This is a genomic window from Micromonospora sp. WMMD964, assembly GCF_029581455.1.
In the GTDB taxonomy this organism is placed as follows: Bacteria; Actinomycetota; Actinomycetes; order Mycobacteriales; family Micromonosporaceae; genus Micromonospora.
Genome location: NZ_CP120860.1, coordinates 5,833,971 through 6,295,343, shown reverse-complemented (window position 1 = coordinate 6,295,343; position 461,373 = coordinate 5,833,971). Strand labels below are relative to the sequence as shown.

The following is a 461,373-nucleotide window of genomic DNA, read 5'->3' as shown; positions in this document are numbered from 1 at the left end:
CAGTGCACCGGCACGTCGCGGTCCGGCATGCCGCCGAGGCCGTCCTCGGCCAGTGGCTGCGGGGCCAGGCGGGTCCACAACACGAACCCGTCGTGGTCGGGGTCGCCAGAGGCCACACCGAGGGTGAACGGAAAGGCCAGCGGTCGACCCGCCGCCGCGCCGGCCGCCGCCGGCAAGCCGGTGACCGCGCCCGCGGCGCCGACCGCGCCGGACAACAGGATGGTACGTCGGGACAGTGACACGAATCCTCCCCAGAGTCCGATCTTCGTGACTCCGGGAGCCTCGCGAGCCCCGGTGGCCGACAGGTGACAGTGAGTGGCCCTACTCGTCGCCGGCAGTCGAACACCGCTGGCCGCTGTCGATGCGTACCGACCCCCGATCCGCCGTCCGAGGGTGATCCGGCGGCCGGGCCGGGACCGACGATGCCCGTCCGGTCGTCGTGCCGAACCTGATCGCTGACCTGGACGACCGGCGCCGGTGCGTACGATGTGGCCGTGGGGCAGGAGGTGGGTTCCGTAGCAGGTGGACCGGTGGACCGGGCTGGTCTCGCCGCCGATGTGCTGCGCCGGATGGCCCACGTCAGCGACGCCCTACGACACCAGCAGGGCTCCGCGTTCGCCGAGTTGGGGCTGACTCCGGCAACGGCTCGGGCGTTGCGCGAGCTGGACCCGGACCGCCCGCTGCCGGCCCGGGATCTCGCCGGCCAACTGGGCTGCGACCGGTCGAACGTGACGGTGCTTGTCGACAAGCTGGAGCAGGCGGGGCTGGTCGAGCGACGCACCGACCCGGCGGACCGCCGGCAGAAGACGTTGGTGGTGACCGCGAAGGGCCGCGTCGAACGGGATCGGGTGACCAGGGTGATGTCCGACTCCCGACTCCTGTCCGGGCTGACCGACGGGGAGCTGCGTACCCTTCGTGACCTGGTCTGGAAGGTGTCCGACGGTGGTCGCCTGGAGCCCTGCGGTCCGGAGTGAGTCGGCCCGCGGCGGCCGTGTCCCGCTGGGCGACCGGGCCTCCCGTCGGTAATGCTGTGCGACGTGACCACCCCGCAAGACCTCGACGACCGCTTCCGGGAGACGCTGGCGGCGCTGCCTGCCGCGGAGCGTCGGCGTGACCCCGCCGACCCGGTCACCGACGACGCCCCACTGACCGGCGCGCAGGTGCTGGACCTGTTCGACGCGCAGGTGACCAGCCGGCAGCTCGACCTGGCGGGTCGCTGGCTGCGCAGCTTCGGAGAGGGTTTCTACACGATCGGTTCGGCCGGGCACGAGGGAAACGCCGCGGTCGCCGCCGCGCTGCGCCCCACCGATCCGGCGCTGCTGCACTACCGTTCCGGTGCCTTCTACTGCCTCCGTGCCGCCCAGGCCGCCGCCGCGGCGCCGAGCGAACCAGGCTCGTCCGGAGGTCCGGCGGCGACCGGCGACCCGGCGCCGACCGCCGGTCCGGCGACCTACAGCGACCGGGGGCCGAGCACCTATCCGGCGCCGACCGCCGACGCCGAGTCGACCGCCGACAGCGACCCGTCCGGGCCCGCGCCGGCCTCGACGAGCGGCGGCGGGTTCGACGCGTACGCGGACGCGGCCCGGGACGTGCTGCGCGGGATGGTCGCCTCCAGCGAGGAGCCGATCGCCGGTGGTCGGCACAAGGTGTTCGGTCGGGCCGACCTGGCCGTGGTGCCGACCACCTCCACGATCGCCTCGCACCTGCCCCGGGCGGTCGGGATGGGGCTGGCCGTGGAACGGCTGCGCCGACTGGACAGCGCCGGTCGGCGTACCGGAGGCGGGGTTCGGGTCGGCAGCGGCGCGGGCGTCGCGCACGTTCCGTGGCCGCCGGACGCGATAGTGGTGTGCTCGTTCGGGGACGCCTCGGTCAACCATGCCAGCGCCACCGCGGCGTTCAACACCGCCGGGTGGTACGACCACGCCGGTCTGCGCATCCCGGTGCTCTTCGTCTGCGAGGACAACGGGCTGGGCATCAGCGTCCGGTCACCGGAGGGCTGGGTCGAGGCGACCCTGCGCGCCAAGCCGGGCATCCGCTACTTCAGCGCGGACGGGGCCGACCCCGTGCGGACGTACGAGGTGGCGGCGGAGGCCGCGGCCTGGGTACGCCGCAACCGCCGTCCGGCGGTGCTGCACCTGCGCACCGTCCGCCTGATGGGGCACGCCGGGGCGGACGCGGAGTCGGCGTACCGCAGCCCGGCCGAGCTGGCCGAGGACCTGGACCGCGACCCGGTGGTCGCGACCGCGCGGCTGCTCGTCGACGCCGGGGTGGCGACCGGCGAGGAACTGCTGGCGCGGTACGACGAGACCGGCTGGCAGGTACGCCGGTTGGCCGAGGAGGTGCTGGGCGAGCCGAAGCTGGCGTCGGCGGCCGACGTGGTGTCGGCGCTGGCGCCCCGCCGTCCGGTGCGGGTGGCGCGGGCGGTGGCCGACGCCGCGGCGCGGGCCGGCGGTCCGGGCGCGGCGGCCCGCGCGGAGGCGTTCGGTGGCAAGCCGCCGGAGCTGACCGGTCCGCTGACCCTGGCGCAGAGCATCAACGCCGCGCTCGCCGACGGGATGCTCGATCATCCGCAGATGGCGGTGTTCGGCGAGGACGTGGCCGCCAAGGGCGGCGTGTACGGGGTGACGAAGGGGCTGCGGGACCGTTTCGGCCCGGCCCGGGTCTTCGACACTCTGCTGGACGAGACGTCGGTGTTGGGGCTGGGGCTGGGTGCGGGGCTGGCCGGGATGCTGCCGGTGCCGGAGATCCAGTATCTGGCGTACCTGCACAACGCCGAGGACCAGCTCCGTGGCGAGGCGGCCACGATGCGGTTCTTCTCGCAGGGGGCGTTCCGCAACCCGATGGTCGTGCGGGTGGCCGGGCTGGCGTACCAGGAGGGGTTCGGCGGGCACTTCCACAACGACAACTCGGTGGCCGTACTCCGGGATGTGCCCGGTCTGGTGGTCGCGGTGCCGGCGCGCCCGGACGACGCCGCGCCCATGCTGCGGACCTGCCTGGCCAGCGCGGCGGTGGACGGCAGTGTGTGCGTGTTCCTGGAGCCGATCGCGCTCTACCACACCCGTGACCTGTACGCCGACGGTGACGGGGAGTGGATGGCCGGCTACCCGGAGCCGGGGGCGTGGGTCGCCGGGCACGTGCCGATCGGTCGGGCCCGGGTCTACCGGGTCGGCTCGGCGGACGACCTGACCATCATCACCTTCGGCAACGGCGTGCGGATGTCGCTGCGCGCCGCGGCCGTCCTCGCCGAGGAGGGGGTCGGTACCCGGGTCGTGGACCTGCGCTGGCTGGCCCCGCTGCCGGTGGCCGACATCATCCGCGAGTCCTCGGCGACGGGCCGGGTGCTGGTCGTGGACGAGACCCGCCGTTCCGGCGGGGTCGGCGAAGGTGTGATCGCCGCTCTGGTCGACGCCGGATATGTCGGTGCCGCGCGGCGAGTCGCGGGAGTTGACTCGTTTGTACCATTAGGTCCGGCAGCACGTCATGTTCTGGTCTCCATGGACGCCATTACCGACGGTGCCCGTACGCTGCTGGCACGGTAAATTCCGTTCCACCCGGTGCGCCACTTGCGCAGGGACCAACAACTGTGTGGACTTGCCTGACGGCGTCGCACAGACGCCACGAGCAGGGACGAGATGAGGAGGCACGCGACAGTGAGCGCGACCGCTGGTCAGGCCGCCGACGGGGTACGCAGCCTGGCGGACCGGTTCGGGATCGAACCGGGGATGGTCGTCATGGAGATGGGGTACGACGACGACGTCGACCAGGATCTCCGAGACGCCCTGACCGACCGCTGTGGAGATCTGGTCGACGAGGACACCGACGAGGTGGTCGACGCGGTGCTGGTCTGGTACCGCGACGGCGACGGTGATCTCTTCGAGCTTCTCGTCGATGCCCTCGGCCCGCTGGCCGACAACGGGGTCGTGTGGCTCCTCACCCCGAAGGCGGGGCGTGACGGGCACGTCGAGCCGAGCGAGGTCGCGGAGTCCGCGCCCACCGCCGGCCTTCAGCAGACCTCGACCGTCAACGCCGGCCGGGACTGGAGCGGAGCACGTCTGGTGCTGCGGCGAGGGGCTAAGGCCAAGAAGTAGCCTCCGCCGCTTCGCGCACCCGGTGGCCCGCACCGCCGCCGGGTGGCGCGCCGGTGCCGTCTCCCTGACCGAGCCGAGGAGGGTTCGCATGCCCATCGAGGTCGGCGCCGAGGCGCCGGACTTCGTGCTCAAGGACCAGAACAACCAGGAAGTCCGGCTCTCGGCCTTCCGGGGTCGGCGTGCCGTCCTGCTGGTCTTCTACCCGCTCGCCTTCACCGGCACCTGCCAGGGCGAGCTGCACGAGGTGCGGGACAACCTCGACGTGTACGAGAACGACGACGTCCAGGTGTTGACGGTCAGCGTCGACTCGGTCTACAGCCACAAGGTCTGGGCCGACCGCGAGGGCTACCGGTTCCCCATGCTGGCCGACTTCTGGCCGCACGGCGGTGTCGCCCGGGCGTACGGGGTCTTCGACGACAGCGCCGGCGTCGCCAATCGGGGCACCTTCGTCATCGACAAGAGCGGCGTGGTCCGCTTCGCCGAGATGAACAGCCCGGGCATGGCCCGCGACCAGCAGGGCTGGCGCAAGGCCATCGCCGAAGTGACCGTCTGACCGGGGTACGCCGTGCGCCCGGGTCGGCGGCGGGCAGGGTAAGCTTGCCAGCCACCGGCCCGCCGCACGGGCGATCCGGGCGCGTAGCTCAGTGGGAGAGCACTCGCCTTACAAGCGAGGGGTCGCAGGTTCGAAACCTGCCGCGCCCACCCTTCACCACCGTCAGTCCTCGACCGCCGTGACGAGCGTCAGACTTCGGGGCGAAGCACCCGGAGGAGGGCGGTCCGTAGCGCCTCGGCGGCCTCGACAGGGGTTGCCGAGGTCTAGCCGAACCACCCCCGTGGCTTCACCCGGCGCGCTCCATTCGTGTCCGCGCGGGATGGACCTCCCTCGGGCGGCTCGTTAGCCTCGATCACCATGACCAACGCAGACGAGCACGGTCACTGCGAGCCACCGATCGCGGGCGACGAGACCGCCACCCTGCTGGGCTCCCTGGAGCGCCAGCGCGCGACCTTCGCGTGGAAGACCGGTGGGCTCGACGCCGACGGGCTGCGGGTGACGCTCGGCCCGTCGTCGATCACCCTGGGCGGGCTGCTCAAGCACCTCGCCTTCGTCGAGAGCTTCTACTTCTCACTGAAGCTGGCCGGGCGCTCGCCCGGCGCACCCTGGGACACCGTCGACTGGGAGGCGAACCCGGGCTGGGACTGGTGGTCAGCCGCCGAGGACACCCCGGAGCAGCTCTACACGCTCTGGCGGGATTCGGTGAACCGCTCCCGCGCCATCGTGACCGAGCTACTGACCGACGCCGGGCCGGAGCAGTTGGCCCGGGGCGAGTGGCCCGACGGCCGGGTGCCGAGCCTGCGGCGGATCCTCGTCGACCTGATCGAGGAGTACGCCCGGCACGTCGGCCACGCCGACCTGATCCGCGAATCGGTGGACGGGCTCACCGGGGAGGACCCGCCCCGGCCGGCCGCACCACTCACGCCATGATGGGCGGGTGCAGGACACCGTCGCCGTCGCGCTGATCACCTCACTGTCCACGTTGGCCGCCGCCGCCCTGACCGGGTTGGTCGGCGCGCTCAGCACCCGCCGGCAACTGGCCCACCAGCTCACCGTCGCCCGGCAGGAGAGCGTCGAGCGCCGGGCGACCCGCCGGGACGAGCTTCGCCGGGACGCGTACGTCGGGTTCCTGAGCGCCTGCGACCAGGCGTACCGGCAGTTGGACCGGCGGTGGCTCGAAGCCGGCGGGACTGGGCCGGTGCCCGGCTACGACGAGGCGTACGCGGCCATGCGCGCCGTGGACGAGGCGTACAACCTGGTGTTGCTGGAGGGCCCGGCGGCTGTCGAGGCGGTGGCCCGGTCCGTGCTGACCAGCCTCACCCTGGAGTACGCCGACCAGCGCCGCTTCCGCGACGAGCCGGGGGAGGCGACCGTTCCGCTGCGCGACCGGCACCGGGAGCGCTGGCTCGCGGCGATCGAGGTACGCACGAACCGCCGGATCGCGTTCGTCGACGCGGTACGCCCGGTATTGGACGGCGGCGAGTGAGGCCCCTCACCCACTGGTTCGGCGTGCCCGCCTGACCCGGCGATCGTAGCCCCACAGCGCGATTCGCCGGCGATTCGCGTAGAGCACCCCTACCGTGACGAGCATGGTGAGGAGACCCGTCCAGAACCAGAACCGCCCGCCCACACCGCCCGGTGGCTGTGCGTCGCGGACGCGTCCGTTGCGGATCACCTGGTCGGCGATGTCGACGGCGATCACCTGGTCCGGTGCGGTCAGCACGGTTCGCGGCGCGCTGGCACCGGGCGTCAGCGCCAGCACCCGCACGGTGCGCAGGCGCTGGTCGCTCGTGGGTGGGTTCGACTGCTCCTCCAGTGGCAGGTCGGGGGCAGCGGGGTCCGGCAGGTAGGCCGCGACCAGCGCCGACCCGTCCGGTGCCCAGCCGAGCAGCCGGATGGAGACGACCCCGGACACGGCCGGCAGCGCCAGCGGACCGACGTCCTGTCCGCTGGTCGGATCGACCTGGCGCAGGGTCCACCCGGCGTCCGCCCCACGGGTGGCCAGCGTCAGGTTCGTGCCGTCCGGACGCCACGCGCCCTTCCCGGCCAGCCACGTCTCGCCGGGCAGGGCGAACGAGGACAGTTCCCGGCCGGCCAGGTCGGTCACGGCGACGGTGCGGCCGTACTGGTAGGCGATCCGACCCGGGGCGGCGGCGACCGTCGAGCCGACGTACGCCTCCTGCGCGACGGCGGCCAGCCTGGTCCACCGCTTACCGGCGACTGTCACCGCGCTCAGCACTGTGGTGTACGTGGCCCCGTCGAACGCGACCGGCACCTCGTCGCTGACCACCAGCGACCCGCCGTCGGCGGACCAGCCGACAGGTGCGCTCCAGACACTGCCGTCCACGGGCGACGAGAGCCGCTGGGTTCGCCCCGTGACCAGGTCGACGACCTCGACACCCGGGGGATCGTCCTGGGCTCCGTCCGGCCGGGCCAGGTACCGGCCGTCGGGGGAGAGGTGCACCTTTCTGCCCGCCAGTGACTCCCCGCCGACCCGCATGATCCGGTAGCGGTCGGAGTCCGCGCCGACCACGCCGACGACGTTCACGTCGTTCCAGCCGTGCAGACGTGGTGCGGGCCCGTCGAAGACCACCGACGCGGGACCGAGCCGGGGGCGGTCGGTGACGTGCAGCGTGCCGAGCGGCGGCAGGGCGATGTGGTCGGGCAGCGCGCCGTTCGCGGTGGCGGCCGGATCGAGGCCGGGGGTACGGGTCAGCGGCACCACGACGCCGGCCACCGCGAGCAGCACCAACGCCGCCGCGCCGACGCCCACCCGGCGCAGGCGGTTGCGGCGGGCGGTGGCGAGAGCGCGCTCGTACACCGGGTAGGTGGGCACGTCCTCGGCGGCGGAACGCAGGGCGTCGCGGAGCCGGGCGGTCATCGGGTGCTCCTCTCCGCGGTGGCGTCGAGCAGGTCGGGAGCGACCGCTCGGAGTCGGCGCAGCGCGTCGTGGGCGTGGCGTTTGACGGTGCCCAGGGAGCAGCCGAGCAGGTCGGCTACCTGCGCTTCGGTGCGGTCCTCGTAGTAGCGCAGCACGATGACGGCGCGTTGGCGGGGAGTGAGGTGGCGCAGCGCGGCCGTGAGGGTCAGTCGCAGGGCGGTCCGGTCGGTGTGGTCGCCGCCAGCCCGTTCGGTGGGCTCGGCTTCGAGTCGTTCGGCGAGGCGTCGGCGTCGCCACCAGGAGACCTGCTGGTGGTACATGACGCGGCGGACGTACGCCTCCGGGTCGCCGTCGCGGATGCGTCGCCAGTGACGGTAGGTGCGGGCCAGGGCGGTCTGCACGAGGTCCTCGGCGAGTTGGTGGTCGCCGGTGAGGAGGTAGGCGGTCCGGGACAAGGCAGGAGAACGCTGCACCACGAACTCGTGGAACGTCTCGGTCATGCCCACCCCCTCGGTGAGAAGAACGCCGCCCGTACGGCGGATGGTTGAGGACCTATCCTCGCGGTGCGAGCAACAAGGGGAGCGTGAGCGTGGAACTGGCGGGCATCGGCGCGGTGCTGTTCGACATGGACGGCACCCTGGTCGACTCGGACGCGGCCGTCGAGCGGGCCTGGAAACGGTGGGCGGCCGAGTACGCGGTCGACCCGGCGGCGGCGCTGGCCATCGCGCACGGCAGCCCCGCCGACCGGACCATCCGCCGACTGTTGCCCGACCTCGACGACCACGCGGTCGCCACCGCGGCGGCACGGCAGCTCGCGTTGCAGTACGACGACCTGTCCGACGTGGTCGCCACCCCCGGAGCGCACGAACTCCTGGACACACTGGCCCGGTTGGGGCTGCCGTGGGCGGTGGTGACCAGCGCCGACGCCCGGCTGGCCCAGGCGCGGCTCGGCGCGGCCGGGATCGTCGCGCCGGTGCTGGTCACGGTCGAGGACGTGCGGGTCGGCAAACCGGACCCGGAGGGCTACCTGCGGGCCGCCGCCCTGGTGGACGTACCCGTCGCGCGGTGCCTGGTCGTGGAGGACGCCGAGGTCGGCTTGCGAGCCGGGCGGGCGGCCGGTGCACTGACCGCCGCGTTGAAGGGACTCGACGGCGATCTGCGTCTGCACGACCTGGCGCAGCTGGCGCGTTACCTGGAGTCGACGCCGACCGCACCCTGACGGGCAGCCGCCTCATCGCCCGTGACGGCGGGTCAGGTGGACGGCGGTCAGGGCGATCACCAGCAGACTGGCGGCGAAGAGCACGGCGTTGAGGGCGACCGTGGGATAGCCCAGTCGGGGCACGTCGAGGAACGGGTAGAGGTAGCGGTCCTCGGCCCCGCCGAGGGCGCCCCGGACCAGGATGACGGTCAGCCACACCAGCGGATAGCCGAGCAGGCCGAGCGCGTACGCCGGGCGCAGCGCGACCCGGGGTCGACGGCTCAGCCAGTGGGCGGCGGCCAGTGGCGGCGCCACGACGTGCAGCAGCAGGTTGGCGGCGTCGGAGATCGTCCCCCGGGCGTCGGCGTTCGCCACCATGGCGTAGCGGCTCCACGGGTTGGCCAGCACCAGGACGAAGACGACTGCGGTGCCGACGAGGTAGACGGTGAGCGCGGTCCGCAACCGGTCACCGCCACCGGCCAGCAACACCACCAGGTAGGCCAGGTCGACCTGCACGGTGAAGTAGAAGAGCAGCTCGACGGGATCGTCGCGGGCGGCGACCAGCGCGAGGACCAGCCCGACGGCCACCACCGCGGCCGTGCCCAACCGCAGGGCCCGGGTGACGTCCCCGGTCACGGCGTCGCGTCCGTTGGGCCAGGCGGCGGTAGTGCCGCGTACAGCGTGACCAGCTCCGCCAGGTAGCGCTCCCCGGACCAGGCCGCCACCGCGGCCCGGCCGTCCCGGATCACCTCCGCGCGCAGGTCGCTGTCGGTCAGCAGCCGGGTCAACAACGCGCCGTACGCCGCAGCGGTGGGTTCGGCGACCGGCCGGGCGGTGCCGGTGCCCGGCCGCTGCACCAGCGCGGTGTCCACCATGGCCACCGGCAGCCCGTACGCCTCGGCTTCGGAGAGCACCAGGCCCTGCGTGTCGGTGACCGAGGTGAACGCGAGCACGTCCGCAGCCCGGTAGTGGGCGCCGACCCGGTCGTGCGGTACCGGGCGCAGCAGGCGCACCGCGCCGGCCACCCCGTACCGGTGGGCCACCCGGCGGATCGCGAGCCGGTTCCGTCGGGCACCCAGCAGCACCAGGTGAGCGGCCGGCATCGTCCGGCGGACCTGGGCGAACGCGGCGAGCAGCAGCTCCGGGTTCTTCTCCGGCGTGGCCCGGCCCACCGCGAGCAGCACCGGCGCGTCCGCCGGGATGCCCAGCCGGGCCCGTAGCCGCCGCCGGTCGTCGGCGTCGGCGCGCGGCGCGGCGGCCGGGGTCGGCAGGACCACGATCGGGGTACGCCCCGCCATCGCCGCCATCATCGTCGCGGTCTTCACCGAGGGGGCGACCAGGACGCTGGTGTGCGCCAGCAGGCACCGCCCCAGCTCCGCCAGTCGGGTCTGCCGGTCCGGTCCGGGACGGCAGAGGGCCCACAGGTCCCGCGCGCCCCACCGCAGGCCCAGCCGCAGGCCCGCGTACGCGGCCCCGATCGGGATCTCCGGGTAGTGCGCCGCGTACGCGACCAGGTCGGTGTGCCAGGTCAGCACGGTCGGTACGCCCCGGGCGGCGGCCCACCGCAGGCCGGCGACGCCGAGCGGGCCGGTGGTGTGCACGTGCACCACGTCCGCCGGTGCGTCCGGCGACCGGGGCACCGCCAGCCGGTAGGGGCGGGTCGGCACCGCCAGCGAGGGCACCTCACCCGGTCGGCGGCGACCCCGCAGCAGGGGGCCCGGGCAGTGCAGCACGACCCGGTGCCCGGCGGCACGCAGCAGCGCCACGGCGGTGCCGACCGAGGTCGCCACCCCCTCCGGGTTGTCGAGGTGGCTGTCGCTGACGTGGGCGATGCGCACGTCGCCATCATGGTGGGCCCGCGCACCCCCTCCGTCGCGTCCGCGACCGCGCGGGGCCGGGTGGCGCCGTCCGGGTCGGTTCTGCTGCACTGTCCGCTGGCGACGACGAGGGGGAGCCGCGGTGGAGTTGACGTTGACGCCGATGACGGCACCGGAGCTGGCCCGGTTGCGGGGGCCGTTGGAGCAGGGGTACGCCGAGGACCTGGTGGCACATCGCGGGTTGAGCCCGGAGGCGGCCCGCGAGCGGTCGGTCGAGCAGATCCGGGAGTCGCTGCCGGCGGGCGCGGCGACCGAGGGGGCACTGCTGCGGGTGGGCCGGGTCGACGACACCGAGGTCGGCTGGATCTGGGTGACCCTGCCGGCGGCGACCGGTTCGCGCCAGGCCTGGATCCACAACATCGAGGTGCATCCGGAGCACCGGGGGCGCGGTCACGCACGGCGGATGATCCAGCTCATCGAGGCCGAACTCGCCCAGCTCGGCGTACCCGAGTTGGGGTTGAACGTCTTCGGGACGAACACCGTGGCGATCGGTCTCTACCGCAGTCTGGGGTTCGAGGTGACGTCCCAGCAGATGGCGAAGCGGATCGACCCGGCCGGCTGAGTCGGCGAGCCCTCGGGACCGGTCCCTCCGGCAGGACTGTTCACCTGCCCAGCGGGAAACCGGCGCGGACCGCACCTGGGGAGGAGCGACGGATGACGCACGGCGGCGGACTGACCATCGGTGTGCTCGGCTCGTACGGTGGGCGAAACCTCGGCGACGAGGCGATCCTCACCGGCCTGCTCACCGATCTGCGCACGCAGGAACCCAACGCCCGGATCATCGTCTTCTCCCGTAACCCGGAGCACACCCGGGCCGCCCATCCGGACGTCGAGGCGGTGCCCTGGGAGGGCGTCAGCCGTACCGACTCCGCGCTGGTCCTCGCCCAGCTCGACCTGCTCATCCTGGGCGGGGGAGGCATCCTCTACGACCGGGAGGCCCGCCGCTACCTGCGGGTGGTCCGGGTCGCCCAGGAGCGGGGCCTGCCGCTGATCACGTACGCGGTGGGCGTCGGGCCGCTGGGCGAGGCGGTGGACACCGGCATGGTCCGGGAGACGCTGTCCAGCGCGGTCCAGGTGACAGTGCGGGACCAGGAGTCCCGGATGGTGTTGGAGGAGGCCGGGCTACTCAACCCGATCACCGTCACCGCGGACCCGGCGTTCCTCCTGCAACCGGAGGAGTTCCCGGCCCACCTGCTGGCCGAGGAGGGGATTCCGGTCGGCCAGCGACTGGTGGGGATAAGCGTGCGGGAACCGGGACGGGCCGCCGAACGGCTGGACGTGGACGGTTACCACCGGCTGCTCGCCCAGATCGGCGACTTCCTGGTGCACCGGATCGACGCGTACGTGCTGTTCGTACCCATGGAACGCGACGACATCCGGCACGCCCACGGGGTGCTGTCGCACATGGTCGCCGCCGATCGGGGTCGGATCCTGCACGGCACCTACTCGCCGCAGCAGATCCTCGGGCTGATGCGCCACTTCGACCTCGCCGTGGGCATGCGCCTGCACTTCCTGATCTTCGCGGCGATGGTCGGCACACCGTTCCTGCCCCTGCCGTACGCCGGCAAGGTCTTCGACCTGGCCCAACGGCTCGGCGTGCCGGCCCTGCGCGGCGTGGAGCGGGAGGTCGAGGGGCCGCTGCTGGCCGAGGTCGACCGGCTGTGGGACGAGCGCGAGCAACGCGCCGAGGGCACCGCGCGACGGGTGGCCGAGGTGTGCGATCAGGCGAGGGGCACCTCGGAGGTCACCCGGGGCGTGTTGGAGAGCCTGCGCAGCCAGACCCTCACCCGGGTCTGAGTCGACGCGGTCAGACCGCCGGGCCGGTCCACCGGTAGCGCCACTCGCGGGCCTCCTCCCGAGCGGTCTCCAACTCGTAGATCTGCGCGTCGGCGAGCCCACCCGCGCCGACGTGGTGATGGGTCAGCGGCGGGCGGCCGTTGCTGTCCAGCTCGACGGTGATGGTCTGCCCGTCCGCCGTGCCGCCGACGAGAAGGATCTGCACGGATGAAGCCATGCGCCCATCCTGCCCGCCGTGCCGCCGGTCCGCAGCGGATAGCGGGGCAGCGGGGGAGCCGCTTCGTGGCTAGGGTCGGCGGATGGAGCAGACGATCGATCCGTCGCTCGGTCCGGTGCTCGCCCGCACCGGCGACGAGCGTGCCGTGCTGGAATCGTTCCTCGACTTCCACCGTGGGGTGCTGCTGCGCAAGCTGCGCGGTCTCTCCGACGCCGACGCCGGCCGTCGGTTGGTGCCCTCGGCCACCACGCTCGCCGGGCTGGTCAAGCACCTGACCCTGGTCGAGCGGAACTGGTTCCCGACCCTGCTGGCGCCCGAGCCCGGCGACGTCTACCTGACCTCGGAAGAGGACGCGGTGGCCAGCTTCGTCCTCGGCGAGCAGGAGACCGTAGCCGCGCTCGTCGAGGCGTACGAGCGGGCCTGCGCCCGATCCCGGGCCGTCGCCGCGAGCTTCGACCTCGACCACGTGGTGCCGCACCCGCAGCTCGGTCAGGTGTCGCTGCGCTGGATCCTGGTGCACATGATCGAGGAGACGGCCCGCCACGCGGGCCACGCCGACATCCTGCGCGAGCTGACCGACGGCGAGTGCGGCGCCATCTGACCCCCGGCCGCCGCGCGCCGCCGCGCGCCGCCGCGCGCCGCCGCGCGCCGCCGCGCGCCGCCGCGCGCCCCCGCGCGCCGCCGCGTGGTCAAGATCGACACGGGTTCGCCGACGTCGGGGTGTCCGACCGACTTGGATACCGCGATATCGGCGATGCCGTGTCGATCAGCCCCGTGAGTCGGCGACGATGCCGGTGCGCGCCGTGCGGTGCGTCCGTTCGGCGGTGGCTGCGGACGCCCGCCCCGGCGGGCCGCCTATCCTGGGGCGCGGGCGGCGACGAGGGGGAGTAGGTGCTGGTCATCCACGGGCTGTGGCTGCCCGGCGACAGCTCGACCGACGGCCTCGCCGTGTGGGCCGAGGACAGCACCGTGCCGATCCCCGCTCCGCGCGCCGGGCGACCAGCGCGGGAACGCCCACACCCCTTCGCCGCCGGGCACGCCGACCTGGCCGCCGTCCTCGCCGACGCCGCCGAGCCGACCCGGCCGGACACCGCGCTGCTCACCCTGCCCACCCGGGCGGGCGCGCCGACCGACTCGCCCGAACTGATCCGGACCACCGTCGCACAGGCGACCCGCGGCCGACTCGCCCTGACCGGGTGGCGGGTCCCCATCCTGGTGTACGCCCCGGACGACGCGCTGCCACTGCTCCGCGCCCTGGACGACCTCCCGGCGGTGCCCGGGGCCTCCCTGCGTCACCTCGCCGAGCTTGCCGACTTCGCCGCCGACCTGGTGACCCGTGGCCGCGTCCTCCCCGGCGTCAGCCCGACGTCGGCGAGCCCCACCCCGACGACCGTCCCGCCGCCGAGCGCCGCCGCGCCGCCTGTCCCATCCGCGAGTATCCCGGCGGGGAGCACCACGGCGGCAGGGGCTTCGTCGGACGCTGCTGCGCAGGTTTCGGCGCGGGCGGTCTGGCGGCCGCTGCTGACCGGCACCGACGCGGCGTGGGCGCGGTCGTTGGCGCTGGCCCTACCGCCCGCCGCCCGAGCCGCCGTCGACCTGCCCGGCGCTGCCGGGGTGGGCGGGGGTGAGCTGACGGCGGCCGAGGTGGTCGCGGACGCGCTCGACGCGCTGACCGACGCCGCCGCGCGGGCCGCGCTGGCGACCACCACGCTGTCCCGGGGGCTGCGGCCGGGTGGTCCGGCACCGGCCTGGCTGGCGGCGCTCGCCGGTCCGCAGCGAGATTTCACAGTCGACGCCACGGCGTTGGCCACCCTGCGCGACGAGCTGGACGTCTGGCAGCGGGACGCCGCCGGCGGCCCGGTGCGGGCCAGTTTCCGGCTGGTGGAGCCGGCCCCGGACGAGGTCACCGAGCCGATCCTGGCCACCCGCCCGGCACCGGGAGACATCGTGCCGGCATCGGTCGAACCCTCCGGCGCTGCGCGGTGGCGGCTGGAGTTCGGGTTGCAGGCGGCCGACGAGCCCGGCCTGCACGTCGACGCCGGCCAGGTCTGGCGGGCACCGCAGACCCTCGGCGGCCTGACCGGGCGTACGGGCAACCCGCAGGAGACACTGCTCGCCGAGTTGGGGCGGGCCAGTCGGCTCTGGCCGGACCTGGACGCGGCACTGCGTACCGCCGCTCCGGAGGTGATGCAGCTCGACGTCGAGGGGGCGCACCGGTTCCTCAGCGAGGGCGCCCCGGTGCTGCACGCGGCCGGGTTCGGGGTGCTGCTGCCGTCCTGGTGGCAGCGCCCGTCGGCGCGGCTCGGCGCCCGCCTGCGCGCCCGCAGCCGTACCGCGCCCGGCACGGTGAGTGGCGCCGACGCCGGTGTCGGCCTGGACGCCCTGGTGGACTACCGCTGGGAGATCGCCCTCGGCGACCAGCCGCTGTCCGCCGAGGAGTTGGCGGAGCTGGCCGAGCTGAAGACCCCGCTGGTGCGGTTGCGTGGCCGGTGGGTGGAGCTGGACCCGGGGCGGCTCGCCGCCGGTCTGCGCCTGCTCCGCTCCTCCGGTGAGTTGACGGTCGCCGACCTGCTCCGCCTCGGGCTGGCCGACGGCGAGGCCACCGGTGCGCTACCGGTGTTGGAGGTGACCGCCGACGGGGCACTGGGTGACCTGCTCGCCGGTGCGGTCGAGCGGCGGCTCACCCCGCTGGAGCCGCCGCCGAGCTTCCACGGGACGCTGCGGCCGTACCAGCAGCGGGGTTTGGCGTGGTTGGCGTTCCTGCGCTCGCTCGGGTTGGGCGGCGTGCTCGCCGACGACATGGGTCTCGGCAAGACGGTGCAGCTGCTCGCGTTGCTCGCCGGGGACCCACCGGACGCCGGGCCGACCCTGCTGGTCTGTCCGATGTCGCTGGTCGGCAACTGGCAGCGGGAGGCGGCCCGGTTCACGCCGACGCTGCGGGTGCACGTACACCATGGGGCGGAGCGGGCGCGGGGGGCGGAGTTCACCGCGGCCGCGCACGGCGCGGACCTGGTCCTCACCACCTACTCGGTGGCCGCCCGCGACGCCGCCGACCTGGCCGGCATCGACTGGCACCGGGTGGTCGTGGACGAGGCGCAGGCGATCAAGAACGCGTCGACCCGGCAGGCCGAGGCGGTTCGTGCGTTGCCCGCGCGGCAGCGGGTGGCGGTGACCGGTACGCCGGTGGAGAACCGGCTCGCCGACCTCTGGTCGATCATGCAGTTCGTCAACCCGGGTCTGCTCGGGCCGGCGGCGACGTTCCGGAAGAGGTTCGCCGAGCCGATCGAACGCAACGGCGACGCCGAGGCGGCCGAGCGGCTGCGCCGGATCACCGGCCCGTTCGTGTTGCGTCGACTCAAGACCGACTCGTCGATCATCTCGGACCTGCCGGAGAAGTTGGAGATGGAGGTGCTCTGCAACCTCACCGCCGAGCAGGCAGCGCTCTACCGGGTGGTGGTCGACGACATGCTCGCCCGGATCGAGACCAGCGACGGCATCGAGCGACGCGGTCTGGTGCTGGCCACCATGACCCGGCTCAAGCAGGTCTGCAACCACCCCGCCCAGTTGCTGCGCGACGGTTCGGCGTTGGAGGGGCGCTCCGGCAAGCTGGCCCGGCTGACCGAGATCCTGGAGGAGGTGCTTGCGGCGGGGGAGAAGGCGCTGCTGTTCACCCAGTACGCCGAGTTCGGCGCGATGTTGCGCGGTCACCTGTCGGCTCGGTTCGGCCGGGAGGTGCTGTTCCTGCACGGCGGGCTCGGGAAGGCCGAGCGGGACGCCATGGTGCAGCGTTTCCAGTCGGCGGAGGGCCCGGCGCTGTTCGTCCTCTCCCTGAAGGCCGGCGGCACCGGCCTCACCCTGACCGCGGCCAACCACGTGGTGCACGTGGACCGGTGGTGGAACCCGGCGGTGGAGGACCAGGCCACCGACCGGGCGTTCCGGATCGGGCAGCGCCGTCGGGTGCAGGTCCGCAAGTTCGTCTGCGCGGGCACCGTGGAGGAGAAGGTCGCCGCGATGATCAACGACAAGCGCGCCCTCGCCGAGCGGGTCGTGGGCACCGGCGAGCAGTGGATCACCGAGCTGTCCACCGGCCAGTTGCGGGAGTTGTTCGCCCTGGAGGCCGGGGCGGTGGTGGAGTGAGCACCGATCGGTTCGCCGACTACGGGCGCCCCCGCCGCGTCGACGGGGGTCTGCGGGCGCGCAGCTCGCGGGGTGCCATCGGGCGCTCCTGGTGGTCCCGGCGTTTCCTGGAGGTGCTGGAGTCGTTCGCGCTGGGCACCCGGTTGACCCGAGGTCGTTCCTACGCACGCGCCGGCCAGGTGCTGACGCTCGACATCGCACCCGGCCGGGTCAGCGCCGTGGTGCAGGGCTCCCGCCCGAAGCCGTACCAGGTGTCCATCGCACTGCGGCCGTTCCCGGCCCCGCTCTGGTCCCGGATCGAGGAGGAGCTGGCCGGGCAGGCGTTCTTCAGCGCCCGGCTGCTCGCCGGAGACCTCCCCGACGAGCTGGAGGAGCTGTTCGTCGCCGCCGGCGCGCCGCTGTTCCCGGCCGGTGTGGACGAGCTGACCCAACGCTGCAACTGCCCCGACTTCGCGGTCCCGTGCAAACACCTGGCGGCGACGTTCTACCTGCTGGCCGAGGCGTTCGACGCGGACCCGTTCGAGTTGCTGCACTGGCGTGGTCGGTCCCGTGCGGAGCTGCTGGACGAGCTGCGCGCCCGGCGGGTGCAGGCCACCGGCGCCGTCGCGCTGCCCGAGGCGGTGGACCCACCGTCCGAACCGGACGGTGACCGGTCGACCGTGGCCCCGGTCGGTGCGGCCCGCGCGCTCGTCGGGCTGTCGACGACTGCGCTACCGGAGGCGGTGGACCGGTTCTGGCTGCCGCCGGTGCCGTTGCCGGACCAGCCGCCTCGACTGGTGACCGGCCCCGACCTGCTGCTCCGCCAACTCGGCGCGCCGGCCCCCGCCATCGGTGGCCCCGGAATGCTCGAACGGTTACGCCGCGCGTACCGGGCGTTCGGCCCGGACGGCAGGTGACCCGTCACGTCCAGCGGCGGCGGAACCGCCACATGATGGCGGCGTTCGCCACCAGCACCACCGCGCAGATCGCACCGGTCAGCCGACCGGCGAACACGGCTATCGCCGGCAGCGACGCCCACAGCACGATGGTCAACAACATCAGGTAGCGGCCCCTGCGGGCCCGGACCCGGTGGTCCAGCCGCTTGAAGAATGCCGGGTCGCTCTCCCGGAGCTGACGGGTGATCTGGTCGAACCTGCGCTGATCCTCTTTGCTGAGCATGGCGCTGCCTTCCCCTCACGCGTTCAGCGGTTCGGCGGCATACCCGCTGTGGTGCCGGCTCACGCTCGCCTGCTGCAGCTACTTTTCCTCCTCGCGAGGCCCGGTGACGTCGAGCGCGCAGACCATCGTGAGGTCACCTCATGTCCGGCTTACCTGAACCTTAAGTTTGCCTGTGGTCGTGAACGACGCGGAAAGTGACGCGTACGGCGGTGTGGTCCGGTCCGTACCCGGCTGCCGCACGTCCGCCCTGCTGAGAAGGTCTGCGCCCGGCCCCGCCCCGTCGACCGGCGTAGAAGCCGCACTGAGCGCTGTCTTAAGTGCCCTCAGGAGGGTGTTCGGCCCACCTTGAAGGGCCCCGGGGGCTTGGTTACCTTGCCGTAGCAACTCCCCTCAGGCAACAGTCGCCGCACCTGCCGCACCTGCCCGGTCGCAGCTTCCGGCGCTCATCAGAAATCGGGATTGGTACATGGCCGACCAGAATGTGCCACCACGTCAACCGCGGGACGACCGCGGTTGGGACGGACGCCAGCACCACAACGCGGACGGCTACGGCGACCCCAACGCGTCCGCGCCCTACGGGTACGACTCGCCCCACCCCTACCAGGGCGGCTACCCCGCACCGGCCGACCCCCGTGAGCAGTACGGCGAGGGTTACGCGTACGCCGGGCAGCCCGCCCCGCGCGGGCCGCAGTGGGTCGGCCCGGAAGGGCTCGGTCACCAGGTAGCGGCGCGGCCCGGCACCGGACTGCCCACTCTGGACGACGACGAGTCGGGCCCCAGGGTCGGCCGGCGCAAGGCGATGGTGGCCCTGGGCGGCACCGCCGCCGTCGTCGCCGGTGGCGCGGCGCTCGCCATGACCCCGCAGCTCCGCGGCATCTTCGGTGACGAGGTGGCCGGTGACGCCACCGGCAGCACGGTCACCGACGGCACCGCCGCGCGGCCCAGTGGCCAGCAGCCCAGCACGGTGCGTACCTACACTGAGCAGAACGAGAGCTACATGGGCTCCCGGGCCGGTGAGGCGCTGAAGAAGAACGCGCCGACTGGTGGACGGATCCTCTCCGGCCCGGCCGCCGCCGCCGCGGCGACCCAGGTGACCGTGAAGACGGTGCTGGCCAAGGACCCGATCCTGCACCTGGCCCGGCGGGCCACCTTCGGGCCCACCCCCGAGGTCGTCGCCGACATCAAGAAGCAGGGCATCGACGCCTGGGTCCGCGCCCAGTTGGACCCGGACAAGATCGCGCCGAGCAAGGCCGAGCTGAAGCTCGCCGAGCTGCCCACCCAGAAGCTCAGCGTGCAGCAGTTGCGGACCCAGCGGGACCAGCTCAACGAGCAGGGCGCCCAGCCGGAGCGGGAGATGGTCGACGCGACCATCGCCCGGCAGATCTGGTCGAAGCGTCAACTCTTCGAGGTGATGGTCGACTTCTGGAACGACTTCCTGCACGTGGCGGCCGACTTCGACGGTGGCGAGGTCTACCGCAACTCGTTCGACCAGGACGTCGTGCGTAAGCACGCGCTGGGCAGCTACCCGGAGATGCTGATCGCGGCGAACAAGCACCCCGCGCTGCTGATCTACCTGAACCAGAAGGACTCCCGCAAGGACGCGATCAACGAGAACCTCGCCCGGGAGAACCTCGAGCTGTACTCGGTCGGCGTCGACGGCGGCTACAAGGAGCCGGACGTCCGCCAGGCCGCCATGCTGCAGACCGGCCGGGGCATCGACAAGGACGGCAAGTACGTCTTCAGGCCGGAGCAGCACTACGTCGGCAAGGTGAAGATCCTCGGCTTCACCCACGCGAACAACTCGTCGGACCCGAAGAAGGCCGACGCGGCGATCGACGCGTACATCACCTACATCGCGCTGCACCCGTCGACGGCCAAGTACGTGGCGCAGAGCCTGGCGACCCGGTTCGTCTCGGACACTCCGCCGAAGTCCCTGGTGGACCGGCTGGCCAAGGTCTACACCTCCAACAACGGCCTGATCAAGCCGGTGCTGATGGCGATGTTCTGCTCCACCGAGTTCTGGGCCGCCGTGGGCCAGAAGGTGCGCCGCCCGATGGAGTACCTGGTCGCCACGTACCGCACCCTGGGCGTCTCGCCGGAGGCGTCGCCGAAGCACAACAACGGCGACAACAAGCGCACCCCGTACGCGCGGGGCCTGCGGCAGATCCACGACAAGCTGCGCGAGTTGGGCCAGTTCCCGATGGGACACCCCACCCCGGACGGCTACCCGGACGTCTACGTCGCCTGGACGTCGGCCGGCACCATGGTCAACGGCTGGAACGAGGCGGGCGAGATCCTCGCCGGCTACCGCACCACCTTCACGTACACGCCGCCGGAGAAGCTGGTCGCCAAGCCGCCGGCCACCGCCGGGGCGTACGTGGACGCGCTCTCGGCGCGCCTGGTGGGCCAGAAGCTGAGCACCCGGGAGAAGAACCTGATCCTCGGTGTCGCCGGCGTCGCGGCCACCGCCAAGGTCGACGCCACGTTCAACGGGGCCATCACCGCCGTCGCGCGGGCGATCCTCGCTTCCCCCCAGCACCACCTCCGGTGAGGCACCCGATGGAGAAGACTGTGTACAACTCTTTCCCCCTGCACCCCGAATGCCCCGACGTGCGGCGGCTGGCCGACAACCCGGCCGAGGCGATGTTGCGCGCGGAGGCGGACATCGTCGCCGCCGAGAACGCCGCCGAGCTGGACCGCTACCGCACTCTGGAGAACCTGGAGGAGGCCCAGCAGGACGGTCGCGGCGTCACCCGGCGGACCTTCGTCGCGGGTGCCGCGGCCACCGCCACCGCCCTGGCCACGGCCCAGTTCGTCACCACGTCGGCGTCGTTCGCGGCCACCAAGACCGGCACCCTGATCCACGTCTTCCTCTACGGCGGGCTGGACGGGCTGAGCCTGGTCGCACCGGACAACGACCCGGTGCTCAGCAAGGCCCGCCCCGACCTGCTGCTCGGCAACGACTCGTTGGCCCTGGGCCGCGGTTTCAAGCTGACCAGCGCGTTCAAGCCGCTGGAGAAGTGGCTCACCGCCGGCCAGCTCGGCTTCATCCCGGGCGTCTCGGACGAGCGGCTGTCGCGCAGCCACTTCCAGGCCGCGGACGCCTGCAACCTGGGCGGACTGCCCAACGAGACCGGTGGTCGGGGCTGGCTGGACGGTCTGGTCGACAACCTGGGCAAGGGCACCGCGTTCCGCAGCGTCGGCATCGGCAGCACGCTGCCCCGCTCGCTGGTCGGCAACAACGGCGCGTTGTCGCTGAACAGCGTCGGATCGTTGCGACTCAACGGCGACGAGAAGTACCGGGCGGCCACCGAGAAGGCCATCAAGGGGCTCTTCACCGGGATCAACCACCCGGTCGAGGAGGCCGTGCAGGAGGGCATGGGCGCGCTGGCCACCGCCCAGAAGCTCGCCGCCAAGCCGTACGAGCCGGTCGAAGGCGTCACGTACGAGGGCGTCGGGAACGCGTTCAAGCAGCTCGCCCAGCTGATCAAGGGTGGCGCCAACGTCCGGGTCGCCACGGTCGGCATGGGTGGCTACGACACCCACGAGAACCAGGGCACCAGTGCGGGTGGCCAACTGCACCGCCGGTTGAACGAGCTGGCCAAGGCCATGGCGGCCTTCTTCACCGACCTCGGTCCGCAGGCCGCCGACGTGACGATCATGGTGTCCAGCGAGTTCGGCCGCCGGGTCGGCTCCAACACCGGCGGCACCGACCACGGGCACGGTGGCGTGGTCACGGTGCTCTCCGGCAAGAAGCTGGCCGGCTCCCTGCTGGGCACCTGGAACGGGCTGGACAAGCTGGACTCCGGTGACGTGCCGGAGTACAACAACATGTTCAACGTCTACGGCGCGGTGGCACAGGGCCGGTTCGGGCTCACCAACGCCGAGGTCCAGAAGGTCTTCCCCCGCCAGAAGTACGCCCCGATGAAGCTGTACGCGTGACGTACCCGCACACCCACGCCGCCGGCCGTCGTACCGGGACCTCGTCCCGGCACGGCGGCCGGTCGGCTGCCCCCGTACCCCCGCAGATCCCGGACCGGCGCGGACCCGGCGGCCGACGGCTGCTGGGCGTGCTGCTCCTGGTCGGCCTGGTCGCCAGTGTGCTGCCGTGGTGGTTGGGCACCCCCGCCGGTTCGTTGCGCAGCACCGCGGCCACCGTCACCGCGGCGGGCCGGATCACCGGCCTGATCGCCGGCTACCTGCTGCTGGTGCAGGTGCTGATGATGAGCCGGCTGCCGGTACTGGAACGCTGGATCGGCGGCGAGCAGATGGCCCGCTGGCACCGCGACGTGGGAGCGACCCTGCTGGTCGCCGTGTCGGCGCACATGTCGCTGATCCTCGTCGGCTACGCGGACCTGCGGAACCAGTCGATAGTCGCCGAGGTCGGCACGCTGCTCGGCGACTACGAGGACATGGTCTCGGCGTTCGTCGCCACCGGCATCATGATGCTGGTCGGCTTCAGCAGTGTCCGGGCGATCCGGCGGGCGTTGCCCTACGAGCTGTGGCACGCGCTGCACCTGTCCAGCTACCTGGTCCTGCTGCTCGGCTTCGGCCACCAGTTCACCCACGGCGCGCAGCTGTACAAGCCCGGTCCGGTGCGGACCGGCTGGATCGCGCTCTACCTGCTGGTGGTCGCCGCTCTGCTCTGGGGGCGGGTGATCGCGCCACTGGCGTTCAACCTGCGGTACAAGCTGCGGGTCGCCGACGTGGTCGCGGAGAGCCCGGACACCATCTCCATCTACCTCACCGGTGAGCGTCTCGGTCGGCTGACGATGCTCGGTGGCCAATACTTCCGCTGGCGCTTCCTCACCCGGGGTTGCTGGTGGCAGTCGCACCCGTTCTCCGTCTCCGCCGCCGCGAACGGTCGCTGGCTGCGGCTCACCGTCAAGGTCGTCGGCACGCACACCGCGGACCTGCGCGACCTGGAGCAGGGCACCCGGGTCTGGGCACAGGGCCCGTCGGGCACCTTCACCGCCGCGCACCGGGTCCGGGAGCGGGCCCTGCTGATCGCCGGCGGCAGCGGCATCACGCCGATCCGGGCCATGTTGGAGGAGCTGCCCCCGGGCGCCGCCCTGATCTACCGGGCCCGCACCCCGGCCGACGTGCTGCTCAGCCGGGAGCTGGACTGGCTGGCCCAGGAACGGGACACCTCCGTCTGGTACGTCATCGGCTCCCGCGACGACCCCGGCCCCCGCCAGCTGATCAGCCCGGACGGGTTGCGTCAGCTGGTGCCCGACGTGGCCCGGCGGGACGTCTACCTGTGCGGGCCGCCCGGGCTGGTGGAACAGTCGGTGCGCGCGCTGCGCCGCGCCGGTGTGCCCCGACGGCAGATCCACCTGGCCACGTTCGAGCTGTAGGAAGGGCACCCCCATGCGTCGCGCGTTCCTCGCGATCACCGGCCTGGCCGCCAGCACCACCGCGCTGGTCGTCTTCAAGGGCTCCCCGGCCACCAACCAGGTCGCCCAGAACCTGCCGACCGTCCAACCGGTCGACCCCACCGGGCAGGACGTCGACCCGAGCGCCGACCCGAACGCGCCGGGCACCGACCCGGCGGACGGCGCGGCGACGCCGTCCAGGAGCGCCGACGCGCCGGTGTCGCCCAAGCCCGGCAAGACCACCGCCCGCCCGTCGGCCACCAAGACCACCAAGGCTCCGAGCGCACCACGCACCACCAAGCCACCCCAGTCGACCAACCGCCGGGTCACCGGGGCCGGCTTCGACAACGAGTACGGGTACGTGCAGGTGCAGATCGTGGTCTCCGGCAACCGGATCGTCGAGGCCGTCGCGTTGTCACTGCCCAGCGGCGGCGAATCCGACATCCACAGCAGCGACGTCAGCAACGCGTACGACGGCACCGGCGGGGAGGTGGTGCGGAAGCAGAACGCCAACCTCAACACCGTCTCCGGTGCCACCGAGACCAGCAACTCCTACAAGCAGTCGCTGCGGTCCGCGATCGAGCAGGCGTTCTGACGTGTCGACCGCGCTGACCCGGCCGGGTCTCTGCCGGGTCGAACAGATCATGGGTACGGCGATCACGGTGGACCTCGCCGACGACCTGCCACCGGCACGGGCGGGTGAGCTGGCGGACGAGGTCTTCGCCTGGATGCGCGAGGTGGACGCCCGCTTCAGCACGTACCAGCCGGACAGCGAGGTGTGCCGCTTCGACCGGGGTGAGGTGCTGCTCTCCGAGGCGTCGGCGGACCTGCGGTTCGTGCTGGAGACCTGCGCCGACCTGTGGGGCGTCACCGACGGGTTCTTCGACGCGTACGCCACCGGGCGGCTCGACCCGTCCGGTTTCGTGAAGGGCTGGGCAGCGCAGGTCGCCTCGGACCGGCTGCTCGCCGCCGGTGCCGCGAACCACTGCGTGAACGCCGGCGGCGACGTGCGCGTACGCGGGATGTCGCCCTCCGGCGAGCCGTGGCGGATCGGCATCCGGCACCCGTGGGACGCGATGGCGACCTGCCTGGTGCTCACCGGGACCGATCTGGCCGTGGCCACCTCCGGGGTCTACGAGCGGGGTCGGCACGTGCTGGACCCGCGCCGGGGCGCACCGGCCGGCGGGCTTCGCTCGGTGACCGTCGTCGGCACCGACCTCGGGGTGGCCGACGCGTACGCCACCGCCGCCCTGGCCATGGGAACCGCCGGTCGCGGCTGGCTGGATCGCCTGGACGACCACACCCACGCCGTCGTCACCGACGACGCCCGCCACTACTACTCCGCCGACATCCCGCTGACCGACTAGGGCCCGTTTCATAAGGGCGGTCGAGCCGAGGCGGAGTCCGGGCGGCGATCCCGCAACGCCGCCGGGCGTCGTCCGGGCCCGCCGCAGGCCGGCCAGTTCTTATGAAACAGGCCCTAGCGGATCGGGCGGTGGGTGCCGGCCGGGCGGGAGCCGGTGGGGCGGGGGCGGCCGGGGCGCGAGCCGGACGGTCGGGTGCCGGCCCAGCCGTGTCGTCGGTGGCCGCGTCGGGGCGGTTCGGTGCCGCCCGGATGGGACGCTCTGTCGTTCGTGGACATGTCTCCCCCGATCGTGGCGCGCGCTCGCGCCGTCCCCCTGTCAACGAGGACCCGCGCCCCGGCGACGCTGTCGGGCACCGGATGGATCGTCGGACGGGGCGTCTTCTTCACATTCCTCGTCGGGGCAGCGGCAGGTGACCGGGCACCAGGTCGGGGGTGAGCGTCACCCCGGTGGCGCGCAGCGCCCCGATCAACGTGTTCTGCACGAGGTACGAATCCGGAAGTCGCCAGCGGGCCTGCTCGGGGGCGACCGCCCAGCGGACCGTCCCCTCGGGCAGCCGGGTGGGTGGTGCGGGGATCCACGAGCCCGGCCCGTGCCGGACCACGTGGAAGCAGTGCTCCAACTCCGGCCGCAGCGGGTCGCCGGGGCGGACCAGGAACATCCACCGCCCGGTGGGCGTGGCCAGCACCGGCCCTCGTACGCCGGTGCCGGCCGGGTGGATCCGCACCGCGTCGAGGACGAGCCGACCGAGGTGGGTGGGCACCTCCAACACGTCGAAGGCCCGGCCGGTGGGCAGCAGCACCCCGTGCGGGCGGCTCCGCCACCAGGTCGCCACCCGGGCCGGGTCGGCGCTGGCGGCCAGTTCCCAGTTCTCCAGGGCGGGGTGGCAGCCCACCGTGGGACAGCCGGCCCGGCCGCAGACGAAGCGACTGCGGGCCAGACAGGCCCCCGGGGTGACCTGCCAGCCGTGTGCGGCGTACCGCATGGCGACCCGGCGCAGCCGGACGCGTTCCAGCGGCGACAGTTCGACGACGCGCGGTCCGACATTCCCCCACATGTGTGCCATCTCCCCTCGTCGGGCCCGGCGTTCGCCAGGTCCCATGTCGAGCACCGTCACTGCCGTAACCCACGATCGTTGAGGTTGACGAACGGCTCGTGCAACTTGCACGAAAAGTACGAGGACTGGCTGTCCGGCTGACGTACATCGTGTGCGACCAGCGGAAACGTGAAAGTGAATGAAGGCCGCCGCGCCCGGGGACATCGCTTCGACTCGATCGGTCGTCGCGCAGGGGAGGATGGGGAGATGGACGAGCTACCCATAGGACGGCGGGTCGCCTACTGGCGCGGGCGGCGCAAGATGTCGCAGCAGGTCTTCGCGGACCGGCTGGGCAAGTCGAAGAGCTGGGTGGACAAGGTCGAACGCGGCGTCCGCCGGTTGGACAAGTTCTCCGTCCTCTACGAGATCGCCGACATCCTCCAGGTGGACGTCCAACTCCTCATGGGCAAGGATCCGGAGCGCCGCACCGACGCGTTGAACTGCATCGACCAGATCGAGGTGCAGGAGATCCGGGCGGCGCTGGAGCGCTACGACTCGATGAGCGCCTACTTCGACGCGGCGCCCTCGCCGCCGCCGCTGGACGACATGCGCAAGGCCGTCAACCACGCCTGGCTCACCTACCAGTACGGCCGCTACGGGATGCTCACCCGGGCGCTGCCCAAGCTGCTGCGCGACGCCCAGGCGGCCGACGCCGCGTACGGCGGGGACCGGGGCGTCGAGGCGGCGCACCTGCTCGGGCAGGTCTACCAGATCGCCTCGTCGGTGCTGCGCAAGCTCGGCGAGTGCGAGCTCGCCTGGCTGGCCGCCGACCGGTCGATGGCGGTGGCCCAGCGGGCCGACGACCCGCTGCTGGCCGGGATCGCCACCACCCGGGTCTGCAACGCGCTGGTCGCGATGGGTCGGGCCCGGCCCGCGTTGGAGCTGAACGTCCAGATCGCCAACCGGCTGGCCCCGGGTGGCGGCAACGAGGTCTCCCCGGCCCGGCTCTCCGTCTACGGGATGCTGCTGCTCCAGGGCGCGATGGCCGCCTCGCGGATCGGCGACACGGCGAGCGTCGACGACCTCATCAACTGTGCGCAGGAGGCCGCCACCCTGCTCGGCGGCGACCACAACCACTACTGGACGTCCTTCGGTCCGACCAATGTCGAGTTGCACCGGGCCGCCGCCGCCGTCGAGTTGGGCGACGGTGGTCGGGCCGTGGAGGTGCACCGGCTCCGCATCGCGGAGCCCGCCTTCAACGCCCTGCTGCCCGAACGCCGCGCCCACCACCTGCTCGACATCGCCCGTGGCTACGCCCAGATGGGCGACGTGGCCAACGCCGGCGAGATGCTGCTGCTCGGCGACCGGCTCGCCCCGTCGGAGATCCGCTGCCGGCCGATCGCGCACGAGGTGATGTCGGACATCCTTCGTCGCACACGTGGTGCGCCGCCTTCTCCGGTAGCGGAGTTGGCTGAGCACATGGGAGTAGGGGTATGAGCGCGGAGCCGGTCTGATGGCCGGTTCACCGCGCACCAGCGGGCACCGTGAGGTGCTCTACGTCATCGCCTGCGGCTCACCGCTGGCACGGCACGTCGGCCTCCTGGTCGACCTCGCCCAACAGGATGGTTGGGACGTCTGCGTGGTCACCACGCCGGACGGCGCGAAGTTCGTCGACCAGTCGGCACTGGCCCGGCAGACCGGCCATCCGGTGCGGACGCACTACAAGAATCCGGGTGACCCGGACGTGCTGCCGCCCGCCGACGCGATGATCGTCTGCCCGGCCACCGTCAACACGGTCAACAAGTGGGCGGCGGGCATCGCCGACACCCTCGCGCTCGGCCTGCTGGTCGAGGCGCAGGGCAAGGGCATCCCGATCGTGGCGGTGCCGTACACCAACGTGGCGATGGCCGCCCACCCGGCGTTCCGGGCCGGGGTGGCCCGGCTGGCCGAGTGGGGTGTCACGGTGCTCTTCGGTGATCACGTCGTCGCGTTGCACCCGCCGGGCACGGGGGAGCAGCACCTGTCCGCCTTCCCGTGGGCGAAGCCCCTGGCGGCGTTGCACACCGTCGCCGCGAACGCCGCCTAGGCTCACCAGGACCGGCAGGCTGGGACGACCGCCTCGGGAAACGCCGCCCGGCGCTTCGGGTCGACGCGGCCGGGCGGGCGTCACCGCCCGAGGGCCCTCGCGCCGGTAAGCTGGCCCGCCGTGAGCACAAGCGGATCCGCGCCCACGGTGGCCGACGTGGTGGCCGAGCTGGAACGGCGTTTCCCGCCGGCCTGGGCCGAGGAGTGGGATCGGGTGGGCCTGGTGCTCGGCGAGCCGTCCGCGCCGGTGCGCCGGGTGCTCTGCGTGGTGGACGTGGTGCCCGAGACGGTCGCCGAGGCGCTGGCCGCCGACGTGGACATGATCGTCTCGCACCACCCTCTGCTGCTGCGTGGCGTCTCGTCGGTCGCTCCGACGACCTTCAAGGGGCGGATCATCCACGACCTGATCCGGGCCGGTGTGGCGCTCTACGCGGCGCACACCAACGCCGACGTGGCCGCCCCCGGCGTCTCCGACGCCCTCGCCGCCCGGTTCGGCCTGACCGGGCTGCGCCCGCTGGCGCGTCCCGCCCCCGGCTCGCCCGCCCACGGCGACGACCGGGGCTTCGGCCGGATCGGCGAGCTGCCCCAGCCGATGACCCTCGCCGAGCTGACCCGGCACGCCGCCGCCGTGCTTCCCGTCACGTCCTGGGGAGTTCGCGCTGCGGGCGATCCCCGGCGTATGGTTCGTACCCTCGCCGTCAGCGGCGGGTCGGGGGACGGTTTCCTCGGCGCCGCGACCGCCGCCGGGGTGGACGCCTTCCTCACCGCCGACCTGCGGCACCACCCGGCCGGCGAGCACCTCGCCGCCGATGGTCCCGCCCTGCTCGACGCCGCCCACTGGGCGACCGAACGACCGTGGCTGGACGACCTGGCCGCCCTCCTCCGGGCGGCGCCGGGCGTCGAGACGCTGGTGTCCGACCTGGATACCGACCCGTGGACAGTGCACGCCGCCGCACCCGTTGTGGACGACAAGGAGCCCCGACCGTGAAGGCTGACCCTCAGGTGCAGCGCCGCCTGCTCGACCTCCAGGCGATCGACACCAACCTCGCCCAGCTCGCCCACCGTCGGCGGTCGCTGCCCGAGCGGGCCGAGCTGGAGGCGCTGGCCCGGGAGTTGTCGGCGTTGGAAGACGAGCGGGTCCGCGCCCAGGTGGCCGTCGACGACCTGGACCGGGACATCGCCCGGATGGAGAAGGACGTCGAGCAGGTCCGGGCCCGTAAGGAGAAGGACGAGAACCGGCTGGCCGCCGGTACCGGCCCCGCCCGCGAGTTGGAGGCGCTCCAGCACGAGCTGGTCTCGCTGAACCGGCGGCAGAGCGACCTGGAGGACGCCGAGCTGGAGCTGATGGAGCAGCGGGAGACCGCGCAGGGCGTCCTCGACGGGGTGGAGCAGCGGTTGGCCGACGCCCGCGACAAGCGGGCCGCCACCGAGCAGCGCCGCGACGAGGCGATGGCCGAGATCGCCAAGGAGGAGGAGTTCAAGCGCGGGGCCCGTCAGCCGCTCGCCGCCGACCTTCCGGCCGACCTGGTCAAGCTCTACGACAAGATCCGCGAGGACACCGGGCTGGGCGCCGCGCTGCTCACCGCCGGGCGCTGCGGCGGATGCCGGTTGGAGCTGTCCGGCGCCGACCTGGCCCGGATCCGCGGGGCCGCCCCGGACGACGTGGTCCGCTGCGAGGACTGCCGACGGATCATGGTCCGCACCAACGAGTCGGGTCTGTAGGTCGTGGCGCCGCGCGTCGTCACAGTCGAGGCCGACGGCGGGTCCCGGGGCAATCCCGGCCCCGCCGGCTACGGCGCGGTGGTCCGTGACCCGGAGACCGGCGAGGTGCTCGCCGAGCGCTCCGAGTCGCTCGGCACGGCGACCAACAACGTCGCCGAGTACCAGGGGTTGATCGCCGGGCTGACCGCCGCCGCCGAGTTGGGCGCCGGCGAGGTGGACGTCCGGATGGACTCCAAGCTGGTGGTCGAGCAGATGTGCGGCCGGTGGCAGATCAAGCACCCCGGCCTGCGACCCCTCGCCGCCCAGGCGGCCGGGCTGGTCGGCCGCTTCGCCGCGGTCCGGTTCGCCTGGATCCCCCGGGACCAGAACCGGCACGCCGACGCGCTCGCCAACGCCGCCATGGACGCCGCCGCCGGCCGACCCACGTCGACCGGCGCCGCCGCCCCGGCGGTCGGCAGTGACCCGGCGACCGCCCCGGCGTCCTGGGAGCCCCGGCCGACCTTCACCGCCACCCGGCTGATCCTGGTCCGGCACGGCGAGACCGAGTACACCGAGCAGCGCCGCTACTCCGGGCGCGGCGACGTGCCGCTGTCCGAGAAGGGTCGGGCCCAGGTCCGCGAGACCGCGACGAGGGTGGCCGCGCTGGCCCCGACCGTCGCGGCCGTGCTCAGCTCACCGCTGTCCCGGTGTACGGCCACCGCGGCGGCGATCGCCGCCGCGCTCGGTGACGTGCCGGTGCGTACCGAGGACGACCTGATCGAGTGCGACTTCGGCCAGTGGGAGGGGCGCACCTTCGCCGAGGTACGCGAGGGGTGGCCGGGGGAGATGGACGCCTGGCTCGCCTCACCCCGGGTCGCCCCGCCCGGCGGGGAGTCGTTCACCCACGTCGCCGAACGCGCCCAGCGCGTCGTGGCGGGGCTGCTCACCGCGTACCCCGGGGAGACCGTGGTGCTCGTCTCGCACGTCTCGCCGATCAAGCTGGTGCTGCGCGACGCCCTCGCCGCCGGCGACGGGTTCCTGCACCGACTCTTCCTGGACGCGGCCGGGATCTCGGTGCTCGACATGTGGCCCGACGGCGGCGTCGCCGTCCGCACCGTCAACGACACCTCCCACCTCGCCGCTCTCTGAGCCGTTTCACCAGTCGGCCGGTCGGTCGCGCCGTTCGGCGCAGCCGACCGGCCGTTCGGCGCAGCACCCTCCGACCGGGTCGCGTGACGGCCGTCACAAAGTCGTAGCCTCCGGCCGTTACATCGAGAGCCTCGACTCCCCGGAGGTGTGTCAGATGGCTGCACCGGAACCGGAGGCGCCCACCACGGCGCCGACCAGGGCGAAGGACCACAGCCCCTGGAACTGGTTGCTCTTCATTCCCATCGTGGTGCCGCTGGTCCCGGCCTTCTTCAACGGCGACTCGCCCCGGGTCTTCGGGTTTCCCCGCTTCTACTGGCTGCAACTGGCGTTCATCCTGCTCGGCGTCGGCACCACGACGCTGGTGTACCAGATGACCAAGAAGCGTGGAGGTCGCTGATGTGGCGGGACCACCTCACCGAGATCATCGTCTTCACGCTGCTGTTCCTCCTGGTCAGCGCGATGGGTTTCGTGGCCGCCCGCTGGCGGGCCCCGAAGGACATGGCGCACCTGGACGAGTGGGGCCTGGGCGGGCGCAGCTTCGGCGGCTGGATCACCTGGTTCCTGGTCGGCGGTGACCTCTACACCGCGTACACCTTCGTGGCGGTGCCGGCCCTGATGTTCGGCGCCGGTGCGGCCGGGTTCTTCGCCGTGCCGTACACCATCGTGATCTATCCGTTGGTGTTCCTGGTGCTGGTTCGGCTCTGGTCGGTGTCGCACCGGCACGGGTTCGTCACGCCTGCCGACTTCGTCCGTAAGCGCTTCGACTCGCCGGTGCTGGCGCTGCTGATCGCGATCACCGGCATCGTGGCCACCATGCCGTACATCGCGTTGCAGCTGGTCGGCATCGAGGCGGTGCTCAAGACGATGGGGGTCACCGGCGACAACGCGCTGGCCCGGCACCTGCCGATCATCATCGCGTTCGCGATCCTGGCCGCGTACACGTACCAGTCGGGTCTGCGCGCGCCGGCGCTCATCGCGTTCGTCAAGGACAGCCTGATCTACATCGTCATCCTGGTGGCGGTCATCTACCTGCCGTACAAGCTGGGCGGTTGGGGGGACATCTTCGCCGCCGCGGACGCGAAGTTCGACGCCTCGCCCAACCCGAACGACGGCATCCTGCTCAACGGCAACAACCAACTCCAGTACGTCACGTTGGCGTTCGGCTCGGCGTTGGCGCTCTTCCTCTACCCGCACAGCATCACCGGTGTGCTGGCCAGCCGGAACCGCGATGTGATCAAGCGGAACATGTCGGCGCTGCCCGCGTACAGCCTGCTGCTCGGGTTGATCGCCCTGCTCGGCTACATGGCCATCGCGGCCGGTGTGAAGCCGCTGCCGGGCAGCTCGGCCGGGTCGGTGGACAACAACACGGTCGTGCCGTTGCTGTTCGACCAGCAGTTCCCGGACTGGTTCGCCGGTGTCGCGTACGCGGCGATCGGCATCGGCGCGCTGGTGCCGGCGGCGATCATGTCGATCGCGGCGGCGAACCTGTTCACCCGCAACATCTACAAGGAGTACCTGAAGCGGGACGCCTCACCGGCCCAGGAGGCCAACGTCTCGAAGATCACCTCGCTGGTGGTGAAGGTCGGCGCGGTGGCCTGCATCGTCTTCCTCGACCCGCAGTTCTCCATCGACCTCCAGCTGATCGGCGGCGTGATCATCCTCCAGACGCTGCCGGCGGTGGCGCTGGGCCTCTACACCAGGTGGTTCCACCGCGCCGGTCTGATCACCGGTTGGGTGGTCGGCATGGGGTTGGGCATGTGGATGCTCTACCAGGTGGCCAGCCCGACCCGGAAGCACTTCGGTGGCTCGGCGTTCCCGCTCTCGGAGTTCGGGTTCGACACCACCAAGACGATCTACGTCGGCATCGTGGCGGTGGCGGTCAACCTGGCCGTCGCTGCGCTGGTGACCCTTGCCGTACGGGCCGCGAAGGTGGCCGAGGGCGTCGACGGCACCGAATCGGACGACTACTTCGCCGACGAGGGCGACCCCCGGGTCACCCCCGGCACCGACCGCGACGCCGACTCGGCCCGCGAACCGGTCGCCTGACCACTGGTACGCCCGGGTGCCGACGCCGGTCGGTGCCCGGGCGTATCTGTGTGTTCAGGGCCGTCGTCCGGTGGGTGGGCGTCGTCGGGGCGTGGGGGTCGTTGTCGCGGAGCGGCGAGGTGGTTTCAGGCGCTATCGAGCTGATGTCGCAAACGAATCACGCACCCTCCGACATCGCAGCGAGGGCTGCGGCGTCAGCGAGGGCTGCCGGGCCGGGCCAGGCCGGCGACCTGGCGCGCTGTGGCTACCACGATCGTGCTCGATCATTGTTGTAGTGGTGTTGGGCCGCGCGGATTGCCACCACAACCAGGATGTTGCGCGATCTTGAACCTCGCGTCGGTCAACCAGGGACGGCGGTGCTGCTGGTGCCCTACGGCTGCTCGCGGCCGATGCCCTGTAGGGCGAGGGTCAGCAGTTGCTCCGCCTTGGCCGCGCCCATCGGTTGCGCCGCGAGTGAGATGCCGTTGGCGAGGATCATCAGGTCGGCCATGGTGATGTCGGGCCGTACCGAGCCCTCGTCGGCGGCTCGGCGCAGCAGCGGTTCACCGGCGGCGACGAGGGTCGCACCGCAGGCGTCGCTCTCCTCGGCGGGCTCGTTCAGAAGCGAGTCCGCGAGGCCGCGGGTCGTGGTGGCGTACGCGGTGACCTCGTGCAGCCAGGTCGTCAGCGCGTCGAGGGCGTCCGGCGCGTCGAGCAGGTCTCCGGCGCGCGCTGCCAGGTTGCCGACACAGTCGCGGAAGATCGCCTGGAGCAGCGACCACCGGGTGGGGAAGTGCCGGTGCAGGGTCGCCGATCCCACCCCGGCCGACCGGGCGATCTCCTCCAGCGAGGCGTACGCGCCGTCGCGGGCGATCGCCTCGGAGGCCGCCTTGACGATGAGGTCGTAGTTGCGCTGCGCGTCCGCTCTCATGGCCCGCCTTGCAAAAGTGGGGTGGTCCCCCATATCGTAGCCGACGAGAAGTGGGGGGTCACCCCACTTTGTTCTCGGGAGGCATCATGGCTGTTCTCGTCATCGGCGCGACGGGCAAGCAGGGCGGGGCCACGGCCCGAGCGCTGCTCGACCGGGGCGTCCCGGTCCGTGCCCTGGTCCGTGATCCCGGCATCGACAGCGCCCAGGCTCTGCGGGCTCGGGGCGCCGAACTGGTCACCGGCGACCTGGATGACGCCGACTCGCTGCTCGCCGCGGCGGACGGGATGGACGGCGTCTTCTCCATCCCGTACCCCGACGTGACCGACATGCAGGGCGACGCCGAGGTGACCCGCGGCCGCAACGTCGTCGAGGCGGCGCGCCGGGCCGGCGTGTCGCACGTCGTGCACAGCAGCGTCTCGGGTGCCGGCGACTTCCACCGTAACCAGCCGGGATGGGCCGAGGGCCGGTGGGACACGCACTACTGGGAGAGCAAGGCGGCCATCGACGAGATGGTTCGGGCTGGTGGCTTCGCGCACTGGACCGTGCTGAAGCCCTCGACCTTCATGGAGAACCTCGTCGGCTGGTCCTACCTCTTCGGCGACTGGTCCAGCGGCACGATCATCACCGGCTTCGCCGCGGACACGCGAATGCCGTGGATCGCCGTCGACGACATCGGTGAGGCTGCGGCCATCGCGTTCACCAACCCGGGGAAGCTCGACGGCCTGGACGTCGAACTCGCCGGCGACCTGCTCACCATGACCGAGGTCGCGGCCATCCTGAGTGAGGTCACCGGCCGGGCGATCACCGCTCCGGTGCTCACCCCGCAGGAGGCCGTCGAGCGTGGCCTGCTGCCCGCCATGGTCAACGCCGTCGAGCGGATCAACGAGATCGGCAGCCCCGCTCGTCCGGAGATGGCTCAAGCTCTCGGCCTGCCCACCACTGACTTCCGCACCTGGGCGCGGCGGACGTTCTCCTGACGCCCCGCCGGGCCCGGCTGCCCGGCGGGTTCGCGTGGACGGCGTGCCCAGCGGGTTGAGCGGACGGGCGGACTGGCGTGCTCGGCGGGTTGCGCGGCCGGGCGGGCTCGGCGGGTGCACCGCAAGATCGTGCTCGATCATTGTTCTAGTGGTGTTGGGCCGTGCGGGAGGCCACTACAACCAGGATCTTGTGCGATCTTGGCGGCGGGAGGGCATGTGGTGCGGCCGGGTGGAGTGATGGGCCGGCACGACACCGCCGCGCGTGCTCAGCGGCGGCGGTTGCGATTCACCAGGGCCTGGTTGAGGCGGCCCAGTAGCCGGGCCAGGGTTTCCCGGTCCGCGGGGCTCCAGTCGGCCAGCATGTCGCCGTAGAGCCGGGTCCGCGCGGACCGCACCGCCGCCATCCGTTGCAGCCCGGCGGTGGTGGCGGAGATGACGGTGCCTCGGCCGTCGGACGGGTCCGGGGTACGGGTGATCAGGCCGTCCCGTTGGAGCGCGGACACCTGCCGGGTCACTGTCGAACCGTCGAGGTTGAGCTGGGCGGCGAGCGCGGAGACGTTCTGCGGGCCGGCGTTGTCCAGGTGCCGCAGGATCACGTACGCCGCCCGGTCGAGCACCCGGTGCTCGGCGGTGCCGGTGGCCCGTCGGGTGGCCTCACCGAAGCGCATCAGCAGGGCCACCTCGGTCTCGATGTGCCCCAGGGTGATCTCGTGGTCGTCGCTCATAGCTGTATGATACAGAATAAATACCTGTACAATGCAGCTATCTGAGGAGTCGGAGTGGATCGGCGTTCCGAACCGAACCGCAGTGCCATCTACGCCACCACACTGGTGGCCTTCCTCGCCATCGCCGGCATCGCCGTCGTCGACCCGATCCTGCCCGCCATCGGAGACGCGATCGGGGTCACCGCCTGGCAGGTCGAGTTGCTGTTCACCGCGTACATCGCGGTCATGGCCGTCGGCATGATCCCGGCGACGCTGGCCAGCGGCCGGTTCGGCTTCAAGCCGGTGCTCATCACCGGTGTCTCGGTGGTCGGCGTCGCCGCGATCCTCGCCTCGTTCAGCGACACCATCGTGCAGCTCTCCGTGCTGCGCGGCATCTGGGGCCTGGGCAACGCGATGTTCTTCGCCACCGCCATGGTGGTGCTCGTCAACCTGGCCGTCGACCGGGAGTGGGTGGTCGGCCTCTTCGAGACCGCCCTCGGACTCGGCTTCGCCGTCGGCCCACTCATCGGCGGCCTGCTCGGCGAGGTCACCTGGCGGCTGCCGTTCTTCGTCTGCGGCGTCTTCATGGTCCTCGCCCTCGGCGTGGCCTCCCGCAAGCTCCGCGAACCCGCCAACCGGCAGCCCCCGGTACGCGTCGGCCAGATCTTCGCCACCTTCCGCCGACCGGCGTTCATCGCCCTCTGCGCGGTGACCGCCGCGTACAACTTCGTGTTCTTCGTGGTCCTCGGCTACACGCCGCTCTTCCTCAAGCTGGACATCATCCCGCTGGGGCTGGCGTTCACCGGCTGGGGTCTCGGCCTGGCCGCCGGCATCCTGGTGATCGGCCACCGGCTGGCCCATCGGATCGGCGCCGTGCAGACCGCCGGCGTGGCCATCGCCGGGCTGCTGGTCTGCATGGTTCTCTTCGCCACCTCCACCGGCACCGCCGAGTCGCTCGTCGTGCTGGTGCTCGCCGGACTCTGCATGGGAATGGCCAACGCCAACCTCACCGACCTGGCCCTCGGCCTCGGCTCCAGTGACCGGCGGGTCGCCACCGGCGCGTTCAACCTGGTCCGCTGGGGTGCCGCCGCGCCGGCGCCGATCATCTCCGGCAAGCTCGCCGAACACTCGCCGGCCCTGCCGTTCTGGGTCGGCTTCGGGGTGCTCGCCGTCGGTGTCCTCGTCTACCTGGCCTTCGCGCACGTGATGGCCGCCGGCTACGGCGAGCGGGTCCTCTGGTCCCGCTGGAACCGCGCCGCCGCCGGTGCGGAGAACACCGCCGAAGAGCCGGTAGGCGAGACCTACTGACCGCCCCGCCCGCCCCCCGCCGCCCCGCCCGCCCCGCCCCCGGGCGCCCCGCCCGCCCCGCCCCCCCCGGGCGCCCCAAGATCCGCGCACTTTCGGGGATGTTGCTGCCTCCGGGCTCGCTGAGGCAGCAACATCCCTGATGTTGCTCGGATCTTGCGCGTCGACGCCGGGGCGGGCGGGGCGGGCGCCCTCAGCGCAGGGCGCGGTAGAGCAGGTAGAGGCCGATCGTCGTACCGAACACCACGATCATCGTCTTGAGCACCACCGGCGGCAGCCGACGGACGAGCCGGGCGCCCGCGTACCCCCCGATGAGGGTGGCGGGCGCGACCACCGCGACCGCCGCCCAGTTCAGCGGGCCGAACAGGGCGAAAATCACGAGCGTGGTCAACCCGACCACGGCCGAGAGCAGATTCTTGATCGCGCTCACCCGCGCCAGGGTCGCGTCCAGCACCAGGGCCAACCCGGCGACCAGCATCACCCCGAGGGCCGCGCCGAAGTACCCGCCGTACACCGCGCCGAGCGCGACCATCGTCTGCACCGCGACCGTCCGCTGACGTGGCGACAGGTCCCGGGGATGACCGACCAGGCGGCGCAGCGGGTCCTGGAAGGCCAGGACCGCTGTCGCGCCGAGAACCAGAAAGGGTACGACCAGCTCGAACGCGCGGGCCGGCGTGGCCAGCAGCAGCAACGCCCCGAGGATCGTGCCGACGATCGTGGTCGGCACCAGCGTGGCCAGGGCGCGAGGGCGCGGCAGGTCCTGTCGGCTGCCCGCCACGCTGGCCACGTACCCGGGGAAGACGGCGACGGAGTTGCTGACGTTCGCCGGCACCGGCGGCAGCCCGACCGCGAGCATCGCCGGGAACGTGATCAACGAACCACCACCGGCCACCGCGTTCACTGTGCCAGCGGCGAGACCGGCGGCGAGCAGCAGCGCGGCGTGGGAGAGATCCATAGCCCCACGAGGCTAGCCGTCGCCCTCCGAGGCGACTCCGCCGGACCGCCATTGAGCTGCGCGATCTTGCTCAGGCGGGGCGGCAATACCGGCGGCACGCTCGTCGTTAGGATGAGAGCGCGACGGACGAGTCGACCGGGCGGTCGCGTCGGCGGGCTCCGGCCCGCCGCCGAGGAACGTCCGGACTCCACAGGGCAGGGTGGTTGTTAACGGCAACCCGGGGCGACCCGCGGGACAGTGCCACAGAAAACAGACCGCCGACCCCAACGGGGACGGTAAGGGTGAAACGGTGGGGTAAGAGCCCACCAGCACCCCGGGTGACCGGGGTGGCTCGGTAAACCCCACCCGGAGCAAGGCCAAGCAAGGGCCGTCACCGCAAGATGACGACCCGGCGCAGACGCTTGAGGGCTGCCCGCCCGATGTCTGCGGGTAGGCCGCTGGAGCCTGCCGGCAACGGCAGGCCGAGATGGATGGCCGCCGCCGACGCGAAACCCTCTGGGGTACGCGTCGCGCACAGAATCCGGCGTACAGGTCGACTCGTCCGTCGCCCACCAGCTCAGAGCCGTGATCACGGCTCTGAGCTGCCTCCCCATATTCGGGCGCGCGGGACTTTACTTGCACCCCGCGTATTTAGTTGGACTCATCCAAATTTTCGTGACTCTGGCACCGTCGAGCGGCACGGTTTGACCGTCGCAGAAGGAAACGATCACTCCTGAGTTTCCGTAGATGATGCCCGACCAACCGCCCGCCCGGACGTCGTAACCGCGGGAGTTCAGATTCTTATCTCCACTGCATTCCCAGGTGCGCGAGCCAATGGATCCGTCCGACTCGTAGAAGCGGTAGCGCAGCGCAGCGCTAGCCGCCTGGCAACCCATAACCGTAAATTCGGACGCGGAGGCTGCCGATGGGGTGAGCGCGATCCCACAAGCGACGACGCCAATCGTCGCACTGGCAGCCAGCTTCCTTGCACGTTTCATCGTTCCCCCGTTTCGTAGGCGCGATCTTCGGCGTCCCATTGCAGGGTGAAGGCGCTACGAGTTTTTGCGCATCAGGGTTTAAGCGGGTCCGATAAGGCCCGCATCCCTGCGACCGAAGATTCGGCGATCAAATATAGGGGACAGTCTATGGTTCGGTTCGGCGGTGCGTCACGCCATCGAAACAACCGACAAAGCTGGCGAGAGCCGGACTTTTTCGGTGCTTGAGACCCTGACCGCAGCCGCGTCGGCTCACTTGACCAGCGACTCACCGCTTTACTATGTTACTAGTAAAGCAGTAGGGGGCTCCCGTGTTCGTCTTCCGGCTCGACACCCACTCCGGCGTGCCGCCGTACCTGCAACTCGTCCAGCAGGTCCGCCAGGCGGTGCTGCTGGGCTTCCTCCAACCCGGTGACCGCCTCCCGCTCATCCGCGAGGTGGTCGAGGACCTGGCGATCAATCCGAACACCGTCGCCAAGGCGTACCGGCAGATGGAGCAGGAGGACCTGGTCACCGGCCGTCCCGGCCAGGGCACGTTCGTCAACGAGCAGCAGTCGGCCGTGATGTCGGCTTCGACGTACACGTCGCTGCGCCGCGGCCTGACGACCTGGCTGCGCCGCGCCTACGCGAGCGGCCTCGACGAGCAGGCGGTCAACGCGCTCTTCGCCTCCGTGCACCAGCAGACGAGGAACGAGGACGTGGCATGACGGCGACCGAGTTCGCGCTGCGCGCGGACGGTCTGGGCAAGCGGTACCGGAAGGGCTGGGCGCTGCGTGACTGCACGCTGGCCCTGCCGGCGGGCGGCGTGATCGCCCTGGTCGGGCCGAACGGTGCGGGCAAGACCACGCTGCTGCGCATGGCCGTCGGGTTGCTGGCACCGAGCACCGGCACGGTGGAGGTCCTCGGCCACGACGTCACCGCCAGCACCCCGCAGACTCTGTCCCGGGTCGGGTTCCTGGCCCAGGACCACCCGCTGTACAAGCGCTTCACCGTGGCCGAGATGCTCCGCTTCGGCCGGGCCTGCAACCTGCGGTTCGACCAGGGGTTGGCCGAGCGTCGGCTGGCGAAGCTGGGCATCCCGCTCGACCGCAGGGTCGGCACGCTCTCCGGCGGGCAGCAGGCCCAGGTCGCGTTGGCTCTGGCCCTGGCGAAGCGGCCGGACCTGCTCGTCCTCGACGAGCCGGTGGCCAGTCTCGACCCGCTGGCCCGGCACGAGTTCCTGCAGGTCCTCATGGGCGCGGTGGCCGAAGGCGGGGTGACCGTCCTGTTCTCCTCCCACGTCGTGCACGAGCTGGAGCGCGTCTGCGACCACCTGGTCGTGCTCAACCACGGCCGGGTCACGCTCACCGGTGACATCGACACCCTCCTCGCCGAGCACCGGCTGCTCGTCGGCCCGCGCACGGCCAACGACCTCGACCGGGCCGCCGGCGTCGTGCAGGCCGTCCATAGCGACCGCCACACCACCCTTTTGGTACGCGACGGCGCGATCCCCGCCGCGCCCGGGTGGCAGCCCCAGCCGGTCGCGTTGGAGGACCTGGTGATGGCGTACCTGCGTCGGCCGTCCGAGCCGAGCGCCCCGGTGACATCGGGGGTGGCGGCATGACCTGGCTGATCTGGCGGCAGCACCGGACCGAGGTCTGCGTCCTGGGGCTGCTCGTCGGCCTGTTCGGCGTCGCCCTGCTCGTGCTCGGGACGCAGGCCCACGACCTGTTCCCCGGCGGTCCCGCCCGGTGTGCGGGAGAGGCCGGTGTCACCGAGGCGTGCACGGTCTCCTTCCGTCGGCTCGACGAGGAGTACGGGTACGTCGAGAACCTCCTGGCGGCCTTCTATCTGGTCCCCGTCGTCATCGGTGCGTTCCTCGGTGCGCCGCTGCTCGCGCGGGAACTGGAGGACGGCACCTGGCAGCTCGCCTGGACGCAGGCCGTGCCGCGAATGCGCTGGCTGGCGGCCAAGCTCGCGGCACTGGCGGGCGTCACCGTCGCGCTCACCGGGATGTTCACCGCGGTCCTCACCTGGTTCCGTCAGCCGTTCGACGTGTGGGAGGGGCGGTTCCAGTACGACGCCTTCGACCTGGAGGGACTCGTGCCGGTGGCGTACGCGCTGTTCGCGTTCGGCGTCGCCACCGCCGCCGGGGCGATCCTGCGGCGCAGCCTGCCCGCGTTCGGCGTCGCGTTCGGGGCGTTCCTCGCCGCCCGGATGTCGGTGGCGCTGGTGGCCCGTCCCGCGTACGCCACCCCGCTCACCACCATGGAGCCGATCCCCGTCGGGAAGGAGCAGGCGGGGCACCGGCCCGTGACCGGCTTCGCGGACTGGGTGATCGAACACGGCTACGCAGACGCCGCCGGGCGCAGGCTGAGCTCGGCCGAGTACTACGAGCTGGAGGATGCCGCCAACCGGGCCGGCACCAACCTCAACCAGTTCCTGCACGCGCGGGGCGTCCAGCAGTTCGGGGTCTACCACCCGGCCGACCGGTTCTGGACCTTCCAGCTCATCGAGGCGGCCCTGTTCGTCGCCGTCGCGGCGGTCCTGATCGGTGTGGTGGTGTGGCGGGTACGACGCCGTCTGATCTAGTGCCCCGACCACTGTCGTTCACCATGTTGGTTGACACGCTGTTCGGCTTGTCGGCCCTAGCGGACGGCCGGGTCGGGCTCAGCCCGACCCGGCCGTCCGCCGCGAGGAGAGCATCCGTCTTCGCCAGTATCGACGAGTGGTCGCGAGCGAAGTCGAGACAGGTTCTGGGCGGTCACCAGGTCGGCTCGACCAACAAGGGCGACTAATCGCAGACGTCGAAGTTCGCGTAGGTGTAAGAGAGGTTATGCAAGTCGCCACCGATGTACATGTTCCAGATCCCGCTGCTTTGCCGATTGAAATCAATGCGGCGACTTTCGATGCCGATGTACCGATATTTTCCCGGTGCCGAACCTTCCTGAAGCCACCGGCTAACGTACTTGAAGCTGTCAGGGTCTGCCCGCCCCGTAATGAAGAGTCCGTTGACGTCCTGGAAGGCCCTGGTGGCGGCGGCGGTCACAGGACCGAAGACGCAATCGATGTCGAACCCCGCCAGATAACCCTCCGCCCAGAGGATCTGCTGCCACATCGCCACCACGTTGTTGCGACTGTACGAGCCCATGCCGATGGGTCCCTCGTTTTCCCAGTCGTTCGTCCAGTCGCCACTTCCGTCGACAAATCCTGACCCGATGCTGGCCGATGCGGGTGCGGGTGCGGCCGAGACGATCAAGGTGCCGACGACCGTTGCGGCCAGGATGGCCTTAGCGGATTCAAGCAGCATGGATCGTGCTTTCATGTGTCACCCCCGTGTGCGGACGAGGCTCCAGGATGGTGCCTCGAGTGCCGTTCTGACATTGAAAGCAGGGCACCAGCATGTGTCAACGATGTTGGCGTAGGTCTATGAGCAAGCGGAAAAAGAGAACATTGGCATGATTCGTACTCTGGACGTGGGGCCTTCGGGCCACGATTGATGATCCGGCAAAAGATAGACTCCGGATTTGCTGGCTTCGACGCGACGAGCGGCAGGGGCAATGGCGGCGGTACGCCCTCGTGGCACGGCGGCCCGGTGCGGCTCGGCGGACGGTCACAGACCAGTCCGGCCTGTCGCGGCCGTCGTCGTCCCAGATCAGCCGGGAGTACTGAGAAGCGGTGAGGACGAGGCCGTTGCCAGGCGGTTGATCAACCGGTTTGCCACGTCCGGCCTCCGGGAAGAACTGGCCAATGTCTATCTGGAGCCGGTTCACGAAGAGGCGTAGGGAGAAGATCGAACAGCAGCGTTCCGAGGCTGTGGCCAGGGCCATGGCTCGCGGCGCCACCCCGGAGGAGGCGGCGGCCGCCGGAGAACGCGCAGCGCGCGGCAACACCGCCACCACCATGATGGGCGCCATCAACACCTGATCCGTCGGTGCGACCGGGACGAGCCGTCCCGGTCGCACCCGGACCGCCGCCAGATGCTGACGAAGGCGTGGCGGAGCCACTGCGCATTGGTCCGAGGCGGCCACCGCGAGCATGACAACCAGCAGGCGCGGACCGGTGACGGGTGCGTTGCGGCGGTTAGGGCCGCTCGGCGACCTGGGCGACGAAGGCGGCCCAGGCCGCGGGACCGAAGACCAGGGCGGGACCGGCAGGATCCTTGCTGTCCCGGACGCCGATGACGCCGGGCAGGTTGTCGGCGACTTCGATGCAGTTGCCCCCCGAGGAACCGCTGCGCCGGGACTTGCGCCAGATGGCGTTAGTGAGGTCCATGATGGCTGTGCACTTCCTTCATCAGCTCGTTGGACTGCCGACGCGGGAGCGCTTCGTTTCGCACGTTCTCCCACCTCGCCTGGAGAGTATCCAGCCCATCTTCCGTGTTGACCACGATCCCGCCTAGCTGATTCTCAAGGTGCCCGACCCACGCCCCGTCAGCGGCGCGAGCCAGCGCGAATGGCCCGGACAGCCCGATGTGCAGGCCCGCACCCGCCGGGATCACGTGCACGTGAACGTGTGGCAGTTCGGCGACGGTGATGAGGTGGGCGACCTGCTCGGCCATGATGCCGGCATGCTCCTCGCCCGCGCGACGAAGCGCCGACTCGTCCAGGACGGCCACCACCTGCGGTGGCGTATCGCCGGTAAGGATCTTGTGCCGACTCATGCGGGCGCTCACCTGATGGTCTACCTCGGTGGCCGACATGAGGTCGTTCAAGCGCATCACGACGCGGGCGTAGTTCTCGGTCTGGAGCAGGCCCGGGATCAGTAGTGGCTCGAAGAGGCGAAGCTGTCGCGCGCCGCGCTCGGCGTCCAGCCACGGCAGAAACCACGACGGGGCACCAAGCTTCACGACCAGGCGTCCGAACAGACCGCCGTTACTGAAGGCGCGGTCCGCTCCCCGGATGAAATCCATCGTCAGCGCCCGGGTGCCGCTCTCCACGGCGCTGACGTGTGAGGCGCTGAAGCCCGCCGCCCGGCCGAACGACTCCTGCGTCATCCCGGACGCCCCGCGAGCGCGGCGGATCTCGCTCACGACGAAGTCCGCGAGTGGACTCGGTACGTCAGCCATTCAACGCTCCTCACATCGGAGATCGACTACCCGAGGTGCCACATGCCTGGGGCTGGTCCGGCCAGCTCCGGCCCGGACGCCTGGAACGCCTTCCGAGCGTAGTGGTCTCCACAGCAGAGTGTCACCAGGCGGCGCGGCTGGTAGGACCACGAGACCGGCGGTCGCGTTCGTAGCGGGGCCGCTTCCGACGGGCGAGCACTCACGGGAGCGGCCCCTTCCCAACGGCACCGAGGGGGAGAGCGTGCCCGACGACAAGCCCGAGAAGCCCGAGCCGAAACCAGCGAGCCGACCGCAGGCGAGCCGCGCTGTCGCGTACCCCTGGGGGTTGCGGTGATCGGGACGATGACGGCCGGTGACGTGGTCTACCTGAGCACCGCGGCGAGTGTGCAGTTCCTGCGCCCGATCGTCGTGCGCGTCATCCGCGAGTTGCCCGAGCGGCACACGTACCACGGATGGGTCTGGATCGAGGGTTACCAGCTGAACGCGGCGGGCGACGCGGTCGCGCGACGCGAGTTGTACGTGCGGCGGGCGGGCGTGCGGACGCAGGCCCTGCCGACCGAACGCCGTCGGCGTCCGGTGCGGGTCGGATGACCCCGCACCTGCCGATGCGCCCGGCGTGGTTGTGTCGCAACTGCGCCGCGCCCTGGCCGTGCGGTCCGGCTCGGCTCGATCTGGCGGCGGAGTTCTACGGTCATTCGATCGCGTTGGCGTTCTACCTGGCCGCGTCGATGCAGGAGGCGATCGACGACGGGTACGGGCTGGGGCTGCGCCCGGACCTGGCCGCGCTGCACGCCCGGTTCCTCGGCTGGTTGTCGCTAGCCCGCCGGCCACACCGATAGCCAGGAAAAAACCGGCCGGGTGGGTGTCGCCCCCACCCGGCCGGCAACCGGATCCCTAAAACCTCAGTGCTTCTTGAACACCGGCATGGTGTCCAGCGTGGTGGTGATGGTCTGCGTGGTGCCGCCCCGGTACGTCTTCCCGGTGAAGATGTCGGTCCAGTTGTCGCCCGGCGGGAACCACACCGACGTGGTGGCGGTGTCGCCCGGCGTCGTCACCGGCGCCACCAGGTAGTCCGGGCCGTAGAGGTACTGGGAACCGGCGGTGGCGTAGGCCGGCTGCTCGTTCGGGTACGCCAGGTACATCGAGCGGACGATGGGCGTACCCGTGCGGGTGGCCTCCTCGGCGGCGGCGTAGGTGTACGGCTGGAGTTCCTTACGCAGGTTGAGGAACTTCTTGGCCGACGCGTTGGCCGCCGGGCCGTACTGCCAGGGCAGCCGGTCGCTGTGGTTGGAGTGCAGCCGGTCGATCGGCTGGAACGTGCCGAACTGGACCCACCGGGCGTAGAGGTCGTCGGGCAGCTTGGTGCTGCCCGGTTCGGTGCCCGGCTCCTGGAGGCCGCCGGTGTGCCCGCCGATGTCGTGGCTGACCGCGGCCAGTCCGGTCGCGGCGGACTCGCCCGGCGTGTAGCCGACCTCCATCTGCAGGGTCGACCAGTCGGAGGTGGTGTCACCGGTGAAGTGCAGCGTGGTGCGCTTGTCCGCCCACGGTCCGGTGGACACCGGGGTCGGGCTGCTGTAGCCGCCCGCCTGCAACGAGCCGTACGCCCGGGAGAAGGCGAAGCCGGTCTTGTCGGCGTACTGCTTGTTGATCCACGCGTCGGCGGTCACCCCGGCGAGCGACGACGTGGTGTTGTCGCAGCACCAGTCCAGCCACCAGAGGTCCGGGCCCTTGCTGCCCTTCGGCAGCATCCCGTCGTGGAGCTGCAGGTACGCCTTGAGCTGGTCCGGGTCGCCGAAGTCGAACGCGTAGCAGTCGGGCCCGCCGTTGCAGCCGACGCGTTGCAGTTTGCCCTTCGCGGTGGCCTGCGCCTGCGCGAACTTCGGGTCCGAACCGAGGATGCTCGGGTGGATGTTGATGCCGGTGTGCAGGCCCTGCTTCTTCGCCCAGTCGAAGAACGCCTTCGGGTCGGGGATCCGGGTGGGGTCGATGCTCCAGCCGTTCCACTTGTCCGGCGCCTTGATGTCCGTGTCGAGGACGAGAACATCCAGGGGTACGCCTTCGGCCTTCGCCCGGGTCACCAGCTCCTGGAACTCGGTGGAGGTGCGGTCGTAGTACTCGGAGTACCACACCCCGTACGCCCACTTCGGCAGCAGCTTCGTGGGCCCGGTCAGGGTCGACAGCTCCTTCAGGCCACGGGTGAAGTCCTGCCCGTACGCGAAGACGTAGCCGTCCTGTTCCGGCGCGGGCCGGGGCTTGGTGGTGCTCAGGGCGGAGGCCGAGTCGTCGAGCAGGTACCAGCCGTCCTGGTAGAGCAGGCCCGGAGCGGTGAGCGCGGAACCGGTCACCCCGTCCAGGCCGCGGCGGTAGCCGCCGAGCGGCGCGTGCGGGGCGAGCAGCGGGGAGTCCTTGCCCGTGACGGCGACCGTGTCCACGTTGACGTTGCAGCTGGCGTCCGTGGGGCAGCCCAGTGCCACGGTGTTGGTGCCGCGGTCGAGGTGGACCGGGACGGAGACGGTGTTCCAATAGTCCCACCCGCTGGTCGGCGGGAGGGTCGCCGTGACCGGGGTCGCCGTTCCGGCCGTGACGGACATGGTGCGCGTCTGGCTCGGCTGGGCGCCGGCCTGGCCGTTGGCGTACCGGATCTGCACCCGGTAGTCGCCTGCGGCGGGGACATCGGTCACGGTGAGCGCCACGGCGGCGGTGGTGCTTTCCAGACCGGCGAGGAACCCCGTACCGGAAGCGCCGTTGTGGTCGTTCGCGGGCCGTGCGCCGCCGGTCAGCGCGCCGGTCTCGGCCTCGCCGAGCGTGCCGAACCGTAGCGGTTGCGGCTGGGGCGTGGACGGCGCCGGGAACTCAGCACCCGGGTCGACCACCGCGAGGCTGTCGATGTTCACGTTGCCGGAGTCCTCGGCACCCCGCACGACAGTGATCTCGTGCCGACCCTTGGTGAGGTCGAGCGGCACGCTGGCCAGGCCCCAGGTGTCCCAGTTCGTGGTGGGCGGCAGCGTCAGCGTGCGACCGGCGTCGCCGTCGACCCGCACCGTCAGGGTGCGGGCGACGTTCTGGCCGTCGCCGCCGGTGCTGTTGGCGTACCGGACGGTTAGCTGCTTCGTGCCGTCTTCCGGCGCGTCGAGCGCGAAGGTGACCGAGTCACCGGACGAGGCGAACCCGGCCGCGAAGCCGCGTCCGGTGTACCCCTGGTGGTCGGTGGCCACGCCGGGGCCGTTCAGCTGCAGCGACTCGGCCTCGCAGAGCGCGCCGAACGCGCACGCCGGAGCGGTGTGACCGGCCCAGGGGCGGCCCTGCACGACCTGCTTGCCGGCCTTGAGCTGCACGGTGAGGTTGTCGGCGGTGAACGCGCCCGACCCGACCCGGTAGCGCAACGTCATCGCGCCGGTGTCGATGGTGAGCCAGCCGTGATCGACGTGCTTGGTGAAACGCGTACGGGGGAAGTCGTCGCGCCCGATGACGTTGAAGGTGGCGGCGTCGGTGAACCTGCCGTCCTTCTGGTACTCGGTGCGGATCAGAGTCGGGGACAGCACTTCGAAGCGTGCGTCACCCGACCGAACAGACCCGTCCTGCGCCTTGTGGCGGCTGGCCTGCGCCGGCCCGGACGGGGCGAGTGCCAGCCCGGTGACCAGGATGCCGACTGCGGCGGCTGCCGTCGCGCGACGGCGCGGTGAGTTCCGATAGAGCAAGATGCGCTCCTCGTCTCATATGGAGGAAATGAGTCGATGACAACGCTGTCACTCGCGCGAAACGCATGTCAACTCCAACGCATGAGCAGCGGCCGAACGCGAACAGCCTCGGGTGCGACAAGGTCACTAACCGTCATCGGTCTGTGACGTGGTCGGGGTCGGAGATTGACGTTGTGCTGCGACCGTCGGGGTGTGACGACTCAGATGCTGATGAGTGCGCGGCGGATCAGCGCTTCGCTGATCGTTGCGATGCTCGTGCTGGCCGGGGCGACCGGTTGCACTCCCGTGATCAAGGCCGTCACCGGCCTGACCGTGGACGCCGACGGTCAGCCCTTCGCGGTTCTGTCCTGGTGCGCGGACCGGCCACCAGGCACGGTCATCCTCCTTGCCGAGAAACGCTCGGTTTCGCCCTCGCCGTCCGGCACGGCGGCCTCCCAGAGCTGGCCCTCCTGGCCGGGCCGACGGTATGCCGTGCCGCGTGCCGCGACCTCGCCGACCGAGGTACGCCTGGAGGGGTTCCCACCTGATCCGGCCCCTGACCCGGACGAGGCCTTCCGGATGTACGGAGTCGCCGATGACAACAGCTTCACCTCGCACGCGGTGAGCTTCCGGTTCGCTGAGGTGGCAGACCTGCGGCCCGGATCTATCCTGATCACCGAGGTCGTGGACAACCTCGACGAGCAGCGGGCCGTGTCCATGGAGGAGTTCGCGAGCCTCGCAGAGGACGAATGCTGACCAGTGCTGATGGGCGTGGCGCTCGGACCGTCTCTGCGCGGTGGTCGCCGGCTCGTCGGACCGACTTTCTGCGTCGGCAGCGCATCGATCTGTCAGGAATGCTCCTTGTCTCGGACGCGACATTCATGTGATTGCGGGCTTCACCTATACAAGGATGTCGATTAGAGGAACCACCTCGTGAGCACACCTGGAGAGGAAGTCCTATGCAGTTCCGAACGGGGATCAGGCAGTCGGGGGTCGTCGCCGTGGCCGTCGCGACACTCCTGTTGGTGTCAGGTGCACCAGGTCAGGCCGCCGAGCCGAACCGGTCCGTCGATGCGGCCGCGGCGTCCTGCGCGGTGACGCCGAAGTCTGGAATGGGCAACATCAACATCCGCCTCGGTGCAGGCACGAACCACCCGATTGACGGGGTTCTCCGCTCCGGCACGTGGGCCTCTTCGGCCTGCTCCAATGTCTCCGGTGGTTCCTACTCGGCCTGCGGTGGCGGTAACAGATGGATCGTCGTACACCCCGATTGCCTGGGATGTTTCGGGTACGTCGCCTACAGCTGCGTACGCCTGGTGCGGGACGTCTAGGTCCGCTCGAACCGGAACAGGCCGAGGGCGGCGGGCTTCGGTCCGCCGCCGACTCGCGGGCGCACGGCGTGCGAGCCGGGGTCCTCGGCGTACCGGGTCAGCAGCGCGGGCTGCCGAGCGGCGCGGGCCCGGCGAGCGCTTCGACTGTCGCCGTCGGCGCGGGCGAGGGCGGGGCAGCGCTCGGTGAGGACGGGGCCGAGGGCGTGGCCGGGGGAGACGGCGAGGGTGAGCTGCTGGGCGTGGCCGGGCTGACGAGGGACACCGTGCTGCGCTGCACCTGCTTGGTGGCCATCCGGATGCCGGTGGCGGTCGCCTGGTGCCCGTACACGTCGGTGACCTTGATGCTGAACGGCCCGGGGCCGAGCCCGCCCTCGACGGTCCAGTAGTTGTCGGTCTGGCGGATCGCCTTGCGGAAGTCGCCGCTGGTCCCCTTCGCCTCGACCGAGCGCAGCGGGTTGCCGTGGTTGCCGACCTGGACGGCGAACCACCACTGCGAGGCGCCGCCCTTGATCCGGAAGGTGAGCCCGCCGTCGAGCGGCGGGTTGAGTGCCGCCCGGTACGTCACGGACGCGATGCCCTGCGACCGGTCGGCGATCCGGGTGAACGCCTCGGTGGAGAGGTCGATCTTCGTCGGCCCGCAGCCACCGCACTGGTCCATGACCATGACTCGGACGGTGCCCTTCGGCCCGGTCACGTCCAGGTAGCTGCCGCAGGCCGCTCCTTTGGAGTACTGCGACGAGCCGAGGGCCACGTAGAGCCGGTCCGCGGGTGGGCCGGGAAAGGAGCAGTTGCCGCCGGAGCGACCCGCGTCGTAGAAGCTGGCCTTTCCCTTGTGGACGGTGTTCCCCGACGGGGGCGCGGCGCAGGCCGGGGTGGCGCCGCCGCGTACGGCGAGGGTGATGCCGAGGGTGGCGGCCAGGGCGGTGAGGCCGGCGCCGACCAGCCAGTGCCGGGTCCGCCGACTCATCCGGGGTGTGCTGGCCGGGGTGTCGTCCTCGGGGTCCGTGCCTGGTGCCGTCACGGCGCCTGATGTTGCCGCACCAGGCTGCGGGAACGCAAAAGGCGGTCACTCGCCGGATCAGCGGGGTCGCAGGCCGTCGAGGGCGGTGGTGACGACCTGGTCGGCGTACTCGGTGGTGAGCGGCCCGCTGCGGTAGAGCCACCGGTTGAGCACCGGCCCCCAGATCAGGTCCACGGCCACGTCGAGGTCGAGGTCGTCGGCGAGTTGCCCGGCCTGCTGGGCGCTGCGGAGGCGTTGCCGTTTGGCCTCCCGCAACGGCCCGTCCAACCGTTGCGCGTACGCGGCTGCCAGTTCGGGGTCGAGCGTGATCTCGGTGGCGAGGGCGCGCATCGGTTGCTCGTACCGGGGGTCGTTCATCTCCTCGACGGTGGCGCGGAGCACCAGGCTGAGGTCCGCGGCCAGGTCGCCGGTGTCCGGCAACGTCGGTGGCTCGCCGTCGGCGCCCTCGCTGAGCAGGAGGAAGGCGTCGAAGATGACCGCGCCCTTCGACGGCCACCAGCGGTAGATGGTCTGCTTGCCGACCCCGGCCCGGGTGGCGATGCCCTCGATGCTGACCTTCGCGTACCCGACCTCTTGGAGCAGGTCGAAGGCCGCGGTGAGGATGGCGCGCCGTGATGTCTCGTTGCGGCGGGCCGTGTTGGGCGTCATGGCCCGACACGATACCAGCGACGAGACGGACCGTCTCGTCTTGACGGCGGTGCCGCCGGGAGCTAGCCTTCTGGCCGTAACGAGACGGACCGTCTCGTCTCGCAAAAACCGATGGGGAGACCGACATGCGTACCTGGTTCATCACCGGCGCCAGCCGTGGCCTGGGCCGTGCCTTCACCGACGCCGCCCTCGACCGGGGCGACCGGGTGGTCGCCGCGTCCCGCAGCATCGCCGCGGCCGACTTCGACGAGCGGCACGCCGACCGGCTGCTGGCCCTGCCCCTCGACGTGACCGACCGGGCGGCGGTCAGCACCGCCGTGGACACCGCCGTGGCGCACTTCGGGCGGCTCGACATCGTCGTCAACAACGCCGGCACCATGTCCATGGGCATGGTCGAGGAGTTCACCGAGGCCGAGGCGCGCGCCCAGTTCGAGGTGAACTTCTTCGGCGCGCTCTGGGTCGGTCAGGCCGTGCTTCCGCACCTGCGGGCCCAGCGGTCCGGCCACATCGTGCAGGTGTCCAGCATCGCCGCGCTCGGTGGTTTCCCGAGCACCGGCATGTACAGCGCGAGCAAGTTCGCCCTGGAGGGCATGAGCGAGGCCCTGGCCATGGAGGCGGCGGCCTTCGACATCACGGTCAGCATCGTGCAGCCGGGCGGATACTGGACCGACCTCTACACCAGCATCGCCGCCACCACCCCGTTGGAGGCGTACGCGGCACTGCGCGCCGAACTGGAACGACAGTGGGCCGAAGGCTCGGTCGACAGCGAGCCCAAGCTCGCCGCCGAAGCGTTGTTACGACTCGTCGACAGCGACGACCCGCCGCTGCGGCTCCTGCTCGGGAGCATGGTGTACGACCTCGCGTTCGACATCTCCCGACGGCGGATGGACACCTGGGCGGGCTGGGAGCAGGTCAGTCGAGCCGCCGAGCAGGCGGTCGCGGCGCCCTGAGCGCCGTATCGCCACGGGCCGGGGGCGCACCGTTCTAGGCTCCGAATATGGCGGCGGCGTGCCCATTCCGGAAATGGCGCACAGGCCCATGAATTCTCCTCGCAGGGCGCAAACCTAGTCGGAGAGGAACCCGCATGGCTGTCAAAACCAAGGCCCGTCCCGGCACCACGGAGATTCGGCCGTTCTCGGTCGACATTCCCCAGGCCGACCTCGACGACCTGAAGAGGCGCATCAAGGCGACCCGCTGGCCGGACAAGGAAACGGTGGACGACCAGTCGCAGGGCGTGCCACTCGGGACCATTCAGGCCGTCGCCCGTTATTGGGAGAAGGAGTACGACTGGCGCAAGGTCGAGGCACGACTGAACGCCCTGCCGCAGTTCATGACGACGATCGACGGAGTGGACATCCATTTCATCCACGTACGTTCGAAGCACGAGGACGCGCTGCCGCTCATCGTCACCCACGGCTGGCCCGGTTCGGTGATCGAGCAGATGAAGATCATCGAACCGCTCACCGATCCCACCGCCCACGGCGCGAGCGCGTCCGACGCCTTCCACCTGGTGATCCCGTCGCTTCCCGGGCACGGCTTCTCCGGCAAGCCGACCGAGTCGGGCTGGAGCCCGCAGAAGATCGCCACCGCCTGGACCGAGCTGATGAAGCGCCTCGGCTACACGCGGTTCGTCGCGCAGGGCGGCGACTGGGGTGCGGTCATCGTGGACCAGATGGGCCTCCAGGCGCCCCCGGAACTGCTCGGCATCCACACCAACATGCCCGGCGCGATCCCACCCGAGATCGACCTGCTGTTCCAGGGCGACACCACCGGCGCGAACAACGCCATGGGCTCACTGCCGTCCGGTCTCTCCGCCGACGAGATGCGGGCCGCCGAGGAGGCCAACTACGTCTGGAAGCACGTCGCGTACGCCCTGATGATGGCGACGCGTCCGCAGACGCTCACCGGGCTGGCGGACTCCCCGGTCGGTCTGGCGTCCTTCCTGCTCGACCACGACGCCAAGAGCCTCGCGCTGATCGCGCAGGTCTTCGACGGTGCCAAGGCGGGCCTGACCCGTGACGACATCCTGGACAACATCTCGCTCTACTGGCTGACGAACACCGCGGTCTCCGCGTCCCGGCTGTACGCGGAGAACAAGCTCTCGTTCTTCGCCGCCAAGGGCGTCAAGATCCCGGTCGCCGTCAGCGTCTTCCCCGACGAGCTGTACGAGGCACCGCAGAGCTGGGCCGAGCAGGCGTACTCCAATCTCATCTACTACAACAAGCTCGACGTCGGCGGGCACTTCGCGGCCTGGGAACAGCCGAAGATCTTCTCCGAGGAGCTTCGGACCGCCTTCCGGTCGCTGCGGTAGATGGCCGTGCACCTGCCCCCGCTGAACGGGGCGGTCGAGTGGCTCAACTCCGAGCCACTCGACCCCGCCGACCTGCGCGGGCGCGTCGTCCTGGTCAACTTCTGGACGCTGACCTGCATCAACTGGCTACGCCAGGAGCCGTACGTGCGGGCCTGGTCGCAGGCGTACCGCGACGACGGGCTGGTCGTCGTCGGGGTGCACACGCCGGAGTTCTCGTTCGAGCACGAGGTCGACCAGGTACGCAGGGCGGTCGAGGCGCGGTCGATCGACTACCCGGTCGCCGTCGACAACGACTACGCGATCTGGCGGGCCTTCGACAACCACTACTGGCCGGCGCTCTACTTCGTCGACACCGGCGGGGTCATCCGCGACGAGCACTTCGGCGAGGGGCGCTACGAGCAGTCCGAGCGGACGCTCCAACACCTGCTCGGCATCGAGCGGGACCCCGTACCCGTCGACGGGGTCGGGCCGGAGGCGGAGGCCGACTGGGACGACCTGCGGACGCCCGAGACGTACCTCGGTTTCAGTCGCGGCGAACACTTCGCGTCGCCGGACGGCCCGGCGCTCGACGAACGCCGCGCCTACCACCTGCCCGAGCGCCTGGGCCTCAACCAGTGGGCGCTGGCGGGGGACTGGACGATCGGCGCGGAGAGCGTCACGGTCGACCAGGCCGGTGGCAGCATCGCCTTCCGGTTCCACGCCCGTGACGCCCACCTCGTGCTGGGCCCCGTGCCGGGACGGTCGATCCCGTTCCGGGTGCTCCTCGACGGGGAGGCTCCCGGCCCGTCGCACGGCGTCGACGTCGACGCCGACGGCCACGGGGTGCTCCAGGACGGTCGCCTCTACCAGCTCGTACGCCAGGACGACGCGGTCCGCGAGCGGACCCTGGAGGTCACGTTCGGCGAGCCCGACGCGGCCGCGTACGCCTTCACCTTCGGGTAGGGCGCGCCCCGCGCCGCTCAGCGACGCAGGTCGACGCTGACGGTGTCGGAGACCGGCGACATGCAGTGCACCCGCGGGCCGGGACGGAGCCGAGCGTCGCCGGCGTACCGGTCGGCGAGGGCCTTCTCCGCGGCCTCGTCGCCGTCGTCGGCGGCGAGCAGCAACGCGGCGATCTCGTCCACCAGGGTGAGATCGGCGGTGGCGAGATCCTCGGTCATCGCGCCGAAGCCGTCCCAGAGCAGCAACTCGTCCTTCTGCCGATGGGCCAGTTCGATCAGGACGTAGTCGTGGATGAACCAGTCGCCTCGGAACGGCAGCTCCGGGCTGACGCCGTAGCGGTCGGGGTCGATCGTCCCGGCCCGGAACGCTGACCACACCCGCGCCGCCGAATCGAACAGCCCGGCCTTCGGGTCGATGTCGTAACCGTCGAACCCCCAGTCACCGGCCGGGTCGAGCTCCGGGTCGGCCCAGACCCACCGGTGGCCGTTCCAGTACTCCACCAGCACGTGGTCGTGGTGCCAGTCGGGTGCGAAGTACGAGGCGAAACCGACCCGGCTGCGGCTGGGAATGCCGTGCTGACGCAGCACCGCGACGGAGAGCAGCGTGTGGTCCCGGCAGCAGCCGGCCACCCGGTCCACGGCTGGCCGCTCGGCGGCCAGGGGCAGCGGGAAGCGGGACTGGTCGGTGTCGAGGATGCGGTCCACCCAGCGACAGTTGACCTCTTCGAGCCGGTCGGGGGGCAACTCGACCCCACCGGCGCGGTAGTGGACGATCAGATTGCGGACGGTGGCCGCCACCGAGGCGATGTCGGCCGGGACGGCGTCGAGCAGCGCGGCGTGCCGACCGGGATCGCTGTACGGGGAGTGCTGACGGTAGTCATCGATGTTCATGCGCCGAGTCTGCCGTCCCGCGCCGGGGTCGGTGGGGCCGCTCGGCCTGCAATATCGTCAATCTCATGACGACGCCCGAGATCACCATCGCCACCCCGGCAGACCGCGAGGCGGTTGTCGGTTGCCTGGTGGCCGCGTTCGTGACGGATCCCATCCTGCGCCACCTGTTCCCCGACGACGCCACCTACCCGCGATACGCCGCCACCTTCTTCGGGAACCTCTTCGACAAGCGGGTGCACCTGTCGTCGATCTGGACGATCGGCGGCGGCGCCTCGGTCGCCCTCTGGGACCCGCCGGCCGGGCAACCGGCTGCCGCGCACGGGTCGCCGACGGACGCTCCCTACCCGGCCGACGTGCTAGCCCGGGTCCAGGGCTACGACGACACGATGCACGCCGCCCTGCCGACGTACCCGTTCTGGTACCTCGGAGTGCTGGGCACCCACCCGGACAGCGCCGGACGCGGCTGGGGCCGGGCCGTCATGCGGGCCGGGCTGGATCGCGCCGCCGCCGAAGGGCTTCCGGCGATCCTGGAGACCAGCAACCCGGGCAACGTCGAGCTGTACCGCCGGGCCGGCTGGGAGGTGCTGGGCTCGCTGTCGGAGCCGGTACCCACCTGGATCATGCAGCAGCCACCCCGCTAGCGGGACCGGCGCGCCGTCTCCCGCCGAGATCTTGGACAGTTTCCGTTCCGCGCTAACGGAAACTGTCCAAGATCTGCGCGTGCGACACCGCTGACGCGAGCTGATCAGAGGGCTACGACATGACGATCGGTGCGGGCTGACCCGACCGATGCGGGCACCGGATGTCGGGTCGGCCACCTGCCCTCCCGCCTAGCGTGGCTGCTGAAAGGGAAGGAGATCCTGGTGCTGGAGCGGCTCAACGAAGCCATGACGTACATCGAGCGGCACCTCGACCGGAAGATCGAGGTGGCCGAGCTGGCACGGATCGCGCTGACGTCGGAGTACCACTTCCGGCGGCTGTTCTCCGCGCTGGCCGGGATGCCGCTGTCGGAGTACATCCGTCGGCGTCGGCTCACCGTCGCCGGGGCGGACGTGCTGGCGGGGGAGCGGACGTTGCTCGACGTCGCGGTGCACTACGGCTACGGGTCGACCGAGGCGTTCGCCCGGGCGTTCCACGCCGTGCACGGCGTGGGGCCCGGAGAGGCTCGGCGTACGGGGGCGGCGCTGCGTGCCCAGCCCCGGATGTCCTTCCGACTCACCGTCGAAGGGAGCGGCAGTATGGAGTACCGGATCGTCGACAAGGACGCGTTCGCGCTGGTGGGGCGCAAGGCCCGGGTGCCGCTGGTGCACGAGGGGATGAACCCGGCGATCGTCGCGTTCATCAAGGGCATCGACCGGGAGACGACCGAGCGGATCGAGGCGCTCTCCGACCAGGAGCCGAAGGGGATCGTCAACGTCAGCGACAACCTCGCCGACAGCCGGGCCGAGGGCACCGAGTTGGACTACTGGCACGGAGTGGTGACCGGCGCCGTACCGCCGGTGGACCTGGACGCGCTGCCGGTGGCGGCGGGCACCTGGGCGGTGTTCACCACCTCGGGCGCGTTCCCCCAGGCGGTGCAGTTCCTGTGGCGGGACGTGTTCACCCAGTGGTTCCCGTCCAACCCGTACCGCAGCCGACCCGGACCGGAGATCTCCCGGGTCCGGGTCTCCGCGGACGGCACCGAGGCGGACGCCGAGCTGTGGATTCCCGTCGAACGGGTACCCACCCCTATGTAGAGTTCCGATACAGTGGTCGGATGCGGATGACCATTCCGGTCGCCAAGGTGCTCGCGGCGCTGCTCGCCGAACCCGACGCGCAGCGTTACGGGCTGGACCTGATGCGCATGACCGACCTGCCCAGCGGCACCCTCTACCCGGTGCTGCACCGGCTCACCGAGGCCGGCTGGCTGGCCGCCGACTGGGAGGAGATCGACCCCGTCGCGGCCGGTCGGCCGGCCCGCCGCTACTACCGGCTCACCGCCGTCGGGGTGACGCGGGCCCGGCAGGCGCTCGCCGACCTGCGAGCCGCGATCCCCGACAGCCGTCCATCGTGGGGCGGCACCGAGCCGACCGGAGCGCCGGCATGGTGAGCCGACGCGTCGCCGAGTTGCTGTTGGAGTTGGCCGCCCGCCGCTGGTCGGTCGACGTCCGCGACGACCTGCGCCGCGAATGGGCCGCCGAGTTGCACGTGCTCGCCGAGAGTGGCCGTCGGACGAAGATGCTCGGCTTCGCCGCGAGCCTCGCGATGAGCCGGGCCGGCACCCCGGTGGTCGACCGCACCGTGCTGCGTGGTCGGGCCGGCCGCACCGTCGCCGCGCTACTGCTGTCCCCGATCACCTGCGTCGGGATCGTGCTCGTCGGTGCGTTCGCCCTCGACCCGATCGAGCGCGTACTGGCCGAGAGCTGGTCGGAGCGGGCGCAGAAGCCGATCTGGACGACGCTCACCGTCGCGATGGCGGTGCTGCTGGCGGTGTTCGCCGTGCGCTGGGCCCGGCACACCGCGCTCGACGGCCCGCTGCGCATCGCGCTGGGCGTGGTGCTTCCCATCGGCGTGACCGCTGTCGTGTTCCTGTCCGCCATCTCCCCGGACGACCTGGCCACCCTCGTCCCCGGGGTGTTGCTCTGGTTGGCCGGCCTGACGCCGGCCCTCTGGGCCGCAGCGAGCCTCGCCGTCCGCAGTCGCCTCCGTGCGGCCTGGTCGGTGGGCGTCCTCGGCGCGCTCGCCGCCACCGACCTCGCGGTGATTCTCGCTGTTCTCGACGCCATCTCGGCGGGCAGTCGCGCCGGCCCGGTCAGCGGCCCGACGCCACTGGACGGCGTCGATCAGATCTCCGCGCCGCTGTGGCTCCTCGCCGCCTGGACGGACTGGAACGTCGGCCTACCCCGGCCTGCCATCCCGTGGGAGGTCTTCCACATCATCACCAACCAGGTGATGGTGGAGCCGATGCTCTACCTGGCCTGCATGCCCTACGCGCTCGCGTACACCATCCGGGCGGCCCGGTCGGCCCCCGCCGAGCAGGCCGCCCTCGCGGCGACCCCGGTGTGAACCTCAGTCGGGTACGTCGTCCCAGGTGGTGCCCGGCTCCAGGTAGCCGGCGACCTGGTTCTCGCGCAACGCGTACGCGAGGACCAGCAGGGCGTGCTTGTCCAACTCGGGCAGCCGGTCCACCGGGAACCACCCGACGGCCAACGACTCGTCGTCGTTGACCCGGGCGGTGCCGGACACCAGCCGGCACAGGAAGCCCAGGTTCAGGTATTCGCAGCGGTCCCCGTTGGGATAGGTGTGCGGGTGCGAGACGGCGCTGGACAACCGCACCGGCGCGACCTCCAGACCGGTCTCCTCCCGCACCTCACGGACCAGCGCGGCGGCCGGCTGTTCGCCCGGCTCGACGAAACCACTGATCACCGACCAGCGGCCGTCGTCGGCCCGCTGACCGAGCAGCAGCTCACCGGCGTCGTTGCGGACCACCGCGCTCACGCTGGGCAGCCAGAGCAGGTCGTGCCCGACATGCTTGCGCATGCCCACGATGTAGTCCGGTGTTCCCATCCGGCGATCATAGGCACGACCCCAGCGGCCGGCGCCGCCCCGTCACGGCACGTCGGGTGTCAGGCCGACCAGCTGACGGTACGGCGGAACCGGCCGTCCAGCCGACGGGCGGCAGTCGGGAAAAGTGTCCCGGCCTGGGCTTCTTTTGCTGTTCCGGCCCGACGAACGCCTTGCATATCTACTGTGGAGAGGGTCGGCGACTTGTGCGATCCGGTGGCGGCCGGCCGGATCGCGGTGCACAGTGATTCCCATGAGCGACAGCGGACGTGGTGGGCAGTTCTACTGGTGCACCCGGCATCACCGGGTCGAGACGGACGCCGACGTGTGTCCGGCGAAGCACGTACTCGGCCCGTACGACTCGGCGGCCGACGCGGAGAACGCCCTGCAACGAGTGCAGGAGCGGAACGAGGCGTGGGATGCCGAGGACGCTCGTTGGGCCGGGGAGGACAGATAGGCGGCGCGGGACGGCTCGCGCCGAGGCATTTCGTGCTCCGCGACGCACGCGAGAGCACGTCCCCGAGGAGGGAACCACGATGGCCGAAGCACAGCAGGCCACCACCCGTCCGGCTGCCCGACGTACCACCGCGAAGAAGACCGCCGCGGCGGAGCGGAACACGGCGGCGAGCCGGACCACCCCCGTCCGCAAGTCCACCGCGGGTGCGACGGCGGCGAAGGCCCCGGCGCGCAAGGCGGCCGGCGGCGCGGGGCGTGCCCCGGCCAAGAAGACCACCACGGCGGCCAAGAAGGCCCCCGCGAAGAAGGCCACCACGACGAGCAGGACCACCACGACGAGCACGGCCAAGAAGGCCCCGGCGAAGAAGACCACGACCCGCACGACGACGGTCGCGGCGAAGCGGGCCCCGGCATCTCGCACCTCCACCGCCGCCGCGACGCGGCCCGCGACGCGCAAGAGCACGGCGGCCGCGAAGAAGACCACCGCCGCCGCGAAGAAGACGACGGGTACGGCGAAGAAGACCACCGCCGCCGCGAAGAAGACGGTGAGCGCCGCGAAGAGGACCACCACCTCGGCGGCGAAGAAGACCACCGCCGCGGCGAAGGCACCGGCCCGCAAGACCGCGACAGCGGCGAAGGCGCCGGCCCGCAAGACCGCCACTGCGGCCAAGGCGCCGGCGCGGAAGACCGCCACCGCGGCGAAGGCACCGGCGCGGAAGACGGCGGCCAAGGCGTCCGCCGTCAAGAAGACGGCGGCGAAGAAGACGGCCGCCACGAAGGCCGCCGTCAAGAAGGCCCCGGCGAAGAAGGCCGCGTCCACCCGACCCAGCGGTGGCGCTCGCAAGGCCCCGGCGAAGAAGGCCCCCGCCGCGAAGGTGACCGGCACCTCGTCGACGACCGCGCGCAAGGCGGCGGCGAAGAAGGCACCGGCGAAGAGGACCGTCGCCGCCAAGGCCCCGGCCCGCAAGGTCACCGCCCGCAAGTCGCCGGCCCGCCCGGTCGCCGCCCGCGCCACCGCCCCCCGGGGTACGCGCAGCACCGCCCGGAAGGCCACCGGCTGAGCGGGCCGCGGACATCTCGGCCGGTCACCGGAAGCGGATCACGGGCGGCGCTGTCAGGATTGACCCGTGGTCATCCGACGCGTACTCGCGCCCCGCATCGACTTCGGCGCGCTGCGCCGCGAACTCGGCCTGCCCGAGGAGTTCCCGCCCGACGCCCAGCGTGAGGCGGACGAGGCGGCGGGCGCGCCGCCTCGCCCGCCCGTCGACCGCACCGACGTACCGTTCGTCACCGTCGACCCGGCGACCTCCCGGGACCTGGACCAGGCGATGCACCTCGCCCGCCGTCCCGGTGGGGGTTACCGGGTGCGGTACGCGATCGCCGACGTCGCCGCGCACGTCAGGCCGGGCGGCGCGTTGGAGGCGGAGACCTGGCGGCGGGGGCAGACGATCTACCTGCCCGACGGGAATGTGCCGCTGCACCCCCACACCCTCAGCGAGGGCGCCGCCAGTCTGCTGCCCGACGACGACCGGGCCGCGGTGATCTGGACGATCGACCTGGACGCCGACGGCGGCACCGTGGCTGTCGAACTGGAACGCGCCATGGTCCGCAGCCGCGCCAAACTCGACTACGCCGGGGTGCAGGCGGCGGCCGAGGCCGGTCGACTACCCGACCCGATCGCGCTGCTGCCGGAGATCGGCGACCTGTTGACCGCCCGTGGGTTGCGTCGCGGCGCGATCAACCTGCCGCTGCCCGAGCAGGACCTGGAACCCGACGGCGAGGGCTGGCGGCTGGTGCTGCGCGCGCCGGTGCCCATGGAGGAGCACAACGCCCAGATCTCCCTGCTGACCGGGATGGCCGCCGCCGACATCATGCTGGCCGGCCGCATCGGGTTGCTGCGGACCATGCCGGCTCCCAAGCCGGAGGCGGTGCAGCGGCTACGGGCCGCCGCCGCACCGCTGGGCGTGCACTGGCCGGAGGAGATGGGCCCGGGTCAGGTGATCGCCGGTCTGGACCCCGCCCAGCCGCGCGCCGCCGCGTTCATCGACCAGGCGGCCGAGTTGATGCGCGGCGCCGCGTACACCGCCTTCGACGGGACGGTGCCGGAGCAGCCGGAGCACGGCGGTGTGGCAGCCACGTACGCCCACGTCACGGCGCCGTTGCGACGCCTGGCCGACCGGTACGCCACCGAGGTCTGCCTGGCCCTGCACGCGGGCCAGGCAGTGCCCGACTGGGCCCGTGCCGCGTTGCCCCGGCTGCCGGAGGTGATGGCGAGCACCGACCGGACCGCCTCGGCGGCTGCCCGGGGCGCCGTCGACCTGGCCGAGGCCGCCGTGTTGGAGCACCGGGTGGGCGAAACCTTCGACGCGGCGGTCCTCGACGTCGACGCCCCGCCCAACGGTCGGTCCCGTCCCCGACCACCGGGCGGCACGGTGGCCCTGGACGAGCCGCCGGTACGCGCCCGCTGCCTCGGGCAACTGCCGCTCGGCGAACGGGTCCGGGTCCGCCTGGTCACCGCCGACCCGGCGGCCCACACCGTCCTGTTCGAGCTGGCCTGACCGAGCCGTCCGGCGGCGGCCTGACGCGCTTGCGGGCCGGAGGGCCCGAGCCGGCCTGACCGGCCTGACCTCGACGGCCTGACGCGGTGCCGGGCCGGACGGTTTGCGAGGATGACCGCATGGCATACGACGCGAGCACGCTCCCCGACGTGTCCGGGCTGACGGTCGGCATCATCGGTGGCACCGGCGACCAGGGGCGGGGCCTGGCCTACCGGTTCGCGCGGGCCGGGCAGACGGTGCTGATCGGTTCCCGCAACGCGGAGCGGGCCGCCGAGTCCGCCGCCGAGATCGCCGCGATGCCGGGCGTGCCGGCCGACGCCGGTGTCACCGGCGCGGCCAACGACGAGGTGGCCCGGCGCAGCGACGTGGTGATCATCGCGGTGCCGTGGGACGGGCACGCCGCCACCGTCGCCGCCCTCGCCGAGCCGCTCGCCGGTCGGATCGTCGTCGACTGCGTCAACCCGCTCGGCTTCGACAAGCAGGGCCCGTACGCGCTGACCGTCGCCGAGGGCAGCGCCGTGCAGCAGGCCGCCGCGCTCCTGCCCGACTCCCGGGTCTGCGCGGCGTTCAACCACGTCAGCGCCCCGCTGCTGGCCGACCCGGAGGTCGACCGGATCGACCTGGACGTGCTGATCTGCACCGAGGACCGCGAACTCGTCGGCATCGTGGGTGCGCTCGCCGCCCGGATCCCGGGGATGCGCGGCATCTACGCCGGCCGACTGCGCAACGCCCACCAGGTCGAGGCGTTCACCGCCAACCTCATCGCCATCAACAAGCGCTACAAGGCCCACGCCGGCATCCGCGTCACCGACGTCTGACCGGGTTCCCGGTCCGACGATCGGCGTGATCCACTCGGGTTCGGTGATATCGCGGTGTCCCGGTGCCGGGGATACCCCGACATCGGCGAACCCGAGTCGATCACGGCTCCTGCTGGACTAGAAGGTGTGTTCGGCGGCGGGGAACTCGCCACCCCGGACCTCGTCGGCGAAACGGCGGGTGGCGTCGGTGAGGGCACCGGCCAGGTCCGCGTACCGCTTGACGAAGCGTGGCGTCTTCCCGGTGCGCAGGCCGGCCATGTCCTGCCAGACCAGCACCTGCGCGTCGGTGTCCGGGCCGGCGCCGATGCCCACCGTCGGGATCGGCAGCTCGTTGGTGATCCGCTTGGCCACCTCGCCGGGCACCATCTCCAGCACCACGGCGAACGCGCCCGCCTCCGCCACCGCCCGTGCGTCGGCGAGCACCTCGTCGGCGGCGTCGCCCCGGCCCTGCACGCGGTAGCCGCCCAGGGTGTGTTCGCTCTGCGGGGTGAAGCCGATGTGCGCCATCACCGGAATGCCGGCGCCGACGATCGCGGCGATCTGCGCGGCGCAGCGGCGGCCACCCTCCAACTTCACCGCGTGGCAGCCGCCCTCCTTCATGAACCGGACGGCGGTGCGCAGCGCCTGGGCCGGGCCCTCCTCGTAGGAGCCGAACGGCAGGTCACCCACGATCAGCGACTGCCGGGTCGCCCGCACCACGGCCCGCACCAGCGGAAGCAGCTCGTCGGCGGTGATCGGCAGGGTCGTCTCGTAGCCGAACACGTTGTTCGCGGCCGAGTCGCCGACCAGCAGCACCGGGACGCCGGCCTGGTCGAAGATCGACGCCGTGTACTGGTCGTACGAGGTGAGCATCGGCCACCGCTCACCGCGCTCCTTGGCGGCGATCAGGTCCCGGGTGCGGACCCGTCGGGTGGCCGGGCCCCCGTAGAGCGCGGTCACCTCGTTCGGAGTGGACTCCACCATCTCTGTCTCCCTTCCTCGAGGCCGCGTGCGCGGTCCCCGGGTTCAGTCGCGATCGTCGCACCGCGAGACGGGGCGATGGCAGGGCCCAGTGCAAGATGTCACTCCACCGCGACGCGAGGCCGTCGGCGGCAGAGCCGCGAGGCCGTCGCGGGCAGCGCCGCGGGGCGGTGCCGGGTCGTGCCACCGACCCGACACCCCACGGTGTACGGCTCAGCCGCGCTCGCGCCACCGGTTGGTGATCGGCAGACGGCGGTCCCGACCGAACGCCTTCATCGAGATCTTCGTGCCCGGCGCGGCCTGCCGTCGCTTGTACTCGGCGGTATCCACCAGCCGTAGCACCTTGTCCACCACCGCCGGGTCGTGGCCCGACTCGACCAGCCCGTCGCGGCCGAGGTCGCCGTCGACGTAGCCGATCAGGATCGGGTCCAGCACGTCGTACTCGGGCAGGCTGTCGCTGTCGAGCTGCCCCGGGCTCAGCTCGGCGCTCGGCGGCTTCCCGATCGAGTTCTCCGGGATCGGCGGGGTCTCGCCGCGCCGGGCCGCGTCGGTGTTGCGCCACTTGGCGAGTCGCCAGATGAGCGTCTTCCAGACGTCCTTGACCGGGTTGAAGCCGCCCACCGAGTCGCCGTACAGGGTGGAGTAGCCGACCGCCAGCTCACTCTTGTTGCCGGTGGTCAGCACCAGGTGGCCCTCCTGGTTCGACAGCGCCATCAGGATCACGCCACGGACCCGGGCCTGCAGGTTCTCGACGGCCAGGCCGGACAGCGACAGGTTGGCCAGGAACCCGTCCACCATCGGCTGGATCGGTTCGACCCGGTAGTCCAGGCCGGTGCGCTTGGCCAGGTCCGCGGCGTCCTCCCGGGAGTGCTCGGAGGAGTGCTGGCTGGGCAGCGACACGCCGACCACCCGGTCCGGTCCGAGGGCGTCGACGGCCAACGCGGCCACCACCGCCGAGTCGATGCCGCCGGAGAGACCGAGGACCACCGACGGGAACCGGTTCTTGTTGACGTAGTCGCGCAGACCGAGGACCAGCGCCTGCCACACCTCGGCCTCGTCGGCCACCGGCTCGATCAGACCGCCGGTGGCGGCGGGGCCGGTCGGCGCGGCCGGAATCCCGTCGAGGGTGCTGCGGACGATCCGCATGCCGTCCGCGACGGACTCGCCGGTCGGCAGGTCGGTGGCGGCCGGCAGGTCGACGTCGTGCACGAGCAGGTGCTCGACGAACTGGGGAGCCCGGGTGAGCAGGTCACCGTCCGCGCTGACGATCATCGAGTCACCCTCGAAGACCAGCTCGTCCTGGCCGCCGATCATGTTGACGTACGCGATGGCGGCACCCGCCTCGGCGGCCCGGCGGCGCACCAGCGGCAGCCGGATGTCGTCCTTGTTCAGCTCGTACGGCGAGCCGTTGATGTTGACCACGAGGCCGACGCCCGCGCGCCGGGCGGCGGCGAACGGGCCCCCGGCCTGCCACAGGTCCTCGCAGATGGTCAGCGCGACGTCCACCCCGCCGATCCGCACCACGGTCAACGCGTCCCCGGAGACGAAGTAGCGGTCCTCGTCGAAGACGCCGTAGTTGGGCAGGTGGTGCTTGAAGTAGCGGGCGGCGACGGTGCCCCGGTGCAGCAGCGCGGCGGCGTTACGGGCCCCCCGGCCCGGCTCGGCGTCCCCACTGACCTGCGGCGGCCCGTCGGCGTCCAGGTAGCCGACCACGACCGGCACCGCACCGAGGCCGTCCGCGGCGAGGTCGGCCGCGAGCCGCTCCACGGCGGCCCGGGACGCGGCCACGAAGGAACGCCGGAAGACCAGGTCCTCGACCGGGTAACCGGTCAGCATCAGCTCCGGGAAGAGCACCAACTGGGCGCCGGCATCGGCGGCCTGGCGAGTCCAGCTGCGGACCAGGTCGGCGTTGCCGGCGATGTCGCCGACGCTCGGGTTGACCTGGGACAGGGCGAGACGCAGGGTGGGCATGTCCTCATCTTGCCCCAGCCTCGGCGGCTGAATCCCACCCCTCGGACGAGATGGCCGCCACGCTGCGACGGACGCGTCCGCCGGGCGGTGCGGCCGCGGGCCCCCGAGCAGCAGGGCACGGGGCTCTTCGACGGGAGGGCGCACGCCCGTGGGGCGGGAGGTGAGGGGACGGCCGGCGGCGGTTCGCGTAACGTCTGCGTAACCAGGCCCGGGAAGACTGGGCGATCAGGCCGGGTGCAGCCCGGCCAATGCGGACAAATGAGTGTCGCGAGGGGTTGGGGAAGTGGACCGTCAGCAGGAGTTCGTCCTCCGGACGCTGGAAGAGCGGGACATCCGGTTCGTCCGGCTGTGGTTCACCGACGTGCTGGGCACGCTCAAGAGCGTCTCGGTGGCGCCAGCGGAGCTGGAGGCCGCCTTCGAGGAGGGCATCGGCTTCGACGGCTCGGCGATCGAGGGCTTCGCCCGGGTCTTCGAATCGGACATGGTGGCCATGCCCGACCCGACCACCTTCCAGGTCTTCCCGTTCGAGGGCGGGGTCAGCGGCGAGAGCGCCCGGATGTTCTGCGACATCCTGCTGCCCGACGGCGGGCCCTCCTGGGCCGACCCCCGGCACGTGCTGCGCCGGGCCCTGTCCAAGGCCGCCGAGAAGGGCTTCACCTTCTACACCCACCCGGAGATCGAGTTCTTCCTGCTGGAGAACGGCCCGCAGGACGGCTCACTGCCCACCCCGGTCGACACCGGCGGCTACTTCGAGCACACCACCCACGCGGTGGCCCGCGACTTCCGCCGCCAGGGCGTGCTGGCGCTGGAGCGCATCGGCATCTCGGTGGAGTTCAGCCACCACGAGGTCGCCCCCGGCCAGCAGGAGATCGACCTGCGCTACGCCGACGCGCTGACCACCGCCGACAACATCATGACCTTCCGGCACGTGGTCAAGGAGGTGGCGCTCTCCACCGGCGTGCAGGCCAGCTTCATGCCGAAGCCCTTCACCGACCAGCCGGGCAGCGGCATGCACACCCACCTGTCGCTGTTCGAGGGGGAGCGCAACGCCTTCCACGACTCCGGCGACCCGATGAAGCTCTCCAAGGTGGCGAAGTCGTTCATCGCCGGCCTGCTGGTGCACGCCCGGGAGTACACGGCGGTCACCAACCAGTGGGTCAACTCGTACAAGCGGCTCTTCCCGCAGCACCTGCCGGACCGCATCACCGAGAGCCCCGCGTACGTCTGCTGGGGTCACCTCAACCGGTCCGCGCTGGTCCGCGTGCCCGCGTACGGCAAGCCCAACTCGGCCCGGGTCGAGGTCCGCTCGCTGGACTCGGCGACCAACCCGTACCTCGCCTTCGCGGTGCTGCTCGGTGCCGGCCTGAAGGGCATCGAGGAGGGGTACGAGCTGCCGCCCGGCGCCGAGGACGACGTCTGGGCGCTGACCAGCGCGGAACGGCGTGCGATGGGCTACGAGGCGTTGCCGGAGAACCTGGCCGAGGCGATCGACGTGATGGCCGAGTCCGAGCTGGTCGCCGAGGTGCTCGGCGAGCACGTCTTCGACTTCTTCCTGCGCAACAAGCGGGCCGAGTGGGAGCAGTACCGCCGCGAGGTCACCCCGTACGAGCGGCAGCGTTACCTGGCGCTGTAGGGCCTTGCCGGATCGCCGCCCGGACTCCGCCTCGGCTCGACCGCCCTTATGAAACAGGCCCTGGGCGCGGGGCTGACGCGGTTGCGCCCTGCCGCTATCGTCTCGGTCACCGCGCCGGTACCCCTCCGGGCGGAGAGTCGGGAGGCAGTCGGTGCTGGAGGATCTGCTCAGCGGTGCCTGGCAGAGCGTCGTGTTCGGGATCGTGGGCGTCGGGCTCATGGCGGCCGGGTTCGGGCTGGTCGACCTGCTGACCCCGGGTCGGCTGCGGGACCTGATCTGGGTCGACCGCAACGCCAACGCCGGGCTGCTGCTCGCCGCCAACCAGCTCGGCATCGCCGGGATCGTCTTCACGGCGATCCTGACCAGCTACAGCGACTTCGGCAAGGGGCTCGCCTCCACCGTGGTCTTCGGGCTGGTCGGCCTGGCCATCATGGCGCTGGCCTTCGTCGTGCTGGACCTGCTCACCCCGGGCAAGCTCGGCGAGGTCATCTGCTCGCCCGAGCCGCACCCGGCGGCCCGGGTCAGCGCCGCCACCCACTTCGGGGCCGCACTGATCGTCTGCGCCTGCATCGCCTGACGAGGCCGGCAGGCGTGGCGGTTCCGGTCCACGATCTCCGGCCGGTCGAGGTGCGCGCGGGCGTCGTACCCCGGTCGTAGCGTCCCGGGCATGAACCGCACGGACCGTCTCTACGCGCTGGTCGAGGAGCTGCGGGCGGTGTCACCGAGGCCGCGCAGCGCCCGTTGGTTGGCCGCGCGTTTCGAGGTGAGCAGCCGGACCATCGAACGCGACATCGGCGCTCTCCAGGAGGCCGGGGTGCCGATCTGGGCCGAGCCCGGGCGCACCGGCGGCTACGTGGTGGATCGGGCCCGCACCCTGCCGCCGGTCAACCTGACCGCCGCCGAGGCGGTCGCGATGGCCGTCGCGCTGCACCGACTCGCCGGCACGCCGTTCGCCGGGCCGGGCGCCACCGCGTTGCGCAAACTGATGGCGGTGCTGCCGCCGGCCGACGCCGTCGAAGCGCACCGTCTCGCCGGCCGCGTGCACCTGATCGCTGACGGGCCGGGCACGCCCTTCCCGGCCGTCGTCGCCGACGCGGTCGCCGCCGGGCGGGTGCTGCGCATCGGGTACGCCGACCGGGCCGGTGCCGACTCGCTCCGTGACGTCGAACCGCTCGGCTACCTCGGCAACACGCGACACTGGTACCTGCTCGCCTGGTGCCGGTTGCGCGACGAGCTGCGGTGCTTCCGCACCGACCGGATCCGGAGCGTCCGGGCGCTGCCCGACGTGGTGTCCCGCGAGTTGCGCCCGGCCGACCTGGACATCCCCCGCGAACGGGTCCGCCCGCTGAGCCTGGTCTGAGACGCGTCGGGGCGTGCGCCGCCGGCGGGTCCGGGCGTGTCGGGTCCGGCCCGGTGGGAAACCCCGTCGGGTGATCCGGAAACACCGACAGGACGGTGTCGCGGACGGCCCCGAGACTGCTCCGAGACGACGGCCGAAACGGTCGGCTCGGAAACTCTGGAGGCAGTAGATGTCCACGACGCCCATCACCTGGTTCGAGATCGGCACCGACCGGCCGGAGGAGGCGGAGCGTTTCTACGGGGAGCTGTTCGGTTGGACCTTCGAGGAGCAGGGCTCGGCCGACGGCGGTTCCTACCGGGTGACCGGTGCCGGCGGGGGCAGCGGGATCGGCGGAGCGATCCGGGCGACCGACGGGACGGGGCCGAACTACGCGGTGTTCTACGCCGAGGTCACCGACGTGGTGGAGACGTGTCGGCGGGCCGAGGCGGCCGGTGGCAAGGTGCTGGTCGCGGCGCGTACGGCGCCGAGCGGGCTCACCCTCGCCCACCTGCTCGACCCGGCCGGCAACCACCTCGGCGTGTTCACGCCGCCGCCCGGCCAGAACTGACGCCCACGCCCCCGGGCGGTCGGCCGGTCCCGGGCGGTCGGCCGTTCCCGGGCGGTCGGCCGGTCCCGGGCGGGCCCGGCCCGGAGGTGCACGGCGGTGATCGACACTCAGATCGCCGATGTGGCGGGGTCCCCGCTTAGGCACACCGCCACATCGGCGAAACGGAGTGGATCACGGGCGCCGGGGGCTCACTTGCCGGGCGTACCCGCCGGGCCGCCGTGGCCCCACCCACGGTGACCGCCGGGGAAGACGCCGGCCTCGACGGCCTTGGTGATGGCGTCGGCCTGCTCCTGGGTGAGCTTGCCGTCCTTGACGGCCTGGTCCAGCCGTTCCCTGAGTGCGGCCTTGCGGTCCTCGCCGGAGGGGCGCTGCGGCCGATCGGCGGGCCGGTGCTGCTCGCGGACCTTCTCCAGGGCGGCGGTCACCTTGTCGGTGGGCACGCCCAGTTCCTTGGCGAGCGCCTCGGCGAACTCACCCTGCCGGTCGGCCTTCGCGCCGGGAGCCGGTGCGCTGCTGGCGCTCGGCGCCGGGGTGGGGGTGTCCGCGGCGAACGCGATCGTCGGGGCCGCGATCCCCACGCCGAGGACCCCGGCGGTGGCCAGGCCGGCCAGCAGGTGCTTCCTACGGATGGTGCGGGACATGCTGTCCTCCAGAGGTTCGGTCATCCTGCGATGTCGTCACCGACGGTGACCGAGCAGTCTGGGTGGAAGCCGTGGCGATCCTGTCAGCGGGCTGACAATCGTGGCGGGCGGCGAACGAAATCGGTTGTGTCGCCACCGGCCGACCGGTCAGGGTGGGCGATCCGCCCACGGAAGGACACCGCACGTGACGACCGTCGACATTCGGGAGATACCGCTCGTCGAGCCGGGAGCGGGCCCGTACGGCATCACGGCGGGCCCCGACGGCGCGTTGTGGCTGACGCTGGTCCACGCCGGAGCGATCGCCCGCCTGGGGGTGGACGGCACGGTCCGTACCCATCCGCTTGATCCGGCCGGCGGACGTCCGTTGATCATCACGGCCGGGCCGGACGACGCGCTCTGGTTCACCCGCTCCGGCGACGACCGGATCGGTCGGATCAGCCTCGACGGCGAGCAGCGCACTGTCGCCCTACCCGCGGGCAGCGGACCGGGCGGCATCGCCGCCGGGGCCGACAACGCGCTCTGGTACGCCGGGATGACCTCCGACACGATCGGCCGGGTCGACACCGACGGCACTGTCACCGTGTTCCCGCTGCCGGTGACCGGCGGGTTCGCGTCGATGATCACCGCCGGGGCGGACCAGGCGCTCTGGTTCACCCTCAACCAGGCGAACGCGATCGGCCGCATCGACCTCGACGGTCGGGTCACCGTGCATCCGCTGCCCACCGCGAACGCCGGACCGGTCGGCATCACCCTCGGCGCCGACGGGGCGGTCTGGTTCGTGGAGATCGCCGCCGGTCAGCTCGGCCGGATCACCCCGGACGGCGAGATCGTCGAGTTCCCGCTACCGGACCGTGCGGCCCGGCCGCACGCGATCGTGGCCGACCCGGCGGGCGGCGTGTGGTTCACCGAGTGGGGCGCCAACCGGATCGGTCACCTCGATCCGACCGGCCGGATCGACGCTCACGACCTGCCCACCCCCGATGCCGAACCACACGGCATCACCCGCACCGCCGACGGCGTCTGGGCCGCCCTGGAAATCGGCGCGGTAGCCCACCTGCCCCACCCCGCCTAGTCCTCGGTGATCAAGAGGTTTGCGTCAGGATCCGGGCCGGAATTGACGCAAACCTCTTGATCACCGGGGGAGACGGGGGGAGACCGGGGAGACGGCGGGGGCCACCGTCAGGGTTCCGGTTTCGGTGTTCAGGGTTGCTGTGGTGCCTACCGGGACCGTCAGTTGGTCTTTGCCGTGGCCGATGGGGAGGCCGCCGAGGACCGGCACGCCCAGGTCGCCGAGGCGTTCGGTGAGCACGTCGACGATCGTGGTGTCCCAGCCGTCGCCGCAGTCGGTGAACTGCCCGACCGCCACCCCGGCCAGCCCGTCCAGCGCGCCGGCCCGACGGAGGTGGGTGAGCATCCGGTCGACCTTGTACGGGGGCTCCTGCACATCCTCGATCAACAGCACCGCACCGGTCAGGTCGGGCAGGTCCGGTGTGCCGATCGACGCGGCGATCATGCACAGGTTGCCGCCGAGCAGGGTGCCGGTGGCGTGACCCGGCACGCGGACGTCGAAGGTCTCCTCGGTGGGCACCGCGCTGATCGACACCGGTTCGGTCGTCATCAGCGCCGCGTGCAGGGACTCGGCGGAGCGCAGCGGGGTCCGCTCGTCGCGCCAGGCCGCCCCCGGGCCGTGCACCCCGGCCAGCCGGGCGCCCCGCCACAACGCGAACTGCAGGGCGGTGATGTCCGAGAAACCGGCCACCACCTTCGGGTCGCGGCGGACGGCGGCCATGTCGACGGCGTCCACGATCCGCTGGACGCCGTACCCGCCCCGGGTGCAGATCACCCCACGGATCTCCGGATCGGCGAAGGCCGCGTTCAGGTCGGCGGCGCGCAGCTCGTCCGTGCCGGCGAGGTAGCCGTGGCGGGCGTACGCGTTCGGGGCCGGCACCGGGCGCAGACCCCACCCGACGAGCAGTTCCATGCCCCGGGCCACCCGTTCCGGCGAGGTCGGCCCGGACGGCGACACCAGCAGCACCGCGTCACCGGGCACCAGCACGGGTGGGCGGACGGCGGCGGTGGTGTGCTCGCTGATCACAACCGCAGAGCCTAACGATCCCACCAGCACGGGCACGCTGGTCCGTGGCAGGGCGTGGCAGGGGGTGGCGTACCCGCTAGCCTCGACGGGTGGCAACCGCGCTGGTGATCGAGAACGACCCGACCGACGACGCCCGCCGGCTGGGCGAGTGGCTGACCGAGGCTGGGCTGGAGTTGTGGGTGGTCCGCCCGCACGCCGGCGACGAACTCCCCGCCGACCTGGAGGGGTACGCGGCGCTGGTGGTGCTCGGCGGCGAACAGCACGCGTACCCGCTGCCGGACGGCTCGCCCGGCGCGCCCTGGTTCCCGGCCGTGGAGGGCCTGCTGCGCAAGGCGGTCCGGCACCGGGTGCCGACCCTGGCCGTCTGCCTGGGCGCGCAACTGCTCGCCCAGGCGCACGCCGGGCTGGTCGAGCGCAGCCCGTCCGGGCCGGAGATCGGCCCCGGCGTGGTGGGCCGGCGCGACGCCGCCGAGAACGACCCGCTGTTCCGGTACGTGCCGTTGATCCCGGACGTGCTCCAGTGGCACGTCGACGAGATCACCGAGCTGCCCCGGGGCGCGACCCTGCTGGCCGCGTCGACCCGCTACCCGAACCAGGCGTTCCGGCTCGGGGACCGGGCGTGGGGTCTGCAGTTCCACATCGAGTGCGACGCCGCGATGATCGCCGACTGGTCCACCGACTCGGCCCAACTCGCCGAGCTGGGCTACGACCCGGAGTTGGTGGTGGCGGCCTGCGCCTCGGTGCTGCCCGACATCGAGGAGGTCTGGCAGCCGTTCGCCGCCCGGTTCGCCGCGCTGGCCCTCGGCGAGTTGGACGACAGCGTGACGCGGCGCGGCCTGCCGCTACTCGGGCACTGATGAGCCGGCCGACCAGGGCGCCGGGGCGGCTCGCCCGGTACGGGTTCGGCACCGCCGAGGGCGACGGCGGCGCGCGCGCCGCGGACCTCCTCGGCCCGGACGGGCTGCGGCTGTGGCGGCCGGAGGAGCAGGAGCCGACCGACGAGCCGGCCGGGGAACTGCTCGCCGCGCTGTCCCGGGCCGCCGACCCGGATCTGGCCCTGCGCCAACTGCACCGCATCGTCGAGGCCGCGAGGCGGACCGACGGCACCAACGCGCCGGGCGGCGGCAGCCGTGCCAGTGCGCCGGGCAGCGGCACCAGTGCGCCGGGCAGCGGCAGCGGCACCAGTGCGCGAGGTGGCGGCAGCGGCACCAGTGCGCGAGGTGGCGGCAGCGGAGCCGGGACACCGGGCGGCAGCGGCGGCGACGCGTACCCTCCGCTGCTGGCGGAGCTGCACGCCGACCCCGGGCTGCGGCGGCGACTCATCGCCGTGCTGGGCGCGTCGTCGGCGCTCGGCGACCACCTGGTGGCGAACCCGGAGCACTGCCTGACCCTGCGTACCGCCCCGGACGGGCTCGCCCCCGTCGCCGAGGGGCGGCTGGAGGTGACCGACGGCGGCAACCCGGTGGCGGCGCTGCGCACCGCGTACCGGTTGGCGTTGCTGCGGATCGCGGCGGCGGACCTGACCGGTGGCCGCGGCCTGGAGCAGACGATGGCCGCGCTCTCCGCGCTTGCCGACGCGACGCTCGCCGCCGCGTACGAGATCGCTGTCGCCGAGCTGGCGGACGGCACCGAGCGGCCCCGGCTCGCGGTGGTGGCGATGGGCAAGTGCGGCGGTGGCGAGCTGAACTACGTCTCCGACGTGGACGTCATCTTCGTCGCCGCCGAGGACGCCGACCTGTCCGCCGCGACCCAGGTGGCGACCCGGCTGATCTCCGTCTGCGGGATGGTCGCCTGGCCGGTGGACGCCGCGCTGCGCCCCGAGGGCAACCGGGGCCCGCTGGTGCGGACCCTCGCCAGCCACCTCGCCTACTACCGGCGGTGGGCGCGCACCTGGGAGTTCCAGGCGCTGCTCAAGGCCCGCCCGGCCGCCGGTGACCTGCCGCTGGCCCAGGAGTGGATCGACCAGCTCGCGCCGCTGGTGTGGCGGGCGGCCGAACGGCCCGAGGCGGTCGAGGACGTGCGCGCCATGCGCCGCCGGATCATCGACAACATCCCGCCGAAGGAGCTGGAACGCGAAATCAAACGCGGCCCCGGCGGGCTGCGCGACATCGAGTTCGCCGTCCAGTTGCTGCAGCTCGTGCACGGTCGCGGCGACGAGACGCTGCGGGAGCCGGGCACCATCCCGGCGCTGCGCGCGCTCGTCGCCGGCGGCTACGTCGGTCGCGCCGACGGCGAGGCGCTGCTGCGCGGCTACCGCTTCCTGCGCGGCGTCGAGCACCGGCTGCAACTCCAGGGCCTCCGCCGCACCCACACCGTGCCGACCGAGCCGGGCGCGCTGCGCTGGCTCGCCGCCGCGCTGGGTTTCACGGCCACGCCGGGGCGCAGCGCCGTGGAGAGCTTCCGGGCCGAGTGGGTCACCCACGCCACCGAGGTACGCCGGTTGCACGCCAAACTGCTCTACCGGCCGCTGCTGGAGTCGGTGGCCCGGGTGCCGGCCGACGGGCTGCGGCTCACCCCCGAGGCGGCCCGGAACCGGTTGGAGATCCTCGGTTTCGCCGACCCGGCCGGGGCGCTGCGACACCTCCAGGCGCTCACCGGCGGGGTGAGCCGCACGGCGGCCATCCAGCGGACCCTGCTGCCGGTGCTGTTGAGCGAGTTCGCCGACGCGCCGGAGCCGGACCGGGGGCTGCTCAACTACCGCAAGGTCTCCGACAAGCTCGGCAGCACCCCCTGGTACCTGCGGCTGCTGCGCGACGGCGGCCCGGTCGCCCGCCGGCTGGCCCGGGTCCTCGCGCTGTCCCGGTACGTCGCCGACCTGCTCGCCCGCGACCCGGAGGCCCTGCGGCTGCTGGCCGAGGAGAACGAGCTGGCCCCGCGCTCATCCGACGTGCTCCGGGAGGGGTTCCTCGCGGCGGCGGCCCGGCACACCGATCCGGTCGAGGCGGCCGGTGCGGTGCGCGCGCTGCGACGTCGGGAGCTGGTCCGGGTGGCCTGCGCCGACCTGCTCTGCCGGGCGGGCGCGCTCGCGCCCACCCCCACCCGACCGGACGGCGCGAACCGGCCCGCCCCCGGGCTGGCCGACATCACCGAGGTCGGCACGGCGCTCGCCGACGTCACCGACGCCACTCTGGCCGCCGCGCTGCGCGCCGCCCGGGCCAGCCAGCCCGCGCCGGAGGGGCTGCGGTTCGCGGTGATCGGCATGGGACGGCTCGGCGGGTACGAGTCGAACTACCTCTCCGACGCCGACGTGCTCTTCGTCTACGACCCGCCCGCCGGGGTCAGCGAGAGCGCCGCCAGCGCCGCCGCGCACGCGATAGCCGAGGAACTGCGCCGGTTGCTCGGGGTGCCCGCCCCGGACCCGCCGCTGGGCGTCGACGCCGACCTGCGCCCGGAGGGCCGGCAGGGTCCGCTGGTGCGCAGCCTCGCCGCCTATTCGGCGTACTACGCCCGCTGGTCGCGGGTGTGGGAGGCGCAGGCGTTGCTGCGCGCCCGGTTCGTCTGCGGCGACGCGGGTCTGGGCGCCGAGTTCGAGGCGATGATCGACCCGGTGCGGTACCCGGCCGACGGGCTGACCCGCGAGCAGGTCGTCGAGATCCGGCGGATCAAGGCCCGGGTGGAGACCGAGCGGCTGCCCCGGGGCGCCGACCCGGCCACCCACACCAAACTGGGTCGCGGTGCCCTGGCCGACGTGGAGTGGGCGGTGCAGCTCGTCCAGCTCCGGCACGCCGGGGCGAACCCGGCGCTGCGCGGCACGCGTACCCTCGACGCTCTCGCGGCGGCCGAGCGGGCCGGCCTGATCGACCCGGCGGACGCCGCCGAGATGGCCGCCGGGTGGTCCCTGGCCGCGCAGGTCCGCAACGCGTTGATGCTGGTCCGGGGTCGGGCCGGCGACCAGTTGCCCCGGCACGGGGTGGAGCTGGCCGGTGTGGTCCGGCTGCTCGGCCGCGACGACCCGGGGGAGTTCCTCGACGAGTACCTGCGCGTCGGTCGTCGCTCCCGGGCCGCTACCGAACGGGTCCTCAATGCCTGACGCGTCGCCCCGCCCGTTCGGGCGGCGCACCGGCTGGGCGGCGGCGACCGGGGTCGCGCTGGTGCTCGCCGTCGCGTTCCTGGTCGCGCCCCGGATGGGCACCGACCTCGCGGCGCAGGTGGCCCGAGCCGAGTTCGCCGACCGGTACGGTGCGACGCCGCTCGACCTCGGCTGGTACGGCGGCGTCAACCAGTACGGCTACAGCCTGTTCACGGCCCGGTTGGGCGCGTTGGTCGGGGTGCGTCCACTGGGGGCTGTCGCCGCGGTGCTCGGCGCGTTCGCGCTGGCGTGGCTGTTCGCCCGGAACCGGGCCCGACGGCCGCTGCTGGCCGGTGTCCTCGGTGCGGTGGTCCTCGTCGGCAACCTGGCGAGCGGACGGATCACCTTCGCGGTCGGGCTGACGTTCGGATTGGTGGCGCTCTGCGCCGTCAGCACGGAACGCCCACCGCGTCCGCTCCGGTTGGCGCTGGCCGCGGTCTGCGCCGCCCTGGCGACGGCGGCGAGCCCGGTCGCCGGCCTGTTCACCGGGCTGGCCGGTGCGGCGTTGCTGCTGGCCGCCCTGCGGCGCGGCGACGGACCGGGCCGCCCGCTGGCGGGTGGGTGGCGGGCGGAGGGTCCACTGGCGGAGGGTCTCGTCCTGGCCCTGGCCCCGGCGGTCACGCTCGCGCCGATCGCGCTCCTCTTCGGCAACGGCGGCACCCAGCCGTACTCGGCCGAGTCGATGCGGATCAACGTCGCGCTCGCCGTGCTGGTGGCGGTCCTGCTGCCGCGACGCCGCCGGGTGCTGCGGGTCGGCGCGGCGCTCACCGTCCTGCTCCTGGTCGGGGCCTACTACGTGCCCAGCCCCATCGGGTCCAACGCGCTGCGCCTGCCGCTGCTCTTCGCGCTGCCCGTGCTGGCCGGGTACGCTCCGCTGCCCGGCCCGTGGCTGGCCGGGCTGCTCGCCGCGTTGGTGTGGTGGCAGTCGCCGGTGATGACGAGCGACGTCACCCGGGCCGGTGCGCCGGAGAGCGCCCCGGCGTTCCACCGACCGCTCGTCGACGAACTGCACCGGCGGCAACCCGTCGGACGGGTCGAGGTGGTGCCGCTGCGCGACCACTGGGAGTCGGCTTACCTGCCACCGACCGTGCCGTTGGCCCGTGGCTGGGAACGTCAGGTCGACAGCGACCGCAACGCGCTGTTCTACGACGGCACCCTGAACGCGCAGACCTACGAGCGGTGGCTCCACGACGAGGCGGTGACCTACGTGGCCGTCGCACCGGACGCCCCCGCCGACCGGTGGGGTCGGGACGAGGCCGCGTTGATCCGCGCCGGCCTGCCGTACCTGCGGGAGGTCTGGCGTGATGCGACCTGGCGGCTGTACGCCGTGGCCGACCCGACGCCGCTGGTCGGCGTACCGGGCCGGCTCGTCGCCTCCGACCGGGGCTCGGTGCGGTTGACCGCTCCGCCCGGCGACGTGCCGGTGCGGGTGCGCTGGTCGCGGTGGCTGTCGCTGAGCGGCCCGGACGGCTGCCTGCGCCCCGGTGCGGACGGGTGGACCGAGGTGCGGGTCCGCGCGGCCGGCGACTACACGATCAGCAGCGACCTGGCGCCGGCCGAGCACTGCTGACGGTGCCTGCCGTCGCCCTCCGACCCGAGGGCTGGCAGCATGTCGGGCGTGCCTCCCCACCTCGCGCGCTGGATCGGCCTGGTCGGCTCGACGCTGCTCGCGCTGTCCGCGTTCCTCGGCGGCGCGTTCCCGAGCGGCCCGCTACGCAGCACCCCGGTCAGCATCTGGCAGGGCCCCCACGGGCCACTGGTCCTGGCCGCCTGGCTGGTCGGCACCGGCCTGCTGGCGTACGCCTGGTGGGCGCTGCGCGACGGGGTGCCGTCGACCCGCTGGGCGCTGGTCACCGTGGGGCTGTGGCTGCTGCCGCTGCTCGTCGCGCCCCCGTTCGGCAGCCGTGACGTGTACGCGTACGCCTGCCAGGGTGCCAGCTTCGCCGGTGGCATCAGCCCGTACGAGCACGGCGTCTCCGCGTTGCCCTGCCCCTGGCTGGACACGGTCTCCGTCATCTGGCGGGACACCCCGGCGCCGTACGGGCCGCTGTTCGTCCTCATCGCGGGTGCGGTGGTCGAGGTCACCGGGTCGCTGAACGCCAGCGTCGTGCTGTTCCGGGCCCTGTCCCTGGTCGGGGTGGCGCTGACCGCGTGGGCGCTGCCGGTGCTGGCCCGCCGGGCCGGGGTGCCCGCCCGACGGGCGGTGTGGCTGGCGCTCGGCTGCCCGCTGGTCGCCACGCACCTGATCGGCGGCCCCCACAACGACGTGCTGATGCTCGCCGCGCTGGTCGGAGGGCTGGCCGTGGTGGCCTCGAACCCGGGTCGGCGCGGAATGCTCCTGGTCGGCGGGCTGCTCCTCGGCATCGCCGTGGCGATCAAGGTCACCTCCGTGGTGGTGGTCCCGTTCGCCGCGTTGGCGGCGACCGCCGGGCCGTACCGGATCCGGACGCTGATCCGTGACGGCGGCTGGGTGGTCGGCGGTGCCGTCGCCACCGTCGTGGGAGTGACAGTCGCCGGTGGGCTGGACTTCGGCTGGATCGGCGGGCTCTCCCAGGGCGGTGCCGCCATCGCCTGGACCTCCCCACCCACCGCCGTCGGGCAGACGATCGGCTACCTCGCGGTGCCGTTCGGCGGTCACGTCGACGCGTTGCCGGTGACGCGCGGGATCGCCGTGGTGCTGCTGGCCGTCCTGCTCGTCTGGCTCTGGTGGCGGGCCCGCACCCGGGACCCGCTGTTCTACGCCGGCCTGGCGCTCGCCGTCACCGTCGCACTCGCCCCGGTCGTGCACCCCTGGTACTGGACGTGGCCGCTGTTCGTGCTGGCCGCCACCGCCCGGCGTACCGGATGGTTCCTCGTGGTCGCCCTGGTCGCGTCGTTCCTGATCCTGCCGGACGGCACCGGCCTGCCCCGCTACACCAAGACGGTCGGGGCGCCGCTGATGACGCTGTTGGTGATCGTCGTGGTCGTCCGGTTGGTACGGTCGGCTCGGGCGACCCGTCAGCCGGTCGCCGCCGACTGAGGGAAGGTGCGCCGGTGACCGCTCCCGGCCCGCCTGGTTCGTCTGGCCCGCCTGGCCCGGCTGGTTCGCGCGGCCCGGCTGGTTCGCTGGCGGCCGGTGCGCTGGCTGCTGGTCCGGTGGCGGCCTCGGTGGCGCGCTACGTCGGTCTGGCCGGCGCGATCCTGCTCGCCGTGGCCGGATACCTCGGCGGCGCGCTACCAGACACCCCGTTCGGCGCGACACCGGCGTCGATCTGGCGAGCCCCGGACGGTCCGGCGACGCTGACCTGCTGGCTGCTCGGCACCGTGCTGCTGGTCGGCGCGTGGTGGTCGTTGCGCGACGGTGCCCCGTCGACCCGATCGGCGTACGTCACCGCCGGGCTGTGGGCGCTGCCACTGCTGCTCGCGCCTCCGCTGGGCAGCCGGGACGTCTACTCGTACGCCTGCCAGGGCTGGACGTACGCGCACGGCGTCGACCCGTACGCGGTGGGGGTGGCGGCGGCGGGCTGCCCGTGGCTGGACACCGTCGCGCCGATCTGGCGGGACACCCCGGCACCGTACGGGCCGGTGTTCGTCCTGCTCGCCGCGCTCGCGGTCGACCTCGGTGGCGGGTTGACCGGCACGATCGTGGCGCTGCGGGTCATCGCCGTGGCGGGGTTGGTGCTGGCCGCGCTCTGCCTGCCCGGTCTGGCCGGTGCCGCCGGGGTGCCGACCCGGCGGGCAGCCTGGCTGGCGCTGGCCGGGCCGCTGGTCGGCGTACACCTGGTGGCCGGGGCGCACAACGACGCCGTGATGCTGGGTCTGCTGCTCTGCGGGCTGCTGGTGGCGATCCGGCGACCGGGTCGGCCCGGGGCGCTCCCGCTGGCCGGGGCGCTGCCGCTGGCCGGAGGGTTGCTGCTGGCCGGAGGGTTGCTGCTGGCCGGAGCGCTGCTCGGGCTGGCGGTCACGGTGAAGGCCACCGCCGTGGTGGTGGTGCCGTTCGCCGTGCTGGCCGGGATGCGGCGCCCGTACACGCTGCGGGCGTTGCTGCGCGACGGCGGTTGGCTGGCCGGAGGGCTCGTCGGCGCGGTGCTGGTCACCTCGGCGCTGTCCGGTCTCGGCTTCGGCTGGGTGGGCGGGCTGACGCACAGCGGCGACTCCGAGCAGTGGACGTCGCCACCCACCGCCGTCGGGTTCGTGGTGGACTACGTCGGCGCGCTGGTCGGTCGGGACCCGCAGGCCGTACCGGTGGTGCGGGCGGCCGCCCTGCTGCTCCTCGCCGGGTTGCTGGTGGTGCTCTGGTGGCGGTCCTGGCGGACACTGCGCCGGCTGGACCACACCCGAGCGCGGGTGGTCGCCGTACCCGATGATGACGCGGCTGCCGACGGCGGCCGGGCCCCGGTTGCACCTACGCGGGTTGAGGCGGCGCGGGTCGGGGCGGCGCGGGTCGGGGCGGCGGATTCCCGGGTGGTGTTGCGCGGCGCCGCGCTGGCGCTGGTCGCGACCGTCGTTCTGTCCCCGGTCTTCCACCCCTGGTACGCGACCTGGCCCCTCGCGCTGCTCGCGCTGACCGCCACGCGGACGACGTGGTTCGTGCCGCCCGCCGCCGTGGCGGCCTTCCTCGCCCTGCCGGACGGCACGAACCTGGCCCGCTTCACCAAGGCCCCCGGCGCCCTGGCGATGACCGCCCTGCTCCTGACCGTCCTCGTGTCGGTGCTCCGACGGGCTCGCGCCTAGCCCGAGATCCGCGCGACTTCGGGGAAAGTGCTGCCTCCAGCGCCCCGGAGGCAGCAACATCCCCGAAGTTGCTGCCTCCAGCGCGTCAAAGGCAGTGGGCGAGACGAGCCGGGCCGGCTCCGCGATCGCGGAGCCGGCCCGGCCGGTGTACGAGTGACTGCTCAGCAGTCGTAGTACATGGCGAACTAACCGCCCATGGCGGCTGACCTGGGGGAGTGGCATCGATCATGCCGCTGAGCAGGCCGTACGCCGTATATCAATTTCCATCGTTGTCCAGTGTTTCCAGGCGGCGTCTGTACCCCTCGTGTACCTAATGATCATGGGGTGGGGTTGTGTGCGAGCGGTTCCGATGGTGACCGGTGCGGCATCCCGTCGCGCAGGCTCCGCCCTGCCGGGCCGCGCCGACCTGGTCCAGGTGGAGCGCCCCACTGGACGTACGACCTGGACCAGGTCGGCGCGGTCTGGTGGCCTCTGGTGGGCGACGGGTCCCCGGTTGCGGCCGAGGCATCCCAGAGTCGCCGAGGGTTCGGGGCGAGTAGCCCCGACCGCCGGAGGCCATCCCCGGGTCGTACGGCCGGAGGCCCTACCCGCCGGAGGCGAGGCGCTTGCCGGTCGGCAAGCCCTAGAGGGTTCCGGTCACGATCTGTGCTTCCCCGCTCACATCAACGTCATTACCTTGATAGGTATGGATGAACCGGACTGGGGCGAGCAGGAGCGGGGCGAACCCGATTGGGTCTTCGACCCACCGGACGAGGAAGACGAGTACGAGTTGGCACACACCGACGTTGACCTCAAGGCCGACCCCGGTGGGATCGCCGAGATCCGGCAGCGTCACCCGAAGGCATACCGCCCATGGACACCGCAGGCTGACTCGGAGCTGATGAAGGGCTACCTGGCCGGCCACAGCATTGACGAGCTGGCGATGTCGTTCGAGCGGCAGCCGAGCGCGGTCCAGCGACGCCTTGAGCGGCTGGCCTTCGCCGAGATGAGTCGACATCGCGCTGTGCCAGATCCGCCCGAGCCGCGCTGACCCAACCGATCCTCCGTGCCCTGCGCCGAGTTCCGAGCGGCGTGGGGCATCGGTGCGTCCGACTGCCGGTCCGCCGTTGCCGCAGGCATAAGGCGGAACCGGCAGGGGTCCGACGACGCGGCCCGAAGGGCCGCCTTGAAGACGTATGGAAAGTTCTCACCGGCAGGAGATTGATCTCGGAGCGCCCAATTCGGGGTCCAGCTACGGGCTGATAGGACGAGCCGTTCTGACGGGTTCAGTCCCGGCCGAGGGTATACGCGTATAGGAACAGTCCGATTGCGAACGGCACCGTAAAGATGACGAAGTTCTTCCAGGTGTAGTCGTCAGAGATGGCAACGTTGCCCAGGTATCCCAGCGCCGCACCGGTGAGCAGGGTGCCCATCTCGGACAGCCTTCGGTCGCGTTTCGATCCGGAAGTTCCCAGCGACTCTGCCGCAGTCCTTACGTGATGTGCGGAGACGTCATCAGACTGCTTCTGATCGGCGATTGCTCTGCTTATGAGTTCGAGGCTGGAGATGTACTTCGCGATGGCGGCAGCGTGCTCGGCGGCTGCTTCCGGGCTGAACCTGAGTGAAGCAGCGGCGACCAGTGGTGTGCTGACGGGGGCAGTCGGGGCAGTTGTCGGCCGTCGGTCGACGCTACGAGGTAAGCCCTGCCCCACAGGGGAAGGTACCTTCTCAAGGGACTCACCTACCGTCGGACGAGGGCGCATGCGGCCTGTGGTCACAGTCCGCTCCCGCTGGGACGTTCCTGCTGTGGCTGCTGTATCGCCTGCGCTTCGCGGTTCAGTATCTCCAACTGGCGGCGCAGCACGTCCACCTCGCTCTCGACCCGCCTTCGATGGACATCCTCACGGATCCGCACAGTCTCCAAACGCGCCTCGATGTCGAGTTCTTTCTCCTCCAGGACCCTGAGCCAGTCATGCAAGACCTTCGCGGCGCCCTGTAACACTCGCGCCCTTCCCCACGCTTCCCGTTGGCTGAGGATGAGCCCTATGAGCGCTGCGCATAGACCTATCAGAGCCGCAGCGACGCCAGCCACCGGCTCGTTCGATAAAGGCACTTCCATCCACAACGTCGAGAGGAGCACGAGAATGAAGACGAGGGCCATCAGGCCCCAGAGGAATACCAATTTGTGACGCCCGAAGCGGGCGGGACGGCCCTCATGGCGAACGGCATTCTCCATTCGCTGGATGGCGTCCATTGCGGCGGCATGCTCGGACTGGAGTCGGAGGAGTTCACGGAGGAGCTCTTCTTGCTCCGACACGGCCCCCTCGCCGCCAGTCTGCGACTTCAAGGTTCCCGCTGGCGGTTCGCCTGCTTCTAGCGACACAGGTCAACGATACGGGCCGATAAGCCTCAACGGGTAGTGCCCGGGCGGGGTGACAGAGCGCCAGAAGTCCTGGTCCTCGTCGGGCGCAGCGCCGTCGATCGAGCTGGAGACGTCGTCGCGCGCCAGGTCGCCGGATGAAGCACAACCTGACAGCGAGCTCCGGACGGGGCGAGGGGATGCATAGGTGCGATGATCGTTCAACGCGGGCAGAATGGCGTATGTGACGAGCCCTGATACAGACGCGGAGTGGTGGACGACGTCGGAGGTCGCCGAGTACCTCGGCGTCCAAGTCGGGACCGTGAGTTCCTACCGGAACCGTGGCCAGATGCCGGAGCCTGACAAGACGTTCGGCCGCACCCATCTATGGCGCCCGCGAACCATCGTGTCCTGGCACGAGGGTCGCCCCCGGCTCGGAAGTCGCGCCGTTGACGCGAGCAATGAGCAGCCCTGGACCGTCTTGCAGGTGTCCACCGCTGTGGAGACGCGTGAGGCGGCTGTCGAGCTGGCGCGCCTCGTTGTGGAAGCAAGGCTTGCTGCTGGCGCGCAAATCGTCGGGCCTGTCATCTCAGCCTTCTGGCACCAGGGTGAGTTCGGCACCGGCGAAGAGTGGCAGCTTCTCCTGAAGACGCATGCGCAGCGCTTCGAGGATCTACGAGCCTTCCTCCAAGACCATCACCCTTGGCAGAACCCCGAGATCGCGGCTGTGCCGATCGTGATGAGTTCGGACGAGTATGCCGCGTGGGTCAGCCGGACCCTCCTGCTGGACGTGGAGCCGTAAGGGCTACGCCCTGGCGCGCTCCAACACCTCCCGCACCCCTGGCACGGCGGCGTGGTCCCTCAGTCGTTGTAGAACCGGGCTGAGACGTTGGCGTGGTCGCACGGAGGCGACGCCTTCGGAGAGGTCCAGCACTCGACCAGCGACCCGGGCGGCTTCCTCCGGCTCCCCCGCCGTGGCATAGGCGTCCGCCAGCCAGCACGAGTACAGGGCCTTGTCTCGGGCGTGGGCGTCGTCGAAGCCAGCTAGTACGCCCTCCAGGAGAGGAACGGCGCGCAACGGCCGGCCAAGTTCCGCCCAGCAGCGGCCGGTCATGATGGTCACCTCTTGGTCGTCAACCCACGTCGACCAGTCAGGTTCCTCGGTCGCGTTGCGACGCTCCAACGCAGCGCGCGCCGTTGCCAGGGCCGCATCAGTCTCACGGGCATTTCCGACGACAGCGTGCGCCCAAGCTCGACGCTCGTGCAGCAGAGCCGTGACGGTGGCCGGGGCTTCTTCGCCGGCTGCGGCGCAAGAAGCCTCCGCGATCGCCACGGCTTCGCGGGGATCGCCGCCCACGGTCTGATAGGCCAGGAACGCCAGAGCGTTTCCGGCGAGGTGAGGCGCGTGCGCTTGATTGGCTATCCCGTGGCTTTCGCCGTAGAGCCGCTTCGATAGGTCCAAGTTCCCTGCGTCGAACGCAGCCCATCCAGCTTGCTGCGCCTGCTCCGCCAGAATTGCGAGCAGGCGCTGTTGAATCGTCTCTGTGTAAGTGCCGCCCGCCACGAGTTTCTTGGTCATCTCGTATTCGGACAGGTAAAGGCGAACGGTGTCGCCTCCGCCCAGGACGTCATCGAGGCGACGGAGTCGCGCCGTCCGTCGCGCGAGTACCTTCGGCAGCTTCTCGCCGAGGCGTCGCCCGGAGGACAGGTCTACGACGTCAACAGCACCGAGCAGGGTGCCGGCACCGACGGCAGATACGCGCAGGAAATCACGTCGATTCACGGTCTCACCTCGGGCATCTCGGGCTGCCGCCTGGCCGGCCTCCCAGTCTCGGGGAGCCAAGCCCAGCATATGCCCCGGAATTCGCATCGCATCTGCGATTATGCTGATCTTTTCGTATGTTGCGATACTGCCCTGTCCACGGGCAAGAGCGCCGACTCTTTCGGGCTTTATTGAGCACGATTCCGCAATTCGCGAATAGCTGATGCCAGCCCATTTCCGAGCCAGCATGAACACTGTCCCGAAGTCATGCCGAGCGAGCGCGGCACGCATGTCCTCGCGCTCTAGGACATGGCGCGGGAGAGCAATCCCGCTGACTCGCTGCGACATCAATGCCTCCACCCCGTCGGTCGCTCCTCATCCACATCCGTCAGTGGCCTACCCATCATGGGTACCCCCGCCGGAGGGTCGAAAGAGCACTTCCCAGCCTCGCACTCTTACACCCAGGGATCAACACAGCGCGATGCGTCACCACGCTTGACCTGTACCGAGTCAGTCAGTACGGTCAAGTCGGTACTGAGTCGCACGGATGCCCATGGATAAGTAAGGGGAGGTTGGGCATGGCGAAGTCAGGGATGTTCGGTGAGCGCCCGGTGGGTGCGGTGACGCTGGTGGAGACGCCGGTGTCGCGGTCGTACGCGCAGAAGGCTCGGGTGGCGTTCCTCGTCGTGGCGGCGTCGGTCGCCCTGGTGGTGGCCGCTACCGCGTCGGTGGCGCTGCCGCTGGTGCTCGCGGTGGTGGTCGGACTGTTGTCCGGCGGCGTGTGCGGCCTGGTGGTCGCGTGCGTGGTCCGGGTGTGGCCGGCGCTGCGGGTGCTGTGGTGGTGGGCGTTGGAGATCGTGGCTGCGGTCACGGTGTTCGTGGGCATGGCGTACCTGTCTCGGGCGACGCATCCGGCGGTCCCGCTGGTGCTCCTGGCCCTGGTACTGGGCGTGGTCTTCGGTGTCGGTCGGCTTCGTCGGCGGGTGTCGGCGTGGGTGTGGTGCGTGGTGGTGCGGCACCGGCTGCGGTTGTGCTTCGCGGAGTTCATCCGGTCCGCGTCGCGGCTGCATCCGGGCCGGTTGCCGCTGATCCTGTGGGCGCGGCCGACGCCGGCCGGGGAGCGGGTGTGGGTGTGGCTGCGGCCGGGCCTGGACCTGACGGACCTGGACGGCAAGGCGGACAAGCTCGCGGTGGCCTGCTGGGCGGGCGAGGCGCGGATGGTCCGCGCGTCGGCCAAGCATGCCGCGCTGGTGCGGGTCGACATCACCCGTCGTGACCCGCTGACCGGTCTGGTGGCGTCGCCGCTGTCGGCCTGGGTGGCGTGGATGCGCGACGAGGACGCCCCGGTGTCGCCGGCTATGCCGCCGCTGGGCCTGGACCTGCTCGACGTGCCGGAACCGGCACCGGAGCAGCGCAACCCTCGCCGCTGAAACCAAGACTCACACGCCCTGACCGGGGTGTGTGCGGTGACCGCCAACAGGGCGGTTCACCTCCAACAATCTCGAAGGAGATCGCAATGGCAAACGACACGACCGTGACGGTGGTCGGCAACCTGACCGCCGACCCGGAGCTGCGGTTCACCCCGGCCGGGGTGGCGCTGGTGAAGTTCACCGTGGCGTCCACGCCTCGGGTGTTCGACCGCAACTCGGGTGAGTACCGCGACGGTGACCCGCTGTTCCTGACCTGCACCGCGTGGCGGGACCTGGCGGAGCACATCGCCGAGTCCCTTGCCAAGGGCACCCGCGTGGTGGTGGCCGGGCGGCTGCGGCTGTCGCGGTGGGAGAACGAGGAGGGCGAGAAGCGTTCCGCGTACGGCCTGGACGTGGACGAGGTCGGCCCGTCGCTGCGGTTTGCCACGGCGACGGTGAAGAAGATGGCCCGCACCCGCAACGGGGACGGGTTCACCCCGGAAGCGCCGGCGGATGACCCCTGGTCGACCGCTGCGCCGGCGGCGGCCTGAGCGGGCCAGCGATGTCGACGCTGACCGCTTCTCCCGTACCGGGTGGCGTGCCCGCTGATCCGACCGTGTCGATCTTCGACCCGGTGCATGTCGGGGTGGACGAGTTCGGCCACCCGGTGCGGGTCCCGCTGATCTACCGCAACTTGTTGATCGGTGGGGAACCGGGCGGCGGCAAGTCGACCCTGCTGAACCTGATCGTGGCTCACGCCGCCCTGTCGCTGGACTGCCGGCTGTGCCTGCTCGATGGCAAGCAGGTCGAGTTGGGCCAGTGGAAGAGCTGCGCCGACGTGTTCGTCGGCCCGGACATCACGCATGCCCTGGCCACGCTGCGGCGGATGCAGATCGTGATGGACAACCGGTACGCCTACCTGGAAGTGGCCGGCCGCCGGAAGACCCAACGCGATGACGTGTTCAGCCCGATCCTCGTCGCCATCGACGAGATCGCCTACTTCTCGGCCACCGTCGGGGACAAGAAGACCCGGGAGGACTTCGCGGGTCTGCTGCGGGACCTGGTGGCCCGAGGGCGGGCGGTCGGCATCATCGTCGTCGCGGCGACGCAACGCCCCTCGTCCGACATCATCCCGACGAGCCTGCGGGACCTGTTCGCCTGGCGGTGCGCCTTCCGGTGCACCACCAACGTGTCCTCCGACATCGTGTTGGGGCACGGGTGGGCGGACCGTGGCTGGTCGTCCAACACGATCAGCCCGACCAACCCCGGCGTGGGCTTGCTCATCGCCGAGGGCGGCACCCCGCAACTGATCAAAGCCGCGTACCTGGATGACGCGGCCTGCGCTCGCATCGCCATCCACGCCGCCCGCATGCGGGCCAACCGCAAGGAGCGTGCGGCATGAGTATCCGTATCCGACCCCGGCCGGCCACGTCCCCGACCTGGCCTGCCGCCGATGACCACCTGTTGCACCCGGAGTGGTGCGCCCGAGGGCACGCCTGCGGCCTGGGCGAGCACCGGGCACAGCCGGTGACCCTGCGGGTTCCCGGTCGCGGTGTGGTGGTCCTGACCCGGGTGCTGGCCGCCGACGGCAGCCAGCACGCCGAGATCCGCACCCGCATCAGCCTCGCGGCCGGCGACACCAACGCCCGGGCGCACCTGATGCGGATCGTCACCGAGTTCGACGCGGCCTTGCGGCGGATGGTCCGCCCACAGCGCCGAACCCCATAGAAACGGGCCGACAGCAACGGGCTCGCCCTGGAAAGCCGCCCGAGGCCGCCGACCCGCCCCATCAACAGCCCGGAAGGAGCTGCCGTCATGCACGCTACCCAAAACACGGTTGCCGAGCAGGTGACCACCCCGGCCCGCGCGCTGCGGGACGCCGCCCTGTACCTGTCCCGCCACGGCTGGACGCAGGGCGCCTACTACGACGCCACGTCGGGGTCGTTCACGCCCCCGGCCTGTCTGGTCGGCGCGGTCGGCATGGTCTGCTACGGCGGACCTGTCGACGCCCCGGCGCAGATGTTCGACGCCCCGGAGTTCGCTGACTTCGAGGCGGCGTTGACCTACCTGGACTGGTACTTGGCCTGCCGGTTCTCCGACGGCCAGTACTACAAGGGGCTCGACAACGCCTACGACTTCAACGACGCCAAGGGCCAGACCGCCGACGCTGTCGTCGCCGTCCTCAACGCGGCGGCCGACGCGTGGGACCGCACCAACGGTGGTGCGGCATGAACAAGAACACCGTCAAGCCCGGCTTGACGCGCACCCGTACGAAGCGCGCCAAGCGGTCGGTGGAAACCACCGAGTTCGACGCGTTCGTGCGGCGCATCCTGCGGGCGTACGCCCGTCGGGTCGCTGCCGGCGACATCGAGGCGCTGCGGTCACTCGCGGCGCTGTCCACCGACGTGGACGCCATGACCCGGCTCGCTGTCACCGGCCTGCGTCAGCCTCCGTACCGGTACTCCTGGGCGGAGATCGCCGACCGGCTGGGCGTGTCCCGGCAGGCGGTGCAGATGCGCTACGGCGACCGCGCCGACCGGATCGCCCTGGACGAGCGGCTCATCCGCGCCGGCCTCGGCATCACGGTGGCGACCCTCGCGCAGGTGTTCGCCGATCACCACCCCGGTAGCCCGGCACGGTCACTGTGCCCGGGCTGCGGCTTCCGCTACCCCGACGGGGTAACGGACTGCCCGACCAACGCCACCGTCCGCCCCCTGCTCTACCGGCGGCGCGGCGAGGACAAGCAGGCGCTCAACGTGCTGACGCCTGACCAGTTCGCCGACCTGCACAACCTCAAGACCGCCCGGTCCAACCGGGCGGCAACCCGCAGGGCGGCCCAACCCACGCCGCCGGCCTCCCGTGAGGAACCGACCCTGTTCGGCCTCACCAATGGGAGGGCCACGGCATGACCACCAACCCGACGAACCTTCGGCCGGCGGCCGGTGAGCCTCGGTTGGCGTCGATCGCCTCGTGGGCGGTGCTGGCCGCGTCGTTCGGCCTGTCCGCCTCCACCTGGATCGCGCTGGCCGAACTCGCCGGCTTCACCGACCGCATCACAGTCCCCGGCACCTCGGTCAGCCTCGCTCTGGCCTGGCTGATGCCCATCGCGGTCGACGGCTACGTGGTCGTCGCCCTGGTGCTGTGGATGGCTCCCGTGCCCGCACGGGTCGCCGCGTTCGCCAAGAAGAACACCTACGGTGCGGCCGGCATCGGCATCGCTGCCCAGTCGGCCTACCACCTGCTCGACACCATGTCCACCAACGTCGAACCCTGGCGCGTGGTCCTGGCCGCGATCGTCGGGGCACTGCCGCCGGCCGTCGCCGGCCTGGCCGTGCACATGCGCGCTCTGCTCCGCCGGGAAAGCGGCCGAACCCCGGCCGCCGCCACCGGCACCGTCCCGGCACCCGCCGCGACGCCAACTCCGACCGTGACCGTTCCCGCCGTCCCGGCACCGACGCCGGTCCGGCCCGAGCTGCCCATCGTTCCCGCTACCGAACCCGCTGAGCCGGCACCGACGCCGGCCCGGCCCGAGATCCCGACCCCGGCGCAACTGGCCGACCGGATCACCGCACCGCGATCGGTCCCGGCCCCGGAGCCGTCGACGCCCCGGCCCGATGCGACTGCCCGCCCCGCCCGTCCCCGTCCGAGCAAGCCTGATGTCACCCCGGCACCGACGTTGGCACCGTCCACCACTGACACTCCTGTCACCGCGTCTGACGCTGCCCAACTGCCGCTGCCGATCGTGGCCCCGGACCTGCTCGCCCGAGCGACCCGCGTCGCGAAGCAGTACCGCACCGAGCACGGCACGCCGATCACCCCGGGCCAACTGGCCGTCCGCCTCAAGGTGACCTCCGATGAGGCCACGCAAGCCCTCGCGGTCCTGGGCCTCGACCCGAACACCAACAACCGACCCGTCCAGCCTGCCAACGGACGCCCCGTGAAGGCGACCCGTTGACCGTCTCGACGCTGACCGTCGTACCCGAAGCATCTGCTTCGGGTACGGCCCCGTGCGCCGAGCCGACCGCTCCACCCTGGTACGCCACGTCCGCCGATATCCGGCTCCAGGCCGCTGCCCGGCTGACGCAACCCGACTTCGCCGGTTGGCTGCGCCACGTCCGCCCGGCCGCTGGCTGCACCCGCCCGGTCCGCCTGGTCGGCACCATGGCCACCGTCGAGGCCGCCACCGGCCGTCTCCTGTCCGAGCGGTCAACGGCCGACATGCCCGACGGCGTCATCTACAAGCCGTGCGGCAACCGCCGCGCCGCCGTCTGCCCGACCTGCTCCAAGCTCTACCAACGCGACGCCTACCAGGTCGTGCGCGCCGGCCTCGTCGGCGGCAAAGGCGTACCGGAGCAGGTCGCCCACCACCCGGCGGTCTTTCCCACCTTCACCGCCCCGTCCTTCGGCGAGGTGCACACCCGCTACGTCAAGCGGCACACCTGCACCCGGCGCACCTCGTGCGACTGCCGGCCGGAGCCGTGCCACGCCCGCCGGGAGCCGACCATGTGCCCGCACGGCGTACGGCTGGTCTGCTTCGCCCGCCACGAGGACACCGACGCCCGGTTGGGCACCCCGCTGTGCCTGGACTGCTACGACCACGACGCGCAGGTGGTCTGGAACCTCTCGGCCGGGGAGCTGTGGCGGCGCACCACCATCGCCATCAACCGCTACATGCACCGGCTGGCCGCCGCTCGCGGCATCCCCGACATCCCCGTGACCTCGCCGCGTACCGGTAAGACCCGGTGGGTGTCCCCGGTGCGGCTGTCGTTCGGGAAGGCCGCCGAGATGCAACGACGCGGCGTCGTGCACTTCCACGCCATCATCCGGCTCGACGGTCGCGACGCGGGCGACCCGGACGCCATCGTGCCGGCACCGCCGCAGCTCGACGCCGCCGACCTGGTGGCCGCCGTCGACCACGCTGCCGCCACCGTCGGCTTCACCACCGCCGACCACCCTGCCCGCCCCGGCGGCTGGCCGATCACCTGGGGCACGCAGGTGCTCACCAAGGTAATTACCGTGGCCGGGCGGGGTGAGGTGACCGACGCGCAGGTCGCCGCGTACCTGGCCAAGTACGCCACCAAATCGACCGAGGTCACCGGCCACGCCTCCAATCGGCTGACCGCCGACAGCATCGACATTTACGCCGACCCGGCCGGCAGCCACGCCGAACGCCTCATCGACGCGTGCTGGATGCTCGGCACGCCCCGGGGCTGGCGGCGGCTGCGCCGCTGGGCGCACATGCTCGGCTTTGGCGGCCACTTCCTCACCAAGTCGCGCCGCTACTCGATCACCTTCGCCTTGTTGCGCAACCAACGCATCGTGTTCCGCCGTGCCCAGAGCAGCGGCCCGCAGGAAGCCGCGGCCGGCACCGAGCCGACCACGCTGGTGGTCAACTTCCTGCAATTCGTGGGCGCCGGCTGGCACACCACCGCAGACGCCATGCTCGCCAACGCGTCCGCCGCGATGGCCCGAGAGCACGAGGACGCGGCGCGCGAGTACCTGCAGACCCTCGTCGGCTGACGCGCGATCCAGCGTCAAGCCCACCTTGACACCTAATCGGCCGACAGTCGGCCATCGCAGTCGTGGAATGGAGCACTGGACCGATGAGCACTCAGAGGCAGACAAGCGCTGTCGACCGGCTGTGGACGGTGGAGGATGTCTCCGCCTTCCTGGGCGTGCCGGTGGGCACCCTGTACCAATGGCGGCACCGCCGGTTCGGGCCACCGGCGGCCAAGGTCGGACGGCACCTGAGGTACGACCCGCAGGACGTGCGGTCCTGGGTCGCGGAGCAGGCGGCGTAGGCCATGCCCGTCGATGACCTGTGGTACCTGAACGCGCGTGGCCCTGACGGTGCCCGGGTGCCGTCGAAACGGCACGGGCGGGGCAAGCGGTGGCGGGTCCGCTGGACGGACAACCTCGGCGAGACGCGTACGCAGTTGTTCGAGCGGAAGGTGGATGCCGACCGCCACGACGCCAACGTGCGCGCCGACCTGAGCCGGGGTCAGTACATCGATGACCGGGCGGGCCGCATCACCGTCGCGGCCCTCGCCTCGCTGTGGCGGGACGCCCAACTCCACACCGACAGCACCACCGTCCGGGTGGAGCACGCTGTCCGGCTGCACGTGCTGCCGGGGCTGGGCGCGCAGCAGATCAAGGATGTCCGCCCGAGCCACATCCAGGGATGGATACGGGACCGGTCGACGGTCCTCGCTCCGACCACGCTGCGGGTGGTCTACACCTACCTCAGCTCGATGTTCGCCATGGCGGTGCGGGACCGGCTGATCTCGGCCAGCCCGTGCGACAAGGGCATCCGGCTTCCGCCGGTCAGCCGGGGGAGCCGGGTCCTTCCCACGGCGGAGCAGGTGCACGACCTGGCGCGTCTGCTGCCGGCCCGGTTGGCCCCGACGGTCTATCTCGCGGCGGGCTGCGGCCTGCGCCTGGGCGAAATCCTCGGCCTAGAGGTGGACGACATCGACTTCGACGTGCGGGAGGTGCACGTCCGACGCCAACTCAAGGTGCTCAAGGGCCGTCAACCGTTCCTCGGACCGGTCAAGACCAGCACCAGCGCCCGCACCATCGAGCTGCCTGACGTCGTGGCGGTGGCGCTGCGTCAGCACCTGGCCGACGGGTGCGACGCGGTCGAAGTTGACGACGACACGGACCGTCGCCGGCCGGTCCGCCGGGCCGCACGCCTGCTGTTCAAGGGTGTCGGCGGCGAGCCCGTCAACGCGGCGACCTTCTCGCGGACGTGGACGAGCGCCCGGGAACTGGTCGGCCTGCCGGCGCGGTGGGGGATTCACGGACTACGGCACTACTACGCGACGGTCCTGATCCACGCGGGCGCGTCGGTGAAGACGGTGCAGCTCGCGTTGGGGCACAGCACACCGACCATCACGCTCAACACCTACGTGCACGAGTGGCCGGACGTGCTCGACCGGACCCGGCTGCTCATCGACGGTGCGCTCGGCCAACACGAAACGGCGGCCACGCCGGCTGTGAGCCGGGCATGACCGCCGTCCGTGAGGTTGTACCCAACCTGTACCCAAGATCAGTAGTGATCCTGTTGTTGCAGGTCAGAGCCTTGATCAGGCTCAGCAGTCGTAGTACATGGCGAACTCGTGCGGGGTCGGGCGCAGGCGCACCGGGTCGACCTCGTTGGCGCGCTTCCAGTCGACCCAGGTGGAGATCAGGTCGGGGGTGAAGACGCCACCGTCGAGCAGGTAGTCGTGGTCGGCCTCGAGCGAGTCGAGCACCGCCGGCAGCGAGCCCGGCACCTGCTTGACGTCGCCCCACTCCTCCGGCGGGAGGTCGTAGAGGTCCTTGTCGATCGGCGTCGGCGGCTCGATCTTGCTCTTGATGCCGTCCAGGCCGGCCATCATCATGGCGGAGAAGGCCAGGTAGACGTTGGCCGACGGGTCCGGGACGCGGAACTCGACGCGCTTGGCCTTCGGGTTGCTGCCGGTGACCGGGATGCGGGTGCAGGCCGACCGGTTGCGCTGCGAGTAGACCAGGTTGACCGGCGCCTCGAAGCCCGGCACCAGGCGACGGTACGAGTTGACCGTCGGGTTGGTGAAGGCCAGCAGCGACGGGGCGTGGTGCAGCAGACCGCCGATGTACCAGCGGGCGGTGTCGGACAGGCCGGCGTAACCGGTCTCGTCGTAGAACAGCGGCTCACCGTTGAGCCAGAGGCTCTGGTGGGTGTGCATGCCGGAGCCGTTGTCACCGAAGAGCGGCTTGGGCATGAACGTCGCGGTCTTGCCGTTGGCCCACGCCTCGTTCTTCACGATGTACTTGAAGAGCTGGAGCTGGTCGGCGGCGTGCAGCAGCGTCGAGAACTTGTAGTTGATCTCGGACTGGCCGGCGGTGCCCACCTCGTGGTGCGAGCGCTCCACGGTGAAGCCGGTGTCGACCAGCCGGCGCACGATCGAGTCGCGCAGGTCGGCGTAGTGGTCGACCGGCGGCACCGGGAAGTAGCCGCCCTTGTAGGCGGTCTTGTAACCGCGGTTGCCACCGGCCTCCTCGCGGCCGGTGTTCCACGCGCCCTCGATCGAGTCGATGTAGTAGAACGACTGGTGCGCCGAGGTCTCGTGGCGGATCGAGTCGAAGATGTAGAACTCCGCCTCGGCGCCGAAGTACGCGGTGTCGGCGATGCCGCTGGCCGCGAGGTAAGCCTCGGCCTTCTTCGCCACGTTGCGCGGGTCGCGGGTGTACGCCTCGCGGGTGAACGGGTCGTGGATGAAGAAGTTGAGCGCAAGAGTCTTCTGCGCGCGGAACGGGTCGATGAACGCGGTGGCGACATCCGGGAGCAGGAGCATGTCCGACTCGTGGATCGCCTGGAAACCGCGGATCGACGAACCGTCGAACGCGAGGCCGTCGGTGAAGAGGTCGTCGTTGACGGACTCGACCGGCAGGTTGAAGTGCTGCATCACGCCGGGAAGGTCACAGAAACGAACGTCGACGAACTTCACGTCCTCGTTCTTGAGGTATCGCAGCAGTTCCTCGGGATTGGCGAACACACATCCTCCTGGCACGTCCACTGGGTGGCTAGGCTTCTGGCGACGCTAGGGCCGGGGGGTTGCCCGGCCGTGTCTCCGTTGTTTCTGCCGTGTTACGTCCCTCGCGCAGCGTCAGCGACGCTCCGGTCGACGCCTCGGTCCGCTGCGAACGCCGTACCGACTGTGCCAGTCTAGTGACATCTGATGCGTTTGGCCTGAATCGGCACACAGTGGCGGCGACACTCGGCAAGCCCCCGTCACGGCGCGGATACCCTTGACCGCTGTGACCAATCCGCACGCCCCGGCAGCGCCGGCCACCGACCCCACCTTCACCCCGCCGACCCTCGGGCGACGGTTCGGGGCGCTGATCATCGACTGGGTGCTCTGCCTGCTGGTGTCCAACTTCTTCGCCGACCCGGTACGCGACGGTTGGGCGCCGGTGCTCGTGCTGGTGCTGGTCTACGGCTTCTTCCTCGGGCTGTTCGCCCAGACGCCCGGCATGTACATCACGAAGATCCGCTGCGTGAACTGGCACGACGGCGGGCGGATCGGGATCCTCCGAGGGTTGATCCGGGGCCTGCTGCTGGCCCTCGTCGTCCCCGCGCTGATCATGGACGAGCACCGCCGGGGCCTGCACGACCGCCTCGCCGACTCGGTCATCGTCGACGCGCCCCGCGGCTGACCCGACCCTCTGCGCCCGCTTAGGCGACCGAGCCCGCCTCAGCGATCCCAAGATCGCCCTCGATCCTTGATGTGGTGGCATCCACACGTCACTGAGACCACTACAACCAGGTTCGAGCACGATCATGACCGCGCCCGCGCCGCCCGCGCCGCCCGCGCCGCCCGCGCCGCCCGCGCCGCCCGCGCTGCGCGCACCACCCGCGCCACCCGCGCCACCCGCGCCGCGCACGCCGCCCGCGCCGCGCACCAAGATCCGAGCAACATCAGGGGGGTAGTTCCATCCTGAGTTGGCTGGTCAGGGGGTCTTGACGGTTGGTGGTGGTGGGTGGGAGGTCCAGGTTGGTGGTGAGGTGATCTTTGGGTTGATCGTTTGCCGTGGGTGGTTAGCGGGTGGTGTGGGTTTGGGTGAGGACGGTGAGTGCGCGGATCAGGGTGGTGGCGTGGTGGTGGTTGCCGCGTAGTCGGTCGAGGATTCGCCAGTTCTTGAGGTCGTTGAAGGCGTGTTCGTTGGTTGCTCGTTCGCGGCTGATGAGGGTGTTGACGATTGTTTGGTGGCGGGTGAGGGGTTTGCCGCGGGCGGCGCGGCGGCCGGTGATGATGGTGGGTTGGTCGTGGGGGTGGCCGGGGTGAGCGCCGCGGGGGCGAGGTGTGTGGCTGATGCCGGGTTGGTCGTCGAGGCGGGTGAAGCCGAGGTCGCAGATGGCGGCGAGGTCGGCTGCGCGTAGGTGTGCGGGGATGCGGTTGCGGCGGGCGGCGGTGATTTCCGCGGTGCGTGCGGGTAGGGCTGCGGAGGTCCAGAGCAGGTTGCCGTTGAGGTCGGTGATGGCGAGGACGAGTAGGCCGAAGGTTTTGTGTTTACCGCTGTAATGGGTGCGGCGGCGGTGTCGGTCGTGGGGGCGTTGGACCGGGATGAGGGTGCCGTCGAGCAGGACTACCTCGCTGTGGTGGCGGGCGCGGCGCAGGACCCGTGACAGGCGGGGCATCTCAGCGGCCAGGACAGCGATGACTTGCGCGACCCATCGACGGACGGTGGAGGCGGATATGCCGTTGCCGGCGGCCAGGTCGTGAGGGCGTTGGTTATGGCGCAATACCGCCAGCACGATCATCGCCGCGCGGTGATCGGACAACTTGCGCCATCGGGAACGCACCCGTGAGCGGTGCTGACGGATCGCGTTGACGACCAGGGTCAGGGTCTTCGTGGACAGCGCAAGGCTCGACTGGTAGACAAGCGGCGAGCCCTCGGCCACCGGGTTTTTGTGTGTCACGACCGAACACCCTGGCCGAGGGCTCATCTATCTTCTGCACGCCACACCGTCACCACCGGCAAACGATCACCGCGAAGATCACCAGCGGTTGACCTGCTCCATCCCCGCCACCCCCGCACCGTCAAGACCCCCTGACCAGCCAACTCAGGATGGAACTACCCCAGGGATGTTGGTGTCTCCCGCGTGTCGCAGGCAGCAACATCAGGGAAGTTGCTCGGATCTTGGCGACGGGCGACGGGCGACGGGCGACGGGCGACGGGCGACGGGCGACGGGCGACGGGCGACGGGCGACGGGCGACGGGCGACGGGCGACGGGCGACGGGCGACGGGCGACTGGGCCAGGTGCGACAAGCGGACGAGGCGCAGGTGCTGGGCGACGGGCCTCCGGGACGGGCGTCAGGCCGGGGTGACAGGCGGGTGCGCGCGACGGGTGGCGTCCCTCTCCGGGGGCCACGACGCGAAAGAGCCGGGCCCGTGCGGGTCCGGCTCTTCTCGGCGTACGGCCGAAGGGGTCAGCGGCCCCGCGACTGGCGGAAGGCGCCTGGCGGCCGCATGTTCTTCGGGATCGCGCCCTTGGGCATCTGCGGCCGGGCGGTGAGTGCCTTGAGCCGCTTGTCCAGCGAGTTGACGTCCTTGCCGGAGAGCGCGCGGGGGAGGCGCAGCAGCGTGGTCCGGAGCTTGCGGATGGGCAGCTCGCCCTCCTGCTGCCCGATCACGTAGTCGTGCAGGGGGGCGGAGCCGATCACCTTGGCCAGCCGCCGCTTCTCCTGCCCGAGCAGGCCGCGCACCCGCTGCGGGTTGCCCTCGGCCAGCAGGATCACGCCCGGGCGACCGATCACCAGGTGAACCATGTCCATCTGGGTGGTGGAGCTGACCGCCGGGGTCACCCGCCAGTCGCCGCGCATGTTCTCCATGATCTGCGCCGCCGCGCCGGGCTGCCCCTCGGCGGCGTTCATCATCGCCTTGTTGGACCGCAGGTTGAGCACGATCAGCACGGCGAGCAGGATGAACAGGATGCCCAGCGGCAGCCAGATCCAGCCCCAGAAGATGACCGCGACCACGGTGAGGGCGAGCGGGAGCAGCACCGCCGCGGCGACCAGCGGCGCGAACCACCGGTCCTGCTTGGCGGTGAACTGGAACACCATCCCGATCTGCTTCAGCCGCTGGCCGAACGAGACCTTCTCCTGGGGCTTTGCCATGCCGCAGAGTCTAGTGGTCGCCGCCTGCCCCGTTGATCCGCGTCCGGGTGCTGGGCCAACTGAGTACCTTACGTCGCCTCAGGCGCCCGGACCGGACGGGTAAGGAGGGTGCCGGTCGGGAAGATGAGGCGTCCTGCCCATGCCCGGGTGGGGCCTTCGCGCGAAGAGTCGTCAGCAGATGACGACGACGCGACGAAGGAGCCCGACATGTTCGGCAACGACGCAGAATTCCTGCTCACCCTGCACCGCTCCCACTCCGCCGAGCTGCGCGCCGAGGCGGCTGCGGAACGGCTCGCCCGCTCGCTGTCCCGGCCGGTCAGTAAAGGTTGGCTGGGGCGGCGCAGGCAGTCCGGCCGCACCGCCGACGCCCGCCGGTGACCGCCCCCGTCGGGTCGGCCGGCCGGACCGAGCCGGGTGATCGACTCGAACCCGCCCCGCCGCCCGGACACCGGCCGATCGGCGGGGCGGGCGTTGCGGGCGGGCGTGGCATGCTCGAACCTGTGACCGTACGCACCGCCAGCTCAGTCCTCGTCGGCCGCCATCGCGAGCTCGCGGCACTGCGGGACGCGCTGGGCCGCGCCCGGGCGGGCGAGCCGACCACTGTGCTGGTCGGGGGCGAGGCGGGTGTGGGTAAGACGCGGCTGCTGGAGGAGTTCGGCAGCGGGGCCGGTGACGGCGGGGTGCGGGTCCTGGTCGGCCAGTGCCTGGAGTTGGGCGAGGCGGGGTTGCCGTTCGCGCCGTTCGCCGCTGCTCTGCGCTCGGTGCTGCGGGCCGACGGTCCCGAGGTCTTCGCCGGCTACGAGGCGGAGTTCGCCCCGCTGCTACCGGAGTTGGGCCGGGCGTCAGCGGCGCTGACCGGCCCGCGTGCCGTGCCGCTGGGTGACGCCCCGCGCGGCTACCTGTTCGATCTGGTCGCCGAGTTGTTCCAGCGGCTCGCCGACGCCTGCCCGCTGGTCCTGATCATCGAGGACCTGCACTGGGCCGACCGTTCCACCCGGGACCTGATCGGCTTCCTGGTCCGGGCGGCCCGGCCGGGCCGGCTGCTGTTGGTCTGCACGTACCGCACCGACGAGTTGCAGCGTGGGCACCCGCTGCGTCCGTACCTCGCCGAACTGGACCGGGCGCGCGGTGTGGAGCGGGTCGACCTGGGCCGACTGGACCGTGACGGCACCGCGGCGATCCTCGCCGACCTGCTCGGCGCCGAGCCGCACACCCGTGCCGTCGACGATGTCCACGACCGTACCCAGGGCAACCCGTTCTTCATCGAGGAGTTGGCCGTCGCCGGTGACCCGGTGGGCTGCGCCGCGCTCCCGGAAACGTTGCGGGACCTGCTGTTGGCCCGGGTGGAGCGCCTCCCCGAACCGGCCCAGCGGGTGCTGCGCATCGCGGCCGCCGGCGGCACCCGCTTCGCCCACGACCTGCTCGCCGAGGTCGCCGAGTTGCCCGAGATCGAGCTGGAGGAGGCGCTGCGCACCGCCGTCGCCGCCCAGTTGGTGGTGGCCGACCGCGACGGTGACTACGAGTTCCGGCACGCGCTGGTCCGCGAGGCCGTACACGACGAGTTGCTGCCCGGCGAGCACGCCCGGTTGCACGCGCGCTTCGCCGCCGCGATCGAGGCGCAGCCACACCTGGTCGCCGCCGGGCGGGCCCCCGCCGAGATCGCCCACCACTGGCACGCGGCGCACGACCACCCGCGTGCGCTCGTCGCCGCGAAAGTCGCGGCGTGCGCCGCCGCCGAGCGGTACGCGTACGCCGAGCAGCGCCGGCTGCTGGAGCGGGCGTTGGAGCTGTGGGAGCTGGTGCCCGACGCCGCCGACCTGCTCGGCATGGACCACCTGGCGTTGCTGGAGCAGACCCTGGACGCCGCAGTCACCGCCGGCGACTTCAGCCGGGCCATGACCCTGACCCGGGCCGGACTGGCCGAGGTGGACGCCGACGCCGCGCCGCTGCGCGCCGCCCGCCTGCTGGACCAGCGCGGCCGACTGATGGCCCTGCTCGGCAAGAGTGACGGTGGCCGGGAGTTGGACGAGGCGTACCGGCTGGCGGCCGGCGGCCCCCGGGGCGCGGAGCGGGCCCGGCTGCTGGCCGAGATCGCCGCACACCTGGTCAAGATCGACCCCCAGAAGGCGGCCCGGGTCGCCGCCGAGGCCGCCGACGACGGCGAGGCGCTCGGCGAACACTCCGCCCTGCTGTCGACGCGGATCGCACTGCTGTGCCACGGCGAGCGGGACCTGACCGGAGGGCTGGCCGAGCTGGGCCGGGCGGCCGCCGCCGCCCGTGCGGCGGGGGACGTCCCGGCCCTGGTGCTCGCGCTGGTGTTCGAGTCGGACATGCTCTGCGAGCTGGGCCGGTACGCCGAGTCCGCGCAGGCCGCCGAGGCCGGCGTGACCGAAGCGCGGCGGGTGGGGATCAGCCGTTCCACCGGGGCGTACCTGTTGTCCAACCGGGCCGAGGCGTTGATCGCGCTGGGCCGGTGGGACGAGGCGGAGGCGGTGTGCGCGGAGGCCGCCCGGATCGACCTGTCGGGTGTCACCGCGCTGCACTGGCTCCAGTTGAGCGCCGGGCTGCGGCTGGCTCGCGCCCACCCGGGCACCGACGAGGTGGTCGACCGGGCGCTCGCCTTCCTCAATCGGCCCTACCTGTGGCCGAACCACAGGTTGCCGCTGCACGAGCTGGCGATCGAGGCGGCGTTGGCGGCTGACGACAAGGTCGAGGCCGTCCGTGCGGCAGGCGTCGCGGTGGCCGACGAGAGCCTGCCGCAGCTTCCCCGCGAGGGTTGGCCGGTGCTCAGCGCTGTCGCGCGTACCGCCGCACGGGTGGGTGACCGCGATCTGTCCGGCGCGGTCGGGGCGCTCGCCGCCGACCTGCCCGCCCGGCACCCGGCGGCCCGGGCACACGCCGCCCAGGTCACCGCGCTGCTCGCGGTCGGTGACCGCGCGTTGCCGGCCTGGCGTACGGCGGTCGACGCGTGGCGGGCCGACGGGCAGCCGTACCCGCTGGGCCGCGCGTTGCTGGCGCTGGCCGAGGCGGCAGCCGCGGCGGGGGAGCGCGACGAGACGGCGGCGGCGGTCACCGAGACCACCGAGATCGGTCGGCGACTGGGGGCGGTGCCGCTTGTCGAGGCGGCGGCCACCCTGGCCCGGCGGGTCGGCCTGCGCACCCCGGGGCAGGGCGGGGTCGGCGCGGATCTGCTGACCGCCCGCGAGCGGGAGGTGCTGCGACTGGTCGCCGAGGGGCACAGCAACAGCCGGATCGCCGAGCGGCTGTTCATCTCCCCGAAGACGGCAAGCGTGCACGTGTCCCGGATCATCGCGAAACTGGACGTGACCAACCGCGGGGAGGCCGCCGCGTTGGCGCACCGCCTCGGCCTGCTCACCGAAACCGCCGCACCGCGCTGACGCTGACCGCCAGCGCCGGGCCGCGTTGACGCTGACCGCCACCGCCGGGCCGCGCTGACGCTGATCGCCACCGCCGGGCCGCGTTGACGCGCGGCCCCGCACCGCACGGAGCGCGAGCCACCGCGCGATGCGTCAGACGCGCAAGATCACCGGGGCAGGTAGATCCGCCAGCCGTCGATCGTGACCAGGTCGAGGCTGCCCGCGCGTTGCCGTACGTCCAGGGCGGCCGCCAGCGGCGAGCCGGTCGGTGCGACCCAGGCCGGTGCCACCGCGGCGTCCACCTCCCGCCGGTAGGCCGGGTAGCGGTCGAAACCGGGGCGCAGCGCGTCGTCGACGACAGCGCACACCACCTGCTCCGCGCTGGCGAAGGTGAGCCGGTTGCAGGTCCAGTAGTCGGCGCGCACCTGCCGTACGCCGAGTTCGCGCAGGGTGCTGACCAACTCGGCGTGCCGGGCCTCGGCCGCCCGGGTCGCCGACGCGGTCTGCGCCGCCCGCCAGGTGGCGTGTGCGGCGGTGCCCAGGGTGGCGGCGAGCAGTGCCACCGCGACCGGCCGGGCCAGCGTCCGTCCGACGCCGCGCGGGCCGGACGCCGCCGGAGGTCGGTGCCGGGCCACCGTCCACACCGGCCAGAGCAGCGCCGGCACGGAGATGAGCAGGCAGGACAGGTACCGGGAACTCTCCACCGGGGTGAGACCGGCGGAACTGCTCACCGTGTACGCGCCGAGCGTCGCCACCGCGGCCAGCACGAGCGCCAGCGAGGTCGCCGCCGCCACCCGGTGCGGCAGGACCATGGTGGCCGCCGGCGCGGTGGGCGGTCGGCGTAGGGCCCGCCAGGCGGTGACACCGCCGACGGCCAGCAGCAGCGGCAGGGCGAACGCCCACCAGATTTGCCAGGTGGCGCACCGCCCGGGGTCGCAGAAGCCCATGCCCAGCGGCGGGCCGAGCAGCAGGCCGCCGTGCAGGCGGTCCGCCCAGCCCGCAGTGGTGTTGGCGCCGCTCGCGGCGAGCACCGCGTGCAGCGGGTTCCGTCCGTTCAGCAGGCTGTGCAGCAGCAGCGGAGCCGCACCCAGCAGGGCCGCCGCCCCGAGCAGCGTCCCGGCCGCACCCCGCAGTTCCCGCCGGCGGAACCCGACGAGCACCGCCCCGGTCGCCACCACGTACGGCAGCACGAGTGGGTCGACCCAGAGCATCAGGCCGGCCAGGAATCCCCAGGCCGCCCAGCGGGCCGGTCGCCGCCCGGGTCGGCCGGTGGCCAGGTCCACGGCGAGGACGGCCAGCGCCACCCCGGCCGCGTTCATCTCGGGGTAGCCACCACCGGCGATGAGCTGGTTCTTGACGATCCGGTCGGAGCCGAGCGCCAGCAGTGCCACCACCAGCAGCCCGAACCACCGGTCCCCGGTCAGCCGCAGCGTCAACCGCCAGGCCAGCAGCAGGAACACCGCGTACAGCAGCAGCGTGGGCAGTCGTAGACCGAACAGCGACGGCCCACCGGCCACTGCGAACACCGGGGCGGCCAGGTACGCCTCCAGCGTGCCCATGTACTGCTGTCCGTAGAACCAGACCGGGAAGCCCTCGCCCCGGGCGATGTGCAGCGCGGCCAGCCCCATGGTGGCCTCGTCGCTGTTCGTCGGAGGTGTCGCGTGGGCCAGCAGCCAGAGCCGGTGACCGACTCCGGCGAGCACCGCCGCCGCGGTGAGCCAACCGGCCGGTCCGAGGCGCACGGCGGGCCGCGGACGACCAGCGTCGCGTGGCTGCTCGCGTACCCCGGTGGTCATCGCACGATCATGACACCCGGGCGCCGCACGGTCCGTGCGGCGCTGCCGGTGGGTCAGCCGGCGGTGACGACCGACGTGGCGGCGCGGGCGTCGAGGGCCTGCTGGTAGAGCCGACCGGCCCGGTACGACGAGCGCACCAGCGGCCCGCTCATCACCCCGGCGAAGCCGATCTCCTCGGCCTCCTCGCGCAGCTCGACGAACTCCTCCGGCTTGACCCAGCGGGTCACCGGGTGGTGCCGGGGGGAGGGCCGCAGGTACTGGGTGATGGTGATCAGCTCACAACCGGCGTCGTGCAGGTCGCGCAGCGCCTGCGAGACCTCGGCCCGCTCCTCGCCCATGCCCAGGATGAGGTTGCTCTTGGTGACCAGGCCGTCGGCGCGGGCCTGACGGATCACGTCCAGCGAGCGCTCGTAGCGGAACGCCGGCCGGATGCGCTTGAAGATGCGCGGCACGGTCTCCACGTTGTGGGCCAGCACCTCCGGTCGGGAACCGAAGACCTCGGCCAACTGCTCGGGAACGGCGTTGAAGTCCGGGATCAGCAGCTCGACGCCGCAGCCGGGCTGCAGGGCGTGGATCTGCCGGACCGTCTCGGCGTACAGCCAGGCGCCGCCGTCGGGCAGGTCGTCGCGGGCGACACCGGTGATCGTCGCGTACCGCAGCCCCATCGAGACCACCGACTCGGCCACGCGGCGGGGCTCGTCGGCGTCGAACTCGGCCGGCTTGCCGGTGTCGATCTGGCAGAAGTCGCAGCGCCGGGTGCACTGGTCACCACCGATGAGGAAGGTGGCCTCGCGGTCTTCCCAGCACTCGTAGATGTTGGGGCAACCGGCCTCCTGGCAGACGGTGTGCAGCCCTTCGCGCGAGACGAGCCCGCGCAGCTGGGTGTACTCCGGCCCCATCTTGGCCTTGACCTTGATCCATGGCGGTTTGCGCTCGATCGGCGTCTCGGCGTTGCGCGCCTCGATCCGCAGCAGACGCCGCCCCTCGGGGGCCGCCGTTGCGGTACGCGCTGCCTGGCCGGTCGTCGGCGCGGAGTGCTCGATCGTCACGAAAACGAGCCTACGCCGGACGGCGGGTGTCTATGTGCGTCGGGCGACCGGCGTCACGCCCCAGATGTTGTGACGCCGGACACCGGCATGTCGAAAATGGGCGTCACACGAGAGGGTTTCGGGTGCTACGGTCAGCGCCAACAGCGACGACGGAGCCGAGTAACGCGCCGACCCCGCCAGTCCAGAGAGCCGCCGGTGCTGAGAGGCGGTCTGGCGCCGGTGCGCGAAGACCCTCCCGAGCTGCGGGCAGAACGGCGAAACGCCTAGTAGAGCCCGCCCGGCTGGCCCCGGTCACCAGGCGACGAACGAGGCCCCCGCTACGGCGGGGGTGAAGGTGTGGTGGCACCGCGAGGATCCCGCTCGCCCACACCTCCCTGGGGCTGACGCGACGCTTCGCCGCCCCGGGTGGCGGCGCGTGGCGATCGACCGAGGAGTCCGCCATGCAACGAACCCTGTCCCACCACCTGCCCGCCCGGATCGGCGAGACCGTGCGCGTCGCCGGCTGGGTGCACCGCCGTCGACTGCTCAAGTCGGTGGCCTTCCTGATCGTGCGCGACGCCACCGGCCTGGCCCAGGTGGTCGTCACCGACCCGGCCGTCCGCGCCGACCTGGAGAAACTCACCGAGGAGACGGTCGTCGAGGTCACCGCCAAGGTCACCGCGAACGACACCGCGCCCGCCGGGGTCGAGCTGACCGACCCGACGGTACGTCCACTCGGGCCGCCCGCCGTGCCGCCACCGTTCGACCTGTACCGGCCGGCCCTCACCGCGAGCCTGCCCACCCAGTTGGACCACGCGCCCACCGCGCTGCGACACCCCACCCGGTCGTCCGCGTTGCGGATCTCGGCGGCTGCGGTGGCCGGGTTCCGGGCCGCCCTCGACGCCCAACGGTTCGTGGAGATCCACACCCCGAAGGTGGTCGGCTCCTCCACCGAGAGCGGCGCGAACGTCTTCGCGCTGGACTGGTTCGGCGCGCCCGCGTACCTGGCCCAGTCGCCGCAGTTCTACAAGCAGTTGATGGTCGGCGTCTTCGAACGCGTCTACGAGGTGGGGCCGGTCTTCCGGGCCGAACCGCACGACACCGTCCGGCACCTCGCGCAGTACACGTCGCTCGACGCGGAGCTGGGCTTCGTCGCCGACCACTCCGACGTGATGCGGGTGCTGCGCGACACGGTGGCCGGGATGGTGGACACGGTCGGCGAGCGGGCCGCGGCGGCGCTGACCACGCTCGGCGTCGACGTGCCGGTCGTGCCGGCGGAGATCCCGGCGGTGCACTTCACCGAGGCGCTGGTGATCGCCGGTGCGCCCGCCGACGAGCCGGACCTCGCGCCCGCCCACGAACGCGCGCTGGGCGAGTGGGCCCGCCGGGAACACGGCTCGGAATTCCTCTTCGTCACCGGCTACCCGATGGCGAAGCGACCGTTCTACACCCACCCCGACCCGGCGCGGCCCGCGTACTCGAACGGTTTCGACCTGCTCTTCCGTGGTCTGGAGCTGGTCACCGGCGGGCAGCGGTTGCACCGGCACGCCGACTACCTGGCGGCGTTGGCGGCCCGGGGCGAGCCGACCGAGCCGTACGCCGGTTATCTGGACGCGTTCCGGCACGGCATGCCGCCGCACGGCGGCTTCGCCGTCGGCCTGGAACGCTTCGTGGCCCGCCTGGTCGGCGCGGCGAACATCCGGGAGGTCACCGCGTTCCCGCGCGACCTGCACCGGCTGACGCCGTGAACGCAGGCGGCCCCCGGCGGGTGTCGCCGGGGGCCGCCGCCTCAGACCTCGATGAGGGTGGACAGCCGTCGCTCGACGACCGGCAGCACGTCGGCGACGGTGATCGGGCGGCCCAGCTCGGCGGTGAGCGAGGTGACGCCCGCGTCCCGGATGCCGCACGGCACGATCCGGTCGAAGTGCGTCAGGTCGCAGTCGCAGTTGATCGAGAAGCCGTGCAGGGTGACGCCCCGGGCCACCCGGATGCCGATGGCGGCGACCTTGCGGGCCGGCCCCCGGTCGTCGGCGGGCACCCAGACCCCGCTGCGCCCCTCGACCCGGCCGGCGGTCAGCCCGAACTCGGCGCACACGTCGATGAGCAGCTCCTCCGTGCGGCGCACGTAGGCGACCACGTCCACCGGGTCCGGCAGGCGCAGGATCGGGTAGCCGACGAGCTGCCCCGGCCCGTGCCAGGTGATCTTGCCGCCGCGGTCCACGTCGACGACCGGGGTGCCGTCCACGGGACGGTCCCACGGTTCGGTGCGCTTGCCCGCCGTGTAGACGCTCGGGTGCTCCAGCAGCAGCACGGTGTCACCGCGCTCGCCGGACACCACCGCCTCGTGCAGGCGCCGCTGCTCGTCCCAGGCGGCCTGGTAGTCGAGCAGACCGGCACGGACGGCCGTCAGGCCGGGGGTCGTCGTCGTCACGAGGTCCAGCGTAGTCCCGTCGGCGGTGATCATCCCTGGTGAGACGCCTCACCAGAGCCTGGTCACGCCCGGGGTCGGCGGGCTACCGGTCGGCCTGCGGGATGCGCCAGAGCCACACGTCGTCGACCCGTTGCGGTTCGCCGAACAGGGCGACGCCGGTACGCCGCAGCGCCTCCTCTTCGACCTCGAACTTCGCGCCGTGCACCTCGTCGGCGAGCACCACCGTCTCGATCCGCCAGTGCCGCAAATCCGACTTGACCTCCTGGATGGTCCCGTCGGTGATGATCGGCACCAGGCCGGTGCGACCGGCCTGGTCCATCAGGGCGCTCAGGGTGCGCGGGACCGGACCGATCCGGCCACGCCCGTCCGGTCCTCCGGGGCCGAGGAAGAAACCGCCGGGGATGGCGAACTCGCCCTGCCGGTGCGACAACGCGTACGCCTGCCAGCGCTGGCCGTCCGGGTAGATGTCCACGGTCAGCGGCACCGGGGTCAGCACCCCGTCCGGTGAGACGTACTCCCGCCAGGTGCCGGACGTGATGAACCGCGGGATCGGTTCCCGTTCGTCGGTCAGCAGCGGGGTGGGCAGCAACGGCACCAGGGCCGCCGCGAACCCGATCACCCAGGCCAGCTCCGTGAGGCGGTACCGGGGTGGTGTGGTGCGCAGCTGGTCCACGGCGTACGCCAGCACCAGCCCGATCACCGGCGCGACGATCAGGGCCAGCCGGGCGGGCAGCGCGGCGTTCACCACGGGAAGCTGACCGAGCACGTCGAACGGCATGGGCAGGTCGGTGCGACGCCCGTCGACCTTGGCGACCGGGCCGAAGGAGAGCACCGAGAAGATCAGCGCCAGGGCGCCCAGCGCCCAGAGGGTGGCCCGGCGGTTCGCGTCGGCCCGTCGCCAGAGCACGACGAAGCAGACCACGGTGAGGATCAGCAGCGGGATGCCGAAGAAGGAGTTCTCCTCCGTCGGGTTCGGCGCGAGCGAGGTGCCGAGCCCCGCCTCACCGGCCAGCGAGCGGCGCGGGAAGGCGGCGAACGCCGCGATGTCCTCGGAATGGATCACGGGGTCGAAACCGGTGCCGTGGAACCGTTGCGGCCCGGCGAAGTGCAACCACAGCGGGTACGACAGCAGCACACCGGCGACCACGGCGGTCACCCCGAGCCCGCGCAGGAAGTCGGGCAGCACGGCGCGTGCCTCGGCGCGGTTGGCCGGGTGCAGCGCCCAGACGGCGACGAACACCCCGAGCGCCAGCGCGGTGAAGAAGAGCCCTTCGGCGGCGATCGAGAAGGCCACCGCGACCAGCACGCCGAGGATCACCCCGTCGCGCAGCCAGTGCCCTGCCCGGCGCAGCGCGAACAGCCGCCAGACCAGCAGCGGCACCAGCCAGCCGGCGGTCCAGTTCAGGTGGGCGTTGGCGTGCGACACCATGCCGGGGGAGTAGGCGATGAACAGGGCACCGACCCCGGCGGCCAGCCGACTGCGGACCAGGTGCCGGGAGAGGAACCAGTACCAGGCCAGCGCGGTGGCGAACAGGTTCAGGGTGAGGATCACCAGGAACGTCGCCGGCGGCCCGATGAGGTACGTGAGCGGGGCGAACACCACCGCGTACACCGTGATCGAGGTGTTGACCGCGAGGTTCACGCCGTCCGGGACGTTGATCAGGTAGGTGAAGAGCGGGTTGTCGCCGTGGGTGACCGCGTGCCCGCCGAAGGCCAGCAGCCACTCGAAGAGAGCCTGGTCGCTGGAGTTGGCGGTGATCGTGCGGTTGTTCGGGTCCCGCCACAGCCCGCTCGTCACCCAGACGGCGAGCGCGAGCGCCACCAGCGCGACGATCAGGTCGGCCCGGCGGTCCCGGACGACACGTGGCGGTGACGCTGGTGCGGGCCCGGTGGCCAGCGACGGGGAGGACGGCACGCAGCGGACGTTACCAACCGGACCTGGACACGCCGGTCAGACCGGCGGTTGTCGTGGCTTCCCCTTCGGCGGCGGCGGTCGCTGGTTCGGCGTACACAGCGGTCGCCGTAAATGTGTGAGTGTGCCCCATGTCATAACGGCGACACATCGTCGTAACGTCTCGGCAATTCGACAGTGACCCAGTTCACAGTCCGCCCCTCAGGAGGCTGCCGTGCGCCGCTCCTCGTCCACCCTCACCCGGCTGACCGGCGCCATCGCCGGGCTCGCCCTCGCCCTGGCCGGAGCGTTCGCCGTCGCCGCACCCGCCCAGGCCGCCACCCTCACCCAGGTCACCGGGTTCGGCTCCAACCCGGGCAACCTCGCCATGTACGCCTACCGCCCGGACAACCTGCCGGCCAACTCCCCGGCCGTCGTCCTGCTGCACGGGTGCGTCCAGAACGCCTCCGGTTACTTCGCCAACTCGGGTTGGCAGAAGTACGCCGACCAGTGGAAGTTCGCCCTGATCGTCGCCCAGCAGCCCGCCGGCAACAACGCCAACTCCTGCTTCAACTTCTTCGAGGCCGGGGACACCACCCGAGGCCAGGGCGAGGCGCTGTCGATCAAGCAGATGGTCGACCACGCCAAGACCAACTTCGGCGTGAACGGCTCCCGGGTCTACGTCAGCGGCCTCTCCGCAGGCGGGGCGATGAGCGCCGTCATGCTCGCCACCTACCCGGACGTCTTCGCCGCCGGGTCGATCATCGCGGGCATCCCGTACCGCTGCGCCACCAGCATGGTCAACGCGTTCAGCTGCATGAACCCGGGCGCGGACAAGACCCCGGCCGCCTGGGGTGACCTGGTGCGCGGCGCGTACTCCGGCTACACCGGCCCGCGCCCCCGGGTGGCCATCTGGCACGGCACCTCGGACACCACTGTCACGCCGCTCAACGGCACCGAGTCCCGCGACCAGTGGACCAACGTGCGGGGCGTCTCGCAGACCCCGAGCAGCACGTCGTCGCTTCCCGGCAACACGACCCTCGAGGTGTACGGCAACGACGACGTACGCCTCTACCGGGTCGCCGGGATGGGCCACGGGACGCCGGTCGACCCGGGCTCGGGCGCGGACCAGTGCGGCACCGCCGCCGCGTACTTCCTGGACACCATCTGCTCGACGTACCGGGACGCGCTCTTCTTCGGCCTGAACGGCGGCGGCACCGGCCCGACCCCCACCCCGACCGTCACGCCGACCCCGACTCCGACCGTCACGCCGACCCCGACGCCCACCCCGACCGTGCCGGCGACCTGCGTGACGGCCAGCAACTACGCGCACGTGACGGCGGGCCGGGCGTACCAGTCCGGTGGCTACGCCTACGCCAACGGCTCCAACCAGCGGATGGGTCTCTACAACACCTTCTACACCAGCGCCCTCAAGCAGACCGGCCCCAACTACTGGGTGATCGGCTGCTGACCCCACGTGCCCTTGTTGATCAAGAGGTTTGCGTCATCCGGAAGCCGTAATCTGACGCAAACCTCTTGATCAACGCCGATTGTGGCGGGTGGTCAGGGGGTCAGGGGGTCAGGGCTGCGCGCAGTGCGCCGGGCAGATCAGGGTGCTGGTAGTGGTAGCCGGCTCTCGTCAGGACGCCGGGGAGGACCCGGGTGCTGGTGAGGGCCTCGTGGGCGAAGCCGCCGAGGACGACCTTGAGCGCCAGCGCGGGGATCGGGATGATCGCCGGCCGGTGCAGCTGCCGGGCCAGCTCGCTGGTGAACTCGGCGTTCGTCACCGGGTTCGGCCCCACCACGTTGACCGGGCCGGAGATGTCGTCGCGGTCCAGCAGGAAACGGGCCGCGTCCAGCCAGTCCTCCATCGAGATCCACGGCAGCCACTGCCGGCCGCTGCCCAGCCGACCGGCGACGCCCAACTTGAACGGCAGCAACTGCGGCTTGAGCAGACCACCGTCGCGGTGCAGCGGCAGGCCGGTACGCAGCCGCACGACGCGTACCCCGGCGTCCTCGGCCGGTCGGGTCGCGGCCTCCCACACCCGGCAGACGTCGGCCAGGAAGCCCTCACCGGCCGGCGCGTCCTCCTCGACCGCCCGGTCGCCGGTGTTGCCGTACCACCCGACGGCCGAGGAGTTGAGCAGCACCCGGGGGCGGTCGGCGGCGGGGAGCCCGGCGACGGTGGTCGCCAGTGTGGTGGTGCTGTCCACCCGGCTGGTGCGGATCAACCGCCGGTAGTCGTCGTTCCAGCGCTTGTCGCCGACGCCCGCGCCGGCCAGGTTGACCACCGCGTCCGCCTCGGCGACCACCGCCGGGTCGAGCTGCGCGGCCGCCGGGTCCCAGCGCCGCTCCTGAGGACCCCGCGGTGCCCGACGGACCAGCCGGGTGATGTCGTGCCCGTCCGCCGCGAACCGGTCGGCCAGTCGGGTACCGAGGAAGCCGGACGCGCCGGCCAGAAGGATCCGCATACCCCCATCTTCGTCCAGAACGCCGTCGGTGGATGCCCGGTGGGGTCAGGCGCGGCGCAGATCGGCGAGCAGACGCTCCACCTCGGCGTACGCGTCGGCGTCGAGCGGCCCGAGCTCCAGGGTGGCCAGGTTCTCGTCGGCCTGCGCCACGGTGCGCAGGCCGGGGATCGGCACCGTACGCGGGCTGCGGGCCAGCAGCCAGCCCAACGCGCCCTGCGCGAGCGTCCGCCCGTCGGCGGTGAGCGCCGCCCGGACCTGCTCGACCCGGGTCGCCCAGCGGGGCGTCGGTCGGCCGTCGGTGAACCAGTCCAACCACTCCGGCGCCCGCCCGCGCACGTCGTCCGCCCCGACCGCCCGCGTCGACCCGGTGAGCAGGCCCATCGCCAGTGGCCCACGGTTGAGGCTGGCCAGGTCGTGGGTGTCGCAGACCGCCAGCACCGCCGCGTTGTCCCGGAGCACCGACTCGTCGTGTTGGATGGCGGCACAGTGCGGGCCCGCGGTAGCGAACGCCTCCGCCGAGGCCGGGTCGTCGGTGCTCCAGCCGTACGCCCGGATCTTGCCCTGGTCGACCAGTGCCTCCAGGGTGTCGACCAGATCGAGCGCGGCGGGCACCGGCAGCGCGTTGATGTGCAGTTGGTACAGGTCGACGTGGTCGGTGCCGAGCCGGCGCAGCGAGTCTTCCAGGCTGCGTACCGCGAAGGCCGGGCTGGCGTCGGTGCCGAGCGCGCGCCGGGTGGCCTCCTCGCTGACGTTGCCGAACTTCGTGGCGATCGCCACGCCGTCCCGTCGGCCGGCCAGGGCCCGACCGAGGATCCGCTCGCTGTGCCCCGCGCCGTAGTTGCTGGCCGTGTCGAACAGGGTCACCCCGAGGTCGAGCGCGCGGTGGATGGTGCGGATCGACTCGTCGTCGTCCACCTCACCCCAGCCGAAGGGCTGTCGGTCGTCACCCCAGAGCGGGCCACCGATGGCCCAGCACCCCATCCCGATCGCGCTCACCTCGATGCCGCTGCGTCCCAGCGTTCGTGTCATCGTCATGCGCTCCACCCTCCAACCTGGAGCGCGCTCCAGGTCAAGCACTACGATTCCGCGACATGAGCGGTTACGCCCCCTCGGAGGCCGCCCGCCGCAGCGGCTTCAGCCTGGACACCCTGCGGTACTACGAGAAGATCGGCCTGCTCGCCGACGTGGAGCGGACAGCCGGTGGGCAGCGGGTCTTCACCGACGACGACCTCGGCTGGCTGGAGCTGTTCCGGTGCCTGCGCGACACCGGGATGCCGATCGCGCAGATGCGCCGCTACGCGCAACTGGCCCGCGAGGGTGAACACACCGCCGACGAGCGTCGTGAGCTGCTGCAACACCACGCGGTACGGGTCGAGGAGCAGATGGACCTGCTGCAGCGCCAGTACGAGCACCTCCGGGCGAAGATCCGCTACTACGAGCGGCTGCCCGGCCCGGAGCCGTCGTGACGGTGGTCGGCACCGGCAGCTGTGCCGATGTGGCGGTGTCCCGCGGTCGGTGACCCCGCCACATCGGCGATCCGGAGTCGATCACGGCTCAGCCGGGCGGCACGGTCAGGCCGAGGAGGTCCTCGGCTGTCCCGGGTCGACCGGTGAGCGCGTTCAGGGCGGTGACCAGTCGCTTCTCCTCGTAGCGGAAGTGCGACTCCAGCAGCGCGGCCAAACCGTCCAGCTCACCGCGTACCTGCTCGACCGGCACTGCCACGTCACCGGCCAGCAACGCCTCGACCCGCCCCAGGATCCCCGCCACCACCTCGTGGTCGGTGATCAGGTTGGCGATGACCGGACGCAGTTCGGGGACCTGCTCGGCCAGCAGCCGGAACGCGCCGGTGTCCTCACCGGTGTGGTGTCGACCCAGGGCGGTGCAGAAGGTCAGACAGTGTGCTCGCAGGTCACGCGACGGGGTGTCGAGGCTTGCCCGGAGACGGGCCAGCTCCGCGCTGAGCCAGAGGTGGATCTCGATCATCTGATTGCCGACGGCGGCGAGCCGGTCGGCCGGTGAACCGGTCGGGTGCACGTTCGTCCCATGCTGTCCCCGCGCCTCCATGCCCACGGCGGCCTTCGTGCCGGGTGCACCGCGACGCTGCGCCGGAGTCTATCCCGACCGGACGGGCCGGTGCCGCCCTGTCGCCGGGGCCGCCGCTCAGGGTGCCGTCGGCTCGTCGCTCTCCGGGACGTCGTGCCAGCGCGCACGCCAAGCCGCCTCGTGCGCCTCGTGGGTGGTCCGCTCCTGGAAGACGGCGGACCGCAGCGCGTGCCGGGACTGCGACATCACCAGCACCTCCACGGCCACCAGGCCCACACAGATCAGCGTGGCGAGGATGAGCGTGCACAGTACCGGCAGGTGCTGACCGATCGGGAGGGCGGCTGCGAGCACCACGATGACGCCGACCCGGGTCCAGCTGACGGTGTGCAGGGTACGCAGCTGGAACAGCAGGTTGACAGCGAAGTAGCAGATCAGCCCACCGAAGAGCATCGGCACCGCCGGTCCCTCGATCTTCTCGGCGATCCCGCCGGCCGGATCGGTGATCTTGTGCAGGATCTGCTCGTTGCCGATCGAGAAGAGGATCACCCCGGCGATCATCGGCAGGTACGCGTACGCGTACGCGTCGCGGGCCATCGCCACCCGGGGGGCGCCCTCCGCCGCGTGCAGGGCGATCCGGGCGGCCGGGCCGATGAAGTCGAAGTGCGCCCACCAGAGGGCGGCGGTGATCACGATGCCGAGCGCGGCGGCGGCCACCGCCGGCCAGGTCACCGGCTTGCCGAGCAGGTTGCCGCCCACCCCCGTGGAGATGATGGACTCGCCCAGCGCGATGATCAGGATGAGGTCGTAGCGCTCCGTCCAGTGCTCGGCGCTGGTCACCCCCCAGCCCCAGGTGCCGACGATGAAGCCGGTGGCGTACTGCACCACCACCACGGTGATCCACAACCCGTCGCGGACCAGGGCGGCGTCGTCCGGGTCGGCGATCTGCGGCGGGATCAACGCGGCGGCCAGCAGCAGCACGATGCTCACCGCCAACTCCGGGGCGAAGCGCCGCAGTTGCCGGCGTTCCTGCGGGCTGTCCCGCACCACGTGCTGATAGAGGATCATGTGGACGGCCCGGACCACGACGTAGCTGATGGCGACGAGCATCGGGCCCGCCGTGCTGCCCTTCGGATCACTGAACGCCTGGGGCAGCGCCAACGCGAACGCGAACAGGGCCACCATCGCGATCACCATGAGCACCGGGACGTAGCCCTCGCCGAGCCGGACCCGGGTGGCGACCAGGCTGTGCACCACCCAGATCCACCAGAGCACGGCGAGCACCAGAGCGGCGTGCAACAGTTGCCGGCCGGTGATGTTCGCGGCCGTCGCCCGGGTGATGATGAAGAACGAGAAGACGAAGACGAGGTCGAAGAAGACCTCGAACTTGTCGACCCGGGCACCGGGGGCGATCGGGACGGCCGGTCCCAGTTGCCCACGCCGCCGGTGACCGCCCACGCCCCCACTCTGGCAGCGTCCGGGCTGGTCGGAGGGGCGAACAGCGATGGCCGGGGCATCCCGGGTTACCTCCGGCCCGGGCCGGGAAACCACCCGGACTGCCGCCTGCGCCGGCGGGCCGGTCGGTCCCACCCACCCCGGACAAGGATGGATCATGACCACGAACAAGCCGATCACCACCTCGTTCACCCCGCACTCCACCGCCATGGACGTGATCCAGGGCGTCGACCTCGTCCGGCGGCGGGCGATCGTGACCGGTGGGTCGTCCGGCATCGGCGTGGAGACCGCCCGCGCTCTGGCCAGCGCCGGAGCGGAGGTCACCCTGGCCGTCCGCAACCCCGACGCCGGGCAGAAGGCCGCCGACGACATCACCGGCACCACCGGCAACGACCGCGTCCTGGTCGCCCCGCTCGACCTCGCCGACCAGGATTCGGTCGCCGACTTCGTCGCCAACTGGGACGGCCCGCTGCACATCCTGGTCAACAACGCCGGCATCATGGCCGCGCCCCTGTCCCGCACGCCGCAGGGCTGGGAGATGCAGTTCGCCACCAACCACCTGGGGCACTTCGCGCTCGCCAACGGGCTCCGCCCGGCACTCGCGGCCGGGGACGGGGCCCGGATCGTCTCGGTCAGCTCCGCCGCCCACCTGCGCTCACCGGTGGTCTTCGAGGACATCCAGTACGACCACCGGGAGTACGAGCCGTGGCAGGCGTACGGGCAGTCCAAGACGGCCAACGTGCTGTTCGCCGTGGAGGCGACCCGGCGCTGGTCCGACGACGGCATCTTCGCCAACTCGCTGATGCCCGGCGCGATCCGGACCAACCTGCAGCGCTACGTCAGCGAGGAGGAGCTGACCCGCTTGCGCAGCGGCAACGCGGCGGCCTGGAAGACAGTCGAGCAGGGCGCCGCCACCTCCGTGCTGGTCGCCGCGTCACCACTGCTCGACGAGGTGGGCGGGCGCTACTTCGAGAACTGCCAGGAAGCCGCCCCCGCCCAACCGGGTCAGCGGACCGGGGTCGCCGACTACGCGCTGGACCCGGAGGCCGCCGAGCGGCTCTGGCAGGTCTCCACCGCCCTGCTCAAGAGCTGAGGCCGTCCTGGCCGCTCGGACGGAGGTGTCGCCGACGGCCACGACGAGAAGGGCGCCCCGGTCATCGACCGGGGCGCCCTTTCGGCGTACAGGCGGATCAGGCCAGGCCCAGCTCCGACTCGAAGTTGCCGGCCTCCAGCCGCTCCTTGACCGCGGTCAGGAAGCGGGCCGCGTCGGCACCGTCGATCAGGCGGTGGTCGTACGACATGGCCAGGTAGACCATCGACCGGACCGCGATGACCTCGCCCAGCTCCGGGTCGTTCACCACGACCGGCCGCTTCACCACGGCACCCGTGCCGAGCATCGCCGACTGCGGCGACGGCACGATCGGGGTGTCGAAGAGGGCACCCCGGCTGCCGGTGTTGGTCAGCGTGAAGGTCGCCCCGGCCATCTCGTCCGGGGTGATCTTGTTGGCCCGGGTGCGCTCGGCCAGGTCGGCGATCCGCTTGGCGATGCCGCCCATGTTGAGGTCACCGGCGTTGTGGATGACCGGCACGAGCAGCCCGCGCTCGGTGTCCACGGCGATGCCGAGGTGCTCGGCCGCCGGGTAGGTGATCGTGCCACCCTCCAGGTCCATGCTGGCCTGGATGATCGGGTGGGTCTGCAGCGCCTCGATGGCGGCGAGGGCGAAGAACGGCAGGAAGGACAGCTTCACGCCGTGCTTGGCCTGGAACGAGTCCTTGGCCTTCGCCCGCAGCTTGGCGACCTTGGTGACGTCGACCTCGACGACAGTTGTCAGCTGCGCCGTCTCGTGCAGCGACTGCTGCATCCGCTTGGCGATCGTCGCCCGGATCCGCGGCAGCTTCTCCGTGGTGCCCCGCTTCGCGCTGGGCTCCGGCTTGACGGCCGGCTTCGCCGCGGCGGCCGACGGTGCGGCGCTCGGCTGGGCCGCCGGAGCCGGCGCGGCCTTGGCCTTCTCGGCAGCCTCCAGCACGTCCTGCTTGCGGATCCGGCCACCCACGCCGGTGCCGTTGAGCGAGGACAGGTCCACACCGTGCTCGGCGGCGAGCTTGCGCACCAGCGGAGTGACGTACCCGGCGGCCTCCTCGCCGCCACCCTGCGCGGGGGCGGACGGACGCGGCGGCGTCGAGGCGGCAGCGGCCGGCTGCGCGGCCTGCTCGGTCTTCGCCGGCTGGGCCGAACTCTCCGTCTCCGCAGCCGGCTCGTTGTACGACATGCCCGGCGTCGGCTCCTGGACCTTCGGCTCCGGCTTCGGCTCCGGCTTGGCCTCCGCCTGGGGCTCGGGCTTCGGCTCGGGCTTCGCCTGCGCGGGGGCCCCGCCGGCGACACCGATGATCGCCAGGTCGGCGCCGACCGCGGCGGTCTCGTCCTCGGCGACCTTGATCTCCAGCACCGTGCCGGCGACCGGGGACGGGATCTCGGTGTCCACCTTGTCGGTGGAGACCTCCAGCAGCGGCTCGTCGACCTCGATGGTCTCGCCGACCTGCTTGAGCCAGCGGGTGACCGTACCCTCGGTGACGCTCTCGCCCAGGGCCGGCATCTTCACCGCGGTGCCCTCGCCCGACGAGGCGGCGGCCGGAGCCGGCGCCTCGGCCGGGGCCTCGTCCTGGGCCACCTGGTCGGCAGTGCCCTCGGCGGCGGCCGTCGGCTCGGCGGCCGGCTCGACCGCCTCGGCCGGGGCCTGCTCCTGCGGAGCGGCCTCGCCGCCGCCGGCGGACTCGCCCTCACCGGCGATGACGGCGAGCTCGCTGCCGACCTCGGCGGTCTCGTCCTCACCGACCACGATCCGGCTCAGCACGCCCGCAGCGGGCGACGGGATCTCGGTGTCGACCTTGTCGGTGGAGACTTCGAGCAGGGGCTCGTCGACCTCGACCGTGTCGCCCTCCTGCTTGAGCCAGCGAGTGACGGTGCCCTCGGTGACGCTCTCGCCGAGCCGAGGCATGGTGACCGATACCGGCATTTTCTCCAGACTCCTTCATTCCCCTGGTGGGATCTTCGCCCGTCGCCGGACGCCGCGGTTGATTGTCAGGCGTGCGAGTGCAGCGGCTTGCCGGCGAGGGCCAGGTGCGCCTCGCCCAGGGCCTCGTTCTGGGTCGGGTGGGCGTGCACGAGCTGGGCGACCTCGGCCGGGTAGGCCTCCCAGTTGTAGATGAGCTGCGCCTCACCGATCAGCTCACCCACCCGGGCGCCGACCATGTGTACGCCGACGACCGGGCCGTCCTCCACCCGGACCAGCTTCACGAAGCCGGTGGTCTTGAGGATCTGGCTCTTGCCGTTGCCACCCAGGTTGTAGTTGTACGACGTGACCTTGTCGGCGCCGTACTGCTCCTTGGCCTTCGCCTCGGTCAGGCCCACCGACGCCAGCTCCGGGTCGCAGTAGGTGACGCGCGGGATGCCGACCTCGTCGATCACGGCCGGGGTCTGCCCGGCGATCTCCTCGGCCACGAAGATGCCCTGCTGGAAGCCCCGGTGCGCGAGCTGGAGGCCGGGCACGATGTCGCCGACCGCGTAGACGTTCGGCACGCTGGTGCGCAGCCGCTCGTCGGTCAGCACGTAGCCGCGGTCCATCTTGACGCCCTGCTCCTCGTACCCGAGGTCGGCGGTGTTCGGGCCGCGACCGACGGCGACCAGCAGCAGCTCGGCCTCGACGGTCTCGCCGCCCTGGATGGTCAGCTTGACGCCGTTCTCGGTCTTCTCGACCTTCTCGAACGGCTTGCCGACCTTGAAGTTGATCTTCCGCTTGCGGAACGCCCGCTCCAGCGCCTTCGACGACTCCTCGTCCTCGGCGGCGACCAGTCGGGGCAGCGCCTCGACGATCGTCACGTCCACGCCGAAGGACTTCCACACGCTGGCGAACTCGACGCCGATCACGCCGCCACCGAGCACGATCACCGACGACGGAACCCGGTCCATCGTGAGGGCGTGGTCGCTGGTGATGATCCGCTCGCCGTCGACCTCCAGGCCGGGCAGGCTCTTCGCGTACGAGCCGGAGGCCAGCACGATGTTGCGGCCGGTGTAGCGCTTGCCGTCCACCTCGACGACGTTCTTGCCGACCAGCTTGCCGGTGCCGGTGACGACGGTGATGTTCTTCGAGCCGCCGATGAGGCCCTGCAGGCCCTTGTAGAGGCGGGAGATCACGCCGTCCTTGTACGAGTTGACCCCGGCCATGTCGATGCCGACCAGCTCGGTCTTCACACCGAACTGCTCGGACTCGCGGGTCTGGTCGGCGATCTCGGCGGCGTGCAGCAGAGCCTTCGTCGGGATGCAGCCGTTGTGCAGGCAGGTCCCGCCGAGCTTGCCCTTCTCGACCAGCGCGACGGAGAGGTCCAGCTGGGCGGCGCGCAGCGCGGTCGCGTAGCCGCCGCTGCCACCTCCGAGAATGACGATGTCGAAGGTCGCTTCGTTCGGCTCGCTCACGTCCAACTCCCAGGTCGCGTCGCTGCATCGGGGGTCACGGGGTTGCAACACGGACACACCCCACCTCGGTCATCTTGTCACCACCGGGCGCAGGGTGCGTACCGAGGTGCCCAACGACACGTCATCGACACGTACCCTTGGCACCGTTGTCGATGACATACAGCTGGGGGAGAGAACCGGTGGGGTTGTTCCGGCGCCGCAAGCAGACGGCTGTGCCGAGCCATGACCGTGCCGCCGACCGCGGTGATCTGGACCATCTGGAGAACTTCATCCGGAGTCGGCGCGGCGTCGAGGCGTTCATCGAGCCCCGCACGACGGTGACGGAGACCACGGTCATCCTGATCGCCGACGACGGTGAGTGGACCCGCCGGCGCATCGACGGTCCGGACGGCGCACGGCGCTTCGCGTACCGGATGGGCATCCCGGTCTACGACGTGCGGCTGATGGGTTACCCGCAGCGGATGCGCGACTTCAACGAGCGCCGCAAACGTCGCCCCGAGCGGTACTGACAGCGAGGGCCCCCGGCATCGACCGGGGGCCCTCGCTGTCGGATCCGTCAGCCGTTGGCCGCGATGTCCTCGACGAGCTGCACCAGGGTGCGGACCGGGACACCGGTGCCGCCCTTGGTCCAGTAGCCGGTCGGCTCACCGGAGTGGTAGCCCGGCCCCGCGATGTCGATGTGCGCCCAGGCCACGTCGTCGGTGACGAACTCGCGCAGGAACACGCCGCCCTGCAGCATGTGACCGGCGCGGTCCATCCCGGCGTTGACCTGCGAGATGTCCGCCACGTCGGAATCCATGCCCTTGCGCACGTCGTCGGGCAGCGGCATCGGCCAGGCCGGCTCGCCGACCGCGTCCCCGATCGCCTGGACCCGCTCGCACAGCTCCGGGGTGCCCATCACACCGGCCATCCGCTTACCCAGCGCGATGACCTGACCGCCGGTCAGGGTGGAGGTCTCGAACAGGTAGTCGGTGCCGTCCGCGCAGGCGCGGGCCATCGCGTCGCCGAGCACCATGCGGCCCTCGGCGTCGGTGTTGAGCACCTCCACCCGCTTGCCGTTGAACATGGTGATCACGTCACCCGGCCGGTAGCTGGCACCCGACGGCATGTTCTCCGCCATCGGCAGGTAGCCGCTGACCGCCACCGACGGCTTCAGCGCGGCGATCGCCAGCATGGCCGCGCCGACCGCTGCCGCGCCCGCCATGTCGGACTTCATCTCCCACATGCCCTGCGCCGGCTTGATCGAGATGCCGCCGGTGTCGAAGGTGATCCCCTTGCCGACCAGCGCGACCCGCTTGCCGTTGCCCCCGTTCTCCGGGGTGTAGGTGAGCTTCACCAACCGCGGCGGAGCCTCCGAACCCTGCCCGACCGCGACGATGCCGCCGTACCCACCGGCGACGAGCGCCGCCTCGTCCAGCACCTCGACGGCCAGCCCCGCCGCCCGCGCGGCCTCGGCGACCGCGTCGGCGAACGACGGAGGCCGCAGCTCGTTCGGCGCGGTGTTCACCCAGTCCCGGCTCACCCGGACCGCGCCCGTCACCGCCTGCGCCCGGGTGACCTCCGCCTGGGCGACCGCGTCGCCGGCGTCCGGCACCGCGATGAGCACCTCGGCCACCGGCTCCCGCCGGGTCGGCTGGGGGCGGGTCTTGTAACCGGCGAACCGGTACCCGCCGAGCAGCGCACCCTCGGCGACCGCGCGCAGCTCCGCCGACGCGTCCGCGTCGTCCGGCAGCGGCAGCGCCAACGCGACCTTCGGCGCGCCGGCCAGGGCCCGGACCGCCGCACCGGCGGCCCGGCGCAGCGTCTCCGGAGCCGGGGCGGCCCCCGACGGCTCCGGGCCGAGCCCGACAGCGACGACCAGCGGGGCGGTCACGGTGCCCAACGTGGCCAGCTTGACGACCTCACCCGGCCCGCCCGTCGCGCCGAGCAGCGCGAGGGTCTCGGTCAACTTGCCGTCGAAGGCGGCGGCGATGCTCTCCGCGCCGCTGGCGAGCAGCAGGGTGCCGGCGAGGCCGCTGGTGGCGCCCTGCTCTCCGGTCTGGCTGTGCAGGCCGATGACGATCGCGTCGACGGCGAGCTCGGCCGGGTCGGTGTCGACCAGGCTCAGGTTGGTGGTGCGGGGTGATGTCACTGAAGCTACTCCGGGCGGGCCGGGCCGGTCGCGGCGTCGCGTACCGGCGGTGAAGGTCTCCGGCGGAACCTACCCGCCGGACGTGATGGTTGTCCCGCCGACAGCGTCAGCGGGCTCCCGCCGATGCTAACCAGCCACGTTGCCCCCGGTAAGTTGCCACCCATGACCGACGTGACCTCCGCCGCCGCCGCGACCCGGCTGCGACGTTCCCCGCTGCACGAGCGGCACACCGCCGCCGGTGCCAAGTTCGCTCCCTTCGGCGGTTGGGAGATGCCACTGGAGTACGCCGGCGGCGGCGTACTCAAGGAGCACACCGCGGTCCGGACGGCGGTCGGGGTCTTCGACGTGTCGCACCTGGGCAAGGCCCGGGTGAGCGGGCCGGGCGCGGCGGACTTCGTGAACGCCTGCCTCAGCAACGACCTGGGCCGGATCGGCCCCGGCCGGGCGCAGTACACGCTCTGCTGCGACGACGCCACCGGCGGTGTGGTGGACGACATCATCGCCTACCTGTACGCCGACGACCACGTCTTCCTCATCCCGAACGCCGCGAACACCGCCGAGGTGGTGCGCCGGTTGCGCGCCGCCGCGCCCGCGCAGGTCACCGTCACCGACGAGCACGAGGCGTACGCCGTGCTGGCCGTGCAGGGCCCCCGCTCGGCCGAGTTGCTGGCCGCCCTCGACCTGCCGACCGAGCACGACTACATGAGCTTCTCGGCGGCGAGCCTGGCCGGGGTGGAGTTGACCGTCTGCCGTACCGGCTACACCGGTGAGCTGGGCTACGAGCTGGTGGTGCCGGCGGAGCACGCGGTGGCGGTCTGGGACGCGCTCTTCGCTGTCGGCGCGACGTTCGGGCTGCGCGCCTGCGGGCTGGCCGCCCGCGACACGCTGCGCACCGAGATGGGCTACCCGCTGCACGGGCAGGACCTCTCCCTGGACATCAGCCCGGTGCAGGCCCGCTCCGGCTGGGCGGTCGGCTGGGGCAAGCCGGCCTTCTGGGGTCGCGACGTGCTGCTCGCCGAGAAGGCCGCCGGCCCCCGGCGTACGCTGCGCGGCCTGGTGGCCGTCGACCGGGCCATCCCGCGGCCCGGGATGACCCTGCACGTCGGCGACACCCAGGTCGGCGTGGTCACCAGCGGCACCTTCAGCCCGACGAGGAAGCAGGGCATCGCGCTGGCCCTCGTCGACACCGACGCCGACCTGACCGACGGCGACCAGGTCGAGATCGACATCCGGGGCCGCCGAGCACCTCTGACCCTGACCAAGCCCCCCTTCGTAACCCCCTCAGTCCGCTGACCCCACCCTCTGCCCCCGGTGATCAAGAGCTTTCCGTCATTTCCGGACGGGATTTTGACGCAAACCTCTTGATCACCGGGAGCTGAGAAGGGTGGGGTGGGACTGGTCAGGGGGTGGGGGGTTCGCCTGCGTCCAGGACTGCTTGGGTCCAGCCGCCCTGGATGACGCCCGTGGCGTCCAGGACCGCCCAGTCGACGACGTCGGTCGCCTCCACCACCACCGGCGCGCCGATGCGGACCGTCGGGTCGGTGGCGGCGTCGCTGGCGCTCACGCCGACGATCCGTTCCGGCGCCTCCCAGGAGGTCACGCCCGCCCAGACGTACTCCGGGCCGTCGTCGCCGGGCAGGCCGTACTTCACCACCAACTGCGACTCGTCGGGCAGTTGCCCGGCGACGAAGCGGGCCCGCGCGTCACCCAGCTCGGCGCGGGCGGTGGCGACCGCCCGGCTCATCGCGTCACCCGAGCGGGCGTAGCGCACGTCCGGCTGGATTCCGGAGAACAGGGTCGCGCAGGCGGCGGCGTAGTAGCGGCCGTCCGGACCGGGGTGCCCGGCCGGCGGGCGCAGGCTGAGGAACGAGTCGGCCTCCGGGTCGGTCGCCGGGTCCAACTCCAGGCGCAGCAGCACCGGGGCGGTCGCGCCGTGCTGCTCCGGGTTGCCGTACGCCACCGCGATGTCGTGCCCGGTGACCGTGGCGAGCACCGGCAACTGAACGAACGCGGGCACCTCCTCGCCGGTGAGCCCGTCGGTCCAGTCCCGCAGCAGCCGCCGGGCCGCCCCGGTCATCACCGCACCCCAGGCGCGGGTGAGGTGGTCCGGCACCCCCTGGGTCTGCAACTCGAGCAGCCCGAAGCGCCGCAGCCCCTTGGTGGTGAACCACAACCCCTCGGTGTCCGACGAGTACGGCACCAGCACCCAGTCGACCAGCCGGATGCGGCCCTGCTCGTCGGGGAGTGAGCGCAACGCGGTCGCCGGGTCGAGGAACTGCAGGCCGAAGACGTCCACCACGTCGCCGCCGACGGACTCCGCCACGGCGGCCGCTACCGCGCGGGCCGCCCACTCGTGCGCGGGCGGCCAACCCGGCCGGTACTCGGCCTGCACGACCACCAGGTGGGTCGCCGCGGCCAGGCGGGCCAACTGCTCCTCGGTGGCGCCGAACGCGGTGAGCAGGTCCGGCGGCAGCTCCGGGAACTCGCTGATCGGCCGGGTGTCGACGCTCATCAGCGGGCTGTCCAGCATCTGCCGGGCCAGGCCGTGCACCGGCTCGGCCAGCCGGCCGGTCAGCGCCGCCACCGCGGTCTTCGCGCTGACCTTCGGCAGCCCGGTCATCGGCACCAGGTAGGTCGCGCTGAGCGACTCCGGCACCGGTACGGGCAGGAAGTCGTCAGTGATGAGCATGGGGGTCCCCCGGTGGCCGTGCTGGTGCTGTCGAGCCGAACGCTACCCGGCCGGTCGTGCCCGGTTCAGCCGGACAGCACCAGACCCAGGTAGACCAGCGTGGTGACCACCTCGACGGTCGCCCCGAGGACGTCCCCGGTGATCCCGCCGAGTCGGCGTACCACGTGCGTCAGCAGCGGTAGCGCGACGGCGAGCGCCGCGACGACGGCCAGCGGCCCCTGCCACGGGCGGCCCGGCACCGCGGGCACCGCCAGCAGCGCGACGGCGACCGCGCCGACGGCCAGGGCCGACGGGCCGACGGTGCCGGCCACGAGCGCCCCCAGCCCGTCGGGTCGGGCCGCCGGCACGCCCCGACGGCAGGCCACCGTGACGCCGAACCGCCCGGCGGCGGTCGCCGTCACCACCGCCGCGAGACACGCCGGCCAGGACCGCCCGGCCAGGTCGGCGAGCGCCGCGGCCTGCACCAGGAGTACGACCACCAGGGCGACCACCCCGAACGGGCCGACGTCCGGCTTCTTCATGATCTCCAAAGCGGCTGCGCCCCGCCGGTACGAGCCGAGCGCGTCCACGGTGTCGGCGAGCCCGTCCAGGTGCAGCCCCCGGGTGAGCAGCGCGGAGGCGCCGACGGTCACACCGGCGGCCACCAGTGGTGGGGCGAACGCGCCGCTCAGCAGCAGTACCCCGGCCAGCAGCGCGCCGAGTGACGCGCCGACGGCCGGTGCGAGGGCCATCGCGGTGCCGGCGACCGGGCGGTCGATCCGTCCGGCCCGCACCGGCAGCGTGGTGAACGTGGTGATCGCCAGCCGGGTGCCGGCGAGGAACCGCGATTCAGCCGGCACGCCAGCCCGACGCCGGCTGGTCGTCCGCCCCGGTGCTGGCCGGGCCCGGCCCGGCCGGTTCCGGCTCGGCGAAGTCGGGCTCGGTGCCGTCCGGGTCGGTGTCGCTCGCGTCGAGGTGGCTCGGCTCGGTGGACGCCGGCTCGTCGCCGGTCGGGGCTTCGTCGCCGCCGCCGAGTGACGGGTGCACCGGCAGCGCGGCGGACAACGCCAGCACCGAACGCAGCAGCGGGAGCGCGACCAGCGCGTTGGCGCCCTCGCCGAGATCCAGCCGCAGGTCGAGCAGCGGGGTGAGACCCAGCACGTCGGCGGCGAGTCGCACCGCCGGGTGCCCCCCGTGGTCGGCGAGCAGGCACCAGTGCCGTGCCTGCCCGGCCAGGTCGCGGCTGACCATGCCGGCGGCGACGCCGACCGGCCCGTCGAGCAGCACCGGCACCCGGCGGGCGGTGGCGCCGAGCAGCACGCCGGTGGCCACCGCCACGTCGCCGCCGCCCAGCTCGGCCAGGATGTCCTTCGCCCCGCGCGACGAGCGGCGGGTGCGGTGCAGGGCGTCGCGTACCGCCGCGCAGCGGACCATCCACGCCGCGTCGTCGATCTCACCGGAGTCGGTGATCACCCGGCCCAGCACGGTGGGCGGCTCCGCGCCGGCGGTCGCCGCGAGCACCGCCGCGGCCGCCGCCTCGGTGCCGGCTCCGCAGGCACCCAGAACCAGCAGTCGTACGCCGGCGTCGGCCGCCTGCTCGGCCAACCGCCAGCCGTAGCGCAGTGCGGACTCGACCTGGTCGAGCGTCAACGCCGGCTCGTCCTCCATCGCTGCGGAGGCGGGTACGTCCACCACCTGGAGGCTGGCGCCGTTCTCGGCGGCCAACCGCGCCAACGCGCCCTGGCCGGCGCGGGCCTGCGCGGCCCGGCGCGCCGACTCACCGGCGACGGCACCGGCCGAGCCGCCGCCGGCGTGGTCTCCGTGCAGCAGCAACACCCGCACCGAGCCCCACGCCTGCGGGGTCGAGGTGCCCTGGGTGGCGGCGGCGAACCCGACCACCCGGTCCAGCACACCCAGCCCGGCGCCCGGAACGTCGAGCGTGGCCAGCCGGTCCACCGCCTGCGGGCCCGCGTACTCGTCGGGCATCGGCAGCTCCATGCCCGGCTGGATGACCAGCCCGGTGGCCACCATCGGTAGCGCCATGGTGGGCGCGGCCCAGGGGTTGCCGGGCTCCTGGGCGGGTGCGACGGGCGGCGTGTGGGTCAACACGTCGGGCAGCTGCACCTCGGGGATGTCCTCGGCGTCGGCCAGTGTCGGCACGACCGGTGCCGCCGTGCCGGCGGGAGCGAAGGCCGCCGTGCCGGCGGGAGCTGAGGCCGCCGTGGCGTTCGGGGTGGCGGCAGCGGGGGCCGCCGGGGTGGCGACCGGCTTCAGCCAGACCGGCTGGCCGGCGACGACGAGCACCACCGCGTCGCAGGCGTCGGCGACCGCGCGGTTGGCCGCGCCCAACGCGTCGGTGAACGCCCGGCCGAGCGGGGTGGTCGGCACCAGCGACAGCCCCACCTCGGGGCTCACCAGCACCACCCGCGCCGAGCAGGTGCGCAGCGCGTCGGCCAGCTCGGCGATCGTCGCCACGTCGTCGGCGGGCTGGTGGTCCGGGTCGAGCAGCACCGTCACCCAACCGCCCAGGTCGTCGACGAGCAGCGTCTCGTTGGGCTCCGCGGACGCGAGCACGTCGGCCAACCGGCGTGGGTCAGCGGAGGTCTCCTCGGTGGTCCAACTGCCCGGGCGGCGGGCGCGGTGCGCAGCCAACCGCGTCGCCCACTCGGTGTCCTCCGGGTCGCCCTCGGGCGCGGTGGCGACATAGCGGACCACCGGCGCGTCGGTGACCAGGGACTCGGCGAACTCGGACTTGCCAGACCGGATACCGCCGAGCACCAGGACGGTGTTCCACCCCTCTACGGACATGCCCGTACCTTAGTTCTCATCCTTCGGGGCTGGGCACGTCGCCCCGGCCCTAGCGAAGATCAAGAGCCCGTTCCGCGACCATTGCGGGAAAGCGCCCAGGTTCCAGCCCCGGATGCGGCGCGACCCCCGGGCCGCTTCACCCGCCGCCGCTGGGCAATCTTGGACACTTACCGTTCTCGCGTAACGGAAAGTGTCCAAGATCTACCCGCCGACTCCCGCGAGGTGGCGCGCCCCCGGGAACCACCAGCTTGATAGCGCGACCGGCCGATCAGTCGCAGTGTTCGAAGCCGCTGCCGTAGCTGACCCCGCCGGTGGCACCGCCCCACTTCACGCACGTCCCGGCGGCGCTGGCCTTCACCGGCCCGGCGTAGTAGTCGAACGACCCGCTGTCGGTGCTCCGGGCCCGCCCCTGCACCTCCAGGTACGCGGAGACCGCCGACTTCGTGCCGACCGCCGTGTCCTTGAGGGTGACCACGCAGTTCGTGCCGGTGCCCGAGTGGTACAGCAGGAAGACCCGACCCTTGCGCTGCCCGTCGGTGCCGGTCAGCGTCGCCGAGTCGATCACCTGGTAACCGCTGCCGCACGCCTGTGCCGCCGTGTACGGGTTGGGTCGGCTCGACGGGGTGCGGCCGGGAGTCGGTCGGCTGCTGGTCGTACCCGTCGGCGTGCTGCCCGGCGCGCCGGTGGTCCGGCCCGGCCCGGCGCCGGTCGTCGCGTCGGTCGGAGATCCGCTCGGGTCGGCCGTCGCGGTGCGGGTGGCGTCCGGCGTACCGCTGGGTCGAGGCCCGGTGGTGGTCGCGTCCCCGGGCGACAGCGGTGCGTCGGTGACCGCCGCCGACTCGCCGGCCAGCGCGGGTGGCTGGTCCGCAGAACCCGGCTTCGCCTCGGGCCGGAGCGCCACCACGGCCACCGCGACGGCAAGCGCGACGAGGACGACCGCACCGGCCCCGACCAGCAGTGGACGGCGCCGGCCCAGCGGCCCGATCCCGACCGCGTCCTCCCGGGTCGGCTTCGACTCGGTCGTCGCTTCGACCGTGACGTTCGCCGGTGGGCGTGGAGCGGCGGGCCCTGCCGACACCGACCCGGCGGGCGGTGTTGCAGCATCCGGCGGCCCGGAAGCCAGGCCGGCCTGGGGGACGGAAGCCAGGCCGCCGGGAGTGGCGGGGGCCGGGGCGGACGGCGGCGCGGGGGCCGGGACGGCAGGCGGCGCGGCGGCCGGGACGCCCGGGGCGAGCGGTGCGGCGACCGCCCACGGTGGGCGGGCCGAGACCGGGATGCTCGCCAGCGTCGAGTCACGCGCGTCGGCGGCGGCCGCCGCCAGCTCGGCGGCGCTGCCGAACCGCTCCTCGGGGCGCTTGCCCAGCGCGCGAACCACCACCGCGGCGACCGCCGGTGGGGTGTCCGGCGGCAGCGGCGGAGGCGTCTCCTGGGCCTGCCGCAGCGCCACCGCGAGGGGGTTGTCACCGTGGAAGGGCGGCTGCCCGGCCAGGCAGAAGTACGCCACCGCGCCGAGCGCGTAGACGTCGGTGGCGGCCGAGACCGGCTGTCCGGTGGCCTGTTCGGGGGACATGTACGAGGCGGTGCCGAGCACCATGTTCGCGGCGGTCAGCCCGGCCATGTCCCGGGACCGGGCGATGCCGAAGTCGACCAGCACCACGGTGCCGTCGGCCTTGACCAACAGGTTGCCCGGCTTCACGTCCCGGTGCACGATGCCGGCGAGGTGCGCGGTGTGCAGCGCATCCGCGGCCTGGGAAAGCACCGACATCGTGGTGGCCGCGTCCAGCCGCCCCGCCGCGCGCACCCGGGCCGACAGCGGCTCGCCCTCGACGTACTCCATCACCAGGTAGTCGACCCGGCTGCCGTCGGCGAGCGCGGCCTGCCCCACGTCGTGCACCGGGACCACGCCGGGATGCCGCAACGCGGCCAGCATCCGTGCCTCGGCCCGGAAGCGGGCGGTGAACTCCTGATCGGCGACCAGCGACGGGAGCAGCACCTTCACCGCCACCTCGCGTTCCAGCAGCACGTCCGTGCCGCGCCAGACCGCGCCCATCCCGCCCGTCGCCACCCGCTCGCCCAGCCGGTATCGGTCGCCGAGCAGCACTCCCCGAGTCAACACCGGGCCACCGTACCGGTCGGCCTCGATCGAATTGATCCGCCTGCGGGGTCCTGCCGGGGGCAGCGAGGGGCCGTTGCGCGCCGGGCCGACTACGCTGGCGAGGGTTCGTCCCACGGGGACTTCAGCGGCGAGGGGAGACGCGGCATGGCGTGGAGCTGGCGGTACGAGGGCACGGACGGTCAGACGGTCGAGGGACCGGCGGAGTCGTTCGGCAGCCAGGCCGACGCCGAATCCTGGATCGGTCAGACCTGGCGGGAGCTCGCGACGTCCGGCGTCACCTCGGTCGCGCTCGTCGAGGACGACCGGGTGGAGTACCGGATGAGCCTGCTGCCCACGGCCGAGTGATGGCCTACGACCGGCCGGGCGCCGACGGGCTGGTCCTCGGTGTGCCCAGGGCGGCGTTCCGGCCCAGCCCGGTCTTCCTCGGCCTGGTCGCCCTCTTCGCGGTCAGCGGGGTGCTGGCCTGGAACGGTTACGGCAACGTCCGGTTCAACGTGTTCCTCTTCGTGGTGTCCGGCTGGCTGGTGTCGCTGTGCCTGCACGAGTACGCCCACGCGGTGGTGGCCTACCGGGCCGGCGACCGGGACATCGCCCACCGGGGCTACCTGACGCTCAACCCGTTGAAGTACACCCACCCGCTGCTGTCGATCGTGCTGCCGGTGGTGGTGGTGCTGCTCGGTGGCATCGGCCTGCCCGGCGGCGCGGTCTGGGTGGACCGGCACGCCATCCCGGGCCGCCTACGGCACACCCTGGTCAGCCTCGCCGGCCCGGCCACCAACGTGGTGTTCACGCTGGTGCTGGTGGCGGCGGTACGCTTCGGCACCCAGTCGGGTGGCCCGGTGGAATTCTGGGCCGGGGTGGCGCTGCTCGCCTTCCTCCAGCTCACCGCCAGCGTGCTCAACCTGTTGCCGGTGCCCGGCCTGGACGGCGGCAACATGATCCAGCCGTGGCTCAACCCGCAGTGGCGCAAGATGTACGACCTGTTCGCCCCGTACGGCTTCATCCTGCTCTTCGCGCTGCTGTGGAACCCGCGTATCGGCGGCTGGTTCTTCGACGCGGTCTTCGCGGTCGGTGACCTGCTCGGTCTGCCGTCGTGGCTCTACGCCACCGGCCTCGACCTGATCCGCTTCTGGCAGAGCTGAGCCGACCCTGACCGGGTGGAAGCTGAGCGGACCCTGGCCGGGTGGAAGCTGAGCCGACCCTGAGCGGGTGGGGGCTGAGCCGACCCGGCCAGGGGCGGGGCTGAGCTGTTCCGACCCGGTCGGCGCGACCGTGCCGCGCCTACCGGGCCGGACCGGCGTCAGGGACGCTGCGCGGGGGACTCGGTCTTCGCCGGGTCCCGCTCGGTGACCGGCTCGACGATCTCGTCGATCGCCTTGAGCAGCTCGGCGTCGAGCTTCACCCCGGCCGCCTTCACGTTGTCGTGCACCTGCTCGGGGCGGGACGCGCCGATGATCGCCGACGAGACGTTCGGGTTCTGCAGGACCCACGCCACCGCGAGCTGGGCCATGCTGAGCCCGGCCTGCTCCGCGAGGGGCTTGAGCCGCTGTACCCGGGTGAGCACCTCGTCGTTCATGAACCGGGAGATGAAGCCCGCACCGGACTTCTCGTCGGTGGCGCGGGAGCCGGCCGGCGGCGGCTGACCCGGCAGGTACTTGCCGGAGAGCACACCCTGCGCCATCGGCGACCAGACGATCTGCCCGATGCCCAGCTCCTCGCTGGCCGGCACGACCTCGGTCTCGATGACCCGCCACAGCATCGAGTACTGGGGTTGGTTGGAGACCAGCGGGATGTGCAGCTCCCGGGCGAGCGGGTGGGCGGCACGCAGCTGCTCGGCGGTCCACTCGGAGACGCCGATGTAGTGCGCCTTGCCGGAGTGCACGACGTCGGCGAACGCCTCCATCGTCTCTTCCAGTGGGGTGCTGTAGTCGTACCGGTGGGCCTGGTAGAGGTCCACGTAGTCGGTGCGCAGCCGGCGCAGCGAGCCGTTGATCGACTCCATGATGTGCTTGCGGGAGAGGCCACGGTCGTTGCGGCCCGGCCCGGTCGGCCAGTAGACCTTGGTGAAGATCTCCAGCCCCTCGCGGCGCTCGCTCTGCAACGCCCGGCCGAGCACGTCCTCGGCCCGGGTGCCGGCGTACACGTCGGCGGTGTCGAAGGTGGTGATTCCCGCGTCGAGGGCGGCGCGGACGCAGGCGAAGGCCGCGTCCTCCTCGACCTGGGAACCGTGGGTGATCCAGTTGCCGTACGAGATTTCGCTGACCAGCAGGCCGGAACGGCCCAGGTGTCGGAATTCCATGTACCGACCCTAACTCCGCTAGATCACTAACGTCGACCGGCCACTCACAGCACGGGATTGGCGTCGGTGAGTAGCCGGTCGATCTCCTCCAGCACCTCCGCGCGGTCGCGGTGCACCGGGTCGATCAGTGCCGCGCCGCGCCGGTCCAGCGCACCCCACCGCCCGGTGTCGGTGGCCACCAGGAACGCCACCGGGTGGATGACCAGCACCGGATGCGCCGGGGGGACCAGCACCGTACCGGTGCGGTCCACCACGCCGCGCCGTCCGGCCACGTCGACGACCGCGAGCCCCTCCTCGGTGAACCCGTCGACCTGCTGGCCGTCGGCCAACTCGGTGACGAACCCGTGGTAGCGGGTGGGCACGACCATCCGGCCGGTCCGGTCGACCGCGCCCCACCCCTCGCGGCGGACCGGGGCCAGCCCGCGGCGGAACGGCCGTACCTCGGCGAAGTTGGGCGCGACCTGCACCGTGCCGGTCGCGTCGATCGCCGTCCAACCGCCGTCACCGACCACCCAGGCCAGCCCGTCGCTGAACGGGTGCGCCGCCCGGAAGGACGGCGGGATCACCGTCGTGCCGAGCAGGTTGATCAGCGACCACCGGTCGGTGTCCGGTCGGCGGACCCAGGCCAGCCCGTCATGGAACGGTTGCGCCTCGGCGTACCGGGCGGGGATGACCAGGTCGCCGTCCGGGCCGGTGTAACCCCACAGCTGCCCGTCGCGTTCCGGCACCGGGGGTCGGTCACGGTCGAGCACCTCGTCACGACCCCGGGGGTACGGCCCGAAGCCGTCCGCCGAGGCCCGGACGGCGACCGCGTCGAGGGCCACCCGGATCCGGCCCAACAGTTCGGCGTCACCGGCCCCGCGCAGGTCGAGCGCGTCCTCGAAGTGCTCGCAGGCCTCCATGAGCCGCCCCTGGTCGTAACAGGACCGTCCGGCGTGCTCGTGCAGCGCGGCCCGCAGCCGGTCGGGTAGCTCGACCGAGTTGGCCTGGGCGAAGAGCTGGTCGGCCTCGGCGAAGTCGCCACGCCACCGCAGGACGTGGGCCAACCTGGCCTGGGCCAACGCGGTCCGGCGCAGCTCACCCGTCGCCTCGGCGTAGGTGAGGGCGAGTCGACCGTCGGCCAACGCGTCGTCCAGGTCACCGAGGATCCGTGACGTCACCGCCCGGAGGCTGAGCAGCCGGGCGCGGGCCCGGTTGTCGACGGCCGAACCCAACTTCTCGGTCAGACGTCGCCGGATGGCCCGCAGATCGTCCGGTTCCGTCAACTCCTCGCGCAACGTGACCGGGTCCAGCTCCCAGCGGTACGCCGCGAGGACCTGCTCCGGGTCACCCGGGTCGGCCAGTGACGGGCGGGCGGCGACCGGCGCGGCCTCGGCGGGTGGTGCGGACACCGGCATGGCGTCCCCGCCGTTCCTGGGCCCAGGGACGGCCGAGGCGGGCGGTGCGGAGGTCGGCAGGGGTGGCGCGGAGGTCGGCATGACCGACGCGGGCGGTGCGGAGGTCGGGAGGGGTGGCGCGGAGGTCGGCATGACCGACGCGGGCGGTGCGGAGGTCGGGAGGGGTGGCGCGGACGTCGGCGTCACCGACGCGGGTGGTGCCGAGACGGGCGCGGTGGAGATGGGCGGTGCGGAGACGGGTGCTGCCGAGATGGGCGCTGTGGGGTTCGGCAGGGGTGGCGCGGAGGTCGGCATCACCGACGCGGGCGGTGCGGATACCGGCGGTGCGGAGACCGGTGCCGCCGAGGTCGGTGGCGCGGGTGGTGCGGAGACCGGTGCTGCGGCGGCCGGGTGCGGGGGCGCGGGTGACGCCGGCGGTGCGGAGACGGGCACGGCCGACACGGGTGTCGGGGCGGTCGTCTGCGGTGGCGCGGGTGGTGCGGAGACCGGAGACGCGGGAGGGGCCGACACGGGTTCGAACGCGTCGTCGTCCGCCGTCTCGCGATGCGCCGACGGCGTGGCGTCGGTCGGCCAGTCGTCGGCCCGAGACACGTCCGCCGGTCCACTGGTGCTCGGACCGTCCACACCGTCCCACCGGTGGTCGCGCGGGGCGGCCTCGTCCACCGGCTCCCGCTCGACCTGGGTGACGCGCTCGACGGGGTGAGCGGTGACCGGTTCGGGCTGGTGGTACGGCGTCGCCGTGGCGGGTAGACCGGAGACGGGCCGGTTGTCGCCGTCTGCCGCGGCCGGCTCGGCGGGCGGTGGTGGATCGTCGGCCAGGTCGTCCGCCCAGGTGGGCGCCCTGTCGGCGGGCGGCGCGGAGACCGGCTCGGGGGCGTCGGTCGAGGTCGACCCGCCGGTGGGCTCGTCGGCTGGCCGGTCGTGGTCGTGGGTTGTCGGTGTCGACGGGATGTGCCCGGTCGTGCCGGATGCGGCGGCGACGTCGAGGTCGTCGGAGGTCGACGTGTCGTCGGTGGTCGACGTGTCGTCGGATGCCGGCTCGGTCGGTTCGGGCTCGACCTGCTGAGCGGGGCTGAACCAGGCGGCCGGCCCGCGGGTCCCGGGAACACCGTCCGGCTCCCGAAGGGGTGTCACCGGCCCGTCCGAGGGCGGCGGGGGTACGTAACGGCGCGGCGTGCCGGGGGCCGGTGGGAGCGCCGGTTCGACGTCCTCCACACGGGGATCCTGGGCCGCCGGGGTCGGGATGCCCGGGTTCGGCGCGGCTCGGTCGGCCGGTGGGCTCTGGACCTGCCAGGCGGGCGGCGGTGCGACCGGCGGGCGGCTGTCCGCCACCGGGATCGGTCGTTCCGACGCGACCGGCCGTTCCGTCGAGGTCGGCGCCTGCGGGGGACCGGGACGCTCCGGCGAGACCGGCCACTGCCGTGCGTCGGGCCGTTCCGGCGTGTGCGGCCGGTCGGGGGAGTACGGGCGCTGGTCCACTGGGCGGTCGTCGACGTCCGGACCGGGGTAACGCGGCGGGGGCGCGGGCTGCGCGTAGGAAGTCGGTGGTTCGGTCGCCGCCCGGCGCTCGGGTGCCGGCGCGACCTCCGACCGGTCGGCGACGTGTGGCGGGTCCACCGGCGCCGGCAGGTACTCCAGTCGTAGCCGTGCGGCGGGTGGGCCCGAGACGGGCACACCACTGGCCGGGGAGACGGGGGCGGCCGACACCGGGCGGTCCCGGCCGGGCGCGGCGGGGGAGACGGGCGCGGCGGGGGACACGGACGTGGCGGGGGAGACGGGCGCCGCCGGGGAGACGGGCGAGGCGGGGGGCACCGGCGCGGGCGACACCGGCCGATCCGGGGTGACCGGCGCGACGGGTGTGGCACGGCCCGGCGACGGCGGTGCGGGTGGAGCCGTCGCCGCGGGACGCACGGGCCGCTCCTCGTACCGGGAGGGGCCCGTCGCCGGTCGCTCGTCCGGGCGACCCGGCGGCCGCTCCGACGGCGCGGGCCGGCCCGGCTCCGCGCGGTACGGGTCCGGCATGCGCTGTGGGTCGGTGGGTCGGTACGGGTCGGCGGGGCGGTACGGCTCGGTGCGGTGGCTCTGCTCGCGGGTGCGGTCCGGACGCAGCGGGCCCGGTGGTGGCCAGGGCAGGGTGCCGTCGGGTCGCTGGCTGGGCCGAGGCTCGCGGTATCCGTTCTCGCGGTGCCCGTCCTCACGGCGGCCGTTCTCGCGGTAGGCGTCCGGGCGGGCCTCCTCGCGGGAACGCCGCTCCGGGTGCGCCTCGGCGCGGGCGGCCGCCTCGCGGGGCTGCTGCCGGTGCGGGTCGGTGTCGGGACGTCGCCACTCGTCGTCGCGGTGGGGTGGTTCGGGCATGTCCGGCTCGGGCCGACGCCGTCGTCCACCGTTGGGTGCCGGTGCCGCCTCGTACCCCTCGTCCGCGCGGTAGCGGCGCTCCGGGCGACGGACGTCGTCGGCGGTGCGGTCCGGGTACCCGTCGGCGCGGTACCGCGTGCGGCCGTCCCCGGACGCCCACGGGTCGACGCCGTCGGCGTGCCGGTCGTCAGTGGCGCGGCTGTGGCTCTCCCGGGCGGGTCGGTCGGCGTACCCGTCTGCGGGGTGCCGCTCGTAACCGGCGGCCGTGCGGTCCGGTGCGCCTCGACGACGCGGTGCGTCGTCCGGTTCGGGCATCCAGCCGACGTCGGGCCGGGGCGCCGGGGACACCGGCGGTGTGCCGCGGTATCCCCGGTCCCGTTCGGTGGGCTCCTGCCGCGGGCGTCGGCTGTCGTACCGCTCGGAGGCGGGCTGGTCCCGGTGCCAGGCGGCTTCCCGCGCCGGTCCCCGCTCGTCCGCGGGACGCCGCTCGGACCAGGCGGTACGCCGGTCCGTCGCGGGCGATCGGCGTTCGTCGCGTCGGGGCGGTTCCGGTAGTGGCCGGCGGTACGGCTCGTGGTCGTAGGTGCGGGATTCGGCGCTGTCGGAACGCCCGTAGGCGGATCCGTCGACGTCGCCCCGGGGTCGACCGTAGGTGGGTGTCTCGCCCGGGCCGTCGTCCACCCAGGACCGGCCGTGTGGTGTCGGGTCCGCCGCCGGCTCGTCGGCCCAGGACCGGCCGAGGTAGGTGCCGTCGGGGCGGGTCGGTGCCAGCGGCGGGACCTCGGCCCGGCCGGTCACCGTCGCACGGCCGCGCGGCGGCGGCTGGTGGAGCGCGCCGATGTCGCCGGGGTAGCGCTGGCCGGGGAACTGGGGATGCCACTCGGTTGTCGGTTCGACCACCCAGGACGGTTCGTTGGGGTCCGGCCACCGGTCGTCGTAACGGCCGTTCATCCGTCGAGCCCGTCGCCGCACCCGGCCACTCGGCCGATATTCGACGGAGGTGAGTTGTGCCCAGCCGCGAACGGGTGACCCCCGGGCGTCCGGTCGCCGCCTGCCACGCCCCGGTGGCCGGCTCGCGTCCGCTCGCTCACGGCGTTGTCACCTCGTTGCAAATTGTCGCGCTGGAGCTTCGCGTGCCGGTCAGGTCGCCCGTTCCGGCTGCCCGTGGCTGCGGATGGAGGGTAACGGCGTGGGCTCGCTCACCGCCACTGTGGTGCCGCCCATGGGCGCAAACGTTATCCCATTGGTTTCGGACATTTGGCCCTATAACCGAATCTGGTCCTCGACCATACCCCACCTGAAGGCCGTCCGGCTCCGGCGGTACGTCGCGCGTTACCGCGAACGGCCGCCGCGCCCCGGTGGGAGCGATCGCAGCGGTGCGGCCCACGCCGAACTACGAAACTGCCGCCTCGGAGACGACCGAGGCGGCAGTTTCGTAGCTCTTGCAGTGGGTGGCGAGTCGGTGTCAGACCTTCTCGCCGAGCTTGACCCGGGGGGCCGGGGCACGCATCCGGCGGAACGTGATCGACCGCATGACCGCGTACAGGTAGAGCGACCCCATCCGCTGGTCGGTCTTCGGGAACCGTTCCCGGACCAGCTTGCCGATCTTGCGGCAGATCAGCACCGAGTCGACGACCACACCGAGCGCCAACGCGCCCCAGAGCAGGTTGGAGATCAACCGAACCGGTGCCGGCATGGCCGCGTTCGACCCGATCAGCACGATCAAGGCGCCGCCGAAGAACCAGGTGCCGACGGTACGCCGGGAGTCGACCACGTTACGGGCCAGCAGCCGCTCCGGGCCACGGTCGCGGGGGCCACCCTCGCGGCGGAACTCCGATGCGGCCTCGGCGCGCAGTTGGCGGCGACGCTCCCGCTCCTCCTCCTTCGTGAGGGGGCGGGTGGGGCCGGCCGGCCGGCGACCGACGGTCGGCCGCTTGGGAGTCTCCCGACCCTTGGCCGGGGTGTAGCCCCGGGGACGCTCGGCGGTCTCCTCGGGGGTGGGCACCGAGGAGACGGCCTCGTCGACGAGGTCGGTGGACTTACGGCGAAAGAGCGACGGCACGCGGCAAGGGTAGCCAACGTCTCGCGCCCGGTGCACATCGCGGTGCACCGACGACGGCTCCAGCTCGACGCGCGGCGAGCTGGAGCCGTCGTGGCGGACGGACAGTGTTCGGTGTTACGGACGCTCGGCGTGCGCGCCCAGGTCGGCGAGCTTCGCCTCGAAGTCCTCGTAGCCCCGGTTGATCAGGTCGACGCCGTACACCCGGGAGGTGCCCTCGGCCGCGAGCGCCGCGATCAGGTGGCTGAAACCGGCGCGCAGGTCCGGGATGACCAGGTCGGCGGCGTGCAGCTTGCTCGGCCCGGCGATCACCGCGGAGTGCTTGAAGTTACGCCGGCCGAAGCGGCACGGGGTGCCGCCGAGGCAGTCCCGGTAGACCTGGATGTTGGCGCCCATCGAGTTGAGCGCCTCGGTGTAGCCGAGCCGCTGCTCGTAGACCGTCTCGTGGACGATCGACAGGCCGCGGGCCTGGGTGAGCGCGACGACCAGCGGCTGTTGCCAGTCGGTCATGAAGCCGGGGTGCACGTCGGTCTCCAGCGCCACCGCGTTCAGCTCGCCGCCCGGGTGCCAGAAGCGGATGCCGCCCTCCTGGCCCGGGTCGCCCAGCTTCGGCGCACGGGCGTCGGTGACCTCGTACTCGCCGCCGACCGACCGGAAGATGTTCAGGAAGGTCATCATGTCGGCCTGCTGTGCGCCGAGCACCTCGACGTGACCACGGGTGGCCAGGGCGGCGGCCGCCCAGCTCGCCGCCTCGATCCGGTCCGGGATGGGCCGGTGGGTGTAGCCGTGCAGCTTCGGCACGCCCTGGATCTCGATCACCCGGTCGGTGTGGACCTTGATGATCGCGCCCATCTTCTGCAGGATGCAGATCAGGTCGATGATCTCCGGTTCCACCGCGGCGTTGCGCAGCTCGGTGACACCCTCGGCCATCACCGCGGTCAGCAGCACCTGCTCGGTCGCGCCGACGCTCGGGTACGGCAGGGCGAACTTGGTGCCGTGCAGCCCGTTCGGGGCGGACAGGTGCAGACCCTCGGGCCGCTTGTCGACGGTGGCGCCGAACTCGCGCAGCGCCTGCAGGTGGAAGTCGATCGGGCGCGGGCCGATGTGGCAGCCGCCCAGGTCCGGGATGAACGCGTGCCCGAGCCGGTGCAGCAGGGGGCCGCAGAACAGGATCGGGATCCGGCTGGACCCGGCGTGCACATTGATCTGGTCGGTGCTGGCGCTCTCCACGTTCGCCGGGTCGAAGACGAGCTCGCCGTCCTCGGTGCCGTCGGTGACCTTGACGCCGTGCAGACCGAGCAGACCCCGGACCACCTCGACGTCACGGATCTTCGGCACGTCGAACAATCGGCTCGGGCTGTCGCCCAGAAGCGCGGCGACCATCGCCTTCGAAACCAGGTTCTTCGCGCCGCGCACGCGGATCCGCCCTTCGAGCGGAGTGCCTCCGTGCACAACCAGGACGTCGTCGGTCAACGCAACCTCCAGCGCGTCGGTGCTGCCGTGTTGATGGTGGGGCGCCTGAACGTCGTCGCTACCCCGGATGCGGCCATGTCGAAACGGCCCGCTTGTGTCGTCGCTCCGGCAGCATAGCCCTCGGTGACGAAAAAGGACTCGGTCACATCGGCGTGTGTGGCATTAATCGGTGATCCGGCACTTTTGCGTACCAAGGGCGTTACTGAATGTGATCAGGGCGCAGTCGGCGGTGGGGTGTCCGCACCGGGCAGGGCGAGCATCTGGTCCAGCGCGACCCGAGCGTGGTGCGCGGTGTCGGCGTCCACCGTGATCTGGTTGACGACCCGGCCCGCGACCAGCTCCTCAAGGGCCCAGACCAGGTGCGGCAGATCGATCCGGTTCATCGTCGAGCAGTAGCAGACGGCCTTGTCCAGGAACATGATCTGCTTGTCCGGGTGGGCCAGCGCGAGCCGGCGGACCAGGTTCAGCTCGGTGCCGAGTGCCCAGGCCGAACCGGCCGGAGCCGCCTCGATGGTCTTGATGATGTATTCCGTCGAGCCCACGTAGTCGGAGGCGGTGACGACCTCGTGCCGGCACTCCGGGTGGACCAGGACGTTGACCCCGGGCACCCGCTCGCGGACGTCGTTGACGCTGTCCAGCGTGAACCGACCGTGCACCGAGCAGTGACCCCGCCAGAGGATCATCTTGGCGTCACGCAACTGCTCCGGGGTGAGCCCGCCGTTCGGCTTGTGCGGGTCGTAGAGCACGCAGTCGTCGAGCGACAGGCCCATCTCCAGCACCGCCGTGTTGCGGCCCAGGTGCTGGTCGGGCAGGAAGAGCACCTTCTGCCCCTGCTCGAAAGCCCAGTCCAGGGCGCGCTTGGCGTTGGAGGAGGTGCAGACCACGCCGCCGTTGCGGCCGACGAAGCCCTTGATGTCGGCCGACGAGTTCATGTACGTCACCGGCACGGTCTCGGCGGCGATGCCCGACTCGGTGAGCGTGTCCCAGGCGGCCTCGACCTGCCCGAGGACGGCCATGTCCGCCATCGAACAGCCGGCGGCCAGATCGGGCAGGATCACCCGCTGCGCGTCGGTGGTGAGGATGTCGGCGCTCTCGGCCATGAAGTGCACGCCACAGAAGACGATGTACTCCGCGTCCGGGCGGGCGGCGGCCTCCCGGGCCAGCTTGAACGAGTCGCCGGTCACGTCGGCGAACTGGATCACCTCGTCGCGCTGGTAGTGGTGCCCCAGCACGAAGACCTTGCTGCCCAGCTTCGCCTTCGCGGCCGTGGCGCGAGCCACCAGATCCGGGTCGCTGGGCGCCGGCAGGTCGCCCGGACACTCCACGCCACGCTCGGTGTCGGGGTCGCTGCCCCGGCCGAGCAGCAGCAGAGCCGTCGCCGTGTTGGAGGGTTCCACCCAGGTCGAAGTCACCTAGCCATGGTCCCACAGCGGGAGCGCGCCGCAGCTTCCCTCGGTGTGGGCTGCCACACTGCTCGGCATGCGCGTGCTGCTCTGCCCGGACAAGTTCGCCGGCACCCTGCCCGCACCGGAGGTGGCCGCCGCGGTGGCCGACGGTTGGCGGTCCGTCGCCCAGGGCGACGATCTGCTGATCCGGCCGCTCGCCGACGGCGGGCCGGGCTTCGTGCAGGTGCTCGCCGAAGCACTCGGTGGCCGGCGCGTGCCGGTGCCGACGGTCGACCCGCTGGGGCGGCCGGTGGCCGGTGAGATCCTGCTCACCACCGACGGCACCGCCTACCTGGAGAGCGCCCAGGCGTGCGGCCTGCACCTGCTCTCCGCGACCGAACGCGACCCGAAGACCACCACCTCGTACGGGCTGGGGCTGTTGGTGACCGCGGCGGTGGAGAGCGGCGCCCGGACGGTGGTGATCGGGCTGGGTGGCTCCGGCACCAACGACGCCGGGGCCGGCATGCTCGCCGCGCTCGGCGTCACACCACTCGACGCCGGTGGTGCCGCGCTCCCGTACGGCGGGGCGGCGCTCGCCGCGGTCGACGCCGTGGACGGTGTGCCCCGGCTGCGGGGTGTCCGGCTCGTCGCGGCCACCGACGTGGACAACCCCCTGCTCGGCCTGCACGGCGCGAGCAACGTGTTCGGCCCGCAGAAGGGCGCCGACCGTGCCGACGTGCTGCTGCTCGACGCCGCGTTGGAGCGTTTCGCGGAGGTTCTGCAGCGGGATCTGACCGGCTGCCCGGCGGGGCTCGGCACGCTGCCCGGGGGCGGCGCCGCCGGCGGCATCGGTGCGGCGCTGCTCGCCCTGGGGGGTGGCTGCGAGTCGGGCATCGGCCTGGTCACCCGGGCCACCCGACTGGACGCCGCGCTGGACACCGCCGACCTGGTGATCACCGGTGAGGGGTCGTTCGACCACCAGTCGTTGCGCGGCAAGGTGGTCGCCGGGGTGGCCGGGGCGGCCCGTGACCGGGGCGTTCCGTGTGTGGTGGTGGCCGGGCAGGTGAGCACCGGTCGGCGGGAGGCCGCCTCGGCGGGAGTCACCGACGCGTACAGCCTGGTCGAGCACTTCGGTGGCGAGGAGGGCGGCGGGCTCGACGCCGCGCTGAGCCGACCCGCCGAGGGTTTACGCGAGTTGGGCGCCCGGCTGGCCCGGCAGTGGAGCCGCTGAGGGGGTTCCGACAGCCCGCCCGACCGGGCCGACCTGCGGCGGGCGTCACGCCACCCGGGTGCGTCCGGCCGAGGCGGCGTACGATCGGTTGAGGACCACAACCGGGAATCACTGGACGGCGCGCGGCGTTGGCCAGTGCGTCCGGACCCAAACCGCGCAGGGAGACTTCCACGTGACCACGCCAGCGCAGACCGAGTCGACCGAGGCCCAGGCCCCTACTTCCGTCGTCCTCACCGACGTCGCGGCGCAGAAGGTCAAGGCCCTGATCGAGCAGGAGGGCCGCGACGACCTGCGGCTCCGCGTCGCCGTGCAGCCGGGCGGCTGCTCCGGCCTGCGGTACCAGCTCTTCTTCGACGAGCGTTCGCTCGACGGTGATGTCGTCACCGACTTCGGCGGTGTCGAGGTCGTCGTCGACCGGATGAGCGCCCCCTACCTCGCCGGCGCGACGATCGACTTCGCCGACCGGATCGACGCCCAGGGCTTCACCATCGACAACCCCAACGCGGGCAACTCGTGCGCCTGCGGTGACTCGTTCAACTGAGTCACGCACCACGCATCACCGACGACGGGGCCGTCCTTCGGGACGGCCCCGTCGTCGTAGCGGTTCCGACCCGCTCGTGACGACATGGTGGCCGTTGTCCGACCGACTGGTCACCGTCGGGTTGCCGGGCCGGTAGGCTGACCGCGCCCTGCTCCCGACCCCGAGGGTTGACATGAAGATCGCCGTCACCGGCTCGATCGCCACCGATCATCTGATGAGCTTCCCCGGTCGCTTCGCCGACCAGCTCATCGCCGATCAGCTGCACAAGGTGTCCCTCTCCTTCCTGGTGGACGACCTGGTGCTCCGCCGCGGTGGCGTGGCGGCGAACATCTGCTTCGGCATGGGCCAACTCGGGTTGCGCCCGGTGCTGCTCGGTGCGGTGGGCGCCGACTTCGCCGACTACCGCTCCTGGCTGGAGCGCCACGGCGTGGACTGCGACTCGGTGCACATCAGCGAGGTCGCGCACACGGCCCGGTTCGTCTGCACCACCGACACGGACATGTGCCAGATCGCGTCGTTCTACGCCGGCGCGATGAGCGAGGCCCGCAACATCGAGTTGGCGCCGGTCGCCGACCGGCTCGGCGGCCTGGACCTGGTGCTGGTCAGCGCCAACGACCCCGAGGCGATGCTGCGCCACTCGGCCGAGTGCCGCACCCGCGGGTACGCGTTCGCCGCCGACCCGTCGCAGCAGCTCGCCCGAATGGGCGGCGAGGACGTGGTGGCGCTGATCGAGGGCGCCGAGTACCTGATGACCAACGACTACGAGAAGTCACTGCTGCAGAGCAAGGCGCAGCTGACCGACGACCAGTTGCTGGACCTGGTCAAGGTGCGGGTCACCACGCTGGGCAAGCACGGTGTGGAGATCGTCGGCCGGGGCGTCGACCCGATCCACGTACCGATCGCGCGGGAGATCCGGGCGGTCGACCCGACGGGCGTCGGCGACGCCTTCCGGGCCGGCTTCTTCACCGCGCTCTCCTGGGGCGTCGGCCTGGAGCGGGCCGCCCAGGTCGGCTCGCTGCTCGCCACGCTGGTCCTGGAGACCGTCGGAACGCAGGAGTACGACGTCCGCCCCGACCTGTTCGTCAAGCGGCTCGCCGAGTCCTACGGCGACACCGCCGCCGACGAGGTCCGCGCCCACCTCCTGCCGTAGCCGCCGACGCGTCTGGCCGGACGCGTTGCCTCAGTGGGAGCGGCGCACGTCGTAGGCGGGGCCTTCGGGGCCGGTGACCGCGCCGAGGAACTCGTGGCCGCGCATCCGGCACCAGGCGGGGATGTCGACGGCCGCCGCCGGGTCGTCGGCGAGCACCCGGACCACGGTTCCCACCGGCACCTGCGGCAACCGCCGGGCGGCCGCGATCACGGGCAACGGGCAGCGCTGCCCCCGGCAGTCGATGACCTGGTCCGGCATCGTCACAACCCCACCACCCCGGCGTCGGCACGCAACTCGGCCACGATCGTCGGCAGCTCACCGAGGAACCGCTCGACGTCCGCCTCGGTCGTCTCCCGGTGCAGGCTGACCCGCACGTTGCCGTGCGAGAGCACCCCCATCGCCTCCAGCACGTGCGACGGACGCAGCGTGGACGAGGTGCAGGACGAACCAGACGAAACAGCGAAACCCCGCCGATCCAGCGCGTGCAGCAACGTCTCACCGTCGACGTACAGACACGAGAAGGTGACCAGGTGCGGCAGCCGGAGCACCGGATCACCGACCACCTCCACGTCGGGCACGTCCGCCGCGACCCGCGCCCGGATCCGGTCCACAAGCGGGGCCAGCCGGGCCGCCTCGGCCGCCGCGTCGGCCGCCGCCGCCCGCAGGCTCGCCGCCGCCGCCACCACCGCCGGCAGGTTCACCACCCCTGGGGTACGCCCACCCTCCCGCTCGTCGGCCGGCCACGGTGACTCCCAACGGGCACCCTTACGCACCGCCAGCACACCCACCCCCGGTGGACCGCCCCACTTGTGCGCGCTCGCGCTGAGCACCGACCAACCGGCCGGAAGCGGCACCCGGGCGACCGACTGCGCGGCGTCCACGTACAGCGGCACCCCCACCTCCGCGCAGGCAGCCGCCGCCTCGGCGACCGGTTGCACGGTCCCCACCTCGTGACTGGCCGTGATCAGAGACGCCAACGCCACTCCGGGTTGGCGTACGGCAGTCGACCATGCGGCCAGATCCAGCCGACCCGACCGGTCGACCGGCACACTCACCGCCGTACCACCCGCTGCCACCTGCCGCTCCGCCGCGTGCAGCACCGCCGAGTGCTCGATCGCCGAGTGCACCAGGGTCGACCCGACCCGACGCCGCCCGGCCAGGCCCCCGAGCACCGCGCCGTGCGCCGCGGTCGTACCACTGGAGGTGAAGGACACCTCGTCGGCGCGGACACCGAGCGTCAGCGCGGTGGCCTCGCGGGCGGCGTCGAGGAGTTGCCGGGCCCGACGGGCCTGCGTGTACAGCTTGCCCGGGTCCGCCCAACCGTCGTCGAGAGCGGCCAGCAACGCCTGCCGCGCGACCGGATGCATCGGCGCGGCCGTCGCCGCGTCCAGGTAGACCGGGGATGCGCTCACAGATCACTACGCTATCGCGGCGGTATGCCCGGGATCCCCCCGATGGGGGCGGACAGTGACCCCACCACGGTCGAGTCCGTCATGGTCGAGTAATCTGCGACCGTCGGTGACGCCTTTGCCGTCGGTGCTGAGGAAAGACGCACCGCGGCGCGCTAGGGAGGCAGGACCAGGTGGTCGCAAGGAGTTCGGAGGTACGGCCGTCGGCCGTACGGCACAGTGCTTCCCCGGGGGTTGGTGGACGCCGGGGGCGTGGTGCTGGTCGGTTGGCCGGGCTCGGTCTCGGTGGCGTGGCGCTGCTGGTTCTGCTCACGGGCTGTGACGTGGGGCAGACGTTCCACGGCTTCGGCTGGCCGCAGGGCGGCATCACGCCGGAGTCCAAGCGGATGTACGACCTGTGGATCGCCTCCTGCATCGCCGCGCTCGCCGTCGGCGTCTTCGTGTGGGGCCTGATCTTCTGGTGTGTCGTGCGCTACCGCAAGCGTGGCAACGCGCTGCCGGTGCAGACCCGCTACAACCTGCCGATGGAGTTCCTCTACACCATCGCGCCGATCCTGATCGTCTCCGTGCTCTTCTACTACACGGCGATCGTGCAGACCGACGTCGACAAGCTGTCGAAGAACCCGGACGTCACGGTCGAGGTCGTCGCCTTCAAGTGGAACTGGCAGTTCAACTACCGCGACGGCCAGGGCCCGGACGCCAACACCACGGCGTCGACCCTGGGCACCAGCGAGGTCATCCCGGTGCTGGTGCTCCCGACCAACCGGTCCATCCGGTTCGAGGAGACCAGCCGCGACGTCATCCACTCGTTCTGGGTGCCGGAGCTGCTGTTCAAGCGGGACGTCATGCCGGGCAAGATCCGCAACGTGTTCGAGGTCTCCAGCCTGGACGCCGAGGGCGCCTACGTCGGCCGCTGCGCCGAGCTGTGCGGCAGCTACCACGCGTTCATGAACTTCGAGCTGCGGGTGGTCTCGCCGGAGAAGTACGACCGGTTCCTGGCGGCCAAGCAGGGCGGCAAGTCCACCCAGGAGGCGCTGGCCGAGATCGGTGAGGAGCCGTACGCGGAGACCACCCGCCCGTTCGACACCCGGCGGACGCAGGACAACTTCAACCCGGACGACGTTCCGGCTCGCACGGGAAGCTGAGGCAGCGGCATGAAGACCGAGTGGCGTATCTTCCTGATCATCGCCGTGTTCCTCTTCGGTGCCACCATCCTCTACGGCGCCTGGACCCACGGTGAGGCGGGCGGCGTCGAGTGGGTCGGAACCGTCGCCCTGCTCCTGTCGTTCCTGCTCTGCTCGATGTGCGGTGGCTTCTTCTGGTTCGTCTCCCGCCGGATCGACCTGCGCCCGGAGGACCGCCCGGACGCCGAGATCGCAGACGGCGCCGGCGAGGTCGGCTTCTTCAGCCCCGGTAGCTACTGGCCGTTCGGCCTGGCGCTCGCCGCCGCCATCGCCGCGCTCGGCATGGTGTTCTGGCAGTACTGGCTGATCGGTGCCGGCCTGGTGGCGGTCGTCTTCGCCGCCTGCGGGTTGCTGTTCGAGTACTACAGCGGCACCCGGCGCACCGCCGAGCACTGACCGGACCCGGTCCACCGCGAAGGCCCGTTCCCCAGGTGGGGAGCGGGCCTTCGTCGTGCTCGCGTCGCGGCTGGTCCACGGCCTGGCTCCCAGGTCAGCCCCGGACCGGCCCTTGCGAGGCGGTCCACGGCCGTCTGGGCGTGCTGACGTGCCGTCGCGCCGGATGATCGACTCCACATCGGCGAGGTGGCGGTCACCGCGCGGCGGGATGCCGCCAGATCGGTGACCTGGTGTTGATCAAATCGAGGGCCACGGCGGGAGTCGGCCGGTTGAGGTCAGGCGGCGCGGCCGGGTGGGCCGGTGACGAGGTCAGGCGGCGCGGCGGGTGGGCCGGTGACGAGGTCAGGCGGCGCGGCGGGGTGGGCCGGTGACGAGGTCAGGCGGCGCGGCGGGCGAGTCGGTGACGTCGGCCTTCGGCCAACCGGGGGACCGGGGCGATGAAGGTGGCGATCATCACGGCGGCGCCACAGTCGGTGCAGACCAGCTCGGGACAGTCGATGCCGTGGCCGTCGACGCAGGGCGGAGCCTCGAACGGTGCCACACCCTCGCAGACGTCGCAGTAGAGCTCGCGGTGCGACACCGGCGTCTCCTCTCACTCCAGGCGAACCGCCCCCGGATGCGACAGCGACGCACGGACAGGAGCGGAGAACTACTCGCCTGTAGTTTTCCACGCGGGTCCGACAAATCTCCGTCCGGAGGTCCTGCGTCGGCTGCTGAACGATCGCACCGCAGCACAGGACGGATGATCCACTCGGGTTCCTTGATGACGCGGTGTCTCAGCGCGAGGACACCGCGGATTCAAGGAACCCGAGTCGATCAATCGCTGCCGTGACGCCGGGGGAGACCGCCGTGACGCCGGGGGAGACCGCCGTAACCCGGCGCTCTCGTGGCTGGTCAGGCGGCGGTGGCGGCCTTGATCCAGCGATCGAGGGTCGCGGCGGCAGCACCCGAGTCGATCGACTCGGCGGCGCGGTCCAGGCCGGCGCGGAGTGCCTCGGTCAGGTCACCGTCCAACGGGCCCTGGGTCGCCAGCGCCGCTGCCGCGTTGACCAGTACGGCGTCCCGGACCGGGCCGGTCTCGCCGGCGAGGAGACGACGGGCCACGTCGGCGTTGTACGCGGCGTCACCGCCGCGCAGGTCACCGAGGGTGGCCCGGGGTACCCCCAGGTCCGTGGCGTCCAGCACGGCTTCGCGTACGGTGCCGCCCTGGGCCACCCAGACCCGGGTCGGCGCGGCGGTGGTGAACTCGTCCAAACCGTCCTCGCCGCGCATCACGATCGCCGAGTCACCCCGGGCGGCGAAGACGCCGGCCATCACCGGGGCCATCCGGGAGTCGAAGCAGCCGACCGCTCCGGCGCGGGGGCGGGCCGGGTTGGTCAGTGGGCCGAGGAAGTTGAAGAAGGTGGGCACGCCCACCTCTCGGCGGACCGGACCGGCGTGCCGCATCCCGGGGTGGAACCGGGCCGCGAAGCAGAACCCGATGCCGGCCTCCTCGACACAGCGGGCCACCTGCTCCGGGCCGAGGTCCAGCGGGATGCCGAGGAATTCCAGCAGGTCGGCGGTGCCGCACAGCGAGGAGGCGGCCCGGTTGCCGTGCTTGACGACGCGGACGCCCGCGCCGGCGACCACCAGCGCGGTCATCGTGGAGATGTTCACCGTGTGGGCGAGGTCACCGCCGGTGCCGACCACGTCGAGCGCGGTGTCGCGCAGGTCGTCGGAGAGCACCACCGGGACGGAGCGGCCCAGCATCGCCTGCACCAGGCCGCCCAGCTCGGCCGGGGTCTCGCCCTTGGCCCGCAGCGCCACGGCGAAGCCGGCGATCTGGGCCGAGGTCGCCGAGCCGGTCATGATCTCGTCCATCGCCCAGGCGGTGTCGGCGGTGGACAGTTCCTCGCCGCGCAGCAGCGAGTTGAGCAGGTTGGGCCAGGTCCGATCGCCCATGGCGGGCCTCCCGAGCGTACGAAGTGCGGGTGGGCTGGAACGGGCGCCGGCTGGTCCGGCGCCGTGACGGTGCCGGTGAGCGTGGGGGACGTCAGGCGGGTGCGTGCGTCCGCAGCAGCTCGGCCACCGTCCCGCCGGTGGTAACCGGGTCGAGCGGGTGCACCAGCGTGGCGTCGACCTCGGCGTACGCGGCGAGCCATCGGTCGGCGGCGCGGGCGATCACGAGGCAGGTCGGGGGAGCGTCGTCCCGGTCGTCCTTGATCTGCCGGGCGATGCCGATGCCGCCACCGGGGCTGGCCTCGCCGTCGAGCAGCAGGAGGTCGATCTCGTAGTCGTCGACCAGCCGGATGGTCTCCGCGTAGGTCGACGCGTCGACGAACTCGATCTGCAGCCCGGGCGCGGGACGGGTGCCGACGGCCAACCGCATCCGGTCACGGACCTGCGGGTCGTCGCTGTAGAGCAGGACGGTACAAAGACGATCGCTCATGCCGACCTTCCGCTTTCACCTGGTAGCTGCCCGCCGATCGTACCGGTCGGCGTGACGTAGCCGACATCCCGCCCGCCGCCGTGCGTCGGGGCGTACCGTCCGGGCAGCTCAGGCGGCCGCGGCGTCGGCGGCGCGTTCGCGGGCCTCCTGGCGGTCCAGCTCGCGGTCGACCCGGCGGGCCTCGCGCTCGGACTGCTTGACCCACTGGACCACCAGCACCGCGAGCATGGTCACACTGACGAACTCGCCACCGGCCCAGAGGATGCCGCCGGCGACCACCTGGTCCTGCCAGGGGTCGACCCAGCCGAGGTTGAGCGAGGGGTACCAGTCGCCGCCGAAGAGCGTGCTGCTCTGCATGATGGTGAGACCGAGCACGGTGTGGAACGGCACGGAGAGCAGCATCAGCAGTGCGCGAGCCGGGTACGGCCACCGGCCGGGCAGCGGGTCGAGCCCGAGCAGCGGCCAGAAGAACACGCAGCCGGTCATGATGAAGTGGGCGTGCACCAGCTCGTGCGCCCAGGCGTGTTCGAGGGTGTAGCGGTACAGGTCGCTGAAGTACAGCACGAACGGGTTGACCACGAAGATGGCGAACGCCACCAGCGGGAAGCTGTAGACCCGGGCGATCCGGCTGTGCACGATCGCCAGCAGCCGTTTGCGCGGCCCGACCGGCAGGGTGCGCAGGGCGAGGGTCATCGGCGCGCCCAGCGCCAGGAAGATCGGCGCCACCATCGACAGCACCATGTGCTGGATCATGTGCACGGACAGCAGCGCGGTGTCGTACGCGTGCAGCCCGCTGACCGTGACCAGGGCGATGCCGCCCAGGCCGGGGCCGAGGAAGAAGACGGTACGGACGATCGGCCAGCGGTCGCCGCGCAGGCGCAGCCGATACACCCCGTAGAGGTACAGGCCGGCGGCGAGCACCAGGCCGAGGGCCAGCCAGCTGTCCAGCCGGGTCTCGGTGAGCACCGCGCCGACGGTGAACGGCGGCGGTGTCGAGGTGGCGGCGAAGATCGGATCGACGTGCAGCACGCTTTTCAGGCTAGGCCAGGCGAACCGGACCCTGACGCTCGGGCCACGGAAGGCGCACGTTTGCCACCCCGCTGATCGCCGGCCCCGGTCAGGGGCAATAATGACGGCGTGACTGCGGCCCCAGCCATTGACAAGAGCCGGATCCACTCTCTGACCCGACCCAACATGGTCAGCGTCGGGACGATCGTGTGGCTCTCCAGCGAACTCATGTTCTTCGCGGCGCTGTTCGCGATGTACTTCTCGATCCGCGCGGCTGCGCCGGAGCAGTGGGAGAAGCACACCGAGGCGCTGAACATCCCGTACGCGACCACCTTCACGGTGATCCTGGTGCTGTCCTCGGTGACGTGCCAGCTCGGCGTCTTCGCGGCGGAGAAGGGTGACGTGCACGCGCTCCGGCGCTGGTTCACCGTCACCTTCGTGATGGGCCTGATCTTCGTGCTCGGCCAGCTGAACGAGTACCGGCACCTGGTCGCCGACGGCGTCAAGATCAACGAAGACGGTTACGGGTCGGTGTTCTACCTGACCACCGGCTTCCACGGTCTGCACGTGACCGGCGGTCTGATCGCCTTCATCATCTTCATGGTCCGTACGACCATGGGCCGGTTCACCCCGGCGCAGGCGACCTCGGCGATCGTCGTGTCGTACTACTGGCACTTCGTCGACGTCGTGTGGATCGGGCTGTACGCCATGATCTACTGGCTTCAGTGATCTTGCGCGTCACGTTCCGTACTGCTGCTCCGTCCCCTGAGACAGGTCCAACCGGTTAAGGACACCGCTCATGACTTCTGACAACGACCGCCGACGCGGTCTGCTCGCGCGGTTGCGCGAGCGGCCCGCCGCGCGCAGCAGGGGCCGCCGCCGGCTGGGCGCCGCGGTCCGGCTGATCGCCGCGCTGATGCTCGCCGGCGGCGCCTACACCGTCTTCGCCCCGGGTGCCCAGGCGCAGGACAACCCGCAGCTGACCGGCGCCGCCGCCGAGGGCAAGGCGCTGTTCGACGTGAGCTGTGTGACCTGCCACGGCCGCAACGCCCAGGGTGTCGAGGGCCGCGGGCCGAGCCTGATCGGCGTCGGCGCGGCCTCGGTCGAGTTCCAGGTCAGCTCCGGGCGGATGCCGCTGGCCCGCCAGGAGGCCCAGGCCCACCGCAAGCCCCCCGTCTTCACCGACGAGCAGACCCGTCAGCTGGCCCAGTACATCCAGGAGCTGGGTGGCGGCCCGGTCGTGCCCGAGGGCGACGACCTCCGTGAGGACGGCAACATCGCGGCCGGCGGTGAGCTGTTCCGGATCAACTGCTCGCAGTGCCACGCGTTCGGCGGTGGCGGCGGCGCGCTCTCCTCGGGCAAGTTCGCCCCGAGCCTGCACCCCGCGACCGACCGTCAGATCTACGCGGCGATGCTGAGCGGCCCGCAGAACATGCCGGTGTTCGGCGACAACCAGCTCCGGCCGGAGCAGAAGGCCGACATCATCGCCTACATCCAGGAGACGCTGAAGCACGACCAGGACCCGGGCGGCTTCAACCTCGGGCGGTACGGCCCCTCGACCGAGGGTCTGGCGATCTTCCTGGTCGGCATCGTGGCGCTCGTCTTCGCCAGCCTGTGGATTGCGGGCAAGTCGTGACCGAGCGGATACTCAGTTTCAGCGCCGTGGTGCTGTTGGGCACCACCCGTAGCGAGGTGACGGCATGAGCACCCACACCGAGCACCAGGCCCCGCAGGGCCGGGAGCCGCTCGACGTGAACGACCCCAAGCTGACCCGGTTCGACATCGTTCGTGAGGGTGCGCGGCGGGACGACATCGAGATCGTCCACTACGAGCCGCAGGTGCTGCCCGGCACCAAGGCGGAGCGTCGGCTGACCCGTGTGGTCGCCGGGTTCTTCCTGCTCACCGGGCTGGCCGCGACCGCCTTCCTGGTCATCTACATCGCCTGGCCGTGGAAGTACGAGGCGGGCCGGGGCGGCGACAAGTTCTACACCCCGCTGCTCGGCCTCACCCTCGGCGTGGCGCTGCTCGCCGTCGGCTTCGGCATCCTGACCTGGGGCAAGAAGTTGCTGCCCAAGGAGGTCTCGATCCAGGACCGGCACGAGGGCCAGGTGGACGAGGAAGGCCGCACCATCACCGGCCAGACCATGCTCTACATGGCGGACGAGCTGGGCGTGAAGCGTCGCCCGCTGCTCGGCATCTCGCTGCTGGCCGGTCTCGCGCCGGTCGCCGCGGTCGCCGCCGCGCCGCTGGTCGGCGGGTTGATCTCGCAGCCGCACAAGAACAACCAGATGTTCACCACCGGGTTCGCTCCGGCCGAGGGTGGCGAGCGGATCCGCCTGGTCCGCGAGGACGGGCGGCCGATCCGTCCGGAGGACATCAGCGCCGGTGGCCAGCTGACCGTCTTCCCCGGCATCGACCACGGTGTGAGCAACAAGCACGCCGACTCGCCGACGCTGCTGATCCACCTCCGGGACTCCGACGCGCAGGAGTCGCGTCGGGCCAACGAGAAGATCGGCCACGGCGACTACATGTGGGGCAACTACGCGGCCTTCTCCAAGATCTGCACGCACGCCGGTTGCCCGGCCAGCCTGTACGAGCAGCAGACCAACCGGCTGCTCTGCCCGTGCCACCAGTCCCAGTTCCTCATCACCAACAACGCCAAGCCCGTCTTCGGCCCTGCCAGCCGGCGGCTGCCGCAGTTGCCGATCGAGGTGGACTCCGAGGGCTTCTTCGTGGCGAAGTCCGACTACACCGAGACCGTCGGGCCTGACTTCTGGGAGCGGCCATGAAGCGTCGAAAGTTTGACCTTGCGGCGACGCCGGGCAAGGCCGCGGTGGGGGTGGACGACCGCTTCGCGGTGGCCACGCCGCTGCGCAAGCTGCTGAACAAGGTCTTCCCGGACCACTGGTCCTTCCTGCTCGGCGAGATCGCGCTGTTCTCGTTCATCGTGCTGCTGCTGACCGGTGTGTTCCTCACCTTCTTCTTCGAGCCGGCGATGACCGAGGTGGTCTACGACGGCAGCTACGCGCCGTTGCAGGGCACCCCGATGTCCGCCGCGTACGCCTCCAGCCTGGACATCTCGTTCGACGTCCGCGGTGGTCTGGTGATGCGGCAGATGCACCACTGGGCGGCGCTGCTGTTCATGGCCGCGATCGTCGTGCACATGCTGCGGGTCTTCTTCACCGGCGCCTTCCGCAAGCCGCGCGAGACCAACTGGATCATCGGTTCGCTGCTGTTCTGGGTCGGCTTCCTGGCCGGCTTCACCGGCTACTCGCTGCCGGACGACGGCCTCTCCGGCACCGGCCTGCGGATCGCCTCGGCGATCATGCTATCCATTCCGGTGATCGGCTCCTGGGTGACCTCGTCGGTCTTCGGCGGCGAGTTCCCGGGCACGATCATCATCAGCCGGTTCTTCATCGCCCACGTGCTGCTCATCCCGGGCCTGCTGGTCGCGCTGATCAGCGTCCACCTGGGGCTGGTCTTCAAGCAGAAGCACACCCAGTGGCCCGGCCCCGGTCGGACCAACAACAACGTGGTCGGCGAGCGGATGTTCCCGCGGTACGCGCTGAAGCAGGGCGGCTTCTTCATGGTCGTCTTCGGCGTCATCGCGCTGATGGGCGGTCTGTTCCAGATCAACCCGATCTGGCTGTTCGGCCCGTACGAGGCGTGGGTGGTGTCCGCCGCCAGCCAGCCCGACTGGTACGTCATGTTCCTCGACGGCTCGACCCGACTCATGCCGGCCTGGGAGATCCCCATCCCGATCGGTGACGGGTACGTGATTCCGCCGCTGTTCTGGCCGACTGTCGTGTTGCCGGGCATCCTGGTCGGTCTGTCGACCATGTATCCGTTCCTGGAAGCACGGCAGCGCAAGGACTACCAGAGCCACAACCTGCTCGAGCGGCCCCGGGACGCTCCGGCCCGCACCGCCGTCGGCGCGATGGCCGTCGCGTTCTACATCGTGCTGACGCTCTCCGGCGCCAACGACGTGATCGCCGACAAGTTCCAGATCAGCCTGAACGCGATGACCTGGGCTGGCCGGATCGGTCTGCTGGTGCTCCCACCGCTGGCGTACTACGTCACGTACCGGCTCTGCCTGGGTCTGCAGCAGCACGACCGGGAGGTGCTCGCGCACGGCGTGGAGACCGGCATCATCCGGCGTCTGCCGGACGGCCGGTTCGTCGAGGTGCACCAGCCGCTCAGCGCGTCGAACGGGCACGCGGACGGTCACGGTCAGCTGGACTACGTCGGCTGGGTCGTCCCGAAGAAGATGAACCGGCTGGGTGCCCTCGGGCCTGCCATCCGGGGCTTCTTCTACCCGATCGAGAAGCCGGTCGAGGCACCGGTCTCGCCGGGGCACCCGCCGGTCGAGCCCCGACCCGAGCGCGAGGAGATCGGCAGCGGCGAGAGCCGTCGCTGATCGCCCCATCGCACCGTCACGTGACGCCCGCCGGTTCACCGGCGGGCGTCACGTCGTTTCCGTACCCGACGCCCATCCGAGGCGGAGTCGGACGGCCACGGTAGGACCGGCTGACCCTGCGCGACGGGGGATCGCAGGAATAACCCCGGTGAGCCGGGTATCCGAGCGGTCCAACGTCTCAAGGGGGGGAAGCATGTTGGGTATCAAACGCCTCGGCCTGTTGGCCGCGCTGGTACTGGTCGGTGTCGCGCCGGCCGCGGCCGCGCAGGCCGCGGCACAGCCGTCGACGCAGGACACCCAGTACCTGCAGGCGGTTCACCAGGTCAACCTGTTCGAGATCACCGCCGGTGACCTGGCCCAGCAGAAGGGCCAGAACCAGGGGGTCAAGGACCTGGGTGCGATGTTCAAGACCGACCACACCCAGCTGGACCAGACGGTGCAGCAGACCGCGTCCCAGCTCAACGTGGAACTGCCGAACGAGCCCACCGCCGACCAGCAGGCGGTGATCGACCAGCTGAACAACGCCAGCGGTGCGGAGTTCGACCGTGAGTGGGTGACCGCGCAGTTGGCCGGTCACGTCCAGGCCATCCAGGCCACCCAGACGGAGATCTCGCAGGGCTCCGAGCAGTCGGTGGTCCAGTTGGCCCAGACCGCCCTGCCGACGCTGCAGGCGCACTACGACGAGCTGGTGCAGCTCGCCAACCAGTTGGGCATCCCGGTCCCGCAGACCAGCGCCAGCGGTACGCCCAGCCCGGGCGTCACCGGGGGCACCGAGTCGCCGGCTCCGGGCGGCACCGGCACCGAGTCGCCGGCTCCGGGTGGCAACACCGAGGCCCCGGGCGGCGGCACCACCGAGACGCCGGCTCCCACCGAGAGCTGACGTAGCGACAGCAGACGGCCGGTCCACCCGAGCGGTGGACCGGCCGCCGTGCGTGCGGTGAGCCCCGAACGGGCCGGGCAGGTCAGTCGGCGCCGGCCAGGCCGATCGCGAACGCCTCCTCCAGGTCGTGCTGGGAGTACGCGCGGAACGCGATGTGCGACTCGGTGTTGAGCACTCCCGGCACCTTGGAGATGCTGCCCGCGATGACCTGGGCGATCTGGTCGAACTCGCGGACCCGGACGATGGCGATGAGGTCGACGTGCCCGGCCACCGAGTAGACCTCGCTCACGCCGGGGAGGTTGGCCAGGGTCTCGGCCACCTCGGGGATCGCGTCGGTGGCGCAGTCGATCAGCACGATCGCGGTGATCACGGGACATTTCTCCGTTCGTCGGCGTCGTCGCCCATGCTAGATGTTTTCCGGCCGGGCCGAGCGGGGGCCGCCGACCAGAGCCGTCGGGCTACGTGTAGGCGGCGGGCACGGTGCGGCCGTCGCCGAACCGGACGGCGTCGACCAGCCGTTCGCCGTCACGGACCGTCGCGCCCGGCCACACCACGCCGCGTAGCACGTCGCCGTCGACCTGTGCGCCCGCGCCGATCACCGCCTCCACGCAGCGGCCGGTGACCCTCGCGGTGGGGTCGACGAGGGTGCCTCCGGCCGCCGCGTGCAGGTTGGCCGCCAGGTAGTCGGCCGGGGTGCCGGTGTCGAAGAAGGTGCCCGGATAGGGCACCACCTCCAGGGCGCCTGCCGCCTCCGCCGGGCGCCAGACGGCGTGGACCAGGTCGGAGAGGACGACCGGCAGGTCGCGGACCAGCCGCCAGGGCAACAGCGAGAAGCCGGTGAAGCAGTGCCCGTCGAAGGTGCCCGGCGCCGTCGGGTTCGCGGCGGGCTGGCCCAGCAGACGAACGGTGTACCCGTTCCAGCCGTCGAGCAGGGCGGCCACGTCCGGGCCGGGCGCGGCCGCCGGGTCGGCGAGGTACGCGTCGGCGTTGCCGACCAGTACCGGCCGTCCGTCGATCCAGTCCCGCAGGTTGGCCACCCCACCCGCGGTGCCCAGCGGGTCGCCCACCTCGACGGACAGGTGCGCGCGGTCGCCGACGTGCGCGACGACCTGGTCGCCGAGGTAGCAGGCGTTCACCGCGACCCGCTCCGGACCGGTCAGGCCCAGCCCGGCCGTCCGGGCCAACGCGCGGTCGAGCAGCGGCACGTTGCCCACCGGGCAGAGCGCCTTCGGGACCTGTTCGGTGAGCGGGCGCAGTCGGGTGCCCTCGCCGGCGGCGAGCACCACCGCGCACAGCTCCGCCGGCACGCCCGCCGCGCCGGTCATGGCAGGTCGTCCGGGACCGGTGGCGGGAACTGCCCGGCCAGCGGCCCGATGTCGTAGTAGGCGAGCAGCCGGGCGGTCGGCCAGGTCAGCTTGGGCAGGTCGTCGAGCGGGTGCCAGGCGGCCTCGAAGACCTCACCGCCGTCGACGGTCAGCACGGTGGTGGACGCCGGCACCTCGGTCTCGAAGACCATGTCCACCCAGCCCTTGGCGTGCACGATCGCGTTCGGCGTGGCCGGGCGCAGCCGCGACGGGGGGAGCCGGATGCCGGATTCCTCGAACAGCTCCCGGGCCGCCCCCGCCACCGGGGCCTCGCCGCGGTTCAGCAGGCCGGCGGGGAGGGACCAACCCTTGCCGGGTGGCTGGCGCAGCATCAGCAGGCGGCCCGCGCCCGTCGCCTCGGCGTCGCGGACCAGGGTGACCGCGCCGACGATGTACTTGGGCACGGCCAGCCGGACCAGCCGCCGACGCACCGGCAGCGGCATTCGGTAGAAGGCCTGGTAGAAGATGGCCCGACCGGTGGCGCGGGAGCGGGGGATCATGACTCCAGGCTAGTGGTCACGAATGTCCCTCGGACGCGCCGGGGCCGGCCCGGGTCACTGTCGATGGTCGACCAGGTCGATGAGCTGGCGTACCACGGTGTCCGGTTCGATCACCCGGTCGAAGACGGCGACCAGCATGGTCTCCAGGTCGGGGTAGCCCAACTCCTCGGAGAGGCGCAACAGTGGCAGGTCGCTGGCGAGGCCGCGATTGTGCTGCCGGAGGGCGAGCCCGATGGTGGCCCGCCCGAGGCGGACCTTGTCGCTGATCGTGATGCCCGGCTCGGTGTGCTCGGCGAACCACCTGTTGATCTGCATCTGCGCGTTGGGGGACTTGACGAAACTGAGCCACTCCCGGCGGGGGCCGCGCGGCGCCACCCCGGCCTCGAACCCGTTGTCGCCGTCGCTCTCGGTGAAGATCTCGACCACGTCGCCCTCGTCCAGCTCCGAGCTGAGCGGGGCCAGCCGACCGTTGATCCGGGCGGCCAGGCAGTGATCACCCCGCTCGCTGCCCAGCTCGTACGCCAGGTCGACGGGGGTCGCGCCGGCCGGCAGCACGACCTGCTGCCCGTCGGCGAAGACCTGGATCTGGCCCTCGGCGAGGTCGCAGCGCAGCGACTCGTAGAACTGCGCCGGGTCGGCGGCGTCCGGCTCCCAGTCGAGCACCCGGCGCAGCCAGTCCAACTGCTCCGCGCGGGCCGCCGCGCTGCCGCTGTTGCCCGAGCGCGGGAAGCGGAAGTCGGCGGCGATGCCGTACTCGGCCGAGCGGTGCATCTCCTCGGTGCGGATCAGCACCTCGACGGTGCGGTCCTGCGGGCCGCAGACGCTCGTGTGCAGCGACCGGTAGAGGTTGTTCTTCGGTGAGGCGATGAAGTCCTTGAAACGGCCGGGGATCGGTCGCCACGTGCCGTGGATCGCGCCCAACGCGGCGTAACAGTCGGTTGCCGGGCCGTCGACGACCACCACGATGCGGGGCAGGTCGTACGGAGCCGTGTGGTTGCCGGCGATGGTGTCCTTCCAGATCGAGTAGAGGTGTCGGGGACGAGGACTGACCTCGGCGTCGACCCGGCTGCGTTTGAGCGCGACCCGGGCCCGGGCGACCACCGAGTCGAGGTACGCGTCCCACCCCGGTCGGTCGTGCACGTGTCGGGCCAGCCGGGCGTGCTCGTCGGGCTCCAGGTGCAGCAGCACCACGTCGTCCAACTCGCGCTTGAGGGTCTGGATGCCCAGCCGGTCACAGAGCGGGACCAGCACCTCCTGGGTCTTGCGGGCGATCCGTTCTCGGGAGGAGGCCGAGCGGACCCCGAGGGTGCGCATGTTGTGCAGCCGGTCGGCCAGCTTGATGATCAGCACCCGGACGTCCTTCGCGGCGGCCACGATCATCTTGCGGATCGTCTCCGCCTCGGCGGCCTTGCCGTAGAACGCCTTGTCGAACTTGGTCACCCCGTCGACCAGGTGGGCCACCTCACCGCCGAAATCCTCGGAGAGCGCCTGGAGGGTGTAGCGGGTGTCCTCCACCGTGTCGTGCAGCAGCGCGGCGACCAGGGTCGTGGAGTCCATGCCCAGCTCGGCGCAGATCTGCGCCACCGCGAGGGGATGGGTGATGTAGGGCTCCCCGCTCTTGCGGAACTGCCCGCGGTGCATGTTCTCCGCGATCGTGTACGCCCGGCGCAGCACCGCGGGGTCGGTGCCGGCGTGGATCCCCCGGTGGGTGCGCACCAGGTGGGTGACCGGGTCGGAGTCGGTGGTCGGCCAGCTGAGCAACGACCGCAGCCGGCGGGCGAGCGGCAGCTCGCCCGGCTGTGTCGGAAGGGCGCCCCCCAGGGCGGCGCCGTGTCCGGCGTCGACGTCCACGAGGGACACCTCCTCACCCCGGCTCCACACCGCCGGAAGCCGGCGGCGGGAGCAGGCCCACGAATCGGGCAGGACTGTACTTCTCTAACAGCCTAAGCGAGTCGACGTAGTCCGATCGGTCAGTTGGTCATGAGCGTTCGGTCGAGAGTTGCTGGGACGAGCCGTTCTCGGCCTTCGCCAGCAGGTCACGGAACCGCCCCGCCCCACCGGCCGGAGAGGACCAACCGGAGGACATCTCCACCAGCCGGGTCTCCGGTCGTTCCAACCAGGACAGGATCCGCTCGGACTCCTCCGCCGTGGCGGCCGGCACCGGGCCGTGCCCACCCGACACCGTCTCGGCGGTGGCCCGGATGGCGGTCAACGTGGGCCGCGGGTGGACACCCGGCGGAGACACCCCGGCACCGGCCAGCCGACCGTGCCGGACCAGCGCCAACTCCCAGCCACCCCGCGCGGCGGGTCGTGCGGCGGCCAGCTCGACGATCCCGGTCAGCGCGGCCAACCGCTGCATCCGCACCGTGGCCCGCAGCACCGCGGCCAGTCGGGACCGCACCACCGCCGCGTCCTCGTAACGTTGGTCGGCCGAGAGCACGTCGATCCGGGCGAGCAACGCGTCCACCACCGGCTGGGGGTCGGCGGCCGTGGCGGTGCGGAACGGCTGCGCGGCGCGGTGGTCGTACTCCTCGGGGGTGATCTTGTGTTCGCAGGGTGCCGGGCAGCGGCCCAGCTCGGCCAGCGCGCACGCCGGCGTCACGGTGCGTAGCGAGAGCCGGTGCGTGCACTGGCGCAGCGGCACCGCGTCGTGGAACCCGGCGGCGGCCAGCTCCGCGGCACGCCGGGAGGTGAACGGCCCGAGGTACGCGGTGTCGGTGGGGGAGAGGTCACGGACGATCGACAACCGGGGGTACGGACCGTCGGTGAGCTTGAGCCAGACCATCCGCTCCGGGTATTTCGACCGTCGGTTGTACGGCGGGGCGTGCGCGGCGATCAGCCGCAGCTCCCGGACCTCCGCCTCCAACGAGTGCGCGCACTCCACCGCCTCGACCCGCTCGGCGGCGGCCAGCATCTCGGAGATCCGGGCCCGCTTCTCCCCGGCGGTGAAGTAGCTGCGCACCCGGGTCGCGATGTCGACGGAGGTGCCCACGTAGAGCGGACGGTCGTCGGCGGCCCGGAAGATGTAGACCCCCGGGACCTTGGGCAGCCCCTCGGCCAGGTGCCGTTTGCGGCGCTGCGTCGGGCTGACCGCCCTGGCGAACTCGATGGCGTCGCCGACCGTGTCCACCCGGTGGCTGCCGAGCCGACCGATCAGCCCGTGCAGCACGTCGACGGTGGCCTTGGCGTCGTCCAGAGCCCGGTGGGTGGGCTGGGTGGTGGTGCGGAAGTAGGCGGCGAGCGTGCCCAGCTTGCGGTTGGGCACCTCGTCGCGGGTCAGCACCCGGCGGGCCAGGGCCGCCGTGTCCAGCACCCGGGGGTTGGGCCACCGGTAGCCGTGCTTGGCGCAGGCGGCCTTGAGGAACCCCACGTCGTACGGGGCGTTGTGGGCCACCAGCACCGCGTCGGCGATGAACTCCAGGAAGCTCGGCAGCACCTGCTCGATCGGCGGCGCCGGCAGCAGCATCGCCTGGGTGATCCCGGTCAGCACGGTGATGAACGGCGGGATCGGCTGACCCGGGTTGACCAGGGTGGCGAGCACCCCCAGCTGCTCACCGCCGCGCACCTTCACTGCGCCTATCTCGGTGATGCCGCCGCCGTCCGGCGCGCCGCCGGTGGTCTCCAGGTCGACCACCACGAAGGTGGTCGCGTAGAGCGGCAGCGCCGGGTCGACCCCACCCACCGCCGGGTCGAGACCAGCGAGGGACTCCTGGACGTACTCCGCCTGTGCCATCGGCGGCACGCTAGCGCCCCGGTCCGACACTCCCGTCGCATGCGCCCCACCAGTCAGCATGGGGCTAGGATGAGAGATCGGCTCACTCACCGGGCGGTGGGCCCGCTCGCGGTGGGAGACTTGCCACATGCCCCTCGCCGAGCCGCACGACGACCACCTCCCAGAGGAGGATCTGGTCGCGCCTGACGGGGCCTCGGGCAACCCGGACGACAACGTAGTCAGCGAGACATCCGACGCATCCGACACGACGGCCACCGCTGACGGCGGCGCCGTCGAGCCGGAGCCGACGTTGCCTGAGCCGGTCCGGCAGCGGATCGTGACGCTGACCGCCGCGGTGCTGCCCACGCTGCCGGCCGACGAGGTGCCGGTGCCGCTGCGCCGGGTGGCCAAGTTCGCCCCCAACCGGCGGGCCCGGCTCGGCGCGCCGGTCATCGCCGCCCAGCTCACCGCCGACCCGCTGTTCCGGCAGCGGGTCACCGCCCGCGTCCTGGCCGACGCCGGTGACCTCGGGGCGGCCGTCGTCGAGGGCACCGCGCCCGCCGCCGCCGACCCGGTCGAGGTCGCCGCCCTGGCGTACCTCGCCCGTCCGCGTGGCTGGCGGGAGCTGATCGACGCCAGCGGCGCCGCCGTTCGCGCCGAAGCGGACAGCGCGGTCGTCGCCGAACTGGTCCGGGAGGCCGAGCAGCGCGCCACCCGCGCCGAGCACGACCGGGCGGTGGCACGGGTCGAGGCGGAGAAACTGCGCGACGAGTTGGCCCGCGTCCGGGAGGAGTTGGGGCAGCTCCGCGAGGAGTCCCGGCAGATGGCCCGCACCCTGCGGGAGACCCAGGCCCGCGAGCGCAAGGCCACCGAGTTGCTGGCCACCGAGCGTGGCCGGGCCGCACGGGCCAGCGCCGACGTGGACGCCGAGCTACGCCGGGCCCGGGCCCGGTTGGCCGAGGCGGAGGCCGCCGCCGGGGTGGCCCGGGCGAGCGCCAAGGAGGCGCGTTCGGTCGACGACGCCCGACTGTGGCTGCTGCTGGAGACCATCGGCCAGGCCGCCGTCGGCCTGCGCCGGGAGTTGGCGCTCGACCCGGTGGACAAACTCCCCGCCGACTTCGTCGCCGACGCGTTCGCCGACCAGCCGGGCACCGCACCCGCCAACCCGGCCACCCGCGCCCGCGACACCGACGACCCGGCCCGGCTCGACCAGCTGCTCGCCCTGCCCCGGGCGCACCTGGTGGTCGACGGCTACAACGTCACCAAGCGCGGGTTCGGCGAGATGTCCCTGGAGCAGCAGCGCAAACGCCTGATCACCGGGCTCGGCGGCATCGCCGCGCAGACCGGCGACGAGGTCACCGTCGTCTTCGACGGCGCCGAGCGGATGCACGGGCTGCCACCCGCGCCGCGCGGCGTTCGGGTGCTCTTCTCCCGCAAGGGCGAGACCGCCGACGAGCTGATCCGGCGGCTGGTCCGTGCCGAGCCGGCCGGCCGCCCGGTGGTCGTGGTGTCCTCCGACCGCGAGGTCGCCGACGGGGTACGCCGGCACGGCGCCTACCCACTGGGCGCGGACTCGCTGCTGCGGCGGCTCGCCCGCTCCTGACCGGGCGTTGCCGGCGCGTGTCGGACCTGAGCGTTAGCATCGCCGCGACCACGGGGATGGGAGGCGCGATAGTGCCGGACGACGTGAAGGTCTTCGTCGACAAGGATCTGCGGGAAGCACGGTTCAACCGCTCGACACTCGCGGGCGCGGTGATGCGTGGCGTCGACGTGGACGGTCTGCACATCGACGCGCCATGGCTGGCCGAGGGCACGCTCCTGGTCAACGGTGTCGACGTCGTGCCGCTCGTCGAGGCCGAGCTCGACCGGCGGTTCCCCGGCCGCGACCTCAGGCAGGCCGGCGAACCCGCCGATCTCCGGGCGGGATGGGCGGCGGCCGAACGAGCCTGGGCGGCGGCGGTCGACCGGGTCCTCGCCATGCCCGAGGGCGCGGTCGACGTCTCGATCGACGGTGAGTGGTCGTTCGCGCAGACGCTGCGTCATCTCGTGTTCGCCGCCGACGCGTGGTTGGGCAAGGCGATCCTGCGCCTGCCGCAGCCGTTCCACCCGCTCGGTCAGTCGCACGTCGAGTATGAGACCGACGGCTTCGACATGTCGGTCTTCGCCACGGAGCAGCCGACCTTCGAGGTGGTCCTCCGGGTGCGGGCCGAGCGCCAGGCCATGGTGCGCGATTTCCTCGCGACCGTCACGCCGGACCTGCTCGCCGAGTCTCGGCCGAGCGCGTGGTGGCCCGAGCACATCGTGTCCGTCCGGCACTGCCTTCACGTGATTCTCAACGAGGAGTGGCAGCACCTCCGCTTCGCGCTGCGGGATCTCGACGCGCAGGGCTGACCAGGCCGGGCCCTCGTCACCGTCCCCGCGGACCTGTCGGCGTTGACGGATGATCCACACCAGATCGCCGATGTCGCGGTGTCCGGGTGGCCGGGTTACCCCGATATCGCTGATCTGGAGGGGATCTCGCCCGCAACGGGTCGGTGGCGACGGTTCTGTCGTACCCGGTGGTTAGCGTCGATGTGACCGACGGTGCTCAGGTGGCGACGACAAGGCGTCGACTGCCCGCCGCGAGCGATCCAGGAGGCGTTCATGCTCATCGACTGCGACGGGTGCGCGAGGCGGGGTGACGACTGTTCCGGCTGCCTGCTGGCCGCCCTGTTCGACGACACGTCCCCGGCGGCCGGGCTGGTCGCCGCCGAGGTGGAGGCGATCGAGGTGCTCGCCCGGGCCGGTTTCGACGTGGAGGTGCTGGAGGTGCCCGCCCGCCGCGGCGCCACCGGCCGCCGGGCCACCCGCCGGGTGGCCTGAGGGCGGCACCGCACGGCCATCGTGGTCGCGCCGGGTCGCCGGGTGGCCTGAGGGCGGCACCGCACGGCCATCGTGGTCGCGCCGGGTCGCCGGGTGGCCTGAGGGCGGCACCGCACGCCATGGTTTGTCGCGCCGGGCACCGGGTGGCCGAGCGCGACACCGCGCCCGGTGCGCGCCTTTCGCGGGCCATAGGATGGGCGGTCACGGCGGGAGGAGCGGCGGGATGAGCGGGGTACGACGCGACGACGGCACGGCTGTCGGCGGCGCTGCGTTCGGTGGCGGCGACCCGGCCCGCCGGGCGGTGTCGCGGTGACCCCGCGCGGGTGGGCGCTGCTGGCCCTGGCCGGGTTGACCGTCGCGTTGGTCGTGATCGCCGCGCTGCTCATCCCCTGGCACCGACCGCCGGCGCCCCGGGCCGACCAGCTCGCGGCGCTGCGTGACCTGCCGGCCGAGCAGGTGGCCAGGGGGCGGGAGTTCCGGTCCGCGTTGCGCCCCGGCAGCTACACCGCGCTCGCCGTCGGGCTGCTGGTCGCCCTCGCGCTCGGGCTCACCCCGCTGGGCAGCCGCCTGATCGAGCTGGCGGGCCGGCCCTTCGGTGGGCACTGGGCCGCGCAGGCCGTGCTCGGCGGGCTGGCCGTGGTGCTCGTCGCCGACCTGGTGACACTTCCGTTCGCCGCCTGGCGGCAGAGCGTGCTCACCCGCTACGGGCTGAGCACCAACGGTTGGAGCGGCTGGGCGGTCGACCTGCTCAAGTCGTACGCGGTCAGCGCGGTGATCGGCGCGGTGGCGCTGTTCGGCTTCTACGCGGTCATCCGGCTCGCGCCGCGCTGGTGGTGGGCGTTCGGCGCGGGCGGCGCGGCAGTGCTGGTGATCCTGCTGTCGTTCGTGCTGCCGGTGCTGGTGGAGCCGGTGTTCAACCGGTTCACGCCGATGGAGCAGGGGCCGCTGCGCACCGAGCTGATGAGCATGGCCGCCCGGGACGGGGTGCCGGTGCGTGACGTGCTGGTCGCCGACGCCTCCCGCCGCACCAAGGCGGTCAACGCGTACGTCTCCGGTCTCGGCCCGACCCGGCGCGTGGTCGTCTACGACACGTTGCTGACCGAGGCGACACCGGCCGAGGTGACCGCAGTGGTGGCGCACGAGTTGGGGCACGCCAAGGATTCGGACGTGGCGGTCGGCACGCTGACCGGGGCGCTGGGAGCCGCCGCCGCGGTGGTGGCGCTCTACCTGCTCGGCTCGTGGGGGCCGCTGCTGCGGCTGGCCGGTGTCGACTCGGTCGCCCATCCGAGAGCGTTTCCCCTGCTGTTGGCCCTGGTCACGGTGGCCGGGTTGGTGGCCGCGCCGGTGCAGGCGTTGATGTCGAGGCGGGTGGAGGCACGGGCCGACGCGCACGCCCTCGCGCTCACCGGTGACCCGGATGCCTTCGAGTCGATGCAGCGGCGGCTCGGCTCGGTCAATCTCGGCGACCCCGACCCGCCGCGCTGGGAATACCTCTACTCGGCCTCGCACCCGTCCACAGTGGAGCGGATGGCCGCCGCCCGCGCGTACGCCCGGGAGGCCGGTCGATGAGTCGCACACTGCTGATCACCAACGACTTCCCGCCCCGTCCGGGCGGGATCCAGTCCTTCGTGCACAACCTCGCGGTGCGGCAACCGGCCGGTTCGGTGGTGGTGTACGCGTCCAACTGGCGAGGGTCGGCGAAGTTCGACGCCGACCAGCCGTTCGAGGTGATCCGGGAACGCACCCGGGTGCTGCTGCCGACCCCGTTGATCGCCCGACGGGCGGCGCGGCTGGCTCGCGCGTACGACTGCGACACGGTGTGGTTCGGCGCGGCGGCCCCGTTGGGGCTGCTCGCGGCCGGTCTGCGCCGGCGGGCGGGCGTACGCCGGGTGGTGGCGCAGACCCACGGCCACGAGGTCGGTTGGGCGGCGTTGCCGGCTGCCCGGCCGGCGCTGCGGCGCATCGGTCGGGGTGTGGACGTCACCACCTACCTCGGTGAGTACACCCGCAGCCGGCTGGCCCGGGTGCTCGACGGGGTGACCGAGCTGCGCCGGTTGGCGCCCGGCGTCGACGTGGACACCTACCACCCGACGGTGGACGGTGAGCCGGTCCGGGCTCGGCTCGGGTTGACCGATCGGCCGGTGGTGGTCTGTGTGTCCCGGTTGGTGCCGCGCAAGGGCCAGGACATGCTGATCCGGGCGCTGCCGGATATCCGCCGTCGGGTGCCGGACGCGGCGCTGCTGATCGTCGGCGGTGGACCGTACCGGGCCACCCTGGAGAAGCTGGCCCGGCAGACCGGTGTGGAACGGGACGTGGTGTTCACCGGCTCGGTGCCGTCGGCCGAGTTGCCGGCGCACTACGCGGCCGGCGACGTCTACGCGATGCCGTGCCGCACCCGCAACCGTGGGCTCGACGTCGAAGGGCTGGGCATCGTCTACCTGGAGGCGTCCGCGACCGGCCTGCCGGTGGTGGCCGGTGACTCCGGGGGCGCGCCGGACGCGGTCCGTGAGGGCGAGACCGGCTACGTCGTCCGTGGCCGGGACGTCGCCCAGCTCGCCGACCGGGTCTCCCGGCTGCTCGCCGACCGGGACCTGGCCCGCCAGTTGGGTGCCGCCGGCCGGGCGTGGGTGGAGCGCGAATGGCGCTGGGAGGCGCAGGCGGAACGGATGGCGGCACTGCTCGCCGGCTGACGGCTGCTCCCGGGGCGCGAGCCTCCACCGTGGATGGATGTAGGGACCACTCGCGCTCGACTGGCCCCTACATCTCGAACCTGCCCGCGATCGGATCGGTCAGGCGGCGACGGTCACGGTCACCGTTCCGATGACGATCCGATGATCGGAACATGGGCCGCCGCAGCTGGTGGAAATGCTCAGCGAGTCGCCGTCGTAGGCGCCCACTATCTTGTCCTCCCGTACGAAGATCAGATCGATCTTCTTGCCGGGCCCGCACGGACCGGCCGGGGTCCCGTCGTCCTGGGTGTTCTCGCCATAGCCCACGCAGCGTGAATCGCGATCGTCAAGCTCGCGGTGGCTGCCGCTGTTGTTGGAGTTGTTCGCCGTATTGACCGATGACGAATACCACTTGTCCAGGCGGTTGTAGCTGGGCTGGGCGTTGAAGTCACCGGCGATGATCACGGTGTCGCCGGCAGCGTTGAACGCATCCACGTGAGCGCGGACTGCGTCGAGTTGCTGCTGATTGATCGGGCTGCCCCCGATGGTCTCGCTCGACGTGGTGATATGGGTCGTGCAGAACCGGAGGTGTGGTCGGGCCTCAAGCGGGGCGCACAACAGCTTCCGCTTCTCGACGCGGCCGTCGTCCGGCAGGGTGATGCGGTTGGCCGTGCCCATCGGTGCCTTGCTGAAGAGGGCGATGCCGGATTCCTCTCCGCCGCAGCCGGTGTCGTTGGTGCTCTCGAATCGCGAGTAGTTCTCCTCGTCATCGCCCCAGCCGGACGCGCGGAGATTCGCCTGGATCGCCTTGTACTGCCCCCAGCAGAGCTCATTGAGCGCGGCGAGATGCGTCGAGCGGTTCCGGATGGAATTGGAGATCACGTTGATCAGACCGTTGCTCGTGGAGCCGCGGTGCATCGTCCAGCCCGCCACGTTCCAGGTCCAGATGTTGTAGCTGACGTTGGCGGCTGCCGAGCTGACACCGGCACTCGCCAGGAGGACAGTGAGGACGGTCGCGGCCACCAGGGCGCCCTTCAAGATACGCACATTCACCCCCGTTGATTGGCGTTGGACGAATGCTAACGTCCGACCGAGTCCTGTATGGACCCGTCCACCCGGAACCGGGGAAACTCGTGTATCGGGTCCTAACCGGTGTTCCGCCGGGCACGATCAGATGCGTCGACCGGGGCCGGCTCAGGCGGCCGGGTCCTCTCGCCTGGGGGCGTAGCGCGGCACGTACTCCTGGCCGGTCAGCTTCTGGATCGCGGCCATCACCTCGTCGGTGATCGTCCTGATGTCGCGGGGCCCGGTGATCCGGTCGGCGACCGGGATGGGTGGGCCGAACCGCAGCGTGACCGGGTGGCGGCGGGGCAGTCGCGCGTCGACCGGCAGCACCTCGGCGGTGCCGACGACGCCGACCGGGATGATGGGCACCTCGGCGTCGCGGGCCAGCCTGGTCATCCCGACCCGACCCCGGTAGAGCCGTCCGTCGGGGGAGCGGGTGCCCTCCGGGTAGACGGCGACGAGGCCGCCGGAGCGCAGCACCGGTACGGCGGCGTCGAGGGCGCGCAGGGCGGCCCGACCGTCGGCGCGGTCGACCCGGATGGCGCCCATGCCGGCGACGATCCGGCGGTTGAGCCAGCCGCCCGGACCGCGGCCGGTGAAGTACTCCGCCTTGGCCCAGAACGTCACATGTCGGGGCGTCGCGGTGACGAGGAACAACTCGTCGGCGACGGAGAGGTGGTTACCGGCGAGGATCGCGCCGCCGCGACGGGGCAGATGCTCCAGCCCTTCCACGTGAGGCCGCCAGCCTAGACGCAGTGCGGTGCCGACGGTCAGCTTGGTGAGGTCGTACAGCAGGGGCACGTGTCCTCCGGGGTCGGGGTCAGGTGGGGGTCGGGCCGAGGTGGGCGTCGAGCGTGGCGCGCAGCAGGGCGTCGTCGTCGGTGGCGCCGGTGGCCAACGGCAGGCTGCCCCAGGCCCAGAGTTGGGCGATGCCGTGCAGGTTGGCCCAGAGCGCGCCGGCGAGCACCGGCGCGGGCGCGTCGGTCGGTCGGCGTACCTGGGCCACCAGGTCGGCCAGCACGGCGAACAACGGGAGGCTCGTCTCCCGCAGCCGAAGCCGGCCGCTGTCCAGCAGGTCGTGGCGGAACATCAACTCGAACATGCCGCGATGGGCCGCGGCGAAGTCGAGGTACGTCCGGGCCAGCGCGGTCAATCGGGTACGCGGGTCCGGGTCGACGTCGCGCATCGTCTTCTCCACGCGGGCGGTGAGGTCCGCGAAGCCTTCGCGGGCGATGGCGGAGAGCAGGTCGACATGGGTCGGGAAGTAGCGGCGGGGTGCGCCGTGCGAGACGCCGGCCCGACGGGCGATCTCCCGCAGCGACACCGCCGACTGACCCTCGCTCAGCACCAGGTCGACTCCGGCGGCCACCAGTCGCGCCCGCAACCCGGTCTCGTCCACGTCCATAGACACTGTCTACCAGACGCCGTAGACGCTGTCTACGGCGCGATGGTGTCGGTGCCGGTGCGGCGTCCGCAGGTACCTCGTGCCTTACGTCCCCACACCATCAGCGAAGGTGCTGTCTCAGCCGCGCGGGAGACACCAACAAACCTGATGTTGCGCGGATCTTGGCGAGGAAGACGCGCCGCCGACCACGGGGTGGCCCACGGCGGCCCTGCCGGCGCGGGCCCGGACGGGTCAGCGGATGCGGGCCAGGATGCGGTCGGCGGGGGCCGGGCGGCCGAAGTGCCAGCCCTGGGCGGCGTCGCAGCCGATCGCGCGCAGCCGTTCGGCCTGCCCGGCGGTCTCCACCCCCTCGGCGGTGACGGTCAGGTCCAGCGCGTGCGCCAGCGAGACGAGCGAGGCGAGGATCCGTTCGTCGGTACGGCCCACCGACGGCGACCGCAGGCCGGCCACGAACTCCCCGGCCACCTTCAGCTCGGTCACCGGTAGGTCCCGCAGGTACGCCAGGTTGCTGTAACCGGTGCCGAAGTCGTCGATGGCGATGCGCACCCCGAGGTCGGCGAGGACCCGCAGGGCGCGTACCGGCTCCTCGGCGGTGCTCATCATCGTGCTCTCGGTGATCTCCAGTTGCAGCCGCTCCGGAGGCAGGCCGGTCTGGCGCAGCAACGCGCGGACCTCCTGCACCAGCCCTGGCCGGTGCACCTGGCGTACCGCCAGGTTGACGCTGACGAACGGGGCTGCCGCGCCACCGGCGGACCAGGCCTCCGCCTCGCGGCACGCCTCGGCCAGCACCCACCCGCCGAGCTGCACGATCAGGCCGGTCTCCTCGGCCAACCCGATGAAGCTGTCCGGTCGCAGCACCCCGAGCTCCGGGTGCCGCCAGCGGACCAGCGCCTCGACCCCGACCAGGCTGCCGTCGCGCAGTGAGGTCAGTGGCTGGTAGTCGAGGTAGAACTCGCCCCGCTCCAGGGCCGCCGGAATGGCGGCGGACAACGCGTAGCGGGCCAGTTCACGTTGGTTGCGCTCGGCGTCGTAGAGGGCCCAGCGGGCCCCACCGGCGGCCTTCGCCCAGTGCAGGGTGCTGTCGGCGGCGCGCATCAGGTCACTGGGATTGGCCCCGGCCACCTGACGCTCGACGATGCCGATGCTCGCCGAGATCTGCAGCTCGTGCCCGTCCACCAGGGCCGGTGTGCCCACCGCGGCCAGCGCGGTCTCGGCCACCGTCACCATGGAGTCGGTGCCGCCGCTGTGCTCCACCAGGATGACGAACTCGTCGCCGCCGAGCCGGGCCACCAGGTGCTGACCCATGGCCTTGGACAGTCGTTCGGCGACGGTGACCAGCAGTTGGTCGCCCACCTGGTGCCCCAGGGTGTCGTTCACGACCTTGAAGCGGTCCAGATCCAGGAAGCACACCCCGACCCGCTGCGCTCCCCGGCCCGGCTCGTTCAGGGCGGCGGCGAGCCGCTCGGTGAACAGCGTCCGGTTGGGCAGGGCGGTGAGCGGGTCGTGGGTGGCCTGGTGGCGGAACCGGGCCTCGCTGGCCCGCAACGCCCGTTCGGCCTGCGTACGGGCCCTCATCGCCGCCCGGCGGATCGACTCCTGCTCGTCGAGCGTCCGGTCGCGCAGCGCGCGGGCGTAGCCGGTCGCCACGGCCGCGAGCAGCCGGGCCATCCGGTCCTCGACGTCCTCGGCGACCAGACCGAGGTCGCGCACCAGGCGGAGCTGGATGACCTCGACGGTACGCCCGAGCCCCTCCGCGGAGGCGATGTGCGCGGCGACCAGCTCGGCGCCGACCCGGTGCCCGGCACGCACGTCGAACGGCTCGGTCAGCAACGCGCCGGCCAGTTCGCCGGTGAGCCGGTCCAGAAGCGTTTCCAGCTGGGCCTGCGTCATCGGCAGGTAGCTGGTCCCGGAGACCGCCTTGGCCCAGGCGCGGGCGAACGTGCCCGGGTGGGAGGTCACCCCGGGCGGCTCAGCCACCGAGCCGCCCGACACCGCCCATGAAGACCGCGCGTTCGGCGTCCTCGGCGCTCTCCGGAGTGTCCGGTCGCCACTCGGGCACCCAGACCACGCCCGGGTCGAGCAACTCGAACCCGTCGAAGAGCGCGGTCAGCTCGGCGCGGCTGCGCACCCACAGAGGGTTGTCGGTGCGCTGGTAGACCCGCTCCGCCTCGGCCCGTTCGTCCTCGCTGCGGCCGTCGTCGCTGGCCTGCGAGAGCACGAGGTAGCTGCCGGGGGCCAGTGCGTCGCGCAGCGTCCGCAGCAGCTCCGCCGGCCGGTCGTCGTCGGAGACGAAGTGCAGGACGGCGACGACCATCACGGCGACCGGCTCGCTCAGGTCGAGCAGCTTACGGACGTCCGGGTGGGTCAGGATCGCCTCCGGGCGTCGCAGGTCCTCCTGCACCACCACCGCCCGTTCGTTGCCGGCGAGGATCTCGCGGCTGTGCGCCACCGCCACCGGGTCGACGTCCACGTAGACCACCCGCGACTGCGGGTCGAGCCGCTGGGCGATCTCGTGCACGTTGCCGACGGTCGGGATGCCCGAGCCGATGTCCAGGAACTGCCGGATCCCCGCCTCGGCGAGGTGGTGCACGGCCCGGCGCAGGAACGCCCGGTTGGCCTGGGCCATCAGCGGCGCCTCGGGCACCGCCGCGACCATCGCCTGCGCCGCGGCCCGGTCGGCGGCGAAGTTGTGCGAACCACCGAGGTAGTAGTCGTACATCCGGGCCACGCTCGGGCGCTCGATGTCGATGGTGTCGGGTGCCCAGTCCGGCCGCTGCATGCGTCAACCCCTCGAAATCCTCGACGCGGGCGACGTCGCCCGCGCGGGTATTGTGCACCCGCCACGCACGCCAGACCATAGCGCGGCGGAGGTTCCCCGCCGACGTCGGTCGATGCGCGACGGTCCGCGCCGGGCCGAAGCCGGCGCGGACCGTCGAGACATCCCGTCCCGCTCGACGAGCGGGGGCAGGTCAGAACTTGGGCGCGTCCGGTGCCTCGAGCAGGCCGAGCCGGAGCGCGGTCATCAACGCCTGAGCCCGGTTGGCCGCCCCGAGCTTCTCGTAGAGCTTCGAGATGTGCGTCTTGGCCGTGGACTCGCTGACGAACAACTGCTTCGCGATGCCCGCCACGCTCATCCCGTCGGCGAGCAGCCGCAGCACCTGCCCCTCCCGGGGCGACAACTGCGGGCCGGACGGGGCGAGCCGGCGCTTCATCGCCTCGGCCAGGTCGGCGGCCGTGAACGCGCTGGGGGAGGAGGCGGCGTGCCGCGCGGCGGCCACCACCTCGTCGGCCGGGGCGGTCTTCGGCACGAAGGCGCTCGCGCCGGCCTCCAGGGCGCCGAAGAGCTGGTCGTCGCCGGCGTACATGGTCAGCACCACGATGCCCATCGACGCGCTGGACTTGCGCAGCGCGCGGGTGGCCTCCAGGCCGCTGCCGTCGGGCAGCCGCAGATCCATGATCACCACGTCCGGCTGCAGGGCGCCGGCCTGGCGGACCCCCTCCGCCGCCGTGGCCGCCTCACCGACGACCTCGAACTGACGGTCGCGCTCGAAGGCGTGCCGCAGACCCTTGCGAATCAGGTCATGATCGTCGACAAGGAGGACCTTGGTGCGGGTGGCCGGTGTCGGACTTGTGGTCATCCTCGGGTTACTCCCCTTCTGGTGCTGCGCTGTCGCGCACGTTGTCGCGCCGGGACGAGGAACCGAGAACCACCGCCACGGTCGTGCCGCTGGGTTGCCGCGGCCTGATCTCCAACCGGCCCCGGATACGTTCCGCCCTCTCGGCCATGATCGCAAGACCGTACCGTCCGTCGGGGCGCTGGTCAGCCATCCCCTGACCGTCATCCGACACTTCTATTTGCGCGTACGGGGGGTCGACCTCACAGGTGACCCACAAATTCGAGGCTCCGGCGTGCTTGCGAGCGTTGGTCACCGCCTCCTGGGCGATGCGCAGCAACTCGGCCTCGGTGGCCGCCGGCAGCCGGGCGGTGGACTCGTCCAACGACAGGTGTACGCGCAGTCCGCCGGAGGCGCCCACGGTGCGTGCGTACTCGGCGATCGCCGCGGCCAGCCCGCCCTGCCGGTCCACCTCGCTGCGTAGCTCGAAGAGGCTCAGCCGCAGTTCCTGGATCACCCGGGTCACCTCGGCGCGCAGCGTACGCAGGGCCTCGGCGGTCTCGTCCGCGTCGTCGAAGACGGTGGCCATGGCGTTGTCGATGCCGTAGCCGACCATCACCAACTCCTGCGCCACCCCGTCGTGGATCTCCCGGGCCAGCCGCTGCCGTTCCTCGTTGGTGGCCAGCGAACGGACCTCGTCGAACAGCAGCGCCGCCTCCAGCCGCAGCGCGGCCGGGCGGGTCAGCGCCGTCACCCGGGACACCACCGGCGGCGGGTACGCCTGCGCGGCGTCCGCCTCCAGCACCACCAGTCCCACCGTGCGTACCCCGGCGACCAGCGGGACGATCAGCGCGGACACGTCACCGCCGCGGTGCGAGCGCGACTGGGACCGCGCGGCCGTCGTGGCCTGCTGGCTGGCCCACGCGTCGGCGATCGCCGAGTCCGCGTCCAGCGTCGTCTCCCAGTCCACCCGGTCGACGCCGGCCTGGGCGAGCACCACGAGCCGACCGCCGCCGCTGGCCGAGAGCACCGCCCCCCGGTCGGCCTGCGCCACCGTGCGCAACTCCTCCAGGAGGTGCTCGGAGATGCCACCCGGGTCGAGGGTGGCCCCGGGCAGCTGCCGGGCCACCGTCCGCAGTTGGGTCAGCAGGCGGGTGGCCTCGGCGTACGGCTGGGGTTTGCCCTCGCCGCGCACGGCCATGACGCGGTGCAGGGTGCCGGCCGCGTAGAGCCCGAGAGCCGCCAGGATGAGCCACTGCGCGCAGACCGCGAGGTAACCCGGCTGGCTGAGCTGGATCTCGCCGCCGACAGTGGTCAGGGCACCGCTGACCAGCAACGCGGCGGCCGTGACAGCGAGCAGGGCGGAGCCCTCCCGGAAGCGGCGACGCAGCGCGGTGACGGTCACCGGGACCGCCAGGTACGGCAGCATCGCCGAGGCGCCGAGCCCGTCGACGGTGCCGCCGATCGACGCGACCGCCGCCACGTGGCTCGCGGCCAGGCCGAGGACCACCACCTCCGCCACCCTGCTCAGCGGCGCGACCAGCCGGTGCTGGGGGGCCAGCAGGGACGGCAGCCCGGCCACCGCCAGCAACGCGACCCACCACAGCTGGGTGACGTCACGGGTGGCGAACAGGGTCAGGACGGCGATCAACGCCAGCATCACCAGGCGGGCGGCCGCGGCGAGGGGATGCGGGTGCGGTGCGGTGGCTGTGGATGCGGGCACGTGACGGATGGTAGTCAGCCCCGGTAGATATCGGCGATCTCCGCCGCGTACGTCTTGTGGACAACCTGGCGCTTGACCTTGAGCGACGGGGTCAACTCGCCGGTCGCCTCGGTGAAGTCGTGGGGGAGGACCCGGAACACCTTGATCGCCTCGGCCTTGGAGACGGCCTGGTTCGCGGTGTCGATCGCGGCCTGGATCTCCCTGCGCAGGCCCTCGTGCTCGCGCAGTTGCCCGACCGGGGTGTCGGCGGGCATGCCGGCGCCCTCCAGCCAGGCCGGCAGCGCCTCCTCGTCGACCGTGACCAGCGCCGCGATGAACGGCTTGGCGTCACCGACGACGACACACTGACTGATCAACGGGTGCGCCCGGACCAGGTCCTCCAGCACCGCCGGGGCGACGTTCTTGCCACCGGCGGTGACGATCAGCTCCTTCTTGCGGCCGGTGATGCTCAGGTAACCGTCGGCGTCGAGGTTGCCCAGGTCGCCGGTGCGGAACCACCCGTCGGAGCTGATCGTCTCGGCGGTCGCCGTCTCGTTGCGCCAGTAGCCCTGGAAGACCAACTCGCCGGAGATCAGGATCTCGCCGTCGTCCTCGATGCGGACGGTCACGCCGGGCAGCGGGCGGCCGACGGTGCCGATCCGGGTGCCGGTGGGCAGGTTCGCCGCGGCGGCGGGCGAGGTCTCGGTGAGGCCGTAGCCCTCCAGGACCGTCACGCCGATGCCCCGGAAGAAGTGACCGAGCCGGGCGCCGAGCGGCGCGCCGCCGGAGATCGCGTCCCGGCACCGTCCGCCGAGCGCGGCGCGCAGCTTGCGGTAGACCAGCCGGTCGAAGACCGCGTGCTGGGCGCGCAGGGCCAGGCCGGGGCCGCCCCGGGTCTCCAGAGCCTCGCTGTACGCGATGGCGACCTGCTCCGCGCGGGCGAAGATGCCGCCCTTGCCGTCCGCCTCGGCCTTCTGCTTGGCCCCGTTGTAGACCTTCTCGAACACCCGGGGTACGGAGAGCACGAAGGTCGGCCGGAACGCCTGCAACTCGGCGACCAGGTTCTTGGTGTCGGCGCAGTGCGCCATGGTGGCCCGCGCCTGGACGACGCCGATCTGGATGAGCCGGGCGAAGGCGTGCGCCAGGGGGAGGAACAGCAGGGTGGACGCGCCGGCGTTGAACAGGTTCGGCAGCACCGGCACCGCGTTGGCGACGTCGGCGTACATGTTGCGGTGGGTGAGCACGCAGCCCTTGGGCCGGCCGGTGGTGCCGCTGGTGTAGATGATCGTGGCGAGGTCGTCGGCGCGGACGGCCTTGCGTCGCCGCTCGACCTCGGCCGGCTCGACCTCGGCGCCGGTCGTGACCAGCTCGCCGACCGCGCCGCCGTCGATCTGCCAGACGTGGTTCAGCTCGGGCAGCCGGTGCCGGACGCCGGCGACCAGGTCGGCGTGCGCCTCCGTCTCCACCACGACGCCCACCGCGTTGGAGTCTTCGAGGATCCACGCGGCCTGTTCGGCGCTGGACGTCTCGTAGATCGGCACGGTGACCGCGCCGACGGCCCAGATGGCGTAGTCCAGCAGCGTCCACTCGTAGCGGGTGCGGCTCATCAGGCCGACCCGGACGCCCGGCTCGATGCCGGCGGCGACCAGCCCGCGGGCCACGGCGGCCACCTCGTCGCGGAACTGGAGGCAGGTCACGTCGGTCCAGGTGGTGACGGTGCCGTCGGCGTGCGGGACGGGGCGGGCGAACTGGACGGCGTCGGGCGCGACCTCGGCGTTGTCCCAGACCGGATCGGTGAGGTTGGCCGCGTCGCCAACGGTGACGATCGGCGGGACGGAGAACTCGCGCACCTGCACTCCTTCGTGCTCGCACTGGCCGGGCCGGACGCCACGGCGGGCGTCGGTTGTGTCGAAACCTACCCGGTGAGCTAGGGCACCCGGTCAACGGCCGGTGCCGGACACCGCCGGGGGCGGCGCGGCGTGCCGGCGGTGCGCTCCGGGTAGCCTCCCCCCATGGCGGACTCCTCCACCCAGTCGATCATCATCGGCGCCGCACCGGACCGGGTGACGGCGGTCATCTGCGACTTCGCGCGCTACCCCGAGTGGACCGACGCGGTGCGCCGCGCCGAGGTCGTCGAGGAGTACGAGGACGGCTACGCCAGCCAGGTGCGCTTCACCATCGACGCCGGGGTGATGGCCGACGAGTACGTGCTCGCCTACGAGTACGCCGAGGACCTGTCCCGGATCGAGTGGCACCTGGTCGCCCCCTCGAAGATGCAGAAGAGCCAGCGCGGTTCGTACGACCTGGTGGGCAACCCGGACGGCAGCACCACGGTGACCTACACCCTGGAGGTCGACCTGTCGGTGGGGATGCTCGGGATGTTTCGGCGCAAAGCCGAGAAGATGATCATGGACACCGCGTTGAAGCAGCTCAAGCGCCGGGTAGAAGCAACAGGTGCGGCGCAGTGACGTGTCCGGTGGCACGGTAGAGGAGCCGAGGGTGGGCGGAACGGATCCGGGTTCGGCCCGGGAAGAGGCGGAGCGGCTGGTCGCCACCCTGCTCGCGGGGGCGCGACTGGCCTCCGCGGGCTCGGCGGGCGGCGGGCTCGGCTCCCTGGGCGGGGTGCTGGCCGGTGTCCTCGGTCACAGTGGCGGCCCGGACAGGCGTCCCGGCTCCGGTGGCGCTTTCGCCACCGGATCGCCCGAATGCTGCGTCTGCCCGGTCTGTCGGGGCATCGCCGCGTTGCGTGACCCGAGTCCGGAATTCGCCGAACGTCTCGCGACCGGCGCCGGGGACCTCGCGGCGGGCGTCGCCAGCCTGCTCCGCGCGTTCTCCCCGCCGGAGTCGCCCTCGGCGAACCCCGCCGAGTCGACGACCGAACCACCTACCCGGACGTCGCCGGCACCCACCGCGAGCACCGACGACGTGCTGCCGGAGCCGACCGTCGGCGAGCCGTCGGCCGCGGCCGACGACGAGCACGTGTGGCGCGATGCCACCCGCACCGGGCATGATTCTCAGCCGGCGCCGGAACGGGATGTCTGGTCGGTCGCCACCCGGACGGCGAATCCACTCGCCCCGGCCGCCGCACCACCCGTCGACGAGGCCGGGTCGGCGACCGTACCGGCACCGACCACCCGTCCCGTGGTGCCCGCCTCGCGGGTGCCCGACGACTCCGACGCGGAAGCATCGGGCGACGGCGCCTGAAGCGCGGGACATCCCGACCCGGACCGGCACGCCGCCGGGCGCGGGCCGGACAGCAGCAGAGGGGGGCGGCAGCGGTGACGCTGACCATCGGAGTCGACGTCGGTGGCACGAAGGTGGCCGGCGGTGTCGTGGACGAGACCGGCACGGTCCTCGTACAGACCCGACGGGACACTCCCGCCGATGACGTCGGCAAGACCCGCGACGTCATCATCGACCTGGTCGCGGAGCTGGCCGCGGGCCGGACGATCGAGGCCGTCGGGATCGGCGCGGCCGGCTGGATCGACGCCAGTCGGTCGACGGTGCTCTTCGCCCCCAACCTGGCCTGGCGCGACGAACCGCTGCGCGAGTACGTCGGCAAGGCCACCGGGCTTCCGGTGATCGTGGAGAACGACGGGAACGTGGCCGCCTGGGCCGAGTTCCGGTACGGCGCGGCCCGCGCCGCCGACGACTCCATGATCATGTTCACCATCGGCACCGGCGTGGGCGGCGGCGTCGTCCTCGGCGGCGAGCTGATGCGCGGGGCGCACGGCATCGCCGCCGAACTGGGCCACATGCTGGCGGTTCCGGACGGGCACCAGTGCGGCTGCGGCCGGCTGGGCTGCATCGAGCAGTACGCCAGCGGCAGTGCCCTGGTGCGCTTCGCCCGCGCCGGCGCCCGCCAGGAGCCCAACCGGGCCACCGCGCTGCTGGAGTTGGCCGGCGGTGAGGCCGAGGCGATCACCGGTCCGATGGTGACCGCCGCCGCCCAGGACGGCGACCCGATCTCCGCCGAGGCGTTCGCGCAGATCGGTCGGTGGTTGGGCACCAGCCTCGCCGACATGGCGCAGATCCTCGACCCGCAGACCCTGGTGGTCGGCGGCGGTGTGATCGACGCCGGTGACCTGCTGCTCGGCCCGACGCGCCGCTCGTACGTCGACGCGCTCGCCCAGCGTGGTCGCCTGCCGGTGGCCGAGGTGCTCCCGGCGGAGCTGGGCAACAGCGCAGGCGTGATCGGCGCCGCCGACCTGGCCCGCCGGATCTGAGGCGGTCCACCGATGGGCGTGCCGCTGCGGGTGGTGTCGTACAACATCCACAGCCAGCGAGACGACACCGCCGCGCTGGCGGCGGTGGTCCGGGCCGCGAAGCCGGACGTGGTGATCGTGCAGGAGGGGCCACGCCGGTTCCGGTGGCGGCAGAAGTCCGCCATGTTGGCCGAGTCGTTCGGCCTGGTGGTCGCCGCCGGTGGGCTGCCGGCGCTGGGCAACCTGCTGTTGACCAGCCTGCGGGTCCAGGTGCAGGCCACCCGGTGCCAACGCTTCCCGCTCACCCCCGGCCGGCACCTGCGCGGCGCCGCGTACGCCGACTGCCGGGTGGCCGGCGCCCGGTTCACCCTCGCCGGCTCGCACCTGTCCACCGACCCGGCCGAACGGCCGGCGCAGGCCGCCGAGTTCAAGCGGGGCCTCGACGCGGCGACCAGCCCGGTCCTGGCCGGGGCGGACCTCAACGAGGGCCCGGACGGCCCGGCCTGGGCGACCGTGTCGAGCGGATTGACCGACGCCGCGGTGGCGGCCGACCGGGCGGACCGGCTCACCTACTCCTGCCGCGAACCGCGCCGACGCATCGACGCGCTCTTCGTCGACCCGCGGATCAGCGTGGTCGACTACGACGTGGTGGACACTCCGCAGACCCGCCGCGCCAGCGACCACTTCCCGGTGCTGGTCGACCTGCTGCTGCCCGCCGTCGACTGACCCCGGCGTCGGCGCGACAGCCGATGTCGGCACGGCGGGACTGGACATCCGGCGTCGTTGTGGAGAGGATTTCGCGGCGACCGGCACGCCTGCCGTACCAAAAGGAGATGTTTCGGTGTCCACCTCCACCGACCACGGCCGGCCCGATCCGGAGGCGATCCCGTCGGCGCTGAGCAGCGGCGACGGTCACCCGGTCTCCGACCGGGGCGAGACGGTCTGCGTCATCGGGGCCGGGGCCAGCGGCCTGACGGCCATCAAGAACCTGCGTGAGCACGGGTTCGGCGTGGACTGTTACGAGCGGGAGACCGGCGTCGGCGGCGCCTGGAACTGGCGGCACGACCGCAGCCCGGTGTACGCCAGCACCCACCTGATCTCGTCGAAGCCGTTCACCCAGTTCCCCGACTTCCCGATGCCGGACTCCTGGCCGGACTACCCGCACCACAGTCAGCTGCTGTCCTACTTCGAGCGGTACGCCGACCACTTCGACCTGCGCTCGCACATCTGGTTCGGCACCGAGGTCGTCCGGGTCGAGCCCGCTCCCGGGGAGCGGTGGGACGTGACCACCCGCTCCACCGGCGGGTACGGCCCGGAGCGCACCTCCCGGTACGCCGCGGTGGTGATCGCCAACGGTCACAACTGGTCGCCGAAGCTGCCCCGCTACGAGGGGCTGGAGGAGTTCCGCGGCGAGATCATGCACGCCTCGTCCTACAAGGACCCGGCGCAGTTGCGCGGCAAGCGGGTGCTGGTGGTCGGTGCCGGCAACACCGGGTGCGACATCGCCGTCGAGGCCGCCCAGCAGGCGTCGCGCTGCTGGCACTCCACCCGGCGCGGCTACTGGTACGCACCGAAGTACGTGCTGGGCCGCCCCGCCGACCAGATCAACGACAGGTTGCTGGCGCTGCGGGTGCCGCTGCGGGTGCGGCAGTGGCTCTACCACTGGACGCTGCGGCTGACCGTGGGCGACCTGACCCGCTTCGGCCTGCCCAAGCCCGACCACCGCGTGTACGAGACGCACCCGATCGCCAACAGCCAGCTCGTCTACTACGTGGGCCACGGTGGGATCGGCCCGGTGCCGGACATCGCCCGGTTCCACCCGTACGCCGTGGAGTTGGCCGACGGCCGCGAGATCGACCCCGAGGTGGTCATCTTCGCCACCGGCTACCTGCCGCGCTTCGAGTTCCTCGACGCGTCGGTGTTCGGCGACAGCGCGGGGGCGGGTCGGCCCACCCTGTGGCTCAACGCGTTCACCCCGGGGCACCCGACGCTGGCGGTCGCCGGCCTGGTCCAGCCGGATTCCGGGTTGTTCACCCTGTCGCACTGGCAGACGGTGCTCTTCGCCCGGGTGCTCCAGGCCCGCCGGGACCGGCCGGAGCGGGCCGCCGCGTTCGCCCAGCGGGTGCGGGAGCGGGCCGGGGAACGCTACTCCGGGCAGGTCAAGGAGAGCAGCCGGCACTGGTTCGAGGTCGGCCACGCCGACTACCTGCGCGCCGTCCAGCGCGCCCTAGTCGACCTGGAGGGCAAGTGACCGAGCTGCGGATCATGCGGGGCCGGGAGTGGTCACGTCCGGTCCGGCCGGTTCGGCGGGAGGTGCTCAGCGCGCTGCCCGAGCACGAGGAGGGGCGTCCGCCGCTGCTCTTCGTGCCCGGCTTCGGGCACGGCGCGTGGGCGTTCGCCGAGCACTGGCTGGGGCACGCGGCGTCGCGGGGCTTCCCGGCGTACGCGGTGAGCCTGCGGGGGCACGGCGGCAGCGAGCCCGCGCCGGAGGCGACGCTGCGCGCGTACACCCATGACGTGGTCCAGGTGGCCGCGAGCCTGCCACGGCAGACGGTGCTGGTGGGGCACGGCGCCGGGGCGCTGGTCGTGGCGCACGCGTTGGCCCGCTACCCGGCGCGGGGCGCGGTGCTGGTGGCGCCGGTCTTCGGCGGTTGGGGAGTGCTGGGCGCGGCGCTGCGTCGTAACCCGGCGGGCACGCTGCCGGCGGTGTTCGGCGGGCCGTTGCGGCTCAACCGTGGGCAGTTGTTCAGTCGCGAGCTGCCCGACGAGGAGGCGCGACGGCACGTCGGGCGGCTCGGTCGGGCCAGCCGGCGGGCGCAGTGGACGCTGCTGAGCGAGCCGGAGGCCGAGCCGGCCGTGGGCGCGCCGCCGGTGCTGGTGCTGGGCAGCCCGGACGACCGGGTGGTGCCGGCGTCGACGTTGACCCGGGTGGCCCGCCGGTACGGCTCGGCCCCGCTGCTCTTCCCCGGCATGGGTCACGATCTGATGCTGGACGCGCGCTGGGCGGAGCCGATCGACGCGATCCTGGACTGGTTGGAGAAGGAGCCCGCCGCGCACTGAGGCCGGCGGTCAGCCGCCGGCCTGGTGGCCCGCCGGGCTGCCGGCGGGAGTGGCGGGTCGGGGCACCCGGGCTGCGCCGTCGGCGTTCGCGTCGGTGCCGGACAGGCGGCTGACCAGGGCGCCGCCCTCGTCCACGGCGCGCAGGTAGGAGCGGGCCCAGGCCCGGATGTCGTGCTGCTGCAGGTGGGCGCGCATGGCCCGCATCCGCTGGGTGACGTCCTCCGGGCTGGCCCGCAGCGCCGCGCGGAGACCCTGCTTGAGCCCCTCCAGGTCGTGCGGGTTGACCAGGTACGCCTGGGACAGCTCGGCGGCGGTGCCGGCGAACTCGCTGAGCAGCAGCGCACCGTCGTCGTCCACCCGGGCGGCCACGTACTCCTTGGCGACCAGGTTCATCCCGTCCCGCAGCGGGGTCACCGCCATCACGTCGGCGACCCGGTAGAGGGCGGCCAGCTCGGCCCGGTCGAAGGGTTGGGTGAGGTAGTGGATCGCCGGCTCGCCGACGCGGCCGAACTCGCCGTTGATCCGGCCCACCTCGCGTTCGATGCGCTCCCGCAGGATCTGGTACTGGCCGACGCGTTCCCGGCTCGGCATGGCGACCTGCACCAGCACGGTGTCGCGGACCTTGACGTCGCCGGCGGCGAGCAGTTCGCTGTACGCCTTGAGGCGCTGCTCGATGCCCTTGGTGTAGTCCATCCGGTCCACGCTGAGGATGACCTGTCGAGGGTCGCCGAGGTCCTGCCGCAGGCGGTGGGCGCGGGCGGCCACGTCCGGTCGGGCGGCCAGCGCGGCCATCTCGGCGGTGTCGATGGAGACCGGGAACGCGCCGATGCGGACGACCCGGTCGTCGACGCCGATCCGCCGGTCGGTGGCGGGCAGCTCCAGCACCCGGGTCACCAGTTGGGCGAAGTTGTGCGCCGCCTGAGCCCGCTGGAAGCCGACCAGGTCGGCGCCGAGCATGCCGCGCAGCAGCTCGGCACGGCGGGGGAGCTGCATGAACAGCTCCGGCGGCGGGAACGGCACGTGCAGGAAGAACCCGATGCGCAGGTCGGGGCGGAGCGCGCGGAGCTGACCGGGAACCAGTTGCAGGTGGTAATCCTGCACCCAGACCACCGCTCCCGGCTCGGCCACCTGGGCGGTCGCCTCGGCGAACCGCTGGTTGACCCGCTGGTACGCCTCCCACCACCGCCGGTGGTGCTCCGGCTGCTCCACGGCGTCGTGGTAGAGCGGCCAGAGAGTCGCGTTGGCGAACCCCTCGTAGTGGTCGCGCAGGTCTTCCGCGCTGAGCGCGACGGTGTGCATCCGTACGCCGTCCACGTCCGGCAGGGTGGGGGCGGGCCCGGTGCCGCCGGCCCAGCCGACCCAGGTCGCCGGGGTGTGCCGCAGGAGCGGGTGCAGCGCGCTGACCAGCCCACCCGGGCTGCGCCGCCACTCGCAGGCCCCGTCGGGGGCCTGGCTGTCGTCGATGGGAAGGCGGTTGGCGACCACCACGAGGGAACTCTGTCGCATCTCGGGCATTCCGATCAGCAGAGGACTGACCGCCACGAGCAAGGGAAAACCGGTCAGTCAGCGGGGGAAGTGACGTACAGCGGTATTCCTACTGACAGTAAGTTACACCACTGTTACGGCATCGGCAGGTCGCTGCCGTCCCGGAATGCGGGCGAGGGTCAGACGACGGCGCCGTTGTCCGGGTCGTCCTCGTCCTCGTCGCCGGGGCGCAGCCGCCAGATCAGCGTGACGAAACCGGCCAGGATGCCGGTGAACCCGAACAGGGTGACAGCCGACCGGTCCACCGGGAGCAGCCACGGGAAGAGGAAGAGCACGAACCCGATGACCACGCCGAGCACACCGACCACCGCGTACTTGCTGACCTTTGGCAACGGCGGCGGCGGGGGCGGGTGGTAGCCCTCGTCGTCGTCCTCGTCGTCGGGCAGGTCGGCGCCGAAGGTGTCCAGCCCGTCCAGCAGCGACGGTTCGTCCGGGCGAGCGCCGCGACCGACCGAGATGCCCGAGATATCGGTCGCGGACGGCATCCGGCGGACGTCGGTGGCGGTCGGGCCCGGCTCGTCCGCCCCGGAGCGGGCCAGCGGACCAGCCGTCGGCTCGTCCCGCTCATCGACGTTCTCCGACGCCGGCCACGGGTGCTCGTCGGTCGACGAGGTGGTGTGGAAGCCGGCCACGATCCGCGCCCACTCGGCGTCGATGTCCGGTTCGTCGCGGGCCGGCGGCTGCTCCGGAGCGGCCTCGTCGGCGAGCTGGGTGAGGTAGTCCCGTGCGGTGGTCAGATGCGAGCGGTCGACGTAGAGCCGGTCGACCGGCCGGGCCGGAACGGTGGTGGTGCGGGTGACCGGGTTGAGGTCGGCGGAGGGCTGGAGGTAGGCGGCGATCCCACCGGCGGCCAGCACGTCGAGCAGGTGCTCACCGACGCGCGGATCGACATCGCCGACGACGGCGTACTCGTTCGCGTCGAGCCCGTTGTCCCGCCGTCCCCGGCGGGCCCCACCCGCTGACACCCGGACTCCCCCTTAACGCGCCTTCCGGCGCGGCCACCCCTGCCCCTCGGCGCCCGACGGCACGCCGTGCTCTGAATCGTGACACGTCAGGGCATGGTTCCGGGAGTGCGTTGTGTCGCGTCTTCCAAAGTCACGGCTACCGCCGCAGGTCGCGGCGGGGGTCCTTTGTCCGTTCTTGCGCGAGACGTGCGATCTCGGTGATCGTCGACGCCGGGGCGCCCCGCCCCGCCGTGCGCGGCCCGCCGACCTGCCGGCGCGAGTGTGGACCCGGCACTGCGGTGACCCGGTTCGGCGAACTCGCGGTATCCCAGCGCCAGGGATAGCCGCACATCGGCGAAATCGAGTGGATCAAGCCCGCACTCGACGAGTCGGAAGTGGCTCTCCTCTGAGAGGATCACCTAGATGAATGTCGACCCGTTCACTCGAACCGGGTCGGAAGGCAGGTTCGCGGCGGCGGCCTGGCGGCGGCGTCCCCGGGCCTGACGCGGTCGCGGGCACACCACGGGAAAGGACGCCGGTGCTCTACTGGCTGTTGAAGCACGTGCTCCTCGGTCCGCTGCTCAGGCTGATCTTCCGCCCGCAGGTGGAGGGCCTGCACCACGTGCCGGCGACCGGGCCGGTGATCCTGGCCAGCAACCACCTCTCCTTCTTCGACTCGATCTTCATCCCGTTGATCGTTTCGCGGAGGGTCACCTTCGTGGCCAAGGCGGAGTACTTCACCGGCAAGGGGATCAAGGGCCGGCTGATGAAGATGTTCTTCGTCGGCACCGGGACCATCCCGGTGGACCGCTCCGGCGGTCAGGCCGCCCGCGCCGCCCTGGACACCCAGTTGCGGGTGCTGCGTGCTCAGGGGGTGGCCGGCATCTACCCCGAGGGCACCCGATCCCCGGACGGGCGGCTCTACCGGGGCAAGACCGGCGTGGCCCGACTCGCCCTGGAGAGTGGGGCGGTGGTGGTGCCGGTGGCGATGCTCAACGCCGACGAACTCCAGCCGCCCGGCCGGCTCCTCCCGCGGGTCGGCCAGGTGCGGGTCCGCTTCGGCGCGCCCCTGGACTTCTCCCGCTACGCGGGCCTGGCCGGCGACCGGTTCGTCGAGCGCGCGGTCACCGACGAGGTCATGTACGAGGTGATGGAGCTCTCCGGCCGGGAGTACGTCGACGTCTACGCGCAGAAGCTCAAGGAGCCCGTGGCGGCGGTGGCCGCCTGACCACTGCCCGCACCGGCCCGGTCGACGGTCAGGGCAGGTGGAGCAGGGCGGGGGCGTGATGGCGGGTGGCGAACTCGTGCAGGCGGGCGCGGGCCGCCGTGGCGGCCGGTGGGTCGATCTCGTTCAGCGGGCCGACCGCCAGTGCCAGCGTGATGATCTCGTCGGTCACATCGGTCATCCGGGCGTAGCTCGCCGCCGCCGACCGCAACAGGCTGGCGGCGGTTGCCTGGTCCCCGGTGTGTCGGGCCAGCGTGGCGTCGGCGACCTGACCGGCGGCGCGAGCCCACGGGGTCGTCCGGGGCGAATGGTCGAGCATCTCCCGGACCAGCCGGGCCGCGTCCGCGCCGAGCACCCCGGCGACGTGCCCGACGGCCGGCACCCACTCGGCGAACGGGATCATCCGGGTCCGCCGCCAGTCCTCGTCCAACTCGGTGAGCAGCGCCATCGCCTCGGCCCGGCGGCCCTGCACCGCGCGGCAGAGCGCGGCGTGCGCCAGGGTGGACCGCAGCACCCGGTGGAATCCACTGCGCCGCGCCGCGTCCAGCGCCTGCTCGATGAGGTCCGCACCGGATTCGTCCGGCCCGGTAGCCACACCCGGCTCGGCGCCGGCCAGCCCACGCATCCAGCCCGAGACCGCCACGATGTGCAGGTCCCACTCCGCAGTCGGCCGGCGGGTCGACTCCGCCGCCATCGCCAGCGCCGCCGTCCAGTCACCGGCGTAGTACGACCGCGCCCACTGGTCGGCGAAGCTGGTGGCCAGGCTGTGCTCACCGCCCAGGTCGAGGGTGAGCTGCTCGTCGACCAACCGGGCCGAGCCGGCCAGGTCACCCTCCTCCTGCAACGCCCAGGCCAGGTTCTGCACCGCCCGACGTCGACTGGTCAGCCGTTCCACCCGGCAGTGCTCGGTCACCTCCGTCAGCTCTGGGAACGCCGACGCGGCACCGGCCAGGTAGCGCGCCACGGCCAGGGTGATCCGCGCGTTGGCCTGGACCTCCCGTAGCTGAAGGCGCTCGGCCAGGGCCGCTGCCGCCCGCGCCGCGGTGCACGCCGGCTCGGTCTCCGCGTTGAGCATGTGCACCCGGGCCAGCTCCAGCAGGGCACCCGCCTTCTCCTGGCTGTCCGGCAGGTCGCCGTAGATGCCGATCGCCTCGTCCAGGCAGCGCAGGGTCGCCGAACGGTCGGCCCGACTCCACGCGGCGGTGGCGAGCAGCGTCCAGGCGCGTGCCGCACCCGTCCGGTCGCCGCTCACGGTGAGCCGCTCGGCCAACCGGGTGAGGGTGTCGGTGCCGCCCTGCACCAGGAAGGCGTCCCCGTCCCGATAGAACGCCAGCTCGGCGTCGAACAGCTCCAGCGCCGGGTCCGGCCCGACGTCCAGGGTCAGCGCCCGGCCGACCAGCGCGGCGGCGGTGTCCAGCGCGTGCAGCTCGTACGCCCGGCGGGCCGCCCGGTGCAGCGCGGCCCGCGCCGCCGGGGCGTAGGGGGCGGTGTCCAGCCCGACGGTCCGGGCGATCTCGTGGGCCGCCCAGCGATGGTTGGCCAGCACCTCGGCCAGGTCGTACTGCCGGCCGTCGGCGAGTTGCGCCATCCAGTCGGCGGTGCGTTGGTGGCGCAGCACCCGCTCGGCCCTCGGTAGCCGCTGGTAGCAGACGTCGCGCACCAGGATGTGCCGGAACCGGTACTCGGACTGGCCGGGCATCGTCGACGTGCTCTGCTCGTACACCAGGTCGCGGCGTTGCAGCCGGTCCAGCGCACGCTCCACCCACTCCACCGGCCGCCCCAGCGCCGTCGCCACCGGCGCGGCCCAGAACTGCACGCCGACCACTGCGGCGGCCTGGAGCACCGCCCGGTCGGCCGGGTCCAGCAGGTCGAGCCGGTTGGCGATGACCGCCTGCACCGTGCGGGGCATCTCCGCGCCGCCGTCGAGGTCGAGGCGGGCGGCGGAGCCGACCGTGTCGAGCAGGCCCCCGTCCAGCAGCATGCGGGCGTACTCCTGGGCGTAGAGCGGGTTGCCGTCGGCGAACTCGATCAGCGGGGTACGGGAGCTGGAGGGCAGCGTGGCCTGTCCGAGCAGCAGCGAGTAGAGCGTGTCGATGTCGGTGTCGTGCATCGGCGGCACGGAAATCGACATCGCGCCGCTGATCGTCCCGGTCCAGGCCGGGTGCCGTTCCCTCAGTTCGGGCCGGGCGGTCGCGACGACCAGCAGCGGTACGCCACGGGCTGACGCACCCAACTGCTCGACGAAGGTGAGCATCGCCTGGTCGGCCCAGTGCATGTCCTCGAAGACCAGCACGGTCGGCCCGGTGGTCGCCAGGGCGAGCAGGAACCGCCGCCAGGCGGCCTCGGTCTCGCCGGGGGTGAGCCGCTCGCCGGGTACGCCGATCAGCGGCCCGAGCGCCTCGGCCAGCCGGGTCGCGTGCGGGTCGGCGAGCTGCCCCAGCCGGGCCCGCAGCCGCTCGCGTAGCGCGGCTGCGTCGTCGACCTCCGGCACGCCCACCCAGGTCTTGACGATGTCCGACAGTGCGGCCCAGGTGACGTTCTCGCCGAACGGTGGGCACTGCCCGACGAGCCAGGTGATCGGCGGCCCGGGCAGGCTGGCGGCGTGCCGCGTCAGCTCGCGCAGCAGTCGACTCTTGCCCACACCGGCCGGGCCGAACACCGTCACCAACTGGGAGGTCCGCTCGGTCACCATCCGGTGCAGCGCGTTGACCAGCAGGCCACGCTCGTGCTCCCGGTCCACCATCGGGGTCAACTCGACGGCCCGCGGATCCCGATGTGGTCGCACCTGGACGGCCAACCAGATCCGGCTCACCGCGGACCGGCCGCGCAGGGTGACCGGTGGTTGGTCCGCGTACTCCATCTCGTGTCGGGTGGCCGACCAGGTGCTCTCGTCGACGACGACACCGCCCGGCGGCGCGAACGCCTGCAACCGGGAGGCCGTGTTGACCACGTCTCCGGTCACGAAGGCCTGCCCGCCGTCGCGGGTCGCCGAGAGGTCGACCAGAGCCTCGCCGGTCGCGATGCCGACCCGGAAGCCCAGCGGCGGCTGCGGACCGGCGGGCTGCCGGGCCAGGCTCCGTTGCAGCTCCAGACCGGCGCGGACACACCGCAGCGCGTCGTTGTCGGTGGCCACCGGCGCGCCGAACAGCGCCATCGCCGCGTCGCCGATGTACTTCTCGACGACGCCGCCGTACTGGTGCACGATCCGGCGCACGGTGGCGAAGTAGCCCTGCTGCAGGCTGCGGGCCTGCTCCGGGTCGGCCCGCTCCGCGTACCGGGTGAAGTCCACGATGTCGACGAAGAGCACGCTGACCTGACGCCGGTCCTCCTGCACCACCACGACGTGATCGCGAAGTGGCTGGCCACAGGCGGTGCAGAAGTTGACCTCGGTGCTGTTGGCGTGCCCGCAGTGCGCACAGGTGACCCCGAGCGGCTGGCCACACCCGCCGCAGAAGCGATCGTCCGGCCCGGCTGCGCGTGCGCAGTGTCCACACTTGAGGTCGATGGTCAGCTCCGTGGGCGAAAGAGGTCAGTATCGCGCCCCACCCGCCTAGTCGGGTACCCGACGTGCGGACGGGCAACGTCATCGATCGGTCGGGGCTACTGTTCCGTACCAGGAAGTTTCATATCAGGGAGAGTGCCGTGCAGGTACGACTGTCCGCCTCGTGGACCGATCCGGGTGGCACGTCATGGGCGCCGGGCGACACGATCGACGTCGATGCGGCCACTCTTGCCGAACTGGAGGAGCAGGGCATGGTGGAAGAGCCTGAGGGTCAGTCGGGTGGGTCGGGGGAGACCACGACCACCTCGTCGAGCACGTCCACGGCCGGAAAGCCGACCGACCCGAAGAAGATCGGCCCGGGGCCGGGTGCGCCGCCGGCCGACAGCAAGGAGAACTGATCGTCCGGGTGCGGCCGGTGGACCAGTGGTCCGCCGGCCGCACCCGTTGGGCAGCCTCACCCGTTGGCCGGTGCGAACCTGCCCGGCACGGGCAGCCGTAGTCCCAGGGCCCGGGTGAGCAGGGGAGCGATCAGCCCCAGGGTGGCCAGCACACCCAACCCCGAGATGACCAGCACCCATCGTGGCCCGGCCGCCGCCAGCAGCGGTGCGCCGACGGCGTAGGCCAGCGCCTCCGCCGCGTACGGGAACATGTAGACGGTGCCGAACACCACGCCGAGCCGGTCGGCCGGCACGTTCTGCTGGATGAGGGTGTCGGCGGCGACGTTGTGCCAGCCGGCGCCGACGCCGGCCACCGCCTGGCCCGCGATGACCAGCGCGATCACCGGGCTGAGGCCGGTCACCAGCGTGCCGACGCCGAGCGCGAGCAGCGCGCCGTAGAGGACGAGGTCCATCCGGATGCGTACGCCGGTTCTCGCGAGACACATGGGACCGAGCACCATGCCGACGCCGTAGGCGGTGCCCAGCAAACCGATCGTCGCCTCGGTGGCGCCCAGTTCGGCGCGTGCGAGGGGGACGATGGCGAGGTTGTCCAGCGCGGCGAAGGCCACCATCACCAGGAATCCGACCGACACCGCGCGGACGACGCGGTGTCCGCGGACCACCCGCAGCCCTTCCCGCAGCACGCTGTGCAGCGATTCGGACCGGCGGGTCGTGGTCGCCGAGAGCGTCCGGACCCCGCCGATGAGCAGTGCCGAGAGCACGAAGGTCGCCGCGTCCACGAGCAGTGTGGTGGTCAGCCCGAGGGTCGCCAGCAGAAGGCCGCCGACCGCCGGCCCGGCGGCGATGCCGATGTTGACGCCCGTCGCGAGTTGCGCGTTCGCCGCCGGCAGTTGCTCACGCTCGACCAGGCGGGGCAGCAGGCTGCGCCCGGCCGGGGTGAACGCGGTGGCGGCCGTGGTGGCCGCGGTGATCAGCGCCAGTAGGACGGGCAGGGGCGGTGCGAGCAGCGCGACGGCGAGGTAGGTCAACGCCTGTGCGGTGTCGCAACCGATCATCAGCCGGCGCTGGTCGAACCGGTCGGCCAGGGCGCCGAGCAACGGGCCGAGCAGCCGGGGGACCGTCGAGGCCAGCAGCAGCAGGGCGACCGCGGCACCGCCGTGCCGGTCGTAGACGGCGATCAACAGCGCCGTCCGGGCCAGCTGGTCACCGGTGTACGACACCAGCCGCGCCGACCAGTACCGACGAAATGCGACATTGCCGCGGAGTAATGACATGACCGGTGGCTCCTCACTGCTGCGGGTATGTCGGCGCGGGCCCTGGAACAGGGGTGGGCGCGGCAACCTTGTCAGTGCGGTGTGGAGGCCAACAACCGCCCTTCAGCCAGTAATTCATGTCGATTTGTCCTATTTTGCACTACTGCTTCACGTCGTAGCGTCATGGCAGACAGGCACCACCCATCGATCGGGGAGATGACATGGCGACCACGACGACGACCACCACGACCGCGAGCGGCTGGGTCGGACCGGGCATCTGGGCTGGACCGGGTTTCTGGGCCGGACCGGGTTTCTGGGCGGGCCCCGGCTACCAGTCGACCGCGGCCCGGTGGCCGGGTGCGACCCGCTGGCTCGGCCCGACCCGTTGAGCCCGACCCGCTGAACCGCGAGCACGGTGACGCCGGCTGCCACTGGCAGCCGGCGCAGCCGTGCGTACGGGCGGCAGCCGCCCACATCGGACGCCTGCTCGGCGACGAACCCGGACCGGGTCGGTCAGCGGTCGTTCATGCCGGCACGGCGGCGCAGGGCGGCCACGTCGGTCACCACGATCCGTCGCCCCTCGGTACGCAGCCAGCCGCGGCTGGCGAACGAGCCGATCGCCTGGTTGACGCTCTGCCGGGAACCGCCGGCCATCTCGGCCAACTGGCTCTGGTTGAGCTCGATCGTGATCATCGGTGCCTGGCTCTCGCCGGCCAACCGGACCAGCGTCTTGGCCACCCGGCCGGGCAGGTCGAGGAAGACGTGGTCGGCGTTCTGCTCGGTGAGGCGGCGGATCAGCCCGCCCAGCGAGCGCATCACCGCGTCCAGGATGCGGGGGTTGGAGTGCACCAGTTCCATGAACGCGCCCCGGGAGAGTGCGAGCGCGGCGCAGTCCTCGATGGCCTCGGCCGACGCCGACCGGGTGGACGCGTCGAGCAGGGAGACCTCGCCGAGCACGTCCGGTGGTCGGATCACCGACAACACGGCGCGTTCGCCGGTCGGCGCCGTGCGGAAGACCGCCACCGCGCCACGGCGCAGCACGATCAGCGACTCGCCCGGGTCGTTCTCCACGAAGAGCAGCTGGCCCTTGCGGTAGGTGCGCGGAACAGCGGCGGCGATGACCCGCTGCCGTACCTCGGGCTCCAACCCGGCGAACATCTCGACACCCGTGAGCGCGTCACCCGGCTCCGGCAGGCGCATCTCCACGGCCCAACCCCTCCCCGGTCATGGACCACAAACTCGCTCACCGGGTGAACCTCATGGCCCTGACAAGGTGAACTGACACCGATTCGGCGTCCGGTAGCGGTACACATCAGATCATGACGGTCCGGTCGCTTGCTGTACACCCCTCGAAGCACTTCCGTGACCGTCGCGAGCTGGACCCCCGCCGGGCGGGGTCGCGCGGCGGTGGGCGAGGATGGCCGGAATGGTCTACCGCTACTTCTACGACTGCGAGTTCATCGAGGACGGCACGACGGTCGACCTCGTCTCGATCGGTGTCGTCGACGAGTACGGCCGCGAGTTCTACGCGGTCTCCACCGAGTTCGACGACTCCCGTGCCGTGCCCTGGGTCCGCCGCAACGTGCTGGACAAGCTGCCCTCCCCGGCGGATCGGGCCTGGCGGTCGCGGGAGCGCATCCGCGACGACCTGTACGACTTCCTGGTCGAGCCGATCCGGGACCGGCCGGGCGAGCAGCTGGAGCTGTGGGCCTGGTACGCCGCGTACGACCACGTGGTGCTCGCCCAGCTCTGGGGTGCGATGCCGGCGCTGCCCCGGGAGATCCCCCGCTACACCAAGGAGCTGCGGCAGCTCTGGGACGACCGGGGTCGGCCCACCCTGCCGGAGGCGGACGCGGCCCGGCACGACGCTCTGGTCGACGCCCGGCACAACCTGGCCCGCTGGCGGGCGATGACGACCCGCTGACCGCCGGTCGTACCGCCGTAGGTTTGACCGGTTCTGTCCCGGGCATCGGTTCGGCGAACCGAAGCGGAGGAGAGTGCCATGAGCAACGAGCCGACCAGCGCCGCGGAGTCCCGTGCCCGGATCACCGAGCTGGCCCGGGCCGCCCGGATCTGCATGCTCACCACGATCGCTCTGGACGGTCGGCAGGTGAGCCGGCCGATGGGGCTCCAGGAGGCCGAGTTCGACGGCGACCTGTGGTTCTTCGCCTACTCCGACTCCGCCAAGGTCCGGCAGCTCCGGGTGAACCCGGAGGTCAACGTCGCCTTCTCCGACCAGAAGCACCACGCGTGGGTGTCGATCTCCGGGACCGCCACCGAGGGGCTCGACCGGGCCCGGGCCGAACGGCTGTGGAACCCACTGCTCAAGGCCTGGTTCCCCGGCGGGCTGGACACCCCGGGCCTCACGCTGATCAAGGTGCACGCCACCTCCGCCGAGTACTGGGACTCGCCGGGCAGCACGGTGGTCAACCTCCTCGGCTACGCGAAGGCCGCGGTCACCGGCCGCCCACCGAAGGCCGGCGAGAACCACGAGGTGACCTTCTGAGCCGGGTCGCCACCGGGGCGCGCTGTCGCCGTACCTGCGGGCCGACTACAGTTCGCAGTGACGGCCCGCCCCGGGCCGGCAACGGCGCCGATGGTCTGACCTGACACATACCCTGGGGCAAATCGGGCTTTACCTGATGCTCCAGGAGGATGACGGATCATGCGTATCGGCGTGCTCACCGGCGGCGGCGACTGCCCCGGCCTCAATGCGGTCATCCGGGCGGTGGTCCGTAAGGGTGTCGCCACCTACGGTCACGAGTTCGTGGGCTTCCGGGACGGTTGGAAGGGCCCGCTGGAGGGTCTGACCCGTCCGCTGGGCATCGCCGACGTCCGCGGCATCCTGCCCCGCGGCGGCACCATCCTCGGCTCGTCCCGGACCAACCCGTTCAAGATCGAGAACGGCGTCGAGCGGATCAAGGACAACCTCGCCGAGCAGGGCGTGGACGCGCTCATCGCGATCGGCGGCGAGGACACCCTCGGCGTCGCCACCAAGCTGCACGAGCTGGGCGTCAACGTCGTCGGCGTGCCGAAGACGATCGACAACGACCTCGGCGCCACCGACTACACCTTCGGCTTCGACACCGCGGTCAACATCGCGATGGAGGCCATCGACCGCCTGCACACCACCGCGGAGAGCCACCACCGCACCCTGGTCGTCGAGGTCATGGGCCGGCACGCCGGCTGGATCGCCCTGCACGCCGGCCTGGCCGGCGGCGCCAACGTGATCCTGCTGCCCGAGCGGCAGTTCGACGTCGAGCAGGTGGCCGGCTACGTCGAGAAGCGCTTCCAGCACCAGTACGCCCCGATCGTCGTGGTCGCCGAGGGCGCCCAGCCGCTCGACGGCCAGATGGTGCTGCACAACCAGGAGCTCGACGCGTTCGGCCACGTCCGCCTCGGCGGCATCGGCCAGTGGCTCGCCGAGCAGCTGGAGGCCAAGACCGGCAAGGAGGCCCGCACCGTGGTGCTCGGCCACATCCAGCGCGGTGGCACCCCGACCGCCTTCGACCGGGTGCTCGCCACCCGCCTGGGCCTGCAGGCCATCGACGCGGTCAACGACGGGGACTGGGGCAAGATGGTCGCGATGCAGAGCACCGACATCGTCCGGGTGCCCCTCGCCGAGGCCACCCGCGAGCTGAAGACCGTGCCGCTGGAGCGGTACGCCGAGGCCGAGGTCTTCTTCGGCAGCTGATCGACAGTCGGCGGCGCGGCGGGCCTGCGGGTCCGCCGCGCCGCGACCCGACGCGAGGGGGTACGACCGAGATGTCAGCCGGGGTGCACACGGTCGCGGTGATCGGCGCGGGCAAGATCGGCGAGCTGATGCTCTCCGGGCTCCTGCGCTCGGGATGGCCCGTGGACAAACTGCTGGCCACCGCCCGCCGGCCGGCCCGCGCCGAGGAGCTGACCGCCCGCTACGGCGTACGGGTGGTCGACAACCTGACCGCGGTGGACGAGGCGGCGGTGCTCGCGATCTCGGTCAAGCCGCAGGACGCGGCAGCGCTGCTCGACGAGATCGGCCCCAAGGTGCCGGCCGACAAGCTCGTCATCTCGCTCTGCGCCGGCCTACCCACCAGCTTCTTCAGCCGTCGGCTGCCCGACGGCACCCCCGTGGTCCGGGTGATGACCAACACCCCGGCGCTCGTCGACGAGGCCATGACCGCGATCTCGGCGGGCGCGTACGCCACCGGTGCCCACCTGGCGTTGGCCGAGGAGATGTTCAAGCCTCTCGGTCAGACGATCCGGGTTCCCGAGTCGCAGCAGGACGCGGTCACCGCGCTCTCCGGCTCCGGCCCCGCCTACTTCTACCTGCTGGTCGAAGCCATGATCGACGCGGGGATCCTGCTCGGGCTGCCCCGGCAGGTGGCCCACGAGCTGATCGTGCAGACCGCGATCGGGTCCGCGGTGATGCTGCGCGACTCCAGCGAGCACCCGGTGAAACTGCGCGAGGCGGTCACCTCGCCCGCCGGCACCACCATCTCCGCCATCCGCGAGTTGGAGAAGCACGGCGTACGCGCCGCGCTGCTCGCCGCGCTGGAGGCCGCCCGCGACCGCGCCCGCGAACTGGCGGCGCAGGCCGACTGAGCCTTCTTCGCGCGTGGCGGGCCGGTCTGGTGTTCCGAACGCGTGCCGACGGGCCGATCCGGTGTTCCGGACGGGCCGGTTGAGCTCTTCGGGCGCGCGGCGGTGCGGGCGGCCGAGCGTTCCGGGCTCGTGGCGGAGCGGGGCGTGGCGCATACTGGCGCGGTGTTCACACTCGCCCAGGCCCGGCACCTGGTGGCCACGCTGCAACCGCGCGTCGACGAGTTGATCCGGGTCCGGGCCGACCTGGCCGAACTGCGCGCCGACCTCGCCGACCACGGCGTCAGTGCCCTCGGCGGGCTGGCCGAGGTGAAGGGGCTGGAGGCCCGGCTGCACGCGGTCGTCGACGAGTTGCACCAGCACGACATCCAGGTCAAGGGCATCGCTCCGGTGCTGCTCGACTTCCCCGGCGAGCGGGAGGGTCGCGCGGTGCTCTGGTGCTGGCTGGAGGGCGACTCCGACGTGCGCTGGTACCACCGGGCCGAGTGCGGCTTCGCCGGCCGCCGCCCACTCTGACGCACCCGGCCTGGCGTCGTGCCCGGCCTGCGGTCGTGCCCGGCCGCGCTGCCGGCCTTGATCCACTCGCGTTCACGGAAAGCGCGGTATCCGAGCGCGGCGGACACCCCGGGCTCCTTGAACCCGTGTTGATCTAGCAGGGCGCGGCTCAGCCTGCCGCGCCCTGCCGCCGACCTGCTCCGCCGTCGCGCCTTGATCCACTCGAGGTCGCCGAAAACGCGGTATCCGAGCGCGGGAATACCGCCAGATCGGCGACCTCGAGTGGATCAAGCCCGGTGGGCTTGGACCGCCGCCGACGGTGAGGCGGATCAGGCGCGGTGGGGCTTAGACCGCCGCCGACTCTGGCGGGGATCAGGCCGGGTGCGGCTCAGCCCGTCGCGGGCTTCGGCAGGACCGGGCCGGGTGTCTCGGCCACCGCGAACACCACGACGTTGTCCCGGTAGTGCCCACTTCGCCGATCGAACGCACCCCCGCAGGTCACCAGGCGCAGCTCCGCGTTGGGCGTCGGCCCGTACACCACCGAGGTCGGGAACTGGTCCTTGCGGGTCCGCAGCGACCCGGTCACCCGGAACGCCAGCGGCTGCCCGCCGCGCCACACCTCCACCCGGTCGCCGGGCCGCAGCTCGCCGAGTCGGGCGAAGACCGCCGGGCCGCGTCGCGAGTCGAGATGCCCGGCGAGCACGGCCGGGCCGGTGTCGCCGGGTGCCGGACCGCCGCCGTACCAGCCGGCGGTGTCGAAGTCGGCGGGCGGGACCAGCGCCCCGGACTGGTCCAGACCCAGCACCGTGAGCGTGGAGTCGACGCCGATGCGCGGTACGCGTACCCGCGTGGGTGGGCCCTGTGCTGTGGGCGCGGCGGCCACCGACGGGCAGTCGTCGGTGCAGCCGGGGTGCCAGCTCGCGACCGACGGCGTCGGGCCGGTGCCGGCCAGCCCGACCCCGGTGCTGGCGGCGAGGCCCACCGCCGCGCTGGTCGCGAGCAGCGCGGCCAGCGGCACCCGGCGGTCGCGGTGCCGCCGGATCGACGAGTCCGGCCCGGCGCTCACCAGGTGGTACGCCGACGCCGCCGCCAGAGCAGCAGCGCCACCACCCCGGCCGCCGCGGCCAGACCGCCGGCCACCAGGGGGTACGCGTCGAGCCCGGTCCGGGCGGCGCCGCCGGCACCCGTGTCCACCCCGCCGGCGGGGACGACGGTGCCGCCCTCGGCGTCGCGGCGCAGCTCGGCGGTGAGCCCACCCTGCTTGCCGTCGAGCACCAGCAGCGAGTAGACCGCGCCGCCGGTGAGGCGCACCTCCGCGTCGGTGCTCGGACCGCCGGCACCGGTCAGCTTCAGCCGCCAACGGCCCGGCTCGACCTGTTGGTAGTCGGTAGTCGTCGCGAACTGCACACCGTCGGCGATCATCGGGCCGTCGGCGGCGGCCACGTCGAGCATCGGGGTACGCACGGACGCCTGCACGACCCGCACCTTGGCGCGGCCGTCGGTGGGGGCGCTGAGGTCGTCGTTGAGCACCCGCAGGCCGAGGTCGGCGTGCCGGCCGACACCGGCCACCGTGAAGGCGTCGCCGCTGGTCACCGCGACCTCGGTGGTGAGCACCGGGGGATCGCTCGCGGGGGCGCCGGCCTCGCGCATGGCCACCGCGTACCGCCCGGGCGCCAGCTCCAGGTAGTCGGAGACCACGCCGTAGCCGACCCCGGGGAAGACCCGCGGTTTCGCGGTGTCCGGCGCGGCCAGGTAGACGTCGACGGCCGGGGTGTCGGGGGAGAGGTGGGCGAGCCGGACGTAGCCGACGGTGTCCGCGGCCGTCGCGGCACCGGCCGGAACCGGGACGCCGGTGGCAGCGAGGGCGGTGCCGAGCAGGAGCGCGCCGGTGCCGGCCAGCAGCCGGCGGGGCACGGTACGGAGCGTGTGCATGTCGCCTCCGGAAGCACGTTCGGTGAGCGGGCCACAACCCAGAGACAGGGTCCCGTTTACGGGACTGCGACGCAAGTTGCCACGTCGATGTTTCTGCCCGGTCCGGCCGAGCTACCGCTCGCGGATCGCCACGAAGGCGAACAGGTCCGGCACGCCGCCCGGCCCTGCCTCGGCGACCCGGAGCAGCCGGAGGCCGGCGGTCATCGTCGCGTTGAGCAGGTCGGCGAGGGGCAGGTGCCAGGCACCGACCCGCACCCGGACGCCGCTGGTGTTCCAACTGTCGAAACTGCGCGACCGGTCGGCGTACCGCGCGTCGACCACGACTCTCGGATGCCGACCCCAGTCGGCGAACGCGCCCACGAAGCACGGGTGCACGCCGACGTGGACGAACCGCCCACCGGTTCGCAGCACCCGGACGACCTCCCGCAGCAGGGCCGGGTAGTCCGGCATGTCCGTGCTGGACAGGACGCACATCGCCGCCGGAAGCGACGAGTCGGCGACCGGCAGAGCCGTCGCATCGCCCCGGACCACCGGCAGTCGCCCGCTCGCGTGCCGCAACTGCCCACCGGACAGGTCCACGCCCAGCGGTGTCCAACCCAGACTCGCCGGCACCCTGGCGTGCGCACCGGTGCCGCAGCAGATGTCGAGACAGGGACCGTCGCCCCTGCCGAGCATGTCCTCCGCGATCGCGTGCACCCGCTGGAGGTAGTCGCCGCCGCCGGAGATGAACCCCTCGTACCAGTCCGCGTACGCGTCGTATGCCGCAGTGCTCGTCGTCGCCATTCGTCGATGCTAGGGACCGGCTCGCGCCCGGCCCGGTCCGTTCTCCCGAGGGCAGACGCCTCAGGTGCGCCTGCCCGGGTGCCGGTGAGCGACGGCGGGGCCGACGGAGGCGGGTTCGCTCGATTATCCTCGGTCGATGCGGGATCGCCGGGTGGCGCTGGCGTGGGCGACCTTCGTCGTCGTCGCGCTGGTGTCCTGTGTGCTCGTCCTGAGCCGACCGGACCGCCTCTCCGACCTGCACATCTACTACGGGGCGCTGACCGACCTGCGTGCCGGCCGGCCGCTGTACGAGTACGCGGCGGAGAACGGGGGCCCGTTCACCTATCCGCCGTTCGCGGCACTCGTGCTGGGTCCGATCACCGTCGTGAGTGAGGGCGTACTGCAGGGGATCTGGCTGGTGGCGACCTGCGCGGCGGTCGTCGCCGTCGCCGGGGCGGTCGGTGTCGCGTTGACCACCCGGCAGTCCCGGCGACCGCTCGTGGTGGCGGTCGCGGCCACGGTGCTGATGCTCTCCGCGCCGGTGCAGAGCAACCTGCGCTTCGGCCAGGTCAGCATCTTCATCGTGCTGATGGCCCTGCTCGACGGGATGGGCCTGGTCCCGCCCCGGCTGCGCGGGATCCTGGTCGGGGTCGCGTCGGCGATCAAGCTGACCCCGTTGCTGTTCGTCGTCTACTTCCTCGCCACGGGCCGTTACCGCGACGCGGGCCGGGCGGTGGCGACGTTCCTGGCGTGCGCGGTGGTCGCCGGGATCGTGCTGCCCGCCGAGAGCTGGACGTACTGGACCGAGGCGGTGCGGCAGACCGGACGCATCGGCAACCTGGCGTCGGCGGGCAACCAGTCCCTGCACGGGATGCTGCTACGCGTCGGCCTGGCCGAGGCGACGTTGCCGGTGCTCTGGGCCGGCCTGGTGGCGTTCGTCTGTGCGGCGGCGCTGCTGCGGGCGCGACAGCTGACGCGACAGGGCCGCCCCGGGCACGCGGCGGTGCTCGTCGGCTGCGCCACCGTCGCCGCGTCCCCGGTGTCCTGGACTCACCACCAGGTGTGGCCGGTGCTCGCCGCCATGCTGCTGATCGGCGCGTCCGGCGTCACCCAGCGGGCAGCTGGGGGAGCGCTGCTCGCCGCCATGGTCGTCTCGCTGGGTGCGGTGCTCAGCCCGGTGTCGACACGGCCGGGGGTGCAGTTCCTCTTCGAGAACGCCCGGGCGATCGGGGTGGGCCTGCTGTGCCTGGTCGGCTTCGGAGGCGTCGCGGTCGCCGCGGCCCGGACGCACCGCCGGCCGGCGGGCGGACAGGGATGGTTGCGGGTGGGCGTGACCGCCGCGGTGGCGGTCGCGTTCTTCGCCGTGCAGCCGTTGCCCGCCGGGGCGGATCCGACCTTCAAGGCGTACGCCCTGAGCGACGTGGTCAACCCGCGGTACTTCTTCGTCTGCCGTGGCCCGGTCGAGTGCGCCGCCTACGGCACCGACGCGCCGGTCACCTTCGGCACCCGGGCCGAGAAGACCAAGGTGCGGGTCAACGGGGTGGTCTCCCCACAGGTGACCCGACTGGAATACTTCTCCGCCCCGGGCGGGCCGCCCCGGGTCATTCCGCTGCTCGACGCGTACCCGGGGAGCCGCACGTTCTCGTTCCGTTCGGCGAGCATGGCGCAGGGGCGACTCGTCGCGTACGCCTCGAACGGTCGACCGCTCGCGAGCTACGACGACGAACTCGCCGCCGCCCTCCGGACGGCCACCCGGTAGGCGACCGCCGTGAGGGCGGCGGCGGCGCTCAGCGGGTGGCGGCGGCGCTCAGCGGGTGGCGGCGGCCAGAGCGGCGCGCAGCTCGTCGGCGCCGCCCGGGGCCGGGTGCTGCCAGTCGGTCGGCGAGGCGGAGTAGAGCGTGCCGTACGCCGGGGTGTCGGGCTGGTAGCGCCATCCCTCGGCGAGGGAGCCCACGTCGACGGCGTCGTAGCCGATCCGGTCGAGGAAGGCCGTCACCTCGGCCTTCGCGGCCTCGTCGTCACCGGCGATGGCGAGGGCGCTGCGGTCGGCCGCACCCGTCGGCCGGGCCAGCGCGGCCAGGGCCGTGAAGTAGATGTTGTTGAAGACCTTGACCACCCGCGACTCCGGTAGGTGTCGCTGGAGCAGTTCGCTGCTGGTGGTCTCGCCGCTGTCCAGCTCCGGGAAGTTCCCGTCGCGCTGCGGGTAGTAGTTGTTGGTGTCGATGACGACCTTGCCGGCCAGTGGCTCCACGGGCACCGCGCGGTACGCCTTCAGCGGCACGCTGACCACCACCAGGTCGCCCACGCGCGCCGCGTCCTCCGCCGTGCCGGCGCTGGCGTGCCCGCCGAGGGCGTCGACCAGGTCGGTGAGGGTCTCCGGGCCTCGCGAGTTGCTCAGCACCACGTCGTAGCCGGCGTCGACGGCCAGTCGCGCCACGGTGCCGCCGATGTGGCCGCTGCCGATCAGTCCCACAGTTGTCATGCTCGTCCCCAACTCCGCCCGGCCGTGCCGCATTCCCCACCGACGTGATGGGTTATTCCGGGCTACCCGGCTGCGCCGGACCGACACGCCAGCGCCCCCGCCGGCCGTCCTGCGCCAGCCGGCGCTGCTCCGCCGGCTGGCGAGCCCGTCCTGCCCAACGTACTGCTCATGCCGGTCAGCGACGGCGGCTCCGACGTGTTGATCAAGAGGTTTGCGTCAGAAGGGGGCGCTGAATTGACGCGAACCTCTTGATCGACACGCTCTGGGGGTCAGGCGGGGAGGGTCTTCTCGATGGCGATGCGCACCTCGTCGGCGGTGGGCTCGACAGTGGGGGCGAACCGGGCCGCCACGGTGCCGTCCGGGGCGACCAGGAACTTCTCGAAGTTCCACCGGACGTCCCCGGTGTGCCCGTCGGCGTCCGCAGTGTCCACAAGCGCGGCGTAGAGCGGGTGCCGGTCGGTGCCGTTGACGTCGACCTTCTCGGTCAGTGGGAAGGTGACTCCATAGTTGACCTGGCAGAACTCGCTGATCTCGGCGGCGCTGCCCGGCTCCTGCCCGGCGAACTGGTTGCACGGCACACCGAGCACCACCAGGCCGCGATCGGCATAGCGGTCAGCGAGTTTCTGCAGGCCGACGTATTGCGGGGTGAGGCCGCAACGGGAGGCCACGTTCACGACCAGCAACGCCTTGCCGCGGTAACGGGCCAGGTCGGCGGGGCCGCCGTTGAGGGCGTCGATCGGGATGTCGAAAACGGTCATGGGGGGAGGCTACGCGCCGGCCACCGGCGGGCCGGGGCATGGGCACTCCACGCACCAGGAGAAATCGAAACATGGACATCTTGACGAACTGATGACGCCGTGAGTACCGTCTCACCATCTCTTTTGGAAAGTTTCCTAACAGTTCGGGAGACGCCTCATGAAAAGATCGCTCCGCCGGGCCCTCTGGGCCGGTGCCGTGGTCGCCGTGACCGTCGCAGCGGTGCCGGTCACCACCGCGTTCGGCGCCGGCACGGTCACCACCACCTTCACCAAGGCGCAGGACTGGGGGACCGGTCACGAGACGAGGGTGACCGTCACCAACGGATCGAGTGCCACCATCAGCACCTGGCGCATCGAGTTCGACCTGCCGTCGGGCACCACCATCAGCAGCGCCTGGGACGCCGACGTCACCAGCAGCGGTAACCACTACGTCGCGGTCAAGAAGAGCTGGGCCGGTGGCATCGCCCCGGGCGCCTCGTTCAGCTGGGGCTACAACGGCACCGGCGCGTACAAGGCCCCGCTGAACTGCACCATCAACGGCGCGGCGTGCGGTGGCGGCACCACCCCGCCGACCACGACGCCGCCGACCACCACCCCGCCGACGACCACCCCGCCCACGACGACGCCGCCCACCACGCCGCCGCCGAACACCGGTGGCAAGAAGGTCGTCGGCTACTTCGCCGAGTGGGGCGTCTACGGGCGCAACTACCACGTCAAGAACATCCAGACCAGCGGCTCGGCCGCCAAGCTGACCCACATCCTGTACGCCTTCGGCAACACCACCGGCGGTCGCTGCTCCATCGGTGACAGCTACGCCGACTACGAGAAGGCGTACACGGCCGCGGACAGCGTGGACGGCGTGGCCGACACCTGGGACCAGCCGCTGCGGGGCAGCTTCAACCAGCTGCGCAAGCTCAAGCAGATGAACCCGCACCTCAAGGTGATCTGGTCGTTCGGCGGTTGGACCTGGTCCGGTGGCTTCACCCAGGCCGCGCAGAACCCCGCCGCCTTCGCGGAGAGCTGCTACAACCTGGTCGAGGACCCGCGCTGGGCAGACGTCTTCGACGGCATCGACGTCGACTGGGAGTACCCGAACGCCTGTGGCCTGACCTGCGACAGCAGCGGCCCGAACGCGTTCAAGAACGTGATCAGCGCCCTGCGGTCGAGGTTCGGGTCCAGCGCCCTGGTCACCGCCGCGATCACCGCGGACGGCAGCAACGGCGGCAAGATCGACGCCACCGACTACGCCGGCGCGATCGGCAACCTCAACTGGCTGATGCCGATGACCTACGACTACTTCGGGGCCTTCGCCGCGCAGGGGCCGACGGCGCCGCACTCGCCGCTCACCTCGTACACCGGCATCCCGCAGCAGGGCTTCAACTCCGACGCCGCGATCCAGAAGCTCAAGAGCAAGGGCATCCCGGCCAACAAGCTGCTGCTCGGCATCGGCTTCTACGGCCGTGGCTGGACCGGGGTCACCCAGGCCGCACCGGGCGGCAGCGCCACCGGCGCGGCACCGGGCACCTACGAGGCGGGCATCGAGGACTACAAGGTCCTCAAGAACACCTGCCCGGCCACCGGCACGATCGCCGGCACCGCGTACGCCAAGTGCGGCAGCAACTGGTGGAGCTACGACACCCCGTCGACCATCAACGGCAAGATGACGTACGCGAACAACCAGGGCCTCGGTGGCGCGTTCTTCTGGGAGCTCTCCGGTGACACCAGCAACGGCGAGCTGATCGGCGCCATCAAGGGCGGTCTCGGCTGAGCCGAGGGCCGACGCACCACCCACACGGCGGGGAGGGGCCCGCACCGTCCCTCCCCGCCCGTGAGACCGGCGGCCCGGTCGACGCCCAGCGTCGGCCGGGCCGCCGTCGTTGGGTCGGCCCAGCTCGATGTGGCAGACTCCCGGCTCGGCAGGTCTCGATGGCACCGACGACGGAGGTGGTCATGCGCTCGACCCACCGCAGGCTGGCGGCGACCGCCGCCGGGCTGGTGCTGTCGCCCGTCATCCTGGGCGGCTGTGGCATCGGCGGCGACGCCGAGGAGGAAGGGCCCGCGGCCAAGCCCGCACGCGCCCCCGCCGAGGAGGCCGCCACCCGCTCCCGGGAGCGGGTGCAGGCGTACCTCGACGCGATGACCGCGAAGGACGTCGCCGCCGGTAGGAGCCAGCTCTGCGCTCTCCTGCACGACGGCTTCGACCTGGGCGCCACCGGGCCCAACGGGGACTTCGCCGACCACTTCCAGGTGCCCGAGGCGGCCATCACCGACATCCGGCCCGGCCCGTTCGGGCAGGAGGTCAGCGTCTCGGTCTCGGTCACCTCCGGTAAGCGCACCGTCAAACGGCCGCTGCTGTTCACCGTCACCCGGGACGGAGGCGACTGGTGCATCGCCGGGGAGGCGCCGGGCGGAACTCCGACCGCCGGCCCGACGCCGGGCGGTGCCGTCCTCACGCCCCCGTCCTGACCAGCGCCCGACGGATTGATCTCCCACCTGCCGGAACCGTCCCCCTCGCCGCCCGGTCACCCCGACCGTCGCCGTACGCTTTCTGTCATGCGCCATGAGTGGCATCAGCTGAGCCATCCCGGGGTGGGTAGCCCCGGTCTGCAGACCAGCCGACCGACTGTCGACTCCGCCGAGGACGCCGCGCTCGGCCTGGACCGATGGCGGGAGCTGCCCCGTGAGCAGGTTCCGCCGTGGTCCGACCCGGCCGCCGTCGCCGAGGTCTGCAAGGTCCTCGACACGGTGCCGTCGGTCGTCGCGCCCTACGAGGTGGACCAGCTCCGGCAGAAGCTCGCCCTGGTCTGCGAGGGCAAGGCGTTCCTGTTGCAGGGCGGTGACTGCGCCGAGACGTTCGCCGACAACACCGAGAGCCACCTGCTGGCCAACGCCCGCACCCTGCTCCAGATGGCGATCGTGCTCACCTACGGCGCGTCGCTGCCGGTGGTCAAGGTCGCCCGGGTGGCCGGGCAGTACACCAAGCCCCGCTCGCTGCCCACCGACGCGCGCGGCCTGCCCGCGTACCGGGGCGACATGATCAACTCGCTGGAGGCCGACCCGGCCGCCCGGGTCGCCGACCCGCAGCGCATGATCCGGGCGTACGCCAACTCGGCGGCGGCGATGAACATGCTCCGGGCGTACCTCGCCGGTGGGCTCGCCGACCTGCACGCGGTGCACGACTGGAACAAGGGCTTCGTGAAGAACTCCCCGGCGGGGGAGCGCTACGAGGCGATCGCCCGGGAGATCGACCGGGCGCTGGCGTTCATCCGCGCCTGCGGGATGACCGACGACGAGGCGCTGCGTACCGTCACGCTCTACTGCTCCCACGAGGCCCTCGCCCTGGAGTACGACAGGGCGCTCACCCGGGTCTCCGACCGTCGGGCGTACGGGCTCTCCGGGCACTTCCTCTGGATCGGCGAGCGCACCCGGCAGATCAACGGCGCGCACATCGACTTCATCTCCCGCATCGCCAACCCGATCGGCGTCAAGCTCGGCCCGACCACCTCCCCGGACGAGGCGATCGAGCTGTGCGAGAAGCTCAACCCGGACAACATCCCCGGTCGGCTCACCCTGATCAGCCGGATGGGCAATCACCGGGTGCGCGACGCCCTGCCGCCGATCGTCGCCAAGGTCACCGCCGCCGGCGCCAAGGTGGTCTGGCAGTGCGACCCGATGCACGGCAACACGCACGAGTCGTCCAACGGCTACAAGACCCGGCACTTCGACCGCATCGTCGACGAGGTGCTCGGCTACTTCGAGGTGCACCGTGGGCTGGACACCCACCCGGGCGGTCTGCACGTCGAGTTGACCGGCGAGGACGTCACCGAGTGCCTCGGCGGCGCGCAGGGCATCGAGGACCTCGACCTGCCCGACCGCTACGAAACCGCCTGCGACCCGCGTCTGAACACCCAGCAGTCGTTGGAGTTGGCCTTCCTCGTGGCCGAGATGCTCCGCGGCTGACGCGAGGAGTGAGCTTGCGAGCCCCGCAGTCGGCAGCCGATGGGCTGACAGCGGCTGAGGCCGCAGACCCCTCTGCCGCAGCCGAGAAGAATGACCGTGACCAGGTGTGTGAGACCCGCAACCGGCGGTCGGAAGGATGACAGTGGCTGACCAGTTCGTGGACCTGCGGTCCGACACGGTGACCCGACCCACCGCCGGGATGCGGGAGGCGATGGCCACCGCAGAGGTCGGTGACGACGTCTACGGCGAGGACCCGACAGTCAACGCCCTCGAAGCCGAGGTCGCCGCCCTGTTCGGGCACGAGGCCGCGCTGTTCGCCCCGAGCGGGTCGATGGCCAACCAGATCGCCCTGCAACTGCTGGTGTCGCCGGGTGACGAGCTGCTCTGCGACGCGGACGCGCACGTGGTCACGTACGAGGTCGGGGCCGCCGCCGCGTACGGCGGGATCTCCTCGCGGACCTGGCCCGCCGTCGGCGCGGACATCGACCCGGGGGCGGTGGCCGGGATGATCCGGCCGGACGGTTTCTTCGCCGTTCCCACCCGCGCGATCGCCGTGGAGCAGACCCACAACCGGGGCGGCGGCGGGGTGATTCCGCTGGCCACCCTGCGGGATCTGCGTGGGGTCGCCGACGAGGCGGGCGTGGCGGTGCACTGCGACGGCGCACGGATCTGGCACGCGCACGTCGCGGACGGGGTGCCCCTGATCGAGTACGGTCGGCTCTTCGACACGCTGTCGGTGTGCCTCTCCAAGGGCCTCGGTGCCCCGGTCGGCTCGCTGGTGGTGGGCAGCGCCGACAAGATCGAGCGAGCCCGGCTGATCCGCAAGCGGATGGGCGGCGGCATGCGTCAGGCCGGCATCCTCGCCGCCGCCGGGCGGTACGCGCTGGCACACCACGTCGACCGGCTGGCCGACGACCACGCCAAGGCGGCCCGGCTCGCCGAGGCGGTCGCGCCGTTCGGGGTGCTGGCCACCCCGGCCCGCACCAACCTGGTCGCGCTGGACCTGACCAAGCACGCCCTGGACGCGCGTGCCCTGGCGGCCGTCGCGCGGGCCGAGGGCGTCCTCATCTCGGTGCTCGGCCCCCGTACCGCCCGCCTGGTCACCCACCTGGGCGTCAGCGACGCCGACATCGACCACGCGGTCGAAGCCCTACCCCGAATCCTGGCAGCGTCCTGACCACGCGGGGCCCGGCCCGCCTCCTGGTGTTGATCAAGAGGTTTGCGTCAGATTCCGGGGTCCGGATGACGCAAACCTCTTGATCAACGAAGATCGGCGGCGTGGCGGCGGGGTTCAGGGGTGCAGGCGGGTGAGGGTCTGGATGTCGGCGGCGTGGCCGATCTGCTTCTCACTCGGGGTCTCCACGACCAGGGGTACGCCGGCGGTGGCGGGATGCGTCATCAGCTCGGCGAAGGCCGGCTCCCCGATGGTGCCCTTGCCGATGTTCTCGTGCCGGTCCCGGGTGGAGCCGCACAGGTCCTTCGAGTCGTTGGCGTGGACCAGCCGTAGCCGGTCCGCACCGACGGTGGCCACCAGCGTGTCCAGGGTCGCCGTCATGCCGCCCTCGACCGCCAGGTCGTGGCCGGCGGCCCAGGCATGGCAGGTGTCGAAGCAGACCCCGAGCATGGGGTGCCGGTCCACCGCGTCCAGGTACGGGCCGAGCTGCTCCACCCGCGAGGCGAGCGACCGGCCCCCGCCCGCGCTCGGCTCGACCAGCAGCATCGGCCCACCGGCGGCGGCGGCCCAGTCGAGCAGCGGCAGCAACTCCTCACGGACCTGTCGCATCGCCGCCTCGGCGTGCCCCTCGTCCACCGAACTGCCCGCGTGGAACACCACCGCCTGAGCGCCGATCGCCACGCCGCGACGCAGCGCGTGCGCCAGCGTCCGGGTCGACTTCTCGACCGTGGCCGGGGTGGGTGAGCCGAGGTTGACCAGCAGCGAGGCGTGGATGAACGCCGGAATGCCCCGCTCGGCGCAGCCGTCGCGGAACAGGGCGTCCTGCGCGGGGTCACCGTCGGGCAGCGCCCAGCCCCGCGAGTTGGAGACGTAGACCTGCACCACCCGCGCGCCGGTCGCATCCGCGTACGGCAGGGCGGCCCTGGCCAACCCACCGGAGGTCGGAGTGTGCGCGCCCACCGGACGCGAGGTGACCGCCGACATCAGAAGCACGTGAGGGTGACCGGGGTGCCCGGCGGCACCTGCGAGTTCTCGCCCGGCGCCTGGATCCGGACCGTGGCGTTCGGGTTGATCAGGGCCGTCACCGGGAAGCCCTGGCCCTCCAACGCCTGCTTGGCCTGCTGGCACGGCAGGTCGATCACCCGGGGCATGACGATCGCCGGCGGGCCCTTGCTGACGTCCAACTTGACCTGGGTGCCCTTCTCCACGCCGGCGCCGTCGGCCGGGCTCTGGCCGAGGATCTCGTCCTTGGGCTTGTCCGACTCCTTGTAGGTCTCGACCAGGGTCAGGTTGAGCTGGGCCAGGGTGGTGCGGGCTTCGGTCAGGCTCTTGCCGACCAGATTCGGCACCGTCACCGGCGCCCTGCCCCGGCTCAGGATGAGGGTGATCTTCGCGCCGGGTTTGACCTCGGTGCCCACCTTGGGAGAGGTGTCCAGCACGACGCCCGCCGGCAGGGTGTCGTCGTAGCGGGCGGCGCCCTTGGCCACCACCAGCTTCACGTTGACCAGATCCGCCTCGGCGAGCTCGAACTCCTTGCCGATGACGTCCGGCACCGGGAAGCGTTCCGGGCCCAGGGACAGGGTCAGCGTGATCGTGCCACCCTTGACGATCTTCGAGGTCGAGCCCGGGGTCTGCTCCAGCACGCTGTCCTTCGGAGCCTTCTCGTCGAAGCGCGGCTCGCCGTACTCCAGGACGAGCCCGGCCCGATCGGCCTGCGCCTGCGCCTCGGCATTGCTCAAACTCACCAGCTGCGGGGCGGTCGTGTAACGCCCGACACCGAACCACCAGCCACCGATCGCGGCCACCAGACCCAGCGTCACCACCACCGCCGCGACGGCCAACCGGCCACGCGGACTCGCCATCAGCGTGCCCCGCAGTGCGGCGAGCCGGGACCCCAGGCCCTCCGCGGGCTCCGGAGCGGCCCGACGTCGACCGCCGCCCTGGTTGCCGCCGCCCTCGGGCAGCCGCGCCCAGGCCGGGCGGTCGGGTGGCCGGACCGTCGCGACCACCATGGTCGGCTGCGACAGGGGCGCGTCGCCGCTCACCGGGCGGAGCACCGCGGTGTGGGTGTTGCCGTCACCCAGGCGTTCCCGGGCCGCCTGAACCTCGGTCAGCAGTGCTCCGGCGTCGGCGGGCCGGGCACTGGGATCACGTCGGGTGGCGCGCTGCACCAGGTCGTCGAGGACCGGCGGCAGGCCGGGCACCAGCGTCGAAGGTGCCGGCACGTCCCTGTCGACGTGCTGCCAGGCGACGTCGACCGGGCGGTCCCCGTCGTACGGGACGCGGCCGGTGAGCATCTCGAACAGCACGATGCCCGCCGAGTAGACGTCGGTACGGGGATCGGCGCGGCCCTCGGTGACCAACTCCGGGGCGACGTACGCCACGGTGGCCATCAGTTGGTTGCCCTGCTCGTCGTCGGCGCTCGCCTCGACCGCCCGGGCCAGGCCGAAGTCGGCCACCTTGACGACGCTGTCGACCAGGTTGGCCACACCACCGGTGGGTGCCTCGGCGACCAGCACGTTCTCCGGCTTGACGTCGCGGTGCACCAGACCCGACCGGTGCGCGGCGGCGATCGCGGCGAGCATCTGCTCGGCGATGGCCAACGCCTCGTCCGGGTTGAGCCGACGGCGCTCGGCCAGCACGTCGCGCAGGGTGCGGCCGCGGACGTACTCCATCACCAGGTACGGCAGGCCGGCGTGGGTGCCCTGGTCGTAGACGGCCACCACGTTCGGGTGGGTCAGCCGCGCGATGGTCTTCGCCTCGTCGGTGAACCGAGCCACGAAGTTGGCGATCCGGGCCCGGGCCTCGGGCGCCTGGGTCGGATGAATGATCTTCACGGCGACGGTGCGCTCGAGACGCTCGTCGGTGGCGGTGTACACGGTCGCCATGCCACCACGGGCCACGCGACCGCGAATGCGGTAGCGCCCGTCGATCAGCGAGCCCAGCAACGTGTCGGCGACCTGAGTGTCCATCGGCAGGGAGTCTATGTGTCCAGGGGGTGAAGGTTGAACAGGATGCTACAGCCGAACGCCGAACTGGTTCGTCCCGCCGCGCTCGCCGCCCCTCGTCCGCTGGTCAGCGGCGCGTACGAGCCAGGGCTCCGATCGGTTGTCCGGGGTGCCGGTGGCTCGTCGTGGCGGCGGCGTGGCAGGGTGGTCGGGTGACCGAATCCGTACCCGACCAGGCCGTGCCCGGCCCGGAACCCGCCGGACCAACCGACCCGGCCGGCTGGCTGACCCTGCCCGACGTCGCCGAGCGTCTCGACGTGTCGATCAGCAAGGTGCACCAGATGATCCGCGACCGGGAGTTGCTGGCGGTCCGCCGCGACGGCGTCCGCCGCATCCCGGCGGACCTAGTCGCCAACCAGACGGTGCTCAAGCACCTGCCCGGTGTGCTCAACCTGCTCTCCGACAACGGCTACGACGACGAGGCCGCCCTGCGCTGGCTCTACGAGCCTGACGACACCCTCCCCGGGAACACCCCGGCCGCCGCCCTGTCCGGCGACCAGGCCCGCGAGGTGAAGCGCAGAGCCCAAGCCGAAGGCTTCTGAACGAACCCCCTCCCTCGCCGTCCCCCGTCGATCATGAGGTCAGCGGCGCGACACGCCGCTGCGGACGCCGCCAACCCCATGATCGACCGGGAAGAGGGGGCCGGGAAGGGGGCCGGGAAGAGGGCGGGGAAGAGGGGGCCGGGAAGGGGGCGGGGGGTTAGTCGGCTCGGCGGGTTGCGGCTATGGCCAGGTCCACCAGGGTCTGGCGGGCCTCGGTGTCGAGGTCGACGGCGGTCAGGGCGGCCAGGGCGGCGTCGGTGAGCGTGACGATCCGCTGCTCGGTGCGGGCGAGAGCCCCGCTCGCGGTGATCAGCTCGCGCAGCCGGGCCACCCCCTGCTCGTCCAACTCCGGGTCGCCGAGCCGGCCGAGCAGCAGCTCGCGGCCCGCGTCGTCGGTGGTCTCCAGGGCGGCCGCCACCAGGTAGGTGCGCTTGCCCTCGCGCAGGTCGTCCCCGGCCGGCTTCCCGGTCAGGGCCGGGTCACCGAAGACTCCCAGCACGTCGTCGCGGAGCTGGAACGCCTCGCCCAGCGGCAGCCCGTACGCCGAGTAGGCCGTCCGCACGTCGGCCGTCGCGTCGGCCAGCGCCGCACCGAGCAGCAGTGGGCGTTCGACCGTGTACTTCGCCGACTTGTACCGGGCGACCTTGCCGGCCCGTTCCACCGAGGTGTCCCCGGTGGCCTGCGTCAGCACGTCGAGATACTGGCCGACGGTGACCTCGGTGCGCATCTCGTCGAAGACCGGCCGGGCCCGGGCCAGGACCCACGGGTCCAGCCCCGCGGAGTGCAGCAGCTCGTCGGACCAGACCAGGCAGAGGTCGCCCAGCAGGAGAGCCGCGGCGTCGCCGAAGCTGTCCGGGTCACCACCCCAGCCGGCCTGCCGGTGCCGGGCGGCGAACCGCCGGTGCACCGCCGGCTCACCACGGCGGGTGTCGGAGCGGTCCATCAGGTCGTCGTGCATCAGGGCGCTGGCCTGGACGAACTCCAACGAGGCCAGGGCGGCGAGCACCGGTTCGCCGTCGACCCCGCCGGCGCCCCGGAACCCCCAGTACGCGAACGCCGGACGCAACCGCTTGCCGCCACCGAGCACGAATGCCTCGATCGCCTCGGCCACCGGGACCAGCGCGTCGTCCACGGCGGTGAGCCGGGCCCGTTGACCGGCCAGGAACTCGGTGAGGGCCTTGTCGACCCGCTGCCGCAGGTCGGCGCGGTCGACGGGAGACACGGGAGCAGCGTGGGTCACGCCCCCGACGCTAGCCGGTCCCCATCGCCCGCGCTCCACCGCCACGCGTGGTCCCGGCGGTGCGACGGGGACCGGTGCGGCCCGCCGCCGCCGCGCCGGCCCGAGGGGCGCGGCCCGGTCCGGTGGCTCGGGTGGCGCGTGTCGGGACGGCCCGGCGGGTGACTGCGGCGGCCTCCGCGAGCACCACCAACGGCACGTCCAGGACGACGGCGAGCCAGCCGAGCCAGAACCCGCCGGGCACCCGGCGCTGTCGTTCCCAGCGGGACACCTCGTGCCGGCTCAACGTCGGCACCCCGGCGGCGGCACACAACTCGGCGGCGGCGCGCTGCTGGCTCCAGCCACGGGCCAGTCGGCAGCTGACCAACAGTGGCCCGAGCTGCCCGGAGCGTGGCGATGCGGGTGCGGGCACAGGTCCTCCTGGCGGGCGTCGGGCGGTGACGACCCACTCCACCGGGCGGACGGACGTCACCGTTCGGTTGCTGACCCCCGCACGGGCCCGGGGCCGCCCCCGCCGCCCCTCCCACGCCACTCATTCCTACCCCGGGGGTACGACGCCCTCGCGCCCACCGGCCGGGCGTACGGCGCGACACCGGTCACCGGGTGGGAAGTGTCTGGGTCGTCCCGGCCTCGCCCGCTAGAGTCGGGTCGTGGCGCTCGGTCTTCCCTCGGTACTCCCCAATCCGCAGCCGGCGATCGGGGAGCTCATCCGCGAGCGTCAGCCGACCTTCTCGTTCGAGTTCTTCCCGCCCAAGACCGAGGCGGGAGAGCAACTGCTCTGGCAGGCCATCCGCGAGCTGGAGTCGCTGCGTCCGTCGTTCGTGTCGATCACGTACGGCGCGGGCGGCTCGACCCGGGACACCACGGTGGCGGTGACCGAGCGGATCGCCACCGAGACCACCCTGCTGCCGATGGCGCACCTGACCGCGGTCAACCACTCCGTCGCCGAGCTGCGACACGTGGTCGGCCGGCTCGCCGGGGTCGGGGTGCGCAACGTGCTGGCCGTGCGCGGCGACCCCCCGGGCAACCCGGGCGGCGAGTGGATCCGCCACCCCGAGGGCGTGGACTACGCCGAGGACCTGGTCCGCCTGGTGCGTGACTCCGGCGACTTCAGCGTCGGCGTGGCGGCCTTCCCGTACAAGCATCCCCGCTCGCCCGACGTGGCCAGCGACACCGCGCAGTTCGTCCGCAAGTGCCGGGCCGGCGCGGCGTTCGCGATCACGCAGATGTTCTTCGACGCCGACGACTACCTGCGGCTGCGGGACCGGGTGGCCGCTGCCGGCTGTGACACCCCGATCCTGGCCGGGGTGATGCCGGTGACCCAGATCGGCACCATCGAGCGGTCCGTGCAACTGTCCGGTGCGCCCTTCCCGCCGGCGCTGGCGGCCCGCTTCGAACGCGTCGCCGACGACCCGGAGGCCGTCCGCCGGCTCGGCGTCGAGCAGGCCAGCGAGATGTGCCGCCGACTGCTGGACGAGGGCGTGCCGGGAATCCACTTCATCACCCTCAACCGGTCCACGGCCACCCGTGAGGTCTGGCAGAACCTGAAGGTCGACGCGCGGGTGTGAACGCTGGTCCTGCGACACCTGATGCCCGGCACGACGGTTGATCCCCAGGTGGGCACACAGCTGAACTGGGATCAGTACGCCACGGCCTGGGCGCGGTTGCATGGCGGGTTCGACCCTCGGGTCGCGGCGCCGGTGGTGCGCGCCTGGCTGCGATTCGCGTACCACGTGGGGTATGTGCTGGGTCGGCTGCGGGTCAGCCCCACCGCGGTCACCGTGGCCGGGGTGGTGCTCTGCTTCTGCGTACCGTTGCTGGTGACCCGGCCGGGGAACGGCCTCTTCCTCGGCGCGTTGTTCGTGCTGCTAGCCGCCGTGGCGGACAGCGTGGACGGCGCGGTGGCGGTCGCCACCGACCGCACCACCCGGCTCGGCTACGTCTACGACTCGGTCGCCGACCGGCTCGGTGAGGTGGCGTGGTTGCTGGCGTTCTGGCTGGTCGGCGCGCCCGGCGGGCTTGTCGTCGCGGGCGGCGCGCTGTCCTGGCTGCACGAGTACGTCCGGGCCCGGGCGGTCGCCGCCGGCATGCGTGACATCGGCGCGGTGACAGTGGGCGAGCGCCCCACCCGGGTCTCGGTGGCGCTGGCCGGGCTGCTGGTCGCCGGGCTGGCCGGGCTGATCGAGCCGGACCTGGCCGCCGGCACCATCACCATGGCGACCGCGGTGTGGGTGCTGTTGGCCGGCTTCGGCCTGGGGCAGTTGCTGTCCACCATCCGCCGCGCCCTGCTCGACGCCGGCTGAGGCCCCGACCGCCGGCTGAGCAGCGCTACCAGGCGGGGCCGATCTCGTCGGCGACGATCTGCGCGGACAGGGTCACCATCGGCAGCCCGCCGCCCGGGTGGGTGGAGCCACCCACCAGCCACAACCCGTTCGCCGGGCCCCGGTTGGCGGGGCGGAGCAACCCACCGGCGGTGCCGTAGATCGAGCCACCCGGCGCGCCGGTCGCCACGTCCAGGTCGGCCGGGGTGCGGACCTCGCGGAACAGCACCCGGTCGCGTACGTCCACGCCGCGCCGCGCCAGCACCTCCAGGACCCGATCGGCGTACGCGTCGGCCAGCCCCGGGCGTCGCCAGTCGACAGCGCCCGCCGCGGTGCCCTGTCGAGGGGCGTTGACCAGCACGAACCATGCCTCGTGCCCGGCCGGGCGGACCATCGGGTCGTCGGCCACGGTGACGAACACCGTCGGGTCGGCCGCCGGCCGGGCTCGTACGCCGCGCCCCGGGTCGCCGAAGACCGCGTCGAACTCCGCGTCGTAGTCACCCGGGAAGAAGACGTTGTGGTGGGCCAGCCCGGTGCTGCCGGAGACGCCGAGCAGCAGCACGAAACCGGCGAGGCTGCGGTCGGTCAGCCCGGCCAGCCGCCGCGGGTGCGGCAGCAGGTCCCGGTAGACGGTGAGGGCGTCCACGTTGGCCACCACCACGTCGGCGGGCACCGGCGCGCCGACACCGGCGAGGCGTACCCCGTGCACCCGGCCGCCGGTGGCGTCGATCCGCGTGACGGTGGCGTCGGTCTGCACGACCACGCCCAGGTCCAGACAGCGGGTGAGCAGCGCGTCGGCGAGGGTGCCCAACCCGCCGCGCAGGTACCAGCCACCGAAGGTCAGCTCGGCGTACGGGACGGCGACCAACGCCGCCGGCGCCCGGCGTGGGTCGGCCCCGGTGTAGGTGGCGTAGCGGTCCAGCAGCATCCGCAGTCGAGGGTCGGACAGGTGTCGGCGGCCCAGGCCGCGCAGGGTGCGGCCAGGGGCGATGGCGGCCAGGTCACCGACCCGCCAGGCCAGCGAGGCGAGGTCGCGGGGGGAGTCGACGGCACGGCGCAGGATGTCCCGCGAGGAGGCGTTCCACACCCGCGCGGCCCGACGCCACAGCCGCTGCCAGTCGGCCGCCGCCCGGTCACCGAAGGCGGCGCCGATCCTCGTGGCGAACTCCACCGGGTCGGCGCACGAGTCCAGGGGCGGGCCGCCGCCGGGGAAGACGTGCCGGACGATCGGGTCCAGCGGGACCAGGTCCAGGTATTCGTCGAGCTTGGCCCCGGTCGCCTCGAACAGGTCGTGGAACACCTCGGGCAGGGTGAGCAGGCTCGGCCCGGTGTCGAAGTGGAACGAGCCGGCCGGGGTGTCGTGCGCGTACCGGCCGAGCTTGCCGCCGACCGTGTCGGCCCGTTCGAAGACGGTCACCTGGTGCCCGGTGGCGGCCAGCCGGGCGGCGGTGGCGAGGCCACCCACCCCGGCGCCGACGACCACGATCCGCGCCATGCCGCGCCCTCCCTAGCTGACCGGGCGGCCCCGCCAGGTCAGGCGACGTCGCTTTCGCAGATGGTACGACCGCAGCGTCAACCAGCCGAGGACCACGACCGACACGGGGTGTGCGAGCGCGTCGGGCCACCACCGCCCCCCGGTCGCCCGGGCGGTGAGCACCCGCCCGGCCACCCCGAGCAGGTAGCCGGCCAGGCCCACGGCGGCCACCACCGGCGCGCCGGCCGCCACACCCACCAGCGCGATCAGCGGCGGGGCGGTGTAGAGCAGCAGCAGCGCCGCCACCACGGCCGCCGCCGCGCCCGGGTGCCCGAACGACGCCCAGAGCGACTTCGAGTACCCGTCGCGCAACTGCGGCCAGTCGTCGTACATCCGGCAGCCGGCCAGCCGGGAGCCGTCGGCCAGGGCGATCCGCCCACCGGCCCGCTTGACCGCCCGGGCCAGCTCGACGTCCTCCAGGATCTTGTCGGCGACCGCGGCGTGCCCGCCGGCGGCGGTGTAGCCGGCCCGGTCCACCACCAGGAACTGGCCGCCCGCCGCGGCCAGCGACGGCCGCGACGAGCGCTCCATCGCCCGTAGCGGCAGGAAGGTCAGCCAGAGCCACTGCAGCAGCGGCTGCACCAGCCGGTCGGCCGCGGTCGCCACCACGATCCGGGGGTACGGCGACAGCAGCGTCGCGCGGGCGGCGCGCAGCTCGGTGACGGCGGCGGCCACGGCGTGCGGGGCGAGCACCACGTCGGCGTCCACGAAGACCAGCGCGGTGGCTTCGGGGTCGGCCCGGGTGGCCAGCTGCCAGCAGGCGTGCGGCTTGCCCAGCCAGCCCGGTGGCGGGGCGACCCCGGTGAGCAGCGTGACCCGAGGGTCGTCGCCGGCCACCGCGCGGACCACGTCGGCGGTGCCGTCGGTGGACCCGTCGTCGAGGACCACGACACGCAGCCCGGGTACGCCGCGCTGGGCGAGCAGGGAGCGCAGGCAGGGGGTGACCCGGGCGGCCTCGTCGCGCAGCGGCAGCAGCACGGTCACCGACTCGTCGACGGGGGTGGGCCGGTCGGAGGGCCGGCGCAGCCAGCGGGCGGCGTTGAGCCAGGTGTGCCCGGTCAACGCGGCGACCGCGACGAGCAGGGCGAGCAGGACGGTCATCGGGTCGCGTCGACGCCGGGCCGGTGCGGCTGGTGGTCCTCCTGGGGGGTCTCCCGAGCCCGGCGGGCGCGCAGCAGTGTCACCGCCAGCGGTATCGCGGTCACCGACATGCCGGCGGCGCCCCAGAGGGCCGAGGCGGGCAGGTCGAGGAAGACGGCGTGGGCCAGGATGCTGGAGAAGTACGTCCACAGGTAGAGCGCGGCCATCGGGTGGTCCCGCCGGTCGGTGCGCTCGGCGGCCGGCCCGGCCAGCGGGCGTAGCGCGCTCATCATCAGCACCGCGAAGAGCAGCCAGCCCAGGTAGTTGCTGACCGGGATGCCGGGCAGACCGGGCAACGCCGGGGTGGCGTCGCGCCAGACCCAGTAGCCCTCGGCCACCATCTGCGGATCGAGGAAGAGGTCCCAGGCGGCCAGCCCGATGGTGGCCAGCGCGATCCGTCCCACCCATCGACCGACCGTCGACCCGCCACTGCCGGTTGCCGACGTGCCGCCGGTTGCCGCCGTGCCGCCGGTTGTCGCCGTGCCGCCGCCGGTGAGGCGGACCGCGGCCAGCCAGGCCGGCCAGGCCATCCAGGTCCAGGCCAGCGGAATGATCAGCGGCACCCCGGCCAGTTTGGGGCCCAGCTCGCCGGAGTAGTCGTAGCTGCCGAACGGCACGCCGGTGGCCACCCCGATCGCCTCGATCGCGAACCCGCCGCCGGTGGCCACCGCGACCAGCGCCGCCGCGACCCGCGGGCCCCGGCTGAGCAGTGCGTGGCCGACCGAGAGCAGCCAACCGAGCACGACGGTGGCCACGGTGAGCCCGGCCCTGGTGGCGCCGGTGGTGAGCGGGTAGCAGATCTGGGCGAGCACCAGGACGGCGAGCAGCGCCCAGGAGATCCGCCGGGTCATGACGCCGGTGGCTCGAGGGGCAGATCCCGACCGAGGACGCCGAACGGCCGCTCGTCGCCGGGGAAGTGGAAGTTGCGCAGCACGTCGACGAAACCGAAGCGCCGGTACAACCGCCAGGCCCGTGAGGTCTGCTCGTCGGCCTCCGGGGTGGACAGCAGCGTGGTGTCACCCTCGGCCATGCCGAGCAACGCGCGCAGCTGCCCGGTGCCCAGACCGTGCCCCTGCGCCGGCGGCCGGACGTGCAGCTCGACCACCTCGAAGCAGTGGGTGAGCCAGCGTTGACGGGTCGATGCGTCCAGCGCTCGGTGCACCTGGTCGTGCCACCACTGGCCGGAGGCGCCCAGGTAGCCGTAGCCGAAGCCGGCGAGATGACCCTCGCTGGTCAGGCTGGCGACCGCCCGGAAACCCGGACGGCGGACGTGGGTGGCGATGTAGCCGCGCCGGGCCTCCAGCAGGTCGGTGCGGTATCCCATCGCCTCGCCGTAGACGGCCACCACGTCGTCCAGCCGCCGGACGAGATCGTCCGGCGTCCAGCGCACCAACCTCATGCCCGTCCACCCTTCACCGTTGCCGGGCCGCCGTCGGCGACCCACCCGAGCACCGACGGGTCGCCGACCACGTCGCGTACCTCGAACCGGGCGAACAGTTCCTCGGCGTACCAACCCTCGGTGGGGGTTCGCATGATCGCCGCCCGGTGCTCCGGGTGACGGTACGCGAACGCCACCAGGTCCGTCGGGTCGCGCCACACGCTCACCGTGCCCTGCCAACCCAGCGGCGCCTCCCCGACCCCGAAGCGGGCCAGCAGCCCGGGCGCGTCGCGCAGGGCGGCGGCCACCGGGGGGATCGCCCGCCAGAAGGTGGCCGCCCGGCGGGCCCGCAGCCGGGCTCGGGTCAGCGCCAGCACCGGGCCGGTGACCCGGCCGCCCGGCGGGTCGCCGAACGGCCGCTGACCGGACCACTCGCCCCGGCTGGTCAGCGGGCGCAGGTCGACCCGGGCGGAGGCGCGGGCGATGCGGGCCCAGGCGCGTCCGACCGTCGAGTCGTCGAAGTCGGCGGCGGCTGCGGGGGAATCCCAGACGGTGAGCGCCGCCCACCGGGTCAGGTCGGCGTCGCCCGGCCCGAACCCGGTGCCGGTCCCGGTGCCCAGCAGTTTGCCGAACCGGGCGCCGGGGAGGGCGCGCAGCCGGCGGGGGTCCACCGCCATCCGGGTCAGCGCCCGGGGCAGCGCGCCGCGGGAGGTCCTCCACACGTGCAGCGTGACCAGCTCCGGTGCGGTGCTCACGCCACCTCGGCGGGGCTGCCGGCGGCGGGCGTGTCCGGCACCGTTCGTACGTTCGGGTGTGGCTGCATGTGGCCATTCTTCCCGGTTCGGTGGGTGCCGGCTCACCCTGGTTCGCTCGGCCGGCACGTCCAGCGCGTCACACGTTGCATTTTCGTCGGAGGGGAGGTGTACTGTCAGCAGCAGTTAGAACGAGTGTTCGATTGCCTCGAACGCTCGTTCCAACCAGCCGGAGCGCGGTGTTTCGCGGCGCCAGCCCCGGCGGTGCGGCTCCGCGGGCCGCACCTGGGTTTCCAGGCAGTCGCGAGCCTGGTCCCGACAGGCAGGATCGTCGCCCGCCGCCCACGACCCCCGGGCGGCGGGCGACGAACCCGCCGGTACGCCGGCCGGGTGTGGTGTGGGGAAGCGTCCACACCCGGCCGGCCACACCCGGTGCGTCTTCCTCCGCACCACCCGACCTCGGCGTCTCGCCGGCGGCACCAGCGCGCCGGGGCGACGCCCCGGCCATGTGGAGGAGACACCCATGCCGACCAACCCGGCTCAGGCACCGACGGTGCCGGCGCACGTGCTGCCGCACCGCACCCCCGCCCAACTCCTCACGTTGGCCCGACGTGGGCTGGTCGAGGCCGGCCAGACCCGACCTGACGGTCTGCGCTACGCGGCTGCCCACCTGGCGGCGCTGCGTGCGGCGGCCGCCCTGCTCGCCGCCCGTGCCCGACCCGCGCCGAGTCGACGCAACCGGATCACCAGCGTCTGGGTCCTCCTCTGCGCCGTCGCTCCGGAGCTCGACGAGTGGTCCCGCTTCTTCGCCGCCGGTGCCGGCAAGCGCGCCGCCGCCGAGGCCGGCATCCCCCGGGTGGTCAGCGCCCGGGAGGCAGACGATCTGCTGCGTGCCGCCGAACAGTTCGTCACGGTGGTGGAGACCGCGCTCGGCGTGGCCCACCAGCCGGCCCTGGACGGCCTCGCCGCCTGATCCCGCCGTGCCACCGACCGCCCCGCGGGGGGAGCCGGGCGGCCGGTGGCACGGCGTGCCGATCCTGATCTGATCCACAGCAACGACGGGGGAGTTGGTCCAATGGCGGGCCGCACGGTGGTCGGTTCCGCCGCACTGGCCGACCTGGTGCGTCCGGCGAGCACGCCGGGCCAGGTCGGCGGTCACCGGGTGCTGCCGGTGGTGCCCGAGCTGACCGGTCTGCTGCCCAACCGGGGTCTACGCCGGGGCAGCACCATCGCGGTCGCCGCCGGCCAGCCCCAACGCAGCGGTGGCACCTCGCTGATGCTGGCCCTGCTCGCCGAGGCGTCCCGGGCCGGTTCGTGGTGCGCCGTCGTCGGGGTGCCCACGTTCGGTGCGGGCGCGGCCGCCGAGCTGGGCATCGCCCTGGACCGGCTGGCCCTGGTGCCGAACCCGGGCCCCGAGTGGGCCACGGTGGTCGCCGCGCTGATCGACGGGGTGGACGTCGTGGTCACCGCCGTGCCGGCTTCGGTCTCCGCCTCGGTCGCCACCCGGTTGGCCGCCCGGGCGCGGCAGCGCGGCAGCGTGCTCGTCCCGTACGGCCGGTGGGACGGTGCGGACGTGACGCTGCAGGTGGTCCGTGGCGTCTGGGAAGGGCTCGGGCCTGGCCGGGGGCGGCTGCGCCGCCGGGAGGTCACCGTCTCGGCGCGTGGGCGTGGGGCAGCCGCCCGGCCGAAGGAGATCAAGGTCTGGCTACCGGGTGACGGGCTGACCCGGGTGATCCCCCGTCCGAAACCATCGACGGCGGGCCGCCCGACCGCGTCACTCGCCCTGGTCGGTCGGGAGTGACCGGCTCGCCGGCACGGACTCTGCTGCTGTGGTGCCCGGACTGGCCGGTGCTCGCCGCCGAGATCGTCGACGGGGTGCCGGCGACCGGCCCGGTCGCCGTGCTGCACGCCAACCGGGTGGTCGCCTGCTCGGAGCGGGCCCGTGCCGAGGGGGTGCGCCGAGGGCTGCGCAAACGGGAGGCGCAGGGTCGGTGCCCGCAGCTCACCGTCGTGGACTACGACCCGGGTCGGGACACCCGGGCGTTCGAGCCGGTGGTCGCCGCGGTGGAGGAGTTGGTCGCCGGCGTCGAGGTGGTCCGTCCGGGTGCCTGTGCGGTGGCCGCCCGAGGGCCGAGCCGTTACCTCGGTGGCGAGGAGGCGGCCGCCGAGCGGATCATCGAGCACGTCGCCCAGTCGTGTCTGGTGGAGAGTCAGGTCGGCATCGCCGACGGGGTGTTCGCGGCCGGGTTGGCCGCGCGCGCCGGTCGGGTGGTGGCACCGGGTGGCACACCGGAGTTCCTGTCCGGGCTACCGGTCGAGGCGCTCGGCCGCTCGGCGCTGGCCGACCTGCTGCGTCGGCTCGGTGTGCGTACCCTCGGTGACTTCGCCGCGCTGCCGGCCGGTGACGTGCTGGCCCGGTTCGGGTTCGACGGTGCGCTGGCCCATCGGCTGGCCGCCGGGCGGGACCACCGCCCGCTCGCAGTCCGGCAACCGCCGGCCGACCTGACGGTGACCGCCGAGCTCGACGAGCCGATCGACCGGGTCGACGTGGCGGCGTTCGTGGCCCGGGCGCTGGCCGAGCAGTTGCATGAGCGCCTGGCCGGGCACGGGCTGGCCTGCACCCGGCTCGGCATCGAGGCGGTCACCGAGCACGGGCAGGAGTTGCACCGGGTGTGGCGGCACGACGGTCTGCTCACCGCCGCGGCCATCGCCGACCGGGTGCGCTGGCAGCTCGACGGTTGGCTCTCCGGCAGCAGTGGCCGCACCGGCGCCCGGCCGGCCCGACCGACGGCCGGCATCATCCGGCTGCGACTGATCCCGGACGGGGTGATCGCCCAGGCCGGTCTGCAGGCCGGCCTGTGGGGGGAGACCGGCGAGGAGCGGGAGCGAGCACACCGGGCGTTGAGCCGTGTGCAGGGCATCCTCGGGCCGGAGGCGGTGGTCACCGCGGTGCTCGGTGGGGGGCGCTCCCCGGCCGACCAGGTGCGACTGGTGCCGTGGGGTGACGAACGCCTTCCGGCCCGTCCCGGCCCGCCACCGCTGCCCGGCGAACCGACCACTACGGGTGTCGGCCGGGCTGGGGGCGCCGACAGCGCTGCCGATGCCGACGGGGCTGCGGGCGTCGGCCGTGCTGCGGGCATGGGGCGGGCGGCTGGTCGCGGTGGGGGCGGGGTGCCGCCGTGGCCCGGTCGGCTGCCGCGGCCCTCGCCGGCGGTGGTGCTGCCGAGCCCACTCGCGGCGACCGTGCAGGACACCGCCGGCGAGGCGGTGGTGATCAGCGCGCGGCTGGCGGTGAGCGCCCCGCCCGCCCGACTGGTGGTCGGCACCGGTCGGCCGGCGGAGATCGTCGGCTGGGTCGGCCCGTGGCCGGTGGACGAGCGGTGGTGGGCTCCGGCCGAGGCGCGGCGGCGGGCCCGGTTCCAGGTCTGTCTCGCCGACGGCACCGCTCTGCTGCTCGCCGTCGAGGCCGGGCAGTGGCTGGTGGAGGCGATCTATGACTGAGCGTCTGGTCGTGAAGCACCCGAGTCTTGATCGACTCCACATCGCCGAAGTGGGGCTGTCCGAATGGACGGGACACCCCCACTTCGGCGATGTGGCCCTCAGCCCACTCGGGATCAGCCGGGAGCGGCGGGGATGAGCTTCCACAATCCGAAGATGCCCTGGTCGGAGCTGGAGCGGGTGCTCTCCGGGCGGGCCGACAAGCGGGCCGACGGCAAGCGGGCCGACGGCAAGCGGGCCGACGGCAAGCGGGCCGGTGGTGGGTCGGGCGGCGGGTGGTCGCGCGAGGAGCGGCACCTGCACGTGGTGGACCCGCTCGCCGTGGACGCCGACGGCGGCGACTCCCCGGCCTGGAGTCGTCGCCGCGAGCAGTACCAACCGCCGGAGCTGACCCGTCCCGACGGGGTGGTGCCCTACGCGGAGCTGCACGCGCACACCAACTTCAGCTTCCTCGACGGCGCCAGCCACCCCGAGGAGTTGGCCGAGGAGGCGGCCCGCCTGGGGCTCACCGCGCTGGCCGTCACCGACCACGACGGTTTCTACGGTGTGGTCCGCTTCGCCGAGGCGGCCCGCACGCTGGGCCTGCCGACCATCTTCGGCGCGGAGCTGTCCCTCGGGCTGCCCGGACCGCAGAACGGCGAGCCCGACCCGCACGGCGCGCACCTGCTGGTGCTCGCGCACGGCCACGAGGGGTACGCCCGGCTGGCCGCCACCATCGCCCGCGCCCAGTTGCGCGGCGGGGAGAAGGGCCGCCCGGTCTACGGGGAGTTGGAGGAGGTCGCCGCCGAGCTGAAGGATCACGTGCTGGTGCTGACCGGTTGCCGCAAGGGGCACGTGCCGGGTGCGCTGCTCACCGAGGGGGTGGACGCGGCGGCCCGCGAGTTGGACCGGCTGACCTCGCTCTTCGGCGCGGAGACGGTGGCGGTGGAGCTGACCGACCACGGCCACCCGGTCGACGCCGACCGCAACGACGCGCTCGCCGAGCTGGCCGCCGCGGCCGGGCTGCCGACGGTGGCCAGCAACAACGTGCACTACGCCAGCCCCGGCCGACGGCGACTGGCCACCACCGTCGCCGCCGTCCGGGCCCGGCGCAGCCTGGACGAGATCGACGGCTGGTTGCCCGCGGCGGCCACCGCCCACCTGCGCAGCGGTGCGGAGATGGCGGCCCGGTTCGCCGCGTACCCGGGTGCGGTGGCGCGAGCCGCCGAGTTCGGCGCCGAGTTGGCCTTCGACCTGCAACTGGTCGCGCCGCAGCTACCGGCGTACCCGGTGCCGCCGGGGCACACGGAGATGAGCTGGTTGCGGAAGCTGACCGCCGACGGGGCACGCGAGCGGTACGGCCCTCCGCAGGCGCACCCGACGGCGTACGCGCAACTCGACCACGAGCTGAACATGATCGAGGAGTTGGGCTTCCCCGGTTACTTCCTGGTGGTCTACGACATCGTCACGTTCTGCCGCGAGCAGGACATCTACTGCCAGGGCCGGGGTTCGGCGGCCAACTCGGCGGTCTGCTACGCGTTGCGGATCACCAATGTGGACGCGGTCCGGCACCGGCTGCTCTTCGAGCGGTTCCTCGCCCCGGAACGGGACGGCCCACCCGACATCGACGTGGACATCGAGTCCGACCGTCGGGAGGAGGTCATCCAGCACGTCTACACCCGCTACGGCCGGGAGCACGCCGCCCAGGTCGCCAACGTCATCTCCTACCGGCCCCGGTCGGCGGTACGGGACGTGGCCAAGGCGTTCGGTTACTCGCCGGGGCAGCAGGACGCCTGGAGCAAGCAGATCGACAGGTGGGGTTCGGTCGCCACGGTCGACGTCGAGAACATCCCCGAGCAGGTGGTGGAGTACGCCAACGAGTTGCAGACGTTCCCCCGGCACCTGGGCATCCACTCCGGCGGCATGGTGATCTGCGACCGTCCGGTGATCGAGGTCTGCCCGGTGGAGTGGGGGCGGATGCCCGGGCGCAGCGTGCTCCAGTGGGACAAGGACGACTGCGCGGCGGTCGGCCTGGTCAAGTTCGACCTGCTCGGCCTGGGCATGCTCTCCGCGCTGCACTACGGCTACGACATGATCGGGTCCCGGCTCGACCTCGGTGACATGACGCTGGACGACCCGGAGGTCTACGACATGCTCTGCCGGGCCGACTCGGTGGGCGTGTTCCAGGTGGAGAGCCGCGCCCAGATGGCGACCCTGCCCCGGCTCAAGCCCCGCGAGTTCTACGACCTGGTGGTCGAGGTGGCGCTGATCCGGCCCGGCCCGATCCAGGGCGGTTCGGTGCACCCGTTCATCAGGCGCAAGAACGGTCAGGAGCCGGTGACCTTCGCGCATCCGCTGATGCGTAACGCGTTGGAGAAGACCCTGGGTGTGCCGCTGTTCCAGGAGCAGTTGATGCAGCTCGCCATCGACCTGGCCGGCTTCGACGCGGCCGAGGCCGACCAGTTGCGCCGGGCGATGGGCGCCAAACGGTCGGTCGAGCGGATGAGCCGGATCGCCGATCGGCTCTACGCCGGGATGGCCGAGCGGGGCATCACGGGTGAGCTGGCCGACGACGTCTACCGCAAGCTCACCGCGTTCGCCAGCTACGGCTTCCCGGAGAGCCACGCGATGAGCTTCGCCTACCTGGTGTACGCCAGCTCCTGGCTCAAGCGTTACCACCCGGCGGCGTTCCTGGCGGCGCTGCTCAACGCCCAGCCGATGGGGTTCTACTCGCCGCAGACCCTGGCCGACGACGCCCGCCGGCACGGGGTGGAGGTCCGTCGTCCGGACATCAACGCCAGCGCGGCGTCGGCGGTGCTGGAGTCCACCCCGGAGACCCGGTGGGGCAGCGGGCCGGGGGAGCCGCCGCACGCCTGGGGGCTGGGTGGTCCGGCCGTCCGGCTGGGGCTGTCCAGCGTCCGTACCCTCGGGTCTGACGTGGCCGAGCGGATCGAGGCCGAGCGGACGGCCGGTGGGGCGTACCGGGACATGCCTGATCTGGCCCGGCGGGTCGGCCTGACCGCCGCCCAGTTGGAGGCGCTGGCCACCGCGGACGCCTTCGCCTGTTTCGGGCTGACCCGGCGGGAGGCGCTGTGGGCCGCCGGGGCGGCGGCCCAGGACCGGCCGGGCCGGCTGCCCGGCACGGTGACCGGCGCGGCGGCGCCCACGCTGCCCGGGATGGAGGCGGTGGACCGGCTGGTCGCCGACGTGTGGGCCACCGGGCTGTCGCCGGAGAGCCACCCGGCCCGGTTCATCCGGGGTCAGCTCGACGTGCTCGGCGCGGTGCCGATCGCCCGGCTCGGTCGGGTGGAGCCGGGGCAGCGGATCCGGGTCGGTGGCATCGTCACCCACCGGCAACGCCCGGCGACCGCGGGCGGCGTCACCTTCCTCAACCTGGAGGACGAGACGGGGATGCTCAACGTCACCTGCTCGCCGGGGCTGTGGCAGCGCTACCGGCGGGTGGCCCGGAGCAGCGCCGCGCTGGTGGTCCGGGGGCGGTTGCAGCGGCACGAGGGGGTGACCAACCTGGTGGCCGATCGGCTGGACGCCATCGAGCCACCGGTCAGTCCCGCCTCCCGTGACTTCCGCTGATTAGTGATCCACATTACGGTTTCCTGCGGCGGTGGGCGGGAGACTCGTCCCCGAGCGGGCAGAGTGGCCCGTGATCCGTGAGGGGGAATGACAGTGATGGGGAATCACGCGTACACCGGTGGAATCGCGAACGCCCGGCGGACCCGGCTGGGTGCGACCTGGGTGCCGTCGCACCTCGCCGACCCCCGCGAGTACGAGGTGACCAACGGCCCGGTGGCCAACGAGCGCCGGTCCCGGGCGGAGGACGAGGTCGAGGGCACCGAGTCCTGACCGACCGGCACCGCAGGCCGACCGGACGGGTGGCGGATGCGCCCGCCACACGCCCGCACCGGGGATGGACCGGGTGACTAGGCTCGACCGGGTGGAGCAGACCCGAGGCCGGTTCGCCGGGCCGCCGCTGACCCCCCGTACCGCCGTGATCTGGTCGGTGCTCCGCGCCGAACTGGACCGGCGCGGCGACGCCGAGCTCACCGTGCTGGACGTGGGCGGCGGCACCGGTGGTTTCGCCGTCCCCCTGGCCCGCGCCGGGCACCGGGTCACCGTTGTCGACGCCAGCCCCGACGCGCTCGCCGCGCTCACCCGCCGGGCCGCCGAGGCCGGCGTGGCGGACCGGATCGCCGCCGTGCAGGGCGACGGCGACGCCCTCGCCGGGCTGGTCGAGCCGGCCGGCGTCGACCTGGTGCTCTGCCACGCCGTGCTGGAGGTGGTCGACGATCCGGCGCCCGTGGTGGCGGCGCTGGCCACCGCGCTGCGTCCCGGCGGCGCGGCCAGTGTGCTGGTGGCCGGTCGGGCCGCCGCCGTGCTGGGCCGCGCGATGAACGGTCACCTCGACGTCGCGGCCACGCTGGCCACCGACCCGGACGGCGCCGCCGGGCCGCGGGACACCCTGCGGCGACGCTACGACGCCGCGAGTGCCGCCGCGCTGCTCGGCGCCGCCGGTCTCGTGGTCGAGGAGATCCACGGGGTACGCGTGCTGGCCGACCTGCTGCCGGCCGCGGTCGCCGACGGGCAGCCCGCCGCCCTGGTCGAGTTGGAACGCGCGTTGGCCGCCCAGCCGCCGTACCGGGATCTGGCCGCCCAACTGCACCTCTTCGCCCGCCGGCCGGCATGAGCGACGCACCAGCCGGGGCGCCGCTGGCGGTCCTCGGGCCGGATCACGGTGGCGGCCGTCTCGCCGACGTGCTGCCCAGTGCGCTCGCCGTGCTGGGCGTCCCCGGCTCGGCCGACCCGCTCGGGCTCGTCCCCGCCCTGGCGGGGGTACGCCGGGTGGCCGTGCTGCTGGTCGACGGGCTCGGGTGGTACCAGTTGCCGACCGCCGCGCCGTACGCGCCGACCCTCGCCGGGCTCGCGGCGACGGTGGCCCGGCCGCTCATCGCCGGTTTCCCGTCCACCACCCCGACCAGTCTGGTGTCGTTGGGCACCGGCGTCGCGCCCGGCGCGCACGGGGTGCTCGGCTTCACCGTGCGGGTGCCCGGCACCGACCGGGTGCTCACCCACACCGACTGGGCCGCCGACCCGCCGCCGCTGACCTGGCAGCCGGTCACCACCCAACTGGAGCGTGCCCGCGCCGCCGGTGTGGCGGTGACCGTGGTGAGTCGGCCGGAGTTCGGTGGCAGCGGGTTGACGGTGGCCGCCAACCGGGGTGGCGACTTCCGGGGCGCCGCCGGCGGTGAGGCGGTGGCCGCCGCCATGCTGGCCGCGCTGGCCACCGGCTCCGGGCCGACACTGGTCTCCGGCTACCACGCCGACCTGGACCGGTACGGCCACGTCTACGGCGTCGACTCGGAGCCCTGGCGGGTCGCCGCCGCCGAGGTGGACACTCTGCTCGCCCGGCTGGTCGACGGGCTGCCGCCGGACGCGGCGCTGCTGGTGACCGCCGACCACGGTCAGCTCGACGTACCCGCCGAACACCGCTTCGACCTGGACACCGACCCACGGCTGCGCGCCGGGGTGCGGCTGGTGGCCGGTGAGGCCCGGGTCCGCTACCTGCACGTCGAGGCGGGCGCGACGGACGACGTGCTGGCCGCCTGGTCGGAGGTGCTGGGCGACGCCGCCCGGGTCCGCACCCGGGAGGAGGCGGTGGCCACCGGCTGGTTCGGTCCGGTGCCCGAGGAGCATCTGGCCCGGATCGGCGACGTCGTGGTGACCTGCAACGACACGTACGCGGTCATGGCCACCCGTACCGAGCGGCCGATGGCGTCGAAGCTCGTCGCGTACCACGGGTCGGACACCGCCGTCGAGCTGACCGTGCCGCTGCTGGTCGTCCGCGGCTGACCGGGGTGAGGTCCGGCCCACTGGTGGCTGGTGGTGTCGTACCCCCGGGTTAACCTGCCGGGATGGGCCGCAGCCAGTCGTTGCCCCGGGGCGACGATCCGCGCTTCGGGCCGGACGCCGACGACTCCGCCAGCCCGATCCTGCACGTCGACATGGACGCGTTCTTCGCCGCCGTCGAGGTGCGCCGCCGACCCGAGCTGCGCGGCCGGCCGGTGATCGTCGGCGGCGTCGGGCCCCGCGGGGTGGTCAGCTCGGCCAGCTACGAGGCCCGCCGGTTCGGGGTGCGCAGCGCGATGCCGACCAGTCAGGCCCGGGCCCGCTGCCCGCACGCGGTCTACCTGCCACCGGACTTCACCGCCTACAGCGCCGCCTCGCGGGCGGTCATGCAGATCTTCCGGGACGTCACCCCACTGGTCGAGCCGCTCTCCCTCGACGAGGCGTTCCTCGACGTGACCGGCGCCCGTCGGCTCTTCGGGTCCCCGGCCACCATCGCCCGTCTGATCCGCCGCCGGGTCGCCGAGGAGCAGGCGCTCACCTGCTCGGTGGGGGTGGCCCCGAGCAAGTTCGTGGCCAAGCTGGGCTCCACCCGGGCCAAACCGGACGGCCTTCTGGTCGTGCCGCCGGGGCAGGTGCTCGACTTCCTGCACCCGCTTCCGGTGGACGCGTTGTGGGGGGTGGGGGAGCGCGCCGCCGAGGCGCTGCGCCGGCTGGGTCTGGCCACCGTCGGCGACCTCGCCGAGGCGCCGGTGGGCATGCTCCGGCGCGCGGTCGGTGCCGCCTCGGCGGCGCACCTGCACGAGCTGGCCTGGGGACGGGACCCGCGTGCGGTCAGCCCGGAGCACGTCGACAAGTCGATCGGCGCCGAGGTGACCTTCGACGTCGACGTGTCCGATCCGTTGGAGATCCGCCGTGCGTTGCTCGCGCTCAGCGCCAAGGTCGGTGTCCGGTTGCGGGGTTCCGGGCAGGTCGGGCGCACCGTCGCGCTCAAGGTCCGGCTGGCCGACTTCCGCACCGTCAGTCGCTCCCGCACCCTCGACGTGCCCACCGACACCGCCCGGGAGATGTTCGACACGGTCTGGGCGCTCTACACCGCACTGGACCCGGGCGAGCGGATCCGACTGGTCGGTGTCCGGGTCGAAGGGCTCGCCCCGGCACAGGGTGCTCCCCGGCAACTCACCCTCGGCGCGCCTGAGCGTGGCTGGCGCGAAGCGGAAGCTGCCGCCGACGCCGCCGCTGCCCGTTTCGGGCGGTCCGTCATAGGTCCGGCCAGTCTGATGGGCGACCGTGAGACCCGTCGAAAGGAAAATCCACCCCACCCGTAGGTCGTCCCGCTTTCCGACGCGCGACCCCCCTCGTAGACTTGCGGGTAAGCAGCCGGTTGGCTGCCACGGTCTGTCGGCCCGAGTGGGCCCGACCAACGTGACCGGGGAGGAGTGCCGTGCCGCTCTCGGAGCACGAGCAGCGGCTGTTCGAGCAGATCGAGCGGTCGCTTGCCGAGGACCCCAAATTCGCCTCGGCCGTGCGCGCCAGCGATCCGCGCTTTCACGCGCGGCGTCGCCTGCTCGTCGCCGCCGGCGTCATCATCGCTGGCTTGGCTCTACTGGTCTATGGCGCGGTGATCAAGACTCCACCGCTGGCGGTGGCGGGCTTCGTCGTCATGTTGGCGTCGGCCGCGTTCGCGGTGCAGTCGCACCGACGGGCGCAGTCACCCGACCTGCACGTGGTGGGCGGCACGACGAGTCGTCGTCGCCCCCGCGGTGGCCGATCCGGTCGCCGGTCGTCGATCCTGGACCGCATGGAGGACAGGTGGCGGCAGCGCCCGGAGGGGCACAGGTGAGCCGACCCCGCCGCTGAGGCGGGCCGGACACCGCGACGAGCAGGTCGCCGGGTGTACTCCCGGCGACCCTTGTCGTGCCCGGCGTGCCTCCGGGCCGCGGGCCCGGCGTGCCTCCGGGCCGCGTGCCTGTGGGCCTCGTGCCTGCGGGCCTCGTGCCTGGCGTACCTGCGGGCCTCGTGCCTGCGGGCCTCGTTGTCCGGCGTGTCCGGCGTGCCTGCGGACCTCGCGCCTGCGGGCCTCGTGCCCGGCGCCCGGCGTGCCCGGCACCCGTCCAGGGCGCGGCGTGCGCCGCGCCCTGGCGTCTCGGGCGGTACCGCACGATGATCGACTCCAGGTCGGCGAGGTGGTGGCATTCCGTCCGCCGGACACCCCCACATCGCCGAAGTGGAGGCGATCAACGATCCGCGCGTCGGCCCGGGCATGCCGTCCAGACGGTGGGGCGGCGGCGGTGGGCCGCCGCCCCGAATCATCGATGGACGGTCGTCAGCGCGCCGCCCGGTCCGCCAACAGCCGACGGGGGTTCCAGCGCAGCAGCTGGTACCGGGCCCGCCCGGTCAACGCCACCATTCGGCTGGAGGTGTCCGCCAGGCCGGTCCTCCACCGCATCAGCACCGACGGCGGCAACACCGCGGCGAGCAGACGGGTCCGCCGGTCCGCCCGCGTGGCGAGCGCCCCACGGACCGTACGGAGTGCCGGCGACAGCGGCTCACCGGTCAGCGGATCCCGCGCGTACCGGGCCCGCTCCTCCGCCCTGCCGAGCAGTCGTGCCGACTCCACCGCCGCGGAGTCGTCGAGCGTGTCCCGGACGAGCCGGTCCGCTGTCGCCCTGGGCGTCTCGGTCAGATCGACGGGAACCCGGAAGTCCACCAGAGTGTCGAGCAGCTCCGCCCACGCGGCGTGTGCGTCGGCGCGGGCACGGTCGGCGTCCGCGGTGACCACCACCGCACGGCCACCCGGCTCGGTGCCGTCGTCCAGAACGGTGGCGGCCACGGTGGCGCTCGGCCTCCCGCCCCGCCGACGTCGCAGCGCGAGCCGGCGCAGCGCAGGCACCGCGAGGAGGGCCAGCAGGGCCAACAGGCCCGCCGCCCACCACGGCCAGACCGGTGGCTGGTCCTCGGGGGTCGAACCGCCGGAGGAGAACCCCTCGTCGATCTCCCGGTCCGCGTTGTCCGGCCCCGTCGGCTCAGCCGACGCCTCGGGGCCGGTCGGAGTGTCAGTGACACCGGTGCCCGGCGTCGACGGCTCCGGCGCGTCGATGTCCGGTGCCCAGGCCGATCGGGTGGAGCCGGGCACCCCGTACGCCGGGGTGGCATCGAAGGGCACCCAACCGACGCCGTCGAAGAAGACCTCGGTCCAGGCGTGCAGGTTGAGGTTGGTCAGGGTGAACGTGTCACCGTCCCGGTTGCTGCCGTTGGTGAACCCGAACGCCACCCGGGCCGGGATGCCTGCGGCGCGGACCAACCAGGCCATCGACGCCGCGTACTGCTGGCAGTAGCCGACCTTGTTGGTCAGGAAGTTGACGATGTCCTGCCCGCTGCTGCCGCTCTCGGTGCTGAGCCGGTACTTGAACCCGTTGTCCGCCGAGAAGTGCTGGTAGATCGCCAGCACCCGGTCGTAGTCGGTGCGCTTGCCCTGGATCAACCCCTTGACCAGCTCGTCCACCTCGGGCACCCGGTCGGGGGTGGCGGTCATCTGCCGGAGTACCGGGTGCTCCGCCGGAAGCGGCGGCGCGGCCCGCAGCACCGCCGGGGTGTATGTCGAGCGGACGTAGTCGAAGGAGTACTTACGGCCCCGGGAGTTCTCCCGGTTGGAGAAGACGATCTGCTGGTTGGGGTCGTACAGCCAGTTGGAGCTCAGGTCCTCGGTGCGCACCGGCTCGGCGTACACCGGCATCAGCGCCATGCTCAGGCTCTTGGTGACCTCGACGGTCGCCCGGTAGGTGGTGCGCTGCACGCCCCGCCCGGCCCGGTCGGCCGGGTCCGGCAGGTCCCGGTTGGCCGGCCGGCCGCTCGGGCTACGCGCCAGGAAACCCGACGGACGCAGCTCGTCGGCGACCGCGTACCGCAGGTAGAACGGGTTCGCCTCGGTGGTGGTGACCTTGACCATGTCGAACACCTGCGACTGGTTGAGTTGCCCGGCGAGCGACGCGAACAGGTCGATCCGACCCGACGTGCCGCCGGAGCCGGTGCCGTTCCCGGTGCCGTTCCCCGACCCCCGGCTGAGGCTGTCGAGCATCCCACCGGTCATGCCCGGCACCGCCAGGGGCAGGACCACCGCCACGGCAACCCCGATCACCGCGAGCCGGCGACCGGCGGACGCCAGCGGCGATGCCTCCCACACGTCGATGTCGCGGCCGTCACCGGTGAACCGTCGCCCGAACCGGCGTACGCGGTCGACGTTGTCGGTGACCAGCAGCCAGAGGTAACCGGCGGCGCCAACCACGAACGGCACCGGGGGGACGCTGTCGACGTAGACGGCCACCGGCACCGAGTAGATGGCGAGCATCGGCAGCCCCGCCAGCGCGGGCCGGCGCAGCCCGACGGCCAGGACGTCGACGAGGACGGCCACCCCGGCGACGCCGAGCACGGTGATGAACAGCAGCGGGTCGGTGTCGGGAACCTCGACGCCGTACGACCGCATGTCCTGTGCGGACCCGGCGACCAGCTCGCTGAAGTGCGCGAACGTGCCCGGCGTGGGCAGGACGGCGAACAGCTCCGCGCCGCTGGGGAACAACCAGGTCAGGGCGAGGACCAGGCCGGCGAGCATGCCCAGCACCTGACCCCACAGCGGGGCTCGGGCGAGCCTGGTCAACGCGGCCACCCCGGCCACCACCGCGACCGCGATGACGGACTCGATCAGCCACGTCCAACTCTCGAAGATGGCCGACAGCGGCGCGGCCGCCAGCAGAGTCGCCGCGGCCGCCACCGCACCGATGTTGCGACTGGCGCTCATGAGGGGAACCTTCCGTTCATCGCACGCCGCCGGCCACCGTCTCGGCCAGCGCGGCGCGCAGGGCGAAGCCCTGGGAGCCCCGACCGGCCTGCGGCCACAGCGCGGGCAGCCGGCTGCCGTGGTCGACTCCGACCACCCGCCAGCCGCTGCGCACCATGGCGAGGACGGCGGTGCCGTGCGCGTGCTCGGCCTCGGCCCGGGCCTTCTCCGGCAGGCTGAGCCAGGTCGAGCTGTTCAGCAGGAACCCCACACAGGTGGCACCGTTGCCGCGCAACCCGGCCAGCAGCTCGGCCTCGGTCACGCTCACCGTGCCGAACAGCCCGATGATCAAGCCGCCGTCGGAGCGTTGGCGGACCTGTTGCACGAGGTCGGTCACCTCGGCGCGTTGATCCAGCCGGACCTCCGCGAGATGGTCGAGCAGGGCCCCGTCACCGCCGGCCTCCGAGGCGTCCACGTCCACCCCGGAACCGGTGACCAGCCGCAACTTGTAACCGGCCTGGCGCAGGTGGACGGCGATGCTCGCGGCGGCGGAGACGGACCACTCGAAGCTGGCCGTCGGCCCCTCGCCCCGGTGGCCGTACGCCCGGGTGTCCAGGACGACGGTGGCCCGGCTCTCCCACGGCTGCTCCTCGCGACGCACCATCAGCTCGCCGGTGCGGGCGGTGGACTTCCAGTGCACCCGACGCAGGTCGTCGCCACGCCGGTACTCCCGGGTCGCCGCGTCGTCCTCGCCGTGCACCGCCACGGACCGGGCCCGGCTGTCGCCACTGCCCGCGTACTCCCCGGGGAGCCGCACCGACGGCAGCGGGGTGACCTGCGGGATGACCGTCAGGTGGTCGGTGCTGGGGAAGGACCGGGTGAGCTCGCACAGGCCGAACGGGTCGGTCATCCGGACCACCAGCGGGCCCACGTCGTAGCGACCCCGCACGTCGGCCCGCACGGTGTACGCCACGGAGGTGGCCTGGTGCGCGCCGAGCCGCTCCAACACCACCCGGGGGCGGCTACCCAGCGCGTAGGGCAGCCGGTCCTCCAGGAGAAGGGTGCCGGTCGGCAGCCGGGAGAGGTTCTGCAGGCGCAGCACCACGCGGGAGTTGGCGCCGACGGGAACCCGGTGTGGATCCAGTGAACGGTTGCAGGCGAGCTTGTAGCGGCTGCGCCCGACGTAGGCCGCGGCCAGCAACGGGAGGATGGCCAACAGCACCGCCACCCGCAGCAGGTCCTTCTCGCCGAGGATGGCGGCCGAGATCGCCGCCGCGAGCGCGGCGGCGAGGAAGGAGCGCCCGCGGGTGGTCAGCCCGCGCAGCCCGGCACGCACGTCACGGCCTCCGCGGCTCGTAGGGCGCGCGGCCGTTACCGGTGGCGGGCCGGGTGTCGTACGGGTTGCGCTGCCGGTCGTGCGGCAGGGGAAGGCGGTGCACCAGCTCGGAGACGATCGCGTCGGTGGTGCGGCGGGCGAGCTGCGCGTCGGCCGTCGGGATGATCCGGTGCGCGAGCACCGGCACCGCCAGGGCCTGCAGGTCGTCCGGGAGGACGTAGTCGCGACCCTCCAGGGCGGCGACCGCCCGGGCGGTGCGCAGCAGTTGCAGGGTCGCCCGGGGGGAGGCGCCGAGCCGCAGGTCCGGGGCCTCGCGGGTGGCGGTGACCAGGTCGATGGCGTACTGCTTGACCGCGTCCGCGACGTGCACCTGCCGGACGGTCGAGATGAGCTGCCGGACGATGTTCGCGTCGGACACCGGGCGCAGCTCGTGCAGCGGGTCGGTCGCGCCGTGCCCGTCGAGCATGGCCAACTCGGCGTTGACGTCCGGGTAGCCCATCGCGATGCGGGCGGTGAAGCGGTCGCGCTGCGCCTCGGGGAGCGGGTACGTCCCCTCCATCTCGATCGGGTTCTGGGTGGCGATGACCATGAACGGGGTCTGCAGCTGGTAGGTCACGCCGTCGACGGTGACCTGCCGTTCCTCCATGCACTCCAGCAACGCCGACTGGGTCTTCGGTGAGGCCCGGTTGATCTCGTCACCGACCACCAGGTTGGCGAACACGGCACCGGGGCGGAACTCGAAGTCGTGCGTCTCCTGGTTGTAGACGCTGACGCCGGTCACGTCGCTGGGCAGCAGGTCGGGGGTGAACTGGATCCGCCGCACGGTGCAGTCGATGGACCGCGCGAGGGCCTTGGCCAGTTTGGTCTTGCCGACACCCGGGACGTCTTCGATCAGGAGGTGACCCTCGGCGAGCAGGACGGCCAGGGCGAGCCGCACGGTGGCGGTCTTACCCTCGATGACCTGCTCGATGTTGGCCACGATGGCCTCGCTGGCGGCGCGGAACTCGTCGTGCGGCAGTAGGCCGCCCACCTCGTCCCAGGTCTGTTGTGTCACGGGCCTCCTCCTCGTCGCCGTCACGGCAGCTCTGACTAGAGCACCTGGACCCGCCGTTGGGTTCGCGACGTCGAGCCTCGTTTGCCGCAGGAATCTCACTGGTCTCTCAGGCTAACCATGTTTGTCGTTATCGCCGACCCCCGCAGGTAGTCCGTCGGTTACGCCCCGGAATATTCGCCGGCCCGGGGCTCGGGTACGACCTCGGCCGGGGGCGGGCAGGCCGAGCCGTAGGCGAGGTACACTGCGGGACATGGCCGGAGTCTTCCTGCTTCTTACCGGGCCGTGCTGATGCGCTGAACGCAGCGACAGCACGGCGGCCCCTCCTGCGCGAGGGGCTTTTTTGTGCCCGCCGCCGGCCCGGCCCGGTGGTGCCGAGACGAAGCGAAGCGAAGCGAGGAGAGACGATGAGCGAGGCAGCCGCACCGGCGGACGACATCCCCCCGTTCCGGTACACCGCGGCCCTGGCCAACGAGATCGAGATCCGTTGGCAGGACACCTGGGCGCGCGAGGGCACCTTCCACGCGCCGAACCCGACCGGCCCGCTGGCCGATCCGACCCACCCGCGCGCCGGCGCGGAGAAGCTGTACGTGCTGGACATGTTCCCGTACCCGTCCGGTGCCGGCCTGCACGTCGGTCACCCGCTGGGCTACATCGGCACCGACTGCTACGCCCGCTACCAGCGGATGGCCGGCCACAACGTGCTGCACGCGATGGGCTTCGACGCGTTCGGCCTGCCCGCCGAGCAGTACGCGGTGCAGACCGGCACGCACCCCCGGACCACCACGGTGGCGAACATCGAGCGGTACAAGGCGCAGCTGCGTCGGCTGGGCCTGGCCCACGACGAGCGCCGTTCGGTGGCGACGATCGACACCGACTTCTACCGCTGGACCCAGTGGATCTTCCTGCAGGTCTTCAACTCCTGGTACGACCGCGACGCCGGCCGGGCCCGCCCGATCGCCGAGCTGATCGCCGAGTTCGAGGGCGGCAACCGACCCACCCCGGACGGCCGGGCCTGGGCCGAGCTGAGCGTCGCCGAGCGCCGCCAGGTCGTCGACGACCACCGCCTGGCGTACGTCTCGCAGGCCCCGGTGAACTGGTGCCCGGGCCTGGGCACCGTGCTGGCCAACGAGGAGGTCACCGCCGACGGCCGGTCCGAGCGGGGCAACTTCCCGGTCTTCAAGCGCAACCTGAAGCAGTGGATGATGCGGATCACCGCGTACGGTGACCGCCTGCTGGACGACCTGGACAGCCTGGACTGGCCCGAGCCGATCAAGCTGATGCAGCGCAACTGGATCGGCCGCTCGCAGGGCGCGCACATCGACTTCCCGACCGCCGCCGCGCCCGTGCGGGTGTTCACGACCCGACCGGACACCATCTTCGGCGCCACCTACATGGTGCTGGCCCCCGAGCACGAGCTGGTCGACACGCTGGCGCCGGCCGCCTGGCCGGACGGGACGCGGGACGCCTGGACCGGCGGGCACACCACCCCCCGGGCGGCCGTCGAGGCGTACCGCAAGGCGGCGGCGGCCAAGACCGACGTCGAGCGACAGTCCGACACCAAGGAGAAGACCGGCGTCTTCATCGGCGCGTACGCCACCAACCCGGTCACCGGCGGGCAGATCCCGATCTTCATCGCGGACTACGTGCTGGCCGGCTACGGCACCGGCGCGATCATGGCGGTTCCGGCCCAGGACGAGCGGGACTGGGCGTTCGCCGAGGTCTTCGAGCTGCCCATCGTGCGTACCGTGCAGCCGGCGGAGGGCTTCGACGGCAAGGCGTACACCGGTGACGGCCCGGCGATCAACAGCGCCGCGCCCGAGCGCGGCCTGGACCTGAACGGCCTGGGGATCGCCGACGCCAAGGCCGCGAGCGTCGCGTGGCTGGAGGCGAACGGGCACGGCACCGGCGCGGTGACCTACCGGCTGCGCGACTGGCTGTTCTCCCGGCAGCGCTACTGGGGTGAGCCGTTTCCCATCGTCTACGACGAGACCGGCGCGGCCATCGCCCTGCCGGAGGAGATGCTGCCGGTCGAGCTGCCGGAGGTGGACGACTTCTCGCCGAAGACGTTCGCCGCCGACGACGCCGACAGCAACCCGGAGACCCCGCTGTCGCGGCGGCGCGACTGGGTCGAGGTCGAGCTGGACCTGGGTGACGGGCCGAAGCGCTACACCCGCGAGACCAACGTGATGCCGCAGTGGGCCGGTTCCTGCTGGTACGAGCTGCGCTACCTGGACCCGACGAACAGCGACCGGTTCGTCGACGCCGAGAACGAGCGCTACTGGATGGGTCCGCGCGGCGACGGTGACTGCGGCGGCACCGACCTGTACGTCGGTGGCGCCGAGCACGCCGTGCTGCACCTGCTGTACGCGCGCTTCTGGCACAAGGTGCTGTTCGACCTGGGCCACGTGTCGTCGTTCGAGCCGTTCCGCAAGCTGTTCAACCAGGGCATGATCCAGGCGTACGCCTACACCGACTCGCGCGGCAGCTACGTGCAGGCCGAGGACGTGGTCGAGCGCGACGGCGCGTACTACCTGGAAGACCTGGTGGTCAACCGCGAGTACGGCAAGATGGGCAAGTCGCTGAAGAACGTGGTGACCCCCGACGACATGTGCGCCGCGTACGGCGCGGACACCTTCCGGGTGTACGAGATGTCGATGGGCCCGCTGGAGGTGTCCCGCCCCTGGGAGACCCGCGCGGTGGTCGGCTCGTACCGGTTCCTGCAGCGGGTGTGGCGGGCCGTCGTCGACGAGCAGACCGGCGCGCTGCGGATCACCGACGACCCGGCCGACGAGGCGACCCGTCGGCTGCTGCACAAGGTGATCGACGGGGTCCGTGGCGACATGGACGGCATCCGGTTCAACACCGCGATCGCCAAGCTGATCCAGCTGACCAACGGGCTGACCGGCCTGTCGGCCACACCCCGCGAGGTGGCCGAGCCGCTGGTGCTGATGGTGGCGCCGTTCGCCCCGCACCTGGCCGAGGAGCTGTGGCGCAAGCTGGGCCACGACACCTCGCTGACGTACGTGGACTTCCCGTCCGCCGACCCGGCGCTGCTGGTGGCCGACACGGTGACCTACCCGGTGCAGGTCAACGGCAAGGTCCGTGGCCGCGTCGAGGTCCCCGCCGACGCCTCCGAGGAGACCGTCCGTACGGCGGCCCTGGAGGCGGTGGCCGCGACCCTGGCCGGCAAGGAGCCGCGCAAGGTCATCGTCGTCGCGGGCCGAATGGTCTCCGTGGTCGCCTGACGATCGCCGTCCCGTCCCCGCCCCCGCCCTCGTCCTTCCCGCCCTCGCCCTTCCCGCCCTCCGCAGGGAGGCAGCAACATCGGGGATGTTGCTGCCTCCCGCCCGCCGCAAGCAGCAACATCCCCGATGTTGTGACGATCTTGGGCGCGGGGCGCGGGGCGCGGGGCGCGGGGCGCGGGCGCGGGGCGCGGGCGCGGGGCGCGGGGCGCGGGGCCGTGAGGGCGTGAGGCGTGAGGCGTGAGGGCGCGGGGCCGTGAGGGCGTGAGGGCGTGAGGGCGCGGGGCCGTGAGGGCGTGAGGCGCGAGGGCGTGAGGGCGCGAGGCTCGGGGCGCGCGGGCGTGAGGCGCGAGGGCTTCCGTGCGGTTCGGTGCCGGGTCAGACCGGCATGCGTCGGCGGCGGCGTTCGGCGCGCCACCACTGGTGGACGAGCACCACGCTGGCGATCAGGCCGAGGCTGGCCGGGGCGGCGGCGTACCAGTTGATCTGGCCGGGGGAGCTGACCGCGGCGCCGATCGCCGCGTAGCCGAACGCGGTCGGCGCGGACGCGATCACGCTGCCGGCCAGGAACGGCAGCACCCGGGCACCGGTCGTGCCGTAGCCGTAGCTGACCAGACCGAAGCCGGCGATCGGCAGCAGTCGGACGGTGACCACACCGAACACGCTCTGCCGGGCGAACCAACCGTCGAGGCGGGCCAGGCGACCACGGACCCGTTCGGCCACGAACTCCCGGCCGAGCAGGCGACCGACCGTGAACCCGATCGCGGCGGCCACCAACGCGGCGCCCAGGGCGTACGCGGCGCCTTCCAGCGGGCCGAAGATCGCGCCGGCGGCGAGCGTGATGAAGGTCCGGGGGACCAGCGCGACGAGCAGCAGCGCACCCCCGAGGATCGCCGCCACCGGGGCGAAATCGCCCAACCGGTCGGCCAGCAGCGGAAGGTGCTCCGGATCGGGCCGGGGCACCAGCAGCAGCAGGAGCCCGCAACCGACGATCAGGAGCACGAGCAGGCCGAACCGGACGGCCGACGGCTGCCGCAGCAGCCGTCGGACGGCACGGATCATGCCCGGGCGGCGGCCACTGCCGAACGACGTTCGTTGCGGAGCCGGTCGGACCAGGTGTCGTCGAGCGGCGGGAGTTGGTGCGCCCCGGTCGCCCAGCGCAGCAGCAGGTCGGCGAGCGCCGGGTTGCGGGCGAGCGCCGGGCCGTGCGAGTAGGTGCCCAGCAGCTTGCCGCGCCAGGCGCCCTCGGTGGTGCCGTCGTTGCCGATCCCGGCGGTGATCCGGGCCAGCGGGGAGACCTCGGGGCCGAGGTGGGTGCGGCCACCGTGGTTCTCGAAACCGGTCAGCGGGGGCAGACCCAGCCTGGGGTCGATCTCACCGGCCAGCTCGCCCACGGCCCGGCTCTCGCCCCGGTCGGACTGCAGGTCGAGCAACTCCAGGCCACGGCACTGCACGCCCTTGGCGAAGAAGGAGGTGCCGAGCAACTGGTAACCGGCGCAGACGCCGAACACGACCGAGCCCTGGGCGACCGCCCGGTGCAGACCGCCGTCGGCGATCAGCCGCTGCGCACCCAGCGCCTGCGGGCCGTCCTCGCCGCCGCCGACCAGGTAGATGTCGGCTGTCGAGGGCAGTTTCTGGTCGGAGCGCACCTCGACCACCTCGACCGGCATGCCGCGTTGGCGGGCTCGGCGGGCGAGGATCAGGGCGTTGCCCCGGTCGCCGTAGGTGGACAGCAGGTCGGGGTAGATCCAGACGATACGCAGGCTCTCAGATGACACGGTCCAACTCCGCTCGGATGTCCTGGAACGCGGTGTAGTTCGCGATGACCTCGAGCCGCCCGGGCGGAACCGACCGGATGGCGTCCTCGAACGTGCGGACGTGCTGGAAGGGCACGTCGTTGACGTCCAGCCGAACCGCCAGGTCGAATGCCCGGTCACCGGTGATCAACACCTGCCGGCCGCGGAGCGGGGCGAAGTCGACGTCGAAGAGCCAGGACGTGTCGAGGCCGTCGGGGTCGCGCGCGTTGATGGAGAGCAGTGTCGGCGCGTTGTCGGCCATGTCGAACGCCTCCAGCCAGCTGGCCGGGTTCTTGGCCAGCAGCAGCCGGATGTTGCGCCCGTCCTTGTCGACCTGCGCGTAGCGGCCGGCGACCGAGGTGACGATGCCGAGGCGGGACACCGCGTCGACCGGACGGACACCGAACTCGGCGGCCACGGCCAGCGCGGTCGCCGCGTTGCCGACGTTGACCTTGCCGGGCAGTTGCAGGGAGACCTTGTGCCAGGCGCCGGTGGGGTCGAGCACCCCCTCGTCCTCGACGACCCACTGCGGCTCCGGTCGGCGCAGCGCGCAGCCGGTGCACCACCACTGGTCGCCGGAGCGCGCGATGGTGGAGCCGCACTCCGGGCAGACCCACGAGTCGTCGTGCCAGCGCTGACCGGCGCTGAACCAGGTCACGTGCGGCGGGTTGATGCCGCGGGCGGGGTCGCCCGGCGGCGTGGCGGCCCAGACCACCATCGGGTCGTCGGCGTTGGCCACCACCCGGACGTCGGCGTGCCGGACCAGGGCCGCGCGCCAGAGCTGCGCCATCATGGCGACCTCCTTGGCGCGGTCGAGCTGGTCGCGGGAGAGGTTGAGCAGCGCGACCACGTGCGGCTCGGTGGCCTCCAGCACCTGAGCGAGGTAGTGCTCGTCGACCTCGAGCACCGCGTACGGGGTGCTGCCGGCCTTCGCCAGCGCCGAGGTGTGCCCGGTGGGCATGTTGGCGCCGAACGAGTTGGTGGCGACCCGGCCGAGCACGCCGACCGCGGCGGAGGTCAACCGGGTGGTGGTGGTCTTGCCGTTGGTGCCGGAGACGAGCGCGATCGCACGCCCGGCCGACAGGTGGGCCAGCAGGTCCGGGTCGATCTTCAGGCCGATCCAGCCACCGATCACCGAACCGTCGCCACGGCCGGCCGCCCGCGAGAGCGCCGCGGCGGTCCGTGACACGGAGCTGGCCACCTTGGCCCGTAGGGGCATTTTCGCGTCCGTCACGCGAGCGAGGTTACCGGACCGCCCGCCCCGCCAGATCGCCGCCGACGGTGAACCGTTCGGCCGTGGCGGCTGTGCGGGCGGCCGGTCACGCCTCCACCGGACAGAGTCGATCTATGTCGGAAAGCGGACCACGCCGGGGGACCGCCGCGGCCCTCCACTCCGCTCCACCCCTCGTGACGTGCGGTTTTGCCCTCGGGTGGAGCGCGCCACGCGGGCGAATCTGGTTGCAGGTGGAGGGAAGTGGAGTAGAGTGGGGACCAATGGTGAGGCCGGGAGGGCTCACCGGCCCGGGGGGTCAGCGGCGCCGCGAACGCCGCTCAGGGGCAAGGGGGGTAGGGCCGTGTTTCTCGGCACCCACACTCCACGCCTGGACGAAAAGGGCCGGCTGATCCTTCCGGCCAAGTTCCGAGACGAGCTGGCGGGGGGTGTTGTGGTCACCAAAGGGCAGGAGCGCTGCCTCTACGTCTTCCCCACCCCCGAGTTCCAGCGGATCGCGGAGCAGTTGCGCGCGCAGCCGATGACGCACAAGGCGGCCCGGGCCTACAGCCGGGTCTTCTTCGCCAGCGCGCACGACGAGGTTCCGGACAAACAGGGTCGGGTGACCATTCCAGCCCACCTGCGGGCGTACGCCGCGCTGGACCGCGAGCTGGTGGTGATCGGCGCGAGCACGCGGGTGGAGATCTGGGACAAGGTCGCCTGGGAGACCTACCTCGCCGAGAGCGAAGACGACTTCGCCGACATCGAGGAGGGGGTGCTGCCCGGCGGTCTGTAGGGCGGAACGGCGCCCGACGTACTGCGAGATCTCCAGCCGCTTTCGAGTTCCTGGCATCCCTTCCCCGGTGCCAGGCGCACGATCCAGTCATCGGGTGCGAGTCCGGTGTCCGGCGGGAGCGGATGGGGATCTGGCGGTACGACGGCAGCGCCGTCCGACGACAGGCGCACGAGAAGAACGGACGTTTCAACCAGTGGGGGTCACCATGGGGGAGTTGCGCGGCACGCACGTGCCGGTGCTGCTCGAGCGCTGTCTCGAGCTGTTGGCCCCCGCGCTGGGTCGAGGCGGCCGGACGGTCTACGTCGACGCGACGCTCGGCCTGGCCGGGCATGCCGAGGCGGTGCTGGAGGCGCATCCGGAGACGGTCCTGATCGGGCTCGACCGGGACACCGAGGCGCTCGCCCACGCGCGGGTCCGACTGGCTCGGTTCGCCGATCGGGTGCACCTGGAGCACGCCGTCTACGACGAGCTTCCGGATGTACTGGATCGGCTGGGCTATCCAGGCATCGACGGGATCCTGTTCGATCTGGGCGTCTCGTCGTTGCAGTTGGACGCGCCCGACCGCGGGTTCGCGTACGCCCAGGACGCGCCACTGGACATGCGGATGGACCAGACCCGGGGGGTGACCGCCGAAGAGGTGGTCAACACCTACGCCCACCCGGACCTGGCCCGGGTGCTGCGGGTCTACGGCGAGGAGAAGTTCGCCGGCCGGATCGCCTCGGCGATCCTGCGGGAGCGGGAACGCGGCCGGATCACCTCCTCCGTGCGGTTGGCGGAGCTGGTTCGGGAGTCGATTCCGGCACCAGCCCGACGAACGGGCGGACACCCGGCAAAGAGAACGTTTCAGGCTTTACGGATCGAGGTAAACAGAGAACTGGCAGCGCTGGAGACAGCGTTGCCATCCGCACTCGACGCACTGACCGTGGGCGGTCGCATGGTGGTCCTGTCCTACCACTCGTTGGAGGACCGGCTCACCAAGGCGGCGCTCGCGGACCGGGTTCGCAGTAAGGGCCCGGTCGACCTCCCGGTCGAGCTTCCCGGGTCGGGTCCGACGTTCCGGCTGCTCAGCCGAGGCGCCGAACTACCCGGGGAGGCGGAGGTCTCCGCGAACCCGCGGGCCGCGTCGGTGCGGCTTCGGGCAGCGGTTCGACTCGACCCGAACGCGACGGAGCAAGGGCGGACCGACCGCGAACGGTCTCGCCGACGGGTGAAGGGAATGCACCAACCGGGCACGGGGTCCGCCTGATCCGTGGGGGGTCAGGGGCACCGGGACGGCAGAGGGACGGATGTTGAGGGGGAGGGACATGAGCATTGACAAGCGCGACCGCCGGTACGCCGGCGGCGAGCAGCGCGCACCGCGGTCGGGGGGCCGGACCGCGGCGGAGCGGGCTCCGCGCCTCGGAAACGGTACGCCACGCATCGATCGAGTGAACCGGCAGGGGGAGACTCGCGCCCGGGGGGCGCGCGAGTTCCCCACTCAGGGCACCGCCGCGCTGCGGCCGGTCGAGAAGGCCGGCGCTGCCGGTGGCGCGCGCCCGCCCCGGCTGCGGGTGGCGCCACCACCGCCGGTGTCGGTGCCGCGTGCGCCGTTCGCGGCGCTGATCGTGGTGCTGGTGGTCGGCGGGGTGCTGGGCATCCTGGCGGTCAACACCAAGATCAACGAGAACGCGTTCCGGTTGGAGCGGTTGCAGCAGCAGCAGGCTCGACTGGACCTGGAGAAGCAGCAACTGGACAAGCAGATCGCCGAGGCCGAGGCGCCGGGCAACCTGACCGCCGAGGCGCGGCGGCTGGGCCTGGTGGACGCCGGGGAGCCGGGCTACATCCGGCTGCCGGACGGCAAGACGCTGGAGGTGCCGCAGCCCGCCACCGGCCAGCGGTCGGTGACCAGCCAGGGCACGGGAGGCTGACCGGTGCCACCGAGGTCGGACGAGCCGCGCCGGGACCCGAAGGGGGCCCGGCGCGGTTCTTCGCGTGAGGCCAGGCCCGCCGACGACGAGCCGCGCACCGGTGAGCCCGGGATCGGGGGTATCTCCGGCGCTCGGGCGTACACCCCGAGGGGTCGGACCGTCCGCGAGGACCGCGGCACGGCGGCTCGCGGTGGCGGCGCCGAGCAGCGTCGTACGCCGCGCAGCACCCGCTCCGGCGACCCGTTCCGGCCGGCGTTGCAGGTGCTCGACGGCGGCCGGGCCGCCGCGCGTTCCGGCCGACGCGACGCCCCGGCGGCCGGGCGCGGCGGCGTCGTGCGCACCGTCTCCCCGCGTACCCCGCGTGCTCCGGGTGTCGACGAGCCCGCACCGCGCCGCCGGACCACGCCTCGTGCGCCGCGCCGCGCCGACCGGCCGGTGGCCCGCCGCCCGTCCCGCAAGCCGCCGCGCCCGCCGAAGCTGGCCGACTCGCGGCTGCGGCTGCGACTGGGCACCGCGCTCGCCCTGACACTGTTCGCCAGCATCGGAATCCGGCTGGTCTTCCTCCAGGCGGTCGACGCCCCGGCGTACGCCGGCGGCGGCACCGCCGACCGCACCCGCACCGTCGAGCTACCCGCGCCGCGCGGGGCGATCTACGACACCACCGGCGCACCGCTGGCCCGCAGCGTCGAGGCGCGGTACGTCTCGGTCGACCCGACCGAGGTCGAGGACCCGCCCGGCACCGCGAAGGCGCTCTCCCCGTTGCTCGGCATCCCGGCGTCGAAGCTGGTCGAGCTGATGAAGCCCCGCAAGCTGGAGAACGGCGTCGAGTCGCGGTTCGCGTACCTGGCCCGGGGTGTGGAGATCGCGACCGCCAAGCAGGTGCAGGCGCTCGAACTGCCCGGCATCGGGGTGCACCGCGACGAACGCCGCGACGTGCCCGGCGGCGACCTGGCGGCCAACCTGATCGGCTTCACCAGCCAGGACATGGCCGGGCTGGAGGGTCTGGAGGCCCGCTTCGACGACGTGCTCGCCGGGCAGGACGGCAAGCGGGTGTACGAGGCCGGTCTCGGCGACCTCGCCGCACCGATCCCGGGCGGCTACAGCCGGACCATCCCCGCGAAGCCGGGCAGCTCGCTGGCCCTCACCATCGACCGTGACCTCCAGTTCCGCACCCAGCAGATCCTCAGCGCGGGCATGGCCCAGGCGCCCGGTGGCACCGGCGCGGCCGTGATCATCGAGATCCCCTCCGGCGCGGTGCTGGCCCAGGCCAGCAATCCCACCTACAGCGCGGCGAAACCGTTGCCGAGCGACCCGGTCGCCCGGGAGGACGCGGCGACGAGTTTCGTCGTCGACCCCGGATCGATCCACAAGGCGATCACCTTCGGCGCGGCGTTGCAGGAGGGTGTCATCACGCCGGACACCACGCTGCCCATCGCCAACGCCATCAAGAAGGGCGACACCTGGTTCCCCGACACCCACCCCGCCAACGGCAAGCGGATGAGCATCCCGGGGATGCTCGCCTACTCGTCGAACGTCGGCACGATCACCATCGCCGACAAGCTCGGCCGGGACCGGCTGATCGACTACCAGAAGCGGTTCGGGCTGGGTAAGCCCACCGGCGAGGGCATGCCGGGGGAGGCCAGCGGGCGGCTGCTGCCGGCCGACGAGTGGAGCGAGTCGTCGGAGGGGTCGGTGCCGATCGGGCACAGCGTCGACGCCACCCCGTTGCAGATGGCCGCCGCGTACGCCGCCATCGCCAACAACGGCACGTACGTGCAGCCGCACCTGGTCAAGGAGGTGATCGGCCCGGACGGCAAGCGCACCCCCACACCGGCGCCGGTGACCCGTTCGGTGCTCAGCCCGCAGAACGCGGCGGCGTTGCGCACCATGCTGGAGGCGGTCACCACCGTCGACAACGCCACCGGCCTGGCCGCCGCCGTCCCCGGCTACCGGGTCGCGGGCAAGACCGGCACCGGATGGCGGCTGGTGGACGGCAAGAAGCAGCCCGGCGAGGTGTCCTCGTTCATCGGGATGGCCCCCGCCGAGAACCCCCAATACGTCATCGCGGTCTTCGCGTACGCGCCCAAATCCAACGGCGCGGCGATCGCCGGGCCGGCGTTCCGCGACATGATGCAGTTCACTCTGCGTCACTACCGCGTGCCGCCGTCCACCGGCGGTTCCGCACCCAAGTTCACTGTCTATCCGCGCTGAGCAGCGACGGCGGGACATCATCGGTGAGTGCCGACGAACCACCGGGGCGGCTGTGCGGCCGGAACCGGACGACCGGGTAGGGTCTGACGCCGTGCCCGGCAATCCACGTCCACGTACCGTGACCGGAGTCCGGCTCGGTGATCTTGCCGTCCGACTCGCCGTCGACCTCCCGGCGGACGCCGCCGCGGTGCTCGTCACCGGGGCCACCCACGCCAGCGGTGAGGTCCGCCCCGGCGACCTGTACGCGGCCCTGCCCGGTGCCCGTCGGCACGGCGCGGAGTTCGCCGCCGGCGCCGCCGAAGCGGGTGCCGTGGCCCTACTGACCGACCCGGCGGGTGCGGAGACGGCCGCCGGGAGCGGTCTCCCGGTCCTGGTGGTGCCCGACCCGCGTGCCGTGCTCGGCGAGCTGGCCTCGGCCGTGTACGGCGACCCGACCGCCGACCTGACCGTCATCGGGATCACCGGCACCGCCGGGAAGACGTCCACCGCGTACCTGGTCGAGTCGGGGCTGCGGGCCGCCGGCCACACCACCGGGCTGATCGGCACGGTGGAGACGCGCCTCGGTGACCTGGTGATCGACAGCGTGCGTACCACCCCGGAGGCGACCGACCTGCACGCCATGCTGGCCACCGCCCGCGAGCGGGGGGTGACGGCCGTGGTCATGGAGGTCTCCAGCCACGCGCTGGCCATGGGCCGGGTGGGTGGTGTGCGGTTCGCCGTCGGCGGCTACACCAACTTCGGCTCCGACCACCTGGACTTCCACGCCGACAGCGACGACTACTTCGCCGCCAAGGCCCAGCTCTTCGACGGGCGGTGCGCGGTCGAGGTGCTCAACCACGACGACCCCGCCCTCAAGTCGCTGTACAAGCCGGCCACCGTCACCTACTCGGCGGCCGGCGACCAGGGCGCGACCTGGTGGGCCGACGGCGTGAGCGGCGAGGGGTACGCCCAGCGGTTCACCGCGCACGGCCCGGACGGCGTGGTCCTGTCCGGCGGGGTGGCGTTGCCCGGGCGGCACAACGTGGCGAACGCGCTGCTGGCGATCGCCGCGCTGGTCGGCGCCGGGGTGGCCCCGCAGACCGCGGCGGACGGCGTGGCGGCCTGCGGTGGCGTGCCGGGTCGCCTGCAACTGGTCGACGTCACCGCCCCGGTACGCGGCGTCGTCGACTACGCGCACAAGTCGGACGCGATAGTGGCCGCGCTGGCCGCGCTGCGGGAGCTGAGCGCCGGTCGGCTGATCTGCGTGATCGGCGCCGGCGGGGACCGGGACCGGGGCAAGCGGCCGGTGATGGGCGCCGCCGCGGCGGAGGGAGCCGACGTGGTGCTGGTGACCGACGACAACCCGCGTACCGAGGACCCGGCGGAGATCCGCGCCGAGGTGCTCGCCGGGGCGTACCGGGCCGCCACCGCCGCCCGGATCGTGGAGGTGGCGGGCCGCCGCGCCGCGATCGACGAGGCGGTCCGGCTGGCCGAGCCGGGTGACGTGATCGCGCTGCTCGGCAAGGGGCACGAGCGGGGCCAGGAGGTGGCGGGCGAGGTGTTCCCGTTCGACGACAGCATCGAGTTGGCCGCCGCGCTGCGGGCCCGCTTCGAGGACCCGGCGGGTCAGCGATGATCGCGTTGAGCCTGGCCGAGGTGGCCGCCGCCGTCGAGGGGCGGCTCGTCGCCGCCGACCCGGCCGCCACCGTCACCGGCAGCGTCGAGTTCGACTCGCGCAAGGTGGGTCCGGGGTCGCTCTTCGTGGCCTTCCCCGGGGAGAAGGTCGACGGGCACGACTATGCGGCGACGGCCATCGAGGCCGGCGCGGTGGCGGTGCTGGGCAGCCGCGAGGTGCCCGGGGTGCCGATGGTGATCGTCGACGACGCGCTGACCGCGATGGGCCGGTTGGCCCGCGCCGCGGTGGACCGGCTCCCCGACCTGACCGTGGTCGGGGTGACCGGCTCCTCCGGCAAGACCACCACCAAGGACCTGATCGGCCAGCTCACCGCCCGGCTCGGGGCCACGGTGGCGCCGCCCGGCTCGTTCAACAACGAACTGGGCCACCCGTACACCGCCCTGCAGGCCGGACCGGACACCCGCTACCTGGTGATGGAGAAGGGCGCCCGCGGGATCGGGCACGTGCGGTACCTGTGCGAGCTGGTGCCGCCGCGGATCTCCGTGGTGCTCAACGTCGGCACGTCGCACATCGGCGAGTTCGGCTCGCAGGACAACATCGCGCTGGCCAAGGGCGAGCTGGTCGAGGCCCTGCCGGCCGACGGACTGGCCGTGCTGAACGCCGACGACCCCCGGGTGGCCGCGATGGCGAGCCGCACCGAGGCCCGGGTGGTCCGCTACGGCGAGGCGTCGGACGCCGACGTACGCGCCGAGGACGTCACGTTGGACGAGCGGGGGCACCCGTCGTACACCCTGGTCACCCCGGAGGGGCGCGTGCCGGTGCGGCTCGGTCTGACCGGCCGCCACCAGGTCGGTAACACGCTCGCCGCGGCGGCGGTCGCCCGGGAGCTGGGCATGCCGCTGGCGGAGCTGGCCACGGCCCTCGGTGAGCTGGGCCTGGTCTCGACCCGGCGGATGGACGTCTTCGACCGGCCCGACGGGGTGACGGTCATCGACGACTCGTACAACGCCAACCCGGCCTCGATGGCGGTGGCGGTGCGGGCGCTGGCCGGCATCGGCCAGGGGCGGCGTACCGTCGCGGTGCTCGGTTACATGGCCGAGCTGGGCCCGTTCGAGCGGGACGGCCACGCCGAGGTCGGTCGACTCGCCGCCGAACTGGGTGTCGACCGGCTCCTCGTGGTGGGTGAGCCGGCTGCGCCGATCCACGAAGGCGCGACAGCGGTAGCGAACTGGGGAGGAGAGTCGGTGCTGCTCACCGATCAGGCAGCGGCCGTCGAGGTGCTGCGGAGCGAACTACGACCGGGTGACGTCGTCCTGGTCAAGGGCTCCCGGTATCGGACCTGGGAGGTGGCCGACGCCCTGCGCGCCGACGCCGCCGCCGGGGAGGCCGGCCGATGAGGGCGGTCATCGTCGCCGTCGGGGTGGCCTTCATCGTCTCGCTCTTCTGCACCCCGATCGCGATCAAGGTGTTCACCCGGCTGAAGGCCGGCCAGCCGATCCGGGCCGAGGGCCCGGCCATGCACCAGGGCAAGAAGGGCACGCCGACGATGGGCGGCGTGGTCTTCATCCTGGCCACGGTCATCGCGTACGTGGCCGGACACCTGGCGCTGACCACCCTGCCGGACGCCCAGATCGCCCAGGTGGAGCCGACCATCACGGCGTTGGTGCTGCTGGGGCTGATGGTCTTCTCCGGCGCGGTGGGCTTCATCGACGACTTCCTCAAGGTGCGCAAGCGCAACAGCGCCGGCCTCAACAAGCGGGGCAAGCTGCTCGGCCAGATCCTGGTCGGCGCGGTCTTCGGGGTGATCGCGCTGTGGTTCCCCAGCACGATGACCGACGCCACGGGTAGGGCGACGAACACCGAGACCGTGGGCAGCACCACGCTGAGCTTCATCCGGGACATCGACTTCCTGGAGGTCAGCAAGGTCGGCGCGGTGATCATCTTCATCTTCGTGGTGATGGCCGCGACGAACGGCGTGAACCTCACCGACGGTCTGGACGGTCTGGCCACCGGCGCCTCGGTGATGGTGCTCGCCGCGTACGCGCTTATCGCGTTCTGGCAGTACCGGCACTGGTGCGCCGACCCGAGCTACACCCAGCCGTACTGCTACGAGGTCCGCGACCCGTTGGAGATCGCGCTGATAGCCGGGGCGGCGGCCGGGGCCTGTGTGGGCTTCCTGTGGTGGAACACGTCCCCGGCGCGGATCTTCATGGGTGACACCGGGGCGTTGGGGCTGGGCGGCCTGATCGCCGGCATGGCGATGTCCACCCGCACCATCCTGCTGCTGCCGATCATCGGTGGGCTCTTCGTGATCATCACGATGTCCGTGGTGATCCAGATCATCTCCTTCAAGACCACCGGCAAACGGGTCTTCCGGATGTCTCCGCTCCAGCACCACTTCGAGTTGGCAGGCTGGAGCGAGGTCAACATCGTGGTGCGTTTCTGGATCATCGCGGGAATCGGCGTGGCCATCGCCCTGGGCCTGTTCTACAGCGAGTTCCTGGCCAACATGACCTGACCCGCACCCGGGCCTCCCGCCGACCCCCGACCCTCGGCCCCGCCCCGGACGCCCCGGCGCCCGGGGCTGCGCCTGCCCAAGATCCGCGCAACGTCGGCGACGTTGCTGTCTCGGCGTGCTCTGAGGCAGCAATTTCCCCGATGTCGTGCGGATCTTCCCGGTCCGACACGCCGGGGGTCTCGTTGTGGGCTCGCCGGGCGTGGCTAGCGGTGATGATGTCGGGGTGGGGGAGGAACCAGGCACCGACGACAGGACAGCCAACCGACCGCGACGGTCACCGGGCTCGGCACGTACCGCGGAGGCCGGGGCGCCGCCGGACGACGCCCGCGGCCCGGAGCCGGGCGGGGCGCCACGCACGGCGGAACCGCCACCGGCGGTGCCGCTACGCGGGCTGGACGGGGCCGCCGGGCTCGCCGCGTTGCGCGGCCTGCTGGACCGGCCGCTGGCCTCCTACTACCTGCTGCTGTCCTGTGCCGGCCTGCTGCTGCTGATCGGGTTGACCATGGTCTTCTCGGCGACCAGCGTGAAGGACTACGCCGAGGACGGCAACGCCTCGGCGTCGGTGACCAAGCAGGCCATCTTCGCGGTGATCGGCATCGGCGCGTTCTGGGTCTGTCAGCGGCTGCCCGCCAGCACCTACCGGTCGCTGGGCCGGCCGCTGCTGTTCGCCTCGATCGGGCTGTTGCTCCTGCTCAACCTGCTGCTCGCCTACGCCCGGCTGACCGACCAGGACTCCGCCCGGGTCGGTCCGCTCGAGGCGCGGCTGCTCTGGCTGTTCATCGGCGGGATCCAGGTGCAGCCCTCGGAGTTGGCCAAGTTCGCGCTGGTGTTGTGGGGCGCGCACCTGATCGCCCGCAAGGGTGCCGCGTTGGGTTGGTGGCGGGAACTGGCCACCCCGCTCTTCCCGGTGATGGGCCTGCTCTTCGTGCTTGTCGGTTACAACGACGTCGGCACGATGCTCTGCCTACTGGCCCTGGTGGTGGGGCTGCTCTGGGCCGCCGGCGTCCGGATGCGGGTCTTCGGCGTGCTGACCGTGGTCGGCCTGCTCGGCGTCGGCCTGCTCGTCGCGGTGGCCTCGCTCGGGGCCGGCTCCGGCGAGCGCGGCGCGGACAACTACCGCCTCGCCCGGCTGGCCATGTTCTTCAGCCCGCCGGACCCGGAGACCTGCAAGCTCAACGACTGTCTCCAGTTCTACCAGGGGCGGCTGGCCATCGAGCACGGCGGCTGGTTCGGCGTCGGGCTGGGCAAGGGCAGCCTGAAGTGGGACTGGCTGCCCGAGGCGCACAACGACTTCATCTTCGCGATCATCGCCGAGGAGTTGGGCGTGATCGGCTGTGCGGTGGTGCTCGCCCTGTTCGCCGTCCTCGCGTACACCGGGTTGCGGATCGCCCGCCGGGTCGACGACCCGTTCCGGCGGCTCGCCGCCGCCGCGGTGACCACCTGGCTGGTCAGCCAAGCCGTGATCAACATCGGTGGGGTGGTCGGGCTGCTGCCGATCACCGGCCTGCCGCTGCCGTTCATCTCCGACGGCGGAAGTGCCCTGGTGGTGACGTTGGCGGGCATCGGCATGCTGGCGTCCTTCGCCCGCGCCGAACCCGATGCGGCCAGAGCACTGCATGCCCGTCCGCCGGCCCGGTGGGTCCGACTACTCTGGGCCCCGTTGCCGCCGCTTCCCGGCCGGCGCCGCCGACCGGCGACGCCACCGGCGGCCCGAGGGCCCGTGCCCCGGTCGCGGGAGCGACGGAAGGACGACCAGGCCGCACCGCGCGGTGTCCGGCAGGGCCGGAGCCGTCAGGGTACGGCGAGCGAGAGGAGACGCTGATGGGTCCGCTGCGTTCGGTGGTGCTCGCGGGAGGTGGCACCGGGGGGCACGTCTACCCGCTGCTCGCCTTCGCCGACTGCCTGCGCCGACACGACCCGGGCGTCCGGATCACCTGCCTCGGCACACCACGCGGCATGGAGAACGACCTGATCCCGCCGCAGGGCTACGATCTGCGGCCGATCCCGGCGTACCAGCTGCCCCGGTCGGTCAACATGAACCTGGTCCGTACCCCGGGCCGGATGTGGACCGCGGCGCGCGCCGCGGGCAAGGTGATCGACGAGGTGAAGGCCGACGTGGTCGTCGGCTTCGGCGGGTACGTCTCGGTGCCGGCCTACCTGGCCGCCTGGCGTCGGGAGATGCCCATGGTGATCCACGAGGTGAACGTGCCGCCGGGCGTGGCCAACCGGCTCGGGATGAAGTTCACCAAGAACGTCGCCGTCGGCTTCCCGCACCAGCCGAGCCAGGCCGAGTCGCTGCGCGACGCCACCATCGTCGGGGTGCCGCTGCGCCGCAGCATCGCCGCACTGGACCGGTACGCGCTGCGCAACGCCGCCCGCGCCCACTTCGGGCTCCGCCCGGACCTGCCGGTGCTCTTCGTCTCCGGCGGCTCGTCGGGCGCCCGCTCGATCAACCTGGCGGTGTCCGGGGCGGCCAAGGAGTTGGCCCGCAACGGCGTGCAGGTGCTGCACGTGATGGGCGCCCGCAACGAGCCGGTGCCGATCCCCACCGACCTCCCCGTGCCGTACGTGACCCTGCCGTACCTGTCCGAGATGGAGCTGGGCTACGCCGCAGCCGACCTGATGCTGGCCCGGGGCGGCGCGATGACCGTCGCCGAGGTCTCCGCGATCGGGCTGCCGACGATCTACGTGCCGTACCCGCACAGCAACCAGGAGCAGCGGCGCAACGCCCTGCCCGTGGTGGAGGCCGGCGGCGGGATCCTGGTCGACGACGCCGAACTCACCCCGGACTGGCTGGAGCGCACCGTCATCCCGCTCATCCGCGACCCGCAGCGGTTGCAGGGGATGGGCGCCGCCGCGGCGAGGTACGGGCGACGGGACGGTGACGAGGCGCTGCGCTCCTTCGTGCTGCAGGCGGTGGCCCGATGACCGCGCAGTTCACCCCGGCCGGCACGCTCACCGCCGAGGACCTGGGCACGGTCCATCTGATCGGTGTCGGTGGGGTGGGCATGCTCGGCGTGGCCCGGCTGCTGCTCACCCGGGGCATCCGGGTCTCCGGCAGCGATCTGCGGGAGTGGCCCTCCCTCGCCGGGCTGCGGGCGCTCGGCGGCACCATCTACCTCAGCCACGAGGCGACCAACCTCGACGGGGTCGACACCGTCGTCTACTCCTCGGCCATCCCGCAGGACCACCTGGAGCTGGTCGAGGCGCGTCGGCGCGGCCTGCGGGTGCTGCACCGCTCCGAGGCGTTGGCCGCGGCGATGACCGGTCGCCGGGCGATCGCGGTGGCCGGGACGCACGGCAAGACCACCACCACGTCGATGGTGACGATGGTGTTGCAGCAGGCCGGGGTGGACCCGTCCTTCGTGATCGGCGGCGAGATCTCCGAGGTCGGCTCGGGCGCCCACCACGGCACCGGCGAGCACTTCGTGGTCGAGGCGGACGAGAGCGACCGGTCGTTCCTGATCTACCGCCCGTACGTCTCGATCATCACCAACGTCGAGGCGGACCACCTGAACACCTACGGCGACTACGCGACGCTGGAGGCGGCGTTCGTGGAGTTCGCGCGCCTCACCGACCCGGACGGGTTCATCATCACCTGCGCCGACGACGCGGGCGGTCGACGGCTGGCCGAGAGCCTTCGCGGCGAGGGGCGGCGGGTGTTCACCTACGGCGAGGCCGCCGACGCCGACCTGCGGTTGACCGAGATCTCCTCCTCGGCGCGTGGGGTGCGCTACCTGGCCGCCATCGACGGCCGGTCGCTGGGCGAGTTCCGGCTGCCGGTGCCGGGGCGGCACATGGGGCTCAACAGCGCCTCCGCGGTGCTGGCCGCGTACCTCCTGGAGCTGCCTCTGGAGGCGGCGGAGGCCGCGCTGGCGGTCTTTCCCGGGGTGCGACGGCGCTTCGAGCGCAAGGGTGTCGCGGACGGCGTGCTGGTCTACGACGAGTACGCCTACCACCCGACGTCGATGACGCTGGCGTTGCAGACGCTGCGCGAGGTGGCCGGGGACGGGCGGTTGATCGTCGTCTTCCAGCCGTACCGGCTGTACCGCACCCGCGACAACCAGGCGGAGATCGCGGAGGCCCTCGCCATCGCCGACGAGGTGGTGCTGCTCGAGGTCTTCGGGCCGGGCGAGCTGCGCCAGCCCGGCGAGGGCTCGGCGGCGCTGATCGCGGCGGTGGACCTGCCCGCCGAGCGCAAGGTCTTCGTCGACTCGTGGGAGGCCGCGCCGGTCGAGGTGGCCCGTCGGGCCCGCCCGGGGGACGTGGTGGTGACCATGGGTGCCCCGCCGATCTCGCTGATGGGCGACGAGTTGCTGGCCGCGCTGGGGGAGCGGACGGCCGGCTCCGCGACGGTCGACCCGGTGGGCGCCGCCCCGGTGCTCGGTGATCCGGTGCCGGGTGGGGCCACGGCCGGCGGCGACGGTGCGGCCCTCGGTGGCACCGCCGCCCCCGGCGGCACGGCGCCCACGGCCGGATGAGTCCCGGGCCGGCCCGAGGGCGGACCAGCGCCGGCGACGGCGGCGTACCGCGCCGTGGTCCGGCCCGGCGTTGGCAACTCGTCCGGGCCGGTCGGGACGCCGTTCCGCCCTCGACCCGCCGGTTCATGGCCCGGGCCCGGCAGCGCCGGATGCGCGCCGCACTTCCCTGGGCGGTGGCCGCCGGGGTGCTCGCGCTGGCCGGGCTGGTCGCCTGGACGGTGCTCGGCACCGGGCTGTTCGGTGTGCGGGAGGTACGGGTCGAGGGTGCCGACCTGGTGACCCCGGTGCAGGTGCACGACGCGGTGGCGGTGCCGGACGGGGTGCCGCTGGCCCGGGTGGACCTGGCCGCCGCCGCCCGTCGCGTCGGCGCGCTGGCCCCGGTGGAGCGGGCCACCGTGTCCCGGGATTGGCCCGGCACGCTCGTGGTGCGGGTGACCGAGCGGACTCCGGTGGCGGCGGTGCCGCAGGGGCAGCGGTTCGCCCTGATCGACCGCAGCGGGGTGGCGTTCCGCACAGTGGATCAACGACCCGCCGAGTTGCCCCAGGTGACGGTGGGCCGACCGGCCGCCGACGACCCGGGCACCCGCGCCGGGCTGGAGGTGCTCGTGGCGCTGACCCCGCAGCTGCGCGCCGAGGTGGTGGACGTGAACGTGGAAGGGCTGGCCCGGATCACCCTGCGGCTGAAGGGGGACCGGACGGTGGTCTGGGGCGACGCGACGCGGGGCACCGACAAGGCGCGGGTGGCCACCGCGCTGCTCGACCAGGACGCCGATCGGATCGACGTGAGCGCGCCGGACGTGGTGACCTTCCGGTGAACCGGGAAGCGCGTGACGCCGTGACCCGTTGCGCTCCGCCCGGCGACACGCCGGGCGGGTCCTTGGCTCATGGCGTGGTGGCGCTTACGTTGCCCCGAAGAGGTTCAGTGGTTGACATAACTGTAAGCCTCTAGTAGAGGGTGAGGGTTCACCCCTGATCCTCGCTGGTGACAGCTGTCGTCGGCCGCTGGTCTGGCCACGCCGTACCCGGTCGGCCGAAGCCAATCTCGAAGGAAAGGACCGGAGATGACACCTCCGCACAACTACCTGGCGGTCATCAAGGTCGTCGGCATCGGGGGCGGCGGCGTCAACGCCGTCAACCGGATGATCGAGGTTGGGCTCAAGGGCGTCGAGTTCATCGCGATCAACACCGATGCGCAGGCGCTGCTGATGAGTGACGCCGACGTGAAGCTCGACGTCGGCCGGGAGCTGACCCGCGGCCTGGGGGCCGGGGCCAACCCGGACGTCGGCAAGAACGCCGCCGAGGACCACCGCGACGAGATCGAGGAGGTGCTCAAGGGCGCCGACATGGTCTTCGTGACCTGCGGTGAGGGCGGCGGCACCGGCACCGGTGGCGCGCCCGTGGTGGCCAACATCGCGCGCAAGCTCGGCGCGCTGACGATCGGTGTGGTGACCCGCCCGTTCTCCTTCGAGGGCAAGCGCCGTCAGGTGCAGGCCGAGTCGGGGATAGACGAACTCCGCAACCAGTGCGACACGCTGATCGTGATCCCGAACGACCGGCTGCTGGCCCTGGGCGACCGCAACATCAGCATGATGGACGCGTTCCGCACGGCCGACCAGGTGCTGCTCTCCGGTGTGCAGGGCATCACCGACCTGATCACCACCCCGGGTCTGATCAACCTGGACTTCGCCGACGTCAAGAGCGTGATGAGCGGCGCCGGCAGCGCGTTGATGGGCATCGGCAGCGCCCGCGGTGAGAACCGCGCGGTGGAGGCGGCCGAGGCGGCCATCTCCAGCCCGCTGCTGGAGCAGAGCATGGACGGCGCGCGCGGCGTGCTGCTCTCCATCGCCGGCGGTTCCGACCTCGGCCTGTTCGAGATCAACGACGCCGCCCAGCTGGTCACCGACGCGGCCCACCCGGACGCCAACATCATCTTCGGTGCGGTGATCGACGACGCGCTCGGCGACGAGGTGCGGGTGACGGTCATCGCGGCGGGCTTCGACGGCGGTACGCCCGCGTACAAGGCGGCCGAGCCGACCCGCAAGACCAACACCAACCAGCCGGCGCCGCAGAGCACGCCGGTGTCGGCACCGGCGACCAATCCGGCTCCGGCGCAGTCGCCGCGCCGCGTGCTCTTCGACGACGTGGACGTTCCCGACTTCCTCAAGAACGGTTCCTGAGCAGCGCCGATGACCGACAGCTCAGCCACGGTGCGGCCGGAACGGCACGCCGAGATCGCGGCCGGCCTCGCTCAGGTGCGGTCCCGGATCGCCGACGCCTGCGCGCTCGCCGGACGGGACCGCGCCGACGTCACGATGATCGCGGTGACCAAGACCTACCCGGCCGGCGACGTGTTGGCGTTGGCCGGGCTCGGGGTGACCGACATGGGGGAGAACCGCGACCAGGAGGCGGCCGTCAAGGCCGCCGAGGTGGCGGCGGCCGGGGTGCGTCCCCGGTGGCATTTCATCGGTCAGTTGCAGCGCAACAAGGCCCGCTCGGTGGTCCGGTACGCCGACGTGGTGCACTCCGTCGACAGTGTCCGGCTGGCCCGGGCGTTGGCCACCGCGACCGCCGACCGGGAGTCTCCGCTCGACGTCCTGGTCCAGGTGAGCATCGACGGCGACGCGGCCCGGGGCGGGGCGTTGCCCGGGTCGGCCGATCCGGGCGCCGGGCTGGAGCCGGTGGCCGAGGCGGTGGCCGACGCGTCCGGGCTGCGTCTGGTCGGCCTCATGGCGGTCGCTCCACTGGGTTGGGAACCGGAGCGGGCATTCGCCGGCCTCGCCGAGGTTGCCGACGTGTTTCGGCGCGTCCACCCGGGAGCGACAGAGCTGTCCGCGGGGATGAGTGGCGATTTCGAGGTCGCGATCCGATATGGCGCGACACATGTCCGCGTCGGTAGCGCGTTGCTCGGAATGCGTTCCACGCTGCGGTAGCCTGACCGCGAGACATGCAAATTACATCAGTGTTGTTTCAGAGGCGGCGTCTCCTGGTCGGGGGTCGTGGCGCGCGACGCGAATCGCGCGCCGGGGGATTGCCGTCTCGGTCCGATGGGCATGGTTGTCCACTCGCGACGGGCGACATGGCACGGGGGCGCGTGCCGCACGGCGGACGGAAGGGCGCGGGATGGGTGCACTGCGCAAGGCGGGGGTCTGGCTCGGTCTGGTCGAGGAAGACGACGAGCGGGCCTACGACGACGGTGGCTACGACAAGGGTGGCTACCGCGAGTCGCGTTACCGGCAGAGCCGGTACGCCGAGGAGTTCGCCGACGAGGACGAGGACGACACCGAGGAGCCGCCTGCTCCCCGGCCGCGGGTCAGCGAGCGGGGGCGGCTCTCCGAGCGCACGAGCGCGCGGTTGGGTGAGTCCGAGCGTGGTGACGGCGAGCGTCCGGAGCGGATCGAGCGGTCCAGCGTCCGGTCGATCACCCGGTCGTCGGCCGGTGAGACCTCCGGCGCGCTGACCTACCACACCCGCGACAACCTGGCCCTCGCGCCGCAGGTCACGGCACGTGAGCGGGCGTTGCCCGAGGAGGAGCAGCGGTACCAGATCACGACGCTGCACCCGACCACCTACCGCGAGGCGCGCACGATCGGTGAGCACTTCCGCGACGGGGTTCCGGTGATCATCAATCTCACCGAGATGGATGAGGCCGATGCCCGCCGTCTGGTGGACTTCGCCGCCGGTCTGGCGTTCGGCCTGCGCGGTACGATCGAGCGCGTGACCAATCGGGTGTTCCTGCTCTCACCGGCTAATGTCCAGGTCACCGCTGAGGACAAGGCCAAGATCGCTGAGGGCGGTTTTTTCAGCCTGAGTTGACCCCGCCCGACCCGAGGGACGTCGCTGACCGTGTTGTCGATCTTACTGCAAGTGCTGTACCTGATCCTTTATGTCTTCCTGCTCCTTCTCCTGTCCCGGTTCGTGTTGAGCGCCGTCCTGCAGTACGGCCGGCGCTGGCAACCGGGACGCGGCGCATCGGCAGGATTGGAATCCGTGTGGAGCGTCACTGATCCCCCTCTCAACGCGTTGAGGCGTGTGATCCCTCCGCTGCGAATTGGTACCGTGAGCATCGACCTGGCCTCCCTTGTGCTCCTGGTTATCCTGTTCGTGCTGATGGAGTTCGTGTTAGGGCCGTCGATCAGGGCATCTGCCTGATGACCGACGCGCTTTCGCGGCCGCAACTGACCCGAGGAGTTTCGATGCCGCTGACCCCGGCCGACGTCCACAACGTCGCCTTCAAAAAGCCGCCGATCGGCAAGCGGGGGTATGACGAGGAAGAGGTCGACGCCTTCCTCGACGAGGTCGAGCGCGAGCTCGCCCGTCTCATCGAGGAGAACAACGAGCTGCGCGCCCAGGTGGAGCGCGGCGGCCGTGGCGGCGCCCCCGCGGGCCCCGGCGGCGACGCCCGACTGGCGGCGGAGCTCAACGACGTCAAGGCCCAGCTGGACCGGGTGCAGCGCGACAAGTCGGCGGCCGAGCAGGCCGCCCGCGCGATGCAGGCCGAGCTGGAGCAGGTCCGCACGACCGGCGGCCCCGCAGGGGTCACCGGTGACGGCGAGCAGCAGGCCCTGCGCGTGCTGATGATGGCTCAGCGCACCGCCGACGACCACGTGTCCGACGCCCGCCGCGAGGCCGACAGCCTGCTGTCCGAGGCTCGCAGCAAGGCCGAGGAGGTGACCCGGGAGGCACGCGCGAAGGCTGACGCCCTCGAGCGGGACGCCCGCCAGCGGCACCAGGAGGCCATGGGCGGCCTGGACGCCAAGCGCACCGCCCTGCAGAAGCACATCGAGGAGCTCAAGCAGTTCGAGCGTGAGTACCGCACCCGGCTCAAGGCGTACCTGGAGAGCCAGCTGCGGGACCTCGACGGTCGCGGCCAGGGCCTCGAAGCCGAGATGACCCGCTCCGAAGCCGGCCGGGTCGCCGGCGGCAACGGGCTGGCCGCCGCGGGCCTCGCCGGTTCGTACGGTGGCGGCGGGCGCTCCGGCGCCCTCGAAGCCGGACGCTGAGCACCGGCCGGCGATCGGTCTCCGACAATGGTGACGGTCGCCGGCCCCGCCTTGGCAGTACGACGCGGCGGGGGTGAGCCGTGATAGTCGCAAGTCTCCTGCTCATCCTCGTCGCGGTGGTCCTCCTGGTGCTCGGCCTGGCCGGTGGGTCCAGCTTCCTGTTGATCATTTCAATCGCGGCCAGTCTGCTGGCCGCCGTGGCGTTGGTGGTGGGCGCCCGCCAGGCAGCCGCCAACCGCGCGACGGTGGACCCCGATCGGACCAGCCGGCGACACCCCGACGGACCCCGCACGGCCAGCCAGGCCACGGGTTCCGCGTACGGGCCGCCGCTGGCCGAGCCGGAGGTGCCGGTCCAGCACGTGCCCACGACGGTCGGTACCGGCGGCACCGGGTGGCGGCAACCACCCGAGCCGCCGGTCGACGATGAGCCGCCGCTCGGCTCCCGGGCCGACGATGCCGCGCCGTTCGTGACGACGGCCGACGGCGTGTCCGCTCCCGCCCGGCCGGTCAGTCCCGCGTCGCCGTCCTCGACATCGACCGACGGCGCCCTCCACGACGGCCGCCCGGTGCCCGACGAGCCGGCGGAGCAGTCGGTCACCCCCGCCGAGGCGGCCCGGGTGGCGCGACTCCCCGATGCCGTGCAGGTGGTCGACGGTCACCCCCGCTACCACCTCGCCAGTTGCCGCTACCTCGCCGACCGGGTGCCCGAGGAGCTGCCGGTCGCCGAGGCCGTCGAACTCGGTTTCACCCCCTGCGCGCACTGCGCGCCGGCCACCGCCCTGCTCGCCGACGTCCGGCCGATCTGAAGCGGCGCCGGTGCCCGCGCAGGAGACGCTCACCGTCGCGGTACGGGTGAAGCCCGGTTCCTCCCGGGACCGGGTGGGTGGGCGCTTCGACGGTCCACACGGGCCGGCCCTGGTGATCGCCGTGCACGACCCAGCCGTCGACGGGCGGGCGACCGAGGCGGCCCGCCGGGCGTTGGCAGCCGCCCTGGGGCTTCGGCCGGCCGCGGTGTCGCTGCGCGCCGGCGCGGCCAGCCGGGACAAGCTCTTCCTCGTCGACCGGCCCACGCCGGAGCTGCCCGCGCTGCTGCGCCGACTGCGCGACGGATCCGCCGAGTGAGGAACGCCCAGGCCAGGCAGCCGTGACACCCGGGTTGGACATCGCGCTGCTGCTCGGTGCGGCCGTGCTGCTGGTAGCCGTCGGTGCGGTGCGGCTGTCCACCCGCCTCGGCGTGCCCAGCCTCCTCGTCTACCTGGCGCTGGGCGTGGCGATCGGCGAGGGCGGGCTGGGCATCCGCTTCGACGACGTCGAGCTGACCCGGGCGCTCGGCTTCTGCGCTCTGATCGTGATCATCGCGGAGGGTGGTCTCACCGCCCGGTGGACCACGCTACGGCCGGTGCTCGGGCTGGCCTCGGCGCTCTCCACGGTCGGCGTGATCGTGAGCATCGTGGTGGTCGGTGTCGCCGTACACCTTCTGTTGGGGTTGGACTGGCGGTTGGCGTTGCTCTACGGGGCCGTGCTGTCGTCCACCGACGCGGCGGCCGTCTTCGCCACCCTGCGCCGGCTGCGGTTGCCGCCCCGGCTGGTGGCCACCCTCGAGGCCGAGTCGGGCATGAACGACGCCCCGGTGGTGCTGCTGGTGGTGCTGCTGTCTCACGAGGGCTGGGCGCATCCGTGGTGGTACGAGGCCGGGTTGGTCTGCTACGAGCTGGGCGTGGGCGCGGCGGTGGGCGTGGGCGCCGGTGTGGCGGGCACCTGGGCGCTGCGTCGGGCGGCGTTGCCGTCGGCCGGTCTCTATCCGATCGCCGCGGTGGGCATCACCGTGTTGGCGTACGCCGCCGGAGCGGTGCTGCACGCCTCGGGTTTCCTCGCCGTCTACGTGGCCGGGGTGCTGCTGGGTAACGCCCGGTTGTCGCACCGGCAGGCGATCCTGGGTTTCGCGGACGGGCTCGCGTGGCTCGCCCAGATCGGGCTGTTCGTCCTGCTCGGGTTGCTGGCCTCACCGGGTCGGCTGGCCTCGGCGGTGCTGCCCGCGGTGGTCGCGGGGCTGGCCCTGGTGCTGCTGGCTCGGCCGTTGTCGGTGGCCGTCTCGGCGTTGCCGTTCCGGGTCGGCCTCCGCGAACAGGCGTTCCTGTCCTGGGCGGGGCTGCGCGGGGCGGTGCCGATCGTGCTGGCCACCATTCCGCTCTCCGAGCGGGTGCCCGGTGCGGAGCGTCTCTTCGACGTGGTCTTCGTGCTGGTGGTGATCTTCACGCTGGTGCAGGCCGGGGCCCTGGGGCCGTTCGCCCGTCGGTTGGGGGTGACCGCGCCGACCGAGGCCGCCGAGATCCACGTGGAGACCGCCCCGCTGGAGCGGATGCGCGCGGACCTGCTCCAGGTGGAGGTGCCGCCGGGCTCGCGGTTGGCCGGCGTGCACGTCGACGAACTGCGGCTGCCGTTGGGCGCGTCGGTGACGTTGGTGCTGCGCGACGGGGTTGGTTTCGTGCCCGCGCCGGACACCCGTCTGAAGACCGGCGACAGCCTGTTGATCGTGGCGACCGCCGGGGTGCGGGACGCCGCCGAACGGAGGTTGCGGGCGGTCAGTCGGCGGGGTCGGTTGGCCCGGTGGTTTGGCGAACACGGTGATGAGGTGCCTGGTTGATCTGCTAGCGTTCCCTTTGCCCCAGTTTGGCAGGGCTAGGGGCTGTTGAGCGGTGCGACGGTGCGGCACGTTGTCGGACGCCTGTACGTTCCGTATTCTTGCCAACCTCCGGAGTGCGCGGCCAACGTCGCCGTGCGCCCCTTTTCGTCCATTAGGGGACGCCTTGGTCGGCGCCCCCTGACCAGGATGCCGCTAACCACGCGGCTCCCCGGCCGAGGGAGCGACCCATGGCTAAGCCAGCCGACACCAGGACCGCCGGGCGTAAGCCGGTGGCCAAGGCCACCCGGAGCACTGCGGAGACCGAGAAGATCCGGGCGGCGTTGGCGGCGCGGCGGGACGAGCTCCGCGCCGAGTACGATCAGACGCTGAGCGAGATCACCGAGCTGCAGCGCGACCGGCTGACCGACTCGGCCGGGGACGACCAGGCCGACACGGGCACCAAGACGCTCGAGCGGGAGCAGGAGATCTCTCTCGCCAACAGCATCCTGGAACGGATCACGCAGGTGGAGCGCGCGCTGGAGCGCCTCGACGAGGGTGGTTACGGCTGGTGCGAGCGGTGCGGCAACCCGATCCCGGTCGAGCGCCTCGCCGCATTCCCGTCGGCCACCCAGTGTGTGACGTGCAAGCAGCTGGAGGAACGGCGCTGAGGTCCGTTCCCCGGCGGCGATGAGACGGTGAGCGATCACCGCCGAGACTGTCGATGGGGAGCGCATGACCGCAGTACCGTCCGCCGAACCCGGCCGCACCGATCCGGGTGGCGGCACCCGCCGACCTCGGGCCGTCGTGATCCTCGCCGGAGTCGCCCTGCTGGCCCTGCTGGCCGACCTGGTCACCAAGCACCTCGCGCTGGCCGCGTTGACCGACCGGGAGCCGGTCCGACTGCTCGGCGGGTTCGTCTACCTGAGCCTGACCCGCAACAGCGGCGCCGCCTGGAGCATCGGGGCGGACCACACCTGGGTCTTCCCGCTGATCACCATCGGTGTGGTCGGCTGGATCGTCTGGATGGCACTGCGGCTCCGCTCACTGCCCTGGGCGATCTCCCTCGGCCTGGTGCTGGGTGGCGCGCTGGGCAACCTCGTCGACCGGATCTTCCGGGCACCCGCGCCCTTCCACGGGCACGTGGTCGACATGATCAGCCTGTTCGACCCGTACGGCCAGGTGTGGCCGGTGTTCAACCTGGCGGACAGCTCGCTGGTCTGCGGCGTACTGCTGGCCGTGCTGTTGGAGTTGACCGGCCGCCAGCGTGACGGCGGGCGGGCCGGCCGCGACGGCGACCCGGCCGAGACCGACGCCGCCCAGGGCGCCGACCAGCGGGAGCGGGCATGACCTCCGCATTCGCCGCCGGCGGCGACCACCGTTCCCTGCCGGTGCCGGACGGCCTCGACGGCATGCGACTGGACCAGGCCGTGTCCCGCCTGTTCGGGCTCTCCCGCACCGCCGCCGCGGCCCTGGTGGATGCCGGGGACGCGCTGGTCGACGGCAGCGCCCGGCCCAACTCGCACAAGGTCAAGGCCGGCTCCTGGCTGGACGTCACGTTGCCCGCCCCGGTCGCGCCACCGACGGTGGTGCCGCAGGCGGTGCCCGGCCTGCGGGTCGTCTACGCCGACGACGACATCGTGGTGGTCGACAAGCCGGTGGGGGTGGCGGCCCACCCGAGCCCCGGGTGGACCGGCCCGACGGTGATCGGCGGCCTCGCCGCGATCGGGCACCGCATCTCCACCAGTGGCGCCGCCGAGCGCCAGGGCGTGGTGCACCGGCTCGACGTGGGGACCACCGGGATCATGGTGGTCGCCAAGAGTGAACAGGCGTACACGGCGTTGAAGCGGGCCTTCAAGTACCGCGAGGTGGACAAGGGCTACCACGCGGTGGTGCAGGGTCACCTGGACCCGCTGCGCGGGACGGTGGACGCGCCGATCGACAGGCACCCCACCCACGACTACCGCTGGGCGGTGGTGTCCGGCGGCAAGCCGAGCATCACCCACTACGACACCCTGGAGGCGTTCCCGGCGGCGAGCCTGGTCGACGTCCGGCTGGAGACCGGTCGGACCCACCAGATCCGGGTCCACTTCTCCACCCTGCGGCACCCCTGCGTGGGTGATCTGACCTACGGCGCCGACCCCACCCTCTCGGCCCGTCTCGGTCTGGCCCGACAGTGGTTGCACGCCCGCGAACTGAGCTTTCTGCATCCCCGAACGGGGGACGAGGTCCGGTTCGTCAGCGACTACCCTGACGACCTGGACCGTGCGCTTCAGATCCTGCGTGACTGAGCGGCGACCGCCCGACACCGATCCGACGAGGGGATCCCGCCCGTGCGCGCCGGCAACCTGCTGCGGCAGCTGGACCAGCGGCTGCTGCCGCAGCTGACCCGGGCCGTGGCCCGGCTCGGCGACCGGTCGGCGCGGTCCGGGGTGCTCAGTTGGGCCGCCGTGCTCTCCGCGGCGGCGGTCCTGGGCACCGCGGTCTGGGCTGCCGACGACGCGCCGGTGGGCGACCGGACGGTGGGCGAGGTGACCCGGGTCGGTGTGACCGACGGCGACTCCGTCCCCGGCTACCTGCGGTCCGCCGCCGACGACCTGGCCGCGCTCTCCGGGTCCGCCTCGTCCGGCGGGAACGGGACGTACGCACTCGTCACGCTGACCGAGTACCTGGCGCCGCAGCGCCTGGCGGCGGTGCTGGGCGACGTCGGGGTCTCCACCGTCTTCGGGCGGGTGCCGCTGCCCGGGCGGCAGACCGAGATCGTCCGGATTCCCGCGCTGCGGGTGCCGGACGACGTGGTCGCCGGAATGGAGGAGGTGGCGGCCCGCAAGGACGCCGAAGCCGCCGACTACCGCACCCGAGCCGCCGCCGTCGACGGTGACGGGGCGGCCGAGCGGGAGCTGCGGGACCGCTACGTCAGTGGCGCCGAGGTGGCGACCGCCGAGGCGGCGGCGTACCGGAGTGGCTGTGCCTGCGTCTACGCCGCCGTGGTGCGTGCCGTGCCGGAGGCGCTACGCGGTGTGGCGACCCGAGCCGACGTCCGGGCGGTCGACCCCGCCCCCGAGGTGTACCGGCTGGACCGCACGGTGTTCACGCCACCACTGCCCGAGCAGCGCGACGTGGTGCGCCCGCCGGCCGACACCGGGCCGAGTCCGGCGTCGACCCCGGACGGTCCCGTGCGGTCGACCCCACCCGCGCCCGCGCCGCTGGCATCGGTGGGCGAATCGTCGGAACCCGCACCAGTCGTCACGATTCCGTCGCCCGCGCCGTCGCCGCCCGGGCCGACCGAGCCGCCCCCGCCGAGCATCACCACCTCCCCGGACAGCGCCGGTGCCGAACCGCCGTCGCCCGCGTCGTCGTGATCTGCGTCGGCTGGTGTGCGCTCCGAGGTGTGGTCCGAATAGGGTTTGGTTCGTAGCCTGTCAGACGGAGATCGATGGCGCTGGGAGGGCGGGCCGTGGAGGGCAGTGAGACCGGCTGGGGCCGGCCGGCCGAACCAGCGCCGCGGTGGCGTGCGTTGTTGGACCGCGCCCGGCTGGGCGGTCGCGGCGCGGAACAGACCGAGCCGGACCGGCGTGCCGACGACGCGCCGCCGGACCCGCTGCCACGGCGCGCGGCCCCCAACGGCTACGCCGGGCGGGCACCGGCCATCGGGCATCCAGCCGATCTGTCGTACGGCGCGGAGCCCGACTACCGGGCCGAGGCGACCTACCGCGTCGACCCCGCCTACCGGGCCGAGCCGGGTTACCGGGCGGACCCCGCGTACCGGGCTGAGCCGGACTACCGGTCGGACCCGGCGTACCGGACGGAGCCGGGTTACCGGTCCGAGCCCGGCTTCCGGTCCGAGCCGGACTATCGGGCGGAGCCCGCGTACCGCGCCGAGCCGACCTATCGCCCCGACCCGGGCTATCGGGCGGAGCCGGGTTACCGGTCCGAGCCCGGTTACCGGGCTGAGCCGGACTACCGGGCCGAGCCGACGTACCGGACCGAGCCCGGTTACCGGGCCGAGCCGGACTACCGGGCCGAGCCGACGTACCGGACCGAACCCGAGCCGCCGCCGGCCGTTCCCGACCCCGGTCAGTCGCGGTACGCGTTGCTGGACAACGGCTACCGGCCGAACGACCCGCCGGTGGAGTCGCGGTACGCCCTGCTGGAGACCGGCTACCAGCCGGAGACCGGTTATCCGGTCGCCGTGCCGTCGCCCCCGCCGGTCGCAGCGCCACCCGCCGCGCCGGTCGTGCCACCACCGGTCCCGCCGCCGGCCCCGTCGGTCGGCTCGGCGGTCGTCGAACGTGCCTACCCGGCCCGGATCGAGTGGCGCCCGCAGGGCGTCGACCAGGAGCAGGAACGAGCCAACGGGGTGCTCCGGCGGGATCTGGGCACGCCCCGGGTGCTCGCCTTCGCCAACCCCAAGGGCGGGGTGCACAAGACCACCGCCACCGTGCTCGCCGCGGCCACCGTCGGCAGTGTGCGGGGGCAGGGCGTGCTGGCCTGGGACGACAACGAGCTGCGCGGCACCCTCGGGCTGCGGGCCGGCAGCGCCCGGCACGCCCGGACGATCCGGCACCTCGTCACCGACCTGGCCCAGATCGAGATCCTCGAGGGCGACACCCTGCTGGGTCGGCTGGACGACTACCTGCGGCACGCCTCCGACGGCTCGTACGACGTGCTGGCCGGCGAGGAGAGCCCGCGCTTCGCCCAACGACTGGACCAGTTCACCGTCCGGCGGGTGTTGGAGTTGCTGCGGCGCACCCACGACGTGGTCTGCGTCGACACCGGCAACAACGTGGAGAGCCCCAACTGGCGCACCGTGATGCAGGCCGCCGACCAGTTGGTGGTGACCACGGTGCCGCGGGAGGACGCGGCGTTCAGCGCGGACTGGATGCTCGACCTGCTGCACGAGGAGGGCATGGGCGAGTTGGCGGACAACGCCGTCACCCTCATCTCCTGCCCGACTCCGGGTCGCTCGCCGCTGCAGGACGACCTGGAGAGGCACTTCGCCACCCGCACCCGTGGGGTGGCCGTGGTGCCCTACGACCCGGCGCTGGAGACCGGGGCTTCCATCGAATACCACCAGCTCCAGCCGGAGACCCGGCAGGCGTGGTTGCGGGCGGCGGCGATGATGGTGGAGCCCTTCGCCCGGTGAGCCGGTCTGCCGCCACCGGAGCCCCAGCCGTCCACCGGGCCTGAGAGGATCATCGGGTGAGCCCGGACAACCCCGACCCCACGCGGCCCGTCGACGAGCCCGACCGACCCGCGCCATCCCGCACACCGAGCGCGGACTCACCGCAGACCGAGCAGGGGGCCGGAGCGCCGCCGCAGGCGGAGCAGCCGCCCGGGTCACAGCCGGAGGCCGGGCCGCAGCCGGAGGCCGGTGCGCAGTCGGACGCCCACCCACTCACGCCGCCGCACGGGGACGGTCCGGGTGACGCCCCCGCCTCGGCCGCGTACCAGAGTTCGTTGGAGTTGACCTTCGACGAGCCGCGTCGTCCGGCGCGCACCGTGGCGACGGTGCTGGCCAGTGTGCTCGCCGTGGCCGTCCTGGGTGTCCCGTTCGGGCTGGTCTGGGCCGCGTTCGCGCCGGACACGCCGGTGCTCAAGACCGCCGAGGGGGCGATCTACGCCGACCCGCAACCCGAGCAGCCCATCGCCGCCGACGGATGGTTCAGTCTGCTCGGGCTGGCCTTCGGGTTGCTGGTGGCGCTCGCCCTGTGGTTCGTGCTGCGACGTCGGCGCGGCCCGGTCGGGCTGCTCGCCGCCGTCCTCGGCGCGTTGGCCGCCGCGCCGGTGGCCTGGCAGGTGGGACGGCGGATCGGCCTGGCCACCTTCGACCGGCTGCTGGACACCGCCCCGGTCGGGCAGTCGTTCACCAAACCCGCCGACCTTCGGGCCGGTGGGGTCGACTGGTTGCTCGGTGTCCTGCCGGTGCCCCACGGCAACCTGCTGTTGCCGGCGTTCGGCGCCGCGATCACGTACACCCTGCTGGCCGGCTGGTCGCGGTGGCCGGGCCTGCGCCCGGAGCCCGAGCCGGGGCTCAGTTGGGTGTCGGCGGGGACGCCAGTTCCGCCAACGGCACCGGAACCGCCCGCACCTGACGCAGCAGAGCCGCCTCGCGGTTGAGCAGTCGCAGCTCGGCGCGGAGCCGCGCGGCGGTGTCGTCGATGGCCAGCAGCCGTTGCCGGTCGTCGACGGTGAGCGCCGCGGTCGCCGCCACCAGATGCGACAGCACGGTCGGGTCCTCCGGCAGTTGCTCGGAGATCTCCTCCGGGTCGGGGCGGATCAGCCCCAGGTACTGCCGGAACACCGCGATCACCCGGGCGGCCAACAGGTCGGCGACCTCGTCCGGCCCGGACGGGTCGGGCAGCCACTCGACGTCGGCGGTCAGGTAGGGAGCCGCGTCGTCGTCGACCTCGGCGATCCGGAAACGGCGACGGCCGACCGTGACGATGTCGAAGCCACCGTCGGCCAGCTCGGTCACCTGGCGCAGCTCGGCGGTGCAGCCCACCTCGTGCAGGGTGACGTCGCCGACGCCCGACGTCGCGCGGGCGCCGGGACCGGCGGGCGCGACCTCCCACCCGGCCTGGATGGCCACCACACCGAACTCGCGGGGCGCACCCTCGGGCAGGTCGACGAGGTGTCGGACCAGCGCCCGGTAGCGCTCCTCGAAGATGTGCAGCGGCAGCACCAGCCCGGGAAAGAGCACCGTTGCGAGCGGGAACACCGGCAGCCGTGCGGTCACATGGTCGAGCCTAACCAATCTCGCCCCGGTGGGCGTGGCCCGGCTCACCGTCCCGGCGTACGGGCGGCTGGGGTGCGTCGCGGGCGGGCCGCCTAGACTCGCAAGGGTGCTGAACCGGATCGACCTGCGCAACGGTCTCGGAGACCCGCGCCGCCTGCTGCCCCGTGCCCAGCTCGACGTGTCGGTCGCCGTCGAGCGGATCCGACCGCTGGTGGAGGCGGTCCGCGAGCATGGTTACCCGGCGATCCGGGAGGCCAGCGAGCGGTTCGACGGCATCTCCCCGGAGGTGCTGCGGGTGCCGGTCGAGGCCATCACCGAGGCCGAGGGGGTGCTCGACCCGGCTGTGCGCGCCGCGCTCCTGGAGTCGATCAGCCGGGCCCGTCGGGTGCACGCCGACCAGCGGCGCACCGACCACGTCACGCAGGTGGTGCCCGGTGGCACTGTCACCGAGCGGTGGCTGCCGGTCGACCGGGTCGGTCTCTACGTGCCCGGCGGCCTGGCGATGTACCCGTCGACGGTGGTGATGAACGTCGTCCCCGCTCAGGCGGCGGGCGTGCGGTCACTGGTGGTGGTGAGCCCGCCGCAGAAGGACAACGGTGGTCTGCCCGACGCCCGGGTGCTCGCCGCGTGCGCGCTGCTCGGCGTCGACGAGGTGTACGCCGTGGGCGGCGCCCAGGCGGTGGCGATGCTGGCGTACGGCGCGGCGGTCGACCCCGCGGGTGAGCTGCGGTGCGACCCGGTCGATCTGATCACCGGCCCGGGCAACATCTGGGTGACCGCCGCCAAGCGGTTGCTGCGGGGCGTGGTCGGCATCGACGCCGAGGCCGGGCCGACCGAGATCGCCATCCTGGCCGACGACACGGCCGACCCGGCGCACGTGGCCGCCGACCTGATCAGTCAGGCCGAGCACGACCCGCTGGCCGCGAGCGTGCTGGTCACCCCGTCGCCGACGCTGGTCGAGGCGGTCGAGCGGGAGCTGGCCCGGCAGGTGCCGGCGACCAAGCACGCCGAGCGGGTGACCACCGCGCTGACCGGCGAGCAGAGCGGCGTGGTGCTCGTCGACGACCTGGAGGCGGGGCTGCGGGTGGTCGACGCGTACGCGGCCGAGCACCTGGAGATCCAGACGGCCGACGCCCGGGAGTGGGCGCTGCGGGTACGCAACGCCGGGGCGATCTTCGTGGGCGCCTGGTCGCCGGTGTCGCTCGGCGACTACTGCGCCGGGTCCAACCACGTGCTGCCCACCGGCGGCTGCGCCCGGCACTCCTCCGGTCTGTCGGTGCAGTCGTTCCTGCGCGGCGTGCACCTGATCGAGTACACCGAGGCCGCGCTGCGGGACGTGGCCCCGCACGTGGTCACCCTGGCGACGGTCGAGGACCTGCCCGCGCACGGCCAGGCGGTCCAGGCGCGCTTCCCGGAGGGGGCGGCGTGAGCGAGCGCAGCGAGCGGACCGGCCGGCTCGGTCGTCTGGTGTCTCGTGCCGCCTTCTCGCGAAACGGGGAGGCGGCATGAGCAGCCTTGACGACCTGCCGATCCGCGATGACCTGCGGGGGCTGTCGCCGTACGGGGCGCCGCAGTTGGACGTGCCGGTGCGGCTCAACACCAACGAGAACTCCTACCCGGTGCCGGAGCCGGTGGTCGAGGCGATCGGCAAGGCGCTCGCGGCCGAACTGCGTGAGTTGAACCGCTACCCGGACCGGGACGCGGTGGCGCTCCGCGCCGACCTGGCCGAATATCTCGGTCACGGGCTCACCGTCGAGCAGGTGTGGGCGGCCAACGGCTCCAACGAGATCCAGCAGCAGTTGCTCCAGGCGTTCGGTGGGCCGGGGCGCAGCGCTCTCGGCTTCGTTCCGGCGTACTCGATGCACCCGCTGTTGGCGCTGGGCACCGGCACCCGGTGGGTGCCCGCCGTGCGTGGCGTCGACTTCGGGTTGACCGCCGAGGAGGCGGTCGCCCAGGTCCGCGAGCACCAGCCGGACGTGGTCTTCCTCTGCTCGCCGAACAACCCCACCGGCACGGCACTCGATCCGGCGGTGATCGCCGCGGTGCTCGACGTCGCGCCGGGCATGGTGGTGGTCGACGAGGCGTACGCCGAGTTCGCCCGCCCCGGGACGGTCAGTGCCCTCGCGGTGCTGCCCGGCCACCCCCGGCTGGTGGTCAGCCGCACGATGAGCAAGGCGTTCGGCTTCGCCGGTGGGCGGCTGGGTTACCTGGCCGCCGACCCGGCGGTGGTGGAGGCGGTGCAGCTCGTCCGACTGCCGTACCACCTGTCCGCACTCACCCAGGCCGCCGCGCGGGCGGCGGTGACCCACCGCGACGCCCTTCTCGGTACGGTGAGCGCGATCATGGCGCAGCGGGACCGGATCGTGGCGACGTTGCGCGAGCGCGGGTTGCGGGTCGCCGACAGTGACGCCAACTTCGTGCTCTTCGAGGTGGGCGGCGACCAGGCCACCGTCTGGAAGGCCCTGCTGGCCCAGGGCGTGCTGGTCCGGGACGTCGGTCTGCCCGGTTGGCTGCGGGTGACCGCGGGCACCGCCGCCGAGACCGACGCCTTCCTTACCGCAATGGAGACAGTCACGTGGGAGCGCGAGGAGTGAGCTTGCGAGCCCCGCAGTCGCGATCGAGAGGCAAGCGATGAGCCGGACCGCCCGGGTGGAGCGGATCACCAAGGAGACCAAGGTCCTCGTCGAGATCGACCTCGACGGCACCGGCGCCGCCGAGATCAGCACCGGCGTGGGCTTCTACGACCACATGCTGCACCAGATCGCCCGGCACGGCGGTTTCGACCTGACCGTGCGCACGGTGGGTGACCTGGAGATCGACGCGCACCACACGATCGAGGACACCGCGCTCGCCCTGGGCGCCGCGTTCGACCAGGCATTGGGCGACAAGGCGGGCATCCGACGGTACGGTTCGGCGACCGTGCCGATGGACGAGGTGCTGGTCCGGGCCGCGGTGGACCTCTCCGGTCGGCCGTACGTGGTGCACGACGAGCCGGTTCTGGCCCCGTACATCGGGCCGGTGTACGCGACGAGCATGACCCGGCACATCTGGGAGTCCTTCGGGCAGGCGGCCCGGGTCACGCTGCACGTCGACGTGCTGCGGGCGGCCCGGCCGGGCGGTCACCCGGACGCGCACCACGTGGTGGAGGCGCAGTTCAAGGCGGTCTCCCGGGCGTTGCGCGAGGCCACCTCGATCGACCCGCGCGCGGCCGGTGCGATCCCCAGCACGAAGGGTGCGCTCTGATGAGCGCGAGGAGTGCAGCGGAGCGGAGCCCCGCAGTCGCGAATGGCGGGTGGAACTGATGAGCGCGAGGAGTGCAGCGGAGCGGAGCCCCGCAGTCGCGAATGGCGGGTGGAACTGATGAGCGCGAGGAGTGCAGCGGAGCGGAGCCCCGCAGTCGCGAATGGCGGGTGGCTCTGATGGGCGCCGTGTTGCCGACGTTGTTGTTGATTTTGGCCGGGGTGTTGGTGGGTGGCGTGTGGTCGCTGTACCGCCAGGGCGCGTCGAAGGGCGTGGTGGGCGTCACCGCGTTGCTCGCGGTGCTCGCCACGGTCGGTGGGGTGTTGTGGCTGTTGCCGGGGTCTGACGCATGAGCGACGTGGTGGTGCTCGACTACGGCTCGGGCAACCTGCGGTCGGCGGAGCGGGCGTTGGCCGCCGCCGGAGCGGACGTGCGGGTGACCGACGACCTGTCGTCGGCGGCCGCCGCGGATGGCCTGGTGGTGCCGGGGGTGGGCGCGTACGCGGCGTGCATGGCCGGGATCGAGGCGTTGGGCGCCGGCCCGGTGATCGCCGAGCGGGTGGCGGCGGGCCGACCGGTGCTGGGGATCTGCGTGGGCATGCAGGTGCTCTTCGAGTACGGCGAGGAGCACGGTGTGGTGTCCAAGGGGCTCGGGTTGCTGCCCGGTGGCGTGACCCGGTTGGCCGCCCGGCGGCTGCCGCACATGGGCTGGAACACGGTCCGGGCGCCGGGGGAGTCGGTGCTCTTCGGCGGGTTGCCGGAGCAGAGCCGGTTCTACTTCGTCCACTCGTACGCGGTGGGGGATCCGGTGGCGCTGGCCGCTGCCGGTGCCACCGTGACCACCGCCCACCACGACGTGGATTTCGTCGCCGCGGTGGAGCGCGGCCCGCTCTCGGCGGCCCAGTTCCACCCGGAGAAGTCCGCTGACACCGGTGCCGCGCTGCTGCGCAACTGGCTCGCCACGTTGCCCAGCGGTGGTTGAGCGTCGTCGCCCGGTGCCCGACGCGGGGGCGTCGCGGTGAGCCGGGAGCGGGCCCGCCGGAGGGCGGAGCGGGAGGCGGAGCAGGCCAGGGAGCGGGCGGTCCGGCAGCGGAAGGTGGCTCGCCGGCAGCGCCGACGCGCTGTGGTGCGTCGGTTGACGCCGCAGGTGCGACGGGGGCGCTCGGGTCGGCTGGCCCGGCACACCCGGGGTGAGCGGGCGGCGATCGTACTGCTCACCGGCGCGGCGCTGATTCTGATCTGGACGTTCGTCGACAATGTGGCGTTGCGTGTCGCGTTGATCGTGCTCTTGCTGCTCGTACTGCCGGCGATCGTGGTGATCGCCCTGGACCGTCGTAGCTGATCGAGGAGAAGACGTTGAGCCTGACCCTGTTACCCGCCGTGGATGTCGCCGACGGCCGGGCCGTCCGGCTCGTGCAGGGCGCCCTCGGAAGCGAGAGCGTCTACGGCGACCCGTTGGACGCGGCGCTCGCCTGGCAGCGGGACGGCGCGGAGTGGATCCACCTGGTCGACCTGGACGCGGCGTTCGGGCGGGGCACCAACGCGCACCTGCTCGCCGAGGTGGTGCGCCAGTTGGACGTGAAGGTGGAGCTGTCGGGTGGCATCCGCGACGACGAGTCGTTGCGCGCGGCGTTGGGCACCGGTGCGGCCCGGGTGAACATCGGCACGGCCGCCCTGGAGGACCCGGTGTGGTGTGACCGGGTCGTCGGCGAGTACGGCGACCGGGTGGCCATCGGGTTGGACGTGCGGGGTCGGACCCTGTCCGCGCGGGGTTGGACCCGCGACGGCGGCGACCTGTACGAGGTGCTGGAGCGGTTGGACAAGGCGGGTGGGAGTCGGTACGTGGTCACCGACATCACCAAGGACGGCACGATGCGCGGGCCGAACCTGGACCTGCTGCGTGAGGTGTGTGCTCGTACCGACCGGCCGGTGATCGCCTCCGGTGGGGTGTCCACGCTGGACGACCTGCGGGCGTTGGCGACCCTGGAGTCGGTGGGGGTGGAGGGCGTGATCGCCGGTAAGGCGCTCTACGCGGGCGCCTTCACGGTGTCCGAGGCGCTGCGGACCCTGGCCGAGGCGTGACCGTCACCCGGTTGGGATCGGGTGGCCCCTGGGAGCAGAGCTACGGCTATTCCCGGGTGGTCCGGGCCGGTGACCGGGCCTGGACGGCCGGCTGCACGGCGACTGTCGACGGTCGGGTGGTGCACGTCGGTGACGCCGCCGCGCAGACCGCGCAGGCGCTGCGGATCGGCCTGGACGCGTTGGCCGAGGTCGGCGTGGAGCCGGGTGACGTGGTGCGGACCAGGATGTACGTGACCGACCGGCGGCACGCGGACGAGGTGGGCCGGGCGCACAACGCGGTCTTCGGAGCGGTCCGGCCGGCGGCGACCCTGGTGGTGGTGGCCGGTCTGTTGGACCCGGAGCACCTGGTCGAGGTGGAGTTGGAGGCGTACCTCGGCGATCGCTGAGGGTGTGCCCGGCCGAGCCACGGTCGGCCCGATTAGGTTGTGCACAACTTAATTGTGGACTACGGTTCAACCGTGACCGATGACCTGGTGCTGCGCCGGCAGGTGTGCTTCGCGCTCTACAGCGCGTCGCGCGCCCTGACCGACGTCTACCGGCCGATCCTCGACGAGTTCGGGTTGACCTACCCGCAGTACCTGGTGCTGCTGGTGCTCTGGGAGCGCCCCGACGACCCCCGCACGGTGTCCGAGCTGGGCACCGAGCTGCGGCTGGACTCCGGCACGCTCTCCCCGCTGCTCAAGCGGCTGGAGGGGGCGGGGCTGGTGGTCCGCCGACGGTCGGCCCACGACGAGCGGCGGGTCGAGGTGGGCCTCACCGAGCAGGGCCGCGCCCTGCGCCGACAGGTCGACCACGTCCCGATGTGCGTCGCCCAGGCCACCGGGCTGGGCGTCGCCGAGTTGGTCGCGCTGCGCGACACTCTCACCCAGGTCGCCGACACCATCCACCGACAGAAGGAGCAGTGACCATCATGCAGGTCCTCTACACCGCGTCAGCGACCGCCAGCGGCGACGGCCGGGACGGCCACGTCGAGACCTCCGACGGCACCCTCGCGCTCGACCTGGCCGTGCCGAAGGAGATGGGTGGCGCCGGTGGCGCGGCCAACCCGGAGCAGCTCTTCGCCGCCGGCTACGCGGCCTGCTTCCACAGCGCGCTTCGGGTGGTGGCCCGTCGGGCCAAGGCAGACGTGACCGGCTCCGTGGTCGCCGCCGAGGTGGGCATCGGCCCGAACGGCAGCGGCGGCTTCGGGCTCACCGTGCAGCTCGTCGTCGACCTGCCCGCCGTGCCCCGCGAGGTCGCCGAGCAGTTGGTCGAGCAGGCCCACCAGGTCTGCCCCTACTCGAACGCCACCCGCGGCAACATCGACGTCGCCCTGACCGTCCGCGAGGCCCTGGCGGCCTGACCCGCGCCCCCAGGCAACCCACCGCGGACGAGAGGACGACCACCCCGTGACCAGCAACCGTGAGATCCACCTGGCCAGCCGCCCCGAGGGCTGGCCCACCGACGACAATTTCCGGCTCGTCGAGACCGACGTCCCGACGCCGGGGCCGGGCCAGATCGTGGTCCGTAACCAGTACCTGTCCGTCGACCCGTACATGCGGGGACGGATGAACGACGTCAAGTCGTACGTCGCGCCGTTCGCCCTCGACGCGCCGCTCGACGGCGCCGCGATCGGCGAGGTGGTGGCCAGTGCGGCGGCGGACATCGCCGTCGGGGCCACCGTCCTGCACGGGCTGGGCTGGCGGGAGTACGCGCTGCTCGACGCCACCGCCGCCCGGCCGGTCGACCCGAGCATCGCCCCGGTCAGCGCGTACCTGAGCGTGCTGGGCATGACCGGGCTGACCGCGTACGCCGGGCTGCTTGAGGTGGCCGCGATGAAGCCCGGCGAGACGGTGTTCGTCTCCGCCGCGGCCGGGGCGGTCGGCAGTCTGGTCGGCCAGATCGCCAAGCTCAAGGGCGCCGGGCGGGTCGTCGGCAGTGCCGGGTCGGCGGCCAAGGTCGAGCGGCTGCGGGCCCTGGGCTTCGACGCCGCCTTCGACTACCACGACGGGCCGGTCCGCGACTCGCTGCGGACGGCGGCCCCGGACGGCGTCGACGTGTACTTCGACAACGTCGGCGGCGACCACCTGGAGGCGGCGATCTCCGCCATGAACCTGCACGGCCGGGTCGCCATCTGCGGCATGATCGCGCAGTACAACGACACCGAGCCGCCGGCCGCCCCGCGCAACCTGGCGCTGGTCATCGGTAAGCGGCTCACCCTGCGCGGCTTCCTGGTCAACGACCACAACGCCGTGCGTCCGGCGTTCGTCCGCGACGTCGCCGGTTGGCTGCGCGACGGCACGCTGTCCTACGACGAGACGATCGTGGACGGCATCGAGAACGCTCCGGCGGCCTTCCTCGGCCTCCTGCGCGGCGAGAACCTGGGCAAGATGCTCGTCCGCGTGTGACGCCCACCTCGGTTCCACGACACCCCTTGATCCACTCGAGCTCGCCGATATGGCGGTATCCAAGCGCCAGGGATACCCCAACTTTGGCGAAACGGAGAGGATCAACCCGCAAGCGCGGCACGGCGCTCGACCCGAACGGGTCGACCGCCGTGCCGCACGCGGGAGATAGGCTCGCGGCATGACCGTGGCGGTACGGGTGATCCCCTGTCTGGACGTGGATGCCGGACGGGTGGTCAAGGGCGTCAACTTCCTCGACCTGCGTGACGCCGGCGACCCGGTGGAGTTGGCCGCCGCGTACGACCGGGCGGGCGCGGACGAGCTGACCTTCCTCGACGTCACCGCGTCGTCGAGCGACCGGGGCACCATGCTCGACGTGGTGCGTCGTACCGCCGAGTCGGTGTTCATCCCGCTGACCGTCGGCGGTGGGGTCCGGCAGGTCGCCGACGTGGACACCCTGCTGCGTGCCGGGGCGGACAAGGTGGGCGTGAACACCGCCGCGATCGCCCGTCCGGAGCTGATCGCCGAGATCGCCGACCGGTTCGGCCGGCAGGTGCTCGTGCTCTCCCTCGACGTACGCCGGGCCCCGGACGGTGTGACGACCAGCGGCTTCGAGGTCACCACCCATGGCGGCCGGCGCGGCACCGGGATGGACGCCGTGCGGTGGGCGGCCCGGAGCGCCGAGCTGGGCGCGGGAGAGATCCTGCTCAACTCGATGGACGCCGACGGCACCAAGGCCGGCTTCGACCTGGAGCTGATCGCCGCGGTACGAGCGGTGGTGGACGTGCCGGTGGTGGCCAGTGGCGGTGCCGGCGAGGTGGCCCACTTTCCGCCCGCGATCGGCGCCGGGGCGGACGCGGTGCTCGCCGCCAGCGTCTTCCACTTCGGCGAGCTGACGGTGGCGCAGGTCAAGGATGCGTTGCGCGACAGCGGTCACCCGGTGCGCTGAGCCGTTCAGTGCCCTCCGGAGTGCCCCTCCGGGGATCGGCGGGGCGTCGGGATGGACCGAACCGCGTACTCCTGGACGGCCGCCGCGTGGTCGGCCTCGTCCAGGTTCCAGTCGGCGCTGCCGGGCGCGTGTCGACGGGTCAGCACCCCCTGCACCGTGTCCACCATGGTCGCCACACCCGCCCGCGGGCGGGTACGCCAGAGCTGCTCACCCTCTGCGGTGATCCGGAACCAGCCGTCGGCGACGCTGACCAGCCCGGCGCCGACCAGCCGCTGGACCGCGGCTTCCACCTCGTGCCGCTGCGGGATCGTGTGGTTGAGGTGGTCAGCGGTGGAGAGCACGTCGGTCAGGCGGACGCCCTCCGGCCGTCTGCTCGTCGCCGACCGACGGTGCCGACCGGCACCGCTCGCGATCACCAGCGACACGAAGATCCAGGCGTCCGTCCAGCGCCAACCGTTCTCCCCCATGAGGAGATGATGACGGCGCGCGTCCCGGAAGGGAACACCCACCCTCCATCTGAACACTGTGGAGCACCACCGCGTGTCGGCTCGCGAACGGTCGGTGAGAGTTCAGCCGGTGGGGGCGACCGGTGCGGTGTCGCCGGGTGCCGGATCGGCCGTTGCGGCCCTGTCGGGCGCGTCGTCGGCCGCTGCGGCCTGCTCGGGCGCGGCCTCGGGCACGGCGAACAGCGGGATGAAGAACTGCGCCAACGGGCCGATGGCCAGCGCGTACGCGATGGTGCCCAGGCCGACGGTGCCGCCGAGCAGCCAGCCCAGCGCCAGCACGGTGACCTCGATGGCGGTGCGCACCAGCCGGATCGACCAGCCGGGCCGACGGGCCACGAAGCCGGTCATCAGCCCGTCCCGGGGGCCGGGGCCCAGCCGGGCGCCGAGGTAGAGGCCGGTGGCGGCACCGTTGGCGACGATCCCGCTGATCAGCAGTGCCAGCCGGACGCCGAGCGGACCACCGGCGGGCAGCAGGGCCAGAGTGGCATCCACGACCAGGCCGATCACCACGACGTTGCTGACCGTGCCGAGGCCGGGCCGTTGCCGCAGTGGGATCCAGAGCAGCAGCACCAGCGCGCCGACGCCGATGGTGACGGTGCCGAACGAGAGCCCCGTCAGCTTGGAGAGGCCCTGGTGAAACACGTCCCACGGGTCGAGGCCCAGGTCGGAGCGGACCATCAGGGCCATGCTGACGCCGTACAGGCCGAGCCCGAGGTAGAGCTGGACCAACCGTCGAACCGGCCGGTGCCGCAGATTGCCAAGCAATGCCATGCATGCCACCCTAGGTGCCAATCCTCGTCGTAGAAGAAGCCAATATCGGGGGAGTGGCATGACTGGTCAGGTGCGAGGAGTCCAATTGGCTCGCCTGCTCGGGCAGTGGCATGCCCTCCCGGGCCGCCGACGCAGCCCCGACTACGCCGCCCTGGCCGGTGCGGTGCGCGGTCTGCTCGCCGACGGTCGCCTGCCGCTGGGCGTCCGCCTCCCCGCGGAACGGGAGTTGGCCGAGGCGCTGCGGATCAGCCGGACCACGGTCACCGCCGCGTACCGGCACCTGCGCGAGACCGGGCACCTGGCCAGCCGCCGGGGCGCGGGTAGCTGGACGATGCTGCCCGGCAACCACCGGGTCGCCAGCACCGGCCTGTGGACCCCGCTCGACGACCAGGACATGATCGACCTCGGCGCCGCCGCACCGGCCGCCCCACCGCAACTGCTGGACGCGGCCCGGGCCGCCGCCGAGGACCTGCCCCGCTACCTGGGCGGAGCCGGTTACCACCCGACCGGCATCATCGAGCTGCGCGAGGCGGTGGCCGACGGGTACACCGCCCGGGGGCTGCCCACGTCGGCCGACCAGATCATGGTCACCAGCGGCACCCAGCACGCCCTGGACTTGGTGCTGCGCCTCGCCCTGGCCCCGGGTGGCAGTGTGCTGGTCGAGTCCCCGACCTACCCCAACGCGCTCGCCGCGCTGGCCGGGCGACGGGCCCGGATCACCACCCACGGTCTGGCCGCCGACGGCTGGGATTCCGACCTGCTGCTGGGCGGCCTCCGGCAGACCCGGCCCAAGCTGGCCTACCTGATTCCGGAGTTCCAGAACCCGACCGGGCACCTGATGCCCGCCGCGCTCCGCGAGCGGGTGGTGGCCGCCGCCCACGCGGTGGGCACCGACCTGGTCGTCGACGAATCCTTCGTGGACCTGCCGCTGGACGGCACCGAGGTGCCACCACCGGTCGGCGTGTACGACCGGCACAGCCGCGTGATCAGCATCGGCGGGATGAGCAAGCCCTACTGGGGTGGTCTGCGGATCGGCTGGGTGCGCGCCTCCGCGCCGCAGGTGCAGCGGCTGGCCGCCGTGCGGGTCGGGGTGGACATGGCCAGCCCGGTGCTGGACCAACTGGTGGCGGTGCACCTGCTCGCCCACGCTGACGCGATCGTCACCGACCGACGCGTCACATTGGCCGCCCAACGCGACGCCCTGCTCGGCGCGCTGGCGCAACGGTTGCCGGACTGGCGGGTGACCGTGCCCCGGGGCGGCGTGACGCTCTGGGCCGAGTTGGACGGCCCGGTCTCCAGCGCGTTGGCCCGGGCCGCCGAGGAGGTCGGCGTACGACTGGCACCCGGCCCCCGGTTCGGCCTGGACGGCACCCTGGAACGGTTCCTGCGGCTGCCGTTCACCCTGCCCGCCGCGGACCTGGTGGAGGCGGTGGGGCGGATCGCGGCGGTCCGCTACGACCTGGACCGGACCGGCCGGCAACGGTGGCGCGAGCCCACCGTCATCGCCTGAGCCCGGACGCCGAAGGTCGACGGCCGCAGCAGTGCCGCGCCGAAGGCCGACGGCCCCGTACCCGCCCGGGTACGGGGCCGTCGGCCACCCCTCACAGCTCGGCGAGCGTGCCCGCGTACATCTCCTCGATCTGGGCGGCGAAGTTGCTCTCCACACCACGACGCTTGATCTTGAGCGACGGGGTGATCTCGCCGTCCTCGATCGTCAGATCGCGCGGCAGGATGGCCACCTTCTTGATCGTCTCCCAGCGGTTGAGCTTCGCGTTGAGCTGGGCGACGTACTCCTCGACCATCGCCCGGGCCTCCGGCGACGCGACGATCTCGCCGTAGCTGCGCCCCTCCAGCGGCCCACCGGCGACCCAGCCCCGGATCGCGTCCGGGTCCAGCGTCACCAGCATCGTGCAGAAGTTGCGGGCCTGACCGACGACGACCGCCTGCGAGGTGTACGGGCAGATGGCCTTGAACATCCCCTCGATGTGCGACGGTGCGATGTACTTGCCGCCCGAGGTCTTGACCAGGTCCTTCTTGCGGTCGGTGATCCGCAGGTAGCCCTGCTCGTCGAGGCTGCCGATGTCGCCGGTGCGGAAGAAGCCGTCCTCGGTGAACGCGGCTGCGGTCTCCTCCGGCAGGTTGTGGTAGCCGCGCATCACCGGCCGACCACGCACCAGGATCTCCCCGTCGGTGTCGATCCGGCACTCCAGGTCACCCATGGCCCGGCCCACCGTGCCGATCCGCAGCCCCGAGGGCGGGTTGACGAAGTTGCCGGCGCTGGTCTCGGTCAGGCCGTAGCCCTCGCTGATCGGCAGGTTCGCCGCGGCGAAGAAGGTGGCGATCTCGGGGCTCAGCGGGGCGGCGCCGGACACCAGCACCCGCATCCGACCGCCGAGGCGGGCCTGGAGCTTGCTGAACACCAGCTTCTCGGCCAGCCCGTAGCGCAGCTTCAACCCGCCCGGCACCGGCTTTCCGGCCTGCTCCAGGGCGACCTTCTCCTTACCGACCTGGACCCCCCAGGCGAAGATCTTCGCCTTCGCGCCGCCCGCGCCCTGCGCGGTGGTCACCGCCCGGTTGTAGACCTTCTCGAACACCCGGGGCGCGCCGCACATCAGCGTCGGACGGATCACCGACAGCAGGTCGACGAGCTTCTCCACCCGCCCGTCGACGTAGGTGGGCAGGCCGACGTGGATGGCGCCGCAGAGCAGCGTCTTGCCGAACGAGTGGGCCAGCGGCAGCCACAGGTACTGCAGGTCGTCGTCGCGTAGCAGCCCGACCTCGGCCTGTGCCACGGCCTCCCAGCACCAGCCGCCGTGCAGCAGCTCGACGCCCTTGGGGCGACCGGTGGTGCCGGAGGTGTAGATCAGCGTGGCGAGGTGCTCCGGACCGATGCCGGCCACCAGCATGTCGATCAGATCCGGCTCGGCGGCCAGCGCGCGGGTGCCGCGTTCCTCCAACTCGGCGAGCGTCAACTGCGGAATCGCGGCGGTCGGGTCGGCGGCACCGTCGAGGAGCACCACGTGGGTCAGCGCGGGCAGGTCGGCGCCGGCGATCTTCGCGGCCTGGGTGGGGTTCTCCGCGAAGAGCACCTTCGACCCGGAGTCGGCGATGATGTACGTCGCGTCGGCCGGCTCGGTGGTCGGGTAGACGGTGGTCGTCGCGCCGCCGGCACACATGATGCCGAGGTCGGCGATCACCCAGTCCAGCCGGGTGTTGGCGAGGATCGCGACCGGGTCCTCCTGGCCGACGCCCAGGCCGTGCAGGCCGGCGGCGACCGCTTTGGCACGCTGGCCGACCTGCTCCCAGGTCAGCCATGCAGGCCCCGCGTCGTCGGGGGTCGGGGACGCAAACGCGTTCCGGTCGGGGGTGGCCGTCACACGCTTGAGGAACATGTCCGGGATGGAGCGGTACGGTACATCGAGAGCCATCGCTGTAGCCGCCTTCGGGGGTGGTGGCGTGACGGGCGTCACGTCATGATGGTTACCGAAGAGTATTGCCTGCCACCGTGCATCGGCTAGCCCCGGTGATCGTCCGGCCGTCCCAAGCCACCGACCGGTACTGCGGAATCAGGCGTACCGGGCAGCCACGACTGACCAGTCGTAGGTGGCCCGCACCCAGTTGCGCCGGGCGGCCAGCGCGAGACGTACCTCGTCGTTGCCACTGGACAGCAGCGCCTCCTCGGCGTCCAGATACTCCGCCAGGCCCTGGTTGAACCGGTTGGCCGCGGCCCGCAGCGCGGCCTGCTCGTCGGCGTCGCCGTCCTGGGCGATCACCGTCACCAGATTGTGCGCGTCCGGGTCGGCCCGACTCTCCTTGCCGTAGGAGAAGAGGTCGTTGCACCAGCAGACCAGGTCCACCGCCAGCAGATCCAGGGCGAGCAGCGCCGGGTCGGCGCGCTGGGTCGACCCGGGAGGTCGTGCCGACGCCAGGTCGGTGAGCGTGAGGCAGGGATGCACCCCACCGATGTGCCGGCGCAGTTGGACGTACTCCGCCACGTCGGGCACGCGCCGGCGCTCCCGGTTGGTCGCCTCCCAGAGCAGCGCCAGCAGGTACTCCCGCATCTGGCTGACGAAGCGCAGCAGCAGGGCCGCATGGTCGTGCAGTCGGATCCGGCGGCACAGGTCGTGTAGCGCGTCACCGAGTGGCCCGACGGCGGGCGGTGGGACATCCGGGTCACCGTAGCGGTCCAGCACGTCGAGCAGCGTGCTGATCGCCGGACCCAGCCGGGCCGGGTCGGCGCCGAGGCCGTCCTCGTCGCAGGCGTCGTCCATCACGAAGAGCCAGCTGATCAGGTCGGTGAGCAGTCGTAGCCCGTCGATCGAGCCGTCCGGGCAGGCCCGCCCGGACAGCCCGGCGGCGTCGGCTCCCTGCAGTCGACGCACACGTTCGCTGGAATCGACCAGCCCGAACGTGCGCGCCCACTCGACGCTCTCGCTCGCCACCTGCTCCGTGGCGCCATGGCGCCCCGTGGAGAACGGGGGCTCCCGCAGCGCCGACATCGCGAAACTTCGCACAGTGCGCCCCCACTTCGTGCCGCCCGGCGCGGAGCGGCGCGGTGAAGCGTACGGGAGGAGGTATCTGCATGTTTCGTTGGGTGTGGGGAATTCCACACCTGTTTCGTGTCCGTTTAGGTACAGACGGTCACATTCCCAGGCTGGCGGCACGAAGCCGTCGTGCCGCCTCCGCGGGTCCGTCCAGTTGGACCCGGGCCACCCGTTGGCGACCGGAGAGGAACAGGACCAGCTCCGCCGGAGGGCCGACCACCCGCAACCGCTCGCCCCCTCGACCGACGGACAGCTCACCGTGCCCGGGCGCCTGCACGTAGAGGTCCGCCGGGAAGCGGCGCAGCGCCAACCGCGCCATCGGGCTGGCCCGCCTCCACAGCGCGCCCTGCAGGTCGGCGGGCAGGTCCCGCGGCTGCCAGCCGGAGCCGGCCCGGCGGACGTCCTCGTGGTGGATGAAGAACTCCATCAGGTTGGCCGGTTCGTCGGTCACCGGATTGCTGACCGGGCTCCAGAGCGGCGGGCGGCGGACCTGTGCGACCAGGTCGGGATAGGGCCGCGCGGCGAGTCGCCGACGGACCTTCTCGGCGTAGCCGCGCAGCGGCGGCAGCACGATCCCCCCGGCCGCGTCCGGGCGACGTTCCCGCAGCACCAGGTGCGCGGCGAGGTCACGGGTCGCCCAGCCCTCGTTGATCGTCGGGGCGTCCGGCCCGAGGGCCAGCAGGAGATCGGCCAGCGCCTCGCGCTCGGCTCGGGCGTACCGCGGCATGGGCTGATCGTAGGCCCGGCGACCCGTCGGCGCGCGGCGGCGGATGCCGGGGACGACGCGGCCGTCCGCTACGTGACGGTCGACATATCCGGTCGGGGTCGGCGGTGCTGGCCCGGACCGGTAAGGATGAGGGAGATAATTGACGCTTACGGCGGGGGAGAGCGTGGCGAGCAGGACAAGTCGGGACGTGCTCAGTCGAGGACTGGGGGTCCTGCGGCAGGCCATTCGCGAGCAGCCACGGATCTTCGCGGTGGCGGTCGTCGGCAGCGTGCTCTTCGGCGGAATGATCATCATCAGCGCGCGGGTCGTCGGGACGGTCATCGGCGAGGTGGCGCTCCCGGCCATCGAGCGCGGCGAGGTGGGCGCGGGCACCCTCGCGCTGGCCGCGACGGCGTTGTTCGGGATCAGCGTGCTGCGGGTGGCCGGCATCGTCGGCCGCCGGCTCGGGGCCGGCTACATGCAGTACCGCCTCCAGGCGTCCTACCGCCGCCGGGTCACCCGCCGGTACCTGGAGCTGCCGCTGTCCTGGCACCACCGCAACTCCACCGGCACGTTGCTGTCCAACGCCAACTCCGACGTGGAGGCGGCCTGGTACCCGATCGCGCCGCTGCCCTTCGCCGTCGGCACGCTGGTGATGCTGGTCGGCGCGATCGTGTCGCTCTTCGCCACCGACTGGGCGCTCGCCCTGGTCGGCCTGGCGGTCTTCCCCGCGCTGTTCGCCCTCAACGTCGTCTACTCCCGCCGGATGGCGCCCCGGCAGGCCCGGGCCCAGCGGCTGCGCGCCGAGGTCAGCGGCATCGCCCACGAGAGCTTCGACGGCGCCCTGGTGGTCAAGACGATGGGTCGCGAGGCGCAGGAGACCGCCCGGTTCGCGGGCCGCGCCGGCGAGCTGCGCGACTCGTTGATCGCGGTCGGTCGGCTGCGCGGCGTCTTCGACCCGCTGTTGGAGACCCTGCCCAGCCTCGGCACCCTCGCCGTGCTGGTGGTCGGGGCGTTCCGGCTGCGCCAGGGCGCGGTGAGCGTGACCGAGCTGGTGAGCGTGGCCTTCCTCTTCACCGTGCTGGCCTTCCCGGTGCGGGCCATCGGTTGGGTCCTGGCCGAGCTGCCGCGCAGCGTCGCCGGCTGGGACCGGGTCCGCCGGGTGCTCGACGCCACCGGTGAGATGCCGTACGGGCAGCGCGTTCTCGACCCGGCCGGTTCCGCCCCGGCCGCTCTCACCTTCAGCGACGTGCACTTCTCCTACCCGCCGGCCGAGGCGCACCAGCCCGGCGCGCAGGTCCTCGGCGAGGTCGGCTTCACCGTGCCGGCCGGTCGGACGGTGGCCCTGGTCGGGCCGACCGGCGCCGGTAAGTCGACGATCGCCTCGCTGGCGGTGCGCCTCGTCGACCCGGACACCGGCGTCGTCACACTGGACGGGGTGGACGTCCGCGAGCTGACCGCCGAGTCGCTGGCCGGCACGGTGGCGCTGGTCGCCCAGGTGCCGTTCGTCTTCGACGACACGGTGCGCGCCAACATCGCGTTGGACCGGCCGGGCATCGACGACGAGGCCGTCTGGGCGGCGCTGCGGCTCGCCGAGGCGGACGGGTTCGTCGCGGCGCTGCCCGACGGTCTGGACACCATGGTCGGCGAGCGGGGCACCTCGCTCTCCGGCGGGCAGCGGCAGCGGCTCACCCTGGCGCGCGCCCTGGCGGGCCGCCCGCGCCTGCTGGTGCTCGACGACGCGACGAGCGCGGTGGACCCCCGGGTGGAGGCGGCCATCCTGGCCGGGCTGCGGTCGTCGTCGGCCGAGCCGGGTGTGCCGGTGGCGTCGATCCTGGTGGTGGCGTACCGGCGGGCCACCATCGCGCTCGCCGACGAGGTCATCTACGTGGAGCAGGGGCGGGTGGTCGCCCGGGGCACCCACAGCGAGTTGCTGGCCACCGTGCCGGGCTACGTCGACCTGGTGACCGCCTACGAGCAGGCCGAGGTCGAACGCGCGCAGGAGAGTCCGTACGGCGATGACGTCGCGCCGCTGCCCTCGGGCCTGGAAATCGAGGTGGACCGGTGAGCGCGAGGAGTGCAGCGGAGCGGAGCCCCGCAGTCGCGAACGGAAGGCGGGCCCGGTGAGCGCGAGGAGTGCAGCGGAGCGGAGCCCCACAGTCGCGAACGGAAGGCGGGCCCGGTGAGCGCGAGGAGTGCAGCGGAGCGGAGCCCCGCAGTCGCGAACGAAAGGCCGGTTCGGTGAGCGTCAAGACGGATGAGCGGGACCAGCGGACCGAGACGACCTGGCAGACCCTGCGTCGGGGTCTGGCGTTGTCGCCGGAGCTGCGGACCGGCCTGGCCGGCACGCTGGCCCTGGCGTTGGTCTACATGGTGGGCCGGGTGGCGGTGCCGGTCGCCGTCCAGCAGGGCATCGACCGGGGCATCGTCGGTGGTTTGAGGTTCGGCGTGCTGTGGTCGGTCGTGGGGATCACCGCGGCGATCCTGGCGATCACGACGCTCTGCGGTTACCTGATGATGCGCCGACTGTTCACGGTGAGCGAGACGGCGTTGGCGAACGTGCGGACGCGGGCGTTCCGGCACGTGCACGACCTGTCGATGTTGCACCAGCAGTCGGAGCGGCGTGGGTCGTTGGTCTCTCGGGTGACCAGCGACGTCGACCAGATCACCCAGTTCCTCCAGTGGGGTGGGGTGATCCTGCTGGTCAACCTCGGTCAGCTGGTGGTCACGACTGCCGTGATGCTGGCGTACTCCTGGCAGTTGACCCTTGTGGTGTTGGCCGCGTTCCTGCCGGCGGTGTTCGTGATCCGGCAGTTGCAACTGCGGCTCGCGACGGCGTACGCGACGGTGCGGCAGCGCACCGGAACGTTGCTCGGCGCGATCGGCGAGAGCGTGGTGGGCGCGCCGGTGATCCGGGCGTACGGCATCGCGGGGCGTACCGAGCGGCGGCTGGACGAGGCCATCGACAAGCAGCGGTTGGCGCAGCAGCGGGCGATCCGGATCAGCATCGTGGGCAGTTCGGTGGGTGAGCTGGCGGCGGGGCTGGCGTTGGCCGGTGTGGTGGCGCTCGGTGTGACGCTCGGCGTGGGCGGGACGTTGTCGATCGGCCAGTTGACGGCGTTCCTGTTCCTGGTGACGCTCTTCATCCAGCCGGTGCAGATCGCCACCGAGGTGCTCAACGAGGCGCAGAACGCGATCGCGGGCTGGCGTCGGGTGCTGGACGTGTTGGACGTCGCCCCGGACGTGGCGGACCCGGGGGAGCAGGGACGGGAGTTGCCGGGTGGGCCGTTGGACATCCGCTTCGCGGGTGTGCGGTTCGCGTACCCGGGTGGCCCGCCGGTGCTGCACGACATCGACCTGGAGATCGCGGCGAAGAGCCGGGTGGCGGTGGTCGGCGAGACGGGCAGCGGCAAGACCACCTTCGCGAAGTTGTTGACCCGGCTGATGGACCCGTCGGACGGGGCGGTGTTGCTGTCCGGGGTGCCGTTGGCGCAGGTGCGGTTCGACTCGTTGCGGTCCCGGGTGGTGATGGTGCCGCAGGACGGGTTCCTGTTCGACGCGTCGGTGGGGGACAACGTCCGGTTCGCCCGGCCGGAGTTGACCGACGAGCAGTTGGTCGTGGCCTTCACGGAGTTGGGCCTGTCGGACTGGTTGGAGGGTCTGCCGGCGGGTCTGGACACGCCGGTCGGTGAGCGTGGTGAGGCGCTGAGCGTCGGGGAGCGGCAGTTGGTGGCGTTGGCCCGCGCGTACGTGGCCGATCCGGACCTGCTGGTGCTGGACGAGGCGACCAGCGCGGTGGACCCGGCGACGGAGGTGCGGTTGCAGCGCACCCTGGACGCGGTCACCCGGGGGCGGACCACCCTCGCCATCGCGCACCGGCTCTCCACGGCGCAGGCGGCCGACGAGGTGATCGTGGTGGATCGGGGTCGGGTGGTGCAGCGGGGTCCGCACGACGAGCTGGTGCGTGACGCCGACTCGGTCTACGGCCTGCTCTACGCCTCGTGGCTGGAGCAGACCAGGTGATGTGGTGTTCCGGTGTGGTGGACGTCGACGGTCAGGTGCTCTAGGCTCCGGCTTAGGTAAGCCTAACCTTCGAAGGAGGTCGCGCCCATGCGGCCCAACCCCGCCGAGATCGTCCGTACCCTCGTCGCCGGGCGCCTGCCCGGTCTCGTCCACCTGGCCCACCGGCCGGGCCCGCACCATGCCCGGCACGTGACCGACCCGGACGGGCGGGTGCTGCTGTTGGTGCCGGTGGCCAGCCATCTGGCCGCCGCCCTGCAACCGGTGGCCGGGGGCAGCGACGTGGCGGTGGTGCTCGACGTGCTCGACCTGCCACCCGCCGCGGGCGCGCCCGGGCTGGGTCGGGCGTGGGTGTCCGGTTGGGCGGCCGAGCTGCACGGCGACGAGGCCCGTCGGGCGGCTGTCGACTTCGCCGTGGTGGAGCCGACCGGTGACCTGCTCGACCTGGGCACCCGCTTCCGGCTGTTCCGCTTCGAGGTGGTCGAGGTCCGCTGGGAGCGGGCCGGGGTCGTGCACCGGGTCGACCCGGGGGAGTACGCCGAGGCCGAGCCGGACCCGGTGCACCCGGTCGAGGCGCGCCTGCTGGCCGACCTCGCCGAGGGCGACAGCGGCCAGGTCACCGACTACCTGCGTCGGCAGCTCGGGCTGACCGAGCAGGCTCCGGGTGGGGCGCCCCGGGTGGTGCGCATCGACCGCTACGGGCTGGTGGTCGCCCTCGGTCGACCCGGTTCCCGGCGTCGGGTCCGACTGGCCTTCCCCGACCCGGTGGTCGACCCGGCCGACCTGCCGAGGCTGCTGCCGCCGCTGCGGCTCCCGGCCGGTGCCCGCCCGCCGCGCGTTCGGCCTTGATCCACTCGGGTTCGCCGATGTGGGGGTGTCCCTGGCACTCGGATACCGCGAGGTCGCCGAACCGGAGTGGATCACGGTGGCTGGGAGGTCGCAGGGACCTCAGGCCGGCAGCGGCCCGGTGAGGTACCGCTGGATGGTCGGCCCGACCGTCGCGACCAGGGTTTCCGGGTCCGCCGACGCGACCGGCTCCAGGCGCACCACGTATCGCATCATCGCCAGGCCGATCATCTGGGTGGCCACCAGCGAACCACGTAGCGGCAGTTGGGCCGGGTCGACGTCGAGCTGTTCGAGCACCCGGCGCAGGATCTGGGCGGTGACGAACTCACGCAGCAGCCGGGCGGTCCACTCGTTGCTCACGGCGGAACGCAGCAGCGCCTGCGCGGCACTGCCGGCGGGGGAGTCCCAGACGCCGAGGAAGGTGCGCACCAGGCGCTCACCGGCACCGTCCCGGTCACCGGCGAGCACCGTCGGCACCACCTGGGCCGGGTCGACCGGGATGTTCATCGCGGTGAGGAAGAGCTGGTCCTTGCTGCCGAAGTAGTGGTGCACCAGCGCGGGGTCGACACCCGCCGTGCCAGCGATGGCGCGGATGGACGCGGAGTCGAAGCCGCGCTCCGCGAACGTCGTGCGCGCGGCGTCGAGGATCGCCTCCCGGGTGTCCGGGTTGCCGGGTCGTCGGCCGGTCCGCCGCGTCATCGCCGCCCTTCGTCTCGTCCACCTGGCAGCCGTGGGCCGGTCGGCCCACGGCTGCCGCGCTCTCAGCCGCTGCGCCGCCGCAGGGTGGCCGCCGCGAGCACCAGCGCCAGCACCACCGCCCCGACCACCACCGCGACGTCCCGCCACATCCGGCCGGTGGGCTCGGCGTGGGCGCCGACCTCCTGCAACGCCTCGATGGCGTACGACAGGGGGAAGGCGTTGCTGAGCGCCTGGAGCCAACCGGCCATCTGGTCGCGGGCCACGAACAGCCCGCAGAGCAGCAGTTGGGGGATCACCACGACTGGCAGGAACTGTACTGCCTGGAACTCGGTGCGGGCGAAGGCGCTGCACAGCAGCCCGAGGGCGACGCCGAGCACGGCGTCGACGACCGCGATGCCGATCACCAGCCCGATGCTGCCGGCGGTCTCCAGACCGAAGATCCAGTACGCCACCCCGGCGGCGACCACGGCCTGCACGGCGGCGGCCAGCCCGAACGCGATGCCGTACGCGAAGAGCAGGTCGAGCTTGCCCAGTGGTGTGGTGAGCAGCCGCTCCAACGTGCCGGAGGTGCGTTCCCGCAGCATCGCGATGCTGGTCACCAGGAACATGATCACAAAGGGGAAGATGCCCAGCATCACCAGCGCGATCCGGTCGAACGTCGTCGGTTGGCCGGGCGGGGTGGGCTGGTCGGCGTACATGAAGTAGACCAGGGTCAGCAGGGCCGCCGGCACCACCACGAGCAGCGCGATGGTCCGCCGGTCGTGCCGGAGCTGACGCAGGATGCGGCCGGTGGTGGCCGCCAGGATCCGGGGGTTCACGACCGCTCCTGTCCGTTCGTCGCGTCCATGGTGGCCGGGCCCGCCTCGCCGGCCCGGATCAGGCGCAGGAACGCCTCGTCGAGGTCGTCCACGCCGGCGGCGGCGCGGACGGCGGCCGGGCTGTCGTCCGCGATCAGCCGTCCCTGACGGATCAGCAGGAGCCGGTCGCAGCGGGCCGCCTCGTCCATGACGTGGCTCGACACCAACAGGGTGGTGCCGGCCGCGGCCATCGCGTGGAACCGGGCCCACAGGTCGGCCCGCAGCACCGGGTCCTGACCGACGGTCGGCTCGTCGAGGATGACCAGCTCCGGTTCTCCGACCAGCGCGCAGGCCAGGGAGGCACGGCTGCGCTGGCCGCCGGAGAGGGTGCCGACCAGTTGACCGGCCGCCTCGGCCAGCCCGACGTCGCGGACCGCCCGGTCGGCCTCGACCCGACCTCGGCCGTACAGGGCCGCGAAGTACCGGGCGTTCTCCCGCACGGTCAGGTCGGCGTAGACGCTCGGCGCCTGGGTCAGGTAGCCCACCCGGTGCCGAAGGGTCGGGGTGCCCGCCGGCTGGCCCAACACGGTGATCGTCCCGCCGCTGACGACCTGCACCCCGACCACCGCCCGCATGAGCGTGGTCTTGCCGCTGCCGCTGGGGCCGAGCAGGCCGGTGACGGCACCGCGCGGGACGTGGCAACTGATGCCGTCCAGCACCCGCCGCCCGCCCCGGTCGACGACCAGGCCCCGGACGGCTATCGCGTCGTCCATCGCGCACCTCCACAGGAAACTCATCATCCGTTGAACTCAACGCTAGATGAAATACTGGTCCCGACGCAATGCGTCGCACCGCACAGTCGTCGCGCTTAGCATGAGAACGGGCAGTAGGCTCCGGACCGGACACCGAGTCCGCCAACGGGCATTGCGCGCTGATCGGACGTACGGCACGATGGCGCGGTGGGTCACCCTCCGTTACCGGACAGCGGTTTTCTCGAGGACTGGGCCGCGCGGTTGCGGCAGGCCGCCGAGCGGCCGGTCGTCGGCATCCTGCTGCGCGGCAGTCACGCCCGCCGCGCCGCCACCGCGCACAGCGACGTCGACCTCGACGTGCTCGTCGGCGGTGGGACCCCGTACGCCGCCCGACGTGCCTACCTGACCGAAACCGCAGGCCGCGTCACCCACGTCTCGGTGGCCGCCCGCGACGTCCGCTCCTGGGTGCACCGACTCGGCGAACCGGCCGACTGGGCGTTCGGGCTGCCGGTCACCACGCCGGCCCGGCTGCTCTGGGCCGACCCGCACTGGCGGCCCCGGATCGACCTGCCGGTGCTCTGTCAGCCCGCCGAACCACCCCGACTCGAGGAACTGATCGCCACGCTCGGTAAGGCCGCCGCGGCCCGAGCCGTCAACGACCGCCTCGGGGTCCGGCTCGCCGTCGCCGACCTGGCCCGCCTCTGCCCGTCGGTGCTGCGCCCGGCCAACCCCTCGGTACGGGTGCACTCCCGCCGGGCGGCCTTCGCGGCGGCCCTGGAACTGCCGGTGGCCCCACCCGGGTACCGGGCCGACATGCTGCTCTGCCTCGGGCTGCGCCCGGGCGCCACCAGCGCGCTGTGGGCCGCCGCGGTGCGGCTGGTCGCCGGCACGTTGCCGTTGATCCGGCCGTACGCCGAGGAGATCGCCGACACCGCCGGAGTCGACCTGGCGGCCGCCCTGGTCGACGGCCGCCTGGACCGCTATGTGGCCCAGTTGGCCCGACCCGTCGGGCCTCCGCCGCAGCCCGGGCGGGAGCGGTCGCCGGTACCCGCGCCGCGTGCGGGACAATTGGTCACTGTGCCCGTACCTGACGCGCCGGTGACCGGCGTTCCCAGCGATCCGAGCGACCCGGTGACCTCCGAGCCGGCTCGCCCGTCCCGGCTCGACCCGGCCATCGCGGCCCGACTGCGCCGCAGTGCCGACGGTCTGGTCGCCGCCGTGGTCCGTGCGCACGACTCCGGCGAGGTGCTGATGGTCGCCTGGATGGACGACGAGGCGCTGCACCGCACGCTCACCACCGGCCGCGCGACGTACTGGTCGCGCAGCCGCCGCGAGTACTGGGTCAAGGGGGCCACCTCCGGGCACCACCAGTACGTCCGCTCGGTCGCCCTGGACTGCGACGGAGACGCGCTGCTGGTGAGCGTGGACCAGGTCGGCGCCGCCTGCCACACCGGCCACCGGACCTGCTTCTTCACCGAGCTGCCCGTCACCACCCAGGCCCAGCCGTGACCGACGGCGCGGTCAGCCCGGACCTGGCCGGCTTCACCGAGTCGGCCGCCCGCTGGCGGGTGGTGCCGGTCACCCGACGCCTGCTGGCCGACGCGGAGACCCCGGTGGGCGTCTACCGGAAGCTGGCCGGAGGGCCGGGCACGTTCCTGTTGGAGTCCGCCGAGCAGGGCGTCGGGTCCGCCGGCATGGCCTGGTCGCGCTACTCCTTCATCGGCGTACGCAGCAGCGCGACCCTCGTCGAGCGGGACGGCGTGGCGACCTGGCTCGGCCGGCCGCCGGTCGGACTGCCCACCGAGGGTGACCCGGTGCGGGTGCTGCGGGAGACGGTGGCGGCGCTGGCCGGCCCGGTCGGCGATCCGACCGACGGGCTGCCGCCGTTGACCGGGGGCATGGTCGGCTACCTGGGGTACGACCTGATCCGCCGCTTCGAACGGTTGCCCGAGCTGACCGAGAACGACCTGGGCGTGCCGGAGCTGGGCATGATGCTCGCCACCGACCTGGTGGTGCTCGACCACTACGACGGTTCGGCGATCCTGGTCGCCAACGCGGTGCTGCCACCGGTGGACGCCCCGGACCGCGCCCCGCAGGTCGCCGCCGCGTACCACCACGCGGTGGGCCGGCTGGACGCGATGACCACCGCGCTGTCCCGGCCCATCCCGCCGATGATCTCCACGGTCGAGCGTCCGCCGGTCGGGGAGGTGCTCTGCCGGACCCCCGCCGACGGGTACCCGAAGGCGGTGGAGGCGGCCAAGGAGGCGATCCGGGCCGGTGAGTGCTTCCAGATCGTGCTGTCGCAGCGGTTCGAGCGGCCGATCCACGCCGACCCGTTGGACGTGTACCGGGTGCTGCGTACCAGCAACCCGAGCCCGTACATGTACCTGCTGCGCTTCGACGGGTTCGACATCGTCGGCTCGTCACCGGAGGCGCACCTGAAGGTCACCGCCGCCGAGGACGGGCGACGGCGGGCGCTGCTGCACCCGATCGCCGGCACCCGGCCGCGCGGCGGCACCCCCGCCGCCGACGCCGCGCTCGCCGCGGAGCTGCTCGCCGACCCGAAGGAACGGGCCGAGCACGTGATGCTCGTCGACCTGGGCCGCAACGACCTGGGCCGGGTGTGCCGGCCGGGCAGCGTGGAGGTGCCCGAGTTCGCCACCATCGAGCGGTACAGCCACGTCATGCACATCGTCTCCACCGTCACCGGCACGCTGCGTGACGACCAGACGGCCTTCGACGCGCTCGCCGCGACCTTCCCGGCGGGCACCCTGTCCGGTGCGCCGAAGGTCCGGGCCATGGAGATCATCGAGGAGTTGGAGCCGGTCCGCCGTGGTCTGTACGGCGGCACTGTCGGCTACTTCGGTTTCGGCGGTGACCTGGACATGGCGATCGCCATCCGGACCGCGCTCATCCGCGACGGCCGCGCCTACGTGCAGGCCGGGGCGGGGGTGGTCGCCGACTCGGACCCGGCCGCCGAGGACCAGGAGACGCGGAACAAGGCCGCTGCGGTGCTGGCGGCGATCGCGGCGGCCGAAACATTGAGGCCGGCTCGGTGAGCGCGAGGAGTGCAGCGCAGCGGAGCCCCGCAGTCGCGAACGAAGGGCCGGCTCGGTGAGCGCGAGGGGTGCAGCGCAGCGGTCCGGTGTGGGGCGGCGCGAGTTGACGTACGCCGTCCTGCTGTGTCTGGTCGGTGCCGGCCTGGCCTTGTGGGCTGCGACGCGGAGTTGGTCGGTGGAGTTGACGGTACGCCCGGCGCCGCTGCCGCCGGTGCGGGACACCCGCAGCGGCGCGGGCCTGTTGCCGTGGTTGCCGGCGTTGGCTGTGGTGGCGTTGGCGGGTGGTGGTGCGGTGCTGGCCACCCGGGGCCGGGTGCGCCGGGTGCTCGGCGGGCTGCTCGGTCTGTTGGGTCTGGCGGTGGCTGCCGGTGGCGGTTACGGGCTGGTCGCCGACGTGGGTGGCTCGGTGAGCCGGCAGTGGCCGGCGCTCTGCCTGGTCGGCGGGTTGCTGGCCGCCGCCGGGGGTTGGTGGACGGCGGTGCGGGGCGGCGGTTGGCCGGCGATGGGCGCTCGGTACGAACGGCCGGCGCGCTCGGGCCCGGAGCCCGCGCCGGTCGGCCCGGAGGGTTCGTCGGCTCCGTTGGCCGGGCGGCGGACCACGGAGGCGTGGGACGCGTTGGACCGGGGCGAGGACCCGACGGCCGACTGAGACGTCGGCCGGCGGGGTCAGCCGACCGGCTGACGCTCGCGCTGTGCTCGGTGGCCAGCGGCGCGGGTGGCGGTCAACTCGGCCACCAGGCGGTTCAGCTCGGCGCGTTGGTCGGCGCGGGCTCGGTCGGCGCAGACGGCCTCCCAGGCGTTGCCGCGTGCCGTCCGCATCCGTCCTTCGCCGACCACCGCGCGCTCGACGGTGTGCACCACGCCGACGGCGAGCGACGCCACTGTCCGTGAGATTGTGGTCAACCCGTTGGTCGGCTGCGGCTCGGACATGCTCATGGTCACCTCGCACGAGGAGTTGCGACGGTCGGGCAGGCGCGCCGTTGAGTCTGCCCGAGGACGATGTTCGTCGGCCGAGGTTTCGCCGCGGTGACCGCCCGGTCAACTGTCGCGCCTGGGGCGTGACCAGGGCGGTCCGTCCGACCTTGAGCTTGCTCACAACATCGATCGACGTTGTTGTCGTCGCGCGCCGACCGGCGACTGGTGGCATGATCGATGGATCGGCCCGGTGCGACCGTGGCCGTGAGGCCTCGTACCGTGTGACGGCGGTCGATACCGGAGGTGGCGCTGCGTGACACACCGTTCACGGCAAGTCGGCCATTATGCCGCAGCCCTTTTCGTGAGCAGCGCCATACCCCCGGCATTCGGCGTCGGTCGGCTGCCCCTAGCATCGGCCCATGACGCCCGGAGAGGGGAGTCCGTTGGTGACTGCTGAGCATGCGCACGCGGAGGGGGACGAGGCCGGTCAGGCAGCGTCCGTAAGCGTGCTCGACGAGATTCTGGCCGGCGTGCGCGAGGACGTCGCCCGACGCCAGGAGCAGGTTCCGCTGGAGCGGATCCGTGAACTGGCGGCGGCCGCGCCGCCGCCGCTGGACGCGTACGCGGCGCTGCGCAAGCCCGGGGTGGCCGTGATCGCCGAGGTGAAGCGTTCGTCGCCGTCCAAGGGCCGACTGGCCGAGATCGCCGATCCGGCCGACCTCGCCGTCGACTACGCGGCCGGTGGGGCACGGGCGATCAGTGTGCTGACCGAGGGGCGCTGGTTCGGCGGGTCGCTGGACGACCTGGCGGCCGTCCGCGCCGCCGTGACGGTGCCGGTGCTGCGCAAGGACTTCGTGGTCTCCAGCTACCAGGTGCACGAGGCGCGGGCGCACGGCGCGGACCTGGTCCTGCTGATCGTCGCCGCCCTCGAGCAGAACGTGCTGATGGGTCTGCTGGAGCGGATCGAGTCGCTCGGGATGACCGCGCTGGTCGAGGTGCATGACGAGGAAGAGGCCGACCGGGCTCTGGAGGCCGGCGCACAGGTGATCGGCGTCAACGCCCGTGACCTGCGTACCCTTGAGGTCGACCGGTCGGTGTTCGAGCGGATCGCGCCCGGCCTGCCCAGCAGCGTCGTCAAGATCGCCGAGTCCGGCGTGCGTGGCCCGCACGACCTGATCCGGTACGCCTCCGCGGGCGCCGACGCGGTGCTCGTGGGCGAGGGCCTGGTCACCCAGAAGAGCCCCCGCGAGGCGGTCGCCGAGTTGGTCAACGCGGGCAACCACCCGGCAACGCCCCGGCCGGTGCGCTGATCCCGCACCGACGTGACGCCCCACCGAGAGGATTTCCGATGAGCGCCGACGCGCTGGCCCCGGTGGCCGGCCCGCAGCCCGACTCCGCCGGCCACTTCGGCCGCTTCGGCGGTCGGTTCGTTCCCGAGGCACTGGTGGCCGCGCTGGACGAGCTCGACGGGGCGTGGCGGGCCGCGATGGCGGACGAGTCCTTCCGGGCCGAGTTCGGGGCGCTGCTGCGTGACTACGCGGGCACCCCGTCGCTGCTCTACGAGGCCCGGCGGTTCTCCGCGAAGGTCGGCGCGCGGGTGCTGCTCAAGCGCGAGGACCTCAACCACACCGGCGCGCACAAGGTGCGCAACGTGCTCGGCCAGGCGCTGCTCACCAAGCGGATGGGCAAGACCAGGGTGATCGCGGAGACCGGCGCCGGCCAGCACGGTGTGGCCACCGCGACCGCCGCCGCCCTGTTCGACCTGGAGTGCGTGGTCTACATGGGCCAGGTCGACACCGAGCGGCAGGCGCTGAACGTGGCCCGGATGCGGATGCTCGGCGCCACCGTCGTGCCGGTCACCAATGGTTCGCGCACCCTCAAGGACGCCATGAACGAGGCGATGCGCGACTGGGTGGCCAACGTCGACGAGACGCACTACCTGATCGGCACCGCCGCCGGCCCGCACCCGTTCCCGGCGATGGTCCGCGACTTCGTCCGGGGCATCGGTGACGAGGCGCGCCAGCAGTGCCTGGACCTCACCGGCGCGTTGCCCGACGCGGTGACCGCCTGCGTGGGTGGTGGGTCCAACGCGTTGGGCATCTTCCACGCCTTCGTCGGCGACGACGACGTGCGGCTGTACGGCTTCGAGGCCGGCGGCGACGGGGTGACCACCGGCCGGCACGCGGCGAGCATCACCGGCGGTTCGGCGGGCGTGCTGCACGGCACCCGGACGTACGTGCTGCAGGACGCCGACGGGCAGACCCTGGAGTCGCACTCGATCTCCGCCGGTCTGGACTACCCGGGCGTCGGGCCCGAGCACGCCTGGCTGCACGACACCGGTCGGGCCACCTACCTGCCGGTCACCGACGACGAGGCGATGGCCGCGTTCGAGCTGCTCTGCCGCACCGAGGGGATCATCCCGGCGATCGAGAGCGCGCACGCGCTCGCCGGCACCGTGGCGCTGGCCCCGAAGCTCGCCGCCGAGCTGGGCCGGGAGCCCACCATCGTGGTCAACCTCTCCGGGCGGGGCGACAAGGACGTGCACACCGCCGGTGACTACTTCGGCATCCTCGACAAGGAGCGGTGAGATGAGCCGGATCGGGCTGGCCTTCGACAAGGCCCGCGCCGACGGGCGGGCACTGCTGGTCGGCTGCATGCCGGCCGGTTTCCCGAGCGTCGAGGGCAGCATCGCCGCGATGACCGCCATGGTCGAGGCCGGCGTCGACGTCATCGAGGTGGAGATCCCCTACTCCGACCCGGTGATGGACGGGCCGGTGATCCAGCGGGCCAGTGACATCGCCCTGGCCGGGGGCGTCCGCACCGCGGACACCATGCGCATCATCGAGGCGGTGGCGGCCACCGGCGCACCGGTGGTCACCATGACCTACTGGAACCCGGTCGAGCGGTACGGCGTGGATGTCTTCGCCCGTGACCTCGCCTCCGCTGGTGGCACCGGTCTGATCACCCCGGACCTGATTCCGGACGAGGCCGACGAGTGGCTGGCCGCCTCGGACGCGCACGGGCTGGACCGCACGTTCCTGGTCTCGCCGTCGTCCACCGACGCCCGGCTGGCGATGACGGTGCAGCACTGCCGTGGCTTCGTCTACGCGACAGCGGTGATGGGAGTGACCGGTGCCCGGGCGCGTACCTCGGACGCCGCCCCGACGCTCGTCTCCCGGACCCGCGCGGTCACCGACCTGCCGATCGGTGTGGGCCTCGGGGTGGGCACCGGCGCGCAGGCCGGCACCGTCGCCGGGTACGCCGACGGGGTGATCGTCGGCAGCGCCCTGGTCCGGTGCGTGCTCGACGCGCCCACCGAGGCCGACGGGCTGGCCGCACTGCGTACGCTCAGCGCCGAACTCGCCGAGGGTGTCCGCAACCCCACCCGCTGAACCCGTCCGCGCTGGGCCCCTGTGGCCGGCCGGCGCGCGCAGCGCGGGGGCATGTCTGTCTGTTGAGCGGTATACCTCTGAGTCATATTTATGACTCAGAGGTATACCGCTCAATCGCATGTGGCGCGGCGGCGAGGGTGCCGGCCGGGCGGCCCTCCTCGGCCGGGCGAGCCGCCGGCAGGGGCGCGGGCGCGGAGGCGACGGCACCGGGTACGCAGGGCACCTCGCGGAGCACGCCGGAGCGACCGGCGGTCGCGTCGGTGACGGCGGCCCGGGTGAGCGGGGTGACCGCACCGGGTAGTGCCCCGGGGGAGTGCCAGGTCAACCGGCAGCCGGGTGCGGGGCCGGCGGCGGGTCGGACCCCGGCCGCGCGGGCCCGGAACACGTGTACGAGTACGTCCGGCAGTGGAGCGGCGCGCCCGGCCAGGGTTTCCACCGGCGGGCCGGTCAGGTGATAGACACCGACCAGGTCGACCAACTCGATGTCCCAGCCGGTCTCCGCCCGGATGTCCCTCAGCGCCGCCCCTACCGGGCTCTCCGCCGGACGTAGCCGTCCACCGGGCAGCGCGTGGCGGCGCGTGCCCCGGCCCTGCCGGCAGAGCAGCACCCGGCCGGTGTCGTCGGTGACGACAGCGGCGACCGCCCAGGTGAGCGTGCTCATGGACAAAGAGCGTACGGGGGTGCAAACCAGAAGTCACCGAGTTGCGGGCTCCGACGGCCCGGGGTGCCGCGGTGGGGGTGTGCAGCGGTAGCGTGTGCACCCGTGACCCTCGCCTCGCTGTCCCCCCAGGCGGCCCTGCCCAGCCCCAGCACCGCGGTCTGGCAGCTCGGGCCGGTGCCGATCCGGGCCTACGCGCTCTGCATCATCGCCGGCATCGTGCTGGCCTGCTGGGTGACGGAGCGCCGGCTGCGGCAGCGCGGCGTCGCGCCCGGCGCGGTGCTCGACATCGCCGTCTGGGCGGTGCCCGCCGGCATCATCGGCGCCCGGATCTACCACGTGATCACCTCACCGGAGAAGTACTTCGGCGCCGGTGGTGAGCCGTTGAAGGCGTTCGCCATCTGGGAGGGTGGTCTCGGCATCTGGGGCGCGGTCGCCGGCGGCGCGGTCGGGGCGTGGATCGCGGCCCGACAGCTCGGCATCCCGTTCGGGGTGGTGGCCGACGCGCTGGCGCCGGGGCTGCCGCTGGCCCAGGCGGTCGGCCGGCTCGGCAACTGGTTCAACAACGAGCTGTTCGGCGCGCGTACCACGCTGCCGTGGGGCCTGGAGATCCACCGGATGGACCCGGACAACCCGGGGCACGCGCTGCGCGACGACGCCGGGCAGCCGATCCTCGAACCGGGCCTGTACCAGCCGACGTTCCTCTACGAGCTGCTGTGGAACCTCGGCGTGGCCGCCCTGGTCCTCGTCCTCGACCGTCGGCTCAAGCTGGGTCGGGGTCGGGCCTTCGCGCTCTACGTCATGGGCTACACCGCCGGCCGGTTCTGGATCGAGCTGATGCGCACCGACGAGGCGAACCAGATCCTCGGCGTCCGGCTCAACGTCTGGACCGCCGCGCTGGTCTTCCTCGGCGGGTTGATCTACTTCCTGCGGGTGCGTGGCCCGCAGGAGTTCCTGATCCCGCTCGGCGCGACGGCGACGCCGACTCCGCCCACCGCGTCCGACCTGTCCCAGGTGGACCTCTCCGAGCGGGAGACCCCCACGCGGGCCGCCGCGCCGGAGGGCTACCGGGTGGTCAGCGAGGAGCAGTACGCCGCCTGGCAGGAGACCGGCGTCGTACCGCCGGAGTCAGGCGCCGACGAGACCCGCACCGACGAGATCCGCACCGGCGAGGCGGCCGTCGACGGGCCGTCGTCCCACGACCCGGCGGACGAGTCGTCAGCCGACCGTGCCGACGGCACGAGCACGCGGCCCGCAGACGGGGCTGACGTCGCCGGCACCCGGCCCGCCGATCGGGCTGACGCCGCCGGCGCGCGGCCCGCCGACCGGGACAGCTGAGCGGGGGCGTAACCGATGCGAAGCGCGGTGGTGGTCGGCGCCGGGGTGGGTGGCCTCGCGGTGGCCGGCGCGCTGGCCCGCTCCGGCTGGACGGTCACCCTGATGGAGCGCGCCGAACGGGTCCGGCCCGAGCCGACCGCCGTGGTGCTCTGGCCCAACGGTGTCCGCGCGCTGCAAGCCCTCGGGCTCGGCGCGGGTCTGGCTGCCATCGCCACTCCGCTTCCCGACGGTGGAGTCCGCCGCCCGGACGGGCACTGGCTCGTGCAGCCCCGGCCCGTCCCCGCCGACCGGATGCCGGTGGTGGTGCACCGCGAGGACCTGCACGACGCGTTGATCGCCGGCCTCGGCGAGCGGGTCGACCTGCGGACCGGCGTGACCGTGCGCCACGTTCGGGTCGAGCCCGGTCAACGACCCGCGGTCAGCGACGGGCGACAGACCATCGAGGTCGACCTGGTGGTCGCGGCCGACGGCACGGACAGCGGCATCCGCCGCCAACTCGCCCCCGAATCCCGGGTGGTCAGCTCCGGGTGTGCCGCCTGGCGCGCCGTCATCCCCTGGTACAAGGCGCCTCGCCTACCCGACGACCAACCGCTGGCCGGTGAGATCCTCGGCGCGGGCTACCGGTTCGTGGCGGCGTCGTTGGGCGAGCGCGGCTCGTCGGGTGGTTCCGCCCGGGGTGGCATCTACTGGGTGGCCACCGCCGCGGGCGCGCCCCGCCCCGAACCACCGGAGACCCAGCTCGCCCTGCTGCGCCGCTGGTACTCGGGCTGGCCCGACCCGATCAGCGCGCTGCTCGACGCCACCGACCCCTCCGACCTGGTCCAGCAGGAGGTCCGCGAGCTGCGTCCGCTGCCCCGCTCGTACGGCTTCCCGGCCGGGCCGGGAGGGGTGGTGCTGCTCGGCGACGCGGCGCACGCCATGCCGCCGCACCTCGGGCAGGGCGCCTGCCTCGCCTTCGAGGACGCCGCCACGCTCGCCTCCCTGCTCCGCGAGGCGCGGCTGCCCGACGCCGTTCAGGCGTACGACCGGGTGCGTCGCCCACGCGCCGCGACAGTGGTTCGGCAGACGCGGCGGATGTCGGCGGTGCTCCAGGCCCGTGGCCGGTTGGCGCTGCGCGCCCGCGACGCCGCCCTGGGCACGATCAACTCCCGACTGCTCTCCAGCGCCGCCGCGTCCGCCGCCCAGTGGCGTCCCCCCACCTGACCATCCCACCCCACCCCACCCCACCCCGCCCGCCGCCCGCACCCTCGTGCCCCCATCGATCATGGAGTTGTGGCGGTAGACGAAGGATGGCAAAACCCTCCTTAACCGGCACCACAGCTCCATGATCGGGAGGGTCGGGCGGCGGGTGGGGTTGGTTCCTGTCGCGCCTCGGTCGATGCGGCCCGGTCCGGGCTTCGGTGCCGGTCGCCCATTGCCGTCGTGCCTGCCTCTCGCGAGCCCTCTCCGTCGGGAGATCCGCGCAACATCAGGGGGGTAGTTCCATCCTGAGTTGGCTGGTCAGGGGGTCTTGACGGTTGGTGGTGGTGGGTGGGAGGTCCAGGTTGGTGGTGAGGTGATCTTTGGGTTGATCGTTTGCCGTGGGTGGTTAGCGGGTGGTGTGGGTTTGGGTGAGGACGGTGAGTGCGCGGATCAGGGTGGTGGCGTGGTGGTGGTTGCCGCGTAGTCGGTCGAGGATTCGCCAGTTCTTGAGGTCGTTGAAGGCGTGTTCGTTGGTTGCTCGTTCGCGGCTGATGAGGGTGTTGACGATTGTTTGGTGGCGGGTGAGGGGTTTGCCGCGGGCGGCGCGGCGGCCGGTGATGATGGTGGGTTGGTCGTGGGGGTGGCCGGGGTGAGCGCCGCGGGGGCGAGGTGTGTGGCTGATGCCGGGTTGGTCGTCGAGGCGGGTGAAGCCGAGGTCGCAGATGGCGGCGAGGTCGGCTGCGCGTAGGTGTGCGGGGATGCGGTTGCGGCGGGCGGCGGTGATTTCCGCGGTGCGTGCGGGTAGGGCTGCGGAGGTCCAGAGCAGGTTGCCGTTGAGGTCGGTGATGGCGAGGACGAGTAGGCCGAAGGTTTTGTGTTTACCGCTGTAATGGGTGCGGCGGCGGTGTCGGTCGTGGGGGCGTTGGACCGGGATGAGGGTGCCGTCGAGCAGGACTACCTCGCTGTGGTGGCGGGCGCGGCGCAGGACCCGTGACAGGCGGGGCATCTCAGCGGCCAGGACAGCGATGACTTGCGCGACCCATCGACGGACGGTGGAGGCGGATATGCCGTTGCCGGCGGCCAGGTCGTGAGGGCGTTGGTTATGGCGCAATACCGCCAGCACGATCATCGCCGCGCGGTGATCGGACAACTTGCGCCATCGGGAACGCACCCGTGAGCGGTGCTGACGGATCGCGTTGACGACCAGGGTCAGGGTCTTCGTGGACAGCGCAAGGCTCGACTGGTAGACAAGCGGCGAGCCCTCGGCCACCGGGTTTTTGTGTGTCACGACCGAACACCCTGGCCGAGGGCTCATCTATCTTCTGCACGCCACACCGTCACCACCGGCAAACGATCACCGCGAAGATCACCAGCGGTTGACCTGCTCCATCCCCGCCACCCCCGCACCGTCAAGACCCCCTGACCAGCCAACTCAGGATGGAACTACCCCAGGGATGTTGCTGCCTCCGGCGCGTCGCAGGCAGCAAGAACAGGGAAGTTGCTCGGATCTTGGTGCGGGGTGCGGGGTGCGGGGTGCGGGGTGCGGGGTGCGGGGTGCGGGGTGCGGGGTGCGGGGTGCGGGGTGCGGGGTGCGGGGTGCGGGGTGCGGGGTGCGGGGTGCGGGGTGCGGGGTGCGAAGTCAGGGATCAGGGGATCAGGGCCGCGGGTTCGGCGATGCAGGCGGTGCCGATGCGGCGGAAGCCGACCCGCAGGTAGACGCGGGCGATGTCCTCGCTGCCTGCGGAGAGGAATACCAGGTCGGTGCCGGCCGCGAGGAGTTCCCGGGCGAGGGCGGCGGTCAGCGCGGCGCCCAGCCCCCGTCGCCGGGCGGCCGGCAGGGTGGCCACCCCGGCGATCTCCGCGACGTCGTCGACCCGCATGGCCATGCCGCTGGCCAGCGCGCCCTCGGTCGGCGTGCCGGCCAGTGCGGAGATCCGTCGGCCGTCGGCGATGCGGGCGCGTTCCTCGTCGAGTGCGGCGAGTTCGAGTTCGGTGACGGCGGCGTCCCGCTCGGCCGGGCCCGCCTCTCCGGTCGCGGTGCCGGCGGCGGCGAACGACACGGCGGCCACCGCCCGTCGGGCGGCGACGTCGGCGGCGAAGTCGGGGGAGTCGGCGGCCAGCACCCGTATCGCCACGTCGGACAGGGTCGCCGGGTCGGGCAGCTCGGTCGGGTCGAGCACCATCAGCGGTGCCTCCAGCACGTGCAGCCCTGCCGAGCGCGCGACCGCCAGCAGCTCGGGGGTCGTCTCGTGCACCCACTCGAAGGCTTCCGGCAGGCCCAGCTTCCGTTGCCGCTCGCGGACCGCCGTCACGTCGGCCAGCGACGGTGGTTCGGTGGCGTCGAGCCGGGGCCGGGCGTAGAACGGCCAACCGTTGCCCTCGCGGACGAACAGCACCAACCCGCCATGGTCCTCCGCACCGGCGACGTCGCGGGGCACCGCGTCGTAGAAACGTTCCAACCGGTCGAAGACGTGTTTGTTGAGCGGATCCACCGCGCGAGACTACACGTCCCAGCCAGTGGACGGTGTGATCAATCTCAGGTGGCCGTGCGAGCGTCGCCCTAACGTAGACTCAATAGACCCACGGGCCGACGTCGTCCCCACCATGATCCAACCTGAGTGACGACAGGAGGCCCGGTGGCTCAGCCGTACGCGGATATGACACAGCCGTACCCGCACAGCCCGCAGGCGTCCCCGATGCCCGACCCCCGCCCGTCCGCCCAGGGGCTCTACGACCCCGCGCAGGAGCACGACGCCTGCGGTGTGGCGTTCGTGGCGGACCTGCACGGCAGGCGTTCCCACGCGGTCGTCGCCAACGGGCTCGGTGCCCTGTGTCGGCTGGACCATCGCGGCGCCCGGGGCGCGGAGCCGAACACCGGCGACGGCGCGGGCATCATGATCCAGGTCCCCGACGCGTTCCTGCGCGCGGTGGCCGACGTCGCGCTTCCCCCGGCCGGCGAGTACGCGACGGGGCTGGTCTTCCTCCCCGACGACGACGCCGCCGAGGCGCGTGCCCGGCAGGTGGTCGAGAAGTACGCGCTGGTCGAGGGGGCCGACCTGCTCGGCTGGCGGGATGTGCCGATCGACAGCAGCGATCTCGGCGAGACGGCCCTGGCGGCGATGCCCCGGGTCCGGCAGCTCTTCCTGGCCGCGCGCCGGCTCACCGACGCGCCCGAGGGGCCGGCCGGTTCGCCGCTGCACGGCATCGAGCTGGACCGGGTGGCGTTCAGCCTGCGCAAGCAGGCCGAGCGGGAGACCGCCGAGCGGGGTGTGCCGGCGTACTTCCCGTCGCTGTCCAGCCGCACCATGGTCTACAAGGGAATGCTCACCCCCGACCAGTTGCCGGCGTTCTACCCGGACCTGCGTGACGAGCGGATCGACAGCGCGATCGCGTTGGTGCACTCGCGCTTCTCCACCAACACGTTCCCGTCCTGGCCGCTGGCCCACCCGTACCGGTTCATCGCCCACAACGGCGAGATCAACACGATCCGCGGCAACCGCAACTGGATGCAGGCCCGCGAGGCGCTGCTGCGCTCGCCGAACGTACCGGGCAACATCCGGCGGGTGTTCCCGGTGTGTACGCCCGGCGCCTCCGACTCGGCGAACTTCGACGAGGTCCTGGAGTTGTTGCACCTGGCGGGGCGGAGCCTGCCGCACGCGGTGCTCATGATGATCCCCGAGGCGTGGGAGAACGACCCCGGCATGGAGCCGGCCAAGCGCGCCTTCTACCGCTTCCACGCCAGCCTGATGGAGCCGTGGGACGGTCCCGCCTCGGTGGCGTTCACCGACGGCGAGATCGTCGGCGCGGTGCTGGACCGCAACGGGCTGCGTCCGGGGCGCTGGTGGCAGACCGACGACGGCCTCGTCGTGCTCGGTTCCGAGGCGGGCGTGCTCGACCTCGACCCGGCTCACGTGGTCGCGAAGGGGCGACTCCAGCCGGGGAAGATGTTCCTGGTCGACACCGTCGCCGGTCGGATCGTGCACGACGAGGAGATCAAGTCCGAGCTGGCCGCCGCTCAGCCGTACGAGGAGTGGCTGCACGCGGGGCTGATCGAGCTGGGCGACCTGCCGGCCCGCGCGCACACCGTCTACACCCACGACTCGGTGCGCCGCCGCCAGCAGACCTTCGGTTACACCGAGGAGGAGCTGAAGATCCTCATCGGGCCGATGGCCCGCACCGGCGCCGAGCCGCTCGGTTCGATGGGTACGGACACTCCGATCGCGCCGCTGTCCACCCGGCCACGACTGCTTTACGACTACTTCCACCAACTCTTCGCCCAGGTCACCAACCCGCCGTTGGACGCCATCCGGGAAGAGTTGGTGACCAGCCTGGCGTCGACCATCGGGCCGGAGGGCAACCTGCTCGACCCGGGTGCGGCGAGCTGCCGGCAGATCGTGCTGCCGCACCCGATCCTCGACAACGACGAGCTGGCGAAGATCCTCTCCATCGACGAGGACGGCGACCTGCCCGGCTTCAAGGCGGTCCGGGTGTCCGGGCTGTACCGCGTCCGGGAGGGCGCCGCCGGGATCAAGGCGCGGCTGACCGAGATCTGTCGGCACGTCTCCGAGGCGATCGAGGACGGCGTCCGGATCCTGGTGCTCTCCGACCGGGACTCCAACGCCGACCTGGCACCGATCCCGTCGCTGCTGCTCACCGCCGCGGTGCACCAGCACCTGGTGCGCGAGCAGACCCGGACGCAGGCGGCGTTGATCGTGGAGTCCGGCGACTGCCGGGAGGTGCACCACGCGGCGGTCCTGATCGGCTACGGCGCGGCGGCCGTCAACCCGTACCTGGCGTTCGAGTCGGTGGAGGATCTGATCTCCACCGGCGCGCTGGCCGGGGTGGAACCCGCCGCCGCCGTGCGCAACTACGCCAAGGCGCTCGGCAAGGGCGTCCTGAAGATCATGTCGAAGATGGGCATCTCGACGGTCTCCTCGTACTGCGGGGCGCAGGTCTTCGAGGCGGTCGGTCTGGACACCCGGCTGGTCGAGCGCTACTTCCGGGGCACCCCCAGCCGCATCGGCGGGGTGGGCCTCGCGGGCGTACACGCCGAGGTGGCCGCCCGGCACGCGCTGGCCTGGCCGGCCGCGGGCGCCGCCGCCTCCGACCGGTTGGAGGTCGGCGGCGAGTACCAGTGGCGTCGCGAGGGTGAGCTGCACCTGTTCAACCCGGAGACGGTCTTCCTGCTGCAGCACGCCACCCGCAGCCGGCAGTATGACGTCTTCCGCGAGTACACCGCGAAGGTCGACGCGCTCGCCGCGCAGGCCGGTTCGCTGCGCGGGCTGTTCACCCTGCGGACCGGGGTCCGCCCGGCGGTGCCGATCGAGGAGGTCGAGCCGGCCTCCGAGATCGTCAAGCGGTTCGCCACCGGCGCCATGTCGTACGGGTCGATCTCCGCGGAGGCGCACGAGACGCTGGCCATCGCGATGAACCGTCTCGGCGGCAAGTCCAACACCGGTGAGGGCGGCGAGGACGTCGAGCGCCTGCACGACCCGGCCCGCCGCTCGTCGGTCAAGCAGATCGCCAGCGGTCGCTTCGGCGTGACCAGCGAATACCTGGTCAACGCCGACGACCTCCAGATCAAGATGGCCCAGGGTGCGAAGCCGGGCGAGGGCGGTCAGCTGCCCGGCAACAAGGTCTGGCCGTGGATCGCCCGTACCCGGCACGCCACCCCCGGCGTCGGTCTGATCTCCCCGCCGCCGCACCACGACATCTACTCCATCGAGGACCTGGCCCAGCTCGTCCACGACCTGAAGTGCGTCAACCCGGCGGCCCGGGTGCACGTCAAGCTGGTCAGCGAGGTCGGCGTCGGCACCGTCGCCGCCGGGGTGGCGAAGCTCAAGGCCGACGTCATCCTGATCTCCGGCCACGACGGCGGCACCGGCGCGTCCCCGATGAACTCGCTCAAGCACGCGGGCACCCCGTGGGAGCTGGGGCTGGCCGAGGCGCAGCAGACGCTGTTGCTCAACAAGCTGCGCGACCGGGTCACCGTGCAGGTCGACGGTCAGCTCAAGACCGGCCGGGACGTGCTGGTCGCGGCGCTGCTCGGCGCGGAGGAGTTCGGTTTCGCGACCGCGCCGCTGATCGTCGCCGGCTGCGTGATGATGCGGGTCTGCCACCTGGACACCTGCCCGGTCGGCATCGCCACCCAGAACCCGGTCCTGCGGGAGCGGTTCACCGGCACCCCGGAGTTCGTGGAGAACTTCTTCCTCTTCCTCGCCGAGGAGGTCCGGGGTTACCTGGCCGAGCTGGGTCTGCGGTCGATCGAGGAGGCCATCGGGCAGTCCGAGTTGCTCGACGTGGCCCCGGCCCTGACGCACTGGAAGGCCCACGGGCTGGACCTGGCACCCGTCCTGCACCTGCCGGAGCTGCCCGCCGGTGCGGCCCGACGCGGGGTGCGCGCCCAGGACCACGGCCTGGAGCAGGCCCTGGACAACGAGCTGATCGCGCTGGCCCGTCCGGCGCTGTCGGAGCGGGCGCCGGTCCGGGTCGAGGTGGCGGTGCGCAACGAGCACCGCAGCGTCGGCGCGATGCTCGGCGGGGAGGTCACCCGCCGCTTCGGCGGTGCCGGCCTCCCGGACGACACGATCGAGTTCGTGCTGCACGGCACGGCCGGGCAGTCGTTCGGCGCCTTCCTGCCGCGCGGGGTCACCCTGCGGCTGCACGGCGACGCCAACGACTACGTGGGCAAGGGCCTCTCCGGTGGGCGCGTCGTCGTCCGTCCGGACGCCGCCGCGCCGTTCCTCGACCCCGACGCCGAGCCGGGTCAGCGGGCCGAGGATCAGATCATCGCGGGCAACACCATCCTGTACGGAGCCACGGCGGGCGAGGTCTTCCTGCGCGGCCGGGTGGGGGAGCGGTTCGCGGTCCGCAACTCCGGCGCGGTGGCCGTGGTCGAGGGCGTCGGCGACCACGGTTGCGAGTACATGACCGGCGGCACGGTCGTGGTGCTGGGTGCGACCGGCCGTAACTTCGCGGCCGGCATGTCCGGCGGTACGGCGTACGTGCACCACCTGGACCGTGCGCGGGTCAACACCGAACTGGTGGACCTGGCGCCGCTGGGCGAGCAGGAGCAGTCGTTGCTGCACGAGCTGATCCAGCGGCACGTGGCCGAGACCGGCTCGTCGGTCGCCGAGGAGCTGCTCAAGCGCTGGCCGGAGGCGGTGGCCGAGTTCACCGCCGTGGTGCCCCGCGACTACCGCCGGGTGCTGGAGATCATGCGGGCCGCCGAAGCCGCCGGCCGCGACGTCGACGACGCGGTGATGGGCGCCCTCAGCGCGCCGGCCGCGCCGCCCGCCCCGCGGGTGGCGGCCCAGGAGGTGGCACGTGCCTGACCCGAACGGTTTCCTGCGCTACGACCGGCGGCTGCCGGCCCGCCGTCCGGTGTCGGTGCGGATCAGCGACTGGCGTGAGGTCTACCCGCCGGCCGGCGAGGAGTTGGTCCGTGAGCAGGCCACGCGCTGCATGGACTGCGGCATCCCGTTCTGCCACGACGGCTGCCCGCTGGGCAACCGCATCCCGGACTGGAACGACCTGGTGCGTACCGGCAACTGGGACGCCGCGGTGGAGTCGTTGCACGCCACCAACAACTTCCCGGAGTTCACCGGTCGGCTCTGTCCGGCGCCCTGCGAGGCGGCCTGCGTGCTCGGCATCTCCGGCGGTCAGCCGGTGACCATCAAGCAGGTCGAGGTGGAGATCGCCGACGCCGCCGCGGCGCGCGGGTTCACGCCCCGCCCGGTGCCGGCGCCGTCCGGCCGGTCGGTGGCCGTCGTCGGCTCCGGGCCCGCCGGTCTCGCCGCCGCCCAGCAGTTGGCCCGCGCCGGTCACACCGTGACGGTGTACGAGCGGGACGACGCGATCGGTGGCCTGCTCCGCTACGGGATCCCCGACTTCAAGTTGGAGAAGCGGCACATCGACGCCCGGTTGGCCCAACTCGCCGCCGAGGGGGTGCGCTTCCGTACCGGTGTGAACGTCGGGGTGGACGTCACCGCCGAGCAGTTGCGCGCCGAACACGACGCGGTGCTGTTGGCCTGCGGCGCGTTGCAGGGCCGGGACACTCCGGAGACCCCGGGCCGGGCGCTTCGGGGCGTACACCAGGCGATGGCGCACCTGGTCGCGGCGAATCGCGCGGTCGCCACCGCGACCACCGAGGAGGCCGGCGAGCGCCGGCTGGCGCCGGCGGTGCTGCCCGACGGCAGCCCGATCGACGCGGCCGGCAAGCACGTGGTGATCATCGGTGGTGGCGACACGGCAGCCGACTGCCTCGGCGTCGCGCACCGCCAGGGCGCCGCGGGCGTGCACCAGCTCGACCTGTACCCGCAGCCTCCCCAGGAGCGCGACGAGGCACGGGACCCGTGGCCGACGTGGCCGTGGGTCCTGCGCAGCTACCCGGCGCACGAGGAGGGCGGCGAGCGGGTCTTCGCCGTGGCGGTGCAGGAGTTCGTGGACGACGGCACCGGCCAGGTGCGGGCGGTGCGGATCGCCGAGGTGACCGTCGAGAAGCGCGACGGTCGGCGCATCGTCACAGTGGTGCCGGGCTCCGAGCGGGAGCTGCCGGCGGATCTGGTGTTGCTGGCGATCGGTTTCGAGGGCACCGAGCGGCAGCCGCTGCTGGAGCAGTTCGGGGTGACCCGCAACCCGCGGGGCGCGGTCGACGCCCGCGACGACTGGCAGACCGACGCCGACGGGGTGTTCGTCGCGGGCGACATGCACCGGGGCGCTTCGCTGATCGTCTGGGCCATCGCCGAGGGGCGTGCGGCGGCCGCCGCGATCCACGCGTACCTCGGCGGTGTCGGTGCGCTGCCGGCCCCGGTCGGCCCGGCAGCGCAGGCTCTGGCCGCCCGCTGAGCCGTTGGGGTGTCCGGCCGGTGTGGCAGGCTGCTGCCACACCGGCCGGGCATTCCCGCTGGTGAAGCCGCTCACAAATGTGGGCAAACAGGTTTAAGGTGGCAAGACTTGTCGGCTGCCGAGCCGCGCCGCGATCGGCCTGAATGATCATGCCGCCGATCGCTGGAGGTCCGTCGTGGCCACGGGTGCCACCTTCGCCGCGCTGCGCCATCGCAACTACCGCATCTGGGCGCTCGCCGGGTTCGTCTCCGTCATCGGCACCTGGATGCAGGTCCTCGGAGTCAACTGGTACGTCCTGAAGGAGACCGGTTCGGCGACGTCCATGGGCTTCGCCGTGCTGCTCCAGGCGGCACCCACCCTGCTGCTCAGCGTCTGGGGAGGTGTGCTGGCCGACCGTCTGCCGGCCCGCCCGTTGCTGATCGCGGCCCAGGTGACCCACGCGGCGCTCGCCGCCGGACTGGGAGCGGTCGCCCTGACCGGTTTCGGCGGGCTCCCGCTGATCTTCGCGATCTCCCTGGCCACCGGTGCCGTCTCGGCGATCGAGGGGCCGGTGATGGGCCGCTGGGCCTCCACCCTCGTCGACCGGGAGACCCTCGGCAACGCCCTGGCGCTCGGTTCGCTCTCCAACTCCGCCGGGCGCATCCTCGGCATGAGCCTCGGCGCCCTCGTGGTGGCCGCAGTCGGCCCCGCCCTGCTGTTCGGCATCAACGCGGCGAGCTTCGCCGCCGTGGTGGTGGCGCTGTTCGCCGTCCGCCCGGGGGCCGTGACCGGCGTGGCGGTGGCCGCCGCCGGTGCGACCCGCGGCGGCGTACGGGCCGGGTTCGCCTACCTGCGCCGGCAACCGGTGCTGCTCGTCGCGCTCGCCCTGTCGTTCGTGCTCGGCAGTCTGGGCCGCAACTACCAGGTGACGATGGCGGCGATGAGCGACGGCCCGCTGAACGCCGGCGCCTCCGGCTACGGCGTCCTGTCCACCGTGTTCGCGATCGGAACGGTGGTCGGCGCACTCGTCGCGGCCCGCCGCCGGTCCCTGGGCTACCGGACGCTCGTCGTCGCCGGCCTGCTCGCCAGCGGGTTGCAGATCGTCGCCGGGCTCGCCCCGGGGACCGTGAGCTTCGCGGCGGTGATCCTGCCGATCGCCGCCGCCGCGGTGGTCATCGACACCACCGTCGGCACCCGCGCCCAACTCGACACCGACGCCGCGATGCGCGGCCGGGTGCTCGCCGCCCTGGCGGTCACCGGCTCGGTCTCCGCCGCGGTCGGTGCCCCGCTGCTCGGCTGGCTCGCCGAGTACGCCGGGCCGCGCCAGACGCTCGTCCTCGCCGGAACCGCCGCGACGATCGCCACGGTCGCGGCGGCGGTCGCCCTCGACCGTCAGCAGGCCCGCGCGGCGACAGCCCCGCTGGTCGCGCCCCGGCCCCGCCATCCGGTACGACGGGTGGCGTTTAGGGCCGCCCGCATCGTCCGCCCCACTGGGGCGGTGTGTGTGATCGCGCCCGCCGACGGTGTTCCCTCGGGCCCGATCCGGCTCCCCGAGTTGGCCACCGCCGGATCCCTGCCCCGCCGCTGAAGACGCGCCCCCTCCGCCCTGGTCCCGCGCCCCGCCCCGGCCCCGCGCCCCGCCCCGGCCCCGCGCCCCGCCCCGGCCCCGCGCCCCGCCCGTCCCGTCGATCATGGAGTCGTGGTGGGCGATGTGCTCGCCATTGCCCGATTTGTGGGGCACCACAACTCCATGATCGACGCGGGCGGGCGGGCGGGCGGCGCGGGCGGGCGGGCGGCGCGGGCGGGTGGGGGCGCGGGCGGGTGGGGTGGGGCTAGTGCGACATCAGGGCATGGGCCTCGCGGATCTTGGCCCAGGACTTCGGCTCGGTCGGCGGGGCGGCCTTGCGGGCGGCGCCGGCCACGTCGGGGCGGCCGGCGGTGAAGAGCCAGGTGGTGAACAGGTCGTCCAGGTCCAGCCCGGAGATCCGCTCGGCGAGCGCCTGGAACTGCGCGACGGTGCCGTTGCCGTAGCGGTGCTCGGTGGCCCAGGCCGGCAGGATCTCGAAGAACGCGTCGTCGCCCACGGCCAGCCGGAGCTGGTGCAACGTCATCGCGCCCCGGTCGTAGACGGCGTCGTCGAAGATCCGGCCGGCGCCCGGGTCACCGGGCAGCACCTGCCAGAACTCGTCGTCGGCCGGGTAAGCGGCGTAGGTGAAGTCGAACACCTCCTGCGCGGTGCCCTCACCCTGCTCCTCCGACCACAGCCACTCGGCGTACGAGGCGAAACCCTCGTTGAGCCAGATGTGTCGCCACTCGGCCACCGAGACCGAGTCACCGAACCACTGGTGGGCGTTCTCGTGCACCACCACGTACGTGTTGGCGCCGCGCCGCCAGAAGCCCGGCCCGTACACCGGTCGGGTCTGCGTCTCCAGGGCGAAGCCGATGCCGTCGACCGGTCCGGCCACGCCACCCTGCGCCTCGAACGGGTACGGCCCGAAGATCCCGCTGCACCAGTCGACGATCTCGGCGGTCCGCTCGATGCTGGCCCGCGCTGCCGGCCCGAGGGCGCCCAGTGAGGTGCTGTACGCGTTGACGACCGGCTGGCCGCCCGGGGTGGTGTCGGTGACGATGTCGTACTGGCCGATGGCCAGGAAGGCCAGGTAGGTGGCCGTGGGGGAGGTGGTCCGCCAGATCCAGCGGGTGCGGTTGCCGGCCTCGGCCGCCGGTGGCCTCGGCTGCACGCCGTTGCTGATCACCTCGACCCCGGTGGGCACCGACACCGAGATGTCGAAGGTGGCCTTGTCCAGGGGGTGGTCGTTGCTGGGGAACCACCACCACGCCGCCTCGGGCTCGTTGACGGCGAGCGCGCCGTCGTCGGTCCGCGTCCAGCCGGTGTAGCCGCCGACCAGGGTCTCCGATGGGACGCCGGAGTAGCGCACCACGATGGTGAGCTGCTGCCCCCGGGTCACCGTGCGGGCCGGGGTGACCACCAACTCGTGGACGCCGGCGGTGCTGGTGGTCGCCGCCCAGCCGTTGACCCGGACCGACTCGACGTCGAGCAGGAAGTCCAGATTGAACGTCGAGAGGTCCTGGGTGGCGGTGGCGAGGATGGTGGTGGTGCCGGTGAGCAGGTCGGTGGCCGGGTCGTAGCGCAGCCGGACGTCGTAGTGCTCGACGTCGTAGCCGCCGTTGCCGTAGTCGGGGAAATAGGTGTCGCCCAGGCCGGACGCGCCGGGTTGCGGCGCGGCGGTGACGACCGGTCGGCCCCAGCCCGTCGGGGCCGCCTGGCCGGGGGTGCCGGCGAGCATGGTGCCGGCGGTGGTGAGGGTCAGGGCGGCGGTGGCCGCCGTGAGTGCTCGTCGCACGGGGTGGACTCCCTCCATCGGGGTGTTCGCCACGCCAACCTAATCGACAACTGTGAACGCCGTCGCCCGCGACACCGCCGATCGGCGTCGATCTCTGGTGTGTCTTGCTCGGCAAGGTCACACTGTGTGGATCGGAGGTGACGCGTGCGGCGGTCCGAGGTGCCCAAGCGGGAGTTGATCGGCCAACGGCAGGCCGCAGGTGGTCGGGAGCGGCTGCCTGCCGGCGGGTTGGAGTTCTTCACGTTGCTCGCCCGGCTGCTGCGGCGACCCCGCCGTGGCGACCGCCGGCTGCCGCTGCTGTGGCTGGTCCGCTCGGACACGTCGGACCTGATGACGCCGCTGCGCCGGTTCCTCGGTCAGGGCCCCCGGCGGCGGGTGCCGCACGCGGTGGTGGACGCCGACGTGCCGCCGGGCGCCGGGGACGTGTCGGCGCTGCTGCGTGAGCTGCACCGGCAGCTCTCCCTGGAGGCGTTCGGCGCCGCCCGGCTGCGCTTTCGGCACTACCCGCTCGCCGACTGGCTGATGCACCAGAGCCTCAGCTTCGGCGTCGACGCCGACGACAGCCGCGCGGCCCTGGTCCGCCGGCTGCGCGACCGCCGGGGCACACGTGCGCCGGAGGCGCCGCCCAGCGGCGGTGACGCGGTCAGCATCGTCTCGCAGGTGCTGCTCTGGCTGGTCCGCCGCGCGGTGCCGGGGGTGCTCTTCCGGGCCGCCGTCTCCGGCCGGGTGCCGGTGCTCGGGCGACACTACAACTGGTTCATGCGCCAGCAGTACCTCGCGCCCCGGCAGTCGGTCACGTTCCTCGGCTTCGCCGAGCGCCTCACCGCCGGGTGGCGGGACGGCGAGCAACCCGACCAGGTCAACAAGCTGCTGCTGCACGCGTTCCTGGAGGACCTGCGGCAGGCGTACCGGCGTCGGCCGTGGCGCCCGTCGGACTGGCGGCGCACCGCGTACCCGGTGCTGCTGATCGACCACGTCGCGCCCGACAACGTCGGCGGCGAACTGGTACGTCTGGTCGGCGACGTCCGCACCGAGACGGGCCGCAACGACCCGCTGCTGATCGTCGTGTCCGGCGGGCAACCGCCACCGGAACTGCCCGAGCCGCACCCGTTGACCGAGGCCGACGAGGCGTACGACGAGTGGGCCGAGGCGTTGCCGGAGATGCGGCGGCTGCGCCGCCAGGCCGCCTGGCTCGTGGCGTTGCGCCCCGACGACACCGACACCGGCCCACCGTCGCGGGGCGGCGTCCGGCCGTTCTCCGCGCCCGACCCGCCCTGGTGGTCGCGGCGTTTCCTGCCGGCGGCGCTCTGCCTGGTGCTGGTCGCGGCGCTGGGCGTCTGGGTGGGCAGCCGGTGGGGGCCGGGCTGCCACCCCTCGCTGACCGGCGGCCGGGTGTCGGTCGAAGTGGTCGCCCGCGACGAATGTATCGGCTACAGCGACAGCGCCGCGCAGGTGTTCAACAACGACCCCGGCCAGGACGGGCTGCGGACCATCCAGCGGCGGATCTTCGCGCAGAACCGCGCCGCCGAGGAGGTCTGGCAGCGCAGCGACCGACGCCGACCCTTCCTGACCCTGGTCTACCTGGGCACGCTGACCGGCAACCTGACCCGCGCCGACGAGGAGTCCTACGTCTCCGAGCGCGAGGAGCTCGAAGGCATGGCCACCGCCCAGTACGCGTTGCTGAAGGAGTCGGCCGGCGCCAACGGCGCGGCGCTGCTGCGCATCGTGGTGGCCAACGGCGGCCGGCAGATGATCTATGCGGACCGGGCCGTGGCGATGCTCGCCGAGCTGGCCGCGGACGACCCCACCGTGGTCGGGGTGGTCGGTCTGGTGGAGAGTCGGACGAGCACCGCCCGAGCGCTGCGCGAGTTGAACCGGGTCGGGCTGCCGGTGCTGGCGCCCACGCTCTCCGCCGACCGGATGGACGCGAACTCCCGCCTCTACCTGCAGATCTCCGCGCCCAACGCCGACCAGGTGGAGATGGTCGACGCGTACGCCCAACAGGTGCTGAAGGTCGACGAGGCGCACGTCTACTACACGACGCTGGAGGGCAGCACGCTCACCGAGGACCTGTACGTGGGTACGCTCGTCGACGGGCTCCGGCAACGGTTCGGTCCCCGGATGACGCGCCTCGAAAAGTGGAGCACCGGTGCCCGGCTGATCGACGAGTGCGGCTACCCCGGCCTGCTCTTCTACGCGGGCCGCTGGACGGAGTTCCACGGTTTCCTGCGGGCGTTGCGCGAGTGCGGCGGCAACCCGCCCCGGCACCTCGTCGCCGACGACTCGGTCAACCGCTACATGGCCAATCCCGGGCTGCGCGTCGCAGCCCCCAGCAACCTGCCCGTCACGTACGTCTCCAAAGCGGCCCTGGCCACCTGCGCCGCGTTGAGGGCCGCCCAGGACCGACGGGACGACGCGCGGGCCAGTTTCCTGGCCTGGATCCAGGCCGACGACCTGCTCGACCCGCCACGCTGCCGACCGGGCTCCGAGCACCAGGTCGGCGAGCGGGTCAGCCTCGCCTACGACGCGGCGATGATGATGATCCGCGCGGTGGAGAGCCTCGCCGCCCGGCTGCACCACGCCGACCCGCGCCAACGGTGGGAGCCGACCTCGGTCAACCCGGTCGCCGTGCACGCGGAGGTGCTCCGGCAGAACGCCAGCCAGGGTTACCCGGGGGTGGCCGGGCTGATCCGGTTCACCCCCGACTCGGGGGAGCCGGTCGACAAACGGCTGGCCCTGCTGCGGGTGGAGCAGGTGCCGGACGTGGTCACGGCGCCGGTGGAGGTGTTCCGCTGCGGGTTGGCCGACACCGCCGAGCCGGTGCCGTGCGGGCCCGCCTGACAGACCCGGCGTGACACGTCCTGGCAGGACTGTCCGGGTGCCACCGGTGTCCGTTAGGGTTCCTGGGACCAGGCGGCCGTCGGCGTTGGGGGCAGAGGGTGGGCAGGCTCGCGTCGGCGTACGGGCAGGCGGTCAACTCCCACCGGGCGGCCCGGGCGCATCTGGACAATGCCCGCAACGCGCTCGGCACGGCGACCGCCGCCGCCCCGGCCGGGGTCGACGACCTGGTGACCCGACTCGCCCGTCTCGGCAGCGCCCTGGCCACTCCCGCTCCGGGCGTCACGCCGCTGACCGACGAGCCGGCCGCGGTGCGCATCGGCGCGGCGTCCACCCCGGACGGTGACTTCCCGGTGCTCGTCCCGCTCGGCGGCGGTCACCACCTGGCCGTCGACACGGACGCCCGCGACCCACTGGTCGCCGGGCTGCTGCGGGCGTTGGTGCTGCGACTGGTCGCCACCGCACCACCGGGTCAGGTCCGGGTCGCCGGCATCGACACCGCCGCGCTGGGCGCCACCTTCGGCCCGTTGCGCCCCCTGCTCGACGCCGGGGTGCTCGACCCACCGGCCACCGGTGAAGCCGAGGTGACCGCGCTGCTCGACGCCGCGGAGCAGCACGCCCGGGCCGCGCAGCACGGTCAGCCCACCGCCCGGCACCTCCTGGTGGTGGTCGCCACCGCCGCACCACCGCCGCGCGAGCTGGCCCGGCTCGCCGCGCTCACCCACGCCGGTCCGGCCGCCGCCGTCTGCGTCCTGCTCACCGGCCACCCGTCCCGGCTGCCCGGCGAGACCCCACCGCCGCTGGGCGGCACCACCGCGATCCGGCTCGACCAGGGGTACGCGCACGTCGGCGACCCGCCCGGCACCCCGTTCAGCGCCGACGGCAGTGGGCTCGCCGCGCCCGTGCTGCTCGACGGTGACCCGCCGCCCGCCTCGGTACGCGCGCTCGCCGAGCACCTCGGGGCCGCCACCCGACGCGCCGACGCGCTGCCCTTCACCGACCTGCTGCCCGAGCGGCGGTGGGCCGAGTCCGCCGGCAACGGTCTGCGGACGGTGATCGGCCGGGCCGGCACCGCCGCGCTGACGCTCGCCTTCGACGACGCCACCCCGCACTGGCTGGTCGGCGGGCGCACCGGCGCGGGCAAGACCGTCTTCCTCCTCGACGTCCTCTACGGGCTGGCCGCCCGCTACTCGCCGGCCGAGTTGCAGCTCTACCTGCTCGACTTCAAGGAGGGCGTGAGCTTCACCGAGTTCGTGCCCACCGGCCGGGACCCGTCCTGGCTGCCGCACGCCCGAGCCGTCGGCATCGAATCCGACCGCGAGTACGGCCTCGCCGTCCTGCGGGAGCTGCGCCGGGAGGCGCAACGCCGGGCCACCGCGCTCAAGCGACACGGTGTCACCAAGCTCGCCGACCTACCCCGGGACAATCCGCTGCCCCGCATCGTGGCGGTCGTCGACGAGTTCCATGTGCTGCTCGCCGGTAACGACGCGTTGGCCCGCGAATCCGTGGACCTGCTGGAGGAGTTGGCCCGCAAGGGCCGCTCGTACGGCATCCACCTGGTGCTGGCCAGCCAGAGCATGACCGGCATCGAGGCCCTCTACGGTCGGGCCGAGGCGATCTTCGGGCAGTTCGCGTTGCGGGTGGCGTTGCCCGGCGGCGGTGGGGTGCTCGACCAGCTCAACGACTCCGCCTCGGCCCTGCCGATCGGCTCCGCCGTCATCAACACCGCAGCCGGCGCGGTCGGCGCCGACACCGTGCTGCGCTTCCCCGACGCGCACGCCGCCGCCGCGGACCTCGCCGCATTGCGCCACGAACTGTGGCAGGCCCGCCCACCGGGTTCGCGGGCACCGGCGGTCTTCAAGGGGTACGAGGCCGCACGCGTCGAGAACGACCCGACCTTCGCCGGGCTGCGTCCCGGTGGCCGCCGTCCGATGGCCCTGGTCGGCCGGACCGTCGACGTGCACGGCACCACCGCCCTGTTCCTGATGGACGCGACCCCCGGCCGGCACCTCGCCGTGGTGGGCACCGCGCCGACCGGCGCGGACGTGCTGCGTGCCGCGACGGTGAGCCTGGCCCGCCAACACGCTCCCGGTGACGCCCGCTTCCAGGTGGCCTCCCTGGTCACCGCCGCCGATCCGGTCGCCGACGACACCGAGGCGATCCTGCGGACGGCCGGTCACCGGGTGTCGCGCCTCGACGCGGCCGGGCTGCGCGACCGGATCGCCGCCCTGGCCGCCGAGCCCGACGGCCGCGAGTACCTGGTGGTGTTCGGCATGGACGCCGCCGCGCCGGTGCTCGGCGCGACCGACCCCGGCACATTCCGCTCCGGCCTGGACGACCTGCGCGCACTCCTGCGCCAGGGGCCCGGGCAGGGGGTGCACCTGCTCGGCTGGTGGCGCGGGCTGCGTCGCCTCGCCGACGACCTCGGCGGCACCCAGAACCGCGACGACGTCGCCTGCCTGGTCGCCCTCAACGTGCCCGGCGCCGAGTTGGCGCTGCACCTCGGGACACACGACCTCGCCTACACCCCCCGCGCCGACCGGGCACTGCTGATCGACCGGCACGACCAGCGCACCCGGCTGATCGTCCCGTTCGCCGGCGACGGGCACGAACCGGACGGGGAGCGGTGACAGTGTCCTTCGAGGAGTACGCCGCGCTGGCCCGACAGCTCTCCGAGCAGCGTCGTGCCGGTGAACAGCACGCCGCCACCGAGGCCGCGCGCCGCCGCGACCTGCACGCCGCCGTCGACTATCTCCAGCAGCGGCTGACCGCTCAGGGGCACCGCCTCGACCAGCTCGGCCGTGCGATCGGCGTGGACCAACCGCCACCCGGCGCACCGTCCGGCGTCGGGTCGGCCCCACCCCCACCCGGCGCACCGTCCAGCGTCCGGTCGGCCCCGTCCACCCCACCCGGAACCCGGGACGGGGGAGCCGCCGGCGCAGCCGGCGTGCCGGGGCGGCCGGGGGTCGGGGCGTACCCCGAGCTGCCGGCGGGGGAGGCGCGGCTGGCGTTGCCGACGGCGGTGAGCGCGGCGGGCGCCGGGGTGCCCACGCAGCGCGCGGCGGCGGTCGACCCGACGGTCGAGTTGGAGTTGGCCCGGCGGATGGCCGACGAGGCCGACCGGCACGGGCAGCAGGCCGAGGTGCTGGCCCAGCGACCGGCGCTGCTACCGACGTGGTCACCGTTGGCGCGGGCGGTCGCCGTCTACGCCGGATGCGGGGCCGCCGCCGGGGTGCTGGTGCTGGCCCTGGTGCTCGCCTCCGGGGTCGGTCTGGTCGACGGGTTCACGCTCGGCGCGTGGATCTGCGCGGGGCTTCCGGCGGTGGCGTTCTTCGGTGGGTACCTGGTGCTGGGCCGGTGGGGGAGGCCCGCGATGGTCGCCGGGGCCCCGCCGCGATATCTGCCGCTGGGATTCCTGATCTGTTTTCTGCTGGTGCCGACGGCCTACTGCGCTTATCTGCTGCTGGTTCGCGGCCTACGCTGAGCCCGGCCTCCTTTCCGACAATACGCGCCGCGTTCGAGTCAGCTAATTGACTCGAACGCGGCAGTTCTTCGGGTGTGGCCGATGGTGGGATAGTGTCCCGTCAGCCGCTTGAGGATCACGCGATGAATGAATGTGTGAATCATTCGGGTCGGGCCGACGATGCGCCGTTCCCGGCAGCGTCGATTTCGTGGAGGTGGTTCGGTGTTCCGTCGGACTGGAGCTGAGGCCGAAGCGAGCAGGCTGCGGTTGGCGCTGGCCGGGTTGATCGCCCTCGCGCTGATCGTGTCGGTCGGCTACATCGTCTGGCGAATCGTTGTGCCGCCCGGGCAGCGCGACGATAGCCGGACATCGTCCACGCCCGCCGTGGACGGTTGCGAGGGAGTCGTCGCCTCCGGCACGGGAGAGTGCCTCGGCCCGGTCACCGACGAGTCCAGGCTCGACGGCAGCATCCGTGACGTCGCCGGGAAGATCCTTGCCATGAACCGGGAGGTCGCAGGCCAGCCCCGGTACGTCCGGGTGGCGCTGCTGACGCCGTTGAGCGTCGCCCCGCCACCTGCCGAGTCGGCGATGTCCCTCGACCAGGTCAGGTTCAGCTTGCAGGGCGCGTACGTCGCCCTGCGGCGGGTCAACGCCTCGGCGGCCTTCGGCGACAAGAACGCCCCCGCCGTGCAACTCCTCCTGGTCAACCAGGGCAGCGGTCAGCCGTTCGACACGTCACTTGTGGAGCGGATCGAGAAGCTGGGCGACGCCGAACATCCGTTGGTGGCCGTCGTGGGTCTCGGCTCCAGCAAGCCGGGCACCGAGCAGATGGCTGAGGCGTTGTCGATCCGAGGCATCCCCATGGTCGGGGCCGTCACCTCCGCGACCACGCTCACCGCGGCCAGATTCTCCACGTTTCACAGCGTGTCCCCGAGTAACAGCGACTACGCGAACGCGATGAAGGACCTCCTGGACAAGAATGCCCGCACGCTTCCCCGTAACGGAATCGTCGTACGGGACGCCAACAACGACCCCTATTCACAGACGTTGGCGGACACCTATAACGACGTTTTGAAGGATTACATCAAGTTCTCTCCGCAGAACTTCCATGGCGGCACAGAACGCAACGCGGGCGCACCACGTGCCTTCGACGGCATCGTGCGGAGCCTGTGTACCGCGGTGAACCACAAGACGAAGAATCTCCAGATGGTGTTCTTCGCCGGCCGGGTCGCCGACTTTCCGAGCTTCGCGGAGATGTTGAAGGAACGGACCTGTGACGATGAGCCGCTGACCGTCATGGTCGGTGCCACCGGCTTTCAGCTCTCCAAGCAACAGGAGGCCATGCTCGACGAGGCGAACGTCTCGGTCATCTGGGTCTCCTCGGCGGACGCGCCGGCCTGGATCGAGAAGAGGAACGGCACGCCGGCAGGCTTCGCGGACTTCCTCAAGGTCTACCGTGACGAGGCGAAATACCCGGCCGACACACTGAACGACGGTTACGCGCTGATGTACCACGACGCGGTCGCGAGCGCCGTGCGAGCGATCCGGATGGCCGCCGAGCGCGTCGACATCCCGACGGCCGAGGGCGTGCAGACCCAGTTCGGCAACGTCGCACTCGCCTACGAGGTCAGCGGAGCGACCGGCACCCTGTCGTTCGGCGAACGGGCGGACATCGACGGTCGGGCCACCGGCAAGGCCGTGATGTACCGCCAGATCGGCAGCAAGGGTCCCCGACTGCCGGCCGACGTGCAGCCCTACCTCACCCGGTGACGCCGGAGCCGTCACCGGCGTCGGGCACCAGCCAGTGTCGGCTGCGCGGGTCCTCGTAGGCATCGACCCACTCGTTGGGCCGCCACAGCCGCACCCTGCGCATCCCGAGCTGCGGCTGGAACCCGAGCATGGTCAGCGCCAACCCCAGCTCCGCCGCCGCCAGCACGACCATCGCGCCGCCGACGGCCGGGCTCAGCACCCCGCGGCCGCGGGCCAGGTCCCACCCGACCGCGACGAGCGCCGCGACCGAGAGCACCGCCAGCATCGCGCCAGTCGCCCGTTCCGCCCGGTGCCGGTCGACCCGCTGCGCCCGGAACACCGGGACGACCGCCGAAGCGGACTGGTGACGCCGGTCCGCTTCGAGGCTCGCCCAACGGGCCGGGTCGGTGGCCTTGGCCGCCAGGAAGCGGTTGATGTCCGGCGCGGCCAGCCCGATCTCCTGAGCCCAACACAGCAGCGTCACCAGGTTCGACTGCCGGTCCAGCCCGCGCCGGAACGGGTACACCTGCTGCCGCAGGAGCGCGGTGGCGAACCTCGGGTGTGCGGCCGGTTGGCGCTGCAACGCCGCGAAACACGCCGGGTCGGTGGCGAGCCGGAGCAGTCGGTCGACCAGCGCCACGAGCGACTGGTCGTCGGCGGCGGCACCCTCGGCGGTACGGAGACACCGCCACAACGGTTCGACGAACCGCGGATCGTCCGGTACGACGGTGACCAGCCGGACGACCATGGAACGGCTGACCGAGCTCTCGCCCAGCCGTTCCACCAGCATCGTCATCACGTCGAGCAGCGTCTCGTGGGTGCCCCCGAGCGCGTCCGCCGCGTCCGCCCCGCCCGCGACCTTCGTCAACCAGGTGAACGCCTGGTCGCGTGCCGAGTCGCGGATCGCCGCCCGTGGGGACGCGGTGGCGCTCAGGACCGCCGCCAGGGCGGGGAGCATCACCGCGGGCGCCGGGTCACGCAGTGGTTCGGCCATCCGATCGAGTACGGCGAACCCGACCGGGTTGAGGCAGTCCGCCCCGGCCAGACAGGCGCAGGCGAGCACCGGGTCGATGTCGGCCAGTTCCCCGATGAAACCCGTGACGACCGACTGGTCCGCGACGGCCGTGTAGAAGAGCACCAGCCGACGCCACTCGCGCTCCATCACCCGCTCCCGCAGCAGCCGCAGGCCGTCGTCGCCCTGGCGGAGCAGTTCGGCGGCGACCAGGTGCTCCTGCAACGAGCGGTGCACGAACTCGTACTGCCCGTCGACGACCCGGCTGAGCAGCCCGGACCGGTCGATGATCTCGTCGACGAACTCGTCGGCCCGGCCGTCGATGTTCTGCCGTAGCCGGTCACCGGTCGCCGACCCGAACTCGACCAGCGCCAACCGGCTGAACGGCCCGAAGCCCTGCGGGCCGAGCGCCGCCCACAGTGCGAACTCCCGCAGCACCCGCAGCTTGTCGGCCTGGTCGAACTCGTTCACACCGGTGGTGAGGCCGTCGGCCCGGAAGCTGTGCCGGCCGAGCATCTCGTCGATCATCTCGTCGTACAGCCGGGCGGTGGAGTGCGCGATGGCGGGGAACTTGCGGCCCGCGTACAGGCCCACCGACATCGACAGGACCAGCGGATTGCGGTGCAGGCCCAACGTGCCCGAGGAGCGGAGTTGCTGCAGGAACCGCTGCGGCCCGTCGACGTCCGGGAAGCGGTCCGGGAAGGCCCGCAGGTAGGCGAGGATCTCGGTGTCCCGCAGCGGTGCCAGCGCGTAACTGCGGTGCGCGCCGAACCGCTCCGCCTGCCAGTCCTCGGCGATCCGCAGGAACGTGAGCCGCCGGCAGGTGATGACGATCCGGGCGTTGGCGGTCGGCAGCTCCGGTGTGTGGTCGTCGAGGAACCGGTACACCTCGTCCCGCACGGCCGCGTACGTCGTCGGCGTCACCTCGTCCAGCCCGTCGAGCAACACGACGCAACGCCGCTGCTGCAACACCTGGGCGAGGAACTGGTCGGCTTCCTCCCTGGTCATTGCGAGCCCCTTCTGCGACCGCAGCAGGGCGAGGATGTAGTCGGTGAGCGCCCCGGGTTGCACGACGCCACGCAGCAGCCGCACCGGCACCAGGAACGGCACCTCCCGGTCCCGACCCGTCCCGCTGCGACCGTCGATGCCGCCCAGCGCCGCGATCCCGAACGCCTTGAGCGTCGTCGTCTTGCCGGACCCGGCGTCACCGAGGAGCACGACGTGCCCGGTGCGATCGGCGATCCGCTCGGCCGCGTCGGCGGCGCGGTCCGGCTGCCCGTCCTCGGTGACGAACAGCGGCACCAGGGTCCGTTCGAGCCGCAGTGTCTCCGGTGCCGCCAGGTACGGGTTGTACACCCGGTACTCCTCGACGAACCACCGGCGGTACCGCTCCTCCGGAGCACCGCGTCGGAGCCGGCTCATCCGTCGAACCAGCCACCCGGACATCGCCACCGCGGCAAACCCGGCGCTGATGAGCACATTCGCCGACTCGATCCAGCCGAGCGCGTCCTTCAGCCACTCCCGCAGGTCCACGTACCAATGGTCCGTCATTGCGGTCACGAAGCGTGACGGCTTGGTCACGACTCGCCGGGTGGCTGTGTGGTTTCCCGGGAACCGCCGTCGGGGCTGCCGCACACCCGGGTGCCACAGCGTCCACATTGGTGCCGTAATCTCCCGCCCCGAGCGCCGTGGGTGCGCAGTCGTTCGCGAACGCGGGAGTCACGCCCCGACGCCTCGGTGAACGGCGGGTCGAAAGGTTGGGCAGGACAGTGCAGGGACAGGTGTCCACCACCGTCGAGGTGGAATCCTCTCGGGACGGTGCGGCAGTCGAGGCGGCCACGCCACGAGCCGATCAGGAGTCGGGGCTGACCGTCGTCGCGGCGTCGCAGCAGGCCGGTCCCGGGGCGGTGCTCGCGGGGTTCGGGCTGATCGCCGCCGGAGCTGTCGCCGCCTGGGCGATCTGGCGTAGCGGCATCTCCGCCGCGAAGATCCAGCCGAAGGACTCCACGGCTGTCTTCCTCACCCTCCTGGTGTTCGCCGCGGCTGTCGAACGGCTCCTGGAACCGTTCTCACGCTGGCTGCCCGGACGTGCCGCCGAGGCCGCGTTGGCACGAACGGTGGCCGAGGCGGACGCCCGGACCGACGGCCCGACCGACGCCGACCGCGAGGCGGTCGCCGCGGCCACCGCCACGGCGGCCCGGGCGAAGGCGAACCGCACGATCGTGGCGTGGGGTCTCGCGAGCGGGCTGGCCACCGTGGCGTCCAGCGCCGGCGGGTTCTACATCCTGCACGCCGTAGCGGGTGGCGACTGGAACGGGGTGGCGATCTGGATCGACGCCATCGTGACGGGTGTGATGGTCGGCAGCGGCACCAAGCCGTTGCACGACCTGATCAACCGAGCGCAGAACGGGCCGCCCTCAGCGGCGTGATCCACGCGGGTCCGCGGACGTCGGGGCGTCCTGGGGATGCCCCGACGTCGGCCATGTCGTGTCGATCATCCGGGCAGCCCGCTGCGGTAGCTGAGGCGTCCGGTGTCGCCGAACTCCTGGTCGGTGTCGGACAGGCCGAAGACGCGGCAGGCGCAGCCCTCGCCGGGTTGCTTCGCTGACGCTTCGGCGTAGTACCAGACCTGGCCCACCCGGGCGGTGAACGTGCGAGTGGTTCGCGGCGGCATCTCGACCGCCCGGTGTGGCCGGCACTCGGAGTCGAAGAGCCAGAGCACGTACGGCTCACTGAACGTCGAAACAGTGCCCCGTACCGGCTCTCCCCAGCGGTCCGCCGGAACGTCCCGCAGGAACAGCGCCGCCGCCTCCAGGCCCTTGAGCCGCACGACACACTCCCGGCCGACCTGGGTCTGCGGTGACGATGCCGGTGTGGGCGTGGGCGTGTCGCGGAAACCCCAACCGTCTCCGGTCGCGAGCAGGAGGGCCAGCAGCAGCACGAGACCACCACCCAGCCCGGCGGCGACAGCCGACCGACGTCGGCCGGCCGGTCTGCCGGGCGTACCCGCAGCTGTCACGTCGCCGCCCCCATCCCGCGCTGGCCATCGCTCGCGCCGTCCGCGGACTCTACGGCGCTTCCCGTCCCGGCACCGCCCCGTGAAGGCTTGGTGGAAGGTGTCGGCGGGGTCGGCATGTTCGTCGCCGAGCGGTGACCGCTCGCCCAGCCTGAAATCGGGGCGTCCACTCCAGATCTTGGACACTTTCCGTTCACGCGTAACGGAAACTGTCCAAGATCTACCCGTCGCCGTGCCCAGTCGACGTCTCGTCCGCGGTTTCCTTCAGCGAGGTGACGAATCAGCGAGCGGGCGGTCGCGCTGGGTGCGCGGATCTCGTACGCTCCCAGGTGGTCTCCGCCGGTGCGGTGGTGGAGGCGATGGTCGACCACGGGGAGGTGCGCGTGAGCGCAGCACAGATCATCGCGAGGTTGGCGGCGGCGTCGCAGAAGCTGGACGAGGCGAAGGCCAAGACCGCAGCGGCGGCGCAGGACGCAGCCGAGGCGCGGGCACTCGTCGCCGGTGCGCTGGAGGGTGTGGCTTCGGGTCCGCTGGTCGGGATGATCGACGCGTACCGCCAGGCGCTGGCGCAGGCGTCCCAGGGTGGCGACCCGGCCAAACAGCACGTCCAGGAGACGATCGCCAAGGTTCGAGCGCTGGGAAACTGACGTCGGGTGGTGGCAGCGCAACCCACCAACCACCCGCAGCAGCGAACGTCACCTTGCGGCCTGCGGTCCCGCGCTGGGAGGCGGCATCGGCCGACCGCGATGGACGACGCGAGTCACGGAGTCGAGAGCATCGGGAGGCGCCTCCGCCCACGCGGCGCAAGAAGGTCAGCCCAGAGGCGATTGCTGTTGGTGGCTCATCGGCGGCGACTGCATGGGCGAGCGTCTCGGAGTTTCTTCCAGCGCTGCCGAAGGCGGTAGCCGGCGTCGTACTCGGGGCGGTAGCCACCTGGGGATCCCTCAAGGCTTACAAGGCGAGATCGCACAACGACGGAGGTTCAGTTGAAGATCGATGAGCGAGTCGAGCAGCTCGTCCGCGACGCGTTGCACTGGGCCGTCAAGCGGCAGCCGGGCGAGTTCGACCAAGCACTGAAGACGTTCTCCGATGAGCCAACGCGGCGGTCGGCTATGGAACTGCTCGTCGCTATCTCAGCCTTCGTCAGTGCTGACATCTGCGGGGGAAGACCATCACCACAACAAGTACAGGAGTTGGCGGCCGAGGTTGCCGAGGCCGAGGCGTGGAGTTCCGTGACCGCTGGCGAAGTCGAAGCCTTCCTCAGTGCCGTGCTGACCGGCCGACAGCTGTCAGGAGTGCTACCAGCCGGCAGCGCAGTCATTCTTGCCTTCGTTGTGGCGGCGAGTCTCCTGTCGCTGCGTCCGAAGAGCGAGGGGGAGTGGTGGTTCAACTATCTGGACAAGGTGGAGGCGGCGATTGAGGCGGCCGGGTGATGAGCGCGCCTGATTCGGTTGCCCGGGACGGTGGGTACCTGGACGGTTTCCACATCGGCTACCTGCCGCCGGGCGTCGGTGACCTGGTCTCGGACTTCACCTCCGAGTGGGAGGACGTCAGCTTCGCCACTCGTGTCTGGGAGCGCCAGGTTGAGGATGGCCATCGGGTCGACCTGCGGGTGCACGTGCTCCGGGGTGCGCGGCTCGGAACCCTCGCCGAGCTACGCGACTTCCTGGCCGAGTATCACGAGCGTGATCCTGCGGAGTGGGCGTTGACCGAATTCCAGCATGTCGAGTGCTCTGGTCTCATCGGTGCCGCTGAGGCGTTCTGGCTGGCGGCGCCTGGTGTCGCCGTCGACGTGCTGGTCGACCAGGATCGCTTCAGCACGGACACCCTGCGGGCAGTCACCCGAGGGATCACCACGCCCGAGAGCCCACGGTGATCAGGTGATGAAAAGTAGGTCAGCGACGACCCCAGCACCTACTTCTCATCACCTGGTCACTGCGGCTTCGCCGACGTGCGCTCGATGATGACCAGGGGAATCTCCCGCTCGGTCCCCTTCTGGTAGCGCGCGTAGGTGGGGAAGACCTTCGTCATCACCGGCCACAGCCGGACGCGCTCCTCGGTGGTCGCCGTCCGGGCCCGGCCGACGAACCGTTCCGCGTCGACCTGGACCTCCACGGTCGGGTCGGCGCTCAGGTTCAGGTACCAGGCCGGGTGCTTGTCCGCGCCGCCGTTGGACGCCACCAGCAGGTGGTCGTCACCGTCGCGCCCGTACATCAGGGCCGTGCGGCGCAGCTTGCCCGATCGGCGTCCGCGGGTGGTGAGCAGCAGCGACGGTATGCCGTGGAACGTGCCGCCGTCCGCGCCGTCAGTCTGCACGTAGCGCCGAATGTGGCTGGCGACCCAGCCGACCGGGCTGTCCTCGACCGTCTCGTGCTGATCCTGCTCGGTCACGGCATTGCCTCCTCGAAGAGCGACAGGACGGTCAGCCGCGCGAGCGGGGCAGGCAGCACTTCTTGTACTTGGCGCCCGACCCGCACCAGCAGGGGTCGTTGCGGCCGGGTGGCCAGGCGGTCACGCCGGCCTCGTCGAGGCTGTCGGCGTACTCGTCGAGGGTTTCCTCGTCGATGGGGTCGACGCCAGCGACGGCCGCCAGACCCTCGACGGTGCCGGTGACCACGCCCAGGTCGGCGCCGCCCAGCCCGGAGGACTCGACGAAGGCGCGTTCGAGGTTGGCGCGGTGTTCGTCCCAGGTGGGCGGGTAGCTCTCGGCGAGCGCCGGCCAGCGCACCAGCAGCGCGTCGAACTCGGCCTTCGGCCAGAACAGCAGCGTCGCCGGGCCGTCGTCCAGGGCGTCGAGCGCGTGGTCGCTCGCGGCGCGCAGACGGTCGGCGAGGTTGTCGTACTCGTCGTGCGGCAGACCCAGGTCTTCGCGCAGGTCGTGCCGTTGCTGGGTCAGGCCGAAGATCATGGCAGCGGCCTCGTCCTGGGCGTCCTCGGACTCGTGCTGGTGGGTGCGGGTCCGTTCCAGGATCGCGTCGAGTGCCCCGGTCAGCCACTCCAGCGCCGTCTCGGTGTGGTCGGATTCGACCAACTCGTCGATCAGGTACGCGGCGTCGGGGTGGGTCTCCAGCAGCGGGCGTAGCGCGGTCAGCTCGGCCAGACCCTCGTCGGTACGGCCGAGGCGTAGCAGCAGGCCGCCGCGCACCGCCCGGGGGTACGCGTCCTCGTCGGGCTGTTCGGCGATGGCGCGGGTGGCCAGGGCGAGCGCGTCGGCGCGGTCGCCGGCCTGCTCCAGGATGTCCGCGGCGACCAGCAGGGCGAACCCGGTGTCGGCGGGGTCCGCGACCCGCCCCTCGTCGACGGCGCCCACCAGTTCGGCGACCAGCGCGGCCGGGTCGGGGCTCTTCGGGCCCAGGGCGCCGATCTGCTCGATGCGGTCGGCGGTCAACAGTTCCGGCATGGACACATCCTGACGACGGCTGGTGGGCGCAGGCGGCCAGCCTAGCTCCGACACACGCCGCACCCGACACACGCCGCACCCGACACACGCCGCACCCGGCGCTGCCGCACCCGGCGCTGCCGCACCCGGCGCTGCCGCACCCGGCGCTGCCGCACCCGGCGCTGCCGCACCCGGCGCTGCCGCACCCGACACACGCCGCACCCGGCGCTGCCGCACCCGGCGCTGCCGCACCCGGCGCTGCCGCACCCGGCGCTGCCGCACCCGGCGCCGGCCGGGACCGGCCGACCGGCGCCGGTCGTGTCGGCGGATCAGCGTTCGTCGATTAGCTGGACCTCCTCGGCGGTGGGGTCGATGGCCAGGGCGAACGCCGCCGTGCCGGCGGCGCTGCCCGGTGTCACCTTCCGCGCCGCCGCCAGCTGCTCGGCCGACTCCCACCGCCACACGCCCACCCACTGCCGCTCGTCGACGCGGCCGAGGCGGGCCTCGAGCGGGCCGCCGACGGCCTCCCGGGTGGCCGAGACGAGGTCGGCGTGGCGGGTGGGCACCTGCTCGGCGTGAGCGGGGTCGGCGGTGAAGCGTGTGATCACGAGCAGAGACATCGCTGTAGCTCCTCTCTAGAGTTGACTTCTAGTGACTTGTTCTAGAGATAATCTCTCGCATGAGCGATGTCAAGGGCTCGGGACTACGCAGCCAGAAGGCGCGACAAACCCGGCAGAAGATCCTGGCGGCCGCGCGGGAGTTGTTCGTCGAGCGCGGCTACGGCGCGACGAATCTTCAGGACGTGGCGGCGGCAGCCCAGGTGGCGGTGCAGACGATCTACTTCGCTTTCGGCAACAAGCGCACGCTGCTCAAAGAGCTGATCGATGTCACGGTGGCCGGGGACGACGAGCCGGTGGCCACCATGGACCGGCAGTGGTTCCGGGCCGCCATGGCCGCCGCGACGGCGCAGGAGCAGTTGCGCGCGCACGTCGACGGCACCACGGCGGTGCTGGACCGGGTGGCGCCGATCATGCGGATGCTCGATGCCGCCGTCGCGACGGACGCCGAGGTCGCCGCAATCTGGCCCCCGGAGATCGATCCTCGGTACGTGGTGCACGAGGCCGCCGCGACATCGCTGATGACCAAGCCGGGGGCGCGTACCGACGTGTCCGTCGCGCAGGCTGCCGACGTGCTCTACGCCCTGCTCGGCCCGGAGCTCTACCTGGTCCTGGTACGGGAGCGGGGGTGGTCGCCGCAGCGCTGGTCGGAGTGGGCTTTCGCCACCCTGCGCGCCCAGCTCTGCGTCACCTGACGCGCCGGAGCCCGGGACGGCTGACCGTCCCGGGCTCCGACCCGACCGACGAACCTCAGCGGGTCGCGGGCACGGTGGCGAACTCGCCGGCTAGCTCCGACTCGACGATCGTCGCGGTGGACGGCCCGCGACCGGCCGACGCCCGCCGGGCGGACGGGACGGCCAGGGCCGCGAGGGTGGCCGCGACGGCGATCGCGGTGAGGAGGAGAAACCCCATCGTGAAGTCGGCCTCCCGGGGCAGGCCGCTGGCCTGCGGGTGGGCGGTGATCACGCCACTGACCACGGCCGCGCCGATCGCGCCGCCGATGGTGCGGATGTTGGCGTTCATGCCGGTGGCCACGCCGGTCTGGCTGGCGGGCACGCTGGCGACGATCAGGTTGGCCATCGACGCGAAGGCCAGGCCGATGCCGAGACCGGCCAGGCCACCGGCGACGGCGACCTCCCACCGGGTGTCGTGGGCGGTGGCCAGCATCGCGGACGCGGCCACGTTGAACGCGGCACCGGACGCGAGCTGCGCCTTGGCGCTGAAGACGGCCTGGAGGCGGCCGGCGACGATGCCGGCGACGAACATCGCGACGAGCATCGGCAGCATGAGCAGACCGGCCTGGCTGATGCTGGCGCCGAAGCCGTAGCCGGCGGTGGCCGGGGTCTGCACGAACTGGGGGAGGAAGGCGTACACGGAGAACATCGACGCGCCGTAGAGCAGGGCGACCAGGTTGGTGGTCCACACGCCGGGCAGGCGCATCATCCGCATGTCGATCAGCGGGTTGGCCGAGCGCACCTCGGCGACCAGCCAGCCGGCCAGCAGCACCACGGCGAGCGCGAGCAGGCCGACCACCCGGGTGGAGGTCCAGCCCCAGGTCGCGCCCTGGCTGATCGGCAGTAGCAGCGCGACCAGCCAGCCGGAGAGCAGCACCGTGGCGCGCCAGTCGATGCGTCCGGGGGTGCGGACCGGCGACTCGGGAATGAACAGGTGGGCGGCGACGGCGGTCAGGCCCACCACGACCATCGGGATCCAGAACAGCCACCGGTAGTCCAGCGCGGCGACGATCGGGCCGGCCAGCACGATGCCCAGGCCACCGCCCGCCGCGACGATCGCCGAGATGGCGCCGACGGCCGAGGAGACCCGGGCGGCCGGGAACTCGTCCCGGATGATGCCGAACGACAGCGGGAAGACCGCGCCGCCGATGCCCTGCACGACGCGGGCGACGATGAGGACGCCGATGTTCGGGGCGATGGCGGCCACCAGGCAGCCGAGGGCGAGCGCGGCCAGCGAGGCGACGAGCATCCGCTCCTTGCCGACCATGTCGCCGACCCGTCCGAGGATCGGCGTGAAGATCGACGCCGAGAGCAGGTAGGCGGTGAGCACCCAGGTCACGGTGTTCTGGGAGGTGTGCAGGTCCTGCTGGATGGTCGGCAGCACCGGGGTGATCAGCGACTGGAGCATCGCGAAGAACCCGGCGCCGGCCGCGAGCACGGTGAAGGTGAGCCGACGCGAGCTGCGTCGGGAGGTCACTGCCACGAGAGAAGACTCCTGATAACGGTACGGAGGGAGGTGTGTCACCCGTCGTCTCTGGCGGGCGGGCATGTCGGGTCCGGGCGATCGGGGTGGCCAGGCGGCGATCGTGCGGGTCCCGAGGTAAGCTAACCGGAGGCAGGCCTCCGGCGATTCCGGAGGGGTGCCTCCACTAAGCTAGCGGAGGGATGCCTCCGGATGCAACCAGGTTGAGGTGACGCACGTCATGAGCAGCGCGGGGCAGGCGCCCGAGGTCTTCGCCCAACGGCCCAAGCGGGCCGATGCGCGGCGCAACTACGACTCCCTGATCGCCGCTGCCCGTGAGGCGTTCGCCGAGAACGGCGCCGCCGCCTCGTTGGAGGACGTGGCCCGGCGGGCCGGGGTGGGCATCGGCACGCTCTACCGCAACTTCCCCAGCCGACGGCACCTGTTCGAGGCGGTCTACGTCGAGGAGGTCCGGGCGTTGAGCCGCTCCGCCGAGGACCTGGCCGAGCTGGCACCCTGGGACGCGCTGGTCGCCTGGCTGCACCGCTTCGTCGCGTACGTCGCCACCAAGCGGGCGCTTGCCGAGCATCTGCTGCACGACTCCGAGATCTTCCAGAGCTGCCGGACGGAGATCTACGCCGCCGGTGAACCGCTCATGCGCCGGGCCCAGGCCGCCCACGCGGTCCGTGACGACATCGGCTTCGACGACGTGGTGCGGCTGATCAGTGGCCTCACCATGGCCCAGTTCCCGTCCCCCGAGCAGCGCGACCGGGTGCTCGGCGTGGCCCTGGACGGGCTGCGCCCGCCGGCCGCCCCGCGCTGACCGCCGCCCGGTCAGCTGTCGACCAGCAGTAGCCACTCGTCGTCGAGGCGTTCGGTCACCGTGCCCGCCGGCCAGCGGTGACCGGCGTCGACCATCGCCCGAGCCTGCTCCACCTGCGGTGGTCGGCTGAACTGCGCGTCACGGAAGCTCGCCATGCTGTGGAACCGGGCCCGGCCGAAGTTCGCGGCGTCGGCGAAGTGGGCCCTGTCGAACAGCGCCTCCGCGCCGAACACCGTCCAGCGGAACAGCGCCATGTTCGTGAAGCGGACGGAGTAGAAGGTCGCCGACCGGCCGAACTCGGTGTGCTCCATCGACAGGGCGCCCTCGAAGACGGCCTCCCGGAACGTGACGGCGTCCTCGAAGCGCGTCGCGTCGAAGCTGGTGGGCTGGCCGAAGGTCGTCCGGCGGAACGAGGTCTGGCCGGCGAAGGCGGCTCGCCGGCAGGACAGGCCACCGGTGAAGGCGGCCCCGTCGAAGCTGGCCTGGCCGACACCCCGAACGCCGTCGAGCACGACCTCGCCGTGGGCCGTGAGGCCCTCGAAGACCACGTCGTCGACGGTCGCCGCCCCGAGCAGGAGACGCCCTCGAGCCGTCGCGCCCGCGAAGGTGGTCGTGCCGGTGAACACCGCGCCGGTGAAGTTCGCGTCGACGAGGGTGCAGCCGGCGGCGTCGAAGTCGACCAACCGGGCGCCGACCAGGTCGAGCGTCAGCTCCGGCCAGTGGGCCGCGTCGTCCGCACGCAGGTGTCGGGTGAGCACGCGCTGCGCGGTGCGCCGGACCTCCGTCTCGCGCGGCTCGTCGTCGGGCGCGGGCATTCGCAGGTACGCGCAGAGCACCGCCGCGATCGTCGTGCGCTGCCCCGGATTGTCCTGGCCGAGGCGTTCCAGCGCGTGCAGGCCGCCGAGGCGTACCGCCGCGCTGTCGTTGCCGAGCAGTTCCACCGCCCGGGTGTAGAGCTCGGTCAGCCGCCGTTCCGCAGCGTCGTGCTCGGCGGCTGAGGACTGCCGGTCCTGGTGGCGCTGCGCGGCCTCGGCCACCGACTCGGCGTGCGCCTGGACCCGGTCGCGGTGGCTCTGATCCCGGGCGGCGACGCTCTCCTGGTGTCGCTGGGCGCGTTCGGTGATCCACTGCCGGCGGGCGGCCAGCAGCAGGGCGAGCCCCCCGCCGGTGCCGGCCACCACGGTCAGGCCGGTGCGGATCGCGTCGATGCGCAGCGTGGCCCGGGTGTCCGGCTGACCGGCCCGGTCCGCCTCGGTGAGGAGCAGGTCCAGCACCAGCCAGCCCAGGGTGGCGGCGATCAGCAGACCGACCAGGACCAGCCACCAGGGCATCACCCGGAGCCGGCGCTCGGCGGATTCGTCCGGGGCCACGGCCACAGCATGCCATTCGACGGCCCGACCCGGGGGTACGCACCAACCCGGCCGTCCGATGTGGAGAGCCCGGTGAATTGCCGGATTGCACCCACGGCGGAACAACGGGTTACCGGCGCGTAACAAGTCATTGACGTTGCCGAATCGTTGCGGGGATGATCGTCGCACTGTCGACCGGACACCCCCACCCACCTGCCCGGTTCGCCGGGTGCCTCCCCCCGGAGGTGCAGCCATGCTGCTCCGAAAGACCGTCCTCGTCGTATCCGTCGCCGTCGCCGCCCTGATCGCCTCCGCCGGCACGGCGACCGCCGCCCCCGCCGCCCCGGCCCCCGCCGCTTCGACCACTGCCGCCGCCAACCCCGTGATCGTGGTCGGCGGGCTCAGTGGCGTCGCCGTCGCGTACGAGCCGATCGCCGCCCGGCTGCGCGCCGACGGCTACCGCGCCTTCGTCTACCAACTGCCCGGGCTGGGCCTGGGCGACATCCCCACCTCCGCCCGCGCGTTCGCCACCTACGTCGACCAGGTGCGCGCCGGCACCGGCGCGTCGACGGTGGACGTCGTCGCCCACTCCGAAGGTGGCCTGGTCAGCCGCTACTACCTCAAGCGGCTCGGCGGCACGGCGGCCGTCGGCCGTTACGTCAGCCTGGGCACACCGCAGTACGGCACCTACGTCGCCAACATCGTGGCGTTCCTCGGACTCGGCAGCTGCGCCGGCATCGTGGCCTGCCAACAGATGACCATCGGCTCGGCCTTCCTCGCCGACCTCAACGCCGGGGACGACACCCCGGGCGCGGTGCGCTACACCACCATCCGCACGCTGCAGGACGAGCTGGTCCGGCCGACCGGCAACGCCGTCGTCAACGACGGGGCGACGAACGTGTTGATCCAGTCGTACTGCCCGCTGCGGGTGGTGGGGCACCTCGGCCTGGTGCTCGACGGCACGGCGTACAGCATCGTGCGTGGCGCCCTGGTCGACGGCCCGGTGCGGCCCAACTGCCTCGCGCTCTGACCTGGCCCGTGGGGGTGGTCCCGCCGGGACCACCCCCACAGTCGTGGACGGGTGACTGTCGGTTGCCCGACGTTGGCGGGAAAGGATGTGGCAGACATCAGATGTCCTCGATAGCCTGCTGCGGCTGTCCATTGACGACAGAGGAAGTGACCTTCGCGAAGGAGCAGCGCGCATGACCGAGCCGCACACCATGCCGCCGGAGAACACCCCGCCGACCGTGCCGCAGCTCGACGTCCGGGCCGCCGAACCACCGGCGGCCGACCCGCCGTCGACCGTCGGTGGGTTGACCGACCGCCCACCGGGTTATCCCAGCGCGCTGGTCTGGCTGCGCGCCGGGATCCTGCGGGACTGGCGCGGTGTGCTGGGCGCCTTCGTCGCCACCTGGTTCTACCTGCCGGTGGCGCTTCTCCTGGCCTTCTGGGGCGGCCTCAGCTTCGGCATCGTCGGCCTCTTCGCCGGCGGCGTCGGCGCGGACGACCAGGTGCCACAGGTGCTTCGCGACGCGCCGCTGATCGGCTCCCTGCTGGAGTCGTTCCTGAGCCGTTCCGGCGGGGTTCTCGGCGGTGTCGCGGGCTTCGCCGTCGGCTTCGTCGTCGGCTTCGTCAGCGTGCTGGTGCTGCCCTGGCTGGGTGCCGGTGACGGGCCCTTCACGGTGGTCACCGGCCTGCTCGGCACCGTCGTCGCGGCGGCGCTGATCGGGGTCCTCTACACCCTCTACCGGGTGCTGCTGGAACCGCGACTGCTCGTCGTCTCCGGCGCCCGCCAACCCAGCCGTCGCGAGGCCGCGCGGCTGCGACCCGTGCTCGACGACTGCGCGCGACGGCTCGGCCTGCCCAGCGTGCCGCGGCTGCTCATGGAGGACGACCCCGTCCTGAGCAACGCCCGCACGTACGCCCGGCACGTCGTGGTCACCACCGCGGTGCTCACCGAGGCCGACGACGAGATCGCCGCGCTGCTCAGTCACGAGCTGGTGCACTGGCGCACCGGGGACGAGATCACCAGCGCCTTCGTGCGTGGCGTCGGCCTGCCGCTCACCCTCGCGCACGCCCTGCCGACCTGGCTGATGCGGACGTTCCCCCATCCGGCCACCAACTTCGTGGTCTTCCTGTTCTTCTGGCCGGTGCTGCTCACCATGCGGTACGTGGTGCTGCCGCTGCACGCCCGTGACGTCCGGGCGGCGGAGTACCGGGCCGACCTCGGTGCCGTGCTCACCGGGCACGTCGACGGGATGCGCCGCATCCTGGAACGGCGGCTGTCCTTCGAGACCGGCCGCAGCGGCTGGGACGAGGCGGTCTGCGCCACCCACCCGCCGCACGAACTCCGGCTCGACGCGCTGGAACGGGCGACGCCGACCGGCGCGCCCGTCGGGGTGGCCGAGCCGGTCACCGTCGAGCGGCTGTTCAACCAACCCGGCCCGGTCGGGAGCCGCCGCACCTGGCTGCTGGTGGGTGTCCTCGCCCTGGTCGCCTGCCTCGGCGCCGGTGGGCTCAGCGCGGTGCAGTGGGCGTTCTTCCGCCCCCAGACGGCGGTCGAGGGCTTCTTCGGCGCGCTCGCCGACCGGGACAGCGAGGCCGCGCTCGGCTACCTGACCGACCAGGGCGCCGGCACCGACACCGAACGGCTCGGTCGACTGCTGCGCGGCGACGGCTACCAACCACCGACCGACGTCGAGGTCAGCTCGCTGGAACGCGACGGCGACAAGGCGACGGCCACCGTGGCGTACCGGCTGGCCGACGCGCCGCAGACCGCCACCCTCACGCTGGAGCGCGACCAGGAGGCCACCGCCGGGTTGTTCCACGGTTGGCGGTTGACCGGTGGGCCGATCCCGCTCAACTCGTCGATCGCCGACCCCGGGGTGAAGCTCAACGGGGTCGAGTTGCCGGTCGCCACCGAGGGGCCGCCGCTGGTGCTGCTGCCCGGTGCCTACACCGCCACCGGCCCGTCCAGCGCGCTCAGTGAGACGCCGAGCACGACGGTGCTGGCCGCACCGGGGCAGAGCGCGGCCACCCTGCAACTGACCCCCGTGCTCAAGCCGGCGGCGACCGAGGCCGTCGACGCCCGGGTCCGCGCCTGGCTGGACGAGTGCGCCAAGCAGACGGTCGCCGCGCCACCCGGTTGCCCGTTCCGCTACTACGGCGGGTCCGCGCAGAAGATCACCTGGAAGATCCTGGAATACCCGAAGGTCACCGTCGAGCTGACCGGCCCGAGCAGCGCCCGGGTGGCCACGCCGCTGCAGGGCCAGGGCCGGGTGCAGGTCAGCGGCACCACCACGTACTTCGGCACCAGCTCGCCGTTCACCGACGACAACGCGCTGACCGTCACCGGCGTCGCCACCGCCGACGGCGACACCGTCACCTTCCGACCCGCCTCCGACGACTGACCGGGAGACCCACCGTGACCGACAGCGACGCCGCGGCCCGGCTGCCCGTGCGGCTGACCATCAACCCCCGGCAGCGACAGCAGCCGTCGGTCGACCTGCTGACCTGGATCCACCGCCGCCCGGAGTACCGGCCGGTGGTCCGCCAGGCCGGCGGCGGTGGAGGCCGACCCGGTTTCAGCGACGCGGTGATCATCGCGGTGCTGGCCCAGGGCCTGCTGCCCGGTCTGTTCAACCTGTTGCAGACCTGGGTCGACCAGCAGCGCACCGAGGCCAGCATCCGGATCCAGACGGGGGACACCGAGGTGGAACTCCAGGTGAGCGGACGCACCGACTCCGCGCGCCTGCTGGCTCAGGCGACCGAGGCGCTGCGGGCCGCCCGGGAGCCCGGTCCGGACGCCGCCGACTGAGTCGGCGGCGTCCGGTGGCTCGGTGTCGGCGGCGCCCGGACCGGCGCGGGGGTCAGCTCGCCTTGGCGAGCGCCTCGAACTCGTCGTCGGTGAGCCGCACGTCGGCCGCGCCCACGTTCTCCTCCAGGTGCGCCACCGACGACGTACCGGGGATCGGCAGCATCACCGGCGAGCGGCGCAGCAGCCAGGCCAGCGCGAGCTGAGCGGGCGACGCGCCGTGCGCGGTGGAGATCGCGTCCAGCGGGCCGCCCGGACGGGCCAGCTCCCCGGTGGCGATCGGGTACCACGGGATGAACGCGAGGTCGTTGCGCTCGCAGTACTCCAGCACGTCCTCGGCGCTGCGGTTGGCGAGGTTGTACAGGTTCTGCACCGACGCGATCGTGGTGATCGCCCGGGACTCCTCGATCTGCGCGACGCTCACCTCGGACAAGCCGATGTGCTGGATCTTGCCCTCCTGCCGCAACAGCGCCAGCTCACCGAGTTGGTCGGCGAGCGGCACCTGCGGGTCGATCCGGTGCAGCTGGTAGAGCGGGATGCTGTCCAGGCCGAGGTGGCGCAGGCTCAGCTCACACTGCTGACGCAGGTACTCCGGGCGGCCCACCACCCGCCAGTCGCCCGGCCCGGACCGGGTGAACCCACCCTTGGTCGCGATGACCAGGTCGTCGGCGTACGGGTGCAGGGCCTCCCGGATCAGCAACTCCGAGACGAACGGCCCGTACGAGTCGGCGGTGTCGATGAACGTCACGCCCAGCTCGACCGCGCGGCGCAGCACCCGGACCGCCTCCGCCGGGTCCTTCGGGTCTCCCCAGACACCCGGACCGGTGATCTGCATCGCCCCGTAGCCGAGCCGATTGACGGTGACGTCGCCACCGATGCGGTACGTGCCGGACGCCTTAGCGGGCTGCTCACTGATGTTTGTCGCCATGGGCAGATCATCCCCTGGAATCCGGCCGTGACACCGCCGGTCCACCGACTGTGTGGCCGGACACGTCACCTGCCCGCCGACGCCGGTTGCCCGGAAGCGACGGGTACCGCCACCGCGTACGTGCGACGCTGACCAGGGCCGGTGCGAACCGGTGCGACGGCGAAGGGAGCACCCATGGCGGGAGCGCCGCAGGTCGACTTCGCGCTCGACACGTACGAGTGCATCGTGCTCTACCCCGGCGCGGCCGGGCGGGTGCTGCCCGCCGAGACCGTGCAGCGGTTGCAGGCCGAACACGCCGAGCACATGCAGGCGTTGCAGCGACGCGGCATCATCCTGGTCTCCGGCTCGATCGACGGAACGACGAGCAACCCGGAGCCCCCGATCGGCTTCGGGCTCGCCCGCACCGGCAGCGTCGAGGACGTGCGCAGCGTGCTGGAGGCCGACCCGGCGGTGCAGGCCGGGCTGTACCGGGTGGACGTGCTGACCTTCCTCTGCCCGGCCGGGTCTCTGGAGTTTCCGCTGGTCAAGGCCGGGAGCTGACTGGCCGGTCAATCGGCGGCTGTCGTGATGGTGACGGCGCTCGGCGGCCCTGCGGTGCTACGGTCGCCCCCAGCGAGGGCCGCCGCCGGGGCGCACCCGGAGCCATCGATCGGCCCCGGTCGAGGAGTCGCCATGAGCTCCGCCGCCACCGGTGATGTCGCGACGGCCACCGCCCGACTGCGGGCCCTGCTCGGCGACCGGCTGCACGAGCCGGGCGATCCCGAGTACGCCACCACCACCCGGCTCTGGAACGGCGCGGTCCAGCGCGCGCCCGCCCTGGTCGCGCACTGCCGGGACGCCGACGAGGTGGCCGACGCCGTCCGCATCGCCGCCCGGTGCCACCTGCCCCTGTCGGTCCGCTCCGGCGGGCACGACTGGGCCGGTCGGGCCCTGCGCGACGGCGGGCTGGTGCTCGACCTGACCGGGTTGCGGGCCGTCCGGGTGGACCCGGACTCGGCCACGGTGACGGTCGGCGGCGGCACCACGGCCGCCGGGCTGCTCGCCGCCGCCCGCCCGTACGACCTGGTGGTGCCCACCGGTGTGGTCGACGCCGTGGGCATGGCCGGGCTCAGCCTCGCCGGCGGGTACGGCCCGCTGGGCGGCCGGTTCGGGCTGACCGTGGACAACCTGCTCGGCGCGGAGGTGGTCCTCGCCGACGGCCGTCGGGTCACCGCCGACGCCCGGCACGACGCCGAGCTGTACTGGGCGTTGCGCGGCGGTGGCGGGAACCTCGGCATCGTGACCGAGCTGCGCTTCCGGGCGCACCGGCTGCCCGCCGTGCTGGCCGGCATGATCATGTTTCCGCTGGCCGAGGCGCCGGATGTGCTGCGCGGCTACGGCGCGCTGGTCGCCGAGGCCCCGGACGAGCTGACCGTGATGACCGGTTTCCTGCCCGGCCCGGCCGGCGAACCGGTGATCTTCGTCTGCCCCTTCCACAGCGGCCCGGACCTGGACGCCGGGCTGCCGTGGATGGACCGACTGCGCGCCCTGGGCACCCCGCTGGTCGACCAGATCGCCCCGATGCCGTACGCGGACGCCCTCCGGATGTTCGACGGCGGAATGGTCGACGGCAACCACTACCTGCTGCGCACCCGCTGGCTTCCCGCGCTCACCGACCGCGCCGTGGACGTGGTCGTCGACGCCGCCCGGCAGGTCAGCTCGCCGTTCTCCGCGCTGGCCGTGCACCACTTCCACGGTGCGGCCACCCGGGTCCGGCGGGCCGACACGGCGTTCGGGCTGCGCACCGAGCACCTGCTCGCCGAGATCATCGCGGTGTGGGCGCCCGGCGAGCGGGCCGAACCGCACCGTGACTGGGCCGAGCGCACCTCGACGGGGCTCGCCCCGCACGCCCTGCCCGGCGGTTACCCGAACCTGCTCGCCCCCGAGGAGACCGACCGGGTCCGGCTCGCCTACGGCGCGAACTGGCCGCGGCTGCGCCGCGCCAAGCACCGTTACGACCCCCGTGAGCTGCTCACCGCGGTGCCCACCCTGCCCCCGTCGGCGCACTGATGGCAGGCCGCCGCCGGGAGCACCCCGACAGCGCACGTCACCGGAGGCGTACGATTCCCGGCGCGCGGTCGCTGTTGCCCGTCGCCACAACGTTCCCGGCGTGGTTCCGCCCGTCGGCCCGACGCGCGCCGCGCGTCGTTGGACACATGTTCCGCTGCCTGCAATGGGTCGGTCCCGAGTCCGACCTGAAGGAGAGACTAGCCTGATGGGCGTGACACGCCGCGCGAAGATCGTCTGCACTCTTGGTCCCGCCACCTCGTCCCCGGAGCGCATCCGGGGTCTCGTCGAGGCCGGCATGAACGTGGCGAGGCTCAACTTCAGCCACGGCAGCCACGCCGACCACGCGGCGGTCTATCGACTGGTCCGGGAGGCGTCCGAGGCGGCAGGTAAGCCGGTGGCCGTCCTCGCCGACCTCCAGGGCCCCAAGATCCGCCTCGGCAAGTTCGCCGACGGCCCGCACGAGTGGCGCACCGGCGACTCGGTCGTGATCACCGGCGACGACATCCTCGGCACCAAGGAGCGGGTCTCCTGCACCTACACCAAGCTGCCGCACGAGGTGAAGCCCGGTGACCGGCTGCTGATCGACGACGGCCGCGTCGCCGTCGAGGTCAGCGACGTCACCGGCAACGACATCCGCTGCCTCGTCACCGAGGGTGGCCCGGTCTCCAACAACAAGGGCGTCTCGCTGCCCAACGTGGCGGTCAGCGTGCCCGCCATGTCGGACAAGGACGCCGAGGACCTGCGCTTCTCCCTCGGGCTCGGCGTCGACCTGGTCGCGCTCTCCTTCGTCCGCTCGGCGGAGGACATCAAGCTCGTGCACGGCATCATGGCCGAGGAGGGCGTGTTCCGCCCGGTGCTGGCCAAGGTCGAGAAGCCGGAGGCGGTGGACGAGCTCGAGGCCATCGTGCTGGCCTTCGACGGCGTCATGGTCGCCCGCGGTGACCTCGGCGTCGAGATGCCGCTGGACCAGGTCCCCCTGGTGCAGAAGCGCGCCGTGCAGCTGTGCCGGGAGAACGCCAAGCCGGTCATCGTGGCCACCCAGATGCTCGACTCCATGATCGAGAATTCCCGCCCCACCCGCGCGGAGGCCTCCGACGTCGCCAACGCCGTGCTCGACGGCGCGGACGCCGTGATGCTCTCCGGCGAGACCAGCGTCGGCAAGTACCCGGTGCTGACCGTCAGCACCATGGCCAAGATCGTGACGACCACCGAGTCCGGCTCGATCGGCGTTCCCCGCCTGCAGCACGACCCGCGTACCCACGGTGGCGCACTCACCGTCGCCGCCTCGTCGATCGCCCGGGCCATCAACGCCAAGGCGCTGGTCGCCTTCTCGCAGACCGGCGACACCGTCCGACGGCTGTCCCGCCTGCACTGCGACCTGCCGCTGCTGGCCTTCACGCCGGTCCCCGAGGTGCGCGACCAGCTCGCCCTCACCTGGGGCGTGGAGACCTTCCTGATGCCGTTCGTGCAGCACACCGACGACATGTTCCGTCAGGTCGACCAGGCGCTGCTCGGCCTCAACCGGGCCAACCCCGGTGACTACGTGGTGATCGTGGCGGGCAGCCCGCCCGGCACCCCCGGCTCGACCAACACGCTGCGCGTACACCAGCTCGGTTCGCTGGTCGACGCGGCGTCGGCGCGGGCCCTGCAGTGAGCGACGGTCGGGTCGCGGTCGGCCAGGCCGCCGTGGACCAGCTCCTGGAAGTGCTGGACCTCGACCCGACCGGCGAGATGACCTTCCGGGGGATGAGCCCCCCGGTCGGTCCGCAACGGGTGTACGGCGGCCAGGTCGCCGGTCAGGCCCTGGTCGCCGCGGGCCGCACCGTCGACCCGGAGCGGTTCGTGCACTCCCTGCACGGCTACTTCGTCCGCCCCGGTGACCCGGTCGAACCGATCGAGTACCAGGTGGAGAACATCCGCGACGGACGGTCGTTCTCGGTCCGCCGCTCGGTCGCACTCCAGCACGGCAAGCCGATCTTCTTCATGTCGGCGTCGTTCCAGCGGGCCGAGGAGGGGCTGGACCACCAGGTCACCGCCCCGCTGGACGTACCCCTGCCGCAGGATGTGCCGACGATGGCCGACCGGCTCGCCCGCTACCCGGAGCGGCTCGGCATCTGGGGTCAGATCCCGCGACCGATCGACGTGCGTTACGTGGGGGAGCCCGGCTGGGTGCGCCCCGGTGACCGGCCCGCCGACCCGCACCAGCGGGTCTGGATGCGCATCGACGGCAAACTGCCCGACGATCCGCTGCTGCACGCCTGCGCGCTCACCTACGCCTCGGATCTCACCCTGCTCGACTCGGTGCTCTCCGCGCACGGTGAGGTGTGGGGCCCGGGCGGGCTCGTCGGCGCGAGCCTGGACCACGCCCTGTGGTTCCACCGGCCCTTTCGCGCCGACGAGTGGTTCCTCTACGACTGCCTGAGTCCGTCGGCGTCCGGGGCCCGCGGGCTGGCCACCGGCCGGATGTTCACCACCGACGGCCAGCAGATCGCCAGCGCCGTCCAGGAGGGTCTGCTGCGCCGCGTCGGCGCCTGACGCCCTCGTCATCCCCGCCCGGCCCCTGGCGGGGATGACGAGAGTCAGCCCTGGTGGATCGCCTCGCCGGCGATCTCGATCTGCACCGTCTTACCGACCAGCACCCCGCCGCTCTCCAGGACGACGTTCCACAGCAGACCGTAGTCCTCACGGTTGATCTCGGCCGTCGCGCTGAACCCGAAGATGTTCTGCCCGTACGGATCCTGACGTGCGCCGCCGAAGTTCACCTCCAGGTCCACCGCCCGGGTGATCCCCTTCACCGTCAACTCACCGGTGAGGACGAATCGTCCGGGAATGCCGTCGGACTGCGGCGGAACAATGTGACTGCGGCCTCGTCCGCCCAGCCGGTGGTTGCGCAGCCGGGCCCACTGGAATATCGGGTTGTCGTTGCCCTGCCATTTGATGCCGGTGCTTCGATATTCGAGGGTGGGATAACGCTCCACGTCGAGGAAGTCGGCGCTCTTGAGATGCGTGTCCCGGTCACCGCTCCCGGTGGTGATGCTGGCCGACATGATGGTCGCCGTGACCGAGGAGAGCAGCGGATCCTCCGCCACGAAGACCTGTGCGCTGGCCTCGGCGAACTCGCCGCGTACCGGGCTCACCATCATGTGCCGGGACAGGAAACCGATCCGCTTGTGCGCCTGATCGAGAAGATAGGTGCCGGCCACCGGGATGGTCATGCCATCCCAGGTACGTGTCGCGGTATCGGTCATCGTGGTGCCTTCCCCCCGAGGATGCCCGGGCGTTTATCAATATCTTGCCGGCGGTCGGGTAAACGGCCAGGCAGTCGTACTCCCGCCCAGCATAAGGAGGCTCCCGAACCGCATTTCGGCCCCCACCGTTCGGTGGATCATGAGGCAGCTCACGCGTCCCCGGCGGTGGCCTCGGCCGGTGTGCTGCGCGCGTCCCCGACGGTGGCCGTCGACGGGGTTTCCGCGCGTGGCTGTGGTCGGTGTTATGGGCGCGTCCCCGGCGGTGGCCTCGGCCGGGGATTCCGCGCATCCCGGGCGGTGGCTGTAGTCAGTGTTCTGCGCGCGTCTTTGGTGGTGGCTGTGGTGGGTGTACTGCGCGCGTCTTTGGTGGTGGCTGTGGTGGGTGTACTGCGCGTCCCCAGCGGTGGCCGTCGCCGCTGCCCGGCGGGGCCTCTCATCGGTTCCCGGCAGCGACCGCGGAGCGCCCGACCGGCGTCCGTTCCGATCGGTGTGTGTCCGATCGGCCGAGGGTCGCCCGCCCGCCTGGTTGACCAGCGACTAACCTTGCCGGCATGCGCCTCTCCGCCCGGGTCGACTACGCCCTCCGCGCGGCCGCCGAACTCGCCGCGACGGCCAGCGGTCCCGGGCGCGGCCGCCCGGTCACCGCCGACCAGATCGCTCGAGCTCAGGAGATCCCACCGAAGTTCCTGGAGAGCATCCTGCTCCAGCTGCGGCGCGGCGGCATCGTGCACGCCCAGCGTGGCCCGGAGGGCGGCTACTGGCTGGCCCGCCCCGCCGAGGAGATCTCCCTCGCCGAGGTCATCCGGGTGATCGACGGGCCCCTCGCACACGTACGCGGGCAGCGCCCGGAACAACTCGGCTACCACGGCCCGGCCCGGGCGCTGCAGGAAGTCTGGATCGCGCTGCGGGCGAGCGAACGCGAAATCCTCGAACTGGTGAGCGTCGCCGACGTGGCCGCAGGCACCCTGCCCGCACGGGTCACCGAGTTGGTAGCCGACCCGCGCGCCTGGACCTGAGCTTCGCCCGTTCCCCACCAGGGCGCGATGGTGTCCTTAGGTCGGCTAGGGTCCGCGCCGACCGGCTCTGGCGCCGTTCCGACACACCGACCGGCGTGGCTCAGGCGAGATCTTGGACAGTTTCCGTTCAGCGCGAACGGAAACTGTCCAAGATCTCCCGGTGGTGAGACGTTTTGGTGGTCGAGGCGACGGAGATCGCCGCGCCTGCGCTGTGTCGCGCGGTGGTCCTGCGCGATCAGTCCTGCCCCGCAGACCCAGATCGATGCGGGCGAGAGCCGACCGCTCGCCCGCATCGGTGACCAAGAGGGTTACGTCGGCGTGCGCCAGGCGTCGGTGTGCGCCAGGTGTCGGCGTGCGCCAGGTGTCGGCGTGCGCCAGGTGTCGGCGTGCGCCACACGTCGGCGTCCCATCCACCGATCGGGGGCTTGACCCTGGCTGCCCCGTGCCGCATTGTCGACCAAGTCGATAGGAGATACCGAAAAGTCAGGGGGCGCTCGTGCGCAAGCTACTGGTCCTCGCTCTGGTCGGGCTCGTCGCGCAGTTGATCGATGGTTCGCTCGGCATGGCGTACGGGCTGACCTCGTCCACGCTGCTGTTGGTCGCCGGAGTCGCCCCGGCTGCCGCCTCGGCGTCGGTGCACCTGGCCGAGATCGGCACCACGCTCGCCGCCGGGGTCGCTCACTGGCGGTTCGGCAACGTCGACTGGCGAGTGGTGACCCGCATCGCCCTGCCCGGCGCGATCGGGGCCTTCGCCGGCGCCACCCTGCTCAGCTCGATCTCCACCGAGGCCGCCGCGCCGTGGATGGCCGGCATCCTCTTCGCCCTCGGCGCGTACCTGCTGGTCCGCTTCGCCCGACCGCTGCGCACCGGTCGGGTCGGCGGGCGGCTCCGCGGTCGCTTTCTCGGCCCACTCGGCCTGGTCGCCGGCTTCGTCGACGCGACCGGCGGCGGTGGGTGGGGCCCGGTGGCCACCCCGGCGCTGCTGGTGTCCGGCCGCATGGAGCCCCGCAAGGTGATCGGCTCGGTGGACACCGCCGAGTTCGTCGTGGCCGGCGCGGCCAGTGTCGGGTTCCTCATCGGGCTGGGCACCGAGGGGTTCCTGCTACCCACCGTCGCCGCGCTGCTGGTCGGCGGACTCATCGCCGCCCCGCTGGCGGCCTGGCTGGTACGAATCGTGCCCGCCCAACTGCTCGGCGCGGCGATCGGCGGCGTGATCGTGTTGACCAATGCCCGCACCCTGATCCGTTCCGCCGAACTCGACGGACCTGTCCGCCCCACCCTGTACGCACTGCTGGCCGTCGGCTGGCTTGCCGCCCTGGTGCTGGCCGTGCGGGCCCTGCGCCGAACCCGGCAGGCCCGCGCCGAGGAAGCCGCGGCGGCGAACGCCTCTTCCGCGCCCGCCCCGGCCGCCCTCGTCGGCGCTGCCGCCGCCGTCGTGGTCCCGGCCGATCTGACCCCATCGGGTACGCCTCACCCACGCTGAACCCCACCCCCACCCGCGTGCCCGTGACCGCGTGCCCGTCCCTGTCCCCGCGCTCGTCCCCGCCCGCGTGCCCGTCCCTGTCCCCGCGCTCGTCCCCGCCCGCGTGCCCGTCCCTGTCCCCGCGCTCGTCCCCGCCCGCGTGCTCGGTCGACGGGCGCACCCGTCACCGGGCCCCAATGGTCACGGCTGACCTTTCCGCCAGGCGCTCCTCGCCAAGATCGGGCAAGATCCAGGATGTAGTGGTATCCCGGCGCTTCGTGGCCACTACATCCTGGTTCGAGCATGACCTTGACGGCTGCCGGCGTTCGACCCGCTCCCGGTCGGCCGCGCGACGGGTTCGTGGTCAAGATCCGCGCAACATCAGGGATGTTGCTGTTTCCCGCGTGTCTGAGGCAGCAACATCCCTGATGTTGTGAGGATCTTGGGCGCGGGGCGCGGGGCGCGGGGCGCGGGGCGCGGGGCGCGGGGCGCGGGGCGCGGGGCGCGGGGCGCGGGGCGCGGGGCGCGGGGCGCGGGGCGCGGGGCGCGGGGCGCGGGGCGCGGGGCGCGGGGCGCAGGGCGGCGCGGCGCGGAGCGGGGTGTCTGCGGGGGGCGGGGCGCGGGTCAGGGGTTGAGTAGATCCTGGGCCGTGGTGGCGAGCAGGGTCCAGGCGTCGTCGACGTGCTTGTCGGTGGTCTGCGGGGAGCCGATGGCCATCCGCAGCGTGTAGCGGCCGGCGATTCGGGTGTGCGTCAGGTGGACGCGGCCGGTGGCGTTCACCGAGGTCAGCAGTGCGGCGTTGACGTCGTCGTCGGCGCGTAGCCGGAAGCAGACAAGCGCGAACGGGTGCGCGGCCGCCAGCTCGAACCGGTCGTCGGAGCGAACCTGTTCGGCGAATCGTGCGGCGAGCCGCACGCCGGAGCGGATGTGTGCCTGCAGTCCTTCGGCGCCGTACCAGCGCAGCACGAACCACAGCTTCAGGGCCCGGAAGCGTCGGCCCAGCGGCACCTGCCAGTCGCGGTAGTCGATCACCGCGCCGGAGTCGGAGGCCGCGTTGCGGAGGAATTCCGGAAGCACGGTCAGTGCCTCGATCAGCTCGGCCCGGTCGGCCACCCAGAACGCGTCGCAGTCGAAGCCGGTGAGCAGCCACTTGTGTGGGTCGAAGCAGTACGAATCGGCGTACTCCAGGCCGGCGTGTGACCACCGCAGTTCGGGGCAGACGGCGGCGGCGCCCGCGTACGCGGCGTCGACGTGCAGCCAGATGCCGTACTCCGCGCAGATGGCCCCGATCTCCGGTATCGGGTCGACGGCGGTGGTGGAGGTGGTGCCGATGGTGGCCACCACGACGGCCGGTACGTCCCCGGCGGCGAGGTCGGCTTCGATGGCGGCGCGTAGCGCGGCGGGCAGCATCGCCTGGGTGTCCGGGTCCACGTCGATCGTGCGGATCCCGTCGCTGCCCAGTCCGGCGATCCGGACGGCCTTCTCGATGGAGGAGTGCCCGTGGGTGGACGTGTAGGCGCGGTAGCGTCGGTCGATGCCGGTGTCGCGCCAGCGGCCCCCGCTGGCCCGGTGCAGAGCGGCGAGGGTGGCGACCAGGGTGGCTGAGGAGGCGGAGTCCTGGATGACGCCGCCGCCGCTGCCGGTGGAACGGAATCGCTGCGGCAGGTCCAGCAGGTGCGCCAGCCAGTCCATCACCACCGTTTCCAGTTCGGTGCAGGCCGGACTGGCCGCCCACAGCATGCCCTGCACGCCGAGCCCGGAGCTGACCAGGTCGCCGAGCACGCTGGGGCCGGAGGTGTTGGCCGGGAAGTAGCCGAAGAAGCTGGGGTGCTGCCAGTGGGTCAGCCCCGGTACGACGATCGCGTCCAGGTCGGCGAGGAGCGCCTCGACCGGTTCGCCGCCGGTGGTGGGTGGGGTGGTGGGGAGGGCGGCGGCGACAGTGCCGGGCGGGTCGGACGGGGCGACCGGCCGTTGCCCGACTGTCGCCCAGTAGTCGGCGATCCAGTCGACGACGGCGTGGCCGGCGCGGCGGAACTCGTCGGGGTCCATGTGTGCAGCGGTCACCCCAACGAGTTGATCAGGCATCGATCGTGGGCGCAAGACCCGGAATCGCGGTGACGTGCGTCGATATTGCGAAGCGGAAAGCGCTTGCCCTACGATGCGGCTTGAGTCGGATCCGTGAGTTCCAGGGCGTTCACCCCCCGATCAGACCGCCGTCCGCCGCCGCCGCGGCCGGGCCGATCCACTGTGCTCCCCGGGCCGGGCCAGTGGGCCACAGCGGTCGTCACCGGATCCCCGGAGGCAGCTCATGCACCCGTCCAGACATCGGCTGATCCTGCTCGCCGGTACGACGGCCGCCGCCGTCGTGGCCGGCACCCTCGCCACGGTCGCCGCCTCGGCCGCGGCCGTCGGCTGCCGCGTCGACTACCAGATCACGAACCAGTGGCAGGGCGGCTTCAGTGCCAACGTCGCCGTCACCAACCTCGGCGACCCGGTCAACGGGTGGGCCCTCACCTGGTCGTACGCCGCCGGCCAGCAGGTCACCCAGGCGTGGAACGCCACCGTCACGCAGTCCGGCGCCCGGGTCACCGCCCGCAACGTCGACCACAACGCGAGCCTCGCCACGAACGGCTCCGCCTCGTTCGGCTTCAACGGTTCGTGGACGGGCAGCAACCCGGTGCCCGGCAGCTTCGCGCTCAACGGCACCACCTGCACCGGCGCCCCACCCACCGACGAGCCGACCACCCCGCCGCCGACCACGCCACCGCCCACCACGCCGCCCCCGACCAGCGGGGGACTGCAGATGGAGAACCTGGACCGGGGCCTGATCAGCGTCCGCTCCGGCGGCGGAAACCTGGTCTCCTGGCGGCTGCTCGGCACCGAGAACTCCGCCGTGTCGTTCCACCTCTACCGGGGCTCGACCAGGGTCAACGCCAGCCCGATCACCGGCGCCACCAACTACCTCGACAGCGGCGCGGCGGCCGGCTCGGCGTACACCGTGCGGGCCGTCGTCGGCGGTGTCGAGCAGGCGGCGTCGGCACCGGCGCTGCAGTTCGGCGCGGGTTACCTGGACGTGCCGTTGCAGGTTCCGGCCGGCGGCAGCACGCCCAGCGGCGAGAGTTACACGTACAGCGCCAACGACGCCTCGGTCGGTGACCTGAACGGTGACGGCACCTACGAGATCGTGCTCAAGTGGGATCCGTCGAACGCCAAGGACAACTCCCAGTCCGGCTACACCGGCAACGTCTACGTGGACGCATACACCCTCACCGGCACCCGGCTGTGGCGGGTCGACCTCGGCCGCAACATCCGGGCGGGCGCCCACTACACCCAGTTCCAGGTGTACGACTACGACGGTGACGGCCGCGCCGAGGTGGCCATGAAGACCGCCGACGGCACCCGTTCCGGCACCGGTCAGGTCATCGGGTCCTCGTCGGCGGACCACCGCAACTCCAGCGGTTACGTGCTCAGCGGCCCGGAGTACCTGACCATGTTCAACGGTCAGACCGGCGCGATCCTCTCCACGGTCGCCTACGATCCGCCGCGCGGCACCGTGTCGTCCTGGGGCGACTCGTACGGCAACCGGGTGGACCGCTTCCTCGCCGGCACCGCGTACCTGGACGGGCAGCGCCCTTCACTGATCATGGCCAGGGGTTACTACACGCGTGCGGTGATCGCGGCCTGGGACTTCCGCAACGGCACGCTGACCAAGCGCTGGACGTTCGACTCGAACTCGTCGGGTAACGGCGCCGCCGCCGGTCAGGGCAACCACCAGCTCTCCGTCGCCGACGTCGACGGCGACGGCCGTCAGGAGATCGTGTACGGCGCGGCCACCATCGACGACAACGGTCGGCTCCTGCACTCCACCGGCAACGGGCACGGCGACGCCCTGCACGTCGGGGACCTCGACCCGAGCCGCTCCGGCCTGGAGGTGTTCAAGGTCGACGAGGACGGCAGCAAGCCCAGCTCCTACTTCGCCGACGCCCGTACCGGTCAGGTGCTCTGGTCCACGCCGGCCTCCGGGGACAACGGTCGGGGTGTCTCGGCGGACATCTGGGCGGGCAGCCCTGGGGCGGAGTCGTGGTCGTCGGCGGCCTCCGGGCTGGCCGACACCAGGGGGCAGAACATCGGCCGTAAGCCGTCGTCGGCGAACTTCCTCGCCTGGTGGGACGGCGACCCGGTGCGGGAACTGCTGGACGGCACGAAGATCGACAAGTACGGCACCGGCGGCGAGACCCGGCTGCTCGACGGCAGCGGGGTGGCCTCCAACAACGGCACCAAGTCCACGCCGGCGCTCTCCGGCGACATCCTCGGTGACTGGCGCGAAGAGGTGATCTGGCGGACCACCGACAGCCGGGCGTTGCGCATCTACAGCACACCCACCCCGACCAGCGTCCGGCTCTACACCCTGATGCACGACCCGCAGTACCGGGTGGCCATCGCCTGGCAGAACACCGCCTACAACCAGCCGCCGCACCCAGGGTTCTTCATCGGCAACGGGATGGGCAGCACCCCGCCCACGCCGAACATCCACCTACGCTGATCTGACCCCTGGCGGTCCCGGACCGGGTCGCCTAAGGTGGCAGGCACCGGGCCGCAGCCGCGGAATCCGCTCAGCTCCGGCCCGGTGCGCCACACCGCGGCACTCTCGACCCGTCCCGACCGAGAGTGCCGTACCACCACCGGAACCAACATTAGGCACCGTCGGGGTCGGCGGGGTGACGCTGACGTGAAGATCGTGTTTCACGCCGTCCGGCGCAGACCGCCCGCCACCTGCTCGGCGATCAGCTCGTACGACCGCACCCGGTCGGCGACGTCGTACACGAGCGTGGTCAGCATCAGCTCGTCCGCGCCGGTGCGCTCCACCAGCTCGGTCAGCTGCCGGCGTACCGTCTCCGGTGAGCCCATCGCCTGCCCGTCGCGGCGTTGCAGGACGAACTCCCTCTCGAACTCGGAGTACGGGTACGCCGCCGCCTCGTCGGGCGTCGACAGCGGCTCGGGCCGCCCGGAGCGCAGCTTCAGGAACGACAACGCGCTCGGCCCGGCCAGCCACTCGGCCCGCTCGTCGGTCTCGGCGCACACCGCGTTGACCGCCACCATCGCGTACGGCTTGTCCAACCACTGCGACGGCCGGAAGTGCTGGCGGTACAGGGCGAGCGCCGGCAGGGTGTTCGCCGAGCTGAAGTGGTGCGCGAACGAGAACGGCAGACCGAGCAGCCCGGCGAGTTGGGCGCTGAAGCCGCTGGAGCCGAGCAGCCACACGGCCGGCTGCGCACCCCGACCCGGCATGGCGATGATCTGCCCCGGCTTCTCCCCGCTGAAGTAGTTCATCAGGTCCGCCAGCTCGCGCGGGAAGTGCTCCGCGGACAGGCCCTCCATGGTGCGCCGCAACGCCAGCGCGGTCACCTGGTCGGTGCCCGGCGCCCGGCCGATGCCCAGGTCGATCCGACCGGGGTGCAGCGCTTCGAGGGTGCCGAACTGCTCGGCCACCACCAGCGGCGCGTGGTTGGGCAACATCACCCCACCAGAACCGAGGCGGATCGTCGAGGTGTTCGCGGCGAGGTGGGCCAGCAGCACCGCCGGAGCCGAGCTGGCGATCGCCGGCATGTTGTGGTGCTCGGCCACCCAGAACCGGTGGTAGCCCAGTTCCTCGGTGCGTCGCGCCAGCTCGGTGGTGGCCTCCAGGGCCGCGCCGACGGTGGTGCCCTTGGCGACCGGAGCAAGATCAAGAACAGACAACGGTACGGTGATCACACGGGGTGCCAACTCCCCGGCCTGCCCGTTCATTCCAACCGCCGGTCAACCCATCCCGCGCGCCTGCTCGAAGATCAGGCTGGTCTGGGTGTGCTGCACCACCGGATCGACAGCCAGGTGATCCAGCACGAAGTCCCGTAACGCGTCACCGGACGCCGCCCGCACGTGCAGCACGTAGTCGTCCGCGCCGGCCACGTGGAACACCGACACCACCCCCGGCAGTCGCACCGACCGGGCCCGGAACGCGTCCACCGCCGCCCGCTCGTGCGCGGTCAGCCGTACCGACACCAACGCCTGCAACGGCAGACCGAGCGCGGCCGGATCCACCTCCGCGTGGAAACCACGGATCGCGCCCCGCTCACGCAGCGCCCGGGTACGGGTCAGGCACGTCGACGGCGCGACCCCCACCCGCTCGGCGAGGGCGTTGTTCGGCAGGCGACCGTCCGCGGCCAGTTCGGCGAGGATCGCGCGGTCCACCTCGTCCAGGGCCGGATACGGCCGCACATCGTTCGGCTCAGGAGGCATTCGGCCATCCTCGCCCGAACCCGCCACCGAAACCAGGCCGATCGACAGAATGATCTGCCGAAGCATTGCCTGTTCATTGGTAGATGTTCGACGCTACCGGCATGACGACGGTGGACACCCGGGCCGTACACGCCGGCCGCGACGACCTACGCGCCCTCGGCGTGCACGTGCCACCCATCGACCTCTCCACCACCAACCCGCTGCCCTCGGTCGACGACGGCGGCGCCGCATACGAGCAGCTCGCCACCGGCGGCACCCTCCCCGCCGACGGCAGCGCCGTCTACCAGCGGCTCTGGAACCCCACCGTCGCCCGCTTCGAAACCGCCCTCGCCGCACTGGAGGGCACCGCCCAGGCCGTCGCCTTCGCCAGCGGCATGGCCGCCCTCACCGCCACCGTGCTCGCCGCCACCCGCGACGACCGCCGGCACGTCGTCGCCGTCCGCCCCCTCTACGGCGGAACCGACCACGTCCTCGCCAGCGGGCTGCTCGGCACCACAGTCACCTGGGCGCGACCCGACGAGGTCGCCGCCGCCATCCGACCCGACACCGCCCTGGTCGTCGTCGAGACACCCGCCAACCCCACAGTCGACCTGGTCGACATCGCCGCCCTCGCCGCGCAGGCCGGCGACGTCCCACTGCTGGTCGACAACACCGTCGCCACCCCCGTGCTGCAACAACCCGCCCGGCACGGCGCCGCCCTCGTCCTGCACAGCGCCACCAAGAGCATCGGCGGACACGGCGACGTGCTCGCCGGTGTCGTCGCCTGCGACGCCGACTGGGCCGCGCGCCTACGGCAGGTCCGCGCGGTCACCGGCGCGATCCTGCACCCGCTCGGCGGCTACCTCCTGCACCGCGGCCTGCAAACCCTGCCACTGCGGGTCCGCGCCCAACAGGCCACCGCCGAGAAACTCGCCGGCTGGCTCGCCGACCACCCCGCCGTACACCGGGTGCACCACCCCTCGACGCACGACCCGGCGGCGCTGGTCGGCCGCCAGATGGCCGGACCCGGCAGCCTGCTCGCCTTCGAGGTACGCGGCGGCGCACCCGCCGCGGCGACCGTCGCCGGCGCCTGCCAGCTCATCACCCACGCGGTCTCGCTCGGCGGCGTCGACACCCTCATCCAGCACCCGGCCTCGCTCACCCACCGACCGGTCGAGGGCGACGCGAAACCCGACGCCGCGCTGCTGCGCCTCTCGGTCGGTCTCGAAGACCCCGAGGACCTGCGCGCCGACCTCGCCCGGGCGCTCGACGCGATCGCCTGATCAGCGCAGCTCGCGGTTGCCCAGCACCCGCGTCGCTCCCGCGCCACCCGCAGCATCGCCTGACCGATCCGGTCGCCCGGGTCCGCGACACCGCTCCGGGTTCCTGCCCTAGCCTGGGAGTGTGGATCTAAGGGTGTTTCCGGCCTGACCCGCCGGGCGTTGTGCCTGGTGAGGAGGGTGCCGTGATGACCGCGACACTGAACGACCAGACCGGACGTAAGAAGCGGGCCGAGCCGTCGGCGGAGGCGAAGGCCGCCGCCGAGCTGGTCCGGGCCGCTAAGGAACAAGGGCTGTCGTTGACGGGCCCGGACGGGTTGCTCAAGCAGTTGACCAAGACGGTCTTGGAGACCGCGCTCAACGAGGAGATGACCGAGCATCTCGGTTACGAGAAACACGACCAGGCCGCTGCTGGGTCGGGCAACGTCCGCAACGGAACCCGGTCGAAGACGGTGCTGACCGACAGCACCGGTCCGGTACAGATCGACGTGCCGCGGGACCGGGCCGGCACGTTCGACCCGCAAATCGTCCGCAAGCGGCAGCGGCGCCTGTCCGGGGTCGACGAGGTCGTGTTGTCGCTGTATGCCAAAGGCCTCACGACCGGGGAGATCTCGGCGCACTTCGCCGAGATCTATGGGGCTTCGGTGTCGAAGGAGACGATCTCGCGAATCACCGACAAGGTGATCGAGGAGATGGTCGACTGGTCGCACCGCCCGTTGGACGAGATCTACGCGGCGGTGTTCATCGACGCGATCGTGGTCAAGGTCCGTGACGGGCAGGTCGCCAACCGGCCGTTCTACGCGGCGATCGGGGTCACCCTCGACGGGGAGAAGGACATCCTCGGGCTGTGGGCCGGCACCGGTGGTGAGGGCGCGAAGTTCTGGATGAGCGTGCTGACCGACCTGCGCAACCGAGGCGTGAAGGATGTGTTCTTCCTCGTCTGCGACGGGCTCAAAGGCCTGCCCGAGGTCGTCACCAATGTGTGGCCCCGCGCGGTGGTGCAGACGTGCATCATCCACCTGATCCGCAACACCTTCCGGCTCACCTCCCGCAAGTACTGGGACGCGCTCAAGCACGACATCAAGCCGATCTACACCGCCGTCAACGCCCAAGCTGCCAGGGCAGCGTTCGACGATCTCGCCGACAAGTGGGGCGGCCGGTATCCGGCGGTGATCCGCCTGTGGGACAACGCCTGGGCCGAATTCGTCCCGTTCCTCGACTACGACGTCGAAATCCGGCGGGTGATCTGCTCGACCAACGCGATCGAGTCGTTGAACGCCCGCTACCGACGGGCCGTGAAAGCCCGCGGCCACTTCCCCAACGAGCAGGCCGCGTTGAAGTGTCTATACCTGGTGACCCGGTCCCTGGACCCCACCGGAGCAGGCAGAACCCGATGGACGATGCGCTGGAAACCCGCGTTGAACGCCTTCGCCATCACCTTCAGCGACCGCTTCCCAGCCGCTGAAACCTACTAACCAAGATCGCCGGAAACACCCTTAGCGAGACAGCCCCCCTAGCCTCGGCCTTTCGCCCCCAACTGTTGATTAAGGGGGGTCGTTGAGGCGGGTCTGTGGATCTTTTGCATGGTTGTTCGGGCTGGTGGCCGGGGTGAGTGGCCGGGGTCCTCCGGGTGTTCGTGGTGGTGGGATAGTGGGTTCAGGTGATGGGCCGGGGTAGCGCGGCGAGGCGGTTGAACGCGGCGGCGAGGACGGTGGCCCAGGGCCAGTGTCCGGCGATGCGCAGGCGGGTGCGGCGGGCGGATCGGGTGATCTGGGCGGGGACGTGCAAGAGCTGGTAGCGCCGTTTCTTCGGTTCGGCGTTGGTCAGTTCGCCTTTCAGGAGCAAAGTTTGGTTCCAGGCGAGCATTTCACGTTCCCGATTCGCCACCACCGCCAGCCTTCATGAAGGTGCGAGGCTAGGCGTCAAGCGGGCCGTGACGGTCAACCGATTCCGCTGCCTGAATCAATGCTCGGGAATCGACTGGATGACCCCGTCGGACCTTGAGTCTTGCTAATTACAGCCGAACTAAGTTATACGCGCCACCCCGGAGAAGTGGGGTGGCGCGTATAACTTAATTCACTGACTCTAAGTCTAGCCCCACGTGGAAAGGGAGTCGGCGTAGATTTGCGTACCTGCTCCGCCGGTGCAGACCGCAGTCGAGGTCCCCGAACCATTACGTGCAGGGCCAGTGCGGACCCAGCTGTTACCGGCGCTGTCGATGCAGTAGGCAACAGCGGCGAACCACTGCGGTCCGCCGCCCTTGTTGCAGGTGTAGCTGACGGAGGTGCTGGTGAGGCTCTTCGTGCAGACGCCGACAGCGGACGCGGCGGAAGGTGCTGCGAGAATCGATCCCGCTACCAGCACCGGCACTGCGATCCTTGTGAATGCCCTCTTCATCTTGGCTCCCCGTTTCCCTAGGTGAGATGGCTTGCAACGAAACCTAACGTCTAATAGATCTATTTGCAACCCGCTATTGCTCTTGAAGGGCCGGGGCGACCCTGCTAGGGTCGAGTTCACTTGGCGCCCAGAGGCGGCACAACCACCCCGTGGCGTCGTGCCGGCGTTAAACCAAAGTTGCCTTATGCGATTTGTGGAATTGGCTAGCCGCCGGGTTCGCCGGCCTGCATATAGGCGGCGCTCATCCGCGCATCAAGTGTGGATCGTTATTCGGGCTGGCCCGGCCCGGCACCTCACCACGTGCTGCGTCGCTGGTTGCAGTTCTGATCGTGCTCAGGCTCACCCAATGAAGGCCGCTCTCCGCGACTGCAGACGGGCAATGCAGGCGGTGCAGCATGCCACAGCGCGTCGTCATCCGCTGGGTGCACCGACCGGTACCCCCCATCTAGGGGATCGGGTGTGGGGATGGCCGGTGTTGCGGTTGCGGCGCAGTCAGGACTTCGGGCCGACGTGCCGGTCCAGCGTGGCGACCGCGTCGCGTCGCGCCACCGACAGCGAGTTTCGTCGGTTCATCCGCCAGGCGACGCCGAGCAGGTCGAGGCCCCACTGGCAGAGCCCCATGATGTCGGCCGACTCGTTGACGAACATGTAACGCGGATAGATGTAGTGCCGACCTCGCGTCGTGACCCGGTTGGCTGTTCGGCAGCCGTCGGAGTGGAAGAGCCCGCGCAGGAAGTCACCGGGATGATCTTCGAGAATCGGCCGTTGCCAGTCGGTCAGGACGATCGGTCGGTCGTGCTTCTTGCCCGGACCGTGCTGTGGCAGCAGGCACGGCCAGTGGCTGCCGTAACTCTGCACGCCGACGCAGCCCTGTTTCTGGACCCGCTGCACCTTAGCGGCGAGCACAGCACGCATGGTCGCGTCACATGCCTCGATCAGCCCTGGCCAGGCGTTGGAGCAGTAGATGCGCAAGACCGGCACCCGGGCCGTCGTGACCAGATGGCCATCGCCGAGGTACAGACCGAGCAGATAGGCGTAGGCACGGGGGTCTGTCGGACTGTCGACACCCTCACGGCAGCGGAAGCACCTGAGCTGCGTGCCCTGGAACTTCGCCTCGGGTCTGTCGTTGCACCAGTGCCAGACGGTCCGATAGGGCAGGCCGGTAGCACGAGCCGTGTCAGCAACCGTGCTGCCAGCAAGGAAGAGTTGCCGCGCACGCGCGCGGATCTCGGGTGGATGCACGAGACCATGCTCGAACATCCGTACGACATTAATTTGTGCCCTCGGTGGGATTCGAACCCACACTGTATGGAGTTTGAGACCATTGCCTGCTGCCAGTTGGGCTACGAGGGCGCTTCCCTGATTCAGCACTGACAGGATACCCACTACGCTGAGGGCGGTGACACCCGGCTGGGCGGGTGCCGCGTTCGAACTGGTGGGGGTAGGGCTGGTGGCTGAGATGCCGACGGATGCCGAGCGCAGGCGCGTACTGATCGCCGAGGACGAGGCGCTGATCCGGCTGGACCTCGCCGAGATGCTTGTCGAAGAGGGTTACGAGGTGGTGGGGGAGGCCGGTGACGGCGAGACAGCCGTCCGCCTCGCCGAGGAGCTGAAGCCCGATCTGGTCATCCTCGACATCAAGATGCCGATCATGGACGGGCTGGCCGCCGCCGAGCGCATCGCCGGCGCGCGGATCGCTCCGGTGATCATCCTCACCGCGTTCAGCCAGCGTGACCTGGTGGAGCGGGCGCGGGCGGCGGGCGCGATGGCGTACCTCGTGAAGCCCTTCCAGAAGAGCGACCTGGTCCCGGCGGTGGAGATCGCGCTGTCGCGCTACTCGGAGGTCGCGGCCCTGGAGGCGGAGGTCGCGAGCCTGACCGACCGTCTGGAGATCCGCAAGGCGGTGGAACGGGCCAAGGGCGCGCTGATGACGACCTACGGGATGACCGAGCCGCAGGCGTTCAAGTGGATCCAGCGCACGGCGATGGACCACCGGATGACCATGAAGGAGGTCGCCGAGCGGATCCTCGCGGAGACCGCCGGCGGCGAGGTGTCGCAGCAGCCCACCGTCTGAGCGCCTGATCCGGCCCGCGCGGGGCCGCCGGGCGTGACCTCCGGTGGTTAGCATCGACGCGTGTCCGTCCGACGGGTGATCGCGGTGTTCGGCCTCTTCACGCTGGCGCTCGCCGGGTGCGACGGGTCGGGCGGCGGCGCGCCGACGACGCCTCCCGCGTCGGCGTCGCGACCGGCCTGGCAACCGCTGACGCTGCCGGTGCCGCCGGGCGGTGCGGGGCGTCCGGTGGTACGCGACGCGGCGGCATGCGCGGGCCGGTGGTTCGTGGTCGGTGGCGTCGTCGACGCCGAGGGCGGCACGCGTCCGGCGGCCTGGACCAGTGTGGACGGTACGACCTGGACGGTGCTGCCGGTGCGTCCGGAATCGTTCTACGGTCGGCAGAACGTGTTCCTGTCGGTGGCCTGCCGGGATGGGAAGGCGGCGCTGATCGGCGCGAAGGTCGGTGGGGCGCACGGCTATCCGCGGGTGAGCACGTGGCGGCAGGTGGCCGACGGCGCGCTGGTCGAGGTGCAGGCGTCGTTCGAGACGTACGGCGGGCCGACGGCGGTGAACGTGTCCCGTCTGGCGGCCGGTCCCCAGGGTTGGCTGATCGTCGGCAACCGTTCGGCGGGGGCGGCCTCCTGGGTGGGTTCGCCGGACGCGGCGGAGTTCACGCTGGTCGAGGGTGCGCCGGAGTTGGCCAGTGATCCGGTGGGGGTGACCTGGGCGTTCGACTCGGTGGCGACGTCGGCGGGTTGGCTGGCGGTGGGTGGTCTCCTGCCTGTCGGTCGGATCGACCGGGATCCGGCGTTCTGGTCGTCGCCGGACGGGCGGTCGTGGCGGCGCACGGTGCTGCCGGGCGGTTCGGAGTACGAGGAGTTGCAGCGGGTGGCGCTGGTCGGCGGGGTGCCGGTGGCGGTCGGCCTGCGTGGCGGGACGTTCGGCGCGTGGCGGCAGGAGGCGGCGGGCTGGGTGGCGGCCGGGACGTTCGGGCGGCGGGCCGGCGCGGGGGTGCCGGCGGTGGCGTCGCTGGTGTCGTCGGGCGATCGGCTGTTCGCCGCGGTGGTCGACGGGGCGCGGCATTCGGTGTGGGTGTCGGCGGATCGTGGTGGGTCGTGGCGGGAGGCCGCGCTGCCACTCGACGTGCCGGCGGGCGTCGACCGGGACGTGACGCTGGTGGCGGTTGGTGACCGGTGGTGGTTGGCTGCGGACGACGGCACCCGGGCCGGGCTGTGGTGGGCGAACGGGTCCGGGGTCTGAAAGTCGACTGTGCTGTGCCGGCCCGCCCCGATCACGCTGTTTCCGCTGCTCAGGGCGCTGTTCATCGGCTTGAAGCGGCCCGTGTGAGCGTGGGTGGTATTCGACCGGGGCGTGGGCTTAAGGACCGTCTGGCCGATTCACCTGTGACGGACATCGACAAGATTGCCCACGTCTTCGTAACGGTTTCGCAGACCCCGCGTTCAGGCCTTCCGGGACGGTATGCGGTGTCGGTACGCTCCGCCATCACGAGCCGTAACGCAGGGGGCGTCCCTGCGGGGTGGGTGGAATTGCGGTCTGCTGCTGTCGCCGTCGCTTCGGGTCAGCCGGGTCGCATCTGGAGGAGGTCAGGAAGCCGTGAGGCGAAGCTATGTACGGGCGCTGGGCACCGTTGCGCTCGCCGCGACCCTGGTGGTCGCGGCTGGTTGCCAGGATTCCGGTGGCGGCGAGGGTGGGACCGCGTCGGGTGACTGCGGTGGCAAGATCGCGATCTTCGGCGCGTTCACGGGTGACAACGCGGGTCTGGTGATCCCGTCGCTGAACGGCGCGAACCTCGCCGTGGAGCAGTTCAACGCGGCGAACCCGGACTGCAAGGTCACCATGCAGCCGTTCGACACCCAGGGTGACCCCGCGGTGGCGACCCCGTTCGCGAACCAGATCGCGGGCGACAACTCGTTCCTCGGTGTCATCGGTGGTCACTTCTCCGGTGAGTCGGACGCGACGATGCCGATCTACCAGGCCGCCGGCCTGGCGATGGTCAGCCCCTCGGCGACCCGGACGGACCTGACCCAGAAGGGCAACACGTCCTTCTACCGCGTGGTCGGCAACGACGGCACGCAGGCCGGTGCGGTGGCGAGCTACTTGAAGTCCCAGAACGCGCAGAAGGTCTTCATGGTCGACGACGCCAGCGCCTACGGCGCCGGCATCACCGACGAGCTGGGCAAGCAGCTCGGCCCGCTGGTCGTGAACAAGGACAAGATCCAGGAGCGGCAGACGCAGTTCGACGCCACCGTCTCCAAGATCAAGGCCGCGCAGGCGGACTTCGTCTTCTACGGCGGTTACACCCGTGAGGCCGCTCCGCTGGTGAAGCAGATGCGTGCCGCCGGCGTCAACGCCAAGTTCGTCGGCCCGGACGGTCTCTACGACACCGCGTTCCCGAAGGGCGCCTCTGGTGGCGCCGAGGGCGCGATCATCACCTGCCCGTGCCTCCCGGCCGACAAGGCCGGCGGCACCTTCTCCGCCGACTACCAGAAGAAGTTCGGCATCCCGCCGGGCTCCTACGGCGCCGAGGGCTTCGACGGCGCGATGATCTTCCTGGACGCCTTCAAGGCCGGCAAGAAGACCCGGGCGGACATCCTGGCGTTCGTGAAGTCGTACGACAAGCAGGGCGTGTCGAAGTACATCAAGTTCGACGCCAAGGGCGACGTCGACCCGACGAAGGTCGTCATCTGGGCCTACCAGATCAAGGGCGAGGCCATCGAGCCGCTGCAGGAGCTCAAGCTCAGCTGACGCCCCACGAAATGGAGTGCGGCCGGGGTGTCTCACCCCGGCCGCACTCGATTCAAGGAGACCCCCGGTGCATTTCGATGAACTGATCGGCCATCTCGGCCAGCACACGGTCGACGGCCTGTCCAAGGGCGCCATCTATGCCCTGATCGCCCTTGGCTACACCCTCGTCTACGGCGTCCTTCGCCTGATCAACTTCGCGCACTCCGAGGTGTTCATGGTCGGTACCTTCGCGGTGCTGATCCTCTGGAACCAGATCGGAGTGCAAAATAACCCACCCATCGGCCAGGCGATCCTGTTCCTGGTGCTCGGTCTGGTCGTCGCGGCGGTCGCCTCCGGCGGCACGGCCCTGGCGCTCGAGCGGGTCGCGTATCGACCACTGCGGCGCAAGAACGCCCCGCCGCTGATCTTCCTGATCACCGCGATCGGTCTGTCGCTGGTCTTCGTGGAGCTCTTCGGGCAGGTGCTGCCGAAGCTGCTCGGTGGCGCGTTGCCGGACGTCTTCGGTCGGCCCCGCCAGATCGTCGGTATGCCGACGATCATCCAGCAGGAGACCCTGTTCACCATCGGCAACACCGCGATCACGAACATCCAGCTGATCGTCTTCATCGCGGCCGTGGCGATGATGGCGTTGCTGGACTGGTTCATCAACCGCACCCGGTACGGCCGGGGTGTGCGGGCGGTGGCCCAGAACCCGGAGACCGCCGCGCTGATGGGCGTCAACCAGGAGCGCGTGATCATGCTGATCTTCGTGCTCGGTGGCATCATGGCCGGCGCCGCGGCTCTGTTGTGGAGCATGCGGTTCGGCTTCACCCAGAACAGCATCGGCTTCGTGCTCGGCCTGAAGGCGTTCACCGCCGCGGTGCTCGGCGGCATCGGCAACCTGCGCGGTGCGCTGCTGGGCGGCCTCTTCCTGGGCATCGTCGAGGTCTACGGCGCGACGCTCTTCGCGTCCAACTGGGAGGACGTCATCGCCTTCGTGGTGCTGATCGTGGTGCTGATGTTCCGGCCCACCGGCCTGTTGGGTGAGTCGCTCGGGAGGGCCCGCGCATGATCGACAAGATTCGCACCGCGGACCGCCGCCGGGTCGGTTTCCTGAACTCGGTCGGCGAGCGCTGGCGGGCGCTGCCGAAGTGGCAGAAGGCCATCGGTGTGGTGGCGCTGCTCGTCTTCATCTACTCCCTGCCGTACCTGGGCAAGTTGCCCGGCGGTCTGATGATCCCGGGCCTGAACGATCTGCGTACCGACTCGATCGAGGGCGGCAACAACTGGGCGGGCGTGCTCTTCGTCTGCGCCATCTACGTGCTGGTCGCGATCGGTCTGAACGTGGTGGTCGGCCTCGCCGGTCTGCTCGACCTCGGCTACATCGGCTTCTTCGCCATCGGCGCGTACAGCGTGGCGCTGTTCGGTTCGGTGAACTCGCCGGTGGTCAAGTGGATCCAGCAGGAGTTCGACCTGCCGCCCACGTGGGCCGTGACCTGGGGCATCTGTCTCCTGATCGCGATCGTGCTGACGATGATCTCCGGGGTGCTGCTGGGCTGGCCGACGCTTCGGCTGCGCGGTGACTACCTCGCGATCGTGACGCTCGGCTTCGGTGAGATCATCCGGATCGTGGCCCGCAACGCCACCGGTGTCACCAACGGTCCGGTGGGCATCTCCGCGATTCCCGGCCCGGAGGGTCCGCCCTCGGCGGACAACAAGGTCTTCGGTCTGATCGATGCGAAGCCGTGGTACTGGTTGGCGATCACCTTCGTCCTGCTGATGGTGATCCTGGTCCGTCGGTTGGAGCACAGCCGGGTGGGTCGCGCCTGGCTGGCGGTTCGCGAGGACGAGGACGCCGCCGCGGTGATGGGCGTGTACCCGTTCAAGTTCAAGCTGTGGGCGTTCGCCATGGGCGCGGCGCTCGGTGGCCTGTCCGGCTTCCTGTTCGGCAGCCGGAACGCGTTCATCGACCCGACCCAGTTCAACGCGAACCTCTCGATCCTCTTCGTCGCGATGGTCGTGGTCGGTGGCTCCGGCAACATGCTCGGTGTCTCGCTCGGCGCGGTGCTGCTGGCGTACCTGCCGGAACGGTTCCGCGACTTCGCCGACTACCGGTGGTTGGTCTTCGGCCTGGCCATGGTGCTGGTGATGATCCTGCGTCCGCAGGGTCTGATCCCGAGCCGGCGGCGAGCCCGCGAGTTGAAGGACCGCGCGTCGGAGGCAGAGGAGGCGCCCGCTCATGTCTGACCAGACCACCAGCACGTCCGCGCCGAAGATCCCGGCGCAGCCCGGACCTCGGTCGGTGTTGCTCGAAGTCGACGACGTCACGCTGCGCTTCGGTGGCGTCGTCGCCCTCGACAAGATCAATTTCCAGATCTACGAGGGCGAGATCCTCGGCCTCATCGGGCCGAACGGCGCGGGCAAGACCACCAGCTTCAACGTGATGACCGGGGTCTACAAGCCGACCTCGGGGGCGGTCCTGTTCCGCGGCCAGAAGGTGACCGGCCGCAAGCCGCACCAGATCAGCCAGTTGGGCATCTCCCGGACGTTCCAGAACATCCGTCTCTTCCCGGAGATGACGGCTCTGGAGAACGTCATGGTCGGTACGGACTCCCGGCACAAGACCAGCGTGCCCGGGGCCCTCTTCCGGTTGCCCCGGAAGAAGGCGAAGCCGCACGAGTTGCCGCAGGTGACCGCCGAGGCGGGCATCCAGCGGACGTGGCAGGAGACGCGCCGGACGTTCGCCAAGACGTTCGGGTTGTCCCGGCACATCCTGGAGGAGCGGGCGGCGGAGGCCAAGGCGCTGGAGTTGCTGCGCTTCGTCGGCATCGCCGACCGGGCCAACGACGAGGCGCGCAACCTGCCGTACGGCTACCAGCGCCGGTTGGAGATCGCCCGCGCGCTGGCCACCGAGCCGAAGCTGATCTGCCTGGACGAGCCGGCCGCCGGCTTCAACCCGGCGGAGAAGGAGGAACTCCTCACCCTGATCCGCAAGATCCGGGACATGGGCCTGACCGTGCTGCTCATCGAGCACGACATGCGGCTGGTCATGGGCGTGACCGATCGGATCGTGGTGCTGGAGTTCGGCCGCAAGATCGCCGAGGGTGCGCCCGCGGAGGTCAGCCGCGATCCGAAGGTGATCGCCGCGTACCTGGGGGAGCCCGCCGATGACGCTGCTTGAGCTGGAGAACGTCTCCGTCGCCTACGGTCGGATCGAGGCGCTGCACGGGATCAGCCTCACCGTGAACGAGGGTGAGGTGGTGGCCCTGATCGGCGCGAACGGCGCCGGGAAGACCACCACGATGCGGGCCATCTCCGGGACCCGGTCGCTGTCGGAGGGGAAGATCACCTTCAACGGTGAGGACATCAGCAAGCTCCGGGCCGACCTGCGGGTGGTCCGGGGGCTGTGTCAGTCGCCGGAGGGCCGGCAGATCTTCCCGGGCATGACGGTGATGGAGAACCTGGACATGGGGGCGTACACCCGGCGGGACTCCGCCGGCATCGCCGCCGATCTGGACCGGGTGCTGGGCCTCTTCCCGCGGCTGGCCGAGCGGCGCAAGCAGGCCGGTGGCACGCTCTCCGGCGGTGAGCAGCAGATGCTCGCCGTCGGTCGGGCGCTGATGAGCCGTCCGAAGCTGCTGCTGCTCGACGAGCCGTCGATGGGTCTGGCCCCGCTGGTGATCCGGCAGATCTTCGACATCATCACGGAGATCAACCAGCAGGGCACCACCATCCTGCTGGTGGAGCAGAACGCCCAGCAGGCGCTGTCGCGGGCACACCGCGGCTACGTGCTGGAGACCGGTCGGATCGTGAAGGAGGGGTCCGGTCAGGACCTGCTGCACGATCCGTCGGTCAAGGAGGCGTACCTCGGCGTGGCCTGAGTCATCCGAGCGGCGGCCGGTCACCCCCCTGGTGGGGTGGCCGGCCGTCGGCGTTCGGGGCGCCCGTCGTCGTGGCGTCGCTGGTGGGGTGGCCGGTGGTCGGCCGCCGGTCGCGCGTCGTTTTGGCGTCGTGTCACCCGGTGCCGCCGACCAGGGATGTCGGTGCGACGGGCTAGAGTCGCTGCCGTGACAGCTACGACGCCGCGCCTGCTTCTCGTCGACGGACATTCCATGGCATACCGGGCTTTCTTCGCCCTGCCCGTGGAAAACTTCTCCACCACGACGGGTCAGCCGACAAACGCGGTGTACGGCTTCACGTCGATGCTGATCAACGTCCTGCGCGACGAGCAGCCCACCCACATCGTGGTGGCCTTCGACGTCTCCCGCCGTTCCTTCCGCACCGAGCAGTACGCGGAGTACAAGGCCGGCCGCAGCGAGACCCCGAACGACTTCAAGGGCCAGGTGAGCCTGGTCAAGGAGGTCCTCGCCGCGCTCCAGATCCCGGTGGTGGAGAAGGAGGGCTTCGAGGCCGACGACGTCATCGCCACCCTCGCCTGCCAGGCCCGCGACCAGGGCATGTCGGTCCTGATCAGCAGCGGTGACCGGGACGCCTTCCAGTTGGTCGACGACCAGATCACCGTCCTCTACCCGCGCAAGGGCGTCTCCGACCTGGCCCGGATGGACCCGGCGGCGATCGAGGCGAAGTACGGCGTCGGCCCGCAGCAGTACCGTGACCTGGCCGCTCTCGTCGGCGAGTCCAGCGACAACCTGCCCGGCATCCCCGGCGTCGGCCCGAAGACCGCAGCCAAGTGGATCACCACGTACGGCGGGGTGGAGGGCGTGATCGCCCGCGCCGACGAGATCAAGGGCAAGGCCGGCGACAGCCTGCGGGAGCGCCTCGCCGACGTGATCCGCAACTACGAGATCAACCGGTTGGTCTCCGACCTGGAGCTGCCGCTGCGCCCGGAGGACACCCGCTGGACCGGGTGGGACCGGGAGGCCGTGCACCAGGTCTTCGACACCCTCGAGTTCCGCATCCTGCGCGACCGCCTCTACCAGTACCTGGAGGCGGTCGAGCCGGAGGCCGAGTCCGGGTTCGACCTGGCCGGCGAGGTGCTCACCGAGTCGGGCGCGCTGGCCGGCTGGCTGGGCACGCACGCCCCGACCGGCACCCCGGTCGGGCTGGCGGTCAAGCTCGACACCGGCGTCAACCGCCGGCACACCGCCTCGATCACCGGCCTGGCGCTGGCCACCGCCGGCGGCGCGGCGGCCTGGGTCGACCCGGCGCGGCTCGACCCGACCGACGAGGGCGCCCTGGCCGCATGGTTGGCCGACGCGCAGCGCCCCAAGGTGCTGCACGACAGCAAGCCGGCGGTGCTGGCCTGCGCCGCGCACGGCTGGCAACTCGCCGGCATCGTCCGCGACACCCAGATCGCCGCGTACCTGGCCCGCCCCGACCAGCGCTCCTACGACCTCACCGACCTGGCGCTGCGCTACCTGCACCGGGAGCTGCGGGTCGATGTGCCGGAGTCCGGTCAGCTCACCCTCGACGGGCTGGGTGACGAGGGCATCGCCGAGCAGAACCTGATGCTCCAGGCCCGGGCCACCCTCGACCTGGCCGACGCGATCGACGCCGAGTTGTCCCGCGACGGCGAGCAGTCCGCCCGGCTGATGGCCGGGGTGGAGTTGCCGTTGATGCGGGTGCTGGCCGGCATGGAGAGCACCGGCATCGCCGCCGACACCCACTACCTGTCCGAGTTGGAGGCGCACTTCGCCGCCGAGGTGAAGGCCGCCGCGCAGGGCGCGTACGAGGCGGTGGGTCGGGAGTTCAACCTCGGCTCACCCAAGCAGTTGCAGGAGATCCTCTTCACCGAGCTGGGCCTGCCGAAGACCAAGAAGATCAAGACGGGCTACACCACCGACGCCGACGCCCTGCAGTGGCTCTACGCCCAGCAGCCGCACCCGGTGCTGGCGCATCTGCTGCGCCACCGCGACGTGGCCAAGCTCAAGTCGACGGTGGACGGTCTGCTCAAGTCGGTCTCCGACGACGGCCGGATCCACACCACCTTCAACCAGACGGTGGCGGCCACCGGTCGGCTCTCCTCCACCGAACCCAACCTGCAGAACATCCCGATCCGCACCGAGGAGGGGCGGCGCATCCGCCGGGCCTTCGTGGTGGGGGAGGGCTACGAGTGCCTGCTCACCGCCGACTACAGCCAGATCGAGATGCGCATCATGGCGCACCTGTCGTCGGACGACGCACTCATCGACGCCTTCAACTCCGGTGCCGACTTCCACGCCGCAACCGCCTCGTCGGTCTTCGGGGTGCCACTCGACGAGGTCACCCCCGACCAGCGCCGCAAGATCAAGGCCATGAACTACGGCCTGGCGTACGGGCTCAGCGCGTTCGGCCTGTCGCAGCAGCTCAGCATCAGCACCGAAGAGGCGCGCGGGCTGATGGAGAACTACTTCGCGGGCTTCGGCGGGGTGCGTGACTACCTCCAGCAGGTCGTCGCCCGGGCTCGCCAGGACGGCTACACCTCGACCATCCTGGGTCGCCGCCGCTACCTGCCCGACCTGGTCAGCGACAATCGGCAGCGCCGCGACATCGCCGAGCGGATGGCGCTCAACGCCCCCATCCAGGGCTCAGCGGCCGACATCATCAAGGTCGCGATGCTGCACGTCGACACCGCCCTCGGCGAAGCCGGGCTGCGGTCGCGCATGCTGTTGCAGGTGCACGACGAGTTGGTCTTCGAGGTCGCCCCCGGTGAGCGGGAGGCGTTGGAGACACTGGTCCGCCACGAGATGGGCGGCGCGTACCCGCTGTCGGTGCCGCTGGAGGTCTCGGTCGGCGAAGGCCGGGACTGGAACAGCGCCGATCACTAGGTCTTGATCGCGGTAGGCGGGTTGCGGGTCGGGCTGGCCCGGAACCCTGACCTGGTCGTCCTTGTCGCGGCCGTAGGTGTCATGGGCCCGTCCCCCGCCTCATGATCTGCGCAACTTCGGGGAAAGTGCTGGGTCGTGGCGTTCTGAGGCAGCAACTTCAGCGAAGTTGTGCGGATCTTGCTGCGGGGGCCCGCGACGTATCGGGCCGGTTCGCTACTTCATCGGGTCGTGGCCCCAGTTCATGAGGGACCAGCGCCACTTGGTGTCGCGGATGTTGCCGGAGGGGCGCTGCGCCATGTGCCGGCGTACGTAGCCGACCACCTTGCGCATGTGCTTGTAGTCGCCCTCGGACAGATCGCTGCGTTTACGTCGCAACAGGTTGATGATCTTCCGGCCGGACTCGTGCCCGACGGACTCGCCGCCACCGGAACGACCGCCCTTGTGCCAGCCGACCTGCTTCGACTCGTCGGTCTCCAGCCAGGACGACAGCTCGCCGGGCTTCATGTTCACCGCCTCGGTGAACTCCCGGTAGGTGTCCCGGCCCTGGTCGTCAGCCCTGCTCATGGCGCAGCGCCTCGGGGCGGTGGGCCACGTCGCGGCCCGTTCCGTCACTGCGGACCCGGTACTGCGGGTCGTCGGGCGACGCGTTCACGGCTCGCCCCCGGATCCGGGTCCGCTCGGTGATGGTCTCCCGCACCACGCCGTACGCGCGGCTTCCGTGGGCCGACCAGGAGACATGGTCGCCCTTGTGGAATCTCTGTTCGGCCATGCCCTCGGCTACCCGACGCCGGTGCGGCGAAACGGCTACGGCGTGATCTCGGCGATCGGCAGCTTGATGTCGAACGGCTCGGTCAGCTCGATCACGTCGGCACCGTCGGCGACCAGCTCGTACTGCCGCTCACCGCCCGGGCCCACGCGGTCGCCGATCCGGTACGCGTAGACGTGCAGCGGGTCCTGCTCGATCCGCCAGTAGAACGGGATGCCGGCGGCAGCGTACTCACCGGGCTTCGCGAACCGGTCGATTCGTCGCGTGCCGGGCGAGACGATCTCCACGGCGAGCACGACATCCGCCGGCCGCAGCATGGAGTGCACGGATGCCACGTTGGCGTGGTGCACCAGCACATCCGGCTGTCGACTGGTGTTGTGGCCCAGCTTGACTCCGACGGCCTGCGCGGCACGAAGGTGCAGTGGCGCGTGATTGCGCAGCCAGAGCCAGAGCGTGCTGGCGATGTTCTGATGGCCCAGGGTGGGGGAGGGTGTCACCTGGATAACTCCGTCGACGAGTTCGACGCGGGGGGCGTCGTCCGGCAGGGCGAGCAGGTCCTCCAGCGTGTAGTCGGCACGCTGCTGCCGCATCGGATCCGGACACCAGGGGCCAGGTGATGTCGGGATGGGCTCGGCGCTCATGGGGCCGAGCCTACCGGCGATCGATGGCCCGCAGGTCGGACCACAGGTGCGACGCGCTCAGTCGGCGGGCTTCTCGGTGACGAAGATGGCCGTACCGGGAAAGAGGCGCCCGCGCAGTGGGCTCCACTGCCCCCAGATGCCCTCGTGTCCCTCCGGCCACTCGGGCTCCACCAGGTCCACCAGCCGGAAGCCGGCCCCGACCAGCTCCCGGACCCGGTCGCCGAGCGTACGGTGCTGCTCGACGTAGGTCGCCACGCCGGATTCGTCCTGCTCCACGTACGGGGAACGGTCGAAGTACGAGTGCACGGCGGTCAACCCGCGCTCGCCCGGATCGTCCAGGAAGATCCACCGCATCGGGTGGGTCACCGAGAACACCCATCGTCCGCCGGGGCGCAGGACCCGGTGCACCTCGGCGTGCAGGGTCGCCGAGTCGTCCACGAACGGGATCGCGCCGAACGCGGTGCAGGCGAGGTCGAACGACCGGTCGGCGAACGGCAGGGCGAGGGCGTCGGCCTGCACCAGCGGTACGCGTACCCCGGTGTCGTCGGCGGCCTTGGCGGCGTGCCGCAACATGCCGGCGGACAGGTCGAAGGCGATCGGCCGGGCGCCCTGGGTGGCGAGCCAGCGGGCAGCGGCCGCCGCGCCGCAGCCGACCTCCAGCACGCGCCGTCCGGGCAGTTCGCCGAGTAGGCGGGCGTCGGCCTCGCGGAGCCCCTCCGGGCACCAGACGAAGTCGACGTCGCCGAGGAACGCGCCGTGCTCGGCCTGGTAGTCGTCGGCGTCGGTGTCCCACCAGCCACGGTTGGCCCGACGGGTCTCCGCGTCACCCACCCGCCGCCGGGTGACCCGGCTGTCGTCATCCACGGCGCCCACGCTAGGCCCTCCCCTCCGCGTCGGGTGCGGCGGCGCGGCCGAGATTCGAGCGGCACCTCGATCGACACGGTTTCCGGCACGTCGCGGGGACCCGCCGGGCTCCCGGTGAGCCCGAGTCGATCAAGCGATGACCGGCGCCCGACACCCGTTCGGCGGGGGTCGGTGTGGCTGCTGTGACGCACGAGACAGCAGGGGTCGTTTCCGGGTGATTGTTCGCCTTTCGCAGGTCACCGCACGTAGAGAAGCCGGGAGGGCTTGCACGCTGTGGTAATGCGCACGGTAGGCTAGACGATGCGCTCGCGGATCGCGTTGCCTCGGCAGGGAGCAGGTGCGCGGTCGACGGAGCCACATCATGATCTCACTAGCGATCGTTCGGTGTGCCCGGCGACGGATCCGCTGGCGCGAACAGGTCACCGCGACACCAGCCTGCTGTGACAACCCACCGACCGGAGCAACCGCCCACATGACGAGCAGCATCGAGGCCCCCTCGAGCGCCACCCGGGTCACCCACGACGATCTCGGTTCCGAGGAGGCTTTCCTCGCCGCGATCGACGAGACCATCAAGTACTTCAACGACGGCGACATTGTCGAAGGCACCGTCGTCAAGGTCGATCGGGACGAGGTCCTGCTCGACATCGGCTACAAGACCGAGGGCGTCATCCCCTCTCGGGAGTTGTCGATCAAGCACGACGTGGACCCCGCCGAGGTTGTGACGGTTGGTGACCACATCGAGGCCCTGGTCCTCCAGAAGGAGGACAAGGAGGGGCGTCTGATCCTCTCCAAGAAGCGGGCGCAGTACGAGCGGGCCTGGGGCACGATCGAGAAGATCAAGGACGAGGACGGCGTCGTCCGCGGTTCGGTCATCGAGGTGGTCAAGGGCGGCCTCATCCTCGACATCGGGCTGCGCGGCTTCCTGCCCGCGTCGCTGGTCGAGATGCGTCGTGTGCGCGACCTGCAGCCGTACGTCGGGCGGGAGCTCGAAGCCAAGATCATCGAGCTGGACAAGAACCGCAACAACGTGGTCCTGTCCCGCCGGGCCTGGCTCGAGCAGACGCAGTCCGAGGTGCGCACCGAGTTCCTCAACAAGCTGCAGAAGGGCCAGGTCCGCAAGGGCGTCGTGTCCTCGATCGTCAACTTCGGCGCGTTCGTGGACCTCGGTGGCGTCGACGGTCTGGTGCACGTCTCCGAGCTGTCCTGGAAGCACATCGACCACCCGTCCGAGGTCGTCGAGGTGGGCCAGGAGGTCGAGGTCGAGGTCCTGGACGTCGACCTGGACCGCGAGCGGGTCTCGCTGTCGCTGAAGGCGACCCAGGAGGACCCGTGGCGGCAGTTCGCCCGCACCCACGCGATCCAGCAGATCGTGCCGGGTAAGGTCACCAAGCTGGTTCCGTTCGGTGCGTTCGTCCGCGTCGACGACGGCATCGAGGGCCTGGTCCACATCTCCGAGCTGGCCGAGCGCCACGTGGAGATCCCGGAGCAGGTCGTCCAGGTCGGCTCCGAGGTCATGGTCAAGGTCATCGACATCGACCTGGAGCGTCGCCGGATCTCGCTGTCGCTCAAGCAGGCCAACGAGGGCTTCGTCGAGGGCGAGGAGCACTTCGACCCGACCCTCTACGGCATGGCGGCGACGTACGACAACGAGGGCAACTACATCTACCCGGAGGGCTTCGACCCGGAGACGGGCGAGTGGCTCGAGGGCTACGACAAGCAGCGCGAGACCTGGGAGAACCAGTACGCCGAGGCTCGTCAGCGCTGGGAGGCCCACACCAAGCAGGTGCAGACCTCTCGGGCCGCCGACGCCGAGGCCGCTGCCAACCCGGCCCCGGCCGTCCCGGCCGCTGCCGGTGGCGGCGGTGGCACCACCTCCTCGTCCAGCCCGGCCCCGAGCCGGCAGGCCGAGGAGCCGGCCGGCACGCTGGCCACCGACGAGGCGCTCGCCGCACTGCGGGAGAAGCTCGCCGGCGGTAAGTGACCCGCTGAACGACGACAGGCCCCGTCCCCGCGATCTTCGGATCGCCGGGGGCGGGGCCTTCGCCGTGAGCGGGGTGCCCTGTCGTGGGCCGCGCCGCCCCGTGCGACGCCGCCCCGTGCGACGCCGCGCCACGCCGCCCCGCGCCACGCCGCCCCGCGCCACGCCGCCCCGCGCCACGCCGGGCGGACCTCGGGCGGGCCGGGTTGGTCGGGTGGGCGGGTTTGCTGGTGGGGTTGGGCATCCGGTTGACTGGTCCGGTGTTGAGAGTGGGGTTGACCGGCGGGATCGGGTCGGGCAAAAGCGCGGTGGCCGCACGGCTGGTCGAGCGGGGCGCGGTGCTCATCGACGCCGACCAGGTGGCGCGGGAGGTCGTGGCACCGGGCACGGACGGGCTGGCCGAGATCGTCGCCGCGTTCTCCGACGAGGTGCTGGGCGCCGACGGCGCGTTGGACCGGCCCGCACTGGGCGCACTGGTGTTCGCCGACGAGGCGGCGCGCCGGCGGCTCGAGTCGATCACCCACCCTCGGGTTCGGGCCCGGACCGCCGAGCTGACCGCCGCCGCGGCACCCGACTCGATCGTCGTCAACGACGTACCGCTGCTGGTCGAGGTGGGGCTCGCGCCCACGTACCACCTGGTGGTCGTGGTGCAGACGGCCGTGCCGACGCGACTGGAACGGTTGGCGCGTGACCGGGGGATGGGCCGCGCGGAGGCCGAGCGGCGGATGGCCGCCCAGGCCGACGACGCCCGTCGGCGGGCCGCCGCCGACGTGGTGCTGACCAACGACGGCAGCCTGGCGGCCCTGCACGACGCCGTGGACGCGCTCTGGGGGCGTCGGCTGCTGCCCTACGAGGACAATCTGCGCGAGCGGCGGGTGGTCCCGCCCGGTCAGGTCGACCGGGCTGACGCCGACGCGACGTGGCCGGAGCAGTACGCGCGGCTGGCCGCCCGCATCCGCCACGCGCTCGGCGCGGACGCCCTGCGGATCGACCACATCGGCGCGACCGCAGTGCCCGGCCTCGCCGCCCAGGACGTGATCGACGTGCAGGTCGCCGTCTCCAGCCTCGCCGACGCCGATGGTGCCCTGGCCGACCGGTTGGCGAACGCCGGGTTCCCCCGGGTGCCGGGGCAGTGGTGGGACGACCCGCGCCCGGCCGGCAGTGCCCGGTGGGAGAAGAGGTTGCACGGCAGCGCGGACCCGGCCCGCCCGGTTCGCCTGCACGTCCGGGTGGCCGACTCACCGGGCTGGCGGTACGCCCTGATGATGCGCGACCACCTGCGTGCCGACCCGGACCAGCGGGCCGCCTACCTGATGTTCAAGCGGGACCTGGCCGACGCGGCTCCGGAGGTCGGCGTCTCGGGCACGGCCAGCGACCCGTGGTTCGACGAGGAGTACCTGCGGGCTGAGCAGTGGGCCGAGCAGACCGGCTGGCGGCCCTGAGCGGCACGGATCAACGAGGGCGAGGGGCGGCGGCCAGCCGCGGCACCACGGCGGGGCGGAGATCCAGTTGAGCCCACGCGTCGGCGTCGGTATGCAGTTCCAGCCGGCGTAGCGACCCGTCCCGGTCGATCCAGTAGCGCAACCGCCCGTCGGGCGGGCCCACCTCGATGACGTCCACGGTCCGTCGGTCGGCGACGTCCTCGCGTACCCGCACCGCCGTACCGCGTGGCCCGACCGACCCGGCGGCCACCGCCGCGTCGACGAGCACGCTCAGGGCGTCCCCACCGGGTCGTGTGACCCGCCACGGCCCGGCCGGGGGCGGCAGCGGCGGCCGTTCGGGAGCCTCCGCGGTGCCGCCACCGGCGGCGCCCGCGGGCAGGTCCACCCGGGCCAGACCGGTGGTGTCGCGCCGCAGCAGGGTCCGGCGCTCCGGCACACCCAGGTCGGCGACCGCCAGGTACGCGGTACGCCTGGTCCAGCTCACCCAGCCGGCCCCGCGCAGGTTCGTGTCCGTGCCCACGGGTGCGGTCAGCGTCACCGTGGCACCGCCCTGCGCCTTCAACCGGGCGGGCAGGCGCTCCAGTCGACGGCGTTCGGCGTCGGTCAGCGCGCGCGGCAGCCCGGGTCGGCCGCCGAGTGCGTCCACCGGGTGCAGGGTCGGCCGGTCCGCCCGGTTGAGGACCACCGTGACCGGGCCGACGCCCGGCAGCCTGGTCACCAGTTTGTGCAGGCGGGCGTCCTGGTCGAGCCAGTACCGGGTCTGCCCGTCCGCGTCGGCGCCCGTCGAACCGGCGGTGCTGCCCGGTGCCGGATCGGGGGCTGGTGTCCCGGGCAGCGACGCCTGGAGGACGTCCACGGGGCCGGCGGCCACCGTCTCCCGGGCGACCCAGCGCGCCCCGCCGCCCGGCACCGCCTGGGTCGCGTCCGGGCGGTCGGCGGCGAGGCGCAGGAGCAGGTCGAGAACCGGTGCCAGGTTCGTGCCAGGTGCCAGGCGGTGCAACCGCCAACGGTCCGCCGGAGGCACCAGGGGCGGCGCGGCGGGAGTGGGTACGGCCGCCGGGTCGGGCCGGACCACCAGGACCGGGCCGACCCTCTGCACCAGCCCACGCTCGGCACCCGCGCCCGGCCCACCCACGTCGAGGTAGAGCAGTGACCGCGACCAGTCCACCCAACCCACCAACTCGACCCGGGCGGCGTCGACGCCGGCGGTGACACGGACCCCGGCGCGTAGGTCCCGCAGGTTCGTGACCCGCACGGCGGCCAGCCGCTCGCCCTCGGCGACGGTGAGCGGCCGGGCCGGCTCGGGCGGGTCGGGCGGGTCGGGCGCCCAGCTCAACAGCCCGAGCACCAGCGCCGCCGCCGACGTCACCGCGGTCAGGGCGAGAAGCAGCAGCAGGGTACGCCGACGGCGACCGGCCGAGGCCCTGCCGGACGCGACCGCCGGGTCGACGCCGGATGCGGTGGTGTCGTCACCTCGGTCGGCCCCGGTCGGCCCGGTGCCTCGCCCGGTGGCGGTCCGGCGCGCGGCGGCCCGGCCCCGGTCGGCCGATCGGGCGGGAGCGGCTCTGCTGGTGGTCGGCCTGACCTCGGCGTCGAAGGTCGGCCGCGCGAGGTCGGCACTGCGGGAGGTGGCGGACCGGCGCCCTCGTTTGGCGTTGGTGTTGCGTGTGGCGGCTTGGCGTGCGTCCCCGGCGTCTGCGTCGTCGCCGGTGCTCCGACCGGACGCGGTGTCGGGAGTCGGGGTCGCTGAGGTGTCCACGGAGATGAAACGGGCGGGGAGGCACCGGGGTGACGAGCAGGGGCGCTCGCGGCGGCCGGTCTGCGCCTCGAGCGCGACCACACGGGTGCGCACGCCGGACGAGCCGGGTGCTGCGACCGCAGTGCCGGGGGCGGCCGGCCGTGATGACGGCCTGGCCACCGGCCCGGTCGGCCGCCGCGAGCGGCCTACACGAAGAGGGTAGTCCCGGTGACATGGGCCACACAATGGGAATATTGAAGCTGATCACGTACCCGGCGTGACGGCCGTTCCTGTCGGACCTCCGGCGTACCGTTGACGGTATGGCGCTCGACATTCCCCGGCTCGACAGCCGCTTCCAGGTCGTCAGTGAGTTCCAGCCGGCCGGCGACCAACCGGCCGCCATCGACGAGCTTGCGCGTCGGGTCCGGCGCGGCGACCGTAACACGGTGCTGCTCGGCGCGACCGGCACCGGCAAGAGCGCCACCACGGCGTGGCTGGTCGAGCGGTTGCAGCGTCCGACCCTGGTGCTCGCCCCCAACAAGACGCTCGCCGCGCAGCTGGCCAAGGAGTTCAGCGAGCTGCTGCCGCACAACGCGGTCGAATACTTCGTCTCGTACTACGACTACTACCAGCCCGAGGCTTACATCCCGCAGACCGACACCTACATCGAGAAGGACTCCTCGATCAACGAGGAGGTCGAGCGACTGCGGCACTCGGCCACCATGTCGCTGCTCACCCGCCGCGACGTGATCGTGGTGGCGACCGTCTCGGCGATCTACGGCCTGGGCACCCCGGAGGAATACCTCGACCGGGCGGTGAAGGTGCAGGTCGGCCAGGAGCTCGACCGTGACCAGTTGCTGCGCCGGCTGGTCGACATCCAGTACACCCGTAACGACATGGCCTTCCAGCGCGGCACCTTCCGGGTCCGCGGCGACACGCTGGAGATCATCCCGGCGTACGAGGAGCTGGCCGTCCGCGTCGAGCTGTTCGGCGACGAGGTGGAGAAGCTCTACTACCTCAACCCGTTGACAGGTGACGTCGTCCGCGAGGTCGACCAGCTGGTGATCTTCCCGGCGACGCACTACGCAGCCGGTCCGGAGCGGATGGAGCGGGCGATCCGTGACATCGAGGCGGAGCTGGCCGAACGCCTCGCCGAGTTGGAGCGGCAGGGCAAGCTGCTGGAGGCGCAGCGGTTGCGGATGCGCACCACCTACGACATCGAGATGATGCGGCAGGTGGGCTTCTGCTCCGGCATCGAGAACTACTCGATGCACATGGACGGGCGGTTGCCCGGCAGCCCGCCGCACTGCCTGCTCGACTACTTCCCCGACGACTTCCTCACCGTGGTCGACGAGTCGCACGTGACGATCCCGCAGATCGGCGGCATGTACGAGGGCGACGCGTCCCGCAAGCGGATGCTCATCGACCACGGCTTCCGGCTGCCCAGCGCGGCCGACAACCGGCCGTTGCGCTTCGACGAGTTCCTGGAGCGCGTCGGCCAGATGGTCTTCCTGTCCGCGACTCCCGGCACCTGGGAGATGGAGCAGGCCCAGGGCGAGTTCGTCGAGCAGGTCATCCGGCCCACCGGTCTGGTCGACCCGGAGGTCGTGATCAAGCCGACCAAGGGCCAGATCGACGACCTGATGCACGAGATCAAGCTCCGGACCGACCGCGACGAGCGGGTGCTGGTCACCACGCTGACCAAGAAGATGGCCGAGGATCTGTCCGACTACCTCCTGGAGAACGGCATCCGGGTGCGTTACCTGCACTCCGAGGTCGACACGTTGCGCCGGGTGGAGCTGCTGCGCGAGCTGCGCAAGGGCGACTACGACGTGCTGGTCGGCATCAACCTGCTCCGCGAGGGTCTGGACCTGCCCGAGGTGTCGCTGGTGGCGATCCTCGACGCCGACAAGGAGGGCTTCCTGCGCAGCGGGCGGTCGCTGATCCAGACCATCGGGCGGGCGGCCCGTAACGTCTCCGGCCAGGTGCACATGTACGCCGACAAGATCACCCCGTCGATGGCGGCGGCGATCGACGAGACCGACCGGCGGCGGGCCAAGCAGATCGCGCACAACGAGGCCAACGGCATCAGCCCGGAGCCGCTGCGGAAGAAGATCCACGACATCCTGGACGACATCTACCGCGAGGCGGAGGACACCGAGAACTCCCGGGTCGGGGGAGCGGTGCGTCAGCTCTCCCGGGGCAAGGCGCCGGTCAAGGAGACCCGCAGCCGGAGCCGGACCGCCGCTGCCACCACCTCGCGCGAGGGGATGGCCCGCGCCGACCTCGCCCAGCTGATCCAGGATCTCAACGACCAGATGCTGGCCGCCGCCCGCGAGCTGCAGTTCGAGCTGGCGGCTCGGATTCGCGACGAGGTCTCCGACCTGAAGAAGGAGCTACGTGGCATGGACGCCGCCGGCGTGAAGTGATGGCCGGCCGTTCGGCGACAACCAGCGCCCGCTCGGGCGTCGGCGGTCGAGGCATGCGATGGGTGGGCTGAACGGCATCGGCCTGCGAGGCCGCCGTCGCCGGGTGGCCCGATTCCTGGGTGCGTGCGGGCGCTCAGCTGGGCGTGACCGACCGGCGCAGCACGGAGCGTCCTGACGGCCGGGCGCCTGGCTGGCGGCCGGGCGTCGGCTGGTGGGCGGGCGTGGGCTGACCGTCGGGTGCCGGCGGACAGGCGATGGGTGGCAGGCGTTGGCCGGCGGGCGCGGGCGCGTGTCGGTGGCGGGTTCGGAGTTGTGTCGGTGGTGGGAGCCTTTGGAGCTGAATCGTTTGTGGCATCACGGCCCCGCATCGGCCCCGCATCGGCCCCGCCAGGCGGCCGCCCTTACGGTCGTTCCTCGACCGGCCTCCGGCCCTCTCTTCGGCTCGCCCTCCGGCCGTTTCGCGACCGAGCCTCGCTTGATCGGCCGTATCGTCTGCGACATCAGCTCCTCGATCGAGCCTCTCTGACGGTGAATCGTTTGCGACATCAGCTCCATAGGGGCCGTCAGTGGTATCGCCCACCGGCGCCGGCCTCACCATTCTGACCCCCACCGACGACGCCTTCACGCCAGCGGTCAGGCCGCCCCACACCAGGTGTTCGTCGCCAAAATCCGCGCAGTATCGGGGATGTTGCTGTCTCCCGCGTGTCTGAGGCAGCAACATCCCCGATGTTGTGAGGATCTTGGCGCGGGGCGCGGGGCGCGGGGCGCGGGGCGCGGGGCGCGGGGCGCGGGGCGCGGGGCGCGGGGCGCGGGGCGCGGGGCGCGGGGCGCGGGGCGCGGGGCGCGGGGCGCGGGGCGCGGGGCGCGGGGCGCGGGGCGCGGGGCGCGGGGCGCGGGGCGCGGGGCGCGGGGCGCGGGGCGCGGGGCGCGGGGCGCGGGGCGCGGGGCGCGGGGCGCGGGGCGCGGGGCGGCGATTTAGGCGGATTCTCTGCTCTGAGTCGGCGGCGGCACCGGATGCCCTGATTGCGGTCTGCGAGCGACCTATTGCACTGGGTGATCGTCCTGCGTACTCTCCCTCGGTGGGGAGGCCGGGATGCCGCTACCGACAAGTCCTGTCATTCGACGTGCACGTCTGGGCGCAGAGCTGCGCCAGCTACGCCGGCGCGAGGCGCTGACCCTGGAGCAGGTCTGCGACCGGCTGGGGTGGGCCTCGACGTCGAAGTTGTCCCGCATCGAGCTGGGTCAGAGTCGTCCTGACCTCGCCGACGTGCTCGATCTGCTGGACATCTACAAGGTTCCCTCGCCTGCCCGTGAGGCGCTGATCGTGATCGCCCGGGACGCGGCCACCAGTCGCGGCTGGTGGAAGACGCTGGGCGAGATGAGTGAACGGCAGCGCACCTACGCCGAGTTGGAGGCGGGTGCGGCCGACATCGTCGAGTATCAGCCGTCGGTCGTGCCGGGGCTGCTCCAGACGCCCGCGTACGCCCGGGTGCTGGTCACGGCCAGCGCGCAGCTCACGCCCGAGGTGGACGTGGAGGCCGAGGTGCGCGCCCGGGCGCTGCGGCAGGAGGTGTTGCGGCGGGCCTACCCGCCGCGCTACACGGCGGTGCTCGCCGAGGCGGTCTGCGACCCGGGCGACCTGCCGGAGGCGGTCTGGCGTGAACAGTTGCGGCACCTGGTGGCCGTGACCGGGCTGTCGCACGTGACGGTGCGGCTGCTGCCCCGTGGCGTGGCCGGTGGCGGGTTGCACCCGCTCACGCCGTACTCCTGCTATGCCTTTCCGGACCCGGCGGACCCGCGGACGGTGATGCTCGAGGCGTTGACCACCGACGTGCGGTTGGCCACCGTGCTCGACGTCGACCGTTACCAGCGGATGACCGAGGCGCTGCTGGCGGCGGCGTTGTCACCGGAGGAGACGGTCACCGTGCTGGCCCGCCGCGTCGGCGAGTAGCACGTCGTGCCGCGCGGCCACCGGGCCCGGCGCCCCCGAGCCCGTCGGGACCGGCGGCCGGCGCGTGCGCGGGCACGATAACCAAGGGGTACGACAGCGAGCCCGGGGTACGACAGCGACGCTCAGGCCGGTACGTCGAGGAAGTGCTCGACCACGGGCGGCCCGGCGAAGTGCGGCCCGATCAACGCACGCCACCGCTCGAAGCGTTCGGTGGCGCGGAAGTTGTCCTCGTGGGCCTCGACCGAGTCCCATTCGACGAGCAGCACGAAGCGGGTCGGGGACTCGATGCCCCGCGTCATCCGCACGGACCGGCAGCCGGTCGCACCGGCGAGCACCGGGTGACCCTCGGCGTAGGCGGCGGCGAACGCGTCCTCGTGTCCGGGTAGTACGTCGATCAGCGCGACTTCGAGCACCATGTCGGAAAGCCTCCCACGGCGGGCGGGGCCGCTGGCGTCCCGGGGTCTGTTCCAGCCTGGAGGGTGCCCCTAGGGTGGCATCGTGATCATCGATTGGCTCACCGGCACCGCGTTCGAGGTGGCCGGTACGGGCACCACCTGGGCGGAGTTGCTGGGGTTCGCGACAGGTGTGCTGAACGTGTGGTTGGTGGCCCGGCAGAAGATCGCCAACTGGCCGATCGGCATCGCGAACGTGCTGCTGCTCATGCTGCTGTTCTGGACCGCCGGCCTGTACGCCGACGTCGGGCTCCAGGTCGTGTACGTCGCGCTCGGCTGTTACGGCTGGTGGCACTGGCTTTTCGGTGGTGAGCGGCGGAGCCGGCTGACGGTGAGCCGCACGGGGCGACGGGAGTGGTGGGCGCTGGCCCTGGTCGGCGTGCTGCTCACCGCCGGCCTGTGGGTCCTGCTGGACCGGGCCACCGATTCGACGGTGCCGCTGCCGGACGCGTTGACCACGGCGTTGTCCCTGCTGGCGACGTACGGGCAGACCCGCAAGCGGGTGGAGAGCTGGTGGCTGTGGATCGCCGCCGACCTGATCTACATCCCGTTGTACGCGTACAAGGGTCTGCACCTGACCGCCGTCCTGTACCTGGTCTTCCTCGCCCTGTGCGTGCTCGGCCTGCGGGCCTGGCGGGCGGACCTGCGTCGGGTCGACCCGCCGACCCCGGTGCCGCCCGGCCCGGCGCCGGTCGCCGCATGAGCGAGCGGGGCGTGGAGTTCGGGCACGGGATGGTGGTGGGCAAGTTCTACCCTCCGCACGCCGGGCACCACGCGCTGATCGAGGCCGCGTCCGCGCGTTGTGCGGAGGTCACCGTCGTCGTGGCCCCCTCGCGCCGGGAGTCCATCCCGCTCGCCCTGCGGCTGGAGTGGTTGCGGGAGGTGCACGCGGACACGCCGTGGGTCCGGTTCGTCGGGCGGTACGACGACCATCCGGTCGACTACGACGACCCGGCCGTCTGGGACGCGCACTGCGCGGTGTTCCGGGCGGCGGTCGGGTCGCGGCGGGTGGACGCTGTGTTCTCCTCCGAGGCGTACGGCGTCGAGTTGGCTCGGCGGTTCGACGCCGTACCCGTGTCGGTGGATCCGGATCGGCGGACCGTGCCGGTGTCGGGCACTGCCGTCCGCGCGGACCCGGCGGGTCACTGGCGGTGGTTGAGCGCTCCGGTGCGCGCCTGGTTCGTCCGGCGGGTGGTGGTGGTCGGCGCCGAGTCGACGGGCACCACCACGATGGCCGAGGCGCTGGCGGCGCACTACGGCACGCCCTGGGTGCCGGAGTACGGCCGGGAGTTGACCGCCCGCAAGCTGACGCGACTGCGGGAGCGCGTGCCGCAGGCGACCGTCTTCGACGTCACCTGGGATCGGGACGACTTCCGCACCGTGGTCCGCGAGCAGCAGGCCGCCGAGGACGCGGCGGCCCGGACGAGTGGGCCGCTGTTGATCTGCGACACCGACGCGCGGGCCACGGCCGTGTGGGAGGAGCGTTACCTGGGCGGCACCTCGCCGGAGGTGCGGGCGGCGGCGCGCCGGCCGGCGCTCTATCTGCTCACCGACCACCGGGGGGTGCCCTTCACCGACGACGGGTTGCGTGACGGCGAGCATCTGCGGGCCTGGATGACCGAACGGTTCCGTGCGGAGCTGGCCGGGTGCGGGGTGCCGGTGGTGGAGCTGACCGGGACGTACGACGAGCGGTTGGCGCGGGCGGTGCGGGCCTGCGACGACGTGCTCGCCGCCGGCTGGTCGCTCGCCGACCCGATCGTCGCACCCGACTGGGCCTAGCCTCCTAGGAAACCTGGCGGGTGTGACGCGTGTCCCGGGACCACCGACCGCCCGGGGTGTGATCACGCGCGGTGGTGGGCAACAATGGTCACCGAGGAGGGGAGTATTCCCCCGCAACGGAGTCGTCAGCACGGTCGGTCGTCGGAACCACGGCGTCCCGACCCGGCTCCGTTGGTCGCCTCCCGGTGACGGGTGGCGGCGGAAGAGACCTCCGACAGTCACCAGAGTGAGCGACAGCGGCACACCGGCCCCTCCGGGGGCGTACGGTGTGCCCGACGCCGCGTGTCTGCCGGAGGAATGAACGTTGGACGTGTCCGGATTGGTGTGGGCGGGGACGCTTGTCGCACTGACTGCGGTCCTGCTCGTCGACCTGTTGATCATTGGTCGGCGCCCGCACGAGCCGAGTGTGCGGGAGTCGAGCCTCTGGGTCGCCTTCTACGTCGGTCTCGCCCTGCTCTTCGGCGCCGGTGTGTGGTTGACCTCCGGTGCCAGTTCGGCCGGGCAGTTCTACACGGGTTGGCTCACCGAGTACAGCCTCTCGGTGGACAATCTCTTCGTCTTCGTGATCATCATGGCTCGCTTCGGTGTGCCCCGGCAGTACCAGCAGAAGGTGCTGCTCGTCGGCATCGTGCTGGCGCTGGTGATGCGGGGTGGGTTCATCGCCGCCGGTGCCGCGTTGATCTCGCAGTTCTCCTGGGTGTTCTACATCTTCGGCGCGTTCCTGATCTACACGGCGGTGAACCTGGCCCGGCAGGGCGAGCCGGACGAGGACGAGTTCTCCGAGAACGTGCTGATCCGGTGGAGCCGCAAGGCGCTGCCGATCTCCAAGGACTACGACGGCGCGAAGCTCACCACCCACGTGGCCGGTAAGCGGTTGTTCACCCCGATGCTGATCGTGATGATCGCGATCGGCACCACCGACCTGATCTTCGCCCTGGACTCGATCCCGGCGATCTTCGGCATCACCCAGGAGCCGTACCTGGTCTTCACCGCGAACGTCTTCGCGCTGATGGGTCTTCGGCAGCTGTACTTCCTGCTCGGTGGCCTGCTCGACCGGTTGATCTACCTGAGCTACGGCTTGGCCGTGGTGCTCGGCTTCATCGGCGTCAAGCTGGTGCTGGAGGCGTTGGCCGACAACAACCTGCCGTTCATCAACGGCGGTGAGCACGTCGGTTGGGCGCCGCACATCCCGATCTGGCTGTCGCTGCTGGTCATCCTCGGCACGCTGGGCGTCGCCACCGCCGCCAGCCTGATCAAGTCCTCCCGGGACCGACGCCGCGAGTTGGTCGACGCTCGCCGCTGACCCGTCGCGCCGACGTGGTCGAGGCGACGGCCGGAGCGGTGGAAAGCCGGCCGGGGGCGGGAACGCGCCCGGCCGGTCAGACCCGGTGCGCTCCCACCAGGGTGGCCGTCCGGTCGGCTGGCAGCGGCTCCTCGACGACCCGCCGGCGGCGGTAGCAGGCGTGCAGCATCCGCCGCTCGCTCCCGTCTCCGGGTGGGGCGGTGACGATGCCGATGTGATGGATCTTGCGGCCGGGGCGGGCGAAGAAGTAGAGGTCGCCGGGGCGTTCCGCGCCCAACGTCAGCGGGGTGGTGGCGGCGGCCTGGTCGTCGGCGTCGCGGGGTAGCAGCACCCCGAGCCGCCGCCAGGCCAGGTGCACCAGGCCGGAGCAGTCGATGCCGTGTGCGGAGAGGCCACCCCAGATGTAGATCACGTCCAGCAGTCGCTGCGCCACCGCGAGCGCCTGCTCGGCGCTCGGCGCGGCGGCGGGCGTCGCGACGAGGTGGTCGTCGGGCAGCCAGAGCGGCCCGGCCCGGCCGGGGACGTGTACCGGCCGCCAGTCGTCGCGTACGGGGCCGGCGGGGACGAGGCGGGTGCCGACGACGACGCCGGGCAGCACCACCGGACCGCCGGGGGCGGCGTGCAGCCCGGTGACGGTGGTGTCCACGACCAGCGGCGGTTCGGTGCCGGTGGCGGCCGGGTCGACGGCCGTCAGTTGCTCGGTGGGCAGCCATCCCGGGTAGCCGCGCGGGTCGAGCTTGGCGGCGGGCTGTTCGACGGCGACGACCCGGGCCCAGCCGTCCGGGCGCAGCTCGCTGACGAGGACCCGCTCGCCGAGCAGGAGTTGGCTCAGCACGCAGTCGCCGACCTGCTGGTCGGTGTTCATCCCGGAGACCCAGGCCAGGATGTCGGCGCGGGCGGTCAGGGCCGGGCGGTCGACCGGACGGACCGCCTCGGGGGAGGTCCACAGCGTTGCCACCGCGACCCGGACGACGGCCTCACGGCCCGGTTGCAGCTCCACGTCAACCCCCAGATCGTGTCGGCTGTCCAGGGGGAACCCTATGAAGAAAAACAACGATCATCAACCGTGCGCCTGCACCTTTGCTTCAGCCAGGCCGGAGATGCCCAGGCCGGGGGCGCTCGGCAACACCACTGTCGCCCCCTCGTAACGGATGCCGCCCTGCACCGGCGACCAGGCCAGCCACCAGGCGGCGTCCAGGTCGGGGACCGCCGTGGTGCCGTACGCGGCGACCAGGCTCGCCGCCGCCCCGATGCCGACCTGACTCTCCATCATCGAGCCGACCACCGTGCCGAGGCCGTGGGCGGTGGCCAGGTCGAGGAGGGTACGCGCCGGGTGCAGCCCGCCGCACTTGGCCAGCTTGACGTTGACCAGGTCGGCGGCCCGGCGGCGGATCACCTCCACCAGGTCACGGACCCCGAAGACCGCCTCGTCGGCCAGGATCGGTACGGAGACCCGGTCGCTGACCCAGGCCAGCCCGTCCAGGTCCCAGCGGGCCACCGGCTGCTCGACCAACTCCACGTCGAGCCCGGAGTCCTCGATGCCCCGGATCACCCGGACCGCCTCCCGGGGCGTCCAACCCTGGTTGGCGTCCAGCCGGATCCGGACCTCCGGCCCGACGGCCGCGCGGACGGCCCGCACCCGGTCCAGGTCGCCGCTCGCGTCGGTACCGACCTTCAACTTGAGCACGCCGAAGCCGTCGGCGTGCCGCTGTCGGGCCGCCGCCGCCAGGTCCACCGCGTCGCCGGCCGCCAGCGTGACGTCCGTCGGCACCCGCAGGGTGGTGCCTCCGAGCAACCGCGCCAGGGGTACGCCCAGCCGGCGGGCGGCGAGGTCGTGCAGCGCGACGTCGACCGCCGCCTTCGCCGCCTCGTTGCCGGCCACGGCGCGCTGCACCTCGGCGCAACGGGTCACCAGGTCGTCCGGGTCACGCCCGATCAACTGCGGGCCGAGCAGTTCGCGGACGCAGGCCCCCGCGCCGGCGACCGACGCCCCGGTGACCTGCCACACCTGGGGCGCCTCGCCGAAGCCGGACCGGCCGTCGGAGTCGACCAGTTCGACGACCAGGGTGTCCACTGTGGTGGTCCGACGCAGCGCGGTGACGAACGGGGTGTGTAAGGGGGCGGAAACCCGGTGGGTGCGTACCTCCGAGATCGTCATGTCGGGCACCCTATACGCAGGCACACGGCGGGAGGGGAGACCGGATGACCGGGCAGGGCTGGGAGCTGGTGGGTGCACCGAACGCGCGCGAGCTGGGCGGGCTCGTCGGCGCGGGCGGGCGGCGGGTACGGGTGGGGCAGCTGATCCGTACTCCCGCGTTGGGGCGGCTCACCGACGAGGACCTGCCGGTGCTGGCGAAGCTGGGGCCGGCGTGCGTGGTCGACCTCCGGGACGGCTCGGAGATCGCGGTGGCCCCGGCCGACCGGCTCGCCGGTGAGACACGGGTGGTGTGCCTGCCGGTGCACGACCCGGAGCACCCCGTCTTCACGTACGTCTCGGCGGTGCTGCTCGGCCACGACCTGGACGCGTACGCGGAGCTGGCCCGGCAGGGCACGGCGGGGGCGATGGCGGCGATCTACCGGTGGTTCGTCACCGGTGAGTCGGCCCGGGTCGGCTTCGCCGAGGCGGTCCGGCTGGCCGGTCGGGCGGAGAACCTGCCGATGGTCTACCACTGCTCCGCCGGCAAGGACCGCACCGGCTGGCTCACCGTCATCCTGCTGACGGCGCTCGGGGTGGACGAGGCGGCGATCCGCGCCGACTACCTGCGCAACAACGAGCTGACCGACAGTCTGCGCGCGGTGATCGTCGAGGCGATGCGACGGCGGCAGCCGGACCTGGACGTCGACGCGGTGCTGCCGGTGTTGGAGGTCCGCGCCGAGTACCTCGACGCCGGTTACGACGAGGTGCGCCGGGTGCACGGCTCGTTCGACGCGTACCTGCGCGACGGGTTGGGGTTGACCGACGGCGACATCGGGGCGCTGCGGGCGCGGCTGTTGGAGTGACCGGCTCGGGTCAGAGGTCGTGGCGGGCGGCCCAGACCCGGGCGGAGACGTCGGCGATCAGCAGGCAGGCGTCGTCGTCGACCGCGTCGTCCGGGTCGGTGGTGGTGCAGACGGCGATCAGGTACGGCGGGGCGTCGTCGGGCAGTACCACGCCGACGCCGTGCCGGACCCCGCGTACCCACCCGTTCTTGTGCGCGATGCGGGTGCCCTCGGGCAGACCGGCGGCCAGGTCCTCGCGGTGTTCCTGAGCGAGCAGGACGTCCAGCATGGCGGCGCACGCGGCGGGCGTGGCGAGTGCGCCGGGGGAGTTCGCGCCGGAGGCGAGCGCGCCGAGCAGGGCGGCCAGGTCGGCGGCGGTGACGGTGTTGGTGATGCCGGCCTCGCGGGCGGCGAAGTCCTCGATGCCCCGGCCGGTGACGCTGTTGCGGGCACCGGTCGACGCCCACACCTGCGCCACCGCGGGCAGCCCGACGTGTCCGATCACCAGGTTGGTGGCCAGGTTGCTGGACCGCACGATCATCCGGTCGGCCAGCCACCGCAGCGGTGCCGTGCCGCCCACCCGGTCCCAGACCGCGTCGTCGTTGTCGTAGGGCTGCGCGCAGGTGAACCGGGGCGCGCCGGGCTGGGCGGAGTCGAACTCGTTGACCACCGGGACCGGGGCGTCCAGGTCCAGTTCGCCGGCGTCGGCGGCGCGGTGCAGCGCGGCGAGCACCGCCACCTTCATGGTGCTGGCGGCGTAGTGGGCGGCGTCCGGGTGCCGGGTCCAGGTCGGCGGCGCGTCGAGTCGGCCCACGTACGCCGAGACGGTGCCGGGCACCCGGTCCAGACGGGCATCGAGATCATCCCAGGTCATGCCGGTGACCGTAGCGGATCAAGGGGCGGGCGGGCCCGCGTACCCGGGTGGGGAGACGGACGGGCGCGCCGGCCGGAAGCGGCCGACGCGCCCGGTGCCGGGTGCTGGTGGATCAGTTGGCGTGCTTGCGGCGGGCGGCGGCGCGGCCCCGCTGCTGCTGGTCGAGCACCACCTTGCGGATGCGTACCGCGGTCGGGGTGACCTCGACGCACTCGTCCTCGCGGCAGAACTCCAGCGCCTGCTCCAGCGACAGCTTGCGCGGCGGGATCAGCTTCTCGGTCTCGTCGGAGGTCGACGCCCGCATGTTGGTGAGCTTCTTCTCCTTGGTGATGTTGACGTCCATGTCGTCGGAGCGGGAGTTCTCCCCGACGATCATGCCCTCGTACACCTCGGTGGTCGGCTCGACGAAGAGCTGGCCGCGCTCCTGCAGGTTGATCATCGCGAACGCGGTGACCGCGCCGGACCGGTCGGCGACGAGCGAGCCGTTGTTGCGGGTGCGCAGCTCGCCGAACCACGGCTCGTACGACTCGAAGACGTGGTGCAGGATGCCGGTGCCCCGGGTGTCGGTGAGGAACTCGGTGCGGAAGCCGATCAGGCCGCGCGCCGGGACCAGCCACTCCATCCGGATCCAGCCGGTGCCGTGGTTGACCAGCTGCTCCATCCGGCCCTTGCGGGTGGCGAGGAGCTGGGTGATCGCGCCCAGGTATTCCTCCGGGGCGTCGATGGTCAGCCGCTCGACCGGCTCGCAGGTCTTGCCGTCGATCTCCTTGGTGACGACCTGCGGCTTGCCGACGGTCAGCTCGTAGCTCTCCCGGCGCATCTGCTCGACCAGGATGGCCAGCGCCAGCTCGCCGCGGCCCTGCACCTCCCAGGCGTCCGGGCGCTCGGTGGGCAGCACCCGCAGCGACACGTTGCCGATCAGCTCCTTGTCGAGCCGGTCCTTCACCATCCGGGCGGTGACCTTGGAGCCCTTGACCTTGCCGACCAGCGGCGAGGTGTTGGTGCCGATGGTCATCGAGATGGCCGGCTCGTCGACGGTGATCAGCGGCAGCGCCACCGGGTTCTCCACGTCGGCCAGCGTCTCACCGATCATGATCTCCGGGATGCCGGCGACGGCGATGATGTCGCCCGGGCCGGCGGTCTCGGCCGGCTTGCGCTCCAGGCCCTCGGTCATCAGCATCTCGGAGATGCGGACCCGCTGGGTGCTGCCGTCGGTGCGGCACCAGGCCACCGTCTGACCCTTGCTGATGGTGCCCTGGCGGACCCGGCACAGCGCCAGTCGGCCGAGGAACGGCGAGGCGTCGAGGTTGGTGACGTGCGCCTGCAGGGGGGCGCCGTCCTCGTACGCGGGGGCCGGGATGGTGTCCAGCAGGGTGCGGAACAGCGGCTCCAGGGAGGTGCTGTCGTCGGGCACCGAGCCGTCGGCGGGCTGGGTCAGCGAGGCGATGCCGTCGCGGGCGCAGGCGTAGACGATCGGGAAGTCGATCTGCTCCTCGTCGGCGTCCAGGTCGAGGAAGAGCTCGTAGGTGTCGTCCACGACCTCCTTGATCCGGGCGTCCGGCCGGTCCACCTTGTTGATCACCAGGATGATCGGCATCCGGGCCCGCAGCGCCTTGCGGAGCACGAAGCGGGTCTGCGGCAGCGGGCCCTCGCTCGCGTCGACGAGCAGGACGACGCCGTCGACCATGGTGAGGCCGCGCTCCACCTCGCCGCCGAAGTCGGCGTGACCGGGGGTGTCGATGATGTTGATGGTGACCGGGTCGGAGCCGTCCGCCGGCAGGTAGCGCACGCCGGTGTTCTTGGCGAGGATCGTGATGCCCTTCTCCCGCTCCAGGTCACCGGAGTCCATCACCCGCTCGGTCGTCTCGCCGCGTGCGCCGTACGCGCCGGCCTGCCGCAACATGGCGTCGACCAGGGTGGTCTTGCCGTGGTCGACGTGAGCGATGATGGCGACGTTGCGGAGGTCGGTGCGAAGCTGCATACCCTCTATCCTTCCGCCTGCGCTCGCGCAGGCCGCGTCGGGGTCACCCCCAGGTGCCCCTGATCTATGGTGAAACTGCTGTGCCGGTGGTTCTCCCGGCTGGCATGCTGGCTCCCGTGTCCCGGGGGCCTGAGTGCACGACCTGCTGACCTGGGTGCAGAGTCTGCCCACCCTGTGGATCTACCTGGTCGCCGCGCTGATCGTGGCGGGCGAGACCGCGGTGATCTTCGGCCTGCTCGTGCCGGGTGAGGCTACCCTGCTGCTCGTCGGCTTCCTCACCTACAACGGTACCTTGCGCCTCGGGCCGGCGTTGCTCGCGATGATCGCCGCGGCGGTCGTCGGGGATGGGCTGGCCTTCCGCGCCGGACGGCGGTACGGCCCCCGGCTGCGTGCCGGGCTGGGTCACCGGGTCGGGCCCGAGCGGTGGGCCCGGGCCGACGCCATGCTCGCCCGGCTCGGGGGGCGGGGGGTGCTCGCGGCCCGGTGGGTGGCCTTCGCCCGCACGCTGGTGCCCCGGTTGGCCGGCGCGGCCGGCATGCCGTACCGGCGGTTCGTGCTGTGGAACCTGGCCGGGGTGGTGACCTGGGTGGGCGGCTCGGTCCTGCTCGGCCACCTCGCCGGTGAGTCGTACGACACGGTCTCCCGGTTGCTCGGCCGGGCCACCGGCGCGGCGCTGGTGCTGCTGGCCGGGCTGTTGGCCGTGGTGCTCGCCGGCAGATGGTTGGGTCGCAACCCCGACCCGGCACGCGCGTTGCTGTCCCGGGCGGGCGCGTTACCCCCGGTGCGCTGGCTCACGGCGCGGTACGGGGTGCTGTTCTTCCTGGTGGCCATGCGGATCGGCCCGGCGTGGACGCTGCTGCTCAACCTGGCCGCCGGGCTTCTGCTGCTCTTCTGCGCCGGGCTCGCCATCGCCGGTCTGCTGGCCCTGGCGGTACGCAACAGTGGCCTGGCCGCGCTGGACGGCGCCATCGCGGGCTGGTTCGCCGCGCGGCGTACCCCCGATGCCGCCGACGCCACGACGGTCCTGGTGTCGGTGGTACGAGGGTCGGTGCTGATCCTGCTGGTGGCGCTGGTGGCGGCGGTGCTGGCGTGGCGCAGCCGGCCCTGGCGCACGGACCTGCTCAGCGTGGTCGGCACGGTGGGCGCGTTCGTGCCGCTGGTGGTGCTGGCCGTGGTGGCCGAGTTGACCGGGCCGCAGGGCGGCGGGTCCGCCCCGCTGCCGACCCAGAACGCCGTGGTCGCGGCGAGCTTCTGCACCCTGGCCTGGCTGGTGTCCCGGGGCGCCCGCTGGCCGGTGGCGGTGGCCGCCTGGACGGCCGCCGCGGCGGGGGTGCTCGGGATCGGAGGCGCGCGGCTCTACCTGGGCCTGGACACGGCGAGCGGGACCGCCGCGGCTGTGCTGCTCGGGGTGCTGTGGACGGTGGTGTTCATGGTGGCGTGGGCCACCCGGGACCGTGCGGTGCGGGAGTTGGAGCAGCCGGCGGACCAGGCCCGGCCGCCGTCGCAGGGACACCGCAGCCCGGTCGAACCTTGCTAGGGTGCGGCGACGGTCACACGGGGAGGCAGCGGCATGATTCGACGGACCGGTCGGTGGGGCGCCGTGGTGCTCGCCGGGTTCCTGGTGACGGGCATGCTGGTCGGCTGCGCCGACAAGGGGGAGCGCCCGCAGGACCAGGCGGCTCCGGTGGCGCTCGCCGACGCGCCGAACGACGCCCCCGCCGACGAGGCCACCGGGGAGCCGAGCCCGTCGGCGAGCGCGGTGGAGTCGATGGGCGCCGCGCCGAGTCGCAGCGCGACCCCGACGCCGACGAAGAAGCCGACCAAGAAGCCGACCCGCACCGCGACGAAGCCCCTCGCGGTGGCGAAGCCGCCCACCGAGACGCAGGTCCCGCCGGCACCGCCGAAGCCCGCGCCGAGTTCCTGCAAGCCGAGCTACAAGGGCACCCAGGCGACCCGGGCCGAGGTGAAGGCGGCGCTGACCGACGCGGCCGGCCGCACCTACTGGCCGTCCTCCGCACCGGACATCAAGATCCCGCTCAACCTGCTCAAGGCCACCGCCTGGCAGGAGAGCGGCTGGCAGTCCAACATCTACGCCTGCGACGGCGGCGTCGGGCTGATGCAGGTGATGCCGGCCACCGCGACCTGGATGAACCAGCGGTTCGACAAGAGCTACGAGATCGACGCCTACCGGGACAACGCCTACCTGGGCGCCACCTACCTGGCCTGGGCGACGAAGTACATCGGCGACATGTACTTCGAGTCCGACTTCCGCCTCGACCCGGCCCTGTGCACCACCGAGCTGAACTCCTGCCTGCTCAACGCGGTGATCGCCGCGTACAACTACGGGCACGGGGCGGTGGCGCAGGAGGGGAGGCCGCTGGCCATCCCCAACCCGTCGTACGTGCGCAACGTGCGCGCGCTGATGTCCGAGTGCGTCTGCCTGGACTACTGACCCCGACGGGGCCGTGACGGTGTCGCCACGGCCCCCGTCGCGCCTGTCGGTCAGTCGCGGGCGGCGACCGGCTCCGGCGACGCCGGGACGTCCGCGGAAGGCTCCCTGGTGATCCGGCCGGGCCACCAGAAACGCTCACCGAGCAGGAACGCCAGCGCCGGCACCACGACCGTGCGGACCAGCAGGGTGTCCAGCAGGACACCGATGCAGACGATGATGCCGATCTGGGTCAGCGTGATCAGTGGCAGCACGCCGAGCACGGCGAACACCGCGGCCAGCAGCACCCCGGCGCTGGTGATCACGCCGCCGGTGACCCGCAGGGCGGAGAGCATGCCCTCCCGGGTGCCCACGCTGCGGGCGTCCTCCCGGGCCCGGGTGACCAGGAAGATGTTGTAGTCCACGCCGAGCGCCACCAGGAACACGAAGGCGAGCAGCAGGACGCCGCTGTCGAGCGCCGGGAAGTCCAGCACGTGGTCGAAGAGCAGCCACGCCGCGCCGAGGCTGGCGAAGAACGACGCGATCACGGTGAGCACCAGCAGCAGCGGCGCGAGCAGCCCGCGGAGCAGGAGCACCAGCACCGCGCCGACCAGCAGCAGGATGATCGGCAGGATCAGTCGCAGGTCGCGGTCGTTGGCCTCGTCGGAGTCGTACGTGGCGGCCACGGAGCCACCGACGATCGCCCCGGACGGCGCGTCGGCGCCGGCGACGGCCGGGGGAGCGGAGTCGGGAACGGCGGCGACCGCCGCCCGCAACGCCTCGATCGCGCGGTCCGAGGCGGTGGTGCCGGGCTCGGCCTCCAGGACCACGTCGACCTGGGCCACCGCCGCACCGGCGTCGCCGGGGCGCGCCGAGGCGACGCCGGGTACGGCGGTGGCGGCGTCGGTGACCGCCCGCACCGCCGCGGGCGTGGTGAGCACGGCCACCGGTTGGGTGCTGCCGGCGGGGAACGCCCGGGCCAGGGTCTGCGCCCCGGTCACCGCCTCGGGCTCGGCCCGGAACTGCTCGGTCTCGGACAGGCCGGTGCGGATCCCGAGCCCACCCAGGGCCAGACCACCCAGCAGGACGGTGGCCAGCACCGCGACCACCACCGGACGGCGTTCCACGGCCGCGCCGAGCCGACCCCAGAGCCGCCCCTCCCGGGCCGGGCCCCCGACGCGGGGGACGAACGGCCAGAACAGGCCCCTGCCGAACAGCACCAGGACGGCGGGGAGCACGAACAGGGCCGAGAGCATGGCGAAGACCACACCGGTGGCGCAGGCCACCGCCAGTGCCCGGTTGGTCTCCTGCTCGCTGAGCAGCAGGGTGAGGACGCCGAGTACCACGGTGCCACCGCTGGCCAGGATCGGCTCGGCGGTGCGGCGCAGCGCGGCGCGCATCGCCGCGAAGCGGTCCTCAGTACGCCGCAGCTCCTCCCGGTACCGGGCGATGAGCAGCAGGGCGTAGTCGGTGGCGGCGCCGAAGACCAGCACGCTGGCGATGCCGGTGACCTGGCCCTGCTGGAGGTTGATGCCGACGGCCGGGACGATGGTGTCCACCGCGCGCAGGGTGAGCTGCTCGGTCGCCGCGACCACGACCAGCGGCACGATCCACAGGAACGGGCTGCGGTAGGTGATCAGCAGGAGCACCGCCACGACGGCGGCGGTCACCGCGAGCAGGGTGATGTCGGCGCCGTCGAACACCGAGGAGAGGTCGGCCGTGAAGGCGGGTGCGCCGGTCACGTCGGCACTCAGCCCGTCGGGCAGGTCCGACAGCGCGTCGCGCAGGTCGGTCACCGTCGCGGTGACGGCCTCCTGCCCGCCGGCGGTGTCGACCGGTACGACGACCAGGGCGACGGTGCCGTCCGGGGAGACCTGGGCGGGGCTGACCCGGCCGCCCGCCGCGAAGCGGCGCAGCTCGCCGGCGCGGGTGTCGACGCTCGCCCGGTCGGCTTCGTTCAGCGCGCCACCGTCGCCGCGGCTGACCACCACGATGGCCGGCTGCACGTCGCTTGCGGGCAGCTGGTCCTGGAGGCGCTGCACCTGGGTCGACTGCCACTGCGCGGACAGGCCGGTGGCCGAGACCGGTGCCGGGTTGTCCGGCTGGGGTGTCCCGAAGACGATCGCGGCGACGACGATCGCCGCGGCCACGGTGAGCCAGGCGGCCAACCGGCCTCGGGCGACTCTGGTGAACACAGACATCAGGATTGACCTCGGGGTCCTTCGGGAGTCGAGTATCTTGATGATCGAGATTATCGCCGGCTGTTCTATGCTGCAACCCGAGAGACGGACGACGGGGGGAAGCGGCGCGAGGTGGCGACTCACGGCATGTACCGGCGGCGCGACACGCGCCGCGAGCAGCTGGTCGCGGAGATCACCAACAACCTCCGGCGGTACGCGTCGGACGCCCAGCAGGTCGGCCACGCCTTCGCCAACCTGCACGGGCTCAACCCGACCGACCTCCAGGCGTTGATCGCCGTGATGGACGCCGAGCTGCTCGGTGAGCCGATCACCCCCGGTCGCCTCGGCGAGCAGCTCAACCTCTCCTCTGGCTCGGTCACCGCCCTGATCGACCGGCTTGAGCGGGCCGGTCACATCCGCCGGGACCGGGACACCGTCGACCGGCGCAAGGTGCTGCTGCACTACGCCGACCAGGGCGCCGCCCTCGCCATGGAGTTCTTCCAGCCCCTCGGCGCGCGTACCGACACGGTGATGGACCGCTTCGGCGACGACGAGCTGGAGATCGTGCACCGGTTCCTGGCCGACATGGGCGAGTCGCTGCGGGACCATCGGGACGCGGTACGCGCCGCCCGCCCCGAGTCGCCCCGCCGCCCGACGGGCTGACCGGTGCCGGACCGGCTCCTCGCCCGCCTCGCCGCCGCCGCGTTGCGGCTACCACCCACCCGACCCGGTCCGGTGCGGGTCACCCGCGACATCCCGGTCCGGGCCCGGGACGGTGTGGTGCTGCGCACCGACCACTACGCCCCGGCGGCCCGGGACGCGCCGACCGTGCTGATCCGCACCCCGTACGGGCGGGGTGGACCGCTGCGGCTGCTCGGCCGGCTGCTCGCCGCCCGGGGTCGGCACGCGGTCATCCAGGCCTGCCGGGGCACCGACGGCTCCGGCGGCACGTTCGCCCCGCTCGTGCACGAGCGCGACGACGGAGTGGACACCCTGGACTGGCTGCGCCGCCAACAGTGGTGGGCCGGTCGGCTCGGCATGTTCGGGGTCAGCTATCAGGGCTTCGCGCAGTGGGCGCTGGCCGCCGACGCCGGCGAGGACCTGCGCGCGATGGTCGCGGTGGTGACCGCGTCGGCCACCCGGGACTCGACGTACGCGGGGGAGTCCTTCGCCCTGGACACGGTGCTGACCTGGGCGGAGTTGCTGCACGCGCAGACCGTGCCCTGGCTGGCCCGGCAGTGGGAGCTCAAGCGTGGGCAACCCCGGCTCGTCGCCGCGCTGCGACACCTGCCGTTGGCCGACGCCGACCGGGTGGCCACCGGTGTGACCATCCCCTTCTTCCAGGAGTGGCTGCGCCACCACGATCCGGACGCCGTCTACTGGCGGACCCGGGTCTTCGCCGACCGGGTGGCCCGGGTGCGGGCGCCGGTGGCCATGGTCACCGGCTGGCACGACATCTTCCTGCCCGCCCAGCTCGACGACCACGCCACCCTGCGCGCCACCGGAGCGCGGCCGCGTCTGGTGATCGGGCCATGGACGCACGGCAGCCCCGGCCTGTTCGCGGCCGCCCTGCGCGAGGGACTGGCCTGGCTCGACGAGCACCTCACCGCCGCGCCGCGCTCGCCCGTCCCGTCCCGGCCGCCCGTGCGCATCTACGTCACCGGCCCCGGCGGCGGATGGCGGGACCTGCCCGACTGGCCGCCCCCGGCGGCGCAGACCGCGTGGCACCTGCATCCGGGTGGGGAGCTGGCGGTGCGCCCGCCGGTCGGGTCGGCCCCGGACGAGTTCCGGTACGACCCGGCCGACCCGACCCCGTCGGTGGGTGGCCCGCTGCTCGTCGCCCAGCGCGCCGGTCCGGTGGACAACCGGCACGTCGAGGCCCGCCCCGACGTGCTGACCTACACCAGCGCCCCGCTGACCGGGCCGGTCGAGGTGATCGGCCCGGTCCGCGCCGAGATCCACGTCCGCGCCGAGCTGTCGCACCTGGACGTCTTCGTGCGACTGTGCGACGTGGACCGTCGAGGTCGCTCGTGGAACGTGTGCGACGGTCTGGTACGGGTCACGCCGGAGCGTTTTCCGGCGGACCCCGACGGCGTGCTGCGGGTGCCGGTGCCGCTCTGGCCGACCGCCTACCGGTTCGCCGCCGGACACCGACTGCGGGTACAGGTCTCCGGTGGCGCCCATCCCCGCTGGGCGCGCAACCCCGGCACCGGTGAACCCCTCGGTACGGCGGTGACGCTGCGTGCCGGATGGCGGCAGGTTCTGCACGACCCGGCGCACCCTTCGGCACTGCTGTTGCCGATCGTCCACTCTGCCCCGGCATCGGCTCCAATCTGAACAGAGCCCGTCTGAGCTGGGCATCTACCGGAATTGCGGGCTATGGTTGAGCCAACGCCCGGCGCCGTGCACCAGCAGACCGGGCTCGCCCGAAGCCCAGCACCGCGTACGCGGTGTGACGTCGTGCCCGGTCCCGGTTCCAGTTGAGAGGGGGACCCCATGACCCGGGCCCCGGCAAATCTGTTGGCCCTTCGAAGTCTGCTCCTCACTCACCTCGACAACGCCCCCGGCCCGGACGACCTGGAGCCGGCGGAGGTCGGCATCGTCGGCGACTCGTCCCACCGGGGCGGCTACCACTGCGGCTCGGACCGGGTCGTTCCCAACGACTACTCGGTGGTCGAGTCACCCCGGGACCGGGCCGGCCTGACCCTCGACGCGGCGGCGCTCGACGTCGGCCAGTTCGACGTCCGCTCCGGTGGCCGTTCGAACACCCTGCCCAGCTTCTCGGTCTGGTGCGTGGCGCAGTGCGCCGCGAACGCGGCCGACACCCGGGACATCCGCGAGATCATCTACAGCCCCGACGGCTCCACCGTGAAGCGGTGGGACCGCCTCGGCAAGCGCACCACCGGCGACAGTTCGCACCGCTGGCACACGCACTTCAGCTTCTTTCGTGACGCCATCAAGGCGGGCCGCGACCAGCGGCCGTTGTTCCGCCGCTACCTCAGCTCCATCGGACTCCTGGAGGACGACGACATGACCCCCGAAGAGCACAACTGGCTGGCGACCGTCCACAAGAACCTCACCGTGCTGGACGGCCGTAACCCGATCGGACAGATCTACACCCGAATGGCGGAGGGGCGGGACGACACCGGTGCCCCGGTCAACGGCAACTGGAACCTGCAGGCGATGACGAAGCAGCTCACCGACCTGCAGGCCACGCTCAACGCACTGGCTGCGAAGGACTTCACCGACGAGGCGGCGATCGTCCAGGGCGTGCTGGCCTCGCTGACCCCGGAGAAGATCGCTGCGGCCATCCCACCCACCATCGCCAAACAGGTCGCCGACGAGCTGGCCCGCCGGCTGGTCGCCTGAGCGGAGGGGCGGCCCGTAGCCGCCGGGCCGCCCCTCTCCACACTTCCGCAACGATCATTGGGCAATAACCATTGCGCAACAAGTCTTGCGGATGACATGGTGGGGCCATGGAAAGCCCCGACGTACGCCAGATCACCGACTCGCGGGCACTGGCCGCCATGGCCCACCCGCTGCGCCGCCGCCTGATGGACGTGCTCAAGGTGCACGGCCCCTCGACCGTCGGCCTGCTCGCCGAGCGCACCGACCAGGCACCCGCGAACGTCAGTCACCACCTCAAGGTCCTCGCCGCGGCGGACCTGGTCACCGAGGCCCCCGAGCTGGCCCGGGACCGGCGCGAGCGGTGGTGGCGGCTGGTCAGCAGGAGGCTGAGCTGGTCCACCGCCGACTTCGACGCCGACCCCGCCGCCCGGGTGGTCGCCGACGCGGCCACCTCGCTCAACCTCGACCGGCACGTCGCCCTGGCCCGCGCGTGGCACGCCACCGACGAAGCCACCCAGGCCACCTGGGAGGACGCGCCGTTCTCCACCGACCGCTGGCTGCACCTCACGCCGGGCGAACTGGCCGAGCTGAGCCACGAGCTGAACGGCGTCCTCTCGCGCTGGGCCGACCGGGACGTGCCCGACGACGACGCCGAACGCCGACCGGTCTTCCTGTTCGTCCACGGCGTACCGGCCCGACCGTGACCACCGCCACCCGCAACCAGCCGTTCGACGTCCAGCCGACCGGCGGGTTGCTGCGGCACCGCGACTTCCGCCTGCTCTGGGCCGGTCAGACGGTCAGCAGCGTCGGCAGCAACGTCACCACCGTGGCGCTGCCCCTGGTCGCGGTCGCCGTCCTCGACGCCGGCACCTTCCAGGTCGCGGTGCTCACCGCCGCGGCCTGGCTGCCCTGGCTGCTGATCGGCCTGCCGGCCGGGGCGTGGGTGGACCGGCTGCCCCGCCGGTCGGTGATGGTGGTGTGCGACCTGTTCTGCGCGTCGGCCTTCCTCAGTGTGCCGCTCGCCGCCGTGCTGGGGTGGCTCACCGTCGCCCACCTGCTGGTGGTCGCTCTCAGCGCCGGCGCCGCGCGGGTCTTCTTCGAGACCGCAGACCAGGTCTACCTGCCGGTGCTGCTGCGACCCGAGCAGCTACCCGAGGGCAACGCGAAGCTCCAGGCGACGCAGACCGTGAGCCAGGTCGTCGGGCCCGGCCTCGCCGGCCTGATCGCCCAGCTCACCGGTGCCGTCGCCGCCCTGCTGCTGGACGCGCTCACGTTCCTCGCCTCGGCGGCGCTGCTGCTGCGGATTCGCACCCGTGAACCACGCGTACGTCGGCGGGACCGATCCCGGTCACTGCGTCAGGACATCGCCGAAGGGCTGCGCTTCGTCGTCCGGGACCCGTACCTGCGGGTGCTGACGGCCTTCGGCGCGGCCAGCAACTTCGGGCTGAGCGGCTACCAGGCCGTCCTGGTGGTCTTCCTGGTCCGCGAGCTGCGCCTCGAACCCGGTCTGGTCGGCGCGCTGGTCGGGGTGATGAGCCTCGGAGGCATCGTCGGGGCGCTGGTGGCCACCACTGTCGGCCGGCGTTGGGGCACCGCGCGGGCCCTGCTGATCGGTGGGGCGCTCGCCGGCCCGCCGGCCCTGCTCATCCCCCTGGCCGCGCCGGGCGTCGGGTTGACCTGGCCGGCGCTCGGTGGTGTGCTGATCGGCCTCGGCGTGGCCGTCGGCAACGTGGTCAAGGGCGCCTTCCGGCAGACCTACACGCCGCACCACATGCTGGGCCGGGTGACGGTGAGCATGCAGCTGCTCAACTACGGCACGATCCCGATGGCGGCCGTGTTGGCCGGTGTGATCGGTGCGCGCTACGGCGTCGCGACAGCAGTGTTCGTGATGACCGCCTGGCAGGCGTTCACCCCGTTGATCCTGTTGGTCGGGCCGATCCGGAGGCGGCGGGACCTGCCCGCCGCCCCGGTGGCGTCTTGAGTGCGCTGCGACGGCGGCCGGAACCCGACCGCCGTCACCGGCACGGAGCTACATCGGGCGGACGTTGTCCGCCTGCGGACCCTTCTGCCCCTGGGTCACCTCGAACTCGACCTTCTGGCCCTCGTTGAGCTCCCGGTAGCCGCTCGTCGCGATGGCGGAGTAGTGGACGAACACGTCCGGCCCTCCACCGTCCTGCTCGATGAAGCCGAAGCCCTTTTCCGAGTTGAACCACTTAACCGTGCCGGTTGCCATGCATCTCTCCCTGTTCAAAGCGGCTGACCCTCGGCCTTCGGCCGATGATCGCCCGTACCTGTTCGACAGTAACGGGCAAAACCCCGATCTGCTGGCCGAAGTGCCGTAGGTCTTCGAGTGAACTCTGCGCGCCGGCACGTGAAAGCCGCCCCGACCCCGCCCCGCTGGGGCATGCTTGCGCCGATGACGGGTGCCGCAGCCGACGCGCTGACCGAGCTGGAGCGCGAGATCGACGCTCCCGGAGCCGGCCTGGACCGGCTCCGGCTGGTCCCCACCCCGTTCGTCCCCGAGGTGCGGCTGCACCTGGCCGAGGACGCGATCGTCTGGTGGGCCCGGATGGAGGCCACCGCCGGACACGCCCTGCCGGCCCCCTACTGGGCGTCCGCCTGGGCCGGAGGCCAGGCACTGGCCCGTCACCTCCTGGACCACCCGGAGCTGGCCGCCGGTCGCCGGGTGCTCGACCTCGCCGCCGGGTCGGGACTGGTCGCCATCGCGGCCGCGCTCTCCGGCGCCACGCAGGTGATCGCCAACGACATCGACCCGTACGCCGTCGCCGCCGTCACCCTCAACGCGCGGGCCAACCAGGTCGCCGTCGACGCCGTCGGAGACGACCTGCTCGACAGCGTCGACGCGGAGGCCGACCTGGTCGTCGCCGGGGACGTCTTCTACGACCGCGCGATGGCCGACCGGATGCTGCCGTTCCTGGAACGGATCGCCGCCACGGGCGCCGACGTGCTGGTCGGTGACCCCGGCCGGGAACACCTGCCGTCGGACCGGCTGACGGTGCTCGCCGACTATCCGGTGCCCACCACCGAACCGTCGGTCGACCCGTCACCACGCCGAGTGCAGGTGCTGCGGCCCGGGTGAGCGCCCTCGACGCCTCAGGGTGACCCCGAGACGGAAGCCAGGGGTCGGTGGGGGCAACGACCGGATGTCCGAAGTGGTGCGGTGGCCATAGCGTACGAAGCATGACGCAATGGCTGGCCCAGATCGGAGAACTGCCTGTTCTGCTGCTGATGGGCGCGCTCGGGCTCGTCATGCTCTTCGATGCCGTACCCCTGCTGGGTGTCCTGGTCCCCGGCGACGTGGCGATCCTCGCCGCCGTCGGGGTGGGCCGCCCGACCACCGGGCTGGCCACCTTCGCCGCCGTCCTGGTCGGCTGCCTGGCCGGCTGGTCGCTGAGTTTCCTGGTCGGTCGCCGCTACGCCGAGCAGCTCCGACACAGCCGGATCGGCGACTGGATCGGCGAGGCACGCTGGGCGGCGGCGGAGGGCATCCTGCGTCGTGGCGGCGGCCGGATGATGATCGTCGCGCCGTTCCTGCCCGTGTTCAACGCGCTGCTTCCGCTGGCCGCCGGTGGGCTGCGGATGTCGTACCGCCGATTCCTGGGATGCGCCACGCTCGGCGCGGCCGCCTGGGCCGGTCTCTACCTCGCGCTGGGCACCGCGGCGCGGTCCGTCGCCGGGCTGCTGCCCGGTGAGCCCAGCCCGCTGGTGATCACGATGGGGGTCGGGTTGGTGCTGGCCTCCGTCGTGTTGCTGGGGGCGCGGCGGCGGCTGTTTGCTGTTGCTTCTTGAGTGGTTGCGGTGGTGGGGCAGGGGCTCTTTGCTCTTGGTGGTTAGTGGTTGCGGTGGTGGGCCCCCGCCCCCTCTGGTCGACCTGCGTCTTCCGGTGTCGCGTCCGCCGGTGGGGTTTTGATCTTGGGCGGTTCCCGGTCGACGTCGTGTTCTCTGGCTTTACCAGCCTCTGGCTTTCCACTGGGGGAGGGCGGGGCGTTCCGCGCCCAGGGTGCTGTCCTTGCCGTGGCCCGGGTAGAACCAGGTGTCGTCGGGGAGGCGGTCGAACAGCTTGTGCTCGACGTCGTCGATCAGCGCCGCGAAACGCTCCGGGTCCTTGTCGGTGTTCCCCACGCCACCGGGGAAGAGGCTGTCCCCGGTGAAGAGGTGCGGGGTGCCGGCCGGGTCGCGGTAGAGCAACGCGATCGAGCCCGGGGTGTGCCCCTTGATGTGGATGACCTCCAGCGCGCAGTCGCCTACCGGCACGGTGTCGCCATCGGACAGACGCTCCGCCTCGATCGGCAGCCCGGCAGCGTCGTCGGCGTGCACCAGCGCCCGTGCACCGGTCTTGGCGACCACCTCCTCCAGCGCCACCCAGTGGTCCATGTGCTGGTGGGTCGTCACCACCGCGGTGAGCCCGCCGTCGCCGACCAGCTCCAGCAGCCGGGGCGCCTCGTTGGCGGCGTCGATCAGCACCTGCTTCCCGGTGCTCGTGCAGCGCAGCAGGTAGGCGTTGTTGTCCATCGGACCCACCGACAGCTTGCTGATGGTGAGCCCGTCCAGCTCGCGTACCGCCGGCGCTCCGCCGTGGGTGACGTCTCCGCTGTATGTCATGACGTTTCAGATCCATTCCGGTGGAGTAGGCAGGGGACCGTCAGGGGTGACGGAGAGCGGGGCGCCGTCGGCGCGGCCGATCAGCCAGGCGGCGAGGTCGGGGGCGGGACCGGCGACGATCGGCGCGCCGTCACGGTCACCGATCACCACCTCGTGCCCGCTGCCGTCGAGGCGCAGCACCATCGAGGGCGGTGTCGGCGCCATGGCGTGGTGGCTCGCCGCCTCGCGCAGCAGCCGTTGGGTGAACGTGGCCGACCAGTCGGCGGCCCGGTAGCCGGCGGCCAGGTCGAGGTGGTGCACCTCGATCTCGCGCAGGCGACCCCAGACCAGCAGCGCCGCCGGCCACGGGCCGCGACGCGCCTGTACCGTCGCCGCCCACGCCTCGGCCGGCATCGCCGCGACCGCCTCGGCGAACAGGTCCGCGCTGCGCCGCAGGTCGTCCAGGTGCTCGGCGGGCGGGCGGGCCGAACCGGCCTCGATGTCCGCCGCGCGGACCTCCAACGAGACGTACATCGGCCGGTCCTGCCCGGTGCGCGCCGAGGTGAGCAGGTTCACGAAGCCGTCCGCGTTGCGCGCCAGATGCGCCAGCACGTGGCCGCGCGTCCAGCCCGGCAGCAGCGACGCGGCGGCCAGGTCCGCCTCGTCGAAAGAAGCGGCGGTACGCAGCAGCCGGCTGGTGGCCGCGTCCACCTCGCCCATCAGCAACAGCGGATCCGTGGTCACCCGTCGACCCTAGCGGTCCGCCGTCGCGGCGTCGCCGGGGAAATCGCTTTCGGCGCGTCGGCGCGGGACCTACCGTCAGCGGCAGACGCGGCACCGGGACATCGGACGGAGGTGGTGATCATGCCGGACGTGGCACGCGTGTTCCGCCATCACCAGCTTCCACACCGATGAGGATGCCATGACGATCGATCTGACCGCGCTCGGCTGGGACGCCGAGCGAGCGGCGTACGCCGAGCGACGCGGCGAGCACCACCCGGGTCGGGTGGCCCGCGTGGACCGGGGGGTCTGCACGGTGCTCACCGCGACCGGCCCGATCCGGGCCAGCCTGGGCGGGACGGTGTTGACCGCCGCCGCCCGGGATCCGTCCGCCCTTCCCTGCGCCGGTGACTGGGTGCTGCTCACCCACTGGCCGGACGGTCGCGTCACCGTCGAGGTGGTGCTGCCGCGCCGGAGCGCGCTGATCCGGCGTACCGCCGGCAAGGACGCCAGCGGGCAGGTGCTGGCCGCCAACCTCGACGCCGCCGCCGTGGTGGAGCCGGTGCACCCCGAGCCGGACGTGGAACGCATCGAACGGCTGCTGTCCCTGGCCCACGAGTCCGGCGCCCGGCCGCTGGTCGTGCTGACCAAGGCCGACCTCGCGGCCGACCCGGCCGCGCTGGCCCGGCAACTCGCGGCTGTCGCACCCGGGGTGCCGGTGCTGCCGGTCAGCGCCGAGCGGGGCGTCGGGCTGGACCCGCTGCGCGCCGAGGTCACCCCGGGCCGCACGCTCGGCCTGCTCGGGCCCTCCGGCGCGGGCAAGTCGAGCCTGGTCAACGCCCTCGCCGGCACCGTGACGATGCCCACGCAGGCGATCCGCCGGGTCGACGGCAAGGGCCGGCACACCACGACGTGGCGGGCCCTCGTACCGATCCCCGGCGGGGGTGCGGTGATCGACACGCCGGGCGTACGCGCTGTCGGCCTGCTCGACGGCGCGGCCGGGCTCGACCGGGCGTTCGCCGACATCGCCGGGCTGGCCGAGGGTTGCCGGTACGCCGACTGCGGGCACGACGGCGAGCCCGCCTGCGCGGTCCGGGAGGCGCTGCACACCGGCGAACTCTCCACCCGGCGGTGGGAGAGCTGGCGGCGGCTACAGGGAGAGGTGGCCCACGAGAGTCGACGGCGGGAGGCGCGGGTGGCGGCGGAGCGGCGCGGCGGCTGGCGGTCGGCCCGACGCCGGGCGGCCCGTCCGCCGACGCCCGGCGGCTACTGACCGGGCTCCCGGCGTCGGGGCCCTTTGCTGGCGTCGGGGCCTTCTGCTGGCGTCGGTGTCGTCTGTCGCCGTCGGGACCAACGGCTGGGAGCCGGTTCGCCGGTCGCGTTGAGCCTTGCGCTCCGCGTGGCCGGTGGGCTGTCGCCGTGCCAGCTATAACGACCCCCGACTGCACCACCTGGGCGACCCTCAACCACCGGACAAACCTCGCTTGACGGGGCGATCCTCCCCGGTCGGCAAGGTGCACTCGCCTTGATCCACTCGGGTTCGCCGATATTGCGGTATCCGAGTGCCGGCGATACCCCGACATCGGCGAAACGGAGTGGATCAACCCGCAAGCGCGGCGGGGTGCGGTCCACACGCTCGGCAGCGGCCGGGGGCTGTCGCTCGCCTCGGGGCCTACTCTCCGCCCGGTGCACCGGGGGTGTCGTGCCCGGTGCCCCCGGGGCGCGGCAGACGTGGGCCTCGCAGCGCTGCGGCCGACCGGGCTGACCTGGGGGAATGTGCCGGCGGGGAAAAGTGTCGTACCTCGGGGCTAGAGTTGCCGAGGCGTGTTCCGCGCGCCCGTACGACCGCTCAAATCACCCAGAGCGGGACACATTCTTCGCTTCGTCTTCTCCCGGGAGTACACGCACCGTGGCCGACCGACTGATCATCCGTGGCGCGCGCGAGCACAATCTGCGTGACGTCAGTCTCGACCTGCCCCGGGACGCACTCATCGTGTTCACCGGGCTGTCCGGGTCGGGCAAGTCGAGCCTGGCCTTCGACACGATCTTCGCCGAGGGGCAGCGCCGCTACGTCGAGTCGCTCTCGTCGTACGCCCGGCAGTTCCTCGGCCAGATGGACAAGCCAGACGTCGACTTCATCGAGGGCCTGAGCCCCGCCGTCTCGATCGACCAGAAGTCCACCTCGCGCAACCCGCGCTCGACCGTCGGCACCATCACCGAGGTCTACGACTACCTCCGCCTGCTCTTCGCCCGCATCGGCGAGCCGCACTGCCCGGTCTGTGGCGAGCGCATCTCCCGGCAGAGCCCCCAGCAGATCGTCGACCGGGTCCTCGCGATGACCGAGGGCACCAAGTTCATGGTGCTCGCGCCGGTCATCCGGGGCCGCAAGGGTGAGTACGTCGACCTCTTCGCCGAGTTGCAGGCCAAGGGCTACGCCCGGGCCCGGGTCGACGGCGTGGTCTACCCGCTGACCGAGCCGCCGAAGCTCAAGAAGCAGGAGAAGCACACCATCGAGGTGGTGATCGACCGGCTCACCGTCAAGCCCAGCGCCAAGCAGCGGCTGACCGACTCGGTCGAGGCCGCGCTGGGTCTCTCCAGCGGCCTGGTGCTGCTCGACTTCGTCGACCTCCCGGAGGACGACCCGGACCGGGAGCGCCGCTACTCCGAGCACCTGGCCTGCCCCAACGACCACCCGCTCGCCATCGAGGACCTCGAACCCCGGGTCTTCTCCTTCAACGCGCCGTACGGGGCCTGCCCGGAGTGCACCGGCCTGGGCACCAAGAAGGAGGTCGACCCGGAGCTGCTGATCCCCGACCCCGAGCGCAGCCTGCGCGAGGGCGCGATCCAACCCTGGTCCACGGGGCACAACCTGGAATACTTCCTGCGCCTGTTGGAGGCGCTCGGCGAGGCCCAGCACTTCGACGTCGACACCCCGTGGCGGGCGTTGCCGGCGCGGGCCCAGAAGACGATCCTGCACGGCTCCGACGACCAGGTGCACGTGCGCTACCGCAACAAGTACGGACGCGAGCGCTCCTACTACACCGGCTTCGAGGGCGTGGTGCAGTGGATCGAGCGCCGGCACTCCGACACCGAGTCCGAGTGGTCCCGCGACAAGTACGAGGGCTACATGCGTGACGTGCCGTGCGCGGCGTGCGGGGGCGCCCGGCTCAAGCCCGAGGTGCTCGCGGTCACCCTCGCGGGCAAGAGCATCGCCGAGGTCTGCAACCTCTCCGTGGGGGAGTGCGCCGACCTGCTCGCCGGCATCGAGCTGAGCGACCGGCAGAAGCTGATCGCGGAGCGGGTCCTGAAGGAGATCAACGCCCGGCTGCGGTTCCTGCTCGACGTCGGTCTGGACTACCTCTCCCTGGACCGGCCGGCCGGCACCCTGTCCGGCGGCGAGGCGCAGCGCATCCGCCTCGCCACCCAGATCGGCTCCGGCCTGGTGGGCGTGCTCTACGTGCTCGACGAGCCGTCGATCGGGCTGCACCAACGCGACAACCACCGGCTGATCGAGACCCTGGTCCGGCTTCGCGGGCTGGGCAACACGCTGATCGTGGTGGAGCACGACGAGGACACCATCCGCGTCGCCGACTGGATCGTCGACATCGGGCCGGGCGCCGGTGAGCACGGCGGCGAGATCGTGCACAGCGGCTCGGTGCCCGCGCTGCTGAAGAACAAGGAGTCGATCACCGGGGCGTACCTGTCCGGTCGTCGGTCGATCCCGACACCGTCGACCCGTCGCGCACCTGACCCGGCCCGGGAGTTGGTGGTGCACGGGGCGCGGGAGCACAACCTGCGCAACCTCACCGTCTCGTTCCCGCTGGGACAACTGATCGCGGTCACCGGGGTCAGCGGCTCGGGCAAGTCGACGCTTGTCAACGACATCCTGTACGCGGTGCTGGCCAACCAGATCAACGGCGCCCGGCTGGTGCCCGGCCGACACACCCGGGTCTCCGGTCTGGAGCACGTCGACAAGGTCGTCGGCGTGGACCAGTCGCCGATCGGTCGTACGCCGCGCTCCAACCCGGCCACCTACACCGGGGTGTGGGACCACGTCCGCAAGCTCTTCGCCGAGACCACCGAGGCGAAGGTCCGCGGGTACGGTCCGGGTCGGTTCTCGTTCAACGTCAAGGGCGGGCGCTGCGAGGCGTGCTCCGGCGACGGCACCATCAAGATCGAGATGAACTTCCTGCCCGACGTGTACGTCCCCTGCGAGGTTTGCAAGGGCGCCCGGTACAACAGGGAGACCCTCGAGGTGCACTACAAGGGCAAGACCGTCTCGGACGTGCTGGAGATGCCGATCGAGGAGGCCGCCGAGTTCTTCTCCGCCATCCCGGCCATCCACCGGCACCTCAAGACCCTCGTCGACGTCGGCCTGGGCTACGTACGCCTCGGTCAGCCCGCCCCCACCCTCTCCGGTGGCGAGGCGCAGCGGGTCAAGCTCGCGTCCGAGCTGCAGAAGCGCTCCACCGGGCGGACGGTCTACGTGCTCGACGAGCCGACCACCGGTCTGCACTTCGAGGACATCCGCAAGCTGCTGATGGTGCTCGAAGGGCTCGTCGACAAGGGCAACACGGTGATCACCATCGAGCACAACCTCGACGTGATCAAGTCCGCCGACTGGCTGATCGACATGGGCCCGGAGGGCGGTCATCGGGGCGGCACCGTGCTCGCCACCGGCACCCCGGAGGAGGTCGCCGAGGTGGCCGAGAGCCACACCGGCGAGTTCCTGCGCCAGGTGCTCAAGCTCGACGGCGCGGCCAAGGGCGCGGCCGCCGCCACCAACCGCGCCGCCAAGGCCAACGGCACGACCAAGGCGCGGGCCGGCCGAAAGGTGCCGGCCGGAGCGCGCTGACCGTTCAACGCATGGTCGTCGGGCGGGTCGGGTCGGTTCCGCGCGTGCCAGCACGGGACGGGTGGGGCTGCTCCGACCCGCCCGTCCTATTTTCCCGGGTCGGAGAGATGCCCGGATGAACCATCCGGCACAGTTGCCCGTGTGGAGAAGTGTGGCCGGCTTCTGACCGGCAGCGGGCTAGAGAGAGGCGAGGCATGAGTGACGATCAGGCGCTGACCGGTCCGGGTACGCAAACACGTCGCACCCTGCTCACCGGCGTCGGGGCAGTCGGCGCGGCCGTCGTCCTGGCGGCCTGCGGCAGCGACGGCGGCAGCGGCAGCGACACCCCCACCAGTGGCGGCCCGGCCGTGCCCAGCACCGGCGACGCGGGCGGCGGCGACCGGCAGAACGCCCAGTCGCTGGCCACCACCGCCGACATCCCGGTCGGCGGCGGCAAGATCCTCGCCGCCGAGGGCGTGGTCATCACCCAGCCCACGGCCGGCGAGTTCAAGGGCTTCAGCCCGATCTGTACGCACCAGAACTGCCCGGTGTCGAACGTCGACGGCGGCACCATCAACTGCACCTGCCACGGCAGCAAGTTCTCGATCGAGGACGGCTCGGTGAAGGCCGGTCCGGCCACCAAGCCGCTGCCGCCGAAGGACATCAAGGTCACCGGGGACCAGATCTCGCTGGCCTGACCGGAGCGGTGAGGCCGGCCGCCGGTCCTGCCGTGGTGCGGGGCCACGCGAGCCGGTCCTACCGTGTCGGCCGCGCGAACCGGTCGGTGCCGTGGTGCGCGGCCGTGCGGGCTGGTCCCGGCCGTGTGGGTCGTGCGGGCTGGTCCCGGCCGCGTGGTCCGGCCGCGCCGGTCGGCCCTGCCGCGTGATCGACTCGTGTTTCGGGATGTCGGGGTGTCCGTGACGGATCGACACCCCGACGTCCCGGAAGCCGAGTCGATCTAGAGCTTGGGCTGGGCTGTCGGTGCTGCGGACTAGGCTTGCTGGCGTGGCTGACCCCTCGACCTACCGCCCCGCGCCCGGCACGATCCCGGAGCTACCGGGGGTCTACCGCTTCCGCGACGGCACCGGCCGGGTGATCTACGTCGGCAAGGCGAGGAACCTGCGCAGCCGGCTCAACTCCTACTTCGGCGACGTGTGGAACCTGCACGAGCGCACCCGTCAGATGGTCACCACCGCCGAGTCGGTGGACTGGATCACCGTCGCCACCGAGGTCGAGGCGCTCCAACAGGAGTTCACCTGGATCAAGCAGTACGACCCGCGGTTCAACGTCCGCTACCGCGACGACAAGTCGTACCCCTATCTGGCCGTCACCCTCAACGAGGAATACCCCCGGCTGCAGGTGATGCGCGGTGCCAAGCGCAAGGGGGTGCGCTACTTCGGTCCGTACTCGCACGCCTGGGCCATCCGGGAGACCCTCGACCTGCTGCTGCGGGTGTTCCCCGCTCGGACGTGCTCCGCGGGTGTCTTCAAGCGGGCTGGTCAGGTCGGCCGCCCCTGCCTGCTCGGCTACATCGGCAAGTGCTCGGCGCCGTGCGTCGGCACCGTCTCCGCCGACGAACACCGCGCCATCGTGGACGGGTTCTGCGACTTCATGGCCGGGCGCACCGACACCATGGTCCGCAAGATCGAGCGCGAGATGCTCGAGGCGAGCGAACAGCTCGAGTTCGAGCGGGCCGCCCGACTGCGCGACGACGTCGCCGCGCTGCGCCGGGCCATGGAGAAGCAGACCGTGGTGTTGGGCGACGGCACCGACGCCGACGTGGTCGCGTTCGCCGACGACCCCCTCGAAGCGGCAGTGCAGGTCTTCCACGTCCGCGACGGCCGGGTCCGGGGCCAGCGCGGCTGGGTGGTGGAGAAGACCGAGGACCTGACCACCGGTGACCTGGTCCACCACTTCTGCACCCAGGTGTACGGGGGCGAGCACGGCGAGGCCGACGTCCCCCGGGAGTTGCTGGTGCCCGAGCTGCCCGCCGACGCCGACGCGCTGGCGGAGTGGCTCTCCAACCACCGGGGCAGCCGGGTGTCGCTGCGGGTGCCGCAGCGCGGTGACAAGCGCGCGCTGATGGAGACCGTCGAGCGCAACGCCAAGGACGCGCTGGCCCGGCACAAGCTCAAGCGCTCCGGTGACCTGACCACCCGCGGCAAGGCGTTGGACGAGATCAGCGAGGCGCTGGGCATGAGCACCTCACCCCTGCGCATCGAGTGCTTCGACATCTCCCAGATCCAGGGCACCGACGTGGTGGCCAGCATGGTGGTCTTCGAAGACGGTCTGCCCCGCAAGAGCGAATACCGGCGGTTCATCGTCCGTGGCGCCACCGACGACCTCTCCGCGATGTCCGAGGTGTTGCGCCGTCGCTTCGCCCGCTACCTGGACGCGCGGGCCGAGACGGGTGAGGTGGGGGTCGAGTCCGCCGACGACCCGACCACCCCGGACGAGACGGCTGAGCCGCAGGTGGGTGTCCTGATCGATCCGACCACCGGCAGGCCGCGGAAGTTCGCGTACCCGCCGCAGTTGGTCGTCGTCGACGGCGGTGCCCCGCAGGTCGCCGCCGCCGCGCAGGCCCTCGCCGACCTGGGCATCGACGACGTGGCGCTGTGCGGGCTCGCCAAGCGGCTCGAGGAGGTGTGGCTTCCCGACGACGAGTTCCCGGTCATCCTGCCGCGCACCTCGGAGGGTCTCTACCTGCTGCAACGGGTCCGCGACGAGGCCCACCGGTTCGCCATCACCTTCCACCGGCAACGCCGGTCGAAGCGGATGACCGAGTCGGCGCTCGACCACGTGCCCGGCCTCGGGGAGGTACGCCGCAAGGCGCTGCTACGACACTTCGGCTCACTCAAGCGACTCTCCGCCGCGACAGTCGAGGAGATCACCGAGGTGCCCGGTGTGGGCCGGCGTACCGCCGAGGCGATCCTCGCCGCCCTCGACAACGGCACGAAGGCCGACGACGCCGTGGACCCGACACCAACGACCTGACCGACCCGTCACCCACTCCGTGGCCGGTCGGCCCCGCGTCAGAGGGCGCGACGGCGCGCGGGCGCAGGGTGGTTCGTGTTCGTCGTTGGGTGACGCGACGACCTGCGGCGGCTGTATCGGACCCATCGGGCGGCCGTCCACGGCGCACGACGTGCCCGACACCGCGCAGCGCCCCCGAGCGTGCGTGATCCACTCCACTTCGCCGAAGTCGGGGTATCCCGGGCGGCGGATACCCCTGTTTCGGCGAAGTGGAGTGGATCTAGACGGGTTGCGGTTGCCGGGCGGCGGCTGGGTGTGTTATCCGTTTCGTGTCCCCACGGACTTGATCGACTCGAGTTCGCCGATGTGGGGGTATCCCGGGCGGCGGATACCGCCGTTTCGCCGAAGCGGAGTGGATCAAGGCGGGTTGCGGGTCGCGGGGTGGACGAGTTGGCGGATTTCGTGTCGCGGACGGGCGTTGATCGACACGGGTTCGGCGAAGTCAGGGTGTCCTGGACGGCGGATACCGCCGTTTCGGCGGAGTGGGGGTATCCAGCCTGCAGCTGGGTGGTTTTCTGCGGGTTTGGTGGGTCGGTGTCAGGTGGTGGGGGTCACCGGGGTGGCGGAATCGGGGGCCGGGCGGGGGCGTTACACCTGGCACGCCCGGTGGAGTCGCCGGCGGCGGCGGTCCCGGGAACACTGGCCGGGCCGCCCGGGTTACACACCCCGGCACGAGTGAGCGCCACCGATGACGTTGGTGGAATGACTTGCTGCGCCCCCCGGTTGCATCCCCTGGTCCGGTGGAGCGCCACCCGGTCGAGCGCCACCCGGCCGACCCGGAAGCCTGGCGGAATGATCCGCCACCGCGCCTGGTTACACCTGGTCCCGATGCCGGCCGACAGGGCCGCCGGGCAGTGAACTTCTTCCCCCTTGTACGTGCGGCACGTCCACCCCCCCGGGCGTGCCGTGCACACCACCCCCGATGCAGAGGAGCACGCTGTCATGCGTACCGATCTGATTCGTAGGACTGCTCTGACCGCTGCTGGTCTCGCGTTCACCGGTGGTGCGATCGCCGGTCCCGTCACGACCGCGTTCGCGGCCCCGAGTACCGCGAAGCCGAGCGCCCAGACCCAGACCGACCGCAAGAACCACGGTGAGCGGGAGTTGGGTGTGCGCTACGAGGCGCAGCCGAACTTCTACTACTGCGGCCCGGCAGCCACCCGTAACGCGTTGAGTGTGCAGGGTAAGGACATCAACGTGGACGCGATGGCCAAGGAGATGGGCACCACCGAGGCGGGCACGAACTCGATCAACGACATCACCCCGGTGCTGAACAAGGAGACCGGTGAGAACGCCTACCGTTCGGTGGAGATCTCCAGTCCGGACGCTGATGCGAAGCAGACCGACCAGCTGCGCGCCGACATCGTCCGCACCGTCGACGACGGCCGGGCCGTGGTCGCGAACATCGCCGGCACCAGCACCGACACCGACGGGGTGAGCCACTCCTACGAGGGTGGGCACTACATCAGCGTCGTCGGCTACCGCGACAACGGCGACACCGTCACCATCGCCGACTCCGCCGACCCCACCCAGGCCTCCTACCAGATCACCGTCGAGCACCTCGCCGACTGGATCGCCACCCGCGGCTACGCCACCAGCTAAGCCGGTAGACACACCCGAAGGGCCGGACCCCACCACGGGGCCCGGCCCTTCGCCGTCTCTCAGTCGGTGGCGAGCACGGCCAGGATCTGCTCGCCGTACTTGGCGAGCTTGTTCTCGCCGACCCCGCTGACGCGGGACAGGTCGGCGAGAGTGCTCGGCGCGTCGCTGGCGATCTGTCGAAGCGTGGCGTCGTGGAAGATCACGTACGCCGGAACGCCCTGCTCTTTGGCGGTGGTCGCCCGCCAGCCGCGCAGGCGCTCGAAGACCGACGCGGCGGCCGGGGTCAGCTCGGCGACGACGGTGGCCGAGCCGCGCGGCTTCGACGAGCGGCTCGACGTGGGCCTCTCCGGCTCGCGGCGCATCGTGACCGTGCGGCGGCGGCCCAGCACGTCGGCGCTGGCGTCGGTCAACGCGAGCGTGCCGTAGTCGCCCTCCACGGCGAGTAGCCCCTCGGCGAGCAACTGCCGGACGACACCCCGCCACTCCGCCTCGCTCAGCTCGGAGCCGATGCCGAACACGGTCAGCGAGTCGTGACCGTACTGGCTGATCTTGTCGTTCTGTTTGCCGAGCAGGATGTCGATGCAGTGCCCCGCGCCGAAGCGCTGGTTGCGCTCACGGTCGAGGCGGAAGACCGTGGAGAGCAACTTCTGGGCGGCGACGGTGCCGTCCCAGGACTCCGGCGGGCTGAGGCAGGTGTCGCAGTTGCCGCAGGCGGGGGTGGACGTCTCGCCGAAGTATTCGAGCAGTTGGACGCGCCGGCACCGCACCGTCTCGCAGAGGGCGAGCATCGCGTCCAGGTGGGCGGCGAGGTTGCGGCGGTGGGCGAGGTCGCCGTCGGACGTCTCGATCATCTTGCGTTGCTGGACCACGTCCTGCAGCCCGTACGCGAGCCACGCGGTGGACGGCAGGCCGTCGCGTCCGGCGCGGCCGGTCTCCTGGTAGTAGCCCTCGACGGACTTGGGCAGGTCGAGGTGGGCGACGAAGCGGACGTCGGGCTTGTCGATGCCCATGCCGAAGGCGATCGTGGCGACCATGACCAGGCCGTCCTCGCGTAGGAAGCGTTGCTGGTTGGCGGCGCGGGTGGCCGCGTCCAGACCCGCGTGGTACGGCAGTGCGGTCACCCCGTTGGCGACCAGGAACTCCGCGGTCTTGTCGACGGAGGCCCGGGACAGGCAGTAGACGATCCCGGCGTCGCCCGGGTGCTCGTCGCGCAGCAGCGCCAGCAGTTGCTTGCGGGGCTCCCGCTTGGGGACGATCCGGTACTGGATGTTGGGCCGGTCGAAGCTGGCCACGAAGTGGCGGGCATCGTCGAGCTTGAGCCGGCTGGCGATCTCGGTGCGGGTGGCGCTGGTGGCGGTGGCGGTCAGCGCGATCCGTGGCACCTGGGGCCAGCGTTCGTGCAGCATCGACAGCGCCAGGTAGTCGGGGCGGAAGTCGTGCCCCCACTGGGACACGCAGTGCGCCTCGTCGATCGCGAACAGGGAGATGCGCCCCCGGTCCAGCAGGGCCAGCGTGGAGCGGACGCCGAGCGCCTCCGGGGCGAGGTAGAGCAGGTCCAGCTCGCCGGCGACGAAGGCGGCCTCGACCCGGCGTCGGGCGTCCAGGCTCTGGGTCGAGTTGAGGAACCCGGCGCGGACGCCGACCGCGGTGAGCGCGTCGACCTGGTCCTGCATGAGGGCGATCAGCGGGGACACGACGACCGCGACGCCCTCGCGGACCAGCGCCGGGATCTGGTAGCACAGGGACTTGCCGCCACCGGTGGGCATCAACACCAGCGCGTCGCCGCCGTCGACCACGTGGTCGATCACGTCCTGCTGGAAGCCGCGGAAGGCGTCGTAGCCGAACACCCGGCGCAGCACCGGCAACGCGCCCTCGGGCCGGAGGTCGGTGGGGGAGGCCATCCGGGGAGTCTACGAGCCGACCCCGACAGCGCCCGCCCGGCGCACCCGGGCGGTGACCGTGACCCGCCGGTCGCCCGGTCTGGCCTGCGAAGATCGCCAAGAGCGCGTCCATGGTCACTGATCGTCATCAAGGGTGGAGGGTGGCAGGCCGTGCCGGGTGCGCGGACTGGGCCCGGCAGCGGGATAGAGTCGCTGATTGACCAATCGCGGCCAAAGGCGGCCACGGCGCCACGGCTTGGGGGTACGGGTGAGCGAGGCGCGCACAGTCGGTGACCGGATCGTCGACCCGGATGCGGTCGACGGGCAGTCGACGGCGGAGTCGGAGACCACACTCGTGGTGGTCACCGGGCTCTCCGGCGGTGGCCGCAGCACGGTCGCCAGGGCGTTGGAGAACGTCGGCTACTACGTCGTCGACAACCTGCCGCAGGCGTTGATGCTGGACATGGCCGAGTTGGCGGTCAAGGCCGGCGGCGCGGCCCGGCGTACCGCGATGGTGCTGGACGTGCGCTCGCGGGCCTTCTCCACCGACCTGGCCGGGGCGATCCGCGAGCTCAAGGAGCGCGGGTTCTCACCCCGGGTGGTCTTCGTCGACGCCGACGACGAGGTGCTGATCCGGCGGTTCGAGAGCGTCCGCCGTTCCCACCCGTTGCAGGGGGACGGGCGACTGGCCGACGGCATCGCCGTCGAGCGTGGGCTGCTCGAAGAGGCCCGGGACCAGGCCGACGTGATCATCGACACCAGCCACCTGAACGTCAACCAGCTCCGCCGTCGCATCGAGGAGCTGTTCGGCGGCGAGGACGCGCGCCGGCTGCGGGTCACCGTGCTGTCCTTCGGATTCAAGTACGGCCTTCCGCCGGACGCCGACTTCGTGCTGGACGCCCGGTTCCTGCCCAACCCGTACTGGGTGCCGGAGTTGCGCGAGCACACCGGGCGGGAGGAGGCGGTCAGCGCGTACGTGCTCGGGCAGGAGGGCGCGGACGCCTTCGTCGCCTCGTACGCCGACCTGGTCAACGCCACCACCACCGGCTTCGAGCGGGAGGGCAAGCGGTACCTGACGGTCGCCGTGGGCTGCACCGGCGGCAAGCACCGCAGCGTCGCCATCGCCGAGGAGTTGGCCGGGCGGCTGCGCCACTCCGGGCTGGCGGCCAACGCCCAGCACCGCGACCTGGGGCGCGAATGACGGCCCGGCGGGTGGTGGCGTTCGGCGGCGGGCACGGGCTGTCCGCCTCGTTGCGCGCGCTGCGGCACTGCGCCCCCGAACTCGACCTCGACATCACCGCGGTGGTCACCGTCGGAGACGACGGCGGCTCCAGTGGTCGGCTGCGCGCCGAGCGTGGCGGTCTGCCCCCGGGTGATCTGCGCCAGGCGCTGGTGGCACTGGCCGGGGACCACCCGGCGACCCGGCGCAGCGCCGGGCTGTTCCAGCACCGCTTCGCCGCCGTGCCGGCCGGCGTACCCCCGCTCGGCGAAGCCGACCCGGACCCGGCAACGACCGGTGGCGGCCGTGCCCCCGACCGGAACGCGGCGACCGGTGGCGGCCGTGCCCCCGACCGGGACGCAACGACCGGCGGCGGTGCCACCGACCGGGACCGGGCGATTGGCGGCCGTGACTCCGACGCCCGAAGCGAAGGTCCGGAAGCGGCCCGCGTCGACGGGCTGACCGGGCACGCGGTCGGCAACCTGGTGCTGTGCGGTCTCATGGAGCTGCTCGGCGACCCGGTGGCCGCGCTGGACCACGCCGGTGCGATGCTCGGCGCGGTCGGCCGGGTGCTGCCGATGTCCCGGCAGCCGGTCGGCATCGAGGCGCAGGTCCGCGGGATCGACCCGGCCGCCCCGGACGAGGTGCGCACCGTGCGCGGCCAACACCAGGTGGCGGTCACCACCGGGCGGGTCGAGTCGCTGCGCCTCACGCCTGTCGCGCCACCCGCCTGCGCCGAGGTGATCGAGGCGATCATGGCGGCGGACTGGTTGATCTTCGGACCGGGCAGTTGGTACACGAGCGTGCTTCCGCACCTGCTGGTGCCGCAGGTGGCCGACGCGATCGTGTCCACCTCGGCCCGGCGGTTGGTCACGCTGAACCTCGCCGCGGAGAAGGAGACCCTCGGGCTCTCCGTCGCCGACCACCTCGCGGCACTGCACTGGTACCTGCCCGAACTCAAGGTGGATCTCGTGCTCGCCGACGCCAAGGCGGTGGGTGACCCCGAACCGGTCGAACGTGCGGCAGAATCGCTGGGTGCCCGCCTGGTCCTCGCCCCCGTCGCCGTCACCGGTGGCACCCCCCGCCATGATCCGGCCGCCCTGGGCGCCGCACTGGTGCCTGTCCTGGGCGCCGATCGTTAGACACGTACGTAATCTCCGGCGACACGCCGGAACCGGTCCGTGAGGGGACGCACAATGGCGATGACGGCCGCGGTCAAGGACGAGCTGAGTCGGGTCGACGTGCCCAAGCCCTGCTGCCGGCGGGCGGAGATGGCCGCGCTGCTGCGCTTCGCCGGCGGCCTGCACATCGTCTCCGGCCGTGTGGTGGTGGAGGCGGAACTGGACACCGGGGCGGTGGCCCGGCGGTTGCGCCGGGAGATCGCCGAGGTCTACGGCTACCCCAGCGAGATCCACGTGCTGGCCTCCGGCGGGCTGCGCAAGGGCAGCCACTTCATCGTGCGGGTGGTCAAGGACGGCGAGGCCCTCGCCCGGCAGACCGGCCTGCTCGACGTGCGGGGCCGCCCGGTGCGCGGGCTGCCCCCGCACGTGGTGGCGGCGAACGTCTGCTGCGCCGTCTCCGCCTGGCGGGGCGCGTTCATGGCGCACGGCTCGCTCACCGAGCCCGGCCGCTCCAGCGCGCTGGAGATCACCTGCCCGGGGCCGGAGTCGGCGCTGGCGCTGGTCGGCGCGGCCCGCCGGATCGGCATCACCGCGAAGAACCGGGAGGTACGCGGGGTGGACCGGGTGGTCGTCAAGGACGGCGACGCGATCGCCGCGCTGCTCACCCGGATCGGCGCGCACTCCAGCGTGCTGGCCTGGGAGGAGCGCCGGGTACGCCGCGAGGTGCGGGCCACCGCCAACCGGCTGGCCAACTTCGACGACGCCAACCTGCGCCGGTCGGCGCGGGCGGCGGTCGCCGCCGCCGCCCGGGTCACCCGTGCCCTGGAGATCCTCGCCGACGAGGCGCCCAACCACCTGACCGACGCCGGGCGGCTGCGCCTGGAGCACCGGCAGGCGTCGCTGGAGGAGTTGGGAGCGCTGGCCGACCCCCCGCTGACCAAGGACGCCATCGCCGGACGGATCCGCCGACTTCTGGCGCTGGCCGACAAGCGGGCCCGGGACCTCGGCATCCCGGATACCGAAGCGGCAGTCACGCCCGACATGCTCGTGGTCTGATAGGACGGTAAGGCCGCACGGTGCGTCCGGGGCACGACCCGGCGCAGCGTGGTCTCGCACGCTCGGATAAGGTCGCTGCGTACGGCAAGGGGGCCGACACAGGCACTCCTCGTCGTGCACACCGCCTCGGGCGGTCAAGGTCCTCAGACCGCGGCGGGGTGGCCGAGACGAACCGTCAACGGCCGGCTCCAACGGTCGGCGCACACCACTCCGCCGGCCCGTTGTCTGAGGCCGGCAGACCAGAACGCGAGGAGATGGGACCTGTGACCATCCGGGTTGGCATCAACGGCTTCGGCCGAATCGGCCGTAACTTCTTCCGGGCAGTGCTGGCGTCCGACGCCGACATCGAGGTCGTGGCGGTGAACGACCTGACCGACAACGGCACGCTCGCCCACCTGCTCAAGTACGACAGCATCCTGGGCCGCCTGCCCTACGAGGTGAAGGCCACCGCCGACGAGATCACCGTCGGTGGCAAGACCATCAAGGCGTACGCCGAGAAGGACCCGTCGAAGCTGCCGTGGGGCGAGGTCGGCGCCGACGTCGTCATCGAGTCGACCGGCTTCTTCACTGACGCCACCAAGGCCAAGGCGCACGTCGACGGCGGGGCCAAGAAGGTCATCATCTCCGCCCCGGCGAAGAACGAGGACGTGACCGTCGTCATGGGTGTCAACCACGACACCTACGACCCGGCGAAGCACACCATCATCTCCAACGCCTCGTGCACCACCAACTGCCTCGCGCCGATGGCGAAGGTCCTGCACGACACGTTCGGCATCCAGCACGGTCTGATGACGACGATCCACGCGTACACCCAGGACCAGAACCTGCAGGACGCGCCGCACTCGGACCTGCGTCGGGCCCGGGCCGCCGCCCTGAACATCGTGCCGACCTCCACCGGCGCCGCGAAGGCGATCGGCCTGGTCCTGCCGGACCTCAAGGGCAAGCTCGACGGGTACGCCCTGCGGGTGCCGATCCCGACCGGCTCGGTCACCGACCTCACCGTCAACGTGGGTCGCGAGACCACCGTGGACGAGGTCAACGCCGCGCTGAAGGCCGCCGCGGACGGCCCGCTCAAGGGCATCCTGGTCTACAACGAGGACCCGATCGTCTCCACCGACATCGTCACCGACCCGGCGTCGTGCATCTTCGACGCGCCGCTGACCAAGGTCGTCGGCAACCAGGTCAAGGTCGTCGGCTGGTACGACAACGAGTGGGGCTACTCCAACCGCCTGGTCGACCTCGTCAAGCTGGTCGGTTCGTCGCTGTGAGCATCCGGACCCTCGACGACCTGCTCGCCGAGGGGGTGTCGGGTCGGCGCGTGCTGGTGCGCGCCGACCTGAACGTCCCGCTCGACAAGCAGACCGGTGACATCACCGACGACGGGCGCATCCGCGCGGTGCTGCCGACCCTCGGCGCGCTGGTCGAGGCCGGCGCGAAGGTGGTCGTCTGCTCGCACCTGGGCCGCCCGAAGGGCGCACCGGACCCGCAGTTCAGCCTGAGCCCGGTCGCCGGGCGGCTCGGTGAGCTGCTCGGCGCTCCGGTGCACTTCGCCACCGACACCGTCGGTGAGTCGGCCCGTTCCACCGTCGCGGGCCTGGCCGACGGCCAGGTCGCCCTCCTGGAGAACCTGCGTTTCAACGCGGGCGAGACCAGCAAGGACGAGGCCGAGCGGGGCGCGTTCGCCGACCAGCTCGCCGCGTTCGGTGACGCGTACGTGGACGACGCCTTCGGCGCGGTGCACCGCAAGCACGCCAGTGTCTTCGACGTGCCGGCCCGGTTGCCGCACGTCGCGGGTCGACTGGTGCTGCGTGAGGTCGAGGTGCTGTCCAAGCTCACCGGTGACCCCGAGCGGCCGTACGTGGTGGTGCTCGGTGGGTCGAAGGTGTCCGACAAGCTCGCCGTGATCGAGGCGCTGCTGCCCACTGTCGACCGGCTGCTCATCGGCGGCGGGATGTGCTTCACCTTCCTCAAGGCCCAGGGCCTGGAGGTGGGCACCTCGCTGCTGGAGAAGGACATGGTCGACACCTGCCGCAACCTGCTGGAGCGGGCCGACGGCAAGATCCTGCTCCCGGTCGACGTGGTGGTCGCGGACGCGTTCGCTCCGGACGCCGCGCACGACACGGTCCGCGTGGACGGCATCCCGAGCCACCGGCTCGGTCTGGACGTCGGCCCGGAGACGGTGGCCGGCTTCAGCGCCGCCCTGTCCCAGGCGAAGACGATCTTCTGGAACGGCCCGATGGGCGTGTTCGAGATGCCGGCCTTCGCGGCGGGCACCCGGGGGATCGCCGAGGCGATCACCAAGGCCGACGCGTTCAGCGTCGTCGGTGGCGGTGACTCGGCGGCGGCGGTCCGTGCCCTGGGGCTGGACGAGTCGTCGTTCGGGCACATCTCCACGGGCGGCGGCGCCTCCCTGGAATACCTCGAGGGCAAGACCCTCCCCGGCATCGCGGCCCTGGAGAACTGAATGTCGAGCACGACCCGTCGGCCGCTGATGGCCGGCAACTGGAAGATGAACCTCAACCACCTCGAGGCCAACCTGCTGGTGCAGAAGCTGGCCGCGAGCCTCACCGAGAAGCAGCTCACCGAGGTCGAGACGGTCGTGCTGCCGCCCTTCACCGACCTGCGTACCGTGCAGACGGCGGTGGACGGCGACAAGCTGCTGATCGGCTACGGCGGGCAAGATCTTTCCCCGCACGCGTCCGGCGCGTACACCGGGGACATCTCCGGCCCGCTGCTGGCCAAGCTCGGTTGCACGTACGTGGTGGTCGGGCACTCCGAGCGGCGGGCCTACCACCACGAGGACGACACCGTCGTCAACGCCAAGGTGAAGGCGGCGCTGACGCACGGCCTGACCCCGATCCTCTGCGTGGGGGAGGGGCTGGACGTCCGCGAGCAGGGCACCCACGTGGCGCACTGCGCCGACCAGCTCGACGGGGGCCTCGCCGGCCTCACGCCCGAGCAGGTGCGGCAGGTCGTGATCGCGTACGAGCCGGTCTGGGCGATCGGCACCGGCAAGACCGCGACCCCGGAGGACGCCCAGGAGGTGTGCGGGGCGGTCCGGCAGCGACTGGCGGAGCGCTTCGGCCAGGACACCGCCGACCAGGTCCGGGTCCTCTACGGCGGCTCGGTCAAGGCGTCCAACGTCGCCTCGATCATGGCCCAGCCGGACGTGGACGGGGGCCTGGTGGGGGGCGCCAGCCTGGACGCGGAGGAGTTCGCGCAAATCTGCCGGTTCCCGGAGCACATCGCTCGCTGATCGCTCGGTATCCTGGACACCGCCCGTCCGCCGGTCGGTGCCGCCGTGCCCGATCAGACCGGGCGAGGACCGTTACGAGAGGAACTGACCCCAGCCATGCCGATCTGGTTCGCATACACGTTGATCGTGTTGCTGGTCATCACGAGCATCCTGCTCACGCTGCTGATCCTGCTGCACCGCGGCAAGGGCGGCGGCCTGTCGAGCATGTTCGGCGGTGGCGTCAGCTCCAGCCTCGCCGGGTCGTCGGTGGCGGAGAAGAACCTGGACCGTTACACCGTTCTGGTGAGCGTCGTCTGGTTCGCCGCCATCGTCGGTCTCGGGCTCTGGCTCCGCCTGCAAATGAACAGCGGCGCCTGAGCGAGCGCGTCTAGTCGTACAATCTGCGCGCGGTCCGTCACTCGACGGGCCGCGCGCAGGCTTTTCTCCGCTGCACCGCGTCGCCCGCCGCGCACCCCCCTCGACGACGGCGGGTCCCCTCCGACGACAGGAGCGAGCAGCCGTGCCGAGTGGCAACGTCATCCGTGGCGCCCGCGTCGGGTCCGCACCCATGCGCCCCGACGAGCGGCACCAACCCGCCCCCCGACAGGACGTCACCTACTGGTGCCGCAACGACCACCGGACCGACATCCGGATCGCCGCGGACGCCGAACCGCCGGGCCTGTGGGACTGCCCCCGCTGCGGCCTACCGGCCGGGCGGGACGCGCAGAACCCGCCGGGCCGGGTCCGCGCCGAACCGTACAAGAGCCATCTGGCGTACGTGAAGGAGCGGCGCACCGCCGAGGAGGGCGAGGCGCTGCTGGCCGAGGCACTCGCCGCGCTCCGCCGCCGCCGCGGCGAGTAACGGCTCCGCCGCCGCCGCGGCGAGTAACGGCTCCGCCGCCGCCAACGGCTGCTCCGCCGCCGCGGCTATCGCAGGCTGCGGAAGCGGGCGGGTACGTCGGCTGCGGCGGCCCGGTCCAGCAGCCAGCGGGTACGGCTCACGCCGTGCACCCCGGCGGCGGGCAACTGCACCGGCCCGGCACCGGCCAACGCCATGCCCACCGCGCGGGCCTTGTCGGCGCCCCCGGCGACCAGCCAGACCTCGTCGGCGGTGTTGATCGTCGGCAGGGTGAGCGTGGTCCGCACCGAGGGCGGCTTGGGGCTGCCCCGCACCGCGCTGCACGGACGGGTGTCGTAGTGCACCGGGTGCTCCGGGAAGACCGAGGCCACGTGCCCGTCCTCGCCGACACCCAGCATCAGTACGTCGAAGTGCGGCAGCGTGGCGTGCCCGGGTCGGGCGGCGCGCGCCAACTCCTCGGCGTACGCCGCAGCGGCCGCCTCGGGGTCGTTGCCGGTCGGGCCGTCGGACGCCGGCATCGGGTGCACCCGGGCCGGGTCGAGCGGCACCACGTCCAGCAGGGCGGCCCGGGCCTGGGTCTCGTTGCGGTCCGGGTCACCGGCGGGGAGGAACCGCTCGTCGCCCCACCACACGTCGACCCGGGACCAGTCCACCGCGTCGCGGGCCGGCAGCGTCGCCACCGCCCGGTAGACGGCCGCGGCGATCCGACCGCCGGTGAGCACCACCGACGCCTCACCCCGATCGGCCTGCGCGTCGAGCAGCTTCACCAGCAACCGGGCGGCCACGGCCTGCGCCAGCAGGTCGGCGTCGGCGTGGACGGCGACACTCGCCTCACTCATGGGATGCGCCTTCGTTTCCCGACCGCCGAGCGGCCGTAATCGCGTCGTGCCCGGGCGGATGCGCCCGGAGGTTTCGGGGCAGGGCCCGGTCGTGACCCGGCCCTGCCCCGACGTCGTGCCGGTGGTGGATCAGCCCTCGCCGCTCGTGCCGGTGTGCGCGGTGACCCCGGCCTCCGCGCGCCGTGCGGTGGCCGGATCCTTCCACACGTGCACCCGCTGCGCGGGACGCTGCTCCAAGCCCCGCAGCCCGACCGTCGCACCGAGCGCCTCCGCGTACACCTGGTCGGCGTCCAGGCGGCGCAGCTCCTCGGCCAACTCGTCACCGAGCGGGCGGCGGACCAGCGGCAGTGCCCGGTCGTCCTGGCCCGTACGCCGGAACACGGCCATGCTGTCCTCGCGGGTCAGCGTGAGCTGGTCGCCGTTGGCGCAGCTCAACTGCACCTCCCGCATCCGGGGGAACTCGTTGGTGTCCACCCGGCGCGGGGTGATGCCCAGCCGGCTGGACAGCCAACCGATCATCAGCGCGGCAGTCGGGTCGGTGGGTGGGGCGACGACCGTCGCCTCGGTGATCTGCTCGCTGGTCGTGTCGAACGCCCCGGCGACGAGCGTCCGCCACGGGGTGATCCGGGTCCACGCCAGGTCGGTGTCGCCCGGGGCGTAGTCCCGGGCCCGCTGCCGCAGCGCCTCCAGCGGGTCGGCGGCCTGCGCCGCGTCGGTGATCCGCCGGTCGGCGACCACCCCGAGGAAGTCGGTGGCGATCTCCGCCGGCGGTTCCCCGTGCCACCAGGTGACCACCGGCACGTCGGGGACGAGCAGCGGCATCACGACCGACTCGGCGTGCAGGGCCAGCCGACCGTACATCCGGGTGACCACCGCCTCGCACGGGCCGAGCCGCCCGCCGACGACGATCTCCGCGTCGAGCCGGTTGCGGTCCCGCTCGATGTCGGAGCGGACCACGACCACCAGCCGGCACGGGTGGGCGGCGGCGGCGATCGTCGCCGCCGCCTCCGCCTCCCGAACCCGCTTCTCGTCGACGACCACGATGAGGGTGAGCGCCATGCCACTGGCCACTCCGCCGGCACTGCGCCGCTCGGCGGCGAGCGCCTTGACCACCTCGTTGCCGGTGGTGTCCCACAGCCCGATCATGCTCGTCTCCAAGCGCGGCCCTCACGGGCCAGCATCTCGTCGGAGGCCCGTGGCCCCCACTCACCGGCCCGGTACGGCTCCGGCGTGGTGCCCTCCCAGGCGTGCTCCAACGGGTCGATCACCTGCCAGCTCTGCTCGACCTCGGCGGCGTCCGGGAACAGGGTGCGGTCGCCGATCAACACGTCCAGGACGAGGCGTTCGTACGCCTCCGGGCTGGACTCGGTGAACGCCTCGCCGTACTGGAAGTCCATCGCGATGTCGCGGACCTCCATCGTGGTGCCCGGCACCTTCGACCCGAACTTGAGCACCACGCCCTCGTCCGGCTGCACCCGGATGACCAGTTGGTTGTTGCCCAGCGACTCCATGTCGGCGTCGTTGAACGGCAGGTGGGGCGCCTTCTTGAACATGATGGCGACCTCGGTGACCCGCCGGGGCAGCCGCTTACCGGCCCGGATGTAGAACGGCACCTCGGCCCAGCGCCGGTTCTGGATGCCCAGCCGCACCGCCACGTACGTCTCCGTCGTGGAGTCGGCGGGGACGTCCTGCTCCTCCCGGTAGCCGACCGCCCGTTCGCCGCCCACCCAGCCGGGCAGGTACTGGCCGCGCACGGTGTCCCGGGCCACGTCCTTGGGCAGGGTGATCGCCTTGAGCACCTTCAGCTTCTCGGCCCGGATCTCGTCGGCGTCGAAGCTGGTCGGCTCCTCCATCGCGACCAGGGCGAGCAGTTGCAGCAGGTGGTTCTGGAGCACGTCGCGGGCGGTGCCGACGGTGTCGTAGAAGCCGGCGCGGGTGCCGATGCCGACGTCCTCGGCCATGGTGATCTGCACCGAGTCGACGTACTGCGAGTTCCACAGCGGCTCGAACAGGTTGTTGGCGAACCGCAGGGCGAGGATGTTCTGGACCGTCTCCTTGCCCAGGTAGTGGTCGATCCGGAAGACGTCCTCCCGGGTGAACACGTCGTCGACGAGGTCGTTGAGCGCCTTCGCCGACGGCAGGTCGTTGCCGAACGGCTTCTCCACCACGACCCGACGCCACCCGCCGGACTTCTGGTTGTCGGCCATCCCGGTGCGGGCCAACTGCTTGAGCACGACGGGGAACGCGGCCGGCGGGATGGAGAAGTAGAACGCCGCGTTGCCGGTGATGCCGTGGGTCTGTCGCAGGTCGTCCAGCGTCGAGGCGAGGTGGTCGAAGGCCGCGTCGTCGTCGAACGAGCCGCCGACGAACTTGATGTTGCCGGCCAGCCGTGCCCACACCTCGTCCCGCCACGGGGTGCGGGCGTGCTTGCGGGCCGCCTCACACGCGAGGGTTTCGAAGTCGCCGTCACCCCAGTCGCGGCGCGCGAAGCCGAGCACCACGAACCCGGGCGGTAGCAGCCCCCGGTTGGCCAGGTCGTAGACCGCGGGGAGCAGCTTCTTGCGGGCCAGGTCGCCGGTCACCCCGAAGATCACCAGAGCGCAGGGCTCCGGGATCCGGGGCAACCGGCGGTCCTGTGGGTCGCGCAGCGGGTTCACCGAGCCACTTTCAACTCGCGACTGCGGGGCTCGCAACCCCGGCTCACTCCTCGCGCTCACCGACCCACCTCCTCGCTCCGCTTCAGTCACGTCGTCCATCCTCACGCGCGCAGATCACCGGCGGCGTCGAGCAGTTGAGCGACACCGGCCGCGCGGTCGGTCAGGTGCAGTCGCAGCACCGGCCGCTCCCGACCGGCGAGAGCCTGCCGGTCACCGGCGGCCTGCGCCGCCTGCAACTCACCGAAGGTGTACGGCTTGCCCGGCACCTCCAGGTCCTCGGCCACCGCGCCGGTCACCTGGAGGTAGCTGCCCACCTGCGGGCCACCCTTGTGGTACTGGCCGGTCGAGTGCAGGAACCGCGGCCCCCAACCGAAGGTGACCGGCCGACCGCCCGCCTGGGCCAGCAGCGGCCGCAGCCGGGCCGCGTCGGCGTCGGCGAACCGGTCGAGGTACGCCATCACCGCGAGGTAACCGTCGTCGCCCAGCCCGTCCAGCAGCCAGCGCAGCACGCCGGCCAGGTCGCCGGGAGCGCCCTGCGGGGCGTACACCTCGACCGCGCCCTCGGTGAACGACGGCGTCTCCGCCGGCAGGCCCGAAGCCAGGATCTTGTTGGTGTTCTCCTTGGACTCGGTGACGTTCGGCTGGTTGAACGGGTCGATGCCGAGCACCACACCGGCCACCGCGGTCGCGTACTCCCAGGCCAGGAACTGCGCGCCCAGCGGACCGTTGACGGCCACGTCCGGGTTGGCGCCGCCGCCCGGCACGTCACCCGCGGCGAGCGCGCCGCCGTAGCTGACGGTCAGCACGTCCGACCCGGTGGCGCCGGGACTCTGCGGGGACTCCACGACCACCGGGAGGATGCCCACCCCGGCCTTGCCGGTGGACTCGGCGATCAACTGCTCGGCCCAGTCGCCGAGCCCGTCGATGCCGGTGCCGTCGGAGAGCAGGGCGACCTTGTCCCGGGCCAGCGTCGCCGCCGCACCCAGCGCGGCGCCCAGCGCGAGCGCCGGGTTGTTCTGGTCGGCGCCGAGCGACGCGGCCAGCGCGTCGGCCTGGTCGAGCAGTTCCGCGACCTCGACCCCGGCCAGCGCCGAGGGCACCAGACCGAACGCCGTCAGCGCCGAGTACCGGCCGCCGACGTTCGGGTCGGCGAGCACGGTGAACGCGCCCATCTCGGCCGCGGTGGCCTCCAACGGCGAACCCGGGTCGGTGACGATGACGAAGTGCCGGCCGGCTTCCGCCTCGGTCATCCCGGCGTCCAGGAACGCCTGCCAGTAGGCACGTCGGTGGCTGTCGGTCTCCACCGTCGACCCGGACTTGCTCGCCACCACCACGACGGTGCGCTCCAGCCGGTCACCGAGCGCCGCCCGGACCTGACCCGGGTCGGTGGTGTCCAGCACCGTCAGCGGGCGCCCCAGCGTCCGGGTGATCACCTCGGGGGCCAGCGACGAGCCGCCCATCCCGGCGAGCACCACGTGATCCAGATCGGCCAGCTCCGCCTTCAGCTCGGCGAGCTGCGCCAGCAGCTCCCGGCTGCGCCGGTGGGTGTCCACCCAGCCCAGCCGGATCTTCGCCTCGGCCTCGGCGTCCGGACCCCACAGGCTGGCGTCCTTACCGGCCAGCTTGCCCGGAACGCCGGACTTCACCAGGGCGTCGCGGGTCGAGGCGGGCGCGGCCTTGTCGACCGCGTCCGCGCCGTACACGGCGAGCCCGGCGGCTGCCTCCACCGGCCCCGCAAGCAGGTCGCTCATGCCGTCACTCCGCTCCGCCGCGTCCCGTCATGAGGCACCTCCGCGCTGCGCCTGCTGATTCGCTCGCTCATGCGCCACCGGCCTTCTCAGCGGCCTTCGCGTTGTCCTTGGCGGCCTTGTTCGGCGCGCCGGTGCCCTTCGCGGCGGCCTTCAACGACTTGCTGACGCCGTCGAGCAGCTCCTGCCAACTGGCCTCGAACTTCTCCACGCCCTCGCGCTCCAGGGTGGCGATCACGTCGGCCATGTCCACCCCGACCGACTCCAGGTCCGCGAAGACCTGCCGGGCCGCGTCGTAGGAGCCGGTGACGGTGTCGCCGCGGGTCTCGCCATGATCGGCGTACGCGTGGATGACCGACTCCGGCATGGTGTTGACGGTGCCGTCGGCGATCAGCTCCTCGACGTAGATGACGTCGCGGTAGTCCGGGTTCTTCGTCGACGTGGACGCCCACAGCGGCCGCTGCGGGTGTGCGCCGGCGGCGGCGAGCGCCTTCCACCGGTCCGAGGAGAAGACCTCGGTGTAGCGCTCGTACGCCAGCTGGGCGTTCGCCACGGCGGCGCGCCCCTTCAGTCCCACCGCGCGCTCTTTGCCTGCGCTGTCGGCGGCCTTGTCGGCCATCCGGTCCAATCGCTTGTCGACCTCGGAGTCGACCCGGGAGACGAAGAACGACGCGACCGAGCCGATCTTCGACAGGTCGTGACCGTTGGCCTTCGCCTGCTCCAGGCCGGCGAGGAACGCCTCCATGACCGCCGAGTAGCGGTCCAGACCGAAGATCAGCGTCACGTTGACGCTGATCCCCTCGGCCAGCGTGTCGGTGATCGCCGACAGGCCCTCCTCGGTGGCCGGGATCTTGATGTAGAGGTTGGGCCGGTCGACCAGCCACCACAGCGCCTTGGCCTCGGCGACCGTCTTGTCCGCGTCGTGGGCGCTGCGCGGGTCCACCTCGATCGAGACCCGACCGTCGACGCCCGCGCTGCCGTCGTACGACGGGCGCATCACGTCGCAGGCCCACCGTACGTCGTACGTGGTGAGCATGCGTACCGCCTCTTCCACGTCCACGCCACGGGTGGCGAGGTCGCGGAGCTGCCAGTTGTACTCGTCGGCGTCGCTGAGTGCCTTAGCGAAGATCGTCGGGTTGGTGGTGACACCGGCCACGTGCTTCTCACGGCGGAGCTGGTCCAGCCCGCCGGAGCTCAGTCGTACCCGGGAAAGGTCGTCGAGCCAGACCGCCACGCCCGCGGCGGTGAGCTCATTCAGCTTGTCGGTCATGCCGTCCACGCTCCCTCAGTTGCCGGTGGTGAAACCGGTGATGTCGCCCACCCGGGCCAGCGAGGCGTGCGCCGCCGCCACGATCCGGTCCGGGGTGAACCCGAACTGCTCGAAGAGCACGGTGTGCGGGGCACTCGCCCCGTAGTGCTCCAGGCTGACGCTTTCGCCGAGGTCACCGACGATGCCGCGCCAGGACATCGCGATGCCCGCCTCCACGCTCACCCGTGCCTTTACCCCGCGTGGCAGAACCGACTCCCGGTACGCCTCGTCCTGCTCGAAGAACCACTCCTGGCAGGGCATCGAGACGACCCGGGTCGGGGTGCCGTCCGCCTCCAGCCGCTCCCGGGCGGTCAGGGCGAGCTGCACCTCGGAACCGGTGCCGATGATGATCACCTGAGGCTTGCCGTTGGACGCCTCGGCCAGCACGTAGCCGCCCTTGGCCACACCTTCCGCCGCACCGAGGACGTCGCGGTCCAGGGTCGGCAGCGGCTGACGGCTCAGCGCCAGCGCGGTGGGCCGGTCGGTGTGCTCCAGCGCCAGCCGCCACGCCCAGGCCGTCTCGTTGGCGTCCGCCGGGCGGACCACGTCCAGCCCCGGGATGGCGCGCAGCGCGGTCAGGTGCTCCACCGGCTGGTGGGTCGGGCCGTCCTCGCCGAGACCGATCGAGTCGTGCGTCCAGACGTAGGTCACCGGCAGCTTCATCAGCGCGGCCAGCCGCACCGACGGACGCATGTAGTCGCTGAACACCAGGAACGTGCCGCCGTACGGGCGGGTGCCGCCGTGCAGGGCGATGCCGTTGAGGATCGCGCCCATGGCGTGCTCACGGATGCCGAAGTGCAGCGTGCGGCCGTACTCGTGACCGGGGAAGTCCTTGGTGGCGTGCGCGGCCGGGATGAACGACGGCTCGCCCTTCATCGTGGTGTTGTTGCTCTCGGCCAGGTCGGCCGAGCCGCCCCACAGCTCCGGGAGCACCGGCGCCAGGGCCTCCAGCACCTTGCCCGAGGCGGCCCGGGTGGCGACGCCCTTGGCGTCGGCCGGGAAGACCGGCAGCGCGTCGGTCCAGCCGTCGGGGAGTACGCGACCCGCCAGCCGCTCGTAGAGCGCGGTGCGCTCCGGGTTGGCCTTCTTCCAGCCGTCGAACGCGGTGGTCCACTCCTGCTGCGCGTCGGAGCCGCGGCCCATCACCGTGCGGGCGTGGGCGAGCACCTCCTCGTCGACCTGGAAGGTCTGCTCCGGGTCGAAGTCGAGGATCCGCTTGGTGGCCTTCACCTCGTCGGCGCCGAGCGCCGAACCGTGGATCTTGCCGGTGTTCTGCTTGTTGGGCGCGGGGAAACCGATGATGGTGCGCAGCGCGATGAAGGAGGGGCGGGCCGTCTCCGCCTTGGCGGCCACCAGCGCCGCGTACAGCGCCTCGGCGTCCTCGTGGTAGTCGCCCTGGTCGGCGTCGCCGTTGCGCCAGTCGACGGTCTGCACGTGCCAGCCGTACGCCTCGTAGCGGGCGGCCACGTCCTCGCTCTTGGCGATCCGGGTGTCGTCCTCGATGGAGATCTCGTTGTCGTCGTAGATCACCGTGAGGTTGCCCAGCTGCTGGTGCCCGGCGAGGGCGCTCGCCTCGTGGCTGATGCCCTCCTCGATGTCGCCGTCGGAGACGATGCACCAGATGTCGTGGTCGAAGACCGACGCGCCCGGCTCGGCCTCGGGGTCGAACAGGCCGCGCTCGCGGCGGGCCGCCATGGCCATGCCGACCGCGTTGCCCAGGCCCTGCCCGAGCGGGCCGGTGGTGGTCTCCACGCCCGGCGTGTGCCCGTGCTCCGGGTGACCCGGCGTCTGCGAGCCCCACTGCCGCAGCGACTTCAGGTCGTCCAGGCTCAGCGGGTAGCCGGACAGGAACAGCTGGATGTACAGCGTCAGGCTGGAGTGCCCGGCGGAGAGGACGAACCGGTCCCGGCCGGGCCAGTTCGGGTCGGCCGGGTTGTGCCGCATGACGCGGTTGAAGAGAAGATAGGCCGCGGGCGCGAGGCTCATCGCGGTGCCCGGGTGGCCGTTGCCGGATTTCTCGACGGCATCCATGGCCAGTACGCGGACGGTGTCGACGGCCCGGCGATCGAGGTCGGACCAGTTCAGTGCGGAGTGCTCGGGTCGTTTGGCAGCCACGATGGTTGTGCTCCTCGGCAGATGGGCGGAACCCTCACCGATGACCTTATCGAGCGTGCCTAAACGTGCGCCCGGGGATCTGCGCATGGTGTGCGCTACGTGACGATCCAGATGCGCGGTTGACCTCGGTGGTGTGACCGTCCGCACCGTTGTCGGGTCGGCCGGGCAGCCAAAACGACGACGCGTAGTGTGTGGGTCGGTGTGCGGACCCGAACGGGCCCGACATTTCCGAATCTCCCCGTGCCGATGCCGGAAGGTGCCAATCCGTGAGCATGATCACCGAGCGCCCCGCGAGCAACCCGGCCGGGTCGCGCCCGGCGCGGGCGGCCGAGGGCCCGGTGGCCCGGCGGGACGTACGCGCGGTCATCTCGGCGTACGTGGCGCTCACCAAGCCGCGGATCGTCGAACTGCTGCTGGTCACCACCATCCCGGCGATGATGCTCGCCGAGGGCGGGCTCCCGTCGCTGTGGCTGATGGCCGTCGTGCTGATCGGTGGCTCGCTCGCCGCCGGCGCGGCCAGCGTGCTCAACTGCTACATCGACCGGGACATCGACCAGTTGATGCGGCGTACCAAGCGTCGGCCGCTGCCGGCGCACACGGTGTCGCCGCGGAGCGCGCTGATCTTCGGTCTGGTGCTGGCGGCGGTGTCGGTCGCCCTGATGGCGGCGTTCACCAACCTGCTGGCCGCCGGGTTGACCCTCGCGGCGATCGCCTACTACGACCTCGTCTACACCCTGTGGCTCAAGCGGTCGACCCCCACGAACACCTTCTGGGGTGGCGCCTGCGGGGCGGCCCCGGTCCTGATCGGGTGGGCGGCGGTGACCGGATCGCTCGCACCCGCCGCCTGGGGGCTCTTCGCGGTGGTCTTCTTCTGGCAGATGCCGCACTTCTACCCCCTCGCCATGAAGTACAAGGACGACTACGCACGCGCCGGCATCCCGATGCTGCCGGTGGTGGCCTCGACCCGACGGGTCAACGCCGAGATCCTGATCTTCGCGTGGCTCACGGTGCTCACGTCCCTGGCCGTCTGGCCGCTGGGGCTCAGCGCGATCTACGGGGTGCCGACCCTGGTGGTGGGTGCCGTCTTCCTGGTCGAGGCGCACAAGCTGTGCCGGCGCGCGACGCGCGGCGAGGCGGTCAAGCCGATGCGGCTGTTCCACTGGTCGACGACGTACCTCACGATCGTTTTCGTGGCCGTCGCGCTCGACGCGCTGATCTGATCGTTCGGCGGCCTGCGCGGCGCCGGTCTGGACCCGCGCGGCGCCGGCGTGGTTCGCTCCCTGGTCTGACTCGTGCGGCGCTGGTCTGGTGCGGCCGTTCGTGGGTGCGGCCCGGCGGGCGGGCGATCGAGGCCGGTGATCACGTGATTAATCATGGCCGTGGATGAGTTGTCCCGGTTTAACGTCACATCAGAGTAACTTTCGACATGAGTCGTATGCGCTCAACCTGCGGCGGTTGAGGGCTCTAATGTCGAGGTGCTTTGGGCCTAAAAGTCGGCATATAAACGGACAGCAAGTCTGTGGTCAGTCTTAAACCTGTAGGTAATTGGCATCACAAAAGGTTCATGGTTCTCGCCCGGGAGGGTGCGAGTCTGCTTAGGCTTCGCGTCATGGCAGATGGTTCCGATACGACGCTGACGGCTGAGCAGACCGCCGGCGAGCAGACGCCGCAGGGCCTCGTTGCGGGTCTCAAGGCGTTCGCCGCTGGACACGGCGGCGCGAAGGCGGTCATCGAGTACGTCGGCAAGCGCGGCGCGCGGATCGTCCTGGTCGGTGCCGACGGTGAGTGGGGCGACCAGTTCGCCGACGACACCGTCACCGCCCGGGAGGCGTGCGCCAAGGCGGGAGTAGCCGTCGAGAACGCCTGGGAGCGTGAACTGATGGACCAGATGCGCCCGAGCAACGACCTCTGGCGGTCGATGGCCCGACGCACGATGGCCCGCTGAATAGACACCTGAATTGACCACCCACCACCAGTCGACCCGGGGGGAACCCCGGGTCGCTCTCGTCACCTGTGCCGACCTGGTCGACCTCGACCCGGACGACCGCCTGGTACTCGCCCCGCTCGCCGCCCGTGGCGTCACCGTGGAAGCCGCGGTGTGGGACGACGCCGACGTCGACTGGTCCTCCTACGACCTCGTCGTGCTCCGTTCACCGTGGGACTACGCGCTACGCCGCGACGAGTTCGTCGCCTGGGCGGCAACCGTCCCGACCCTGGTCAATCCGGCCGAGGTGGTCCGCTGGAACACCGACAAGCGCTATCTCGCCGAGCTGAGCGCCGCCGGGGTGCCGACCGTGCCGACGTCGTGGGTCGAGCCGGGGGAGACCTGGCAGCCGCCCGCCGAGACCGGCGAGTACGTGCTCAAGCCCGCGGTCAGCGCCGGCAGCCAGGACACCGGGCGGTACGACCTGACCGACCCGGAGCACCGGGACCTCGCCGCCGCGCACGTCCGCCGGCTCTCCGACGCCGGCCGGGTGACCATGGTCCAGCCGTACCTGCGTGCCGTCGACACCGAGGGCGAGACGGCGCTGCTCTTCCTCGCCGGCCCGGACGGGCTCGCGTTCAGCCACGCGATCCGCAAGGGCCCGATGCTGACCGGCCCGGACCTGGGCCCGGACGGGCTCTACAAGGCCGAGGAGATCACCTCCCGTGCCGCCCGCCCCGACCAACTCGCGGTGGCCGAGAAGACCCTCGCCACCGTGCCCGGCGGCACCCGGCAGCTCCTCTACGCCCGGGTCGACCTCATTCCGGGCCCGGACGGCGAGCCGGTCCTGGTCGAGCTGGAGTTGACCGAACCGTCCCTCTTCGTCGGGTACGCGGACGGAGCCCCCGACCGCCTCGCCGACGCGATCACCACCCACCTGGCCCGCCGCGGCTGACGCCCCTGCTTGCCGCGCATCTCGGGCAGGGTGATCGGGCGCGGAGCGCGGTGACGAGGCCCCAAGATCGTGCTCGATCATCGATGTAGTGGCGTCGGCGCGCCGCCGAGGCCACTACATCCTGGTTCGAGCGTGACCTTGACGGTCGCGGGCGTCCCCAACCGCCCCCGGTCGGCCGGCGACGGCGTTCATCGCCAAGATCCGCCGTTCGTCGCCAAGATCCGCGCAGGATCGGTGATGTTGCTGTGTCCCGCGTGTCTGAGGCAGCAACATCCCTGATGTTGTGAGGATCTTGGGCGCGGGGCGCGGGGCGCGGGGCGCGGGGCGCGGGGCGCGGGGCGCGGGGCGCGGGGCGTTGGGCGTTGGGCGTTGGGCGTTGGGCGTTGGGCGTTGGGCGTTGGGCGTGCATGCGTGTGGCGGGGCGTGGGGCGCGGTGCGGCCAGGGATCCCTGGGGGGTGTCGTCAGGCGGTGACCGGGACCGGGGTGGTCGCGTCGGCGGGGGTGGCCTGGGAGGGGGTCGGGGCGACCGGCCGGCGTTCCCGGGTGGACCACTGCACGGACAGGGTGGCCAGCAGCACCAGGCAGGAGCCGAGCATGTGCGCGCCGACCAGGAGTGCCGGCACGTGGGTGAAGTACTGCACGAAGCCGATCACGCCCTGACCCAGCTCGACGGCGATGAGGACGATCGCCGCGCGGGTGGCGCGCTGAGCGCCGACGGCGCGGAACGCGAAGATCAGGGCCACCGAGAGGCCGATCAGCAGGAAGACACCGTCCGCGTGCACCTGCGAGATCGTCTCGGGATCGAGCCCGTTGCGGGCGGCGCCGTGGTCGCCGGCGTGCGGGCCGCTGCCGGTCACCCAGGTGCCGATGACCAGTACCGCGACGGTGACGCCGGTGGTGATCCGAGCGAGGGTGCGCAGCGGCGCGGGCACCACGGCGACGGTCGGGCCGTCCGGGTCGCCGACGCGCCGCCAGAGGGCGTACGCGGCGGCGATCACCGCCATCGAGGCCAGGAAGTGCAGCCCGACCACCCACGGGTTGAGGTTGGTGAGCACGGTGATCCCGCCGACCACCGCCTGGGCGGGAATGCCCAGGAAGACCGCTACGGCCAGTGGGAGGAGCCCGGGTCGGCGGGGTCGGTGCGCCAGCACGGCCAGCAGGGTGGCCAGCGCGATGAGACCGACCGCGAAGGTCAGCATCCGGTTGCCGAACTCGATCACCCCGTACACGCCCATCTCGGGCGTGGTGACGTAGGAATCGTCGGTGCACCGGGGCCAGGTGGGGCAGCCGAGGCCCGAGGCGGTCAGCCGGACGGCCCCGCCGGTGACGACGATCCCGACGTTCGCGATGATCGAGGCGAGCGCGAGGCGGCGCAGCAGGATGCCGGGGACCGGACGGGCGATTCGGTTCACGGCGCAAATCCTACGCACCGTAGTGATCGAGGTTCGTCCGACTCCGCCGACGCGGTGGTTCGGATCACCGGGACCCGGGTTTGCGACAGTCCGGGTAATTACGTAACGTTGGCGTTGTGAAAAACGCGGCGGCGCTCTCCGGGCAGCAGCCGACGGCCGGTCCGGCTGTCGGTGCGCCCACGTCGGCGCCCGTCACGAGCATGCCGGGGGCCACGGCGGCCGAGATCTCCACCCGGGACCGGGTCACCCAGTTGCTGCTGGAGCAGGGGCCCACCACGGCCGCGCAGCTCGGCGTGGCCCTCGGGCTCAGCCCGGCGGCGATCCGCCGACACCTGGACGCGATGCTCGCCGACGGTGACGTGCATGCCCGCGAGCAGACCGTGCAGGGCAGCCGCGGCCGGGGGCGTCCGGCCAAGGTGTTCATGTTGACCGAGGCGGGCCGGGTCCGCTGTGGCACACACCACTACGACAACATGGCCACCGCCGCCTTGCGGTGGATCGCCCGTAGCGGCGGTTCGGACGCGGTGGAGGCGTTCGCCGCCGAGCAGGTCTCCGCTCTCGAATCCCGCTGCCGAGCGGCGATGGAGGACGCCGGCGACGACCCTCTCGCGCGTGCCGAGGCACTCGCCGCGGCGCTGACCGCCGAGGGTTACGCTGCCAACGCGACCACGATCGCCTCCGGCGGTCAGCTCTGCCAGCACCACTGCCCGGTGGCGCACGTGGCCGCCGAGTTTCCCCAGCTGTGCGAGGCCGAGACCGCGGTGATCTCCCGTCTGGTCGGCACCCACGTGCAGCGCCTGGCCACCATCGCGCACGGCGACGGGGTGTGCACCACGCACATCCCGACCCAGCCGGGCCGTGTTCAATCCGGTAATCCCGTCACCACTGTGAGGACAGATAGATGACCGAGCAGATCGTCCAGCCCCTGACCCAGGAAGAGCAGCTCGCCGCCCTGGGCCGGTACGAGTACGGCTGGTCCGACCCGGACGCCGCCGGGGCGGCTGCCCAGCGCGGCATCAACGAGGCGGTGGTGCGGGACATCTCGGCCAAGAAGAACGAGCCGGAGTGGATGCTCGACCTGCGCCTGAAGGGCCTGCGGCTGTTCGGCCGCAAGCCGATGCCGGCGTGGGGCGCGGACCTCACCGGGATCGACTTCGACAACATCAAGTACTTCGTGCGGTCGACCGAGAAGCAGGCCACCAGCTGGGAGGACCTGCCGGAGGACATCAAGAACACCTACGACCGGCTGGGCATCCCGGAGGCGGAGAAGCAGCGGCTGGTCGCCGGTGTCGCGGCGCAGTACGAGTCCGAGGTCGTCTACCACAAGATCCGCGAGGATCTCGAGGAGCAGGGCGTCGTCTTCCTGGACACCGACACGGCGCTGCGCGAGCACGAGGACATCTTCAAGGAGTACTTCGGCACGGTGATCCCGGTCGGCGACAACAAGTTCGCCGCGCTGAACACCTCCGTGTGGTCCGGTGGCTCGTTCATCTACGTGCCGAAGGGCGTGCACGTGGAGATCCCGCTGCAGGCCTACTTCCGGATCAACACGGAGAACATGGGCCAGTTCGAGCGGACGCTGATCATCGTCGACGAGGGTGCGTACGTGCACTACGTCGAGGGCTGCACCGCGCCGCTCTACTCCTCCGACTCGCTGCACAGCGCGGTCGTGGAGATCATCGTCAAGAAGAACGCGCGCTGCCGGTACACGACCATCCAGAACTGGTCGAACAACGTCTACAACCTGGTCACCAAGCGCGCCGTCTGCCACGAGGGCGCGACCATGGAGTGGGTCGACGGCAACATCGGCTCCAAGGTGACGATGAAGTACCCGGCGGTCTACATGACCGGTGAGCACGCCAAGGGTGAGGTGCTCTCGGTGGCGATGGCCGGCGAGGGCCAGCACCAGGACGCGGGCGCCAAGATGGTGCACGCGGCGCCCCACACGAGCAGCACCATCGTGTCTAAGTCGATCGCCCGTGGCGGCGGCCGCACCTCGTACCGGGGTCTGGTCCAGGTGCTGGAGGGTTCGCACCACAGCCGGAGCACTGTCAAGTGCGACGCACTGCTGGTCGACACCATCTCCCGCTCGGACACCTACCCGTACGTCGACATCCGCGAGGACGACGTGGCGATGGGGCACGAGGCGACCGTCTCCAAGATCAGCGATGACCAGCTCTTCTACCTGATGAGCCGGGGCCTGAGCGAGGACGAGGCGATGGCCATGATCGTGCGCGGCTTCATCGAGCCGATCGCCAAGGAGCTCCCGATGGAGTACGCGCTGGAGCTCAACCGTCTGATCGAGCTGCAGATGGAGGGCGCGGTCGGCTGACGCCGTCCCGTCCCGTGGCGGGCCTGCGATATCGGCCCGCCACACCAGGCCCCACTCGTCGTCACGGAACAGACAGACCAAGGAAGAGATGACTACCCAGGCTTCCGCGCCGCCGCCCAGCACCAAGTCGCAGGCGCTGCGCTCGTACGACGTCGCCGACTTCCCGGCCCTCACCGGCCTGGAGGAGGACTGGCGTTTCACCCCGCTCAAGCGCCTCCGCGGTCTGGTGGCCGAGGCGCCGGCCGCGACCGGCGTGGTCCGGCACGAGCACGACGACCTGCCCGAGGGCGTGACGATCACCCGGGTCGGCCGCGACGACGAGCGGGTCGGAAGCGTGCTGACCCCGGTGGACCGGGTCAGCGCGCTGGCCTACGGCGCCGCCACCGACACCCTGCTGGTGCGGGTCGCCCCGGAGGCGGTGCTCGGTGAGCCGGTGCGCCTGCGGGTGGTCGGTACGGGTGCCGAGCAGCCGGCGTTCGGGCACACCTTCGTCGAGGTGGGCCGCTTCGCCGAGACGACACTGGTGGTGGAGCACGTCGGGTCGGCCACGCTGGCCGACAACGTCGAGGTGCTGGTCGCCGACGGCGCGAAGCTGACCCTGGTCACGATCGCCGACTGGGCCGACGACGCGGTCCAGGCCCAGCACCTGAAGGTCAAGCTGGGCCGGGACGCCAGGGTCGTGCACATCCAGGTCTCCCTCGGCGGTGACCTGGTCCGGCAGTTCACCAGCGTGGAATACACGGGTCGGGGTGGCGAGGCCGAGCTGTACGGCGTCTACTTCGCCGACTCCGGCCAGCACCTGGAGCACCGGCAGTTGGTCGACCACAACGTTCCGGACTGCCGCAGCTACGTCGGCTACCGGGGTGCCCTGCAGGGCGAGGACGCGCACACCGTCTGGGTGGGCGACGTGCTGATCCAGGCCGAGGCGACCGGCACCGACACGTACGAGATCAACCGGAACCTGCTGCTCACCGACGGCGCGCGGGCGGACTCCGTACCCAATCTGGAGATCGAGACCGGCGAGATCGCCGGCGCCGGCCACGCCAGCGCGACCGGCCGCTTCGACGACGAGCAGTTGTTCTACCTGATGGCCCGGGGTATCCCGGAGGGCGAGGCCCGCCGTCTGGTGGTCCGTGGCTTCTTCGCCGAGGTGATCAACAAGATCCCGGTGGAGTCGCTGCGTGAGCGTCTCGGCGAGGCGATCGAGGCCCGGCTGACCAAGGCCGGCGCCTGATGATCCGGATCTGCTCCGTCGAGGACGTGCCGAAGGGCACCGCGATCAGCGTGGACGTCGACGGCACCTCGATCGCCCTCGTGCACGGCGAGGACGGTCGGTTCTACGCCGCGTACGACGAGTGTTCGCACGCCGCGGTCGCCCTCTCCGAGGGTGAGGTCGACGGCTGCACGCTCGAATGCTGGTTGCACGGTTCGCGTTTCGACCTGCGCACCGGCGAGCCGAGCGGGTTGCCCGCGACCGAACCAGTCCCCGTCTACCCCGTCGACGTCCGCGACGGCGACATCTACCTCAGCCTGACGCCGAGTAATGGAGTGACCCGATAATGAGCACCCTGGAGATCCGCGACCTGAAGGTGTCGGTCAAGCTGCCCGAGGGTGAGCTCAAGCCGATCCTGGCCGGCGTCGACCTGACCGTCCGCTCCGGTGAGACCCACGCGATCATGGGGCCGAACGGCTCCGGCAAGTCCACCCTGGCGTACTCGATCGCCGGTCACCCCAAGTACGAGATCACCGGCGGCACGGTGACCCTCGACGGCGAGGACGTGCTGGCCATGACGGTCGACGAGCGTGCCCGCGCCGGCCTCTTCCTGGCCATGCAGTACCCGGTCGAGGTCCCCGGCGTCTCGGTGGCGAACTTCCTGCGCACCGCGAAGACCGCCATCGACGGCGAGGCGCCCAAGCTGCGCACCTGGGGTGGCGAGCTGCGCGGCGCGATGGAGCGCCTGCAGATGGACCCGGCGTTCGCCCAGCGCAACGTCAACGAGGGCTTCTCCGGTGGTGAGAAGAAGCGGCACGAGATCGTCCAGCTGGAGCTGCTCAAGCCGAAGGTCGCGATCCTCGACGAGACCGACTCGGGCCTCGACGTGGACGCGCTGCGCGTGGTCAGCGAGGGCGTCAACCGGGTCCGCGACACCGGCGACACCGGCGTGCTGCTGATCACCCACTACACGCGGATCCTGCGCTACATCAAGCCGGACTTCGTGCACGTCTTCGTCGCCGGCCGGATCGTCGAGCAGGGCGGCCCCGAGCTGGCCGACAAGCTCGAGGCCGAGGGCTACGAGCGGTACGCCGCCGGGGCCGGCACGGCCCGGGCCTGAGCGGGAGAGGCGCTGCCGAGATGACCAGCATCGCGATCCCCGAGGGGATGCCGCAGTACGACGACGTGCCGCGTTTCGACGTGGCCCGGGTGCGCGCCGACTTCCCGATCCTCGATCGGGAGATCAACGGGCACCCGCTGGTCTACCTCGACAGCGCCAACACCTCCCACAAACCGCGCCAGGTGCTCGACGTGCTCGACGAGCACTACGCGCGGCACAACGCCAACGTCTCGCGCTCGGTGCACACCCTGGGCACCGAGGCCACCGAGGCGTACGAGGGGGCGCGGGCGAAGGTCGCCGCGTTCATCAACGCGCCGAGCGTCGACGAGGTGGTGTTCACCAAGAACTCCACCGAGGCGATCAACATCGTGGCGTACGCCTTCTCCAACGCCTCGCTGCGCCCGGACGCCGACGCCCGGTTCCGGCTCGGCCCCGGCGACGAGGTGGTGATCTCCGAGATGGAGCACCACTCGAACATCGTTCCGTGGCAGCTGCTCTGCGAGCGGACGGGCGCGACCCTGCGCTGGTTCCCGGTCACCGACCAGGGTCGGCTGGACGAGTCGGGTCTGGAGGACCTGGTCACCGAACGGACGAAGATCGTCTCGTTGGTGCACACGTCCAACATCCTGGGCACGATCAACGCCACCGCCCGGATCACCGCCCGGGTCCGTGAGGTGGGCGCGCTGCTGCTGCTGGACTGCTCCCAGTCGGTGCCGCACCTGCCCATCGACGTGGTCGACCTGGACGCCGACTACATCGTGTTCACCGGTCACAAGATGTGTGGCCCGACCGGGATCGGTGTGCTCTGGGGTCGGGGTGAGCTGCTGGCGGCCATGCCGCCGGTGATGGGCGGCGGCTCGATGATCGAGACGGTCACCATGGGCCGCTCGACGTTCGCCGCGCCGCCGGCCCGGTTCGAGGCGGGCACGCCGCCGATCGCCGAGGCGGTCGCGCTGGGTGCGGCGGTGGACTACCTGACCGGCGTCGGGATGCGGGCCATCCAGTGGCACGAGAAGGAGCTGACGGCGTACGCGCTGGACGCCCTCGGTTCGGTGCCGGACCTGCGGATCTTCGGCCCGACCGTGCCGGTGGGTCGGGGCGGCACGATCTCGTTCGCGGTCGGTGACGTCCACCCGCACGACGTGGGGCAGGTGCTCGACTCGCTCGGCGTGCAGGTGCGGGTGGGTCACCATTGCGCCAAGCCGGTGTGCAGCCGGTTCGGCGTCCCGGCCATGACCCGGGCCTCGTTCTACCTCTACACCACCACCGGGGAGATCGACGCTCTGGTGGCCGGTCTGGAGCAGGTGCGGAAGGTGTTCGACTGATGGTGCAGCTCGACCAGCTCTACCAGGAGATCATCCTGGATCACTACAAGCACCCGCACGGGCGTGGCCTGCGCGACGCCGACGACGCGGGGGACCGGGTCGCGGAGGCGCACCACGTCAATCCGACCTGCGGCGACGAGGTCACCGTCCGGGTGGCCACCGACGGCACGGTCCTGCACGACATCTCGTACGACGGGATGGGCTGCTCGATCAGCCAGGCCTCGGCGAGTGTCCTGCACGAGTTGCTGCGTGGTCGGGGCGCCGGGGAAGCATTCGAGGTGCACGAGGCGTTCGTGGAGTTGATGTCCGGACGTGGCCAGGTCACGCCGGACGAGGACGTGCTCGGCGACGGGGTGGCCTTCGCGGGCGTGGCCCGCTACCCCGCCCGGGTCAAGTGCGCGCTGCTGCCGTGGATGGCGTTCAAGGACGCCGCGGCACGTGCCGGCGTCGGCGTCAACCCGGAGGTGACGGCATGAGCGAACGTCAGCGAGCGAATCGTCGGTGCGGTGCGGCCTCACGGCGCAGCGGAGCGGATGGCATGAGCGAGCGAAGCGTCGGTGCCGCACGGCGCCGCGGGAGCGGTGCGTTGGCATGAGCGAGCGGACAATTGGTGCAGCGCAGTGCTGCCCGGTGGCGGCACGGAGCGAAGCGGAGTGATGGCATGAGCAGCGAGAACACGGCAACTGCGGCGACGCCGGAGGCCGGTGACACCACCGCGGCACCGCAGACCGACGCCGCGACGACCGACGGTGCCGCGACGCCGGAGGCCGGCGACGCCGGCACCCCGGCGGGCGGCGTCAGCAAGGCCATGATCGCCGACATCGAGGAGGCGATGAAGGACGTCGTCGACCCGGAGCTGGGCATCAACGTGGTCGACCTGGGTCTGGTGTACGGCGTGCACGTCGACGACGAGAACGTCGCCACCCTGGACATGACGCTCACCTCGGCGGCGTGCCCGTTGACCGACGTGATCGAGGACCAGGCTCGGCAGGCACTGACCACCGGTCCCGGAGGCGGCCTGGTCAACGACATCCGGATCAACTGGGTGTGGCTGCCGCCGTGGGGCCCGGACAAGATCACCGATGAGGGTCGGGACCAGCTTCGGTCCCTCGGTTTCAACGTCTGACCGATCCCGTCCTTCGAGCGCGGTACCCCGTCGGGGTGCCGCGCTCGATTGCTTTCTCACATACGTCGGCCTCACTTGTGGAACGGATCGTTCCGGTCTGCTAAGCTGATGACAGTTGAACGGAGCGGAACATTCCGCTCCGCAGGCGGGCGGGATCGTTCGTCTGACGGGATCGACGGAGAGGCCAGGACGATGAGCGAGATGGCAGCGGCGCAGTGGCGGATCGTGCTCGGCGAGGCGCACAAGGCACTCCGGACGGCCGTCGAGGGCGTTCCGGCCGACGCCTGGGACCGACCCACCCCGTGCGACCAGTGGACGGTCACCCAGGTGCTCCAGCACGCGACGGGTGACCAGCTCGCCTTCGCCTCGGCGATCGTCGGCGGCCCGGGGCCGACGGAGGACCCGTTCGCGCCCTCCGGCCGGATCGAGGGTGACAAGATGGTCGACCTGCGCGCCGCTCTCGACGCCTCCGCCCGCGCCTGGGCGAGTGTCGCCGACGACAACCCGCAGGTGCCCACGCCGCTGCCCCAGGGCAAGTTGCCGGCTCCCGTCGGTGCCGTCGCGTGCGCCCTCGACGCCGCGGTGCACGCCTGGGACATCGCGACGGCCACCGGTCAGTCGTCCCCGCTCGGCGAGGACCTGGCCCGCCCCCTGCTGGTGGTCGCCCGGCAGATCGTCGAACCGCTGCGGAACTACGGCGCGTACGCCCCGGCGATCACCACCGACCCGGAGGCCGACGAGGTCAGCGTCCTGCTCGCCTACCTCGGCCGCGACCCCCAGTGGTCCGCCCGGACGGCCTGACGCCCCACGTTCACCCAGAGATCGCGCTCGACCATGGATGTAGTGGTCTCAGCAGGTCACCGAGACCACCACATCCTGGTTCGAGCACGATCTTCGCATCGCGCCGCACCCGCAGCCGCCCACGTCGAACGCTCACCGTCAAGATCCGCACAAGAACAGGGATGTTGGTGTCTCCCGGGCGTCGGAGGCAGCAACATCCCTGATGTTGTGACGATCTTGGGGCGGGGCGGGGCGGGGCGGGGCGGGGCGGGGCGGGGCGGGGCGCGGCGCGGTGCGGTGCGGTGCGGTGCGCGAGGCGCGGTGCGCGAGGCGCGGGGCGCGCGGGGGACGGGGAGGGCGGCGTGCGGGCACGGGGCACGGGGCGCAGGCAGGGGGCGCGGGCACGGGGCGCAGGGCGCGGGCACGGGGCGCAGGGCGAGGCGAGGAAAAGTGGTGGCGACGGCGGGGCGTCGGCGCGCAGGATGCGGGTGTGATTGAGGCGTACCCGATGCAGGTCCTTGTCCGTGCGGCGACTGCCGTGCGTCGACAGCGGCCGGTTCCGGGGCGAGCCTCGATCCGCCACCGACGGCCGTGAGCGGGGCGTTCCTCGCCGGCCTGGTGGCCGGTTACGGTGTCGCCATCCCGGTCGGCGCGATCGCGATCCTCATCCTGGGGCTCAGTGCCCGTACCTCGTTCCGGGTCGGCGCGGCGGCGGCCCTCGCGGTGGCGACGGCCGACGGCCTGTACGCGGCGGTCGCCGCGCTGGGCGGCGCGAGCCTGGCCGGGATCATCGCGCCGGTCGCCGGGCCGCTGCGGGTGGTGGCGGCCGTGGTGCTGCTGGGACTCGCCGCGCACGGCCTCTGGCGGACCTGGGCCGCCCATCGTTCGAACGCGACGCCGGCGGCACGGGCCGGTCGGGGCCTGGGCACTCCGGGGCGGGCCTACGCGGCGCTGCTCGGGTTGACCCTGCTGAACCCGACGACCGTCCTCTACTTCGTCGCGTTGGTGCTCGGTCGCCCGGACACCACCGACGCGGGCCTGCTCCCCGCGGCACTGTTCGTGGCGGGTGTGTTCCTCGCGTCGGCGAGTTGGCAGTTGCTCATCGCCGGTGGCGGCACCGTGGTCGGGCGGGCGTTGAGCAGTCCGCGCGGGCGGCTGGTCACCGGTCTGGTCTCCAGCGCGCTGATCGCCGCGCTGGCGGTGCTCGCGCTGCTGCCGGGCTGAGCACCGGGCACGCCGGGCCGTGCCGTACGGTCGGGCGGTGACCAGTCGACCCGCAGCCGGCGGTGGCCGCTGGGTGGAGGTCGACCCCGCCCGCGTCGGCCGCTGGGTCGAGGGCTTCGCCGAGCGGCACGGCCCGCACACCACCACCGCGCGGGAGTACGGGCTGCTGCTCACCGCCGACGACGGGTCCACCGCCGAGTTGTACGCCCCGCCGGGGGCGTCGGCCGGCGACGACGTCGCCGGGTTCGTGGCCTCCGCCGTCGCGCCCCGCCGGATCGGCCTGCTGCTGGCCCGTAAGGGCGCGGTGGCCGTCGGCGTGGCCGAGGGGGGCGACCTGGTCGTCTCCAAGGTGGACAGCCGCTACGTGCAGGGGCGCACCGCCGCCGGCGGGTGGTCGCAGCAGCGGTTCGCCCGGCGGCGTGACAACCAGGCCAAGGCCGCCATGGGTGACGCGGCCGACCTGGCCGTACGCCTGCTGTTGCCGGAGGTGGCGAGGCTGACCGCTGTGGTCTGCGGCGGGGATCGGCGGGCGGTGGACACCGTGCTGGCCGACCGGCGATTGGCCCCACTGGTGCCGCTGCGCGCGGAGCGGTTGCTCGACGTGCCGGAACCCCGGCACACGGTGCTCGTCGCGGCGGTGACGGCGGCGCGGGCGGTGCACATCCGGCTGCGTGACCCGGAACCCGGCTGAGGGCAGGAGACGACCACCACGCAGAACGGGGTTCCCGGCCTGCCGCCGTGCCGACGGTCGGAGGATGGGCACGTGGAGTTTCTGGTGGACATGGTGACGACCGTGCCCGAGGGCACGTCGGAGGACGAGGTGGCCGCGATGCGGGCGCGTGAGGCGGCGCGTTCGGCCGAGCTGACGGCGCAGGGCAGTCTCCTGCGCTTGTGGCGACCGCCGCTGGCGCCGGGGGAGTGGCGTACGTGGGGGCTGTTCCAGGCCGACGACGCCGAGGCCTTGGAGACGGTGCTCGCGTCGATGCCGTTGCGGGCTTGGCGGCGGGAGAGCGTCACGCCGTTGACGCCGCATCCGAACGACCCGGGTCAGCCGTCCCGGTGATCCGCCGCTGAACAGGGAGATCGCACATGTCCGACACCCAGATCCTGCGTACCGTACTGGACCGGTGGAAGGCGGCCGTCGACGCCCACGAGCCGGAGCGGGTCGCCTCGTGCTTCACCGAGGACGCGATCTTCCAGGGGCTGCACCCGTACACCGTCGGCCGGGCGGGGGTCGCCGCGTACTACGCCTCGCAGCCGCTCGGCCTGACCGCCGGGTACGACATCCGGGAGACCCGCCGGCTCGCCGACGACCTGGTCCTCGGCTACCTGGACGTGCGGTTCGGCTTCACCGACCGCCCGGCCTTGAGGGTGCACCTCGGCGTGATCGTGCGGCGGGTCGAGGACGACTGGCTGATCGCGCACTACCAGGTCTCCAAGCTCGACTAGGGCCTGTTTCATAAGCGCGGTCGAGCCGAGGCGGAGCACGGGCGGCGATCCGGCAAGGCGCGGTTTCGTCCGGATACCGGTGTTGTATCCGGGCGAAACCGCAACGCCGCCGGGCGTCGTCCGGGCCCGCCGCAGGCCGGCCAGTTCTTATGAAACAGGCCCTAGCCCCGCCAGCGTGATCGGCGCTGACGGGGCGGGTCGGGTCGGGCGGGGGAGCGGTCAGAGCTGGTCGGTGCCGAAGGTGTCGCAGGTCTTCGGGGTGCCGCTGTCGAAGCCCTGCCGGAACCAGCGCTGCCGTTGCTCCGAGGTGCCGTGGGTGAACGAGTCGGGGTTGACCTGCCCGCCGGAGCGTTCCTGGATGCTGTCGTCACCGATCGCCTCGGCGGCCACCAGGGCCTCCTTGATGTCGGTCTCGGTGATCGACGTGAACAGCGGTTCCTGACCGGTCTTGTCCTTGCTCTCGGTGGAGTTCTTGGCCCAGGCCCCGGCGTAGCAGTCGGCCTGCAACTCCAGCCGCACGGAGGCGGACCGGGGGCCGCTCTGGTCACCCTGGCCGGCCTTGGCGTTGGTGCCGAGCAGGTTCTGGACGTGGTGCCCGTACTCGTGGGCGAGCACGTAGGGCTGGGCGAACTCGCCCTTCGCGCCGAACCGGGAGGCCAGCTCGTCGTAGAAGCTGAGGTCGATGTACACCTGCCGGTCGGCCGGGCAGTAGAACGGGCCGACACCCGAGTCGGCCTGCCCGCAGCCGGTGTTCACGGCGGCCTGGAAGTAGTTGGTGTCGGTCGGCTCGTACTGGCCGTCGCCCAGCTCCGGGTACGCCTTCTTCCAGTACGCCTGGATGCTGTTGACGTAGAGCAGGTTGCGGCAACGGATGTCGTCGAAGCGCTGGGCGTTGTCGCGCGAGCACACCTGCTCCAGGTCGGCGCCGCCACCGGCCTGCCCGCCGTCCTCGCCGTTGGTCATCGCGTTCAGGCCGAACCCGCCGCCGAGCAGCGCGACCAACACGGCGACGACGATGCCGATGATGCCACCCCGGCCCCCGCCGCCGGGCAGGGGGATGCCGATGCCGCCGCCCGCCCCACCGCCCCGGCCCCGGTCGTTGACCTGGGAGGTGTCGAGTTCGGCCCGCTCGTTGAGTTCCATGCTGACCCCGATCGCCGTATGTCCGTGAATGCCCTCTGTGTTGCGTTCTGTCGCTCGAAGTGCCGGACGGGGTCCGGACAGCGGTTCCGGTACCCGATGATCTTGATCGGTAATCCGGGCGGACCGCCCGGCGACGCCCGGTACACTTGTCGGGTGCTGCGCTGCGAAGGCTGAACCGCCCCGCGCCGTCGGGCCCTTGAGCCCGCCGGCCGTTTCGCGTGCCCCGAGTCAGCCTTCCAGACCCCGAGAGCGAGCCCGACACCATGATCACTGCCACCGGCCTGGAACTGCGTGCCGGTTCCCGCATCCTGCTGTCCGACACCACGCTGCGGGTGCAGCCCGGTGACCGGATCGGCCTGGTCGGTCGCAACGGCGCCGGCAAGACCACCACGTTGAAGGTGCTCGCCGGCGAGGGGCAGCCGTACGCCGGTCAGATCGACCAGCGCAGCGCCATCGGCTACCTGCCACAGGACCCGCGTACGGGTGACCTGGAGGTGACCGGCCGCGACCGGGTGCTGTCGGCGCGCGGCCTGGACGTGCTGATGGCGCAGATGAAGGAGATCGAGGAGCAGCTCGCCGAGAACGCCGACGACAAGCTGGTCCGTCGCTACGGCGCGCTGGAGGACCAGTTCGCGGCCCTGGGCGGGTACGCCGCCGAGGCCGAGGCCGCCCGGATCTGCGCCAACCTCGGCCTACCGGACCGGGCGCTCGCGCAGACCATCGGCACCCTCTCCGGCGGTCAGCGGCGGCGCATCGAGCTGGCCCGGATCCTGTTCCGCGACGCCGGTGAGAACGGCGGCGGCATCCTGCTGCTGGACGAGCCGACCAACCACCTCGACGCCGACTCGATCGCCTGGCTGCGTGGTTTCCTCGCCAACCACAAGGGCGGCCTGATCGTGATCTCCCACGACGGCGCCCTGCTGGAGTCGGTGGTCAACAAGGTCTGGTTCCTCGACGCCACCCGTTCCGTCGTCGACGTCTACAACCTGGGCTGGAAGGCGTACCTGGAGGCGCGCGAGACCGACGAGCGGCGTCGCCGTCGGGAGCGGGCCAACGCGGAGAAGAAGGCCGGCGCGCTGATGGCGCAGGCCGACAAGATGCGGGCCAAGGCGACGAAGACGGTGGCCGCGCAGAACATGGCCCGCCGCGCCGAGAAGCTGATCTCCGGCCTGGAGGAGGTACGCGTCGCCGACCGGGTGGCCAAGGTGCGTTTCCCCAGCCCGGCTCCCTGCGGCAAGACCCCGCTCACGGCGACCGGCCTGTCCAAGTCGTACGGCTCGCTGGAGATCTTCACAGACGTCAACGTGGCCGTGGACCGGGGTTCCCGGGTGGCCATCCTGGGGCTCAACGGCGCCGGCAAGACGACGCTGCTGCGGATGCTCGGCGGGCTGCTCAGCCCGGACACCGGCGAGGTGCACGCGGGTCACGGCCTGCGGCTGGGCTACTACGCCCAGGAGCACGAGACGCTGGACGTGGAGCGGACCGTGCTGGAGAACATGCGCGCCGCCGCCGTCGAGCAGTCCGACACCGACCTGCGCAAGATCCTCGGTGCGTTCCTCTTCTCCGGTGACGACGTGAACAAGCCGGCCGGGGTGCTCTCCGGTGGTGAGAAGACCCGGCTGGCGCTGTCCACGCTGGTCTGTTCCGGTGCCAACGTGCTGCTGCTGGACGAGCCGACGAACAACCTCGACCCGGTCAGCCGGGAGCAGGTGCTCGACGCGATCGCCAACTACCCGGGCGCGATCGTCCTGGTCACCCACGACCCGGGGGCGGTGCTCGCGCTCAAGCCGGACCGGGCGATCCTGCTGCCTGACGGCGACGAGGACGCCTGGAGCGACGACCTGCTCGAACTGGTCGAGCTGGCCTGACCGCGTCCCGCCCGCCGACGCTCGGCCGCGTTCTCAGCCGAGCGGGTCGACCAGTCGGCCGAGGACGCCGGAGCTGACCAGGATCACCACGCCGATGCCGATGAAGATCGTCGGCACCAGCCAGTGACCGGCGCGTTCGACCAGCCGGACCACCCGGGGGTGCCCGCCCAGCCAGGCGCCGGCGGCGCACCACAGCGCGATGAGCAGCACGAACACCAGGAGGAACACCGCGCTGTCGGCGACGCCCAGGGCCCGGAAGACGGGTACGTAGACGGCCACGTTGTCGGCGCCGTTTGCGATCGTCACCCCGGCCACACCGAGCGTTCCGGTGACGACGATGGGGGTGTCGTCCTCGTCTGGGCGCCGTAGCGCGCGGACGCCCAGTGCGATCGGCAGGAGGCCGAGAAGCCCTGTCCACGGGTCCGGCACCACGAGTAGCCCGGCCGCCACCACCGCACTCGCCAGCGCGAGCGCACCGATACCGACGTATTGGCCGGCGACAATCTGCCACGGGCGGGGACTGCCGGCCGTGCGCGCCGCGACGAAGAACAGCGTCAGAATGACGATGTCGTCGATGTCGGTCGCGGCGAAGACCACCGCCGCTCCGGCCGCCGTGCTGAACAGGTCGATCACGACGGCAGGTTACGGCTCGTCGGCGGCGGCCGGGGCCTGCGGGGGGTACGTCCGGAGGGCCGGACGCGACCGATTGCCAGGATCACTCTATCGGGAAGCTGACATTGCATAGCGTGTCGGTTGGCGAAGAGTTGATATCTGGCGCATGATCGTCCGAGGCGGTCTAATAGGTGGGACCGTATCCGAACCGCACAGTCTGGGACGTGAGGACACAGTATGGCAGCCACTGGCACAGCCACCAGCACTGAGAAAGGTCGCCGGATCGTCGGAGCCGAGCGTCAGACGCTCGCCAAGGACCTGGTAAAGCGGTACACCTCGGGGGAAAGCATCCGCGCGTTGGCGGCCTCGACCGGCCGTTCCTACGGGTTCATCCACCGAGTGCTCACCGAGTCCGGGGTGCAGCTGCGTCAGCGCGGTGGTGCCCGACGCCGCAAGAAGGCGTGACCCGCCCCTCAGCGTCGTCCACCAGCGCCGCGCCCCGGGCCGTCCGGTGACCGCCGAGGCGACCGGGGTTCGGCTGACCTGCGACGGGCCGGTTGCCACGGTGACGTTGTGCCGGCCCGACGTGCTCAATGCCCAGACGCCTTCGATGTGGCGGGCGATGAGCGACTTCTCCCGCGAACTGCCCGGCGACGTGCGGGTGGTGGTGGTCCGGGGCGAGGGGCGTGCGTTCTCCGCGGGCCTCGACCTCGCGGTCGCCGGTGCTTCCGGCCCGGGCTCGTTCGCGGAGCTGGCCGCCCTGCCCGAGCAGGAGTGTGCCGAGCGCATCGCGGAGTTCCAGGCCGGCTTCACCTGGCTGCACCGCCCGGACGTCATCTCGGTCGCCGCCGTGCAGGGCCACGCGATCGGTGCGGGCTTTCAGCTCGCGCTCGCCTGTGACCTGCGTGTTCTCGCCGCCGACGCGAGACTGTCGATGGCCGAGGTGACCCTGGGCCTGGTGCCGGACCTGGCCGGCACGAAACGCCTCGTCGAGCTCGTCGGCTACGCCCGCGCGCTGGAGATCTGCGCGACCGGCCGTCGGTTGGACGCCGCCGAGGCGGACCGGATCGGGCTGGCCACCCTCGTCGTGCCTCCGGCCGAGTTGGACGGCGCGGTCCAGGACCTGACCGCCGGTCTGCTCGCCGGGCCCCGGGACGCGGTGGTGGAGATCAAGGCGTTGCTCGCCGGCGCGGCTGGGCGATCGCACGCCGACCAGCAGCGCGCCGAGCGGGAGGCACAGACCCGTCGGCTCCGCGATCTGGCCGGCAGCGGAGAATAGGTAAGGACCGCACGGGAAGATCCGGGTTACGACCGAGGTTGTCACAGTCGTCGGGAGAATTGACCTGACGACGCGGTCTGCCCGACAACCCGGAGGTGAGCGATGTCCAACCCGATGTCCGGAGGCGGCATGGCCGGGTGGAGCATGCTCCGGTCCATGCGCAACCAGGACGAGGTCGCCACCCACCGGCTCAAGCGCGGCGTGGCCCGCCGCATCGTCGCCTTCGCCCGGCCCTACCGGCGTGACATCGTCGTCTTCCTGGCCACCGTCGTGTTGGCCGCCGTCATCGGCGTGGCCACCCCGGTGCTCGCCGGTGACGTGATCAACGCGATCAACCGGGGCGGCGCCGAGGCGGGCCGGCTCGTGGTGCGGCTGGCCCTGTTCATCGCCGCGCTGGCGGTCGCCGACGCGTTGCTCTCCCTCGCCCAGCGGTGGTATTCCGCCCGGATCGGCGAGGGCATCATCTTCAACCTGCGCACCCGGGTCTACGACCACGTGCAGCGGATGCCGTTGCAGTTCTTCACGCGTACCCAGACCGGTGCTCTGGTCAGCAGGCTCAACAACGACGTGCTCGGCGCCCAGCGGGCGTTCACCTCCACCCTGTCCGGTGTGGTCAGCAACGTCATCCAACTGGTGCTCACCGCCGCGGTGATGTTCACCCTCTCCTGGCAGATCACCGCGCTCTCGTTGGTGCTGTTGCCGATCTTCATCATCCCGGCCCGCCGGGTCGGTCGGCGGCTGGCCGACATCACCCGGGAGGCGTACAACCTCGACGCCAAGATGAACGCGACGATGACCGAGCGGTTCGGGGTGGCCGGGGCACTGCTGGTCAAGCTCTTCGGCCAGCCCGAGATCGAGGCGCGCCGGTTCGCCGGCCGGGCCGAACGGGTCCGTGACATCGGCATCCAGTCCGCCATGTACTCCCGCACGTTCTTCGTGGCGATGCTGCTGGTGGCCTCGCTGGCGCAGGCGCTCACCTACGGCCTCGGCGGTTGGCTCGCGGTCACCGGTGGCGTCAGCGCGGGCACCGTCGTGACGCTCGCGTTGCTGCTCACCCGGCTGTACGGTCCGCTCACCGCGCTCTCCAACGTCCGGGTGGACGTGATGAGCGCCCTGGTCTCGTTCGACCGGGTCTTCGAGGTGCTCGACCTCAAGCCGGGCATCGTGGAGAAGCCGGACGCGGTGCCGGTGCCCCGGGGGGCCGGTCGGGTCGACTTCCGCGACGTGCGGTTCCGCTACCCGAGCGCCGCGGAGGTGTCGCTGGCCTCGCTGGAGGAGGTCGCGACGCTCGACCGCACCGTCAACGAGCCGGTGCTCAAGGGTGTCTCGTTCAGCGTGGAGCCGGGGCAGATGGTCGCGCTGGTCGGCCCGTCCGGCGCCGGCAAGTCGACGTTGTCGATGCTCATCTCCCGGATCTACGACGTCAGCGACGGTCAGGTGCTGGTCGGCGGGGTGGACGTACGCGACGCGACGTTGGCGTCCCTGCGCGACGAGATCGGCGTCGTCACCCAGGATTCGCACCTGTTCCACGAGACGATCGCCGAGAACCTGCGCTACGCCAAGCCCGACGCCACCGACGACGAGATCTGGGCCGCGTTGGCCGGCGCCCAGGTGGCCGACCTGGTCCGGGCACTGCCCGACGGTCTGGACACCACCGTCGGGGAACGCGGCTACCGGTTCTCCGGCGGTGAGAAGCAGCGCATCGCGATCGCCCGGCTGCTGCTCAAGGCGCCGTCGATCGTGATCCTCGACGAGGCGACCGCCCACCTCGACTCGGAGAGCGAAGCGGCTGTGCAACGGGCGTTGGCGGTGGCGTTGACCGGCCGGACCGCCCTGGTGATCGCGCACCGGCTCTCCACCGTGCGCGACGCCGACCAGATCCTGGTCCTCGACGGCGGGCGGATCGTCGAGCGGGGCCGGCACGACGAGCTGGTGGCCGTCGGCGGGCTCTACGCCGAGCTGTACCGGACCCAGTTCGCTGTCGCCGACTCGCCCACCCCGTTCGTCGACGCCACCGGGCCCGAGCCGGTGGTCATGCCGCTGGGCACCTACCGCGCCGACGAGGTGCTGCCACCGGCCGCCGCGAACTGAGCCCCGGGCGGCCGTTCACGGTCGACTGAGCCCCGGGCGGCCGTTCACGGTCGATCGCATGTCGGTCGGTTGCTCTACGGTGTGCGCCATGTCGAGGTGCCCAAGCCTGCTGCCGCCCACCGTGCCCGCCGTCGCGGAGGTAGCGGTGTGACGCACTTCCTCAGGTGCCTGAGCCTCGGCCACGTGGCCGCCGTCGGTGAGCTGCTGAGCACACTCGACGAGCCGGCCCGCCGGGCGCTCGGCGACGAGCTGACGGCCCACGTCCGAAGTCGACGCGACACCTGGTGGGCGGACAAGCAGGCGACCGCCCTGGCGGTGGCCGCGGTGGGCACGTTGAGCACCGCCACCAAGACCGCGACCCTGCTCGGCCGGCGGTCGGTCGAGCTGGGTAACGCCGACCCGCAGCCGGTCGTCGAGGCGGCCCGCCTGCGGGGCGTGCCCTGGTTGGCCGAGGTGGCGTACCGGCTGGCCGAGCGGTTGCCCCGCAGTCGCTCGTGGGACGGTTGGCACTTCGTCGCCGGGCTGCTGCTGGCCGAGAAGGCACCGCCCCCCACGGCTGACGCGTTCGTCGCCGGATGGGCGCAGTCGTTGTGGATGGCGCGCTTCGAGAGCCGGCCGCAGTCCCTCGTCGAGCGGCTCCGCGCCGACCCGTTCCTGGACACGCTGCTGCCCCGACTGTTCGAGGTCGACGGGATCGGCACCGACCTGACGTTCAACGGCGCCGGTCAGGGCGTGCCGCCGGCGTTGGCGGCGCTGGCGACCGAGGGCCGACTGGACCGGTCGACGCTGCTCGACGGGGTTCTCGGCCGGCTGCTGCGCGGCGATCGGCCGACCGCGTTGCGGCCGTTCATGGCCCTGCACGACCTGCTGGCGCCCACGCCGGGAGAGGTGACGGCGCGGGCGAGCGCGTATCTGCGGTTGCTCGCCGACGCGCCGGGGCCGGTCGCCGGCCTGGCCCAGCGGGCGCTACGCGACGCGGACGGCGACCTGGACATCGACTCGGTGTTGGACACCGCGCGGGTCGTGCTGGGTCGGCCGGAGAAGGCGTTGGTGCGGGCTCAGTTGTCCTGGTTGGACCGACTGGTCCGGCAGCACCCCGACCGGGCGGCCGACATCGCCGAGGCCCTGGCGTCGGGTGTCGCCCAACCCTCCGCCGACCTGCGCGACCGCGCGCTGGCCCTGGCGCAGCGGCACGGCCATCGTCCGGCTGCCACGGCCACCGTCGCGGTGCCCGGCGACGAGCTGCCGCCACCGGTGCCGCCCGCGCTCGCGCCGCCACCGATCACCGACGTGGACGAGCTGGTGGAGGAGATCACCGGGTTGCTCGGCCAGGCGTGGCCCGCGCTGACGTTGGAGCGGGTCCTCGATGGTCTGGCCCGGCTGGCCACCCGCGAGCAGGACCGGTTGGCGGCTGCCCTGTCGCCGGTGGTGCGCCGCGCGGAGATCCGGGGGCACGACGGCAGGTCGGCGGTGTCCAACGTCCGGGCCCAGTTCAACGGGGTGCTGCTGGCCGCGGCCGCGCCGACGGAGGCTCAGCGGCGGCGTGACCAGTGGGCCCGCATCCTCGGCCAGTCGGTGACCTGGAGGGACCGCCTCTTCCGGCGCCGGTCGACGGATGAGTCGTCCACGCAGTCTCCGATCTCGCAGCTCTACTGCGCCCGACTCGCCGAGATCGGCCAACGGATGGACGGCTCGGACGATCCCGGGCTGCTGGCCGCCCCGACGTCGGTCACCGGGGCCGTCGACCCGGGGGTGCTCTACGAGCGGCTTGTCGCACTCGGCGACCGGCCCGCCTGGCGGTGGGACCTCACCCAGGCCCTGCTGCGGGTGCCCGTCGGCGTGGACGACGCCCTGGCGAGCCGCGCCGCGGCGCTCGGCACGCCGGCCGGCGACGAGCTGGCCGGCTGGCTGCGCGGGGACGCCCTACCGGCACCCGTGCAGCAGGTGGTCACGGTCGGCCGACGCGAGCGCCGCCACGGGTTCGACTACGGCTACGACCGCCTGCCGGTGCGGCGTACCGTCGTCGCCACCACCCCGCCCGAGGGCGTGGCCGACCCGATCGGCCTGCTCACCGTGGCGGTCCGCCGGGTCGGGCAGGGGCCCGCCGACTGGAGTGACCTGTGGCCGGCGCTGCTGCCGGGGCATCGGGGTCTGGTCGCCGCTCGCCTGCTGCCCGGTGTCGCCAGCGGGGCGCAGGAGGACGCCGAAGGGTTCGGCGCGGTGCTGCCGCGGCTCGCCGAGTGCACCGGCGTCGGCGGACCGGCGTTCGACCTGGCGCTGGCGTACGGGCTGTGCGCCCGACACGAGGCTGACCGGGTCGCCGCCCTCGACGCCCTCCTGATCCTGGCGGCCGCCGGTGAGCTGGACGCCCCGGGCGTCGGCGGGCGGTTGGGGGCGCTGGCGGCGGACAACCAGGTGACGCTGACCCGGGCGGTGAACCCGCTGCGGGACGCGGTCGCGGCCGGTGCCCGGCTGAGTGTGTGGTGGCTCCTCGCCGCCGCGCTACCGCCGTTGCTGGCCGCGCCGACCGCGCCCCGTGGCACGCCCGACCTGCTCGCCCTGGCCACCGAGACAGCCGGCGCGACAGGCGTCCACATCGAGCTGCCGGGGCTGGCCGACGTGGCGGCGCGCGGCGGCACGAGCCGGTTGGTGAAGGAGGCCCGCCGGCTGCGCGCCGCGTCGACCGGCTGACCCGCCGGACCGGCGCCGGTCAGGCGGTCGGTGGCGTGCGGCGGTCCGGCAGCTCCGCCGCCACCCGCAACTCGGCGAACGCCAGGCCGAGCGTGACCGGGGTGAAGTGCGCGTTCAGGCCGCTCGGGTTGGGCAGCACCCAGAGCCGGGCATCGACCAACGTCTCCGGTTGCGGCCCGAAGGCGGCCTTCGGCCGCTGAAAACCGATCCGGTACGCGGTCACCCCCACCACCGCCACCCAGCGCGGCCGGTGGCGGGCCACCGTGTCGGCCAGGATCGCCGCACCGGTGAGCAGTTCCTCGGTGCTCAGCTCGTCGGCGCGGGCGCTGGCCCGGGCGGCCATGTTGGTGATGCCGAGCCCGAGGGCGGGCAGCTCGTCCTGCTCGCTCGGATGCAACAGTCGCGGGGTGAAGCCGCCCGCGTGCAGCGCCGGCCAGAACCGGTTGCCGGGTCGGGCGAAGTGCCACCCGGTGGCGGCCGACCAGAGCCCGGGGTTGATGCCGACGAAGAGCACCTCCAGGCCCGGCGCGAGGACGTCGGGGATGGTCCGGTCCGCGGCGGCGGCCAGCTCCGCCCGATTCGGTCGAGGATGGCTGCCGGCAGCGCGGGCTCGAACCGGGTCGGGCGTCACCGCGTCGGCATCGTCGGCTGAACCGGACCGCACCGGACCGGCCGGCTCACCTGGTGAACCGGGCCGCACCGGACCGGCCGGCTCACCCGGTGCACCGGGCCGCGCGGCCCGGCCAGGCGTCACAGCCCGCGCAGCGCGCCGCCGTCGACCGGCACGGTGATGCCGGTGAGGTAGCTCGCGGCGGGGGAGAGCACGAACGCGGCCACCCGACCGAACTCGCCCGGGTCACCGAGGCGGCGAAGCGGGATGCCGGCCTCGGCTTCGGCGCGGGCGCGCTCCGGGTCGCCGGTGGCGGCGAACAGCTCCCGGTTGCGGTCGGTCAGGATCCGGCCGGGCAGCAGCCCGACCACCCTGACTCCGCGGGGGCCGTAGTCGTCGGCGATGTCCTTGGCCGCGCCGACCAGACCGGGCCGCAGACCGTTGGAGATGCCGAGGCCGGGCACCGGACCCCGGGCCGAGGTGGAGAGCACCAACCCGATCGCGCCGCCCTCGGGCAGCGCGGCGGCGATCGTACGGACCGCGCGGATGGTGCCCAGAAAGACGGTCTCGAAGGACAGCCGCCACTGCTCGTCGCTGATCGCCGCCGCGTTGCCGGCCGGTGGGCCGCCGACCGAGATCAACGCGCCGTCGAGCCGACCGAAGTGCTCCCGGGCCGCCGCGACGAGCTGGCCCGGGGTCTCCGGGTCGGCCAGGTCGGCGGTCAGCCCCACGGCATTCTCCGGGCCGCCGAGCTGCTGCGCGGCGGCGGCCACGGCGTCCGGGTCACGGGCCGAGAGGACCACCCGTGCCCCGTCGGCGACCAGGCACTGCGCGGTCGCGAAGCCCAGCCCGCGGGAGGCGCCGGTGAGGACGTACACGTGGTCGGTCAGCCCTAGATCCATAAGCTCGATCCTGCCGCATCCGGTACGTCGTCGCCAGCGACGGTGGCCGTCGTCGTGGGGCGCGGAGCGGCGCGTAGCAGGCGTACCCGACCGCCGATCTGCACCGCCACGGCCCCGCCGGCGCGGCCCACCGCCGGCAACCGGCGCGGACGTGGCGCGGAACGCCCGTCGTAGCGCAGGCGTGCCTCCCGGGCGGCCAGCTCCTCGGCGGCCGACGGGGGAAGCGCGTGCTGGTCGCGCAGCGTGCGGGCCAGGTCCCAGCCGTCGCGCAGCGACCCGGTGGTGGGTCGCCCCGCGGCCCAGCCGGCGAAGGTCGTCGACCACTCCGCGCCGAGGCCGGCGGCGAGGAGCGGCCAGTGCCGGGCCACGTCACCGGCGCGTTTGCGCAGCAGCGCGGCCCGGGTGGCGGCCAGCGGCCCAGGGGCGAAACCCGCCGGCGGCGGGCCCCCGGCGACCAGCGCCGCGACCAGTTCGGCCTGCCGTTCGGCCAGCCCCGCCCGGGGCGGGGAGGTGCCGTCGTCGTCGGTCATGTCACGGCCGGAAAGCCGGCGGTGGCGGACAGGGCGTCCAGTTCGGCGCGGAGGACGGCGGCCGGCGGGTAGTGGCCGTCGCGTTCCAGCAACAGCGCCGGTGGTCGCCGTCGGGCGCAGAGCGCGCCCACCAGCTCCAGCACCGCCGGAGGAACCGGGTCGGTGTGGGTGTCGTGGTAGAAGCCGCCGTGTTCGGCGCCGCCGGCCACGTGGGCGTACGCCACCCGCTCCAGCGGCAGTCGGTCCAGCAACGCGAGCGGGTCGGTGCCCCGGTTGCGGGCGTTGGCGTGCACGTTGGCGACGTCCAAGAGCAACAACGCCCCGGTCCGGTCGAGGATCTCGGTGAGGAAGTCCGCCTCGTCCAACTCGTCGTCGGGCCAGTCGACAAGCGCGGCGATCGGTTCCAGCGCGATCGGCACCGGCAGTTCGGCCTGGGCCCGTGCCACGTTGGCGCAGACCGCGTCGACCGCCTCCCGGCTGCGCGGCAGCGGCAGCAGGTGCCCGGCCTCCAGGCCACCGGCCCGGACGAACGCGATGTGCTCGCTGACCAGCGGGGCGTCGACGCGGTGCGCCACCGCGGCCAGGTGGGCGACCCGGGCCGGGTCGACCGGCTCGGCGCCGCCGAGGGAGAGCCGCACCCCATGGGGTACGACTGTCACCGCGCGCTCCCGCAGCCGGGCCAGACCCGGCGGGAGCGGCCCGGACGCGGGCACCGACTCGGCCACCACCTCCACGAACCGCAGCCCGGGTAGCTCGGCCACGAAACCCGCGATCTCCGGACGCCAGCCGATGCCGACCCCGGACGGGCCGGTCATCCGCCGCACCCCCCGCCGCCGCATCCGCCCCCGCCACCGCAGGAGCTGCCACCGTCCGAGCCGGAACTGTCGCCGCCGCCCGACGACCCGTCGCCGCCTCCGCTCCAGCCACTGCCGGAGGCGGCCTGGCGCTGGATCTCGGCCTGCTCGGCGAAGCCCGGGTCGAGTGCCCAGAGCGAGGCGGTGCCGTACAGGGCCACACCCATCGCCGCACCGGCCGCCCCGTAGGTGGCGTAGGCCGGCGCGGACGCCGGGGCGAGGTGGGTGTGCTCGCGGCGCACGCCGCGCAGCGCCGCTCGACCGGCCCGGGTGAGCGCGGGCGCCCGACGGAGCACCAGCGTGACGATCAGGAGCGTCACCAGGGTCAGCAGCAGGTAGCCGACCGGCTGACCGTTGAACAGGCCGGAGACGAATCGGAAGACGCCGAGACCCAGCAGGCCGATCAGGAGCGTGGTCCAGAGGCGGGCACGCGCGCGCTGCGCGTCGGTGTTCAGTAGCCCTCGGTGCTCCAGGCCGTCGCGGAGTTGGTCCAGCGCGGCGCGTACGCGCTCGTCCTTCGGCAGGTCCGCGACCCGGGCGTGCTGGTGCGCGGCCCAGTGGACGGCCTGCTCCAACGGGGTGAGCCCGGTGGGCGCGGCACCCCCTGTGGTCAGTCGGCGGTCCGGTCGTACGCCGATCGCGCCGCTGCCACGGAGGCCGCCGAGCGCGGCGTGGACGGCGAGCCGAGGCCCACCGTTGAGGTACGCGACCTGCTGCGGCCCGAGTGCATCGGCGGTCGGGGCGGTCGTCGACCCGGCGGCCAGCCGGACCCGGTGGTAGACCGCGACAGCCACCACCAGGGCGGCTGCCACCAGGTAGAACCGGAGGAAAGTCGGGCCGGAGACGCCCCAGGTGTCGCCGGACGCGGCGTGAACGATCATCGACTGCTCCTGTCACCGGAGGGATCCGCGGCCCCATTGTGGAGCAGCCTCGCCACGGTCGACGGACCGCTGTCCGCGCACTCAGTGGCGGCGGACCGCCTCCTCCACGAGGTCGAGCACCGGGCCCAGGTCGCCGGCCGGTCGCCCCATGGCCAGGTGCAGCACCAGACCGTCGTAGGCCAGTTCCAGGAACTGGGCCAGCACGTCGATCGGGACGTCCTCGCGCAGCACCCCGGCGTCGCGCTGGCGGGCCAGCCGGTCGCGGGTCGCCTCGGCGATCGCCGCGGACCGCTCGGCCCAGCGCTTGGCGAACGCCGGGTCGGTGCGCAGGCGGCGGGAGACCTCCAGTTGGCTGCCCAGCCAGCCGGTGGTGTCCGGGGAGACGGCGCGGGCGAGCAGGTCACGCATCACCTGCACCAGACCGTTGCGGGCCACCGTCTCGACCATGGCCGCGGCGTCGTCCTCGGCGACGGCCAGGAAGAGCGAGTCCTTGTCCCGGAAGTGGTGGAAGATGGCGCCACGGGACAGGCCGGTGGCCTCCTCGAGGCGGCGGACGGTCGCCCCCTCGTAGCCGAGCCGGGCGAAACACGCCCGGGCCGCGGCGAGGATCTCCTGCCGGCGCGCGTCGAGCTGGTCCTGACTTACTCTGGGCACGCGTCGATCGTTGCAGGTCACCCCGGGTCACGCAAACCGTACGTACGGCTTGGGAGTCCGCCGATTACCATCGCCCGGTGATCCCGCCGCAGACCGTCCCCACCACTCCGCTGACCGTGGCCACCATCCAGGCCACACCGACTCCAGGTGACGTCGTCGGCAACACACTCCTCGCCGCCGACCTCGTCCGCCGGGCCGGTGAGCGGGATGCCCGGGTGGCCGTCCTGCCGGAGCTGTTCCTGTGCGCGTACCACCCGCCGACCCTCGCCGCCGACCCGGCCGGCACGGACATCGCGGCCGACCCGGCCGGGGTCGTCGCGGACGCCCGCCTGGACCCGCTGCGCGACGCGGCGCGCGAGGCCGGCGTCACCGTCGTGGTCGGCGCCGCCGTCCGCCACCAGGACCGACGCCGGACCATCGGCGCGCTCGTGGTGGACCGCACCGGCGCGGTCCGGGTGGGGTACGACAAGCAGCAGCTGTGGGGTGACGAGGGCGAGCTGTTCAGCGCCGGCGGTCGCGGTGCCACGCTGCTCGTCGACGGATGGCGGCTCGGCCTCGGCATCTGCTACGACGGCTGTTTCCCCGAGCACGGGCGGGCCGCCGCACTCGACGGCGCACACGGTTACCTGTGCCCCAGCGGATACCTGGCCGGCTCCGAGCACCGCCGGGACCTCTACTACGCCGCGCGAGCCCTGGACAACACGATGTTCGTGGTCTTCGCCAACGCCGTCGGCGGCGACGACCCGTGGCGGTTCAACGGCGGCGCGGCGGTCTACGACCCCGAGGGCCGGGTGCTGGCGCGGGGCGCTGACGAGGGCACCGCGGTGCTCGTGGCGACGCTGGAACCCGCCGTGCTCGCGGCCACCCGGACGGCCCATTCGATGCTCGCCGATCGACTGCCGGACCAGGGCGGGGCCCGGGTGTCGATGTCCGGCTGAGCACGTCGTGAGGTCGAAACCCGCCGGCTCTGTTGGCGGACACGTCGGTCCCGTAGGGTGCCCGAGTGCCACTGCTCCTGCTGGACCTGGACAACACCCTGCTGGATCGGGCCGGGCCGTTCCGCCGCTGGGGTGAGCGCTTCCTGGCCGGCATCGGCGCGCCCCACACCGACATCGACTGGCTGGTCTCGATCGACGCCGACGGTCTGACCGACCGATGGGATCTCGCCGATGCCATCCGGGACCGCTACGAGCTGCGCATCCCCTCGATCGACCTGGTGGAGGAGCTGCACGACGGGGTGGTGGCGCAGACCCGGCTCGACTCGTTGACCGCCTGCGCGCTGCGGATCGCCGACGACGCCGGGTGGGTGCCGGTGGTGGTCTGCAACGGCACGGTACGCGTCGAGGACGCCAAGATTCGCCAGACCGGCCTGGACCGGTACGTCGCGGACTGGGTGATCTCCGAGGAGGCCGGCGTCAGCAAGCCCAACCCGAGGATCTTCGCGCTCGCCGCCCAGCGGGTCCGGATGCCGCTGCGCGGCGCCTGGGTGGTCGGCGACAGCCCGGAGGCGGACATCGGTGGCGCCGCCGCCGTCGGGCTGCCGAGTGTCTGGCTGCACCGGGGACGTACCTGGTCGGACGTCCGGTTCGCGCCGAGCCACACCGTGGACGGGCTGATCGCCGCCGTCGCCACCGTACTGGCCCGCTGAGGGCGGTCCTGTCCGCGCGGGTGTGCGCGGTGCGCCCGCGCTGCGCGCTGCGCCCGATGTGCACGGCGCGCCTGCGTTGCGCCCGCGTTGCGCGCTGCGCCTGATGCGCACGGCGCGCCCGGGCGCGCCCGCGCAGTTTCCCTGATGTTGCTGCCTCCACGCGCCCGGAGGCAGCAACATCAGGGTTGTTGTGCGGATCATGCCCGAGGGCGGGGCGGGGCGGATCATGCCCGAGGGGCGGGGCGGGGCGGGGCGAGGCGAGGCGAGGCGGGGGAGCGGGGCGCGGCGGTCGCGACGCACCGGCGTGCGGTCGGCGGTAATTCGGTTGACCGGGTGTCGCGTGGCCGTGAGAGTGGTCCTGCGCATGGTGCGTCCCGGGCGTGGGCCCGGTCGAGGAGAGGAGGTCGGTCATGACCGTCTTCGCAGGTCGATTCCAGCCGCCTAGCTCAGCCTCGACCAAGGGAACCTCACCACAGTGCGCGATCACGACTTCCCGGCGCTGGAGCGCCGGAGCCGCGGCAAGAGCCGCTTCGACGACGACGAACCGCAGTTCCTGAAGCGCGGGCGGCCCACCGAGCCGCCCGCCGACCCGGACGGCGAGCCCGATCCGGACACCGGCGACCACTGGTCGTCCTGGGACGACGCCGTGCACGGGCCGGAGCCGCACCCAGCCTGGCTGGTCACCGAGTTGGCCGCCCGGGACACCGAGTTGGGTGTGCTGAAGACGGGCAAGGAGGCGGACGTCCACCTGGTCCGCCGGGCCGTGCCCGACACCGACCGGTCCTGTCTGCTGGCGGTCAAACGCTACCGGGATCCCGAGCACCGGTTGTTCCACCGCGACGCCGGTTATCTGGAGGGTCGTCGGGTGCGTCGGTCCCGGGAGAACCGGGCGATGGCCGGGCGCACGGCGTTCGGTCGGCAGATGATCGCCGGGCAGTGGGCGGCGGCGGAGTTCGCGGCTCTGGCCCGGCTCTGGGAGATCGGGGCCGGGCACGACCGGATCGCCGTGCCGTACCCGGTGCAGCTACGGGGCACCGAGCTGATGCTGGAGTTCGTCGGCGACGCCGAGTCGGGGCAGGCCGCGCCCCGACTGGCTCAGCTGCGACCCGGCCCGGCCGAGCTGCGCGACCTGTGGGCGCAACTCGTGGAGGCGCTGCGGGTGTTGGCCCGGGCGGGTTACGCGCACGGTGACCTGTCGCCGTACAACCTGCTCGTGCACCGGGGGCGGCTGGTCGTGATCGACCTGCCGCAGGTGGTCGACGTGGTGGCCAACCCGCAGGGTCCGGAGTTCCTGGCACGTGACGTGCGGGTGGTCGGGGCCTGGTTCGCGGCTCGAGGGCTGCCCGCCGAGCAGACCGATCCCGGTACGTTGACCGGTGAGTTGCTCCGCGAGGCGGGGCTGCGCTGATCGGAGCGGGTCGGGCGGTCGGACCGCCCGACCCGCTGTGCCGTCACTGCAGGTAGCGCTCCACCTCGGGCTTGGGGCGTTCGCCCTGCGCGTCCGGGTCGCCGTGGGTGTCCCGGGCGGCCCGTCGGCGGCGCAGCAGGTCCCAGCACTGGTCGAGGGACTCCTCCAGGGCGCGCAGTCGCTCGCTGGCCTCGCCCGCGGTGCCCGACTCGTGGGCCTGCGCCTCGGCACGCAGCTTGTGTTCCTCGTCGACCAGCTCGGAGATCCGGTTCAGGATGGTCTTGTCGTCCATGCTCCTGAGCCTGGCACAGCGGCCCCGGAAACGCCTGGATTCGTCAGCCGCTTGTGTCCTGGTCGTCAGCCTGGATCACACCGACGCCGACGCGTCAATGTGCCATTTTTCACTCTCCGTCCGGATGGCCTCACGCGGTGCTCATCACGGGGGCACCACCTGCGGGATTCTCGTGGATGGGCCGTGCCGGTCCGGATCAAAGGCACAAATCACCCGGCCTGAGCGAAAAGTCTCCCCGATCCGCCTGCTGGTGAAGCGGATTCGCGAATGCGAAGCTCTGCCTGATGGTCACGCGCCATCGCCGAGGCAGCACGAAGCGCGACCCGCAGTGCGGTGCCACCGGAGAGGACGGACCCGTGCAGGTGAACGATGACTGAGCCGACCATGCCGACCCGCCGTGATCCATACGTGGCCACCCTCCGGCGGACGTTACCCGGGTTGCTCCGTGATCCACTGGGCACGATGGTCGGGCTGGCCGACTCGGCACCCGGGCAGATCGTGCGACTGAACCTCGGCACCATCCGCCCGTACCTGGTCACCGAGCCCGCACACGTCCAGCACGTGCTCCGTGACAACGCCGCCAACTACACCCGGGCCGGCGACAGCATGCTCTGGCAGTCGGTCAAGAAGCTCGGCGGTGACGGCATCCTCTCCGAGGGGCCACAGTGGGAGGCGAGCCGACGGCGGCTCCAGGTCCACTTCACGCCGAAACGGCTCGA

General features: G+C 72.2%; 411 protein-coding genes, 2 tRNA genes, 1 other RNA gene and 3 pseudogenes (2 of these 417 running past the window's edge). 264 read left to right on the top strand and 153 right to left on the bottom strand.

The genetic code is table 11. The features are described 5' to 3' along the window. Positions 1–242 carry the 5' end (the start) of an alkaline phosphatase D family protein gene (locus O7616_RS28605; RefSeq protein WP_282304795.1) on the bottom strand. The gene continues 1,402 nt to the left of window position 1, outside the view, so only the first 242 of its 1,644 coding nucleotides appear in the window; it begins with the start codon at positions 240–242; its stop codon lies beyond the left edge, outside the window. A gap of 327 nt (positions 243–569) precedes the next feature. Between O7616_RS28605 and O7616_RS28600 the strand changes: the two genes are divergently transcribed. The 7 genes from O7616_RS28600 (at position 570) to O7616_RS28570 (ending at position 6,127) form a co-directional block, all read left to right on the top strand. Next, on the top strand, positions 570–974 hold the full coding sequence (locus O7616_RS28600; RefSeq protein WP_282307756.1) for a MarR family winged helix-turn-helix transcriptional regulator: 405 nt from the start codon (positions 570–572) through the stop codon (positions 972–974). 51 nt (positions 975–1,025) lie between these two features. After that, on the top strand, positions 1,026–3,539 hold the full coding sequence (locus O7616_RS28595; protein ID WP_282304793.1) for a thiamine pyrophosphate-dependent enzyme: 2,514 nt from the start codon (positions 1,026–1,028) through the stop codon (positions 3,537–3,539). A gap of 111 nt (positions 3,540–3,650) precedes the next feature. After that, on the top strand, positions 3,651–4,088 hold the full coding sequence (locus O7616_RS28590; protein WP_007463483.1) for a DUF3052 domain-containing protein: 438 nt from the start codon (positions 3,651–3,653) through the stop codon (positions 4,086–4,088). Positions 4,089–4,176: 88 nt separating this feature from the next. Then, the gene (locus tag O7616_RS28585; protein WP_282304792.1) at positions 4,177–4,641 is read left to right on the top strand and encodes a peroxiredoxin; all 465 of its coding nucleotides are present in this window, start codon (positions 4,177–4,179) and stop codon (positions 4,639–4,641) included. Between the two features lie 77 nt (positions 4,642–4,718). Further along, positions 4,719–4,790, top strand: a tRNA-Val gene (locus O7616_RS28580). 208 nt (positions 4,791–4,998) lie between these two features. Continuing rightward, complete coding sequence (locus O7616_RS28575; RefSeq protein ID WP_282304791.1) at positions 4,999–5,571, top strand: DinB family protein; 573 nt, start codon at positions 4,999–5,001, stop codon at positions 5,569–5,571. A gap of 7 nt (positions 5,572–5,578) precedes the next feature. Continuing rightward, entirely contained in the window at positions 5,579–6,127 is a 549-nt protein-coding gene (locus O7616_RS28570; RefSeq protein ID WP_282304789.1) for a hypothetical protein, read from the top strand. A 6-nt stretch (positions 6,128–6,133) separates the two neighbouring features. On the opposite strand, the gene O7616_RS28565 is transcribed toward O7616_RS28570, so the two are convergent. Then, complete coding sequence (locus O7616_RS28565) at positions 6,134–7,522, bottom strand: hypothetical protein (RefSeq protein WP_282304788.1); 1,389 nt, start codon at positions 7,520–7,522, stop codon at positions 6,134–6,136. Continuing rightward, on the bottom strand, positions 7,519–8,022 hold the full coding sequence (locus O7616_RS28560; RefSeq protein WP_282304787.1) for a SigE family RNA polymerase sigma factor: 504 nt from the start codon (positions 8,020–8,022) through the stop codon (positions 7,519–7,521). Before O7616_RS28560 ends, O7616_RS28565 begins: the two co-directional genes overlap by 4 nt. Positions 8,023–8,105: 83 nt before the next feature. Here O7616_RS28560 and O7616_RS28555 point away from each other — a divergent pair, with 83 nt between their 5' ends. Continuing rightward, the gene (locus tag O7616_RS28555; protein ID WP_282304786.1) at positions 8,106–8,741 is read left to right on the top strand and encodes an HAD-IA family hydrolase; all 636 of its coding nucleotides are present in this window, start codon (positions 8,106–8,108) and stop codon (positions 8,739–8,741) included. Between the two features lie 12 nt (positions 8,742–8,753). On the opposite strand, the gene O7616_RS28550 is transcribed toward O7616_RS28555, so the two are convergent. Both O7616_RS28550 and O7616_RS28545 read right to left on the bottom strand, forming a co-directional pair. Beyond that, positions 8,754–9,356 carry a Pr6Pr family membrane protein gene (locus O7616_RS28550; RefSeq protein ID WP_282304785.1) on the bottom strand — a complete coding sequence of 201 codons (603 nt, stop codon included), beginning with the start codon at positions 9,354–9,356 and terminating at the stop codon, positions 8,754–8,756. Beyond that, positions 9,353–10,558 carry a glycosyltransferase gene (locus O7616_RS28545; RefSeq protein ID WP_282304784.1) on the bottom strand — a complete coding sequence of 402 codons (1,206 nt, stop codon included), beginning with the start codon at positions 10,556–10,558 and terminating at the stop codon, positions 9,353–9,355. The genes O7616_RS28550 and O7616_RS28545 overlap by 4 nt, the downstream gene beginning before the upstream one ends. A 121-nt stretch (positions 10,559–10,679) precedes the next feature. Here O7616_RS28545 and O7616_RS28540 point away from each other — a divergent pair, with 121 nt between their 5' ends. Together O7616_RS28540 and O7616_RS28535 are read left to right on the top strand one after the other, a co-directional pair. Next, a complete protein-coding gene (locus O7616_RS28540; RefSeq protein ID WP_282304783.1) occupies positions 10,680–11,159 on the top strand; it encodes an N-acetyltransferase in 480 nt (159 codons plus the stop codon). A 92-nt stretch (positions 11,160–11,251) separates the two neighbouring features. Then, positions 11,252–12,394 carry a polysaccharide pyruvyl transferase family protein gene (locus O7616_RS28535; RefSeq protein WP_282257360.1) on the top strand — a complete coding sequence of 381 codons (1,143 nt, stop codon included), beginning with the start codon at positions 11,252–11,254 and terminating at the stop codon, positions 12,392–12,394. Positions 12,395–12,404: 10 nt separating this feature from the next. On the opposite strand, the gene O7616_RS28530 is transcribed toward O7616_RS28535, so the two are convergent. Next, on the bottom strand, positions 12,405–12,611 hold the full coding sequence (locus O7616_RS28530) for a hypothetical protein (protein ID WP_282257362.1): 207 nt from the start codon (positions 12,609–12,611) through the stop codon (positions 12,405–12,407). 82 nt (positions 12,612–12,693) lie between these two features. Between O7616_RS28530 and O7616_RS28525 the strand changes: the two genes are divergently transcribed. The 3 genes from O7616_RS28525 (at position 12,694) to O7616_RS28515 (ending at position 17,644) form a co-directional block, all read left to right on the top strand. Next, the gene (locus tag O7616_RS28525) at positions 12,694–13,212 is read left to right on the top strand and encodes a DinB family protein (RefSeq protein ID WP_282304782.1); all 519 of its coding nucleotides are present in this window, start codon (positions 12,694–12,696) and stop codon (positions 13,210–13,212) included. Between the two features lie 290 nt (positions 13,213–13,502). Beyond that, positions 13,503–16,748, top strand: a complete 3,246-nt coding sequence (locus tag O7616_RS28520; protein WP_282304781.1) for a DEAD/DEAH box helicase — start codon at positions 13,503–13,505, stop codon at positions 16,746–16,748. Then, complete coding sequence (locus O7616_RS28515; RefSeq protein WP_282304779.1) at positions 16,745–17,644, top strand: SWIM zinc finger family protein; 900 nt, start codon at positions 16,745–16,747, stop codon at positions 17,642–17,644. The genes O7616_RS28520 and O7616_RS28515 overlap by 4 nt, the downstream gene beginning before the upstream one ends. Positions 17,645–17,648: 4 nt before the next feature. On the opposite strand, the gene O7616_RS28510 is transcribed toward O7616_RS28515, so the two are convergent. Next, complete coding sequence (locus O7616_RS28510) at positions 17,649–17,906, bottom strand: DUF3040 domain-containing protein (protein WP_088988248.1); 258 nt, start codon at positions 17,904–17,906, stop codon at positions 17,649–17,651. Positions 17,907–18,372: 466 nt separating this feature from the next. Here O7616_RS28510 and O7616_RS28505 point away from each other — a divergent pair, with 466 nt between their 5' ends. The 5 genes from O7616_RS28505 to O7616_RS28485 are packed head-to-tail and all read left to right on the top strand — an operon-like array spanning position 18,373 to position 24,648. After that, positions 18,373–20,457, top strand: coding sequence for a DUF1800 family protein (locus O7616_RS28505; protein WP_282304778.1), 2,085 nt, complete (start codon positions 18,373–18,375; stop codon positions 20,455–20,457). Positions 20,458–20,465: 8 nt separating this feature from the next. Continuing rightward, positions 20,466–21,848 (top strand): DUF1501 domain-containing protein, encoded by a 1,383-nt coding sequence (locus O7616_RS28500; RefSeq protein WP_282257369.1) that lies wholly within the window; start codon positions 20,466–20,468, stop codon positions 21,846–21,848. Then, complete coding sequence (locus O7616_RS28495) at positions 21,845–23,263, top strand: ferredoxin reductase family protein (protein ID WP_282304777.1); 1,419 nt, start codon at positions 21,845–21,847, stop codon at positions 23,261–23,263. The genes O7616_RS28500 and O7616_RS28495 overlap by 4 nt, the downstream gene beginning before the upstream one ends. Positions 23,264–23,276: 13 nt before the next feature. After that, entirely contained in the window at positions 23,277–23,876 is a 600-nt protein-coding gene (locus O7616_RS28490) for an FMN-binding protein (RefSeq protein WP_282304776.1), read from the top strand. Between the two features lie 49 nt (positions 23,877–23,925). Further along, positions 23,926–24,648, top strand: coding sequence for an FAD:protein FMN transferase (locus O7616_RS28485; RefSeq protein WP_282307755.1), 723 nt, complete (start codon positions 23,926–23,928; stop codon positions 24,646–24,648). A gap of 382 nt (positions 24,649–25,030) precedes the next feature. Here the strand turns inward: O7616_RS28485 and O7616_RS28480 are convergent, their stop codons facing one another. Continuing rightward, on the bottom strand, positions 25,031–25,711 hold the full coding sequence (locus O7616_RS28480; protein WP_282257376.1) for a bifunctional DNA primase/polymerase: 681 nt from the start codon (positions 25,709–25,711) through the stop codon (positions 25,031–25,033). Positions 25,712–25,948: 237 nt separating this feature from the next. Between O7616_RS28480 and O7616_RS28475 the strand changes: the two genes are divergently transcribed. From O7616_RS28475 to O7616_RS28445, 7 genes are all read left to right on the top strand, one after another. Beyond that, positions 25,949–27,178, top strand: a complete 1,230-nt coding sequence (locus tag O7616_RS28475) for a helix-turn-helix domain-containing protein (RefSeq protein ID WP_282304775.1) — start codon at positions 25,949–25,951, stop codon at positions 27,176–27,178. A gap of 16 nt (positions 27,179–27,194) precedes the next feature. After that, on the top strand, positions 27,195–27,767 hold the full coding sequence (locus O7616_RS28470) for a flavoprotein (protein WP_282257379.1): 573 nt from the start codon (positions 27,195–27,197) through the stop codon (positions 27,765–27,767). A gap of 156 nt (positions 27,768–27,923) precedes the next feature. Further along, positions 27,924–28,754: a Nif3-like dinuclear metal center hexameric protein gene (locus tag O7616_RS28465; protein ID WP_282307754.1), complete on the top strand. Its 831-nt coding sequence runs from the start codon at positions 27,924–27,926 to the stop codon at positions 28,752–28,754. Beyond that, the gene (locus O7616_RS28460) at positions 28,751–29,488 is read left to right on the top strand and encodes a C4-type zinc ribbon domain-containing protein (protein WP_282257380.1); all 738 of its coding nucleotides are present in this window, start codon (positions 28,751–28,753) and stop codon (positions 29,486–29,488) included. Before O7616_RS28465 ends, O7616_RS28460 begins: the two co-directional genes overlap by 4 nt. A gap of 3 nt (positions 29,489–29,491) precedes the next feature. After that, positions 29,492–30,616: a bifunctional RNase H/acid phosphatase gene (locus O7616_RS28455; RefSeq protein ID WP_282304774.1), complete on the top strand. Its 1,125-nt coding sequence runs from the start codon at positions 29,492–29,494 to the stop codon at positions 30,614–30,616. Positions 30,617–30,770: 154 nt separating this feature from the next. Continuing rightward, positions 30,771–31,013 (top strand): DUF3311 domain-containing protein, encoded by a 243-nt coding sequence (locus tag O7616_RS28450; RefSeq protein ID WP_145779578.1) that lies wholly within the window; start codon positions 30,771–30,773, stop codon positions 31,011–31,013. Further along, positions 31,013–32,662, top strand: coding sequence for a sodium:solute symporter (locus O7616_RS28445; RefSeq protein ID WP_282304773.1), 1,650 nt, complete (start codon positions 31,013–31,015; stop codon positions 32,660–32,662). The genes O7616_RS28450 and O7616_RS28445 overlap by 1 nt, the downstream gene beginning before the upstream one ends. A 370-nt stretch (positions 32,663–33,032) precedes the next feature. On the opposite strand, the gene O7616_RS28440 is transcribed toward O7616_RS28445, so the two are convergent. Further along, positions 33,033–33,572, bottom strand: coding sequence for a TetR/AcrR family transcriptional regulator (locus tag O7616_RS28440; protein WP_282304772.1), 540 nt, complete (start codon positions 33,570–33,572; stop codon positions 33,033–33,035). An 86-nt stretch (positions 33,573–33,658) separates the two neighbouring features. Between O7616_RS28440 and O7616_RS28435 the strand changes: the two genes are divergently transcribed. Further along, a complete protein-coding gene (locus O7616_RS28435) occupies positions 33,659–34,549 on the top strand; it encodes an NmrA/HSCARG family protein (protein WP_282304771.1) in 891 nt (296 codons plus the stop codon). Positions 34,550–34,815: 266 nt separating this feature from the next. Here O7616_RS28435 and O7616_RS28430 read toward each other — a convergent pair whose 3' ends face one another. Further along, the gene (locus O7616_RS28430) at positions 34,816–35,274 is read right to left on the bottom strand and encodes a MarR family transcriptional regulator (RefSeq protein ID WP_282304770.1); all 459 of its coding nucleotides are present in this window, start codon (positions 35,272–35,274) and stop codon (positions 34,816–34,818) included. A gap of 54 nt (positions 35,275–35,328) precedes the next feature. On the opposite strand from O7616_RS28430, the gene O7616_RS28425 reads away from it, so the two are divergent. After that, the gene (locus O7616_RS28425; protein ID WP_282304769.1) at positions 35,329–36,561 is read left to right on the top strand and encodes an MFS transporter; all 1,233 of its coding nucleotides are present in this window, start codon (positions 35,329–35,331) and stop codon (positions 36,559–36,561) included. A gap of 190 nt (positions 36,562–36,751) precedes the next feature. On the opposite strand, the gene O7616_RS28420 is transcribed toward O7616_RS28425, so the two are convergent. Continuing rightward, on the bottom strand, positions 36,752–37,513 hold the full coding sequence (locus O7616_RS28420) for a sulfite exporter TauE/SafE family protein (RefSeq protein WP_282304768.1): 762 nt from the start codon (positions 37,511–37,513) through the stop codon (positions 36,752–36,754). Between the two features lie 127 nt (positions 37,514–37,640). On the opposite strand from O7616_RS28420, the gene rnpB reads away from it, so the two are divergent. The 4 genes from rnpB (at position 37,641) to O7616_RS28400 (ending at position 41,058) form a co-directional block, all read left to right on the top strand. After that, an RNA gene (gene rnpB / locus O7616_RS28415) (RNase P RNA component class A) lies at positions 37,641–38,057 on the top strand. Positions 38,058–38,798: 741 nt separating this feature from the next. After that, complete coding sequence (locus O7616_RS28410; RefSeq protein ID WP_282304767.1) at positions 38,799–39,194, top strand: GntR family transcriptional regulator; 396 nt, start codon at positions 38,799–38,801, stop codon at positions 39,192–39,194. Beyond that, positions 39,191–40,090, top strand: a complete 900-nt coding sequence (locus O7616_RS28405; protein ID WP_282304766.1) for an ABC transporter ATP-binding protein — start codon at positions 39,191–39,193, stop codon at positions 40,088–40,090. Before O7616_RS28410 ends, O7616_RS28405 begins: the two co-directional genes overlap by 4 nt. Next, on the top strand, positions 40,087–41,058 hold the full coding sequence (locus O7616_RS28400) for an ABC transporter permease subunit (RefSeq protein WP_282304765.1): 972 nt from the start codon (positions 40,087–40,089) through the stop codon (positions 41,056–41,058). The genes O7616_RS28405 and O7616_RS28400 overlap by 4 nt, the downstream gene beginning before the upstream one ends. A gap of 202 nt (positions 41,059–41,260) precedes the next feature. Here O7616_RS28400 and O7616_RS28395 read toward each other — a convergent pair whose 3' ends face one another. Continuing rightward, positions 41,261–41,776: a peptidoglycan-binding domain-containing protein gene (locus O7616_RS28395; RefSeq protein WP_282304764.1), complete on the bottom strand. Its 516-nt coding sequence runs from the start codon at positions 41,774–41,776 to the stop codon at positions 41,261–41,263. 440 nt (positions 41,777–42,216) lie between these two features. On the opposite strand from O7616_RS28395, the gene O7616_RS28390 reads away from it, so the two are divergent. Continuing rightward, the gene (locus O7616_RS28390) at positions 42,217–42,393 is read left to right on the top strand and encodes a hypothetical protein (RefSeq protein WP_282257391.1); all 177 of its coding nucleotides are present in this window, start codon (positions 42,217–42,219) and stop codon (positions 42,391–42,393) included. A gap of 156 nt (positions 42,394–42,549) precedes the next feature. On the opposite strand, the gene O7616_RS28385 is transcribed toward O7616_RS28390, so the two are convergent. Both O7616_RS28385 and O7616_RS28380 read right to left on the bottom strand, forming a co-directional pair. After that, complete coding sequence (locus O7616_RS28385) at positions 42,550–42,741, bottom strand: DUF397 domain-containing protein (protein ID WP_282304763.1); 192 nt, start codon at positions 42,739–42,741, stop codon at positions 42,550–42,552. Then, the gene (locus O7616_RS28380) at positions 42,728–43,534 is read right to left on the bottom strand and encodes a helix-turn-helix transcriptional regulator (protein WP_282304762.1); all 807 of its coding nucleotides are present in this window, start codon (positions 43,532–43,534) and stop codon (positions 42,728–42,730) included. The genes O7616_RS28385 and O7616_RS28380 overlap by 14 nt, the downstream gene beginning before the upstream one ends. Positions 43,535–43,876: 342 nt before the next feature. On the opposite strand from O7616_RS28380, the gene O7616_RS28375 reads away from it, so the two are divergent. Further along, positions 43,877–44,125, top strand: coding sequence for a hypothetical protein (locus O7616_RS28375; protein ID WP_282304761.1), 249 nt, complete (start codon positions 43,877–43,879; stop codon positions 44,123–44,125). After that, positions 44,122–44,373: a hypothetical protein gene (locus tag O7616_RS28370; protein WP_282304760.1), complete on the top strand. Its 252-nt coding sequence runs from the start codon at positions 44,122–44,124 to the stop codon at positions 44,371–44,373. The genes O7616_RS28375 and O7616_RS28370 overlap by 4 nt, the downstream gene beginning before the upstream one ends. A gap of 63 nt (positions 44,374–44,436) precedes the next feature. Here O7616_RS28370 and O7616_RS28365 read toward each other — a convergent pair whose 3' ends face one another. After that, positions 44,437–47,232, bottom strand: coding sequence for a TIM-barrel domain-containing protein (locus tag O7616_RS28365; RefSeq protein WP_282304759.1), 2,796 nt, complete (start codon positions 47,230–47,232; stop codon positions 44,437–44,439). A gap of 192 nt (positions 47,233–47,424) precedes the next feature. Between O7616_RS28365 and O7616_RS28360 the strand changes: the two genes are divergently transcribed. Then, positions 47,425–47,967: a hypothetical protein gene (locus O7616_RS28360; protein ID WP_282304758.1), complete on the top strand. Its 543-nt coding sequence runs from the start codon at positions 47,425–47,427 to the stop codon at positions 47,965–47,967. A 672-nt stretch (positions 47,968–48,639) separates the two neighbouring features. On the opposite strand, the gene O7616_RS28355 is transcribed toward O7616_RS28360, so the two are convergent. Beyond that, the gene (locus tag O7616_RS28355) at positions 48,640–49,563 is read right to left on the bottom strand and encodes an expansin EXLX1 family cellulose-binding protein (RefSeq protein WP_282304757.1); all 924 of its coding nucleotides are present in this window, start codon (positions 49,561–49,563) and stop codon (positions 48,640–48,642) included. 57 nt (positions 49,564–49,620) lie between these two features. Next, positions 49,621–50,211, bottom strand: a complete 591-nt coding sequence (locus O7616_RS28350; RefSeq protein WP_282304756.1) for a TetR/AcrR family transcriptional regulator — start codon at positions 50,209–50,211, stop codon at positions 49,621–49,623. A 125-nt stretch (positions 50,212–50,336) separates the two neighbouring features. On the opposite strand from O7616_RS28350, the gene O7616_RS28345 reads away from it, so the two are divergent. From O7616_RS28345 to O7616_RS28335, 3 genes are all read left to right on the top strand, one after another. Then, positions 50,337–51,161 carry an SDR family oxidoreductase gene (locus O7616_RS28345; protein WP_282304755.1) on the top strand — a complete coding sequence of 275 codons (825 nt, stop codon included), beginning with the start codon at positions 50,337–50,339 and terminating at the stop codon, positions 51,159–51,161. Positions 51,162–51,295: 134 nt separating this feature from the next. Beyond that, positions 51,296–52,522 carry an epoxide hydrolase family protein gene (locus tag O7616_RS28340; protein WP_282304754.1) on the top strand — a complete coding sequence of 409 codons (1,227 nt, stop codon included), beginning with the start codon at positions 51,296–51,298 and terminating at the stop codon, positions 52,520–52,522. Next, a complete protein-coding gene (locus tag O7616_RS28335) occupies positions 52,523–53,464 on the top strand; it encodes a redoxin domain-containing protein (protein ID WP_282304753.1) in 942 nt (313 codons plus the stop codon). Between the two features lie 17 nt (positions 53,465–53,481). On the opposite strand, the gene O7616_RS28330 is transcribed toward O7616_RS28335, so the two are convergent. Then, positions 53,482–54,354, bottom strand: a complete 873-nt coding sequence (locus tag O7616_RS28330) for a transglutaminase domain-containing protein (protein ID WP_282304752.1) — start codon at positions 54,352–54,354, stop codon at positions 53,482–53,484. A gap of 65 nt (positions 54,355–54,419) precedes the next feature. Between O7616_RS28330 and O7616_RS28325 the strand changes: the two genes are divergently transcribed. From O7616_RS28325 to O7616_RS28310, 4 genes are all read left to right on the top strand, one after another. Further along, positions 54,420–54,995, top strand: coding sequence for a GNAT family N-acetyltransferase (locus tag O7616_RS28325; protein WP_282304751.1), 576 nt, complete (start codon positions 54,420–54,422; stop codon positions 54,993–54,995). 222 nt (positions 54,996–55,217) lie between these two features. Then, complete coding sequence (locus tag O7616_RS28320; RefSeq protein WP_282304750.1) at positions 55,218–56,090, top strand: helix-turn-helix domain-containing protein; 873 nt, start codon at positions 55,218–55,220, stop codon at positions 56,088–56,090. Between the two features lie 20 nt (positions 56,091–56,110). Next, positions 56,111–56,443: a PadR family transcriptional regulator gene (locus O7616_RS28315; RefSeq protein WP_282304749.1), complete on the top strand. Its 333-nt coding sequence runs from the start codon at positions 56,111–56,113 to the stop codon at positions 56,441–56,443. Then, positions 56,437–57,399, top strand: coding sequence for a hypothetical protein (locus O7616_RS28310; protein ID WP_282304748.1), 963 nt, complete (start codon positions 56,437–56,439; stop codon positions 57,397–57,399). The genes O7616_RS28315 and O7616_RS28310 overlap by 7 nt, the downstream gene beginning before the upstream one ends. A gap of 3 nt (positions 57,400–57,402) precedes the next feature. Here O7616_RS28310 and O7616_RS28305 read toward each other — a convergent pair whose 3' ends face one another. Beyond that, the gene (locus O7616_RS28305) at positions 57,403–57,900 is read right to left on the bottom strand and encodes an NUDIX domain-containing protein (RefSeq protein WP_269682966.1); all 498 of its coding nucleotides are present in this window, start codon (positions 57,898–57,900) and stop codon (positions 57,403–57,405) included. A gap of 250 nt (positions 57,901–58,150) precedes the next feature. Here O7616_RS28305 and O7616_RS28300 point away from each other — a divergent pair, with 250 nt between their 5' ends. The 4 genes from O7616_RS28300 to npdG all read left to right on the top strand — a co-directional run bounded on the left by O7616_RS28300 (position 58,151) and on the right by npdG (position 61,729). Then, entirely contained in the window at positions 58,151–58,354 is a 204-nt protein-coding gene (locus O7616_RS28300) for a hypothetical protein (protein WP_109820768.1), read from the top strand. Positions 58,355–58,433: 79 nt separating this feature from the next. Further along, positions 58,434–59,414, top strand: a complete 981-nt coding sequence (locus O7616_RS28295) for a histone (protein ID WP_282304746.1) — start codon at positions 58,434–58,436, stop codon at positions 59,412–59,414. Between the two features lie 66 nt (positions 59,415–59,480). After that, positions 59,481–60,911 (top strand): RNB domain-containing ribonuclease, encoded by a 1,431-nt coding sequence (locus tag O7616_RS28290; RefSeq protein ID WP_282304745.1) that lies wholly within the window; start codon positions 59,481–59,483, stop codon positions 60,909–60,911. Positions 60,912–61,030: 119 nt separating this feature from the next. Further along, entirely contained in the window at positions 61,031–61,729 is a 699-nt protein-coding gene (gene npdG, locus O7616_RS28285) for an NADPH-dependent F420 reductase (protein WP_282304744.1), read from the top strand. 117 nt (positions 61,730–61,846) lie between these two features. Here npdG and panB read toward each other — a convergent pair whose 3' ends face one another. Both panB and O7616_RS28275 read right to left on the bottom strand, forming a co-directional pair. Next, positions 61,847–62,692 carry a 3-methyl-2-oxobutanoate hydroxymethyltransferase gene (panB, locus tag O7616_RS28280; protein WP_282304743.1) on the bottom strand — a complete coding sequence of 282 codons (846 nt, stop codon included), beginning with the start codon at positions 62,690–62,692 and terminating at the stop codon, positions 61,847–61,849. A gap of 210 nt (positions 62,693–62,902) precedes the next feature. Further along, entirely contained in the window at positions 62,903–64,660 is a 1,758-nt protein-coding gene (locus O7616_RS28275; protein ID WP_282304742.1) for an NAD+ synthase, read from the bottom strand. A gap of 283 nt (positions 64,661–64,943) precedes the next feature. On the opposite strand from O7616_RS28275, the gene glnA (O7616_RS28270) reads away from it, so the two are divergent. From glnA (O7616_RS28270) to O7616_RS28255, 4 genes are all read left to right on the top strand, one after another. Then, a complete protein-coding gene (gene glnA / locus O7616_RS28270) occupies positions 64,944–66,293 on the top strand; it encodes a type I glutamate--ammonia ligase (protein ID WP_282257423.1) in 1,350 nt (449 codons plus the stop codon). A 151-nt stretch (positions 66,294–66,444) separates the two neighbouring features. Beyond that, positions 66,445–66,870, top strand: a complete 426-nt coding sequence (locus O7616_RS28265) for a DUF350 domain-containing protein (RefSeq protein ID WP_196919021.1) — start codon at positions 66,445–66,447, stop codon at positions 66,868–66,870. Positions 66,871–66,960: 90 nt separating this feature from the next. Then, positions 66,961–67,653, top strand: a complete 693-nt coding sequence (locus tag O7616_RS28260) for a WYL domain-containing protein (RefSeq protein WP_282304741.1) — start codon at positions 66,961–66,963, stop codon at positions 67,651–67,653. A gap of 169 nt (positions 67,654–67,822) precedes the next feature. Further along, complete coding sequence (locus O7616_RS28255; protein ID WP_282304740.1) at positions 67,823–68,200, top strand: VOC family protein; 378 nt, start codon at positions 67,823–67,825, stop codon at positions 68,198–68,200. A gap of 188 nt (positions 68,201–68,388) precedes the next feature. On the opposite strand, the gene O7616_RS28250 is transcribed toward O7616_RS28255, so the two are convergent. Next, positions 68,389–68,841, bottom strand: a complete 453-nt coding sequence (locus O7616_RS28250; RefSeq protein WP_282307753.1) for a hypothetical protein — start codon at positions 68,839–68,841, stop codon at positions 68,389–68,391. A 184-nt stretch (positions 68,842–69,025) separates the two neighbouring features. Between O7616_RS28250 and O7616_RS28245 the strand changes: the two genes are divergently transcribed. Further along, positions 69,026–69,913, top strand: a complete 888-nt coding sequence (locus O7616_RS28245; RefSeq protein WP_282304739.1) for a virginiamycin B lyase — start codon at positions 69,026–69,028, stop codon at positions 69,911–69,913. Positions 69,914–69,973: 60 nt separating this feature from the next. On the opposite strand, the gene O7616_RS28240 is transcribed toward O7616_RS28245, so the two are convergent. After that, positions 69,974–70,936: an LD-carboxypeptidase gene (locus O7616_RS28240; protein ID WP_282304738.1), complete on the bottom strand. Its 963-nt coding sequence runs from the start codon at positions 70,934–70,936 to the stop codon at positions 69,974–69,976. 89 nt (positions 70,937–71,025) lie between these two features. Here O7616_RS28240 and O7616_RS28235 point away from each other — a divergent pair, with 89 nt between their 5' ends. From O7616_RS28235 to O7616_RS28210, 6 genes are all read left to right on the top strand, one after another. Continuing rightward, positions 71,026–71,793, top strand: coding sequence for a type 1 glutamine amidotransferase (locus O7616_RS28235; protein WP_282304737.1), 768 nt, complete (start codon positions 71,026–71,028; stop codon positions 71,791–71,793). After that, positions 71,793–74,966, top strand: a complete 3,174-nt coding sequence (locus O7616_RS28230; protein ID WP_282304736.1) for a bifunctional [glutamine synthetase] adenylyltransferase/[glutamine synthetase]-adenylyl-L-tyrosine phosphorylase — start codon at positions 71,793–71,795, stop codon at positions 74,964–74,966. The genes O7616_RS28235 and O7616_RS28230 overlap by 1 nt, the downstream gene beginning before the upstream one ends. Continuing rightward, positions 74,959–76,575: a hypothetical protein gene (locus O7616_RS28225; RefSeq protein ID WP_282304735.1), complete on the top strand. Its 1,617-nt coding sequence runs from the start codon at positions 74,959–74,961 to the stop codon at positions 76,573–76,575. The genes O7616_RS28230 and O7616_RS28225 overlap by 8 nt, the downstream gene beginning before the upstream one ends. A 48-nt stretch (positions 76,576–76,623) precedes the next feature. Beyond that, positions 76,624–78,024 (top strand): polyprenol phosphomannose-dependent alpha 1,6 mannosyltransferase MptB, encoded by a 1,401-nt coding sequence (gene mptB / locus O7616_RS28220; RefSeq protein ID WP_282304734.1) that lies wholly within the window; start codon positions 76,624–76,626, stop codon positions 78,022–78,024. Between the two features lie 116 nt (positions 78,025–78,140). Then, entirely contained in the window at positions 78,141–79,718 is a 1,578-nt protein-coding gene (mptB, locus tag O7616_RS28215; RefSeq protein WP_282304733.1) for a polyprenol phosphomannose-dependent alpha 1,6 mannosyltransferase MptB, read from the top strand. 685 nt (positions 79,719–80,403) lie between these two features. Beyond that, positions 80,404–80,748, top strand: coding sequence for a hypothetical protein (locus O7616_RS28210; RefSeq protein WP_282304732.1), 345 nt, complete (start codon positions 80,404–80,406; stop codon positions 80,746–80,748). 235 nt (positions 80,749–80,983) lie between these two features. Here O7616_RS28210 and O7616_RS28205 read toward each other — a convergent pair whose 3' ends face one another. Both O7616_RS28205 and O7616_RS28200 read right to left on the bottom strand, forming a co-directional pair. Next, positions 80,984–81,475 carry a hypothetical protein gene (locus O7616_RS28205; protein ID WP_282304731.1) on the bottom strand — a complete coding sequence of 164 codons (492 nt, stop codon included), beginning with the start codon at positions 81,473–81,475 and terminating at the stop codon, positions 80,984–80,986. Next, the gene (locus tag O7616_RS28200) at positions 81,472–82,080 is read right to left on the bottom strand and encodes a hypothetical protein (RefSeq protein WP_282304730.1); all 609 of its coding nucleotides are present in this window, start codon (positions 82,078–82,080) and stop codon (positions 81,472–81,474) included. Before O7616_RS28200 ends, O7616_RS28205 begins: the two co-directional genes overlap by 4 nt. A gap of 457 nt (positions 82,081–82,537) precedes the next feature. On the opposite strand from O7616_RS28200, the gene cutA reads away from it, so the two are divergent. After that, a complete protein-coding gene (gene cutA, locus O7616_RS28195; protein WP_282307752.1) occupies positions 82,538–82,858 on the top strand; it encodes a divalent-cation tolerance protein CutA in 321 nt (106 codons plus the stop codon). Between the two features lie 3 nt (positions 82,859–82,861). On the opposite strand, the gene O7616_RS28190 is transcribed toward cutA, so the two are convergent. Continuing rightward, positions 82,862–83,839 carry an XRE family transcriptional regulator gene (locus O7616_RS28190; RefSeq protein ID WP_282304729.1) on the bottom strand — a complete coding sequence of 326 codons (978 nt, stop codon included), beginning with the start codon at positions 83,837–83,839 and terminating at the stop codon, positions 82,862–82,864. Positions 83,840–84,396: 557 nt separating this feature from the next. On the opposite strand from O7616_RS28190, the gene O7616_RS28185 reads away from it, so the two are divergent. From O7616_RS28185 to O7616_RS28140, 10 genes are all read left to right on the top strand, one after another. Continuing rightward, on the top strand, positions 84,397–85,248 hold the full coding sequence (locus tag O7616_RS28185; RefSeq protein ID WP_282304728.1) for a hypothetical protein: 852 nt from the start codon (positions 84,397–84,399) through the stop codon (positions 85,246–85,248). 68 nt (positions 85,249–85,316) lie between these two features. Continuing rightward, positions 85,317–85,778 (top strand): single-stranded DNA-binding protein, encoded by a 462-nt coding sequence (locus O7616_RS28180; protein WP_282307751.1) that lies wholly within the window; start codon positions 85,317–85,319, stop codon positions 85,776–85,778. A gap of 11 nt (positions 85,779–85,789) precedes the next feature. Further along, on the top strand, positions 85,790–86,629 hold the full coding sequence (locus tag O7616_RS28175) for an FtsK/SpoIIIE domain-containing protein (protein ID WP_282304727.1): 840 nt from the start codon (positions 85,790–85,792) through the stop codon (positions 86,627–86,629). Further along, the gene (locus O7616_RS28170; protein WP_282304726.1) at positions 86,626–86,955 is read left to right on the top strand and encodes a hypothetical protein; all 330 of its coding nucleotides are present in this window, start codon (positions 86,626–86,628) and stop codon (positions 86,953–86,955) included. The genes O7616_RS28175 and O7616_RS28170 overlap by 4 nt, the downstream gene beginning before the upstream one ends. An 87-nt stretch (positions 86,956–87,042) precedes the next feature. Next, on the top strand, positions 87,043–87,459 hold the full coding sequence (locus O7616_RS28165) for a hypothetical protein (RefSeq protein ID WP_282304725.1): 417 nt from the start codon (positions 87,043–87,045) through the stop codon (positions 87,457–87,459). Then, the gene (locus tag O7616_RS31200) at positions 87,456–88,136 is read left to right on the top strand and encodes a hypothetical protein (protein ID WP_348773840.1); all 681 of its coding nucleotides are present in this window, start codon (positions 87,456–87,458) and stop codon (positions 88,134–88,136) included. The genes O7616_RS28165 and O7616_RS31200 overlap by 4 nt, the downstream gene beginning before the upstream one ends. Further along, positions 88,133–89,182, top strand: coding sequence for a hypothetical protein (locus O7616_RS28155; RefSeq protein WP_282304724.1), 1,050 nt, complete (start codon positions 88,133–88,135; stop codon positions 89,180–89,182). The genes O7616_RS31200 and O7616_RS28155 overlap by 4 nt, the downstream gene beginning before the upstream one ends. Further along, on the top strand, positions 89,179–90,747 hold the full coding sequence (locus O7616_RS28150) for a replication initiator (RefSeq protein ID WP_282304723.1): 1,569 nt from the start codon (positions 89,179–89,181) through the stop codon (positions 90,745–90,747). The genes O7616_RS28155 and O7616_RS28150 overlap by 4 nt, the downstream gene beginning before the upstream one ends. Before the next feature lie 83 nt (positions 90,748–90,830). After that, positions 90,831–91,028 carry a helix-turn-helix domain-containing protein gene (locus tag O7616_RS28145; RefSeq protein ID WP_110565749.1) on the top strand — a complete coding sequence of 66 codons (198 nt, stop codon included), beginning with the start codon at positions 90,831–90,833 and terminating at the stop codon, positions 91,026–91,028. Positions 91,029–91,031: 3 nt separating this feature from the next. Then, a complete protein-coding gene (locus O7616_RS28140; protein WP_282304722.1) occupies positions 91,032–92,237 on the top strand; it encodes a site-specific integrase in 1,206 nt (401 codons plus the stop codon). A gap of 81 nt (positions 92,238–92,318) precedes the next feature. Here O7616_RS28140 and glnA (O7616_RS28135) read toward each other — a convergent pair whose 3' ends face one another. Beyond that, positions 92,319–93,743, bottom strand: coding sequence for a type I glutamate--ammonia ligase (gene glnA / locus O7616_RS28135; protein ID WP_282304721.1), 1,425 nt, complete (start codon positions 93,741–93,743; stop codon positions 92,319–92,321). Between the two features lie 262 nt (positions 93,744–94,005). Here glnA (O7616_RS28135) and O7616_RS28130 point away from each other — a divergent pair, with 262 nt between their 5' ends. Next, on the top strand, positions 94,006–94,404 hold the full coding sequence (locus O7616_RS28130; RefSeq protein WP_282257438.1) for an RDD family protein: 399 nt from the start codon (positions 94,006–94,008) through the stop codon (positions 94,402–94,404). A 382-nt stretch (positions 94,405–94,786) separates the two neighbouring features. Here O7616_RS28130 and O7616_RS28125 read toward each other — a convergent pair whose 3' ends face one another. Together O7616_RS28125 and O7616_RS28120 are read right to left on the bottom strand one after the other, a co-directional pair. Further along, on the bottom strand, positions 94,787–95,668 hold the full coding sequence (locus O7616_RS28125) for a transposase family protein (protein WP_282303345.1): 882 nt from the start codon (positions 95,666–95,668) through the stop codon (positions 94,787–94,789). A gap of 512 nt (positions 95,669–96,180) precedes the next feature. Continuing rightward, on the bottom strand, positions 96,181–96,867 hold the full coding sequence (locus O7616_RS28120) for a DUF4191 domain-containing protein (RefSeq protein WP_088988305.1): 687 nt from the start codon (positions 96,865–96,867) through the stop codon (positions 96,181–96,183). 207 nt (positions 96,868–97,074) lie between these two features. Between O7616_RS28120 and O7616_RS28115 the strand changes: the two genes are divergently transcribed. Further along, the gene (locus O7616_RS28115; protein WP_282257440.1) at positions 97,075–97,245 is read left to right on the top strand and encodes a hypothetical protein; all 171 of its coding nucleotides are present in this window, start codon (positions 97,075–97,077) and stop codon (positions 97,243–97,245) included. A 122-nt stretch (positions 97,246–97,367) separates the two neighbouring features. Then, positions 97,368–100,265, top strand: coding sequence for a helix-turn-helix transcriptional regulator (locus tag O7616_RS28110; RefSeq protein ID WP_282304720.1), 2,898 nt, complete (start codon positions 97,368–97,370; stop codon positions 100,263–100,265). A gap of 146 nt (positions 100,266–100,411) precedes the next feature. Here the strand turns inward: O7616_RS28110 and O7616_RS28105 are convergent, their stop codons facing one another. Both O7616_RS28105 and lipA read right to left on the bottom strand, forming a co-directional pair. Beyond that, the gene (locus O7616_RS28105; RefSeq protein ID WP_282304719.1) at positions 100,412–102,040 is read right to left on the bottom strand and encodes a hypothetical protein; all 1,629 of its coding nucleotides are present in this window, start codon (positions 102,038–102,040) and stop codon (positions 100,412–100,414) included. Between the two features lie 53 nt (positions 102,041–102,093). After that, positions 102,094–103,089: a lipoyl synthase gene (gene lipA / locus O7616_RS28100; protein WP_282304718.1), complete on the bottom strand. Its 996-nt coding sequence runs from the start codon at positions 103,087–103,089 to the stop codon at positions 102,094–102,096. Between the two features lie 440 nt (positions 103,090–103,529). Here lipA and aspS point away from each other — a divergent pair, with 440 nt between their 5' ends. Beyond that, the gene (gene aspS, locus O7616_RS28095; protein ID WP_282304717.1) at positions 103,530–104,816 is read left to right on the top strand and encodes an aspartate--tRNA(Asn) ligase; all 1,287 of its coding nucleotides are present in this window, start codon (positions 103,530–103,532) and stop codon (positions 104,814–104,816) included. A 41-nt stretch (positions 104,817–104,857) separates the two neighbouring features. Here the strand turns inward: aspS and lipB are convergent, their stop codons facing one another. After that, positions 104,858–105,499: a lipoyl(octanoyl) transferase LipB gene (gene lipB, locus O7616_RS28090; RefSeq protein ID WP_282304716.1), complete on the bottom strand. Its 642-nt coding sequence runs from the start codon at positions 105,497–105,499 to the stop codon at positions 104,858–104,860. 82 nt (positions 105,500–105,581) lie between these two features. After that, the gene (locus O7616_RS28085) at positions 105,582–107,414 is read right to left on the bottom strand and encodes a DUF2079 domain-containing protein (protein ID WP_282304715.1); all 1,833 of its coding nucleotides are present in this window, start codon (positions 107,412–107,414) and stop codon (positions 105,582–105,584) included. Positions 107,415–107,625: 211 nt separating this feature from the next. Here O7616_RS28085 and O7616_RS28080 point away from each other — a divergent pair, with 211 nt between their 5' ends. Continuing rightward, a complete protein-coding gene (locus O7616_RS28080; protein ID WP_282304714.1) occupies positions 107,626–108,861 on the top strand; it encodes a PHB depolymerase family esterase in 1,236 nt (411 codons plus the stop codon). A 100-nt stretch (positions 108,862–108,961) separates the two neighbouring features. Here the strand turns inward: O7616_RS28080 and O7616_RS28075 are convergent, their stop codons facing one another. Continuing rightward, the gene (locus O7616_RS28075) at positions 108,962–109,861 is read right to left on the bottom strand and encodes a TIGR01777 family oxidoreductase (protein ID WP_282304713.1); all 900 of its coding nucleotides are present in this window, start codon (positions 109,859–109,861) and stop codon (positions 108,962–108,964) included. A 45-nt stretch (positions 109,862–109,906) separates the two neighbouring features. Further along, positions 109,907–110,896 (bottom strand): aldo/keto reductase, encoded by a 990-nt coding sequence (locus O7616_RS28070; protein ID WP_282304712.1) that lies wholly within the window; start codon positions 110,894–110,896, stop codon positions 109,907–109,909. Between the two features lie 56 nt (positions 110,897–110,952). Here O7616_RS28070 and O7616_RS28065 point away from each other — a divergent pair, with 56 nt between their 5' ends. Beyond that, positions 110,953–111,327, top strand: coding sequence for a MerR family transcriptional regulator (locus tag O7616_RS28065; protein WP_282304711.1), 375 nt, complete (start codon positions 110,953–110,955; stop codon positions 111,325–111,327). A gap of 88 nt (positions 111,328–111,415) precedes the next feature. Here O7616_RS28065 and O7616_RS28060 read toward each other — a convergent pair whose 3' ends face one another. Together O7616_RS28060 and O7616_RS28055 are read right to left on the bottom strand one after the other, a co-directional pair. Further along, on the bottom strand, positions 111,416–111,895 hold the full coding sequence (locus O7616_RS28060; RefSeq protein ID WP_282304710.1) for a hemerythrin domain-containing protein: 480 nt from the start codon (positions 111,893–111,895) through the stop codon (positions 111,416–111,418). A 126-nt stretch (positions 111,896–112,021) separates the two neighbouring features. Next, complete coding sequence (locus O7616_RS28055; RefSeq protein WP_282304709.1) at positions 112,022–113,359, bottom strand: low temperature requirement protein A; 1,338 nt, start codon at positions 113,357–113,359, stop codon at positions 112,022–112,024. A 154-nt stretch (positions 113,360–113,513) separates the two neighbouring features. On the opposite strand from O7616_RS28055, the gene O7616_RS28050 reads away from it, so the two are divergent. Beyond that, entirely contained in the window at positions 113,514–114,449 is a 936-nt protein-coding gene (locus O7616_RS28050; protein WP_282304708.1) for an SDR family NAD(P)-dependent oxidoreductase, read from the top strand. 97 nt (positions 114,450–114,546) lie between these two features. On the opposite strand, the gene sucB is transcribed toward O7616_RS28050, so the two are convergent. Then, complete coding sequence (gene sucB / locus O7616_RS28045; protein ID WP_282304707.1) at positions 114,547–116,370, bottom strand: 2-oxoglutarate dehydrogenase, E2 component, dihydrolipoamide succinyltransferase; 1,824 nt, start codon at positions 116,368–116,370, stop codon at positions 114,547–114,549. A 65-nt stretch (positions 116,371–116,435) separates the two neighbouring features. Then, positions 116,436–117,827 carry a dihydrolipoyl dehydrogenase gene (gene lpdA, locus O7616_RS28040; RefSeq protein WP_282304706.1) on the bottom strand — a complete coding sequence of 464 codons (1,392 nt, stop codon included), beginning with the start codon at positions 117,825–117,827 and terminating at the stop codon, positions 116,436–116,438. Between the two features lie 179 nt (positions 117,828–118,006). Here lpdA and O7616_RS28035 point away from each other — a divergent pair, with 179 nt between their 5' ends. Further along, on the top strand, positions 118,007–118,336 hold the full coding sequence (locus O7616_RS28035) for a hypothetical protein (protein WP_145785515.1): 330 nt from the start codon (positions 118,007–118,009) through the stop codon (positions 118,334–118,336). 47 nt (positions 118,337–118,383) lie between these two features. Here the strand turns inward: O7616_RS28035 and O7616_RS28030 are convergent, their stop codons facing one another. Then, complete coding sequence (locus O7616_RS28030; RefSeq protein WP_282304705.1) at positions 118,384–119,958, bottom strand: leucyl aminopeptidase; 1,575 nt, start codon at positions 119,956–119,958, stop codon at positions 118,384–118,386. A gap of 162 nt (positions 119,959–120,120) precedes the next feature. On the opposite strand from O7616_RS28030, the gene gcvT reads away from it, so the two are divergent. Continuing rightward, on the top strand, positions 120,121–121,251 hold the full coding sequence (gene gcvT / locus O7616_RS28025) for a glycine cleavage system aminomethyltransferase GcvT (protein WP_282304704.1): 1,131 nt from the start codon (positions 120,121–120,123) through the stop codon (positions 121,249–121,251). A 106-nt stretch (positions 121,252–121,357) separates the two neighbouring features. Here gcvT and O7616_RS28020 read toward each other — a convergent pair whose 3' ends face one another. From O7616_RS28020 to O7616_RS28005, 4 genes are all read right to left on the bottom strand, one after another. Then, positions 121,358–122,647, bottom strand: a complete 1,290-nt coding sequence (locus O7616_RS28020) for a DUF2314 domain-containing protein (RefSeq protein ID WP_282304703.1) — start codon at positions 122,645–122,647, stop codon at positions 121,358–121,360. 65 nt (positions 122,648–122,712) lie between these two features. Continuing rightward, complete coding sequence (locus tag O7616_RS28015) at positions 122,713–123,486, bottom strand: adenosylcobinamide-GDP ribazoletransferase (protein ID WP_282304702.1); 774 nt, start codon at positions 123,484–123,486, stop codon at positions 122,713–122,715. Beyond that, positions 123,476–125,434, bottom strand: a complete 1,959-nt coding sequence (locus tag O7616_RS28010; RefSeq protein WP_282304701.1) for a bifunctional adenosylcobinamide kinase/adenosylcobinamide-phosphate guanylyltransferase — start codon at positions 125,432–125,434, stop codon at positions 123,476–123,478. The genes O7616_RS28015 and O7616_RS28010 overlap by 11 nt, the downstream gene beginning before the upstream one ends. A 268-nt stretch (positions 125,435–125,702) precedes the next feature. Next, positions 125,703–127,550: a serine/threonine protein kinase gene (locus O7616_RS28005; protein WP_282304699.1), complete on the bottom strand. Its 1,848-nt coding sequence runs from the start codon at positions 127,548–127,550 to the stop codon at positions 125,703–125,705. A gap of 144 nt (positions 127,551–127,694) precedes the next feature. Here O7616_RS28005 and O7616_RS28000 point away from each other — a divergent pair, with 144 nt between their 5' ends. Together O7616_RS28000 and O7616_RS27995 are read left to right on the top strand one after the other, a co-directional pair. Next, positions 127,695–127,895: a hypothetical protein gene (locus tag O7616_RS28000; protein WP_088988327.1), complete on the top strand. Its 201-nt coding sequence runs from the start codon at positions 127,695–127,697 to the stop codon at positions 127,893–127,895. Further along, positions 127,895–128,692, top strand: coding sequence for a site-2 protease family protein (locus O7616_RS27995; protein ID WP_282304698.1), 798 nt, complete (start codon positions 127,895–127,897; stop codon positions 128,690–128,692). The genes O7616_RS28000 and O7616_RS27995 overlap by 1 nt, the downstream gene beginning before the upstream one ends. 158 nt (positions 128,693–128,850) lie before the next feature. On the opposite strand, the gene O7616_RS27990 is transcribed toward O7616_RS27995, so the two are convergent. The 5 genes from O7616_RS27990 to nadA all read right to left on the bottom strand — a co-directional run bounded on the left by O7616_RS27990 (position 128,851) and on the right by nadA (position 138,545). After that, a complete protein-coding gene (locus tag O7616_RS27990) occupies positions 128,851–129,849 on the bottom strand; it encodes an aldo/keto reductase family protein (RefSeq protein WP_282304697.1) in 999 nt (332 codons plus the stop codon). Positions 129,850–129,893: 44 nt separating this feature from the next. Further along, entirely contained in the window at positions 129,894–134,552 is a 4,659-nt protein-coding gene (locus O7616_RS27985; RefSeq protein ID WP_282304696.1) for a WG repeat-containing protein, read from the bottom strand. Positions 134,553–135,066: 514 nt separating this feature from the next. Beyond that, complete coding sequence (locus tag O7616_RS27980; RefSeq protein ID WP_282257476.1) at positions 135,067–135,663, bottom strand: DUF3043 domain-containing protein; 597 nt, start codon at positions 135,661–135,663, stop codon at positions 135,067–135,069. A gap of 114 nt (positions 135,664–135,777) precedes the next feature. Beyond that, a complete protein-coding gene (murA, locus tag O7616_RS27975; protein ID WP_030337972.1) occupies positions 135,778–137,133 on the bottom strand; it encodes a UDP-N-acetylglucosamine 1-carboxyvinyltransferase in 1,356 nt (451 codons plus the stop codon). Positions 137,134–137,345: 212 nt separating this feature from the next. Then, positions 137,346–138,545 (bottom strand): quinolinate synthase NadA, encoded by a 1,200-nt coding sequence (gene nadA / locus O7616_RS27970; protein WP_282304695.1) that lies wholly within the window; start codon positions 138,543–138,545, stop codon positions 137,346–137,348. Between the two features lie 67 nt (positions 138,546–138,612). Between nadA and O7616_RS27965 the strand changes: the two genes are divergently transcribed. The 3 genes from O7616_RS27965 to O7616_RS27955 all read left to right on the top strand — a co-directional run bounded on the left by O7616_RS27965 (position 138,613) and on the right by O7616_RS27955 (position 141,440). Continuing rightward, positions 138,613–139,749: a glycerate kinase gene (locus O7616_RS27965; protein WP_282307750.1), complete on the top strand. Its 1,137-nt coding sequence runs from the start codon at positions 138,613–138,615 to the stop codon at positions 139,747–139,749. A 172-nt stretch (positions 139,750–139,921) separates the two neighbouring features. Continuing rightward, positions 139,922–140,290 carry an iron-sulfur cluster insertion protein ErpA gene (erpA, locus tag O7616_RS27960; RefSeq protein ID WP_282257478.1) on the top strand — a complete coding sequence of 123 codons (369 nt, stop codon included), beginning with the start codon at positions 139,922–139,924 and terminating at the stop codon, positions 140,288–140,290. Positions 140,291–140,462: 172 nt separating this feature from the next. Then, positions 140,463–141,440, top strand: coding sequence for a carbohydrate kinase family protein (locus O7616_RS27955; RefSeq protein WP_282304694.1), 978 nt, complete (start codon positions 140,463–140,465; stop codon positions 141,438–141,440). Between the two features lie 30 nt (positions 141,441–141,470). On the opposite strand, the gene O7616_RS27950 is transcribed toward O7616_RS27955, so the two are convergent. After that, positions 141,471–141,704: a sulfurtransferase TusA family protein gene (locus O7616_RS27950; RefSeq protein WP_282304693.1), complete on the bottom strand. Its 234-nt coding sequence runs from the start codon at positions 141,702–141,704 to the stop codon at positions 141,471–141,473. Then, complete coding sequence (locus O7616_RS27945) at positions 141,701–142,852, bottom strand: aminotransferase class V-fold PLP-dependent enzyme (RefSeq protein ID WP_282304692.1); 1,152 nt, start codon at positions 142,850–142,852, stop codon at positions 141,701–141,703. The genes O7616_RS27950 and O7616_RS27945 overlap by 4 nt, the downstream gene beginning before the upstream one ends. A gap of 170 nt (positions 142,853–143,022) precedes the next feature. Here O7616_RS27945 and coxB point away from each other — a divergent pair, with 170 nt between their 5' ends. Then, positions 143,023–143,994 (top strand): cytochrome c oxidase subunit II, encoded by a 972-nt coding sequence (gene coxB / locus O7616_RS27940; protein ID WP_282257482.1) that lies wholly within the window; start codon positions 143,023–143,025, stop codon positions 143,992–143,994. Positions 143,995–144,003: 9 nt separating this feature from the next. After that, the gene (locus tag O7616_RS27935) at positions 144,004–144,429 is read left to right on the top strand and encodes a cytochrome c oxidase subunit 4 (RefSeq protein ID WP_282257484.1); all 426 of its coding nucleotides are present in this window, start codon (positions 144,004–144,006) and stop codon (positions 144,427–144,429) included. Positions 144,430–144,805: 376 nt separating this feature from the next. Here the strand turns inward: O7616_RS27935 and O7616_RS27930 are convergent, their stop codons facing one another. The 4 genes from O7616_RS27930 to O7616_RS27915 all read right to left on the bottom strand — a co-directional run bounded on the left by O7616_RS27930 (position 144,806) and on the right by O7616_RS27915 (position 147,895). Next, positions 144,806–145,009: a hypothetical protein gene (locus tag O7616_RS27930; protein WP_282304691.1), complete on the bottom strand. Its 204-nt coding sequence runs from the start codon at positions 145,007–145,009 to the stop codon at positions 144,806–144,808. A gap of 314 nt (positions 145,010–145,323) precedes the next feature. Next, positions 145,324–146,370, bottom strand: a complete 1,047-nt coding sequence (gene trpD / locus O7616_RS27925) for an anthranilate phosphoribosyltransferase (protein WP_282304690.1) — start codon at positions 146,368–146,370, stop codon at positions 145,324–145,326. A gap of 91 nt (positions 146,371–146,461) precedes the next feature. Then, on the bottom strand, positions 146,462–146,857 hold the full coding sequence (locus O7616_RS27920) for a hypothetical protein (protein ID WP_088988339.1): 396 nt from the start codon (positions 146,855–146,857) through the stop codon (positions 146,462–146,464). A 108-nt stretch (positions 146,858–146,965) separates the two neighbouring features. Continuing rightward, positions 146,966–147,895, bottom strand: coding sequence for a cytochrome c oxidase assembly protein (locus tag O7616_RS27915; RefSeq protein WP_282264810.1), 930 nt, complete (start codon positions 147,893–147,895; stop codon positions 146,966–146,968). A 99-nt stretch (positions 147,896–147,994) separates the two neighbouring features. Here O7616_RS27915 and O7616_RS27910 point away from each other — a divergent pair, with 99 nt between their 5' ends. The 5 genes from O7616_RS27910 (at position 147,995) to O7616_RS27890 (ending at position 153,162) form a co-directional block, all read left to right on the top strand. Further along, positions 147,995–148,594 (top strand): heme-copper oxidase subunit III, encoded by a 600-nt coding sequence (locus O7616_RS27910; RefSeq protein ID WP_238642380.1) that lies wholly within the window; start codon positions 147,995–147,997, stop codon positions 148,592–148,594. 70 nt (positions 148,595–148,664) lie between these two features. Further along, positions 148,665–149,501 (top strand): cytochrome c, encoded by an 837-nt coding sequence (locus O7616_RS27905; RefSeq protein ID WP_091407516.1) that lies wholly within the window; start codon positions 148,665–148,667, stop codon positions 149,499–149,501. Positions 149,502–149,565: 64 nt separating this feature from the next. After that, on the top strand, positions 149,566–150,654 hold the full coding sequence (locus O7616_RS27900) for a Rieske 2Fe-2S domain-containing protein (protein WP_282304689.1): 1,089 nt from the start codon (positions 149,566–149,568) through the stop codon (positions 150,652–150,654). Next, a complete protein-coding gene (locus tag O7616_RS27895) occupies positions 150,651–152,282 on the top strand; it encodes a ubiquinol-cytochrome c reductase cytochrome b subunit (RefSeq protein ID WP_282304688.1) in 1,632 nt (543 codons plus the stop codon). Before O7616_RS27900 ends, O7616_RS27895 begins: the two co-directional genes overlap by 4 nt. A 193-nt stretch (positions 152,283–152,475) precedes the next feature. Beyond that, a complete protein-coding gene (locus tag O7616_RS27890; protein WP_282304687.1) occupies positions 152,476–153,162 on the top strand; it encodes a DUF4142 domain-containing protein in 687 nt (228 codons plus the stop codon). A gap of 82 nt (positions 153,163–153,244) precedes the next feature. Here the strand turns inward: O7616_RS27890 and O7616_RS27885 are convergent, their stop codons facing one another. From O7616_RS27885 to O7616_RS27865, 5 genes are all read right to left on the bottom strand, one after another. Then, on the bottom strand, positions 153,245–153,532 hold the full coding sequence (locus O7616_RS27885) for an Lrp/AsnC ligand binding domain-containing protein (RefSeq protein ID WP_282257498.1): 288 nt from the start codon (positions 153,530–153,532) through the stop codon (positions 153,245–153,247). A gap of 88 nt (positions 153,533–153,620) precedes the next feature. After that, positions 153,621–154,487: a sugar phosphate nucleotidyltransferase gene (locus O7616_RS27880; protein ID WP_282304686.1), complete on the bottom strand. Its 867-nt coding sequence runs from the start codon at positions 154,485–154,487 to the stop codon at positions 153,621–153,623. Further along, complete coding sequence (locus tag O7616_RS27875) at positions 154,484–155,026, bottom strand: NUDIX domain-containing protein (RefSeq protein WP_282304685.1); 543 nt, start codon at positions 155,024–155,026, stop codon at positions 154,484–154,486. The genes O7616_RS27880 and O7616_RS27875 overlap by 4 nt, the downstream gene beginning before the upstream one ends. A gap of 54 nt (positions 155,027–155,080) precedes the next feature. After that, the gene (locus O7616_RS27870; protein ID WP_282307749.1) at positions 155,081–156,877 is read right to left on the bottom strand and encodes an HD domain-containing protein; all 1,797 of its coding nucleotides are present in this window, start codon (positions 156,875–156,877) and stop codon (positions 155,081–155,083) included. A gap of 127 nt (positions 156,878–157,004) precedes the next feature. Next, positions 157,005–158,759 (bottom strand): DEDD exonuclease domain-containing protein, encoded by a 1,755-nt coding sequence (locus O7616_RS27865; protein WP_282304684.1) that lies wholly within the window; start codon positions 158,757–158,759, stop codon positions 157,005–157,007. 127 nt (positions 158,760–158,886) lie between these two features. Between O7616_RS27865 and O7616_RS27860 the strand changes: the two genes are divergently transcribed. From O7616_RS27860 to O7616_RS27840, 5 genes are all read left to right on the top strand, one after another. Beyond that, on the top strand, positions 158,887–160,341 hold the full coding sequence (locus O7616_RS27860) for an NYN domain-containing protein (RefSeq protein ID WP_282304683.1): 1,455 nt from the start codon (positions 158,887–158,889) through the stop codon (positions 160,339–160,341). Between the two features lie 71 nt (positions 160,342–160,412). Then, positions 160,413–161,129: a DinB family protein gene (locus O7616_RS27855; RefSeq protein WP_282304682.1), complete on the top strand. Its 717-nt coding sequence runs from the start codon at positions 160,413–160,415 to the stop codon at positions 161,127–161,129. Between the two features lie 252 nt (positions 161,130–161,381). Next, positions 161,382–161,600 (top strand): hypothetical protein, encoded by a 219-nt coding sequence (locus O7616_RS27850; protein WP_282304681.1) that lies wholly within the window; start codon positions 161,382–161,384, stop codon positions 161,598–161,600. A gap of 309 nt (positions 161,601–161,909) precedes the next feature. Further along, the gene (locus tag O7616_RS27845) at positions 161,910–163,169 is read left to right on the top strand and encodes a M48 family metallopeptidase (RefSeq protein WP_282257505.1); all 1,260 of its coding nucleotides are present in this window, start codon (positions 161,910–161,912) and stop codon (positions 163,167–163,169) included. After that, positions 163,166–164,290: a glycosyltransferase family 4 protein gene (locus O7616_RS27840; RefSeq protein WP_282304680.1), complete on the top strand. Its 1,125-nt coding sequence runs from the start codon at positions 163,166–163,168 to the stop codon at positions 164,288–164,290. Before O7616_RS27845 ends, O7616_RS27840 begins: the two co-directional genes overlap by 4 nt. A gap of 99 nt (positions 164,291–164,389) precedes the next feature. On the opposite strand, the gene O7616_RS27835 is transcribed toward O7616_RS27840, so the two are convergent. From O7616_RS27835 to O7616_RS27800, 8 genes are all read right to left on the bottom strand, one after another. After that, positions 164,390–165,265 (bottom strand): endonuclease/exonuclease/phosphatase family protein, encoded by an 876-nt coding sequence (locus O7616_RS27835; protein ID WP_282307748.1) that lies wholly within the window; start codon positions 165,263–165,265, stop codon positions 164,390–164,392. A 198-nt stretch (positions 165,266–165,463) separates the two neighbouring features. Beyond that, on the bottom strand, positions 165,464–166,135 hold the full coding sequence (locus tag O7616_RS27830) for a lysophospholipid acyltransferase family protein (RefSeq protein WP_282304679.1): 672 nt from the start codon (positions 166,133–166,135) through the stop codon (positions 165,464–165,466). A gap of 19 nt (positions 166,136–166,154) precedes the next feature. Continuing rightward, the gene (locus tag O7616_RS27825) at positions 166,155–166,739 is read right to left on the bottom strand and encodes a TetR/AcrR family transcriptional regulator (protein WP_282257509.1); all 585 of its coding nucleotides are present in this window, start codon (positions 166,737–166,739) and stop codon (positions 166,155–166,157) included. Between the two features lie 231 nt (positions 166,740–166,970). Then, the gene (locus O7616_RS27820) at positions 166,971–168,629 is read right to left on the bottom strand and encodes a bifunctional diguanylate cyclase/phosphodiesterase (RefSeq protein ID WP_282307747.1); all 1,659 of its coding nucleotides are present in this window, start codon (positions 168,627–168,629) and stop codon (positions 166,971–166,973) included. 79 nt (positions 168,630–168,708) lie between these two features. Next, positions 168,709–169,518: an SAM-dependent methyltransferase gene (locus O7616_RS27815; RefSeq protein ID WP_282257510.1), complete on the bottom strand. Its 810-nt coding sequence runs from the start codon at positions 169,516–169,518 to the stop codon at positions 168,709–168,711. A 190-nt stretch (positions 169,519–169,708) separates the two neighbouring features. Then, on the bottom strand, positions 169,709–170,377 hold the full coding sequence (locus O7616_RS27810; protein ID WP_007072219.1) for a response regulator transcription factor: 669 nt from the start codon (positions 170,375–170,377) through the stop codon (positions 169,709–169,711). Positions 170,378–170,384: 7 nt separating this feature from the next. Beyond that, positions 170,385–172,076: a GAF domain-containing sensor histidine kinase gene (locus O7616_RS27805; protein ID WP_282257511.1), complete on the bottom strand. Its 1,692-nt coding sequence runs from the start codon at positions 172,074–172,076 to the stop codon at positions 170,385–170,387. 14 nt (positions 172,077–172,090) lie between these two features. After that, on the bottom strand, positions 172,091–173,905 hold the full coding sequence (locus O7616_RS27800) for a long-chain fatty acid--CoA ligase (RefSeq protein WP_282304678.1): 1,815 nt from the start codon (positions 173,903–173,905) through the stop codon (positions 172,091–172,093). Between the two features lie 162 nt (positions 173,906–174,067). Here O7616_RS27800 and O7616_RS27795 point away from each other — a divergent pair, with 162 nt between their 5' ends. From O7616_RS27795 to O7616_RS27770, 6 genes are all read left to right on the top strand, one after another. Further along, entirely contained in the window at positions 174,068–174,523 is a 456-nt protein-coding gene (locus O7616_RS27795) for an SRPBCC family protein (protein ID WP_282257513.1), read from the top strand. A gap of 31 nt (positions 174,524–174,554) precedes the next feature. Beyond that, a complete protein-coding gene (locus O7616_RS27790; protein ID WP_282304676.1) occupies positions 174,555–175,259 on the top strand; it encodes a hypothetical protein in 705 nt (234 codons plus the stop codon). A 74-nt stretch (positions 175,260–175,333) separates the two neighbouring features. After that, on the top strand, positions 175,334–176,281 hold the full coding sequence (locus O7616_RS27785; RefSeq protein ID WP_282257516.1) for an ROK family glucokinase: 948 nt from the start codon (positions 175,334–175,336) through the stop codon (positions 176,279–176,281). 12 nt (positions 176,282–176,293) lie between these two features. Beyond that, complete coding sequence (locus O7616_RS27780; RefSeq protein WP_282304675.1) at positions 176,294–176,986, top strand: endonuclease/exonuclease/phosphatase family protein; 693 nt, start codon at positions 176,294–176,296, stop codon at positions 176,984–176,986. A gap of 115 nt (positions 176,987–177,101) precedes the next feature. After that, positions 177,102–178,511, top strand: coding sequence for an NAD(P)-binding domain-containing protein (locus O7616_RS27775; protein ID WP_282257517.1), 1,410 nt, complete (start codon positions 177,102–177,104; stop codon positions 178,509–178,511). Between the two features lie 14 nt (positions 178,512–178,525). Continuing rightward, positions 178,526–179,320 carry an alpha/beta fold hydrolase gene (locus O7616_RS27770; RefSeq protein WP_282264814.1) on the top strand — a complete coding sequence of 265 codons (795 nt, stop codon included), beginning with the start codon at positions 178,526–178,528 and terminating at the stop codon, positions 179,318–179,320. Positions 179,321–179,329: 9 nt separating this feature from the next. On the opposite strand, the gene O7616_RS27765 is transcribed toward O7616_RS27770, so the two are convergent. Continuing rightward, complete coding sequence (locus O7616_RS27765) at positions 179,330–180,826, bottom strand: trehalose-6-phosphate synthase (protein WP_282304674.1); 1,497 nt, start codon at positions 180,824–180,826, stop codon at positions 179,330–179,332. 158 nt (positions 180,827–180,984) lie between these two features. After that, on the bottom strand, positions 180,985–181,830 hold the full coding sequence (locus O7616_RS27760; RefSeq protein ID WP_282304673.1) for a DUF308 domain-containing protein: 846 nt from the start codon (positions 181,828–181,830) through the stop codon (positions 180,985–180,987). Between the two features lie 517 nt (positions 181,831–182,347). Between O7616_RS27760 and O7616_RS27755 the strand changes: the two genes are divergently transcribed. After that, on the top strand, positions 182,348–183,037 hold the full coding sequence (locus O7616_RS27755; RefSeq protein ID WP_282304672.1) for a lysophospholipid acyltransferase family protein: 690 nt from the start codon (positions 182,348–182,350) through the stop codon (positions 183,035–183,037). Between the two features lie 28 nt (positions 183,038–183,065). Here the strand turns inward: O7616_RS27755 and O7616_RS27750 are convergent, their stop codons facing one another. Then, entirely contained in the window at positions 183,066–186,539 is a 3,474-nt protein-coding gene (locus O7616_RS27750) for an adenylate/guanylate cyclase domain-containing protein (protein ID WP_282307746.1), read from the bottom strand. Between the two features lie 137 nt (positions 186,540–186,676). Here O7616_RS27750 and O7616_RS27745 point away from each other — a divergent pair, with 137 nt between their 5' ends. After that, positions 186,677–186,934, top strand: coding sequence for a hypothetical protein (locus O7616_RS27745; protein ID WP_282257521.1), 258 nt, complete (start codon positions 186,677–186,679; stop codon positions 186,932–186,934). 56 nt (positions 186,935–186,990) lie between these two features. On the opposite strand, the gene O7616_RS27740 is transcribed toward O7616_RS27745, so the two are convergent. Continuing rightward, complete coding sequence (locus tag O7616_RS27740; protein WP_282304671.1) at positions 186,991–188,208, bottom strand: MFS transporter; 1,218 nt, start codon at positions 188,206–188,208, stop codon at positions 186,991–186,993. 200 nt (positions 188,209–188,408) lie between these two features. Here O7616_RS27740 and O7616_RS27735 point away from each other — a divergent pair, with 200 nt between their 5' ends. Further along, the gene (locus O7616_RS27735; RefSeq protein ID WP_282304670.1) at positions 188,409–188,576 is read left to right on the top strand and encodes a hypothetical protein; all 168 of its coding nucleotides are present in this window, start codon (positions 188,409–188,411) and stop codon (positions 188,574–188,576) included. A gap of 124 nt (positions 188,577–188,700) precedes the next feature. On the opposite strand, the gene O7616_RS27730 is transcribed toward O7616_RS27735, so the two are convergent. Further along, positions 188,701–189,393: a Crp/Fnr family transcriptional regulator gene (locus tag O7616_RS27730; protein WP_007463121.1), complete on the bottom strand. Its 693-nt coding sequence runs from the start codon at positions 189,391–189,393 to the stop codon at positions 188,701–188,703. A gap of 220 nt (positions 189,394–189,613) precedes the next feature. Between O7616_RS27730 and O7616_RS27725 the strand changes: the two genes are divergently transcribed. The 5 genes from O7616_RS27725 (at position 189,614) to O7616_RS27705 (ending at position 193,284) form a co-directional block, all read left to right on the top strand. Continuing rightward, positions 189,614–190,111, top strand: coding sequence for a polyadenylate-specific 3'-exoribonuclease AS (locus O7616_RS27725; protein WP_282307745.1), 498 nt, complete (start codon positions 189,614–189,616; stop codon positions 190,109–190,111). Positions 190,112–190,189: 78 nt separating this feature from the next. Next, the gene (locus O7616_RS27720; RefSeq protein ID WP_282304669.1) at positions 190,190–190,693 is read left to right on the top strand and encodes a pyridoxamine 5'-phosphate oxidase family protein; all 504 of its coding nucleotides are present in this window, start codon (positions 190,190–190,192) and stop codon (positions 190,691–190,693) included. Positions 190,694–190,852: 159 nt separating this feature from the next. Then, positions 190,853–191,881: a 6-phosphofructokinase gene (locus O7616_RS27715; protein ID WP_282304667.1), complete on the top strand. Its 1,029-nt coding sequence runs from the start codon at positions 190,853–190,855 to the stop codon at positions 191,879–191,881. Between the two features lie 71 nt (positions 191,882–191,952). Then, a complete protein-coding gene (gene proC / locus O7616_RS27710) occupies positions 191,953–192,771 on the top strand; it encodes a pyrroline-5-carboxylate reductase (RefSeq protein WP_282304666.1) in 819 nt (272 codons plus the stop codon). A 162-nt stretch (positions 192,772–192,933) separates the two neighbouring features. Then, entirely contained in the window at positions 192,934–193,284 is a 351-nt protein-coding gene (locus O7616_RS27705; RefSeq protein ID WP_088988371.1) for a DUF2203 domain-containing protein, read from the top strand. Positions 193,285–193,651: 367 nt separating this feature from the next. Here O7616_RS27705 and O7616_RS27700 read toward each other — a convergent pair whose 3' ends face one another. From O7616_RS27700 to O7616_RS27690, 3 genes are all read right to left on the bottom strand, one after another. Beyond that, on the bottom strand, positions 193,652–194,329 hold the full coding sequence (locus O7616_RS27700) for a class F sortase (protein WP_282304665.1): 678 nt from the start codon (positions 194,327–194,329) through the stop codon (positions 193,652–193,654). Then, positions 194,326–195,195, bottom strand: a complete 870-nt coding sequence (locus O7616_RS27695) for a DUF4397 domain-containing protein (protein WP_282304663.1) — start codon at positions 195,193–195,195, stop codon at positions 194,326–194,328. The genes O7616_RS27700 and O7616_RS27695 overlap by 4 nt, the downstream gene beginning before the upstream one ends. Before the next feature lie 111 nt (positions 195,196–195,306). Next, positions 195,307–195,978, bottom strand: a complete 672-nt coding sequence (locus tag O7616_RS27690) for a methyltransferase domain-containing protein (protein WP_282304662.1) — start codon at positions 195,976–195,978, stop codon at positions 195,307–195,309. A 136-nt stretch (positions 195,979–196,114) separates the two neighbouring features. Between O7616_RS27690 and O7616_RS27685 the strand changes: the two genes are divergently transcribed. After that, positions 196,115–197,716 carry a glycosyltransferase 87 family protein gene (locus O7616_RS27685; RefSeq protein WP_282304661.1) on the top strand — a complete coding sequence of 534 codons (1,602 nt, stop codon included), beginning with the start codon at positions 196,115–196,117 and terminating at the stop codon, positions 197,714–197,716. A 48-nt stretch (positions 197,717–197,764) separates the two neighbouring features. On the opposite strand, the gene O7616_RS27680 is transcribed toward O7616_RS27685, so the two are convergent. After that, positions 197,765–198,439 carry an NADPH-dependent F420 reductase gene (locus tag O7616_RS27680; protein WP_282304660.1) on the bottom strand — a complete coding sequence of 225 codons (675 nt, stop codon included), beginning with the start codon at positions 198,437–198,439 and terminating at the stop codon, positions 197,765–197,767. Positions 198,440–198,708: 269 nt separating this feature from the next. Beyond that, positions 198,709–199,197, bottom strand: a complete 489-nt coding sequence (locus tag O7616_RS27675) for a glutathione peroxidase (RefSeq protein WP_282304659.1) — start codon at positions 199,195–199,197, stop codon at positions 198,709–198,711. A gap of 157 nt (positions 199,198–199,354) precedes the next feature. Here O7616_RS27675 and O7616_RS27670 point away from each other — a divergent pair, with 157 nt between their 5' ends. The 4 genes from O7616_RS27670 (at position 199,355) to O7616_RS27655 (ending at position 204,334) form a co-directional block, all read left to right on the top strand. After that, positions 199,355–200,965, top strand: coding sequence for a glycosyl hydrolase family 18 protein (locus tag O7616_RS27670; protein ID WP_282304658.1), 1,611 nt, complete (start codon positions 199,355–199,357; stop codon positions 200,963–200,965). A gap of 158 nt (positions 200,966–201,123) precedes the next feature. Continuing rightward, complete coding sequence (locus tag O7616_RS27665; protein ID WP_282304656.1) at positions 201,124–201,663, top strand: hypothetical protein; 540 nt, start codon at positions 201,124–201,126, stop codon at positions 201,661–201,663. A gap of 87 nt (positions 201,664–201,750) precedes the next feature. Then, the gene (locus tag O7616_RS27660; protein WP_282304655.1) at positions 201,751–203,157 is read left to right on the top strand and encodes a 3-deoxy-7-phosphoheptulonate synthase class II; all 1,407 of its coding nucleotides are present in this window, start codon (positions 201,751–201,753) and stop codon (positions 203,155–203,157) included. A gap of 142 nt (positions 203,158–203,299) precedes the next feature. Beyond that, entirely contained in the window at positions 203,300–204,334 is a 1,035-nt protein-coding gene (locus O7616_RS27655) for a GntG family PLP-dependent aldolase (protein WP_282304654.1), read from the top strand. A 114-nt stretch (positions 204,335–204,448) separates the two neighbouring features. Here O7616_RS27655 and O7616_RS27650 read toward each other — a convergent pair whose 3' ends face one another. Beyond that, on the bottom strand, positions 204,449–205,315 hold the full coding sequence (locus O7616_RS27650; RefSeq protein WP_282257536.1) for a deoxyribonuclease IV: 867 nt from the start codon (positions 205,313–205,315) through the stop codon (positions 204,449–204,451). Beyond that, positions 205,315–207,303: a Stk1 family PASTA domain-containing Ser/Thr kinase gene (gene pknB, locus O7616_RS27645; RefSeq protein WP_282304653.1), complete on the bottom strand. Its 1,989-nt coding sequence runs from the start codon at positions 207,301–207,303 to the stop codon at positions 205,315–205,317. Before pknB ends, O7616_RS27650 begins: the two co-directional genes overlap by 1 nt. Positions 207,304–207,518: 215 nt before the next feature. Between pknB and O7616_RS27640 the strand changes: the two genes are divergently transcribed. Next, positions 207,519–207,881 (top strand): Rv2175c family DNA-binding protein, encoded by a 363-nt coding sequence (locus tag O7616_RS27640; protein WP_282307744.1) that lies wholly within the window; start codon positions 207,519–207,521, stop codon positions 207,879–207,881. A gap of 157 nt (positions 207,882–208,038) precedes the next feature. Here the strand turns inward: O7616_RS27640 and O7616_RS27635 are convergent, their stop codons facing one another. After that, a complete protein-coding gene (locus tag O7616_RS27635) occupies positions 208,039–209,121 on the bottom strand; it encodes a polyprenyl synthetase family protein (protein ID WP_282304652.1) in 1,083 nt (360 codons plus the stop codon). Between the two features lie 10 nt (positions 209,122–209,131). Beyond that, positions 209,132–209,530, bottom strand: a complete 399-nt coding sequence (locus O7616_RS27630; RefSeq protein WP_282304651.1) for a helix-turn-helix domain-containing protein — start codon at positions 209,528–209,530, stop codon at positions 209,132–209,134. A gap of 238 nt (positions 209,531–209,768) precedes the next feature. On the opposite strand from O7616_RS27630, the gene metF reads away from it, so the two are divergent. Further along, on the top strand, positions 209,769–210,686 hold the full coding sequence (metF, locus tag O7616_RS27625; RefSeq protein WP_282257542.1) for a methylenetetrahydrofolate reductase [NAD(P)H]: 918 nt from the start codon (positions 209,769–209,771) through the stop codon (positions 210,684–210,686). A 21-nt stretch (positions 210,687–210,707) separates the two neighbouring features. Then, complete coding sequence (locus O7616_RS27620) at positions 210,708–211,421, top strand: CDP-alcohol phosphatidyltransferase family protein (protein ID WP_282304650.1); 714 nt, start codon at positions 210,708–210,710, stop codon at positions 211,419–211,421. A gap of 25 nt (positions 211,422–211,446) precedes the next feature. Here the strand turns inward: O7616_RS27620 and crtI are convergent, their stop codons facing one another. Genes crtI through O7616_RS27595 form a run of 5 tightly spaced genes read right to left on the bottom strand, consistent with a single transcriptional unit; the run spans position 211,447 to position 216,246 of the window. Then, positions 211,447–212,934 (bottom strand): phytoene desaturase family protein, encoded by a 1,488-nt coding sequence (gene crtI, locus O7616_RS27615; protein ID WP_282304649.1) that lies wholly within the window; start codon positions 212,932–212,934, stop codon positions 211,447–211,449. 12 nt (positions 212,935–212,946) lie between these two features. Next, positions 212,947–214,074 carry a glycosyltransferase family 2 protein gene (locus O7616_RS27610; RefSeq protein ID WP_282304648.1) on the bottom strand — a complete coding sequence of 376 codons (1,128 nt, stop codon included), beginning with the start codon at positions 214,072–214,074 and terminating at the stop codon, positions 212,947–212,949. Then, a complete protein-coding gene (locus O7616_RS27605; protein ID WP_282304647.1) occupies positions 214,071–214,964 on the bottom strand; it encodes a carotenoid biosynthesis protein in 894 nt (297 codons plus the stop codon). The genes O7616_RS27610 and O7616_RS27605 overlap by 4 nt, the downstream gene beginning before the upstream one ends. Beyond that, positions 214,961–215,512 (bottom strand): GNAT family N-acetyltransferase, encoded by a 552-nt coding sequence (locus O7616_RS27600; RefSeq protein ID WP_282304646.1) that lies wholly within the window; start codon positions 215,510–215,512, stop codon positions 214,961–214,963. Before O7616_RS27600 ends, O7616_RS27605 begins: the two co-directional genes overlap by 4 nt. Further along, positions 215,509–216,246 (bottom strand): monooxygenase, encoded by a 738-nt coding sequence (locus O7616_RS27595; RefSeq protein WP_282257549.1) that lies wholly within the window; start codon positions 216,244–216,246, stop codon positions 215,509–215,511. The genes O7616_RS27600 and O7616_RS27595 overlap by 4 nt, the downstream gene beginning before the upstream one ends. A 520-nt stretch (positions 216,247–216,766) precedes the next feature. Here O7616_RS27595 and O7616_RS27590 point away from each other — a divergent pair. From O7616_RS27590 to O7616_RS27550, 9 genes are all read left to right on the top strand, one after another. Next, positions 216,767–217,216 carry an SAV_6107 family HEPN domain-containing protein gene (locus O7616_RS27590; RefSeq protein ID WP_282257550.1) on the top strand — a complete coding sequence of 150 codons (450 nt, stop codon included), beginning with the start codon at positions 216,767–216,769 and terminating at the stop codon, positions 217,214–217,216. 102 nt (positions 217,217–217,318) lie between these two features. Further along, a complete protein-coding gene (locus O7616_RS27585) occupies positions 217,319–218,044 on the top strand; it encodes a hypothetical protein (protein WP_282304645.1) in 726 nt (241 codons plus the stop codon). After that, positions 218,041–219,744, top strand: a complete 1,704-nt coding sequence (locus tag O7616_RS27580) for a DNA polymerase Y family protein (RefSeq protein WP_282304644.1) — start codon at positions 218,041–218,043, stop codon at positions 219,742–219,744. Before O7616_RS27585 ends, O7616_RS27580 begins: the two co-directional genes overlap by 4 nt. Before the next feature lie 132 nt (positions 219,745–219,876). Continuing rightward, positions 219,877–223,311, top strand: coding sequence for an error-prone DNA polymerase (locus tag O7616_RS27575; protein WP_282304643.1), 3,435 nt, complete (start codon positions 219,877–219,879; stop codon positions 223,309–223,311). A gap of 96 nt (positions 223,312–223,407) precedes the next feature. After that, entirely contained in the window at positions 223,408–223,581 is a 174-nt protein-coding gene (locus O7616_RS27570; protein ID WP_282264940.1) for a hypothetical protein, read from the top strand. Positions 223,582–223,645: 64 nt separating this feature from the next. Further along, a complete protein-coding gene (locus O7616_RS27565; RefSeq protein ID WP_282304642.1) occupies positions 223,646–224,422 on the top strand; it encodes a methyltransferase domain-containing protein in 777 nt (258 codons plus the stop codon). Then, on the top strand, positions 224,419–225,585 hold the full coding sequence (locus tag O7616_RS27560) for a nucleotide pyrophosphatase/phosphodiesterase family protein (protein ID WP_282304641.1): 1,167 nt from the start codon (positions 224,419–224,421) through the stop codon (positions 225,583–225,585). Before O7616_RS27565 ends, O7616_RS27560 begins: the two co-directional genes overlap by 4 nt. 62 nt (positions 225,586–225,647) lie before the next feature. Continuing rightward, complete coding sequence (locus tag O7616_RS27555) at positions 225,648–226,907, top strand: DNA polymerase IV (protein ID WP_282257557.1); 1,260 nt, start codon at positions 225,648–225,650, stop codon at positions 226,905–226,907. A 116-nt stretch (positions 226,908–227,023) separates the two neighbouring features. Then, complete coding sequence (locus O7616_RS27550; protein ID WP_030334542.1) at positions 227,024–227,422, top strand: DUF3040 domain-containing protein; 399 nt, start codon at positions 227,024–227,026, stop codon at positions 227,420–227,422. A gap of 483 nt (positions 227,423–227,905) precedes the next feature. Here the strand turns inward: O7616_RS27550 and O7616_RS27545 are convergent, their stop codons facing one another. The 3 genes from O7616_RS27545 to O7616_RS27535 are packed head-to-tail and all read right to left on the bottom strand — an operon-like array spanning position 227,906 to position 232,743. Beyond that, positions 227,906–230,374 (bottom strand): DUF3488 and transglutaminase-like domain-containing protein, encoded by a 2,469-nt coding sequence (locus tag O7616_RS27545; RefSeq protein ID WP_282304640.1) that lies wholly within the window; start codon positions 230,372–230,374, stop codon positions 227,906–227,908. A 16-nt stretch (positions 230,375–230,390) separates the two neighbouring features. Further along, the gene (locus O7616_RS27540) at positions 230,391–231,689 is read right to left on the bottom strand and encodes a DUF58 domain-containing protein (protein WP_282257563.1); all 1,299 of its coding nucleotides are present in this window, start codon (positions 231,687–231,689) and stop codon (positions 230,391–230,393) included. Between the two features lies 1 nt (position 231,690). After that, on the bottom strand, positions 231,691–232,743 hold the full coding sequence (locus O7616_RS27535) for a MoxR family ATPase (RefSeq protein ID WP_088988401.1): 1,053 nt from the start codon (positions 232,741–232,743) through the stop codon (positions 231,691–231,693). 404 nt (positions 232,744–233,147) lie between these two features. Here O7616_RS27535 and leuS point away from each other — a divergent pair, with 404 nt between their 5' ends. Then, positions 233,148–235,988 carry a leucine--tRNA ligase gene (gene leuS / locus O7616_RS27530; RefSeq protein WP_282304639.1) on the top strand — a complete coding sequence of 947 codons (2,841 nt, stop codon included), beginning with the start codon at positions 233,148–233,150 and terminating at the stop codon, positions 235,986–235,988. A gap of 375 nt (positions 235,989–236,363) precedes the next feature. Here the strand turns inward: leuS and O7616_RS27525 are convergent, their stop codons facing one another. From O7616_RS27525 to O7616_RS27515, 3 genes are read right to left on the bottom strand one after another with little or no spacing between them, the layout of a single operon-like run. Continuing rightward, complete coding sequence (locus tag O7616_RS27525; RefSeq protein WP_282304638.1) at positions 236,364–237,047, bottom strand: VTT domain-containing protein; 684 nt, start codon at positions 237,045–237,047, stop codon at positions 236,364–236,366. After that, complete coding sequence (locus O7616_RS27520) at positions 237,044–237,763, bottom strand: glutamine amidotransferase (RefSeq protein ID WP_282257576.1); 720 nt, start codon at positions 237,761–237,763, stop codon at positions 237,044–237,046. Before O7616_RS27520 ends, O7616_RS27525 begins: the two co-directional genes overlap by 4 nt. Further along, positions 237,753–239,000: a MurT ligase domain-containing protein gene (locus tag O7616_RS27515; RefSeq protein ID WP_282264818.1), complete on the bottom strand. Its 1,248-nt coding sequence runs from the start codon at positions 238,998–239,000 to the stop codon at positions 237,753–237,755. Before O7616_RS27515 ends, O7616_RS27520 begins: the two co-directional genes overlap by 11 nt. A gap of 355 nt (positions 239,001–239,355) precedes the next feature. Between O7616_RS27515 and mraZ the strand changes: the two genes are divergently transcribed. The 25 genes and pseudogenes from mraZ (at position 239,356) to O7616_RS31195 (ending at position 266,259) form a co-directional block, all read left to right on the top strand. Further along, positions 239,356–239,787 carry a division/cell wall cluster transcriptional repressor MraZ gene (gene mraZ, locus O7616_RS27510; RefSeq protein WP_030488958.1) on the top strand — a complete coding sequence of 144 codons (432 nt, stop codon included), beginning with the start codon at positions 239,356–239,358 and terminating at the stop codon, positions 239,785–239,787. A 205-nt stretch (positions 239,788–239,992) separates the two neighbouring features. Continuing rightward, positions 239,993–241,102: pseudogene (gene rsmH / locus O7616_RS27505) on the top strand (16S rRNA (cytosine(1402)-N(4))-methyltransferase RsmH). Further along, a complete protein-coding gene (locus O7616_RS27500) occupies positions 241,092–241,694 on the top strand; it encodes a hypothetical protein (RefSeq protein ID WP_282257578.1) in 603 nt (200 codons plus the stop codon). The pseudogene rsmH and the gene O7616_RS27500 overlap by 11 nt, the downstream one beginning before the upstream one ends. Before the next feature lie 3 nt (positions 241,695–241,697). Then, complete coding sequence (locus O7616_RS27495) at positions 241,698–243,905, top strand: penicillin-binding transpeptidase domain-containing protein (protein ID WP_282304637.1); 2,208 nt, start codon at positions 241,698–241,700, stop codon at positions 243,903–243,905. Positions 243,906–243,957: 52 nt separating this feature from the next. After that, positions 243,958–245,520 (top strand): UDP-N-acetylmuramoyl-L-alanyl-D-glutamate--2,6-diaminopimelate ligase, encoded by a 1,563-nt coding sequence (locus O7616_RS27490; protein WP_282304636.1) that lies wholly within the window; start codon positions 243,958–243,960, stop codon positions 245,518–245,520. Further along, positions 245,517–246,917, top strand: a complete 1,401-nt coding sequence (murF, locus tag O7616_RS27485; protein WP_282304635.1) for a UDP-N-acetylmuramoyl-tripeptide--D-alanyl-D-alanine ligase — start codon at positions 245,517–245,519, stop codon at positions 246,915–246,917. Before O7616_RS27490 ends, murF begins: the two co-directional genes overlap by 4 nt. Next, positions 246,914–248,038 (top strand): phospho-N-acetylmuramoyl-pentapeptide-transferase, encoded by a 1,125-nt coding sequence (mraY, locus tag O7616_RS27480; protein ID WP_282257582.1) that lies wholly within the window; start codon positions 246,914–246,916, stop codon positions 248,036–248,038. The genes murF and mraY overlap by 4 nt, the downstream gene beginning before the upstream one ends. Positions 248,039–248,414: 376 nt before the next feature. Next, on the top strand, positions 248,415–249,860 hold the full coding sequence (locus tag O7616_RS27475; RefSeq protein ID WP_282307743.1) for a putative peptidoglycan glycosyltransferase FtsW: 1,446 nt from the start codon (positions 248,415–248,417) through the stop codon (positions 249,858–249,860). Further along, on the top strand, positions 249,860–250,966 hold the full coding sequence (gene murG / locus O7616_RS27470) for an undecaprenyldiphospho-muramoylpentapeptide beta-N-acetylglucosaminyltransferase (protein WP_282257585.1): 1,107 nt from the start codon (positions 249,860–249,862) through the stop codon (positions 250,964–250,966). The genes O7616_RS27475 and murG overlap by 1 nt, the downstream gene beginning before the upstream one ends. Next, on the top strand, positions 250,963–252,519 hold the full coding sequence (gene murC, locus O7616_RS27465; RefSeq protein WP_282304634.1) for a UDP-N-acetylmuramate--L-alanine ligase: 1,557 nt from the start codon (positions 250,963–250,965) through the stop codon (positions 252,517–252,519). The genes murG and murC overlap by 4 nt, the downstream gene beginning before the upstream one ends. Beyond that, positions 252,516–253,334, top strand: coding sequence for an FtsQ-type POTRA domain-containing protein (locus O7616_RS27460; RefSeq protein WP_282304633.1), 819 nt, complete (start codon positions 252,516–252,518; stop codon positions 253,332–253,334). Before murC ends, O7616_RS27460 begins: the two co-directional genes overlap by 4 nt. Before the next feature lie 246 nt (positions 253,335–253,580). Then, positions 253,581–254,696, top strand: a complete 1,116-nt coding sequence (gene ftsZ, locus O7616_RS27455) for a cell division protein FtsZ (protein ID WP_282257589.1) — start codon at positions 253,581–253,583, stop codon at positions 254,694–254,696. Between the two features lie 9 nt (positions 254,697–254,705). Continuing rightward, positions 254,706–255,449, top strand: coding sequence for a YggS family pyridoxal phosphate-dependent enzyme (locus tag O7616_RS27450; RefSeq protein ID WP_282304632.1), 744 nt, complete (start codon positions 254,706–254,708; stop codon positions 255,447–255,449). Between the two features lie 190 nt (positions 255,450–255,639). Further along, a complete protein-coding gene (sepF, locus tag O7616_RS27445) occupies positions 255,640–256,332 on the top strand; it encodes a cell division protein SepF (protein WP_282257591.1) in 693 nt (230 codons plus the stop codon). 30 nt (positions 256,333–256,362) lie between these two features. Continuing rightward, entirely contained in the window at positions 256,363–256,668 is a 306-nt protein-coding gene (locus O7616_RS27440) for a YggT family protein (protein ID WP_030334503.1), read from the top strand. A 44-nt stretch (positions 256,669–256,712) separates the two neighbouring features. Beyond that, positions 256,713–257,519, top strand: a complete 807-nt coding sequence (locus O7616_RS27435) for a DivIVA domain-containing protein (RefSeq protein ID WP_088988417.1) — start codon at positions 256,713–256,715, stop codon at positions 257,517–257,519. Between the two features lie 80 nt (positions 257,520–257,599). Then, positions 257,600–258,325, top strand: coding sequence for a hypothetical protein (locus tag O7616_RS27430; protein WP_282304631.1), 726 nt, complete (start codon positions 257,600–257,602; stop codon positions 258,323–258,325). A gap of 10 nt (positions 258,326–258,335) precedes the next feature. Further along, positions 258,336–258,641 carry a DUF167 domain-containing protein gene (locus tag O7616_RS27425; protein WP_282304630.1) on the top strand — a complete coding sequence of 102 codons (306 nt, stop codon included), beginning with the start codon at positions 258,336–258,338 and terminating at the stop codon, positions 258,639–258,641. A gap of 22 nt (positions 258,642–258,663) precedes the next feature. After that, positions 258,664–260,163, top strand: a complete 1,500-nt coding sequence (locus O7616_RS27420) for a potassium/proton antiporter (RefSeq protein ID WP_282257598.1) — start codon at positions 258,664–258,666, stop codon at positions 260,161–260,163. Between the two features lie 227 nt (positions 260,164–260,390). Further along, the gene (locus tag O7616_RS27415; protein ID WP_124770807.1) at positions 260,391–260,810 is read left to right on the top strand and encodes a TraR/DksA C4-type zinc finger protein; all 420 of its coding nucleotides are present in this window, start codon (positions 260,391–260,393) and stop codon (positions 260,808–260,810) included. 64 nt (positions 260,811–260,874) lie between these two features. Further along, positions 260,875–261,489 carry a signal peptidase II gene (lspA, locus tag O7616_RS27410; protein ID WP_282304629.1) on the top strand — a complete coding sequence of 205 codons (615 nt, stop codon included), beginning with the start codon at positions 260,875–260,877 and terminating at the stop codon, positions 261,487–261,489. Further along, positions 261,486–262,430 carry an RluA family pseudouridine synthase gene (locus O7616_RS27405; protein WP_088988423.1) on the top strand — a complete coding sequence of 315 codons (945 nt, stop codon included), beginning with the start codon at positions 261,486–261,488 and terminating at the stop codon, positions 262,428–262,430. Before lspA ends, O7616_RS27405 begins: the two co-directional genes overlap by 4 nt. Positions 262,431–262,472: 42 nt before the next feature. Continuing rightward, positions 262,473–263,501 carry a hypothetical protein gene (locus tag O7616_RS27400; RefSeq protein WP_282304628.1) on the top strand — a complete coding sequence of 343 codons (1,029 nt, stop codon included), beginning with the start codon at positions 262,473–262,475 and terminating at the stop codon, positions 263,499–263,501. 74 nt (positions 263,502–263,575) lie between these two features. Beyond that, positions 263,576–265,285, top strand: coding sequence for an ATPase (locus tag O7616_RS27395; RefSeq protein WP_282304627.1), 1,710 nt, complete (start codon positions 263,576–263,578; stop codon positions 265,283–265,285). Between the two features lie 56 nt (positions 265,286–265,341). After that, entirely contained in the window at positions 265,342–266,259 is a 918-nt protein-coding gene (locus tag O7616_RS31195) for a DUF2567 domain-containing protein (protein ID WP_348773839.1), read from the top strand. On the opposite strand, the gene O7616_RS27385 is transcribed toward O7616_RS31195, so the two are convergent. After that, positions 266,174–266,878: an LON peptidase substrate-binding domain-containing protein gene (locus O7616_RS27385; protein WP_282304626.1), complete on the bottom strand. Its 705-nt coding sequence runs from the start codon at positions 266,876–266,878 to the stop codon at positions 266,174–266,176. The genes O7616_RS31195 and O7616_RS27385 overlap by 86 nt on opposite strands. Before the next feature lie 106 nt (positions 266,879–266,984). On the opposite strand from O7616_RS27385, the gene hisD reads away from it, so the two are divergent. The 12 genes from hisD to hisF all read left to right on the top strand — a co-directional run bounded on the left by hisD (position 266,985) and on the right by hisF (position 275,533). Continuing rightward, positions 266,985–268,307, top strand: a complete 1,323-nt coding sequence (hisD, locus tag O7616_RS27380) for a histidinol dehydrogenase (protein WP_282304625.1) — start codon at positions 266,985–266,987, stop codon at positions 268,305–268,307. A 76-nt stretch (positions 268,308–268,383) separates the two neighbouring features. Further along, positions 268,384–269,472, top strand: coding sequence for a histidinol-phosphate transaminase (locus O7616_RS27375; protein WP_282304624.1), 1,089 nt, complete (start codon positions 268,384–268,386; stop codon positions 269,470–269,472). A gap of 37 nt (positions 269,473–269,509) precedes the next feature. Then, a complete protein-coding gene (hisB, locus tag O7616_RS27370; RefSeq protein WP_145779744.1) occupies positions 269,510–270,121 on the top strand; it encodes an imidazoleglycerol-phosphate dehydratase HisB in 612 nt (203 codons plus the stop codon). A 176-nt stretch (positions 270,122–270,297) separates the two neighbouring features. Continuing rightward, positions 270,298–270,471, top strand: coding sequence for a hypothetical protein (locus O7616_RS27365; RefSeq protein ID WP_282257607.1), 174 nt, complete (start codon positions 270,298–270,300; stop codon positions 270,469–270,471). Then, positions 270,468–271,100, top strand: a complete 633-nt coding sequence (gene hisH, locus O7616_RS27360) for an imidazole glycerol phosphate synthase subunit HisH (protein ID WP_282304623.1) — start codon at positions 270,468–270,470, stop codon at positions 271,098–271,100. Before O7616_RS27365 ends, hisH begins: the two co-directional genes overlap by 4 nt. A 36-nt stretch (positions 271,101–271,136) precedes the next feature. Beyond that, positions 271,137–271,460, top strand: coding sequence for a hypothetical protein (locus O7616_RS27355; protein ID WP_282257610.1), 324 nt, complete (start codon positions 271,137–271,139; stop codon positions 271,458–271,460). Between the two features lie 14 nt (positions 271,461–271,474). Continuing rightward, positions 271,475–272,200 carry a bifunctional 1-(5-phosphoribosyl)-5-((5-phosphoribosylamino)methylideneamino)imidazole-4-carboxamide isomerase/phosphoribosylanthranilate isomerase PriA gene (gene priA, locus O7616_RS27350; protein ID WP_282304622.1) on the top strand — a complete coding sequence of 242 codons (726 nt, stop codon included), beginning with the start codon at positions 271,475–271,477 and terminating at the stop codon, positions 272,198–272,200. Next, complete coding sequence (locus tag O7616_RS27345; protein ID WP_282304621.1) at positions 272,197–272,586, top strand: RidA family protein; 390 nt, start codon at positions 272,197–272,199, stop codon at positions 272,584–272,586. Before priA ends, O7616_RS27345 begins: the two co-directional genes overlap by 4 nt. 72 nt (positions 272,587–272,658) lie before the next feature. Further along, entirely contained in the window at positions 272,659–273,105 is a 447-nt protein-coding gene (locus tag O7616_RS27340; protein WP_282304620.1) for a MarR family transcriptional regulator, read from the top strand. A gap of 5 nt (positions 273,106–273,110) precedes the next feature. Further along, positions 273,111–273,542, top strand: coding sequence for an organic hydroperoxide resistance protein (locus O7616_RS27335; RefSeq protein WP_282307742.1), 432 nt, complete (start codon positions 273,111–273,113; stop codon positions 273,540–273,542). Positions 273,543–273,588: 46 nt separating this feature from the next. Next, positions 273,589–274,587: an NADP-dependent oxidoreductase gene (locus tag O7616_RS27330; protein WP_282304619.1), complete on the top strand. Its 999-nt coding sequence runs from the start codon at positions 273,589–273,591 to the stop codon at positions 274,585–274,587. 178 nt (positions 274,588–274,765) lie between these two features. Further along, entirely contained in the window at positions 274,766–275,533 is a 768-nt protein-coding gene (gene hisF, locus O7616_RS27325) for an imidazole glycerol phosphate synthase subunit HisF (RefSeq protein ID WP_282304618.1), read from the top strand. Between the two features lie 5 nt (positions 275,534–275,538). Here hisF and O7616_RS27320 read toward each other — a convergent pair whose 3' ends face one another. Then, positions 275,539–276,000 carry a hypothetical protein gene (locus tag O7616_RS27320; RefSeq protein WP_282257619.1) on the bottom strand — a complete coding sequence of 154 codons (462 nt, stop codon included), beginning with the start codon at positions 275,998–276,000 and terminating at the stop codon, positions 275,539–275,541. A 102-nt stretch (positions 276,001–276,102) separates the two neighbouring features. Next, positions 276,103–276,810, bottom strand: a complete 708-nt coding sequence (locus O7616_RS27315; RefSeq protein ID WP_282304617.1) for a hypothetical protein — start codon at positions 276,808–276,810, stop codon at positions 276,103–276,105. Positions 276,811–276,868: 58 nt separating this feature from the next. On the opposite strand from O7616_RS27315, the gene O7616_RS27310 reads away from it, so the two are divergent. Next, a complete protein-coding gene (locus O7616_RS27310; protein ID WP_282304616.1) occupies positions 276,869–278,320 on the top strand; it encodes a PLP-dependent aminotransferase family protein in 1,452 nt (483 codons plus the stop codon). Positions 278,321–278,411: 91 nt separating this feature from the next. Here O7616_RS27310 and O7616_RS27305 read toward each other — a convergent pair whose 3' ends face one another. From O7616_RS27305 to O7616_RS27295, 3 genes are all read right to left on the bottom strand, one after another. Continuing rightward, the gene (locus O7616_RS27305; RefSeq protein WP_282304615.1) at positions 278,412–280,238 is read right to left on the bottom strand and encodes a long-chain fatty acid--CoA ligase; all 1,827 of its coding nucleotides are present in this window, start codon (positions 280,236–280,238) and stop codon (positions 278,412–278,414) included. A gap of 138 nt (positions 280,239–280,376) precedes the next feature. Beyond that, positions 280,377–281,252 (bottom strand): terpene synthase, encoded by an 876-nt coding sequence (locus O7616_RS27300; protein ID WP_282304614.1) that lies wholly within the window; start codon positions 281,250–281,252, stop codon positions 280,377–280,379. 199 nt (positions 281,253–281,451) lie between these two features. Next, the gene (locus tag O7616_RS27295; RefSeq protein WP_282304613.1) at positions 281,452–282,081 is read right to left on the bottom strand and encodes a TIGR03085 family metal-binding protein; all 630 of its coding nucleotides are present in this window, start codon (positions 282,079–282,081) and stop codon (positions 281,452–281,454) included. Between the two features lie 163 nt (positions 282,082–282,244). Between O7616_RS27295 and O7616_RS27290 the strand changes: the two genes are divergently transcribed. From O7616_RS27290 to O7616_RS27280, 3 genes are all read left to right on the top strand, one after another. Next, on the top strand, positions 282,245–284,128 hold the full coding sequence (locus tag O7616_RS27290) for an ABC transporter ATP-binding protein (protein ID WP_282304612.1): 1,884 nt from the start codon (positions 282,245–282,247) through the stop codon (positions 284,126–284,128). 173 nt (positions 284,129–284,301) lie between these two features. Next, a complete protein-coding gene (locus O7616_RS27285) occupies positions 284,302–286,083 on the top strand; it encodes an ABC transporter ATP-binding protein (protein ID WP_282304611.1) in 1,782 nt (593 codons plus the stop codon). Between the two features lie 87 nt (positions 286,084–286,170). Next, positions 286,171–286,929 carry a DUF2470 domain-containing protein gene (locus tag O7616_RS27280; protein WP_282304610.1) on the top strand — a complete coding sequence of 253 codons (759 nt, stop codon included), beginning with the start codon at positions 286,171–286,173 and terminating at the stop codon, positions 286,927–286,929. Between the two features lie 99 nt (positions 286,930–287,028). Here the strand turns inward: O7616_RS27280 and O7616_RS27275 are convergent, their stop codons facing one another. From O7616_RS27275 to O7616_RS27265, 3 genes are all read right to left on the bottom strand, one after another. Beyond that, on the bottom strand, positions 287,029–287,625 hold the full coding sequence (locus O7616_RS27275; RefSeq protein ID WP_282304609.1) for a TetR family transcriptional regulator: 597 nt from the start codon (positions 287,623–287,625) through the stop codon (positions 287,029–287,031). 62 nt (positions 287,626–287,687) lie between these two features. After that, entirely contained in the window at positions 287,688–288,443 is a 756-nt protein-coding gene (locus tag O7616_RS27270; protein WP_282304608.1) for an ABC transporter permease, read from the bottom strand. After that, positions 288,440–289,195, bottom strand: coding sequence for an ABC transporter ATP-binding protein (locus tag O7616_RS27265; protein ID WP_282304607.1), 756 nt, complete (start codon positions 289,193–289,195; stop codon positions 288,440–288,442). The genes O7616_RS27270 and O7616_RS27265 overlap by 4 nt, the downstream gene beginning before the upstream one ends. Positions 289,196–289,381: 186 nt before the next feature. Here O7616_RS27265 and O7616_RS31190 point away from each other — a divergent pair. The 4 genes and pseudogenes from O7616_RS31190 to O7616_RS27245 all read left to right on the top strand — a co-directional run. Continuing rightward, positions 289,382–290,071 (top strand): annotated as a pseudogene (locus O7616_RS31190) (phosphoribosyl-AMP cyclohydrolase); the annotation flags it as partial. 180 nt (positions 290,072–290,251) lie between these two features. Then, on the top strand, positions 290,252–290,683 hold the full coding sequence (gene hisI / locus O7616_RS27255; RefSeq protein ID WP_282264822.1) for a phosphoribosyl-AMP cyclohydrolase: 432 nt from the start codon (positions 290,252–290,254) through the stop codon (positions 290,681–290,683). Beyond that, positions 290,680–292,233: an anthranilate synthase component I gene (locus O7616_RS27250; RefSeq protein ID WP_282304606.1), complete on the top strand. Its 1,554-nt coding sequence runs from the start codon at positions 290,680–290,682 to the stop codon at positions 292,231–292,233. The genes hisI and O7616_RS27250 overlap by 4 nt, the downstream gene beginning before the upstream one ends. Positions 292,234–292,288: 55 nt before the next feature. Further along, positions 292,289–292,882 (top strand): Trp biosynthesis-associated membrane protein, encoded by a 594-nt coding sequence (locus O7616_RS27245; RefSeq protein WP_282304605.1) that lies wholly within the window; start codon positions 292,289–292,291, stop codon positions 292,880–292,882. 17 nt (positions 292,883–292,899) lie between these two features. Here O7616_RS27245 and O7616_RS27240 read toward each other — a convergent pair whose 3' ends face one another. After that, positions 292,900–293,169, bottom strand: a complete 270-nt coding sequence (locus O7616_RS27240; protein ID WP_282304604.1) for a hypothetical protein — start codon at positions 293,167–293,169, stop codon at positions 292,900–292,902. A gap of 485 nt (positions 293,170–293,654) precedes the next feature. Between O7616_RS27240 and trpC the strand changes: the two genes are divergently transcribed. Genes trpC through trpA form a run of 3 tightly spaced genes read left to right on the top strand, consistent with a single transcriptional unit; the run spans position 293,655 to position 296,540 of the window. Further along, positions 293,655–294,458: an indole-3-glycerol phosphate synthase TrpC gene (trpC, locus tag O7616_RS27235; RefSeq protein ID WP_172862221.1), complete on the top strand. Its 804-nt coding sequence runs from the start codon at positions 293,655–293,657 to the stop codon at positions 294,456–294,458. Positions 294,459–294,496: 38 nt separating this feature from the next. After that, positions 294,497–295,735, top strand: a complete 1,239-nt coding sequence (trpB, locus tag O7616_RS27230; RefSeq protein ID WP_282304603.1) for a tryptophan synthase subunit beta — start codon at positions 294,497–294,499, stop codon at positions 295,733–295,735. A 1-nt stretch (position 295,736) separates the two neighbouring features. After that, complete coding sequence (trpA, locus tag O7616_RS27225; protein WP_282304602.1) at positions 295,737–296,540, top strand: tryptophan synthase subunit alpha; 804 nt, start codon at positions 295,737–295,739, stop codon at positions 296,538–296,540. A gap of 88 nt (positions 296,541–296,628) precedes the next feature. Here trpA and O7616_RS27220 read toward each other — a convergent pair whose 3' ends face one another. Continuing rightward, entirely contained in the window at positions 296,629–297,201 is a 573-nt protein-coding gene (locus O7616_RS27220; protein ID WP_282304601.1) for an NUDIX domain-containing protein, read from the bottom strand. A gap of 102 nt (positions 297,202–297,303) precedes the next feature. Between O7616_RS27220 and lgt the strand changes: the two genes are divergently transcribed. Then, positions 297,304–298,536 carry a prolipoprotein diacylglyceryl transferase gene (gene lgt / locus O7616_RS27215; protein ID WP_282304600.1) on the top strand — a complete coding sequence of 411 codons (1,233 nt, stop codon included), beginning with the start codon at positions 297,304–297,306 and terminating at the stop codon, positions 298,534–298,536. A 15-nt stretch (positions 298,537–298,551) separates the two neighbouring features. Then, positions 298,552–299,739, top strand: a complete 1,188-nt coding sequence (locus O7616_RS27210) for an FAD-dependent monooxygenase (RefSeq protein WP_282304599.1) — start codon at positions 298,552–298,554, stop codon at positions 299,737–299,739. Between the two features lie 385 nt (positions 299,740–300,124). On the opposite strand, the gene O7616_RS27205 is transcribed toward O7616_RS27210, so the two are convergent. Further along, positions 300,125–301,006, bottom strand: coding sequence for a transposase family protein (locus O7616_RS27205; protein WP_282303345.1), 882 nt, complete (start codon positions 301,004–301,006; stop codon positions 300,125–300,127). Between the two features lie 358 nt (positions 301,007–301,364). Further along, positions 301,365–302,210, bottom strand: a complete 846-nt coding sequence (locus O7616_RS27200) for a GNAT family N-acetyltransferase (protein WP_282304598.1) — start codon at positions 302,208–302,210, stop codon at positions 301,365–301,367. 165 nt (positions 302,211–302,375) lie between these two features. Here O7616_RS27200 and gltB point away from each other — a divergent pair, with 165 nt between their 5' ends. The 3 genes from gltB to O7616_RS27185 all read left to right on the top strand — a co-directional run bounded on the left by gltB (position 302,376) and on the right by O7616_RS27185 (position 310,132). Then, positions 302,376–307,052, top strand: a complete 4,677-nt coding sequence (gene gltB, locus O7616_RS27195) for a glutamate synthase large subunit (protein ID WP_282307741.1) — start codon at positions 302,376–302,378, stop codon at positions 307,050–307,052. After that, on the top strand, positions 307,045–308,565 hold the full coding sequence (locus tag O7616_RS27190) for a glutamate synthase subunit beta (protein WP_282304597.1): 1,521 nt from the start codon (positions 307,045–307,047) through the stop codon (positions 308,563–308,565). Before gltB ends, O7616_RS27190 begins: the two co-directional genes overlap by 8 nt. 175 nt (positions 308,566–308,740) lie before the next feature. After that, a complete protein-coding gene (locus O7616_RS27185; RefSeq protein ID WP_282257651.1) occupies positions 308,741–310,132 on the top strand; it encodes an MFS transporter in 1,392 nt (463 codons plus the stop codon). A 244-nt stretch (positions 310,133–310,376) separates the two neighbouring features. Here the strand turns inward: O7616_RS27185 and O7616_RS27180 are convergent, their stop codons facing one another. After that, positions 310,377–311,909, bottom strand: a complete 1,533-nt coding sequence (locus O7616_RS27180) for a M1 family metallopeptidase (protein WP_282304596.1) — start codon at positions 311,907–311,909, stop codon at positions 310,377–310,379. Positions 311,910–312,053: 144 nt separating this feature from the next. Between O7616_RS27180 and O7616_RS27175 the strand changes: the two genes are divergently transcribed. The 4 genes from O7616_RS27175 (at position 312,054) to O7616_RS27160 (ending at position 319,980) form a co-directional block, all read left to right on the top strand. Continuing rightward, positions 312,054–314,750, top strand: a complete 2,697-nt coding sequence (locus O7616_RS27175; protein ID WP_282304595.1) for a hypothetical protein — start codon at positions 312,054–312,056, stop codon at positions 314,748–314,750. 98 nt (positions 314,751–314,848) lie between these two features. Then, positions 314,849–317,377: an FtsK/SpoIIIE domain-containing protein gene (locus tag O7616_RS27170; protein ID WP_282304594.1), complete on the top strand. Its 2,529-nt coding sequence runs from the start codon at positions 314,849–314,851 to the stop codon at positions 317,375–317,377. A gap of 2 nt (positions 317,378–317,379) precedes the next feature. Continuing rightward, positions 317,380–318,231: a hypothetical protein gene (locus O7616_RS27165; RefSeq protein WP_282304592.1), complete on the top strand. Its 852-nt coding sequence runs from the start codon at positions 317,380–317,382 to the stop codon at positions 318,229–318,231. A 201-nt stretch (positions 318,232–318,432) separates the two neighbouring features. Continuing rightward, positions 318,433–319,980 carry a hypothetical protein gene (locus tag O7616_RS27160; RefSeq protein WP_282304590.1) on the top strand — a complete coding sequence of 516 codons (1,548 nt, stop codon included), beginning with the start codon at positions 318,433–318,435 and terminating at the stop codon, positions 319,978–319,980. On the opposite strand, the gene O7616_RS27155 is transcribed toward O7616_RS27160, so the two are convergent. Further along, positions 319,970–322,522, bottom strand: a complete 2,553-nt coding sequence (locus O7616_RS27155) for an NACHT domain-containing protein (RefSeq protein WP_282304589.1) — start codon at positions 322,520–322,522, stop codon at positions 319,970–319,972. The genes O7616_RS27160 and O7616_RS27155 overlap by 11 nt on opposite strands. Before the next feature lie 218 nt (positions 322,523–322,740). Between O7616_RS27155 and O7616_RS27150 the strand changes: the two genes are divergently transcribed. After that, the gene (locus O7616_RS27150; protein ID WP_282304588.1) at positions 322,741–323,400 is read left to right on the top strand and encodes a hypothetical protein; all 660 of its coding nucleotides are present in this window, start codon (positions 322,741–322,743) and stop codon (positions 323,398–323,400) included. Between the two features lie 65 nt (positions 323,401–323,465). Here O7616_RS27150 and O7616_RS27145 read toward each other — a convergent pair whose 3' ends face one another. Continuing rightward, the gene (locus O7616_RS27145; RefSeq protein ID WP_282304587.1) at positions 323,466–323,990 is read right to left on the bottom strand and encodes a hypothetical protein; all 525 of its coding nucleotides are present in this window, start codon (positions 323,988–323,990) and stop codon (positions 323,466–323,468) included. 380 nt (positions 323,991–324,370) lie between these two features. Here O7616_RS27145 and O7616_RS27140 point away from each other — a divergent pair, with 380 nt between their 5' ends. From O7616_RS27140 to O7616_RS27130, 3 genes are all read left to right on the top strand, one after another. Beyond that, positions 324,371–324,634 (top strand): DUF6244 family protein, encoded by a 264-nt coding sequence (locus O7616_RS27140; protein ID WP_282304586.1) that lies wholly within the window; start codon positions 324,371–324,373, stop codon positions 324,632–324,634. A gap of 339 nt (positions 324,635–324,973) precedes the next feature. Next, complete coding sequence (locus tag O7616_RS27135) at positions 324,974–325,420, top strand: hypothetical protein (protein ID WP_282304585.1); 447 nt, start codon at positions 324,974–324,976, stop codon at positions 325,418–325,420. Beyond that, positions 325,420–325,863, top strand: coding sequence for a hypothetical protein (locus tag O7616_RS27130; RefSeq protein ID WP_282304584.1), 444 nt, complete (start codon positions 325,420–325,422; stop codon positions 325,861–325,863). The genes O7616_RS27135 and O7616_RS27130 overlap by 1 nt, the downstream gene beginning before the upstream one ends. Positions 325,864–325,919: 56 nt before the next feature. Here the strand turns inward: O7616_RS27130 and O7616_RS27125 are convergent, their stop codons facing one another. The 3 genes from O7616_RS27125 to O7616_RS27115 all read right to left on the bottom strand — a co-directional run bounded on the left by O7616_RS27125 (position 325,920) and on the right by O7616_RS27115 (position 327,986). Continuing rightward, positions 325,920–326,378: a nitroreductase family deazaflavin-dependent oxidoreductase gene (locus O7616_RS27125; protein ID WP_282304583.1), complete on the bottom strand. Its 459-nt coding sequence runs from the start codon at positions 326,376–326,378 to the stop codon at positions 325,920–325,922. 31 nt (positions 326,379–326,409) lie between these two features. Then, complete coding sequence (locus tag O7616_RS27120; protein WP_282304582.1) at positions 326,410–327,387, bottom strand: SEC-C domain-containing protein; 978 nt, start codon at positions 327,385–327,387, stop codon at positions 326,410–326,412. A 308-nt stretch (positions 327,388–327,695) separates the two neighbouring features. Continuing rightward, positions 327,696–327,986 (bottom strand): antibiotic biosynthesis monooxygenase, encoded by a 291-nt coding sequence (locus tag O7616_RS27115; protein ID WP_282304581.1) that lies wholly within the window; start codon positions 327,984–327,986, stop codon positions 327,696–327,698. A 59-nt stretch (positions 327,987–328,045) separates the two neighbouring features. Between O7616_RS27115 and O7616_RS27110 the strand changes: the two genes are divergently transcribed. Beyond that, positions 328,046–328,678 carry a TetR/AcrR family transcriptional regulator gene (locus O7616_RS27110; protein ID WP_282304580.1) on the top strand — a complete coding sequence of 211 codons (633 nt, stop codon included), beginning with the start codon at positions 328,046–328,048 and terminating at the stop codon, positions 328,676–328,678. 55 nt (positions 328,679–328,733) lie between these two features. Here O7616_RS27110 and O7616_RS27105 read toward each other — a convergent pair whose 3' ends face one another. Beyond that, positions 328,734–330,200, bottom strand: coding sequence for an MFS transporter (locus O7616_RS27105; protein ID WP_282304579.1), 1,467 nt, complete (start codon positions 330,198–330,200; stop codon positions 328,734–328,736). 220 nt (positions 330,201–330,420) lie between these two features. On the opposite strand from O7616_RS27105, the gene O7616_RS27100 reads away from it, so the two are divergent. Then, positions 330,421–331,002 (top strand): TetR/AcrR family transcriptional regulator, encoded by a 582-nt coding sequence (locus O7616_RS27100; RefSeq protein ID WP_282304578.1) that lies wholly within the window; start codon positions 330,421–330,423, stop codon positions 331,000–331,002. An 11-nt stretch (positions 331,003–331,013) separates the two neighbouring features. On the opposite strand, the gene O7616_RS27095 is transcribed toward O7616_RS27100, so the two are convergent. Continuing rightward, positions 331,014–332,372: a pentapeptide repeat-containing protein gene (locus O7616_RS27095; RefSeq protein WP_282304577.1), complete on the bottom strand. Its 1,359-nt coding sequence runs from the start codon at positions 332,370–332,372 to the stop codon at positions 331,014–331,016. Between the two features lie 232 nt (positions 332,373–332,604). Between O7616_RS27095 and O7616_RS27090 the strand changes: the two genes are divergently transcribed. The 3 genes from O7616_RS27090 to O7616_RS27080 all read left to right on the top strand — a co-directional run bounded on the left by O7616_RS27090 (position 332,605) and on the right by O7616_RS27080 (position 336,168). Next, positions 332,605–333,381: an alpha/beta fold hydrolase gene (locus O7616_RS27090; RefSeq protein WP_282304575.1), complete on the top strand. Its 777-nt coding sequence runs from the start codon at positions 332,605–332,607 to the stop codon at positions 333,379–333,381. Positions 333,382–333,553: 172 nt separating this feature from the next. Beyond that, the gene (locus O7616_RS27085) at positions 333,554–335,761 is read left to right on the top strand and encodes a M48 family metalloprotease (RefSeq protein ID WP_282304574.1); all 2,208 of its coding nucleotides are present in this window, start codon (positions 333,554–333,556) and stop codon (positions 335,759–335,761) included. Positions 335,762–335,775: 14 nt separating this feature from the next. Continuing rightward, on the top strand, positions 335,776–336,168 hold the full coding sequence (locus tag O7616_RS27080; protein WP_282257694.1) for a hypothetical protein: 393 nt from the start codon (positions 335,776–335,778) through the stop codon (positions 336,166–336,168). A 52-nt stretch (positions 336,169–336,220) separates the two neighbouring features. On the opposite strand, the gene O7616_RS27075 is transcribed toward O7616_RS27080, so the two are convergent. After that, complete coding sequence (locus O7616_RS27075; RefSeq protein WP_282304573.1) at positions 336,221–337,093, bottom strand: aldo/keto reductase; 873 nt, start codon at positions 337,091–337,093, stop codon at positions 336,221–336,223. A gap of 174 nt (positions 337,094–337,267) precedes the next feature. Between O7616_RS27075 and O7616_RS27070 the strand changes: the two genes are divergently transcribed. The 4 genes from O7616_RS27070 to O7616_RS27055 all read left to right on the top strand — a co-directional run bounded on the left by O7616_RS27070 (position 337,268) and on the right by O7616_RS27055 (position 341,677). Continuing rightward, positions 337,268–337,633 (top strand): YciI family protein, encoded by a 366-nt coding sequence (locus O7616_RS27070; protein ID WP_282304572.1) that lies wholly within the window; start codon positions 337,268–337,270, stop codon positions 337,631–337,633. Between the two features lie 132 nt (positions 337,634–337,765). Continuing rightward, on the top strand, positions 337,766–339,142 hold the full coding sequence (locus O7616_RS27065) for an FAD-binding oxidoreductase (RefSeq protein ID WP_282304571.1): 1,377 nt from the start codon (positions 337,766–337,768) through the stop codon (positions 339,140–339,142). A 205-nt stretch (positions 339,143–339,347) separates the two neighbouring features. Next, complete coding sequence (pyk, locus tag O7616_RS27060) at positions 339,348–340,796, top strand: pyruvate kinase (protein WP_282304570.1); 1,449 nt, start codon at positions 339,348–339,350, stop codon at positions 340,794–340,796. After that, the gene (locus O7616_RS27055) at positions 340,793–341,677 is read left to right on the top strand and encodes an acyl-CoA thioesterase II (RefSeq protein WP_282304569.1); all 885 of its coding nucleotides are present in this window, start codon (positions 340,793–340,795) and stop codon (positions 341,675–341,677) included. Before pyk ends, O7616_RS27055 begins: the two co-directional genes overlap by 4 nt. Positions 341,678–341,721: 44 nt before the next feature. On the opposite strand, the gene O7616_RS27050 is transcribed toward O7616_RS27055, so the two are convergent. Continuing rightward, complete coding sequence (locus O7616_RS27050; RefSeq protein ID WP_282304568.1) at positions 341,722–342,357, bottom strand: YceI family protein; 636 nt, start codon at positions 342,355–342,357, stop codon at positions 341,722–341,724. A gap of 584 nt (positions 342,358–342,941) precedes the next feature. Here O7616_RS27050 and O7616_RS27045 point away from each other — a divergent pair. Further along, the gene (locus tag O7616_RS27045) at positions 342,942–343,406 is read left to right on the top strand and encodes an Rrf2 family transcriptional regulator (protein WP_088988497.1); all 465 of its coding nucleotides are present in this window, start codon (positions 342,942–342,944) and stop codon (positions 343,404–343,406) included. 496 nt (positions 343,407–343,902) lie between these two features. Next, positions 343,903–344,889 carry a sulfite exporter TauE/SafE family protein gene (locus tag O7616_RS27040; RefSeq protein WP_282304567.1) on the top strand — a complete coding sequence of 329 codons (987 nt, stop codon included), beginning with the start codon at positions 343,903–343,905 and terminating at the stop codon, positions 344,887–344,889. A gap of 603 nt (positions 344,890–345,492) precedes the next feature. Here O7616_RS27040 and O7616_RS27035 read toward each other — a convergent pair. Next, positions 345,493–346,932 carry a pyridoxal-dependent decarboxylase gene (locus tag O7616_RS27035; RefSeq protein ID WP_282304566.1) on the bottom strand — a complete coding sequence of 480 codons (1,440 nt, stop codon included), beginning with the start codon at positions 346,930–346,932 and terminating at the stop codon, positions 345,493–345,495. A gap of 244 nt (positions 346,933–347,176) precedes the next feature. Between O7616_RS27035 and O7616_RS27030 the strand changes: the two genes are divergently transcribed. After that, positions 347,177–349,411: a cellulose binding domain-containing protein gene (locus O7616_RS27030; protein WP_282304565.1), complete on the top strand. Its 2,235-nt coding sequence runs from the start codon at positions 347,177–347,179 to the stop codon at positions 349,409–349,411. Positions 349,412–349,611: 200 nt separating this feature from the next. Here O7616_RS27030 and O7616_RS27025 read toward each other — a convergent pair whose 3' ends face one another. After that, the gene (locus O7616_RS27025; RefSeq protein WP_282304564.1) at positions 349,612–350,655 is read right to left on the bottom strand and encodes an LLM class flavin-dependent oxidoreductase; all 1,044 of its coding nucleotides are present in this window, start codon (positions 350,653–350,655) and stop codon (positions 349,612–349,614) included. 12 nt (positions 350,656–350,667) lie between these two features. Beyond that, entirely contained in the window at positions 350,668–351,147 is a 480-nt protein-coding gene (locus O7616_RS27020) for an Lrp/AsnC family transcriptional regulator (protein WP_282304563.1), read from the bottom strand. Between the two features lie 83 nt (positions 351,148–351,230). Here O7616_RS27020 and O7616_RS27015 point away from each other — a divergent pair, with 83 nt between their 5' ends. Together O7616_RS27015 and O7616_RS27010 are read left to right on the top strand one after the other, a co-directional pair. Next, a complete protein-coding gene (locus tag O7616_RS27015; protein ID WP_282304562.1) occupies positions 351,231–352,409 on the top strand; it encodes an aminotransferase class I/II-fold pyridoxal phosphate-dependent enzyme in 1,179 nt (392 codons plus the stop codon). Between the two features lie 185 nt (positions 352,410–352,594). Further along, the gene (locus tag O7616_RS27010) at positions 352,595–353,881 is read left to right on the top strand and encodes an IS256 family transposase (protein ID WP_282302854.1); all 1,287 of its coding nucleotides are present in this window, start codon (positions 352,595–352,597) and stop codon (positions 353,879–353,881) included. A gap of 181 nt (positions 353,882–354,062) precedes the next feature. Here O7616_RS27010 and O7616_RS27005 read toward each other — a convergent pair whose 3' ends face one another. From O7616_RS27005 to O7616_RS26995, 3 genes are all read right to left on the bottom strand, one after another. Further along, on the bottom strand, positions 354,063–354,293 hold the full coding sequence (locus tag O7616_RS27005; protein WP_282304561.1) for a transposase: 231 nt from the start codon (positions 354,291–354,293) through the stop codon (positions 354,063–354,065). Positions 354,294–355,295: 1,002 nt separating this feature from the next. After that, complete coding sequence (locus O7616_RS27000) at positions 355,296–356,063, bottom strand: transcriptional regulator (RefSeq protein WP_282304560.1); 768 nt, start codon at positions 356,061–356,063, stop codon at positions 355,296–355,298. Positions 356,064–356,081: 18 nt separating this feature from the next. Then, positions 356,082–356,156, bottom strand: a tRNA-Leu gene (locus tag O7616_RS26995). Between the two features lie 97 nt (positions 356,157–356,253). Between O7616_RS26995 and O7616_RS26990 the strand changes: the two genes are divergently transcribed. The 8 genes from O7616_RS26990 (at position 356,254) to polA (ending at position 366,368) form a co-directional block, all read left to right on the top strand. Then, positions 356,254–356,877, top strand: a complete 624-nt coding sequence (locus O7616_RS26990; protein WP_088991522.1) for a response regulator — start codon at positions 356,254–356,256, stop codon at positions 356,875–356,877. Between the two features lie 60 nt (positions 356,878–356,937). After that, complete coding sequence (locus tag O7616_RS26985) at positions 356,938–358,116, top strand: hypothetical protein (RefSeq protein WP_282304559.1); 1,179 nt, start codon at positions 356,938–356,940, stop codon at positions 358,114–358,116. Positions 358,117–358,470: 354 nt separating this feature from the next. Next, complete coding sequence (locus tag O7616_RS26980) at positions 358,471–359,622, top strand: branched-chain amino acid ABC transporter substrate-binding protein (protein ID WP_282304558.1); 1,152 nt, start codon at positions 358,471–358,473, stop codon at positions 359,620–359,622. Between the two features lie 67 nt (positions 359,623–359,689). Next, a complete protein-coding gene (locus O7616_RS26975; protein ID WP_282304557.1) occupies positions 359,690–360,673 on the top strand; it encodes a branched-chain amino acid ABC transporter permease in 984 nt (327 codons plus the stop codon). Beyond that, positions 360,670–361,848: a branched-chain amino acid ABC transporter permease gene (locus tag O7616_RS26970; protein ID WP_282257731.1), complete on the top strand. Its 1,179-nt coding sequence runs from the start codon at positions 360,670–360,672 to the stop codon at positions 361,846–361,848. Before O7616_RS26975 ends, O7616_RS26970 begins: the two co-directional genes overlap by 4 nt. Further along, entirely contained in the window at positions 361,841–362,782 is a 942-nt protein-coding gene (locus O7616_RS26965; RefSeq protein ID WP_282304556.1) for an ABC transporter ATP-binding protein, read from the top strand. Before O7616_RS26970 ends, O7616_RS26965 begins: the two co-directional genes overlap by 8 nt. Continuing rightward, the gene (locus O7616_RS26960) at positions 362,769–363,482 is read left to right on the top strand and encodes an ABC transporter ATP-binding protein (RefSeq protein ID WP_282304555.1); all 714 of its coding nucleotides are present in this window, start codon (positions 362,769–362,771) and stop codon (positions 363,480–363,482) included. The genes O7616_RS26965 and O7616_RS26960 overlap by 14 nt, the downstream gene beginning before the upstream one ends. Before the next feature lie 186 nt (positions 363,483–363,668). Next, entirely contained in the window at positions 363,669–366,368 is a 2,700-nt protein-coding gene (gene polA, locus O7616_RS26955) for a DNA polymerase I (RefSeq protein WP_282304554.1), read from the top strand. Between the two features lie 216 nt (positions 366,369–366,584). On the opposite strand, the pseudogene O7616_RS26950 reads toward polA, so the two are convergent. The 4 genes and pseudogenes from O7616_RS26950 to O7616_RS26935 form a co-directional block, all read right to left on the bottom strand. Next, positions 366,585–366,932: pseudogene (locus O7616_RS26950) on the bottom strand (DUF3140 domain-containing protein); the annotation flags it as partial. Continuing rightward, positions 366,919–367,137: a DUF2945 domain-containing protein gene (locus O7616_RS26945; RefSeq protein WP_282257739.1), complete on the bottom strand. Its 219-nt coding sequence runs from the start codon at positions 367,135–367,137 to the stop codon at positions 366,919–366,921. The pseudogene O7616_RS26950 and the gene O7616_RS26945, both read right to left, overlap by 14 nt. Positions 367,138–367,172: 35 nt before the next feature. Then, positions 367,173–367,724 (bottom strand): Uma2 family endonuclease, encoded by a 552-nt coding sequence (locus tag O7616_RS26940; protein WP_282304553.1) that lies wholly within the window; start codon positions 367,722–367,724, stop codon positions 367,173–367,175. A gap of 108 nt (positions 367,725–367,832) precedes the next feature. Beyond that, positions 367,833–368,639 carry a class I SAM-dependent methyltransferase gene (locus tag O7616_RS26935; protein ID WP_282304552.1) on the bottom strand — a complete coding sequence of 269 codons (807 nt, stop codon included), beginning with the start codon at positions 368,637–368,639 and terminating at the stop codon, positions 367,833–367,835. Between the two features lie 361 nt (positions 368,640–369,000). Here O7616_RS26935 and rpsA point away from each other — a divergent pair, with 361 nt between their 5' ends. Next, a complete protein-coding gene (gene rpsA, locus O7616_RS26930; RefSeq protein ID WP_282304551.1) occupies positions 369,001–370,620 on the top strand; it encodes a 30S ribosomal protein S1 in 1,620 nt (539 codons plus the stop codon). Positions 370,621–370,877: 257 nt separating this feature from the next. Continuing rightward, positions 370,878–372,059, top strand: coding sequence for a dephospho-CoA kinase (coaE, locus tag O7616_RS26925; protein WP_282307740.1), 1,182 nt, complete (start codon positions 370,878–370,880; stop codon positions 372,057–372,059). 10 nt (positions 372,060–372,069) lie between these two features. Here the strand turns inward: coaE and O7616_RS26920 are convergent, their stop codons facing one another. Beyond that, positions 372,070–373,911 (bottom strand): hypothetical protein, encoded by a 1,842-nt coding sequence (locus O7616_RS26920; protein WP_282304550.1) that lies wholly within the window; start codon positions 373,909–373,911, stop codon positions 372,070–372,072. A gap of 206 nt (positions 373,912–374,117) precedes the next feature. Between O7616_RS26920 and uvrB the strand changes: the two genes are divergently transcribed. Together uvrB and O7616_RS26910 are read left to right on the top strand one after the other, a co-directional pair. Next, on the top strand, positions 374,118–376,226 hold the full coding sequence (uvrB, locus tag O7616_RS26915) for an excinuclease ABC subunit UvrB (RefSeq protein WP_282304549.1): 2,109 nt from the start codon (positions 374,118–374,120) through the stop codon (positions 376,224–376,226). A gap of 1,093 nt (positions 376,227–377,319) precedes the next feature. Then, the gene (locus O7616_RS26910; RefSeq protein ID WP_282257749.1) at positions 377,320–378,177 is read left to right on the top strand and encodes a helix-turn-helix transcriptional regulator; all 858 of its coding nucleotides are present in this window, start codon (positions 377,320–377,322) and stop codon (positions 378,175–378,177) included. Positions 378,178–378,299: 122 nt separating this feature from the next. Here O7616_RS26910 and O7616_RS26905 read toward each other — a convergent pair whose 3' ends face one another. Then, entirely contained in the window at positions 378,300–378,593 is a 294-nt protein-coding gene (locus O7616_RS26905) for an antibiotic biosynthesis monooxygenase family protein (protein ID WP_269683177.1), read from the bottom strand. An 82-nt stretch (positions 378,594–378,675) separates the two neighbouring features. On the opposite strand from O7616_RS26905, the gene pnuC reads away from it, so the two are divergent. From pnuC to O7616_RS26890, 3 genes are all read left to right on the top strand, one after another. Beyond that, a complete protein-coding gene (gene pnuC / locus O7616_RS26900; protein ID WP_282304548.1) occupies positions 378,676–379,332 on the top strand; it encodes a nicotinamide riboside transporter PnuC in 657 nt (218 codons plus the stop codon). Beyond that, positions 379,329–380,408: an AAA family ATPase gene (locus O7616_RS26895; RefSeq protein WP_282304547.1), complete on the top strand. Its 1,080-nt coding sequence runs from the start codon at positions 379,329–379,331 to the stop codon at positions 380,406–380,408. Before pnuC ends, O7616_RS26895 begins: the two co-directional genes overlap by 4 nt. A gap of 304 nt (positions 380,409–380,712) precedes the next feature. After that, positions 380,713–381,711, top strand: coding sequence for a TerC family protein (locus O7616_RS26890; RefSeq protein ID WP_282257753.1), 999 nt, complete (start codon positions 380,713–380,715; stop codon positions 381,709–381,711). A 76-nt stretch (positions 381,712–381,787) separates the two neighbouring features. Here O7616_RS26890 and O7616_RS26885 read toward each other — a convergent pair whose 3' ends face one another. Together O7616_RS26885 and O7616_RS26880 are read right to left on the bottom strand one after the other, a co-directional pair. Next, entirely contained in the window at positions 381,788–382,711 is a 924-nt protein-coding gene (locus tag O7616_RS26885; RefSeq protein ID WP_282257755.1) for an NlpC/P60 family protein, read from the bottom strand. 60 nt (positions 382,712–382,771) lie between these two features. After that, positions 382,772–383,869: a dipeptide epimerase gene (locus O7616_RS26880; protein WP_282304546.1), complete on the bottom strand. Its 1,098-nt coding sequence runs from the start codon at positions 383,867–383,869 to the stop codon at positions 382,772–382,774. Between the two features lie 44 nt (positions 383,870–383,913). Here O7616_RS26880 and O7616_RS26875 point away from each other — a divergent pair, with 44 nt between their 5' ends. Continuing rightward, entirely contained in the window at positions 383,914–384,711 is a 798-nt protein-coding gene (locus tag O7616_RS26875) for a tyrosine-protein phosphatase (protein WP_282304545.1), read from the top strand. A gap of 10 nt (positions 384,712–384,721) precedes the next feature. Here the strand turns inward: O7616_RS26875 and O7616_RS26870 are convergent, their stop codons facing one another. Together O7616_RS26870 and typA are read right to left on the bottom strand one after the other, a co-directional pair. Next, entirely contained in the window at positions 384,722–385,564 is an 843-nt protein-coding gene (locus O7616_RS26870; protein WP_282304544.1) for a serine hydrolase, read from the bottom strand. 112 nt (positions 385,565–385,676) lie between these two features. Beyond that, positions 385,677–387,545: a translational GTPase TypA gene (gene typA / locus O7616_RS26865; protein ID WP_282257767.1), complete on the bottom strand. Its 1,869-nt coding sequence runs from the start codon at positions 387,543–387,545 to the stop codon at positions 385,677–385,679. 133 nt (positions 387,546–387,678) lie between these two features. On the opposite strand from typA, the gene O7616_RS26860 reads away from it, so the two are divergent. Continuing rightward, on the top strand, positions 387,679–389,082 hold the full coding sequence (locus tag O7616_RS26860; RefSeq protein ID WP_282257769.1) for a DedA family protein: 1,404 nt from the start codon (positions 387,679–387,681) through the stop codon (positions 389,080–389,082). Positions 389,083–389,115: 33 nt separating this feature from the next. Then, positions 389,116–389,997: a lytic transglycosylase domain-containing protein gene (locus O7616_RS26855; RefSeq protein WP_282304543.1), complete on the top strand. Its 882-nt coding sequence runs from the start codon at positions 389,116–389,118 to the stop codon at positions 389,995–389,997. Between the two features lie 50 nt (positions 389,998–390,047). Here O7616_RS26855 and O7616_RS26850 read toward each other — a convergent pair whose 3' ends face one another. Next, entirely contained in the window at positions 390,048–392,174 is a 2,127-nt protein-coding gene (locus O7616_RS26850; RefSeq protein WP_282304542.1) for an efflux RND transporter permease subunit, read from the bottom strand. A 126-nt stretch (positions 392,175–392,300) separates the two neighbouring features. On the opposite strand from O7616_RS26850, the gene O7616_RS26845 reads away from it, so the two are divergent. The 5 genes from O7616_RS26845 (at position 392,301) to O7616_RS26825 (ending at position 397,482) form a co-directional block, all read left to right on the top strand. Beyond that, complete coding sequence (locus O7616_RS26845; protein WP_282307739.1) at positions 392,301–392,816, top strand: MarR family transcriptional regulator; 516 nt, start codon at positions 392,301–392,303, stop codon at positions 392,814–392,816. A 3-nt stretch (positions 392,817–392,819) separates the two neighbouring features. Further along, positions 392,820–394,490 (top strand): CocE/NonD family hydrolase, encoded by a 1,671-nt coding sequence (locus O7616_RS26840; RefSeq protein WP_282304541.1) that lies wholly within the window; start codon positions 392,820–392,822, stop codon positions 394,488–394,490. Positions 394,491–394,649: 159 nt separating this feature from the next. Beyond that, positions 394,650–395,522: a hypothetical protein gene (locus tag O7616_RS26835; protein WP_282304540.1), complete on the top strand. Its 873-nt coding sequence runs from the start codon at positions 394,650–394,652 to the stop codon at positions 395,520–395,522. Positions 395,523–395,629: 107 nt separating this feature from the next. Then, positions 395,630–396,205, top strand: a complete 576-nt coding sequence (locus tag O7616_RS26830; RefSeq protein WP_282304539.1) for a metalloregulator ArsR/SmtB family transcription factor — start codon at positions 395,630–395,632, stop codon at positions 396,203–396,205. Further along, positions 396,202–397,482 (top strand): MFS transporter, encoded by a 1,281-nt coding sequence (locus O7616_RS26825; protein WP_282304538.1) that lies wholly within the window; start codon positions 396,202–396,204, stop codon positions 397,480–397,482. Before O7616_RS26830 ends, O7616_RS26825 begins: the two co-directional genes overlap by 4 nt. 48 nt (positions 397,483–397,530) lie before the next feature. Here O7616_RS26825 and O7616_RS26820 read toward each other — a convergent pair whose 3' ends face one another. Then, positions 397,531–397,734 carry a cold-shock protein gene (locus O7616_RS26820; RefSeq protein ID WP_007072071.1) on the bottom strand — a complete coding sequence of 68 codons (204 nt, stop codon included), beginning with the start codon at positions 397,732–397,734 and terminating at the stop codon, positions 397,531–397,533. Between the two features lie 183 nt (positions 397,735–397,917). On the opposite strand from O7616_RS26820, the gene O7616_RS26815 reads away from it, so the two are divergent. Both O7616_RS26815 and O7616_RS26810 read left to right on the top strand, forming a co-directional pair. Continuing rightward, a complete protein-coding gene (locus O7616_RS26815; protein WP_348773838.1) occupies positions 397,918–398,601 on the top strand; it encodes a 50S ribosomal protein L11 methyltransferase in 684 nt (227 codons plus the stop codon). Between the two features lie 101 nt (positions 398,602–398,702). Continuing rightward, positions 398,703–399,311 carry a VTT domain-containing protein gene (locus tag O7616_RS26810; protein ID WP_282304537.1) on the top strand — a complete coding sequence of 203 codons (609 nt, stop codon included), beginning with the start codon at positions 398,703–398,705 and terminating at the stop codon, positions 399,309–399,311. A gap of 159 nt (positions 399,312–399,470) precedes the next feature. Here the strand turns inward: O7616_RS26810 and O7616_RS26805 are convergent, their stop codons facing one another. Both O7616_RS26805 and O7616_RS26800 read right to left on the bottom strand, forming a co-directional pair. Continuing rightward, positions 399,471–400,124 carry an MBL fold metallo-hydrolase gene (locus O7616_RS26805; protein ID WP_282304536.1) on the bottom strand — a complete coding sequence of 218 codons (654 nt, stop codon included), beginning with the start codon at positions 400,122–400,124 and terminating at the stop codon, positions 399,471–399,473. A 6-nt stretch (positions 400,125–400,130) separates the two neighbouring features. Beyond that, positions 400,131–400,847 carry a maleylpyruvate isomerase family mycothiol-dependent enzyme gene (locus tag O7616_RS26800; RefSeq protein ID WP_282304535.1) on the bottom strand — a complete coding sequence of 239 codons (717 nt, stop codon included), beginning with the start codon at positions 400,845–400,847 and terminating at the stop codon, positions 400,131–400,133. Between the two features lie 178 nt (positions 400,848–401,025). On the opposite strand from O7616_RS26800, the gene rsgA reads away from it, so the two are divergent. The 5 genes from rsgA to O7616_RS26775 all read left to right on the top strand — a co-directional run bounded on the left by rsgA (position 401,026) and on the right by O7616_RS26775 (position 410,292). Then, positions 401,026–402,096, top strand: a complete 1,071-nt coding sequence (gene rsgA, locus O7616_RS26795) for a ribosome small subunit-dependent GTPase A (protein ID WP_282304534.1) — start codon at positions 401,026–401,028, stop codon at positions 402,094–402,096. Positions 402,097–402,732: 636 nt separating this feature from the next. Continuing rightward, positions 402,733–405,678: an excinuclease ABC subunit UvrA gene (gene uvrA / locus O7616_RS26790; RefSeq protein ID WP_282304533.1), complete on the top strand. Its 2,946-nt coding sequence runs from the start codon at positions 402,733–402,735 to the stop codon at positions 405,676–405,678. Positions 405,679–405,872: 194 nt separating this feature from the next. Continuing rightward, on the top strand, positions 405,873–406,355 hold the full coding sequence (locus O7616_RS26785; protein WP_282304532.1) for a Rieske (2Fe-2S) protein: 483 nt from the start codon (positions 405,873–405,875) through the stop codon (positions 406,353–406,355). Positions 406,356–406,662: 307 nt separating this feature from the next. Further along, positions 406,663–408,651, top strand: coding sequence for an excinuclease ABC subunit UvrC (gene uvrC, locus O7616_RS26780; protein ID WP_282304531.1), 1,989 nt, complete (start codon positions 406,663–406,665; stop codon positions 408,649–408,651). Positions 408,652–409,632: 981 nt separating this feature from the next. Next, positions 409,633–410,292, top strand: a complete 660-nt coding sequence (locus O7616_RS26775) for a C39 family peptidase (protein WP_282304530.1) — start codon at positions 409,633–409,635, stop codon at positions 410,290–410,292. A 59-nt stretch (positions 410,293–410,351) separates the two neighbouring features. On the opposite strand, the gene recQ is transcribed toward O7616_RS26775, so the two are convergent. After that, entirely contained in the window at positions 410,352–412,193 is a 1,842-nt protein-coding gene (gene recQ / locus O7616_RS26770) for a DNA helicase RecQ (RefSeq protein WP_282304529.1), read from the bottom strand. 277 nt (positions 412,194–412,470) lie between these two features. Between recQ and rapZ the strand changes: the two genes are divergently transcribed. From rapZ to O7616_RS26730, 8 genes are all read left to right on the top strand, one after another. Then, positions 412,471–413,373: an RNase adapter RapZ gene (gene rapZ, locus O7616_RS26765; protein ID WP_282307737.1), complete on the top strand. Its 903-nt coding sequence runs from the start codon at positions 412,471–412,473 to the stop codon at positions 413,371–413,373. Then, entirely contained in the window at positions 413,370–414,533 is a 1,164-nt protein-coding gene (locus tag O7616_RS26760) for a 2-phospho-L-lactate transferase CofD family protein (protein ID WP_282304528.1), read from the top strand. Before rapZ ends, O7616_RS26760 begins: the two co-directional genes overlap by 4 nt. A gap of 54 nt (positions 414,534–414,587) precedes the next feature. Then, positions 414,588–415,568, top strand: a complete 981-nt coding sequence (gene whiA / locus O7616_RS26755) for a DNA-binding protein WhiA (protein WP_030337350.1) — start codon at positions 414,588–414,590, stop codon at positions 415,566–415,568. Between the two features lie 263 nt (positions 415,569–415,831). Continuing rightward, on the top strand, positions 415,832–416,836 hold the full coding sequence (gene gap / locus O7616_RS26750; RefSeq protein WP_088988543.1) for a type I glyceraldehyde-3-phosphate dehydrogenase: 1,005 nt from the start codon (positions 415,832–415,834) through the stop codon (positions 416,834–416,836). Beyond that, complete coding sequence (locus tag O7616_RS26745; protein ID WP_282304527.1) at positions 416,833–418,032, top strand: phosphoglycerate kinase; 1,200 nt, start codon at positions 416,833–416,835, stop codon at positions 418,030–418,032. Before gap ends, O7616_RS26745 begins: the two co-directional genes overlap by 4 nt. After that, positions 418,033–418,824, top strand: a complete 792-nt coding sequence (gene tpiA, locus O7616_RS26740) for a triose-phosphate isomerase (protein WP_282304526.1) — start codon at positions 418,033–418,035, stop codon at positions 418,822–418,824. It begins immediately after the preceding gene. A gap of 96 nt (positions 418,825–418,920) precedes the next feature. Next, entirely contained in the window at positions 418,921–419,181 is a 261-nt protein-coding gene (secG, locus tag O7616_RS26735) for a preprotein translocase subunit SecG (protein WP_030337344.1), read from the top strand. A 142-nt stretch (positions 419,182–419,323) separates the two neighbouring features. Then, entirely contained in the window at positions 419,324–419,665 is a 342-nt protein-coding gene (locus tag O7616_RS26730; protein ID WP_282304525.1) for an RNA polymerase-binding protein RbpA, read from the top strand. A 65-nt stretch (positions 419,666–419,730) separates the two neighbouring features. On the opposite strand, the gene pgl is transcribed toward O7616_RS26730, so the two are convergent. The 6 genes from pgl to tkt all read right to left on the bottom strand — a co-directional run bounded on the left by pgl (position 419,731) and on the right by tkt (position 428,330). Continuing rightward, positions 419,731–420,501, bottom strand: coding sequence for a 6-phosphogluconolactonase (gene pgl / locus O7616_RS26725; RefSeq protein WP_282257816.1), 771 nt, complete (start codon positions 420,499–420,501; stop codon positions 419,731–419,733). A gap of 129 nt (positions 420,502–420,630) precedes the next feature. Next, the gene (locus O7616_RS26720; RefSeq protein WP_282257817.1) at positions 420,631–421,647 is read right to left on the bottom strand and encodes a glucose-6-phosphate dehydrogenase assembly protein OpcA; all 1,017 of its coding nucleotides are present in this window, start codon (positions 421,645–421,647) and stop codon (positions 420,631–420,633) included. Next, positions 421,644–423,158, bottom strand: a complete 1,515-nt coding sequence (gene zwf / locus O7616_RS26715; protein WP_282257818.1) for a glucose-6-phosphate dehydrogenase — start codon at positions 423,156–423,158, stop codon at positions 421,644–421,646. Before zwf ends, O7616_RS26720 begins: the two co-directional genes overlap by 4 nt. Positions 423,159–423,259: 101 nt before the next feature. Continuing rightward, positions 423,260–424,909, bottom strand: coding sequence for a glucose-6-phosphate isomerase (locus O7616_RS26710; protein ID WP_282304524.1), 1,650 nt, complete (start codon positions 424,907–424,909; stop codon positions 423,260–423,262). A 67-nt stretch (positions 424,910–424,976) separates the two neighbouring features. Beyond that, positions 424,977–426,176 (bottom strand): transaldolase, encoded by a 1,200-nt coding sequence (tal, locus tag O7616_RS26705; protein ID WP_282304522.1) that lies wholly within the window; start codon positions 426,174–426,176, stop codon positions 424,977–424,979. 15 nt (positions 426,177–426,191) lie between these two features. Beyond that, positions 426,192–428,330: a transketolase gene (tkt, locus tag O7616_RS26700; RefSeq protein ID WP_282304521.1), complete on the bottom strand. Its 2,139-nt coding sequence runs from the start codon at positions 428,328–428,330 to the stop codon at positions 426,192–426,194. A gap of 266 nt (positions 428,331–428,596) precedes the next feature. Here tkt and O7616_RS26695 point away from each other — a divergent pair, with 266 nt between their 5' ends. The 3 genes from O7616_RS26695 to O7616_RS26685 all read left to right on the top strand — a co-directional run bounded on the left by O7616_RS26695 (position 428,597) and on the right by O7616_RS26685 (position 431,209). Continuing rightward, on the top strand, positions 428,597–429,550 hold the full coding sequence (locus O7616_RS26695) for a heme o synthase (protein WP_282257823.1): 954 nt from the start codon (positions 428,597–428,599) through the stop codon (positions 429,548–429,550). Between the two features lie 389 nt (positions 429,551–429,939). Continuing rightward, the gene (locus tag O7616_RS26690; protein ID WP_088988554.1) at positions 429,940–430,275 is read left to right on the top strand and encodes a hypothetical protein; all 336 of its coding nucleotides are present in this window, start codon (positions 429,940–429,942) and stop codon (positions 430,273–430,275) included. A 13-nt stretch (positions 430,276–430,288) separates the two neighbouring features. After that, complete coding sequence (locus tag O7616_RS26685; RefSeq protein WP_282304520.1) at positions 430,289–431,209, top strand: hypothetical protein; 921 nt, start codon at positions 430,289–430,291, stop codon at positions 431,207–431,209. A 462-nt stretch (positions 431,210–431,671) separates the two neighbouring features. On the opposite strand, the gene O7616_RS26680 is transcribed toward O7616_RS26685, so the two are convergent. Beyond that, entirely contained in the window at positions 431,672–432,640 is a 969-nt protein-coding gene (locus tag O7616_RS26680) for a COX15/CtaA family protein (protein ID WP_282304519.1), read from the bottom strand. 182 nt (positions 432,641–432,822) lie between these two features. On the opposite strand from O7616_RS26680, the gene O7616_RS26675 reads away from it, so the two are divergent. The 13 genes from O7616_RS26675 (at position 432,823) to O7616_RS26615 (ending at position 443,191) form a co-directional block, all read left to right on the top strand. Then, positions 432,823–433,527 carry an ArsR family transcriptional regulator gene (locus tag O7616_RS26675; protein ID WP_282307736.1) on the top strand — a complete coding sequence of 235 codons (705 nt, stop codon included), beginning with the start codon at positions 432,823–432,825 and terminating at the stop codon, positions 433,525–433,527. Further along, positions 433,524–434,954 carry a Fe-S cluster assembly protein SufB gene (sufB, locus tag O7616_RS26670; protein ID WP_088988557.1) on the top strand — a complete coding sequence of 477 codons (1,431 nt, stop codon included), beginning with the start codon at positions 433,524–433,526 and terminating at the stop codon, positions 434,952–434,954. The genes O7616_RS26675 and sufB overlap by 4 nt, the downstream gene beginning before the upstream one ends. Before the next feature lie 88 nt (positions 434,955–435,042). Then, the gene (sufD, locus tag O7616_RS26665) at positions 435,043–436,188 is read left to right on the top strand and encodes a Fe-S cluster assembly protein SufD (RefSeq protein WP_282257827.1); all 1,146 of its coding nucleotides are present in this window, start codon (positions 435,043–435,045) and stop codon (positions 436,186–436,188) included. After that, complete coding sequence (locus O7616_RS26660; RefSeq protein ID WP_282304518.1) at positions 436,188–436,514, top strand: non-heme iron oxygenase ferredoxin subunit; 327 nt, start codon at positions 436,188–436,190, stop codon at positions 436,512–436,514. Before sufD ends, O7616_RS26660 begins: the two co-directional genes overlap by 1 nt. Beyond that, positions 436,514–437,287, top strand: coding sequence for a Fe-S cluster assembly ATPase SufC (gene sufC, locus O7616_RS26655; RefSeq protein ID WP_282257829.1), 774 nt, complete (start codon positions 436,514–436,516; stop codon positions 437,285–437,287). The genes O7616_RS26660 and sufC overlap by 1 nt, the downstream gene beginning before the upstream one ends. 20 nt (positions 437,288–437,307) lie before the next feature. After that, positions 437,308–438,612 (top strand): cysteine desulfurase, encoded by a 1,305-nt coding sequence (locus tag O7616_RS26650; RefSeq protein WP_282304517.1) that lies wholly within the window; start codon positions 437,308–437,310, stop codon positions 438,610–438,612. Between the two features lie 2 nt (positions 438,613–438,614). Continuing rightward, entirely contained in the window at positions 438,615–439,088 is a 474-nt protein-coding gene (gene sufU, locus O7616_RS26645) for a Fe-S cluster assembly sulfur transfer protein SufU (RefSeq protein ID WP_282264829.1), read from the top strand. 185 nt (positions 439,089–439,273) lie between these two features. Then, entirely contained in the window at positions 439,274–439,738 is a 465-nt protein-coding gene (locus tag O7616_RS26640) for a metal-sulfur cluster assembly factor (RefSeq protein WP_282304516.1), read from the top strand. Between the two features lie 192 nt (positions 439,739–439,930). After that, a complete protein-coding gene (locus O7616_RS26635) occupies positions 439,931–440,539 on the top strand; it encodes a TIGR03086 family metal-binding protein (RefSeq protein WP_282304515.1) in 609 nt (202 codons plus the stop codon). Positions 440,540–441,109: 570 nt separating this feature from the next. Beyond that, positions 441,110–441,742 carry a LysE family transporter gene (locus O7616_RS26630; RefSeq protein WP_282304514.1) on the top strand — a complete coding sequence of 211 codons (633 nt, stop codon included), beginning with the start codon at positions 441,110–441,112 and terminating at the stop codon, positions 441,740–441,742. 37 nt (positions 441,743–441,779) lie between these two features. Then, complete coding sequence (locus O7616_RS26625) at positions 441,780–442,433, top strand: acVLRF1 family peptidyl-tRNA hydrolase (protein ID WP_282304513.1); 654 nt, start codon at positions 441,780–441,782, stop codon at positions 442,431–442,433. A 72-nt stretch (positions 442,434–442,505) separates the two neighbouring features. Further along, positions 442,506–442,805, top strand: coding sequence for a muconolactone Delta-isomerase family protein (locus O7616_RS26620; RefSeq protein WP_282304512.1), 300 nt, complete (start codon positions 442,506–442,508; stop codon positions 442,803–442,805). Between the two features lie 26 nt (positions 442,806–442,831). Continuing rightward, positions 442,832–443,191 (top strand): SgcJ/EcaC family oxidoreductase, encoded by a 360-nt coding sequence (locus tag O7616_RS26615; protein ID WP_282304511.1) that lies wholly within the window; start codon positions 442,832–442,834, stop codon positions 443,189–443,191. 219 nt (positions 443,192–443,410) lie between these two features. Here O7616_RS26615 and O7616_RS26610 read toward each other — a convergent pair whose 3' ends face one another. Then, a complete protein-coding gene (locus O7616_RS26610) occupies positions 443,411–444,334 on the bottom strand; it encodes a neutral zinc metallopeptidase (protein ID WP_282304510.1) in 924 nt (307 codons plus the stop codon). Positions 444,335–444,597: 263 nt separating this feature from the next. Between O7616_RS26610 and O7616_RS26605 the strand changes: the two genes are divergently transcribed. Beyond that, positions 444,598–446,202, top strand: a complete 1,605-nt coding sequence (locus tag O7616_RS26605) for an ABC-F family ATP-binding cassette domain-containing protein (protein WP_282304509.1) — start codon at positions 444,598–444,600, stop codon at positions 446,200–446,202. Between the two features lie 33 nt (positions 446,203–446,235). On the opposite strand, the gene O7616_RS26600 is transcribed toward O7616_RS26605, so the two are convergent. Then, positions 446,236–446,835: a cadmium resistance transporter gene (locus O7616_RS26600; protein ID WP_282304508.1), complete on the bottom strand. Its 600-nt coding sequence runs from the start codon at positions 446,833–446,835 to the stop codon at positions 446,236–446,238. A gap of 216 nt (positions 446,836–447,051) precedes the next feature. Here O7616_RS26600 and O7616_RS26595 point away from each other — a divergent pair, with 216 nt between their 5' ends. From O7616_RS26595 to O7616_RS26580, 4 genes are all read left to right on the top strand, one after another. After that, entirely contained in the window at positions 447,052–447,279 is a 228-nt protein-coding gene (locus O7616_RS26595) for a helix-turn-helix domain-containing protein (RefSeq protein ID WP_007462679.1), read from the top strand. Positions 447,280–447,325: 46 nt separating this feature from the next. Then, complete coding sequence (locus tag O7616_RS26590) at positions 447,326–448,093, top strand: enoyl-CoA hydratase/isomerase family protein (protein ID WP_282304507.1); 768 nt, start codon at positions 447,326–447,328, stop codon at positions 448,091–448,093. A gap of 114 nt (positions 448,094–448,207) precedes the next feature. Next, the gene (locus O7616_RS26585) at positions 448,208–450,184 is read left to right on the top strand and encodes an ABC transporter ATP-binding protein (RefSeq protein WP_282264830.1); all 1,977 of its coding nucleotides are present in this window, start codon (positions 448,208–448,210) and stop codon (positions 450,182–450,184) included. A 147-nt stretch (positions 450,185–450,331) separates the two neighbouring features. Beyond that, complete coding sequence (locus O7616_RS26580; RefSeq protein WP_282304506.1) at positions 450,332–452,875, top strand: DUF6493 family protein; 2,544 nt, start codon at positions 450,332–450,334, stop codon at positions 452,873–452,875. 19 nt (positions 452,876–452,894) lie between these two features. Here O7616_RS26580 and mug read toward each other — a convergent pair whose 3' ends face one another. From mug to O7616_RS26550, 6 genes are all read right to left on the bottom strand, one after another. Beyond that, positions 452,895–453,506: a G/U mismatch-specific DNA glycosylase gene (gene mug / locus O7616_RS26575; protein ID WP_282307735.1), complete on the bottom strand. Its 612-nt coding sequence runs from the start codon at positions 453,504–453,506 to the stop codon at positions 452,895–452,897. Positions 453,507–453,625: 119 nt separating this feature from the next. Further along, entirely contained in the window at positions 453,626–454,387 is a 762-nt protein-coding gene (locus O7616_RS26570) for an SDR family oxidoreductase (protein ID WP_282304505.1), read from the bottom strand. Continuing rightward, positions 454,378–454,917, bottom strand: a complete 540-nt coding sequence (locus O7616_RS26565; protein WP_282304504.1) for a hypothetical protein — start codon at positions 454,915–454,917, stop codon at positions 454,378–454,380. Before O7616_RS26565 ends, O7616_RS26570 begins: the two co-directional genes overlap by 10 nt. After that, a complete protein-coding gene (locus O7616_RS26560) occupies positions 454,914–455,732 on the bottom strand; it encodes a DUF692 domain-containing protein (protein ID WP_282304503.1) in 819 nt (272 codons plus the stop codon). Before O7616_RS26560 ends, O7616_RS26565 begins: the two co-directional genes overlap by 4 nt. Beyond that, positions 455,729–456,652 carry a TIGR04222 domain-containing membrane protein gene (locus tag O7616_RS26555; RefSeq protein ID WP_282304502.1) on the bottom strand — a complete coding sequence of 308 codons (924 nt, stop codon included), beginning with the start codon at positions 456,650–456,652 and terminating at the stop codon, positions 455,729–455,731. The genes O7616_RS26560 and O7616_RS26555 overlap by 4 nt, the downstream gene beginning before the upstream one ends. Before the next feature lie 81 nt (positions 456,653–456,733). Beyond that, complete coding sequence (locus O7616_RS26550; protein WP_030337284.1) at positions 456,734–457,306, bottom strand: TetR/AcrR family transcriptional regulator; 573 nt, start codon at positions 457,304–457,306, stop codon at positions 456,734–456,736. A 77-nt stretch (positions 457,307–457,383) separates the two neighbouring features. Between O7616_RS26550 and O7616_RS26545 the strand changes: the two genes are divergently transcribed. From O7616_RS26545 to O7616_RS26535, 3 genes are all read left to right on the top strand, one after another. After that, on the top strand, positions 457,384–458,244 hold the full coding sequence (locus tag O7616_RS26545; protein WP_282304500.1) for a carbon-nitrogen hydrolase family protein: 861 nt from the start codon (positions 457,384–457,386) through the stop codon (positions 458,242–458,244). A gap of 65 nt (positions 458,245–458,309) precedes the next feature. Beyond that, a complete protein-coding gene (locus O7616_RS26540; RefSeq protein WP_282257850.1) occupies positions 458,310–458,954 on the top strand; it encodes an HAD family hydrolase in 645 nt (214 codons plus the stop codon). 475 nt (positions 458,955–459,429) lie between these two features. Then, complete coding sequence (locus tag O7616_RS26535; RefSeq protein WP_282304499.1) at positions 459,430–460,362, top strand: RIO1 family regulatory kinase/ATPase; 933 nt, start codon at positions 459,430–459,432, stop codon at positions 460,360–460,362. Between the two features lie 43 nt (positions 460,363–460,405). Here the strand turns inward: O7616_RS26535 and O7616_RS26530 are convergent, their stop codons facing one another. Beyond that, positions 460,406–460,654 carry a DUF2630 family protein gene (locus O7616_RS26530; RefSeq protein WP_088988578.1) on the bottom strand — a complete coding sequence of 83 codons (249 nt, stop codon included), beginning with the start codon at positions 460,652–460,654 and terminating at the stop codon, positions 460,406–460,408. 462 nt (positions 460,655–461,116) lie between these two features. On the opposite strand from O7616_RS26530, the gene O7616_RS26525 reads away from it, so the two are divergent. Beyond that, positions 461,117–461,373 carry the start of a cytochrome P450 gene (locus O7616_RS26525; RefSeq protein ID WP_282307734.1) on the top strand. The gene runs 1,033 nt beyond the window's last position, so only the first 257 of its 1,290 coding nucleotides appear in the window; its start codon is at positions 461,117–461,119; its stop codon lies off the right edge, out of view.

Bases quoted from the DNA above. Each gene is read 5' to 3' on its own strand.
- O7616_RS26555 (WP_282304502.1), bottom strand. From the start codon at position 456,652: ATGATCGTTCACGCCGCGTCCGGCGACACCTGGGGCGTCTCCGGCCCG.
- O7616_RS28390 (WP_282257391.1), top strand. From the start codon at position 42,217: ATGTCTATCTGGAGCCGGTTCACGAAGAGGCGTAGGGAGAAGATCGAA.
- O7616_RS28400 (WP_282304765.1), top strand. From the start codon at position 40,087: ATGACCTGGCTGATCTGGCGGCAGCACCGGACCGAGGTCTGCGTCCTG.
- O7616_RS27460 (WP_282304633.1), top strand. From the start codon at position 252,516: ATGAGTCCCGGGCCGGCCCGAGGGCGGACCAGCGCCGGCGACGGCGGC.
- O7616_RS27110 (WP_282304580.1), top strand. From the start codon at position 328,046: ATGAGCGATGTCAAGGGCTCGGGACTACGCAGCCAGAAGGCGCGACAA.
- O7616_RS28300 (WP_109820768.1), top strand. From the start codon at position 58,151: ATGAGCGACAGCGGACGTGGTGGGCAGTTCTACTGGTGCACCCGGCAT.
- gltB (WP_282307741.1), top strand. From the start codon at position 302,376: ATGACACAGCCGTACCCGCACAGCCCGCAGGCGTCCCCGATGCCCGAC.
- O7616_RS27500 (WP_282257578.1), top strand. From the start codon at position 241,092: ATGAGCATTGACAAGCGCGACCGCCGGTACGCCGGCGGCGAGCAGCGC.
- O7616_RS28140 (WP_282304722.1), top strand. From the start codon at position 91,032: ATGCCCGTCGATGACCTGTGGTACCTGAACGCGCGTGGCCCTGACGGT.
- O7616_RS27720 (WP_282304669.1), top strand. From the start codon at position 190,190: ATGAGCAACGAGCCGACCAGCGCCGCGGAGTCCCGTGCCCGGATCACC.
- O7616_RS26675 (WP_282307736.1), top strand. From the start codon at position 432,823: ATGCCGGGGGCCACGGCGGCCGAGATCTCCACCCGGGACCGGGTCACC.
- O7616_RS27020 (WP_282304563.1), bottom strand. From the start codon at position 351,147: ATGCCTCCTGAGCCGAACGATGTGCGGCCGTATCCGGCCCTGGACGAG.
- O7616_RS27120 (WP_282304582.1), bottom strand. From the start codon at position 327,387: ATGCCGGAACTGTTGACCGCCGACCGCATCGAGCAGATCGGCGCCCTG.
- O7616_RS28375 (WP_282304761.1), top strand. From the start codon at position 43,877: ATGACGGCCGGTGACGTGGTCTACCTGAGCACCGCGGCGAGTGTGCAG.
- O7616_RS27100 (WP_282304578.1), top strand. From the start codon at position 330,421: ATGAGCAGCGCGGGGCAGGCGCCCGAGGTCTTCGCCCAACGGCCCAAG.
- O7616_RS26945 (WP_282257739.1), bottom strand. From the start codon at position 367,137: ATGGCCGAACAGAGATTCCACAAGGGCGACCATGTCTCCTGGTCGGCC.
- O7616_RS27695 (WP_282304663.1), bottom strand. From the start codon at position 195,195: ATGCACACGCTCCGTACCGTGCCCCGCCGGCTGCTGGCCGGCACCGGC.
- O7616_RS28505 (WP_282304778.1), top strand. From the start codon at position 18,373: ATGGCCGACCAGAATGTGCCACCACGTCAACCGCGGGACGACCGCGGT.
- O7616_RS27675 (WP_282304659.1), bottom strand. From the start codon at position 199,197: ATGACCGTTTTCGACATCCCGATCGACGCCCTCAACGGCGGCCCCGCC.
- O7616_RS28165 (WP_282304725.1), top strand. From the start codon at position 87,043: ATGCACGCTACCCAAAACACGGTTGCCGAGCAGGTGACCACCCCGGCC.
- O7616_RS28435 (WP_282304771.1), top strand. From the start codon at position 33,659: ATGGCTGTTCTCGTCATCGGCGCGACGGGCAAGCAGGGCGGGGCCACG.
- sufB (WP_088988557.1), top strand. From the start codon at position 433,524: ATGACCGAGCAGATCGTCCAGCCCCTGACCCAGGAAGAGCAGCTCGCC.
- O7616_RS28470 (WP_282257379.1), top strand. From the start codon at position 27,195: ATGGCCGGTTCACCGCGCACCAGCGGGCACCGTGAGGTGCTCTACGTC.
- O7616_RS26595 (WP_007462679.1), top strand. From the start codon at position 447,052: ATGGCAGCCACTGGCACAGCCACCAGCACTGAGAAAGGTCGCCGGATC.
- sepF (WP_282257591.1), top strand. From the start codon at position 255,640: ATGGGTGCACTGCGCAAGGCGGGGGTCTGGCTCGGTCTGGTCGAGGAA.
- O7616_RS27670 (WP_282304658.1), top strand. From the start codon at position 199,355: ATGAAAAGATCGCTCCGCCGGGCCCTCTGGGCCGGTGCCGTGGTCGCC.
- O7616_RS27065 (WP_282304571.1), top strand. From the start codon at position 337,766: ATGAGCTCCGCCGCCACCGGTGATGTCGCGACGGCCACCGCCCGACTG.
- O7616_RS26970 (WP_282257731.1), top strand. From the start codon at position 360,670: ATGATCGACAAGATTCGCACCGCGGACCGCCGCCGGGTCGGTTTCCTG.
- O7616_RS27320 (WP_282257619.1), bottom strand. From the start codon at position 276,000: ATGGGGGAGAACGGTTGGCGCTGGACGGACGCCTGGATCTTCGTGTCG.
- tal (WP_282304522.1), bottom strand. From the start codon at position 426,176: ATGACCGACAAGCTGAATGAGCTCACCGCCGCGGGCGTGGCGGTCTGG.
- O7616_RS27310 (WP_282304616.1), top strand. From the start codon at position 276,869: ATGACTGGTCAGGTGCGAGGAGTCCAATTGGCTCGCCTGCTCGGGCAG.
- O7616_RS26855 (WP_282304543.1), top strand. From the start codon at position 389,116: ATGATTCGACGGACCGGTCGGTGGGGCGCCGTGGTGCTCGCCGGGTTC.
- proC (WP_282304666.1), top strand. From the start codon at position 191,953: ATGTCAGCCGGGGTGCACACGGTCGCGGTGATCGGCGCGGGCAAGATC.
- O7616_RS28075 (WP_282304713.1), bottom strand. From the start codon at position 109,861: ATGCGGATCCTTCTGGCCGGCGCGTCCGGCTTCCTCGGTACCCGACTG.
- O7616_RS27995 (WP_282304698.1), top strand. From the start codon at position 127,895: ATGGCCTACGACCGGCCGGGCGCCGACGGGCTGGTCCTCGGTGTGCCC.
- mraY (WP_282257582.1), top strand. From the start codon at position 246,914: ATGAGGGCGGTCATCGTCGCCGTCGGGGTGGCCTTCATCGTCTCGCTC.
- O7616_RS28335 (WP_282304753.1), top strand. From the start codon at position 52,523: ATGGCCGTGCACCTGCCCCCGCTGAACGGGGCGGTCGAGTGGCTCAAC.
- O7616_RS28350 (WP_282304756.1), bottom strand. From the start codon at position 50,211: ATGACGCCCAACACGGCCCGCCGCAACGAGACATCACGGCGCGCCATC.
- O7616_RS27275 (WP_282304609.1), bottom strand. From the start codon at position 287,625: ATGACGCGGCGGACCGGCCGACGACCCGGCAACCCGGACACCCGGGAG.
- O7616_RS27305 (WP_282304615.1), bottom strand. From the start codon at position 280,238: ATGGCTCTCGATGTACCGTACCGCTCCATCCCGGACATGTTCCTCAAG.
- O7616_RS28000 (WP_088988327.1), top strand. From the start codon at position 127,695: ATGGCGTGGAGCTGGCGGTACGAGGGCACGGACGGTCAGACGGTCGAG.
- O7616_RS27660 (WP_282304655.1), top strand. From the start codon at position 201,751: ATGCGCCATGAGTGGCATCAGCTGAGCCATCCCGGGGTGGGTAGCCCC.
- O7616_RS26960 (WP_282304555.1), top strand. From the start codon at position 362,769: ATGACGCTGCTTGAGCTGGAGAACGTCTCCGTCGCCTACGGTCGGATC.
- O7616_RS27990 (WP_282304697.1), bottom strand. From the start codon at position 129,849: ATGGAATTCCGACACCTGGGCCGTTCCGGCCTGCTGGTCAGCGAAATC.
- lspA (WP_282304629.1), top strand. From the start codon at position 260,875: ATGACCGCAGTACCGTCCGCCGAACCCGGCCGCACCGATCCGGGTGGC.
- O7616_RS26640 (WP_282304516.1), top strand. From the start codon at position 439,274: ATGAGCAGCGAGAACACGGCAACTGCGGCGACGCCGGAGGCCGGTGAC.
- O7616_RS27515 (WP_282264818.1), bottom strand. From the start codon at position 239,000: ATGCCCCTACGGGCCAAGGTGGCCAGCTCCGTGTCACGGACCGCCGCG.
- O7616_RS26775 (WP_282304530.1), top strand. From the start codon at position 409,633: ATGCGTACCGATCTGATTCGTAGGACTGCTCTGACCGCTGCTGGTCTC.
- O7616_RS27780 (WP_282304675.1), top strand. From the start codon at position 176,294: ATGGGCGTGCCGCTGCGGGTGGTGTCGTACAACATCCACAGCCAGCGA.
- O7616_RS27395 (WP_282304627.1), top strand. From the start codon at position 263,576: ATGGCGCTGGGAGGGCGGGCCGTGGAGGGCAGTGAGACCGGCTGGGGC.
- O7616_RS26635 (WP_282304515.1), top strand. From the start codon at position 439,931: ATGAGCGAGATGGCAGCGGCGCAGTGGCGGATCGTGCTCGGCGAGGCG.
- O7616_RS27685 (WP_282304661.1), top strand. From the start codon at position 196,115: ATGCGGGATCGCCGGGTGGCGCTGGCGTGGGCGACCTTCGTCGTCGTC.
- O7616_RS27900 (WP_282304689.1), top strand. From the start codon at position 149,566: ATGAGCACCCACACCGAGCACCAGGCCCCGCAGGGCCGGGAGCCGCTC.
- O7616_RS27000 (WP_282304560.1), bottom strand. From the start codon at position 356,063: ATGTTCGAGCATGGTCTCGTGCATCCACCCGAGATCCGCGCGCGTGCG.
- sufD (WP_282257827.1), top strand. From the start codon at position 435,043: ATGACTACCCAGGCTTCCGCGCCGCCGCCCAGCACCAAGTCGCAGGCG.
- hisH (WP_282304623.1), top strand. From the start codon at position 270,468: ATGAGCGACGTGGTGGTGCTCGACTACGGCTCGGGCAACCTGCGGTCG.
- O7616_RS27605 (WP_282304647.1), bottom strand. From the start codon at position 214,964: ATGACCCGGCGGATCTCCTGGGCGCTGCTCGCCGTCCTGGTGCTCGCC.
- O7616_RS27575 (WP_282304643.1), top strand. From the start codon at position 219,877: ATGAGCTTCCACAATCCGAAGATGCCCTGGTCGGAGCTGGAGCGGGTG.
- O7616_RS27725 (WP_282307745.1), top strand. From the start codon at position 189,614: ATGGTCTACCGCTACTTCTACGACTGCGAGTTCATCGAGGACGGCACG.
- O7616_RS26690 (WP_088988554.1), top strand. From the start codon at position 429,940: ATGGCAGATGGTTCCGATACGACGCTGACGGCTGAGCAGACCGCCGGC.
- tpiA (WP_282304526.1), top strand. From the start codon at position 418,033: ATGTCGAGCACGACCCGTCGGCCGCTGATGGCCGGCAACTGGAAGATG.
- O7616_RS26895 (WP_282304547.1), top strand. From the start codon at position 379,329: ATGAGCGAGCGGGGCGTGGAGTTCGGGCACGGGATGGTGGTGGGCAAG.
- O7616_RS28315 (WP_282304749.1), top strand. From the start codon at position 56,111: ATGCGGATGACCATTCCGGTCGCCAAGGTGCTCGCGGCGCTGCTCGCC.
- npdG (WP_282304744.1), top strand. From the start codon at position 61,031: ATGGCATACGACGCGAGCACGCTCCCCGACGTGTCCGGGCTGACGGTC.
- O7616_RS28175 (WP_282304727.1), top strand. From the start codon at position 85,790: ATGTCGACGCTGACCGCTTCTCCCGTACCGGGTGGCGTGCCCGCTGAT.
- O7616_RS27050 (WP_282304568.1), bottom strand. From the start codon at position 342,357: ATGACCATCCCGGTGGCCGGCACCTATCTTCTCGATCAGGCGCACAAG.
- O7616_RS28170 (WP_282304726.1), top strand. From the start codon at position 86,626: ATGAGTATCCGTATCCGACCCCGGCCGGCCACGTCCCCGACCTGGCCT.
- O7616_RS28345 (WP_282304755.1), top strand. From the start codon at position 50,337: ATGCGTACCTGGTTCATCACCGGCGCCAGCCGTGGCCTGGGCCGTGCC.
- O7616_RS28105 (WP_282304719.1), bottom strand. From the start codon at position 102,040: ATGACCACCGGGGTACGCGAGCAGCCACGCGACGCTGGTCGTCCGCGG.
- murF (WP_282304635.1), top strand. From the start codon at position 245,517: ATGATCGCGTTGAGCCTGGCCGAGGTGGCCGCCGCCGTCGAGGGGCGG.
- O7616_RS28310 (WP_282304748.1), top strand. From the start codon at position 56,437: ATGGTGAGCCGACGCGTCGCCGAGTTGCTGTTGGAGTTGGCCGCCCGC.
- O7616_RS28525 (WP_282304782.1), top strand. From the start codon at position 12,694: ATGGAGCAGACGATCGATCCGTCGCTCGGTCCGGTGCTCGCCCGCACC.
- O7616_RS27405 (WP_088988423.1), top strand. From the start codon at position 261,486: ATGACCTCCGCATTCGCCGCCGGCGGCGACCACCGTTCCCTGCCGGTG.
- O7616_RS27810 (WP_007072219.1), bottom strand. From the start codon at position 170,377: ATGACCACAAGTCCGACACCGGCCACCCGCACCAAGGTCCTCCTTGTC.
- O7616_RS27840 (WP_282304680.1), top strand. From the start codon at position 163,166: ATGAGTCGCACACTGCTGATCACCAACGACTTCCCGCCCCGTCCGGGC.
- O7616_RS26940 (WP_282304553.1), bottom strand. From the start codon at position 367,724: ATGCGGCAGCAGCGTGCCGACTACACGCTGGAGGACCTGCTCGCCCTG.
- O7616_RS27555 (WP_282257557.1), top strand. From the start codon at position 225,648: ATGGGCCGCAGCCAGTCGTTGCCCCGGGGCGACGATCCGCGCTTCGGG.
- O7616_RS27770 (WP_282264814.1), top strand. From the start codon at position 178,526: ATGCGGGGCCGGGAGTGGTCACGTCCGGTCCGGCCGGTTCGGCGGGAG.
- O7616_RS28340 (WP_282304754.1), top strand. From the start codon at position 51,296: ATGGCTGTCAAAACCAAGGCCCGTCCCGGCACCACGGAGATTCGGCCG.
- O7616_RS28510 (WP_088988248.1), bottom strand. From the start codon at position 17,906: ATGCTCAGCAAAGAGGATCAGCGCAGGTTCGACCAGATCACCCGTCAG.
- O7616_RS26610 (WP_282304510.1), bottom strand. From the start codon at position 444,334: ATGGAACTCAACGAGCGGGCCGAACTCGACACCTCCCAGGTCAACGAC.
- O7616_RS27560 (WP_282304641.1), top strand. From the start codon at position 224,419: ATGAGCGACGCACCAGCCGGGGCGCCGCTGGCGGTCCTCGGGCCGGAT.
- rpsA (WP_282304551.1), top strand. From the start codon at position 369,001: ATGATCTCACTAGCGATCGTTCGGTGTGCCCGGCGACGGATCCGCTGG.
- murG (WP_282257585.1), top strand. From the start codon at position 249,860: ATGGGTCCGCTGCGTTCGGTGGTGCTCGCGGGAGGTGGCACCGGGGGG.
- O7616_RS27985 (WP_282304696.1), bottom strand. From the start codon at position 134,552: ATGAACGGCCGTTACGACGACCGGTGGCCGGACCCCAACGAACCGTCC.
- recQ (WP_282304529.1), bottom strand. From the start codon at position 412,193: ATGGCCTCCCCCACCGACCTCCGGCCCGAGGGCGCGTTGCCGGTGCTG.
- rsgA (WP_282304534.1), top strand. From the start codon at position 401,026: ATGACGATCGATCTGACCGCGCTCGGCTGGGACGCCGAGCGAGCGGCG.
- O7616_RS28225 (WP_282304735.1), top strand. From the start codon at position 74,959: ATGCCTGACGCGTCGCCCCGCCCGTTCGGGCGGCGCACCGGCTGGGCG.
- O7616_RS26785 (WP_282304532.1), top strand. From the start codon at position 405,873: ATGAGTGACGATCAGGCGCTGACCGGTCCGGGTACGCAAACACGTCGC.
- O7616_RS27765 (WP_282304674.1), bottom strand. From the start codon at position 180,826: ATGCGACAGAGTTCCCTCGTGGTGGTCGCCAACCGCCTTCCCATCGAC.
- O7616_RS28380 (WP_282304762.1), bottom strand. From the start codon at position 43,534: ATGGCTGACGTACCGAGTCCACTCGCGGACTTCGTCGTGAGCGAGATC.
- O7616_RS28535 (WP_282257360.1), top strand. From the start codon at position 11,252: ATGACGCACGGCGGCGGACTGACCATCGGTGTGCTCGGCTCGTACGGT.
- O7616_RS28420 (WP_282304768.1), bottom strand. From the start codon at position 37,513: ATGGATCTCTCCCACGCCGCGCTGCTGCTCGCCGCCGGTCTCGCCGCT.
- O7616_RS26910 (WP_282257749.1), top strand. From the start codon at position 377,320: ATGCCGCTACCGACAAGTCCTGTCATTCGACGTGCACGTCTGGGCGCA.
- O7616_RS26565 (WP_282304504.1), bottom strand. From the start codon at position 454,917: ATGACCGACGACGACGGCACCTCCCCGCCCCGGGCGGGGCTGGCCGAA.
- O7616_RS26810 (WP_282304537.1), top strand. From the start codon at position 398,703: ATGACGCAATGGCTGGCCCAGATCGGAGAACTGCCTGTTCTGCTGCTG.
- O7616_RS27895 (WP_282304688.1), top strand. From the start codon at position 150,651: ATGAAGCGTCGAAAGTTTGACCTTGCGGCGACGCCGGGCAAGGCCGCG.
- O7616_RS28450 (WP_145779578.1), top strand. From the start codon at position 30,771: ATGGCTGCACCGGAACCGGAGGCGCCCACCACGGCGCCGACCAGGGCG.
- O7616_RS26530 (WP_088988578.1), bottom strand. From the start codon at position 460,654: ATGGACGACAAGACCATCCTGAACCGGATCTCCGAGCTGGTCGACGAG.
- O7616_RS28250 (WP_282307753.1), bottom strand. From the start codon at position 68,841: ATGTCCCGCACCATCCGTAGGAAGCACCTGCTGGCCGGCCTGGCCACC.
- aspS (WP_282304717.1), top strand. From the start codon at position 103,530: ATGCAACGAACCCTGTCCCACCACCTGCCCGCCCGGATCGGCGAGACC.
- O7616_RS28565 (WP_282304788.1), bottom strand. From the start codon at position 7,522: ATGACCGCCCGGCTCCGCGACGCCCTGCGTTCCGCCGCCGAGGACGTG.
- O7616_RS28440 (WP_282304772.1), bottom strand. From the start codon at position 33,572: ATGAGAGCGGACGCGCAGCGCAACTACGACCTCATCGTCAAGGCGGCC.
- O7616_RS27435 (WP_088988417.1), top strand. From the start codon at position 256,713: ATGCCGCTGACCCCGGCCGACGTCCACAACGTCGCCTTCAAAAAGCCG.
- O7616_RS26905 (WP_269683177.1), bottom strand. From the start codon at position 378,593: ATGGTGCTCGAAGTCGCGCTGATCGACGTACTACCCGGACACGAGGAC.
- O7616_RS27315 (WP_282304617.1), bottom strand. From the start codon at position 276,810: ATGGCATTGCTTGGCAATCTGCGGCACCGGCCGGTTCGACGGTTGGTC.
- O7616_RS28305 (WP_269682966.1), bottom strand. From the start codon at position 57,900: ATGGGAACACCGGACTACATCGTGGGCATGCGCAAGCATGTCGGGCAC.
- typA (WP_282257767.1), bottom strand. From the start codon at position 387,545: ATGCAGCTTCGCACCGACCTCCGCAACGTCGCCATCATCGCTCACGTC.
- O7616_RS28405 (WP_282304766.1), top strand. From the start codon at position 39,191: ATGACGGCGACCGAGTTCGCGCTGCGCGCGGACGGTCTGGGCAAGCGG.
- O7616_RS27220 (WP_282304601.1), bottom strand. From the start codon at position 297,201: ATGAGCACGCTCACCTGGGCGGTCGCCGCTGTCGTCACCGACGACACC.
- trpB (WP_282304603.1), top strand. From the start codon at position 294,497: ATGAGCGCCGACGCGCTGGCCCCGGTGGCCGGCCCGCAGCCCGACTCC.
- O7616_RS28490 (WP_282304776.1), top strand. From the start codon at position 23,277: ATGCGTCGCGCGTTCCTCGCGATCACCGGCCTGGCCGCCAGCACCACC.
- O7616_RS27585 (WP_282304645.1), top strand. From the start codon at position 217,319: ATGGCGGGCCGCACGGTGGTCGGTTCCGCCGCACTGGCCGACCTGGTG.
- O7616_RS27030 (WP_282304565.1), top strand. From the start codon at position 347,177: ATGCACCCGTCCAGACATCGGCTGATCCTGCTCGCCGGTACGACGGCC.
- O7616_RS27715 (WP_282304667.1), top strand. From the start codon at position 190,853: ATGCGTATCGGCGTGCTCACCGGCGGCGGCGACTGCCCCGGCCTCAAT.
- O7616_RS27570 (WP_282264940.1), top strand. From the start codon at position 223,408: ATGGGGAATCACGCGTACACCGGTGGAATCGCGAACGCCCGGCGGACC.
- O7616_RS27850 (WP_282304681.1), top strand. From the start codon at position 161,382: ATGCTCATCGACTGCGACGGGTGCGCGAGGCGGGGTGACGACTGTTCC.
- O7616_RS27240 (WP_282304604.1), bottom strand. From the start codon at position 293,169: ATGAGCATGTCCGAGCCGCAGCCGACCAACGGGTTGACCACAATCTCA.
- O7616_RS26585 (WP_282264830.1), top strand. From the start codon at position 448,208: ATGTCCGGAGGCGGCATGGCCGGGTGGAGCATGCTCCGGTCCATGCGC.
- panB (WP_282304743.1), bottom strand. From the start codon at position 62,692: ATGGTGGAGTCCACTCCGAACGAGGTGACCGCGCTCTACGGGGGCCCG.
- O7616_RS26720 (WP_282257817.1), bottom strand. From the start codon at position 421,647: ATGATCGGGCTGTGGGACACCACCGGCAACGAGGTGGTCAAGGCGCTC.
- O7616_RS27045 (WP_088988497.1), top strand. From the start codon at position 342,942: ATGCGCCTCTCCGCCCGGGTCGACTACGCCCTCCGCGCGGCCGCCGAA.
- O7616_RS28385 (WP_282304763.1), bottom strand. From the start codon at position 42,741: ATGGACCTCACTAACGCCATCTGGCGCAAGTCCCGGCGCAGCGGTTCC.
- O7616_RS28575 (WP_282304791.1), top strand. From the start codon at position 4,999: ATGACCAACGCAGACGAGCACGGTCACTGCGAGCCACCGATCGCGGGC.
- O7616_RS28210 (WP_282304732.1), top strand. From the start codon at position 80,404: ATGGATGAACCGGACTGGGGCGAGCAGGAGCGGGGCGAACCCGATTGG.
- O7616_RS26965 (WP_282304556.1), top strand. From the start codon at position 361,841: ATGTCTGACCAGACCACCAGCACGTCCGCGCCGAAGATCCCGGCGCAG.
- O7616_RS28185 (WP_282304728.1), top strand. From the start codon at position 84,397: ATGGCGAAGTCAGGGATGTTCGGTGAGCGCCCGGTGGGTGCGGTGACG.
- O7616_RS27295 (WP_282304613.1), bottom strand. From the start codon at position 282,081: ATGCCGCGGTACGCCCGAGCCGAGCGCGAGGCGCTGGCCGATCTCCTG.
- O7616_RS27525 (WP_282304638.1), bottom strand. From the start codon at position 237,047: ATGATCCGTGCCGTCCGACGGCTGCTGCGGCAGCCGTCGGCCGTCCGG.
- pknB (WP_282304653.1), bottom strand. From the start codon at position 207,303: ATGGACACTCAGGTCGCCGACACGTTGCTGGGCTCGCTGATCGACGGG.
- O7616_RS27415 (WP_124770807.1), top strand. From the start codon at position 260,391: ATGGCTAAGCCAGCCGACACCAGGACCGCCGGGCGTAAGCCGGTGGCC.
- O7616_RS27935 (WP_282257484.1), top strand. From the start codon at position 144,004: ATGAAGACCGAGTGGCGTATCTTCCTGATCATCGCCGTGTTCCTCTTC.
- O7616_RS28010 (WP_282304701.1), bottom strand. From the start codon at position 125,434: ATGTCCGTAGAGGGGTGGAACACCGTCCTGGTGCTCGGCGGTATCCGG.
- O7616_RS27375 (WP_282304624.1), top strand. From the start codon at position 268,384: ATGAGCAGCCTTGACGACCTGCCGATCCGCGATGACCTGCGGGGGCTG.
- whiA (WP_030337350.1), top strand. From the start codon at position 414,588: ATGGCGATGACGGCCGCGGTCAAGGACGAGCTGAGTCGGGTCGACGTG.
- O7616_RS28145 (WP_110565749.1), top strand. From the start codon at position 90,831: ATGAGCACTCAGAGGCAGACAAGCGCTGTCGACCGGCTGTGGACGGTG.
- pyk (WP_282304570.1), top strand. From the start codon at position 339,348: ATGGGCGTGACACGCCGCGCGAAGATCGTCTGCACTCTTGGTCCCGCC.
- O7616_RS26815 (WP_348773838.1), top strand. From the start codon at position 397,918: ATGACGGGTGCCGCAGCCGACGCGCTGACCGAGCTGGAGCGCGAGATC.
- O7616_RS27890 (WP_282304687.1), top strand. From the start codon at position 152,476: ATGTTGGGTATCAAACGCCTCGGCCTGTTGGCCGCGCTGGTACTGGTC.
- O7616_RS28330 (WP_282304752.1), bottom strand. From the start codon at position 54,354: ATGAACATCGATGACTACCGTCAGCACTCCCCGTACAGCGATCCCGGT.
- O7616_RS28155 (WP_282304724.1), top strand. From the start codon at position 88,133: ATGACCACCAACCCGACGAACCTTCGGCCGGCGGCCGGTGAGCCTCGG.
- O7616_RS27070 (WP_282304572.1), top strand. From the start codon at position 337,268: ATGGCGGGAGCGCCGCAGGTCGACTTCGCGCTCGACACGTACGAGTGC.
- O7616_RS27115 (WP_282304581.1), bottom strand. From the start codon at position 327,986: ATGTCTCTGCTCGTGATCACACGCTTCACCGCCGACCCCGCTCACGCC.
- O7616_RS28430 (WP_282304770.1), bottom strand. From the start codon at position 35,274: ATGAGCGACGACCACGAGATCACCCTGGGGCACATCGAGACCGAGGTG.
- O7616_RS31200 (WP_348773840.1), top strand. From the start codon at position 87,456: ATGAACAAGAACACCGTCAAGCCCGGCTTGACGCGCACCCGTACGAAG.
- O7616_RS28230 (WP_282304736.1), top strand. From the start codon at position 71,793: ATGAGCCGGCCGACCAGGGCGCCGGGGCGGCTCGCCCGGTACGGGTTC.
- O7616_RS28020 (WP_282304703.1), bottom strand. From the start codon at position 122,647: ATGCTCATCACTGACGACTTCCTGCCCGTACCGGTGCCGGAGTCGCTC.
- O7616_RS26850 (WP_282304542.1), bottom strand. From the start codon at position 392,174: ATGTCTGTGTTCACCAGAGTCGCCCGAGGCCGGTTGGCCGCCTGGCTC.
- O7616_RS27795 (WP_282257513.1), top strand. From the start codon at position 174,068: ATGGCGGACTCCTCCACCCAGTCGATCATCATCGGCGCCGCACCGGAC.
- O7616_RS26870 (WP_282304544.1), bottom strand. From the start codon at position 385,564: ATGACCTGGGATGATCTCGATGCCCGTCTGGACCGGGTGCCCGGCACC.
- trpA (WP_282304602.1), top strand. From the start codon at position 295,737: ATGAGCCGGATCGGGCTGGCCTTCGACAAGGCCCGCGCCGACGGGCGG.
- O7616_RS28445 (WP_282304773.1), top strand. From the start codon at position 31,013: ATGTGGCGGGACCACCTCACCGAGATCATCGTCTTCACGCTGCTGTTC.
- O7616_RS26845 (WP_282307739.1), top strand. From the start codon at position 392,301: ATGTACCGGCGGCGCGACACGCGCCGCGAGCAGCTGGTCGCGGAGATC.
- O7616_RS27085 (WP_282304574.1), top strand. From the start codon at position 333,554: ATGACCGAGCCGCACACCATGCCGCCGGAGAACACCCCGCCGACCGTG.
- O7616_RS28260 (WP_282304741.1), top strand. From the start codon at position 66,961: ATGAACCGCACGGACCGTCTCTACGCGCTGGTCGAGGAGCTGCGGGCG.
- pgl (WP_282257816.1), bottom strand. From the start codon at position 420,501: ATGAGTGAGGCGAGTGTCGCCGTCCACGCCGACGCCGACCTGCTGGCG.
- O7616_RS28475 (WP_282304775.1), top strand. From the start codon at position 25,949: ATGGACGAGCTACCCATAGGACGGCGGGTCGCCTACTGGCGCGGGCGG.
- O7616_RS28500 (WP_282257369.1), top strand. From the start codon at position 20,466: ATGGAGAAGACTGTGTACAACTCTTTCCCCCTGCACCCCGAATGCCCC.
- O7616_RS27650 (WP_282257536.1), bottom strand. From the start codon at position 205,315: ATGTCGGCGGTCACCTCGCGTCCGGTGGGCGCGCACACTCCGACCTCC.
- O7616_RS27875 (WP_282304685.1), bottom strand. From the start codon at position 155,026: ATGATCCCCCGCTCCCGCGCCACCGGTCGGGCCATCTTCTACCAGGCC.
- O7616_RS28120 (WP_088988305.1), bottom strand. From the start codon at position 96,867: ATGGCAAAGCCCCAGGAGAAGGTCTCGTTCGGCCAGCGGCTGAAGCAG.
- O7616_RS28395 (WP_282304764.1), bottom strand. From the start codon at position 41,776: ATGCTGCTTGAATCCGCTAAGGCCATCCTGGCCGCAACGGTCGTCGGC.
- O7616_RS27860 (WP_282304683.1), top strand. From the start codon at position 158,887: ATGCCCCTCGCCGAGCCGCACGACGACCACCTCCCAGAGGAGGATCTG.
- sucB (WP_282304707.1), bottom strand. From the start codon at position 116,370: ATGCCGGTATCGGTCACCATGCCTCGGCTCGGCGAGAGCGTCACCGAG.
- O7616_RS27920 (WP_088988339.1), bottom strand. From the start codon at position 146,857: ATGAGCGATCGTCTTTGTACCGTCCTGCTCTACAGCGACGACCCGCAG.
- O7616_RS27680 (WP_282304660.1), bottom strand. From the start codon at position 198,439: ATGACAACTGTGGGACTGATCGGCAGCGGCCACATCGGCGGCACCGTG.
- O7616_RS27620 (WP_282304650.1), top strand. From the start codon at position 210,708: ATGCCCGGCACGACGGTTGATCCCCAGGTGGGCACACAGCTGAACTGG.
- O7616_RS28325 (WP_282304751.1), top strand. From the start codon at position 54,420: ATGACGACGCCCGAGATCACCATCGCCACCCCGGCAGACCGCGAGGCG.
- O7616_RS26605 (WP_282304509.1), top strand. From the start codon at position 444,598: ATGATCACTGCCACCGGCCTGGAACTGCGTGCCGGTTCCCGCATCCTG.
- O7616_RS26830 (WP_282304539.1), top strand. From the start codon at position 395,630: ATGGAAAGCCCCGACGTACGCCAGATCACCGACTCGCGGGCACTGGCC.
- O7616_RS27365 (WP_282257607.1), top strand. From the start codon at position 270,298: ATGGGCGCCGTGTTGCCGACGTTGTTGTTGATTTTGGCCGGGGTGTTG.
- O7616_RS27965 (WP_282307750.1), top strand. From the start codon at position 138,613: ATGCGCGTGCTGCTCTGCCCGGACAAGTTCGCCGGCACCCTGCCCGCA.
- ftsZ (WP_282257589.1), top strand. From the start codon at position 253,581: ATGACACCTCCGCACAACTACCTGGCGGTCATCAAGGTCGTCGGCATC.
- O7616_RS28530 (WP_282257362.1), bottom strand. From the start codon at position 12,611: ATGGCTTCATCCGTGCAGATCCTTCTCGTCGGCGGCACGGCGGACGGG.
- O7616_RS26805 (WP_282304536.1), bottom strand. From the start codon at position 400,124: ATGACATACAGCGGAGACGTCACCCACGGCGGAGCGCCGGCGGTACGC.
- O7616_RS27265 (WP_282304607.1), bottom strand. From the start codon at position 289,195: ATGGACGACGCGATAGCCGTCCGGGGCCTGGTCGTCGACCGGGGCGGG.
- hisB (WP_145779744.1), top strand. From the start codon at position 269,510: ATGAGCCGGACCGCCCGGGTGGAGCGGATCACCAAGGAGACCAAGGTC.
- O7616_RS27565 (WP_282304642.1), top strand. From the start codon at position 223,646: ATGGACCGGGTGACTAGGCTCGACCGGGTGGAGCAGACCCGAGGCCGG.
- O7616_RS28600 (WP_282307756.1), top strand. From the start codon at position 570: ATGGCCCACGTCAGCGACGCCCTACGACACCAGCAGGGCTCCGCGTTC.
- O7616_RS28295 (WP_282304746.1), top strand. From the start codon at position 58,434: ATGGCCGAAGCACAGCAGGCCACCACCCGTCCGGCTGCCCGACGTACC.
- O7616_RS26560 (WP_282304503.1), bottom strand. From the start codon at position 455,732: ATGACCGGCCCGTCCGGGGTCGGCATCGGCTGGCGTCCGGAGATCGCG.
- O7616_RS27015 (WP_282304562.1), top strand. From the start codon at position 351,231: ATGTTCGACGCTACCGGCATGACGACGGTGGACACCCGGGCCGTACAC.
- O7616_RS28255 (WP_282304740.1), top strand. From the start codon at position 67,823: ATGTCCACGACGCCCATCACCTGGTTCGAGATCGGCACCGACCGGCCG.
- O7616_RS27130 (WP_282304584.1), top strand. From the start codon at position 325,420: ATGAGCGCGCCTGATTCGGTTGCCCGGGACGGTGGGTACCTGGACGGT.
- O7616_RS27955 (WP_282304694.1), top strand. From the start codon at position 140,463: ATGAAGATCGCCGTCACCGGCTCGATCGCCACCGATCATCTGATGAGC.
- O7616_RS26615 (WP_282304511.1), top strand. From the start codon at position 442,832: ATGTCCGACACCCAGATCCTGCGTACCGTACTGGACCGGTGGAAGGCG.
- O7616_RS27905 (WP_091407516.1), top strand. From the start codon at position 148,665: ATGACTTCTGACAACGACCGCCGACGCGGTCTGCTCGCGCGGTTGCGC.
- O7616_RS27815 (WP_282257510.1), bottom strand. From the start codon at position 169,518: ATGCAGCGGCCGGACTGGGCACCCGACACCATCGACATCGAGCGCCCG.
- O7616_RS27690 (WP_282304662.1), bottom strand. From the start codon at position 195,978: ATGGCGACGACGAGCACTGCGGCATACGACGCGTACGCGGACTGGTAC.
- O7616_RS27865 (WP_282304684.1), bottom strand. From the start codon at position 158,759: ATGGCACAGGCGGAGTACGTCCAGGAGTCCCTCGCTGGTCTCGACCCG.
- O7616_RS28070 (WP_282304712.1), bottom strand. From the start codon at position 110,896: ATGACGATGACACGAACGCTGGGACGCAGCGGCATCGAGGTGAGCGCG.
- O7616_RS27280 (WP_282304610.1), top strand. From the start codon at position 286,171: ATGCGGCCCAACCCCGCCGAGATCGTCCGTACCCTCGTCGCCGGGCGC.
- O7616_RS27090 (WP_282304575.1), top strand. From the start codon at position 332,605: ATGCTGCTCCGAAAGACCGTCCTCGTCGTATCCGTCGCCGTCGCCGCC.
- O7616_RS28275 (WP_282304742.1), bottom strand. From the start codon at position 64,660: ATGCCCACCCTGCGTCTCGCCCTGTCCCAGGTCAACCCGAGCGTCGGC.
- O7616_RS27025 (WP_282304564.1), bottom strand. From the start codon at position 350,655: ATGAACGGGCAGGCCGGGGAGTTGGCACCCCGTGTGATCACCGTACCG.
- O7616_RS27825 (WP_282257509.1), bottom strand. From the start codon at position 166,739: ATGGACGTGGACGAGACCGGGTTGCGGGCGCGACTGGTGGCCGCCGGA.
- O7616_RS28485 (WP_282307755.1), top strand. From the start codon at position 23,926: ATGGGTACGGCGATCACGGTGGACCTCGCCGACGACCTGCCACCGGCA.
- O7616_RS27610 (WP_282304648.1), bottom strand. From the start codon at position 214,074: ATGACCGTCCTGCTCGCCCTGCTCGTCGCGGTCGCCGCGTTGACCGGG.
- O7616_RS27590 (WP_282257550.1), top strand. From the start codon at position 216,767: ATGCCGACCAACCCGGCTCAGGCACCGACGGTGCCGGCGCACGTGCTG.
- O7616_RS27665 (WP_282304656.1), top strand. From the start codon at position 201,124: ATGGCACCGACGACGGAGGTGGTCATGCGCTCGACCCACCGCAGGCTG.
- O7616_RS26710 (WP_282304524.1), bottom strand. From the start codon at position 424,909: ATGAGCGACCTGCTTGCGGGGCCGGTGGAGGCAGCCGCCGGGCTCGCC.
- O7616_RS28065 (WP_282304711.1), top strand. From the start codon at position 110,953: ATGAGCGGTTACGCCCCCTCGGAGGCCGCCCGCCGCAGCGGCTTCAGC.
- O7616_RS27600 (WP_282304646.1), bottom strand. From the start codon at position 215,512: ATGAGGTTGGTGCGCTGGACGCCGGACGATCTCGTCCGGCGGCTGGAC.
- O7616_RS27010 (WP_282302854.1), top strand. From the start codon at position 352,595: ATGACCGCGACACTGAACGACCAGACCGGACGTAAGAAGCGGGCCGAG.
- O7616_RS27335 (WP_282307742.1), top strand. From the start codon at position 273,111: ATGCAGGTCCTCTACACCGCGTCAGCGACCGCCAGCGGCGACGGCCGG.
- O7616_RS27155 (WP_282304589.1), bottom strand. From the start codon at position 322,522: ATGACGGACCATTGGTACGTGGACCTGCGGGAGTGGCTGAAGGACGCG.
- O7616_RS28480 (WP_282257376.1), bottom strand. From the start codon at position 25,711: ATGGCACACATGTGGGGGAATGTCGGACCGCGCGTCGTCGAACTGTCG.
- O7616_RS27880 (WP_282304686.1), bottom strand. From the start codon at position 154,487: ATGACCGGCGCGGCGGGCGTGCCGGCGGAGCTGTGCGCGGTGGTGCTC.
- gcvT (WP_282304704.1), top strand. From the start codon at position 120,121: ATGACCGACGTGACCTCCGCCGCCGCCGCGACCCGGCTGCGACGTTCC.
- O7616_RS28115 (WP_282257440.1), top strand. From the start codon at position 97,075: ATGTTCGGCAACGACGCAGAATTCCTGCTCACCCTGCACCGCTCCCAC.
- O7616_RS28370 (WP_282304760.1), top strand. From the start codon at position 44,122: ATGACCCCGCACCTGCCGATGCGCCCGGCGTGGTTGTGTCGCAACTGC.
- O7616_RS26650 (WP_282304517.1), top strand. From the start codon at position 437,308: ATGACCAGCATCGCGATCCCCGAGGGGATGCCGCAGTACGACGACGTG.
- O7616_RS26875 (WP_282304545.1), top strand. From the start codon at position 383,914: ATGACCGGGCAGGGCTGGGAGCTGGTGGGTGCACCGAACGCGCGCGAG.
- trpD (WP_282304690.1), bottom strand. From the start codon at position 146,370: ATGGGCGATCGGACCTGGCCCAACCTGCTCAACTCGCTGCTGCGCGGC.
- O7616_RS26820 (WP_007072071.1), bottom strand. From the start codon at position 397,734: ATGGCAACCGGCACGGTTAAGTGGTTCAACTCGGAAAAGGGCTTCGGC.
- O7616_RS27545 (WP_282304640.1), bottom strand. From the start codon at position 230,374: ATGAGCGCCAGTCGCAACATCGGTGCGGTGGCGGCCGCGGCGACTCTG.
- uvrB (WP_282304549.1), top strand. From the start codon at position 374,118: ATGGCGCTCGACATTCCCCGGCTCGACAGCCGCTTCCAGGTCGTCAGT.
- O7616_RS26880 (WP_282304546.1), bottom strand. From the start codon at position 383,869: ATGACGATCTCGGAGGTACGCACCCACCGGGTTTCCGCCCCCTTACAC.
- O7616_RS26760 (WP_282304528.1), top strand. From the start codon at position 413,370: ATGACGGCCCGGCGGGTGGTGGCGTTCGGCGGCGGGCACGGGCTGTCC.
- O7616_RS27740 (WP_282304671.1), bottom strand. From the start codon at position 188,208: ATGTCATTACTCCGCGGCAATGTCGCATTTCGTCGGTACTGGTCGGCG.
- crtI (WP_282304649.1), bottom strand. From the start codon at position 212,934: ATGGCGCGGATCGTGGTCGTCGGCGCCGGGGTGGGTGGCCTCGCCACC.
- O7616_RS26835 (WP_282304540.1), top strand. From the start codon at position 394,650: ATGACCCGGGCCCCGGCAAATCTGTTGGCCCTTCGAAGTCTGCTCCTC.
- O7616_RS28560 (WP_282304787.1), bottom strand. From the start codon at position 8,022: ATGACCGAGACGTTCCACGAGTTCGTGGTGCAGCGTTCTCCTGCCTTG.
- O7616_RS26660 (WP_282304518.1), top strand. From the start codon at position 436,188: ATGATCCGGATCTGCTCCGTCGAGGACGTGCCGAAGGGCACCGCGATC.
- O7616_RS28050 (WP_282304708.1), top strand. From the start codon at position 113,514: ATGACCACGAACAAGCCGATCACCACCTCGTTCACCCCGCACTCCACC.
- O7616_RS28585 (WP_282304792.1), top strand. From the start codon at position 4,177: ATGCCCATCGAGGTCGGCGCCGAGGCGCCGGACTTCGTGCTCAAGGAC.
- O7616_RS26570 (WP_282304505.1), bottom strand. From the start codon at position 454,387: ATGGATCTAGGGCTGACCGACCACGTGTACGTCCTCACCGGCGCCTCC.
- O7616_RS27450 (WP_282304632.1), top strand. From the start codon at position 254,706: ATGACCGACAGCTCAGCCACGGTGCGGCCGGAACGGCACGCCGAGATC.
- O7616_RS28595 (WP_282304793.1), top strand. From the start codon at position 1,026: ATGCTGTGCGACGTGACCACCCCGCAAGACCTCGACGACCGCTTCCGG.
- hisF (WP_282304618.1), top strand. From the start codon at position 274,766: ATGACCGTGGCGGTACGGGTGATCCCCTGTCTGGACGTGGATGCCGGA.
- O7616_RS27820 (WP_282307747.1), bottom strand. From the start codon at position 168,629: ATGACGCAGGCCCAGCTGGAAACGCTTCTGGACCGGCTCACCGGCGAA.
- sufC (WP_282257829.1), top strand. From the start codon at position 436,514: ATGAGCACCCTGGAGATCCGCGACCTGAAGGTGTCGGTCAAGCTGCCC.
- murC (WP_282304634.1), top strand. From the start codon at position 250,963: ATGACCGCGCAGTTCACCCCGGCCGGCACGCTCACCGCCGAGGACCTG.
- leuS (WP_282304639.1), top strand. From the start codon at position 233,148: ATGAGCGAGGCAGCCGCACCGGCGGACGACATCCCCCCGTTCCGGTAC.
- O7616_RS27210 (WP_282304599.1), top strand. From the start codon at position 298,552: ATGCGAAGCGCGGTGGTGGTCGGCGCCGGGGTGGGTGGCCTCGCGGTG.
- O7616_RS27075 (WP_282304573.1), bottom strand. From the start codon at position 337,093: ATGGCGACAAACATCAGTGAGCAGCCCGCTAAGGCGTCCGGCACGTAC.
- secG (WP_030337344.1), top strand. From the start codon at position 418,921: ATGCCGATCTGGTTCGCATACACGTTGATCGTGTTGCTGGTCATCACG.
- O7616_RS27735 (WP_282304670.1), top strand. From the start codon at position 188,409: ATGGCGACCACGACGACGACCACCACGACCGCGAGCGGCTGGGTCGGA.